Genomic DNA, 451,820 nt, shown 5'->3' with positions numbered 1-451,820 from the left:
CGCCATTGGGGCGCGCGGCGTCCGGGAAAACGGCGACCGGCTTCAGCACGCAATCGGAGCTATGACCTTCGGCCTGCTGGGTGGAGGAGCCATCGAAGCCCCAGAGCGGAAGCTGCTCGAGCGTCGGGAACGACGCGAATTCCTTGATCTGAGTTTTGCCGCGCAAATTCGGAGTCGGCGTATATCCGTCGAGCCAAATGTACTCGAGCTTATACTTGGTCATTGAGCCTCTCTGTAGATGATGCGAAAGGTTGGGGCCCTGGGGTCCCCGCACGTTTGTACCCGGCCACCATCGGCCGGCCCTCTACAAGCATTTAACGTGCCAAAAGGCCGCACTGCAGGAGGTTTTCCACTGCGGCAGGCGGCTCCTCGGCGCTGACAAACCGCCCCCGGCGTCGTGCGTCATAGCCGCGCACCTTCGCGTGAAGCTGCACCGCAAAAACTCCGCGGAAACCGCCCGATTCTGAAGCAGGCGGCGCCGTGCGGGATGTTGCCGATGAAACGCGCATCAACGTCCAGCAACTTTCGTAAAGCCCCACAGCACTGACCAGCAACCTTTGGAATAGCCCAGGCGTTGATCACCGACACGCTGCCTTGGGAGATGCAGCAGGCGACCTGCCTATAAATTGGGCGGCAACTGATTTCCTTTTCAGCACTTTCCAATTCGGGGCGCGCGGCCGATATGGGGATTTCAGTAACCACAATCGAACGAGTCGGGCGCACCATGGAGGCCAAGGCGCTTCGACCAAGGAGAAATCGTAATGATGAACAATGGTCTGAGTCACGGATCTGCGAAGATCTACCAATTCCCTGCCGGGGGCCGCGCAGCTCTTGGGGGACGCCGCTATGGCGAGACCAGCCTTCCCGCCGATCACGCTTCGCTTCCCACGAACGTCTCGATCTGCAGCGACAGCTGGTACCACCAGGACGCTGTGGACGAAGCCAAGCCGAAATGGGATCGCTGATGCCGGTGACTGGTTTGATACCGCCGCGCGCTCGCGAACACAGGCGGCAGTTTGAAAAAGGGTCGAAACCAGGGTTTCGGCCCTTTTTGATTCAGGTACAGAGAACGTTCAGATCACCTCGCAGGCGGTCACCGGCCGCTTCAGATGTCTGATCGTGGTGGTCCCGGTCCTGCCGATCGTCAGCGTGATCCCGGCCCTCGAATAGCGCGCGCCAGAGACCGTCAGCCGCTTGGCAAGCGTCACCGGCTCGCCGTCGATCTGGAGGAAGGCGCGCTTGTCGCCGTCATAAAACCCGATGATGAACTGCGTACCATCGGCACAGCGATAGGTCTGGAATGTCTGCGCATCGGCCGGTCGACTATGGAGAATTCCGGCCGACAGCATGGTGATAGCCAAAACAATGGCCTTGTGTCGGCCCATGATCGCCCCCTGTAATGGACTTTAAGGATGCCGCAGCGCATCCGGTGGAACCATAACCCAAGCTGATCTCATGTCCGACTCCCCTGCCCGCCACCTCGCCTTGCAAGGCGCCAGCAATTTTCGCGATCTCGGCGGCTATCCAACCACCGACGGCCGCATCACGCGCTGGCGGCACATCTTCCGCTCCAACCATCTCGGCCAACTCACCGCAGCCGACATCGAGATCGTCCGCGCGCTGGGGGTGCGAAGCGCATTCGATTTCCGTGGGCTGGAGGAGCGCGCGGCCGGCGTCTGCGTCATGAACGAGATCACCGTGCACTCGCTGCCGATCGAGCCGACGGTCGTCGCTGCGCTGCGCGCCGAGCTCGCGAGGGGCACGCTGACGGCACCGGTCGCGCTGGAGCTCATGCGCGAATCCTATCGCAACTACGTTCGCCACAACACGCACAGCTTTCGCGACCTGTTCGGCCATCTCCTGGAAGACCGCGCGCCGCTCGTGATCCACTGCACTGCAGGCAAGGACCGCACCGGCTTTGCCTGCGCGCTGATCCTGCATGCACTCGGCGTCCCCGATGACGTCATTGCCGAGGACTACCTGCTCACCAATCAGCATTACAAGCGCGATGCGACGGCTGCCACCGACCTGCCGGAGGACGTACGCAATGCCATCGGCAGCGTCGAAGCCTCTTACCTTGCTGCTGCGTTCGAAGCCGTCGGCAAGGAATACGGCGATATCGAAACCTATTTGCGCGACGGGCTCAAGCTCGGCGCAGCCGAACGGACTGCGCTGAAGGCGCGTTATCTGCAAGCGTGATCCGCGGCGGACGCCTCAGGCCGTCAGCCCTATGGCCTTGATCATCGCGCTCTTGAGGGCCAAGGAGATCTGCTGGGTGCTCCAATCGCTTTGGTGCAGCTTGTCAGGATCACCTGGGTCCAGCAATTGCTCGAACGAAACGTTGTTTTGCACGTGCCAATGCCGCATCAGTGCCCAACGCTGAAACAGATTCACCTCGGCCTCATTGGCAGCATCGCGGATCAGCCGGACCATCTTGTCCGAAAGCTCAGCACGGTCGTCCCAGAGCATCTTCGTCACATATTGCGGATCAATCAGCAGAACCTCGAAACCGCGAGCGCGCAATTGCGCCAGGCCCTTCCTGATATTCCCGGCAATAGCGTCCACGTCGTACTGGTCGTTGTGAAAGACCGCGTTCGTTCCAACCTGCCAGATGACCAGTGCCGGATCATCATGAAAGATATCGGCCTCAAAGCGTACGAGTTCTTCGTTTGCCTCTTCTCCGCCCTTGCCGCGGTTCAGCACGTCAATCCGAATGTCCGGCCGGTGGACGACGTCCTTGAAGTATTGCCGTAGATACATCTCCAACCGATAGGGATACGGCACAACATCGGCTCGTCCGGCCGTTGATGACGACCCCATGGCTACGATGCGAACGGGACCCTTCCCGTCCAGAGCCTGCCGGAGCCGCATCAGCGGATATTTTAAGTCGACGATCGCAGCGGGAAATTCGATGGTTGGCAAATTGTCAGACATGAACAACCTCCTCACCGATCTAAAGTTGTAACTATAGCCCAGCCTTGAAGCTGCCGCCATTGCAAGTCCAATTCGCTGGACGCAATAGTCGCCGGCAAAGCGAAACCACGGAGAGCACCGTGCAAGGAAAAGTCATTGTCGTGACCGGCGCGCTTGGAGCGCTGGGCAAGGTGGTCGCCGAGACGGCGCGGACACGCGGCGCGCGCGTGGCCGGCATCGATTACACGCCGTCGCAAGCTCCCGCAACGCCTGAAAGAATCGAGATCCGCGGCGTCGACCTGTCCGATGCGGCGCAGGCGAAGACGGCGATCGAGGCCGCGGCAAAGCACTTCGGCAAGCTCGATGCACTGATCAACATCGCGGGCGGCTTCGCCTTCGAGACCGTCGGCGACGGCGACACCGCGACGTGGCAGCGTATGCATGCGCTGAATGTCCTGACCGCACTCAACACCTCGCGGGCGGCGCTGCCGTATCTCGCCGCCTCCAAGGCCGGCCGCATCGTCAACATCGGCGCCATGGGTGCGCTCCAGGCCGGCTCCGGCATGGGCCCCTATGCGGCGTCGAAGGCAGGCGTGCATCGCCTCACCGAGGCGCTTGCCAATGAGTGGAAGGGCAAGGTGACCATCAACGCCGTGCTGCCGTCCATCATCGACACCAGCGCCAACCGCGCCGACATGCCGAAAGCAGACTTCTCCAAATGGGTGACGCCACAGGAGCTCGCCGAAGTCATCCTGTTTCTCGCCAGCGATGCCGCGAGCGGCGTCACCGGTGCGCTGATCCCGGTGGGTGGGCGGGTATAGGCGTATCGCTCCGAATCTCTGCCAGACAGCCCTGATTCAATCGGAGCCGAGAAGGCTCTAAACTGCCTGCAACTGATTCTCCGCTCGGACATCACACTCGGAACTTGTCTTTGGAAACCGCGCTCTATCTGCCCGTCAAACGCTTCCTCGAAGAGCTCGGCTTCACCGTGAAGGGCGAGATCGGCGGCTGCGATCTCGTGGGCCTCAGCGTCGGCGATCCACCTGTCGTGGTGATCGGCGAGCTCAAGCTCGCCTTCAATCTCGAGCTGATCCTCCAGGCGGTCGACCGCGCGCCGGCCGGCGACGAGATCTGGATCGCCGCGAGAATGTCGGCCCGCGGCAAAGGGCGTGAGAGCGATGCGCGCTACCGCAATCTCTGCCGCCGGCTCGGCTTCGGCATGCTCGGGGTGACCGATCGCGGCCAGGTCGAGGTGCTGGTGAAGCCGCCGACGGCTGCGCCGCGCCGCGAGCCGAAGGTGCGCTCGCGGCTCGTCGCCGAACATCAGCGCCGCCAGGGCGATCCCGTGCTCGGCGGCAGCACCCGTTCGCCGATCATGACGGCCTATCGGCAGCAGGCGCTGGCCTGCGCCTCGGCGCTCGCCGAAGGCCCGCGGCGGGTGAGCGAGTTGCGCGAACGCTGTCCCGATGCCGGTAAGATCTTGCTTAACAATGTGTACGGCTGGTTCGAGCGTGCTGAGCGGGGAATTTACGGGCTCACCGAAGCCGGGCACGCGGCACTGAAACGCTGGCCACAGCAAGGGATTGAAGTCGGTGCAGGTGTCGCGGCACCGCCCTGACACCCGACCGGTGCATAGCTGAGATGTCACACCGATTCCATATTGCAATGCAACATTGGCGGCACTAGGTATCCCGGCATCAAAACGAGGCCGTTATGAGCGCAGACTGGAATACCAAATATGGCACGCGGCGCGTGCGTCACGATCCGCCTACCCTGGACGAGGCGATCTTCGCCGCCGTCGGCATCACCGACGACCAGGAGCAGCAGGCCGAGATCGCGGCAGCGCTGATGGGCATGCCGCTCGATGTCGTGCAGGCCGAGGTCAAGAAGCAGGCCCGCACCAACAGCCGCATCACCGCAACCCGCGTGATTGCCGGCGAACAGGGCGCGCAGCGCTCCGTGGTGGTCGAGCGCCGCGTCGTCCGCCGCTTCGGCAACGACAAGCGCACCGGCACCTGAGCGCTCATTTCACTAACCAGAATACGAAAGCGGACCGGCCTTGCCGGTCCGCTTTTTTGTTTCAGGCGGCACGATTGCCGTACATGCTGGAGATGATCTTCCAGCAGGTCGAGTTGAAGCTGAGCAGGGCCCGGCCGGCCGTGAACGGCGAGGCCGCGAGATCGGCAAGCTCCGCCTCGGGCGTCTTGGCGAGATCGATCGTCCCGGTCGATTCGCCGTGGCGGAAAGCCAGATGCGCGCCGAACTTTCTGGCGAGCGCCCGCATGGCGTGGTTCTCGGCGCCGGTGGTGACGCGAAGGCGCTTATAGCCCTTCCAGCGCGCTTCCGCGATCAGACGGCGGAACAGCGCGGTTCCGACGCCCTGACGGCGCGCGGAGGCCTCCACACTGAAGGCGACCTCGGGCAGCGAATCATCCTCCGGCGGATGCAACTCGGCCGCACCGCGGACCACGCCATCGACGATGTAGGCGACGATCACGGTGCCGTCTTCGGCGCAGCGGGCGGCGTAACGCTCGATGAAGCTGTCGTCGAGAAAACCGTTGAAACGGTCGTGCCGGCTTCCGGCATCAAGCCTCAGCAGGTGATCGCGCAGAAGCGGCAATTCTTCCTGCTGGATCAGGGTCCGCACGTAGCCCGGAGCGGTGCGGACGGTCTCTTCAAGTACCACGTCAAAACTCCTCTTGGTGTCCCTCGAGGAGGCGTTCGAATCCCTAGGCCGCCTATATTGTGCATCGCAGCAAGCTTTTCAAGACGGGAGCCTGCCCAAGTAAGCGGCACCAGACGCGACTATTTCGTTAACAAAATCAAGGCGCCCCGTTTCATACGAGGATGAGCTGCGTCTGGGTCACGATGGCCACCAGCTTGCCGTCCTCGGTTTCCAGCCGGGTGGTCCAGACCTGGGTCCGCCGGCCCCGGTGGACTGGGGTGGCGGTGGCGATGACCGTGGTTCCTTCCTTGGCCCCACCGATGAAGTTGGTCTTGCTCTCCAGCGTCGTGGTGCCTTTGGCATCGTCCGGCAGGTTGATCACGGTCGCCGCCGCGCCGACGGAATCGGCCAGCGCCATCAACGCGCCGCCATGGATGGTGTGATGAAGCGTGCAGAGGTCGGGCCGGACCGTCATCCGCGCCACCACGCGATCTTTCTCGGCCTCGACGAACTCGACGCCTTTGAGCTCGGCGAACGGCATCTTCATCACTTTAAGTTTCTCGAGCGGCGTCATCGGATCTGCTCCCAATTCATTGTTGTCTCAGCGTGAATTGCTTCGCGCGGCAAAGCAATGACGTCCGAGGTAATGGGCGGGCTGACATCGGCGCAGACATTGTGCATAGGCTTATCGCATGCGCCACTTCCCGCCCCACCGCATCGTCTGCCTGACCGAGGAGACGGTCGAAACGCTCTATTTGCTCGGTGAGCAGAACCGCATCGTCGGCGTCTCCGGCTACGCCGTGCGCCCGCCCCAGGTGCGACGGGAGAAGCCACGGGTATCGGCGTTCGTCTCGGCCGACATCCCGAAGATCCTGGCACTGGAACCGGAGCTGGTACTGGCCTTTTCCGATCTGCAGGCCGGCATCGTCGCAGATCTCGTCCGCGCCGGTGTCGACGTTCATGTCTTCAACCAGCGCGACGTCACCGGGATCTTGGCGATGATCCGCACGCTCGGTGCGCTGGTCGGTGCGGCCGAGCGCGCGGAGGACCTCGCGCAAGGTTTTGAGCGACGCCTCGCCGCGATAGCGGCAACGCCTCGCCCCTCGCCGCGGCCAAGAATCTATTTCGAGGAGTGGGACGATCCGCTGATCTCGGGCATCGGCTGGGTCTCCGAGCTGATCGAAATCGCCGGTGGCGCGGATGTGTTCCCGGAGCTGCGGTCGCGGCAGGCCGCAAAGGACCGCATCGTCTCGGCGGAAATGGTGCGCGAGGCAGCGCCGGATGTGATCCTCGCGTCGTGGTGCGGCAAGAAGGTCGTCCCTGCCCGTATCCGCGCGCGCGACGGCTGGAGTGCGATTCCGGCGGTGCGCGATGATCGTATCGTCGAGATCAAGTCGACGATCATCTTGCAGCCCGGACCGGCGGCGCTGACGGATGGGCTCGATGCGATCCTGCAGGCGCTGTGGGGTGAGCGAAAATAGCCTGACTGCACACACTCTTGTGTCTCGGACGCGCTGCAACGCGCCAGCGTTGCTGCGCTGAGCCGGGACCCATCTTGCGATGGATGTCTGTGCGGCGTGGGCCCCGGCTCTGCAGCGACCGCTGAAGAAGCGCTGCGCTGCGTCCGGGGCACGTCCCGCACCTTCCTCACGTCACGGCGTTCACGACCTGGTATTCCGGCCGGCGCCACACATCGCCCGCGATCACCTCCTCGATGATCTCGGCGGCGCGGACGATCTCATCCTCCCCGACATAAAGCGGCGTGATCCCGAACCGCATGATATCTGGTGCGCGGAAATCACCGATGACGCCGCGGGCAATCAGCGCCTGCATGGCGGCGTAGCCGCCGTCGAAGGCAAAGGAGATTTGTGAGCCGCGGCGCTCATGCGCGCGCGGGGTCACCAGCTTCAGGGATGGGCAGCGACGCTCGACTTCGGCGATCAGGAGATCACCGAGCGCCAGCGAACGCGCACGGACCTCGGCGATATCGACCCTGTCCCAGATGTCGAGCGAGGCCTCCAGCGCCGCCATCGCCAGCACCGGCGGGGTGCCGACACGCATGCGCTCGACGCCGCCGGCCGCTGCATAGGCAAGCTCGAACGCAAATGGCTTGGCATGGCCCATCCATCCCGACAGAGCGGCGCGAGCATTGTTTGCGTGGCGCGGCGCGACGTAGAGAAAGGCCGGCGCGCCAGGGCCGGCGTTGAGATATTTGTAGGTACAGCCCGCAGCAAAATCTGCTCCGCAACCGGAGAGATCGACCGGCAGCGCACCGGCGGAATGGGCAAGATCCCAGACGGTTACGATGCCGAGCGCATGCGCTTTCGCGGTGAGCTTCGCCATGTCGTGGCGGCGGCCGGTACGGTAGTCGACCTCGGTGATGTAGAGGACGGCGATCTCCTCCGACAGCACGGCCTCGATTTCCTCCGGCGCCACCAGGCGCAATCGATGGCCCCGCCCAAGCGTTTCGATCAGGCCTTCGGCCATGTAGAGGTCGGTCGGGAAATTGCCGGTGTCCGATAGGACCACCTTGCGCGAGGCATTCATATCGATCGCGGCCGCGAGTGCCTGGTAAACCTTGAGCGATAACGTGTCTCCGACCATCACCGAGCCGGCTTCCGCGCCGATCAGTCGCGCAATGCGATCGCCGACATGACGCGGTTGGGCATACCAACCTGCGGTGTTCCAGGCACGGATCAGCTCGTTGCCCCACTCGGCCGTGATGACGCGATTGACGCGCTCGGCAACGCCAAGCGGCAGCGCGCCGAGCGAATTGCCGTCGAGATAAATCACGCCCTCGGGCAGATGGAACAAAGCCTTGGTGTCGTCATAGACGCGAAGCTTGGTCATCGACATCTCTACAGAATCGTACGCACGCGCCAGAGCTCGGGGAACAGCTCGATCTCCAGCATCCGTTTGAGATAGCTGACGCCGCCGGTACCACCGGTGCCGCGCTTGAAGCCGATGACGCGCTCGACCGTCGTCACATGGTTGAAGCGCCAGCGGCGGAAATAATCTTCGAAATCGACCAGCTTCTCGGCGAGCTCGTAGAGCATCCAGTGCGTCTCCGGCGCCTCGTAGACGATACGCCAGGCCTGGAGCACGCCTTCGTTGAAGCTGTGGGTTTCGCGAACGTCGCGGGCCAGCACGGGCGCAGGCATCTTGAGCCCGTTGCGGTCGGCGAGCCGCAGCACCTCGTCATAGAGGCTTGGCGTCGCGAGCTCGGCTTCGAGCAGCTTCGTCGTCTCCGCATCGTGCGCGTGCGGCTTGAGCATGGCGTGGTTGCGGTTGCCGAGCAGGAATTCGATCAGCCTGTATTGACGCGACTGGAAGCCCGAGGATTGCCCGAGTTGCGAGCGGAAGCGCGTATACTCGCTCGGCGTCATCGTCCGCAGCACGTCCCAGGCGCCGTTGAGTTGCTCGAAGATGCGCGACACCCGCGCCAGCATCTTCATCGCCGGTTGCACCTCGTCCCTGGCGATCGCGCGGCGCGCGGCGCTGAGCTCGTGGATGGCAAGGCGCATCCACAGCTCCGTGGTCTGATGCTGGATGATGAACAGCATCTCGTCGTGCGCTTCCGAGAGCGGATGCTGCGCCCCGAGGATCGCATCCAGCGCCAGGTAGTTGCCATAGGACATGCGCCGGGCGAAATCCGTCTCGGCGCCTTCGCTTGCAGGATCGTAATCGCTGGACGTCATGACAGGCCCTCTCGATCGATCGTCCCTCGCCTCATCAGTCGAGGCCGATCAGGCGCGCGGTGATCTGCGACGACGGATCCTTCAGCCCGTCGATCACGGTAAAATGGTTGAGGCCGGGATCGATCACGAGGTGCGTCGGCACGTCGAAACCGGTCCAGACATTGGCCATCAGGTCGGATTGGCGAATGAATTCAGGGCGCTCATTGCCGCCGACCCAGGCCGTCACAGGCGAATGCCCCCGCGGCAGATGCAGCGCCGCGCTCTCGAGCGCCGCCTCCTCCATGGTCATGCGCAGCGTCTCGTTCATCTTTGTCTTCAAGAGCGGCCGCAGATCGTGCAGGCCGCTGATCGAGAGCGTGCCGGCAATGCGATCGTAGACGGCGGGCTCGAGCCGGCTGTCGTCGCACAGCATGCGCGTGACGAGATGACCGCCGGCGGAATGGCCGGCGAGCCGGATCGGCCCCGCCACCAGCGAGGCCGCCTTGGCGATCGCGGCGGCAATCTCGGCGGTGATGTCGGAGATGCGCGCAGCCGGCGTCAGCGTGTAGCTCGGCAGCGCCACGGTCCAGCCATGATGCCTTGCGCCCTCGGCCAAATCGGTCCAGGCCGATTTGTCGAAGCGCATCCAGTAGCCGCCATGGACGAACACGACGAGGCCCTTGCTGTCGCCGTCGGGCAGGATCAGGTCGAGGCGCTGCCGCTCACCGGCGCCATAGGCGACGTCGGGACGAAAATCCTTCAACCCCGCACGGTAAGCCGCCGCCCGCTCTGCCCACAGCACCGGCATTTTGTCCGAGCCCGGGATATGGGCCGAATTGGCATAAGCATCATCCCAATCGCGCATCGTGATTTCCTCGGCGGACTCAGGCCCTGCGAGCCGGACGCCAGTCTGCCACCGGCAAGGCCGCCATCCTAGTCTTTATTTTAAGCTTAAAGGATGTGTCTGCGCGTATTTCGGACAACAGATCCTGCCCCAACCGGAGCGCCGTAGGGTGGGCAAAGCGAAGCGTGCCCACCATTCGTTCGGAATTGAGGATGGATGGTGGGCACGGAGCAAGGGCGCCTTTGCCCACCCTACGGGCCCTCCTCCCGTCATTGCGAGCGCAGCGAAGCAATCCAGAGTCTTTACGCGGAGGGATTCTGGATTGCTTCGTCGCTTCGCTCCTCGCAATGACTGCGGAGAGAGCAAAGCCCGGTTGCTTACGCCTTCTCCACTCCGCACCACTCCGCGATGAACAGCGCCATCGCCTTGGTCGTCTTCTTCAGCGACTCTAGGTCGACGAACTCGTTGAAGCCGTGCATCTCGCCGCCGCTCGCGCCGAAGCACAGGCTCGGGATGCCGTGGTTGAGGCCGTAGAAGCGGGTATCGGTGAGCGCGGTGAACACGAGGTCCTCGACTGCGCCACCGTAGACCTTATTGAAGGCCTTGCCGAACGCGGCCTCGGGCGCGGCGGCGTCGGTCAGTTCATACCCCTCCGACAGGAAGCCCGACCATTCGACCTCCGGTGGATTGTTGGCGAGGAAGCGGTGGTTGCGCGCAGCGGCCGCGACGCAAGCCACAATCTCCTTCTGGTGATCGGCGATCGACCAGCCCGGCAATACAGCAATCCGGCAGTCGACGTCGCACCAGGCCGGCACGCTGGAAGCCCAGTCGCCGCCCACGATGATGCCAGGGTTGAAATTGATGGGATGGTTGAGCGTCTTGAAATGGCGATCGGCTTTCGCGCGCTCGTTCCACTCGTTCTCGAGCTTTTGCAGGGCCTGGATCAAATGATAGGCCGCCATGATCGCATTCGCCCCGGAGCCAGCAAAGGCGACATGGGTCGGGTGGCCTTTTACGCGCAGCCGAAACCAGATCACGCCGACCTGCGAGCGCACCATCTTGCCGCCGGTCGGCTCCGGGATGAAGCAGGCATCGGCGCGGTAGCCGCGCTGAAGCGTCGACAGCGCGCCGACGCCGGTGCTCTCTTCCTCGATCACCGATTGGAAGTGGATCCGCGCCGTCGGCTTGAAACCCGCGGCGCTGATCGCATCCAGCGCATAGAGCGCACCGATCGTGCCCGACTTCATGTCGCAGGCGCCACGGCCGAACATCTTGCCGTCCTTGATGACGGGTGAGAAGGGCGGCGTGTCCCACAAATCCAGCGGCCCTGCGGGCACCACATCACAGTGGCCCTGGAGGATCAGCGATTTTCCAACGTTGGTTTGCGGACGGTAGGTGCCCACCACTGAACGCGCTTTCGAAAAATCATGCTCGATCGGGCCGAAGCCGCGCAGATCCTTGAGGTCGTCGATATTGATGTGCCAGTCGTCGACCTCATAGCCGCGTTCGCGCAGGAGGTCGCCGATCATGTCCTGGCATGGTCCCTCCGCTCCGCGGGTCGAGGGGATCGCGATGAAATCACGTGTGGTCGCAAGCTGGGCTTCGAAGCTGGCGTCGACGGCGTCAACAATCCTCTGCTGCGTTTCGGCATTCATCAGGCAACTCCAATCGGGCATTCAGATCATCGATGGAGCGCAAGCTAGCCGATTTCAGCCGTTCGGGTACTCTACAAAATAAGCATCCCGCAATGCATCGTCGAGCAGCCGGCCTTCGGAGTAGCCATTCAAACCCGCGGGCCGGCTGACGCCGTCGAGCAGGCGCGGACACGGCTCGGGCGCGCCAAGCACCGTGCGGACCGGGATGCGCTCGGCATAGATCGGCAGTTCGTAATCCTGATCGTCATCGGCCACGCCCTTGGCCCGGATCTTGGCCGAGGCCTCCTCGATCTCCATCGCGATGAAGGAGGTCGCCTTGGTCTCCTGCGCTGTGCTCTGACGCAGGCTCGCGGTGCGGCCCGGGAAGAAGCGGTCGACCATCGCGATCACCGCGCGCTCCTTCTCCTCGGGGTCGGTGACGAGATAGGCGGTGCCGAACGCCATCACCGCGCGGTAATCGGCGGAGTGGTTGAAACCGCAGCGCGCCAGCACGAGACTGTCGAGATGGGCGACCGTCAGACAGACGCGCTCGCCCCTGGTCTGGTTGCGCAGCATGCGGCTAGCGCTGCTCCCATGCCAGTACAGCTTCGTGCCTTCGCGCCAGAAGAAGGTTGGCGTGCAATAGGGCTGGCCGTCGATCACGTAGGACACGTGGCACAGCATCGAGGAATCCAGGATGCGGTGAACGGTCGCGTGATCGTAGAAGCCGCGATCGTGACGGCGCTTCACCTGGTTGCGCGCTGACGTCGGATAGGAATTTGAATTTTCAACCTGGCTCACGGCCGCACCTCGGGGATTGGAGCAATCCAGAACAGTTGTAGCTGCCGATTTGGTCTGCGATAGTGCCAATTCCATGCGAAAAATTCCGACCAATTCTCCCTCGCCGGCCAAGGCCGAGCTGCCGCTCGACCTCACCGGTCCGCACATCACGGTGAGCGCTTCTGCCGCGCACCGGCTCTACCAGGCACTGTGCGAGATGATCGTCTCCGGCCTCGTCAGGCCCGGCGAGCCATTGCCGCCCTCGCGGACGCTGGCACAGCAGACCGGCTTCCGCCGCAACGCCGTCGTCACGGCCTATGAGCGGCTGATCGCCGACGGCTTTGCCGAGGCAACCGTCGGCTCCGGCACCTTCGTCGCAGCGCACATCCCAGCGCGAGCGACTGAGGCGAACAAACCCAAGGCGGTTGTCGAGGCGCCGCGGCAAGGCGCGTTCGCGCTCGGCTGCACCCATATCGACGAGCGCGCCGTGCAGCGCTTCCGCGCCTTCGTCGGGCGTCGCATGCGCGCATTCGGACCCGAGCATCTGCACTATGGCGATCCCCGCGGCAGCCGCGAGCTGCGCGCGGCAATCGCCGATCACCTGTTGTCGGCGCGAGGCCTGCGCTGCGACCCCGAGCAGATCATGCTCACATCAGGCACGCTGCATGCGCTGCGCATCGTGCTGAGCGCGATCCTGAAGGCGGGCGACCAGGTCTGGTGCGAGGACCCCGGCTATCCGATCGCGCGCCAGACGATCGGACAATGCGGATATCGCACCGTGCCCATTCCGGTCGACGCGCACGGCCTGCACGTGGCTAGGGGTCGTGCGGCGGCACCGTCTGCGCGCGCGGCCTATGTCACCCCGTCGCATCAGTTTCCGCTAGGCGTCCAGATGTCGATGCCGCGACGGCTCGAATTGCTGGACTGGGCGAAGCAGGCCGGCGCCTTCGTGCTCGAGGACGATTACGACAGCGAGTTCCGCTACGACGGCGCGCCGCTGATGTCGCTCGCCGGCATCGATCAGCTCCAGCGCGTGATCTACCTCGGCACCTTCGCCAAGACCTTGTTTCCGGGCCTGCGCATCGGGTATTGCGCCCTGCCCGAGCGCCTGATCGCGGACGTGACGGCTGCACGGGCTGCGCTCGATCGCTTTCCCGGCACGCTGATGGAAGGCGCGGTGGCCGACATGCTCAATTCCGGCGCCTTCGCCGCGAACCTGAAGCGGGTGCGCAAGCTCTATCGCGAGGCGCGTGATGCGCTGGCCGCGACGCTGGAAGCCAAATCAGACGGCGCGCTCTCCGTGCCGGTGCCGTCGCAAGGACTGCATCTTGTCGCCCGGTTCGATCCCTCGGTCGATCCGTCGCAGGCGGCCAAGGCCAAGCGGGCGGCTGGCGCGGAAGGCTGGCTCCTGGCCGAGACCTATTCTCGCGCGCGTCCCCTGCCCGGTTTCGTGCTGGGATTTTCGGGGCATACGGTTCCGCAACTGGTGGCCTCGGCCGAACGGCTGGCACGGGAATCGCGCTCAGTCCTGCGCGCGAGGAGTTCAGCCCGACGGGCGTAACGAAGCTTCACTATCAGAATCGCCTGCCGCTCCCTAGATTGCGGCATCGATGCCGGGACCTCACACTATGCTGCTGCGCCGCGCGACCTGCCTTTCGCTCCTGATTTCCCTCGCGCTTGCCTCGACGGCGCGTGCAGCAACAGTCGGTCGCGAACAGGACATCGTGGACCTCAAGCTCGGCCAACGTGTGCAAGTGGATGACGGAACCTGCCCTGCCGGACAGGTCAAGGAAGTGCGCGGCGCCAAGATGACCGACAAGGGCGTGGCGCGCACGAGCGCCTGCGTGCCGCGATACGGTCCGAAATCGAAGTAGCGGGCTAAGAGCCCTGCTTCGCAGGGTCGAACATGCACTGCAAGGTCGGCTTGGCGATCTTGGTGAAGGTCGAGCCGATCTCGCCCTGCTTGGACGTCGGCACCCAGTCGGTCTCGATCGTCGGCACGCCGGTCTCGCTGATGCCGCGCAGCAGCGCCTCGCGCAAATCGCGGTCCTCGACGACGGCGGCGGCATGGTCGTGCAGGCAGCCGCAGACCTCCTCCGGATGCTCCCAGCGCCCGAGCATGCGCGGCGCACACTGACGCACGAATTCGCTCCGGGGATCCGGCAACCTGGAGGGAGCGCGCACCTGCGCCTGAGCGGCACTGAGCGTCAAAACGAATATGAACGCTGCGGCGCAGAATCGAACAATCATGATGGGCTTTGCCGGCTGCTTTTCTTATTGGCGATCAGAAGCGCGTGGCGACTACGATCGGCTGAGGTGCCGTGATCGTCAGCGGTGAACCGCTGTACTGGAAGGTGCCAACACCGGGCAGACTGCCGTCCGGCGAGCCCGCGAACGAGGAGCCGGCGAGCACGAAGCCGAAGGCAAGGATGAAGCTGAGCGCGCGCATGATCTTGTGTCCCGATTTCGTGGCCGGCGGTGTGCCGTCGTCGTTGTGAAGCTGATAACCATGGGCGGTTTCGCGCGTGATGCGCCAAAAGCGGAAAATGGTTTCATCTTTCGTGAGAATTGTTTCGTCCCGCCCGAGACGACGAAACATTCGCCGGAAAATCCCAATCATTTCAGGTGAGCCGCGCCACGGCCCAAAGTGGCCTGACATGTTCCCGCTCGAGCTTGGACCGGCCGCGGACGCGATCGCCGTCATGCTCCCGCCTTACGCGCTTCACACGCATTTTACGTTTTTCTGCTGAAGAGAAGCCGAAATCGAGACGCTGGGATCACCGGGCGCGTTCACGTGAGGGATGGCCATCATGATGGCGAGGGATCGCGCAGCGACGCGCGAGGCGGAGCAACGGACGAGCCGCGGAAATCAACGATCCATTCGCGAGAGCGCCACATCACTTGGCAATACGTCACCTGGTGAAATGGCGCTGCAAGCGAACCGCGGCCTTGAAGCCACGCCGCAGACATTCGTGCGGCTGACCGGTTCGCATCTTGCAAAGCCGCGCTGTCGTCAGTGAGTGAAGAACTCGCCGCACTTCTGGACGTTTGAGTCCGCCGGTCCCCATGGCATGATCGGTACGGTCGAGGTCGAGTTCTTCGGTGAGCCCTCGATCAGCTTGTCCGAATAGACCATGTAGACCAGCACGTTGCGCTTGGCGTCACAGCCGCGCACGATCTGCATCTTCTTGAAGAACAGTGAGCGACGCTTGCGGAACATGTCGTCGCCCTGCTCCATCTTGTTCTTGAACTTGATCGGGCCGACCTGGCGACAGGCCAGCGAGATGTCCGAGACTTCCTCGGCAAGGCCGAGCCAGCCCTTGAAGCCGCCCTTCTCCGGCACGGTGAAGTGACAGGCGACGCCCTCCACCTCGGGATCATCGAGACCGTAAGTCGCGAGCTTGTCGTTCGGGCTCATCCATTTGAATACGGTCGAGCGGCGGAAGATCAGATCCGGCTCGTCGACGGCGGAGGCGGAAGCCACCGGCACGGCCAGAGCCAAGAGGAATAAAGCGAGGCCTTTCAAGCGGATGCCGAAAAGACCGGGGAAACGAGATGACATGAAGTTCTCCGGTAACAAGTCCCCGCAATGTAGGCATCAGGCGGCCGATCAGGAAGACGAGCGACCAGCCGCCACGGCCGCCGTTTACCGCTCTGTGAGGCTTTTTTGCTACGCGTTGAACAAAAGTAGCTGACGGCAGAACCGCCTTGGTGGTGAACGCGTATCCTCTTTGCGAGACTAACGTCTGATTTGGATTATGGATTCGAGGATGAACAGCGTGAATGAGTCCGGTTTTGCTGCCAAGCCAACGCCTTTTTGGCAGGTCGCCATTTTGACGGCTGCGGTTGCGATCGGGACGGCAAGCCAGGCTGACGCAGCGTTTTATTATTGGACGGATTATTCCGACGGCTCCTATTACGCCCGGCAGGATCGGTATCCCGAAATACCGCGCCAGAAGCCGCAGAAGCGCGGCGCGGCGGGCAAGAAGGAGATCGTTGCCGAGAAGGAAGCCGGCACCAAGCCGCAAGGACCGCTCGTCATCGTCGTCTCGATCGACCGGCAGAAGGTGACGGTCTACGACAGCAAGGGCGTGTTCGCGGAATCCCCGGTGTCGACAGGCATGAAGGGCCATTCGACGCCGATGGGTGTGTTCAGCGTCATCCAGAAGCACAAATTCCACCATTCCAACATCTATAGCGGCGCCCCGATGCCGTACATGCAGCGGATCACCTGGTCCGGCGTTGCCATGCATGCCGGCGTGCTGCCGGGCTATCCGGCCTCGCATGGCTGCATCCGGATGCCGATGGCGTTCGCGGTGAAGATGTGGAACTGGACCAGGATGGGCGCGCGCGTCATCGTCGCGCCCGGCCAGATGTCGCCGCAAAGCTTCTCGCATCCCCTGCTTGCTGCGGTGCGCGTGCCGCCGCAGCCCGCCGCCAACCTCGCACCGCAGATCAATGTCGGCGACAAGGCCGATAAGGGCGCAGCACAAACCAACGTCACTGAAGCCAAGCCGCCGGTCGAGACGAAGACCGCCAGTGCAGACAGCCTGTTCGAGCTGCGCGCCTCTGTCGGCCACACCGTGATGTCGGATGTGACCACCGGTAATGCGCCCGCCCGCGAGGAAGCGGCTGCGCCGACCGACAAGATCGAGACCAAGACCGCTGCGGCATCTGACGCGGCCAAGCCGCCGCCCGAAGAAACCGCCAAGCCCGCGAACACGGACGCGAAGCCCATTGAGGCCGCGGAAGTCTCGACGGCGACCGACAACAAGCTCGACGCCGCCAAGACTGAAGCTGCCGAAACTGCGAAGAAGCCTGACGCCACGGCGCCGGCACTCGCCGCCTCGCCCGACGCGAAGAAAGACGACACCAGCGTTGCCGATCCCGCGCCGGCGGCGAAGCCGGACGCGCCGAAGCGGGCCGGCCAGATCGCCGTCTTCATCAGCCGCAAAGATTCCAAGCTCTACGTGCGGCAGAACTTTGCGCCGCTGTTCGAGGTGCCCGTCACGATCGCCGCGAGCGACCGGCCGCTCGGTACGCATGTCTTCACAGCCGAAGTCGACAAGACCGACTCCAATGCGCTGCATTGGTCGGTGGTGTCGCTGCCGGTCTCCGTCCGCGCAGCTGCGCGCGAGGACGACAGTCGCGTAACACGTCGCCAGGGCGGCGCTGCCGTGATCCCCGTTGCTGCAAAGCCGGTGGTCACGCCGAACAGCCCGGCTGAGGCCCTCGACCGCATCGCGATCCCTGCCGACACCATGGCGAAGATCAATGAGATGCTGACATCGGGTGGCTCGATCATCGTCTCCGACCAGGGCATCAACCAGGGCGAGACCGGCGAAGGCACCGATTTCATCGTCCGCTTGTACTAGCGCTCCGCACCGTGTCCGATAACGCGGTGTTGAGCGGCCCGGTCGTGCCGGCGGAGTAACATGAGCCCCGGATCATTTCGGGGGACGCCGCATGATGAACCGCAGGACCATGCTCGCCGCGGCCCTTGCGGGCGCCATCGCGCCAGCGACGCGCGCGTTTGCCGACGGCGGCATGAGCCGGATCTCGGCCTATGCCTTCTCCTTCCCCGCATTGTCCGGCGACGACATCCGCCTTGCCGCGTTCACGGGCAAACCGCTGCTGGTGGTGAACACCGCCTCGCTCTGTGGCTACACCCCGCAATATGCCGGCCTGCAAGAACTATGGGGCGAGTTTCGCGAGCGCGGGCTCACCGTGATCGGCGTGCCCTCCAACGATTTCGGTGGCCAGGAGCCCGGCGGCGCCAGCGAAATCTCCGATACGGCGCACCACCAATACGGCGTTACCTTCCCGGTGACGGCCAAGGCCGTGGTGGTCGGCGCGAAGGCTCATCCATTCTACAAATGGGCTGCCGACGCGCGGCCGAGGGAGGTTCCGAAGTGGAACTTCCACAAATATCTGATCGGCCGTGACGGCTACATCGCCGAGGTCTTTCCGTCCGCGGTGGCGCCGACCGATACGCGGGTCAAAACGGCCCTTGCCAAGGCGCTGGCCGATAGTTGATGCGGCGCGGCCGATCCGGTTGGGCACAATTGTGGCGTGGCACCAAACAGCCGTTGCAATGGCGAGGGCCCACCATCTAGGCTAGGATCGTTTGGGGCAGGACGGTTTTGCCGCAGGCGAAAAGCCGCGGCGGAACAACGGGATCAATCTCGAGGACAACACCATGCGCGTGGCGGCAGGACTGATTTTAGCAAGCGCGATGTCTTTGGCCATGACGGGTGCGGCATGGTCGCAGACCGCGGCAAAACCCGCAGCAAGCACACAAGCCGCACCAGCGGCGACACCGGCCGCTTCAGCGCCGGCGACTGCTCCCGCAGTGGCAGCCGCACCAGCGGGCTTCGTCAACCCGCCGCCACCGAAACAGGCGCCGCAGCCGGCGCGCGCAGCCTGCAACACGCCGGGCGCGCTCGGCGTCGCCCGCACCGTCGAGATCGACACCACCGGCGGCCCCGGCTTCGGCTTCGAGCATTTCAAGGAGCTCGACTTCCTGCGCGATCACGAGGTGGTGCTGACCTTCGACGATGGCCCCTGGCCCAAGAACACACCTGCGGTGCTGAAGGCGCTCGCCGACGAGTGCACCACCGGCATCTTCTTCTCCATCGGCAAGCACGCGACCTACGAGCCGGAGATCCTGAAGCAGGTCTATGCGGCCGGTCATACGATCGGCTCGCACACCTGGTCGCATGCCAACCTCAACAACAAGAAGCTCACGGAAGCGCAGCGCAAGGATGAGATCGAGAAGGGCTTCAGCGCCGTGAAATGGGCGCTCGGCGGCATCTCGCCGTCGCCGTTCTTCCGCTTCCCGGCGCTTCAGCATCCGCCGGAGATGGTCACCTATCTCGGCAACCGCAACGTCGGGATCTTCTCCTGCGACATCGACTCCTTCGACTTCAAGGCCTCCAAGCCGGAGAAGGTGATCGAGACCGTGATGAAGAAGCTCGAGACCAAGGGCAAGGGCATCATCCTGATGCACGACTTTCAGAAGCACACCGCCGAAGCCCTACCCGAATTGCTCAAGCGTCTGAAGGCCGGCGGCTACAAGGTGGTGGCGATGCGCGCAAAATTCCCGGCGTCGACGCTGCCCGAATACGACCAGGAGCTGCTCAAGAACATCAAGCTGCCGACGGTGAGCCAGCGCCCGGTCAATTCCGTTGTGACGACCGTTTCCGAATAGAAGGCAATTGTCTTTCCGGTTCGAAGGCTACGTCATCGTCTCGGCGGACGGCATGCTCGCCGACGCGGCGCACGTCATGCCGGACAGCCTGAAGTTCGACGGCGACAAGCTGTTCTTTGAGCAGGCGCTCGATCGCGCCGCGCTGATCGTGCACGGCCGCAATTCGCACGAGCACCAGCCGAATTCGCCGAAGCGTAAGCGGCTGATCCTGACCCGCAAGATCAAGGCGTTGACCGTCGATCCTGAAATGCCGAACGCGACATTGTGGAATCCGGATCACGCGCGCTTCGAAGAGGCCTGCGCCTTTGCCGACGTCGCCTCCGGCATGGTCGCCGTCATCGGCGGCCCCGTGGTCTTCGACATGTTCATGGACCGCTACGACACGTTCTGGCTGTCGGAGGCGCCGCACGTTCGACTGCCCGGCGGCGAGGGCTGTTTTGTCGGCGTGCCCCAGCGGACCCCGCACGAGGTGCTCGCCTCGCACGGGATGAAGCCAGGGGCGCCGTACCTGCTCGACGCGGCGCATGAGGTGACTGTGACCCCGTGGCGCAGGACGTAGCGCTACACGTCGCCGTAGGCCGCCTCCGCCGGGCGCGTGGTGCGGCCGTAGCCGATGATCATGCACAGCGCGCCGATGATCGACAGATTCTTCAGCGCGTCGACCACCATCTTGGCGTTGTCGGGCGGCGCCTGGTTCCAGAAGTCATCGAACAGCACGGTCGCGACCGCGACGTAGATGATCAGCAGCATCGCGAACAATCGCGCGCCGAAATTCAGCGCGATCATCAGTCCGGCGATGATCTCGAGCCCGCCGACGGCGATCGCCAGGAGTTGCGGCGTGGTCATGGCAGTCGCCGTCTCGAGCTGCTTGGCGTAAGGCGCGACGACGTCGGGCACCACGAGTTTGGTGGCGATGAAGTCGGCGGTCGCCTGGATGGCAAAGAGCTTGGTCGCGCCCGTGTAGATGAACAGCACGGCGAACAGGATTCGCCCGAAAGTCACGAACGCTGGCATGATCGGCCTCTTGGCTCAGGCTTTTTGAAATCGGCGTCTTGACGCGAGTGCCGGGCGATTATGAAGAGTCGTGCGACGGTTTACAAACGGGGAAATCGCAAACCGTTTTGAAAAGATTGAAGTGCGGATGCGCCGGAGGTCTGCTCCCTCGCCCCGCTTGCGGGGAGAGGGTTGGGGTGAGGGGGAGCCTCTGCGGGGACGGTGAGAGTTGGACTCGCGGAGAGTCCCCCTCACCCGGATCGCATCTGTCGATGCGATCCGGCCTCTCCCCGCAAGCGGGGAGAGGCGAAGAGATCGCGCCTCAGGTAAACAACGTCGGCTGCTGCCGCGCTGCCCGTTCCTGCGCCTCCACGACTGCAACAGCCGTCATGTTGAGGATGCCGCGCGCGGTCACCGAGGGCGTCAGGATGTGCGCCGGGCGCGCCGGGCCGACCAGGATGGGGCCGACGGGGAGCGCGTCCGCCAGCGACTTGATCATCTGGTAGGCGACGTTGGCGGTGTCGAGGGTCGGCATGATCAGGATGTTGGCCTCGCCCTCCAGCTTGGAGTGCGGCAGCACCATTTTCCGCGCAGCAGCTGAAAGTGCGGTGTCGCCCTGCATCTCGCCGTCGGCCTCGATCTCCGGATGCCTTTCCTTCAGGAGCTGGGTCGCCCGGCGCATCTTGCGCGAGGAGTCCGTGTCGTAGCTGCCGAAATCCGAATGCGAGACGAAGGCGATCTTCGGCTTGATGTTGAAGCGCTGCACATGGACTGCCGCGAGCGACGCGATCTCGGCGAGCTCCTCCGCGCTCGGATTGGGCCGCACCTGCGTGTCCGCGATGAAGAAGGCGCCCTTGCTCGTGATCAGCAGGGCCAACGCAGCGTAATCGCTGATGCCGGCTGAGAAGCCGATGATCTCGCGGACATGGCGCAGATGGCTCATATACCGCCCCTCGACGCCGCACAGCATGGCATCGGCCTCCCCGCGCACCACGGCAAGCGCCGCGATGACCGTGTTGTTGGTGCGCACCACCGTGCGCGCCGCATCGGGCGTCGCGCCGCGGCGGCCGGCGACCTCAACATAGGTCTGCACATAGGAACGGTAGCGTGGATCGTCCTCGGGATTGACGAGGTCGAAGTCCTTGCCGGCCTTGATCGAGAGGCCGAAGCGCTTGATGCGCGCCTCCACCACCGAGGGACGGCCGACCAAGATCGGCGTCGCCAGCTTCTCCTCCAGCACCACCTGCGTCGCGCGCAGCACGCGCTCGTCCTCGCCTTCGGCGTAGATCACGCGCACCGGCTGGGTCTTGGCCTTGGCGAACATCGGCTTCATGACGAGGCCGGAGCGGAAGGCGAAGCGCTCGAGCAGCGCGCGATACTCGTCGAAATTGGTAATGGGGCGCGTCGCGACGCCGGATTCCATCGCCGCCTTGGCAACGGCCGGCGCGATGCGCAGGATCAGGCGAGGATCGAACGGACTCGGGATCAACGAGCCGGGCCCGAAGCCACCCGCCTCACCGGTGTCGAGGCTGCCTTGGGAGACCGCATCCGACGGCGCCTCGCGCGCGAGCTGCGCGATCGCCTCGACGGCGGCATGCTTCATCTCCTCGTTGATGGCGCTGGCGCCGACGTCGAGCGCGCCACGGAAGATGAAGGGGAAGCACAGGACGTTGTTGACCTGGTTCGGATAGTCGGAGCGGCCGGTGCAGATCATTGCGTCGGGGCGCACCTTGCGCGCATCCTCCGGCATGATCTCCGGTATGGGATTGGCGAGCGCCATGATCAGCGGCTTGTCGGCCATCGCCTTGGCCATCTCAGGCTTGAGCACGCCGGGCGCGGACAGGCCGATGAAGATGTCGGCGTCGCCGATGACGTCGGCGAGCGTGCGCTTGTCGGTCTTCTGCGCATAGACCGCCTTCCAGCGGTCCATGGAGGTGTTGCGGCCCTCGTGCACGAGGCCGTCGATGTCGCAAACCCAGATGTTCTTGCGCTGCGCGCCCATCGACACCAGCAGGTTCAGCGTCGCAAGTGCCGCGGCCCCTGCCCCCGACGCCACGATCTTGACGTCGGACAGTTTCTTGCCGTTGAGCCTGAGGCCGTTGGTGATGGCGGCGGCGACGATGATGGCGGTGCCGTGCTGGTCGTCGTGGAAGACCGGGATCTTCATGCGCTCCTTCAAGCGCGCCTCGATCTCGAAGCACTCCGGTCCACGGATGTCTTCCAGATTGATGCCGCCAAAGGTCGGCTCGAGCGCCGCCACGGTTTCGACCACGCGGTCGATGGTGTCGGCGGCGATCTCGATGTCGAACACGTCGATGCCGGCGAATTTCTTGAACAGGACCGCCTTACCCTCCATCACCGGCTTGGAGGCCAGCGGGCCGATATTGCCGAGGCCGAGCACGGCGGTGCCGTTCGAGATCACGGCGACCAGATTGGCGCGGGTGGTGAGCGAGGCGGCCTCGGCGGGATTCTTGGCGATCTCGGTGCAGGCGGCCGCGACGCCCGGCGAATAGGCCAGCGCGAGGTCGCGCTGGTTGGCAAGCGGCTTGCTTGCCTGGATCTCCAGCTTTCCGGGCCGCGGCAGACGGTGATAGGCGAGCGCCGCCTGGTGGAGATCATCAGAATAGGACGACATGCGGTGTCTCGCCTCGCGTTACCGGCCTCAAAATGTCTGAACCGGAGCGGCCGCCCGAGCGGACGGTATTTCCGGGCCGTGGAAACGGGATGAAGCACGGCAGCCGCCCCGGTGGCAACATCCGATTGCGACCCCATCAACAGGACGCGTGGTCAAATACTTGAAAACCATAGCTTTCCCTGGACCACCCGGCGTTTCGCGAATATGCCAGGTTGCACGGTGCAAAACGAGCAACTGGAGCAAGGGAATGAAGCGAATCCTGATCGGCCTGATCGTGGCAGCCGTGCTCGGAGCGGGCGGATGGTTCGGCTTCAACCTCTACGCCAAGCATCGCGCCACCGCCGAGGTCGAGGCCGCGTTCGAAAGGATCCGTTCGAGCGGCGGCAAGGCGAGCCATGGCAAGATTGATTTCGATCTGCCCACTCGCACGGTGACGATCGAGGACATCGCGATCGCTCCCGGCGAGCAGGCGCAGATCAAGATCGCCGGCATCAAAGGCACCGACGTCCGCCTGATCGACGATATCAGGTTCTCGGCCGACAGCATCGACGTCACGGGTTTCGAAGTCGCACTGAACCAGGTCGGCCCCACGAAGCGCAATCGCGCGAGATGACGGGGAAGCTCGCCGGGTTCTATGAGGGCCTTCGCATCGGCAAGATCGAGGTCGGCAAGACCTCGATGGGCACGCCGCAAGGGACGGCCAGGATCAACGCCGTCAGATACCGCGAGGGCGAGTTCGCGGTCGAAGGCATCGATACGCCGTCCCCACAGGGGCAGTTCAAGATGGAGCGCTTCGCGCTGAAATCGTTCAGCGCGGCAAACCTGATGCGCTGGGCGGCAGGCCTCAGCGGTCACGGGCTGGCGCCCTCGCCCGATCAGTTGCTGGGCCTGTTCCGCGTGCTCGAAGGCGCCGAGATCAAGGGCGTGGTGGCGCCCTATAAGAACACGCGCCAGCTCGTCACCATCGACACGGTCAGCCTGAACTGGGGCCAGCTTGTCGGATCGATCCCGAGCAAGGCCAGCCTGGTCGTGAAAATGGTCACCCCCACCGATCCTGCCAACCCGGCGCAGCGGCCGCTGGTCATCGCGGGCGTCGACAAGCTCGCGATCGACCTCGATCTCGGCGCCGCCTGGACGGAGTCGTCAGGCGCATTCGCACTGATGCCGGCCACGATCGATCTCGGCAACCTCGCCAAAGCGCAGGCCCGCTTCGCACTCGCCAATGTGCCGCGCGGCCTCTTCACGACTGATCCGGCGCAGGCGATGGGTCAGGCGGCGCAGGTGGAGGCCGGTGCGTTCGAACTCTCCCTGCGCGACAGCGGCGTCGTCGATCTCGTCGTCGCGCAGTTCTCACGCATGCAGAATGTCAGCCGCGACGCCGCGCGCCGCGCCATCGTCGAGATGATCAGGGCGCAAGGCGAGAAGATCGCGGCGTCCAATGCCGACGTTAGAATGGCGGTCGATGCGCTCGCCGGCTTCGTCGAGACATCCGGGCAGACGCTGACCGTCAAGCTGACGCCCCGCGCCAAGGTGCCGCTGATGCAATTGATGCAACTCTCGCAAAGCGACCCGGAGAGCGCGCTGGCGCAGTTCAGGATCGAGGCGTCGACAGGGTTGTAGGGCTTATCGCTGCGAACGAGATGACAGCTGACCTGGCGAAAATCCCTTCCCGTCATTGCGAGCGAAGCGAAGCAATCCAGGCTGCCTCCGCGGAAAGATTCTGGATTGCTTCGCTTCGCTCGCAACGACGGGTGGAGAGAGCGGACCCAAGATCAGCAGATCGAATCACGGAGAGTCCCCTCTCGCCCACCTCGCATCTTCGATGTGACGCGGCCTCTCCCCCGCGTGCGGGGAGAGGCGAAGAGCCTCACTTCTGCGGCAGGTTCACCCGCACGTGCAGCTCGCGGAGCTGCTTGGTGGTGGCTTCCGACGGCGCGCCCATCAGGAGGTCCATGGCCTGCTGGTTCATCGGGAACAGCGAGATCTCGCGCAAATTCGTGGTGCCGCACAGCAGCATCACGATGCGGTCGACACCCGCGGCCATGCCGCCATGCGGCGGGGCGCCGTACTGGAAGGCGCGGTACATGCCGCCGAAGCGGTCGACCACTTCCTGCTCACCATAGCCGGCGATCTCGAACGCCTTCACCATCGCTTCCGGCACGTGGTTGCGGATGCCGCCCGAGGCGATCTCGTAGCCGTTGCAGGTGATGTCGTACTGGAACGCCTTGATGGTCAGCGGATCCTGTCCCTTTAGCGCCTCGAGGCCGCCCTGCGGCATCGAGAACGGGTTGTGCGAGAAGTCGACCTTCTTATCGTCCTCGTTGTACTCGTACATCGGGAAGTCGACGACCCAGGCGAGCTCGAACCGCTCCTTGTCGGTGAGGTTCAACTCCTCGCCGACCTTGTTGCGGGCCAAACCGGAGAACTTCCAGAACTTGTCGGGATCGCCGGCGACGAAGAAGGCGGCATCGCCCTCCTTCACGCCGAGCTGCGCGCGGATCGCGGCAGTGCGCTCAGGACCAATGTTGTTCGCGAGCGGACCGGCCCCCTCGCCGCCCTCACGCCACATGATGTAGCCGAGGCCGGGCTGGCCCTCTCCTTGCGCCCACGAGTTCATGCGGTCGCAGAACGCGCGGCTGCCGCCGCCCGGCGCCGGGATCGCCCAGACCTGGTTCTTGGGGTCTTCGAGCATGCGCGCAAAGACCTTGAAGCCGGAGCCGCGGAAATGCTCGGAGACGTCCTGCATCTCGATGGGATTGCGCAGGTCCGGCTTGTCGCTGCCGTATTTGCGCAGTGCCTCGGCGAAGGGAATCCGGCGCCAGCCCTTCGTCACCGGCTTTCCTCTCGCGAACTCCTCGAACACGCCGGTGATGACAGGCTCCATCGCCGCGAACACGTCTTCCTGCGTGACAAAGCTCATCTCGACGTCGAGCTGATAGAACTCGCCGGGCAGACGGTCGGCGCGCGGATCCTCGTCGCGGAAGCACGGCGCGATCTGGAAGTAGCGATCGAAGCCCGACATCATCAGCAGCTGCTTGTACTGCTGCGGTGCCTGCGGCAGCGCGTAGAACTTGCCGGGATGAATGCGCGAGGGCACCAGGAAGTCGCGCGCGCCTTCCGGCGAGGACGCGGTCAGGATCGGCGTGTTGAACTCGAAGAAGCCCTGCCCCTCCATGCGCCTGCGCATCGACTTGATAATTTCGATGCGGGTCATGATGTTCTGATGCAGCTTCTCGCGGCGCAGATCGAGGAAGCGGTACTTCAGGCGGATGTCCTCGGGATATTCCTGGTCGCCGAACACCGGCAGAGGCAGGTCGCCGGCCGGGCCCAGCACCTCGATCTCGCTGATGTAGACCTCGACCTTGCCGGTCGGCAGATCGTCATTGTCGGTGCCTTCGGGGCGACGCCGGGCCTTGCCGTCCATCCGCACCACGAATTCCGAGCGCAGCTTCTCGGCCAGCGAGAAAGCCGGCGAGTCCGGGTCGACCACGCACTGGGTCAGGCCGTAATGGTCGCGCAGATCGATGAACAGCACGCCGCCATGGTCGCGAACGCGATGGACCCAGCCCGAGAGGCGAACCGTCTCGCCGATGTTGCTCTCGCGGAGCGCGCCGCATGTATGTGACCGGTAGCGATGCATGGTCGTCCCAAAATCAATGTCGGAGGAAGCGAATCGGACGGCCTGTAACGGCCGGTCCGAAGTTGCGGCAGGGTTTACCCGACGAGGCCCAAGGCGGCAACCAAGGGAACGCGCTGTTTTGGGCCAGATGGGTCCATTTTCAAGGGCCGAGCCTTTGCCATCAGGCGTTCCAGCCCTATCTTGAGGCCATGACGGTCCATTTCCCCTTCCAGAACTCCTATTCGGCGCTGCCGGACAGCTTCTTCGCCCGCGTCGCGCCGACCCCTGTGGCGGCGCCCCGGCTGATCAAGCTGAACCGGCCGCTGGCGGTCCAGCTCGGGCTCGATCCGGATGCGCTGGAGACCCCGGAAGGCGCCGAAATTCTGGCCGGCAAGGCGGTTCCCGCCGGCGCCGATCCCATCGCCATGGCCTATGCCGGCCACCAGTTCGGGCATTTCGTGCCCCAGCTTGGCGACGGCCGCGCCATCCTGCTCGGCGAGGTCATCGACAAGGACGGCGTCCGCCGCGACATCCAGCTCAAGGGAAGCGGCCCCACCCCGTTCTCTCGCCGCGGCGATGGCCGCGCCGCGCTCGGGCCGGTCCTGCGGGAATACATCGTCAGTGAAGCGATGTTCGCGTTGGGCATCCCGACCACGCGCTCGCTCGCCGCCGTCGTCACCGGCGAGCACGTCATCCGCGAGACCGCGCTGCCCGGCGCGGTGCTGACGCGCATCGCCTCCAGCCATATCCGCGTCGGCACCTTCCAGTTCTTTGCCGTCCGCCGCGACACCGAGGCGATCCGCCGGCTCGCCGACCACGTGATCACCCGCCATTATCCCGAGCTGCTGCATGTCGAGCGGCCCTACCACGCCCTGCTCGCAAACGTTGTCGCGCGCCAGGCCGATCTGGTCGCGCGCTGGCTTTTGGTCGGCTTCATCCACGGCGTGATGAACACCGACAACACGTCCATCTCCGGCGAGACCATCGATTACGGCCCCTGCGCCTTCATGGATGCCTATAACCCAGTGCAGGTGTTCTCCTCGATCGATGAGATGGGCCGCTACGCCTATGCCAACCAGCCGCGCATCGGCCTGTGGAATCTGACCCGGCTCGCCGAATGCCTGCTGCCGCTGTTCTCCGACGATCAGGAGAAAGCAGTCGCCGAAGCCCAGGACATTCTCGGCGCCTTCGCCGAGACCTTCAGTGCGGCCTATCAGGCCGGCCTGCGCAAGAAGGTCGGCCTGTTCACGGAGCGCGACAGCGACGACGCCCTGATCCAGGACCTGCTCGATGCCATGGCCAAGAACCAGGCCGACTTCACCCTCACCTTCCGCAAGCTCGGCGACGCCGCGGGGGATGAAGCCGGCGCCTCCGACGTCCGCGCGCAGTTCATGGATCCCTCGGCTTTCGACGACTGGGCCAAGCGCTGGCGCGAGCGCATTGCCCTGGAGCCGCAGACCGCGGCCGAACGGAAAGCCGCCATGCACGCCGTCAACCCGGTCTTCATCCCGCGCAACCATCGCGTCGAAGCCGTGATCCAGGCCGCAGTCAACGACGACGACTATGCTCCGTTCGAGGAATTGGTGAAGGTGCTGGCCAAGCCGTTCGACGACCAGCCGGACTACGCCGCCTACGCCGATCCGCCGCTGCCGGACCAGCGGGTGTTGCAGACGTTCTGCGGGACGTGAGAAATGCCGTTGGATGGGTAGAGCGCAGCGCACCCATCTTCCTCGGCGCCTCAACCATCTCTGCACTCGCGATGCTGATGGATTTGCCTGCGCTCGTTCCACTCTGCGCACTGCGACAGGCTCGATGCCGCAACGCGAGACGACCCCGTTGACCGCACTCGCCGTTCTGCCCAACAATTTGCCGCGTCGGCAACCACTGTCATCAAACTGAAACACTCTCACTCTAACCGGCTGGCGGGCCGTCTTGCCGGAGGCGACCGTCCTCCCAGAGACCTGACACGCGCGCCATGCCCTTCAAATTCATCCACCTCACCGACACGCATCTCGCGAATCCCGGGCTGAAGCTCTACGGCCTCGACCCGCGCGCCCGTCTCGATGCCGCCATCGCCGACATCAACAAGCATCAGTCCGATGCGGCCTTCGCGGTCGTGACCGGCGACCTCACCCATTGGGGCGAGCCTGAATCATACGCCAATTTCGCAGACGCGATGGCCGCGCTGAAGATGCCTTACATCGCCATGGTCGGCAATCACGACAAGCGAGTGGCCTGCCTCGACGGTCTTCGGTCCGCGCCGCGCGATCAGAATGGCTTCGTTCAGGGGACGCGCACCACCGAGCACGGCCTGTTCGTCTTCCTCGACACGCTGGACGAGACCAGCCACGCCGGCGAGATGTGCGACAAGCGCTTCGGCTGGCTCGAAAGCACGCTGGCCGCAGCGCCCGCTGACATGCCGTTCGTCGTCTTCATGCATCATCCGCCCTTCCCGGTCGGCGTGCTCGCGATGGACGAGATCGCGCTGAAGCAGCGCGGCGAATTCGCCGAGGTGATCGCGCCATATCGCAGCCGCATCCGCCACCTCTTCTTCGGCCATGTGCACCGGCCGATCTTCGGCAGCTACGGCAAGATCCCGTTCTCGACGCTACGCGGCACCAACCATCAGGTCTGGTTCGAGCTCAATGCCAACGCGCCGCATCTGGCGAGCCACGAACCGCCGGCCTATGGCGTGGTGCTGATCGACGATGAGAACCTGGTCGTGCACAGCCACGACTTCCTCGACACCAGTCTGCGCTTCCCCTTCGACCCGCCTGCGGGAATCGACGGCCGCGACTATGCGCTCAAGTTTGCGGCGCGGTGAGATGAGCCTCGCCGAACCCGCGGCTCTCCCGGTCGCGACCTCGGCGGCACCGCGCCTGCACGTCCTGAAGCGCTTCGCCGCCGGCTTCAAGGCATCGCTACCGGCCTATCTGCTGCTGCTGCCCTCGCTGATCTTCCTCGCGCTGTTCACCTATGGCGCGATGGGGCGCGTGTTCATCGATGCGCTCTATCAGCGCACGACGCCGAAAGCGCCCGTCCGCTTCGTCGGCCTCGACAATGTCAGCGCGGTGCTTGCCGACCCCGCCTTCACCGGCGCGGTCGTCAACAATCTCATCTATGCCGTCGGCACGGCGATCCCGAGCATCGGCCTCGCGCTCTTGTTCGCGCTGGCGCTCGCGCGCACCAACGCGGTGACCAGCGCACTTCGCGCCGCGCTGTTCCTGCCGGTGCTGATCCCGATGGTGGCAGCATCCGCGCTGTTCCTGTTCATCTTCCTGCCCAATGTCGGCCTGCTCGACTACTACATCGGCCGGTTGCTTCCGGTGCTGCCGAACTGGCTGGGTGACCCCGACATCGCGCTGTCAGCGATCATGGTGATCACGATCTGGAAGAACGCCGGCTATTACATGCTGTTCTTCCTCGCCGGCCTGCAGGCGGTGCCGGAGGACGTCACGGAGGCCGCCCATCTCGATGGCGCCGGTCCGTTCCAACGCCTGCGCTACATCATCCTGCCGGAGCTCAAGCCCACCTTCCTGTTCGTCACCGTGATCGCGACGCTCAATGCGGTGACGCAAGTCGACCACGTCTTCGTCCTGACCCAGGGTGGCCCGTCCAACTCGACCAATCTCGTGCTGTTCTACATCTACCAGCAGGCGGTCGAGCATTACGACGTCGGCAAGGCCTCGGCGGCGACGCTGCTGACGCTGGCCGCGTTGATGGGCCTCACCGCGCTTTCGTTCCGCACGCTAGCGAACCGCGAGGGCGGGCCATGAATCTGATCGACCGTCTGTTTAGGGATGCTCCGCTCGCCACGCGCCGCGAGATCACGCCAAAGCTCGGCTTCGTGCTGACCGTGCTGCTCGCGCTGGTCTGGCTGATCCCGTTCCTCTGGATGGGCGTGGCGACCCTGCGCCCGGCTTCCGACGGCATCAACCTGATGGCCGAGCTGATGCCGAGCCTGAAGCCGACGCTCGACAACATCAGGGATGCCTGGGAGATCGGCGACTTCCCGCGCTACACCCTCAACACCACCATCATCTGCACCGGCATACTGCTGGTGCAGTTCGTCACGATCACGCTGGCGGGCTTTGCCTTCGCGCGGCTCGCCTTCGCCGGCAAGACGCTGATCTTCTACCTGTTTCTGATGCAGCTGATGCTGGTGCCGGTGCTGCTGATCGTGCCCAATTTGAGCCTGATCGCGCAGCTCGGCCTCTACGACACGCTCACCGGCGTGATGATGCCGTTCTTTGCCTCGGCCTTCGGCACCTTCCTGATGCGGCAAGCGTTCGAGGCTATTCCGACCGAGCTGGAGGACGCCGCGCTGATCGACGGCGCGGGTCTGTTTCAGCGCATCCGCCACATCTACGTGCCGCTGTCGCTGCCGAGCTTTTCGGCCTTCGCCATCATCTCCGTGACCAGCCATTGGAATGACTTCCTGTGGCCGCTGATGGTGATCAACTCGCCGGACAAGCGGCCGCTCACGGTCGGGCTCTCCGTCTTCACCAAGACGGCCGAGGGCACCCAGGCCTGGGGCACCATCGCCGCGGGCACGCTGATGGTGATCGCACCGCTGCTCGTCACCTTCCTGATCTTCCAGAAGCGCTTCATCAGCTCTTTCGTCACCTCAGGCATCAAATAGGAGATTTTCCGATGCTGTTATCCCGCAGGCTCATGCTCGGCCTTGCCATTGCAGGCACGATGGCCGGCGCCCTCGCCTTTCCGGCTCTCGCCGGCGAAGGCCCGACCGAGATCGATTTGTTCTTCCCCGTCCCCGTCGACGGCAAGCTCGCCCGCGACATGGGGACCTTGATCAAGGAGTTCAACGAGACCCATCCCGAGGTCAAGGCAACCGCCGTCTACACCGGCTCCTACGACGACACGCTGATCAAGACGCGCGCCGCGATCAAGGCCGGCAAGCCGCCGTCAGCCGTGATCATGTCGGCCAACTTCCTGCTCGACATGCAGATCGAGAACGAGCTCACCAATCTGGATTCTCTGATCGCCGCCGACGGCACCACCAAGGAAAAGTTCTTGGGCCAGTTCTTCCCGGCGCTACAGGGCAACGCGGTGATCAACCGCTCGGTCTATGGCGTGCCCTTCCACAATTCGACGCCGCTGCTCTACATCAACGCCGACAAGGCCAAGGAAGCGAGCCTTGATCCGAGCAAGCCGCCGCAGACCTGGGCCGAGCTCACCGACTGGGCCAAGAAGCTCACCAAGCGCGAGGGCGACAAGGTCACCCAATGGGGCATTGCGATCCCCTGCGCCTACGACTATTGCGGCTGGATGATGGAAACGCTCACCATGTCCAATGGCGGGCGCTACTACAACGAGGAGTTCGGCGGCGAGGTCTATTACGACACGCCCTCGATGCTGGGTGCGCTCACCTGGTGGAACGACCTCATCGCCAAGCACAAGGTGCATCCGCCCGGCGCTACGCCTGGACCTGCCGTCAGCACCTCCTTCATCTCCGGCAACGCCGCGATGATGATGCTGTCCACGGGCTCGCTCACCTATGTGCGCGACAACGCCAAATTCAACTACAAGGTCGCCTTCATCCCGCGCAACGTCCGCAACGCGGTGCCGATCGGCGGCGCCTCGCTGATCATTCCGGCCGGCCTCGAAGCCGACAAGCAGAAGGCCGCCTGGACCCTGATCAAGTGGATGACTTCGCCCGAGAAGAGCGCCTGGTGGAGCCGCGCCACCGGCTATTTCGCGCCCAACATGGCCGCCTACAAGACGCCCGACATGGTCGACTTCCTGAACAAGAACCCGGACGCCAAGACCGCCGTCGAGCAGCTCGACGTCGCAAAGCCCTGGTTCGCGACCTACAAGACCGTGCCGGTGCGCAAGAACCTCGAGGACGAGGTGATGCTGGTCCTCAACGGCAAGAAGCAGCCGAAGGATGCCCTCACCGCCGCCCAGAAGGCCGCCGACGAGACGCTCAAGCCCTACAACGCGGAGACGTCGCTGAAACTGCCGTAACGCCGGCAACTCATTGCGCAAACAAACTTCGGCGCTCCGTCATGCGGGGCGCCGAATTCGTTTGGACGGCCGCTGCCCGTTAACCTGCCGTCCACCATTCGCCCGGCCCCGCCGCCGGTAACCATTGGAATTAACAGACCCTCAACGCACCCCCGACAAATTTAGCAATGTTTCTGAGGGGTTTCGTCGTGGATCTGTTGGTTTTCGAGTTCCTGGGACTGGCTCTGGTCGCCATGTGCGTGCTCGTGGTGGCGCTGCCGTGCGCCCGGAAATCCTCGCAGCGGGTCCGCTACGAATAGGATTTTTGTCGGAAAAATGCGATTTCGGCCCAAATGCAAGACTTGAATTCGCATCGAGCCCCTTGACATCACTGCACTTTCGGCAGAACGGCTGATGATCTCGTCATGGGCCGTTCATGGATTTGATTACCACCACTGCTGACCTCGCGGCTGCCTGCAGCCGGCTGGCCAAGCACCCCGTCATAACCGTCGATACCGAGTTTCTGCGCGAAACCACCTATTACCCGCTGTTGTGCGTGGTGCAGATGGCCAGCGCCGAGGAAGCCGTCGTCATCGACGCCCTGGCCGAGGACATCGACCTCAAACCGTTCTTCGAGCTGATGGGCAACGAAGGCGTGCTGAAGGTCTTCCACGCCGCCCGCCAGGACATCGAGATCATCTGGCACCAGGCCGGCATCATCCCGCATCCGGTGTTCGACACCCAGGTCGCGGCCATGGTGCTCGGCTATGGCGACAGCATCGCCTATGACCAGTTGGTCGAGAAGGTCACCGGTCACCGCCCGGACAAGACTCACCGCTTCACCGACTGGTCGCGCCGGCCGCTCACCAAGGAGCAGATGCACTACGCGGTATCAGACGTCACCCACCTGCGCGACGTGTTCGCCGCGCTTGACGCCGACCTGAAGAAGCGCCGCCGCAGCGAATGGGTCTCCATCGAGATGGAGGTTTTGACCTCGCCTAGGACCTACGACTTCCACCCCGAGCGCGCCTGGGAGCGGCTGAAGACCCGGGTGCGCAAGCCGAAGGACCTCGCGGTACTGATGGAGGTCGCGGCCTGGCGCGAGCAGGAGGCGCAGAGCCGCGACGTGCCGCGCGGTCGCGTGCTGCGCGATGAAGCGATCAGCGACATCGCAACGCATGCGCCGACCACGCTGGAGAAGCTCGCCCATCTGCGCTCGGTGCCGAAGGGGTTTGAGAAATCCAAATGGGGCGCGGACATCGTCGCCGCGGTCGAGCGCGGGCTGGCGCGGGATTTCTCGACGCTGCCGAAGCTGGAGAAGCCGCGCAACAACTCTAATGGCGCCGCCATCGTCGAGCTGTTGAAGGTGCTGCTGCGCATGACCGCGGAGCGCCATGCAGTCGCCAGCAAGGTGATCGCCACCGTCGACCATCTCGAGGAGATTGCAGCCAGTGACGAGGCCGACGTGCCGGCCCTGCGCGGCTGGCGCCGCGAGCTGTTCGGCGATGCCGCGCTGAAGCTCAAGCGCGGCGAGCTGGCGCTCGCGATCGAAAAGGGCCGCGTGGTCGGGGTGCAGCGGGCGTAGGCCCGCGCCCTCCCCTCAGTGTCGTCCCGGCCTAGTGCGCAATTGCGCACGGGGGGCCGGGACCCATTACCCCCCTGGGAGGAGTTTGGCGAAGATTCGCCATTCGGTACTTCTACGAACCCCGATCGATAGATCACGCGGTATGGGTCCTGGCTTTCGCCAGGACGACACCGGTGGATGTGGCTGGCTGCTTCGGCCACACTGACAGACTCGATCCTACCCCGGCGTCAGCTTCGCCACCTCCCCCTTCATGTCCTCCAGCACACCCGAGATCGCCGCGACCAGCTCGTCGATCTGGGCCTTGGTGGCGATCAGCGGCGGGCAGATGGCGATGGCATCGAACATGTTGCGCGAGATCACGCCGCGCTCCTGAAGCATGCGGCTTGCGATGCCGCCGACAGCGCCGGGCGTAGCGGCTGCCGTCTTGCGCCCCTTGTCGAGCACGAGCTCGAGGGCGGCGATCATGCCGACGCCGCGGACCTCGCCGACCAGCGGATGGCTGGCGAGCTCGCGCAGCTTGCCCTGCATGTAGCTCCCCAGTTCGGCGGCATGCGCGACCAGACCGCGCTCCTCGATGATCTTCAAATTCTCCAGCGCAATCGCCGAGCCGACGGGATGGCCGCCCGCGGTGAAGCCGTGGCCGAGCACACCGATCTTGTTGCTCTCGTCAGCGATCGGCTCGAACATGCGGTCGTTCAGCATGATCGCCGACAGCGGGAAATAGCTCGAGGTGATCTGCTTGGAGACCACCATCGCGTCCGGCTTAATGCCATAGGTCTCGCAGCCGAACATCTTGCCGGTACGGCCGAAGCCGCAGATCACCTCGTCGGCGACCAGCAGAATGTCGTACTTCTTCAAGACCTTCTGGATCTTGTCCCAATAGGTCGCCGGCGGAACGATGACGCCGCCCGCCCCCATCACCGGCTCGCCGAAGAAGGCCGCGATCGTATCCGGGCCCTCCTTCTGGATCAGCGCGTCGAGCTCCTCGGCCCGGCGCGTCGCGAACGCCTCCTCGCTCTCGCCCGGCGCGCCGTCCTTGTAGAAATGCGGCGAGCCCGTGTGCAGGATGTTCGGCAGCGGCAGGTCGAACGAGCGGTGATTGTTCGGCAGGCCCGTGAGGCTGGCCGAGGCGATGGTGACGCCGTGATAGGCGCGCAGGCGGCTGATCACCTTCTTGCGCTGAGGCTGGCCAAGCGCGTTGGAGCGATAGGCGATCAGCTTCAGGACGGTATCGTTCGCTTCCGAGCCGGAATTGGTGAAGAACACCTTGCTCATCGGCACCGGCGCGAGTGCGACCAGCTTCTCGGCGAGGTCGATCGAGGGCCCGTGCGATTTGGCCGAGAATGTATGATAGAATGGCAGCGCCTGCATCTGCTTGTGTGCGGCATCGACGAGACGCTTCTCGTTGAAGCCGAGCCCGACGCTCCACAAGCCTGCCATCGCCTCGAAATAGCGCTTGCCCGCGGCATCGAACACGTAGGGACCCTCGCCGCGCTCAATCACGAGGGGACCGGCCTGCTGATGGGTGCGCGCGTTGGTGTAGGGATGGAGCTGGTAGGCCACATCCCGGGCCTCTGGCGAATTCGGCAGCATGGACATTTGCAGGGATCCCTAAAGTCGTGACGTCGCCGGCACAGCCAGCGTCATCACTTGATGATCAAGCCACTTGGCTATTGCGATGAGACAAAGCTTGCAACGCCAATTCGTCGGCAGCAAGCACTCAGCAGCGTTGCACAAAGCAGCATATCGGGGATCGGGCAGCTCTCAAGCCGCGTCGTCGTCATCCCCATCGTCAGCGGCGGCGGCCTCCCTCACCTCAACGAGCGCCATCGAGAGCAGATAGACCGTCGTGGGCAAGCCGACGCGGCGGGCCGTCTCGACGGCACGCGACAAATCGCTTGCCAGCTCCTTGAGCTGTTCTCCCCGTGACAATGTTTCGACCCCCACCCGCCGATCGCGGCCGCCTACACCGCAACGGCGCCGCTGGTTCTGATCAGTTCGGCGCTGGAATGGATCGTAGCAAAATTCCCGATGACATTCACTACTGCACGCTTGTAGGCGGCGGCATCGCCGGTGCCCGGCTGCCGGCAGGCCACGGCGTCGGCGACCACCTCGTAGCGATGGCTGCGGTGAAATCCGTCCACGGCGGTGGCCAGGATGGTCTCGTCCAGGGAAAAGCCGGCCAGCACGCAGCGCACATTGTGGATATTGGACATGTAGTCCACAAACCGCGACGAGCTGTAGGCCGACGGCAGCGGATGCTCGAACGTCATTTCTCCCGGACGCGGCTTCGCCTCCCCGATCCAATCGGTCAGCCTGGATGCCGGATTGAACCAGGCCGCCTGCGCGATGCGCTTCAAATGCATCACCGGCCAGAGATTGCTGCGCCACAGCGTCAGCAGTTCCAGGCAGCGCTCGGTGGCGGCATCTCCGTCGAGGATGACGTGGCGGCGCCCAGGGGTCAGATATTCGACCTGGAGGTCCGCGCAGATCAGGATCGGCGGATCATCGTGGATGGAAACCGGCATTGTCTTGCGCGCAGCTGCACCTGTTTCAACGGTCGGCGAGCGCGAGATCCCGCAGCGGCGAAGTCACCGCCCGCCCCGCCGAGGCATCCAGCACGCCCGGCCGGTCCCAATCGCCTTCGGGCCGGATGATCACATAGGGATCGCTGTCCAGCGTGATGGCGTCCGGCCCCGGCTCGATCTCCAGCAGCATCTCCGTGTAGGAGAAATCCGAGAAGGTGATCTTGCGGTTGTGGCCGAGCGGCTTGGCGCCGAAATGGGCCCAGAAATCGACCAGCCGGTCCTGCGCCTGGCCGTAGATCTTGCGGAAGCCCTTGCGCTTCACATAGTCGACGCTTGCCTGCACCAGTTTGAACGAGACGCGCGAGCGCCGGTACTGGTGACGCACCGCAAGCCGCTCCACCTTGGCGAAATCGCCGAAGAAGCGCACCCGCAGGCAGCCCGCGGGCTCGTTGCCGACGAAGCCGATGAAATGCGCGGCCACCATGTCGTTGCCGTCGAACTCCTCCTCGAACGGACAATCCTGCTCGGCGAGATAGACCGCAGAGCGGATCGCGGTGACCAACATCAGATCGCTGGGATCGCGCGCAAGGCGGATGGTGATGGCGCGGGAGTCGGGCTTGGCGAGAGGAATTCTAGTACCGTGCATCTGCAAAACTCCTTGCTTGGATGATCGCACCCGGCATTCGCATCGGCTGGCGATGCCAGGGGCGCTCGTAGCACCAGAGGTCGGGTTGGAAGCTTGGGACAGGCACAAAGCCGGTCGCCTTCATGATGTCGCGTCCGGCCACGGTTGATGGCTGCGCATAGCAATCGGCACCGCGAAACCTTAGCTGTCGCAGATGAGCCGCGGCCTTGCCGAGACCGGCGATACCGCGCCCCGTCGTCGCGATCGCCCAGATGTAGATGGCCGCGACGTCGTCTTTCGCGGACGCGAGATAGCGCGTCTCGGGCGCGGTGAGGCAGATCTCGTCGAGCAGCAGCGCATCGTGCCCGCGATCATTGAGGAACAGGAAGGCCATGCCGCCGAGCAGACGGCCCTTCCGGCTGAAAGTCAGGATGCTCTGAGGATCGAAGGTGAAATATCTTGCAAGCTCTGCTGAACCGATCTGCACGCCCGGCACCAGGCGATGCGCCATTTCCGAAAGCGCGGCGATTTCGGAAAATTGCGCGCAACGGACGTCCACGTCCGGGCTCAGCGGCAGCGCGTCGAAATCATGCCTTGCGGCAAACGAGCCTCTTTCCATACCGAGATCGCCCCTCTATCGTTTGCGACTTTCGTACCCCGCTATGAGGACGAGCTTAGCGGTTGGGGACCAAGAGTATGCAGCAGTTATTGCACCGGGGTGCTGCGATGATGCAGCACCGTGAAGAAGTCCTGGGTGCGTCCTGGGACGATTTGAAGCTGTTTTTAGCGTGCGCAAAATATAAAAGTTTTCGCAACGCGGCCGAAGAGCTCGGCCTCACGTCCACCACCTTGATGCGCCGGATCGACCGGCTCGAAGAGAGCATCGGCTGCAAGCTGTTCCTGCGCGACCAGAGCGGACTCACGCTCAGCGACGAAGGCACCGCGATGATCGCCGACGTCGCGCATATGGAGCGTCACGCCTTCAACGTCTTCCGTCGCGCCGCGCGTTCGTCGAACGACACCGCTGGCACCGTGCGCGTCGCGGTGACGGAAGGACCCGGCAATTTCTGGATCCTGCCGCGGTTGATCGATTTCCAGAAGACCTATCGCAGGATCACGGTCGATCTGCGCTGCGCGATGGAGCAGGCCGACGTCGCGCGGCTTGAATCCGACATCGCGATCCAGCTCGAGCCACCGACCAATCCGGATCTGATCGTCGCCAAGCTGGGCCGGCTGCACATCTATCCGTTCGTCTCCAAGGAGTACGAGGATCTCTACGGCGTGCCGGCAACGCTCGCCGAACTCAAGAACCACCGCATCATCAAGCAGAGCGCGCCGCAGGTCGATGACGGCGCCTACGCCCGCGTGCTCGGGCTGAAGTCGCTGGAAGGCGTCGTCGGGATCAAGACCAACTCCTCGGTCGGCGTGCTCTATGCCGTCGAGCGCGGCGCCGGCATCGGCTTCCTGCCGACGGTGTCGATCGCGCTCGGTGCGCCGCTCGTTGCCGTCGATCTCGGCGTCAGCCACCACGCCGATCTCTGGCTCACCTATCACAAGGAGTTCCGCACCTCCGAGCGGCACAAGATCGTGGTCGACTGGCTGAAGAAGATCTTCGATCCCAAGACCTATCCCTGCTTCCGCGACGAGTTCATCCATCCGAACGCGCTGGTGCCGATGATGACGGCCGCGCGCGAGGGTTTTGGGCTGACGGGCTATGCCGCGGCAACGCCGGCGTAAGTTTCAGCTCACCATTTGTATTCGAAGCCGACTGTGCCCTGGTGCGAGGTGAGCTCGTTGCGGAACTTGCCGTCGTAATTGACGTAGAGCCGCGCGACGCTGGTCAGGCTGAGCGAGGCCGAGGCGCCGGCATCCATGCCGTAGCGGCTCTCGCCGATGCCGGGGACGACGATGCTCTGGGTCCCCAGGCTGACCTGGACCGATCCGAGGTCCTGGTGGAAATTGTCGACGAACTTGCCGTAGGCGGACAGGTCGAGGATTTTCTGGTCGATGATGAAGTAGCGGCCGATCTCGGCCCCGATCATGACGCGCGCGCGCGACAGCGCCGTCGCGCCGACGTTGAGCGGATCAAGGCCGCCGGCCTCCTGGAACGCCGCGCTGGTGGCGCGCACATATTCCAGCGCGCCCTTGGGCACGATGCGCATCTGGTCCTTGGTCCAGTAATAGCTGATCTCGGTCAGCGCACCGTCGACCGCGGCGCGATAGCCCGCGTTCGCAACGCCAAAGCCGGTGTCGCGGCTGGAACGGACCTTGCCGAATCCGTGCACCACCGCAAAGGCCCAAGTCCAGGGCCCCTTGTCGATGGAGCCGTTGAGGCCGATTTGGGTCAGGTCGAGTGTCGCCGACTGGAGCGCCAGCGGCACGTCGATGTCGGTGTGGCTCTGGTCGACAGAAAAGCCGATATTGACGCCGGGTGCGAGCCGCGCGCCGATGCCGGCGACGCCGCCAAAGGTCTTGCGCTTGTCGCCGAGGAAGTCTCCCTGCGCATCGGTGCGGACCGAGATGCCGTAGCCCTCGAACCAGGTGCGGTAGCGCGGATCTTCGGTGCTCGCCGATGCGCCGCCGCCGCCGGGATTGGTCCGGGATGCCCGGTTGATGCCGCTCGATGCCTGGTTGCCGAGGCGCTCCAGGAAACCTGAGCCGAGATTGAGCGTGCTGTTGCCGGCCGACTGGTCGTAGTTGGTCGAGGTCGGCATCGGGACCGGGGTCGGAGACGGCGTGGGTGTCGGGGTCGGCGTGGGCGTCGGCGTCGGACTTTGCGCGAGGACGGGCGTCGCCGCCGACACCGTCACGATGAACGCAAACGTCATAAGGGCAAAGGTCGTCGCGACCGCTGCCGCGACCCGGCGGACGCGGTTCAGCCCGATCGTCTGCCGTGTCCCTGGTGGCTGCACGGTGCAGCGCATGACGACAAATCCCAAAGCAAATGGCGGCGCGCAAAAATGCAACAGGAGCGGCGCACGCATGAGGTGATTTGCGCCGAACTGTTACGGAGGGTCAACCAGCTGACGCCTCCCGACGAGGGGGATTGCTCCTGATTGTGGTTCCCCGGCCACAGGTCGAAAATTGCACTTGGGCGCGTCCGGTGCGATCTTGAAATTCGCGTCCTGCTTGCTAACGCGCGCTTTTCATGTTGCAATATTGACCACAATCGGAATTGGCCGCTCGGCTGTGCGTTTCGCGACATTAAGACTCAAGACTCGAACAGACTTCCGGAAGCCCGTTTGTGGCGTGGCACGCGAAAAAGCGGCCGCGTCTTTTTTCTATCTAGTGGAGGAGACTAGCGATGCCGCAAAAGGGCACCGTCAAATGGTTCAACCCGACCAAGGGCTATGGGTTCATCAAGCCGAACGGCGGCGACAAGGACGTGTTCGTCCACATCTCCGCCGTCGAGCGCGCCGGACTCTCGACCCTCAACGAGAACCAGGTGGTTGAATACGACCTCGTGGAGAACCGCGGCAAATCATCCGCGGAGAACCTCAAGGTCTCCTGATTTCTCTCAAAGCTACGCGCGAGAGATCATGACGTTGCCCCCGGCTCTGCCGGGGGATTTTGTTTGGAAAGTCAAAAGCAACGTCGCTTCAGCTCACCACCGGCGAAACCAAAAAATTCTCCCACGGTCCGCTGCCGGCCGTCTTGCACACCTCGCCCTCGATCCGGACCTTGTCGGCCGCGAGCAGCCGCAGCGCCTCGGGATAGATGCGGTGCTCGACTTCGAGGATGCGCTCCGAGAGCGTGTCCGACGTATCGTTGTCGCTGACGGGCACGGCGCCTTGCATCACGATCGGGCCGGCATCGGTCTCCGGGATCACGAAGTGCACCGTCGCACCGGACAGCTTGACGCCGGCACGCAAGGCCTGGCCGTGCGGGTCGAGGCCGGGGAAGGATGGCAGCAGCGAGGGATGGATGTTGAGCATCCGCCCGTACCAGGCCTTGGTGAACTCCGCCGTGAACAGGCGCATGAAGCCGCCCAGACAAATCAGCTCGATGCCGTGCCGGTCCAGCGCGGCCTGCAGCACCTTCTCGAAACCTGCGCGGTCCTTGCCGAACGGCTTGCTCTCGATCACCTCCGTTGTCACGCCGCTCGCCCTCGCCCGTTCGAGCCCCAGTGCATCGGCCTTGTTCGAGATGACCAGCGAAATCTCTGCCGGAAAATCCGCGGCAGCCGCTGCCTTGATCAGCGCAGCCATGTTGGAGCCGCGGCCAGAGATCAGGATGGCGACGCGGCGCTTCATCACAGCGCCAGGTCGAGGTGGCCGTTATAGACGACGCGGTGCTCGCCTTCGGCCGGGATCACGGTGCCGAGCTGCGCCACGGTCTCGCCGGCATCGGTCAAGACCTTGACCACCTTGTCGACCTGGTCAGGCTCGACGATCGCGATCATGCCGATGCCGCAATTGAAGGTGCGCAGCATTTCCAGCTCGGCGATGCCGGCCTGCGCGGCCAGCCATTTGAACACCGGCAGCACCGGCAGCTGTGCAAGGTCGATGCCGACGCCGAGGTGCTTCGGCAGCACGCGCGGAATGTTGTCGGTGAAACCGCCGCCGGTGATGTGGGCGAGCCCCTTCACCGCGCCAGTCTCGCGGATCGCGCGCAGGCAGGATTTGACGTAGAGCCGCGTCGGCGTCAGTAGCGCGCCGCCCAGCGTCATCACCGGCGCGAAAGGCGCTTGCGCCTCGAAGCCGAGACCGGATTGTTCCACGATCTTGCGCACCAGCGAGAAGCCGTTGGAGTGCACGCCCGACGAGGCGAGTCCGATCACGGCGTCGCCCGCCGCGATGTCCTTGCGCGGCAGCAGCGTGCCGCGCTCGGCGGCGCCGACGGCAAAGCCGCCGAGATCGTAGTCGCCGTCCTTGTAGAGGCCGGGCATCTCGGCCGTTTCGCCGCCGATCAGGGCGCAGCCGGATTCGCGGCAGCCCTCCGCAACGCCGGCGACGATCGCGGCGGTGGCCTCGGGATCGAGCTTGCCGCAGGCAAAATAGTCCAGGAAGAACAGTGGCTCGGCGCCCTGAACCACGAGGTCGTTAACGCTCATGGCGACGAGGTCGATGCCGATGCCGCCATGCAGGCCGGTCTCGATCGCGATCTTGACCTTGGTGCCGACGCCGTCGGTCGCGGCAACCAGCACGGGGTCCTTGAAACCGGCCGCCTTGAGGTCGAACAGGCCGCCGAAACCGCCGATCTCGGCGTCGGCGCCGGGCCGTGCGGTGGCGCGCACCATCGGCTTGATCAGGTCGACGAGGCGGTTGCCGGCGTCGATATCGACGCCTGAATCGGCGTAAGTGAGGCCGTTTTTGCGGTCGGTCATGCCCGATTTCCAGTGGGTTTGCGGCTGGTTACGTCGAATTCCGGGGACGCGCAATGGCTCGCATGGCGCCCCGCCCTATACTATGTAGATATCAACCGGTTCAGCCTCCGAGGGGGCCGGATCTGAGGTCAATCCGGGTGCCGGGAAGCGCCGCGTGAGTATTCCGAACATCATTACCCTGGGCCGCATCATGCTGGTCCCGATCATCGTCTGGGCCATCGTGTCGAGCCAAATGGAGGTGGCGTTCGCGGTCTTCCTGATCGCCGGTATCAGCGACGCCGTCGACGGCTTCCTGGCCAAGCGCTTCAACATGACGAGCGAGCTCGGCGCCCTGCTCGATCCGCTCGCCGACAAGGCGCTGCTGGTCTCGATCTACATGGCGCTCGGCATCTGGGGGGCGATTCCGCGCTGGATCGTCATCCTCGTGGTCTCGCGCGACATCATGATCGTCGCCGCCGTGATCGTATCCTGGCTGTTCGACCGGCCGGTCGAGATGAAGCCCTCGAAGGTGTCCAAGCTCAACACTGTGGCCCAAGTGGCGTTCGCGGCCTTGGTGCTGGCCGCGCTTGCCTTCGGCTTCAAGCCGGCCCCTTATGATATGATCCTGATGGGCCTCGTCACGGTCTTCACGCTCTCGTCCGTGTCGCTCTATCTCGTCGAGTGGCTGCGGCACATGAGCACGATCGAGGCCAAATGAGTTGGGATGCGGCCCCGCAAAAGGCCAACTCCCGCTCCGATCAAGTCGAATCTTTTCCAACGAGGCCGGCGCGCCGGCATGGAGCAAGGCAAGCGTGGCAGGCCGCGTTCATCCCCGACAATTGGCGTTTTCGCTTCCGCATGCGGAAAGCCTCAGTCGGGACAATTTCCTCGAGGGCCCCGCCAACGTGGCCGGCCTCGGCCTGATCGACGCCTGGCCGGAATGGCCGAACCGGATTATGTGGCTGGCCGGCCCCGAAGGCAGCGGCAAGAGCCATCTCGCCGCGATCTGGGCCGAGGAGGCTGGCGCCCGCTCGACCACGGCCAATGCCCTGACCGCCGCAGCGGTTCCGGGCGCGCTCGCCACCGGGGCGCTAGTGGTCGAGGATCTCAAGGCGAAAGAATTTGACGAGCGTGCCCTCTTCCACCTGATGAACCTCGCCCGTGAGGATGGCGCCTACGTCCTCTTCACCGGACGCGAGGTCCCGGCATCGCTCGAGATCGAGCTTCGCGACCTGCGCTCGCGCCTGCGCGCCGTGCCGGTGGTCGCGCTGCTGCCGCCCGACGACCAGCTTTTCCGTGGCCTGATCGTCAAATTCTGCGCCGACCGCCAGCTCACGGTGGATGAGAGCGTGGTCAGCTACCTTGCCACCCGCCTGGAGCGGTCCTCGGCCGCCGCCCGGCGGGCTGTGGAATTGCTCGACAGCGAGGCCCTGCGACTTGGGCGCCCCGTCACCCGGGCGCTGGCCGCCGAGCTGCTTCGGGATGCCTGACCGGACCCCGCTCGCCTCCGAGGCCGCTTGACGCGGCGGAGCGGCGGAACATCAATGTCATCGAAACGTCATCGCTCTAACACATGCTCCCGCCGGTTTTGCGCGTAAGTCGCAAATTGGGGTGAACTGGATGGATCGACTTCTCATGGACTCAGCGCAAGCCCTTGAAATCAAAGAAAAAGCTCCGGAAACCGAGGGCCTGCCGGCGATCGCTTCCAGCCCCGAGCGATTCATCAACCGCGAGCTGTCCTGGCTGCATTTCAATCGCCGCGTCCTGGAGGAATCGGTCAATCCCAGCCACCCCATGCTGGAGCGGGTACGATTCCTGTCGATTTCAGCGAATAACCTCGACGAGTTCTTCATGGTCCGCGTGGCCGGCATCAAGGCCCAGGTGCGCGAGGGCATTGCCGAGCGCGCCCCCGATGGCCTGACGCCGTCGGAGCAGCTCGCGCTGATCAACCGCACCGTCTCCGAGCTTGCCTCCGACCAGCAGGCGATCTGGCGCGACCTGCGCGGCACGCTCGCCGATGTCGGCATCGTGCTGGTTGAGGGCAAGGACGTCACCAAGGCGGAGCGGACCTGGATCGAGGACTACTTCCTCAACAACGTGTTCCCGCTGCTGACGCCGCTCGCAATCGATCCGGCCCACCCTTTCCCGTTCATTCCAAGCCTCGGCTTCACCATCGCGCTCCAGCTCACGCGCGCCGCCGACGGCAAGCAGATGAACGCGCTGATCCGCATGCCCGGCAAGATCGATCGCTTCATCCGCCTACCAGCCGAGGGCAAGGCCGTCCGGCTGATTTCGCTGGAACAGGCGACCGCCCTGTTCATCAACCGCCTCTTCCCCGGATACAATTTGCACGGCCAGGGCGCCTTCCGAATCATCCGCGACTCCGAGCTCGAAATCGAGGAAGAGGCGGAAGACTTGGTCCGCCTGTTCGAGACCGCGCTGAAGCGTCGCCGCCGCGGCTCCGTGATCCGGCTCGAGATCGACGCCAAAATGCCCGAGGAATTGCGGAGCTTCGTGCAGCACGCATTGTCGGCCGCCGATGACGAGGTGTTCCTGGTCGACGGCGTGCTCGCCATGAACGAGCTTTCGCAGCTCACCCGCATCGACCGTCCCGACCTCGAATTCACCCCTTACGTGCCGCGCCATCCCGAGCGGGTGCGCGAGCATGCCGGCGACATCTTCGCTGCGATCCGGCAGAAGGACCTCATTGTCCATCACCCCTACGAATCCTTCGACGTGGTGGTGCAGTTCCTGCAGCAGGCCGCGCGCGACCCAGATGTTGTCGCGATCAAGCAGACGCTCTACCGCACCTCGCAGAACTCACCGATCGTGCGTGCACTGGCCGAGGCCGCCGAGGCCGGCAAGTCGGTCACCGCGCTGATCGAGCTGAAGGCGCGATTCGACGAAGAGGCCAACATCCGCTGGGCACGCGACCTCGAACGCGCCGGCGTGCAAGTCGTCTACGGCTTCCTCGAACTGAAGACGCATGCAAAGCTCTCGATGGTGGTGCGCCGCGAGGGCGGCAGCCTCACGACCTACGTCCATACCGGCACCGGCAACTATCACTCGGTGACCGCGCGCATCTACACCGACCTCTCCTACTTCACCTCGGATCCGACCATCGGCCGAGACGCGGCGCGCGTGTTCAATTTCATCACTGGCTATGCCGCGCCGAGCGATCTGGAGAAGATGGCGGTGTCGCCATTGACCTTGCGCAAGCGCATCATCGAGCACATCCAGGGCGAGACCGCGCATGCACGGCACGGCCGGCACGGCGCGGTCTGGATGAAGATGAATGCGCTTGTCGACCCCGACATCATCGACGCGCTCTACGAGGCCTCGCAAGCCGGCGTCCAGGTCGAGTTGGTGGTGCGCGGCATCTGCTGCCTCAGGCCCGGAATTCCCGGCCTGTCGGAGAACATCCGCGTCAAGTCGATCATCGGACGCTTCCTGGAACACGGCCGAATCTACTGCTTCGGCATGGGCCAGGGCCTGCCGAGTGCGAAAGCGGCTGTGTATATCTCCTCGGCCGACATGATGCCGCGCAACCTCGACCGCCGCGTCGAGGTGCTGTGTCCGCTGCAAAATCCCACTGTGCATCAGCAGGTTCTCGAACAGATCATGGTCGCGAATCTGAAGGACAATGAGCAGAGCTGGCAATTGTTGCCGGACGGGTCCTCAACGCGTATGAAGGCCGCGAAGGGCGAGGAGCCTTTCAACGTCCACAACTACTTCATGACAAATCCGAGTCTCTCTGGCCGTGGAAAGTCGCTCAAAGAATCCTCGCCGCGCCGTCTCACGCGCCGGAACGAACGTCACCAATCCTGATCCCGGATTCTCGACGTGAAGCAGCCGCGTAAGCGCGGCGCGAGCGTCGCAGTCATCGACATCGGTTCCAACTCGGTCCGCCTCGTCGTCTACGAGGCGCTGGCGCGCAGCCTCATTCCAATCTTCAACGAGAAGACGCTGTGCGGCCTCGGACGCGAGGTGCAGAGCACGGGCCTGCTCGCGCCCGACGCCGTCGACAAGGCGCTGACTTCCCTCAAGCGTTTTCGCGCGCTGTGCCGCGTGATGCAGGTCGGGCGCGTATTCGCGATTGCGACCGCCGCCTGCCGCGATGCCTCCAACGGCCCCGACTTCATCGCGAAGGCCGAGCGCATCTGCGCCGTGAAGATCGAGATCCTGTCGGGCCAGCGCGAAGCGCGGCTGTCGGCGCTCGGCGTGATCTCCGGCATCCATCATCCCGACGGCATCGTCGGCGATCTCGGCGGCGGCTCACTCGAGCTGATCGACGTGCGCGGAAACAGCGTGCGCAGCGGCGTGACGCTGCCGCTCGGTGGCCTCGCGCTCCAGGACCTCGCGCACAAATCGCTCAAGCGCGCCGACCGCATCGTGCGCGATGCGCTCGACGAGGTGCCGCAGCTTTCCGCGGGCAGCGGCCGCACCTTCTACGCGGTCGGCGGCACCTGGCGCGCGCTCGCGCGCATCCACATCATCCAGAGCGGCTATCCGCTCCAGGTGATGCACGGCTATTCGATTCCGGCGGCCGAGGCGCTCGACTTCTCGCGGCGTCTGCGCCGGCTTGCGGCCGCCGACATGCTGGCCGACATCGAGATCGTCGCTGATGCGCGCCGCCCGCTCCTCACCTATGCGGCACTGGTGCTCGAGCACATCATTCGGGTGGCGAAGCCGAAAACCATCGTGTTCTCGACCTTCGGCGTGCGCGAGGGCCTGCTGCACGAGAAGCTGCCGGATTCCGAACGCAACGAGGACGGGCTGATCTGCGCCGCAGAGGAGCTAAACCAGCTGCTGTCGCGTTCGGCGAAGCACGCCCGCGAGCTGATCGCCTGGACCGACCGCCTCGCGCGCGTCGTGAAGCTGCGCGAGACCGAAGCGGACCGCCGCCTGCGCCACACCGCGTGCTTGCTCTCCGACATCGGCTGGCGCGTGCATCCTGATCATCGTGGCGAGCAGACGCTGAGCCTCGTCGTCAACGGCAATTTCGGCGCAATCACCCATACCGAGCGCGCCTTCGTCGGCCTGTCGGTGTTCTATCGCTACGCGGGCCTGAGCGAGGAAAACCAGCCGCCGGCCACCATGCAGAGCCTGCTGACGCCGGCGCAGCTCGAACGTGCACGCCTCTTGGGAGCAGCGTTCCGCGTCGCGCACCTGATCTCGGCGGCGCGGCCGGGTGTGCTGCCCGCCACGCATTTCCGCAATCAAGGCCGCAAGCTGATGCTGGTGTTCGAGCACCGCCTCGTCGATCTCGTCGCCGACCGCGTCGGCAGCCGCTTCCGCCAACTCGCCCGCCTGATCAACCGCGCCGGCTCGATCGTGCGGCGGTGAGGCACGCGAGATCAAACGCGGATAGTTGCCGGTCCGCACCGACCTCTACTTCGCGACGAAGCGGCTTCCGTTCCAGCGCAATGTCCGGCTGCGTCCTTTCACATCCATGAGTTCGACGAAAGCCTGATTGTTGGCAGACGACAGGCGGACGTCGTAGGCGTGCACGGCGAGCACCCGACGGTATCGACCGGCTGTCGCGACATACACCTGGTGCAGGCAGCCCGCGGAATTGCAGAGAACGACGCCGCTGCGGCAGCGAAAATCGTCGAAATGCAGAGCGACGAACTCGGCGCCTGGCACGGTCAAATAGAGAGCAAAATGTTGAGCGGCAGCTATTGAGCCCCCGCAGGCAGCATCCCATTTCCACACGTCTGCGCGGATTTCGGCTGGGAGCATGTCGAGGTGCGCGGGGCTCCAGGGATCTTGCGCGGTCCCGCTATGGGCAAGCGCTGGCTGCGCAAGAGCAACCGAGGCAATGACAGCGCTTAGCAGCGTGCAAGTGAGTTTGCTCAAGTTCACGACTATGCTCCTGGCGATCAGCACCTGCGATCGATTCCGGCCCTTCAAAATATGCTCGGCAGTCAAGCCGCGCTTGATGCACATCAACTCACTGGGTTCGCGCTGGCGGTAGCAAGCTACAACACGCGGCGTTTCGGGCCATATCCATCATGCAATTCCACCATTGGATATTCCTTCCGAGCCTTGCTCGGAGCGCGTGTGCCCGCGCTCTCCTGGCGCTTGCACTGAGCTTGTGGTCTTCGGCGCCGAACGCCCAGGACGAGCTGAAGCTGAGCGATGCGCAGGCGCGGAATCTCGGCGTGCGCGTGACCCACCCGGTCGCGATCCGAACCGATCTGACGCTGCCCTACCCCGTCCAGATCGTCATCCCCACGCAGCAAATGTGGGTCGTCAGCGCGCCCGTGGCCGGCATGGTCGCCAATCTCCTCGTCGGGCGCGGTGACCGCGCCTCTGCCGGTCAGCCGCTGGTCACCCTGGAAAGTCCAAGTTTCGTCTCTCAGCAACGCGACTATTTGCACGCGATCGCACAGGAGCTTCTCGCCAGCCAGCAGCTCAAGCGGAACATCGATCTGTTCGAGGGCAAGGCCGTGCCGCAGCGTGTGCTGGAAGCCAGCCAGACCGAAGCGCGCCAAGCCGCTCTCGTGGTCGCCGAGCGGCGACAGATGCTGCATCTGAGCGGGATGTCCGACGATGCCATTTCTCGGCTAGCCCAGGAAGCGGCAATCAGCGCGACGCTCACGGTCAACGCACCGCAAACCGCATCCGTGGTCGAGATCACGGTATCGCCAGGGCAGCGGCTGGAACAATCTGCGCCGCTCGTCAAGCTGGCGCGACTCTCACCGCTCTGGGCGGAGATCGCGGTTCCTGCAGCCAATATTCGAGCAATCCGCACCGGCGCGAAAGTCGAGATCGAGGGCTATCCTACCCCCGGCAAGGTCGTGCTGGTCTCCGAAACCATCGACCCTGCCACTCAGACCATTTTGGTTCGCGCGGAAATCCCTAACGACGGAGAGCTGCATCCCGGTCAGACCGCCGCTGCCCGCATCGGCTTTCTCTCCGCCGGCGAAAGCGCGTGGGAGATTCCCTACTCTGGGCTGGTGCGGCGGGGCGAACAGACCTCGGTGTTCGCTGCCATAGCCGGCGGCTTCCGGCTGGTCCCGGTCAAGCTGGTTGCGGAAGATCAGGACCATGTGGTGGTGTCCGGTCCCATCACGGACCAGGACCAGATCGCGATCGGCGGTATCTCGGCGCTTCGCGGCATTCTCTCGGGACTGGGGCAATAGATGCTCCGGCGCCTGGTCGCGTTCGCGCTTTCGCAGCGACTGTTCGTCCTGCTGAGTGTGTTGCTGTTGGTCGGTGCCGGCGGCGTCCTCCTGCACGGCCTGCCGATCGACGCGTTTCCCGACGTCTCACCGGTTCAGGTCAAGATCATCATGAAGGCGCCGGGCCTGACGCCCGAAGAGGTCGAGCAACACATCACGGTCCCCGTCGAGCTCGAACTGCTTGGATTGCCGAACAAGAAGGTCCTTCGTTCGACCACGAAATATGCACTGGCCGACATTACCGTCGATTTCGAGGACGGTACTGACATCTACTGGGCGCGCAACCAGGTATCGGAGCGGCTATCGAACATCGCGCGTGTTTTCCCAGACGGGGTGAGCGGAGGTCTTGCGCCGATCACGAGCCCCCTCGGCGAGATGTTCATGTTCACGATCGACAGTCCCGAGCTTTCGCTCGCCGAGCGCCGGACTTTGCTTGATTGGGTGATCCGTCCCGCGCTGCGGACGGTCACCGGCGTTGCGGACGTCAATGCGCTCGGCGGCTACGTCCGCGCCTTCGAGATCGTGCCGCGGAATGATGCGCTCGCCGCGCGCGGCATTTCCTACGACCTGTTTCGCCGCGCCATCGAAGCCAACAGTCGCAATGACGGCGCCGGACGGGTGAACCAGGGCGAGGACAGCTCCTTGGTTCGGATCGAGGGCAGCATCCGATCGATCGAGGACATCAAGGCCATCGTCGTCGACACCCGCGAGGGCGTGCCGATCCTGGTCAACGACGTGGCGAGCGTCAAAGTCGGGACGCTGACCCGCTATGGCGCAGTCACGTCGGACGGCAGCGGCGAGACCGTCGAGGGGCTCGTCCTCGGCTTGCGCGGTGCCGACGCGGGTCAGCTCGTCCGCGACGTACGTGCCCGGCTCGCCGAGTTGCAACCCTCACTGCCGAAAAGCGTCTCCATCAACGTGTTTTACGACCGCAGCCGCCTGGTCAACCGCGCCGTCGGTACCGTGGTGCGAGCGCTCGGCGAGGCCACCGCCCTCGTCATCGTTCTCCTGCTGCTTTTCCTCGGCAACTGGCGGGCCTCGCTGGTGATCGCGCTCACCCTGCCGATGGCCATCGTCATCTCATTGATCGTCATGCGCGTGGCGGGGATGTCGGCCAACCTGATGAGCCTCGGCGGACTTGCGATCGCGATCGGCATGTTGATCGACGCGCTGGTCGTCGTGGTCGAGAACATCGTCGGCAACCTCGGCAAGCACGAACCGAGCAAAGCTGCTCCGCTGATCCACCTGGTGTACCGTTCAGTTGGCGAAGTCCTGGAACCGGTCGCCTCAGGCGTCCTCATCATCATCATCGTGTTCATACCCCTGCTGACGCTGCAGGGATTGGAGGGGAAGCTATTCATCCCGGTCGCGCTGGCCATCATCTTCGCACTCGCCGGTTCACTGCTGCTGGCGCTCACCGTGGTCCCGGTCATGGCTTCCTATGTGCTGACGTCCGCCTCACATCGCGACCCCATTCTGGTCCGTGCGGCGCAACGGGTCTACGCGCCTGCATTGAACTGGGCCCTGAAGAACGAGCGCAAGGTGATGGCTGCAGCACTGATCGGCCTGCTCGCTGCGGGATTCGCCTATACCAAGCTCGGCAAGACCTTCATGCCAACGATGGACGAAGGCGACGTCATTGTGAGCATAGAGACGTTGCCTTCCGTCAACCTCGACGAGTCGCTTGCGATGAATGCGCGGCTCCAGAAAGCACTTCTGGCCGTGCCGGACATTGCCGGCATCGTCGCGCGGACCGGGTCGGACGAGCTTGGCCTCGATCCCATGGGACCTAACCAGACCGACACGTTCCTCGTGCTCAAGCCGGCCGCCGAGAGGCAGACCGGCAATCGGGAAGCCCTGCTGCAGAAGCTCCGCGAGGTTCTGACCGGCTTTCCCGGCATCTCGCTCAGCTTTACCCAACCCATCGACATGCGCGTGCAGGAGATGATCAGCGGCGTGCGTGGCGACGTCGCAGTCAAGATCTTCGGCCCCGACATCGCCAGGCTGAACGAAGCCGCGGCCAAGCTGTCTGCCATCCTGTCCAGCATCGACGGTGCCGAGGACGTCTACAACACGCTGAACGAAGGCGCTCAATATTACACGGTTGCGGTCAATCGCATGGAGGCCGGCCGCCTCGGCCTGACCGTGGATTCCATCGTCAACTCGCTCCGTACCCAGATCGAGGGCCGAACGATCGGGACCGCGCTCGAGGAAGGACGCCGCACACCGATTCTCGTCCGCGGCAGCGAGACGACCCGGGAGGCGCCGACGCTGCTGGCAAGCCTGCCGCTGACGCTCGCTTCCGGACAGCATGTCGCGCTGTCGCAGGTCGCGCGAATCCAACGCGTGGATGGGCCGGTGAAGATCGACCGCGAAGATGGCGCGCGCATGAGTGTCGTTCGTGCCAACATCCGCGGCCGCGACATGGTCGGTTTCGTCGAAGCGGCCCGCCAGAAGGTTGCGGCCGAACTTCCGCTCCCGAACGGCTACCGGCTGACGTGGGGCGGCCAGTTCGAGAACCAGCAACGCGCCGCCGCACGCCTGTCCATCGTGGTCCCGGTCGCGATCTGTCTCATCTTCCTGCTGCTCTTCACCACATTCGGCGCCATTGGGCAGGCCTTGCTGGTGCTGATCAACATTCCCTTCTCCCTGATCGGGGGCGTCTTCGCCCTGGTCCTGACGGGTGAGTACCTCTCGGTGCCGGCCTCGGTCGGATTCATCGCGCTGCTCGGCATCGCCGTCCTCAATGGCATCGTCCTGGTGTCTTACTTCAATCAACTCCGCTCCCATGGCCTCAGCGAGGATCGTATCGTCGTCGAGGGTGCCATGCGCAGGCTTCGACCGGTGCTGATGACCGCGAGCATCACGGCGCTTGGCTTGATCCCGCTTCTGTTCGCGTCCGGGCCAGGGTCCGAAGTGCAGCGACCGCTTGCGGTCGTCGTGATCGGAGGGCTGTTGTCCTCCACCCTGCTCACTCTGATTCTCCTGCCGATCCTGTATCGCCGCTATGCAACGTCGAAGAGGGCGAAATGACCGATCAGCCCTTCTGTCTCATACTGATTGTGCCGCGTCAGCTCCGCGACGAGGTGCTCGACTATCTCACCGAACAGAGCGACCTCGTTTCGGGCTTCACGGCATCGGACGGAGCCGGTCACGGCGCAGACGTTCGATTGCAGACGGCCGCCGAACGCGTAAAGGGCCATGCCGATCAGACCGCCGTGCAGATGATCCTGGCAGAGAGAAACGCCAGCAGCTTGCTCGACCGGCTGCAAGTTTCATTTGCCGGAACCAAACTCGTCTATTGGACGATGCCCGTGACGGAATTCGGCACGATCGATTGAAACCACCTCAAAAATCGGTCGACATCGACAATAGCAGGGTTCGCGGCGTGCCTTGCGCCAACGCGGAGAAGCTCGCCACGCCAGCCCAGTAATTGGTATCGAACACGTTCTGGACCAGGGCCCGGAGCGTGACGGGTCGGTTGTTGATGCGCGTGGTGTAGCGCGCACCTAGATCGAGCCTGGTCCAGGCCGGAATAACTTGCGTGTTTGCCCCATCCAGATATTGGTGCCCGGTATAGATGGTGTTTGCGACCAGCGTCAGTCCGGGTGCGAACGGCGTGTCCCATTCGGCGGACAGATTGGCTTGCACCTGAGGCACACCGATCGGCGTCTTGCCGAGATTGGCTAACGTGCTCGTCTTTGTCAGCTCCGCGTCGATCAACGTCACGCCGCCAAGCACGCGAATGCCCGGCTGCACTTCTCCGAACACGGTGAATTCCACGCCGCGATTGCGCTGTTCGGCGTCGGCCCGAAAGACGTTGTCGGCCCCCAGCTGTGCCGACGGCTTGGTGATCTCGAACAGGCTGATCGTGGTCGCGAGCATGCCGAAATCGATCTTGACGCCTGCTTCCTTCTGCTTGCTGAAATACGGCGCAAGGACTTCTCCTTCATTGCTCGTCTTCGCCGGTGCGATGTCGCCTTTGCTGAGCCCTTCGATGTAGTTGGCGTACAGCGAAACGTTGCTCCAGGGCCTGACGACCACGCCGACCATCGGCGTGAGCGCCGTCTGGTCGTAGGCGGACGTAACGGCGCCCGTGCTGGTGTTGTAGTTGTTCGACTTGACGCCCTGTTGCCTGACGCCCACGGTCAGCTGAAGGCGCTCCTGGAAAATCGACATGGTGTCGGCCAGCGCAAGGCCGGTCAGCTCGGTATCCGACAGCTTCGGTACAGTCGCGGGAGCCGGAACGAGCTGCTCGGGACGAGCGATCGGCGCATAGATGTTGGACAACACCGGCGTCCCGGACACAGAGCCGCGCGAGATCTGATCCGTGTAGTAGCTGCCCTGGAAGGTCACGGCGTGACTGATCGCGGCTGTTTCGAGCCGGGCACGCACACCGGCATCGGCCACGTTCCTGTCGATATCAAATTTGAAATGCCCCGGCGCCGAAGTGGTGTTGCCTGCCGCGTTCAGGATCGTCGGCGTCCCAAACAGACGATCGACCTGGGTCCTGCCGCCACCGCCGTCGGCGAACACCGTCACGGAGTCCGTCACATCGTATTCGGCGCGCCCCAGCAGCGAGTTGTCGTGAACTTTGGCCCATTCCCAAGACTGCGTGACATTGCGCCGCCCGACCGGCGCTGTCGGAACCGCGACGCCTGTTGCGACCAGAAACGGCCTCGTGGGCGCGTCGAACTTTTCCTCCTGATCGATGAAGTCGAGCGAAGCTCTGAACTTCTCGCCGCGATAGTCGAACGCCGCGGCGCCGACATGCGCCTCCCGGGTCTGGTTGTCCAGCGGTGTATCGCCATTGTGATAGCTGCTGTTGACGCGAATGCCGAATTCGCGGTTCTCGCCGAACCGGCGGCTTACGTCGAGATGCGTGCCGAGCTGGGTATTTGTCGCGTAGTCGGTCGTGACCCGGGTGAGATCGACATCCCCAGCACGCTTTGGAACGATGTTGATGGTGCCCCCGACGCTGCTGTTTGGCGCCATGCCGTAAAGCAACGCTGTCGGGCCTTTGATGATTTCGATGCGCTCGACGTAATCGGTGAACACCCGGTAGTTCGGTGCAACGCCATAGACGCCATTGAAGGCAATTTCTCCGACATTCCCCTCCCCGATCGGAAAGCCGCGGATGAAGAAGGAGTCGAGAATGCCACCGGTCTGACCGGTAAAACGGACCGAAGGGTCGTTGCTGACGACGTCAGCGACCGTGGTGGCCTGTTGATCTTCAATCTTCTTCGCCGTGTAGCTCGTGATGTTGAACGGCGTATCCATGAAATCCTTGTTGCCCAGCAAGCCGACCTGGCCGCCGCGGGCGACTTGCCCGCCCGCGTAGGACGGCGGAAGTGCGCCCGGCCTCGCAGCCGTGGGGGTTGCTTCCGCTTGCAACTTGGCCCGCTCGTTCGCAGGCGCGCTACGGCCAGCCCTTCGGCCTGGATTGGAGCGTGGACGTGCGCGCGGCTTCGGCGCATCTGCGGTGACGGTCACCGCCGGCAACGTGCTTCCCCGCTCCGTCTCCGGCACAGCGCTTTGCGCGTCGGTGCCGTGCAGAATGCCGTCGCTGAACAAGGCAATGGAGACCACGGAGACCGCGAAGGCTCTCGGGCTGGAGCACATCAGAAATGTTTTGATGCTAGCGGCAAGAACAGCAACAGGACGGCAAATCACTCTCGACGGCATCGCACCAGCTTCCGATTTCATGAACATGAACGTCGGAGGGACGTGCCGTGGGAACCTTCGTTGAGTCAACGAAAGCACTCTTTATTTTCAATAGTTTATAATAAGACAACCTCTAAATCGCGCGTCGGCTGCGAAGGAAGAGTCACCGCACGCAACGCCCAAGCGCGCTGCGTACTACCGCGCAGCGTAAGGCCTGCTGCGAACACAATGCGCGCGGTTGTACGAACGCGATGATGGAAACTCGGCTCATGCGCTGAGCCGATCGGTGCTCACCTCTCATCGCTGGAGGGAAAAGCAAGACCGATCAGAGCGTCGAAGTTACTTTGCCGAGGCCTTGGCGTGCCCCTCGGAGGATTCGAGCGCGGCCGCGCTCAGGCTGCGCCGGCGCCAGATGGCGCCGACGACCAGCACGACAACGACGCCGAGCGCGGCGCAGAAATATTCGCCGCCTCCGCCGCCATGGGCGAACTGCGGCGGGATGCGAAGTGCGCCGAGCACGCTGTCCAGCGAGGCGCCGAGCGGGCCGTCGAACAGCATGTGCAGCTTCGGTGCGACGCCGGGATCGGTCGCAATCACCTCGCCCGCGATCCAGCCGAGCAGCGCCGCGCCGGCCCAGACCAGGACCGGCAGCTTTGCGAGCAGCGCCATGATCAGCGCGGCACCAGCGACGATCAGCGGCACGCTGATGGCGAGGCCAAGGATCAACAGCGGTACGCTGCCATTGGCGGCAGCAGCCACCGCAATGACGTTGTCCAGGCTCATGACGATGTCGGCGACCACGACGATCTGGACAGCCTGCAACAGATGCGAGGCGGACTCGACGTCATCCTCGTCCTCGTTTTCGGGCACCAGCAGTTTTGCCGCGATCACGATCAGCGCGAGACCGCCGACGAGCTTCAGGTAGGGCAGCCCCATCAGGCTCGCGACGATGCCGGTGAAGATGATCCGCAGTATCACCGCGGCGCCCGCGCCGAAGATCATGCCCCACAGCCGGTGCCGCGGCTTGAGGCCGCGGCAGGCGAGCGCAATCACCAGCGCGTTGTCGCCGGAGAGCAGGATGTTGATCCAGATGATCTTGCCGACCGCGATCCAGAAGGTCGGTTCAGCCATCTCGTTGCGAAACTGGGTGAAGAACGCCCCGATCGTCGCGGGATCGAAGATCTGCCAGAGCCAGTTCACAATACGTCCTTTCGCCCCGTCGTCCTAACTTATCGGCTGATGGATCAGCCGACGATCTCGTTGCCCGAGAAAAACTGCGCGATCTCGATTACAGCCGTCTCCGGCGCATCCGAGCCGTGCACCGAATTCTCGCCGATCGATTTGGCATAGAGCTTGCGGACGGTGCCCTCGGCAGCCTTGGCCGGATCGGTCGCACCCATCACCTCGCGGTACTTGGCGATCGCGCCCTCGCCTTCCAGCACCTGCACCACGACCGGACCCGAGGTCATGAAGTCGACGAGTTCGCCGAAGAACGGGCGCGCCTTGTGGACTGCATAGAAGGTCTCGGCCTGGTCCTTGGTCATGCGGATGCGCTTCTGCGCGACGATGCGCAGGCCCGCCTTCTCGATCACGGCGTTGACCGCGCCGGTCAGGTTACGCTCGGTCGCGTCGGGCTTGATGATCGAGAAAGTGCGTTCGATGGCCATAAGTCTTGTCCTTGGAAGGAATGCGGTGGTTCGGAGTTGCCGGGCTTATATCGGCGCCTTTGCCGGACGGCAAGCGACCGCCGAGGCGGCCGCATGGGCGCTTCGCCGCAGGCGTCGTAACCCGCGATTTCAGCTGATTACAACGATTTCACCCAGATGAACCGATCCTGAAACCCCCGTCAGGGTTCGGTTCAGCTTCGCGGGCGTAAGGTCAGGCCCATCGAAACCCAAGCCTGATTGTGAGGCAGACCGTTTCGGCGGCCTTTCCATCGACGCGACAGGCCCGCGCCGGCAGTTTTGAGGAGATCACCATGTTGAGGAAACTTTCGCTTGCCGCCGTTGCTGCGGTCGCGCTCGGTGCTGCGCTGGCGCCGACCTCCGCCTCCGCTCACTGGCATGGCGGCTGGCACGGCGGAGGCTGGCACGGAGGCGGCTGGCACCACGGCTGGGGCGGACCGCGCTTCTATGTCGGCGGCCCCGTCTCCTACGGTTATGGCGGCTGCTATGTGCGCCGGCTGGTCCCGACCCCCTGGGGACCCCGCTGGCGGCTGATCAACCGCTGCTACTGAGCCCGACAGCACCTTCCAAAGCACCTTCCTGACAAAAGGGGTCCTATGCCCCCCAAGGCCCCCTTCAGGAGAGGCCCCGGCGTTCCCCCCCCCCGCCGGGGCCTCTTGTTTGGGCGGACATGGGGCGATTCATACAACTTTGACGAGAATTTCAGACATTCCCCGCAAGCAGCGAAACCATTTTGGGGGCAATGACTTGGTACCGTGTCTTTACTTTAAGAGCATGGAACCTCGCGATGGCTGGGCCCTTTGCCAATGACAGCGTACAGATCGACCGGCGCACCAGCCGCTCGATTTGCGATGCCGTGGGCGAGCGGCTTCAGCAGAATCTGCGCCCCGATCCTCACCTCCCGACGCACCTCGAGCAGCTGCTCAACGAATTGAAGCAGCGCGAGCGCGAATCGCACTGACCTGCGCATGATCCGGAAAAGTGTGAAGCGGTTTTCCGACAGGATCATTCTCGAGCGATAACCACGGAAAAACGGGTTGCGTTCGTCGCGCCTTGCGGTGACAAGGCCGCATGCTGTCCATCACCGATCTCTCCATCCGCCTCGCCGGACGCCTTCTGATTGACCAGAGTTCCGTGCAGATCACGCCCGGCTCGCGCGTTGGTCTGGTCGGACGCAACGGCACCGGCAAGTCGACCCTGTTCAAGGTGATCCGCGGCGAGCTCGCGACCGAGCACGGCTCGGTGACGCTGCCGCCGCGCTGGCGCGTCGGCAGTCTCGCGCAAGAGGCCCCGAACGGCCCCGAAAGCCTGATCTCCGTCGTGCTTAAGGCCGACCTCGAACGCGAGGCGCTGCTCGCCGAGGCCGAGCACGCGACCGATCCGCACCGGATCGCCGAGATCCAGACCCGGCTCGTCGACATCGACGCGCATTCGGCGCCGAGCCGTGCGGCCGCGATCCTCTCCGGCCTCGGCTTCTCCGCCGCCGATCAGCTCCGCCCCTGTGCCGAATTCTCCGGCGGCTGGCGCATGCGCGTCGCGCTCGCCGCGACGCTGTTCGCAGCTCCGGACCTGTTGCTGCTCGACGAGCCCACCAACTATCTCGATCTCGAAGGCACGCTGTGGCTGGAGGATCACCTCGCGCATTATCCGCGCACGGTGATCGTGATCAGCCACGACCGCGACCTCCTGGAAAGCTCGGTCGACCAGATCCTGCATCTGGAGCGCGGCAAGCTCACGCTCTACAAGGGCACCTATTCCTCCTTCGAGGAGCAGCGCGCCGCGCGCGAATTGCTCGATGCCAAGCAGGTCAAGCGCCAGGAGGCCGAACGCGCGCGGCTGCAGGCCTTCGTCGATCGCTTCAAGGCCAAGGCCTCCAAGGCGCGCCAGGCGCAATCCCGCGTCAAGATGCTGGAGCGGCTGAAGCCGATCACCGCGCTGGTCACCGAGGACGTGCGCGAGATCAGCTTTCCGGCACCGGAAAAAATCCTGTCGCCGCCGATCATCGCCGTCGACAATGCTTCGGTCGGCTACGATCCGGCAACGCCTGTGCTGAACCGCATCACCCTGCGCATCGACAATGACGACCGCATCGCGCTACTCGGCGCCAACGGCAACGGCAAGTCGACGCTGGTCAAGCTGCTGGCCGGACGCCTCGCGTCGTTCTCCGGCAAGGTGACCCGCGCGGACAAGCTGTCGATCGCCTATTTCGCCCAGCACCAGCTCGACGAGCTGAACGAGGACGCGTCCGCCTACGATCACGTGCGCAAGCTGATGGGCGATGCGCCCGAAGCCAAGGTGCGGGCCCGCGCCGGCGCGATCGGCTTCTCCGGCAAGGCCGCCGACACCAAAGCCGGAAAATTGTCGGGCGGCGAGAAGGCGCGGCTGCTGTTGGGCCTTGCGACCTTCTTCGGCCCCAACATGATCATTTTGGACGAGCCGACCAACCATCTCGACATCGACAGCCGCGCCGCGCTTGCCGAGGCGATCAACGAATTTCCCGGCGCTGTGATCATGGTCTCGCATGACCGCTACTTGATCGAGGCCTGCGCCGAACGGCTCTGGATCGTCGCCGATCGCACCGTGACCAATTACGACGGCGACCTCGACGAGTACCGCCGCCTGGTGCTGTCCGCGCGCAACGCCGAAGCCCCACGCGAGCGCAGTCCCGCAAACGAAAAGCCGCAGCGCCCGAAGTCGGACAATCGCGGCTCGCTGAAGAAGCGCATCGCGGAAGCCGAAGCCGAGATCGCCCGCGTCAGCGAGATCATCACCAAGATCGACACGGCCCTCGCCCTGCCCGACATCTTCACCCGCGATCCCAAGCAGGCCGCGCAACTGTCAAAGGCGCGCGCCAATGCCGCCGATGCGCTGGCGCGTGCGGAAGAGCAATGGCTGGAGGCGAGCACGCAGTTCGACGAGGCGGCGGGTTGACCCTCCCGACGCGATTGGCTGCATCAAAACCGGCAAAACAACCCCATGCACAGTACCGGTATTAAAGCACCTTGCCCTTAGCGATTGAATCAAATTTCCTTTTGTGAGGTCGATTGGCAAGCCAATTGCGGCGTTGCCGGCGCAAATGCCGGCAGGGCTTCGACCCGCAAGCACCTCCCTGAAGAGGACCAGCGCCTCCGGGAAAGCGGCACTCAGAGGACTCGCCGGGCAGCGAGCCACCCAGCATCATGAGCGTGAGATAGACCGACGAGCGATCCTGGAGACCGCTGCCGAGACGCGTCGCCGTCGTTACGCCAAGAAGGCATTGAGCTGCTCGAGGAGCAACTCAGGTGCTTCTTCCGGCAGATAATGGCCGCAAGGCAGGCTTCCGCCTCGCACGTCCTTGGCCTTGGCGCGCCATGTGTCGAGTACGTCGTAGCTCGACCCGACAACTCCCTTGCCGCCCCACAGCACGAGCAGCGGGCAACCGATTCGCTTGTCGGAATCCGCCTCATCGTGGATCAGGTCGATGCCGGCAGCGGCGCGATAATCCTCGCAGACGGCATGCAGCGTCTCGCGGGTGTAGCACCGGCGATACTCTTCGAGTGCAACCGGGTCGATGGCGCCCGGCGTCTTGTTCTGCTTGTTGATATGGGTCTGCAGATAGAATTCGAGATTGTTGCCGATCAAGGTTTCCGGAAGCGGCGCCGGCTGAATCAGAAAGAACCACCACATATATCGCGTAGCGAACTCCTTGTTCACCTTGGCGTACATCGTCGCGGTTGGCGCGATGTCGAGCAGGACCGCGCTGGAGACGGTGTCCGGATGATCGAGCATCAGACGATGCAGAACGCGCCCGCCGCGATCGTGGCCGACAGCCTGGAAGCGGTCAAAACCGAGCGCGCGCATCACTTCGACCTGATCCCGCGCCATCTCCCGCTTGGAATATGCGATACTGTCCTTGCCGCCGTCGGGCTTGCTCGAGTCGCCGTAGCCGCGCAGATCGGTCAGCACCACGGTAAAGCGCTCCGCGAGCTTGGGGGCGATCTTGTGCCAGCACGCCAATGTCTGCGGGTGTCCGTGCAGCAACAGCAGCGGCGGCCCCTCGCCCTTCACGAGCGCGTTGATCTCGGCCCCGCTGGTCTTCAGGCGCTTCTGTCGAAACCCCGGTAGCAACTTTTGCAGCGCGCTGGTCGTCACGGCATTATTCTCCTGAGCGAAAGTACCCGGCGCCAATATGGCCGAACCGAGGGCACCGGTTGTCAACGCGATCGACATCAGATGGCGGCGCGTCAACCCGGTCTCTGATCGATCGGAGCATGATTCAATCTGTTCGAATTCGAGCATTGAGATCTCCCCTGGAACATTCGTCCTGCGCGAAGGCCGCGGCCCGTATCAGGACAGCGACTTCATCAAGAGTGTCGCGATCACGATCATGATCGCGCCGCCGACGCGGGTGGCGATCTGGGCGAACGCCATCAGGCCCATGCGATCCGCGGCGCCAAGAATGGCGACGTCGCCGGTGCCCCCGAGGCCCGAGTGGCAGGCGGTGACGATCGCCGCCTCCACCGGATACATGTTCAGCCACTTGCCGACGAAGAAACCTGACACGATCATCGCCAGCACCGTGGTCGTGCAGATCATGATGTAGCCTGGATTGAAGGAGGCAACGAGCTGCTGCCATGAGACCAGCAATGTCCCCATCGCCACCAGGATCGCGAAAGTAAGGTTGGTCGACATGAACTTGTTGATCTGATAGGCGCCGAGCTCCATCTCGGCCGGTAGCAACCTGGTCAGCTTCAATGCCACTGCGGCGATGATCATCATGATCGGCCCGGGGATGCCGGTGAGCGGCGCCAAAATCATGCCGAGCACGAATAAGCCGCACGACAGCACTATGCCGGCACCGAGCAGTCCGAGATCGATCGGCTGGTCCGGCCGCGCTTCGCCGAGAATGTCGTCGTCTCCGGTTTTGACCAGCATCCCTCTGCCATTGAGGTCGGCCCGCATCTCGCCAAGGCGCGCCAGCAGGCCCGCGCTGACGATCGCGACGACGTTTCCGAGCAGCGCCGCTGGGACCATCTGGGCCACAAGCTCAGCTTGCGACCGATGCAGCATCTCGGAATAAGCGATGGACAGCGGCAGGACACCTTCCGCAAGACCGCCGCCGACGATGGGGATGATGACAAAGAAGAACGTGTCCTTCGGGCTGTGGCCGAACAGAAGCCCGACGGCGATGCCGGCGGTGACGGCCGCGATCGTGCCGATCAGGAGCGGAACGAACATCCGAATGAAGCCCTGAACCAGCACCCGATAGGACATGCCGAGGATCGAGCCTGCGACGAGGCAGGCGATGAAGAAATACTGAAAGTTGGCGGTTCGGAACGTGGTCGTGATCGCCTTCAAGGCGGCTTCTGGCATCAGGCCGTAGCTCACCAGGGCCGACGGCACGAATAGACACAGGATCGCGGTGCCGCCGATCTGCTTCAGCACCGGAATGGTCTGGCCGAGCTTGCCCAGCAGGAAACCGAGCAGCATCAGGACCGAAAGGCCGCCGATCACGTCGTTCGGCAGCTTGCCGGAATAGACGGCGGCGGCGCAGACGAGCGCGGCGGCGACGTAGATGCCGATCGGCAACGGGCCGACCTTGAGACGGGCCAGATGTGTTGCAGCAACGGCGCCAGGCGCTTCGGCCGGGCGATATGTTGTGTCTACCAAAGCTTCCTCCGCTGTTTGTCGTTTTGTCGTTGGCGCGCGGATTCGAGCCGCGCAAGGTCGTGCAGGTCAGACGATCCAGGGGTTCTCCGCCCGATGCCGCGCCTCGAAGGCGCGTATGTCGTCGGCGAAGACGAGCGTGGAGGCGATGAAATCGCGGCCGGTCAGGAAGGCCTCTTTCCTGTCCGGCTCGATGTCGAACCCGATCGAGCGGCGACCGCGATCGAACCGGATCGATTGCGCAGCAAGGTCGATCGTGACGTCATTGCGCGAGCTGTCGGCCACGACGCGGACGAGCTCCGCCACCACATCGGCATCGAGCGAGATCGTCAGCAGACCGTTGTTGGCGCAATTGTCGTTGAAGATGCCGGCGAAGCTGGTGCCGATCAGCGCGCGAATGCCGAGCTGCTGCAGTCCCCAGACCGCGTGCTCGCGGCTCGACCCGCAGCCGAAATTCGGGCCGACGACGAGAAAGTTGGCGTCGCGATAGCCTTCCCGATTGAGGATGAAGTCGGCGTTGGGCTTACCGCCGCTGAAGCGCAGCAGGTTGAAGGCGCCCTCGCCCAAGCCGCTGCGGTCCACGCCCTTGAGGAACATTTTTGGCATGATGACGTCGGTGTCGACATTGGGCGCCATCATGGGCGCAGCCACGCCCGTGACCTGACCGAACGGAATCATTGGCGTGCTCCTGCCAAGAGAGAACGCACATCCGTGATGCGTCCGGTGACGGCTGCCGCGGCCACCATGGCCGGGCTCATCAGGTGCGTGCGCGCGCCCGGTCCCTGGCGGCCTTCGAAGTTGCGGTTGGTCGAGGACGCGCAACGCTGTCCGGGCTTGAGCACATCGTCGTTCATCGCAAGGCACATCGAGCAGCCGGACTGCCGCCATTCGACGCCGGCCTCGGTGAACATCTTTGCGAGGCCCTCCGCCTCGGCCTGGGCCCTGACCTGGGTCGAGCCCGGCACCACGATCGCACGCACGCCATCGGCGACCCGGCGGCCGCGAAAGATCTCGGCCGCATCGCGCAGATCCTCGATCCGCGCGTTCGTGCAGGACCCGATGAAAGCGAAGTCGATCGGAACGGATTGAATGGGCAGGCCGGGCGTGAGGCCCATATAGTCCAGGGCGCGCCTCGCGGCCGCCTCGCGCTCGGGCGCAGCCTGCTGTCCAGGATCGGGAATGGTCTCAGTGACGGCGATCGCCTGGTCGGGACTGGTGCCCCAGGTCACGACCGGCGCGACTTCGGAAACCTCGAGCGCGATCTCGCGATCGAACCGAGCGTCGGGATCCGAAGCCAGGATCAGCCAGCTCCTGGCCGCCTGCTCCCACATCTCGCCCTTCGGCGCGCGCGGACGTCCCTTCAGATAATCCAGCACCTTTTGATCCGGCGCGATCACGACGCCGCGCGCACCCGCCTCGACGATCATGATCGAGATCACGATCCTGCCCTCGACGCTCATGTTGGAGACGACGGGACCGCTGAACTCCACGGCATATCCGGTCGCACCATCGGCACCGATCCGCCGGATCACCTCCATTACAATGTCCTTGGGCGTCACGCCGAGCGGCGCCTCCCCCGTCAGGTGGATGCGCATCGTCTTGAGCCGGCGATAGCGTACCGTCGACGTCGCGAGATAGTGCTCGATGTCGGATGTCCCGATACCGTAGCCGAGGGCACCGAACGCGCCATAGGCGGTGCTGTGACTGTCGCCGGCCGCGATCACCATGCCTGGCATGACGAGCCCCTGCTCCGGAGCAACAACATGCTCGATGCCCTGCCGGGGATCGAGGATATCAAAATATTCGATGCCGAAATCCCTGGCGTTCTCGGCGAAGTAATCGACCTGCCGCGCCGCGCCTCGGTCCGGCATCGCTCGGGTGCGCTGAGCCGCGGTCGGGTTGACGTGATCGACGACCATCAGCGCGGCCTTCGGATTCCAGACCTTGCGCCCAGCCGCGCGCAGCCCGGCGAAGGCTTGAGGACTGGTGTATTCGTTGAGCACGGTGCGGTCGACATAGAGCAACACGAGACCGCTATCATCGAGATTGCGGACGACATGGGCGTCGACCAGCTTGTCGTACAGCGTGCGCGCGGCCATCGCGCTTTCCTCCCAGAGAAGACTTGCTGCACCGTGCCGCCCACGACACTGGAAATCCAATGTCGTGTTCTGATATCGTTATGCAAAGTATGCATAAGCGCACCTAATACATTCAGGAGACCTGCGATGGAGATCAACTGGCTGCACGACTTCATCGCGGTGGCGACCACGCGCAGCTTCTCGCGCGCCGCGGAGCAGCGGAATTGCTCGCAGCCTGCGCTGAGCCGCAGGATCCAGGCGCTGGAAGTGTGGACCGGGGCGCCGCTGCTGGACCGCACGACGCACAGCGTCAATCTCACACCGGCCGGCGAAGGCTTTCGCGAGACGGCCGAGGACGTTCTGCGCCGGCTTGCGGCCGGCCGGCTCGATGCCCAGGAACGGGCTCGCGGCGCCTCCGACGTGCTGAAGTTCGCCTCGACCAACGCGCTGTCCCTGACCTTCTTTCCCGATTGGCTGCGCGGGATCGAGACCAAGCTGGCGTTCGTTCCGAACGTGCAGCTGGTCGCCAACCACATGGAGGCCTGTGAGCGGATATTGCTCGCGGGCGATGCGCACTTCCTGCTCTGTCATTACCACCCGGCAGCGACCACGGCGCTGGCGCCGTCGCATTTCCGCTCGCTGCATGTCGGGGACGACAGGCTGATTCCGGCATCGGTGCCGGTTTCAAGTCGAAGCCGCAAGCCCCGCTTCAAGCTCCCGGGAACGCAAGCCGCGCCGGTCCCGTTCCTGAGCTTCCGTCCTGAATCTGGCATGGGACGAATTCTCGAAGCCGTGCGCGCGACGTCGCCGTTGGACGCGCATCTGCGCACAACCTTTACCTCTCATCTCGCAAAGCTGCTGGTGACGATGGTCCAGGCCGGCCGCGGCATGGCCTGGCTGCCGGAGAGCCTGATCAGCGATCAGCTCGCCTCGGGCGAGATCGTCGCAGCAGGCGGGGCGGAATGGTTCGTGCCGATCGAGATCCACGTGTTCCGGCCGAAGCTTCGTCTGGCGCAGGCCGCGGAGGCGTTTTGGCAGCATATCGCGAGGAGCGGCCGTCAGATCTAAAGGAGCTGCGTCAAGAGACGGAAAACCGCTTCAAACTTTTCCGGATCATGCTCCAATGCACTCTCGTGTCTCGGACGCGCTGCTGCACTCTTTGCACTGCTGCGCAGAGCCGGGACCCAGCGTGCCACGAGTCTGGGCCCCGGCTCAGCGGCGCATCACTGTGGTGCTGCGCGGCGTCCGGGGCACGCGACCTCAACGGCAAGCGTTACGCTTACGCCGACTTCTTCTTCGGCTTCGGCTTGGTGGCCTTCGGCACCGGCTGCGGCTCGGGGTTGCCCTCGATCGAGGACAAGCGTCCGGCCGTGAATGTGTAGATGCCGGCGCGCGGACCGGTCGTCCAGGTCACGACGGCGACGCGGCGGCCGATGGCGTCGTTGGAGAGGTTGACGGACGAGGGCGCGCCGATGCCGCGCACCACGTCGCATTCGGTGTGGCCGAGCGCGACCGTGCCGCCCATCGGCGCCGGTGCCGTGGTCGATGCATTGGCATCGGCCGGCCCGGGCGGCGGTGCCATGCCGGGACAGGCGCCGTCGGCGCTGACGAGATCCTCGGCTCCCACCGGTTTGTCAGGCGTGAGTGGCGGCGACTCGATCGAGATATTCTTGATGAAGAGACGGCCGGGCTTCTGGAACCATTCTGCGTCCTTCGACAGCAGATCGCTCGCGCCCGAGCAGCCCGCGACCAGCGGCGCTACGGCAGCCAACGCAATCATGAGCGAGCCGGGAAGCTTTTGATGTCGCACGATAAACTCATTCCCCGCGTGAAGGACCAGCCCTAAACGATTGTCCCAACATCCCTTTGCGGCACGAAGGTGGCCGAAGCCAGCATCGTTCGAAAAGTGCAAATTATCATTAATTGCGAACGGCGCTAATTCCGCTTCTGCCACCGGCCCCGCTCGTCGGCCTGCCAATAGGTGACATCAAATCCCCGCGCCTTGCAATCCGTCCAGGCGCTACGCGCGAGCGCAAGCGCGTCCGGATCATCGCCGTTGAACAATAGCACCATGCGCTCGTAGCCCTCCGCGTCCTGCGGCAGCGCGGCGCTGTCGACCAGGAAGCGGACATTGGCGCCGTTCGGATTGTCCGCCTCGACCGCCAGCACGATCGGCTGGTCCGCGGCATCGTTCACGCGCCATGTCGCGTGCGGCAGGAACGAATCGTCGCGATAGGTCCACAAATGCGCGTCCAGCGCATCGGCGCGCTCCTCCGAGGTCGACTGCACCACGACGCGCCAGCCGCGCTCCAGCGATTTCTCGAGAAGCGGCGGCAACACGTTCTCTACCGTCATGTTTTGCAGATGGTAGAACAGCACTTCGGTCATTTGCGCTCGTAATGATCTGCCACCAGGCGATCCAGGAGACGGACGCCATAGCCGCTTCCCCAGCTCTGGTTGATGTCGGACTTTGGCGCACCCATGGCGGTGCCGGCGATATCGAGATGCGCCCAGGGCGTGCCGTCGACGAAGCGCTGGAGGAACTGCGCCGCGGTGATCGAGCCGCCGTGACGGCCGCCGGTGTTCTTCATGTCGGCGAACTGGGAATCGATCAGCTTGTCGTATTCGGGGCCAAGCGGCATGCGCCAGACCTTTTCCCCGCTCTCGATGCCGGCCGCGATCAGCCGGTCGGCGAGCTCGTCATTGTTGGAGAACATTCCGGCATGCTCGGTGCCGAGCGCGACCATGATGGCGCCGGTCAGCGTCGCCAGGTCCACCATGAATTTCGGCTTCACCTTCTTCGCCACGTACCAGAGCACGTCGGCGAGCACGAGGCGGCCCTCGGCGTCGGTGTTGATGATCTCGATGGTCTGGCCCGACATCGAGGTGACGATGTCGCCCGGCCGCTGCGCATTGCCGTCGGGCATGTTCTCGACGAGGCCGATGGCGCCGACCACATTGACTTTGGCTTTACGCGCCGCCAGCGCATGCATCAGGCCGACGACGCAGGCAGCTCCCCCCATATCGCCCTTCATGTCCTCCATGCTGCCGGCCGGCTTGATCGAAATACCGCCGGTGTCGAAGCAGACGCCCTTGCCGACGAAGGCGACGGGCGCCTCGCCTTTCTTGGCCCCGTCCCAGCGCATGATCACGGTGCGGCTCGGCCGCATCGAGCCCTGGCCGACGCCGAGCAGCGCGCCCATGCCGAGCTTCTGCATCGCCTTGACGTCGAGCACCTCGACCTTGACGCCGAGCTTGCGGAGTTGGCCGGCGCGGCGCGCGAATTCCTCGGGGAAAAGCACGTTCGGCGGCTCGTTGACGAGGTCGCGCGCGATGACAACGCCGTCGACGACGTGGCCGGCCGCGGCGAACGCCTTTTTCGCAGCGGTGACATCGCCGACCGCAAGCGAGACATCGGCACGCGACCCGCCCTCCTCGCCGTCCTTCTTCTTGGTCTTGTAGCGGTCGAACTTGTAGGCGCGCAGCCGCAGGCCCGCGGCGACCGCGACCGCCTGCTCGCTCGTCATGGCGCCATCGGGCAGCTCCGCCATCATGGTCATGGCGGCGGTCCCGGCCTGAAGCTTGCTCGCTGCCACGCCGCCGAATTTGAGGAAATCATTCGCCTTCAGGCTGGCCGCCTTGCCGGCGCCAATCACGATCAGGCGAGTGGCCTTCACCCCCTCCGGCGCCAGGATGTCCAGTGCGGCCCCGCTCTTGCCCTTGAAGGCGGCGGCGGAGGCCGCCCGCTTCACCAGGTCAGCGGCGCCGCCGAGCGCCTTGGCCGTCGCCGGGCCGAGCTTCAGACCGTCGTCGCAGAACACGACCAGGATGCCACGGGGCGCGGCAGACAACGGGACAAAGCCGACCTTGATGGCATCGGACATGGGTAACTTCTCCAAAACATGGGACTTTTCGCCGTCCGGCGATCCCGGCCGCGGGCCGGAGCTGAACTGCGATTCACTGAGGTTTTCGTACTATGGGCCAGCGGCCCGCCAGATGCCAAGCACCGCCGTGGCCGCCGGGCCACAACGCTCGAAATATTAACCATATATTGAGGGTGCCATGGGGCAGCCATTTTGTTGACGGATCAAAGGGATGGTAGAGAGAGTAAGCTGGCGGAACCGATGGCTGGCCGTCCCTTGGGGATCCCGTTGCGGGATTGGGGCGGGCAGCCGGCTTCCAGCCAGCATTGGGGTCTTGGTGGGATTCGTGCAGTAGCGCATGGGGTCGATCGATAGGTATATCTTCCGCACGACGCTGGCGTCGTTTGCGCTGGTCCTGGTCAGCCTCACCGGCGTGATCTGGATTACGCAGGCGTTGCGCGGCATCGACCTGATGACGAGCCAAGGCCAGACCATCCTCACCTTCCTCGGCATCACCAGCCTCGTCATCCCGGCCCTGGTCCTGATCATCTCGCCGATCGCGTTGATGATCGCGATCTCGCACACGCTGAACAAGCTGGCGACCGATTCCGAGATCATCGTGATGAATGCGGCGGGCTTCTCGCCATTCCGTCTGTTCTATCCGTTCTTCTATGCGACCTGCGTGGTGGCGCTGCTGGTCGCCTTCATCGCGGCCTATCTCGCCCCCGACGGCATGCGGCGGATCAAGCAGTGGGACGCCGAGATCACCGCCGACGTGCTCACCAACATCCTGCAGCCCGGCCGCTTCGCCCAGCTCGACAAGAACCTGACGATCCGGATCCGCGAGCGCCAGCCCGGCGGCATCCTCGCCGGCATCTTCATCGACGACCGCCGCGATCCGAACGAGCGCGTCTCGATCGTCGCCGAGCACGGCGAGGTCGTGAAGAACGACACCGGATCGTTCCTGGTGCTGGAGACGGGCAATCTCCAGCGCTTCGAGGCCGGCAAGCGCGATCCGGCGCTGGTGGCGTTCGGCCGTTACGGCTTCGACATGTCGAAATTCTCCGGCCAGGGCCGCGACGTCACCCTCGGTATCCGCGAACGCTATCTCTGGGAGCTGTTCTCGCCGTCCGAGGACGATCCCGTCTACAAGCAGATCCCCGGCCAGTTCCGCTCGGCCCTGCACGACAGCATCTTGGCGCCGATCTATCCGTTCGCCTTTGCCGTGCTGACCTTCGCGTTCCTGGGTGCGCCCCGCACCACCCGCCAGAGCCGCAATTTCTCGATCGGCTCCTCGATCCTCGCGGTGTTCGGCCTGCGCATGGCCGGCTTCGCCTGCTCGGTGATGGCGGTGAAATCGCCGGGCGCGGTACTGGTGCAATACGCGATGGTCATGGGCGCGATCGGCGTCGGGCTCTGGATGATCATCGGCGGCGTCGTGGTCGAGCCGCCCCCCGGCCTGATGGAGGCCATCAACAGATCGAACGCGCGGATCGCGCGGCTGTTCGGACGGCCGGCTACCGCATGAGCATGCTCACCAACACACTCGGGCGCTATTTCGCCGGCCGCTTCGTGGTCGCCGCGCTCGGCGTGTTCGCCAGCATCTTCCTGCTGCTGGTGCTGGTCGACTACATCGAGATGGTGCGCAAGACCTCCGGCCTCGCATCCGCCTCGGCGATCATGGTGGCCGAGACCTCGCTATTCCGGGTGCCGCAGTTGCTGGAGAAGCTGACGCCGTTCTGCATGCTGATCGGCGCCATGACCTGCTATCTCGCGCTCTCCCGCCGGCTCGAGCTCGTGGTCGCGCGCGCAGCCGGCATCTCGGCCTGGCAGTTCATCTCGCCGGCGCTCGGCAGCGCCCTGCTGATCGGAGTGATCGCCACCGTCGCCTACAATCCGATGTCGGCCAATTTGCGCGAACTCTCCAAGCGCATGGAGGCGGAGCTGTTCGGCTCGGCGCCCGGCGGCGGCATCCAGGATGCGTCCGGCTTCTGGCTCAATCAGGTGACCAACGACGGCCAGACCATCATCAATGCCGCGCGCAGCGAGCAGCAGGGCATCCGGCTCACCGGCCTCACGCTGTTCCGGTTTGACACAGAGCAGCACTTCAAGGAACGCATCGAGGCGCGCGAGGCGACGCTGGAGGCCGGCCATTGGCTGTTCAAGGACGTCCGACGCTTCTCGCTGGACTCCCCGCCGGTCGATCAGGCCCGCCTCGAGATTCCGACGACGCTGACCGAGGCGCAGGTCCGCAACAGCTTTTCCACACCCGAGACTGTGTCCTTTTGGCAACTACCGAGCTACATCCGCTCATCCGAAAGCTCGGGCTTCGCGACAGCAGGATACCGACTCCAGTATCAGAAGCTTCTGGCACAGCCGTTTTTGCTGGCGGCCATGGTGATGCTGGCGGCCTCCGTGTCGTTGCGCTTCTTCCGGATGGGCGGCGTGCAGAAGATGGTTTTGAGTGGCGTGGGCGCGGGCTTTCTGCTCTACGTCCTGTCGAAAGTAACTGAGGACTTGAGCAAGGCTGAGTTGATGCATCCGATCGCTGCGGCGTGGTTGCCCGTTGTGGTGGGCGGCCTCACCGGCTTTTTGGCCTTGCTCTATCAGGAGGACGGATAGTGACTGCCGTCCACCGAGGGCTCGTGTCTCGTTCGACGCGGCGCACATTGGTGCGCGCGAACGGGTGCGGCTGGTCCGTCCGCAGGCTTCTGCTCGCTGTCGCCGCTGTCGCCTCGCTCGGCGGGCTGATCGACGTTGCCGCAGTGGTGCCCGCCTCCGCCCAGTACACCTATAATCCGCTGCCGCCGCGTCCGAAGCCGCAGAGGGCTCCCAACGACAACCAGATGCTGGTGCAGGCGACCGAGGTCGACTACGACTACAACAACTCGCGCGTCTCCGCGGTCGGTAACGTCCAGCTGTTCTACAACGGCACCAGCGTCGAGGCCGACAGGGTCATCTACGACCAGAAGACCAAGCGGCTTCATGCCGAAGGCAACATCCGCATGACGGATGCCGACGGCAAGATCACCTATGCCGAGATCATGGATCTCTCCGACGATTACCGCGACGGTTTCGTCGATTCGCTGCGCGTGGATACCGCCGACCAGACCCGCATGGCCGCGAGCCGCGCCGACCGCTCCAGCGGCAATTACACGGTGTTCGAGAACGGCGTCTACACAGCCTGCGCGCCGTGTAAGGACGATCCGAAGAAGCCGCCGCTGTGGCAGGTCAAGGGTGCGCGCATCATCCACGACCAGCAGGAGAAGATGCTGTATTTCGAGACGGCACAGCTCGAATTCTTCGGCGTGCCGCTCGCCTACATGCCCTATTTCTCGACGCCCGACCCGACCGTGAAGCGCAAGTCCGGCTTCCTGATGCCGGGCTATTTCCCGGGCACGACGAACACCGGCTTTGGCGCCGAAATTCCCTATTATTGGGCGATCGCGCCCGACATGGACGCAACCATAACGCCCCGCTTCATGTCGCGGCAAGGCGTGATGCTGCAGGGCGAATTCCGGCAGCGCCTGATCGACGGCGCCTACCAGATCCGCGCTTATGGCATCGACCAGCTCGATCCGGGAGCGTTCGCCGGGCAGCCCGGTGACCGCCAATTCCGCGGCGCCGTCGACACCAAGGGTCAGTTCGCGCTGAACGACAAATGGGTCTGGGGTTGGGACGGCGTCCTGATGTCCGACTACTATTTCTTCTCGGACTACCGGCTCTATCAGTACCGCGATCCGCTCGGCTCGTTCCTGCTGCTGCCGACGGAAGCGCTGTCGCAGCTCTATCTGACCGGCGTCGGCAATCGCAGCTTCTTCGATGCGCGCACGATGTACTGGCTGAGCTATTCGGGCAACCAGAGCCAGGTGCCGATCGTCTATCCGGTGATCGACTACTCGAACGTGCTCAACTATCCCGTCTTCGGCGGCGAGTTCAGCTACAAGACCAATTTCGTGAACTTGTCGCGTGACGGGTCGGTGTTCGATCCGATCACGACGACCGCCAACACCAACAGCCTGTGCACGACGGCGTCGGCCGATCCGCTGGCCCGTCTGCCTTCGCAGTGCCTGCTGCGCGGCTTCCCCGGCACCTACACCCGCCTCACCGCGGAAGCGCAGTGGCGCAAGTCCTTCACCGATCCGTTCGGCCAGATCTGGACGCCGTTCGCCAGTCTGCGCGCCGACGCGATCAATTCCTCGGTCTCCAACCAGCCGGGCGTGTCGAACTTCCTGCCCGTCGGCGACACCCAGGCGTTCCGCCTGATGCCGACCGTTGGCCTGGAATACCGCTATCCCTTCATCAACATTCAGCCCTGGGGCTCGACCACCGTCGAGCCGATCGCGCAGATCATCATCCGGCCGAACGAGACCTATGCCGGCAAGCTCCCGAACGAGGACGCCCAGAGCATGGTGTTCGACGCCTCGAACCTGTTCAGCGTCGACAAGTTCTCCGGCTACGATCGCGTCGAGGGCGGTGGCCGCGCCAATGTCGGCGTGCAGTCCACCACGCAATTCGACAAGGGCGGCGCCGTCAAGGTGCTGTTCGGCCAGTCCTACCACCTGTTCGGCCTGAACTCCTTCGCGGTCCAGGACACCATCAATACCGGCCTCAATTCCGGTCTCGACAAGCCGCGTTCCGATTACGTCACGAGCGCGAGCTACTCACCCAACAGCACTTATACATTCAGCGTCCGCTCCCGCATGGACGAGCAGACCTGGAACGTCCAGCGTTTCGAGGCGGAAGGCCGCGCCAATTTCAATCGCTGGTCGGTCGCCGTGCTCTACGGCAATTACGCAGCGCAGCCGGAACTCGGCTATCTGACCCGCCGCGAGGGCATCCTGACGACAGGCTCGCTGAAGGTCGCCTCCAACTGGGTGGTGTCGGGCTCGGCCCGCTGGGATCTGGAGGCCAACAAGATCAACCAGTATGTGCTCGGCGCCGGTTATGTCGACGATTGCTTCGTGCTGGCGGCGAACTATGTAACTTCCTATAGCTATTCCGCGGGCAGTGCACCGCCCGTGCTGAGCCACGCGTTCATGTTCCAGATCGGCCTGCGCACGCTGGCGACCTCGTCGACGACCAGCGGTTCCTCGGGCCTCCAGTGAGCGGTTTGAAGTGCTGGCCGCGCTTGCCTCACCACAGGCTCGACGCAGCTGACATGCGAGCGATAACCATGACGATTCCGTTGCCGATCTTCCGCCTCCTTCTCGTCCTCGCCGCCCTGTTCCTGGTCGGTGTGCCGGCGCGGGCGCAGAACATCGTGGTCATGGTCAACGGCGATCCGATCACCGATTTCGACATCGAGCAGCGCTCGAAGCTCGACCAGCTCACGACGCAGAAGGCGCCGAGCCGCGAGCAGGTCATCAACGAGCTGATCGACGACAAGGTGAAGATGAAGGAAGGCAAGAAGTACGGGGTCGATCCCGGCGTCTCCGACATCAACCAATCCTATGAGGGCATGGCGCAGCGCATGCGCATCACGCCGGAGCAGCTCACCAAGTCGCTCGAATCCAAGGGCGTGCGCCCCGAGACGCTGAAGAGCCGCATGAAGTCCGAGATGGTCTGGACCAGCCTCGTACGCGGCCGCTACAAGGAGAAGCTGCTCGTCGGCGAGCGTGACGTCGCGCAGGCCGTGCAAGCGCAGAGCGGCGAGAAGCTCCAGATCGAGGGCACCGAATACAAGATGCAGCCGATCGTGCTGATCGTGCCGCGCGGCTCGTCCGCGGCGTTCCTGGAAACACGCAAGAAGGAAGCCGACAGCTATCGCGCGCGCGTCGGAAGCTGCGAGGAAGCCAACTCGCTGTTCCGCTCGACGCCGAACGCCACCATCCGCGACAGCATCACCAAGACCACCGCGGAACTACCCGAGGCGCTGCGCAAGGTGCTCGACGACACGCCGATCGGCCATCTGACCGCGCCCGAAGTAACCAAGGCCGGCATCGAGATGGTGGTGCTGTGCTCGCGCAAGCCGACCATGATCGACACGCCGAAGAAACGCGAGGTCCGCGAGAAGATGTATCAGGAGAAGTACGAGAAGACCCAGAAGGCCTATCTCGAAGAGCTCCGCAAGGCGGCGATGATCGAATATCGCAACCGCTGATGGCCGAGCCTTCCGCAGCGCGCCCGGCAAAACCCCTCGCCCTGACCCTGGGAGAGCCCGCCGGCATCGGCCCCGACATCACCATCGCTGCTTGGCTGAGGCGCCGTGAGCTGAACCTGCGCGCCTTTTACCTGCTCGGCGACGAGGCGCTGATCGCCCGGCGCGCCAAGGCGCTCGGCGCCGACATCAGGATCGCCGCGGTGAGCCCCGGCGAGGCCGAGGCCACCTTCACCGAGGCTCTGCCCGTGGTTGCCACCGGCGAGCATGCCACGGCCGAGCCCGGCAAGCCCGACGCATCGAGCGCGCCGGCGGCGCTCGCCTCGATCCGCCAGGCGGTCGCTGATGTCCGCGAGGGCCGCGCCGGCGCCGTCGTCACCAATCCGATCGCCAAGAGCGTGCTCTACCGCGCAGGCTTCCGTCATCCCGGCCACACCGAATACCTCGCCGAGCTCGCCGCGACGGACGGCCACGTCCCGCAGCCGGTGATGATGCTGTGGTCGCCGCAGCTCGCCGTGGTGCCGGTGACCATTCACGTCTCACTGCGCGAGGCGCTGGCCCAGCTCACGAGCGAGCTGGTCGTCTCGACCGTTCGCATCGTTGCGACCGAACTCAAATCCCGCTTCGGCATCACGGCGCCGCGCATCGCGGTCTCCGGCCTCAATCCGCACGCCGGCGAGGACGGCTCGCTCGGCCACGAGGAGCAGACCATCATCGCGCCGGCGCTGAAAGCGCTGCGCAACGACGGCATCGAGGCCAGGGGCCCGCTGCCTGCCGACACCATGTTCCACGAGGCTGCGCGACAGACCTATGACTGCGCGGTCTGCATGTATCACGACCAAGCGCTGATCCCGATCAAGACGGTCGCTTTCGACGACGCGGTCAACGTCACGCTCGGCCTGCCCTTCATCCGCACCTCGCCCGATCATGGCACCGCCTTCGACATCGCCGGCACCGGCAAGGCCAATCCGGCGAGCCTGATCGCGGCGCTTCGGCTCGCCAGCCGCATGGCGGCTGAAAACCTCTGATGAGCGCGATCGACGACCTCCCGCCGCTGCGCGAGGTCATCCGCCAGCATGCGCTGTCGGCCCGCAAATCACTTGGCCAAAACTTTCTGCTCGACCTCAATCTCACCGCGCGCATCGCGCGCGCCGCCGCGCCGCTCGAGGATGCCACCATCGTCGAGATCGGGCCCGGCCCGGGCGGGCTGACGCGCGCGTTGCTCGCGCTCGGCGCGAGGCGCGTCATCGCCATCGAGCATGACGATCGCGCGATCCCGGCGCTACGGGATATCGCCGCGCGTTATCCCGGCCGGCTGGAGATCGTGCATGGCGATGCCATGACCTTCGACCCGCGTCCGCTGCTCGATGGCGAAAGCGCAAAGATCGTCGCCAACCTGCCCTACAACATCGCGACCCAGCTCCTGATCAATTGGCTCACGATCGAGCCCTGGCCGCCCTGGTACGAGATGATGGTGCTGATGTTCCAGCGCGAGGTCGGCGAGCGCATCGTCGCGCGCGAGGACGAGGAGGCCTATGGCCGGCTCGGCGTGCTCGCCAACTGGCGCTGCGAGACCAAGATCCTGTTCGACATTTCGCCCTCCGCCTTCGTGCCGCCGCCGAAGGTCACCTCCTCCGTGGTGCGGCTGAAGCCGCGCGCAGAACCTCTGGCCTGCGATCGCAGGCTGCTCGAGCAGGTCGCAGCCGCAGCTTTCGGCCAGCGCCGCAAGATGCTGCGGCAAAGCCTGAAATCGCTGGGCGTCGATCCCGCACGGCTCGCGCAAGCTGCCGGCGTCGATGCGACCCGTCGCGCGGAGACCATTCCGATTGCGGGCTTTGTTGCCATGGCCTGTGAATTGGCCAATATACGAAGCGAGGAAGCATGATCCGGACCCGGAGGGCCGCGCTAGTGCAAAGTGTGAAGCGGTTTTCCGAAACAGATCATGCTCAAACAATGAGATAATTTCGGAGGAAAGAATATGGCGCTGATGCGCAGGCAGTCCCTGGTCAAGTTCGACGCGCCCTTGTGCGAGACCATCGTCGACACGCCCAAGCCGCAAGGCCGTGAGGTGCTGGTGCGCATCGAGCGCTGCGGCCTCTGCCATTCCGACCTGCACATCCAGGACGGCTACGCCGATCTCGGCGGCGGCAAGAAGCTCGACACCACGCGCGGCATGACGCTGCCCTTCACGCTCGGCCACGAGATCGCGGGCGTGGTCGACGAAGTCGGCCCCGACGTTGCGGCCAGCCTCGTCGGCGCCAAGAAGGCCGTGTTTCCATGGATCGGCTGCGGCCAGTGCCGCGACTGCGCCAATGGCGACGAGAATCTCTGCGTCAAGCAGCGCTTCCTCGGCGTCTCCATCGACGGCGGCTTTGCCACCCATGTGCTGGTGCCCGACGCCAAATATCTGCTCGATTACGATCCCCTGCCCGTCAATCAGGCCGCGACCTTGATGTGCTCCGGCGTGACCGCCTACGGCGCGCTCAAGCGTCTGGTCGACCGTCCGCGCCAGCGCAACCTCCTGCTGATCGGGCTCGGCGGCGTCGGCATGATGGGCCTGTCGTTCGCCCAGGCGATGTTCAAGCAGCCGATTACGGTCGCCGACCTCTCACCGGCCGCGCGCGAGACCGCGCTGAAGAACGGCGCCGCGACCGCCTACGATCCGGCCGAGCCTGACGTGATCAAGCGCATCCTCAAGGAGACCGAGGGCGGCTTCGACGAGATCGTCGATTTCGCCGGCAACGAGAAGTCGATGGCGTTTGCCGTCGCGGTCGCCGCACGCGGCGGCAAGATCGTGGTCTCCGGCCTGATGGGCGGCCAGTTCACGCTGCCGATGGTGCAATGGGTCTACAAGCGCATGACCATCGAGGGCTTCATGGTCGGCACGCTCGCGGAAGCCCAGGAGCTGATGGCGCTGGCACGCGCCGGCAAGATCAAGCCAACGCCGATGCGCGAGGAGCCGATGGGCGACGTCCAGAAATGGATCGATGAGTTGCGCGCCGGCAAGGTGGTCGGTCGCATCGTGCTCAAGAACTGAGATGCGCTGAAACCCGCGAATCAAGCGCCGGCGTAACCAACGCCGTCGCCGCCGCGTCCGTGGCGCGATCAACGGCCGGGGTTCCGCTGACACGTATTGGTCCGGGATACGACCCGGCGTGCGGAACGGGCGCGGCTGCACGGCGTTGGCAGCGCATGACCATTCGCTGCACCGTCGAGAACGCATTCTTCATTGCCTGGAGCTTCCTGGAGAAGAGCGGCGAGCTCGGTCCGCCGGATGAGTCCGCAAACGTCATCCTCGATGCCATCGAAGCGCAGCTCAAGACCGGCGAGCGCCGGCCGTTGATGCTCGCCAACAGGGCGATCGCCCGCTACCGCGAGTACGCCGCGCGTAGCTGCTCGCCGGACGAACGCGAAGCACGGCTTGGATAGACGCACGGCTTGGACAATGGTCTTCGCTCGGCAGCTGCGGCGCCGATCGCCGTCGCAGATGTGTTCGCTCCTGAACAGGCCGCCACGTGCAGCCGGCGCCCGATGCCCGTAGTTCTCCGACCGAGAACAGAGTTCAATCGTGTTTAGAACGCTTTAGAACGTAACGGCACCATTTGGAACGTCGCGAACGTTCATTGCGTTGATCTCACATCAGGCAACGATGGAGTCGATGCGCATGACGAAGCCGTTGACGAAAACGGTGCGCCCCGTTCCCGAGCAGAACCGGAGTCCCAAGGGCGCCGGCAGCGCGCCGTCAGTTCCCGTCGACACCACCAAGGGTCGCCGCGACGACGAGAAGCAGAACATTCGTGAGCAGGCTGCGCATGGCAACCTCACCCAGAACACCAGCAACAGGCGCATGGGGTAGACGATGAAGGTGTTGGACGTGACGACTCCCGGCCGATGGTACGATCCCATTTCGGAGCGCTGGATTGAGCCGCGCGACACGCGGACCGCAACGCCGCCTCGCGCGGAGGACGATGCCGTCTTCGAACGTCAAAGGACCTTGCAGATCGAACGCATCTGGCGCGCGCTGGTCGATTGCTGCGCGCGCGAATGAGACAGGTGATACAATTGCAAGACCGGCTTGGATGGCGTTGGCCACGCCTGCATCCTTATTTTTTCTTGCCGTCGGTCCTGTTCTCTCCCTTGGACATATCCTTCGTGCCGGGCCGCTTTGCCTGATTTGCATTCATGCCGGTGGTATCCATCGCCCCTTTCTCAGTGGCGCCGTTGGTGTTCTCCGGCCTTTCCATGCCGCTCTGCGGAGCGGGCCCGGTATTCTGGGCGATCACGGCCCCGGTCATGGCGGCAAACGCGATCGCTGCGATGAGCGCTTTCATGGGCATCTCCCTCGTTTCATGAATGACGTGCCCGGGAGAGAGTTGTTCCCAGCCCGAGCTGGACCGCGCACTGGCGCACACGCCGTCACGATGCCGATTGACGCTTCAGGTGCAGATACGCAGGGGTGAAATCGCCGAGCCGCTGCAATTCGCGCCATTTCAGCACGATCAGCTCACCGTCGCGCAGGTCCATGGCTTCGCTTCGCCTGAGATCGGCAAGCGTCCGGTTCACGGTCGCAATCGCCATGCCCAGCGTCTCGCCGAGCTGGGCCAGGCTGATCGGCATCCGGCAGCGATTGCCGCGGACCAGCTGCGCGGCGCGGGCGCGATAGAACAGCTCGCAGAACAGGTGCGCCATGCGCGCCTGCATGGGACGGGCGCTGTTGTTGGTGATGGCCTCGCGAAAGATCGCGGCATCGAGCAGCGTCTCGCGCCAGACGGCAAACCCGAAAGTGGGCCGCCGTCGGAAGGCGGCGAACAATTCGCGATGCGGGATGAAGGCGATCGAAGCCGGCCCCAGCGCACTCAGCCCATGATCCATCTCATCGATGAACAGGCCCTGCGCGTCCGGAAGATCGCCGGTGAGATGGAACGCGAGATATTGCCGCCGCCCGCTGCCGAGCAGATGGTAGCGCGCGACCATGCCGGAGACGACCAGCGCCGAATGTTCAGATTCATCGCCCTGACGGATGAAATCCTCGTTCGGCGCAAAGTCGCGAACCGTGAAGGTGAGCGCCCGGATTTCGGCGACATCCTCCTCCGCCAGCGCGGTGTGCTCCCACAGGTTCCGGATCAGCACGTCGTGGGCTTTATCCATGCGGCCGCCAAAAATCGCACCGGTTCTATCAAATGATACATCTGGCCGGTATTCAGCGAACTAGAACGCAAGTCGGAAGCACAGGTTGCTAACCGGTTTGCAACGGCACCGGATCGCTTCCTCCCCTCCATCACCCAGCGAACCGAGCCGCCCATCTCATGAGCCCTACTGCGATCCTTAAGCGCATCCGCCGCCTGTTCGCGTCGGAGCGAAGCGAGCATCTGGACAGCATCAACGACGCCTTCCTGAAGGGAACGTTGAACGAGCCGGTGCGGCCGATGTCGGATCAGGAGCTCGCCCGCGCCATCCGCGAGTTCCGCGCCGCGCCCGTCTCCGACCGAACCCTCGCAAAGCTCTCCCGGCGCTTTGTCGAAGCGCCTCGCGACGGCTGAGGCGCGCACCGAGTCTCATGCCGCATCGGAAAAGGCCCCGGCTTGGTGGCCGGAGCCTCGAACGTGATATGTTCTGGACGCGATCGAACCTGGTCAGCGACAATGCCGCCGGCGATGCCGTGATTCATCTGTCGGCGAGCGACGACGCTCGACGGCGTCCACACGGCGAGCCTGAACCCGACCGACTTCCTCATCTGAGTTGCTCTGGGAGCAACGATCTCGCCCCGCCTCCAGCGGGGCGAGACGCGGATAGGGCTCAGTCGTCAGGTCCGGCTCTCCTCCGAGACCGGCCTTTGCGACGGCTTATAGACAGTTCGGCCGAGAGGCCAATAAGCGACGTCATGGTGCCTATTCGATCACGACATCGGCCCACGTCAGCACGGTCGGTGGCATGTTGATGCCGAGTGCTTTGGCGGTCTGGAGGTTTATAACAAGTTCGTACTTGGTCGGCCGTTCGACTGGCAAGTCGCCAGGTTTCGCACCCCTAAAAATCTTGTCGACAAAGGTCGCAGACCGGCGAAACTGATCTGGTAAGTCAATCCCGTAGCTCAAGAGGAAGCCCGCTTCGGCGTATTCTCTCACGGCAGAGATTGCGGGCAGCCGATTTCTGACGGCCATGACGCCAATCAGGCCGCGATGGTTGAACAGCACCCCATCGCTCAGCACGAGAAGCACCTGCGCGCGTTCTCCCACCATTGTCGCGAACGCTTGTTCAAGTATGTCCGGCCCGCGCGCCTCGGCCGGGACAAGAGTCAATGCCAGCGCTTGGGCAACTTCCCGCAGCGACGTCAGCCGGTCCTGATTGGGCGCAAAGTCCGGATTCCAGAGAATGCCCACACGCGAGAGGTTCGGCAGAATGTCCTTCAGAAATTCGAGCCGCTTGCCGTTGATCTCATCGCCGGGCTCCGAGCTGAACCCGGTGACGTTGCCACCCGGGCGCGCCAGACTGGCAACAAGTCCGGCACTGACCGGCTCGGCACTGTTGGCCATCACGATCGGGATCGTCCTGGTTGCCTTCATGGCGGCAACCGTGGTGGCATTGGTTCCGGAAACGATGACATCCACGCCGAGCCCGGCCACCTCTGTGGCAAGCGCCGCCAGCCGCCCCATGTCTCCGTCGGCAAAACGGTACTCGATGACGACATTCTCGCCGACGCGATAGCCAAGGCTCCGCAGGCCCGCTTCGAAGGCTCCAACATTACGAAGTGTTTGCTCCCGCGACGCGCTCGCGAGATACCCTACCCGGTAGACCGACCTTGCCGGTTGCTGCGCACGCGCGCCGAGCGGCCACGTCGCTGCCGCGCCGCCGATCAGCCCCATGAACTCGCGCCGTCTCATTGAGCACCACGGAAGAAACGCCCGTCGTGTCCAAAGCCTAGCACTTTGCGGCGAGACAGCGAGTGAGAATGAGCAAATAATCGGATCTCCGAAGCTGCGTCCCAATGTCCGAGATGGGTCAAGGTCGGCGGTCTGCCTTTCTGAAAGCCGCATCCGGTCTACGTTCGTCAGCCGAGGTTTGCACGGGCTTCGAGCGAGGCAGCATCGGCCAGAATCGAACATCAACCGTCAGCACTTATTGCAAAATCAAAGGCCATCCAGAGGCGGCTTCGCAACTTCAATCCGGTGTTAGTGACTAGTCCGCATGCTGGCTATACAAGCGCGGAACGGCCCGTATCTCATAGGGAATCGTTTAACCGCCTGTGCGAGGAGGATGCATGACCAATGTAAAGGGTCCGATCATATCATTTGCGGACCTGCCATCCATCGAAGCCTATCTGTCTGCACACGAGGGAAGCGAGAGCGGCTTTTGGCTTAAGCTCGCTAAAGCCGGCGCACCAGAAGCAACCATCACCAAGGCGCAGGCCATCGAAGCCGCTTTATGTCACGGATGGATCGATGGTCAGCTTGGGAAGTTTGATGAGCATTACTATTTAGTGAGAATGACGCCGCGGCGAAGTGCGAGCCGATGGTCCGCAATCAATCGGGACACGGCGGAGCGTCTTGTTCGCGAAGGGCGTATGCAACCTGCCGGGTTGAGCGAGATCCAGAAAGCCAAGGCCGATGGTCGCTGGAGCGCGGCGTATCAATCCCAGGGCAAAGCCGAACCTCCGTCCGATTTCCTGGCTGCGCTGGCTGAAAATTCGGAAGCAGAACGGGCGTTTGCGACGCTCGACCGTGCCAACAGGTTCGCCTTCGTCTATCGCGTGAACGATGCCAAGCGCCCCGAAACGCGGAATAAGCGAATTCGCGAGTTTGTAGAAATGCTCGCTCGGGGCGAAACCATTCACCCAACCAAAAGCAAGCGGGCTCCAGGGGCCTGACCGAGCAGCGGAGCAGAGAATGAACGCATTGGAGGTTGGCGCAGATCCGCTCGGGGTCAATCGCGTCGGTTGCCCCGCGCCGCTGGGGTTTCCGGTCGGCGCTGCTTAGCGGACGTTATCAGCGCAAATCCGAAAGTCTCAAACGGGCCAATTGAGGAAGTCGAAGTCTGGCTTCGGACATCCTTGGAAGGCTACCTTGGCCGCGCACTCAGGATGAAGCTCGAGTTCGGGCTGACCGTCTGACAAAATTGAACTGAGAGAGTTTTACCACAAGATCTCTCTGGCCCGCCAAGGGTCAGGAGCGCCCGTCAGCGCAACCATCGTGCAACGTCCGGTCTCCCGCAGGCAGCCGACATTGCGGCGGCCCTTTCGTTGTTCAGCTGAGGGGCCAATTCCCGACTAATGCACACAGCAAGCAGGTCCTCTATTCGATCACCTTGTCGGCCCCGGCGAGCAGCGTCGGCGGGACTTCGAGACCGAGCGTGCTTGCGGTCCTAAGATTGATCGCCAACTCGAACTTGGTAGGCTGTTGCACCGGCAAATCGCCTGGCTTTGCGCCGTTGAAGATCTTGTCGATGAAGGCTGCGAGCTGGAAGTAGAGGTCAGGATAGTTTACGGCGTAGGCGATCAGTCCCCCGGCTTCAACGAACTCGCGGGCTGGGAAGACGGTGGGCACACGGTTGCGGGCTACCCATTCAACGATCATTTGTTGATGCATTTGGGTGAGACCGTCTGCCCCAACGACGAGGCCGTCGATATGCCGTCGCACCACCAGTTCGAATGCGTGGCTCAGGTCACCCTCGCTCCGCACGTCAAGAAGCTCAGCCTCGAGACCCAGCAAGCGTGCCGCTATCTTTGTCTCTTCCCATTCGGCTGGGACAGCTGGATTGCCCATGTTGTGAAGCAACGCAACTCGCGTGAGGCCAGGAACCAGTTCTTTGAGAACCTGAACCCGTTTCGCTGTCAGTTCGGTGCTGAAAGTAATCACCCCCGTGATGTTGCCGGTCGGCCGCGCGAAGCTCGGTACGATCGCACCGGGGCCGCCCATTGTCATCATGACTACTGGAATCGTTCCGGGCGCGTTCTGAACCGCCGTGGTGGCAGGAGTGCCTCTCGCCAGGATCAGGTCGACTTTGAGGCCAACCAACTCGAATGCGAGATCCGGAAACCGCTCGGCCCGACCGTCGGCCGACCGATACTCGATGATCAAGTTGCTTCCTTCGAAGTAACCGAAATCGCGCAGACCTTTGCGCAGAGCCTCCAGGTTGGCGGCGTTCCGTGCCGCCGGTATTGGCTCCAGAATCCCGACGCGATAGACCTTCCCGCCTCGCTGCGCACGCGCTGCGAGCGGCCAAGCCGCCGCGCCGCCTAGCAGCATGATGCATGAGCGCCGGTTCACTCCCGGTCCCTCCGTGCTTCCGACTGGAAGCATAACACACCTCGGCTACAGCAGGGGACTGCTGTGCTGCGGGATTTCGATGCTGCCTCGATTGGGGCGCGTTCTCGGCACGTCCGGTCTGGCCTCAACGGCTGACATGCCGAGCGCGATCCAGTCCCTAGACCATCAGCTTCCATGACCAGTAGATACCTATCGCCATCTGGACGGCGAACGCGGTGAAGCGGAGACTTACTGCTATCGGACTGTTCGACGTGAGATGGATAATCGACTGTACAATCCTTGCGCCGAGAAACCAAAACGCTAGAGGGTCTGTAACATCCGTTCTTGATACCATGATCGCAATCGCCAACAAGCCGCCGAAAATCGGTAGACCTTCGATGCAATTCGCGTGAGCCCGTGCGAGGCGCTGCATGAAGGGCGATAGTCCGGAGTTATCCGGCGTGAAGGCGTTGGCCGCAACCTTTCCAGTCACGACGAGATACGTTCGGATGGTTTCCATCACGACCAGCAGAAGGAGCGCCCACGAGACGAAGCCTGCCAGTGCGTAGCCCGTGTTGGACATGTCCCCTCCCAAGTCATTCCTGCCCTTTGTTCATTTGTAGCCGATCCTCTCCGAACAGGACAAACAGGGCTCCTCCCCTCCTGTCCGCTTCGGGTCCGCCTGCTGACAAAGTGTCGTGCGGCCGCCCCGAGGTCTATTGTTATAGATTTGTGATGCTATGGCGCCGCGCTTGATTTACCATCGTTCAACGGGCGGAGAACGCTCGGGGACCTCATGAGTAATCTCCGACCCAAGGACCGATCATGGGTGGAATAGGAGGACATCATGCAGGACATGGCCACCGAAACCTTCATTGGCAACATGCGCGGCCCGGTTATCAGGCGAATGGATGCCGATTATGACGTCGTGCGGAGCCTCTACAACGGGATGATCGATAAGTGTCCCGTGATGATTGCGCGCTGCGCCGACGTCGCCGACGTCGTGGCAGCAGTCAATTTCGCAATGGAGAACGAACTCCAGGTAGCGATCCGCGGAGGCGGGCACAATGGGCCAGGCCTCAGCAGTATCGAGGACGGGCTGATGATCGACATGTCAATGATGAAAGGCGTGCGGGTCGATCCCGCCGCGCGCACTGTCCGCGTCGGTCCCGGCTGCACGCAAGGCGATGTTGACCACGCCACGCATATCTACGGGCTCGCCGTGCCGGCCGGAATTGTGTCGACCACCGGGATTGCCGGGCTGACGCTCGGCGGCGGCACCGGATATCTCACCCGCAAGCATGGCCTCACCATCGACAATCTCCTCGAGGCGGATGTCGTACTCGCCGACGGTCGCATCGTCACGGCCAACGGGTCGGAGAACGCTGACCTTTACTGGGGCCTGCGGGGTGGCGGCGGAAATTTCGGCATTGTGACGAGCTTCCTGTTCCAGGCTCATCCGGTGCACAGGGTCTATGCCGGTCCGATCTTCTGGGATCTCGAAAATGCCCGGAGCGTTCTGCGGAAATACAGGGATTTCCTGCCTAGCGCTCCCGAGGAACTTGGGGCCTTCGTCGGCTTGAAGACCGTTCCACCGGTGGATCCATTCCCGGCGGAGCATCAGGGCAAGCGCGCCTGTGCCATCATTGGCTGCTACAACGGTCCGACAGAAGATGGCCAGGCAGTCATGGCTAGGTTGCTCGGTGAGCTGCCCCCGCCGCTCTTCAACTGGATGGGCGAAATGCCCTATCCGGCGCTCCAATCCATGTTCGACCCGTTCTTCCCGAAAGGCTTGCAATGGTACTGGCGCGGCGATTTCGTGAAAGAGCTGACCGACGAAGCAATTGACGCGCATATCGAGCAGGCCCGGAATGCACCGAGCGCGCTTTCGCTCATGCATCTTTATCCGATCGATGGCGCCGTCCATCGCGTTGGCAAGAACGACACCGCCTGGAATACGCGCGAAGCGAACTGGTCAATGGTCATCGCCGGCATCGATCCCAACCCGCAAAAAGCGGGCGAGATCACGCGCTGGACCAAGGGCTATTGGGAGGCCGTGCATCCTTACTCGGCCGAAGGCGGCTATGTGAATTTCATGATGGAGGATGGGGACGAGAGCAGACTCAGAGCCACTTACGGCGACAACTACGATCGGCTCGCGGCCCTGAAAGCGAAGTACGACCCGACGAACTTCTTCCACATGAACCAGAACATCAGACCGCTGCACTCGTAAGCCAACACGTCTGCCGCACGGTTCGGTCGCGCCCAGAACCTCATGTCGGAGCGCTCTTCCATCCAGGGAACGACGGGAACGCCTCGTGTCGGTCTTCGGCGGACAAGTCGCGGAATTTGGAACGACGAACGGAGTTTGACGGTGGCCCGTGGGAGGCGTCGGGCAACACACCCGGGTCAAGCCCTCGTCACGAAAATATTTCACTTTTCCGAATTTCGGATTTGTGGCATACACCACGCATCCCGGCCCTGCCAAAGGGGCGTTCGCGACCGTCACGAGACGCGGGCTGGGTGGCGGTGGACGCGGCAGCGCCGGCGCGCAACGTGTGAGACAGGGCAGGCAGCTGTGAGTCTCACGCGACGCGGTACGACACGGCGCCGTAACAGCGGTCTCGTTGATGCCGGGGGCGAGCACACGCAAGCCTCCAGGCATTCAGGCGGGACCGTCCGCGGACGGCAAAGTCGTGTGGTCCTGACGCCCGGGGTCTGTGCGTCAAGTCCTGCGGTGATGTGGCGGCCCGACCGGGCGCGCGCATCAGTCATCTGCAAGACGACGGGGGCAATAGTGCATCGCTCCCCGGGGAGAGCACGAAGGACACCGTTAAAACCATCCGCGCAGGGAAGGCCGGGCGTTCGGCCAACCCGTGGTCCACCCCGTGTGCACTCTTCGTGGCGCACGGACATGCGGGTGCCGCCGGCGCCCGGCCTTCCCTGCGCCCTTTGGCTTCCAAAGGGCGATGAGATCAAAGCAAGACTCGGGCGAAACGCGCCGCGGGAGCGCAGAGCTATGCCCCTTCCGTCTCGGTGCGCAGGCCCGTGGTCTTACCGACTGTCGCGCTGCTTTTCGCGCGCACCCCGGAATGTTAGATTGGTGCCATTGCCTTGAGGAATTTTTGATGCGCGCGAGGATTTTCAATCGCGTTTTGGGGCTGGCAGCGCTGGTTGCGGCTACGCTCGCCGCCGCAACGCATCCGGCATCTGCCGAGAAGCGCATCGCGCTCGTCATCGGCAACTCCGCCTACAAGAACATCACGTCGCTCGACAATCCGTCCAAGGACGCGAGCCTGATGGCGGAGACGCTCGGCGCACTTGGCTTCGCGCTGGTCGGCGGTCGCGCCCAGCTCGATCTCGACAAGGGCGCGATGGACATCGCGGTGCAGAGTTTTGGCCGCCAGGTGCAGGGCGCCGATGTCGCGCTGTTCTATTATGCCGGCCATGGCGTGCAGGTCTCGGGCTCCAACTATCTCGTGCCTGTCGGCGCCAATCCGACCCGCGAGGCCGACGTCGATTTCCAGATGACCGACGTCAATCTCGTGCTGCGGCAGATGCAGGGGTCGGGCACGCGCCTCAACCTCGTGATCTTGGACGCCTGCCGCAACAACCCGTTTGGCTCACGCGGCCTGCGATCATCCGATGGCGGCCTGGCGCAGATGCGCGCCCCCGAGGGCACGCTGATCTCCTACGCGACGCAGCCCGGCAACGTCGCCCAGGACGGCAGCGACGGACACAGCCCCTATACGAAGGCCCTCGCCACGACGATCCGGGTCGCGGGCCTCGACGTGTTCCAGACCTTCAACCAGGTCGGCCTCGCGGTGAAGCGTGCCACATCGGGCGCGCAGCAGCCCTGGGTGTCGTCCTCGCCGATCGACGGCACCTTCTATTTCGTGCCGCCGACGCAAGCCGCCCCGCCGCCCCAGGTCGCCGCGATGCAGCCCGATCCGCTGCCGGCGGAGCGCCTGCGCGCCGATCCCGACCGCGTCCCCTTACGCGATGCCGCGCTGCTCAGCGAATTGAGCGAGCGGCTCTACGAGCTCAACTTCGATCCTGATACGCCCGACGGCCTGACGCGCGCGATCACAAAGCTCCAGCAGCGGATCTCCATGGCGCCGACGGGTGAAGCGACCGAAGGCCTGCTGCTGCGGATGCGCAAGATGGAGGATCTGAAGCCCTGGGGCTCGATCGTCTACGGACCCGATGACAACAAATGGGGGATGTCCTGGAATCACGCCTCGCGGCGCGCGGCGGTGGCGGATGCGCGCGGCAATTGCGCCGGCGCCAAATGCCCGATCGAGCTCTCGTTCTATGGCAGAAGCTGCGGCGCGTTCGCCATTTCCGACAAATCCTGGTCGCTGGTCCAGCGCGACAGCGTGCAGCGCGCGAAAGACGCCGCGCTTGACGAATGTGGCAAGGCTGGCAAAGCTTGCCGCATTATCGGGTCCGTCTGCGCCGACGGCTCCGGCCGCTGAATGCATTTTCGTTTGGATTGTTTGGTCATGCCCAATACCGTCACCGCTACGATTGCCCTCGCCTTTCTCCTCACCGTCGCCTCATCGTCCGCCTTCGCGCAGTCCGGCAGCGCCGGCGGCTCGATCGGCAATGACGAGAAGTCGCTGTCTGGTTCGCGCCAGGATCGTTCTTCAGAGCGCTCGGCCGAACCTGCTCCATCCGCGCGCCGGAGCAAGCCGACGGCCGAGGAGCCGCGCGCGTCGCGGCGAAGCAGTGGCGGCGGTGGAGGTGGCGGCTTTGACGGCGCCTGGATGGTCACCAGCATCGGCTGCGGCGGCACCACGTCCGGCGCGGTCGTCGTCTCCTCGGGCAAGGTCATCGGCCAAGGCGTCACCGGTACGGTCAGCCCGAACGGCGCAGTCAGAACGGTCGGTCAAGGCGAGGGCGTGACCTTCACAGGCGCCGGCCGTCTCGGGGGCCGCAGCGGTTCCGGAACCTGGCGCCGCTCCGATGGCTGCGGCGGAACCTGGAGTTCGGCGAAACAGTAACGACGTGAAAAGGCCCGATTTCGCCGCGGAACCAACGCGCCGCAGGCCCGATTCAAGCCACATCCTCTCCGGATTTGCGGCTCATTGCCACCCAAGTCTTTGATGACAAAGGGGTGGTTAAGAGTTGCGTCATGCGTAACCGGGAGACCAGGATGGGCAACCGCACCGCAAAGTTCATATCCGCGCTCGTCGGCAGCATCATTGCCGGCGCGCCATTGGCCGCCGTATCGCAGAACGCGCAGACCGCACCGAGCACGGCCAACGCGGCCACCGACTGCCTCGCCTCGCCGAAGGGCACCGCGCCGCAGGGGCAGCACTGGTACTATCGCGTCGAACGCGGGACCAAGCGGCAATGCTGGTATCTGCGCGCCGCCGGCGACAAGGACAGCGCGAAGTCCGTGCAGAGCGCGCAGGCCACGAGCGATACGCCGACGGCACAGGCGCCGGCGCAGCAGCCGCAGCAACAGCACCCGGTGCAGGATGCGCGCGCCGAATATCTGACAGCGCGGAGCGGTGTCGCCCCCCAAACACCAAACGCAGTTGCGCAGGCCGCAGCCGCGACACCGGCGCAACCATCTGCGGACCAGACCGCTGACAGCAACGCGCAACAACCCGCCGCACCCTGGCCCGATGTCTCCACGGCGTCCGCGCCGCCTGCGCCGCAGCCGGCGCCTGTCGCGGCAGCAGCGCAGCCGAGCGCGAAGCCGTCAAAATCCCCTGCCCCGGCGGCGCTCGCCGTGGCAGACAGCAGCGCCGACAAACCGGCCGGCTCGGTCCAGATGCTGATGCTCGTGATCGGCGGTGCGCTGGCGCTCGCCGGTATCCTCGCCAGCCTCATCTACCGCTTCGCCGGCGCGCGCGCGCGCGTCCGCGTCCAGTCCGCCGAGCGTCACGGCTATTGGAACGATTGGGAGACGCAGAACCAGCACGCAAGCCGCGCGCCATGGCGCGATGCAACGCCAGCCGTTGCGCCGCGCGCGCAGCCGGCGCACCCGATCGACTTCGATGCGGCACGTCCGCAAGCGACAAAACAAGTGACAAAACTCGCCGCGATTGGCCGCGAGATCGATCTGATCGACGCGCGCAAGCGGCGCGCTGCGGTCCCTGCCGCAGAACCCGACGAGATCAAGCCGGCCGAGGTCGAGATCAAGTTGTTCGATCGGGCTGCTGCGCCCAAGCTAGTCACCAACGAGATTGGCGAGGATCGCGATGAGGCGCCGGCAGGCCGCGACCAGGATGCGGTCGACGTGGATGTCATCACGACCATGCTGGAACAGCTGGCGAAGGAAGGGCCGCGCCTGTCGCGGCCTAACCTTGAAGCTGACCTTGCAAAGTTCGCACGAAGCCTACGAGGCCAATCCGCCGCTCGCGCTTGAGGCGCTCGGCCTTCAGGATCGACTGTACCTCGGCGAAGGCCTGGTCGACGTCGTGGTTGATGACGATGTAGTCGTACTCGGCCCAGTGGCTCATCTCGTGGCTGGCGCGGCTCATCCGCTTGCGGATCACCGCGTCGGAATCCTGCGCGCGCGAGTGCAGGCGCTTTTCGAGATCGGCCGCCGAGGGCGGCAGGATGAAGACGCTGACGACGTCGGCGCGCGCCTTTTCGCGTAGCTGCTGCGTGCCCTGCCAGTCGATGTCGAACAGCACGTCCTGCCCCGCCGAGAGCGCCGCCTCGACCGGGCCGCGCGGCGTGCCGTAACTATTGTCGAACACCGTCGCCCATTCCAGAAGCTCGCCGCCCTTCACCATCGCTTCGAACGTCGGCTTGTCGACGAACGAATAATCCTTGCCGTTGACCTCGCCCGGCCGCATCTCGCGCGTGGTCGCCGAGACCGACATTTTCAAGCCGGGCATTCGCTCGATCAGGAGACGCGACAGCGTCGTCTTGCCCGCGCCCGAGGGCGAAGACAAAACGAACATCAATCCGCGGCGCTCGACACCGTCAGTTCCGTGACCGCCCGTCGTCATCGATCACTCCAGATTTTGGACCTGCTCGCGGAACTGCTCGACCACATTCTTCATGGCGAGTCCCGTATTGGTGAGCTCGATGTCGTTCGACTTCGAGCAGCAGGTATTGACCTCGCGGTGAAACTCCTGCGCCAGGAAATCGAGCTTGCGGCCGATCGGACCGCCCTTGCCGATCAGCTCGCGCGCCTGCGTGATATGCGAGGCGATGCGGTCGAGCTCCTCGCGGATGTCGGCCTTGGTTGCGATCAGGATTGCCTCCTGCATCAGGCGATCGGCATCGAAACGATCGGAGGTGTCGAGCAGGCTAGCGATCTGCTCAGTGAGCTTCGCCTTGATCGCCTCTGGTTTGCGGCCAGGCGCAGCCTCGGCTTTCTTTGCCAGTTGCTCGATCTCGTCGACCCGTTGGGTCAGGATCTGCCCCAGCGAGGTGCCCTCGCGCTTGCGCATCTCGACGAGATCGGCGAGCGCCTTGTCGAACGCCTCCACTGCGGCGGCGCGCGCGGCCTTGTCCTCTTCCTCGTCGCCGTCGGGCTCGGCGACCTCGACGACGCCCTTGATGGCGAGCAGGCCATCGATGCTCGGCGCGACCGCGTCGACCTTGCCGGAGATCAGTGCGGCCGCCTTCAGCACGGCGTTGAGCACGTCCTCGTTGACGCGGACCGTGGCGGCGGCGTTGGCGCGCTTGACGTTGAGATTGGCGTAGACGGTGCCGCGCGCGAGCAGCTCGCCGGCGCGCTTCTTGGCGTGGGCCTCGAGCTCGTCGAACCCCTGCGGTAGCCGCACCCTGAGGTCAAAGCCCTTGGCATTGACCGACTTCAATTCCCATTCGAACGTGTACGGCCCGCTCGCGCCGTGGCTTCGGGCAAAGCCGGTCATGGACGACAGCGCCATCGGTTGAAATTCTCCAGAAACACGGGATTCGCGAGGCCATCAAGCCACGCGAATCTTAAGACTATTTTGCCGGAAAGTGGAATCCGCAATGTCCGCGGGCAGCTCTGCCGCCAGCCTAGCGCTGGACCACCGGCGGCGAGGACTGCACCGCGCCCTGCCGGGCCGGTGCGGGACCAGCCGGCCGTGATGGTTGCTTTTTCTGCTGGTTGGGCCGCGCCGGCGTGGTCGCGGTCGGCGGATCGGTGGCGCCCGGCGCAGCAGCAGCCGGCGGCTGCGCGTCCTCGGCCGGCTCGACCGTGTCGTTCTGGATCTGCTTCTCCATCGCGCGGAGTTTCGCGACGTTCTTCTGATGCGCGTCGTAGGTCTCGGTGAAGGCGTGCCCGCCAGTGCCGTCCGCGACGAAATAGAGATCGCGGGTGCGGGCCGGGTTGGCGGCGGCCTCGAGCGAGGCGCGGCCCGGATTGGAGATCGGCCCCGGCGGCAGGCCCTCGATCACATAGGTGTTGTAGGGCGATGGCTGCGTGATCTCGCTGCGCTTGATCGGGCGGCCCAGCGTGCCCTTGCCGCCGACGAGGCCATAGATGATCGTGGGATCGGACTGCAGCTTGATCCTCTGCTTCAGGCGGTTGACGAACACGGCAGCGACGCGGCTGCGCTCGTCCGGCTTGCCGGTCTCCTTTTCGACGATGGACGCCAGCGTTACCAGCTGCTCCGGCGTCTTCACCGGAATGTCCTGGCTACGGCGCTCCCAGATCTCGGCCAGCACGCGCTTGTGCGCCTGCTGCATGCGCTGGATCACCTGCTCGCGTGTGGTGCCGCGCGGGAACTTGTAGGTCTCCGGCAACAACGTGCCCTCGCGCGGCAGCTCGCGCACGCTGCCGGTGAAGATGTCGTTGTCGGACAGCCGCGCCACGATCTGCTCGGAGGTCAGGCCTTCCGGGATCGTCACGGCATGCTGCACCACCTTGCCCTCGACGATGGTGGCGATGACGTCGCGCAAGGAGGCGTTCTTCTGGAACGAATACTCACCGGGCTTGAGGTCCGAACTCGCCTTCAGCGCGGCGACGCTGGCGATGAACACCCACGGATTGATGTCGGTGACGCCTTCCCGGTTCAACGTCTCGGCGATGTCGCGCTTGCCCGCGCGCTGCGGGATGTTGACGATCTTATCTTCCCTAAGCGGCCCGGGTGCTTCCAACACCTGCCGACCGTAATAATAGACCCCGCCGGCGCCGAGCATGGCAATCAACACCAGGGTGATGATGGCGTTGCCGACCACCACCAAGGGATTGCGCGCGCGTTCCGATCGCTTCGGCGGCGGCGGGACCTGCTCGGGCTCGAGCGCTGCCCGCGGACTCCGCGGCGAAATGGGCGGCCTTTCACTCATCGAAGCAACCTGAATCCTGCCGGTTCAATCGCGGCCTGACAATCACTTGCCGAGCCAAATGCACGCGCCCACTTCTATGACTATCGCCGAATACGGCAAAACGGTGGATTCGTCTCAAACGCAAACTAACTGGCCAAGCGCCGGACGATCACCGACGCATTGGTGCCGCCAAAACCAAAAGAGTTCGACAATGCGACGTTGACCTCACGCTTCTTCGCCTTGTGCGGCACGAGATCAATCGCGGTCTCGACCGACGGATTGTCGAGGTTAATGGTGGGCGGCACGACATTATCGCGAATCGCGAGAATGGCGAAGATCGCCTCGATCGCACCGGCTGCGCCGAGGAGATGACCGGTCGACGACTTGGTCGAGGACATCGCGACCTTGGAGGCGGCATTGCCCAGCAGGCGCTCCACCGCACCAAGCTCGATCTCGTCGCCGAGCGGTGTCGAGGTGCCGTGCGCATTGATGTAATCGAGATCGGATGCCGTGAGACCGGCGCGCTTGAGCGCTGCCGACATGCTGCGGAAGCCGCCATCGCCGTCGGGCGACGGTGAGGTGATGTGATAAGCATCGCCGGACAGGCCGTAGCCGATCACCTCGGCGTAGATCTTCGCGCCACGGCGCCTGGCGTGCTCGAGCTCCTCGAGCACCAGGACGCCGGCGCCCTCGCCCATCACGAAACCGTCGCGGTCCTTGTCATACGGACGCGAAGCCTTCTCGGGCGCGTCGTTGAAACCAGTCGATAGCGCGCGCGCGGCATTGAAGCCGGCAATGCCGATGCGGCAGATCGGCGATTCCGCGCCGCCGGCCACCATGACGTCGGCGTCGCCGAGCGCGATCAGGCGGGCGGCATCGCCGACCGCATGCGCGCCGGTCGAGCAGGCCGTGACCACCGAATGGTTCGGTCCCTTCAGCCCGTGCGCGATCGAGACATAGCCGGAGGCGAGATTGATCAGGCGTCCCGGAATGAAGAACGGCGACACTCGGCGCGGTCCGCGCTCCTTGAGCAGGATCGCCGTATCGGCAATGCCGTTGAGGCCGCCGATACCGGACCCGATCATGGTGCCGGTCGCACACTTGTCCTCTTCAGTCTCGGGATGCCAGTTGGCATCGTCGAGCGCCTGGCCGGCTGCGGCCATGCCGAAGATGATGAAGTCGTCGACCTTGCGCTGGTCTTTCGGCTCCATCCACTTGTCGGGATTGAACGTCTCGTTCGAACCGTCGCCGCGCACGACCGTGCAGGCGATCTTGGTCTGGAGATCGGAGACGTCGAAGCTCGCGATCCTGCGCGCACCGCTCTCGCCGTTGAGGATGCGTTTCCAGGTCGGTTCGACGCCACAGCCGAGTGGCGAGACCATGCCAAGACCCGTGACGACAACCCGCCTCATATCCGAAAACTCCGCATCGAAAGATTCACGGCCAATAACAAGAAACCGGCTGGCCGCTGCGAAGCGGCCCGTCCGGTTTCAATGTTGTCCCCGCGAAAATGAAGAGCCTTAGCTCTTCGCGTTCTTCTCGAGAAACTTTGTGGCATCGCCGACGGTGAGAATCGTTTCCGCAGCGTCGTCCGGAATCTCGCAACCGAATTCCTCTTCGAACGCCATCACCAGCTCGACGGTGTCCAGACTGTCGGCGCCGAGGTCATCGATGAAGCTCGCGTTGTCGACAACCTTCTCGGGTTCAACACCAAGGTGTTCGACCACGATCTTCTTAACCCGCTCGCCAATGTCACTCATTGCTTAACCTCGTGTTGTTCCCTGTAGACCCGACCCCCCGGGACGATACGAGCCGTCGTGGTCGTGTTACTTGCCTTCGCTTACGAACTTTGGTTTGGCCCCATCCTAACCGATACAGGGCCCGGCGAACGACGGCCAAGGCTCCGCATCGCCAATATACAGGGTTTCAAAAACCTGCAATGGCGTTCTTTGCCCATCCGTTGAAGGTCCGGTTATCATACTTCAATTGCCTTGACTACAAGCCTCATTTCGCTCCGGAAACGGCCGTTTGCCGCATCCCACGCCGCCCATGTGGGCAGTGCGGAATGAGGGCTTAGATCATAGCCATGCCGCCGTTGACGTGGATGGTCTGGCCGGTGACGTAGGCTGCTTCGTTCGAACTCAGGTACACGGCGGCCGCCGCGATGTCCTCGGGCGTGCCCAGACGGGCAGCCGGAACCTTGGTCAGAATCGTTTCGCGCTGCTTGTCGTTGAGCGCATCCGTCATCGGCGTCTTGATAAAGCCTGGCGCGATGCAATTGGCGGTCACGCCGCGCTTGGCGTATTCGGCACCGAGCGTCTTGATCATGCCGATCAGGCCCGCCTTCGAGGCGGTGTAATTGCCCTGTCCGGGATTGCCGGTGACGCCGACCACCGAGGTGATGGCGATGATGCGGCCGAAGCGCTTGCGCATCATCAGCTTGGTGGCGGCGCGTGCCAAGCGGAAGGTCGCGGTCAGATTGACGTTGATGACCTCCTCCCAATCCTCGTCACGGAGTTGCACGAAGAGATTGTCGCGGGTGATGCCGGCATTGGCGATGAGGATGTCGACCTGTCCCATCGCGGCTTCCGCAGCGGGCACCAGCGCTTCGACCTCATCGGCCTTGGAGAGATTGCAGGGCAACACAAAGGCGCGCTCGCCGAGCTTGCCGGCAAGCTCATCCAGCACTTCCTTGCGCGTTCCGGAAATCGCAACGGTAGCGCCCTGCGCGTGCAGCGCCAGCGCGATCGCGCCGCCGATGCCGCCAGTCGCGCCGGTGACGAGCGCCTTCCTGCCAGTCAGATCAAACATCGATAACTCCCTCAACCCTGCTTCGCGGCGGCCAAGGCGTCCTTGGCGGCGGCAATGTCGTTGGGACCGCCGACAGCAACGCCGACGGCACCGTCCGCAATGCGCTTGACGAGACCGGTCAGCACCTTGCCAGCGCCGATCTCGAAGAAGCGGGTGACGCCCTGCCCTGCCATATAGGCAACCGACTCGCGCCAGCGCACCGTGCCGGTGACCTGCTCGACCAAGCGGCGCCGGATCTCATCGGGGTCGCTAATGGCGCTCGCCAGCACGTTCGACACCAGCGGCGCGGCCGGCGCCTTGATCGTGACCTTCGAGAGCGCCTCCGCCATGGCGTCGGCGGCCGGCTGCATCAGCTTGCAATGGAACGGCGCGGATACAGGCAGCAGCATCGCGCGCTTGGCGCCCTTGGATTTGGCGATCTCGACGGCGCGATCGACCGCTGCCTTGTCGCCGGAGACCACCACCTGCCCGCCGCCATTGTCGTTAGCGGCCTGGCAGACCTGCCCCTGCGCCGCCTCATGGGCGACCTCCATAGCGGCCTCGTAGTCGAGGCCCAGCAGCGCGGCCATCGCACCGGCGCCGACCGGGACGGCTTTTTGCATTGCGAGACCGCGGGTGCGAAGCAGCCGTGCGGTATCGGAGATGGTCAGGCTGCCGGCCGCAGCCAGCGCCGAATATTCACCAAGCGAGTGGCCGGCGACGAAGGCCGCGTCCCGCCCGACGGAAAAACCGGCTTCGCTCTCCAGCACGCGCAGGGTGGCGACCGAGACCGCCATCAGCGCCGGCTGGGCGTTTTCGGTGAGCTGGAGGGTCTCGGCCGGACCATCCCATATGGTCGCCGTCAATTTCTCCCCGAGCGCGGCATCGACCTCGTCGAACACGGCGCGCGCCACCGGAAAGGCGTCGGCCAGGGCCTTGCCCATGCCAACCGCCTGGGACCCCTGCCCCGGAAATGTGAATGCTGCCGTCATCGGCGCTCCCTGCTTGTCGGGCTTGATCCTCACGAGAACCGGCAGCCGATTACGCGCGGCCTTGGGCCAAGGTTCCGGATCACGCTCCAAAGGGGGCCGTAGACACTGTCCGGGGTCGGACTGTCAAGCCAAGATGGGAACCCCGGCCGGCATTCAACCGGGGATGTGGCTTCCTAGAATCCGCCGGCCGTCTGGTTGGCGTCGACCTCTGCCCCCGCCCGCGCGCGGCGCGCGCTGTTGACCAATTGCCCCGGCCGATCCTCCCGGTTCGGCCTCGCGGTGGCGAGCCGCAGCACCGCGGCGTAGCCCGGCTGCACCTCCATGCGGCCGGCATGCCGGCTGGCGCTCAGGAGGCGATGCACCTTCGGCAAATTGTAGCAGGGCACGTAGAACAAGAGGTGATGCTCGAGGTGATAGTTCACGTAGTACGGCGCGATGAACAGGCGCTCGAGTAAATTGGCATGCGTGGTGCGGGTGTTGCGCAAGGGGTCATTGCTGTCAGGGACAACCGCGTGCTCGGCGATGTTGCGGATGCGGGTGATGACCATCATCCAGGTCAGGAGCGGCACCAGCCATAGCAACGGATAGGCCCACCACACGCCGGCCGCCGCACACGCGGCGAGCATCGCGGCATTGACGATGCATTGCGGACCGAGCTTGTCCCAGAAATGCGCCGCACGCTGCCGCCATGGCCAGTCCTTCGGCCCGAGCGCGTTGAGCAATTGCGCCTTGCGTTGCTGATAGCCAGTCTGTCCGGTGATGTCGCGAATGAACTTGCGGCGATAGCTCAGCTTGGTGATCGGAAACGGCGCCGATAGCACCAGATCGGGATCGTCCTCCTGCTGGGTGCGCGCGTGATGCTGCAAGTGATAGCGCCGGTAGCTGCGCGTCTCCGCAAACAACGGATAGGCACAGAACCATTGGCTCAGCGCCAGATTGGTTTTCTCGTCGGCGGATAAGCAGCCATGCGCGCCATCATGCATGAGAATGGCGAGCCCAAGCTGGCGTGAGCCGATGATGGCGACGGCGAGAATGTATGTCAGCGGATTGGGCCACCATGCGACCAAAGCGATCGCGCCTACGATCAGCGCCCAGGCATGCGCGATCAGTGCGACGCCTTTCCACGTCACGCGCTGGCGCACGTCGGCCAATTGTTCGTCGGTCAGGAAATCGCGGGCACGCATGCGAAGCGCGGTCATGGCCTAACTCTCCCCATCCGAGGTGGTCGATGTGTCGTGCTACTCGACGAGACGCAGGCGCGCCGCCTCGCCCGTGGATTTCGCCTGCTCACCGAGCACGCGCAGCATCTCGGCGCAGAGCTGCTCGGGCGAACGGCCCATGGCGTAGCCTTCGAGGATGACGCCGATGGCGACGGCCCAGAACCGCCGCGAGCTTTCGTCGGGCGCGCGCAGGGAGCGCCAGCCATGCCGCTCGACCTGCCCCGCATAAGCCCGCGCGCCTTCGCTGTGCAGGCGCTCGATGGTGCGCTCTACCAGTGGCGCGAGATCTTGGCGCCGCCGCGTCAGTGTCAGGGCTTCAGCGAAGAAGGCGACCGAATCGCTCGCCGTGACCGTCTCGGCCAGCGCGTGCGTATATTCCCGCGGCGTGCGCGTCTTCAGCGCCGCCTGCTCCGTCGCGCGCGCCAGGTACAGCAGCTCGCGGCAGGCGCATTCGACGAACAGCGCCTCCTTGGTGCGAAAGTAATAGGTGATCTGGCTCGGGAACGCATCCGCCGCGGCCGCGATGTCGGTGATCGCCGTGCCTGAAAGTCCCCGCTCCCGGAACAGCGGGCTCGCTGCATCCAGCAGCAGCGACCGCATCTTGCGGCCGGCTGAGCGCGTGGCGCGCGCGGCATGCTTGGGGTCGCCGGCGCCCGGCGGCGCATGGGCAGAACTGTCTGCCATTGGATCCTCCCGCTGTTTTCTTTGTATGCTATACAAACAAATAAATCAAGCCGGTAAGATTTGGGGGTGGGTAACGACCGCCTATGGATGGTCCAGGCCGAGACTCGGCCCCCAACCTTGCAAAGCCGGCCAAAATCCGTATAAGGCGCGCATCCGCAGACCCCGGCCGGGAGCTGAACGGACGGTCTCAGCAAATCATTCGTGATTTTGGTGTGGCAGGGCCAGTCGGCCCGTCGTCCCGTGTTTCCGCCTTCTGAGCTTGATCCCAGAGTCCTTTCCGAAGGTCTCTTAAGGGCTTGACGCCGGGCGATGCGCCAACATGAGGAAAGGACTTCCATGCCTCTTTACGAGCATGTTTTTCTCGCGCGTCAGGACGCGAGCCCGCAGCAGGTCGAAGAGCTGACTGCGCAGATGACCGGTATCGTCGAGGGTCTCGGCGGCAAGGTCACCAAGACCGAGAATTGGGGCGTTCGCTCCCTCACCTACCGCATGAACAAGAACCGCAAGGCGCACTTCGTGCTGCTCAACATCGACGCGCCGTCCGCGGCGATCGCCGAGATCGAGCGCCAGGAGCGCATCAGCGAAGACGTGATCCGCTATCTCAGCGTCCGCGTCGAGGAACTCGAGGAAGGCCCGTCCGCGATGATGCGCAAGGCCGATCGTGATCGCGAACGTGACGACCGCGGCGGCGGCTTCCGCGGCGAGCGTGAAGGCGGCTTCCGTGGTGACCGCGAGGGCGGCTTCCGCGGTGACCGCGGCCCGCGCCGCCCGCGCGAAGAAGCTGAAACCACGACGGATGGGGAGTAAGATCAATGGCTGAAGCTGGTGCACGCCGTCCGTTTTTCCGTCGTCGCAAGAGCTGCCCGTTCACGGGCGCCAATGCTCCCAAGATCGACTACAAGGACTCCAAGCTCCTGATGCGTTACGTCTCCGAGCGCGGCAAGATCGTGCCGAGCCGCATCACCGCGGTGTCCGCGAAGAAGCAGCGTGAGCTCGCCCGCGCCATCAAGCGCGCGCGGTTCCTGGGTCTGTTGCCCTACGTCATTCGCTGATACGACCAATTCGACCGGCGGCCGCTGAGCCGCCGGTCGTCAACTGATCTGAACGCATAAGGCTTCCGGGTCGTCCGGTCGCCGATGGTTGGGGCAAACGATGCCTCTAACCGCTCGAAGGGAGCGGGACAGCTGATGATGGCCTTTGGACTGATAGCCCTGATCGCCGGCGCCGCGTCGGCCCTGATGTTCGCCTCGATCATTTCGGGCGCGCTGATCTCGCTCGTCCTGTTCTATCTCGCACCGCTGCCGCTGATGGTCGCCGCGATCGGCTGGGGGCCGCTGTGCGCGAGCCTCGGCGGCATTGCCGCCGCAATCGGCCTCGGCGCCCTGTTCGGCCTGCCCTATTGCATCGCCTTCGCCGTGACCGTCGCATTGCCGGCTTGGTGGCTCGGCCACCTCGTCCTGCTCGGTCGGCAGGTCGGAAGCGTCGGGCCAGACGCCTCCGTCGCCGAGCCGCCGGCCGAACCCGAGATCGAGTGGTATCCGGTCGGCCGCATCCTGCTCTGGATCGCAGGTTTTGCCGCGCTGACCACGATCGCCGCCCTGCTCACGCTCGGCACCGACGCCGAGACCATCACCGGCACGCTGCGGCGCGGCCTGATGCGCCTTCTGCGAACCACCGACCCGCAAACCTCGGGCGAAGCCAGCCAGTTCGTCGATGCGCTGGTGCGCATCGCACCGGCCGCCGCCACCATCGTCGCGATGATGACGCTGACTCTCAACCTCTGGCTCAGCGCCAAGGTGACGGCGACGTCGGGCCGGCTGCGTCGTCCCTGGCCGGACATGAAGATGGCCGAGCTGCCGCCGATGACGCTCGTGGCGCTCTGCATCGCGCTCGCCTTCTGCTTCACCGGCGGGCTGCTTGCGATCGTCGCGCAGATCACCACGGCCGCGCTGATGATGGGCTATGCGCTGACCGGTTTCGCCGTGCTGCATACGCTGACGCTGACGCTGAAGAGCCGCACCTTCTGGCTCGGCTCGACCTACGCCGTCGTCGTCGTGTTCGGATGGCCCGTGATCGCGATGGTGATCCTCGGCCTTGCGGATGCCGTGTTCGGCTTCCGCGAGCGCTTCCTGCGCAGCCGGCAGCCCCCGCCGCTGCCAACACCTTAAGTCCACCCCCGAAAACTGAAACTCAGACCACTTCAAAGGAGAACGAATATGGAAGTCATTTTGCTAGAACGCGTCAACAAGCTCGGCCAGATGGGCGAAGTCGTGAAGGTTCGCGACGGCTATGCCCGCAATTTCCTGCTCAAGCGCGGCAAGGCGCTGCGCGCCACCACCGACAACCGTGCCAAGTATGACGGCATGAAGGCCGAGCTCGAGGCCCGCAACCTCCAGGCCAAGGGCGAGGCGTCCAAGGTCGCCGAGAAGATCGAGGGCAAGAACATCATCGTGATCCGCCAGGCCTCCGAAGCCGGCCAGCTGTTCGGTTCGGTCACGGTGCGCGACCTCGTCGCTGCGTTCGAGACCGACGGCGTCCACCTCGACCGTCCGCAGGTGCAGCTCGACGCGCCGATCAAGACCATCGGCAAGCACACGGTCACCGTCGCCGTTCATCCCGAGGTCGAGGTCGAGATCACCGTGACGGTCGCGCGCAGCCAGGACGAAGCCGAGCGCATCAACCGCGGCGAGGACATCTCGACCCGCAACGAGGACCGCGACGCCGCCGCCGAGGCGATCGCCGCGGCCGGCGAGTTCTTCGATCCGGAAGCCCAGCACGAGGAGGTCGAGCCGGCGCCGGCTGCGGAAGAGAAGTAAGCAGCACGTACAGCTCGTCATGCGCGGGCTTGTCCCGCGCATCCATCAAGAGAGTTTGCTCAAGAAGATGGATTGCCGGGCCAGGCCCGGCAATGACAACAGAGAATGGATCAGCCCGGTCGCTTCAGGCGGCCGGGCTTTTCGTTTTGGCGGCGACGTCCTCGTTCAACATCGCGATCGAGGCGAGCGCGGTCGCCGTATGCTTCTCGATGCCATCGCTGACGCAGAACACGTCGGCCGCGACCACGGCAACCTGACGGCCCGGCTTGATCACTCTTGCCCGGCAGATCAGCTTCTCGCCGACCGCGGGCGATAACAAATTGAGCTTGTATTCCGCCGTTAGCGCCGGCTGGCCGCGCGAGGTGGCGGCTGCGATCGTCGTGGCGTTGTCGACCAGGAAGGCAGTCACGCCGCCATGGAAAAAGCCATGCTGCTGAAGCAGTTCCGGCCGCCGCTCTACGGCGATGGTGCAGGTGCCACGCGACAATTCGGACAGCTCGGCGCCGACCAGATTCATAAAGCCCTGCCGGCCGACATTGGCGTGGATGCGCTGGGCAACGGCTGCGAATTCGGGGTCCGCTTCGGCTCGCATGCTGTCTCTCCCTATTGTTTGTCGATGCGATCGAGTGGCCGTAGCGCACGGATGGCGCAGGCGATCAGCGTGTCGGCCTCGATGCGCGGATCGGCGCGTTCGCGTCCCGACAGAAAGGCGCGGCAGAAGATCTGGGCCGGGCCGATCAGCTGGCTGACGAACATCACCGGCGTCATCGGCCGCAGCTCGCCGCGCGCGACCAGCGGCGCACGCCAGCGCTCGATACCTTCGACAAGGCGCGCGTTCTGCGCGCGCTGGCCGTCGCGCACGTCCTCGCCCCATTCGCTGCGCGAGATCTCAAAGAGATAGCGCGCCTCGCGCCGGCTGGTGACGACCCAGTCGAGATGCGCCCGGATCAGGCGATCGATACCCTCCTCCGCATCGGGCACGGGATCGAGCGCAGCCAGCACCGCGGCGTGATAGTGCCGCAGCACCTCCAGGAACAGCGCGCCGGCGAGCTCCTTCTTCGATCCGAAGGCATGAAAGAAGCTGCCATTGGAGGCGCGCGCCCGGGTGCGGATCGCGGCCACCGTCGCAGCCTCGAAGCCGACGCGGTCGAATACGATTAGTCCGGCCTCCAACAGGTCATCACGCATGCTCGCCGTCATCGAGACCCCCTAGAGTATTACTCTAGAGCCACGCTCTAGCGTCGGTCAAGACAGTGCGGAGGCCGCGATGCGCGGCCTCTGCAGTGTCGATTGGAAAATGTGGATTGGCTTAGCGCGAGATCGGCGGCGCCGGCGAGCCGGAGGACTCGGCTGGCGCTGCGGGCGCGGCTGCAGCGGTCGCGGGCGGCGCCGATTCCTGCGGTTTGGCCGCGGGTGCCGGTTCGGAATTGGCGGCAGGCGCGGCTGGCTTGGGAGCGGCCTCTTCCGCCGGCTTCGGCTCGGCCGGCTTCACGGCCGTTGGTGCAGACGGCGTCACCTGCGGGACCGGATCGGGGCGCAGCGCCGGAGCTTCGCTGCCGCTCGGCTCGACCTTCGCGCTATCGGGCGTGGCCTCGGCGGGTTTCTCGGATGCCTTGCCGCTGTCGGGCTTTGCCTCGTCACGACCCGGCTCGACCTTGGCGCTGTCGGGCTTGGCCGTCTCAGGCTTTGACTCGGCCTTCGGCTCGCTCTTCTTGTCTTCAGTGGCCGGCGCGGCGGCATCGACCCTCGGTGCCTCCTCAGTCCCGGGCTTGCCGCGGCGCTTGGCCTTGCGTCCCTCCGGTACTGCCTGGCCCTCGGACTTCGCGCCCTCCTCGGCCGGCCGTGCAGCACGCTTCTGGCGCACGCCCTCGGCCGCCGGAGCGGCCCCCTCGCCCTCCGGCTTGGCGGCCTCCTGCGACCGCTGACGGCGGCCCTGATGTTCGGACTGGCCCGGAGCCGTATTGGCTTCCTTATCCTTGGCGCCGTCCTTCTTGTCCTTGCCGTCCTTGGCCTGGTAGCGGGTGTCGGAGGCACCGTTGGAGACGAGGTAGGAGGCGAGGATGCCCGCCATGTCCGAGCTCGTGGTGTAGTGCTGGCGCAGGAAGCCCGGCAGCGAACCCGGCGCCACGGACTTGAGAAGCCCGCGGGGGCTCTTGTGGCAGGCATTGCAGGTCTGCGCGAAGAGCTGGGACGGAGTCTTGCCGGCCTCGAGGTTCGTTGCCTGCGCAAGAACGGTATCGGTCGCGCCGAAGCCGATCAGAAGCAGTACCGTCGCGAGACTGAGCGCTCGGCTCGACATTTCCCATCATCTCCATTGAAATCCGAGAGGTGCAGCCGGCATCCCGCGCGGCGGCGGTCACCTTTTAGCCGATTGAGCCGCGAATGGAAGCAGGTCCGCGCGCAAGGATGTGATTAAGCGCTTTTCGAATATCGGCTTTGAACACAGCGCAATAGCGGAGCCGGACCTGCTCCCCTAGATTTAGATGCAAACGCATAGGAACCCGAGCGGGACCCTGAGCGTCAAATGTAAAGGCCGGGTTAGTCGCATCTCTTCGGGTCCGCTCGAGAGGAAGGTGTCGATGGACCGTTTGTTGCGTAGATTCCTGTCTCAATTCATCCGCCGCGGGTCGATGATGCTGACCAGCGCAAGCGGGGCGACGTTTACTGTCGGCGACGGCTCTGGCGAACCGGTCGCGGTACGCTTCATTACGGCGGATGCGGAGCGGAAAATCCTCATCAATCCCGAGCTCGGGCTTGGCGAGGCCTATATGGACGGCGAATTCGTGGTCGAACGCGGCACCATAGCTGATGCCCTCGCGATCCTGCTCGATCAACCCGACCTATTGCCGCAGTGGGCAAAACCGTGGTGGCACCTGCGCTATCTGACGCGCCACCTCAAGCAGTTCAATCCGCGCTCGCGCGCCCGCAGCAACGTGGCGCACCACTACGATCTCGACGCCCGGCTCTATTCGCTCTTCCTCGATGCCGACAAGCAATATAGCTGCGCCTATTTCGAGACGCCGGAGACGACGCTCGACGATGCGCAGCTCGCCAAAAAGCGGCACATCGCCGCAAAGCTGCTCGTCAGGAGTGGCCAGCGCGTGCTCGACATCGGCTCGGGCTGGGGCGGGCTCGGGCTCTATCTCGCCGAGATCGCGGGCGCCGACGTCACCGGCATCACCCTGTCGACCGAGCAATTGCAGGTCGCCAATGCGCGCGCCGCCGAAAAGGGCCTGGCGGGCTCGGCCAAATTCCTGCTGCAGGACTATCGCGACATCGACGGACCATTCGACCGCATCGTCTCGGTCGGCATGTTCGAGCATGTCGGCGCTCGCTTCTACGACACTTACTTCCAGCGCTGCGCCGAGCTCCTGAGCGAGGACGGCGTCATGCTGCTGCACTCGATCGGCCGCTCGCAGGGGCCGGACTCGACCAATCCCTGGATCGCCAAATATATCTTCCCGGGCGGCTACATCCCCGCTCTGTCCGAAGTGCTGCCGGCGATCGAGCGGGCGGGCCTGCTGGTCTGCGACATCGAGATCCTGCGCCTGCATTACGCCGAGACGCTGAAGGCCTGGCGGGAGCGCTTCATGGCGCGGCGCGAGGAGGCCGTGCAGCTCTACGACGAGCGCTTCGCGTTGATGTGGGAGTTCTATCTGGCGGCCTGCGAAATGACCTTCCGCAAGCAGGCCATGATGAACTTCCAGATCCAGCTCACCCGTCGCCAGGGCGTGGTGCCGATCACGCGCGACTACGTCACGCGCGAAGAAGCCCGGCTGCGGGCCCTCGAGGGCGGCGCCAAGCCCAGGCTGAAGCTGGCAGGTGAATAGGCTCTAAAAGCGCGATGAGATTAGGATGAATCGTCATCGCGCTTTAGGTTATTGTTTGAGCATGATCTTTTCGGAAAACCGCTGCACACTTTTCCGGATCATGCTCTAGTGACGCAGGGTCGAAATCTGGGAGAGCCGGAAAGAGGCGTTTAACGCCAGTTGCGCTCGCAATTCGACGAGAAGTTCGGGTGCGACCGGCTGACGTCGCACTTCAGGCCGCGCGGCGTGCTCCATGGCCGCGATCAGTCCCGCGAGCCAGAGCCGGCTGCCTGCTTCGCTCCGCCATATCTGCTGCTGCCGTTCTGGCCGCATTGCTTGCCTCGTTCTTCCCGCTGGCGCGTCGGGGACAACCCCCTGCCCGCCGGCCTGTTCCGGCTCTACCCCGAAAGAATCCGGGAAGATGTGATCTGTTTCACATAAGTCTGGTCGGACCTGACTTATGTCGTCGCCATGAGCAAAGAGACCCAAACCTCGTTCGACGTGCAGGACGACCTCCGCACCGACTACGCCCTGATCGTCACCGGCGTCGGGGCGGCCCTGGTTGCGCTGGTCTACCTCCTGCTGGTCTGAAGCCGAGCGGAAAGCTCCCAGCGTGCGTCAATTCGCGCGTTCTTCGATAGGTCTGCGCGCCAATCCATAAGGTTCACGGCTGCAGGATTTTCCGTGGCGCGGGGTGGCGGCCGCTTCCAAGCGGCATCTGGTTCCGCGAAAATCCGTCAAGCGCGGGGCGTGCTGCGGCTATCAATCATCCACCATTTTCACTGAGCGGTTGATAGCGGTCAGCTTTTGCTTCCGCTTTGGGCCGAGGCGGCGCTTTATCGCGCCCCGCATCCGCCCAAGAAAATTGCTAAGCACGTCCGACCATGGCCCTGACTGATTCGAACGTTCTCAAACTCGCGCCCGACGCCGGGACTCCCGCCTATCGGAGCGCGCCGCATAATATCGAGGCGGAACAGAGCCTCCTGGGCGCGATCCTGGTCAACAACGACGCCTTCTACCGCGTCTCCGACTTCCTGGAGGCGAAGCATTTCTTCGAGCCGCTGCACCAGACCATCTTCGAGACCGCCGGCAGCCTGATTCGGATGGGCAAGATCGCGACGCCCGTCACGCTGAAGACGTTCCTTCCCGCCGACACCGACGTCGGCGGCATGACCATCGGGCAATATCTGGCGCGGCTCGCGGCCGAAGCGACCACCATCATCAATGCCCAGGACTACGGCCGCACCATCTATGACCTGTCGTTGCGGCGCGACCTGATCGGTATCGGCGAGGACATGGTCAATGTCGCCTATGACGCGCCGGTCGATTTCCAGCCGCGGGCGCAGATCGAGGACGCCGAGCGCCGCCTCTACGAACTCGCCGAGTCCGGCCGCTATGACGGCGGCTTCCAGAAATTCTCGCAGGCGCTGACGGTCGCCGTCGATCTTGCGGCGAAAGCATTCCAGCGCGACGGAAAGCTGTCGGGCATCTCGACGGGCCTGCGCGACCTCGACACCAAGATGGGCGGCTTGCAGCACTCCGACCTCATCATCGTGGCGGGACGTCCCGGCATGGGCAAAACCTCGCTTGCGACCAACATCGCCTACAATGTCGCACAAGCCTATGTTCCGGAACTCCAGGCCGACGGCACCATGAAGGCCGCCAATGGCGGCGTGATCGGCTTCTTCTCCTGCGAAATGTCGGCCGACCAGCTCGCCACGCGTATCGTGGCCGAGCGCACCGGCATCCCCTCCTCCCACATCCGCCGCGGCGGCATCTCGGAAGCCGATTTCGAGAAAATCCGCCAGGTCTCGATCGAGCTGCAATCGCTGCCGTTCTATGTCGACGCCACCGGCGGCCTGTCGATCGCGCAGCTGATGGCGCGCGCCCGCCGGCTCAAGCGCCAGAAGGGCCTCGACCTCCTGGTGATCGACTACATCCAGCTCTTGTCCGGCTCGGGCAAGCGCGCCAGCGACAGCCGCGTGCAGGAAATCACGGAGATCACGACCAGCTTGAAGGCGCTGGCGAAGGAGCTCAACGTCCCCGTGATCGCGCTGTCGCAGCTGTCGCGTCAGGTGGAATCGCGTGACGACAAACGGCCGCAGCTCTCGGATCTGCGCGAATCCGGCTCGATCGAGCAGGACGCCGACGTCGTGCTGTTCGTGTTCCGCGAGGAATATTACCTCGCGATGAAGGAGCCGCGCCCCGGCACCGAGGAGCACGCCAAATGGCAGGCCGACATGGAACGCACGGTCGGCCGGGCCGAAGTCATCATCGGCAAGCAGCGCCATGGCCCGACCGGCACGGTCGAGCTGCACTTCGATGCCTCGGTCACCCGATTCGGCGACCTCGCCCATGACGGCCAGTTGCCGGATCGCAGCGACTACTAGACTGTTCCCCCGGGTTGAACCACTCGGGCCTCTTGCGTAAAACGGCGTCATGACAATGGCGTCCGACCCGAAAATGATCTCGCAATCCGGTCCTCTCTCCGCGGAGGCCAATCAGGCTGCCGCGCTCGCTGCCTATGGCGGCGTGCTCACCGTCGATCTCGATGCCATCATCGCCAATTGGCGCAAGCTCGAGAAGACGGCGGTGCCGGCCGAATGCGCGGCGGTGATCAAGGCCGATGCCTATGGCTGCGGCGCCCCCGAAGTCGCGCGTGCGCTGAGCAGGGCCGGCTGCAAGACCTTCTTCGTTGCCACCATCGAGGAAGCGCGCAAGGTGCGTGAGGCTGTGCCGGAGCCCACGATCTACGTGCTTGGCGGCTATTTCCAGAACACCGGCGAGCACTATGCGAAGATCAACTGCCGGCCGGTGATCGGCGATCTCAACGAACTCGCGGAATGGGACGTGTTCTGCCGCCGCAGCGGCTGGAACGGAGGCGCCGCTGTTCACATCGACACCGGCATGAACCGGCTGGGCCTGACGCTTGCGGAAGCGCAGGCCATCATCCCCCGCATCAATGCCGGCGATCACGGCATTACGCTGGTGATGAGCCATCTGGTCTCGGGCGAGCAGCTCAACAGCCCGGTCAATGCAAGACAACTCGCCGCCTTCCGCGGCATCGCCAGCGAGTTCTCAGGCGTGCCGGCCGCGCTCGCCAACTCCTCCGGCATCTTCCTCGGCGCCCCCTTCCAGTTCGACATGGTGCGGCCGGGGGCTGCGCTCTACGGCGTCAACCCGACGCCGGAGGCCGACAATCCGATGCAACAGGTGGTCGACCTCAAGGCGCGCATCGTGCAGATCCGCACCATCGATCGCGGCGAGAGCGTCGGCTATGGCGGCACCTGGACCGCACGGCGGCCGACCAAGCTCGCGATCATCGCGGTCGGCTATGCCGACGGCTATTTCCGCGCCGCCAGCTCCAATGACGGCACCCGCGGTGCCGAAGTCATCGTGGCCGGAAAACGCTGCCCGGTCGCGGGCCGCATCTCGATGGACCTGATCGCAATCGATATCACCGACCTGCCGCCGAACGCGGCGCGGCGTGGCCACATGGTGACGCTGCTCGGAGAGGGCATCACCGTCGACGAGCTCGCGCATCATTTCGGCACGATCGGCTATGAGGTGCTGACCAGCCTCGGCCACCGCTACGCCCGCATCTACAAGGGCGGCAACGTCGTGGAGCCGCTGGCAAAGCCTGCGCCTCCAGCACAGGCTTCCGAGCAGCTGTCCTCGCCGCCGCCGGTCGAGCAGCCGGCGAGCCCGCCGCCGTTGCCGAGCTGAGCGATACGCGCGTGCCCCGGACGCAGCGCAGCGCTACTTCAGCGGTGCGTTGCAGAGCCGGGGCCCATCTCTCCACATCGTACGCTGTCGCTCTCTGGGTCCCGGCTCAGCGTCGCATCACTGCGTGCTGCGCCGCGTCCGGGACACGAGAGCGGCCGCTCACTTCTTCTTCCTGCTGTCCAGCGCCGCCTTGCAGGTCGCAGTGAGCTGGTCGCGCTTGCCGTTGAGGCATGCGACGATGCCGCCGCCCGGCGCGATGCCGGCGCAGAATTTGTCATAGTCCGCCTTGCACGCGCCGCGCGGATCGGACGATTGTGCCGATGCGGCTCCGGAGAACGCGATGACGAGTGCGACGGCAACAAAGCTCAACTTGGACATTGTGTCTCCGGTATCGGAAGGCAGAAGCGTTAGCCCTACATGAAGATCGCGACATTCAACATCAACAACATCAATCGCCGCCTGCCCAATCTCTTGGCATGGCTGCGCGTGGCGAAGCCCGATGTCGTCGCGCTTCAGGAGTTGAAGGCAAGTGATGGCGAATTTCCGGCGGCGGCCATCGAAAAAGCCGGTTATGGCGCAGTCTGGCGTGGACAAAAGACCTGGAGCGGCGTCGCCCTCCTCGCTCGCAACGCCGAGCCGGTGCTCACCCGCGATCGCTTGCCGGGGAAGGCCGATGATCACGAGGCGCGCTACATCGAGGCCGCCGTGCGCGGCATCATCGTCACCAGCATCTATCTGCCGAACGGCAATCCGCAGCCCGGGCCGAAATTCGATTACAAGCTCGACTGGTTCGCGCGGCTCAAGCGCCACGCCAAGAGCTTCATCAAGCAGGATCTGCCGGTGGTGCTCGCCGGCGACTACAACGTCGCCCCCACGGAGATCGACATCTATCCGACCCGCTCATGGGACAAGGATGCACTGATTCAGCCGAAGAGCCGCGCGGCATTCGCCTCGCTGGTCGAACAAGGCTGGTGCGACGCGATCCGCGAATTGCATCCCGAACAGCGCATCTACACGTTCTGGGACTACAAGCGAAACCGCTGGCCGCGCGATGCGGGCCTGCGGCTCGATCATCTCCTGCTCAGCCCTGCCCTCGCCCCGCGGCTGGTCAAAGCTGGCGTCGACAAGACGATCCGCGGCGAGGATGGCGCCAGCGATCACGCGCCGGCGTGGGTGGAGTTGAAATAGGTCGACGATGCCGTAGCGGTAGGGTGGGCAAAGGCGCATAGCGCCTTGCCCACCATCTCTATCCTCACCGAGGTCGAAATGGTGGGCACGCTAACGCTTTGCCCACCCTACGAAACTGTGGGCTCACCACAAATTCCTGCCGTCGATCACGTTCACCGGCACGGCCTCCAGATCGAAATCGTCGAACAGGCGCGCATTCACGGCGACCTTGGGATTGTCGAAATCGGGTTTGCCGGTCGACCAGTCCGGCGACTCCGAATAGGTGCCGCAGCCGCAGCTCGCGCAGAAATGATGTTTGACGGTGCGGCTGCCCCAGAGATAGGTCGCGACGTTTTCCGCCGGCGACAGCAGGCGGAACTGCACCGGCGTGTAATAGGCCCATAGCGCGCCGCGCTTGGCACATAGCGTGCAGGTGCAGCGCGTCACGCTCGAAGGCGCCTCCGTCACCTCGAACACCGTCTCACCGCAATGACAGCTTGCCTCGATCGGCATGACCCGCTCTCCGTTTTGTCAGGAGATGGTCGTAGCCGGCCCCTGCTGCCAACATGCTGTCAGCAGCGGGACGCCTAAAACAAAAACCTGAAAAACAACCCCATGCACAGTAGCCGACCCCCTGTGCGTTCAATGACTTGCGCAAAATCCGAAATTCGAATTGACTCGTCGGGCAAAACACCGGCAGAATATCATTATCGAAGAATTCTCCCGACGCTGCCAACATGCGCTCGCGCGGTCGCTATCGCGCTTCAGCCGCCATATTTCGCCAGCGAACCTCCTCCTCACCGCCAGATCAACGGATCGGTTCAACACGGCATCGGCGCGGTACACCAAATCGGATTGTGTAATTGCGGGCTCGCGGAACAGAGCCCTCGCGGCCCACCAGCGGGGGCATGAATGTTGGCTCCGAAGCCCGCCGCCTCAACGCCGGCCGCCCATTTCCACCCTCGTTTAGCTAAGGCCTCTTGACCTCCGCGCCTTGGTTATCATACTGGTCTGACCAAGATCAAAGGACTGGGATGGAGCTCAAGCGGGCCACCGAGGGCGAAAAGGGGTTCGAGAAGGTGTTCGCCTTCTTGCGCGAACGCCTGCTTGCGGGCTCGCTCAAGCCTGGCGACCGCCTGATCTCCGAGCGCGAGCTGGCGACCTTGCTCGGTGTCAGCCGGCCGATCGTCCGCGAGGCGCTGCGCGCCCTCACCGTGCTCGGCATCGTCGAGATCCGCGACCGCATCGGCACCGTGGTGACGCGCCCGGACGTCTCCGTGCTGAATGACTTCTTCACCTTCGCGCTCGCCCAACAGGCGGACATGCTCGACGATATCATGCAGGCCCGCGTCGCGATCGAATGCCAGGCGATCAGGCTCGCCTGCGAACGTGCCAACATCGCCGATTTCGAACGCCTGCAGCGCGCGCTGGCAAAGATCGGAGAAACGATCGACGAAGCCGATGCCGGCGGCATGGCCGACTTCGATTTCCACCGCGCCATCGTCGTCGCCTCGCATTCGGAGACGCTGACGGTCTTGCACAGTTCGATGGCGGGCCTGTTGACGCATTCGCATCGCAGCCGCCGCGAGCTGGTGCAGGCCTTCCCGTCGATGAAGACCTATCTGATCGATGATCACCGCCGCATCTTCGAAGCGGTCATTGCACGTGATCCGGAGCGCGCGGACGCGACGCTGCGCAAGCATTTTGCCATCGGCGACGAATACCGGCGGCGCGCCGTCGTCGGCGACATCGACAAGACCAGCGCCTCGGGCTGATCACGGACGGCCAGCCAACCAAGAAGCAATCAATCAAGAAACGGACTGACAACATGGGACGGAACGACAAGGGCAATGTCGGCTTCATCGGCATCGGCACGATGGGACGGGAGATGGTGCGCCACCTTCTGGTTGCGGGCCACGCGGTCCGCGTCTTCGATTTGAACGAAGCCGCGCTGGCGGACAGCGTCAAGGAAGGCGCAACCCGCGCCAAGAGCCCTGCCGATGCCGCGCAAAGCGCCGATATCGTCATCAGCATGCTGCCCGACACCCCCCATGTCGAGGCGACCATTTACGGCGAGCACGGCCTCCTGAAATCCCCTCCTCCCGGCAAGCTGATCGTCGACATGAGCACGATCTCGCCGGTTGCCGTCCGTCGCATCCATGCCGACCTGCAAAAGGCCGGCGTCAGCTTCATCGACGCGCCGGTCTCGGGTGGGCCCGTGGGTGCCAAGAACGCTGCGCTCTCGATCATGGCCGGCGGCGATGCGGCCGCCTTCGCTCAGGCCGAGCCGTTCTTCCGCGCTATGGGCACGACCATCACGCATGTCGGCGCGACCGGCGCCGGCCAGACCGTCAAGCTCTGCAATCAGCTGATCTGCGGCATCAACATCCAGGCGATCTGCGAGGCGCTCGCGCTCGGGCGGGCCTCGGGAGTCGATCTCAACCTGCTCCGCCGGGTGCTGCTCGGAGGCTCTGCGGCGTCCTGGATGCTCGACAAGCTCGGCCCCTCCATGATCGCAGGCGACGACGGCGCCGGCTTTCGCATCGATCTGATGCTGAAGGACCTCCGCCTGGTGCAGGAGCACGCGCAGGCACTGAACGTGCCGCTGCCCGGCACCGCGCTCGTCACCAGCCAGTACGTCGATGCGCGCGCCCATGGCGAAGGCAGCAACGGCAACCAGGCGCTGTTCCGCGTCTATGACCGCATGACCAACCAGGTCACCGGCTGAACCGACGACGATGAGCCTCCAACTCGACTTTCCCGCAGTGATGGAGCGCTGGCCAAGTTTCCTGGCCGGCGCCGCCCTCACGTTGGAGTTGGCATTCTTCGCGACCGTGCTCGGCGCCCTGCTCGGCACCCTCGCGGCGGTCGGACGCGGCACGCACAACGCGCTGATCGCGGGCACCTGCAAGGTCTATGTCGAGACCATCCGGAACACGCCGCTACTGGTGCAGATCTTCCTGGTCTATTTCGGCCTCGCCAGCCTTGGCTTGAAGTACTCCGCCTTCAGCGTGGCCGTGGCCGCGCTGACGATCAATGTCGGCGCCTATACCGCCGAGATCATGCGCGCCGGCTTCGAGGCGATTCCGCGCGGACAGATCGAGGCCGCCGAGGGGCTCGCACTGTCGCGCCTGCAGATCTACTGGCACATTATCCTCCTGCCGGCGATCGAGAAGGTCTATCCGGCGCTGACCAGCCAGTTCGTGCTGCTGATGCTGGCCTCCTCGGTCTGTTCGCAGATTTCGGCCGAAGAGCTCACCGCGGTCGCGAATTACATCCAGTCGGACACTTATCGGGCCTTCGAGACCTACATCATCGTCGCCGTGCTCTATGTCATCCTGTCGCTGGTGATGCGTGCCGGCTTCTGGGGCCTCGGCCTCGTGCTGTTTCCGCGCCGGCGCCGGCTCGGCACGCCGTTGTGAGATGACCATGGGCGGACATCTCAACATCAATCACCTGATGTTCCTCGGCCAGGGCGCGCTGTGGACAATCGGGCTGTCCATGATCGCGCTGATCGGCGGCGGCATCGTCGGCTTCGTGATTGCGCTGGCGCGCATATCGCCGCTCAAATCGATGCGGATCGCCAGCGCCATCTACGTTCAGCTCGTCCAGGGCACGCCGTTGCTCGTCATCCTGTTCCTCGGCTATTTCGGCCTCGCCGCCATCGGCCTCAAGGTCTCGCCGCTCGCTGCCGCCGGCGCTTCGCTGACGCTCTACGTCGCCGCCTATCTCGGCGAGATCTGGCGCGGCTGCATCCAGTCCGTGCCGAAGCCGCAATGGGAAGCCGCCGAAGGCCTGGCGCTGAGCCGGACCCAGCGCATGATGAAGGTGATCCTGCCACAGGCGATCCGCATCGCGACGCCGCCGACCGTCGGCTTCATGGTGCAGATCATCAAGAACACCTCGCTCGCCTCCGTCGTCGGTTTCGTCGAGCTGATGCGCTCGGGCCAGATCGTCAACAACTCGCTGTTCGAGCCGTTCGCCATCTACGCCATCATCGCCGTCACCTATTTCGCCATGTGCTATCCGCTGTCGCTGTTCAGCCAGAGGCTGGAACGGCGGATGGGGCGCGGCAGGTCCAACCTCGCGACAGCCTGACATGCAGCAGAACGCCCTCTCCCCCGAACTGATCGTGTCGCTCCGCGACGTGCAGAAGAGCTTTGGTCCGCTCCGGGTGCTCGACGGCGTCTCCTTTGCCGTCGCGCGCGGCGAGGTGCTGGCGCTGATCGGCCGCTCCGGCTCCGGTAAGAGCACGGCGCTGCGCTGCATCGATCGCTTCGAGAAGGTCGACGGCGGCGAGATCGTCGTCTGCGGGCATCGCGTCGACCGCCCCGATGTCGATCTGCGCGCACTGCGCCAGGACGTCGGCATCGTGTTCCAGAGCTACAATCTATTTCCGCACCTCACGATCGAGCAGAACATCACGCTCGCGCCATGCGCGGTGAAGGGCATGGCAAGTTCGCACGCCAAGGACCTCGCGCGAAAAGTGCTCGCGCAGGTCGGGCTCGAGGAGAAGCTGCACGCCTATCCCGAGCAGCTCTCGGGCGGACAGCAGCAGCGCGCCGCGATCGCCCGCTCGCTGGCGATGCAGCCGAAGGTGATGCTGTTCGACGAGATCACCTCCGCGCTCGATCCCGAACTCACCGCCGAGGTGTTGAAGGTGATCGAGCAACTGGCGGCTGATGGCATGACCATGGTGATGGTCACCCACGAGATGGGCTTTGCCAAAGGCATCGCTGATCGGATCGTGTTCATGCATCGCGGCAAGGTCCACGAAACCGGCCCCGCCTCGATCCTGACGTCGCCGACGACGCCCGAACTCACGCAATTCGTGGGCACTGGAAACCTGAAATCATAACAGGAGAGGAGAACTAGGGATGACCAACAAGACCTTGCTGGGCACGGCCGCCACGCTGTGCTGCCTCGTCATGGTATCCGCGACGCCGGCATCGGCCGATTTGCTCGACGACATCACGAAAGCGAAGAAGATCCGCATCTCGACGGACCTCGCCATCCCGCCCTCGGGCATGATGGATTCCAGCATGAAGCCGACCGGCTCCGACGTCGAAGTGGCGCAGCTGCTCGCCAAGGATTGGGGGCTCGAGCTGGAGTTCATCCAGACCACCGGCGCGACCCGTATCCCCAACGTCCTGACCGGCAAGGCCGACATCATCATCTCGACCCTGTCGGTGACGCCGGACCGCGCCAAGGTGATCGACTTCACCAAGCGCTATGCGACGCTGCAATCCGATGTCGGCTGCCTGAAATCGTCGACCGTCAAGGACTGGCCCGACGTGAAGGACAAGTCGATCGGCGTCTCGCGTGGCACCACCCAGGACACCACCCTGTCCAACATGAAGGACAAGGAGCTCAAGATCGCCCGTTACGACGACGATGCCACCATGGTGACGGCGGCCGTTTCCGGTCAGGTCGACTGTGTCGCCTCGTCGGCGACGATCATCAACCAGATCGGGGTGAAGAACCCCTCGCGCGTGTTCGAATCCAGGATTCCGCTGGCGACCTTCGATCTCGCCATCGGCCTGAAGAAGGGCGAGCAGCGCCTGATGGACAAGCTCAACGCCTGGATCACCGAGAACGTCAAGAACGGCAAGCTGAATGCGATCTACAAGAAATTCCATGGTGTCGAGCTGCCGCCCGAAATGCGCAGCTGAACCAGAGGAAGCCGTGACGGCCGCACGCGGCTGTCACGGTCAATGCAACATCAAGAAGGACCTTACATGCGTCTCGTCATCGGATCCGACCATGCCGGCTGGCCGCTCAAGCAGACGGTCATCGATCACATCCGCAAGCTCGGCCACGAAATCATCGACGTCGGCTCTCATGACGACAAGCCGGTGGACTTCCCCGACATCGCGCGCGCGGTGGCGCAGAAGGTGACGTCAGGCGAAGCCGCGCGCGGCATCATGGTGTGCGGCACCGGCGTCGGCGCCTCGATCGCGGCCAACAAGATGAAGGGTATCCGCGCCGCGGTCTGCCACGATGTCCATTCGGCCCATCAGAGCGTCGAGCATGACGACGTCAACGTCATGTGCATCGGCGCGCAGATCGTTGGCGCCTGGCTCGCCGTCGATCTGGTCTCGTCCTATCTCTCCGCCGAATTCTCCACCGACGAGGATTTCCGCCGCCGCGTCGAGAAGCTGCGCGTCATGGACGAGCAAGGCTGACGGCCCCTCCATGATCCTGGTGTTCGGATCGCTCAACATCGATCTCGTCGCGGAGGTCCCGGTCATTCCGGGTCCCGGCCGGACTGTGCTGGCGCCATGCTACCGGACCCATTTCGGCGGCAAGGGCGCCAATCAGGCGGTCGCCGCCGCGCGGATCGCCGGACCGGGACGCGTGCGCATGGCGGGTCGCGTCGGCCGGGATGGGTTTGGCGACAGCGCGATCGAGAATCTCAGGGCCAATGGTGTCGACGCCGATCTCATCGTCAGGGCCCATGAACCGACCGGCTGTGCGTTCATCACGGTCGATCAGGCCGGCGAGAACGCGATTACGGTGGCCAGCGGCGCCAATATGACTGCGAGCGCCAATGACCTCCCGACCGACCTCTTCAGTTCCGACACTGTGCTCGTGCTTCAAATGGAGGTGCCCTTTGCACAAGCGCTGGAGGCTGCGCGCAAAACCAAATCGGTTTCCGGCGCCGTGATCTGGAATCTCGCACCGGTCCCGGAGAAGATGACCGGTGAGATGGTGACAGAGCTTCTCGCTGTGACCGACCATCTGCTCGTCAACGAACACGAGGCAATGGATGCCGCAGCGGCCATCGGCCTTGCGGCGGCCAGCTACGAAACGGCTGCTATGCACCTCGCCAAGGCCGGCAACCTCACCTGCATCGTGACCGCAGGTGCGCAGGGCGCGCTGGCAATGACCACCGACGGCGCCCCGCTGCACGCCTCCACGCCGCGCATCACCCCGGTCGACACGACCGGCGCCGGCGACACCTTCGTCGGCACGTTCGCAGCGATGGTCAGCGAGGGCGTGCCGCTGCAACGCGCGCTCGAGGTGAGCTGCGAAGCGGCCGCATTGAAGTGCCTCAAGGCCGGCGCACAGACCGGCATGCCGATGCGCAGCGCATTGGGTTCCCTCGCCTAGAACGGATCGCCCGCATCGCTGACCACGGCTAAACTCTCCCGATTCGCGGAGATCGTCTTGGCCTTTCTCTTCGTCCTCAGCGTCGGCCTCATCGCCGGCACCATTTCCGGCATCGTCGGCACGGGCTCGTCGATCATGCTGATGCCGGTGCTGGTCTATGCCTATGGGCCGAAGGAAGCCGTGCCGATCATGGCGGTGGCCTCCGTGATGGCGAATTTTTCACGGATCCTGGCGTGGTGGCGCGAGGTCGACTGGCGGGCTTGCGCAGCCTATTCGGTGACGGGCATTCCGGCCGCAGCGCTCGGCGCGCGAACGCTGCTGGCACTGCCCTCGCATGCCGTCGATCTCACCATCGGCATCTTCCTGATCGCGATGGTGCCGGTGCGGCATTGGCTGGCGCGGCACGACCTCAAGGCCAATCTCTGGCACCTCGCCATCGGCGGCGCAATCATCGGCTATCTCACCGGCATCGTGGTTTCGACCGGCCCGCTCAGCGTGCCGCTGTTCCTGTTCTACGGGCTCAGCAAGGGCGCCTTCCTCGCCACTGAAGCTGCCTCCTCGCTCGGGCTCTATTTCGCGAAATCCGTGACGTTCGAGCGCTTCGGCGCGCTGACCGGCGAGGTCTTCATCAAGGGCCTGATCGCGGGCGGCTCGCTGATGTCGGGCGCCTTCATCGCAAAGCGCTTCGTGCTGCACCTGAAGCCGGAGATGTTTCGCCTGCTGATGGACGCGATCATGGTCGCGGCCGGGGTCTCCATGCTATGGAACGCGACGCAATCTCCTTGAGCACGACTCGCTATTCCCCATGGCCAAATCCAGTCTTTCCTTCGTCTGCCAGAACTGCGGCGCGGCCTATAACCGCTGGCAGGGCAAGTGCGAATCGTGCGGCGAGTGGAACACGCTCGCTGAGGAGGACACCAGTGGCAGTGTGCCGGTGTCGATCCGCTCCAAGCGCAAGGGCCGGACCTTTGCGCTGGAGAGCCTCGCCGGGAAAAGCCCGGATGCGCCGCGCCTCTCGTCAGGGATGACCGAGCTCGACCGCGTCACCGGCGGCGGTTTCGTCCGCGGCTCGGTGCTCCTGGTCGGCGGCGATCCCGGCATCGGCAAATCGACGCTGCTGACGCAGGCCACCAGCCTGCTGGCGCGCGCCGGTCACCGCGTCGTCTACATCTCCGGCGAAGAGGCGGTCGCGCAGGTGCGCCTGCGCGCCGAGCGGCTCGGCCTGTCGGATGCGCCGGTGCAGCTCGCCGCCGAGACCTCGGTCGAGGACATCGTCTCGACGCTGTCGGAGGGCGCGGTCCCTCGGCTGATCGTGATCGACTCGATCCAGACCATGTGGACAGATACGGTGGAATCCGCGCCCGGCACCGTGACCCAGGTCCGCGCCTCGGCGCAGGCGCTGATCCGTTTCGCCAAGAAAACCGGCGCGGCCATCATCCTGGTCGGCCATGTCACCAAGGACGGCCAGATCGCCGGCCCGCGCGTGGTCGAGCACATGGTCGACGCCGTGATGTCGTTCGAGGGCGAAGGCTCGCAGCAATTCCGCATCCTGCGCGCCGTGAAGAACCGGTTCGGCCCGACCGACGAGATCGGCGTGTTCGAGATGACGGGCCTCGGCCTGCGCGAGGTCACCAACCCCTCCGAGCTGTTCCTGTCCGAGCGCGATCTCGGCACGCCCGGCACCGCCGTGTTCGCAGGGATCGAGGGCACAAGGCCCGTCCTGGTCGAATTGCAGGCGCTGGTGGCCCCGACCTCGCTCGGCACCCCGCGCCGCGCCGTGGTCGGCTGGGACCCGAGCCGGCTGTCGATGGTGCTGGCGGTGCTGGAAGCCCATTGCGGGGTCAAGCTGTCCGGGCACGACGTCTATCTGAACGTCGCCGGCGGCCTGCGCATCAACGAGCCGGCGGCGGATCTCGCCGCGGCGGCGGCGCTGGTGTCATCCCTGGTTAATGCGCAGTTACCGACCGATGCCGTCTATTTCGGCGAGATCTCGCTCTCCGGCGTGGTCCGCCCGGTGGCGCAGACCCCGGCCCGGCTGAAGGAAGCGGCAAAACTCGGCTTCCAGCGCGCCGTGCTGCCCGAATCGGCCCGCGGCGAGACCGGAGGAGACGCCGGACTGTCGCTGAACGCGGTCAACAGCCTGACGACACTGGTCGCCGAAATTGCCGCCCGCGGCTCGCGCCGGGGCGAATCGAACGGGCCGGCAGAGAAAAATGCCACACCAGCAAGATTCCGCCGCGGAGATGGTTAGCCGGAGGTGACGTCGGAGGCCCCCGCCGCTATACAGCCGTCACAAAAGCAGCACGGGATTGCGTGGTTGCGGCCTTGCCGGGAACGCCGTCTGCCCCTCTTTTAGGGCAGCGGCCAAACACCGATTCGCTGAGCACCTTTGAGAGTACGAGCGGACCAGACCAGCCGATGCCAGTAACACTCCTCGACCTGATCCTGCTCGGTGTGATGCTGATCTCGGGCCTGCTCGCGATGGTCCGCGGCTTCATGCGCGAAATCCTGTCGATCGCTGCCTGGGGTGCGGCCGCGATCGTGACGCTGTATTCCTTCTCGAAGCTGCTGCCGACCGCCAAGGCCTATTTCAACAACGACACGGTCGCGAGCGTGGTCGTGGTCGCCGGCGTGTTCGTGGGCACCCTGATCGTGGTCTCCGTGATCACCGTGCGGATCTCCGACATGATCCTGGATTCGCGCATCGGCGCGCTGGACCGCACCCTCGGCTTCCTGTTTGGCCTTGCTCGCGGGCTTTTGATCGTCGTGGTCGCCTTCCTGTTCTTCACCTGGCTGGTTCCGGACAAGCAGCGTCCGGACTGGGTCACCGGAGCCAAGTCCCGCGTGGTGCTCCAGGGAACCGGGGATTGGCTGATGGCCCTCTTGCCCGACGACCCCGAGAACACCATCTTGAAGAGATTCAAGAAAAACAAACCAGATGATGATCAAGCTGAATCCGAGCAGCAGCCTTCGGGCAGTGGCGACGGATACAGTAAACCCGCTCGTGACAGCCTGAAAAAGCTGATCGAGAAACCTGCAGCGCGTTGATTGGCCCTAGAGAAAGGCGCGGACGAGATGCGACACCCTGACCAGGACGCCCAGCTTGATCTCGATCCAACGGCCGGTTTGGGCCCGGCCGCTCTGGAGGTCCAGGACGACCTGGAGGGGGATACGCTCCGCGAGGAATGCGGCGTCTTCGGCATCTACGGCCACCCGGACGCCGCCGCCATCACCGCGCTCGGTCTCCACGCCCTTCAGCACCGCGGCCAGGAAGCCGCCGGCATCGTCTCCTACGACGGCAACCGCTTTCACTCAGAACGCCGCCTCGGCCTCGTCGGCGACACCTTCTCCCGTCACGAGGTGATCGACCGCCTGCCCGGCAACATGGCGGTCGGCCATGTCCGCTACTCCACCACCGGCGCCACCATCCTGCGCAACGTACAGCCACTGTTCGCCGAGCTGAATGCCGGTGGCCTCGCGGTCGCGCATAACGGCAACCTCACCAACGGCCTGACGCTGCGCCGCGAGCTGGTGAAGAGCGGTGCGATGATGCAGTCGACCACCGACACCGAGGTGATCCTGCATCTGGTCGCGCGCTCCAAGCGCAGCCGCTTCATCGAGCGCTATGTCGACGCGCTGCGCGAGATCGAAGGCGCCTATGCGCTGGTCTCGCTGACCAACAAGAAGCTGGTCGGCGCGCGCGATCCGCGCGGCATCCGTCCGCTCGTGCTCGGCGAGCTCGACGGCTGCCCGATCCTGACCTCTGAGACCTGCGCCCTCGACATCATCGGCGCGCGCTTCGTGCGCGACATCGAGCCGGGCGAAGTCATCGTGTTCGACGAGAACGGCCAGGACATCCACAAGCCGTTCCCGCCGATGGCGCCGCGCCCCTGCATCTTCGAATACATCTACTTCTCCCGTCCGGATTCCATCGTCCACGGCCGCTCGGTCTACGAGGTGCGCAAGAATTTCGGCGCGCAGCTCGCGCGCGAGAGCCACGTGCCGGTCGACGTCGTGGTGCCGGTGCCGGATTCCGGCGTGCCCGCCGCGGTCGGCTACAGCCAGTTCTCCGGCGTGCCGTTCGAGCTCGGCATCATCCGCAACCACTATGTCGGCCGCACCTTCATCCAGCCGACGCAGGCGATCCGCGAATCCGGCGTGCGCATGAAGCACTCGGCCAATCGCGCCGCGATCGAAGGCAAGCGCATCATCCTGATCGACGACTCGCTGGTGCGCGGCACCACCTCGAAGAAGATCGTGCGCATGATGCGCGATGCGGGTGCAACCGAAGTGCACTTCCGCCTCGCCTCGCCCCCGATCCTCTATCCCGATTATTACGGCATCGACCTGCCCGACCGCGGTGGCCTGCTCGCCGCGACGCATTCGCTGGAGGAGATGCGCGAGATCATCGGCGCCGACTCGCTCGCCTTCCTGTCCATCGACGGCATGTACCGCGCCATGGGCGAGCCCGGCCGCGACCCCGCCAATCCGAAATTCTCGGATCACTGCTTCACCGGAGCCTATCCGACCCACCTCACCGACCAGACCCAGACCGAGCCGCAGCCGCGGCAATTGTCGCTGCTGGCGGAGGCGAGCTGATCCTGTCGTCCTGGCGAAAGCCAGGACCCATTACCACAGGCTTCAATGGCTCGAAGAAGGTGTGACAACCGCCTTCCCAAGCCAAACAAACCCGGCGTATGGGTCCTGGCTTTCGCCAGGACGACAATGAATAGAACTTTGCCATGACAAAACCCCTCGCCAACCGCATCGCTCTCGTCACCGGCGCCTCGCGCGGCATCGGCTATGCCACGGCACGCGCGCTGGCCAAGGCCGGCGCGCATATCGTTGCGGTGGCGCGCACGCAGGGCGGGCTGGAAGAGCTCGATGACGAGATCCGGAAGGACGGCGGCAGCGCCACCCTGGTGCCGCTCAACCTCACCGATTCCGACGGCATCGCGCGGCTGGGTGCCGGCCTGCACGAGCGCTATGGCAAGCTCGACATCCTAGTCGGCAATGCCGGCGTGCTCGGGCCCTCCTCGCCGATCGGCCATATCGAGCTGAAGGCCTTCAACGACGTGATGGCCGTGAATGTCTCCGCGAACTTCCAGCTGATCCGCTGCATGGAGCCGCTGTTGAAGCAGTCCGATGCCGGCCGCGCCGTGTTCATCACCTCGGGTGCCGCCAACAAGGCCACCGCCTATGTCAGCCCCTACGCGGCGTCCAAGGCCGCGCTGGAAACGCTGGCCCGCGCCTGGGCGCAGGAAACCGCGAACACGAAGCTGCGCGTCAACCTGTTCAACCCCGGCCCGATCCGCACCCGCATGCGCGCCACCCTGATGCCGGGCGAGGATCCGGCGACGCTCGACACGCCCGAGCAGGTCGCCGAATTCATCGTGCCGATGTGTGCGCCTGACTGGACCGAGACCGGCAAGTTCTACGATTACAAGATGCGCAGCCTGATGAGCTTCCGCGCGCCGGCTTGATTGACGCGGACCGACAACGCAATCTTGACGTTCACGCAAAACGGCAAGTTCGCGACCCGGATCGGCAAGATCGAAAGCGCATCCAGAAATTCAAGCTGACATCGGACGCTCTCAAATAGCGTCTCAACGCATTTTCCCCAAAAGTTAACCGATGGATGACGCTACGACACAGCGTCATCCGGCTTTAGGCGCATTGCCGCCGGCCGTGGGACAGGCTAGAGCCATCAGCCGGAAACAAGGCTTCGCAAGAGAGCCGTCCGCATATTTGACAATGGAGGAAACCTTTCATGACCACGACATTCGCACGCCGCTCCGCGGCCCTTCTGGCCTGTGCCGCATTCGGTTTTGCCACATCCGCCTACGCGCAGGACAAGACCGTCAAGATCGGCGTGCTCAACGACATGTCGAGCCTCTATGCCGACATCGGCGGTCCGAACTCGGTCGCCGCGGTGAAGATGGCGGTCGAGGATTCCGGATTGAAGGCCAAGGGCTGGACCATCGAGGTCCTCTCCGGTGACCACCAGAACAAGCCCGACATCGGCGTCAACATCGCCCGGCAATGGATCGACGCCGACAAGGTCGACGCCATCGCAGATACTCCGAGCTCGGGCGTGGCGCTCGCGGTGAGCAACCTCGTCAAGGAAAAGAACTCGGTGCTGCTCAATTCGGGCGCTGCCACTGCAGATCTCACCGGCAAGGCCTGCACGCCCAACACCATCTCTTTCACCTACGACACCTACATGCTCGCCAACGGCACCGGCAAGGCGCTGACCAAGGCGGGCGGAGACAGCTGGTTCTTCCTGACTGCTGACTATGCCTTCGGCCATGCGCTGGAGCGCGACACCAGCGCCGTCGTCACGGCCACCGGCGGCAAGGTGCTCGGCGGCGTCAAGCACCCGCTCAACACCGCCGACTTCTCCTCGTTCCTGCTGCAGGCGCAGTCCTCGAAGGCCAAGATCATCGGCCTTGCCAACGCCGGCGGCGACACCACGAACGCGATCAAACAGGCCGCCGAGTTCGGCATCGTCTCCGGCGGTCAAAAGCTCGCGGCGCTCCTGCTGTTCATCAACGACGTGCACTCGCTCGGCCTGAAGACCGCGCAGGGCTTGACCTTCACCGAGTCCTTCTACTGGGATCTCAACGACCAGACGCGCGAATGGTCGAAGCGCTTCCAGAAGGTCTCGCCGAAGGGATCGATGCCCTCGATGACGGTCGCGGGCCTCTATGCCGAGATCCTGCATTACCTGAAGGCGATGGACGCGCTCGGCGGCAATCCGCATGACGGCGCCAAGGTCGTCGCCAAGATGAAGGAGCTTCCGACCGACGACCCGCTGTTCGGCAAGGGCCCGCTGCGCGCCGATGGCCGCCGCCTCATTCCGGCCTATCTGTTCGAGGTGAAGAAGCCGGAAGAGTCGAAGGGACCGTGGGACTATTACAAGCTGGTCGCCACCATCGCACCGGAAGACGCGGCCAAACCGCTCAAGGATAGCGATTGCCCGCTGGTGAAGAAGTAAGCGAGATCCCGTAGGGTGGGCAAAGGCGCCTAAGCGCCGTGCCCACCATCTCTCCGCGACATCGAGATGCGGTGGGCACGCTCCGCTTTGCCTACCCTACGAGATTGTCTTCGTCGCTGCCAGCGACCGCATTGCGATCGCCACGCACACCACCATCAGCACCGCCGCAAGCAGGAACGGCGCGCCGGGCAGATGCAGCGGCGCGCTGGCGCCGATGAAATAGGAAAACGTCAGCGTGAACAGGAACGGGCCGACGAGCTGCGACACGCTCTGCACGCTTGCGGTCGCGCCCTGCAACTGGCCCTGCTGATCGGGTGCGACCAGCCGCGTCATCAGCGATTGCGAGGCGGCACCGGAGATGCCCCATAGCGACAAAATGGGAATGCCGAGCCAGGATAGCGGACCGGTCGGCGCAGCGCCCAAGACCACGAAGCCGATCGCGCCACAGCACAAGCCCAGCAGCAGCGCCTTCTGCTCGCCGAGCGCGCGCACGATCGGGCCGATGGCGAGCCCCTGCACCACCATGGCGCAGATGCCGACCATGGCGAGCGTCAGTCCCACGGTCTTGGAATCCCAGCCGTAGCGATAGGTCGCATAGAGCACGAAGGTCGAGGGCAGCACGACATGCGCGACCTGTGCGATGAAATTGACGACCGACAAGGCGGCCAGCACCGCATTGGACCGCAGCAGGCGCAGCGCGCCGATCGGATTGGCACTTCTCCAGTGGAACGGCGCGCGCTTGTCGGGCGAAAGCGATTCCGGCAGGACGAAGAGCCCATAGAGCGCATTGGCCAAGCTTAGGGCGGCCGAGGCCCAGAACGGCAGGCGCGGATCGATGTCGCCGAGCAGGCCGCCGAGCGCCGGGCCCAGGATGAAGCCGGCGCCGAAGGCCGCACCAATCCTGCCGAAGATTGCCGCACGCCGTTCCGGCGGCGTGACATCCGAGATATAGGCGAAGGCGGTCGAGATACTCGCCGAGGATGCCGGAGATCACGCGGCCGATGAACAGCCAGACCAGCGACGGCGCCAGCGCCATCAACACGTAGTCGGCCGCCAGCCCGAAATTCGACAGCAGCACTACCGGCCTGCGCCCGAACCGATCCGACAGCGCGCCGAGCAGCGGCGAGAACACGAACTGCATCAGCGCCCAGGCGGTGCCGAACAGGCCGAAGATGCGGGCCGCGTGCGCGGTGTCGTTATCGACAAAGCTTTCGATCAGCTTCGGCAGGATCGGCATGATCACGCCGAGCGCGAGCATGTCGAGCAGGATGGTGACGAAGATGAACGCGACCGCGCCGCGCCGGACCGGCGCCACGCCTTGCGCCATTGCCTCGCCGGCCCCGTCGCTCACGACGGCCGCTTGCGCTTGTGCGCGAAGGGATTGGCCTTCTCGCGCAAGGTGATGCGCACCGGCGTGCCCGGCAGATCGAAGGTCTCGCGCATGGAATTGGTGAGGTAGCGCAAGTAGGACTGCGGCACCGCATCGGCACGCGAGCAGAACAGCACGAAGCTCGGCGGGCGCGCCTTGTTCTGGGTGATGTAGTTCAGCTTCAGCCTGCGGCCGGACACTGCGGGCGGCGGATTGGCCTGGATCGCGTGCTCGAACCAGCGATTGAGCGCCGACGTCGGCACGCGCCGGTTCCAGATCGCGTAGGCATCCTGGATCGCCTGCATCAAGCGGTCGATGCCCTCGCCCATCAGGCCCGATACGGCGACGATTGGCACGCCCTTGAGCTGCGGCAGCCAATGGTCGGCGTCGCGGCGCAGGCTCGAGATCGCGCCGCCGCCCTTGGTCTCCATCAGGTCCCATTTGTTGACGGCGAGCACGACCGCCCGGCCCTCGCGCTCGATCAGATCGGCGATGCGCAGATCCTGCTCCTCGAAGCGGTTCTGCGTGTCCATCATCAGCACGACGACTTCGGCAAAGCGCACCGCGCGCAGCGCGTCGGCGACCGAGAGCTTTTCCAGCTTCTCCTCGATGCGGGAGCGCCGGCGCAGACCGGCGGTGTCGAACACGCGGAAATCGCGGCCCTTCCAGTTGATCTCCACTGCAATGGAATCGCGCGTGGTGCCGGCTTCCGGGCTCGTCAGCAGGCGCTCCTCGCCGAGCAGGTGGTTGATCAGCGTCGACTTGCCGGCATTGGGCCGGCCGACGATGGCGACCCGGATCGGGCGCGTCGCCGCCTCTTCCTCCGAGAGCGGCGCGTCGTCCTCGGCCTCGTCTTCGTCGACGGGCTCCGGCATCAGCTTAGCTAGTGCGTCATAGAGTTCGCCCATGCCCTCGCCATGCTCGGCCGAGATCTGGATGGGATCGCCGAGTCCGAGGGCGAAGGCCTCCATTGCACCGGCATCGCCATGCTTGCCTTCGCTCTTGTTGGCGACCAGCAGCACCGGCTTGTTGGCCTTGCGGGCGAAATCGGCGAAGGCGCGATCGGTGGGCGTGAGGCCGATGCGGGCATCGATGACGAAGAACAGCGCGTCGGCCTGCGCGATCGCGGTCTCGGTCTGCTCCTGCATGCGCGCGGTCAGCGAGCCCCTGGCGCCCTCGTCGAGGCCGGCGGTGTCGATGATGATGAACTGGAGGTCGCCGAGCCTGGCCTCGCCTTCGCGGCGGTCGCGGGTGACGCCCGGCAGGTCATCGACGAGCGCGAGCTTCTGTCCGACCAGGCGGTTGAACAGCGTCGATTTGCCGACATTGGGCCGGCCGATGATGGCGATCGTGAAGGACATCGGTCATTCGTGCGCTGCCGGGGCTGCGCCTGTCAATGCAATGGAGAATATCAGCGCGAGAAGCTGCCGCTTGGCAGTGGCGCAGGGAAAGCGCCTTGCGATTGCTGCTGCGTGGTCTGAGTCGGTTGCGCCTGCTGGACAGGCTGATCCGGCGGTGGCGCGGTGGTGCGCTTGCGGACAATCTTGTGCTTGGGCGGCGGAGCGTCCGTTGGCGGTGCAGCCTCCGGCTGGGCCTCGCCATCGACCTCGCCGGCAGCGGGCGCGGCCGCCGTGGCGGCTGGCTGTCGGGACTTCGTCGCCTTGGTCCCCTTCGCAGGCTTGGCCGGCTCGGGCGGTGGCTCCGCAGGCAGAGCCGCGACGGCAGGTGCGTTCGGGTCCGGCTGCTGCTGCGCGCCCTTGTACATCTCCTTCGGCACGCCCTGCTCGAGGCCCGGCACGCCCTCGGGGAATACCGGCTTGCGGTCACCCGGCAGCTTCTTCTTGGTGTCGAGGAAGTCGAGCATGTCGCTCGGATCGAATCCGCCGCTGGAGCAGCCGCCCAACAGGCCCGTGAAGGCGATCAAGACGGTGGCTGCGATCAAACGTGGCGTGCGGCGCATCTTGTGTCTCGTTTGCGTCAGAGGGCCGTCGTCAGCTTTTGGCGACGGGCGGCAGCAGAGCCTGGAGCGCCTCGGCGCGAGAGCGCAGGCTGGGCGGTGTTTCGCCGTCTTCGGTAATCGCGTCGAGCCATTTGCGAGCCGCGGTCATGTCGTTGTTGCGCCATGCCGACAGCGCCAGCATCTCGCGGGCGCTGTGGCGGAACGTCGATTTCGGCGCGGCGGAGGCCTCCAGCCGCTGCTGCATGTCGGCGTAGCTGGCGCTGTCGAGCAGCAAGCCGGCGGCCCGGATCTTGGCCAGATCCTGCCACTCGCCACCGACGCTGCGATCGGCGGCAATGTCGTCATACATCTTCGCGGCGGCCTTGGGATCGCGGCTGGCGGCCTCGGCCGCAGCGCGCAACCGCGCCAGGGTGCGATAGCCGAACGGAGCCTTGGCGGCGAGCTCGGTGAAGGCCTTCTCGGCGTCCGCGTGCTTGTCCTGCTCGGACAGCTCGACGGCCTTCTCGAACGCCGCGCCGGCCTCGGCGGCCTTCTTGGCCTCGAGATATTGGTAGCCGCGCCAGCCGCCGACGGCGGCCACGATCAGCACCATCAGGGCGATCAAGTAAATCGAATACTTGTCCCACAGCTTCTTGAGCTGTTCGCGACGTACTTCCTCGTCGACTTCGTCAAATAATTCAGACACTTATGCTAATCCCATGCCCGTCCGGGTACGCGCGCCAAAGCGTTCGCGTCAGGAATCCCGTCCCCTCGTGGCGGCGAGGTACCCTAACGATATGGCGGTGGCAAGGCAAAGCCAGCCCGATCAAGGCGTTAACCACCCGGGACAGCCCGGAGCCGCCTGCCCGGCTCAGCTTCCGAGCAGCTCCCGCAACTGCCGCTTCAGCACCTTGCCATTGGCGTTCCGCGGCAATGGCTCGGCGGTGATCGCCATGGTTTCGGGGACCTTATAGTCGGACAGCCGCTCCGCGCACCAGGCCCGCAGAGCCTCGCTGGCGACCGGGCTGCGCGTCACCACCACGGCGTGGACGCGCTCGCCCAGGACCGGGCAGGCCTTGGCGATGATCGCGCTCTCGATCACGGCGGGATGGCCGGCCAGCACGGATTCGACCTCGGCCGAATAGATCTTCAACCCGCCGCGATTGATCATGTCCTTCTGTCGGTCGAACACCCGGACAAACCCCTCCGCGTCGATCGAGCCGAGGTCGCCGGAGTGCCAGAAGCCGCCAGTGAAGCTCTCGGCTGTGGCCTTCGGGTTGTTCCAATAGCCTTTGATCACGGAGGCGCCCTGGATCCAGAGCTCGCCGATTTCGCCATGCGGCAGCTCGCGCCCATCCCCTCCCATCGCGACGATGCGCGCGCCCGGGCACGGCAGGCCGACGCTGTCGATATGGCTCTCCGTCAGCTCGCCCGGCATGATGGTCGAGGGCGATGTCGTCTCGGTCGCGCCATAGCAGTTCATCAGCTTCAGGCCGGGGATCTTCGCCTTGAGCTTCTCGATGGTCGCGACCGGCATCGGCGCGCCGCCAAAGCCGCCGATGCGCCAGCTCGACAGGTCATAGCCATCGAAATCCGGCTGCAGCAGGCAGAGATTGTACATCGCCGGCACCATCACGGTGTAGGTGACGCGCTCGCGCGCGGCGAGCTTGAGATAATCGGCGGCCTTGAACTCCGGCATGATGATCAGCGCGCCGGCGCAGCGGATCATGGTCGTGATGTTGGCGACGATTCCGGTGACATGGCCGAGCGGCACCGCGGCGATCGAGCGATCCGCCGCCGTCAATTGCAGGCAGGACACGAACACCATCGAGGAATGGACGATGTTGCAATGGGCCAGCATCGCGCCCTTCGGCTTGCCGGTCGTGCCCGAGGTGTAGAGGATCATCGCGGTGTCCTCCTCATTGACCTCGACCGGCGCAGGCGCCGGCGCGTTGTCCGCGAGCGCGGAGAAGCGCGACCGGGCCGGATCGTCGTCGATGGCGATGCGATGGATCACATCGGGCACATCGCCCGGATCGGGCAGTCGTTCGGCGAGCGCGGCCTCATGGATCAGGATCTTGGCGCCGCAATCCGTGAGCACATAGGCGATCTCCGGCTTCTGCTGGCGCGTGCTGAGCAGCACCGTGACCAGCCCCTCATGTGCGGCGGCGAACAAGAGCAGCGGAAATTCGATGCGATTGCCAAGCAGAATCGCGACGCGGTCGCCGCGTTGCAAACCAAGCTTGCGAAAGCCGGTCGCAATCCGCGCGGTCTCCTCGACGGCTTGTCGCCAGCTCAGGCGGACGTCGCCGCAAATCAGCGCCTCACCATCGCCATTGCGCGCGCAGGCTTCCGCGATCATGGCCCACAGGCTCGACGGCCGATCGCAAAATGCCGGCACCACTCGATCGCCAAAGCGCGCCTCGAACCGCATCGGCGGGATCTGAGATTGCGACCAGTCCATCTGCGTGCCTCGGCTTGTTGCTGTTGTTATCTTCCGCGCATGGACACCGGGTGTCGTCTTGTGCTGACCGGCTAGACGCCGATCACGGGAACACCGATCACGACAGGGTGGAACGCAAACGCCAGCGCAAGATAAGCGACAACACCGACTGCGATCGCGATCAAATCGTTGGTGACGCCGCCGACCGGGATCGGCGGGCCGCCGGCATCGGTGCGATGCTTCAGCGTGATGCGATCATACACCGCCCAACCCAGGAACGAGCCGAACAGGATGATGGAGCCGAGGTCGCCATTGGCGAGCAAATGCGAGGCTGCCCACAGTTTGATGCCGGCCAGCATCGGATGCTTCAGTGTCGCATAGATGCGGCCGCGCAGGTACGAAGCCACCACCAGGATGACCGCGGGCAGCATCAAACCGAGCGTGATGTGCTTCAGCGCCCTCGGCGGATACCAGACGTCGATCCAGCCGGAACTGCGGTAATGGGCAAAGCCCCAGATGATCAGCACGAGCCCCGCGAGCGAAACCAGCGAATAGAGGATCTTGTAGGTCCCCTCGCCCAGCCTCGCGATCGCCTCTGCGCGCGCCTTTCGTTTCGTCGTGAAAATATGGGCGGCAAAAAACAGCACCAGCCCCAGGATCATGACCACAAGACCCACGACATCCTCCCCTAAAGCAGCCCCCGCCTCTGAGGTATCATCGATTGGCCGCTGCTCGCAACTTATGCGCTACTTACCGATCCGCCGATTGTCGACGTACCGGATCGCGATTGGCCGTCCGGCCAACGCGCCGCCGAGTCCGCCAGTGAATTTCAGCGGCAGGCAGGCCTTCAGCGATGCATTGATGGCGTTCAGATAGGTCGTGCGGGTATCGGCGGGGACGCCCGCGGTCGCGTATGTGAGGCGCGGCGGGCCGATCAGGCCACCCGCCTTGTTGAAGCTGAAGCGCACCGACATCTGCATGCCGGCGCGCGCGTTGTCCGAGGGGGGCGACCAGCAGCTGCGCAGCTCGGCAAAGAGATCGCCGATCGTATCGAGATCGTGATCGGGTTTCCGGTATTTGGCGCGGTCCGGCTCGGACGGCACGCTCTCGATCGTGAGCTGGAGGTTCTGGCCGTAGGGGTAATCGATTTCGGGAATGCAGGGACCGGGCTCGAGCGGGCTGCAATAGGACGGCGTACAGGGCGGGCCGTCGAGCACGCTGCACGGCTCGTGCGAGAACGGAATGGGGTTGATCTGGCGGGGCCGCGCGTCGGCGGCGCCCACGGCCAAGAAGGTCAGCAACAGAACCAAGATTGCGCGCAGCATTGAGAAGCACCGCGATGAGCGACCGCAATCATGTTGGGAGATTTTGGAGCGGCTTCAAGCCTACCTTGTGTTCACATGCGCGCGTTCAAGCGCGATGTCGTCGCCCGGCTTGACCGGGCGACCCAGTACCCCGAGACGATTGTGATTGAGCCGAGAGGCTGCGGCGTACTGGATGCCCCGGTCAAGCCGGGGCATGACGGAGGGTGTGGCTGCGGCAGCCGGGCGCGCGGCCACCCTAGCCCTTCTTCTTGACGTCCTTGACGTTGGTGAACTCGATGCCCTCGGCGCGTTCCCTGGTGTAGCCGAGATAGAATTCGTTTCGCGCCAGATAGACTGGATCGCCGTCGACGTCGTCGGCGATGCTCGAGGTGTTGGCGGCGATGAAGGTGTCGAGCTTCTTGCGATCCTCCGAGGAGACCCAGCGCGCGAGCTGGAACTCGCTCACCTCGAACTCGACCGGTAGCGAATATTCCGCCTCGAGCCGGGCCTTCAGCACGTCGAGCTGGAGCGCGCCGACGACGCCGACCAGCGCGGGCGCACCGTCGCGCGGACGGAACACCTGCACCACGCCCTCCTCCGACATCTGCTGGAGCGCTTCTTTCAGCTTCTTCGCCTTCATCGCGTCGGTGAGACGAACGCGGCGGACGATTTCCGGCGCAAAGCTCGGCACGCCGACGAAGTTGAAATCCTCGCCCTCGGTCAGCGTGTCGCCGATGCGCAGCGTGCCGTGATTGGGAATGCCGACCACGTCGCCGGCAAAGGCCTCATCCGCGACCGAACGATCCTGCGCGAAGAAGAATTGCGGGCTCGACAGCGGCATGCTCTTGCCGGTGCGCACGAGCTTCGCCTTCATGCCGCGGCTGAGCTTGCCCGAGCAGAGCCGCGCAAACGCGATGCGGTCGCGATGGTTCGGATCCATGTTGGCCTGGATCTTGAACACGAAGGCGCTCATGCGCGGATCGGTGGCCTCGACCTTGCGCTGGTCGCTGTCCTGCGCGCGCGGCTCGGGCGCGAACTTGCCGAGGCCTTCCAAGAGGTCGCCGACGCCGAAATTGCGCAGCGCGCTGCCGAAATAGACCGGCGTCAGATGACCCTCGCGGAATGCTTCGAGCTCGAACGGTTTTGACGCTTCGGTGACGAGCTCGAGCTCGTCCTTCACCACTGATACGTCGAGATTCGCATTGAGCTTGGCGAGTTCTTCGATCTCGATCTGCTGCGCCGCGCCGGTCTTGGCGCCGCCGCCTTCGAGCAGACGCACGCCGCCATTGACGACGTCGTAGGTGCCGAGGAAGTCGCGGCCGCGGCCGACCGGCCAGGTCATCGGCGTGGTGTCGAGCGCCAGCGTCTTCTCGATCTCGTCGAGCAGCTCGAAGACGTCGCGGCTCTCGCGGTCCATCTTGTTGATGAAGGTGATGATCGGGATATCCCGAAGACGACACACCTCGAACAGCTTCCGGGTCCGCGCCTCGATGCCCTTGGCGGCGTCGATCACCATCACGGCGGAATCGACCGCCGTCAGCGTACGGTAGGTGTCTTCCGAAAAGTCCTCGTGGCCCGGCGTGTCCAGCAGGTTGAAGACGAGGCCTTCGAACTCGAAGGTCATCACCGAGGTCACGACCGAGATGCCGCGCTCGCGCTCGATCTTCATCCAGTCCGATCGTGTGTTGCGCCGCTCGCCCTTGGCCTTGACCTGGCCGGCGAGGTTAATGGCGCCGCCGAACAGCAGCAGCTTCTCGGTCAGCGTGGTCTTGCCGGCGTCGGGGTGGGAGATGATCGCAAAGGTCCGCCGCCGCGACACTTCAGCGGCAAGCGGGGAACGGGCCGGCGATTCGGCTGCGGTGGTGGCGATGTCGGACATGGCGGGAGCGTTTGGCAGGGAAAATGGGCCTGATCAAGCCTGATTTGGTGATTGCGGAGCCCCTCGGCCAGCCCCATATCGCCGTTTGGGAGGGACGGCCCTCCCTTTCATAGGTCATTGCCTTGCGGGGACGACCCTGCCTTGCACGGAGGGTCGTCATGGCCTGGAGCATCTTGTTCGTCGCCGGTCTTCTCGAGATCACCTGGGCGATCGGCCTGAAATATACCGAGGGCTTCAGCAAGTTTGTTCCGTCCGTCGTCACGCTCGCGGCCATGGCCGGCAGCATCATCCTGCTCGGAGTTGCTCTCAAATCACTGCCAGTCGGAACCGCCTATGCAATCTGGACCGGAATCGGCGCGGTCGGCACCGCGACGCTGGGCATCATCCTGTTCGGCGAGCCCGCGACCGCTTTCCGGCTCGCCAGCATCGCCTTGATCATCGCCGGAATTATCGGATTGAAGCTCGTTACTTGACTATCTGGACCGCCCACCAGCTCAGCGCGGCCACGAGGGCCGCGGCCGGGATCGTGATCACCCAGGCATAGACGATCGAGCTCGCGACATTCCAGCGCACCGCCGAGACACGGCGGGCTGCGCCGACGCCGACGATGGCGCCGGTGATGGTGTGGGTGGTCGAGACGGGAACGCCGAGGAAGGTCGCCATGAACAGGGTCGCAGCGCCGCCGGTCTCGGCGCAAAAGCCCTGCATCGGAGTCAATTTGGTGATGCGCAGGCCCATGGTGCGGACGATGCGCCAGCCACCCATCAGCGTGCCCAGTGCCATCGCGGCCTGGCAGGACAGCACCACCCAGAACGGTACGGAGAATTCGCTGCCGAGATGGCCCTGCGAATAGAGCAGCACCGCGATGATACCCATGGTCTTCTGCGCATCATTGCCGCCATGGCCGAGCGAATAGAGCGAGGCGGAGGCGAATTGCAGGATACGGAAGGCGCGGTCGACTGCGAACGGTGTCGAGCGCACCGAGGCCCAGGACACGATCGCCACCAGCATCATCGCGAGCAGGAAGCCGACCAGGGGCGACAGCACGATCGCCAGCACCGTCTTGGACAATCCGCTCCACACCGCCGCCGAAATGCCCGCCTTGGCCATGCCGCCACCGACGAGGCCGCCGATCAGCGCATGCGACGACGAGGACGGGATGCCGAGCGCCCAGGTCACGATGTTCCAGACGATGGCCCCGACCAAGGCCGCGAAGATCACCTGGGCGTCGACGATCGAGGGATCGATGATGCCGGTGCCGATGGTCTGGGCGACGTGCAGCCCGAACACCATGAAGGCGACGAAATTGAAGAATGCGGCCCAGAACACCGCGAATTGGGGCCGCAGCACGCGGGTCGAGACGATGGTCGCGATCGAATTGGCGGCGTCATGCAGGCCGTTCAGGAAATCGAACAGCAACGCGACGGCGATCAAGCCGACCAGGACGGGAAAACCCAACGCAGCATCCACGGCGCGGCCCCTGCCTTAAAGCTTACGCATGATTTGAGCGGAAAACCGCTGCACACTTTTCCGCATCATGCGCTACACTTGCTCGATGACGATGCTGTTGATCTCGTTGGCGACGTCATCAAAGCGGTCGGCAACCTTTTCGAGATGGTCGTAGATCTCGACACCGACGATGAAGTCCATCGCGTTGCCGTTGCGATGCTTGAGGAACAGCTCCTTCAGCCCGATGTCGTGGAGGTCGTCGACGCGGCCCTCCAGCTTGCCCAGCTCCTCCGTGATCGCGCTCAGCATGGCGACGTTCGGGCCGATCGACTGCATCAGCGGCAGCGCGCGTCCCACCAGATTGGCGCATTCGATCAGAAGCCCGCCGATCTCGCGCATCGGCGGCTCGAAGGCGCGGACCTCGAACAGCATGACGGCCTTCGCCGTCTGCTGCATCTGGTCGATGGCGTCGTCCATCGAGGTGATCAGGTTCTTGATGTCGCCACGGTCGAACGGGGTGATGAAGGTGCGGCGCACCGCCGTCAGCACCTCGCGGGTGATGTTGTCGGCGTCGTTCTCGAACTGATTGACGCGCTGGCAATAGACCGGCGTCTCCTCGCCCCCGTTGAGCATGCCCTGGAGCGCGATCGAGCCCTGGATCACGGTCTGGGCATGACGGTCGAACAGGTCGAAGAACCGTTCTTCCTTGGGCAGGAAAGCACGAAACCATCGCATCATGGGGACAGGCTACCGGTTGGAAATGGCCCGGCCCGGAAGGGCCGTCATGAAACTGTCATAGACCATTTTCGATCCACGTGCGTGTCATCTCGCGCCCGCGGAGCCGGGTCATCCACCGCTTTCAAGCGACCGACAAACCTATTTAAAATCAGCCGTTTAGAGCGATCTCCGGAAGTAATGCGCGATTTCACCGATGACGCCGCGGCGGAAGGTGAGCACGCAGATCACGAAGATTCCACCCTGGATCACCGTCACCCACTGGCCGAAGCCCGCCAGATATTGCTGCATGGCGATGATCACGAAGGCGCCGATCACGGGACCGAAAATGGTTCCGAGACCGCCGACCAGCGTCATCAGCACGACTTCGCCCGACATCGACCAGTGCACGTCGGTGAGCGAGGCGTTTTGCGCCACGAACACTTTCAGCGCCCCGGCAAAGCCGGCCAGCGTGCCCGACAGGATGAAGGCCAGGAACTTGTATTGGTCGGTTCGGTAGCCGAGCGAGATCGCCCGCTGCTCGTTCTCGCGGATCGACTTCAGGACCTCGCCGAACGGCGAGTTGATGATGCGGAAGATCAAGAGGAAGCCGGCGAGGAAGCCGACCAGCACGACGTAATAAAGCACCGTCGGCTTGGACAGATCGAACACGCCGAACATGTGCCCTTGCGGAATGCCCTGGATGCCGTCCTCGCCGTGGGTGAACGGCGCCTGGAGGTAGATGAAGTACAGGAGCTGCGACAGCGCCAGGGTGATCATTGAGAAATAGATGCCCTGGCGGCGGATCGAGATGTAGCCGGTCACGATCGACAGCACGAACGCCGCGGCGACGCCGACGAGGATGCCGAGCTCGGGCGGCAGCGCCCAGACCTTCAGCGCATGCGCACTGCAATAGCCCGCGGTTCCCAGGAACATGGCGTGGCCGAACGACAGCAGCCCGCCATAGCCGACCAGCAGATTGAAGGCGCAGGCGAGCAGCGCAAAGCACAGCGCCTGCATCACGAAGAACGGATAGACTCCCGTGAACGGCACCGCCGCCAACAGCAGGGCCATCACCACGAAGACGAGCATCTCGTCGCGCATGGCGCGAGGGGTTGTAGGCAGCGTGTCGTCCGTCAGGGTCGTCATGTCAGGCTGCCCTTCCCGTCAATCCCGTTGGCTTCACCAAGAGCACCAGCACCATCAGCACGAACACGACGGTGTTGGAGGCCTCGGGGTAGAAATACTTGGTCAGGCCCTCGATCACGCCGAGCGCAAAGCCGGTGATGATGGAGCCCATGATCGATCCCATGCCGCCGATCACGACCACCGCGAACACGACGATGATGAGGTCGGCGCCCATCAGCGGCCGCACCTGGTTGATCGGCGCCGAGAGCACGCCGGCGAGCGCGGCAAGGCCGACACCGAGACCGTAAGTCAGCGTGATCATGCGCGGCACGTTGATGCCGAAGGCGCGCACCAGCGTCGGGTTTTCAGTGGCGGCGCGCAGGTAAGCGCCGAGTTGGGTCTTCTCGATCAGGAACCAGGTCGCAAGGCACACCGCCAGCGAGAACACGACGACCCAGCCGCGATAGACGGGTAAGAACATGAAGCCGAGATTCATGCCGCCCCTGAGCTGGTCCGGAATGGCATAAGGCAGACCGGAGGAGCCAAAGTAGTTCTGGAACACGCCCTGCACGATCAGCGCGATGCCGAAGGTCAGGAGCAGGCCGTAGAGATGATCGAGCCCGGTCAGCCATTGCAGCATGGTCCGCTCCAGGATCATGCCGAAGATGCCGACGATGATGGGCGCCAGCAGCAACGCCCACCAATAGTTGATGCCGCCGAGGTTCAACAGGAAATAGGCGACGAACGCGCCCATCATGTAGAGCGCGCCATGGGCGAAATTGATGATGTTGAGCATGCCGAAGATCACGGCAAGCCCGAGACTGAGCAGCGCGTAGAACGAGCCGTTGATCAGTCCCACCAGTAGCTGAGCGTATAGAGCCTGCATCGATCGATCTCGTACCCAGTCCCGTTTTGTTGACGACGGTGCCCGCCAGCGGACGCTGTCGGTACTACTTCTTCACCAGCGGACAGGCGCTTTCCGAGAGCGGCCTGAAAGCCTGGTCTGCCGCCGTCGTGCCGATCAGCTTGTAGTAGTCCCACGGCCCCTTGGATTCCTCGGGCTTCTTGACCTCGAACAGATAGGCGGGATGGAGCTTGCGGCCGTCCGCGCGGATCGTGCCCTTGCCGAACAGTGGATCGTCCGTCGGCATTTCCTTCATCTTGGCGACCACCTTGGCGCCATCGTGCGGATTGCCACCCAACGCTTCCAGCGTCTTGAAATAATGGATCAGGCCCGAATAGACGCCAGCCTGCACCATCGATGGCATCGCCTTGTTCTTCATCTTTTCGGAGAAACGCTTGGAGAAGGCCCGGGTGCCGTCGTTCAAATCCCAATAGAAGGTTTCGGTGAAGTTCAGCCCCTGCGCCACTTTCAATCCGAGCGCATGGACGTCGGTGATGAACAGCAGAAGCCCGGCGAGCTTCTGGCCGCCTGCGACGATGCCGAATTCCGCCGCCTGCTTGATCGTGTTGGTGGTGTCGCCACCGGCGTTCGCCATGCCGATGATCTTGGCTTTCGACGCCTGCGCCTGCAGCAGGAACGAGGAGAAGTCAGCGGTGTTGAGCGGATGCTTCACGCTGCCAATCACCTTGCCGCCTGATTTGACCACGACTGCGGCGGTGTCGCGCTCGAGCGCGTGACCAAAGGCGTAGTCGGCGGTCAGAAAGTACCAGGTGTCGCCGCCGGCCTTCACCAGCGCCTGTCCCGTGCTGTTGGCCAGCATGTAGGTGTCGTAGACCCAGTGGATGGTGTTCGGCGAGCACTGCGCGTTGGTCAGATCGGACGTCGCCGCACCCGTGTCGATCAGAATCGAATTCTTTTCCCTGACGACATTGTTCACCGCCAGCGCCACGCCGGAGTTCAGCACGTCCATGAAGACGTCGACCTTCTCGACATCGATCCACTGCCGCGCGATCGCGGTGCCGATGTCGGGCTTGTTCTGATGGTCGGCGGAGATGAGATCGACCTTCCAACCCTTGGCTGCAAGCCCGGAATCCTCGATCGCCATCTGCGCGGCCAGCGTCGAGCCGGGACCTCCAAGGTCGGCGTAGAGCCCGGAGTTGTCGGTGAGCACGCCGATCTTGATGGTCTTGTCCTGCGCCATCGCGCCGCTTGTCGCTGCAAGCGCCAGCGCGGTGCCGAGCAGAAATGAAGCGATCGACCGGGTGTTCATGCGGCTTCCCTCTCTAAATATTCTCGTTGGTTCTAACTTGTTTGGCAGTTCTAGACGCCGAGATAGGTGTGGAGCTTGTCCATATTGGCGGCAAGCTCGGCGTTGGAAAAACCGTCAATGATCTTGCCGTGCTCGACCACGTAGTAGCGGTCGGCGACGGTGGATGCGAAGCGGAAGTTCTGCTCGACCAGGAGGATCGTGAAACCCTCCTTCTTGAGCCGTGCAATGGTGTGGCCGATCTGCTGGATGATGACGGGCGCAAGGCCCTCGGTCGGCTCGTCCAGCATCAGGAAGCTCGCGCCGGTGCGCAGGATGCGCGCGATCGCGAGCATCTGCTGCTCGCCGCCCGACAGCTTGGTGCCCTGGCTGTTGAGCCGCTCCTTCAGGTTCGGGAACAGGTCGAATATCTGATCGAGCGGCAGACCGCCTTCGCGGACGACCGGCGGCAGCATCAGATTCTCGCGCACGTCGAGGCTGGAGAATATCCCCCGCTCCTCGGGGCAGAACGCGATGCCCATGCGCGCGATCTTGTCGGAGGTCGCGCGGATGATGTCCTGATTGTTGAACTTCACCGAGCCCGAGCGCTTGCCGATGATGCCCATGATCGACTTCAACGTGGTCGTCTTGCCGGCGCCGTTGCGCCCGAGCAGGGTGACGACCTCGCCCGCATTCACGTCGAAGTTGATCCCGTGCAGGATGTGGGACTCGCCGTACCAGGCTTCGAGGTTGCGGACTTGAAGGATGTTTCCGCCGGTCGCAGCCTTTGCCGGAGCCTGGGCGATCGCAGTGTCAGGCATGACCGGCTCCCAGATAGGCTTCCTTGACGCGCTCGTCCTTGGTGAGCTCGGAGTAATGGCCTTGCGCGAGCACCTGCCCGCGCGTCAGCACGGTGATGATGTCGGAGAGATTGGCCACGACGCTCAAATTATGCTCGACCATCAGAATGGTATATTTCGCGGAGATGCGCTTGATCAGCGCCGCTATCTTGTCGATGTCCTCGTGACCCATGCCGGCCATTGGCTCGTCCAGCAGCATCATCTCGGGGTCGAGCGCGAGCGTGGTTGCGATCTCCAGTGCGCGCTTGCGCCCGTAGGGCATCTCGACCGCGGGCGTATTGGCAAACTCGCTGAGGCCGACATCGTTCAACAGCTCGCGCGCGCGATCGTTGAAGCGGTTGAGCACGGACTTGGAACGCCAGAAGTCGAACGAAGAGCCGTGCTGGCGCTGAAGTGCGACGCGGACGTTCTCCAGCGCCGTGAGATGCGGAAACACGGCCGAAATCTGGAAGGAGCGAACCAGGCCCATACGGGCCACGTCCGCCGGCGCCATCGCAGTGATGTCCTGCCCCTTGTACAGGATCTTTCCGGCAGACGGTTTAAGGAACTTGGTCAAAAGATTGAAGCACGTCGTCTTGCCGGCGCCGTTCGGCCCGATCAACGCATGAATGCTCCCACGGCGAACCTTGAGCGCAACGTCGCGGACGGCGAAGAAGCCCGCGAACTCCTTGGTCAAGCCTTCCGTTTCGAGAATGAACTCATCGGCCAAACAGATTTCCCCCTGCCCGCGCGACGCGCTGGCCGCGCGTGGCTGTCCTTGTTGACTTCGGCTTTCCGGAGGCTTGCAGCCCATCCGGAACGCCGCCTCCGGGCGCGGAATATGCCGGAGGTGACGGGGGTTAGGCAAGGCGGAAAGCTGAGCAGATCAGGCCTCCGGCTGGGATACAAATGCTCCCTTAGTCGGAGATGTTTTGATGTCGTTGCCTGCCCGGCCTCCCGGCTCGCGAAGCACCGGTCATCAAGCCGTCGTTAACGGTCTTTCGTCTCCCGCGCCAGCCTTCATAGAAAATTTTCCCGCGGCGAGGATCATGTGCGGGTTTTGACATGCCGGGAATATTGTTTTGGATTTCGCAAGCGCCGCGCCCTCCGTCGTCAAGTCGATCAGGCAGCGTGATCTCCTGAACACGTGGCTGCGACTTTATGCGCGCCAGCAGGTCGCACCGGCGATCTGGGAGTACCAGCCTGCGCGACTCGAGGAAGAGCTGTCCGATCTCATCTATTACACGGTGGACAATTCGACGCCGACGCCGCACCTGACCATCCAGAGCGAAGGCACGCGCATCTCGCGCGCTTATGGAAATACCGGCAAGGGCACTCTGCTGCACGACTATGTCGGACCGCGGCTCGCGCCCTTCGTGATGCCGATCTATCACGAATGCGTCGCGCGCGGGCTTCCGATCTATAGCGTTGCCGACATCGATGACATCTACGGTCGCATCGTCGCCTATGAACGGCTGCTGCTGCCGTTCCTGACCGAGGACAAGGTCAGCCACGTCATCGCGTCAGTGAAGACCTTCTGCGAGGACGGCGGCTTCGAGATCAAGAATCTGATGCGCGGAAATGACGCGCCGCCGCGTCCGAGGCTGCGGGCCGTGATCGACCGCGCCCTCTTTCATCGCGCCCCCGGCCGCATCGCGGCGGCCGATGTGGTCGAGCTCGCCGACCAATCCAGCCCAAGCGTCACCGCCGAGATCATCGAGCTGAGCTAACGCGCCTTGGCTCCAACGTTCTTGGCCCCGACTTCCTTTGCATAGATCTCCGGCTTGAAGCCGACCAGCAGCTTGCCGCCGATTTCCAGCACCGGCCGCTTGATCATCGATGGTTGCGCTAGCATCAACGCCAGCGCCTTCTTCTCACCAAGGCCTTCCTTGTCGGAATCGGAGAGCTTCTTGAAGGTCGTGCCGGCGCGATTGAGCAACGTCTCCCAGCCGACCTTGTCGCTCCACTGCTTGAGCTTGTCCTTCTCGACTCCCGCCGTCTTGTAGTCGTGAAACGCGTAAGGCACGCCATGGCTGTCGAGCCAAGTGCGCGCCTTTTTCATGGTGTCGCAGTTCTTGATACCGTAGATGATGTTGGGCAAGTCGTTCCTCGCGCATGCGTCGTATCGTGACCGCCGCGTTGTACGAAACTCCGGTTCGCGCGACAATATTCCGAACGACGCCACTCCCCGAACGGATACACCATGCACGTCACCCACGATCCCGCGGCCGCCGCCTCGCCGACCATCGACTTCAACAGCTTCCTCGCGGTCGATATCCGCGTCGGCACCATCGTCGATGCCAAGCCGTTCCCGGAGGCGCGCAAGCCAGCCTGGCGGCTATGGATCGACTTCGGTCCTGCGATCGGCGTCCGCAAGAGCTCGGCACAGATCACCGAAAATCATCCGCTCGAGTCGCTGGTCGGGCTGCAGGTCGCGGCCGTCGTCAATTTCCCGCCGCGCCAGATCGGCCCGGTCGTATCCGAGGTGCTGACGCTCGGTTTCCCCGATGCTGCCGGCAAGGTCGTGCTGGTGCAGCCAAGCAAGCCCGTGCCGAACGGCGGACGGCTGTTCTAGCGGCACACGATCGAGAGCCGGGCCGCCGCCTCTATCGGCGTCCCGCAACGGCTCAATCCGCTTTTTTCACGGCATCGGGAGGTCCGGACTTGACCGAAATTCCTTTTGGCAATAAAAATGACTGACTAGTCATTTTTTATATTTATCGGCTTAGGACAGGCTCTCCCTACCGATGGCTAAAAGGATCGATCGGTCAGTTATTTGAGGACCATCAAATGCCCAAGATCAGCGACAAGCAACGCGAAGGCCGGCGCCAGCAGATCCTCGAAGCTGCCCTCGCCTGCTTCGCTGAAGACGGCTTTCACCAGACCGGCATGGCCGACATCGTCAAGCGATCCGGACTGAGCCACGGCGCGGTCTATCTCTACTTCCAGAGCAAGGACGATCTGATTGAAGCGCTCGCCGATGACCGGCACCGCCGCGAAGCCGTGCTCAACTCGGTCGCGCAAGGATCGGGCGATCCGATCGAAGGACTTCACGCGCTGGTCCGCGTCTATGCGCAATGGCTCACCGATCCCGCCGGCGAAGCGCGGCGTCGCGTCGGCATCCATGGCTGGGCCGAGGCCCTGCGTAACCGCCGCGTCCGTACCAGCGTCGTCGAGGGCATCGACATGCCTCGCGCGCTGATCGTCGCGCTCATCGAGCGTGGCCAGCATGCCGGCCTCATCAAGCGCGACCTCAGTGCGGACACGATCGCGCGCGTGCTGATCGCGATCTTCCAGGGATTTGTGCTGCAAAAGTGCTGGGGCGAGGATGTTGACGTCGAGGCCTGCATGGCAGCTGTGGCCGGTGTGATCGAGGGCTTTCGCGCCACCAAGTCTGACATGAAGCGACGAACCAGGGCGTGAGCGATGTCCTGGATTCATGACCTCCTCGCTGGCGTCGTGTCGGCCTCGTGGGCGGGCTGACATCGGGCTTCATGGGCGTGAGCCCGGGTGGCGGCTTCGTGATCTTCTCCGTCCTGCTGCTCGGCGCCGAGCAGCACGTCGCGCAGGGCACATCGCTGATCGCGCAGGTGCCTCCGACGGGCCTTGCGGGCGTGCGCCGCTACTGGCAGAGCGGCAAGCGCAGCCGGTTGCCATGGATCGGCTGGATCGGCCTCGGATTCCTGATCGGTGGCGCCGGCGGCGGTTACGCCGCGGCTGCGGTCTCCGACTCGGTCCTACAATGGACTTACGTCGTCTACCTCGTCGCGCTGATCGCTCTGCTGATCCTGCGCCGCGAGCGTAAGGACGGGAGCAATGAGGCCGGCGACCGCAATGATCTGCCCTGGCTACCCCTGCTCCTGATCGGCATGCTTGCCGGATTTTCGTCCGGCTTCATGGGCATCGGCGGTGGCCTCGCGATCACCGTCGGCCTCGCTGCGGGTCTTCGCGTCCCGCAGCATCAGGCGCAACTCATCAGCCTCATCTTCTCGGTCATCCCGACCACCGTCCCTCCGGCCTGGATCTACTGGAGCAAGGGCTTGATGGTCGGCTGGCCCGCCATCATCGGTATTTTGGCCGGACTCTGGATCGGCACCGATCTCGGCGCACGCGCGGCCAATGGCGTCAGCAAATCAATGCTGCGCCGGATGATGATCGGCTTCGTCGCATTGATGGCGCTCTACATGAGCTACAAGGCTCTGTTCTAGCCTCACGGCCGCTTCGGAATGTTCAGCCCGCGCTGCACGGCCGGGCGTGCCAGCCCCCGGTCGAGCCAGGCACCGACCGACTTGAACCCGCTGAATGCGACGAGATCGCCGGCGCCGTAGAAGCCGATGAGATTGCGCACCCAGCCGAGCATGGAGATGTCGGCAATGGTGTAGTCGTCATCCATGAACCATTGCCGACCGGCGAGTTGCGCCTCCATCACGCCGAGCAGGCGCTTGGACTCGTCCACGTAGCGTTCGAGCGGCCGCTTGTCCTCAAACTCCCTGCCGGCGAATTTGTGGAAGAAGCCGACCTGGCCGAACATTGGCCCGATGCCGCCCATCTGGAAATGCACCCACTGGATGGCCTGGTAGCGGCGTGCGGCGTCCTCCGGCAGAAGCTTGCCTGTCTTCTCGGCGAGGTATTGCAGGATCGCCCCGGATTCGAACAGCGGCAGCGGCCTGCCGCCGGGGCCGTTGGGATCGAGGATCGCCGGGATCTTGCCGTTCGGATTGAGCGAGAGGAATTCGGTCGTCTTCTGGTCGTCCTTGCCGAAATCGACGAGATGGACTTCGTAAGGCAATCCGATCTCCTCCAGCATGATCGAGACCTTGACGCCGTTCGGCGTCGGCAGCGAATAGAGCTGAAGCAGTTCGGGATGTTTCGCCGGCCAACGTTTGGTGATGGGAAAAGCAGATAGAGCGGACATCGGGACCTTTGATGCATGGACTGAGGCGTGCTCAATCTAGGCAGGACGCCGTGCGGCGCAAGTCACTATTCGTCCCTGCGAGCCCTCGCTTATGGCGGCAGCGTTGCCATCGCCACGATCGGAGTCCTTGCGTCATGTTGCAGTCGGTACTCGATGAACCGTTGACCCGTGATCAACAGCAGGGCCGTAAAGGCAATCGCCAGCATCGCGGTCGCCAATTGGCAGACGTCGTACATGGTGTTTTGTCCCTCAACAGTGATTGGCCAACGACCGTTCAAGGACCATGTTCCTCGCCCGCTTGAAAATATTGCTGCAGTTTCCCACTCTCCGAGACAAGGCCATCGCACTGTTCCAGCCGCCCGCGCAGGGACCATTGAGCCTTCCAAGCGTTATCGCCGGATGAGCATCGAGAAGCGCGCCCTGCTCGACCATGCTGAGCGATGTCGCCGTGTCGCCGGCGAACTCGCGCATAACGCAGCCGCGCGGCGGTTGCAGTCAATGGCCGAGGAGTACGAGGAGAGAGCAGCAAGACTGGACGACGATGGCGTTAATGTGAAGCAGAGCCATGCCCGTCGCTGCCACGCGGGAGACGGAAGCGATCGCGAGGGCCACGGAGGCCTCAATAGTTGATCTCCATTCTCAGCCCCCGCGTGTCGATCTCGTCGTCGCCGACACGTTGCGTGCTATCGCACGCCGCGACCGCGCAGGCGCAGGCATCGATGAGATCATCGCGGCCGATACCGGTGCGGTAGCGAAGCGTCAGCCATTTCGGCAGGCGCGTGAATCCGCGCCGCTCCAGGAGCGCGATGCGCTGTTCGCGGCCTTGCGCCGATGTCTTCTTCGCAAGATGGACTCGTCCTGCCAGATTCCAGAAAATCAACTCCGGATGGGCTTCGCCGATGCTGGCTTGACGCGCCGGCGTCATGGCATCGTCGACCTCCTTGAGCTTGTCCCTGATGTTCCAGAGCTGCGCGGATACGCCCCTGCCCTCGCCCTCGTGCGCCCAATAATGGCGATTGGCCGCAGCCATATCCGGAAACGTCCAGAGGTCGCGGCGCGCGCCGAGAAATACGGCAGGCCCGATCAATTCGCGTGCACGCAGATCGCAAGCGCGATAGCCGCTCGGATTCAAACCGATCGGCATGTCGATCATCGCGCGCGCATGCGGCATCGCGAGCAGGCGCGTCAGGCCCGGTGAATAATCGAAGCCGTGATCGCCGCGCTCGTCGATCCAGGCCGCGACCCAGCCGAAGCGAAATCCATCGAGACCGAGAAAGGTTGGCACGTCGTGCGTCCGTCATTTCCAATTTCTCACGCGCGCCGCTTGACGCCCGCAAGTTGCGGGCGTATGTCCCGCGCCCTCGCGATCACTTCCGTTCGCGAAAACAGCGAACCCAGTGATGAAGCACAGCTACGAAAGATTTGCGCGACTGTCGAATGGCCTGCGGCCAATCGATTGCGCATGCCCGGCTCATGGGAGCGATCTTGCCTGACCGCAAGATCGACAGTCCGCTTCTCACGGACCCTCCCGAGCCTGCCGCTCCGGAGGGTTTTTTGTTGCCCGCCGCGCGTTCAGACATCCCGGCAATGGCCGGAACCGGAGACCCGGATCCCGGGCTCGCGCAAACGATGCGCGTGCCAAACCGCCTGAACTCGCGTCAACGGCTTCTCTAAGGCGCCCCGTTGCGTGGATCGCTGCGTCGGAGACGGCGTTTAATTGATGCGCAACGACAACGACCCCGGACGCGGGACTGCGCCCCGGGGCCAAGCAGGACTCAAGACCATGCGACGATCCGATCCCTACATGGAACGCGCCCGCGAGCTCTGCCTCGCCGCCGGCATCGATCCCGACTCGCGCGTCGGCGAAGGACGCGGCCAGCCGGCCTGGTGCTCGTACCGGGACGCCGCGCGCAAGGAACATCTCGCCCGCGAGGCCAACACCGCCGCAAGCGAGATCGCGAACCTGCGTCCGCAGGAGGCGCGCTTCCAGAACGCGCCGCTGAAGATCTTCGGCCCGCATGAGGAGGCGACCGTGGCGCAGATGCGCAACTGCATGGCGGTCGGCAATGTCGTATCCGGCGTGATCTGCGCCGATGGCCATCTCGGCTACGCCCAGCCGGTCGGCGGGGTCATCGCCTACGAGAAGCAGATCAGCATCTCCGGCGTCGGCTTCGACATCGGCTGCGGCAACTTGGCCGCAAGGCTCGACACCCGCTTCGACGACATCGCCAACATCGTGCCCACGATCATGCGCGACGTCGCCAAGACGATCTCGTTCGGTGTCGGCCGCGCCAATGCCGAGCGGGCCGAGCACGAGCTGTTCGACGACAGCGATGCCTGGCGCGAGAGCGACATGGAGGCCTACCGTCAGAAAGCGATGAGCCAGCTCGGCACGGTCGGATCGGGCAACCACTATGTCGACCTCATGCGTGACGAGGAAGGCTTTGTCTGGATCGGCGTCCATTTCGGAAGCCGCGGCCTCGGACACACCTCCGCGACGCGCTATCTCAAGGCCGCCGGCGGCAAGGATGGCATGAACGTCCCGCCCACCGTGATCGACGAGGAGTCCGAGCTCGGCCGCCGCTACATCGCGGCGATGCATCTCGCCGGACGTTACGCCTATGCGGGTCGCGAGTGGGTCGTCGAGCGGGTCCGCCAGATCATCGGCGGCAGCGTGACCGAGAGCGTGCACAACCACCACAACTATGCCTGGCGTGAGACCCACGAGGGCAAGGATCTGTGGGTGGTGCGCAAGGGCGCGACGCCGGCGTTTCCCGGCCAGAAGGGATTCGTCGGCGGCTCGATGGGCGACGATGCCGTCATCCTCGAAGGCGTCGACAGTCCGGAGGCCAAGGCTTCGCTGTACTCGACCGTGCACGGCGCCGGCCGCCTGTTCGGACGACGGGAGGCGAAGCGGCGCTTCTCGCGCGCGGAAATGGACCGCTGGCTGAGCGAGCGCGGCGTCACCCTAGTTGGTGCCGACCTCGACGAGAGCCCGATGGCCTATCGCCGCCTGCCGGACGTGCTGGCGCAGCACGCCGGCACCGTGCGGGTGCTGCACACGCTGCGGCCGTTCGCCGTCGCCATGGCCGGCGAAGGCGAGTTCGATCCGTGGAAGGACTGACGCAAACAGCGAGTGGGAGGTAGGCCCACCACTCGCAGCATTTTTGTGTCTTGTCCGGTGACGCGCGAACAGGCTTTGCGCCGTGTCTCATCTCGTCAGATATTCGCGCATCAGGGCGCGGGCGCGATGCAGACGGGCCTTCACGGTCTGCCTGGAAGCCCCGAGCGCGACGGCGATCTCGTCGATGGTCATCTCCTTGACGTCGCGCATCAGGGCGACGTCGCGATAGTGCGGTGGCAGCGCCTCGAAGGCGGCGGCCACATCGAGCCGCAGATCGGCTTCCGGGCGAGCCAGCAGTGCCGCCTCTGCCTCGCTGTCGTCGATCGCTGGCGCAAGGCCTGTCTTGCGCGCGAGCCGCAGGCATTCGCGGCGGACCACACTGAACAGCCAGGCGGAAAACGCCAGCAGCGAGCGGATCGTCCCGACATGCCGGAACAGGATCCACATCGCTTCCTGCGTCGCATCCTCGGCATCCGCCGAGCTGCGGCAGGTCGCCCGCGCATAGCGGCGGATGTCGGGCTGTGCGGTCTCCAGCAGAGACGCGATCGCCTGGGGGTCGCCGAGCCGCGCGGCCTCGAACAAATTTGGCGAGATCGCAGCCGCGCTCACGATGCCCCTCCCTTGCCGATGCCGGCCACCGCGCACATCGGGCAATAGCCGACGAGGCCGGCCACTGCTAAGCCCGCTCCGCCGAGCGCGACCAGCCACGCCGCGGTGCCGGCGAGATAGACGAACGCTGCGACCGCGACCCCGACACCCAAGACGATCCGCACCGCCTGATGCGGGCCGCCGATGTTTTTCCTGTAGAATCCGATCACATCCTCCGACATGGCCGAGACTGATCGTCTCGACCATCAAGAGGGTGCGATCCCCAAAAAGGATTCGCAGTGTCGGGAGATTTTTTCGCGGTCAGCCTCCGGCCGCCTGATAAGCCAGGCGCTTGAACTCGAAGAAGAACGGATTCCAGAAGCCCATGTAGCGCTGGGTCATCAGCACGCCGGCGGTGTTGGCCTCAGGGCAGATCCACCAATGGGTGCCGGCAAGCCCGCCCCACTGGAATTCACCAATCGAATTCGGGGGATCGAAAGGCATGGGCGCGAAGGTGACGGCACCGCCGAGGCCAAAGCCCTTGCCGGGGATCGGCCCGAGATTGGCGAAGCGTATGGTCTGGCCGGCGGGCAGTTGGTTCGTCATCATCTGCCGCAGCGTCTTCGGCTTCAGCAGCGCATCCGAACCGGGCAGCAGCGCGCGCACAAGCGCCAGCATGTCGGCCAGGGTCGAGACCAGACCGCCGCCGCCGGACAACCGCGGCAACGGCCGCCGATAGGCCTGAGGATAAGGCAGATGATCGGCCCGCGTGAGGCCAGGCTTCATCGGATCGAGCACATCAGCGCCGTTATAGAGTGCGACCAGCCTGCCCTGCTGCGCTTCCGGCACGTGGAAGCCGGTATCGATCATCCCGAGCGGATCGAAGATGCGGGCCTTGAGCAAGGCGTCGAGCGGCTGGCCGGAGACGACCTCGACGACACGGCCGAGCACGTCGGTCGCCACCGAATATTCCCAGCCGGTGCCGGGATGATAGGACAACGGCAGATCGGCAAGCCGGTCGATCATGTCGGCGAGCGGCGTCAGCGGATTGAGCACGCGCGCCTCGTTGTAGCCTTTGAACAGCACCGTGCCGGGATCGAAGATGCCGTAGCTGAGCCCGGACGTGTGGGTCAGCAGCTGGCGGATCGTGATCGCGCTCCTCGCCGGCTCGACATCGGCAAGGCTCGCAGCGCCCGGCTTCAACACCTTGCGATGGCCGAGCTGCGGCAGGAATTTCTCGACGGCATCATCGAGCCCGACGCGGCCTTCCTCGACCAGCAGCATGATGGCGCAGGTGATGAAGATCTTGGTGTTGGAGAAGGCGCGGAAGATGTGGTCGGGCCGCAGCGCAGTGCTGCTCTCGCGGTCGGCAAAGCCGACGCATTGCTGGTCGACGACATCGCGGCCCCGCAGCACCGCCCAGGATGCACCCGGGATGATCTCCTGATCGACATAACGCTGCATTGCCGTCCGCGCGGCGGAAAAATCAGGTGTGCTGGCGTCCATGTGTTTCCCCAACTATCGTTGGGTCGGATATATCGGGAATTCGCAGGAAATAAAGACCTCCCCCGCGAGCGCTATCCTTCCTTCATGAACGCGGTGACGTGCAGGCGACGCCGAATCCGCATGCCCTGCCGCTCGTACAGCGCAATCGCAGACGTATTCTTGGTAAACACGTGCAGGAACGGAAATTCGCCGCGCGCCTCGATCTGCCGCGCGACCGCCGCGAGCAGTGCCTGCGCGTAGCCGCGGCCGCGATGATCAGGGTGCACGCAAACGGCCGTCATCTCGACGAATTTTCCCGGCTTCATCCGCTCGCCGGCCATCGCAATCAGTTCGCTGCCGGCACGGATGCCGAAGAACGTGCCGAGTTCGTGCGTGCGCAGCGCGAATGGACCGGGCTTGGTCAGCTCGGTCAGCGCCATCATGGCAGGCACGTCGGCGGGCCCCAGCGTGACGATCTCGGCATCACGGAGGGGGCTGTCGGCCGGCGATCCGATCATCTGCTCGCCGCTCTCGGCGAGCACGATTTTGAAGCCGGCGGGCACGTCGACGGGCTCCGGCGTGAACAGCGCGGCGACTTGCGATCCCGACATGAGATCGCCGAGCGCGGCAAAGCTTGCGTCGGACATGTCGACCATGTCGGCAAACGGCGTCATGTCCACGGGATAGCGCAGCGCGCGCGGGCCGCCCTCGGCCAGATGCTTTTGGCTCGTTGTCAGCGCGCTCCAGATCGGACGATCCAGCAGCGCCACATCGCTGTCGGACACCGACCTAGTCCTTTTCGAAGCTGACGATCACCGCCGCATTGGCGATGAGGATGGGGTCGTTGGCTACTTCCGTGGCCGAGGGAACCTCCAGCCCGCCCTTGACCGCGTTGACGGTCACCGTGCCGTAAGGCAGCTCCTTGGCGACCGCTTCCTTGTCGACGGCCTCCGGATTCGGCACGCCGATCGTGACATCGACGAACATGTCATTCGCGGTCTTCCCGATCATCCGGAAAAAGCCGAGGCTCGAATGCCTGATCGCGTCCGACACCGCCCGCTTCGCCGCCTTGGTGGCGTCCCTGCCGTGGACATCGACGCCCATGCCCATCTCGGTGACACAACGAACGCGAGTCATTTCCTGATTCCTGTCATTGGTTTGGTGATTTGCGAGTGTCGGCGATTAAGGAGCGTGGCACAAGTGCAGTTGATTTATTGGGACGAGCTGCTGCCACGAACTCGTCATTGCGAGCGCAGCGAAGCAATCCAGACTGTCACCGTGGAAAGATTCTGGATTGCTTCACTGCGCTCGCAATGACGAGGGTGGGGAGAGCATCGACTCACGCCTTCGATTTCTCATGCGCCCGCAGCTCGTCGACCAGCACCCGCACGTTCTCCGAATAATCGATCGGGATCGAGACCAGGTGCACGCCGCCCTCCTGGAAGGCCGCCTCCAGCGTCGGGCCGAAGCTGTCGATGCTCGCGATACGATGCCCCTTGGCGCCGTAGGCCTTCGCATAGACGACGAAGTCCGGATTTCCAAAGGTCATGCCGTAATCGGCAAAATGATCGACCGCCTGCTTCCAGCGGATCATGCCATAGGCGTTGTCCTCGAGCACCAGCACGACGAGATTGAGCTTGAGGCGGACGGCAGTCTCCATCTCCTGGCTGTTCATCATGAAGCCGCCGTCGCCAGCGACCGCGAGCACGCGGCGGTCCGGATGGAGCATCGCGGCCATCATCGCCGACGGCAGGCCGGCACCCATCGTCGCCAGCGCGTTGTCGAGCAGCAGCGTGTTGGCGACACGGGTGCGGTAATTCCGCGCGAACCAGATCTTGTACATGCCGTTGTCGAGCGCGACGATGCCGTTCTCCGGGATCACTTGGCGGATGTCATGCACGATCCGCTGCGGCGTCGGCGGCCAGCGCGCCTCGGTGGCGCGATCGGCGATGTGACTGAGGATCTCTTCGCGCAACGGCAAGAGCGCCGCTGCCTGCGGCAGCTTGCCTTCGAGTCGGTCAGCGAGCAGCTCCAGGCTCGGGCCGACGTCGCCGACGACCTCGGCGTCGGGAAAATAGACCAGCTCGACGCTCGCCGGCGTGTAGCTCACGTGAATCACCTTCGGCCCCGCCGGCCCCATGATGAAAGGCGGTTTCTCGACGGGGTCGTGGCCGATCGCGACAATCAGGTCGGCGGCATCGATCGCGTCATGGACGTAGTCGCGTTCGGATAGCGCGGCGGTCCCCATATAGAGATTGGTGCCGCCGGGCACGGTGCCCTTGCCCATCTGCGTGGTGAAGAAGGGAATGCCGGTCCGCCGCACGAAGCTTGCGATGCCATGCGTCGACCGCGGCCGGCTGGTCGCAGCGCCCATCATCACCAATGGGCGCTTTGCGGCCAGGATCATCTCGGCGGCACGGTCGAGCGCGGCACGATGGGCAACCGGAATTTCGATCGGATGGACCGGAATGACCGGGGCGGCGGGCACTTCATCGCCGGCGATATCCTCGGGCAATTCGAGATGCACCGGCCCCGGCCGCTCTTCCATCGCGACGCGAAAGGCGTCGCGCACCACGGTCGGGATGCTGGAGGCGCTAACAATCTGCCGCGACAGCTTCGTCAGCGGCTTCATGGTCGCGACCACGTCGACGATCTGAAAACGCGCCTGCCGGCTGCTCATGATCGGCTTCTGGCCGGTGATCAGGATCATCGGCATCGCGCCGAGATGCGCATAGGCCGCGCCGGTGGACAGATTGAGTGCGCCAGGTCCAAGTGTCGACAGACATACGCCGGGCTTGCCGGTCAATCGCCCATGCGTGGCGGCCATGAAGGCGGCGGCCTGCTCGTGGCGGGTCAGGACCAGCTCGATCCTGGAGGTGCGGAGCGATTCGACGAGATCGAGATTCTCCTCGCCGGGTACACCGAAGATGCGGTCGACGCCCTCGTTCTCCAGCGCCGCGACAAACAGGTCCGATCCTTTGACTTTGTGGTCCTGTCCGCTCATGTTTGTCCCCGCTTGCTGTGCTGACTCCTGCGTGTCACAGGAAGGGCCTATGGTAGCGGCTCGCGGCGCGGACACAACTCACAAAGCGGCGCGCGACCACTTCAACATCGTCATTGCGAGCGCAGCGAAGCATTCCAGACTTTTTCGGCGGATACATTTCTGGATTGCTTCGCTGCGCTCGCAATGACGGAGGGTCGAGTGGCGGCATACCTCCCTCTTGTGTCCCGGACGCGCTGCAACGCTCTTGGCGTTGCAGCTCAGAGCCGGGACCCAGCAGGCCGCGCACTCGCTGATGCATGGCCCCCGGCTCTGCAGCGCATCACTTCGTGCTGCGCAGCGTCCGGGGCACGAGACCGTTGCGGCGCGGAGTGCAGTCCGAGGTTTTCCGATTTCGCTTCGCTCATCCGCGCTGCGAATCTCTTCTACGAGCTCAACGAGTCAGGCGCGCTGCCCTTCCCGGGCCGAAGTTCCTCACCCAACAAATCAGCACCAAATGGCCGCATATGAGTCCGCAACCTTTGGCAGCGCGAAGGATTCATGGTCAGCGACTCTTCTGTCGCGATCTCAACTGCCAACCTCAAAGGAGTTCACATGGCTCTTCTCGGAAACCTGCTCGGCACGGTCGATGGCCTGCTTGGAACAGCAACGGGTACGCTGTCAGGCGTCGCCGATGCAGGTGGAAGTGCAACGGCCGGTGCCAGCGGCTCGGTCGATCTGTCCCACACGCTCGATGTAGGAGCACTGATCGAGACCAACCCCAGCATCGATGTCTCCGCGTCGGGGCTTGCGGGAACCGGCGGCATCGACGCATCGATCTCCGCGCCGACCGCGGTCGGCCTTAGTGCGGACGTCGGCCATCTCGATGTCGGTGGCCTCCTCCACGGTCTGGTCTGAATAGCAATTCCCCAATGACCGATAGTGACGTGGGGCCTCGGCCCCACGTCACGCCATGCATAGCCGCCAGCGTCCCGGCGCAGGCTCTTTTGACACCTTAAGGACATTCAGATGGCGGCAGCGCTCTTGACGGTCGCAGACGAGGCGCCGGAGCAGCCTTATCGTCGCGGCGATGACGTGCGCGAGGCGCTCAAGAAACTCTGGCCGCACTTTCTTTGGGCCGGATTGTTCTCGAGCGCGATCAACCTCCTCTATCTCTCTTCACCGCTCTATCTGATGCAGGTCTATAACCGCGTCCTGCTCAACGAGAACATCTCCACGCTCGTTCTGCTCACCCTCATCCTCGCCATCGCGCTCCTAACCATGGCAGGCCTCGACGCCGTGCGCGCCTGGATCCTGATCCGCTGCGGCATACGGCTCGACATGGAGCTGTCGACGCGCGTGTTCGAAGCGCTAGTGGTACGATCGGCCGAGCGCGGCGCCTCGCGTGGCGCCCAGCAGCTGCGCGATCTCGACCAGTTCCGCACCTTCGTGACGGGCTCCGGCATTTATTTCGCGTTCGACCTGCCTTGGATTCCGATCTATCTGCTGCTGCTGTTCTTCATCCATCCCCTGCTCGGCCTCGTCGCCACCATCGGCGCGCTGTTGCTGCTGGGGCTCGCAGGCGTGAACGAGGTCCTGACCCGCAATCCGATGAAGCAGGCCGAGGCATCCGGCAACCAGTCCTACGTCTTCACCGAGAACGTTCTGCGCCACGCCGACGTGATCCGCGCCATGGGCATGCAGCCGGCGGTCGAACGCAACTGGCAGAGCCAGCGCTCCGCGATGCTGGTGCAGCAGGCGGTCGCCAGCGACAAGAATGCGGTGATGACCTCGTCGATCCGGTTCTTCCGCCTGCTGCTGCAATCCCTCATGCTCGGTGCCGGCGCCTGGCTCGCCATCGACCATGCCATCACCCCCGCGACCATTTTTGCGGCCAGCATCGTCATGGGCCGCGCGCTGGTCCCGGTCGAGCAGGCGGTCGGCACCTGGAAGCAGTTCATCGGCGCGCGCGACGCCTACACGCAGGTGCGCGACCTGCTCGCCACCATCGACCTCTCCACCCCGCAGACCATCGTGCCGAAGCAGCGCAACACGGTCGAGGTGCGCGAGCTCGTCTGCGAATTGCCGTCACGGCCTGAACCGGTGCTGAAAGGCCTGTCCTTCGAGCTCGCCGGCGGGAAAGCGCTCGGCATCGTCGGCCCGAGCGGCTCGGGAAAGAGCACGCTGGCGCGCCTCCTGGTCGGCGCGATGGCACCCGCTGCCGGGCGGCTGCGCTTCGGCGGGCTCGACTACAATCACTGGGATCCCGTCGAATTCGGCCGTCATGTCGGCTATTTGCCGCAGGATGTCGGCCTGTTCGCCGGCACCGTACGCGAGAACATCGCGCGCTTCGGCGATGCTTCGACCGACGAGATCATCGACGCTGCCGTTCGCGCCGGCATTCACGACATGGTGCTCGACCTGCCCCGGCAGTACGACACGCGGCTCGGCGTCGGCGGCGTCGGCCTCTCCGGCGGCCAGCGGCAGCGGCTCGGCCTTGCGCGCGCCCTGCTCGGCCGCCCGCCACTGCTGGTGCTGGACGAGCCCAACGCCAATCTCGATGGGCCCGGCGAAGAGGCGCTGAAGGCCGCGCTGCTCAGCGCCAAGGCCGACGGCGCAGCCGTCATCGTCATCACTCACCGCACCACGATCCTTGACATCGTCGACGTCATGATGGTGCTGCGAAGCGGCATGCTCGACATGCTCGGCCCGCCCGGCGAGGTCTATCAGGCCTTGCAGCAGCAGGCTGCCGCACGGGCGGCCGCATCATGAGCACGCTCGGTGCAACCTATATCGCCGACCGCGAGCGCGCCTATTACGCGCGGCCGGGACGGCCGGCCCTGGTCGGCGCGATCGTGGTCGGCGCATTCGCTTCGGCCATGATGTTGTGGGGCACACTCGCCCCGATCTCGGGCGCGGCGATCGCCAGCGGCAATCTCCAGGTCGAGGGACGACGCCAGAGCGTGCAGCATCCCTATGGCGGCGTGATCCGCCAGCTTCTGGTCCGCGACGGCGCTCACGTCGAAAAGGGGCAGCTGCTGCTCGTGCTCGACGACAGTGATCCCCGCGCCAAGCTCGACGTGCTGGTCGCCGACCGCGACGCCTCGCGCGCGGCGCAAGCGCGGCTGATGGCCGAGCGCGACGGCCAGGCCGCGCCGGAGTTCGGCGCCGATCCGAAGGATGCAAGGCCCGCGCTGCGGCAAGCGATGGCGAACGAGATTGCGATGATGGCCGCGCGAAAGCACCAGTTCGAAGCGGAGACCGCCGTGCTCCGGCGCAAGATCGCCGAGCTGAACGCGCAGATCGACGGCACTCAGGCGCAGCTCACCGGCACCGAGAAGCAACGCGAATTGCTCTCTGACGAGATGACCGGTGCGCAGCACCTGTATGAACAGGGCTACACGCCGAAGACGCGAATCCTGGCCTTGCAGCGCGAGGACGCCAAGCTCCAGGCCGACATCGGCGCGCAGCGCGCCAGCATCGCCGGCATGCAGCAGCAGATCGCGCAGAACGAGGCCGAGATCGCCAAGGCCGAGCGTGCCCGGATGAGCGAGATCACCGATCAGCTCCGCTCGACCGAAAACAAGCTCGCCGAGCTCGCCCCGAAGATCGACGCCGCGACCGACGTCGTCACCCGTACGCAAATCCGCGCGCCTGCGACCGGATCCGTGGTCGGGCTCGACGTGTTCACCGAAGGCGGTGTGATCCAGCCCGGCGCAAAGCTCATGGACATCGTGCCGTCGGACAATCCGCTGATCGCGGATGCGCAACTCAAGCTGTCCGACATCAACGATGTCACGGTCGGCCGCCGCGCGGAGATCCGGCTGACCGGTGTCAACTATGTCGAGCGGCCCCGCCTTTACGGCACCGTGCGAACGGTCTCGGCCGACCGCGTTACCAACGACAAGTCCGGCGGCCCTGGCTATTACGCCGTCGAGGTCTCGCTGGAGCCGGAGGACGTCAAGAAGTCGCGCATCGAATTGCAATCGGGCATGCCGGCCGAGGTGATCGTGCCGACGCGGCCGCGCACGCTGTTCGAATATCTGTTCGGGCCGCTGCGTGACGAGCTGACCCGCGCCTTCCGCGAACGCTGACCAGGAGCAAGGCCGATGGCTGCATCCGAGCAGAACAACCGCCGCGCCGAAAAGGCCGAGATTGCCCGCAACATCACGACGGAAGAGACGGTCGCATTCATGACCGCTCTGGTCGCCTTCCTGAAGGAGGCCGAGGCCGCCGGACATCATGGCAGCAGCGATGCCCAACCGAGGCCGGTGGATCTGCCGTCCGCCCCCGCGCACCTTGGCGATCCGACGCCGGCGGAGACGATACCGGGCGACCACCAACCGATGTCCGGCGATCAGCATGCCGATGCGAGCGCACCTCCGGCGGACGCAACGTCAACAGCGCTTCATATGGATGTCGCGGATGTCGCAGTGTCGCATGCCGATGGGGGCGTCGAAGTCGCCGCCACCCGGGACATCCCGGTCAGCGCGACGGCTCCCGCCGACAGTCACGCCGCGGCTCCCATCGCTCCCGTCGCATCCGATCATCCTGGAGGAATCAGCACCAGCTCCACTCACGCCGATGTCGCGACCTCCGTCTCCATCGATCCGGCGTCGTCACTGCACGAACTCGGCAGCACGATCACGAACCTCGTCGACACCTCGCTGGCGGCGGTGTCGCACACGCTGGACAGTCTGAGCACGACAGTGACCCAGTTGACGTCGGCCGTAACTGGAACGATTGGCCAGCTCACCGACAGCGTCACTGGCCTCGTCGGCGGCTTGCTGCATTCCGTCGGTGGCGAGATACATGACGCGTCCGCCCCCGACCTGTTCAACGCGCTGGTCACGGATATCGTGAGCACGCCGCCGGCCTCGCACCATGACAGCGCCACGACGCACCATGCCGATATCAGCGGTCTCGACACCGCCGGCGCGGTGCCGATGGCGGCGCTGCCACCGCTGACGATGCATCTCGGCTTTCTTGGCCAGCCGAGCGACAGCCACGATATCCACGACGGCGCGTTCTCGGCGCTCGGCGTGCATCATTTCTAGGGCATTCCAAATCGACGCCGAAGGCAGTTCGCGTTGACAGCGGGGCATATCTGACTAAAGTCAGACATTATGCTCGACCCTGTCTCCCGCGTCCGCCGCTTCAACCGTGCCGTCACCTCTGCCGTCGGTGCGCTCGACACCTCGTTCCTGGGGCGTGGCCGGCCGCTCGGCGCGGCGCGGGTGCTCAACGCGATCGGGCACGGACGCTCGGACGTGGCGGAGATCCGCGACTATCTCGGCCTCGATTCCGGGCTGATGAGCCGGCTGCTCCGCAGCCTCGAGGACGAAGGGTTGATCGAGACCAACGCGCGTGAGGACGACGCGCGCCGGCGCATGGCAAAGCTCACGCGCGCGGGCCGGCGCGAGTTCGCGGCCTATGAGGCGCTGTCGAACGCGCAGGCCGACGGCATCCTGGCGCAACACTCGCAAGCCGAGGCACTGCTGGCGGCGATGGACCTGATCGCCTCCGCGCTGACGCGCGAGCGTGTCACTCTGGATGAGATGGACCCGCAAAGCGCGGAGGCCCGCCATTGCCTCGGCGAGTACTATGCCGAGCTCGGACGCCGCTTCAAGCAGGGCTTTGACGTCTCGCGCTCGCGCGATCCCGATGCCAAGGACATGCGCCGGCCGCGCGGCACCTTCATCGTTGCGATCTCGGACACGCTGCCAATCGGCTGCGTCGGATTGAAGGGCACCGATCACGGCTATGCCGAGATCAAGCGGCTGTGGGTGGCGCCCGCCGCGCGCGGGTTGCGGCTCGGCCGCCGCCTGATGGACGCGACCGAGGATGCTGCGCGCGAGCTCGGCATCACGCTGCTGCGGCTCGACACCAACAGCGCGCTGCCCGAGGCCGGCCAGCTCTACCGCAGCACCGGCTGGCGGGAGATTCCGCGCTTCAATGACGATCCCTACCCCGATCTGTTCTTCGAAAAGCATCTGTGACGCCGCGAGGCGAATTCGCCTCCTGCTGCGTTGTGCTTGCAGCATGGGAGCTTCACGATGAACAGCGCCGATCTCGCCGACACCTATCGCAGCTACATCGCCTGCCTGAACCGGCAGGACTGGCCGGCCCTCGGCCGGTTCGTGCATGACAATGTCGTTCACAACGGTCGGCCGCTCGGGCTGTCCGGCTATCGCGCGATGCTGGAGCAGGATTTCCGCGAGATTCCGGACCTACGCTTCAACATCGCGCTGTTGACCTCGGATCCGCCCACCATAGCCTGCCGGCTGACATTCGACTGCACGCCGGCCGGAAAATTCCTGGGCCTCGACGTGAACGGCAAGCGCGTGTCCTTTTGCGAGCACGTCTTCTATGCGTTCCACGATGGACGGATCCGGCAGGTCTGGTCGGTGATCGACAAGGCGGCGATCGAGGCGCAGCTCTGACGCTGCGCCTCGATCTGGAACTCATGCCGGCGCTGGTGCGGCCTCGCCTTGCGGCTTTGCGAATGGGCGGAACGTCATCGCCATCAGGAAAGCGCCGAGGCCCATCGCCCAGGAGGCGATATAGAGCCAGGCATAACTCGAGAACGCGTCGTAGATCAGGCCGCCTGCGAGCGGGCCGGTCGCCATGCCGAGGCTGCCGGCCATCGCGGAGCCGCCGATCACCGTGCCCATCATCTTGAGCGGAAAGTTCTCGCGAATGAGGACGGCGTAGAGCGGCATGGTGCCGGCATAGATGAAGCCGAAGACGGCGCCGACCGCGTAGAACGTCGCGAGCTGATGCGCGAAGACATATGCGAGCGCGCCGAATGCCTGGAGCAGGAGGCCCGTGACCAGTACGCGCTTGGCACCGAAGCGGTCGCCGAGCACGCCGAAGGCGATGCGGCCGCCCAGGCCGGCAAAACCCTCGATGCTGTAGATCGTCACCGCCGCGACCAGCGGAATGCCGCAGCTCACCGCATAGCTGACGGTGTGGATGATCGGGCCGGAATGGGTGGCGCAGCAGAAGAAGTTGGTGGCGAGCAGGATCAAGAATTGCGGCGAGCGCAGCGCCTCGCCCATTGACAACTCGCCCTGCGCCGCGCCCTCGCCCTTTGGTGCAGCGGCAGCATGCGCGAGCGCCGGCGGACGGCGCACCAGGAACGAGACCGGGATCATGATGGCGCCGACCACCAGCGCGACGATCTGCATCGAGGTGCGCCAATCGTGGCCGGAGACGAGCCAAGCCGCAAACGGTGCCATCGTCATCGGCGCCATGCCCATGCCGGCCGAGACCAGCGACACAGCGAGGCTGCGTTGGGTCTCGAACCAGCCGGTCACGGTCGCCATCATCGGCGCGAAGATCGCCGCGCAGGCCGCCCCGACCAGGAGGCCGAACACGAACTGGAACACGATCAGCGAGGCCGCATGGCTCGCGGCGAACAGGCTCAGCGCCAGCACGGTCGATCCCGTCAGCACCACCGGCCGCGGCCCGAATCTATCCGTCAGCGTGCCCCAGACCATGCTGGTGAAGGCCATGGCCAGAAAGCCGATGGTCATCGCGCTGGAGATGCCGGTCACCGACCAGCCGGTGTCCTTCGTGATCGGCTGCAAGAACACCGGCAGCGAAAACATGCCGCCGATCGCGACGCAGCCAAGCAGGCCGCCGGCGGCGACGATCACCCAGCGGTAGGGGGATTGAGTCATTTTGGTCTCCCGTCAGATCTGTCTGGGTGGAAGACGAACGGGAACAGCGCCGGCCGACAGCGCAACGTCGTTTTTGCCGCACGCTTTTGTGACCTGCCAATAGTGCGAAAACAACCCCATGCACAGTAGCCGACCCCTGCCGGATCAATGACTTACGGCGTTGCGACCGCGATTTGACGCGTCGGGCAAAACACCGGCACAATGGCATCATCCCGCTGAACTTGATCTCATTGCGATCGAACTTCGCCATCCTCGGTGCGCCACGTATCCTGCCCGGTTCGATGCTCAGATCTCGCTTAGCGCTCGCATGAAATTGGGCGTCGACCATGTTGCGACGCCGGTTCCGGCGAAGTCGCGGTCGGTGGTCCAGACATCGGCCTCGACGCTCCACGCCAACGCGAGCACATGGGCATCGCGCACCGATCCATTGCGGCTCGGCACGGCATCGCGAAGGGCCTCCTCGCACCGGGCGATGACCGGCTCCAACGATGCAACGGGAACGATCGTCAACAACTCCGATAGATTATCGAGCACAGCGAGCAGTTCGGGGCGCTGCAAGCCGAGCGCGATGCGCCGACGCGCCTCCTGAACGACACGATCCGTCGTCACGAGGATCACCTTTCCAGCGGCGGCCAAAAGCGCGCCCGAACTTCGGCCGCGAACCGCGGCGACCAGAATGGCCGCATCGATGACGACAGTCGTCGACGGCCGTCTCACGCTTTCCGCTTGCGCGTCAGGGCCTTCACGGCCGCAACCGACCAGTCGACGGGATCGACCTCGCCGAAGCCGGCGAGCGCCGCATCGTCCGCAGCCGCGTCGCGGCCTTTGGCCAGTCGTTCCGCACGCGCCAGAACGGCCGCCAAGCGCTCCGGATCGGTCGCCTTGAGCGGGATCAGAAGCCCGACCGTCCGCTCACCCGATTTCACGGCCGTCGGGCCGGGCAACGCACCGATGGCTTCACCGGAAATCTTCTGTAGATCGCGGATGCTGATATGAGCCATGATGCTGACTTACATACGCCCATACGTAACAGACGGCAAGATGCTTTGCGCCGAACGCGCCCGTCCCGGCAACCAACGATCGGAATCTCGGCATGCTCGCAAGGGCTCCGGCTATCCCGCGCCCTTCAGCGCCCCATGCGCCGACCGCATCCGGCAGCGGCTCGGCAATGCCGGAGGCCGCGAGGACTTCGGCATCAACCTGATGCGCCTGCCGCCGGGCAATTGGTCGAGCCAGCGCACTGGCATTCGCACGAGGACGAGTTCGTCTACATCCTCGAAGGCGAAGTGACGCTGATCGAGGAGGACGGCGAAACCGTGTTGCGCGCGGGCGACTGCGCGGCTTTCCCAAAGACAAGCGGCAACGGCCATCACATGATCAACAGGTCGAACACGACGGCGGTCTATCTCGAAGTCGGCTCGCGCTCGCAAGACGACCTCATCACCTGCTCCGACATCGACATGATGAGCCCGGCATCCGACGGCCGGTTCCTGCACAAGGACGGCACGCCGTATCCGGACTAGGTGGACTCATGAGCCCGCGCAGCGTGCCATCCGGGTCGGGAGATGCAACGACATGCTGCCCGTCTCGCGTTGCCTCTCAGCCTACGGATACGCCCGCCTTTGCCCGGCTAATTCCGAGAGCCAGAATGCGATGCAGCAGGTCCGGGTAGTTAAGTCCGTCATGCCGAGCCGCTGTAGCGAACTCTTGGCTCTTTGCGATCTCGGGATTGGGGTTCGCCTCGATGAAATACGGCGTGCCATCGGCCGTGAGGCGAAAATCGATGCGCGCGTATCCATCGAGCCCAAGCGCCCGGTAGATGCGCTTTGCGGCTCGCTGAATGCGAGCGGTGACTTCGGGTGCGAGGTCCGTTGCCGGTCCGTCGACTATCCCGACACGCTCCTGATAATCGGTATCGTGCTTGGCTTTTTCGGTGGCGATATGCCGTGACCTGCGCCCGCCCATGCTGCCGAACTTTAGCTCCCAAATGGGCAGAACTCGCAGCCGATTATTGCCGAGCACGCCGACATAAAGCTCGCGCCCCTCGATAAACTGCTCGGCGATGGCGGCGGTTTCGCTCCGGTCGTGGATGAACGCGACCCGCTCTGCGAGCTTCTCGTCCGTATCGACGATGGATGCCTGCGAGATGCCGAAGGATCCATCCAGGTTCAGGCTCTTGACGATCAGCGGCAGCGCGAGATGTGCAGGTCGCTTGACCTTGCGGCGCATCGGGAAGACGGCGAAGGCCGGAACCGCGATCCGGCGATGATGCACCAGCGTCTTAGACAGGTCCTTGCCGCGCGCCAGCATCAGACCACGCGGGTTGCAGCCCGTATACGGGACCTTCATCAGCTCGAGATAGCTCGCGATGTGCTGGTCATAGGCAACGTTATAGTGGAACTCTTCCAGCAACGTGAAGGCCACGTGCGGCTTGAAGCTCTCGATCTCGTCGCGCACCGGCCTGATTTCCTCCTGCGCGCCGAGGGGGCGAACCTCATGGCCGGCCGCGCGCAAGGTGCTCACCACGTCATATTCTGTTTTCCATTCGTTGATCTGTTGCGCGGTGTATCCGTCGGTCGAGTCCGGTGGCATGAAGTCCGGATGCATGAGCACCAGAATGCGAAGCCGTCTCATAGTGCGATCCATTTGCGGCGCGATGGGCCGAATAGCGCGTGCATGGTCTTGGCGGTCACGAGGACGGTGAAGTCGAGGACGAGCTTCTGCTCCGGTCCGACGGCACGCAGATCGAGCTCGCGGCAGCGGGAGATCATGTCGTCAAGCACGGCATCAAGCGTGAGCTGGTTCTCGCCCGTCCACCGCGCGACCAATTGCCTGATTTGGGCGCGGTGTCGCCTGATCAAGACCGAAGCCGGTTTTCCACGTTTATGCCGTGGGTCGGCGGAAAAGAGCCTGGAGAGGTCGCGGTCGTAGGTCTTCGGCGGCGTGAAGGCGTAGAACGCCTGCTTCTTCTTGTAATGGTCTTCGAGTGTTTCGCTGAGCTGGCGCAGCGGGTCGACACGCTCTCGCGTGGTGATCAGCGGTCGCTTTCCCGCAATCTCGCCCATCAGCTCGTCGACATATTCGAGTTTCTTCAGCGCTGGCCAACCGGCATATCGCGTCCGCCAGTTCGAACGCGGCCGCAGCCACACTGCAAAAGTTTCGGCGAAGTCTTCGTCGGGGTGGCTCTGCGCGTACCAGAGGCGCAGATGTTGGACATAGCGCCGGCTGGCCGGATTGGGCCGGTAGTAGCGCGGGTAGTGTTTCGATGACGGGCCGAACAGCTGCTGCCAGCGTCGGCGGCGCTGCAATTGGTAGCCGTGCTGCATGGCATGGCCCGCCTCGTGACGGAGGATGGCCATGCACTCGCGCCAAGTTCCACCCTCGACATCGAACATCATCTTCTTCTCGAGCTTCATCAAGCGGGGATGGGCGAGATAAAATGGGATGGCAATGCCGGGAACACCCGCCGGACTAAACCATTCGCTCGAGATCCATGTATGTGGCCGCAGCCGGATGCCCCGCTCTTCGAGCTCTTCGTGGAGAGCGCTGACACAATCCTCGAGCCAAGTGCCTTCGACCGCAACCCCCAGGCTGCTGAGCCGTTGCTTGAGCAACTGATCATCCGACAGCCGTTCCCAACGATATTTCCGGCGTGGCATAGCGGATCTGGAAGTCCTAACAACCCGGTAGCTAGATGATGTCATAGGATGCTGCTGACAACAACTCGACCCTTCGCAACGTGCCGGCAACGTGCCGTTGTTCAGCGGCCCGCATCGGCTTGGGGTCATCGGCCGCCGTTAATGTCCAGGCGGGACGAGTTCCGGGTTGGGCTCGGAAGCCCATCGCTTGTGAGCACATGCCTTAGTTGGCGAGGCCCTGCTTTCCGATCCAATCGTTGACCAGCCTGGCGATGTCGTCGGAGTTGCGGTCCATCATCATCATGTGGGTATTGCCCTTGATCCCGATCTTGGGCAGCTCGAACGTATCGACCTTGCCGCCGGTCGCCGCGATCGCCTGTCCCCATCTCGTCGGATTGACCACGAGCTTCGACCACACCGGGACCTTGTCCAGGAAATCGCCCCACACGATGAGATGCGGCACGCCCTTGAGTTTTGCGGCATCGGCCTTGGCGGGATCAGGCGCGCCTGACGGTTCGACGGCGATCAGCGCCTTGACTTTGTCGGGCGCATTGAGCGCGGCAGTAAAGCCGAAATTGCCGCCCTGGCTGTGCACTACGATGATGCAGGGGCACACCTTCTGCACCAGCGCGTCATAGGCTTTTTGCGTGGCAGCGTCGTTCGTGGCCCAGCGCGGAATACCCTGCTTGGCGAACTGGTCGAACGCCTCGATCGGGAACTGCTCGCCCTCGAACGCCTCGCGCTTGCCGCCGACTTCGTAGCTCGGCCCGATCCGGAACAGCTCCCATGCCTCCTTCTTCGGCCGGAAGAACGGCTCGCTCTTGAAGATTTCAGGGTAGCGCGCCCAGGAAGCGCGGCCGCGCTCGACCGCATCCGAGACGTAGACGTCATAACCGGCATTGAGGAAGAACTGCTGCCAGCCCGGCTTACCGTCGGGCTTGGTCTCCCAGGTCGCGCCGGAGAGGCCGCCGCCATGCCAGAGCAGCAGCGGCAGTTTCGACTTCGGCTGCGCGAGCTTGACGAACTGGACATACATCTGCTCGACCTCGAACTCGCCGTTCGGATCGACCTTGATCGGCGGCGCGCCGGGCGAGAACACGATCTCCTTCGAGGCAAGCCCGCTCAGCGTCTCGGTGCGCCCACCGATGTGGAAGCTGCCGACCTCCTTGACGAGATAGTCGGCCGCGGCCGGCGTTGCTGATGCGATGGCTGTTGCCAGGGCGATCAGGGTCCTGCGCATGAGGTGCTTCCTCCGTTCTCGATGTTTCTTGTTGGCAGCATTGTTATGCGAAGCGCCGATGCAGGGCAAATTCGGCCGTGCCAACAAAAACTCGAAAATCCCCATGCGCGGTAGCCGCTCCTGCGTTCTCAAGGATCTACCTCGAAGTCGGCTCGCGCTCGCAAGAGGACGGCATCACCTGCTCCGACATCGACATGATGAGCCCGGCATCCGACGGCCGCTTCCTGCACAAGGACGGCACGCCGTATCCGGCGTGACGTCAGCAGCGCAGCTTCACATGGCAGCGCTGCGGCGCCACGTGCTGACGGTGAGCCAGACCGCCGAGACCAGGAAGTAGAGCGCGCCGATCGTAGCATAGCCCGCGACGTTCGCGATCGACGGGATTGCAGGCATCGAGGCTTGCAAGATGAAGAAGCCGCCCGCCAGAGCCGACTGGCCACCGCTGAGCACCATGGCCCACTGCGCGCCGAAACGCTTCCAGCGCCGCACGGCCGTGCCGAGCTGAAGCAATCCGGACAGGATCGCCCAGGCCCCGAAGATTCCGAGCACCCAATTCATGCTCACCTGCAAGGCCAGGATGACCGCGATGGTGGTGGCCAGGCTGACCAGCACGTTCAGGACCTGCGTGCGGTTTTGCGCCAACCCGCCGCTGCAGAGCGCGTCGAGATAATTGGCCGCGGCATCCCATGCCGGATAGACGACGAGCAACGTCGCTGCGCTCACCGCAGACGACGGCGCGATCGCAAAGGCCGCGATGACCCAGGCGACGGAAAACGCCGCACGCAGGAAATAATAGTGCTTCAGCCATTGCGCATGGTCGGCCGTGCCTAAAACCATCTCACGATCACTCATTGCCCGTTCCTTACCTACTAGTTGGTAGATTGCATGCGAAGCCAAATCACTGCGCCGCCGCGATGCTTGCGGCCTGTATCGACCTCGTCCGTCAGTGCCTGGTGGAAAGCCGGTCCAGCAGTGGCCGGGTGATGGTCCCAAACATCTTGGGATCGCCATAGGCGCGCGCCGACAGCATCGCGCCGTGAACGGTCGCCATGAATCCTTCCGCCTCGACCCGCGCGGTGCTGGAGAGCTGGAGCCGCCCCTGCCGTTTGCCGCGCTCCATCACCAAAGTCAGCCACGAGGCCAGTGCGCGGAAATGAGCCCGGACCTCGACTGCCACGTCCTCGGGCAGGATCGGAAGCTCGCTGGCAAGGAGCGCACACACGCAGAACGGCGCCGTCGCGTCCTTGATGCACGTTTCCCAGTACGCAACGTAGCTTTTGAGGCGCTCGCCGGGGTCTGGGATGTTGCGTTCGAGCGCCGACAGTCCCGCCTGGGCCTCCTCGCGATAGCGCGACACGAGGGTGCGGACCAGATCGACCTTGCTGGCGAAATGGTGGTGGATGCTGGGCTTGCGGATGCCGACAATTTCGGCGACGTCGGCGTAGCTGAAACCATTGTAGCCGCCTGCAATGATCAGCGTACGTGCGCAGGCCAGAATGTCGTCGGCAGTCGATGAAGTATTGCTCATGTCGAGCTGTCTACCTTCCAGTTGGTAGACAATCAAGATGGGGTGCTTCAATGATCCGTGAGTGGTAGGAGCCTGCATGACCATCCGCCCGATCATCCGCTATCCCGACCGCCGGCTCGCGAGCCCTGCCCGCCCCGTGACCGTCTTCGGCGACGGCTTGCGCGAACTCGCGCAGGACCTGCTCGACACGATGCGTTCTGCGCCCGGCATCGGCATCACCGCGCCGCATATCGGCGTGCCCCTGCGGGTGGTGGTGCTCGAGCTCGACTCGAAAGACGGCCCGCAGACCTATGTCAATCCGGAGATCACATGGGCCTCGCCCGAGATGATCCTGCACCGGGAGGGCAGCGTCTCGATGCCTGGGGTCAACGACGAGGTGCAGCGCCACGCCCGCGTGCGGATCAGCTATCAGGATCTCGACGGCAACACGCAGACCGAGGAGTCGGATGGCCTGCGCGCCGTGTGCCACCAGCACGAGATCGACCAACTCGACGGGATGTTCTGGCTGCGGCTGTCGCGGCTGAAGCGGGAGCGGCTGGTGAAGCGGTTCGAGAAGATGTCGCGGGGGTGAGCGTGACGTGATGGCGGCTTCCGCCCATCGCCACGTCCTCAAGCCCTCTTCCCGCTCCGCTTGGTCATTGGCGCGTTGCGACGCTCGCGTTTGCCGCGCGCGATCTCGGTTGCCAGTGCGTCCAGCTTCGGCTCCCAGAAATTCCTGAACTGGCCGATCCACGCATCCACCGCGCGAAGCCCGGCAACGTCCACCGAATAGAGGCGCCTTTGCGCCTCCGCCCTAACGCTTGCAAAGCCGCTCTCGCGCAGCACCTTGAGGTGCTGCGAGACCGCCGCCTGCGTGATTCCGAATTCGGCCCCGATCACGTCGACGACCTCGCCGGACGCCATTTCCTGAAGCACCAGCAGTTCGAGAATGCGACGGCGCACGGGATCGGCGAGGACCTCGAAGACGTGCATCAGCTTCCCGTGCCGGGATGCGCGATGTCGGGCGGCATCTCGCCGCGATAGAACGCAATGGTGCGGTCCGAGCGCTCCTTTGCGGAGGCAGGATCGACCCCGCTTGCGACATGCGCTGCGCGCCAAAACTCGCCGCTTGTCGTCATGAATTCCTTGCCCTCAGGCGAGCCCATCCATGCCTCGGCCGTCTCATGGTCGACCGATGCCCCGGTCGCAACATATCGCTCAAGTCCCGCAAGAGCGAGATCCCAACCGATACCCACCGCACCCGGACCGAACTGATTCCAATGATCCTCGATGATCGCGGTGTGCTCGAGCGTCAAACGCGCCTGACCACGTTCTGCCGCCAGCTTGACATCGATCCAACTCACCGCGCCTGCAAATTCCCACGTCGCGGCGAAATGCGTCGGCGGCGTGCACGCCGTGATGGTGCCGCCCGCATTTCCCCTAAGTTGGTACCTTCCCCCGAGCTGGAGATCGCCCTCGACCGGCAGGAACCAGCGCGGAATGCGCTCGCTGCTGGTCACGGCGTCCCAGAGATCGTCGACGCTCGTGTCGTAAAGACGCGTGAGAGTCACCGCGCTCGCCGATTTTCCGTCTTTCTCGAAATTGCGCACTGAACGCGTGACAAGCCCCAAGACCCTGGCGACGTCGATCTCCATTGCGTTCCTCCTTATCGCTTTGCGCAAAGAGGAATATCAATCCGCACTAATATAAGTCAAGGCTTATATTGCACTCGTAGATTGCGGCCTGCCCCGCTTCTTGCGACAGGACAGGCCGCCACCAACAGATCCTGTTTCAGCGGCAGGAATAGTTCCGCGACCGTCTCATGCTCCGGCACCTCCGGGAAGAAGCTCAGCCGCTGGCAATAGATCGGGAAGTCGCGCGCTTCCTCGCCGCTGGCCGGGAGCCAGTCGCGATAGAGATAGAGCGCGGCGGGCTCCAGATTGTCGGTGTAGCCGACGACGCGCAGCACGGCGCAGCGTCCACCAGGGATCTCGCCGGCTTTGATGTCGTCGCCATTGGCGTCGACCGGCCGGTCGGTGCCGACGCAAAGGTCGATGCTGTAATCGGAAGGCGAGGCAGGCCGGCGCTCGGAGCGTCAGATATTGAAGGTCGGATTCGTCTTGGGGTGCAGGCCCGCTGCCTTGCGCCAAGCGATGAAGCGCTGGATGGTGGCAGGAAGCATCGCCGGGTCGCCCCGGTGCTCCATGATCGCCACCTTGGTGGTGGGCACATCGCGGATCGTCACGTCGTCATTGGTAAAAGTCGTCTGCATGAGCTTGCTCCTGGCGTTGTCGAGAGGCCCGAAGGCCGCAAGCCACGGCTCCCAGTCGGGAGATTTCCGGAACGACGACGGCGATTGCCCGAACCGTTGCCGAAAGGCGCGGGCGAAGGCATCCGGTGCGTCGTAGCCGGCATCCATCGCGATGTCAGTGACATCGAGGGCGTCCATGTAGGCGAGCTGATGCGAAGCACGCTTCATGCGGGCCAGCTGGACATAGCGATGCACGGATAGACCGAAGGTCGCCGTGAACTGCCGGTGGAAATGAAATTTCGAGAAGGCCGCAACACCGCTCAGGGTTTCCAGGTCCAGATCATCGTCGAGATGCCGGTCGATATGGTCCAGCACCCGTCGCATCCGGTCCCGATAGTTTTGCAGCGCCGCCTTCATCGTCCCTCCTCCGTGGCGGCTTCAGTTAGCGGCAGACGGCCGTGGCGTGCTCGACCGAATCTTGCGGTTTGGCAAAGATCCGTAGCCCGGATGGAGCGCAGCGCAATCCGGGATTCTTGCCACAGAGGCAGCTGCGCGATGCGGCTGGCCAGTCCCGGATTAATCCGGGCTACGAGGACCGGCGTCCCGACGTACCTACCCGCCCGCCATCAGCGCCTTCGCCAGCGCCATGTAGGCCGGCAGCGTCACGGGGTCGTTGGCGGCGTTGCCCGCCATCGGATGCGAGGCGTAGCGCGCGATCACCATCTCGGCCCTGGGATCGATGTAGATGCCCTGGCCATAGACGTCCCTAGGCTGGAGACCGAAGACATCAGCGACGACCTGCGACAGCACGGTGCGATGGCCCTGCCCCTGCGGCACCGAGGCGACGTGGACGGTGACGCTGCCGACCGGATCGAGGCCGACCGTTGCGGTCGCCTGCGCGCCGTTCTTGGGACCTGCCTTGCGGCACTCGGCCGCCGTCAGCACGGTGGTGATGTAGCCCATGTTGGAAACGCTGGGCTCGACCACCGCGGTGAAGCCGATGCCGTAGAGGCGCCCCTCTGCCCGCGCAGCGTCCCGCTTCGCTTTCAGTTCGGCAAGCCTGCCCTGCTCGACCGCGCGCGCGACCGCTTCCTGGTAATTGCCGGAATCGAGCAAGGCTCCCGTCGCGGTGCGATACGGAAACGCGTTCACCTCGTCGGACCCGCCGGCTCTGTCGTTGCCCAGGACGTCACGCGGGATTACCTCATCGAGCTCGCCAGGCGAACAGAACTTCTGAAGTTGACGAACGTCAAATTCGCGCTCGGCGAACCACACGACCCGCGCCTGCCCGCTTCCTCGCTGGATGCCGCGATCCTCGTGCACCTGTATCACGAGATAGCCCAACCCTATGCCTTCCTCTACAATCTCGCGCCCGCCTTGAAGCCGGGCGCGCGGGTCGGAATTGTCGACCTTGAGCTTCCGACGTCGAAGCATGGCACGCCAATTGAGTTCTTGCGCTGCGAATTGACCGCCGTGGGCTATCGCCCGGTCGCCGCATATAAGCTCGCAGGGGCGGACGAATACCTGGCGGTGTTCTCACCGCCGGAGGGAGCCGGTCGAAAATCTCCCCGGGATATCGTTGCTTGTAGGGATCGTGCCGGCACGCGCTGACTACCTTATGAACGCCGGCAGCCAGTCCCAGAAGCCACGATTTGGGAATCCCCGATCGATACCGGCGGGAGTGGGCTTTTCGCACCAAGCGGCCGTTTGATATGTCCGCTTACCGCGGAAGACCAGAAGTGATCGGCGGCCGCTCAAACGGCGCTAGTGACCCAACTGCGACATCGGCGCCGTATTTTTGGCGCGCCGCAACGGTTCGGCTTACCATCTCCGCCCATCAGGCATAAAATGAGCCGACGTCCGCGAGCGTTCGTGCCTGGCCAGACATCGTGGCAGCTCGGACGCCCGTTGGCAAAGATCTGAGGTTTGCTCAGCGATCCACAGGACGAATGCTGTGACCGAACCCGAGCGTTTGGATGGCGTTCCTGGCCGCTACTGGCACCGGCTCGAAGACGGGCGCATCCAGTGCGACATCTGCCCGCGCTATTGCAGGCTCAACGAAGGCCAGCGCGGCCTGTGCTTCGTGCGTGGCCGGCAGGATGACCGGATCGTGCTCACGACCTACGGCCGCTCCTCGGGTTTCTGTGTCGATCCAATAGAGAAGAAGCCACTGAACCACTATCTGCCCGGAACTCCCGTGTTGTCGTTTGGTACTGCCGGGTGCAACCTGACGTGCAAATTCTGCCAGAACTGGGACATCTCCAAAGCGCGAGAGCTCGACCGGCTCCAGGACGCAGCCTCGCCGGAAGCTATTGTCGAGGCCGCGATTGCCACGGGCTCACGCTCCATCGCCTACACCTATAACGACCCCGTCGTCTTCCTCGAATATGCCGTGGACGTTGCAAGGGAGGCGCGCCGGCGCGGGATAAAGAACGTGGCGGTCACAGCGGGCTACATTGACGCGGCGGCGCGGGAGGAGCTTTACACTTTCATGGACGCCGCCAATGTCGACCTCAAGGCGTTCACTGAGGCGTTCTACAAGCGGCTGTGCACCGGCCATCTCGGCGCCGTCCTCGAGACGCTCGAGTATCTGAAGTACGGGACGAATGTCTGGTTCGAAATCACAACGCTGCTGATCCCGGGTCACAATGACGGCCCGGAGGAGGTGAAGAAGCTGAGCGAATGGGTGATGACAAGGCTGGGACCTGACGTGCCCTTACATTTCACCGCCTTCCACCCTGACTACAAGATGCTGGATCTGCCCTGTACGCCGGCCTTCACGCTGACGACCGCTCGCGATGTCGCGCGCAAGGTGGGACTGCATTTCGTCTACACCGGGAATGTCCATGACGAGAGGGGCCAAAGCACGTACTGTCCGAGCTGTGGTGAGCGGGTCATCGGCCGAGATTGGTATGACATCACGACTTGGCGGCTCACAGGCGACGGCCGCTGCGGTGTTTGTTCCACCGCAATCCCCGGCTTGTTCGAGGCACGCCCCGGCAGCTGGGGGCAGCGGCGTGTCCCGATCCGGATCGGCAGACTGGAACGTTCTTGAGTGAGGATGATGCCGGCGTCGAGGCGCCTCAGTACTGCGTGTTGGAGCAGGATTCTGATCAGGAGGCCACGATGAAGATTGACAACACCGTATTTGGCGCGATCACGATTGATGGAAAGACTTATGAGCACGACGTCGTCGTTCGCCTTTCCGGCGAAATTGTGAAGCGGAAAAAGAAGCTATCAAAGAAGCTGTATGGTACATCGCACGTGCTTTCAAAAGATGAGGCAAAATTTCTCTTCGAGAAGGGCTGCGACCAGGTCGTCATCGGCTCGGGTCAGATGGGCAACGTACACCTATCACCGGAAGCTGAAGCCTATTTCGAAAGAAAGGGCTGCGAGGTCGTGTTGAAGCCGACACCCGAGGCAATCCGGATGTTCAACCGCTCACGCGCAAAGAGAATCGGACTCTTTCATGTAACCTGTTGAAAGAAATGCTCGGTCAACTGTTCCGTTGATAGTGGCAGACCAGCCTGATCCGGCTTGCGTCGTCCTGATACGGACGTAGCCGCGGAAGACGATGCGGCCGTAGTCGCTACGGCGTGCCTTGAAACGCCGGCGTCATCACACTATAGCCAGCTAACGGCGCTGTCGCTCTGTGAGAGGTCCAGCGATGCCGGCAGATCATGATATGCGCCATGGCACGCGCCCTTTGGGTCGAACCGGCATCGATGTGCTGCCCTTGGGCATCGGCACGAACAAATGGCGGCGTGCCGATCGTGGGGCCGTATTCGAAACATACAGGACCATTCATGATGCCGGCCCGTGCATGATCGACACGGCTGAGATCTATTTCTCGGAGCGCGTTGTGGGGGACTGCTTGCGCGCTGGTCCCACCCGCGCGGTGATAGCATCGAAATTCCTTCCCTTTCCGGGCCGAACCTCTCCGCGCCGCCTGATGAGCGCGCTTGACGGTTCACTCGCGCGCCTGGGCCTCGAGACAATCGATCTCTACTATGTTCACTATCCGCTGCCCTTGATCGACGTGGGAGTGTTCGCCGAAGGTTTGGTCGAAGCGGTGAAGTCCGGCAAGGCACGCGCGGTCGGCGTGGCAAATTTCAATGCGGACCAGATGCGACGCATCGCCGATCACCTCGCAAGGGCAGGCGTTCCGCTCGCCGCCAATCAGGTCAACTACAGCCTGCTCCGACGCGCAGCGGAAACAAATGGCGTGCTCGAAGCCTGCCGTGAGCTCGATGTGGCACTCGTCGCGTATTTTCCGCTTGCGTCTGGCCGCCTCACGCAGCCGTCGGACAGCATGGACACGCAAGCGCTGCTGACGTGTCTCGCCGATATTGCCGGCGCGCACGACGTCAGCATCAGCCAGGTCGCCCTGAACTGGCTGTTGGCGCGCGACAGTCACGTGATTCCCATCCCCGGCGCGACCAAGCCTCATCACGCCAGGGCCAATCTCGATGCACTCGGTTGGCGCTTGAGTGAGGCCGAGTTCGATGCAATCGACCGAGCCGCAGCAAAGCGTGGAACATGAATCCGGCGCCTTTCGTGCCTCCACCTTAGCGATGACCCGCCGCTTGAAGCGGCGCGATCGGTGTCCCGCTCGCCTGGCTCTTGGTGGCCCGACGCAGAGTGCGCCAGGAAAGCTGGCAAAGAATAGGAGGTGAAAGTCCCCCACGGTGAAGGTCTAGCCAACCACCCCGACCCCGAGTGATGCGCGGCGTCCCGCGAGGGCCGACGTGAAGCGTTCACAGGGGAGACCACGGGCCAAGTATTGAGCTGCGAAACGGGTCTACTTCCGAGGTGCCGATCTCGTTCTGCTGAGGAGAAGGCAACATCCCCACCGCCGCGGGCCCTCAATGAGGGTCGCGGTAGGGACGAGGATTGATCCTCGCCCAACGCGACCAACCCACACCATAGGAACGGTTTGATCTCGGGTCGATCAGCACGACCATGCTACGTGGCGATCGAGTGACAATTTTCATCTTCGAGAACTGAGGTTGATCGTCAGCACTCGCACAGTCTGCGGTCACCCTCGAAACTTTGCGTTGCACTTGCACCACTGAAGGCCGCCCCGTCCGCTTCAGAAGGCTTTCTCCTCGTTGGCTGTCGCAAGATTCCCCTTGCTCTCTCGGTGCACCGGCTTGCGCCAGAAGCGGCCTTCCCTGTCCGGCCACACTTCAACCCAAAGAAATCCAAAGCTGATCATTACCAAGCACTTTCTAATCTCGCCTTGGCTCTGGCTAGGTCCGGAGTTTCAAAACCTTCGCTAAACGATCGGTAAATCTCGCCGAGTTGTAAGCGACACTTGTCTGCGTTGTGTCTCAGCTCGCTCAGGCCACACATGCTCAAACAAAGTCTAAGCTCCAAGGATTTGGCTTTCTGTTCGCGCGCAACCTCAAAGCCTTTAGAAAAATAGTACTCCGCCTGATCCAAGTCCTGGTTCGACCGGAGGTAGGCTTCCGCGAACAAACGATATATCTCGGCCGCGTAAAAGCTTTCAGAATTCTCCGCGTTAAGCCTTAATTGCGCCTGCTTCAAAAAGTCGAGCGCTTTCGCGTACTGTTCGTGCTCTATGCATGCATCCGCCAATAGGCCCAAAGCGTAAGACTCAAATAATAGCGCGCCAGTGGCGCGCTCTTGTTCCAAGCCTTCCTGAATTTCGGCGAGACCTTTCTCAAAGTTGCCTTGGTAAGCGCTTGCCCATCCGCGCAAAATAAGGGCCATAGCCAGATAGTGCGCAAACTGATGTTCTTTGCAGAATGCAACGGCGACGTTCGCCTCCGCGGCAACAGCGGCGGCATCGCCCCGAAGCTGATGCACGCGAAGGCTTATCGTTCGTACGATTGCCTCACTAAAGGGATGTTGAGACGCCTCTGCGTATCGGCGTGCCTCCGCGCACATTTGCAAAGCTCGATCTGGTTGACCGAGCAAGCAGAGAGTCATGCCATCGTATGCGCGGACATGAACTCGGGGGTCCTGTGCCGACAGGTCAAGGTATTCTGCAGCCTTACTGTCCTCACAGAGGCCAACACTACGTTGCAGCTCCGCGTGAGCATCGGCAAATTTCCCCTGTGCAAACAAGGTAAACCCTACAGCCTCGTGGGCAAGAACCCTGAAAACCGAGTTATCCGCCCTCTCGGCGCTATCCAGCAAATGTTCTGCAAGGGCTTGCGCTTCACCAAGCGATGCGTGAACGAAATTCCACGTCCATAAACCAAAGATCGCAGGCAAGACATGTTCGTCAAGCCCACTCTCGTTGCAGAGTTGAAGTGCTCGCGTGTACGCATACTTCACGCTGTCAGTGCTCCAGCCGTTAATTGCCCGGAGAGCGTTGCCGAGTGATATCTGAAGCAGCAACTCCGACTTGTTGCGTAGCAACGGGTTGTCGATCTTGGGAATCTGATCCAGCCCTTGCTTCAGGTGACGGACCGCTTCATTGTGCGCCGAGCGGGCCGCTGACTGCCTGCCTGCTTCGTACCAGTAGTGTAAGGCCCGTTCGTGGTTCTTCGCTTGAGTGTAATGGCACGCAATTATCTCGGGCTGCGTTCGTACCGCTTCGGGGAATTTCTGCTCCAGCGCCTTCGCGATAGCGGCGTGCAGATGCACGCGGCGGCTCTTCAGGAGCCCAGCATATGCGGCGTCTCGCACCAAAGCGTGCTTGAACGTGTATACCGCGTGTGGATTTTCACCCCTGCAAAACATCAGTTCCGAACGGACCAACTGCTCAAGTGCCTCGTCCAACTTCTGCTTCTGCAGTCCAGCGACGGCGCTCAAAAGCTCGTAGTGAAATTCTCGCCCCGCGACAGCACCGATTTGGGCCACATCCCGCACCGGTGACAACCGATCAAGGCGAGCCATCAGCGAAGCCTGCAAGGTAGTTGGGATTGCGAATGACGGCAGAGGTCCCTCAAGAACATATTCCCCGTCGCGCTCTCGCAAAAGCCCGCCTTCCAGCACCATCTTCGTTAATTCCTCGACGAATAGAGGCACGCCATCGGTGTGTGCGAGAATATGCTCCATTACCTCCTTGGGGAGGGTTTTGCCTCCGGTCACCCGCAGGACCAACGCTGTGCCGTTGCGTCGGCTAAGTCGGGTGAGCGGGATGGTGGTGGTGTGAGGATAACTCGGCCAGGGGGGAGTGAATTCGGCTCTCGCCGTGATCAGCACCAGTGCCCTAAGCCGCGGCGTATGCTCCACCATAGCTGCGAGCAGCTCAAGCGAGGTTGGATCAATCCAATGCACATCTTCGAAAATGAGTAAGACCGGCTGCCTCGCCGCTAATCCATTAAGCTGGGCCAATAATGCCGCGAAGGTCTTCTCTTTACGTTTTTGTGGAGTGAGATCCTGCAGCCGGTAGTGATCATCGGCCGGTAGCACCAATAAGTTTGCCAGAACTGCCCGGTGTTCGGGATCGCCTGTGGATTGCACCAACAGAGCCTCGAGTTTCGATAGCTTCTCCCGAGGCGAGTCGCTGTGCCTGAACCTGGCAGCACGTTCGAGCTGGCTAATGAATGGGCACAATGCGCTGTGGGTATGATGCTCAGAACAGAAATAGCGCAGCGTGATGTGTGATTCTCCCTGGAGCCGCTCATTGAGCGCCGACGCAATGTGGGATTTGCCAATCCCCGGCTCGCCCGTAAGGGTCACCACCCGACCTTCTTCCTGGGTAGCTTGTCGCCAGCGGCGTAACAACAGCTCCATCTCCTCGTCACGCCCGAACAACGGTGGCAGCTTGGTGGTGTGCATCGCCTCGAATCGGCTCTCGACACCGCTAGTCCGCAGCACCTGATACGCCCGGACCGGCTCCGCCCAGCCTTTCAGCGCGACGGGATCTAGCTCGCAGTACTCGAACTCCCCCCCGGCGAGCCGGCGCGTCCTCGCGCAGATCAACACAGATCCTGGCTCGGCCATCGTTTGTAGTCGCGCGGCGAGGTTCGGCGTCTCACCAACAACTGCCTGCTCCGCCGGAACACTCCCAATCAGAAGCTCGGTGACCACGACAGTGCCTGTCGCAATGCCGACGCGAACCTCCAGGGCAGCGGCGACATTCCGGACGCTCGCTACGGCATCAATGATTGCGAGCGCAGCGCGCACAGCCTGTTCGGCATCATCCTCATGGGCGTGCGGATAGCCGAAATAGATCAATGCACCGTCACCCATATAGCGAGCAATCCTTCCCTGATAACCGCCTATGACTTCTGCGATGCAGCTGTGATACGCGCTAATCAGGGCTCGCATGTCCTCTGGGTCCAACCGCGCCGCAAGGGCTGTGGAGCCAACCAAGTCACAAAACATCACCGTCAGATGGCGCCGCTCGCCCTCATCCGGTCGGCTCGGGTAAAGCTCTGTTTTAGCCGGAGGCCCAATTTCGTCATCAAGCTCTGCGATGGCGCGCAGCAGCTTGCGGCGATGACCTAGCAGGACGCCCAGCTCCTTTAGGTCCTGTTCTGTCAGGTCGCGGACGACCGAGAGGTCAATGCCGTTTTCGGCGAAGCGCTGGGCGTACGTCGATAAGCCGATTGACTCGAGCCACTCCGTGACGCCTCTCATGGCATGGGCGCCTTCCCGCTCGTTCTCGGTATCCGAACAATCGTATACTACACAAACGTATCACACACGAAAGAGCGAACGCGCAGCGAATGAGTGGAGCGGCGGGCGACCGCCCTTAGTGGCCTCTCGCTGCCTGCGCGCGAGGATCCTCGTGGGATGAACTCATTTTGGGAGCTTCGCCAGGTATGGCCGAAATATTGACCATTACGCAGCCGCTCACCCCGGTGTAGCCCCCGTCCTGCAAACTCGCCCGTGGTCGCTTGCGCGAGGCACGATTGGGATACAAGGTCGTGCGGTGTTGTCAGGGTAGGCAGTCGCGCGTTCCCGCACGAAATTTTGTATCGCGCAATACCAGGCGCTGACCCTTCCGCTGGTAGGCTGGTGGGCACGATAATTTTCCGACATGCAAATCAAGAGCGGAGACTGGCCTATGCCAAAGGCTTACCTGATCGCTGAACACAACATCACGGAGCCCGCTATTTTTGAAGAATATCGGGTCAATTTGGACCTATGATCGAAAAATAGGTTGGGCGGTATCTGACAAAGGGCAACGCGCATCAGTTCCCGGAAGGCGGCCGTTGGGAGCCGCAGCGCCCGGCCATGCAAGTGGCAGACCGATTAGCTGCGTCGGTCGATGCGTTTTTGCTCGGGTCTGGTGGCTAACAGCCGTCGTTGCGGCATGGCGCTACTGACATCGGGCGAGCAAACCGTTGCCGCAATAGATTAGCCGATCTTTCCCTCGGGTATTGCGGTCGCGGCGACGTCCGATTGCGCCCGCAAATTATCGATGCCTCGGGGGCACACTCGTTGTTGTCGAATTCTCCCGGTCTGAGCCTGCATATCACTGCCGTTTCCGCACGATCCGCACGAGGCGGAGGTGCCGGTCAGAAGGAGCTATTCGCGCCGCGCATCGGCCCTTATGCCGTCGGACGTAATTTCATAGTCGTCGCCGCGATGCCTGAGCCAGCCTGCCTTTACCATTGCGATCGCGGTCTCTTCACTGCATAATCGGTGGTTACCGCCCGGATAGTACAATTTCCCATCATGTGCGACCAAACGGCCGTACAGGTGCGCTTGCCGTAGCACTCTCCGCATTCCGGGCGTGGGGTTGACCATGATGCCCATAAACCTTGAGGCTCAGCAGTCCTTCGAACGAAAATATATCGCGGCGCGCTGCCTGCTGCGAGGAGTATTACCGAATTGATCACCGCATTACCGAACGATGGACAGGGAGATGGGTCGTTATTGCGGTAACTTCGTCACAGGTCTGCCAGCAACTTGCGAGCTTCCACGAGATCGCGTGTTTCCAAGCCCTCGCTGAACCAGCTGTGGATCGGCACAAGAGCGTCGCGCGCCTCTCGCCGCATGCCGCGTGCCGCCTGGAGTCTGGCTCGCGCAACGCTTGCGCGAAGCTCGGGCAGCCTTGCACCCTGGGCAGCGATAATTTCACTGGCGGCCTCGAACTCCGCGTCCGCTTGATTTTCGGCCTCCGCCAAGACCTGCCGAGGCCGTTTCTGCGACGCGGTTCGAAGCGCCGGTGCTTTGCAGCCACGCGGTGAAGGTGTGACGCTTTCAAGTTCGAAACAGCTGGCGTTGCTCCTCAGCGCTCTCTCGTACCCCGCCCTCGAATCGGAGGTACAGATGTTAGTGTGCCGACCTTGCACGTCGATGGTCATTTCTGAAGCGGCGATGGCCAAGACGCGGCCGCCTAGTGCATCCCCGCAAGGGATACGCTTGCCCGGGTGACGATCTCTTTCCATGACATAGAGACTGCTGGAACGGCTGGCGATAGCCGCCGGCCCCATCAGGATCGGCCAAGAGCGGATTCGGGTCCAGCCTCAGCCGGAATGATCACCCCGATCGTGTGGTAGGCGCGGCCGAAATAGATCAGATTGTCGGCGCAGCCAGATCTTTGCAGCGCGACGACCCGGCAGAACAGCACATCATGCGTGCCAACATTGACGACGTCCGCAATCCGGCAGTCGAACGCCGCGGCACAGTCGGCCAGCACGGGCGCGCCGGTTGCGAGTGTCGACCACGCCGCAGCGGCAAAGCGTTCCTCAGCGGGCACCTTGCCGCCGAACAGGCGGGATAGTCGCTCGTGACGCGCCGAGAGCACGTTGACGCATACCACCTTATTGCGGGTCACGCTGCCATAGGCGGAGGAGCCGCGGTTCATGCAGACCAGAAGCGTCGGCGGATCGTCAGTGACGCTGCAGATTGCAGATGCGGTGAATCCGGCGCGGCCCGCAGCCCCGTCGGTGGCGACGATAGTGACGGCCGCGCCGAGACAGGCCATCGCGTCGCGGTAGTCCCGAGGAGCCACATCTTGCATCGGTGTCCTCACGCCTCGATGGCAGGCGCGAAGGCGAGTTCGCGCAGCACCTGTGCCAGCACGGCGGTGCCGGCCGCGACATGATCGGGTTCAGCCCATTCATGCTCGACATGGCTCGCGCCGTCGCGGCACGGGATGAAGATCATCGCAGCCGGGCAGACCTTGGCCAGATGACGGGCATCGTGACCGGCGGCAGAGAGGATCGCCATGGCGGAATACCGCTGCTTACGCGCGGCCTCCGCGATGCTCGCACGCAGGCGCTGATCGAAGACGTTCGACGGCGCATCCACGAGCGGCGTCACCGTAACCGAGCACGGCGGGGCCTTCTCCTGGCAAAGAGTTTTGATGCGCGCACCCGCCGCGTCGAGCACGACATTGTCAGGATGGCGCAGATCGATGCTGAAGCTGACGCGCGACGGCACCACGGACGGCGCGTTCGGCACGACGGCGACCCGGCCAATGGTGAACTTGATGTCGGCATCGATGGCGCCGATCTCGGCATGAAGTGCGCTCGCGACCTCCGCAAAGGCCGCGAGCGCATCGCGCCGCTCCTGCTGCGCCAGCGTGCCGGCATGGCCCTCGGCACCCTCGACGACCACCTGAAAGGTCTTCTTGCCCTGGATGCCGGTGACGACACCGATCATGCAGTCCGCCGCCTCCAGCACCGGTCCCTGCTCGATGTGCAATTCGAGATAGGCCCCGGCGGCAAAGCCGAGGGGCCTGTGCGGCATATCGGGGAAAGCCTGGTGGAGGCGGTCGAGCGCCTCGCCGACGCTGATGCCATCCGCATCGCGCGCGGCGCGGATCGCATCCATGCCACGCTCGCCGGTAAAGGCCTCCGAGCCCATCATGCCCGGGGCGAAGCGCGAGCCTTCCTCGTTCATCCAGGCGACGACGATGAGGTCGCGCGCAGGCTTCTCGCCTTGCTCGGCCAGCGAGACCGCAGCTTCGAGCGCCGCCATCACGCCGGCGGCGCCGTCGAATTTACCGCCGGTCGGCTGGCTGTCGAGATGACTGCCGAGCAGCAGTGGCGGCGCGGCGCGATCGCGGCCCGATCGACCATGACGGCGCATTCTTCAAGGTGAAGGGCCCGCTCAACATCGGCCGCAGCCCGCAGGGCCAGCCCGTCGTGCTCCAGGCCGGCGGCTCCGAAGCCGGCCAGGCACTCGCCGCGCGCACCGCCGACATCGTGTTCTCGGTGGTGCAGGATATCGAGGAAGCCAAGGCCGGCTACGCCTCGCTGAAGACGCGCCTGCCGGCGTTCGGACGCAGGCCCGAGGACGTCACGGTGCTGCCAGGCGTGATGCCGGTGGTCGGCCGCACCGACAAGGAGGCATTCGAGAAGCTCAACACGCTCCAGAACTTCGTCAGCGGCAGCATCGCGCTCGCCATCCTGTCGGACCGCTTCGGGCGCGACATGTCGGCCTACGATCTCGACGGGCCGATCCCCGACATCGCGCCATCAGACAGCTATCACAGCTTCGCCAGCGTCATGCTTGCCAAGGGCCGCCGCGAGAACATGACGCTGCGCGATCTCTACAATCTCACCGCCGCCGCCCGCGGCCATTGGGTGCTGTGCGGCTCGGCCGAGCGCATCGCCGACACACTCCAGCTCTGGTTCGAGGAGCATGCCGCCGACGGCTTCAATGTGATGCCGCCTTATTTCCACGAGGGGTTCGAGGACTTCGTCCAGCTCGTCGTGCCGATCCTCCAGGAGCGCGGGCTGTTCCGTGCGGACTATGAAGGCACGACATTGCGCGATCATCTCGGCCTCGCGCGGCCGGCGAATCCGTTCTTCGCGGCTTAGAGCGCGCCGGCGAAGCGCAGTGCCTGCTCGAGCGCCTGCAACTCGCCGTGTGTCGCCGCCGGCTGTGGCGGCCGCGCCGCGTCGCATGACAGGCGTCCGAGCAGCTTCAGGCAGGCTTTGAGCCGCACGGTCGCGCGTCCTCCGGGCGCATCGCGATAGATCGCGACCGCCAGCGGATAGAGCTTCTCATGCGCGGCGCGTGACCGCTTCCAATCGCCGGCTTCGGCCGCAACCCAGAGGTCGACCACAAGCTCCGGTACCACACAGGCGAGGCTGACCTGACTGCCGGCCGAGCCGACGAGATAGCTCGTCAGCAGGTGCTCGTCGCCGGAACCGAGCACGACGAAGTCCGGTCGCAGCTTGCGGATCAGCCTGAGATTCTGTTCGTAGGCCGCAACCTCCCAGCTGCCTTCCTTCACCGCAACGAAACGGGGATCGGCGACAAGCCGCGTAAGCAGCGGCGGCGCGTAGGCCATCGCGCCCGCGCCGACGGGTGCAGCGTAGAGCATTAGCGGCGCGGTCGTGGCATCGCGGATGTAGCGGTGATGCTCGATCACGCAGTCATCGGCGTGGCCGAGCGCCCAGCTGTTGGGTGGAAACACCAGCAGCCCGTCGGCGCCGGCCTGTTGCAGCGCAGCCGCTTCGCGCGCGGACTCCAGGCTCGATTCATGATTGACCCCGGAGACGATCAGGCAGTCCTGCGGCGTGTGCTGGCGCGCCAGCTCCACCACGCGCCGCTTCTCGGCCAGCGACAGCACGAAATTCTCGCCGGCGTGGCCGTTGACGAGGAGCCCATTGATGCCGGGCGCGGACGCCACCGACGCGAGATGCGCTGCGAGCTGCGCCTCGTCGATCTCGAAATCGGGCGTCATCGGCACGATGGTGGCGGCGTGAATGCCGCGCAGGCGGTCGCTGAATGTCCGCATCTTGGCCGATCAATGAATGATCTGATCGAGGAACGTCCGCGCCCGCTCGGACTTCGGATGCTTGAAGAATTCCACCGGCGCGGCCTGCTCGACCACCTTGCCCTCGTTCATGAATACGATGCGGTCGGCGACCTCGCGGGCAAAGCCCATCTCGTGGGTCACGCACAGCATGGTCATGCCCTCCTCCGCGAGCTTCTTCATGGTCTCCAGCACTTCCTTGACCATTTCCGGGTCGAGCGCGGAGGTCGGCTCGTCGAACAGCATGATCTTGGGCCGCATGCACAGCGCGCGTGCGATGGCGACGCGCTGCTGCTGGCCGCCGGAGAGCTGCCCGGGAAATTTCTCGGCCTGATCGGGAATCCGGACCTTGGTGAGGAAATGCATGGCGAGGTCCTTTGCCTCCGCCTCACTCATGCCGTTCACGGTCATCGGGGCCAGGATGCAGTTCTCCAGCACCGTCATGTGAGGAAACAGATTAAAGCTCTGGAACACCATGCCGGTATCGCGCCTGACGGCGTCGATGTTCTTGCGCTGGCGATCGAGCTCGACGCCGTTGACGTAGATCAGGCCCTCGTCGTGCTTCTCGATGTGGTTGACGCAGCGAATGAGCGTCGACTTGCCCGAGCCGGAGGGACCGCAAACCACGATCTTCTCACCCTTGGCAACTCTGAGATCGACCTCGTTCAACGCGGTGAAGTCACCATAGTGCTTGTAGACCGCCTCCATGCGGACCGCAGGCACCTCACGGATTTGCGGCTGCACCGTTGAACCTTCGGCCGTAGTCATCGATATCTCGCTCATGCGCGGGCCTCCACGCTCGCCTGTGCGACCGGCGCGCTCGCTGCGACCCGCCTCGTTTTCGCGGCATTCGATCGACCGAAATGCTTCTCCAGCCGGCGCTGTACCGCGTCCCAGACCGAGGTGAGGATCAGGTAATACGCCGTCGCCGCCGCATAGACTTCGAGGATCTGGAAATGCTCCTGCATCAGCATGTCGCTGCGGCGCATGAGCTCCTCGACCGAGATCACGGAGGCAAGCGAGGTCGCCTTCAAGAGCGAGTTGATGGAGTTGCCGAGCGGCGGGATCATCAGGCGGAACGCCTGCGGCAGGGTCACGCGGCGGAACGTAACCCAGGGCGACAGGCTGAGCGCCCAGGCGGCCTCGCGCTGCCCCGCCGACACCGCCATGAAGCCGCTGCGCACGATCTCGGCGAGATAGGCGGCTTCGTTGAGGATCAGGCCGACGAGTGCGCAGGTGATCACGGAGAACTTGATGCCGAGCTGCGGCAAGCCGCTGTAAATCACCACGAGCTGGATCAGCAGCGGCGTGCCGCGGAAGAACCAGATGTAAAAGCGCGCGGCACCCGCGAGCACCGGATTGGACGACATGCGCAGCAACGCGATGCCCATGCCGAGGATCAAACCGCCGACGACCGCCGCCACCGTCAAGCCGATGGTGACGAGCACTCCCTTCATCAGGAAGTAATTGAAGAAGTAGCTGACGGCGGCCGTCGGACTGAAATGGCTCATCGGCTCGTCTCCGTAGGTATCAGGCCGGACCGGGGCCGGCGATCGCAAGCGGCTGGTCGGCCGGCATGGCGGTCAGGCCGAACTTGTCGAACAGCGCCTGATAAAAGCCGTCGGCCCGCATCGCGTTCAGCGCCTTGACGACGGTATCGGCGACCGTCTTGTTGCGGAAACCAAGCGTGGTCCTGGCCGTGCCGAGCCCGCTCAGGACTTCCTTCACGCGACCACGGCCAACGAGATCGCGCGCCACGCTGTCGACCAGCAGCGCATTGTCAACCTGGCCCGCAAGCAGCGCGCTGACGACGTTGGTCGCGGTCGGGAACGTGCGCATCTCGACGGCTGCGCCGCCCTTTGCGACGCTCGCATCGCTGAGTTTCTTGAGCCAGTTCATCTGGTAGCTGCTGACCTCGACCGCGGATGATTTTCCGATCAGATCGTTTTCGGTAGCAATTTTTGTGCCGCTATCGGGGGCCACCACGACAGAGATCGCCTGAATGGCATACGGCACCATGTACATCAGCTTCGAGCGTTCCTCGGTCCAGAACATGCCGGTATTGACGCCGTCGATGCGCGCTGCGCCCAAGGCAGGAATCATCGCCGGAAAATCCATCCGGACGAGTTCGACCGGAAGACACAACCGCTTGCCGAGCTCGGCGGCGAGCTCCACGTTGAGGCCCTGCAGCTGGCCGTCCTTGTCGACGAATTGCTGCGGCGGATTGGTCGGGTTGATGGAGAGCTGCAATTTGCCGGGCGCAATCAGGTTGTCATCGGTGATTGCGGGCGTACAGGCGGCATGCACCGCCGTGGACGCGAGAACGAGTGCGGCGGCCGCACTCAAGCGAAACAGTGTCGAGACCATGGATACCTCCAGTAAGACGCCAATAACCGATGCAGTTCCCCGCCCGGGATTCCCCTCGACGTTTCTTGGATGCGGCCGGCCGGATCTCGCGACGCGGCAGGCAGCATCGTCTTCGATCTGCTCAAGCCGGTCCCGACATCGGCCTGAGCTGGATGCGCATGAAATTCTTCACCAGGGATTCGAACGGACCAAAACCCTTCACCTTCAGGAACTCCGGCGTCTCGAATGCCCATCGCCCCGCGACCTCGTACATGGCGGCGTATTTCGGCCCGTCGCCGACCGAGACGAAGCGCTTGGCCGAGAGCCAGCCGGGACAGGCGAGCAGATCAGGGAAATGCTTCTGCTCGTACCAAGCGTTGAACGCAGCCTCGTGCTCGGGATCGATGTCGACCCGCACGATGTGGATGAAGGCGTCGTCCAGCATCGGCTCGTTCCTCATGCTAAGTGCGGATGTCGCCGGCCGCGCGCGCCGCACCCACCGTCGTTGCAATGGCATCGCACAGCGCAGGCAGAACCGGCAGCAGCGGCGGCCGCGGATCGGCATTGCGGATCAGGCCGAGCGCCTTCAGCCCGACCTTCATGCGCGTGTGCATGTCCATGATCGGAGCAGGCCCGTAGATCGCGCGGACGATCGGATAGAGCCGCTCGTTGACGGCGCGCATCGCCTTGAGGTCGTCGGCGAGCGAGGCCTGCCACAGCGCCACGAACAGATGCGGCGCGAGGCTGACGAGGCCGGAGAGAATGCCGTCGCCGCCGACGGCGAGCTGCGGCAGGAACCAGTTGAAGTTCGACGGCAGGATCGCGACAGAGGGATCGGCCTGCTTCACCGCCCGCCGGTTCTCGTCATAGGCCAGCATGGTGTCGCTGCCCTCCTTGATGGCGATGACGCTGTCGAGCGCTGCGATCTTGGCCAAGGTCTCCGGCGAGTAGCCAAATCCCGATGCGAGCGGATATTGGAAGATCGACACGGGAATTCCGATCGCGGAGCCGACCGCCTGCACGAAAGCCGCCGGCGCGTGCGAGGTCGCCGAGGCTCCGCCGCCGAGCGGTGCGGGCGGGAACAACACGGCGCAATCGGCGCCGGCAGCTTCCGCGAGCTGGGCCTGATGGATCGCTTCCGCCGTGGAATGCGCGATGATGCCGGCCAATAGCGGCTTGCTGCCGATCTGCCGGCGTGTCCGCTCGATCACGGCCTGACGTTCGTCGTCCGAGAGCGACCCGCCCTCGCCGGCATGTCCATTGACGAACACCGCCGCGATGCCGTCCGGGCAGGCGCAATAGTCGAGCACGCGGGCATAGCCGTCCCAGTCGATCGAGCTGTCGTCCCTGAAGGGCAGCACGGTCGCGACCGTGACGCCGCGCAAATCCGGCTTTTTCATCGCCTTGCTCATGACGGTTTTCGCCGCGGAAATTTCAGGCTCGCGCGCGCCTTCAGCACTTCGAGGCCGCCCTCGTTGCGCGCGCTCGCCTCCCAGATGATGGTGCGAGTCTCGTCGTGCTGCTCGGCGATCCAGACGTCGAAGGTGAGCGTGTCGCCGTAGAACACGGGACCGGTGAACCAGAAGCGGTCCTCCACCGACACGCCGATGGTGCCGACCAGCTCGCTGGTGAGGATGCTGGTGCAGAGGCCCGCGACCATGATCCCCGGCGCCAGCCTGCGGCCAAAGCGCGTCGCGCCAGCATAGACCTCGTCGACATGAACGGGGCCGAAATCGCCTGTCGCAGCGATATAGAGCGCGCCATCGGCCTCTGTGATGGTCTTGCTCAGGCTGACCCTGTCATTCACCCTGAGATCGTCGAAGGACTTTGGCTCGTACATGGCTCAGGCCTTGGCAAAGGGAACCAGCGTCGCGGTGCCGTCCACCACGGTCGCGCCTGAGGGCGACAGCGTGCAGGTGACGCGACAGGTCGCATCGTCGCCGTCAACCGAAACGATCTCGGCCCGGGCCTCGACGGACTCGCCGACGATCACGGGCGCAGCGAAATTCAGCGCGATGCTGCCGATCCGCCGTGTCGGCCCACCGAGCTGGCTGAGGCAGGTGGTGGCCAGACCGCCGACCGCGAGCTCGAATGCCACCATGTTAGAGGCGCCCGCCTTTTTGGCGCGGACGGCATCGACATAGAGACCGCCGAGATTGCCACTGATGCCGGTGAACATTGCCTGCTCGGCCACCGTCATGGTCTTGCGGAAGGCAAAGGCGGCGCCAGGCTTGAGAGGTGCGTGGGACATCGATCGCTTCCCTAGAGGTGCAGGCCGTTCTTGATGGTGCTGCGCGCAACCAGCATGCGGTGGATCTCGGAGGTGCCGTCATAGATGCGGGTGACGCGAGCGTCGCGATACATCCGCTCCAGCGGCAAATCCTTGCTGAAACCCATGCCGCCGAACACCTGGATGGCGCGGTCGACCACGCGGCCCTGCATCTCGGAGGCCGCGACCTTGATCATCGAGACCTTGTCGCGCGCATCCCTGCCCTGATCGATGTCCCAGGCGGCGTTCATCACCATCATCTTCACACCAAAAATCTCGGTGGCGGAATCGGCGATCAGCTTCTGCACCATCTGGAAGTCGCCGATCAGCTGGCCGAACTGGCGCCGCTCGCCGGCATGCCTGCGCATCATCTCCAGCGCGCGCTGCGCCATGCCGACGGCACGCGCGCCGATATGGGCGAGGCGGATCTGCAGCACGCTCTGCATGATCAGCTTGAAGCCGCCGCCGACCTCGCCGAGCACCGCGTCCTTAGGAATGCGGCAGTCCTCAAAACTCAGCTCGGCATGGCCATAGCCGCGATGGCCCATCATCGGCTGGGTGCGCGCGACCTTGAAACCCGGCGTGCCGCGGTCGACCAGGAACAGCGTGATGCCGCCGCGGGCACGTTTTTCCTTGTCCGTCAGTGCCATCAGGATCACGTAATCGGCGATGTCGCCGTCGCTGATGAAATGCTTGGTGCCGTTCAGCACCCATTCGTCGCCGTCGAGATGCGCCGTCGTGCTGATCGACGCCGCGTCGGAACCGGCGCCCGGCTCGGTGATCGCCATGGCGCAGATCTTGTCGCCCTTCACCGTCGGCAGCAGATAGCGCTCGACCTGGTCGCCCTTGCAGGCCATCAGCATCGGATAGACCTGGCCAAACACGCGGCGGATCAGCGCATCGGAGGTCTTGCCGAACTCTTCTTCGACCAGGCAATGCTCGACGCAGGACAGCCCGCCGCCGCCGACATCCGCCGGCATGTTCATGGCGTAAAGGCCGAGCTTCTTTGCCTTGGCCTTGGTGACCGCAAGCGCGTCGGCCGGCACCTTGGCAGTCAGCTCCACCTCTTCTTCGAGCGGCTGCACCTCCGTCTCGACGAAACGGCGGACGGTATCGACCAGCAGGCGCGTCTCCTCAGGGAGTGAAAAATCGATCATCGTGCAACTCCGAGGGCTTTGCCCGCGACCATCGCGTCTATCTCCGTGGCGCCGTAACCGATCTCGCCGAGCACCTCCCGCGTCTGCGCACCGAGCCGCTGCGGCACCAGCCGCACCTCCGGCGTCCGGCCGTCATAGCGTGCGGGATGCGCGACCATGCGGATCGACGCGCCTCCTGCGCTCTCGGCGCTCTTGAACACGCCGAGATGGTTGAGCTGGGGATCGCTTTCGAGGTCGCGATAATCCTGCACCGGCGCGTGCCAGATGCGCGCGGCTTCAAGCGAGGGCAACCAATCGGCCGTCGACTTCTGTTTCAGCCGAGCTGCAACGATCCGCGTGATCTCTTCGCGCTTCGAAAAACTGTCGGTGTCGCAGAACTGCTTCAGCTCCTCGCTGTCGAGCGCGACGCCCAGAGCCTTAGGCGTGGCCATGGAGATCGCGAGATGGCCGTCGGCCGTCGCGTGAATGCCGTAAGGCCCGGGGCTGAACCAGGCCGCGATGCCAGCCGGACCGCGCGGCGTCGGCGACGGCGCGCCGTTCAGCCAGGCGGTCAGCGGCTCGACCTGGAGATCGAGTGCGGCCTGATAGAGGTTGACCTCGACGAGCTGCCCCTTGCCGGTCTTCGTCCGGGCGAACAGCGCCGCTAGAATGCTCATGGCATAGAGCGAGGCGGCGTGCTGATCGACGATGACGGCGCCGACTGCCGTCGGCTCGCCGTCGGCGCGTCCGGTCCGCATGGCAAGACCCGACATCGCCTGGAGCAGAAGATCCTGGCCGGGGCGATCCTTGTACGGCCCCTCCGATCCGAAGCCGGTTGCCACCGCATAGATCAGGCCGGGGTTGATCGCCTTGAGCGTGTCGTAACCGAGACCGAGCTTGGCCATGGTGCCGGGACGGAAATTCTCCATCACGACGTCGGCGGTCGCGACCAGCTTCTTCACCGCGGCAATGCCGTCGGGATGCTTGAGATCGACCGCGAGGCTTCGCTTGTTGCGGCCGGTCGCCAGATGATTGACGCTGTCACCCGCAACGAAATGATTGGCGACCGCCCAGTTGCGCTGAAACGCGCCCTCGATCGGTTCGACCGCGATGACGTCGGCGCCGAGATCGGCGAGCGTCTGCGCAGCCAGCGGCCCCGCGAGATAGTGATTGAAGCTGAGGATCTTGACGCCGTCGAGCAGGTTCATCCGTTCATACCTCAGTTCAAGCAGCCGCAATTGGCGCGCCGCGCCACACGAGATCGAATGTCTTGACCAGGGCACGTGCGGCCGCGTCCTGCGCGGCTGGCAGCGGCAGCCGCGGCGGGCGCGGATTGCCGGCTGCAAAGCCCATATGGCCGAGCAGCGCCTTGCTGCCGGCGACGTAGGCCTGGCCGCCGACGAATTCGATCACCGGCAGGTATTTGAGATAGAGCTCGCGCGCTTCCTTGATCGCGCCGTGGTCGGCGACGAGGCTGAAGATGCGGGCCATTTCCGCAGGGACCACGTTGGAGGCCACGGCCACCCAGCCCTGCGCGCCCTCGACAAAGGATTCGAAGCCAAGGATGCCGCCGAACACGGTCATCTTGTCACCGCAGAGGCGGATGATGTCGCGCACGCGCGTCACCTCCAGCGTCGACTCCTTGATATAGAGACAGCTGTCGATCTCGGCGATGCGCGCCACGAGCTGCGGCTTGAGGTCGACATTGGCGGTTGCCGGATTGTTGTAGACCATGATCGGCAGCGCGATCGCATCGGCCACCGTCTTGTAGTGATGGACGAGCTCGTCGTCGGTCGGCGTCGAATAGAACGGCGGGATGATCATCACGCCGTCAGCGCCCACTTTTTCGGCACGGCGACTGAGGCGAACCACCTCACGCGTATCCTCCGCGCCGGTGCCGATCAGCACGGGGACGCGCCCCGCGGCCTGCCGAATGACGACCTCGGCAACCAGCGCCTTCTCGTCATCGTCCATGGACAGGAACTCGCCGGTCGAGCCGAGCGGGATCAACCCGTGAATGCCCTCCGCGATCTGCCAGTCGACGAAGGCGCGCAAGGCCGCGACATCGACCTCGCCCGCTGCCGTGAACGGGGTGATCATGACGGTGTAGGTGCCGCGGAACGTCTTCATCAGGAAACTGCCGGGTGCAAGGGTGAGTTCAGGTGCTGGATGCCGCCTGCGGAATATCCGCACGCCCTATGCAATCGTTTGCATAAATGGCTCTGCATTGGGCAACACCATCCACTTTTTGAGCTTGATCCGCGTAGAATAAGCTCATAGCGTTTCTGCAATCGTTTGCAGTCTATCGGCAGGTTGGATGAGCGTCACGCTCAAAGATGTGGCACAGGCGGCCCGCGTTTCAGTCAGCACTGCTTCCCGAGCGCTGACGGGAACCGGCCTGACCAGCGAACGCACGCAGCAGCGCCTGCTGCGCATCGCGCGCGAGCTCGGCTATCGGCCGAACCCGATCGCGCGTGGATTGAAAACCGGGCAGTCGCGACTCGTGGCGCTTCTCGTCCACAATCTCACCAACGCCTCGTTTCAAGTGATGGCCGAAGTGGTGCAGGCGCGCCTGAAGGCGCTGGGTTATCAGATGCTTCTGTGCATCGGCGGCGACGATCCGCAGCAGGAGAGCGATACCCTCACCACGCTGGTCGATCACCGCATCGACGGGCTGATCGTGGTGCCCACCGGCAAGAACGGCGCGCAGCTCAAGGCACTCTCCAAGGACGTGCCCATCGTCTGCCTGGTGCGGCGCGATGACGCGACCGATCTCGAGACCGTGCTCGCCGACGATCCGCAAGGCGCTTATCTGGGCACACGCCATCTGATCGAGCTCGGGCACAAGCGCATCGGGCTGATCGTCGGCCGCCAGGACACGACGTCGGGCCGCGAACGGTTGTCCGGCTATGTCCGCGCGCTGCGCGAGGCGGGTATCCCCAGGGACGACACATTGATTCATGCCGGCCACTACGTGCCCGAGACCGGCGCGACCTGTGCCCGCAAGCTGCTCGACCTTCCCCGCCCGCCCAGCGCGATCTTCGTCGCCAACCATGAAGCGACGCTCGGCGTGCTGCGCGTGACGGCGGAGCGGAACATCGCGATCCCCGACGACCTCTCGCTGCTCTGCTACGAGGACATGCCCTGGTTCGAATGGCATCGCCCGGCCATCAGCATCGTCGACAACGGCGCGCGGGATCTTGCCAATCTCGCCGTCGACCGGCTGCTGCATCGCATGGATGCGAAGGGAAATGGCAATGACGGCGTCCGCGAATATCGGGTCGGCGCGCGCCTGGTGCAGCGCGACTCCTGCCGCCGGATCGGCGCCCCGGCCCCTGCGAAATCCGGCAGGTCCAAATCGTCTTCATCCAAATCATCTGCGGCCAAATCCGCGAAGGTCTGATCGATGCCCTATGTTGAAGTGCTCGCCCCGCAAGCTCCATCCCAGCGCAAGGCCGCGCTGGCGCAGTCCGTGACCGACGGCCTGATATCGGCGTTCGGCGTCACCGCTGATACGGTCACGCTCTATTTCCTGCCCATTGCGGCGGATGATTACGCCCACGCCGGCACGTTCGGCGCGCAGGCCACTGGCCAGCGCATCCTGCTCAAGGTCCACGCCTTCCGCCGCAGCGAGGCCGAGCGTCGCGCAGCCGCCATCGCGCTGACCCGCGGCGTGTGCAGTGCCTATGGCGTGCCGGGCGACGACGTCGCGGTCTATTTCCTCGACCGCGACCGCAGCGAGGTCTCCCACGATTCCAAGCTCGCCAGCGACTGACCGGAGCACGCCATGGACCGCTTCTACAGCCAAGACCAGAAGGCTCTCCGCGACACAGCCCGCCGCTTCGCCGAAGCGGAGATCCTGCCCCGCGCCGCCGCGATCGACCGCGAGGACCGCTTCGACCGCGCGCTCTACAAGGGCATGGCCGATCTCGGCCTGTTCGGCATCTGCCTGCGTGAAGGCGCCGGCGGCGCCGGGCTCGATGCAGTGGCAGCCTGCATTGCGATGGAGGAGCTGGCGCGCTGCTCCGGCGCGGTCGCCAACGCCTTCGCGATCCCGGTCGAGGCCGTGTTGTTCTTCGACCATCACGGCATCGACGCGCACAGGGCGCTGATCCCGCAAATTCTTAGCGGCGACATCATTCCGGCCACCGCCGTCTCCGAGCCCGACCACGGCTCCGACGTCGCGGGCATCCGCACCAACGCGGTGCGCGAAGGCAATGGCTGGCGGCTCAACGGCACCAAGGCCTGGGTGACGCTCGGCGGCGTCGCCGACCGCATCATGGTGTTCGCGCGCACCGGCGCAGATGCGGGCCATCGCGCCATCTCCTGTCTTCTCGTGGACGGCGCCCTGCCCGGCATCGCCCGCGGCAAGAACGAGGAGTTGCTCGGCATGCACGGCCTCGACGACTGCCAGATCACCTTCTCCGACGTGCGCCTGCCCACCGACAGCGTAATGGGGCCGGAGAACCAGGCCTTCAAGATGGCCATGAGCAATTTCAACTTCAGCCGGCTGATGATGGCCTCGATGGCGCTCGGCATGGCGCAGGCTGCGTTCGAGGACGCGACCGCCTATGCAAAGGACCGCAAGCAGTTCGGCCAGTCCATCATCGGCTTCCAGGCGGTGCAGTTCATGCTCGCGGATATGTCGACCGACATCGCCGCTGCGCGCCTCCTGATCCACCACGCCGCGCGCCTGCACGATGCCGGCGAGCCGATCGCCAAGGAGGCGGCGCAGGCAAAGCTGTTCACGACCGACATGGCGATGAAGCACGTCTCCAACGCGCTGCAGATCCACGGCGGCAACGGTTATTCGCGCGAATACCGCATCGAGCGCATCTTCCGCGACGTGCGCCTCGCCCAGATCTACGAGGGCACCAACCAGATCCAGCGGCTGATCATCGCCCGCCAGGTCGAGAAGGAGGCCGCGTGAGGGCATGCTGAGCATCATCACGGCGAAAGAAGCCGCGGGCCTAATCCGCGACACCGACACGCTGATCGTCGGCGGCAATGGCGGCACGGGCGCGGCCGAAGCTATTCTCGACGCGCTGGAGCAGCGCTTTCTCGGCGGCCAGGGCCCACACGATCTGACGCTGATCAACATCACCGGCGTCGGCGCCGTCTCCGAGAAGGGCCTCTGCCATCTCGCCCATGAAGGCCTGATCGCGCGCGTGATCGGCGGGAATTTCGGCCTGCAGGTGCCGTTCATGCGCCTCGTCCGCGACGAGCTGATCGACGCCTACAATTTCCCGCAAGGCGTGATGAGCCAGCTCTGCCGCGCCATGGCGGCGAAACATCCCGGCGTGCTCACCCATGTCGGCCTCAACACCTACATGGACCCGCGGCAGGACGGCGGGCGCATGAACAAGCGCACCACCGCGCCGCTGGTCGATTTGCTCGAGCTGCACGGCCAGTCCTGGCTGCTCTACCGCGTGCCCGCCCCGCCCGATGTCGCCATCATCCGCGGCACCTCGGCCGACGAGGACGGCTATATCAGCATGGAGCACGAAGGCACGACGCGCGAGGATCTCTCGATCGCACAGGCCGTGCACAATGCCGGCGGCACCGTGATCTGCCAGGTCAAGCGCATCGTGAAGCGCGGCTCGATCCATCCGCAGATGGTGAAGATCCCGGGCTTCCTGATCGACCACGTCGTGCTCGAGCCCGAGCAGATGCAGACCTACGGCACGGCCTACGATCCGGCTCGCTGTGGCGAGACGCGCGTGCCGGTGGCGATGATCACGCCCGATCCGCTGACCGAGCGTCGCGTCATCGCTCGCCGCGCCGCCTTCGAATTGCGCCCGCGCGACGTCGTCAATCTCGGCGTCGGCATCTCCGCGATGATCCCCAATGTCGCGGCCGAGGAAGGCATCTCCGACCTAATCACGCTGACGGTGGAATCCGGCGTCGTCGGCGGCGTGCCCGGCCACGCCCGCGAGTTCGGCACCGCCATCAATCCGCGTGTCATTCTCGACCAGGCCTATCAGTTCGACTTCTACGACGGCGGCGGCCTCTCCTGCGCCTTCCTCTCCTTCGCGGAGGTGGACGAAGCCGGCAACGTCAACGTCACCCGCTTCGGCGAACGCCGCGACGGCTCCGGCGGCTTCATCGACATCACCCAGAACGCCAAGCGGCTGATCTTCAGCGGCACCATGACCGGCGGCAAGTTCGACATCGGCGTCGAGAACGGCCGCCTCGCGATCCGGCGGGACGGTGCCTTCCGCAAATTCGTGCCGCAAGTGGGCCAGATCAGCTTCAGCGCCTCTCTCGCTGCGCAGCGCGGCCAGCATGTCAGCTACGTCACCGAGCGCGCCGTGTTCGAGCTGGAGAACGGACACGTGACGTTGACCGAGATCGCGCCGGGCGTTCGCCTCGAGGAGGACATCCTCGCCCATATGGGTTTCAAGCCGCACATCAGCCCGCATTTGAAGGACATGGACCCGCGCATCTTCCGCTCCGGGCCGATGGGGATCGCGCAAACCTTCAATGCCCTGCCGGCGCGGCCACGCAAGGTTGCCTGAGGGATCAGCATGAACGCCAGCGGCCCGATCAATCTCCGTTACGAAGATATCGCGCTCGGCGCGGAGTTCGAGACCGCCGTGCACACCGTGACGGAAGCCGACATCGCGACCTTCGCCGACGTCACGCGCGACCATCATCCGCTCCATGTCGATGGCGCCTACGCGCGCTCCCGCGGCTTTCCCGCGGTGATCGGCCACGGGCTGTACGGCCTGTCGCTGATGGAGGGGCTGAAGTCGGAGCTCAAGCTATATGAAGAGACCTCGGTCGCCTCGCTCGGCTGGGACGAGGTGAAGTTCAGGGGGCCCATCGCCGCCGGCGACACCTTGCGCGTGCGCTTTCGTTTCGTCGAGAAGCGGCCGACCAAGAACCCCGCGCGCGGCATCGTCGTCGAGACGCTCGACCTCCTCAACCAGCGCGACGAGGTGGTGACCGCGGCGCGCCACATCTCGCTGATCCTGACCCGGCGAGCTGATGCTGCGGCGGCCACATGACGAGACAATGAAGAAGACGCGGACCGGAGAACGGCTCCTCTGCCACCCAAGATTTGATCGGAGTATTCAGATGCGATTTCCCAAAACCTTCTCCGTCCTCGTCCTTCTGGTCGGCCTGACGCAGGCGGCCGGCGCCCAGACCTGCACGCCGAAAGTGCCGGCGTCGAGCCTGATCGAGGCGCCGAAATGGCAGATGTCGATCAACCCGACGCTGCCGCCGCAGCAATTCGTCGACGACAAGGGTGAGTTGCAGGGCCTCAATGTCGAGCTCGCCCGCGAGATCGCCAAGCGCATCTGCGTCGAGGCAGTATTCCTGCGCATGGATTTCCCGCCGATGATCCCGGCGCTGCGCTCGGGGCGTTTCGATGCCATCAACACCGGCCTGTTCTGGACCGAGGAGCGCTCCAAGATGCTCTACCTCGTGCCTTACGCGCAGCAGGCGATCAGCATCTACACCGATCCCTCCTCCAGCCTGAAGCTCGAAAAATTCGAGGATCTCGCCGGCCGCGTGGTGGGCGTGGAATCGGCGACCTACACCGAGCGCAAGGCGCGCGAGTTCAGCACCGCGATGGAGGCCAAGGGCCTCAAGCCGATCGAGCTGCGCACCTTCACCACCGTCACCGCGACCTCGGCGGCTCTGCGCGCCGGCCAGCTCGAGGCCGCGCTGAACATCAACGAGACCGCCAACTCGCTCGAGCAGAAGGGCATCGCCAAGATCTGGGTCCGCGACATCGCCGGCACCGACATCACCTTCGCCTTCCGCGACAAGCAGCTCGCCCAGGCGGCCGCCGATGCGCTCACCGCGATCCGCGCCGACGGCACCTACGACAAGCTGTTCGACAAATTCGGCATGACCAAGCTGAAGGCCACCACGTTCGCGATCCGCGGCGATGGTCCGACAAATTGACGGCAGGCACTGTTACGACACGCCACTTGGCGGCGTGTCGAATCAGATCAGGCTCGACCTGCCCCGGCTCAGCACTTCGCCTGCGCCCTTGGCTCCGACGATCCGTCCCTGGTCACAGACCACCCGGCCGCGGGCGATTGTGGTCACCGGCCATCCCGTGACGTCGAACCCTTCCCATGGCGTGTAGTCTGAGCCGTGATGCAGATCGTCCTGCCGGATGGGCTTCTTCAAATTGGGGTCCCACAGCACGATATCGGCATCAAAGCCGACGCCGATCGAGCCCTTGCGCGGATAGAGGCCGTAGATGCGGGCGTGGTTGGTCGCGGTCAGTTCGACGAACTTCTGCAGCGTGATGCGTCCCTTCGAGACGCCCTCGGAGAACAGTATCGGCAGCCGCGTCTCGACGCCGGGGATGCCGTTCGGCACCCAGCGGAACGAGGTGCGGGCGTTCGGCGTCAGCTTGCCCTTGGGATCGTCGTAGCGGAACGGGCAATGATCGGACGAGAACGTCTGGAACACGCCGGTCGTGATTCCTTCCCAGATCGCCTGCTGGCTTTCGACATCACGGGGCGGCGGCGAGCAGACATACTTCGCACCAGTGATGTCCATGTTCAGGCCCTTCATATCGTCGGCCGTGAGCGTGATGTATTGCGGGCAGGTCTCCGCATGCACGGGTAACCCGCGCTGTTGCGCCCAGCGCACCTGCTCCATCGCCTCGCGTCCGGAGACGTGAACGATCATGATGGGCACGCCGACTATCTCGGCGTGACTGATGGCGCGATGCGTCGCCTCGCGCTCGACAGCCTGCGGACGTGACACTCCATGATAATAGGGCGCGATCTGGCCGTCGCGTTCCAGCTTCGCGGTGAGGAAGCGGATGGCGTCGTAGCCCTCGCAATGGACCATGACCAGAGCTTTCTCGCGACGCGCCACATCGAACACCTCGAGCAGCTGCTTGTCGCTAAGCACGAGATCGTCATAGGTCATGAACACCTTGAACGAGGTGTAGCCGTCCTTGACGAGGGCCGGCAGCTCCTGGCCGAGCACGACGGCTGTCGGATCAGAGATGATCAGGTGAAACGCCGTGTCTATGTAGCACTCGCCCGCGGCGAGCTTGCGGTAGTCCTCGACGCAGGCGCGCAGCGAGGTGCCCTTCTCCTGGAGCGCAAAGGGCAGCACCATGGTGTTGCCGCCGGCCGCAGCAGCGCGCGTCGCCGACGCAAAGTCGTCGGCCATCACCACGTCAGGTCCCGACGGCTGCGAAATGTGAACGTGGCTGTCGATGCCGCCCGGCAGCGCGAGCAGCCCCGTCGCATCGATCTCGCGTGCCGCGCCATCGACGTTGTCGGCAATGCTGACGATACGGCCGTCCCGAATGCCGATATCAGCGCGAAACTCGTCGCTGGCCGTCACGATGGTGCCGCCGCGGATGGCAAGATCGAGCTGCGTCACTGCCGTCTCCATCACCTGATGACTGGGGCTGTCCGGAAGATCCGGCCCCACTCTGAAAGGGTGTTGATATCGCCGCCGGCGAGGCTGAGGGTCCGCCATAGCGTCACTGCGACCGAGTCCAGCACGGCGATATCCAATTCCCGTTCGAGCGAGGCCGCAAGCCCCGCGCCGTCGAAATTGGTGCAGAGGATGACGACGGCATCGGCGCCCTCGGCAGCGACGGCGTGGATCATGCCGGCGATCACCCTCGGCTCGACCTCGCCAAAGGAAAAATTGTCGCGCAGGCCGAGATGCCGCTCCGTGTGCGGAGCGATGCCCGCCTCGGCCCAGACGTGTCCGATCCGGCGCTGCACGTCGTCCGTGTAAGGCGAGACCAAGCCGATGCGTCTGGCTTGCAGCGCGCGCGCCGCGTCGATGCAGGCCAACGTCGACGTCGTCGCCGGCACGCCTGTGCGCGCCTTGATCGCTTCACACAGGCTCATGTCACGCTGGATGCCCAGCCAGCTCGCGGACGTGCCGTTCCAGGCGATGGCGTCGACCTTGGCGTCGGCGAGCAGATCCGCCGCCGGCAGCATCACCGAGGCGTCGAACTGGCTGAGCGCCGCTGCGTCGAGCGCGATCTCGGTGACGCGGAAACGCGAGAAGTGCGCCGTGACGCCAGGGACGCCCGCCAGCATCGCACTGGTGATGGGCTCGAGCACCGAGTTGGACGACGGCGTGATCATGCCGAGACGCTTGCGCATGGCGGTACCTTACGACGCCTGCGCGAGGCGCGTCGACTCCTCCCGGATCAAAGCCAGGATGTGGCGCTTTGCGTCATTGAATTCGGGGCTGGTGATGTCGCGCGGACGCGGCAGGTCGAAATTGACGGCCTCGCGGATCCGGCCCGGCCGCTTGGTCATCACCACGATTTTGTTGCCGAGCACCAGCGCCTCGTCGACGCTGTGGGTGACGAACACGATCGTGCAGCGCCGTTTCTGCCAGATCGCGACCAGTTCCTCCTGCATTTCGAGCTTGGTCTGGGCGTCCAGCGCAGCGAACGGCTCGTCCATCAGGATGACGCTCGGGTTCATCAGCAGCGCACGGGCAATGCCGACGCGCTGGTTCATGCCGCCGGACATTTCGGAGGGATGATGGTGCTCGAAGCCGCGCAGGCCCACGAGATCGATGAACTCCATGGCGCGGTCGCGCCGTTCGGCCTTGGCGACGCCCTTGAGCTTGAGGTGGAAGGCGATGTTGTCGATCGCGGTCAGCCACGGCATCAGGGTCGGTTGCTGGAACACCACGCCGCGGTCCGAGCCGGGCCGCTCCACCTGCTTGCCGTCGACCAGCGTGCGGCCGCTTGTCGCCTGCTCGAAGCCGGCGATGATGTTCAGGAGTGTCGACTTGCCGCAGCCGGACGGACCAAGCAGGCAGACGAAATCATTGGCCCCGATGTCGAGATTGATGTTGTCCAGCGTCAACAGGTCGCGACCGCGCCGCTTGTCGGAAAACACCTTGACGATGTTGCGAAGCTCGATTGCCGCCATCAGCCCGCCCTGCCCTGCACGGTGGTGGTCTGCTGCCAGCGCAGCGTGCGCCCCATGATCGCCTTGAGGCCGAGATCGGAGAGATAGCCGAGCAGCCCGATCGAGATCATCGCCGCGAGCACGATGTCGTAGCGCAGGAAGTAATAGGAATCCCACAGCACGTAGCCGAGGCCGCTCTTCACCGCGACCATCTCGGCCGTCACCGTCAGCATCCAGGCCGAGCCGACCGCGATGCGCAGGCCGGCAAAGATCGACGGCAGCGCCGCCGGCAGCACGATGTCGGTCAGCATTTGGCGGCTATTGGCGCCCATCATCGCGCCAGCGCGGACGAGATTATGATCCACGGTCTTCACGCCGTGGATGCTGTTCATCAGGACGGGAAAGAAGGCGCCGAGGAAGACGAGGAAGATGGCCGGCTTGTCGGCGATGCCGAACCAGATGATAGCCAGCGGAATCCAGGATACCGGTGGGATCGGCCGCAACATCTGCAACGTCGGCTCCAGCGTCTTCTCGAACAGGCGGGACCAGCCGATCGCGACGCCGGCGAGAATGCCGAGCAGGCTTGCCAGCGCAAAGCCGCCGAACACGCGCAAGGCGCTGGCGAGCGCATCGCGCAGCCAGTGCCCGGAATAGGTCTGCGTGGTCTCATCGAAGCCAAACACCCAGTCGCCGAGCGCGTGCAGCACCGCGCTCGGCGCCGGCAGCAGCGCCGGCGGCAGCATGCCGCTGCGGGCAAAGGCCTCCCAACCCACGATCAGCAGCGCAGGCACGGCGAGGCGTTCGAGCCCCTGGAACGCCCGCGTCAGCCGAAACGCCGGCCTTGCGGGCGAGACGTCAGTAACCGAGGTCATTCTTGGTTTTTCCCGTCGCCTGCTCCAGGAACGAATAGTCCATATTCTTCTCCGCTTCCGCGGCGACGTCCTTCGAGATGTATTTGAGGTCGCGCATCATCGCGGCGATCGCCAGCGTCTGCGACCGATGGATCGCAGGATCGGGCGAGGCATTCTTCAGCGCCTCGGTCGCCACATTCTTGTCGAGGCCGGTGAGCTTGTTGATGACCTCGACCCACGGCGCCTTGTCGGCGATCAGCTTGTTGTCGAGCTCGACCACGGCGCTGACGACGCCCTGGACGCCGGCGCGCTGGCTCGCAATCACGTCGGACCGGGTGACGATCAGATTGGTCAGGTTGCCCGCAGCCTGCTCATACGGCAGCACGAAATGCTTGCCGGCGCCAGCGAGGCGGATCTGCGAGGCAAACGGCTCGACCGAGCAGATCATGTCGACCTCGCCGCGCTGGAGCGCCGCGAGGTGGTCGGACGGATTGGGAATGTTGATGAACTGGATGTCCTTGTTGGGATCGACACCCTGCTTGAGGAATGCGCCGCGCATGTGGATGTCCTGCGCATTGCCGCGGGACGCCGCGACCTTGAGCGGCTGACCGTCGCTCTTCGCCTTCGCGACGGTCGTCTTGAACGTGGCCCAGTCCTCAGGGGGAAGGTTCAGCTTGGCGGAGGAGAGACATTCCGAGCCGCCGTTGATCTGGCCGGAGACGGCGACGACGTCGAAGCCCTTGTCGAGCGCGGTGACGTAGTGGAGGTAGGTGACCTGCGCGACGTCGATGCTCTTCGACACCAGCGCGGTGAGCACGTCATTGCCCGAGTTGAAGCCGGTGGCCTCGACCTCGACGTTCTTGGCCAACCCGGGGACCAGCGACATCGGCAGGCAGTGCGCGCATTTGGCGTAGCCGAGCTTGATCTTCGGGACTTGCGCCGAGGCGATCTCGCTTCCGCCAAGCACCGCCGCCATCACCACGAGGCCCAGTCGCAAACTCGTCCGCATCGCTTACTCCGTTTCGAAGGCGCGCGGGATCTCGCGCGTCGGAAACGATCATCCGCCGCCCTTCGCCGCAGCGCAATCCGGTTTTTGCATGCTGCATACAATTTGCGCGCTATGCCATTGTTTTCAGCGAGATACGTCGATATTTTGGGCAAGCAAAAGGGCCGGAAACGGCTAGGATCAACATGAGAAGTGAGGCACGCGTGCAGCCAAAATCGGAAGCGCCGAAGGGACGAAAGTCGCCCAAACTCAAGCGGATGGGCCTGCATGAGCGCGCCGCTGCGCGGATGCGGACGATGATCATTCGCGGCGAGCTGCCCCCGGGATCGCAGACCCAGGAGACGAAGCTGTCGAAGGAGCTCGGGGTGTCGCGCACCCCCTTGCGCGAGGCGATGAAGGTGCTGGCGGCGGAAGGGTTGATCGAGCTGCGCCCGAACCGCAGCCCGCGCATCGCCGATATAGCGATCGACGGCATCTCTGAGCTGTTCGAAGCGCTGGCCGGCATCGAGCGGCTGGCCGCCGAGCTCGCCGCGGAGCGCGCGACCGAGCGTGATCTCGCCCGCCTCCGCACGCTTCAGACCCGGATGGAAGGTCATCACCGCAGCGGCAAGCTCGACGACTATTTCGCCATCAACGGCGAGATCCACAACACCATCGTCCGCATGGCCCGCAACACGCCGCTGCGCGAGGCGCACGAGACGCTGATCTCGCGCGCCGAACGTGCGCGTTATCTCGCGCTCGGCGCCGACAGGCGCTGGAGCGATTCGGTCGACGAGCACGCCAGTATTCTCGCCGCGCTCGAAGCGCGGGACAGCGAGGCCGCAGGACGCCTGCTCGGCGCTCATGTCCGTCAGACCGGCATCGCATTGCTCGAGACTCTTGCCCCCAAAACCAAGCTGACTGCGGCCTGACCGTGAGGCTGCTGCTGCTCAACCCCAACACCAGCACCGCGGTCACGCAATTGATGACCGAGGTCGGGCGGCGCGCAGCCGCCCCCGGCACCGAGCTGGTCCCCTGCACCGCCACGCGCGGCGTGCCCTATATCGCGACGCGCACCGAGGCGCAGATCGGCGGCGCCATTGCGCTGGAGATGCTGGCCGAGCAACACACAAAAGTCGATGCTGCAATCATCGCAGCCTTCGGCGATCCCGGCCTATTCGCCGCGCGCGAGACGTTCGACATTCCCGTGATCGGCATGGCGGAGGCGGCGATGCTGATGGCCTGCATGGCCGGACGCCGATTTGCCATCGTCACCTTCGCACAAGCCTTGGGCCCCTGGTACGAGGAATGCGTCCGTGCGCACGGATTGGGGGAGCGCTGCGCCGGCATCCGCATGCTCGATACGCCGTTCAAGGCGATTTCCGAGGTCGGCACCGAGAAAGAGGATCTGCTCGTCGACCTCGCGCAACGCGCCATCGTCGAAGACGAGGCTGATGTCCTGATCTTCGCAGGCGCGCCGCTCTCGGGCCTTGCCGAACGCGTCGCCAACCGGATCCCCGTCCCCGTCGTCGATCAGGTCGTCGCCGCCGTGAAGCAGGCCGAGGCGCTGGTGGCGCTACGGCTGCGCAAGGCGACTGCAGGCACGTACCGCCGGCCCGCCGCCAAACCGACGATCGGTCTTGCCGACGCGCTCACTGCCCGGCTTGAGCATCGCGACAGCTGATCAGAGAGGCGGCCGGCGATGCGAAAAACCCAATTCGTTGTCGAGGGCACGGCCGAAGGCAAACAGGCGGGATTCGCAAGCGGGCGGCGCGATGATCTGGATTCCGAAAGGCAGTTCATTCTTCCCCCGTCGCGCCGGCAAGGTCAGGACCGGGAAACCGACCAGCGACACGATGAAGGTGACCGCAAGATAGTCGATCGGCGTCTCCAGCCCCACGCCGTCGATCGCGGCGACGTCGCTGATCTCGTTCGGCCAGGGGAACACGGACGCCGCCGGCGCAACCAGGAAATCAGTGCACGTGAACAACTCGCGAAAGCTGCGATAGATCGAGGTGCGGCGCCGCTCGGCGTTGAGATAATCTTCGGCGGAGAGTTTTGCGCCCGCCTCGATATTCCAGATCACGGTGGGCGTGAGCTCGGCGCGGCGGGTTCTCAGCAGCTCGCCATAGCTGTTAGCAATATGCGTGGCCCGCAGCGTGCGGAAGGTTTCGATCGCACCACTGCAGTCTGGCGAAGATGGCACGACAGCGGCCACGCCCGCGAGCATGTCGCAGGCCGCAGTGAAGCGCGCACGCACCTCGCGCGACACCGGCGCGACGCCGAAATCGGGCGTGACTGCGATCCGGGGACGCCCCGTGAGCGGCGGATCTTCACCGGCAATGCCAATCGAGAGCGGATCGTTGGCGTCGCCGCCCCCACAGACCGACAGTGCCAGTTCGAGATCGTCAACGCCGCGGGCGAGGAAACCGTGGGTGGCCAGCATGTCCCAGCCGAGCGGACGGCGCGGCGATGGGATACGGCCAGGCGTGGGTCGGATCGAGGCAACATCGCAGAAGCTGGCGGGCGTGCGCACGGAGCCGCCGAAATCGGTGCCGTGCGCCAGCGGCACCATGCCGGCCGCAACCGCAACGGCGGAGCCGCCGGAGGATCCGCCGGAGGTCAGCGCGGGATCGAACGGATTGCGCGTCGACCCGCGCAATCTGTTGGTGCAGACCGCGCCAAAGCCAAACTCCGGCGTGTTGGTCTTGCCGAGAATGATCGCGCCGGCGCGCCGCAGCCGCGCCACGACGAGATCATCCTCGCGTGGGACGTGATCGCGGAACAGCACCGATCCGTAGGTGGTCGCAAGCCCCGCGGTGTCGGTGAGGTCCTTGATCGCGACGGGCACGCCATGCAGCGGCCCGACCGGTGCGGACGCACCGTCACAAATTTCCGCGGCGCGGCGGGCGCTTTCGGCATCAACGGTCACGAATGCCGCCAATTGCGTATCCCGGTCAGCGATCCTCGCCAGATGCGCCTCGACGGCGTCGCGCGAAGACAACTCGCCCTTCGCAATCGCGCGCGCAAGAGTTGTGGCCGAGAGCTCGCAAATCGATGTCATCGCCCCACAATGCCAAACCTCGCATCGAAAGGCGAGCATGACGGGCACGAGACTTGCTTTCTCTTTTGGGGCAACGGGAGGCAACACCATGGCTGAAGCGCAAGGCGGACGGTCACTCGTCGTCGACGCGGTCACCCACCGCTATCCGAGTGGCGCGCTTGCGGTCGAGAACATCAATCTCGACATCAAGGGTGGCGAGATCATCGCGCTGCTCGGCCCCTCCGGCTGCGGCAAGACAACGCTCCTGCGCATCATCGCCGGTTTCATCGCGCAGACGCAAGGACGGATCATCATCGGCGACGACATCGTCGATGCGCTGCCGCCGAACAAGCGCGCCGTCGGCATCGTGTTCCAGAACTATGCGCTGTTCCCGCACCTCTCGATCAGCGAGAATGTCGCTTACGGGCTCGCCGCGCGCGGCGTCGACAAGACATCGCGCCAGCGCGAGGCGCAGCGCCTGCTCGAGCTGGTGCAATTGTCGACCATGGCGGAGCGTCTGCCACGACAGCTCTCCGGCGGCCAGCAGCAGCGTGTTGCCCTTGCCCGCGCGCTCGCGATCAGGCCGTCGATCCTGCTGCTGGACGAGCCCTTTGCCGCGCTCGACAAGAATCTGCGGCTGGACATGCAGATCGAGGTGAAGCGGCTGCAGCGCGTGTCCGGCATCACCACGCTAATCGTGACCCACGACCAGGAAGAGGCGCTGTCGATGGCCGACCGCGTCGCGGTGCTGAGCCACGGCAAGCTCGAACAGTTCGGCACGCCGTCCGACGTCTACGACCGGCCGCAGACCCTGTTCGTCAACACCTTTGTCGGCTCCACCAACCGCATGCCCGGTGTTGTGGTCTCCGCAGATCGCACGGCCGCGAAAGTGCGCCTCGATGCCGGCGCGGAGATCATCGCACGGCCGGCAGCAGGCGCCCTCACCGAAGGCGGGCGCGTCACCGTCTGCATCCGCCCCGAGCATCTGCAATTCGTTGGCGACGAGAGCGGCTTTGCCGGCGTAGTCGGCATGTCGCTGCCGCTTGGCGCCACTGTCGTGCACGAGGTCACCACCGCCGACGGCTCCGGCGTCAAGGTTTCCCAGGCGCGCATCGGCGAGACGCGCGCGCTGGAGAATGGCGCTGCGGTGCGCCTCGCGCCGCTCGCGCCATCGCTCGCCAATGCCTTTCCCGCAGCGCTCTAGATTTTAGTCTTGTCCATAGGGAGTTCGACATGATCCTGAACCGCCGAAGCCTGATGACGACCGCCCTCACCCTCGGTGCCATGAAGGCGTTTCCGGGCTTAAGCTACGCCCAGGCCCGCCCGCTGGTATTTGCGACCTTCACCGGAAGCTGGGAGGAAGCGCACAAGGCCGTGCTGGTGCCGGCGTTTCGCAAAGCCAATGCGGATGCGGCGATTGTGCTCGACCCCATGCTGTCGGTCGACCAGATCGCCAAGGTCAACGCGGCCAAGGTCAACCCGCCGATCGACGTCATGCTGCACGATCCCGGTCCGGCGCTTGTCGCGATCGGCCAGGATCTCGCCGAACCCTACCCGGTCGACAAGAGCGCTTACTACAAGGACCTGATCACCGAAGCGCAGGAGCCGATGGGCCCTGCCCCGTTCTTCCAGGTCGTCGGCCTCACCTACAATCCGGAAGCCGTCAAGACGCCGCCGACCTCGTGGGCCGATCTCTGGAAGCCGGAGTTCAAGGGCCGTGTCGGCATCACCAATCTCAACTCGACGCTCGGCACCGGCTGGCTGGTCGAGATCGCCAAGATGCGCGGCGGCTCGGAGACCAATGTCGATCCTGGCTTCAAGGCGCTGGAGGAGCTCAAGCCCAATCTCGCCGCGGTCGCCGCAAATCCCGGCGCGCTCGCGACCCTGTTCCAGCAGGGCCAGATCGACATCTCGCCCGGCAATTTCAACGCCATCCAGATCTTGAAAGCGCGCGGCGTGCCGGTCGAGTTCGTGGCGCCGAAGGAAGGCGCCATCGCCTTCAAGACCACGATCCACATCGTCAAGAACTCGCCCAATCGCGAGCTTGCCTTCAAGCTGATCGAGGCGGCGTTGACGCCGGAGGTGCAGACCACACTGATGAACCCGCCCTATCTGATCGTGCCGACCAACTCCAAGGTCACCATGGGCGGCGAGATCGCGCGCGTGCTCGCCAAGGACACCACTGAACTGAAGAAGAAATTCGTGTTCCAGGACTGGAAGAAGATCAACGAGCAGCGCTCGGCCTGGATCGAGCGCTTCAATCGCGAGATCAAGATCTAAGCTATGGGCGCAGCACCGGCATCACGGGACGTGACATCCTACGGAATGGGTTTGGCAGCGCCGCTGGCGCTGTTCTTCCTGGTCTTCTTCGTCGCACCGCTGCTGCAACTGTTCTGGCTCTCGCTGCACAACGACACCGCCGGGCTTCATTGGGGGCTCGGCCAGTACCTGCACTTCCTGACCGATCCCATCAGCCTCGGCGTGCTGGGCTCGACGCTGCTGCTGGGCGCCGAGGTGACGGCCGTCTGCCTCCTGCTCGGCTTTCCCATCGCCTGGCTGTATCAGCGGGTCGGGCCAAAGCTTCAGACCATCATCATCCTGATCGTGCTGCTTCCGCTTTTGACCAGCGTCGTGGTCCGCACCTTCGCCTGGATCGTCATCCTCGGACGCCAGGGCATCATCAATGCGACGCTGCAATCCCTCGGCATCATCGATACGCCGCTAAAATTGCTCTACACCCAGTTCGGCGTGGTGATCGCGCTGGCGCAGGTGCAGATGCCCTTGATGACGCTGCCGCTGATCACCGCGCTCGGCCGCATCGATCCCAATCTCGACGATGCCTCCTGCTCGCTCGGTGCCGGAAGCTGGCGCACCTTCTTCCGCGTCGTGTTGCCGCTGTCTCTGCCCGGCGTCATCGCCGGCTGCACGCTGACCTATGCCGCCGCGATCACTGCCTTCATCACCCAGTCGCTGATCGGCGGCGGGCAGATGCTGTTCATGCCGATGTATCTCTACCAGCAGGCCTCGACGTTGCAGAACTGGCCGTTCGCGGCCGCGATCTCGATCATTTTCCTGCTCGCCGTGCTCGCGGTGGTCTCGGTCTTCACCACGCTCGGCCGCATGTCGCGCGGTTATGGAGGCGCCTGATGAGCGGCCGCAAGCGCACCTGGGAGGCGATCAGCTTCGAGCTCGTCATGACCGTGATCGCCGTGATCGCGCTTGTTATCATCATCGCGCCTTCGCTCGTGGTGCTGATCGTCTCCTTCACCAGCGGCTTCTCGCTGCGCTTCCCGCCGCCGGACTATTCGCTGCGCTGGTACGCCGAGCTGTGGAATGCTTGGCAGTTGCACTTCGCCGCGAAGAACAGCCTGATCGTGGCACTGTGGGCGACCGGCCTGTCCGTCGCCCTCGGCGTCGCCGCGGCGCTCGCGATCTCGCGATCGCGCACGCTGTCGGCGCGGCTGCTCGATTCCCTCTTCATGTCGCCGCTGGTGCTGCCCGCGCTTGCCTTCGGCCTCGCCGCCCTGATGCTGTTTTCGCTGGTCGGCCTGCCGGTGTCGCTGCTGACGCTGGTGATCGGCCACACCGTGGTTTGCGTCCCCTATGTCGTGCGCAACACGGTCGCAGCGCTCGCCCAGCTCGAGCCGACCCTGCTTGAAAGCTCGGCGGTGCTGGGCGCGAGCCGCCTCTACACCTTCCGCAGGATCGTGCTGCCGCTCATCCGGCCCGGCATCATCGCGGGCGCCTTCATCGCTTTCATGTCGTCCTTCGACAACGTGCCGGTGTCGCTGTTCCTGCGCGATGCCGCAACCGACATGCTGCCGATCCGGATGTGGCAGGACCTCGAAGGCAAGCTCGATGTCACCATCGCCGCGCTGTCGGGCGTGCTGATTATCGCGACCGTGGCGCTGGTCGCGGTGATGGAGCGCGTGACGGGCCTGTCGCGGCGGCTGACCAACTGATCAGGCGCCGCGGAACAACGAAAAACCCCAGCGCGTGAATTTCAGAGGCAGATGAAAATGCTCGCTGACATCCTTGATGCGAAAGCGGAACGGGATCACGGTCAGGAAGCCATCGCCGTCGCCAAAGAACTCGCCGAGATGAAACAGCACCTCGTACTCGCCCGCCGTCACACCAACGCCTTGCGCGATGAGGTGATCGAGTACGCCATTGGCGCCGAGCCGCCCTTCGGCAATGCGCGAGGAATCGGGGCCAATGCGCCAGATCTCGACGCGCAGCCCCTGCGCGGGACGCCCGCTCGCCACATCGACCGCGTGAATGGAAATACCGCCTGCCACCACGTTCCTCCCATGAGCACGCCGCCATGGTAGACGGAAACACCGCCGTTCGGCCAGCACCGGCATTGCTGCCGGCCCTGGGGGCGATGACCGCGCTTCAGGCCCTGGTGGCGCTCGCCTTGTTCGCGCCGGGCGTGGTGGCGCCGCGCGCTCATATCGAGGTCTGGCAGCTCTCGATGTTCTCGTGCGCGGTGTTCGCGGTCGGCATCCCCGCCTCTTTCTGGGGCGGCGGCTTCATCGCGCGGGTTGGATCGCTGCGGATCGCGAGCCTCTGTGCGGCGGCCATCGTCGTCGGCATCGCACTGGCTTCGCTCGGATCGAGCGCCGCCCTGCTGGCCGCGGGCCTCTGCCTCGGCCTTGCCATGGGGCCCGAAACGCCGGCGAGCGCGGCGCTGCTGTCGCGGCTCGTCACCGCCGAGCGCCGCGCCTTCGTGTTCTCGGTACGCCAGACCGGCAACCAGATCGGCGCGGTCTGCGGCTCGCTGGCCCTGCCCGCGATCGCCATCGCGTTCGGGCCGGCCTGGTGCTATGCGGTGGTGGGCCTCTGCGCGCTGCTCGCGATCGCGCTGTTCGAATGGTTGCGGCCGGCCTACGCCGGCAAGGTCATCCCGCCGCCAAAGCTCGATCTCCGCGCGCGGCTGGCGCTGGTGACCGCAGACCGGCGGATCGCAATGCTGGCGCTGGCCTCGATGCCGTTCAGTGCAATGCAGTTGTCCCTCAATACCGTATTCGTGACCCTCGGCACGCATGAACTCGGGCTGAGTCACATCGAGGCGGGCATAGCGCTCGCATGCGCGCAGGCAGGTGGCCTCATCGGACGACTTGGCTGGGGTTTCCTCGCGATGCGCTTTGACGCTTCGCGCATGGTCCTCGTCGTCATCGGAATGGGCATGTCGCTCTGCGCCGGTCTTCTCGGCGCAGATGGAGCCTCGTTCGGTCGAATGGGCCAATTCGCCGTTGCGGCGTTGTTGGGTCTGACGGCCTCCGGTTGGAACGGCGTCTTCCTTGCCGAGGTCGCGCGACTTGCGCCGCAGGTCAGAATTGGCGAGACCACGGGTGCGGTGCTGACTGCATCCTATGCGGGACTGTTGCTGGCGCCGGTGCTTGTTTCGGCTATCGATGCCGCGGCAAGCCTTGGCGCCGCCTTCGTGACCTTGGCGTGCCTCACCTTCTGCGGCACACTCGCATTGATCTGGGGAGGTCGATGACAGCGTTCCCGACAGCACGCGACATCGCGGCCAATGTCGCCGCGGGACAGATGACAGCGGCCGAGATCGCGCGCGCCGCGCTCGACCGCATCGAAGCCGCCAAGGACTTGAATGCGGTCGTCACCACCGATCCGGAGCGCACTCTTGCGGATGCCGCCGAAATCGATCGCAGCGCGCACGCCGGAAGGCCGCTGCCGCTCGCCGGCGTCCCCGTGGTCGTCAAGGACAACATCTGGGTCGGCGGCTGGCGCGTGACGCAGGGCTCCCGGCTGTTTGCTGACTTCGTCGCGCCGCAGGACGCCATTGCCGTCGAGCGGCTTCGGCAGGCTGGTGCCGTCATCGTGGGGATCGGAGCGACTTCCGAGTTTGCCTGCAAGGGCATCACCACCTCCGAGTTGTTCGGTCCGACGCGTCATCCACGCAATCCGCAACTGACGCCGGGCGGCTCATCGGGCGGGCCGGCGACTGCAGTCGCGGCCGGTCTCGTGCCGCTCGCGGTCGGAACGGACGCAGGAGGCTCCAGCCGGCGACCGCCGGCTCATGTCGGCGTGGTCGGTTTCAAGCCGTCCTACGGTGCAATCCCTTATGGTCCGGGCTTTGCCGAACCGTTCTTTGGCCTGTCTGTGATTGCGCCGATGGCAGCAGAGGTCGCCGACGTCGCGCTCGCGTTCGAGGCTATGGCCGGCCTTGATCCGCGCGATCCGGATTCCGCGGCGATCGCACGCGATAGCGGCGAGCTCTCGGACTTGCGCGTCGCTTTCTCGCCGCGTCTCGGATTTGATGTCGCCGTCGATCAGGCCGTCGCCGACGGTGTTTCCTCGGTCGTCGAGCATCTTTCCGCTGCCGGATTGCAGATCTCCCGACATGATCCCGTCTGGCCGCCGGGTGCGACCGAAGAGGCCATCATGCCGCTCCAGCATGCTGGCCTCGCGGCCCTCTATGGCGAGGCCTTCCGCAAGAATCCGAGCCTGTTCGATCCGAACATCGCAACGCAGATCGAGCGCGGCCTGTCCTGGTCTCGCGCCGAGATCGGTGCTGCGCTCGGGACCAGTGCCGCAATCGCCAACGCGTTTGCGGCATTCTTTGGCAAGGTTGATCTATTGCTAGCGCCAACCGTCCCATGCGTCGCGTGGCCGCTGATGCAGCTCGGCCCGGACATGATCGGCGGAAAGCCTGCGAGCCCGCGCGGGCACGCAGTGTTCACGCCCTTCGCCAATCACGCTCGCCTGCCGGCGATTTCGCTTCCGTGCGGAACGGATCAGCGCGGACTTCCATTCGGCCTGCAAATCATTGCCAGACGCGGACAGGACCGCACGCTGCTTGGAGCCGCACAACAGATTGAGGCCATGTTGCGAACGTAGACCCTGCGGCCAACGCGAGTTTCCGCGATCTGTCGGCGAAAGGTCCGCGGTCATTGCCACGAGAAACCATTCGAGCGATGAGCATCTCGCTTGATGGCGACTGTCCCAAGTCGGGATAAGCCAAGCTCACTACTTCGGTCAGAATTCTCAACGCGAAGGAAGCGAGAGCAACCCGACTAGGCCACGCTAAACTACGCGATGCCAGCAGGCCGCACTACTCCCACTCAATCGTCCCAGGCGGCTTGCTGGTGACGTCGTACACCACCCGGTTCACGCCCTTCACCTCGTTGATGATGCGCGTGGCGGTCTCGCCCAGGAACTTCATGTCGAACTGGTAGAAGTCCGCGGTCATGCCGTCGGTGGAGGTGACGGCGCGGAGGCCGACCACATAATCGTAAGTGCGGCCGTCGCCCATGACGCCGACGGTCTTGACGGGGAGCAGCACGGCGAAGGCCTGCCAGATCTCGTCGTAGAGGCCTGCTTTCCGGATCTGGTCGATGTAGACGGCGTCCGCTTTCCGCAGGATGTCGAGCTTGTCCCTGGTGATCTCGCCGGGGCAGCGGATGGCAAGGCCCGGGCCCGGGAACGGGTGACGGCCGACGAAAATTTCGGGAAGGCCGAGCTCGCGCCCCAGCTTGCGCACCTCGTCCTTGAACAGCTCGCGCAGGGGCTCGACGAGCTTCATGTTCATGCGCTCAGGGAGCCCGCCGACATTGTGGTGCGACTTGATCGTCACCGAGGGGCCGCCGGTGAAGGAGACGCTCTCGATCACGTCGGGGTAGAGCGTGCCTTGCGCGAGGAAGTCGGCGCCGCCGATCTTCTTGGCTTCAGCTTCGAACACCTCGATGAAGAGGCGGCCGATGGTCTTGCGCTTCACTTCCGGGTCGGTGACGCCTTCGAGCTCGCCGAGGAATTGCTTGGAGGCATCCACGTGCACGAGCGGGATGTTGTAGTGGTGGCGGAACAGGTCGACCACGGTCTTGGCTTCGTCGAGGCGCAGCAGGCCATGGTCGACGAAGACGCAGGTGAGTTGGTCGCCGATGGCCTCATGGATCAGCACGGCCGCGACCGCTGAATCGACGCCGCCGGAAAGGCCGCAGATCACCTTGCGACTGCCAACCTGCTGGCGGATCTTCTGGATCTCCTCCTCGCGGAAGGCGCGCATGGTCCAGTCGCCGGTGAGGCCGGCGATCTTGCGGACGAAGTTGCGGATCAGCTTGGCGCCGTCGGGCGTGTGCACCACTTCGGGGTGGAACATCAGGCCGTAATATTTGCGCGTCTCGTCCTGAATGATCGCGAAGGGCGCGTTCGGCGAGGTGCCGGCGACGGAGAAGCCCGGCGGCATCTTGGTGATGCGGTCGCCATGGCTCATCCAGACCTGGTTCTTGCCGCCCAGCGACCAGACGTCCTCGAACAGCTGGCTCTTGGCCTTGACCTCGACATCGGCGCGGCCGAACTCGCGGTGATGGCCGCCCTCGACCTCGCCGCCGAGCTGCGCCGCCATGGTCATCTGGCCGTAGCAGATGCCCATCACCGGCACGCCGGAATCGAAGATCGACTGCGGCGCGCGGGGCGAGCCGGCCTCATGCACCGATTCCGGGCCGCCGGAGAGGATCACCGCCTTCGGTTTCATCTCGTCGAAGGCAGCTTCTGCCTTGTTGAACGGGACGATCTCGCAATAGACGCCGTCCTCGCGCACGCGACGCGCGATCAGCTGCGTCACCTGGCTGCCGAAGTCGACGATGAGAATCTTGTCATGCGCCGAGGCCACCGAGGGCGTCGACGCGGAGCGGTCGTTTTGTGCTGCTGTCATGGCCAGCAGATACGCGACCGCGCGCCGGCCCGCAACCGCGCGGGCGGGCGCCCCACATTCTTCTTTGAGCATGGACAAATCGATATAGGTAAGCAATATTGACCTATTATGCCCCTCTCGAACAAGGGCTGATCAGGGAGAACGCCATGTCACAGCATCACCAGCCATCATCGCTTGCCGCGCTCGGCCGCACCTGGATCGAGGCCTGGAACGCGCGCGACCTCGAACGCGTGCTCAGGCTCTATGACGAGGAGGCGGTGATGACCTCGGACCGCATCCCCGTGATGGGGTTCGATGCCAGCGGCACCGTGCGCGGCAAGGACGCGCTTCGCGCCTATTGGGGCAAGGCGCTGGGGCTGCTGCCGGAGCTGCATTTCTCGCTGATCGATATGTTCGTCAGCCCCGATAGTGTCGTGGTGTTCTACGCGAACGAGCGTGGGAAGAAGATCTGCGAATATCTGCGGGTGAATGCGGCGGGGCTGATCGTGCAGGGGTCGGCGAACCATTTGGTGCAGTAGGAGCTGTTATAATGGACGGTGCCGCCTCACCCGCCGCCGTTATTCCCCGCGACCCGGCTACGCCAAGGCTTCGCCGGGGTTGAGGTCCCAGGGGCGCCGAAGCTTTAGCGAAGGCGGCAAGCGGGGAATCCAGTACGCCGCGGTTTCTCCGCATCACGGCACGGGTCTCTGGAATACTGGATCGCCCGCCTTCGCGGGCGATGACAGCGAGATTGAAGCGCGAGCGTTCCCCAAACTCGTCATTGCGAGGAGCTCGCGACAAAATTGCAAAGCAATTTTGCGCTGATGCGACGAAGCAATCCAGACTGCTGCCGCGGCTGCATTTCTGGATTGCTTCGCTGCGCTCGCAATGACGGAGACTGCGGCGACAGCGTGCGATAACAGAAGCCCCGCCGGCATCGAGACAGGACCTCCCATGAAACTCCCCACTTCCCCCTTCACCGTCACCGACTGGAGCCAAGTTGAGCCCACCACGCATCCCGGCGAAACCGGCCAGGCGCAGTGGCGCACGCTCAACATTGGCGATCTCCGGGTGCGGATGGTGGAGTATTCGCCGGGCTATCTCGCCGATCATTGGTGCGATCGCGGTCACGTGCTCTACGTGCTGAAGGGCGAGCTCGACAGCGAGCTGCGCGACGGGCGCAAATTCAAGCTGACGGCCGGGATGAGCTACCAGGTCTCGGATTTCGGTGATGCCGCGCACCGGTCCTCGACGGCGGTGGGCGCGACGCTCTTCATCGTCGACTGAGACGCGCGAGTGCGGCGAACTTGCACCGCAAAATAGCAAACCCGCGCGGTATCCCGAAGCGCGGGTGGTGCCTTGAAGAAGCCCCAAATCCTCGCTATATTGTGATCATCGATACTTGGCCGAACGACTGGGCCGCTTCGCTTCGTTGCTGACGGGCGCGCACGCTTCAGATGAATTCTCCAAACATCGACTCATCAGGACTATGGGCGCAATGCTGCGTACCGGTCTGCGTGCGTATCCTCTCTAACTAAAGGAAATTCCCATGGCTATGGGCACCGTGAAGTGGTTCAACACCCAAAAGGGTTATGGTTTCATCCAGCCGGATGACGGCCAGAAGGACGTGTTCGTGCACATCAGCGCCGTCGAGCGCGCTGGCCTCTCCTCCCTCAACGAGGGCCAGAAGGTCTCGTTCGACATCGTCGCCGATCGTCGCAGCGGCAAGTCCTCGGCTGACAATCTCCGCGTCGGCTAATCGCCAGCGCACCAGCGCTTCTGACCACGGACGTACCGGCAGAAGCGCTACGAATACAGGCCCCGCGACCGGATTCGGTTCGCGGGGCTTTTGTTTTTGGGGTGGAACCGTGCCGCGTCAGGCGGCGGTGCAGTAGAGTGGGCAAAGCGAAGCGTGCCCACCGTTGGCAGCGACAACTGCGGGAAAATGGTGGGCACGGCGCACGAAGGGCGCGCCTTTGCCCACCCTACGAGAGCTACGCCTTCCTCAGCACCGACACGAAGAACCCGTCCGTCCCGGTCCGCCGCGGCGTCATCAGCCAGCCCTCCGGCGACTGCAGCGCGGCCTCGCCAAAAGCCACCGCCTTGTCCCAGAGCACGCTCGCGGTCTGCCCCGGCGGCACCACCGCAAACTCGGGATGGCGGGCGACGAACGCCCTCACCTGCTCGCCGTTCTCCTCCGACAGCACCGAGCAGGTGATGTAGGCGATTCGGCCGCCCGGCTTCATCAGCGGAACCGCGCGCTCCAGCACCTCGGCCTGGTCGCGCAGGCGAATCTCCAGCGCGCCCGGCCGCATGCGCCATTTGGCGTCGGGGTTGCGGCGCCAGGTGCCGGTTCCCGTGCATGGCGCGTCGATCACGACCAGATCAGCCGAGGCGCGGATGTCGGCAAGCGGATCGGCCTCGCCCTTGGGCGTGCGGACATCGGCATTGTGGACGCCAGCGCGCGACAGCCGCTCGTGGATCGGGGCGAGCTGGCGCTTGTCGCGATCGGTGGCGATCAGCCGGCCCTTGCCCTGCATCAGGGCGGCGAGCGCCAGCGTCTTGCCGCCGGCGCCGGCGCAGAGGTCGATCACCTGCTCGCCAGGTTTTGCCGCGGTGAATTGGGCTGCAAGCTGCGATCCCTCATCCTGCACTTCAATTGCGCCCTTGATGAAATCCTCCTCGGCCTGGATGCCGGGGTTGCGCGCATCGGCCGAAAGCTCGATGCGCAAGCCCGTTGCGGACCAAGGCGTCGGTTTCGCATGAAGATGAGCAAGCGCACGCAGCACCTTGTCCCGATTGGATTTTAGCGTATTGACGCGCAGGTCGAGCGGGGCGCGGCTCGCCATCGCCGCAGCCTCGGCGGCGCGGTCCTCGCCGAACACTTTTGCAAAGTGCGGATCGAGCCAGTCCGGATAGTCGCCGGCGACCGCAGCCGGCGCACCACTCAGCGACCGCGAGGCGAGCGCGGCCTGCTCGGCCTCCGTCAGCGGCGCGGGGGCAAACCGGCTGCCGTCGAACAGCGCCTCCATGGTGGCCGTATCCATGTTGCGCTCGAGGCGCAGCATGCCGATCAGCCGCGCCCGCGCGGTGTCGGCATCCATCAGGAACGCGCTCGAGGCATAGCGGCGCAGCACGTCCCAGACGAGGCCGGCGATGGCGGCGCGGTCGCCGGAACCGGCGAAGCGGTGCGCGGTGCCCCACTCCTTCAGCGCCTTGGCCGCGGGCACGCGGTCTCTCTCGATGGTGTCGATCAGTTCAATGGCTGCGGACAGCCGGGCAGCGGGCGTCATTTCAAATCTTTCAGATGATAATCTTCTGTTTTGCGCATGATGCGCCAACGCAAGCGTCAGATCAGCAGGAGCAGCTTCAGCGCGAAGTAGGCCCACATCGCCAGCAGCACCAGCGCACTGGCGAGCCAGACCGTCGAGCGCCGACCGAGATCGTTCGAGGAGACGAAGATTCCGGCATGGGCAAAGCGCGTCACCACGAACACCCAGGACATCAGCACGATGAAGAGATCGGCCCGGCGCAGCGGCAATGCCAGCGCGATCAGGACGTAGAACAGCACCGGCAGCTCGAACTGGTTGCGGTAGCAATTGGCGATTTGTGTGGCGCCCTTGGGCCAGTTCGGCTCGCCCAGGGCGATGTCGCGAATCTGGGTCTCGCCCGAGACCAGCGTCTTGCGGCGCGCCACCACCATGCCGATCAAGAGCGCGAAGGTGAGAGCGACTTGCACGAAGACCGGCAGCAGGACCATTTGAACGGACATCGGAACTTTCCCGGGAGGCGAATTGCCGCCGATCGTCATTAGCCGCGTCTCTTGGCGCTGACAATGAACGACTTGAACCGGCGTTCCCGCTCTCGCGACCAAACGTCGATAGTTAAAGCGATTTCGGCCCCCAGGGCCTGAGGCGAGAGACCGCCATGAATATCCTGTCCAGCCTTTTCGCCCAATCGGCCGACGGGCGGCACGGCATTCTGATGTCGGCGCTGGCCGGCATTGCTGCCGCGCTTGCGGTGGCGCTGGCGATGACGGTCTATTTCCGCCTGAGCTACCGGACCTGGCGCGACGTCGTCAGGCACGGCCTTGCGGCGCTCGCCGCGATCGTCCTGTTCGCCTTTGCCGCCTACGACATGCGCCACGCCGCCCTCGCCTATCTCGGCCTCAACCCGTCCAAGCCTGCGGTCGAGTTCGAGATCCGCATGCCCAGGGAGATGCTGGCGGCGGTCACCGACAGCCAGATCGAGCTGCACACCGACCGCAACCAGACGCTGGCGCTGGTCGACGGCGTGCGCGACCTCTCAGACGGGCGCGCGCTGCTGCGTGGCGCGGTGGCGCTCAACCACCGCACCGCCGACCGCGTGCTGGTGGTGAACCTGCCCGGAAAGGGCACGTTCGAATTCCGCCTCCGCCTGCCCGCAGAGCCGCATCGCTCCGAGCAGTTCGGCCCCTGGCACCTCGCCGACCGCATCGCATCGCCGCTGGCCGGCCCCGTCGCCCCGCAGGACGGCTACACGATCCGCTATCGCGTGCTTTAAACTTTGTTCGTTGCGATGCATGCCCGCGCCGTCATCGTTCCGACGCGCGACGGCGGGTATGATGGTCGCATGTCCGAATTTCGCCTCACGCAGATTTCCGACACCCATCTCGGCCGGCGCTTTCCCGGCCTGATCGCCAACTTCCAGCGCGTCAGCGAGCACATCGACGCCAACCGGCCCGATCTCGTCGTCAATACCGGCGATGTCTCGTTCGACGGCCCGACCGGGCGCGACGATGTCGCATTCACGAAATACCTGCACGACGCCCTGCCCGTCGCCTGCCGTTACCTGCCCGGCAATCACGACATCGGCGACAATCCGACCATGATCGGACCGGCGCCGAAGCCGCCGGTCAGCGAGGCACACCGCCGGCAATTTTGCGACATCATCGGCGAAGATCACTGGGCGTTCGAGGCCGCGGGCTGGCGCTTCATCGGCCTCAATTCCCTTGTCATGAATTCAGGGCTCGCCTTCGAGGCCGAGCAGTTCGACTGGCTGGCACGGGAGCTCGCGCGCACCACTGGAAAGCCGGTCGCGCTGTTCCTGCACAAACCGGTGTTTCTCAACCTGCCCGACGATGCCGAGACAGCGGAGACCGCGATCCGCTACGTGCCGCAGCCGGCCCGGGCGCGATTGATCGAGATGTTTGCGCATGTCGATCTGCGCCTCATCGCCAGCGGCCATGTGCATCAGCGGCGCGACTTCACCTATCGCCACACCCGCCACGTCTGGGCGCCATCGACGGGCTTCGTCATCAACGATGCGCGCCAGGACCGGATTGCAATCAAGGAAGTCGGGCTGGTCGAGTACCGTTTCCGGCCTAACAGCCTCGAGGTTCGCCACGTCAGGGCCGCGGGCCAGATCGATGTCGATATCGAGGAGATCCTCGCCCAGATGGGCAGCGAGCATTAGCGCGGGTTCAGGCGACGCTCTTGAGGTCCTGCTGGATCGCGGCCAGCAGGGATTGCAGCGCCGCACTGTTCACCGGCTTGGTCTCGGCGACCGCGGGCTGGACCATGGTTGGCTGCGCAGCCTTGAACGGACGCTTCGGGAATGGCGGCGGTGGCGTCGGCATCGCGGGACGAACGACATCGCTCTCTTCGTCGACATGCACGAACTTGCCATGGATGACGTCGTCGCGCCGGCCCATGACGAACATCGCCACCCAATAGCCGGCCGCCAGCACGATGACGCAGAAAACACTGATCTCTAACATCGCAACACCCAAAATATGCGCGATGATTCAATGCCTTCGCCTTGGGGTCAATGAACCGGCGGTCACACCTGCGGGTTTTACGAACAGGTGTGGCCGATCGGTGACTCCTTGTTAACCATTTCCTTCCGCCCCCTCGGGGCCGGAAGCGGCGGTTCAGGCCTTATCCGGCCCCACCCGCACCAGCTGCTTGCCGAAATTGGCCCCCTTCAGGAGCCCCATGAAGGCGCCGGGCGCGCTCTCGAGGCCCTCGGTGACGAACTCCTTGTATTTCACCTTGCCCTCGCGGACCCAGGCCGACATGTCGCGCAGGAAGTCGCCATGGCGGGAGGCGAAGTCGGAGACGATGAAGCCGCGGAAGGTCAGCCGCTTGGTCAGGGTCGCGCGCATCATGGATGTGGCCCATTTCGGCGGCTTGGCCTCGGTATCGTTGTAGTGCGCGATCAGGCCGCAAACCGGCACGCGCGCGAACGGATTGAGCAGCGGGAACACCGCCTCGAACACCGCGCCGCCGACATTCTCGAAATAGACGTCGATGCCTTTCGGGCAGGCGTCCTTCAGCTTGGCCGCGAGATCGGGGTTGCGGTGATCGATGCAGGCATCGAAGCCGAGCTCCTTGACGACGTAGTCGCACTTGTCCTTGCCGCCGGCGATGCCGACCGCGCGTGCGCCCTTGATCTTCGCGATCTGGCCGACGGCCGAGCCGACCGCGCCGGAGGCACCGGCGACGACGACGGTTTCGCCCGGTTGCGGCTTGCCGATGTCGAGCAGGCCCGTATAGGCGGTCATGCCGGGCATGCCGAGCACGCCGATCGAGGTCGAGATCGGACCGAGCTTCGGATCGACCTTGATCAGGCCCTTGCCGTTCGAGATCGCATGCGTCTGCCAGCCGGAGCGGATGCGCACGATGTCGCCTTTGGCAAAGTCGGGATTGTTGGAGGCCGCGACCTCGCTGACCGCCTCGCCCTCCATCACGCCGCCGATCGGCACCGGTGCGGCATAGGACGGCCCCTCGCTCATGCGCCCGCGCATATAGGGATCGAGCGACAGCCAGATCGTGCGCAGCAGGACCTCGCCCGGCCCGGGCGTCGGAACAGCGAATTCCTCCAGGCGAAAATCGGACGGCTTGGGCTCGCCGACGGGACGCGCGGCGAGAACGATGCGTTTGCCTTGGGACATGGCTTCCTCCACTTTTCTGTCATTGCGAGCCAAGCGAAGCAATCCAGTTGCGTCAACACAAAAGCTCTGGATTGCGTCGTCGCAAGAGCTCCTCGCAATGACGAGCTTGTGGCACGCGCACGCCACAAACTCGCTGTCATCGCCCGGCTTGACCGGGCGATCCAGTATCCAGAGACCGTAGAGATTGAATTGATGGGCCGCGGCGTACTGGATGCCCCGGTCAAGCCGGGGCATGACAGCGGTATGCGGAGCGACTAGCCCCCGCCCGGATAGTTCGGGGCTTCGCGCGTGATCGTCACGTCGTGGACGTGGCTTTCGCGCAGGCCCGCGCCGGTGATGCGGACGAACTGGGCCTTCTGGTGCAGATCCTTCATGTCGCGCGCGCCGACATAGCCCATCGCGGCGCGCAAGCCACCGGCGAGCTGGTGCATGACGTTGCCGACTGGGCCCTTGTACGGCACCTGGCCCTCGATGCCTTCGGGCACGAGCTTGAGCGAGTCCTTGATGTCCTGCTGGAAGTAGCGGTCGGCCGATCCGCGCGCCATCGCGCCGACCGAGCCCATGCCGCGATAGGCCTTGTAGGAACGGCCCTGCCACAAAAACACTTCGCCCGGTGTCTCGTCGGTGCCGGCCAGCAGCGAGCCAACCATGGCGATGTCGGCGCCGGCGGCGAGCGCCTTGGCGAGATCGCCGGAGAACTTGATGCCGCCGTCGGCGATGACGGGAATGTCGGACTTCTTCGCAGCTTCCACCGCGTCCATGATCGCGGTGAGCTGCGGCACGCCGACGCCGGCGACGATGCGGGTGGTGCAGATCGAGCCCGGGCCGATGCCGACCTTGATGCAATCCGCACCCGCGTCGATCAGTGCCTGCGCGCCTTCGGTGGTGGCAACGTTGCCGGCAACGACTTGCACGGAATTGGAGAGACGCTTGATGCGATTCACGGCGTGCAGCACGTGGCGGGAATGGCCGTGCGCGGTATCGACGACGACGAGGTCGACACCGGCATCGATCAGCCGCTCGGTGCGCTCGAAGCCGGTGTCGCCGACCGTGGTGGCGGCAGCAACGCGCAGGCGGCCCTGCGCATCCTTACAGGCGAGCGGATGGGCGACCGCCTTCTCCATGTCCTTCACGGTGATGAGGCCGACGCAGCGATATTGCTCGTCGACCACGAGCAGCTTCTCGATGCGATGCTGGTGCAGCATCCGCCGCGCCTCGTCCTGGCTGACGTTCTCGCGCACCGTGACGAGATTTTCGTGCGTCATCAGCTCGGAGATTTTCTGCTGCCGGTTCGTCGCAAACCGCACGTCGCGGTTGGTAAGGATGCCGACCAGCTTGCCGGGCGTGGACTTGCCGGCGCCGGTGACGACGGGAATGCCGGAGATGCCGTGATCGCTCATCAGCTTGAGCGCGTCATCGAGCGTGGCCTCGGGGCTGATGGTGAGCGGGTTCACCACCATGCCCGACTCGTAGCGCTTGACCTGCCGCACCTGGGCGGCCTGCCCTTCGGGATCGAAATTGCGGTGGATGACGCCAAGGCCACCGGCCTGCGCCATGGCGATCGCCATGCGCGCCTCGGTGACGGTGTCCATGGCGGAGGCCATGATCGGGATGTTGAGCGGAATGGCGCGGGTGACGCGGGACCGGATGTCGACCTCGCCCGGCATGACCTCGGACAGGCCCGGCTTCAGCAACACGTCGTCGAACGTGAAGGCTTCGCGAATGCCTTGAAGTTGCTCCGTGGCCATCTGCCAACTCCTTCCTGCGGCCCTGCCGCAAATGCTAATGGATGAGCGCCGCCCTCGGCGTACCTTGCGGCAACGCCGGAGAATCGGAGCCCATCGGTGGGGTTGACGCGGGTCGATAGCACGGCTGCGTGACGAATCAAAGCAATTCGGACCGCCGGCCAGCCATGCACAGGCTTTTTAGGCAAATTCGGCTGGGACAGCCCGGCGGCGCCTCCACCCATCGTCATTCCGGGGCGCGACGACGTCGCGAGCCCGGAATCCATTCCCCAGCGATCCCTGCGGCCCAATGGATTCTCAGGTGCGCAATTGCGCACCATAGCTCGCGCCAGGGGCGCGCCCCGGAATGACGAGGGAGAGGGTCACACCGTTGTTACGCGGGACTTAGGTGCTATGCGTTGATCCGCAATGGTCCCGGCCTGACGGGGGTGATAAGCCGCAAGTCCGCCCTCCTTCCGATTTTCATTACCAATTCGTCATGGTCGACAAGCAACGCGTCATTCCGCTGATCGTGGCCACCGCGCTCTTCATGGAGAACATGGACTCGACGGTGATCGCGACCTCGCTGCCGGCGATCGCGGCCGACATCGGCACCAGCCCCCTGACGCTGAAGCTCGCGATCACCTCCTATCTGCTGTCGCTGGCGGTGTTCATCCCGGCGAGCGGTTGGACCGCCGACCGCTTCGGCGCGCGCATGGTGTTCGCGATCGCGGTCGGCGTGTTCATGGTCGGCTCGGTCGGCTGCGCGCTTTCGACCTCGGTCACCGACTTCGTGTTCGCGCGCATCCTGCAAGGCATGGGCGGGGCGATGATGACCCCGGTCGGGCGTCTCGTGCTGCTGCGCTCGGTCGACAAGAGCGCGCTGGTCAATGCGATGGCCTGGGTGACGGTCCCTGCCCTGATCGGCCCCGTGATCGGGCCGCCGCTCGGCGGCTTCATTACGACGTACGCCTCCTGGCACTGGATCTTCCTGATCAACATCCCGATCGGGCTGCTCGGCATCTTCATGGCGCTGCGTTTCATCGATCCCATCAAGAGCGAGACGCAGGAGCCGTTCGATCTCTACGGCATGGTGCTGGCGGGCATCGGGCTTGCCGGCATCGCGTTTGGTCTCTCCGTCGCGGGGCTCAACCTGCTGCCCTGGAGCACGGTTGCGGCCCTGGTCGTGGGCGGCGCGATCTCGATGACACTGTATGTGTTGCACGCACGGCGGACGGGATCGCCGGTGCTGGACTTTTCGCTTCTGAAGCTGCCGACGCTGCGCGCGGCCATTTTCGGCGGCTTCCTGTTCCGCCTCGGCATAGGCGCACTGCCTTTCCTGCTGCCGCTGTTGATGCAGATCGGTTTCGGCCTGTCGCCGTTTCATTCCGGCCTCGTCACCTTTGCCTCCTCGCTCGGCGCCATGGGCATGAAGACGCTGGCGGCGCGCCTCATCCGCACCTTCGGCTTCCGCAATCTGATGACGGTAAACGCGGTCGTCAGCGCGTTCTTCCTCGGCGTCTGTGCCCTGTTCACGGTGACGACACCACTGCTCATCATCATGGTGATCCTGGTGGTGGGTGGCTTCTTCCGTTCGCTGGAGTTCACCGCGATCAACACGGTCGCCTATGCCGACGTCGAGACCGCGCAGATGAGCCGCGCCACCACGCTGGTCAGCGTCAACCAGCAGCTCGCGGTCTCAGCCGGCGTCGCCGTCGGCGCGGCGTGCGTCGAGACGACGATGTGGTTCAGCCATGTCAGCGAGCTCAACGCCACCGTATTCGCGCCCGCCTTTATCGTGGTCGCACTGACCTCGGCAGCATCGAGCTGGTTCTTCTGGCAGATGCCCGTTGACGCCGGCTACGAGATCTCCGGCCGCAAGGCGGTGGAGATCGCGAGCCGCAAGGGTGCGGGCAAAGGCGCAGCCAAGGCGGCGGTCAAGGTGGCGACGGAGGATACGCAGGACGTGCGGGATCAGCGGCTAGGGTAGCGGAAAGCAGGATGCCGGCTCTCCCCCGGACAAGAGTCCAAAACAGCCCCATGCGCAGCAGCCGATCATTTACATCTTTCCGAAATTAGCTTTGACCTTACTCTCGTGGACCACGCGGCGCCCCATCAGCGGGCGCGCGTTCACCGAGATGAACGCTCGTTTATGTTCGTGACTCCTGTTCCTCGCCAGCGCGCGCTTGCAACTTTTGCCCTTCGGCAATGTTGGCACGATGTCGAAACACCAATGAAGGAGGACGTGCATGAAAAAGACCGCACTTGTCCTGGCAACCGTCGGCGCGCTCGGCGTGAGCGCGGTGGCGGCACCGACGCCGGCGGAGGCCCACTGGCGCGGTGGTTTTGGGCCGGCGCTGGCAGGCGGATTGCTCGCAGGTGCCCTGATCGGCGGCCTCGCCTCGTCCGCGTACGCCTACGGACCGGGCTACGGCTACTACGGGTATCCAGGCTATTATGACGACTACTACGCACCGGCATACTACGGCGGTTACTATCCGTGGGGCGGCTACACCAGGACCTACTACAGCACCAGTTACGCCCCGGCCTACTACGGCTACCGCTATCACCGTGTCGTGCGGCCGGCCTTCGCCTATTACGGCGGACCGTTCCCGCGGCGGCACTTCTATCACCATCGCTGGCACCCTTACTGGTGAAGCGACGCGGCAAGAGAAGGGCTGGCGCGAGGCGCTGAGCCTGCAAAGTGGATTTTTGGTCGATGTCTTTATCGCTTCGATCGAGAGAGTCCCGCGCGCAGTAGCACCGAGACGGAACCGCGCGACTCTCCCGCCTGATAGGAACGATGGCATCTGCGCATCGTTCACAGGCATCGGAAAACTCGAATGAGGGCTCGTTTTGTCGCGAGCCCGAGCTTCGAAGGTTCCCCATCAACGGATGCTGCAAAGCAAATGGAGGAGGTTCAGGTGAACACGAGAAAGAACAGGTTCCTATTGACCACAGCAGTGCTGCTCGCCGGCGTCAGCCTGGCATCGGCTCAAGGCATGCGTGAAGGCGCCGGCGGCGGGATGAGCGGAGGCGCGGCCGCTGGCGCGGAATCCGGCCGATCGGGCGGCGGAATGTCGCAAGGTGCAGGTGGTGCCTCTCACGGCGAAGGAATGACCCAGGGCCGCGCAGGTGGTCGGGCCGAGGGCCCCGCTGCGGCGCCGTCGCGTTCTGAGCGTAGCGAGGGAATGCGTGCTAGTGGCAAGGCCGATAGGGGCGAACGTCAGGCCGTCGATCAGGGCCGCGGCGCCCGCGACAACGCGCGTCAGTCCCAATCTGAAGGCGAGAAGCGTGGCAAGGACCAAACCGTTGGTCAGAGCCGAGGCGGCCCCGACCAAGCGCGTCAGTCCAGGTCCGAGCGCGACAAGAGCGGAATGAAGGACCAAACCACCGGTCAGAGCCGCAGCGACCGCGACGCTACGCGTCAGTCGCAAGGCGCAGAACAGGGTAAGAGCGCGACCACAGGCGCCAACACCAAGGACAATGTCCAAGGCAAGAAGGCGCAGGGTCAGAGCACGACGACGACCGGCGCGAACACCAAGGACAATGCCCAGGGCAAGAACGTGCAGGGTCAGAGCACGACGACTGGCGCCAAGGGCAACGCCCAAGGCCAGAACGCGCAGGGTCAGAGCGCGCCAACGACTGGCGCGAACACCAACGCGCAAGCCCCAAGTGCCCAGCAGGGCACGACGACTGGCGCCAACACTCAAGGACAGGTCAACACCCAGGCGCAAGCCCAGGGTGGGACTACCCAGAGCTTGTCCGGCCGCGTGCAAGTGAGCGCGCAGCAACAGACAACGCTGCAGCAGTCGGTGTTGAGCTCACGCAATGTGGATCGCGTGCGGGTCAACTTCAATTCCATCAACTTCCGGATCAATACCGGCGTGGTGGTGCCGCGGAACATCTCCGTGGTCGCTATCTCGACATTCCCGGTACTGATCGACATCTATCCGGCCTATCGGGACGACAGCTTCTTCGTCGTGGATGACGAGATCATCGTCGTCGACCGAAGCCGCAGGATTGTCGACTCCATTCCCGCCGGCCCAAGGACGCACTTCGCCCGGCGCGGCAGCGTGAGCGGTGGCGGCGGCAACATCGCCGCGCTGGATCTCAGCCCCGACGAGATCCGCATTGTTCAACGGGTGCTGATTGAACGCGGCCTGATGTCTGGCCAAGCAGACGGCATCCTCGGGCCCGCTACGCGCGAAGCGCTGATCACCTTCCAGAGACGGGAAGGTTTCCAGACCACCGGCTCGATCGATACCCGGACGGTCGCTGCACTAGGCGTCTCCAACCAGATCCGCGCCACGCAGGGCCAATCGACGACCACTGGTCAGGGGGCGAGTGGCCAGTCGACGCAGCAGAACACGACCGGGCAAAGCACCGGTCAGACCAACGCGCCGGCGCAGCAGAACCAGACCAATGCGCCGGCACAGCAGAACCAGACCACCGGCCGGGCTGGGCAGAACCAGCCATCCACGACCGGCCAGGCTCAGCAGAACCAACCGGCGACGTCGGGCCAGGCAGGCACACAACCCCCTGCCGGTCAGACCACTGGACAGGCGCCGGCCCAAAGCAACAGTCAGTCCACCAACCAGCCCAGCAACACGCCGTCTGGGCAAACCAACCAAAATAATGCCCCGCCGCCTTCGACGTCGGGTCAGCCGGCTCAGAATCAACCCAACCGGTAAGATGCCCCCAAAGCCCCGCCTCCGGCGGGGCTCTTTTTTACGGCCTGCACGGCGCCCTGGGGCGATGCGGAGCATCGAACGCGGAATCCACTTTGTCGCAGGAATACGCGGAGAAATGGATTCGGGCTCGCCTCTTCGAGGCGCCCCGGAATGACAGAGCTTGTGGTTATGCCTTCGCCCCGCCCCGAAATCCCGTCGCGAGCACGTAGCGTTCCGAGGAATCCTGCCGGCTCGCGGCGGGCTTGACGTGGCGCACGGTTGCAAAATCGCGCTTGAGCTGGGCGAGCAGCTCGGCGTCGGCGCCGCTCTGGAACGTCTTGGCGAGGAACGTGCCGCCGGGCTTGAGCACGTCGCAGGCAAAGGCGGCCGCGGTCTCGACCAGGCCGACGATGCGGAGCTGGTCGGTCTTGCGGTGGCCGGTGGTGTTGGCGGCCATGTCGGACATTACGACGTCGGCGCCGCCGCCCAGCATCGCGGTAAGCTTCTCGGGGGCGTCATTGTCCATGAAATCGAGCTGCGCGAAATCGACGCCGGGAATCTCCGGCATCTCGAGCAGATCGATCGCGACGACCTTGCCCTTGCCTTCGGTAGAGCCGACGCGCTTGGCCGCGATCTGGCTCCAGCCGCCGGGCGCCGCGCCAAGATCGACCACGGCCATGCCGGGCTTCAGAAGACGAAACTTGTCGTCCATCTCCAGGAGCTTGAACGCCGCGCGCGAGCGATAGCCCGCTGCCTTGGCCTTGGCGACATAGGGATCGTTGAGCTGCCGCTCCAGCCACAGCTTGGACGAGAGCTTGCGCTTGCCGCCGGTCTTGACCTGGACGTGCAAGCGGCCGGTGGTGTCCTTCGCCATCTCACCAGCTCCTGAGCGCGCCGTCCTCGCGCATCATCTCGACCAGCATGCCCTCGCGCAGGCCGCGATCGGCGACGCGCAGGCGCGGCAGCGGGAAGGCGTGCCTGATCGCATCGAGGATGGCGCAGCCGGCCAGCACGAGGTCGGCGCGCTCGACGCTGATGCAATTGTTGCCGGCGCGCTCCTCGTAGCTCATGCCGAGCAGCTTGTTGACGGTCGCTGTAATGTCGGCATCGTTCATCCAGATGCTGTCGATGCGGCGGCGATCATAGCGCGCGAGGTTGAGATGGATGCCGGCAAGCGTCGTCACCGTGCCGGAGGTGCCGAGCAGATGCATGTCGCTGAGATCGCGGCCGTGCTCTGCCGCGAACGGCGCGACGTGATTGGCGACCTCCCGCTCCATCGCGGCATAGATTTCCGGCGTGACGTCGCGGCCGCCGAACTGCTCGGCAAGCGTGACCACGCCGAACGGGATCGACATCCAGGCCCGGATCCGCGGCTCCGGATTTGTGGGATCGCGCTCGATCCGCACCAGCTCGGTCGAGCCGCCGCCGATGTCGAACAGGATCGCGCCGCGCCCCCTGGGATCGACCAGCGGCGAACAGCCGAGCACGGCGAGCGCCGCCTCGGTCTCGCGGTCGATCACCTCGAGCTCGATGCCGGTCTCGGCCGCGACGCGGCTGCGGAACCCTTCCGCATTCGAGGCCGCGCGGCAGGCTTCTGTCGCGATCAGCCGCAGCCGCCGCGCCTTGCGCAGATTGATCTTGTCACGGCAAATGCTGAGCGCCGCGATGGCGCGCTCGATCGCGGCATCGCTGATGCAGCCCGTCGCCGAGACGCCCTCGCCGAGCCGGATGATCCGCGAGAAGGAATCGACTACGCGAAAGCCGTCGTGGGTCGGACAGGCGATCAGGAGCCGGCAATTGTTGGTACCGAGGTCCAGCGCCGCGTAGACGCCGGTTCCCGACTGTGCGGGGACGACCGGTCCAGTGGCCAATGCCACCGCCGCCATCGCCCCCTCCAGCTCACCGTGCAGCCCGTGGCCATCGCGGAGCCGCGTGTGGTCATTCATACAAACTGTCTTTCCGCGGCCCGATGGGCCGATCTGGAATTGCTTTTTCGCCTGAAACATTAGCAGCGCGGCAGGTCTGCGCAACATCGCATCACATGGGACCATGTCCATTCGTGCGTTGTCGTGAACGGGGTCGTGGGTTATCTGAGGGGGTCCGGTCCCCCGCTGCCGCGAAAATGCGCAAATACCGGCTTTTCAGGTCATTCCCATGCAAGAACACACCAAATCGTCCACGCTCGAAAACGCTATTGCACTGCAAAAATATGGCGTCGGGCAGCCCGTCCGCCGCAAGGAGGACGACACGCTGGTGCGCGGCAAGGGCCGCTACACCGACGATTTCAACCTGCCCGGCCAGGCCTATGCCGTGATCGTCCGTTCCACTCACGCCCACGGCATCATCCGCGGCATCGGCATTGACGCCGCCAAGGCGATGCCAGGCGTACTGGGGGTATGGACCGGTAGGGATCTCGATGCCGCCGGCTACGGCCCTTTCACCTGCGGCCTGCCGCTGAAGAGCCGCGACGGCTCGCCCCTGCTCCAGACCAACCGCCAGCCGCTGGCAACCGACAAGGTCCGCTTCGTCGGCGATCCCGTCGCCTTCGTGGTGGCAGAGACGCTGGCGCAGGCGCGCGATGCGGCCGAAGCCGTCGAGGTCGACGTCGAGCCGTTGCCGGCAGTGACCGACCCTGAGGAAGCGGCCAAGCCTGGCGCGCCGCAGCTCTATGACCATATCCCTGATAACGTCGCGCTCGACTATCACTATGGCGACATGGAGAAGGTCAACGCAGCCTTTGCCAGCGCCGCCCATGTCACCAAGATCGACATCGAGAATACCCGCGTCGCCGTGGTGTCGATGGAGCCGCGCGTGGGCCTTGCCTCCTACGACAAGAAGACCGAGCGGTACACGCTTCAGGTGCCGACGCAGGGCGTCGCCGGCAACCGCGCCAACCTCGCCAAGAACCTCAAAGTGCCGAACGAGAAGGTGCGCATCCTCACCGCCAATGTCGGCGGCTCCTTCGGCATGAAGAACATCAACTATCCCGAATACATGTGCATCCTGTACGGGGCGAAGGCGCTGGGTCGGCCGGTGAAGTGGCTGGACGAGCGCTCCACCAGCTTCCTCTCCGACAGCCACGGCCGTGCACAAAAGATCCACGCCGAGCTCGCGCTCGACGCCGAGGGGCATTTCCTCGCGGCGAAGCTGTCCGGCTACGGCAATCTCGGCGCTTACATCACCGGCGTTGCGCCGGGGCCGCTCTCGCTGAACACCGGCAAGAACTTTTCCAGCGTCTATCGCACGCCGCTGATGGCGGTCGACATCAAGACGGTGCTGACCAACACCACGCTGATGGGGGCCTATCGCGGCGCCGGCCGCCCCGAGGCGAACTACTACATGGAGCGGCTGATCGACCGCGCCGCCGACGAGATGGGCCTCAACCGGCTGACCTTGCGCAAGCGCAACTTCATCAAGCCGAACCAGATGCCGTTCCCGGCCTCCTCCGGCGTCACCTATGACAGCGGTGACTTCCAGGCCGTGTTCAACAAGGCGCTCGAGATCTCCGACCACGAGAATTTCGCCAAGCGCAAGAAGCAGAGCAAGAAGGCCGGCAAGTTGCGCGGCATCGCGGTCGGCTCCTATCTCGAGGTCACCGCGCCGCCGAGCCCGGAGCTCAGCAAGATCGTGTTCGATGCTGACGGCAGCGTGCAGCTGATCACCGGCACGCTCGATTACGGCCAGGGCCACGCCACCCCGTTCGCGCAGGTGCTGTGCGATCAGCTCGGCGTTCCCTTCGAGCGCGTCAAGCTCATCCAGGGCGACAGCGACATCGTCCACACCGGCAGCGGCACCGGCGGCTCCCGTTCGATCACCGCGAGCGGCATGGCGATCGTGGGCGCCGCCAAGCTTGTGATCGAGAAGGGCAAGCGCGCAGCCGCGCACATGCTGGAAGCATCCGAAGCCGACATCGAGTTCGCCGACGGCAGCTTCACCATCGCCGGCACCGACCGCAGCATCGACATCATGGAGCTCGCCAGGAAGCTGCATGACGGCAAGGTGCCGGAGGGCGTGCCCGACAGCCTCGACGTCGACCACACCAGCGAGCCGGTGCCCTCGGCGTTCCCGAACGGCTGCCATGTCGCCGAGGTCGAGATCGATCCGGAAACCGGCGTGGTGCAGATCGTGCGCTACAGCGCGGTCAACGATTTCGGCACCGTGATCAATCCGATGCTGGTCGCGGGCCAGCTCCATGGCGGCGTCGTCCAGGGCATCGGCCAGGCGCTGATGGAGCACATCCGCTACGACGACAGCGGCCAGCCGATCACGGGCTCGCTGATGGACTACGCCCTGCCCCGCGCAGAAGACGTGCCCAACATGACGGTTGGCGACCACCCGGTGCCGGCGACGACCAATCCGCTCGGTAGCAAGGGCTGCGGCGAAGCCGGCTGCGCCGGCAGCCTGTCGACGGTGGTGAATGCGGTGCTGGACGCGCTGTCAGACTATGGCATCAAGCACATCGACATGCCGCTGACCCCGGAGCGGGTATGGCGCGCGATCCAGGAGGCGAAGGCCAAAGCGGCGTAAGGGCTGCTTTCTCTTCGTAGACGATCCAGCCGCCGTCTCCGCACGCACACTGTCATCGCCCGGCTTGATGTTCAGCCCGGGGACATGACCGACGGGTGTTCGGGGACATAGCCGACACTTTCTCCGCTCGCCAAGTCGATGATAGCGATTTGGTGGGCGGCAAAGAAGATCCCGTATTGCGCATCGTTTGCCGAGGGGCGGATGGCGAGGCGCTCGCCACGGAAGGCCTGTGGCACTTTCCACAGACGTCCCTTGAAGCTGACATAGGCCTTGGTCGTGGAGACGCGGCGCACGATCTCATGGCTGTCGTATTCGACCTGTGGCAATCGATCGGGCATTGGTCGCTGGCTGGGCCGATATCGACTGGCCGGGACCTGTTGTCCGAGCGCCTCGTGTGGCCGTTCGAAGTTGTAGACTTCCCGCCAGGCGTCGAAGGCACGCTGCGTCTCTGCGAGATCGCGGAACTGTCGCAGTGCGAACACCTCAGCCGCGAGGGTGCGGTGGAATCGTTCATTCTTGCCGCGGCTTTGCGGGTGATATGGGCGGCTGCGGATGACGGCGACGCCAAGCTTGAGCAGCCACACCGAGAACCGTGTCCATCGCTCGCCGGAAGGATCACCCCAGGGCGAACCATTGTCGACGAAGAAGGCCTCCGGGAGCCCGTAGTGGCGAAAGGTCTTCTCCAGGCGGCTGCGCACGGTATCTGTGCGTTGATCGGCACAGGCCTGCAGACACAGATCATAGCGGGAGTGGTCATCCACCACCGTCAGAGGATGGCACTGGGTATCATTGCCGAGCCGAACCCAGCCTTTGAAGTCCATCTGCCACAACAGATTGGGGGCCGGCATCTCGAAACGCTGGCTTGCCATCGGGCCGCCGATCGGAGGCTTGATGCGGCCAGACCGACGCAAGATCTGATGAACTGTTGAGACTGCTGGCGAACGCAAACCATTGCGCTCCAGGCAGTGAGCTATCTTGCGAGCTCCCCATGCCGGATGGGCATCGCGCACCGCGAGAATACGTGCCTCGAGCTCGCAATCGGTCTGTCCCGGGCTCGCATGCGGTCGGCGCGAGCGGTCGTTGACATTCTGATCCGCTTGCCATCGTGCAAGCCACTTGTAGCCCGTGTCGGGATGGATATTGAACCGCCGGCAGAGCTCCCGCCGGTTCGCTCCCTCCTGCATCGCAAGCCGCACGAACTCCCGCCGCTGATCCATCACCGACACCTCTCGCCAGGGCATGGACTTGGCCTCCTTTACCGCCAAATCCCTGCACTATGATGTGTCGGCTATGTCCCCGAACACCCGTCGGTCATGTCCCCGGGCTGAACACTTGACCGGGCGATCCAGTACTCCGAGGCGGCGGTGATTCACGGAAGGGCCGCGGCGTACTGGATGCCCCGGTCAAGCCGTGGCATGACACCGTCTTTGAAGTGCCGGGCCTGGCTTTTCCTGCCTCTTCCCTACGCCGCCGCCTGCTCGCGCGGCTGGTAGATCGCGGTGTGCTGGCAATGCGCCAGTGGCGTGGTGCCGTTGGCAACGACGAGCGCGTCGAACTCGACGAAGCGGTGGCCCTTCTTCTCGTAGTTCGCGGTGACTTTTGCCCGCGCAGTGATCTCGTCACCGATGCGTGCGGCTGACACGAGCTGCATGCGGCTGCCGACGTGGATCCACGGGCCCAGGATGGTGTTGTCAACCAGCACGCGGTTCATCACCCGCTGGATCAGGCCGGGATGGCCGAGGCTCTCGCGCGCAAAGATCGGGGCGGTCTCTCTGATATCGGCGAGATAATCGGCCGCTTCCTGTCCCGCCCAGCGGCGCGGCGTCGTGCCGAACCACTTGCCGATCTCGAACGTCGCCGGGCTGACCGGCTTGCGCTCGGTCACCGCGGGGACCTCGATGTAATCGCTCAATGAAACTACAGGCGCAGCCGCCCGCAGCGAGGCCGTCCCCGTCGCACACAGCGCGGTGCGGCTGAACACCTCGATCGTGAGCAGGCCGTTGTGCTCGGTCGCGTCGACATCGGCGCTCTCGCCGTCATAGACCGGCTTGATGAAGCGCGCCTCGATCAGCCCGCGCGACAAGAAATCACGACCCCAGCGCGCCAGCGGCACGTGCATCATGTAGGCGAACACGTCGACGCCCGGCACCAGCCCGCCCTCGAAGCCGAAACGGCGCGCCACTGTGTCGTCATGCATCTTGTTCTCGGACTGTTTTGCGGTGTTGTAGGCCTCGACGCGATAGGTTTCGAGCCGGTTCGGCATGGGTCGCCTTCCCTGTGTTCTCATTGTTTCAGAGCGATCGTAGGCCCCAGGGAACACCGGTCAATCCCCTCGCCTTTGCGGCCCGAATGGGGTACCACGCGGCCAATGACTGACACCCCCACCCGCATCTATGTCGACGCCGACGCCTGTCCGGTGAAGGACGAAATCTACCGCATCGCGTTCCGCCACGGCGTGCCCGTGAGCGTCGTCGCCGGCAACTTTATTCGAGTGCCCCACGATCCCCTGATCGAGCGCATTGCTGCCGGCGCCGGCATGGACGCGGCCGATGACTGGATCGCGGAGCGAGCCAGGCCTGGCGACGTCGTGGTGACATCAGACATTCCGCTGGCCAGCCGCTGCGTCAAGGCGGGCGCCGACGTGATCGCGCCGAACGGTAAGCCGTTCACCGAGGAATCGATCGGCATGACGCTGGCTGTGCGCAACCTGATGACGGATCTGCGTTCGGCCGGCGAAGTCACCGGCGGCCCGCGCTCGTTCGCGCCGCGCGACCGTTCCGCATTCCTCTCGGCCCTCGACCAGACGCTGCGCCGGATCCAGCGCCGCCGCACTGACGCGGCCGCAACGAGCCAGAGCTGACCATGGCGCCGCCGCTGATCCAACTGAAAGACATCAGGCTGACTTTTGGCGGTACGCCGCTGCTCAGCGGCGTCGAACTCAATGTCGCGCCGAGCGAGCGCGTCTGTCTGATCGGCCGCAACGGCTCGGGCAAATCGACGCTGCTGAAGATCGCAGCGGGCCTCATCGAGCCCGATGGCGGCACGCGCTTCGTGCAGCCTGGCGCCACAGTCCGTTATCTGCCGCAGGAGCCGGATTTCGGCGAACTCAAGACCACGCTCGCCTATGTCGAGGCGGGGCTTGCGCCCGGCGACGACCAGCACCAGGGGCGTTATCTCTTGGAGCAGCTTGGCCTCACCGGCGAGGAGAATCCGCATAATCTCTCCGGCGGCGAGGCCCGCCGCGCGGCGCTCGCCCGCGTGCTGGCGCCCTCACCCGACATCCTGCTGCTGGACGAGCCGACCAACCATCTCGATCTCTCCACCATCGAGTGGCTGGAACAGGAGCTCGACAGCCGGCGCAGCGCGCTCGTGCTGATCAGCCACGACCGCCGCTTTCTCACCAATCTATCGCGCTCCACCGCCTGGCTCGACCGCGGCAAGATCAAGCAGATCGACCGCGGCTTTGCCTCGTTCGAGAGCTGGCGCGACGAGGTGCTGGCGGAGGAAGAGCGCGACCAGCACAAGCTCGACCGCAAGATCGTCGACGAGGAGCACTGGCTGCGCCACGGCGTCTCCGGCCGGCGCAAGCGCAACGTCAAGCGGCTCGCCAATCTGCATGCGCTGCGCGAGCAACGCCGTAATTATCGCGGCACGGCCGGCAGCGCCAATCTCGCGGCTGCGGAAGCCGAGCAATCCGGCAAGCTGGTGATCGAGGCCAAGGGCATCACCAAGGCCTATGGCGAGCGCAAGATCGTCGAGAATTTTTCGACCCGCATCCAGCGTGGCGACCGGCTCGGCGTCATCGGGCCGAACGGCGCCGGCAAGACCACGCTGGTCAATCTGCTCACCGGCGGCACGACGCCCGACACCGGCACCGTGCGGCTCGGGGCCAATCTGGAAATGGCCACGCTCGACCAGCACCGCGAGAGCCTCGATCCCAAGTCGACGCTGGCCGAAGCGCTCACCGGCGGTCGCGGCGACCAAATCATGGTCGGCGGCAGGCCGAAGCATGTCGTCGGTTACATGAAGGACTTTCTGTTCGCGCAGGAGCAGCGCGGCACGCCGCTGGAGGTGCTCTCCGGCGGTGAGCGCGGCCGGCTGATGCTGGCCCGCGCGCTGGCAAAGCCCTCGAACCTCCTGGTGCTGGACGAACCGACCAACGATCTCGACCTCGATACGCTCGACGTGCTCGAGGAGATGCTCGGCGATTACGAGGGCACGGTGATCCTGATCAGCCATGACCGCGACTTCCTCGACCGCGTCGTCACCTCCGTGATCGCGCCTGAGGGTAACGGCAAATGGATCGAATATGCCGGCGGTTACAGCGACATGCTGGCGCAGCGCGGCGCGGACCTGAAGCGCGACACGGCGAAGGCGCAAGCACCGGCAGAGAAGAAGGAGGAGCGCGCAGCTGCTCCCGCTCCTGCACCAAAGCGGCGCCTGAGCTTCAACGAGAAGCACGCCCTGGAGACGCTGCCGAAGAAGATGGAGACGTTGCAGGCCGATATTGCAAGGCTGCAACGCGTCCTCGACGATCCCAATCTCTATGCGAGAGATCGCAAAAAATTCGACGACACCTCCGCCGCCATCGCCAAGGCGCATGACGAATTGTCCGTCGCCGAAGAGCGCTGGCTTGAACTTGAAATGCTGCGTGAAGAAATAGAGCAGGCTTGACCCATGACCACTCCCCTCGCTGCTAAAATCGCCCGCGAATACGGCACCCCCTGCGCCGTCATCGACATGGACAGGGTCGAGCGCAACATCGCGCGCATCCAGACGGCCTGCGATGAGGCCGGCGTCGCCAACCGTCCGCACATCAAGACGCACAAGAACCCGACGATTGCCAAGATGCAGGTCGCGGCCGGAGCCAAGGGGATCACCTGCCAGAAGCTCGGCGAGGCCGAGATCATGGCCAATGCCGGCATCGACGACATCCTGATCAGCTACAATCTGCTGGGCGAAGAGAAGATGGCGCGGCTCGGCGCGCTGCAGGCGAAGGCGAATATGACGGTCGCCGCCGACAATTCGACCGTCGTCGCCGGTCTGCCCAAGGCCGCCGCCGCATCAGGCCGTCCGCTCTCGGTCGTGGTCGAATGCGACACCGGCCGCAAGCGCGCCGGTGTCGAGACGCCGGCCGAAGCGATCACCCTCGCCCGCGAGATCGCGGCATCCAAGGGGCTGCAATTCGCAGGCTTCATGCTCTACCCGACCGAAACGGGCTGGGCTGACGCACAGAAGTTTTACGACGAGGCGCTGGCCGGCGTGCGCGCGCATGGGCTGGAAGCAAAAATCGTCTCGACCGGCGGCACGCCGAACCTGAAGAACCTCGGCAAGCTCAAGGGCGGCACCGAACACCGCTTCGGCACCTATATCTACAACGACCGCATGCAGGTCGCCGCCGGCGTCGCCAGCTGGGACGATTGCGCACTGCACATCTATTCGACGGTGGTGAGCCGCGCCGCGCCCGAGCGCGGCATCCTCGATGCCGGCTCGAAGACGCTGACCACGGACACCGGCGGGCTCGACGGCCACGGCCTGATCCTGGAGCATCCAGAGGCGAAGATCGCGCGCTTTGCCGAGGAGCACGGCTTCCTCGACCTCTCCCGCAGCAACACGCGCCCCAACGTCGGCGACGTCGTCCGCATCGTGCCGAACCACGTCTGCGTCGTCGTCAACATGATGGACGAGGTGGTGATGGTCCGCGGCGAGGAGATCATCGGCACGCTGCCGGTCGCGGCCCGGGGGAAGCTGCGGTAGGGGCGCTGCCCCACAACCGTCATTGCGAGGAGCTCTTGCGACGAAGCAATCCAGAATCTTTCCGCGGCGACAGTCTGGATTGCTTCGCTACGCTCGCAATGACGGTGGTGAGCTAGCGAGCCATTTCAGCACGCCCCTGCCCACGGCAGCGCCGGTCGCAAACGACGCCTGCAGCAGATAGCCGCCGGTCGGCGCTTCCCAGTCCAGCATCTCGCCGGCGGCAAACACGCCGGGCAGCTTGCGGATCATGACGTCGGCGTCGAGTTCGTCGAAAGAGATGCCGCCAGCGCTGGAAATCGCACGCGCGATCGGAGCTACTCCAGTTAGCTTGATCGGCACGGCGTTGATGAGCTCGGCCAATCGTTGGGGCGGCATTGCCGACAGCGATTGGCCGGCGCCAATTGCGGCCTCCTGCAACAATCCGGCGGCGATGGGCGAGAGCTGCGCGGTCTTGCGCAGGAAGTTAGAGAACGACTGCTTGCCGCGCGAGGCAGACAGGCGCTTGACGAGTTCGGCCTCATCGACATCCGGGCGCAAAGCGACGTTGAGCACCACCTCGCCGTTCGCCGCGATCGCCTCGCGCAATTCGGCCGACAGCGCATAGATCGCCCCGCCTTCGATGCCAGCTCGCGTGATGATCGCCTCGCCACGCAGGCCATGCGGGCCGAAGCTTAGCGCAATCCCCTTGAGCGGCTGTCCTTCGAAGCGGGATCGAAAGACGTCGGACCAGGCGGCGGTAAAACCGCAATTTGCGGGCTGTAGCGGCGATATCGCGATGCCTTTGTCCGCCAGAATTGTCGTCCAGCCGCCATCGGAGCCAAGCCGCGGCCAGCTTGCACCGCCGAGCGCCAGCACTGTCGCTTTGGCAGCGATGACAGCCGTTCCATGGCGCGTTTGAAACCGGAGCCGCCCCTCGTCATCCCAACCGGTCCAGCGATGACGAAAGGCGAACCGCACCCCCGCAGCATCGAGCCGTCGCAACCAGGCGCGCAGCAAGGGCGAGGCCTTGAACGCCTTCGGAAACACTCGGCCGCTGCTGCCGACGAAAGTCGGCTCGCCCAGCGCCTCACTCCAGGCGCGCAGCGCGCCGGGCGGAAACGCGTCGATGGCAGCCTTCAACTTCTGCGCCGCCGCTCGGTAGCGCGCCATGAACTGCGGCAGCGGCTCGCTGTGGGTGAGATTGAGTCCACCGCGACCTGCCATCAGAAACTTGCGGCCTGCGGACGGCATCGCGTCATACACGGTGACGCGGGCACCGCCCTGCGCCAGCACCTCCGCCGCCATCAGCCCGGCGGGGCCGGCGCCGATGACGGCGATGTGGGATTCGGTTGCAGTCATGACTGGAGTTTAGGCCAGATTCTCGCGTCAGGCTCGTCATTGCGGGGCGCGCGTAGCGCGAGCCCGGAATCCATTGGGCGGCAGAGTCAGCGGCGCGATGGATTCCGGGCTCGCCCTTCGGGCGCCCCGGAATGACAGCCTTAGAGCTTGATGCCCGCCCGCGCCGCGGCCTGCGCGACGTATTTCTGCGTCTGCTCGAACGCCCCCGTCAGCGCCTTGGCCTTCGACATGTCGCTGATCTCGGCAAAATGCGCGGCGACCGCATCCGGCGTCCATTCGGACTCCGGCAGGTTGATGCCTTCGCTCTCCAAGATCTTGATTACGGCGAAGGAGCCGGCGCCGGCGCCCATGATGGTGCGGGTCGGCGCATCCTCGCTCAGCATGTACTCGACCGCGGGCGTGATCGCGTTGGGCTTCATCAGTTGCAGCGACTGCGGCGGCAGCAGCTCTTCCGTCATACGGGTCGCCGCCGTCGGCGAGATGATGTTGACGCGAATGTCGTTCTTGCGGCCTTCCTCGGCCAGCACGTTCATCAGGCCGACCATGCCTGATTTCGCCGCGCCGTAATTGGCCTGGCCGAAATTGCCGTAGAGGCCGGAGGACGACGTCGTCAGCACGATGCGGCCGTAGTTGCGGTCGCGCATGCCGGCCCAGGCCGCCTTGCAGCAATAGAAGGTGCCGACGAGATGCACGTCGAGCACTTTCTGGAAATCGGCCGCTTCCATCTTGCCAAACGACTTGTCGCGCAGGATGCCGGCATTGGCGCACAAGAGATCGACGCTGCCCCACTCCTTGGTGGCGCGCTCGACCATGGCGGTGACCTGCTCGAAATTCGAGACGTCGGCGCCGTCGGCCATCGCGGTGCCGCCGGCTTTGCGGATCTCCTCGACCACGGCTTCGGCCGGCGACAGCGAGCCGCCGGTGCCGTCACGCGCGCCGCCGAAATCGTTGACCACGACCTTGGCGCCGCGGCTGGCCAATCCCAACGCATGCGCGCGACCCAGACCATTGCCCGCGCCGGTGACGATGGCGACGCGTCCGTCGAACCTGATTGCCATGAGTAAGGGTCTCTATTCTTCTTCCCTTCTCCCCTTGTGGGAGAAGGTGGCGCGAAGCGCCGGATGAGGGGTCTCTCTCTACAGATGCGCTCGCGGAGAGAGACCCCTCACCCGCCTCGCGTTCCGCGAGGCACCCTCTCCCACAAGGGGAGAGGGTGAACCCCGCTCTGGGTTTCCTTTTTGAGCAGCGATGAGTTGCCGGGTCAAGCCCGGCCGGGATCGCCCGGGCTTACTCGAAATAGATCAACCCGAGCCAGTCCGCGACCAGCGCGGGCTTATCCTCACCCTCGATCTCCACCGTGACGTTGGTGCGGGACTGCAATTCGTTCGGCTTGCGCAGCTTGGCTTCCGCCAGCACGAAACGGCCGCGGACGCGCTTGCCGGAGCGCACCGGCGAGATGAAGCGCAGCTTGTCGAAGCCGTAGTTGACGCCCATCGTGGTGCCCGCGATCACCGGCATCACCTCATAAGACATGATCGACATCAGCGACATCGTGAGAAAACCGTGCGCGATGGTGGTGCCGAACGCGGTTTCCTTCCTCGCCCTTTCAGGGTCGACATGGATGAACTGGTGATCCTCGATCACGTCGGCATAGGTGTCGATGCGGGGCTGATCGATCAGGTGCCACGACGACACGCCGATCTCCTTGCCGACCATGGACCGATAGGCGTCGAGCGTAATCGGCGGCTTCTTCCAGACTTCGTTCACTTAGGTCTCACTCCGTGTTTTCGCCAGCTCCGGAAAATCCTCCTCGCGGAATTCCCGGCCGCGCAGCGGATCGGTGCGGTCGTCGTCGCGCTCCAACCTGCGTAGCTGCACGCGGCGGATTTTTCCAGAGATCGTCTTCGGCAGCTCGGTGACGACTTCGAGGCGGCGGATGCGCTTGAACGGGGCAAGGCGCGTATGCAGGTGCCTGAAGATCGACAGCGCGGTCACGGGCGAGCGCTCCGCGCCCGACGTCAGCAGCACGAAAGCCTTGGGGATCGCGAGCCGGATCGGATCCGGGCTCGGCACCACGGCCGCCTCGGCGACGAGCTCGTGCTCCAGCAGCACGCTCTCCAGTTCGAACGGGCTGATGCGGTAATCGGAGGATTTGAACACGTCGTCGGAGCGGCCGACGAAGGTGAGATAGCCATCCTCGTCCGCGAACACGACGTCGCCGCTGCGGTAGAGCTCGCCTTCCGTACCGGACAGCTTGCCGTCGTCACTCTGATAACCCTGCATCAGTCCGGCGGGACGGTTCACGCCGAGCACCAGGGTCACCTCGCCTTCCTTCGCCGGATTGCCGTCGGCATCGCTGATCTGCACGCGATAGCCCGGCAACGGCCGCCCCATCGAGCCGATCTTGATTGGCTGGCCCGGCGAATTGCCGGCGAGTGCAGTCGTCTCGGTCTGGCCGTAGCCGTCGCGGATGGTCAGGCCCCAGGCGGCCTGCACCTGGTCGATCACCTCAGGATTGAGCGGCTCGCCGGCGCCGCAGACCTCGCGAAGCGACACCTTGAACGAGGCGAGATTCTCCTGGATGAACAGCCGCCACACCGTCGGCGGCGCGCATAGCGTGGTGACGCCACAGCGGCCGATGGTGGCGAGCAGGCCTTTTGCGTCGAAGCGCGGCTGGTTGACCACGAACACGGTCGCGCCCGCATTCCACGGTGCGAAAAAACAGCTCCAGGCGTGCTTGGCCCAGCCGGGCGACGAGATGTTGAGATGGACGTCGCCGGGCTTCAGCCCGATCCAGTACATGGTGGAGAGATGGCCGACCGGATAACTGCGCTGGCTGTGCCGCACCAGTTTTGGTTTCGCGGTCGTGCCCGAGGTGAAATAGAGCAGCATCGGATCGTCGGCCTTGGTCGGACCATCGGGCGCAAAACTCTCCGAAGCGGTCGCCGCCTCGTCATAGGCCAGCCAGCCATCGGACGTCGTGCCGACCACGATGCGGACGATACTCTCGGTACCGAGGCTGGCGAATTTCGCGACCTGGTCCTCGGCAGCCACCACCGCCTTCGCCTTGCCGCGATCGAGCCGATCGCGCAGTTCTTCTGCGGTGAGCAGCGTGGTCGCGGGAATCACGACGACGCCGAGCTTCATCGCCGCCAGCATCGTCTCCCATAACGGAACCACATTGCCGAGCAGCAGCAGGAGATGATCGCCGCGCTTCAAGCCCTGCGCGCGGAGGAAGTTGGCGACCTGGTTCGAGCGCTTCGAGAGAGTCGCGAAAGAGAGCTTGGTCTGCCGGTCCTGCGCGGCATCGACGATCCAGAGCGCAGGCCTGTCCCTGCTCTCCGCATTCGTCGCGAGGTCGGCGTCGAACCAGTCGAGCGCCCAGTTGAAGGGAACCGGATCGGGCCAGCGGAAGCCCTTGACCGCAGCCTCGTGGTCCGTGCGGTGCTTTAGCAGAAACGCGCGCGCTTCCTGAAATGTCGTCATGATCCGGGCCCGTCGAATTGACCTTCGACTGTAGCCCGGATGGAGCGAAGCGCAATCCGGGGACGGTCACGCCAATTGAAAGAGCTGTCCCGGATTGCGCTTCGCTCCATCCGGGCTACGAGCAAAGCCTCGCTATTTTCCAGCGAGGCTGCGAACGTGCTTGATAATTCCGGAAAAATCCACCCCGCCGTGCCCGGCTGCGTCGAAAGACTGATAGATCTCCTGCGCATGCTTGCCGAGCGGCGTCGCCGCGCCCGCAGCCTTCGCGGCGTCCTGCGCCAGCGTCAGGTCCTTCACCATCAGCGCCGAGGCAAAGCCCGGCTTGTAATCGTTGTTGGCCGGCGAGGTCGGCACCGGGCCCGGCACCGGGCAATAGGTCGTCAGCGACCAGCACTGGCCCGACGAGGTCGAGGCAACGTCGAACAACGCCTGATGCGAGAGCCCGAGCTTCTCCGCCAATGCAAACGCCTCGCTCACCGCGATCATGGAGATGCCGAGGATCATGTTGTTGCAGATCTTTGCGGCCTGCCCCGCGCCGGCGCCGCCACAATGCACGATCTTCTTGCCCATCTTCTCCAGCACGGGTTTTGCCGCCGCGAACGCGCTCTCCTCGCCGCCGCACATGAAGGTGAGCGTCGCGCCCTTGGCGCCACCCGTGCCGCCCGAGACCGGCGCGTCGACCGAGAGCACGCCGTGCTTGGCGGCCAACGCATGCGCCTGCCGCGCGCTCTCGACGTCGATGGTGGAGCTGTCGATGATCAGCGCCCCCTTGGCCATGGCAGGAACGACCTCGTTCCAGACAGACAGCACATGCTTGCCGGCCGGCAGCATGGTGACGACGACGTCCGCGCCCTTCACTGCGCCCGCCGCACTCTCTGCGATGCTGGCGCCGTCGGCCTTGGCTTGCGCGCGCGAAGCCTCGACGAGGTCGAAGGCGACGACCTTGTGGCCAGCCTTGACCAGATTGGCGGCCATCGGGCCGCCCATATTGCCGAGACCGATGAATGCGATCGTGGCCATTGTCGTTTCCTCCGCTTCAATCGTTGTTAATTGAACTTCAGCTCGTCGGCGCCGATTTCGGCGAAATATGGCGCCAGCATCTGCGGCGTCACATCCTCGATCCGCGGCGGCGACCACGACGGATTGCGATCCTTGTCGATCACGGCCGCGCGCACGCCCTCGCGGAAATCGTCGCTGCGGAAGACCTCCAGCGCGGCGCGATATTCGCGCACTAGGCACTCTTCAAGGCTCGATGATTTGCGCGCGAGCCGCAGCAGGTTCAGCGTCACCACCATGCCGCGCGGCGATTTCTCGTTGAGCGTCTTCAGTGTCGTCAGAGCGAATTCGGAGCCGTCGCGCTTGAGCGCTGTGAAGATGTCTTCCATGCGGTCGAAGCCAAACAATGCGTCGATAGTCGGCTCCTTTGCGGCGACCGGGCCTGCGGTTTCACCGGTCGAAAAACCGTTGATGAGCTTGCTGACGTCGGCGGCGGTCGCGCCCGAGTGCAGCTTCGTCAGGGCTTCGCGCAGCTCCGGCAGCCTCCCGCCCGGCACGACCCAGTCGGCGAACTTCGCATGGATCGCATCCGGCCCGTTCATGGTCTGGCCGGTCAGCCCGAAATAGGTGCCGATCTCGCCCGGCGAATGCGACAACAAAAAGGTGCCGCCAACATCCGGGAAGAAGCCGAGCCCAACCTCGGGCATCGCCAGCTTGGTGCGATCGGTGACGACACGGTGGCTGGCATGGGCTGACAAACCGACGCCGCCACCCATCACGATGCCGTCCATGAACGCCACATACGGCTTCGGAAACGTCTTGATCCGGGCGTTGAGGATGTATTCCTCGCGCCACAGGATCTTGCCGAGGTCGCCATTGACTTTGGAGCTTTCCCAGAGCGTGCGAATGTCGCCGCCGGCGCACAGGCCACGCTCGCCGGCACCTTCCAGCAGGATCACGGTGATGCCCGGATCGGCCTCGAAGCGGTCGAGCGCCTTGTCGATGTCGCGAAACATCTCCAGCGTCACGGCGTTGAGCGCCTTCGGACGGTTGAGGCGGATCACGCCGGCTGCGCCCTCGACGCGGGCGATCAGGTCGCCCTCTTCCACCACGCTCATCTCGCGCCCTCGATCAATTTGCGCGCCACGATGAGCCGCATGATTTCGTTGGTGCCTTCGAGGATCTGGTGCACGCGCAAATCGCGCACGATCTTCTCGATACCGTATTCGCTGAGGTAGCCGTAGCCACCGTGAAGCTGCAGCGCCTGGTTGGCGACCTCGAAGCCGACGTCGGTGCCAAACCGCTTTGCCATGGCGCACAGCATGGTGGCATCGGGGTCCTTGCGGTCGAGCGCTGCCGCTGCACGCCACAAGAAGGTGCGCGCGGCCTCGAGCTCGATCGCCATGTCGGCGAGACGGAATTGCAGCGCCTGGAATTCGTCGAGGCGCTTTCCAAACGCCTTGCGCTCCTTCATGTACGCGCGCGCCTTGTCGAGCGCTATTTGCGCGCCACCGAGCGAGCACGCGGTGATGTTGAGGCGGCCGCCATCGAGACCGGCCATCGCGATCTTGAAGCCGGCGCCCTCTTCGCTGAGGCGGTTGGCGACCGGCACACGGGCATTCTCGAACATCACCGCGCGGGTCGGCTGCGCGTTCCAGCCCATCTTGCGCTCATTGGCACCGAACGAGACGCCCGGCGTCTTGCCGTCGATGACGAGGGTCGAGATGCCTCCGGGACCATCGCCACCGGTCCGGACCATCGCGACCAGGATGTCGGTGCCGCCGGCGCCCGAGATGAACTGCTTCTGGCCGTTGAGAACGTAATGATCGCCATCGCGCACCGCGCGGGTGCGCAGCGCTGCTGCATCGGAGCCGGCGCCCGGCTCCGTCAGGCAGTAGCTCGCGATCAGCTCCATGGTGCAGAGCTTTGGCAGCCATCTGTGGCGCTGGGTATCGCTGCCGAAAGCATCGATCATCCAGGACGCCATGTTGTGGATGGAGATGAAGGCCGAGGTGGTCGGGCAGCCCGTCGCCAGTGCCTCGAAGATCAGCGCCGCATCGAACCGCGTCATGGCGGAGCCGCCGACATCGTCGCGGATGTAGATGCCGCCCATGCCAAGCGTGGCGGCTTCGCGCATCACGTCGACCGGGAAATGCTTCTCCTCGTCCCAGCGTAACGCGTGCGGCGCGATCTTTTCCGCTGCAAACGCCAAAGCCATGTCGCGAATTGCGATCTGATCCTCGTTCAGAGCGAACTGCATGCTGCCGCCTAACCTTTCACTCCATCGTCATTGCGAGCGCAGCGAAGCAATCCAGCATCCCTCGGCAGAGACAGTCTGGATTGCTTCGTCGCACCAGCGCAAAATTGCTTCGCAATTTTGTCGCGGGCTCCTCGCAATGACGACTGGGCTACAGCCCTACTTCATCAGCGGGATCGAGAACTCCGCACCTTCCTTGACGCCGGACGGCCAGCGCGAGGTCACCGTCTTGGTCTTGGTGTAGAAGCGAACCGAATCCGGACCGTGCTGATTGAGATCGCCGAAGCCCGACTTCTTCCAGCCGCCGAAGGTGTAATAGGCGATCGGCACCGGGATCGGCACGTTGATGCCGACCATGCCGACGTTCACCTTGGCCGCGAAGTCGCGTGCGGCGTCGCCATCGCGGGTGAAGATCGCGACGCCATTGCCGTAATCATGATCCGACGGCAGCGCCAGCGCTTCCTTGTAGTCGTGCGCACGCACGACCGATAGCACCGGGCCAAAGATCTCTTCCTTGTAGATCCGCATGTCCTTGGTGACGTTGTCGAATAGCGAACCGCCGAGATAGAAGCCGTTCTCGTAGCCCTGCATCTTGAAGCCGCGGCCGTCGACGGCGAGCGTCGCGCCTTCCTTGATGCCGATGTCGATGTAGCTCTTGACCTTCTCGACCGCTTCGCGCGTCACCAGCGGGCCGTAATCCGCGGAAGGATCGATCGAGGTGCCGATCTTGAGCGACTCGACACGCGGGATCAGCTTTTCCATCAGACGGTCGGCGGCGGTCTTGCCGACGGGAACGGCGACGGAAATAGCCATGCAGCGCTCGCCGGCGGAGCCGTAGCCGGCGCCGATCAGCGCATCGACCGTCTGATCCATGTCGGCGTCGGGCATCACGATCGCGTGGTTCTTGGCGCCGCCAAAGCACTGGCAGCGCTTGCCGGTTTGCGCAGCGCGCTCGTAGATGTACTGCGCGATCGGCGTCGAGCCGACGAAGCCGATCGCCTTGATATCGGGATCGTCGAGGATCGCGTCGACCGCTTCCTTGTCGCCGTTGACGACGTTGAGGATGCCGGCCGGCAGGCCCGCCTCCATCATCAGCTCGGCGAGCTTCATCGGCACGCCGGGATCGCGCTCCGACGGCTTGAGGATGAAGGCATTGCCGCAGGCGATCGCAGGTGCAAACTTCCACATCGGAATCATCGCCGGGAAATTGAACGGCGTGATGCCGGCGACGACACCGAGCGGCTGGCGCATGGAATAGATGTCGATGCCGGGGCCGGCGCCCTCGGTGTATTCGCCCTTCATCAGGTGCGGAATACCGCAGGCGAACTCGGCAACTTCGAGGCCGCGCTGGATGTCGCCCTTGGCGTCAGGAACGGTCTTGCCATGCTCGCGCGCCAGCAGCTCGGCGAGCTTGTCGTAGTCGCGTTGCACCAGCTCCAGAAACTTCATCATGACGCGGGCGCGGCGCTGCGGATTGGTCGCAGCCCATTCCGGCTGCGCGGCGCGCGCGTTCTCGACGGCGGCGCGAACCTCGGCCTTGGATGCCAGCGCGACCTTGGCCTGGACGTCACCGGTCATCGGCTCGAAAACGTCGGCGGTGCGGCCCGAGGTGCCCTTGACCTCCTTGCCACCGATGAAATGTCCGATTGAACGCATGGAATGATCTCCTTGAGGCTCAGCTGATCGCTTTGACAAATCCTATTGACCTGCATTTTATAGGATTCAAGTCTGAGATAATGCACCATAGATGTGCGGAAATGCTGGATCAAGGCGCTATCGACTGGGACGACTTTCGCTTCGTGCTGGCCATCGTGCGGGGCGGCTCGGTCTCGGCTGCGGCAAAACAGCTCGGGGTCGACCATGCTACGGTGATCCGCCGCGTCGACCGGCTGGAGAAGCACCTCTCGGCCAAGCTGTTTGACCGGCGCAAGACCGGCTATCTCCTCACCGAAGCCGGCCAGCGCGTCGCCGACAGCGCGGAAGCCATGGAATCGACCATCGTCGCCAACCAGGAGCAAGTCGGCGGCTCGGTGGCACGGCTGACCGGCACGGTGCGGATCGGCGCACCCGACGGTTTCGGCACCGCCTTCCTGGCACCGCGCCTCGCCCCGTTTGCCGACCGCTACCCCGATCTCGACCTGCAACTTGTGGCCACCGCGCGGCTGTTCAGCCTCTCCAAGCGCGAGGCCGACATCGCCATCAGCCTGACCATGCCCAAGGAAGGCCGCATCGTCGGCCGCAAGCTGCTCGACTACCGCCTCGGGCTCTATGCTGCGCCCGGCTATCTCGACCGCTTTCCAGAGATCGCTTCTCGGCAGGACCTGCCGCAGCACCGCTTCGTCGGTTACATCGAGGAATTGCTGTTCACGCCGGAGCTCGACTATCTGCCTCAGGTGTCGCCGAAGATTTCCGCACGTTTCCGCAGTGCCAATCTGATCGCGCAGCTCAATGCCACGCTCTCGGGGTTCGGCATCGCGGTGCTGCCGCACTTCATGGCGACCGACTATCCGCAGCTCGTTCCGGTGCTGCCGGAGGAGATCTCGATCACGCGCACGTTCTGGATGCTGATGCACGCCGACAGCAAGGACCTCGCGCGGATCAGGGCCGTGGCGGATTACATCAGCGAGATCGTGGAGCGCGAGCGGGCGTTGTTTGCGGGACGGTGAGTTGATGATTTCGTAGGGTGGGCAAAGCGACGAGACGCGCGAATGCGCGGCTCATGGCGTGCCCACCACTTCTGCTGCAATCGTGGAGAGATGGTGGGCACGGCGCAAGGGCGCCTTTGCCCACCCTACGGCACCTCGCCTAGTTCTGCTTCACCTTCTTGACCGCAACCTTCGGCTCGCGCTTCGCGCCGTCGAGCGCGCTGTCTCGACCCACCTTCAGCACCTCGTCCGACAGCTCGCTTGACCCCGCGATGCGCGCCAGCAGCATGGTGCCGGCCATCGTGGCGAGCGTCGCGATCGCCTGTTTTCGTGCGGCCTTGCGTGGCATGTTCGGGATATAGTTGGTCATCATCTCGATCATCTCGTCGAGCTTGCCGGCGAAGGCCTTGCGCGTCTTCGCGCTCTCGCGGGCGATCTCGGCGCCGAGCGAGGGGATCGAGCAGCCATGACCGGGATTGTCGCGATGCAGCGCGGAGAGATAGCTCTCCGCAATCAGCGCCAACCGCTTTTCAGGAGCTGCCTCGCCGGTGAGCTTGCGCCAATGCTCCATCGAGCGATCCATGGCGTAGGCAAAGGCCTCGATCACCAGCGCCTCGCGGGAATCGAAATGCGCGTAGAAGCCGCCATGGGTCAGGCCCGCCTCCTTCATGAGGTCGGCGACGCCGATGCCGTGGGCGCCCTTTTCGCGCAGCCGCACGGAGGCCTTCTTCACGATGCGGTCGTGGGTTTCCTGCTTGTGTTCCCGGGAATAGCGCATGCGCATCTCATTGAATGTCGGAGATCATCTCATAACACGCAAATGCCGCGAACGGCGCATTAATTCGCAGTTAGATTGTTGCCGATCATAGAAAAGGTTGCAGTTGCATGCACCGCCAGCGCGCCCTTCCCGTCGCGAACGAAGCCTTCGGTATAGCTGGTCTGGCGCCCCAGCTTGATCACCTTGCCTTCGGCCGAGATCAGCCCCGAACGGACCGAGAGCGGACGCAGGAAGGTCAGCTTCAAATCGAGGGTCACGGAGCCCTGCCCGGCCTCCAACCGGGTCGAGATCGCGCACCCCATGGCCGTATCCAACAACCCCGCGGCGGTCGCGCCGTGCAGGAGGCCGATGGTATTTTCGAGGTCTTCACGCGGCTCTAGTTCCATGACGATCCGGCCCGGCTCGACCACGGCCATCGTGAAGCCGATCAGTTTTGCGAAGGGCGGCGGCGGCGGCAGGCGGCCGTCGCGAATGCCCAGCATGGCGTCCATGCCCGACAGGCCCATCACCACTTTCGCAACCGGCGCAGGCGCCTGCCAATCCACCACGCGCTCGCGCCGCTGGTCGGGCGAAAACAGGTCAAGTTGATCGGCTTGGGTCATGACGGCCTCGTTATATGACATATATCATGCTATGCTACGGACTTCCCGCTGGCAACTCCGTTCCCCGCCCGCTTGACAAGCCGGGCGTTTCGGCCCGGAAGTGGCTTCGACCCGGCGCCTTGCGCCTGCCACGAACCGTTCGGGATGCATGATGGAAATGCTCAATCACCACTGCGGCGTGACGCGTGACGCGCGCGGCGTCGTTCACGTCGCGATCTGCAACGCCGGCCCACTCAACATTCTCGGCTCGCCCGTGACCGATGCCATGCGCGAAGGCTTGCAGCGGCTTGCCACCGACCGCAACATCCGCGTCGTGGTGCTGCGCGGCCAGAGCGAGAAGAGCATGATCGGCGGCGCCGACATCAAGGAGATGGCCAAGCTCGACCAGAAGTCGGCCGAAGCCTTCATCAGCCGCCTGCGCGATCTCTGTGAGGCCGTACGCGCCTTCCCGGCTCCGGTGATCGCGCGCATGCCCGGCTGGTGCCTCGGCGGCGGGCTCGAGGTCGCCGCCGCCTGCGACTTCCGCATCGCCGCGCATGATGCGCATTTCGGCATGCCGGAGGTGCGCGTCGGCATCCCCTCGGTGATCCATGCCGCGCTGCTGCCGCGCCTGATTGGCTGGGCCCGCGCGCGCTGGCTGGTGATGACGGCGGAGAACATCGACGCAGCCACCGCGCTGGCCTGGGGCCTGGTCGATAAAGTCGCGCCGGAAGGCGGGCTGGATGCCGAGATCGAACACGTCGTGAAGGCGTTGCTCGAATGCGGCCCCGAGGCGCTGAGGTCGCAGAAGGCGCTGCTGCGGCAATGGGAGGAGTTGCCGCTGACGGAGTCGGTGAATTTGAGCGTGAAGGTGTTCGGCGAGTCGTTCCTGACGGACGAGCCGACGCGGCTCATGCAGGCGTTCGTGAACATTAAGCGGTGAGGCGTGGTTCTGTAGTGAAGAGGCTCCCTCCAAGCCAAAGGTGTCATGCCCCGGCTTGACCGGGGCATCCAGTACGCCGCGGCGCCAGTTGCAAGAGCGAGTTCGCCAACACGGGCCTCTGGAATACTGGATTGGTCGCTTTCGCGGGCAATGACAGCGGAGTGTGGGGCGGTCACCGCCTACAACCGCAACTCCGTCACAACCACATCCTGCCTCACAATCGAACGACCAAATCTCATCCGAACCACGACATTTTCTCATCCCTCGCGCGGGTTGCATTTTTTGCGCTGCATCATATGATGATCATAATCTTACTTGTCAGCACAGGGAGTTTGTCATGGCCGAAGCCGCCGATCCCGTCGTCATCGTCGCCGCCGTCCGCACCCCGCTCGGCCGCTTCATGGGCGAACTGTCGCCGCTCCCCGCCCATAAGCTCGGATCGCACGTGATCGGCGCGGCGCTGGAGCGCGCAAAACTTGCGCCCGAGAAGGTCGACGAGGTCTTCATGGGCTGCGTGCTGCCGGCCGGTCAAGGCCAGGCACCGGCACGCCAGGCCGCGCGCTCGGCCGGCCTGCCCGATGCCACTGGCGCCACCACCGTGAACAAGGTCTGCGGCTCCGGCATGAAAGCGACCATGCTGGCGCAAGACATCATCCGCGCCGGCTCGGCCGACATCGTCGTCTCCGGCGGCATGGAGAGCATGAGCAATGCGCCGTATCTTTTGGCCAAGGCGCGCGGCGGCTACCGCGCCGGCCATGACCGCATCATCGACCATATGATGATGGACGGGCTGGAGGACGCCTACGAGACCGGCCGCTCCATGGGTGATTTCGGCGAGGCCACCGCGGAAGCCTACCAGTTCACCCGCAAGGACCAGGACGCCTACGCGATGGAGACACTCAGCCGCGCGCGCAAGGCCGTCGAGGGTGGCGCGTTCAAGGCCGAGATCGCGCCGATCACGCTCACCGAGAAAGCGGGTCCCCGCATCATCGCCAATGACGAGCATCCGCTGAAGGTCGATCCCGCAAAAATCCCCGGCTTGAAGCCGGCATTCCGCGCCAACGGCACGATCACGCCGGCGGCCTCCTCCGCCAATGCCGACGGCGCTGCCGCGCTGGTGCTGACCAAGCGCTCGCTCGCCGATCGGAGCGGCCTGCCGGTGCTGGCCGAGATCAAGGGCCACGCCACCCACAGCCAGGAGCCGCAATGGTTCACCACGGCGCCGATCCCGGCGATCCGCAAGCTGCTCGACAAGGTCGGCTGGAGCGCAAGCGATGTCGATCTGTTCGAGATCAATGAGGCCTTCGCCGTGGTGGCGATGGCGGCGCAGCGCGATCTCGGCATTCCCCGCGACAAGCTCAACATCAACGGCGGCGCTTGCGCGCTCGGCCATCCCATCGGCGCGACCGGCGCGCGGCTGATCGTGACGCTGCTACATGCGCTGGAGGCGCAGAACCTCAAGCGCGGCGTCGCGGCGCTCTGCATCGGCGGCGGCGAAGCCACGGCGATTGCCGTGGAGCGGCTGGCGCATTGACGCGAGAAAGTCCGAAAACGAGGGAACTCTGTCATTTGCGACAGACGCGTCCCGTGCCATCCTGCAAGCTGACGCAGGTCTCTTGCGACCTGCCCATCAACGTTGAGGCCCAATGATCTCGAACTGGCTCGCGGCAGCACTTTCCCGCCGCAACATCCACTACGGCTGGGTGATGGTCGGCGTGACCTTCCTCGCCGCGCTGATCAGCGCCGGCACGGTCGGTGCGCCCGGCGTGTTCATCGTTCCCCTGCAACAGGAGTTCGGCTGGAGCACGGCGGAGATTTCCTCCGCGCTATCGATCCGCTTCATCCTGTTCGGGCTGATGGCCCCGTTCGCGGCCGCTCTGCTCAACCGCTACGGCCTGCGCAACGTCACGCTCGCCGCACAGCTGATCGTCGTGTCGGCGCTCGTGCTCTCGCTCGGCATGACCGAGGTCTGGCAGCTCGTCGCCTTGTGGGGCGTGGTGATCGGGATCGGCACGGGCATGACTGCCTTGGTGCTGGGCGCAACCATTGCCACGCGCTGGTTCGCCGCAAGACGCGGCCTCGTCGTCGGCATCATGACGGCGAGCGTCGCCACGGGCCAGCTCGTGTTCCTGCCGCTGCTCGCAAGCCTCACCGAGCGCTTCGGCTGGCGTCTCGCGCTCGGCTTCGTCTGCATCATGCTCGGCGTCTCGGCCCTGGCAGTCCTGCTCGCGATGCGCGACCGGCCGAGCGATGTCGGCCTGCGCCCGTTCGGCGATGAAGGCACCGCGCCCCTGCCCGCTCCGCCCGTGAGCCAGGGCTCGATCACAGGCGTTGCGCTCGGCACGCTGCGCGACGCCTCGAAGTCGACTGCGTTCTGGATCCTGTTTGCGACCTTCTTCGTCTGCGGTGCCTCGACCAATGGTCTCGTCCAGGTGCACCTGATCCCGATGTGCCTCGATTTCGGCATCCCACAAGTGCAGGCGGCGAGCCTGTTAGCTGCGATGGGCATCTTCGATTTCTTCGGCACGATCATGTCGGGCTGGCTGTCGGACCGCTACGACAACCGCTGGCTCTTGTTCTGGTACTACGGCCTGCGCGGGCTCTCGCTGATCTTCCTGCCCTTCAGCGATTTCTCGTTCTACGGCCTGTCGGTGTTCGCGATGTTCTACGGACTCGACTGGATCGCCACGGTGCCGCCGACCGTGCGCCTCACAGCTCAAAAATTCGGACCCGAGCGCGCCAATCTGGTGTTCGGCTGGATCTTTGCCGGCCATCAGCTCGGTGCCGGTACTGCCGCCTTCGGTGCCGGTTTTTCGCGGACGGTCTATCAGAGCTATTTGCCCGCCTTCTTCATCGCCGGCGCGCTGTGCGTGTTCGCTTCGCTGATCGTGCTGGCGCTGTCGCGGCAACCCAAGCCGAAGCCGCAAGCGGCGATGGCCTAGTACCTGATCGTGGTGGTGACGCCGAACACTGCGGCGTCACCGATCCGCGAGACGTCGGTCGGATCGTTCGGGTTCGGGACGCCGCCAGAGGGGCGGAACACGTACTGAAAGTAAGGCGCGATCAGCCAGCCCGGCTTGACGTGCGCCTCGTAGATCATCTCGATCAGGGTCTCGTTGCTGCGCACCAGACTCTGGATGCCCGTGAAGGCCTGCGTGTCGAGATCGAGATTGCGGGCGGTGTTCGAAATCCGCATGTAGGCCATCGCCACGCCGAATCGGTCGAGGGGACGGCCAGGCGTGAAGCCGACGAAGCCGATGCCGCCGTCCATATACAGGTCGATCAGATTGCGGTCCGGCGGGCTATAGGCGATACGGCCGAACGCCGTGATGCCAGGGAGCGAGGCTGAGGTGCTGTTGTCCCTCACCTCGGGCGGACGATAAAGCACCTGCTCGATCACCGCGAAGATTCCGTAGTTGCCGCGAAGTTTTGCAGCAATGCCGCTGCCGCTGGGATCGGCGATCGAGACGCCCTCGGCGGTAAAACGCTGGCTGTCGAACGAGCCATAATGCTTCCAGGCGCCTGGCGTGAAATTGCCGGCGAGCGGTCGGCCGCCGACATCGATGTCGTAGGTGAAGCGGACCTGCCCGATCACCCAGGGCGGATCGTTGACACGAAACGCGAGGCCATGGTGGTCGCGCAATTGCGGATCGGCATCGCCCGGCCCTGAGGGATCACCATTGAAGACCGCGCCGTAGACCGTGATCTTGTCCGTCAGCGCCGCCTTGATGCGAATGCCGGGCACCGCGATCGGTGGCGCCGGGCCGCCGGCCGGAAGATTAGATGCCTTGATCGCCGGCCAGCCGAAGGTGCCGTTGATGAAGAGGTCGTCGGTCTGGCTGTCGAAGAACTCGACGTCCGCGGCCTGCTGGCCGGCCCTGATGTTCAGGCGATCATTGAAGAAGCTTTGCTCTAAATACGCATTGTAGAGCCGCTGGTCTGGCAGCGCCTCGATCTCGCTGATGGTGGCGAGGTTCATTACGTAGTTGCGCGACAGCCCGCGGCCGTAGATCACCAAGGCATTGGCGTAGAAGCGGCCGCCAGTCCAGCCGACCAGCTTGTCGAGATCGGCATCGACCGACAGATCGAGGCGGCCGAAATGGATGGCGCCGCGCTTCACGCCGCCGGAGACGTTGGCGATATTGTCGGCGATATAGGTGGCGCCGAAATTCAGGCCCTTGTTGGCGACGCCGTCATGCCATTCGTTGAACCATTTTGGAAACAGCCACCCGGCCGCGCTCTCGTCCTTGGCGCCGGCGAGCGCATTCGTGCTTATCGCCGTGCAGGCCAGCATAACGGCGGCCGCGCCTCGCAACACAGAGCTATGGGCAGTCACGATCACGGCTGATTCCGGCTGGCAGAGTTACTTGAATATGCCCGTCCGCCGCATGAAGAGATAGGCCGCACCAACTGAAGAAGCCATCAAAACGGCCGCCCAGAGAAATCCACTCTCCACCTCGGTGAGCGGCAGGCCCTTGGTGTTCATGCCGAAGATGCCGGTGATCAGCGTCGGCGGCAGCAGCAGCGAGGTCACGATGGAGAGCGTGTGGAGGTGGCGGTTGCTCTCCTCCTCGTTCTTGAAGCGCAGCTCCTCTTCGAGCAGGCGGCTGCGCTCGCGCAGCTCGACGATGTCGTGATCGAGCCCGTCCAGCCGCTGCGCCAGCTTGCCGGCGTGGATGCGCAAGGCTGGCGAGAGGTGGTCGGTGTTCTTCTGGTCGAGGCGGTGGAACAGCACGCGAAGGCCCGTGAGCTGACGATGCAGCCGCACGCAGGTCCGGCGCAGCCGGCCGAGATTGCGGCGCATCTCCGGCTTGCTATCATCGGCGAGGATCCGCTCCTCGATGTCGTCGATCTCCTGCCCGAGCTTGTCGGCCATCCTGTCAAGCGTGTCGGCGACCTCATCGACGATCTTTTCGAGGAGATGGGCCACGTTGTCGACCCGATAGCCTCCTTCAAGCACGCGGCGCGTCGCGTCCGCCGAGCACAGCGCCTGATGGCGTCCGCTGACCAGGAGATGCTCGGTCATGGCGAAGCGCAGGAACGCGGTCTCTTCTGTCGCGCTGTCGATCTCGCGCACGAGGTCGGAGAGCACGCCGTAGACGCAGTGATCGATGACGTGAAGCTGCTGGAACGTGTCGTTCGACAGCAGCAGCTCGCGCGCGAGCGGCGGCAATTGCGAGACCGCAATCCACGGCCGCACGCGCGCATCCGTCAGGTTGAAATGCAGCCAGAGCCGACCGTCATGGCTGAACTCGATCGGCTGGTCGATCGGCAGCGCCTCAGTGCTGCCGTCGCTGTGCAGACGGAAGGCCCACACCAAGCCGGCAATGGCGGGTTCGGCATTCGTTATCGCGCTGACAAGCTTTGCCGGCTCAGCCATGGCCAATCCCAACCGTCAACAATGCCTCGTATTCGGAAGATGGCTGACGGCATCTTCCGAACCCCACAGCTACTCAATTACGGCTTTGTTACAGTTTAATGATGCAGAGCGATGGCCACCCTACTCCGCGGCCAGCCCCGATGCGCGAGCATTGGACAAGCGGTTACGAGGACACCAAGCGCACCCTGAAGCGCCGCGACTGGATCAGGATGCCGGACGAAGGCATGGGGCTCGTGGTGCACGACGTGCACCGAGAGATGGAGAGCGCGTGAGGCACCTTCCGGCGAGCGCTCAAACAAAAGTGCGAAAACAACCCCATGCACAGTAGCCGGTGCGAGGCGGATCAATGACTTAGCCGAGTGCGTCCGCAACGCCGTTTGACACGTCGGGCAAAACAGGGGCATGATGCCATCATTGGCTATCTGCCCCATCGTCGTCTTCAACCTGCAGAATGGTCTCCGACAGCAGAGCCGCAGCCTTTTGAAGCGGCGGTATGAGCCGGTCCAGTTCGACGAAGCTCACGCGCGCCACCGGCACAGAGACACCCAAGCAAGCTATCAATTCTCGATCCGGTGACAGAATGGGGACGGCACACCCCACAACTCCCTTCACATACTCTTCGTTGGTTTTGGCCCAGCCTCGTTGCCGCGTGTCCTCCAGGACCTTCATCAGCCCGGGGACGTCGACGATCGTCGTTTCCGTGAATTTGGTCAGAGGTAGTGCGCGGCACAACTTCGCCCGGGTCCGCTCGGGCAGTCTGCTCATGTAGATTTTTCCGGTCGACGTGCAGTGTAACGGCGCGGCCTCTCCCGGATTGAACTGAAGGCCTTGCGGCTCCGAAACGCGAACGCTGTCGACATAGGCAACGACATTGTCGCGTACGACGCCGATCTCGCATTGTTCGCCGATTTCTCCCGCAACCGCCCGAAGCACCGCATGCCGCCGCGCAGTGCGGAAGGCCGCTCCGATGACAGTGGCGGACAGTGTGACGAGCTGGTTTCCCACAACGTAACGCTTGGTCCCCAACGCCTTCTGTAGCAGTCCGCGGTCCTCGAGATTTCCGATCAACCTGTGTGCCGTTGGAAGGGGCAGCGAGAGAGCCTTTGCGATCTCTGCCGCTGAGACGGCTTTGCGTTGGTCGGCAACGTGCCGAACGATCGCGAAGGCACGATCCAATGGCCCGTCCTTCTCAATGCGTGGCGTCATTTTCCCTCCGGCCAAATCGGCAGCAAAATCAACGCCACATATTATCACTTTTCGGAATAAAACATATTGAAAATCGACAAATTCCTTTATCGAAATCCTGAAAGCTCATATTCTTGGCGTTGCCGGTGATTGACCAGAAATTGTGCAACGCAGTCTCACCGTTCCGAAAATCTCGCTCCGCCGCTTGGCCGAGGGCCAAGTCCCGACGGCGCGCCCAACAGGAGATGCGTATGTCTCGTCACTACGACGTGGACGCCGTGAGGAAGGAATTCCCCGCTGTCGAACGGATGGTCTATCTGGACTCCGGGTTTCAAACGCCGCTTGCGCGCCCGGTAAAGGCCGCGATCGAGCTCTTCCTTCGCGAGGGCTTCGAGACGGCCGGCCCGAAAAGCGTCTGGCTCGACCGGGTGGAGCAGACCCGCGCCAAGGTCGCTCGCTTTCTCGGCGTGGCCGCGGATGAAATCGCCTTCACGAAAAATACGTCGGAAAGCATGAACATCGCGGCAAACGCACTGCCGCTCCGGGCCGGCGACAATGTCCTGATGATCCACGGCGATCATCCGAACAACGCCTACGCGTTCCTCCATCTGCAACGGAAGGGCGTCGAGGTCCGATTCATCCCAATGACCGATATCGTCGATGCCGACAGCTTTGCTCCTTTCATCGACGAAAACACGCGCGCGATTTCGATGTCACATGTCACGTTCCACGCTGGTCACCGCTTTGACATCGAGAGCGTCGGCGCGATGTGCGCCAGGAAGAAACTCTACTTCGTCGTGGACGTGATGCAGTCGATCGGCGTCGTGCCTGTCAATGCGAAGGCGATTGGCGCGAGCTTCGTCGGCTCCGGAAGCCACAAGGGATTGCTGGTTCCGCAAGGGCTCGGGCTTCTCTATTGGGACAAGGCGCTCAAGGAGCTGGAGCCGGCCTATCTGGCTGCCGCGAGCCTCGCCGAGATCCCTGATGATCTCATCGCGCGCCCGGACAAGATGGCGCCCTCGCCCACCGCTGGGCGATTCGAGCTGGGCAACTTCAATCTGCCCGCGGTCCATGCACTGGGTGCTTCCCTCGACATGATCGAGCAGATCGGGGGGCAGAACATCCAGAACCACTGCTTTGATCTCGGCGATCACCTTATCGCGCGCCTGGACGAGCTGGACATCCGCCTCGTTGGCCCGCGCGAGCGAAAGCATCGTGCTCCGCACATCTACGTCATCGCCCTGCCCCCATCGGACTGGCTCGGCCATTTCGAGGAGAACGATGTGCGCGTATCGCCCGAACGAGATGGCATTCGCGTCTCGCTCGGCATGTTCAACACCGCCAACGACATCGATCGCCTGATCGATGTCATCCGTCGGCGAGGGCTCGGACGCCCTTCCGCCGCAGCTTGAATTCGACAAACGAGGGAAAGGCAAAGACCATGAAGAAGCTTGTTCAGGTGCTCGGACTTCTCCCAGGACTCCTGGTTTCAGGACTCCTGGTTTCAGGACTCCTGGCCGTCAGCCCAAGCCCCTCCGCAGCAGCCGACAGCCCGACGCTTGATAAGATCAAATCCAGCGGCGCAATCACGATCGGCTACCGTGAGGCTTCGATACCGTTCTCGTACCTCGGGCCCGATCAGAAGCCCATCGGCTTCTCGCTCGATCTCTGCGCGGCGATCGTCGATCGCATCAAGGAGGAGCTGAAGTTGCCCAACCTCAAGGTCAACTACACGCCGGTGAACTCCTCGAACCGGATTCCGCTGATCCAGAGCGGGACGGTCGACATCGAATGCGGCGGCACTGCGAACGACAAGAAGCGGCAGGAACAGGTCTCGTTTTCCGTCGCGACGTTCGTCAGCCAGCCGCGATGGCTCGTCAAGGCCGCCAGTGGCGTAAAGGCCGCCGGCGATCTGAAAGGCAAGACGATTGTCGTCACGCAAGGCTCCAACGCGGTAGGTTTCGCGCAGAGCGTCAACGCCAAGGAGCAACTCGGCCTCAACATCGTCCAGGCCAAGGACCACGCGGAATCCTTCCTGATGCTGAACACCGGCCGTGCGGCCGCCTTCATGGAAGACGATATCCTCCTCGCCGGGCTCAAGGCTGCGGCGCCGAATCCGGATGCGCTCTTGTTCCTCCCCGAGGGTTACGCAAAGATCTATTATGGACTGATGTTCGCGAAGGGCGATGCCGGCTTCAAGCGCCTCGTCGACGACGTTCTTTCTAAACAAATGGCGTCCGGCCAATTCGACAAGACCTACGCGAAATGGTTCACCAAGCCGATCCCGCCCAAGGGTGAGAACCTCGCATTCCCGCTCACGGACGAATTGATGGCGCGGATCGCGCATCCCAGCGATGCCGTTGACTGATTGACGGAGCTGACCGTCTCGCAAGGAATTCCTCGTTCGCACCTGCAACCTGAGGGCTCGCGATGTTCGGAGTGCTTTTTGAACAGACGGCGGACGGCCAGCGCTATATCGACTGGCTTGTGTCGGGTCTCGGTTGGACGCTGGCTCTGGCCTTCTTCGGCTGGTGGATCGCCTTCGGCATCGGTGTGGTCGTCGGCGTGGGCCGTACAGTCCAGAATCGCTTCTTTTCGATCCTGGCCCGGCTCTATGTCGAGATATTCAGAAACATCCCCGTCCTGGTGCAGATGTTCCTCTGGTACTTCGTCTTCCCGGAGGTCGTGCCCACCGCGCTGGGCGATGCCATCAAGCAGATTCCGCCGCCCTGGGCATCGTTCTTCCCGGCACTCCTTTGCCTTGGACTCTACACGGCTTCCCGAATAGCCGAGCAGGTCCGGGCGGGTATCGAAGCACTCCCAAAGGGACAGATCGAGGCGGCCAATGCTCTCGGCCTCAGTGGTTACCTCACCTATCGATATGTTGTCGTGCCGCAGGCCTTGCGCCTCATCGTGCCGAGCCTCACCAGCGAGGTGATGGGCATATACAAGAACACCTCGGTCGCACTCACGATCGGCTTGATGGAGCTCACCGCGCAGGCGCGTCAGATCAGCGAGGCCACGTTCCAGACGTTCTCGGCATTTGGCGCGGCGACGATCATCTACCTCTGTCTGGCGCTCGTTGCGTATCAGGCCATGACGTTCATCGACAAAGCAGTCCGCATTCCGGGGAGCGCTCCCGTCAAGCTCACTGCTGGCCAGGATCTGGCCGCCGAGATGCAGCAAAGCGGCGCTCTGCCCGGTGCCATGGAGGTCGTGAAATGAACACCCTCGATTTCTCGATTCTAGCGCAATCCTGGCCCTATCTCTGGTCGGGCCTGCTCTTCTCGCTTGCGCTCACGGCCGCCGCATTCGCCATCGGCATGGTTCTCGGGACCTGCCTTGCGCTCGTACAGCATTTCGAGATTCCGCTGTTCGCCCAGATCATCCGCGGCTACGTTGCGGTCATCCGGTCGATCCCGCTGATCCTCGTGCTGTTCTGGTTTTTCTTCCTGGTGCCAATCGTGCTTGGGCATCTCAGCGGCAACGGCCGCCCGATCCCGATCGGCGCCACCTATACCGCCTTTATCACCTTCGGCTTGTTTGAGGCGGCCTACTACTCCGAGATCATCCGCGTCGGGCTGCGGGCCGTGAACAAAGGCCAGTTCGAGGCCTGCCAGGCACTCGCATTGTCCACCTATGATACCTACCGCCATATCGTCCTCCCGCAGGTCCTGCGCGTGGCCAGTCCGATCATCCTGAGCCAGACCATCATCCTGTTTCAGGACACTTCTCTGGTTTACGTGCTTTCGCTGACGGATCTTCTGGGCGCGGCTTCCAAGCTTGCGCAGCTCAACGGCCGCCTCGTCGAAATGTACTTGGTCGTGGCAGTGGCCTACCTCGCCATAAGTTCTGCAGCTTCCCAGTGTGTCGCTGCCCTTCGCAAACGATACGCTCTCGCCACATCGCGATAACGCCTCGAATTTGGGAGACAACATGCCTCGAGAGAATTTGAGCGATGCCACGCAGCCCGGCGCAATTGTCGTCGTCGAGAATGTCGTGAAAAGGTTCGGCACGTTCACTGCGCTGAACGACGTCAATCTCGAGGTCGGCAAGGGCGAGAAAATCGTTCTGTGCGGCCCTTCCGGCTCCGGCAAGTCGACGCTGATCCGGTGCATCAACCATATCGAGAAGCACGACGAAGGCCGGATCATCGTCGACGGCGTCGAGTTGAGCAGCCGCGTCGCCGACATCAACAGTGTGCGCTGTGAAGTCGGCATGGTGTTTCAGAGCTTCAACCTCTTCCCGCATCTCACGGTGGCCGAGAACTGCATGCTGGCTCCGATGAAGGTTCGCGGCCTGTCGCAAGCAGAAGCGCGCGATCGCGCACTCGGCTTGCTGCGGAAGATCCGTATTCAGGATCAGGCAGACAAGTATCCCGCACAATTGTCGGGTGGTCAGCAGCAACGCGTCGCGATCGCGCGGGCGCTGTGCATGCAGCCCAAGATCATGCTGTTCGACGAACCGACATCCGCTCTCGACCCTGAGATGGTCAAGGAAGTGCTGGACACCATGGTGGAGCTGGCGCGAGATGGCATGACGATGGTCTGCGTGACGCACGAGATGGGATTCGCCCGCGAAGTCGCCGATCGGGTGGTCTTCATGGATCGTGGAAGCATCGTTGAGGAGGCAAATCCTGAAACGTTCTTTCGAGCTCCCCGCACGGACCGGGCGAAGGGCTTCCTGAACCAGATCATCCACTAGGCCCCTGCCCGGCTGACATCAAGCGACGTCGCTGGACTCCCCGGCGCAAACGTGGACAATGCCCCGACGCACGCCACGTGCGCAGTGCACACCAAGATGCGCCAGAGGAAACAAATGCCGGCTGCCTTCCCGTCGTCCCTTCCCGCCATCCCGACCGCTCCCTTGACCACCGAGATGCGCGATGCGTTGCGCGCGATCGTGGGCGAGAAGGGATTTATCGAGGACGAGCACGGCAAGCAGCCGTTCGTGACGGACTGGCGCGGATTGCTGGTCGGGGGTGCTGGCGGCGTCGTTCGTCCAGGCAGCACCGAGGAAGTGTCCAAAGTGGTCCGGCTTTGCCATGAGCAAGGCGTCGCGATCGTGCCGCAGGGCGGCAACACCGGCCTGATGGGTGGGGCAACGCCCTGGCCTGCGCACACCGGCATCGTGTTGTCGCTCGGCCGCATGAACCGCATTCTGGAGGTCGATCCCGTCGGCTATTCGATGACGGTCGAGGCCGGCTGCGTGCTGCAGACGCTGCAGGAGACCGCGGCCAGTCACGACAGGTTCCTGCCCCTCAGTCTTGGCGCCCAGGGCTCGTGCATGATCGGCGGCAATCTGTCGACGAACGCCGGCGGCGTGCAGGTGCTGCGCTATGGCAATGCCCGCAATCTCGTGTTGGGGCTTGAGGTCGTCCTGCCCAATGGCGATGTCTGGGACGGACTGCGTGCGCTCAAGAAGGACAACACGGGCTACGACCTCAAGCATCTGTTCATGGGCGCCGAAGGCACGCTCGGCATCATCACCAAGGCCGTCCTCAAGCTATGGCCAGCGCCGAAGGACGTCTGCACCGCGTGGCTGGCGATCCGCGATCCGCGCGCAGCCCTGGAGGTCCTATCCGAAGCGCACGCAGCGTCCGAGGATAATGTCGGCTCTTGCGAGCTGATGAGCCGCAGCGCCATCGACATGGTGCTGCGTCACATTCCCGGCACACAGGATCCGCTCAAGGCGGATACGCCATGGTACCTTCTGCTCGAATGGTCGTCCGCGCGCCCACGCCGGGACGGGACTGAGGGCATGTCCGAGAAGATGGAGCAGTTTCTGGCCGATCAGCTCGAAGCCGGCCGCGTGCTCGATGCGACGATCGCGCACACGATCAGTCAATCGCGCAACATGTGGCGCATCCGAGAGGGCGTCGCCGAGGCCTCCAGGGCCGAGGGACCTGGGCTCAGCTACGACGTCTCAGTGGCGATCTCCAGGATTCCGGAGTTCATTGACAAGGGGCTCAAGGCCGTGCTCGGCATTCTCCCGACCATTCGCCCCTATCCGCTGGGGCACATCGGCGACGGCAATCTGCATTTTTCGTTCATGGGGCCCAAGGGCATGGATCAGCAGACGCTGACCCAATACAAGGGCGCCATCACGCGGGCCGTGAACGATCTCATCACCTCCATGGGCGGCTCGATCTCGGCGGAACACGGCATCGGCATCGACAAGCTCGACGAGCTCAGTCACTACCGCTCGAAGACCGAGCTCGACATCATGCGCACGATCAAGCGCGCGCTCGATCCGCAAAACATCATGAATCCCGGCAAGGTGCTGCGGCTGTGACCGGTGATCAACAGGTCTTCTGCTGCAAATGCTGGACGCAGGTGCAGGTCGACGTCGCCGGATATTTCACGTCGTAATAGGGAAAGCTCGAGGTGGCCGGGCTGTTGGTCGAACAACGCGGGAACAGATAGTAGCTGTCGGACAGCTTCACGGTGCCGGCGATGGTGAAGCCGAGGTTGGGCGCATAGTCGTAGGACACCTCACTCAGAATGAGCGAGATGTTGGCGTTGCTGGTACCGCTCGGCGCGGTAAACGATGACAAGGTCATCTGCTGACCGACGGTTCGCGCTCCCGAGGAACTCGTCGACTTGCTCCACTGCACCGTCGCCTTCCCCGTGCTGTCGGTCGACACTTCCGAGACCGTGATCGTCATCAAGGAGGTCGAGCCGTTCTTGGTAGGATATGGGGCCATGATGGCGGTCGCCGCCGCGAGAATACCGTCCATCTGAGACGACGTCACCGCCGTGTTCTGCGTGATCATGTCGGCGACACTGTGCGCGGTCGCGCTGACCTTGACGTTCATGGCGAGGCCGTTGCCGAGCTCGACACCGCCGACATAGAGCACCAGCATGAATGGCGCCACCATGGCGAACTCCGTCGCTGCAACGGCGCGGACATCGGTCAACAGGTGCCGAGCGCGAGACGACAGGGCGGAAATCATCAGGAAGCTCCTGGCTCGTTCTGGAACGCGGCGGACGACATGATCAGCCGGTTGCCGTTGCTGAGATTCGAGAGATTGAAACCGAGCGGCCCGAGCACGACCGGCCACACATACATGACGCGGAGAACGACGATGTCGCCGGCGTCGCCCGGATCGTACTGCCAGGTATTGGTGACGTTGCCCGAGCCGTCGAAGGTCAGGGTCGGCATCGCCGTGTTCGCGGACGTCCATGAAGTCGCCACCTGCATGTCGACCATCAGGCCGCTGCAATTGAACAGGATAACGATCTGATCGCAGACCTTTTGCTTGAAAACCGCCTGCGGCATCTTCGCGGACTGAACCTGCCCGGTCATGACGAGGCGCGCCGACTGGCGCACGACGGATTCGAGCATCTGCTGGGCGAAGAAGACCAGAAACGTCTGGAGGAGCGCGATGATGAGCGCGAGGAACGGCGCAGCGACCAGCGCGAATTCGACGGCCGTGGCGCCCCTCCTATCCCGCGCGAACGCGGCGCAGCGATTGCGGCGGCTCTTGGTTGTTGCGGCGGGGCCAATCATGGCGCTTCTTCTCTACTGCACGAGGCTGGCTGTGCTGGACGCGACTTTGAGGAAAAGGTTGGTCAGCGCCGCGGAAATGTCGCCGCCGGTCTGAACGCTCGCGTACAGACCGGGCGAGGCGCACGATTCCAGCCGTTGCGCGATCGTACCCGTGGACGAGGACGGATTATTGAATTGCGCGATGCGCGTGTTGTACCAGTTGTCGGTCGGCAGCTGCAGATACTCGGTGTAGAGAACCGCGATGCGAATGCCGCGGTTCTTGATCGTCGTGCATGCCGCGGTATTGAGCGGCTGCTGGCAGCGCACTTGCGTGGTGCCGACGGTTGGAAGCGGATAGGTGGCATTCGGATCGCAGCTTGCAGTCTTCGGGATCAGCTTGTCTTCAACCCCGTCGGTCACGAGGAACACCACCTCCTGCGGCGTATCGCCGGCTTGGTTGGTGCCGCTGCCAGGGGCGGGCATGACGCCGTTGACGCCTGTCAGCCCACCTGAGATGTCCGAGCCGTAGTCGGTGGAGCAATTGCCGTAAATGACGCAGTTCTGGTGATCCACCGTCATGAGCTGAATGTTGCCGATCATCGTGCCCGCGGTCGTGGGGGTCGTCAGCGTCTGGATCGTGTTGAAATTGTAGTCGAAGGTGTAGATGGCGGCCTTGTAGGTGGTGTTGTTGAGCGCCGCCATGCACTGCATGACGCCGCCCGAAACACCCGATTGCGGGCACGACCAGGGCCCCACGAGCAATTGCTTGACGGCATTGGTCACGAGATCGATTCGCAATGTGATGTTCTTATTGCGTGCGACGGTGAGATTATCCTTGTTGGTCGAACTCGGGTTTTGGTTATTGGGATGGACTTCGTGACAGGCGAACGCGCAGTTTCTCGCGTATGAAGGCTGACTGCTCGTAGCAGCGATCATGTTGTTGATGTCGGTCTGCGTCGCTGCGATCGCCATCGACGGCGAGTCGTCCAGCAGCAGGTAGAAATTCATATTGGGCGCGCTCGACGCCTTCGCCGTCGCCGAACCGGCCACCTGCCAGGTCTGCTTGCCGAGGACGCCGGGGAAATTATTGATGGACTCCGCGGTGTAGGACACCGTGATGGTCCGCGCGAGACCGGAATCGGTGACAGTGACCGTTGGCGTCGGGACCGCCGACAGGCCGGGAAGATTCGCCTTCGCTGCGAAGACGGCTTCCGCGGTCGCCCTGACCACGGACGTGTCGGTCTGCGTCAGCATCGCCGGCCGCACGGCTGCGATCGCGGCGGCGTCGGCGGCTGCGTTCAATTGCTCGCGCTTGCGCAAGGCCAGCGTGTAATCCAGCGTCATGCCCAGGAGAAAGACGGTCGGGACCATCATGAGCGCGAAGATAATGGCGACGTTGGCCTTCCGATCTCTGGCGAAACGGAGCACTACCCGGCGGAGCATGACCTTCATCCTGATTGCCGCGTAGCGGCAAAAATACTTCCTGAAATCCCGTGATGGACGAGGCGCAGCATTCCTCACGCCGACCCCCGCGCATCGCAGGCCGGAATATGGATTTGGCCTTCTTAATCAACACTTACGTGCAATCCACAAACATGGACCGCGACAAATTGAGATGTCTCATATTGAGAAAGCATCATTAACGCCGCATAAACGCGATCATAGAGATTGCGGGCAGGAGCATCCGGACGGTCGGATGGCGGCATCCTGGCCTAGCTTGGCGCATCTGGCCTGAGACGCGGAGGGCCCGCGGCTGCTCCGGCAAGCCGCTGTTAATCCCGGAAGAACGCTTGCAGCTCACTGGATCGCAGCAGCGATCTTTTCCGCCGACATCAGGACCGGGAAATTGGTGTTGGCGCAGGGCACCACCGGGAAGATCGAGGCGTCGACGACCCGCAGGCCCTGCACGCCCTTGACGCGGCCCTGGTTGTCGACCACCGCGAATTTCGGCAAAGTGTGACGGCTCTAGTTGATGCCGGGCAATCCTGCCATCTTCTCAGCCGCGCGGGTTGACGACCGTGTAGCCCCGCAGCGAGCGCGCATGCATTCGCGTTGTGTGACCGCCCGAATTGGCGTCGTAGGCCATCCACATGTCGCCTCCGAGGTGTTGCTCCAGGACGAAGACATGCCCGCGCCGGGCCGCGACCATTCCCGGTGCCGGTGACGTACGCGGAAAGCGCAGCCAGTTCGCAGCGAGATTCAATTCCGGCACCACACGCCCGAACACGCGCAGAGCCGCGCCGCAGCCGCAGAAGGATGAGGGGCAACCAGCCGGCCGCCCTCCGATGATGCGCGTGCCGGAGACACTCGTCGCCGCGGCGCCGCCTGCGTCGGTCACTGTCAGTTGCGTCGAGCGATAGGCTTGTAGTGAGGATCTGGACGTCCGCTCTGAGCGGGTTTGGGAATACGAGAAGTCACAGGGCATCGTGACGTTGCATTCAGGTGCTTGATGAATGCGATAGGGCCGGGCTTCGGAAGCGATAGAGCTAAAGGCAACGAAAAGGCACGCAGAAAGAACTGACTTGAACATTGCAGGGCTCCAAATTGTGAGATCCCTGCCCCGCAGCGAGCAACCAATAACAGTTTGGCTGAAATCGGCCTAAAGAGCGGCTGAAAGTGGTTGCATTTGCGGGCTGGCCTCCGCAACCGTTGTAAACCAGACGTAGCGGCCGGAACGATTAACTCGCAGAAAACGAATGGCGTATCGTCGAAACTGAGACTTGACCAATTGTGCATCAGCGACGGCTATGTCGCTGCAAACCGCGGTCAAGTGTCCCCAGCTAGCGCGCAGGCGCGTGGGGAATTTCCCATCGCTCGAGACGATCGATTGACGCTTGCCGTTCGTGCTGGCCCAGCCAAATCGTGAGGAGGACCAGCGCGCCGGCGAGAGCGCCGATGCCGAAATACAAGCTCCTCATGCGCGACGAATGCGGCACGCGGGGAAAGGTTCCTCGCCCGACCGCTGCAATCACGGCTTGAGCGCTACGGCCTGATCGAAAAATTCTCCGGCGGCCCTGCCTTGCGCAGCGGCTCGGCGAGGCGCGCGAACTCGCACAGCAATGATCGCGTCTTCCTGGGATCGATGATCTCCTCGACCCAGAACTTTTCGGCCGAGCGGAACGGCGAGCGCAGCTTGTTGAGGCGCGCTTCGATCTCCTTCAGCTTCGCGACCTTGTCCTCGGCCGCGTCGATATCGGCGCGGTAGGCGGCTTCGATGCCGCCTTCGAGCGGCAGCGAACCCCAATAGGCGGACGGCCAGGCGTAGCGGATCGAGAAGCGGTCGGCGGGCTGATGCACGACGCCGGCGACGCCGAAGGCGTTGCGCAGAATCACCGTGCACCAGGGCACGGTGGTCTGGTTCACCGCGGCCATGGCGCGGACGCCGTGGCGGATGGTGGCGGCCTTCTCGGCATCGAGGCCGATCATGAAGCCGGGGCAGTCCATGAGATAGACGATCGGCAGGTGGAAGGTCTCGGCGAAGTCGACCCAGCGCACCACCTTCTGGCAGGCATCTGCGGTCCAGGAGCCGCCATAATGAAAACTGTCGCTGGCGAGCAGCAGCACCGCCCTGCCCTCGAGCCGCGCGAGACCGACGATAACAGGCTTCCCGAAATTCTTGGCGACCTCGAAGAACGAGCCCTTGTCGACGACGGCGTCGATGATCGGCCGCACCTTATAGACCTGCTTGCGGTTGCGCGGCACCGCGCTCAGCAGCGCTTCCTCGGTGCGCTCCGGATTGTCGGTGCAGGGCAACGTCGGCGGCAGCTCGTAAACCGAGGACGGCAAATACGACAGGAAGCGCCGCGCGCAGGCAAACGCCTCCTCCTCGGTCTCGACCGCGTGATCGATCGCGCCGGCGCGGGTCTGGATGTCGGCGCCGCCGAGTTCTTCCTTCGACAGATCCTGCCCCAGCGCCTTCACCACCGGCGGGCCCGCCACGAACATCGCGGACTTCCGGGTCATGATGGAATAGTGGCTGGCGGCCAGACGCGCGGCACCTAAGCCCGCGACGGAGCCGAGGCCGAGCGCGACGACCGGCACGCGCGACAGGTTCTCCGTCGTGAAGCGATACCAGCGCGTGCCGCCGATGCCGCCAGGCAGATTGGCCGCGCCCTTGGTCTCGATGGTCTTGACCGAGCCGCCGCCGCCGGAGCCCTCGACGATGCGGACGATGGGCAGGCGGAAGTCGTGCGCCATCTCCTCCGCCATCAGCGGCTTGGCCGAGATCGACGCGTCCGCCGAGCCGCCGCGCACCGTGAAATCGTCGCCGACCACGACCACGGTACGGCCGTCGATGCGTGCGCGGCCGAACACGCAGTTCGCCGGCGTCACCTTCTGCAGCTCGCCGCTGGAATCGTACTCACCGATGCCGGAGACGGCACCGATCTCGTGAAAGTTGCCCTTGTCGATCAGTCCGTCGATGCGCTCCCGAACAGTCAGCCGGCCCTGGTCATGCTGTCGCTTGACCTTGTCAACGCCGCCCATCTCCCGCGCGAAGGCTTCGCGCCGGGTGAGCTCGTCGAGTTCCGGCTTCCAGTTCATTCACTCCCTCCGAGTTGATCGGCTTGTTATTGTTGCGCACGGCCATTGCGACCGGCTTACGCGAGAGACGGTTGTTGAAGGCATCGCCCTCCGCGCCTTCCATGAGGCTGCCGAGCGAGCGGCCGAGCGTGAGCATCAACGGGGCGACTTCGTCATGCAGCCGCTGCTCGTCATACATTGCAGCCAGCAGGCCGATCGTGATGACGACGAAGGTCTGGTACTGCGGCGACCAGATCGGCACCGCGAGCCCGTTGATGTGCGGACTCCACAGGCCGCAGGCCACGACATAACCGCGCTCGCGCAGCGACTGCCGGTTGGCCTCGATGCGGGGCCTCAGGATCTTCGCAGCCTCGGGGGCCTCCCGCTCCATGTCCGCAATGAAGGCATCGCCGACCTCGGGCGCCAGTGCCGCGGTGTAGGCTGCGCCAGCCGCGGTCGAAGCCATCGAGATGCGGCTGCCGGTGCCCTCGTGCAGGCCGAGCGCGCTCGCCGAGCGTGCGAACTGGAGATAAACGAGATGGAAGCGATCGGGAACGACGAAGCCGACCGTGCCCGGAAGCTGCTCGGCGACTTCCTGAAGCCGCTGGCGAATCATGCTGCGCAGCTGCGCGCCCTTCATCATCGAGGCGCTCATCGCCACCGCGCTCGGGCCGATGCGATATTTTTGATCGCGCGGCAGGTAGACGAGCTGGCCCATCCGCGTCAGCGTGTGCGTGAGCCGCGACACCGTCGAGCGCGGCAGGCCGCAGCGATTTGAAATCTCGAGATTGCCGAGCCGCGCCTCGTGGCCCTCGAAGCATCGCAATACGTCGAACGCGCGCGACACCACCTGGATGACATCACCCTCACCGGCATCGCCAGCGAGGACACCTTGCCTACTTAACCGCTCCGATCGTCGTCCCATGTTCCCTACCAGCTTGTTTCGCTCTGCGGAATTAAATTCCACTTGCAGACGACGCTACCTCAGGCATTTTGCGACGACAACAAAAAGGCGATGGCATGCCAGAAATTAAGATCGTCACGGAGGTCGCGGGGCGCATCTGCGCAACTCCCGTGCAGGTTGGAGGAACCGTCGCAGATGGCGATGACGTTGTAGTCGTCGAAGCCATGAAGATGGAGATACCCGTGCAGTCGCCCGCGAGCGGCACGATCACGTCGCTTCTGGTGAAACTCGACGACGTCGTTGCCGAGGGACAAGCGATCGCGATCGTCGCAAACTGACTGCATAATCCCTGGATTCCGCGACATTCTGTCAGCCTGGTTTCTGCATTCGCGCTCCGGCGTTGCCATCGCGGATGCCCGGTGACATGATCCGATTCAAGCAAGAAGGTCTTCGCGCTTAAGCGAAGATGATGGAGGGAAAACATGCTTCGTGGGCTGCTCATGCTCGCGCCTGCCTTGGTGGCAGGCATTTCTTTTGCGTCTACACGCTATGCGTTCGCCGAGGATATCAAGCTGCCGGCGACATTGACGTTCACCGCCTATGACACCGGCACCGCCGGCTTCAACATCGCGGTCGGCGTCGGCAAGATGATGAAGGACAAATATGGCACCGACGTGCGCGTCCTCCCCGCAGGCAACGATGTCGCCCGCCTCGCGCCGCTGCGCGCCAAGCGCGCGGCTTCCGCGGCGATGGGATCGGGCACTTACTTCGCGCAGGAAGGCGTGTTCGAGTTCGGATCGAAGGAATGGGGGCCGCAGCCGCTCCAGATCCTGCTCTCGACGGTCGACTGCAATTGCGGCTCGCTCGGCGTCGCCGCCGACACCGGTGTGAAGGAGCTGAAGGACCTCAGAGGCAAGCGCGTCGGCTTCGTCGTCGGCTCGCCGGCGCTGAACCAGAATTCGCTCGCGGTGCTCGCCTTCGCAGGGCTGACGCAGAAGGACGTCAAGGCCGTCGAGTTCGCAAGCTACGGCGCGATGTGGAAGGGCCTGATCAACAACGACGTCGATGCCGCATTCGGCACCACCATCACTGGCCCCGCCAAGGAGGCCGAGACCTCGCCGCGCGGCCTGATCTGGCCGCCGCTCCCCGCCAAGGACAAGGAAGGCTGGGCACGGATGCAGAAGGTCGGCTCGTTCTTCTTCCCGCAGCTTGCGACCTGCGGCGCCGGCATCTCGCCGGAGAAACCGGTAGAACTCGGCAACTATCCCTACCCGATCTTCGTCGCCTACGCCTCGCAGCCGGCCGATCAGGTCTATGCGATCACCAAAGCGATGATCGTGAACTACGACGCCTACAAGGACTCTGCACCCGGCGCCGGCGGTCTTGCCGCCGACCGGCAGACCAAGAACTGGGTGGTGCCGGTGCATCCCGGTGCGGTGAAGGCGCTGAAAGAGGCCGGACAATGGAGCGATGCGCAGGAGGCGCACAACAACAAGCTGATCAAGCGGCAAGAGGTGCTTGGCGCGGCGTGGGCGGCGTACGGCAAGTCCAATCCGCCATCGGATGACAAGGCATTTCTCGACGGCTGGATGAAGGCCCGCGCGGCAGCGCTCGCCAAGGCCGACATGCCGAATGGATTTGAGGAATAGAACGCGATGCTGTTGGGTTTGATCGTTGCCGCGCGCGAAGTGCGCTCCCTCTCCCGCTTGCGGGAGAGGGTTGGGAGAGGGTGTCTCCACGGCGGGATTCCCCCAGAGGAGAAAACCCTCACCCGGCGCTGGCGCGACCGACCTCTCCCGCAAGCGGGAGAGGTTGAGCGAGCCCGCGACGCGATCGATGCAAAACAACACCCATTCGCATTAGCCAGCGTTCAATAGCCCACACGCGGGATCGATGATGCCTTCTGCTTCCACCTCCACCGGCCCGCAGGACGAGGCCAAGCGGATCGTGTTCGACGATCCGCACGGCGCCGCCGCCAACATGCAGGAGGCGGAGGTCACGCGCGTGCGCACGCTGCGCGGCGCCTGGCGCTGGACGCTGGTGGTTGCGACGGCGGCAACCATCCTGCTCTGCATCAACCAGCAATTCTCACTGCGCTTCTTCGTCGGCTACACCCAACTCAACACGGAATATTTCTATCTCCTGATCGCGTTGATGCTGCCGTTCACCTTCCTGATCTTCCCAGGGACTGAACGTGCCCCGCTCGACCGCATTCCCTGGTACGACCTCGTCTTGTTCGTCGCGACCTTCGCGGCGGCGCTGATGCTGATGTCCAACGTCCGCAAGGCGGCTGAGGCCGGCTGGGAGTTCGGCGGCGCGCCCAACAGCGTGATCGCGGCGGGCCTCGTGATGTGGGTGATGCTAATGGAAGCGCTGCGCCGCACCGGCGGCTGGAGCCTGCTGCTGAGCGTCTTTCCCTTCACCGTCTATCCGCTGTTCGCCGAATCCAGCTGGCTCGGACCGTTCCGCGGCACCCAATCGACGCTCGAGCAAGCAACCGCCTACCACGTACTCTCAGGCGAGAGCCTGCTCGGCATTCCGATCCAGGCCTTCGCCGACACCGTGATCGGCTTCCTGGTGTTCGGCACCGCGCTGATGATGACCGGGGCCGGAAAATTCTTCATCAACCTCGCCTTCGCGCTGTGCGGCACCTTCCGCGGCGGTGCGGCGAAGGTCTGCATCTTTGCCAGCGGCCTGCTCGGCATGATGTCGGGCTCGATCATCTCCAACGTGCTCACCGCCGGTACCATGACCATTCCCGTCATGAAGAAGAGCGGCTTTCGCGCATCCTATGCCGGTGCGATCGAGGCCTGCGCCTCGACCGGCGCGGTGTTGGCGCCGCCGGTGATGGGTGCGACTGCTTTCGTGATCGCGCAATTCCTCAATGTCAGTTACGCTGATGTCGCGCTCGCCGCGATCATTCCGGCGGCCCTCTATTACGTCGGCCTGTTCATGCAGGTCGATGCCTATGCCGCGCGCCACGGGCTGAAGGGGATTCCGCGCGCCGAGCTGCCCCGCATCATGGATACGATCAAGGACGGCTGGTACTACGTCTTTGTCATCGCGCTCCTGATCGTGATGCTGCTCTACTTCAAGCGCGAGAGCCACGCGCCGTTCTACGCCACAGCGCTGCTGCTGGTCCTCAACCAGTTCTTCTCCAAGGACACGCGCTGGACGTTTGCGACCATCGGCAAGTTCCTGGAGGTCAACGGCCGCACCTTCGTCGAGCTGGTCGGCATCCTCGCCGGCTGCGGCCTGCTGATCGGCGCATTCTCGATGACCGGCGTGGTGTCGAGCCTTGCCAACGATCTCCTGCATATTGCCGGCGACAATGCCTTCCTGCTGCTCGGCATGTGCGCCCTCACCAGCCTGATCCTCGGCCTCGGCCTGACGACGACGGCCTGCTACATCTTCCTCGCCATCCTGGTCGCGCCCGCGCTGGAGAAGCTCGGGCTCAATCGCATGGCCGTGCACATGTTCATCTTCTACTGGGGCATGCTGTCGTCGATCACCCCGCCGGTCGCCATCGCCTCGTTCGCCGCCGCCGGAATCGCAGGCTCGCCGGCGATGAAGACCGGGTGGGAATCGATGTGGGTCGGCAGCATCATCTATTTCATCCCATTCTTCTTCGTGCTCAATCCGGCGCTGGTGCTGCAGGGGCCGAGCCCATACCTCGCCGGACTCGGCCTGATGGGGCTTGCCGCGTTCGGCACGCTGTTCATCTGCGGCGGTATCCAGGGCTACCAGCCCTTCGTCGGCGACTTGCGCGGCGCTGGCGCGCTGGAATGGCCGATCCGTGTGCTGCTGGTGATCGGCGGCTTCGTGGTCGCGACGCCCGGCGGCGGCATCATGCCGCTGTCGCAGATGCAGGTGACGCTGCTTGGCCTTGCGATCCTCGCACCCACGGCTCTGCTCGCCCTTGTCCTAGTCCGCCGGCAGACCATCGTGCCGGACGGGTTGCGCGCGCCCTGATTGCGTTGCACAAGTGAGGCGATGAAGCCGCTATCGCCCGCCGCCTCCGCCTGGACCCGCTCGAAACCGCCCTTGCTGCGGTTTCTGGACAATTGCCTCAACGAATTCTCGGCCGAGACCTCAGGCAGCGTAGCCGACTACATCCCCGAGCTGGGCAAGGCCGACCCTGCCCATTTCGGCATCGGCCTCGCGACGCTGGACGGGCATGTCTACGAAGTCGGCGACAGCCGGGTGCCCTTCACCATCCAGTCGATGTCCAAGCCGTTCGTGTTCGCGCTGGCGCTGGACCTTTTGGGAGCCGGCAAAGTCGAAAGCGCGATTGGCGTCGAACCTTCCGGCGACCCCTTCAACTCGATCCGGCTCAATGCCGAAAACCATCCGTTCAACCCGATGGTCAATGCCGGCGCGATCGCCTGCACCGGGCTGATCTACGACAGCAAGGGCGCGGACGCTTTCGAGCAGATCCGTCTTGCGCTCAGCCGTTTCGCCGGACGCGATCTCGCCGTCGATGAGGCGGTCCATGCTTCGGAAAGCCAGACCGGCGACCGCAACCGGGCCATCGGCTATCTCCTCAAGACCAACGCCGTGATCTCGGACAACGTCGCGGCCGTGCTCGACGTCTATTTCCGCCAATGCGCCGTGCTGGTCACAGCGCGCGACATCGCTGTGATGGCGGCGACGCTCGCCAATCGCGGCATCAATCCGGTGACGGGCGAACAGGTGCTGACGCCCTACGCGATCTCGCGCACGCTCTCGGTGATGACATCGTCGGGTATGTACGATTATGCCGGCGAATGGATCTACCGGATCGGCATCCCCGCCAAGAGCGGCGTCGGCGGCGGCATCCTCGCCGCACTCCCTGCCCGGCTCGGGCTCGGCAGCTATTCGCCCAAGCTCGACAAGCACGGCAACAGCGTGCGCGGCATCAAGGTCTGCGAGGCGCTGTCCTCGCATTACGATCTGCACATGCTCAACCGCAGCGACGACGCGCGCAACGCCGTCATCGCCGACTACGACATCGGCAAGAGCCCGTCGCGGCGCGTGCGCCGGCCGCAGGAGCGCGAGATTCTGGCGGCGCACGAGCAGGAGGTGCGGGTCATCGAGCTGGTCGGCACGCTGTCGCTGTCGGCCGTCGACTACATCTCGCGCCGGCTCGCAGGCCGGCCGCGGCCGCAATTCGTGATCTTCGATCTGCACCGCGTCACCTCCACCACGCGTGCCGGTGCGCGACTGATCGCCGAAGCCTTCGAAGAGCTCGCCGCACTCAACGTCACGGTGGTGCTGTCGGGAGTCAGGCGCGCCTCCAAGGAATGGGACAGCTTGCGGGAATGGACGGCGGAGCTGAAGAACGTCCGCGACTTCTACCTGCTCGACACCGCGATCGAATGGGCCGAAGACCAGATCGTCTACCGCTATGGTGGCTCGATCGACTTCCACGAGACCACCGAGCTTGCCGAGCAGCCGCTTCTCGCGGGACTGAGCGAGGACGAGCTGACCAATCTCGCCGCAATCTCCACCGTCAGGAACTATCCGTCCGGCGCAAAGATCGTCACGACCGGCGACCTCGCCGATGCCGTGTTCTTCCTGCGCAGCGGCGCGGTCCACGTCACGCTGCCCGATGGCGTCAGGCTGGCAACACTCACTGCCGGCATGGCCTTTGGCGAGATGGCGCTGCTGGAGGCAACGCGCTCTGCCGACGTATTCGCCGACATGGCAGCGACCGTTTTCGAAGTGCCTTTGAAGGATTTCGAGCGCTTCCGCGAGCAGCACCCGCGCGCCAGCGAGCGCATCATGCGCAATCTGGCCCAGCTATTGGCCGACCGCCTGATCGTGGCGAACGCCAAGGTGGATATTCTGACGTCGACGTGAGCGGTGGCCGAGCTCTTCACCTCTCCCCGACGGGGAGAGGTGGCCGGGGCCTCCGGCTCACGCTTGCCTCAGCGGCTCGCGGCCTCGCTCAGCCGCCGGTTGATCCTGGCTGCGCTGGTCTTGAGCACTTCGGACGGCTGCTGGCCGGTGGCCGCGCACAGGCACGCCCAGTAGTAGACGACGTCGCCGAGCTCATTGACGAGACCCGCCTGATCCAGCCAGCCGTCGCGGAGCAGCTTCTTGATGTGATCGGCGACCTCGCCGGCTTCGCCGGCAAGTCCGAGACCGAGATAGGACAGCCGCTCGTTGGACGGATGCTCTTCGACTTTCGCAATGCTCGCGGCCCAGGCCGCATATTCATCGATCGTCATCGGCATTCCTCGCCGCTTCTAATCTGATCAGCCCACCACTTCCGTCACCGGCTGCAGGTCGATCTCGAACGTCTGCAAGAATTTCGAGGTCATGATGTAGAAGCCGACCGAGAGCTGGAGCTCGACCAGCGCGGCCGGCGTCAGCTTCGATGCGATCGCCTTAAAGGTCGCATCCGTCGGCTTGTTCAGTTTCACGATCTCGTCGGTGAAGGCCAGCGCGGCGCGCTGCACCTCGTTGAAGCAGCTCGCCGCCTGCCAGTTTGCGAGTGCCTCGTTCTGCTCGTCGGTGACACCGACATTCTTGCCGATGCGCTTGTGCGCGACGATCTCGTAGGGCGCCTCGCACAGGATGCCGGTACGCGTAATCGCAAGCTCGCGTACCACCGGATCGAGCTCGCCCTTGTGGCGGATGGCGCCGCCAAGGCGGCAGTACTGCTCGAAATAGCTCGGCGAGTGCGCCATCATGCGGAAAATATTGGCATTGCGGTTCTTGTCGAGGATTTCGCGGGTGCGGTCGGAGGCCTTGGACGGATCGCTGTACTGAATGCGGGCCATGATTTTCCTGAAGTTTTCCCGGAAGTTTGTCTCTAAAGTTTTCTTGGGCTTTTGATGCTTGTTGTCGTTGCCGGTGAGAGTTCCCCGAAACTCTATTCCTGCGCCGACGCAGGAGCAACATCATCGAGTCAAATTGCCGCCGCATTGCTGATCGACCCTGACACAGTCGATATTCGCCGCGTGGGGACAAATTGCGGTGGGTACTCGTGAGTGGGGTGTTTCGAGTAAAACAATTGGCCGTCTTTGCGCTCACCACGCAACGATGAGTCACGCCCAAGTCTAGGGAGAACAAGGCATGAAGGAAGCCACCAAGGGGGCGGCCTCGGGAGCGCTCGCGCATATGCTGGCGGTGACGGCGATGCTCGTCATCGCCAGCATCTTGTTCTACGGGCGTTGAGTTAAGCGTTTCAGAGTTTTCGTCATTCCGGGGTGGCCCTCGCACAGGCCAGGCCCAGAATCCCGTTCCAGGCTCGGTCCTTTGGACCGCCCCCGAATGACGAATCCCACTGCTCGTCCATGTAGCCCGGATGAAGCGAAGCGCAATCCGGGAAATCCACCCGCGAAGGTGAGAACCCCGGATTTCGCTGCGCTCCATCCGGGCTACAGCATCCAATCCCACTATCTCTCTTTGGTGAAGAACGGCACGAGCTTGCCGGCAAAGGGTTTGAAGCTCGCGGTGACCGAATCGCCGATGGCAAGCCCGTTCTCGCCATGCGCCATCATGCGAAAACCCTCGGCGCAATCGACCAGCAGGATGTTGTAGGGCACGTGGGCGCGCGTCTCGGGCGTCGCGGCGCGGCAGACCAGCGAGGTCGCATACACCCTGCCCTTGCCGCTGGCGCGCGCTTCCTGCGGATCGGACACGCCGCAGGCGGCGCAGAAGGCGCGGTGGAAATACTGCACATGGCCGCATGCGGCGCAGGTTTGGTAGGTGATGGCCTGTTCGCCCTTGGTCCAGTCGGCCAGACGCTCGCTCATCGCACCTGCTCCAGGAACATGCTGACATGGGACGACAGCACGCCGCCGTCGCCGTGCAGGAGCGCGACAGAGGCATCGCGCACCTGCCGATTCGCCGCCCGTCCCGTCATCTGCAAATGCGCCTCGACCAGATGCGCCATGGCGCCGCCGACGCCGCAATGGCCATAGCTGAGCAGGCCGCCATGCGTGTTCAGCGGCATCGCGCCGTCACGGCTGAAATGGCCTGATCGTACGCGGGCTGCAGCCTCGCCGCGGCCGGCGAGGCCGAGATCCTCCAGCAGCATCGCGAGCGTGATCGTGAAACTGTCGTAGATGGCGGCATAGCGCACGTCGGAGATCGCAAGGCCCGTGGCCTCCTTGGCGCGCGCGATCGAGATTTCGGCGCCGAGTTCGCTGAGGCCGGGTGCGGCCGTAACATGCTGATGGGTATGGGCCTGCGCGCAGCCACGAATGCGCACGCCCGCCGCCCCGGTTTGCTCGCGACTGACGATGAACGCAGCTCCGCCGTCGGACACTGGGCAGCAATCCAGCAGCTTCAGCGGCATCGCCACCGGCTTGGAGGCCATGACGTCGGCGACCGTGATGGGATCGTGGAATTGCGCGCCGGGATGGGTGCGGGCGTGTGCGCGCATCAGCACCGCGAACTCCGCGAGGTCCTCCTCGGTCACGCCGTATTCGTGCATGTAGCGGGTGGCGACGAGGCCGTAATAGGCTGGAATGGTCGGGCCGAGCGGCACCTCGTAATCGGGATGGCCGACCTGCGCCAGCGCCTGGATCGAAGCGTCGCGGCTCTGGCCCGTCAGCCGGTTCTCGCCGGCGACGACGAGGACGTGGCGCGCGACGCCTGCCTCGACGAGATGATGGGCGAGCATCGTCATCGCGAGGCCCGTGGCGCCGCCGACCTGGACGGCGTGGGCGTAAGCAGGGCGGATGCCAAAGTGCTCGGCGAAAACGGTCGCCAACATGATGTGCGGCGAGACGGTGGAGTAGCCACAGAGGATGCCGTCGATTTCAGTGCGCTTCAGCCCGGCATCGTCGAGCGCGGCTTGCGCGGCCTTGCTCATCAGGTCGAGCGAGGATGAGCATTCGTGCTTGCCGTAAGGCGTGAGGCCGACGCCGGTGATGAAGCTCATGAGCATGCTCCTCCGTCGTCATTCCGGGGCGCGCCTTCTTGAGGCGCGAGCCCGGAATCCATCGTGCAACATGTTCCGAGGATAAATGGATTCCGGGCTCGCGCTCCAAGTGGAGTGCGCCCCGGAATGACGGTTGAGAGAGGCATCATCACCCCCTACTCCGGCACGGGTCGCGTCACGCCATCGCGGATCATGGTTGCGATCTCGTCGGCGGAATAGCCGATCTCGCGCAGGATCTCCGCGCCATGCTCGTTGAGCCGCGGCGCGAGCCGCACCGGCTCGGCTTCCGTCTCCGACCAGCTCGCGGTCACCTTCATGCTGCGGATCGGGCCTTCCGTCGGATGCTCCACGACCGGGAAGAAATTCGTCGCCTCCAGATGCGGATCGTGCAGGATCGAGGCGAGGTCGTGCATCGGCATGACCGGTACGTCGGCCTTGGTCAAAAGCTCGATCCACTCGGCGGTGGTGCGCGTCTCAAAAATGCGCGCGAGCTCGGCATAGACGACGTCGATATGGGCAGCGCGGCCGGCGAAGGTTGCGAATTTGGGGTCGGCGCGCAGATCGTCGCGTCCCGTCGCCTCAAAGAAATTCTCCCACTGCTTGTCGTTGTAGACGATGACGCTGAGATGGCCGTCCGAGGTCTTGTAGGGCCTGCGGTCGCGCGAGAGGTGGCGGGCGTAGCCGCCTTTGTCGAGCGGCGGCTCATAGGTGAGCCCGCCCATGTGGTCACCCATGACGAAGCCGGCCATGGTCTCGAACATCGGGATGTCGACGCGCTGGCCGCGGCCCGTGCGGTCGCGATGCACGAGGCTGGCGCAGATCGCACCGACCGCAGTGAGGCCGACGATGCGGTCGACCAGCGCGTTCGGCACATAGCGCGGCACGCCGTCGCCGGTCTGCGCCATCAACGCCGGCAGCGCGGTCGCCCCTTGGATCAGATCGTCATAAGCGGGTTTTGCGGCATAGGGCCCGTCCTGCCCGAAGCCGAACACGCCGGCATAGACGAGACGTGGATTGATCGCGGAAACGACGTCGTAGCCGAGCTGAAGCCGCGCCATCGCCTGCGGACGGACGTTGTAGACGAGCACGTCTGCGTCCCTCAGCAACCGTAGCACGGCATCGCGCCCCGCAGGCTTCTTCAGGTCGAGGCAGATCGAGCGCTTGCTGCGGTTGGTGTTGAGGAATACCGGGCCCATGCCGGCGTGCCGCGTCGGGCCGATCAGGCGGGTGACGTCGCCGTCGAGCGATTCCACCTTGATGACGTCGGCGCCGTAATCGCCGAGCATCTGGGTCGCATAAGGCCCCATCAGCACGGTGGTCATGTCGATGACCTTGATGCCCTTCAGCGGCCCCATCGTTCGCTCCCGATTGCGCAGGGCTCAAGCGCCCAGCGATTTCGGTCCAGCTAACGGCAGTGTCGCCGCTCGCGCAAGGGCGACCGGCGTATGGCGGCATGCATCGCGCGGCGATATCGCCCGCTATTTCTTCTGGCGGGATTCGCGGATCTTGATGAGACGGTCGAGCTCGTCGTTCTGCTGATTGATGCGGTCGGCGATCCGCGACTCGTTCTGCTCACCCGAGGCGGCAGCGGCCTGCTCGATGAGCTGGCGGATGTTATCCTCGAGGATAGCGATGCGATCGTTGAGGGCATCCATCGACAGTGAAGTTTCGTAGTCCTTGCTCATGATGCTTTTCCCGCAAACCAACCAGGAGCCGTAGGGTGGGCAAAGCGAAGCGTGCTCACCATGATCTAGCGCAAGAAAGAAGTGGGCACAGCGCATGGCGCCTTTGCCCACCCTACAGGACTGAGCTTACTTCAACGGCTCCAGCACGGAAACGTAATTGGCGACCGCCGCACCGCCCATGTTGAAGATGCCGCCGAGTTTTGCGTTCTTGAGCTGCATGCCCTCGGGCGCCTGTCCGGCGAGCTGCATCGCGGTCATCACATGCATGGAGACGCCGGTGGCGCCGATCGGATGGCCCTTGGCCTTGAGGCCGCCGGACGGATTGACCGGCAGCTTGCCGTCCTTGAGCGTCCAGCCTTCCTTGATGGCGCGGGCACCCTGCCCCCTCGGCGTCAGGCCCATGGCTTCATATTCGATCAGCTCGGCGACCGTGAAGCAGTCATGGGTCTCGACGAAGGAGAGATCGGAGAGCGTCACGCCCGCCTGCTCCAGCGCGCGCTGCCAGGCGACCGTGCAGCCCTCGAACTGAAGGATGTCGCGCTTGCTCATCGGCAGGAAGTCCTGGGCGTGGGCGGTGGCGCGGAAGCCGACCGACTTGCTCATGCCCTTGGCGGTCTCGGCGTCGGCCAGCACCAGCGCGGCGGCACCGTCGGAGACCAGCGAGCAATCGGTCCGCTTCAAGGGACCGGCGACATACGGGTTCTTCTCGCTCTCGGCCCGGCAGAAGTCGAAGCCAAAATCCTTGCGCATCTGGGCGAAGGGGTTGGCGACGCCGTTCTTGTGATTCTTGGCCGCGATCAGCGCCAGCGCATCGGACTGGTCGCCGTATTTCTGGAAATAGGAGCTGGCGATCTTGCCGAACACGCCGGCGAAGCCGCCGACCGTGTCCCCGTCCTCGGGCAGGTAAGACGCCTTGAGCAGGTTCTTGCCGATCTCCGGGCCCGGCGTGCGCGTCATCTGCTCGACGCCGACGACCAGCACGATCTTGGCCGCGCCTGCGGCAATCGCGCGCAGGCCCTGATGCACGGCCGCCGAGCCGGTCGCGCAGGCGTTCTCGACCCGGGTCGCCGGCTTGAAGCGCAGCTTGGGGTCGGCCTGGAGCACCAGCGAGGCGGTAAAATCCTGCGGCGAGAAGCCGGCGTTGAAATGGCCGAGCACGATCTCGTCGACATCGCCGGCCGATATGCCGGCATCCGCCAGCGCCTCATTGGCCACGCGGGTGACGAGGCTTTCGACGGTTTCGGTGTCGAACTTGCCGAACGGCGTATGCGCCCATCCGACGATGCTGGCGGTCATGGTCATTTCTCCCTGGGGTCTCTTCCTGAGTTAAGTCTTAGCCCAGGGATGGCAAGACTTCACGCGGCTTTCAGGGCTTTGACGGTGCGCTGGCAGATGGCAGTTATGCCGGCCCAGTTCCCGGCCCTGATCTCGGCCGTCGGGCACAGCCAGGAACCGCCGACGGCGACCACATTGGGCTCGGCGAGCCAGGTCGCCGCATTGGCCTCGCCGACCCCGCCGGTCGGGCAGAACCGCACGTTCGGGAACGGGCCGCCGAGGGCGCGGAGGCCCTTGATGCCACCAGCCTGCTCGGCCGGGAAGAATTTGGCGACGTCGAACCCCTGCGCCAGCGCCATCATCAGCTCGGAGGCGGTGGCGATGCCCGGCGCGAACGGCAAGGCGCTGTCGGCAGCGGCCTTGAGGAGATCGGGGGTCAGGCCCGGGCTGATGCCGAACTTGACGCCGAGCTTCTCGACGCGGGTGAAGTCGGCCGGACTGAGAATCGTGCCGATGCCGACGACCGCCTCGGGCACTTCGGCCATCATCGCCCTCGCCGCCTCGATCGCTACCGGGGTGCGCAGGGTCACCTCCAGCGTGCGGACGCCGCCGGCGACCAGCGCACGTGCCAGCGGCACCGCATCCTGGATACGCTCGATGGTGAGGACGGGAATGACGGTCGCCGCCTTGAACAGCGCGACGAGGTGATTCTGTTGGGCACTCGTGGTCATCGTTGTTGTCGCTTCTTCACTTGGTCGCCTGGCGTGAGGCCGCCGGCCGATGCCGCTTCTTCGGCGGCATGGCATAGCCCGGAATGATGGCGCCGGGATAGCAGATCACGAGGCTGGCGAGGCGATGCCCGGCCTGGGCGGCCTCCACCGGCTCGGAGCCGGCGAGCCGGGCGGCGATGTAAGCCGCGGCAAAGCTGTCGCCGGCGGCCGTGGTGTCCACCACCGGCTTGGTCATGGGCTCGGCGCGGACCTCGTGGGTAGCCCCCGGAAAGCGCAACAGGCTCACCGGCTCGGCGAGCCGGAACACCAGCTCCGGAGACGGGATGCGGGCCATCAGCTGCTCGTGGCTCTCGCCGGGATAGAGCGCGAGCAGGTCCTCGGTCGAGGTCAGCACGATGTCGGCGGCCGCGAAGGCCGCGGCAAACACCTCGCGCGCGACATCGCGGTCCGGCCAGCCGCGCGCGCGAAAATTGGTGTCGAACACGAAGCGGGTGCCGAGCAGGCGCGCGCGCTTGATCGCCGCGAACAGACGCTCGCGTCCGGGCGCGTCGTAGATCGAGAGCGTGATCGCGGAGAGATAGACGATGTCGTAGCTCATCAGCGAGTTGAGGAGCTCGTCGGTCTCCGGCAGGCTCATCAGCTGGCGCGCCGCCGCGCTGTCGCGCCAGTGGAAGAACTGGCGCTCGCCTTTTGCATCGAGCTGGATCATGTAGAGGCCGGGCAGCTTGCCCGGCAGCCGCACCACGCGCCTCGTGCCGACGCCCTCGGCATTCCAGGCCGCGATCATCTCATCACTCAGGGCGTCATCACCGAGTGCGGTGAGATAGTCGACCTTGACCTCGAGCCGCGCCAGGTACACCGCCGTGTTGAGCGTGTCGCCGCCGAAGCCGCGCGAGTACAGGCCGCCGCTCTGCCCTTGCGCCGCGGACGATCCGGTGGAATGTCCGCCCTGGGCCTGCCGGAGCTCGACCATGCATTCGCCGATGCAAGCAACGCTCGCCATCATGTGACCCGCTCAGTGCGCGATCAGGCGACGAAATTGCCGCCGAGCTCGTCTTCGATGTGAATGCGGATGATGTCGTCGAAATTCTTCTCGGCGGTGGTGAAGCCGAGCTCGCGCGAACGCTTCGGATCGAAATTGCGCGGCCAGCCGCCGACGATGCCGACGATGAACGGATCCGGCTCGCGCTTGATGCGTGCGGCGACCTTCTCGCCCGCAACGCGCTTCAAGGCCGCAATCTGCTCGCCGACCGTGGCCGACAGGCCCGGCATGGTGAGGTTGCGGCGCGGACCGACCGTGGCAAGGTCCATGGTGCCGGCGTGGAGCAGGAAGCCGACCGCGGAACGTGGCGTCGCGTGCCAGTGGCGGACGTCCTCGGACACCGGGAGGATCGCTTCCTTGCCGGCCAGCGGCTCGCGCAGGATGTTGGAGAAGAAGCCCGATGCCGCCTTGTTGGGCAGGCCCGGGCGGATGCAGATAGTCGGCAGGCGGATGCCGATGCCGTCGAGGAAGCCGCGGCGCGAATAATCGGCGAGCAGGAGTTCGCCGATCGCCTTCTGGGCGCCGTAGCTGAGCAGCGGGGTGTGGAAGAACTCGTCGCCGATGGCATCGGGGAACGGCGCGCCGAACACCGCGATCGACGAGGTGAAGACCACGCGCGGCTTGTAGCCACCGCCGACGAGCCTGATCGCATCGAGCAGCATCCGCGTGCCGTCGAGGTTGATCCGATAGCCCTTGTCGAAATCGAGCTCGGCTTCGCCGGAGACGATCGCAGCGAGATGGAAGATCACGTCGGGGCGGCCGGCGATCAGCTTTTCGGCCGCGCCGGGCACGGCGAAATCGCCCGAAACGGTCTCGACAGGGAAGCCGGCCTTTTCCGGCTTCTTCGGCTCGACCACGTCATGCATGGTCAGCCTGGTGATGTCGCTCTTGCCGAGCCGACCGTCGCGCAACAGCCGTTCACAGAGTTTGCGGCCGACCATGCCGGCGGCGCCCAGAACCAGAATGTGCAAGAGCCTACTCCTTCTTATTGGCCGGAGCGCGCCGCTCCTGACGCGTTCTCGGCAAGCCCCGCGATCACTCCTTCACGGCGCCGGTCATCGCCGACACATAATGCTCCACGAAGAAGGCGTAAAGGATGACGAGCGGCAGCGAGCCGGCCAGCGCTCCCGCCATCAGCGAACCCCAACGGTAGATGTCACCATCCACGAACTCGTTGACGATCGCGACCGGCACCGTCTTGTTGCTGGTCGACTGCAGGAAGGTCAGGGCGTAGATGAACTCATTCCAGCACAGTGTGAAACAGAAGATGAAGGCCGAGATCAGGCCGGGGATTGCGAGCGGCACGACGATCTTGATCAGGATCTGCCAGCGGCTCGCGCCGTCGATCAGTGCGCATTCCTCGAGCTCGAACGGGATGGTCTTGAAATAGCCCATCAACAGCCAGGTCGAGAACGGGATCAGGATCGTCGGATAGGTCAGAATCAGCGCCAGCGGCGAGTCGAAAAGACCGTACTGATACACGACGGTGGCGAGCGGAATGAACAAGATCGACGGCGGCACGAGATAGGCGAGGAAGATCAGCCCCCCGACGAGATTGGCGCCCTTGTAACGTAACCGCACGATAGCGTAGGCCGCGAACACGGATGCGACGATCGAGAGCACCGTGGCGCAGATCGCCACGTACATCGTGTTCCAGAGCCAGTGCGGATAATAGCTCTCGAACAGCAGCTTGTGGAAGTGCTTGAAGGTCGGATTCCAGGTCCAGAACGGATTGTACTTGTCAAGGTCGAGCAGCTGCTCGTCGGGCTTCACCGAGGTCAGCGCCATCCAATAGAACGGGAACAGCAGGATGAAGACGATGATCGCCAGCGGCAGATAGAGCGTCACGATCCTGCGTGGCACCGACTGCAGATAGCTCATGCCCTCGCTGTGATCGGCCGTAGGCGCCGAGCCCGACAGCACGTTCTTGAGATCGATGGATCTGGTGGGCAGGTCAGTCATTGCTCTCTCCCTGCTGCCATTTCCGGCGCTGCAGGCCGAACCAGGAAACCATGATCGCAGCGAGCAGGAATGGAATCATGGCGCTGGAGATCGCGGCCCCCTCGCCCAGCTGCCCGGCGATGATCGCGCGCTGGTAGGACAGGGTTGCCATCAGGTGGGTGGCGTTGACCGGGCCGCCGCGGGTCATTGCCCAGATCAGCTGGAAGTCGGTGAAGGTGAAGAGCACTGAGAAGGTCATCACAACAGCGATGATCGGCGTCAGCAGCGGATAGGTGATGTACCGGAAATTCTGCCAACGCGTGGCGCCGTCGAGCGTTGCTGCTTCATAGAGCGACGGCGAGACGGTCTGCAGGCCTGCGAGCAGCGTGATCGCCACGAAGGGCACGCCGCGCCAGATATTGGCGAAGATCACGCAAATGCGCGCCCAGGTCGTGTCGCCGAGGAAGTTGATGTTCTGGCTGATCAGGCCGAGATGCCTCAGCGACCAGGAGATGATCGAGAATTGCGAGTCGAATATCCACCAGAAGGCGAGTGCCGAGAGCACGGTCGGAACGATGAAGGGGACGAGCACCATCGCGCGCAGCATCGCCTTGAAGGGCATGTGCTCGTTGAGCAGCAGCGCGAGATAGAGCCCGATCGCGAATTTGAGAGCGCTGGCGACAAAGGTGTAGAGCAGCGTATTGAACACCGACAGCCAGAAGATGGAATCGTCCCAGAGCCACTCGTAGTTCTCGGTGGCGATGAAGTGCCCGACCCTGCCGATGCGCGTGTCCGTGAAGGACAGCCAGATGCCGAGCCCGAGCGGATAGGCCAGGAAGAAGATCAGGAACGCCATGGCCGGCACCATGAACCAGAAGCCGAGCCAGTTACGATTGTGTTTGAGCTGGGTCCAGGCGCTCGCCTCGCTCATCTGAGGCTTGGCCCGGGGAATTGCGACATCAGCCATGCCCGATATCCCTGATCGAAATGTTGACGAGCGGGCGGCCGGACGGCCGCCCGCCCCGTGACCGTCAGCGATAGATGCGCTTCAGCTGGCGCTCGGCTTCCGCCATCGCGCCCTTCGCATCCTTGGCGCCGGTGCAATAGTTGGCGAACATGTCGACGACGATGAAATCGGCGATTGCAGTTGCCGCCTTTTCGCCGACCGTGCCGATACCGGATGCCGGCAGAGTGCGCTTGGAGGCCTGCGAGAACACGGCATTCTTGGGATCAGCCGTCCAGATCGGTGCCGACTCATAGGCATTCAAGGTCTGCGTCAGATAGCCTTGCGCGCCATCCAGCCACTTCTCGTAGTTCTCCTTCTCCAGCATGAAGGCGACGAAGGCCTTCGCCGCGTTCGGATATTTGGTGAAGTTGAAGGCGAGGATCGGCAGCGCAAGCTGCAGCTCGGTCGGCTTGCCGACCGGACCAACCGGCCAGAGCGCGTGATAGGTGTCCGCGGTAAGCTCCTTCTTGGACGGATCGGTCTTGGCGGCCACGTAGATCGAGATGCCGTTCGCCGTGCAATACAGCTCGCCGGCGAGGAACGCCTTGTTGTTGGAGGAATCGTTCCAGGACGCGGTACCCGGGATGAAGCTCTCGTACAGCGCCTTGCAATATTCCAGCGCCTTCGCCGTCTCCGGCGAATTGATGATGATCTTGTCGTTCTGATCGACCGTGTAGGCGCCGTGCCCCCACAGCACCCAGTGCAGCCACGAATTGCCGTCGCCCGAGGCATGCCCGAGAGCGAAGCCGGCCGGCGTGTTGTTCGCCTTCAGCGCCTTGCACATTTCGAGGAAGCCGGGGAAGTCCTTCGGAAACTCCTTGAAACCCGCCTTGTCGAGCGCCGACTTGCGGTAGGTCATGTAACCGCCGTTCGTCGCCACGGGGATGCCCAGCCAGTCGTTGCCGAGCTTGCAGGTCTTGGCGGCCGCATCGGTCCAGCCGCCATATTTCTTGCCGAGATAATCGGCGACGTCGTTCATCTTCAGCACTTTGGTCGGGAACAGCTGCGGCAGCGTGTGCAGGCCCCAGGCGAGATCGAGGCCGGAGCCGGTATTGGCCGCGACCGATGCCTTCGGCTGCACGTCCTCGAAGGATTCGCTGAACACGTTCATCTCCGTGCCGGTCGCGGCCTTGAACGCCGCAACCATCGCGTTGAACGCATCGTCCTCCGCCGGCACGAACCGCTTCCACCGCATCACAGTCAGCTTGGCGCCGGGCTCGGCCTTCCAGGGCGCGCTCTGCGCCCAGGCCTTCGCAAACTCGAACAGCGCCGGCCCGGTCAGCATGCCGGTTGCAGCCAGAGCCGTTCCGCCCTGAAGCAGAGTCCGGCGGGTAAAGTCTTGCATATCGTCCTCCCTGTGATGCTTTTTCTTGTCTTACGTCTTGCGCTAGGCGTTGAGGCGTTTGCCTGTCGCCTCGTCGAACAAATGCACCAGCGACGGGTCGGGCTTCAGCCGCACCTTGTCGCCGGGATTGAACTGGTGGCGCTCGCGGAACACCGCGACGACCTGCTCGCCGCCGACATTGGCGAACACCTGCGTCTCCGAGCCCGTCGGCTCGACCACGATGATCTCGGCCTCGGCGCCGTCATCGGCGATGGTGAAATGCTCAGGCCGCACGCCGTAGACGGCAGGACGGCCGTCGGACGCCGTCGGCGCATTCTTGAGCGGCAGCTTGACGCCGTTCGGTCCCTCGAAGGTGGCAACGCCGTTGGCGCGCACATGGCCCTTCAGGAAGTTCATGGCGGGCGACCCGATGAAGCCGGCGACGAACTGGTTGTCGGGCTTGTCGTAGAGTTCGAGCGGCGTGCCCATCTGCTCGACGATGCCATCATGCATGACGACGATCTTGTCGGCCATGGTCATGGCTTCGATCTGGTCGTGGGTGACGTAGACAGTCGTCGTCTTCAACCGCTGATGCAGCTCCTTGATCTCGGTGCGCATGGCGACGCGCAGCTTGGCATCCAGGTTCGACAAGGGCTCGTCGAACAGGAAGACCTGCGGATCGCGCACGATGGCGCGGCCCATGGCGACGCGCTGGCGCTGGCCACCCGAGAGCTGGCGCGGATAACGATCGAGCAGCGGCGACAGCGCCAGGATCTCGGCGGCGCGCTTGACGCGCTTGTTGATCTCGTCGGAGCTGGCGTTCCGCAGCTTCAGCGAGAAGCCCATGTTGTCGGCCACCGTCATGTGCGGATAGAGCGCGTAATTCTGGAACACCATCGCAATGTCCCGCTCCTTGGGCTGGACATTGTTGACGACGCGGTCGCCGATCGAGATCGTGCCGGAGGTAATGTTCTCGAGACCGGCAAGCATGCGCAGAAGCGTCGACTTGCCGCAGCCGGAGGGGCCAACCAGAACGACGAACTGGCCGTCCTCGATCGGAATCGTCACGCCGTGCAGGACTTCAAAGTTGCCGAACGATTTCCGCACATCGCGGATTTGCACAGACGACATCTAGTTCCCTCCTCGTAGTCCACGGCGCCTCTCGCGCCGCGACCGTCTTGTTTTTCAGACTTCACCGAACGAAGCCCGATCAATAGCGGGCGACATTGTCGGCAGTTTGTGCGGTTTTGGCAATTTGTCTTTGGTTAGTCGTTGCTGGTAGCGCTGTCAACGTTCCTTTGTTTGCGACCGTGACTGTGTTAAGACCAACAAATGGGTCGAAAACGCACCAAGTCAGGCAAAATCCGGCTGGCGGAAGTCGCCGAGCTTGCCGGCGTCAGCCCGATCACGGCGTCCCGCTTCTTCCGCAATCCGGAAGCGCTGTCGGTTGCCAAGCGGACGCGGGTCGAGAGCGCCGCCAAGGAGCTTGGCTATGTGCCGAACCTTGCGGCCCGCGCACTGGCCTCGCAACGCACCGAGGTGATCGGTGTATTGATCCCATCCCTCACCAATAACGTGTTCTCGGACGTGCTGCGCGGCATCTATGACGCCTCCGAAGGCGGCCGTTACTCAATTCAACTGTCCAACACGCGCTACAGCATCCTGCAGGAGGAGAAGCTGCTGCGCCTCTTTCTGGCGCAGAAGCCGGCCGGGCTGATCGTCACCGGCATCGACCAGACCGCGGAATCGCGCGCGATGCTGGAGGCTGCCGACTGCCCGATCGTGCAGATCATGGAGATCGGCCCCCATCCGATCGACATGATGATCGGCTTTTCGCACTATGATGCAGCGCGCGCGGCGGTTGCCCACCTGTTCGCGCAAGGTCACCGCAAGATCGGCTTCGTCGGCGCGCGGATGGACCCGCGGGTGCAGCGGCGGCTGGACGGATATGTCTCGGCCATGAAGGACGCCGCGCTGTTCGAGCCGCGCCTCGTGGTCACGACGGCGACGCCGACATCGGTGACGCTCGGCGGCGCCCTGTTCACCGACCTCCTCGCGCGGGATCCCGACCTCGATGCGGTGTTCTGCGCCAATGACGACCTCGCGCTCGGCGTGCTGTTCGAATGCCGGCGCCGGGAGATCGCGGTCCCCGAGCAGATCGCGATCGTCGGATTCAACGACCTCGAATTCATGGCCTCCGCCGTCCCCACCCTCACCAGCGTGCGCACCAACCGCTACGAGATGGGAAAAACCGCCGCGACCATGCTGATCGACGCGATCGACGGACGGCGGCCGGAGCAGCCGGTGCTCGATCTCGGCTTCAAGGTGATCGAGCGGCAAAGCTCGTCGTCGCGGCGTTCGGACAATAGGTCGGCCGCTTCCGGCGCCGGCGCCGCGAACAAAATGGTAGCGTTACCAAGTAGCCATGACTAGTATCGCACTTGTGAGGAAATGACCCGCCAGCGGGCCTGCCGACCATCGCTCGCGCCGCTGGGCATCGCACCAGCCGACACATTGAGACGGACGCCAGTGCGTTTGCATTGCAGGAGAGACCAATGACAAAAAAGCCAACCAATGGACATGCTGCCGACAACGGCGCCCGCCGCCACCTTCGCTCGCAGGACTGGTTCAACAACCCGCATAATCCGGGCATGACCGCTCTCTATATGGAGCGCTATCTGAACTACGGCCTCACCCGCGCCGAGCTTCAATCCGGCAAGCCGATCATCGGCATCGCGCAAACAGGTAACGACCTCTCCCCCTGCAACCGTCACCATATCGAGCTCGCGCACCGCGTCCGCGAAGGCATCCGCGAAGCCGGCGGCATCGCGATGGAATTCCCGACCCATCCGATCCAGGAGACCGGCAAGCGCCCGACCGCGGCGCTCGACCGCAACCTCGCCTATCTCGGGCTGGTCGAAATCCTCTACGGCTATCCGCTCGACGGCGTGGTGCTGACCACCGGCTGCGACAAGACCACGCCGGCCTGCATGATGGCCGCGGCGACCGTCAACCTGCCCGCGATCGTGCTGTCGGGCGGCCCGATGCTGAACGGCTGGCATGCCGGCGAGCGTACCGGCTCCGGCACCATCGTCTGGAAGTCGCGCGAGCGGCTGGCCGCCGGCGAGATCGACTATGAAGAGTTCATGGAGATCGTGGCCTCCTCGGCGCCCTCGGTCGGCCATTGCAACACCATGGGCACTGCCTCGACCATGAACGGGCTCGCCGAAGCGCTCGGCTTCTCGCTGCCAGGCTGCGCGGCGATCCCCGCCCCCTACCGCGAGCGCGGCCAGATCGCCTATGAGACCGGCAAGCGCATCGTCGAGATGGTCTGGGAGGATCTGAAACCCTCGGACATCCTGACCCGCAAGGCGTTCGAGAACTGTATCGTGATCAATTCGGCGATCGGCGGCTCGACCAACGCGCCGATCCACATCAATGCCCTCGCCCGCCACATCGGGGTCGAGCTGTCGATCGACGACTGGCAGAAATTCGGCCACGACGTGCCGCTGCTCGTCAACATGCAGCCGGCCGGCTTCTATCTCGGCGAGGAATTCCACCGCGCCGGCGGCGTGCCGGCCGTGGTGCGCGAGTTGATGAAGCACAAGCGCATCCATGAGGATGCAGTCACCGTCAACGGCCGTGGCATCGGCGAGAACTGCAAGAATGCGCCCGCGCCCGACAACGACGTGATCTGGGCCTATGACAAGCCGCTGGTGAAGGACGCCGGCTTCCTGGTGCTGAAGGGCAATCTGTTCGATTCCGCGATCATGAAGACCAGCGTGATCTCCAAGGAGTTTCGCGATCGCTATCTCAGCAACCCGAAGGACCTCAATGCCTTCGAGGGCCGCGCCGTCGTGTTCGAGGGCCCCGAGGATTATCACGAGCGGATCGACGATCCCTCGCTCGATATCGATGAGCGCTGCGTGCTGTTCATCCGCGGCACCGGGCCGATCGGCTACCCCGGCGGCGCCGAGGTCGTGAACATGCAGCCGCCCGCGGCATTGATCAAACGCGGCATCCTGTCCCTGCCCTGCATCGGCGACGGCCGCCAGTCCGGCACCTCGGGTTCGCCCTCGATCCTGAACGCCTCGCCGGAAGCCGCCGCCAATGGCGGTCTTGCGATCCTGAAGACCGGCGACAAGGTGCGCATCGACCTCAACAAGGGCAGCGCCAACATCCTGATCTCGGACGAGGAGCTGAAGAAGCGCCATGCCGAGCTCAAGGCCAATGGCGGCTTCAAGCATCCGCCGAACCAGACGCCGTGGCAGGAGATCTACCGCAACACGGTCGGCCAGCAGTCGACCGGCGCCTGCATGGAGCTCGCCACGCGCTACCAGAACGTCGCCGGCACGTTTGGTGTGGCGCGGGATAATCACTGAGTAGGCACTGTCATTCCGGGGCGCGACGTAGTCGCGAGCCCGGAATCCATCTGGCCATAGAACTCGTCGCATAATGGATTCCGGGCTCGCGCCAAGAGGCGCGCCCCGGAATGACGAACTCACAAGGGAGAACAAGAAAATGGCAGACCGCCTCAAGGGAAAGCGCGCCGTCGTCACGGCTGCGGCAGCAGGCATCGGGCGCGCATGCGCTGTCGCATTTGCGCGTGAGGGCGCAACCGTCATCGCAACCGACATCAACGAGAGCGGCATCGCGAGCCTGACGAAGGAAGGCATCGCCGAAGTCGCAAAACTCGACGTCCGCAACACGGCCGACGTCAACGCCTTTGCCAAGCGCGTCGGCAAGATCGACATCCTGCTCAACGCGGCGGGCTTCGTGCATCACGGCACCATCCTGGAGTGCTCGGAAGAGGATTTCGACTTCTCGTTCGACCTCAACGTCAAGTCCATGCACCGGACCATCAGGGCCTTCCTGCCTGAGATGCTGGCAGGCGGCGGCGGCAGCATCGTCAACATCTCGTCCTGCGCGGCGCTGCGGCCGCCGGCCAACCGTTACGTCTACAGCGCGTCGAAGGCGGCGGTGTCGCTGCTGACGCGCGCGGTCGCGCTCGACTTCATCACCAAGGGCATCCGCTGCAACTCGATCTGCCCCGGCACCGTCGAGACGCCCTCAATGCTCGACCGCGCCGCCGCGCAGGGGCCGCAGGGCAAGGAGATGTTCATCTCCCGCCAGAAGATGGGCCGGCTCGGCACCGCCGACGAGATCGCGGCGATGGCGGTCTATCTCGGCAGTGACGAAAGCGCCTTCACCACCGGCGTCGACCTCGTCGTCGACGGCGGCTACATGCTCTGACTTCGAACCTCTCCCCGCCCTTCTGCGGGGAGAGGTCGGATTGCTATGGCGCGCAATTGCGCGCCTGAGCAATCCGGGTGAGGGGCCAGGCACGACATCTGCGCACGGGCATGTGGAGACAACCCCTCACCCCAACCCTCTCCCCGCAAGGGCGGGGCGAGGGAGCCGACTGCCGCCGGGTTTGGGAGAAAGGAATAAATCGATGAACAAGATCGATCTCAACGGCCGCGTCGCCGTCGTCACCGGCGGCGCGCAGGGCTTTGGCCGCGCGATCACCGAGCGCTTCGTCAGCTCCGGCGCCAAGGTCGCGATCTGGGATTTCGATGCCGTGCTGGCCGAGAAGACGGCGAAGGAGATCGGCGACAGCGTGCGCGTCTTCAAGGTCGACGTCACCGACACCGCGGCGGTCGAGCAGGCCCGCGATGCCACACTCGGCGCCTTCGGCAAGATCGACATCCTCGTCAACAATGCCGGCATCGCCGGCGTCAACAAGCCGGTCTGGGAGACCGATCTCGAGGAATGGCGCAAGGTGCTGCGCATCAACCTCGACGGTCCCTTCATCTGCTGCAAGGCGATCGTGCCTGCCATGCTCAAGCAGAAATACGGGCGCATCGTGAACATCGCCTCGATCGCCGGCAAGGAAGGCAATCCCAACGCCTCGCACTATTCGGCGTCCAAGGCCGGCCTGATCGCCCTGACCAAGTCGCTCGGCAAGGAGCTCGCCGCGCACGACATTCTGGTCAACGCGGTGACGCCGGCGGCGGCGAAGACCGCGATCTTCGATCAGATGACGCAGCAGCATATCGACTTCATGCTGTCGAAGATCCCGAAAGCGCGCTTCGTGCAGGTCGAAGAGCTGGCCGCGATGGTGAGCTGGCTCGCATCCGAGGACTGCGCGTTCTCGACCGGCGCCGTCTTCGACATCTCGGGCGGACGCGCGACCTATTGAGGACATCATGATCCGGGAAGGGGGATGCCTGTGCGGCGCGGTGCGGTTCAAGGCGGAGGGCGAGCCGCTCAATGTCCGCATCTGCCATTGCCGCCTCTGCCAGAAGGCGATGGGCTCGCCCTACTTCGCCCGCGCGCAGTTCGATCAGCGCGCATTGACGGTCGAGGGCGAGACCGCCCGCTACGCCTCCTCCGAGAATATCGACCGCGTGTTCTGCAAGCGCTGCGGCACGCGGCTGTTCGCCTGGCGCCGCAACGGTACGCTCGCCGGCGTCGCGCTGGCCACCTTCGATGATCGTAACGCTTTCGCGCCGACCGAGCACATCTGGGTCTCGGAAAAGCTCGCCTGGGTGAAGCTCGACGACGGCTTGACGCAGTATCAGACCACGATTCTATAAATTGCGCGATGGCACGGCGGCGTGCTGCTGGCGGACCGTTTGCAGCGTGGCATTTCGGAACCGGTCCCCCTATGTTGAGCTGAAGCGTTGCTGCACCACCGCTCTAGCTGGATGGCTGCAAGGCAGCAGGCAAACCGGGACGGACGAGCCGTGAACATTTCCATTTATGACCTCTCCGTGTGGGTGCTCCCCCTCGTGCTTGCCATCACCTTCCATGAGGCTGCGCACGCCTTCGTCGCGGACCGGCTCGGGGACAACACGGCCTCGCAGCTCGGCCGCGTCAGCTTCAACCCGCTCAGGCATATCGACCCGTTCGGCACCCTGATCCTGCCGGCGATGCTGCTGTTCGCGCATTCGCCGTTCCTGTTTGGCTACGCCAAGCCGGTGCCGGTGAACTTCCGCAAGCTCAATAACCCCCGGCTCGACATGGTCTGGGTGGCGCTGGCCGGGCCCGTCACCAACATCCTGCTGGCGCTCGCCGCCGCCCTCGCCTTCCATGCCCTGCCCCTGGTGCCTGCGACCTCGGCGAAATGGGTTGCGGACAACCTCAAGAATACCCTCGTGATCAACGCGATCCTGGCGGTGTTCAACATGATGCCGATCCCGCCGCTCGATGGCGGGCGGGTCGCGGTCGGGCTGTTGCCGCGGCCGCTCGCCGTGCCGCTGGCCCGGCTCGAGCCGGTCGGAATGCTGATCCTGATCGGCCTCCTGATCCTGCTACCGCTGGCAGGTTCGCAGTTCGGTCTAAATCTTGATGTTATTTCAGCAATACTGCGAACGTTGACCGGTTATGTGATTCAGGCTGTTCTGTTCCTGACCGGCAATGTGTAGTTGAACAGCGACATCCGAACGTAGGCCTGAAGGGCCAGAGGCCGACTTGGTCAAAGCTGCCGATATGCTGATCGCGCGACGCGCCGACACCCGCGCCCGCGCCGATTTCGCCACCTGGAAGATGATGGCCAAGCTCAACGGGGCGTCCGCATTGCCCCCGGAAGCCCAGGAATTCCTGGCGAGCTACCAGAACCTGCTGGCGCAGATGAGCGAGGGCGAGGCCACCGAGGCCACCATCGGCGCGATCTACAAGGCCTATTATGTCGAGATGGGCGGCGCGGGAACCCCGCCCGACGTCCGCACCCGTCCGCCTGAAACGGCGACGGACAATGTTACCGCCTTCCGCCGCCCCGCCCCCAAGCCGAAGAAGTCCGCCTCCTTCGGGGCGGCGGCATTCGCCGGAACCCAGAAGCGGCCGCTGCCGGTGGCGCTGATCTTCGCCTGCCTGGTCGTGGTCTATGTCGGAATCCGGCTCTACTGGCGCTGAGCCGTCTTCTTCTTTTTCTTCGCGTCCGGCGGCGTGAAGATGATGTCGACGGTGCGCTCGAACCGGTCGTCAGTCAGCCCGGCCGGCGGCTGCGGAATGGGATCGGACTTGCGGACAATCGAGACCGCGGCCGCATCGTAAGCCGCATCCCCCGACGACTCCACGACGTCGACCGACAGCACGTTTCCCTTGCGGTTGATCGCAAAGCTCACTTTGACCTTCTGGTTATTGGGCTCCTTGCCCTCCGGATTGACCTTGTGGGCCGTCAGATGCGCGCTGATCTTGCGATTCCAGTCCGCCGTAATCTTCAGGATGTCCTTGCCAAGCCCAAGCACCGGCGCCAGGGCCTTCTCGGCCTCTCGCGCGTCTTCATCGAGTGTCTGCCGTGCCGTCGCAACCGACTTCGGCGATGCCTCGGCAGCGGGAGTTTCGACCGCCGCGATCTTCGGATCCTCGTCCTGCGGCTTCTTCGAGATGTTCTCGGTGACGACCCGATCGGGATCGTCGACCTGCTGCGACTGATCCTTTGGCAGCTCGGTTTCCTTGGTCTCGGCCTTTTGCTCGGGAAGCGCCTGCTGCTCCTGCATTGGTTCGCTGTCAGGCCCCGGCGGAAGGTCTGTTTCGGGCGCCTTTGGCGAGGCCATCTCGACCGCGAACTCGGCGCCCGCCGCCCCCAGACCATCGTCGCCGTCATCGGCGCGCAGGTGAGCCAGCGCGAGCGCAGCACCACCCAGATGGAGCACGAGCGCTGCCACTGCCGCCAAGATCCAGAGCTTCCGGGATGGTCTGAGTTCGTCCGACATAGCGGGCCTTTAAGGCTGAGCGGCGCCTGCCGCGGGCGCCCCCGGAGCGCCTTCCAGCGCGACCAGCTTGACCCGCGTATAGCCGCCTGAGCGCAAGAGCTCCATGACACCCATCAACTCGCCATACGGCACCGAGCGATCGGCGCGCAGGAAGACATACTTGTCTTTGCTCATGTCGGACAGGCCGTCGAGGGTCCCGATCAACTCGGCCCGCTGAACCGGGTTCTCTCCGATCGCCAGCGTCAGATCGGGCTTGATGCTGAGATAGGTCGGCTTGTCCGGCTTCTTCTGCGGCGTCGCGCTCGACGTCGGCAGATCGATCGGCAGGTCGACGGTCGAGAGCGGCGCTGCGACCATGAAGATGATCAGCAGCACCAGGATGACGTCGATGAACGGCGTGACGTTGATGTCATGCGTTTCCGAGAAATCGTCGTCTTCGCCGTCGTTGTCTGCGAGCGAAACGCCCATGGTTCACTCCGCTGCGCGCGAATGCACGCTGCCGTGGCTGCGATCGAGATCGCGCGAGAGCAGCCGCCCCGCGGCGCCAGAGGCGCGGCTGACGAGCTCGAGATAGCCTTTCGTCACGCGTGCGAAATGGTTGTAGATGATGACGGCGGGGATGGCGGCGACGAGACCGATTGCGGTGGCGAGCAGCGCCTCGGCGATGCCGGGCGCGACCACGGCGAGGTTCGTGGTCTGCGACTTCGAGATGCCGATGAAGCTGTTCATGATGCCCCAGACCGTGCCGAACAGGCCGACGAAGGGCGACGTGGAGCCGATGGTCGCGAGCACGCCCATGCCGATGCGGATGCGGCGCTGTTCCGCGCGCACGATCTCGGCAAAGCTCGAGGCCGCGCGCTCCTTGATGCCGGCATCGCTGGACAGGCCGGCCGACATCCGCGCCTCGCGCAGCGCCGCCACGAGGAAGGACGGCAGGATCCCTTCCTTGGCTCCGAGCGCCATCTGGGCTTCCGCGAGCGAACGTGCCTCTGCGGTCTTCTTCAGCGCCGAACGAAGCTTGGTGGAGGCGACCGACAGTTCGATCGACTTGGCGATGAAGACGGTCCAGGTCACCAGCGAGGCAAAGGCGAGCCCGATCATCACCGCCTTCACGATGACGTCCGCCGACATGAACATCACCCAGGGTGACAATTCCTTCATGGCCGGTGCGACAGCGGTCGCCACATCGGGCTTAGGGGTGGTCGGACCGGCGGCCGCGGGGGGCCCCGCCGGAGCAGCTGGCGCGGCTGCCGTCGAGGCCGAAGGCGCCAGGGCGCTAGGCGCGGTGGCCGCTGGCGCCGGACCGGCCGGGGCCGGTTGAGCCACCGATTGCGCCGGGGCCGGCTGGGTTTGTGTCTGGGCGGAAACAGGAGATGCGAGCCAGGCGGCCGCCAGCATGGCGGCGGCGGCAAGGCTGGCTTGGAAGGTCATGCTCTTCATACTTCGGCCCAGTAGCGAATGAGGTTGTGATAGATACCCGTCAATTTGACCGTTTCGGGATCGTCACGCCCGAGCCGTTCCACCAGCGCCTGAATCGCGGTGTCGAGGTCAAAGATCATGCTTCGGGCTTGATCGTCCCGTATCATGCTCTGAAGCCAGAAGAAAGACGCAACCCGCGTTCCCCTCGTCACCGGCGTGACCAGATGGAGGCTGGTCGAGGGATAGAGCACGCAGTCGCCGGCTGGCAACTTGACTTCGTGCGAACCGTAGGCGTCCTCGATCACAAGTTCGCCACCATCGTACTCATCCGGCTCGGCGAGGAACAGCGTGACCGACAGATCTGTGCGGATGCGAAGGCCGGTCAGGCGGTCGCCGCGGATCGCATTGTCGACATGCAGGCCGAAATGGTGGCCGCTGCTCGCCGCATAGCGGTTGAAGAGCGGCGGGAAGATCTGGAGCGGGATCGCCGCCGCGATGAAGCGCGGGTTCGACGTCAGCGCCGAGATGATGCGGTTGCCGAGCTTGCGCGCGACCTCGCTGTCCGGCGGCAATTGCTCGTTGCGCTTGACCATCGCCGACTGCGCGCCGGCGGTGGAGCGGCCGTCCTCCCAGTCGCTGGCGTCCATGATGCGGCGGAAATCCGCCACATCATCCTTGCTGAGAACGTTTTCTATGCATGTCAGCATGAAACTCCTTGTTGCTCCATCAGTAGCGCGCGGAGAGCACCACATAGGCGGCACGGCCCGGTGCCTCCAGCACGAACGGTGCTGCGCTTTGGTACAGCGCGTCGTAGTAGCGCTTGTCGAAGATGTTGTTCACGAACAGCTTGAGCTTCCAGTGCTGATCGAGCTTCGCCTCCGCGAAGGCATCGAAGCGCCAGTAGCTCGGCAGCGACGTGCCCTGATTGGCCGCGAGCAAAGTGCCGCCGTAGATCTTGGAGCGGTATACCGCCTGCCCGCCCAGTTCCCAGGTGTCGTTGAGTTGATATTTCGACAGCAGGCTGAACGACTCGTGCGCGATATTGGCGAGCGGACGCCCGACATTGGTCGGATACAACGTCTTATTGGCCGACGGCGCCAGCGACTGCGTCACTTCCGATTGCATCAGCACGAGGCCGCCGAACACGCTCCATTTGTCAGTGATGTTGCCACCGATACCAAGGTCGATGCCACGGATGCGATAGGCGGCACCTGCAGTGATGCAGGATATATTGCCGGTCGTTCCGGTCGGATACACACAGCCCAAGGGGGCGGCAGCAGCCGCACTACTAACGTTCTGCGATTCGCGCGCGTTCTCCTTTGTCGTCTGAAACAGCGCCGCGGTCAGCAGCAGATGACGATCGAACAGCTCCCATTTGGTGCCGATTTCGATCGCCTTGTTTTTCTCAGGGCCAAATATCTGCGTGTTGCCGCCGGGCAGGGTCGGATTGAGGCCGCCGTACGCTGTGCTTGTACCGTCGAACTCGGCACCGACCGGATTCGCTGAAGTCGCGTACGCCACATAGACGCTGCCGTTCGGCAACGGCTTGAGCGTAAGGCCGAGATTGAAGTTGGGAATCAGGAATTCCGCCGACTGCTGACCGAACGCGCCGTTCGCGGCATAGCCGGTGGACTTGATGCTGTAATCGTCATAGCGGAATCCACCATTGAGGATCAGGAGATCGCGATAGTTCGCGCTATCCATCACGTAGCCACTGACGGTGTCGATGCTGATCTTGGTGGGCAAGCCCGAGAGCGACGGGATTCCGAAGGGCAGATACGTGTTCTGAGGAAAGAATACGCTTGTGTTGGTCGGCGAGCCTGATGGGGTGGAGGGAATGCCGGTGGCCTCCGAGGTCAGCCCAAGATACCTGTCGATCGAAGACCGTTCACGATCGACCTCGACACCCGCCAGCGCGGTGTGCTTGAACCCGACCCCATCCTGGAACTTGTAGGTCGCCTCGGTCTGGTTGGCGAGCACGTCGGTGATCTGAAAACGGCTCTGCGGATTGGAGGTCAGCGTCGAAGCCGAGAGCGGATTCTTCAGCGACGGCGCTTCCGGCAGCGTCCCGATGTAATTCTGCGTCGAGCGCGAAGCGCGGAATTTGTTGCTGATCATCAGATCGGGCGTGATCTGCACTTCCGCATTGATCGTACCGATGTCCTGGCCCGTGCGGAAGAAGTCGCGATTGACGAACCCGTACCAGTTCCTTCGGCTCGCTCCGAAATCCGGGAACGGACCGCCAGCGGTGGACGCGGTGCTCGGCCGATAATACGGCACGCCGAAATCCGGAAGACCGGTCAGTTCGGTGTGGATGTAGTTGCCGGTGACCTTGATCGTGTCGGTCGGCGTCCACGTCGTCGCGACGAAAGCACCGTTCCGGTTATCCGTGACGTAGTCGCGACCCGCGACATTGGCGTCCTGGAACAAGCCGCCGACGCGGACTGCGAGCGTTGGGTCGATCACCTGGTTGACGTCGAGCGTGACACGCTTGGTCTGGTCGGTGCCAAACGTGCTGTCCATGTTGTAGAAGCTGCCCCCGGTCGTCGCTTGCTTGGTCACGATGTTGATCGCACCGCCGGCGACACCGCGGCCGGCGAAGGTCGAACCGGGACCGCGCAGGATCTCGACCTGCTCGGTGAAGAAGTTTTCACGCACGCTGACACCGGCGTCACGCACGCCGTCGATGAAGATGTCGTTGCGGGCGTCGAAGCCGCGGATGAAGAAGCGGTCGCCGAACGCGTTGCCGCCCTCGCCCGAGCCAAGCGTCACGCCGGCCGTGCTGAGGATCGCCTGCTTCAGCGACGTGGCGTTCTTGTCCTCGAGCACTTCCTTGCTGAGAACTGTGATCGACTTCGGCGTATCGACCAGCTTCTCCGGAAATTTGCCGCCGGCCTGCACGTGATCGACCTTGTAGGGCGCCGCCGGGTCGGCATAGGGATTGGCGTCGGCGGGACCGGAGGGCGTTGTCGGAGCCGTCTGTACCGCCTGCTGCCGCTGCGCTGCGCGGCGAAGCGCGTTGCGCGCGCGGACCTGATCACGTGTCGGCTTCGATGCCGTCGGACGCGGACGCTCGACCGGGGCATCGACCGTCACCGGCGGCAGGTTCGACTGCTGCGCCTGCGCGCCGCTCGACACCGATGCCACCGCGATCAAGCTCGCGACCGCTGAAACCTTTTTGCCGGAAACGCCCGCGGACCTCTCATCCATCGGATCGAATGCTGCCACCGAACGCAACGACTTCGGTGCGACCACCTGCCCCATTACAACACGCCCCATCTTCATGTTCGCTCACTCAATTCGACGAGCGATTGGGCTGTTGGTATCGGCGGCAAAATAGTGGGTCAATGCGCACAAGCCGCGAGAACGCTTGAATAAGTCCAGATCAAAACGATTCTAAACTGAAGCTTGAAACGGTTCTAAAGATAGATTGGACTCGTTCTAAAACGTACGCGAAAATTGCCGCGAAATCGGCGGTGATGCTAAGGGCTTCAGTCGCTGCTCGGCGGCTTCATCAGCGAGAACAATTCGTCGACGGTCTTCTGCGCGACGGCGCGCACGCGATCGGTACTGTCCATACCGGCGATGTTGACGCCGTTCACGACGGCTTTGATCTCGTCGCGAAAGTCGGTGAGGAAGCGCAAGGGATCGCGCTGCTCGTTGGCGACGCGCGCGATCAGCCCCGTGATCAGAATCTGACACGCGATCAACTTGCCGTTCAGTTCGTCCATCCCTGCGCTCCCGTTGTGGCGGCGCCGATATGACCGATGCTGATTTTCCTGACAACCGAAACGGCCTGCGCGCGATTTAGAACCGTTCTCGTGACGCACCGGCGTGGTGGTCGTCCGCGCGGCGCCCCTCATCGCCGCACACACGGACTGCGCGCATTGTACAGAGTTCGCGCGCGCATCATCCGGGCTCCGGAAAATGCAGCCTTGTACACCGCCGCGCCAGCCTGCTGCATGCGGTGCAAAGCTTTCCAATTGTTTAGGATTCTCGACCGATAGTGCTGTTTACACTGGAACTTGGCGTGTATTATACAAGCGCGCTGGAACCCTATGATTGCCCCATAATTCGTAGCTTGGGGGCACGAGCGCCGCCGAGCCGATATGAAAAAAACACGGCCGATCCTCTGGATTCTGATCATCGCGGCCGTGGCCTCCGCGGGTTACTATGGCTGGCAGAAATACGGCTCGCCCGGGGCCGGAAAAACCCAGACGACACAAAAAGTAGCGCCTCGCCCGCAGGCCGTTCCCGTCAGCGTTGCGCCGGTTCAGAAGACAGACTTCCCAGTGTATCTGACCGGTCTCGGCACGGTGCAGGGCTTCAACACCGTCCAAGTCCGCAGCCGAGTGGATGGTCAGATCGACAAGCTCGCCTTCCGCGAAGGCCAGATCGTCCAGCAGGGCGACCTTCTGGTCTCGATCGATCCCCGCCCCTATCAAGCCGCGCTCGATCAGGCCAAAGCCAAGAAGGCGCAGGACGAGGCGAACCTCGCCAATGCCAATCTCGAACTGCAGCGCGCCATGAGACTCGGCGAATTCGCGACCGCACAGCGGGTCGATACCCAGCGCTCCACTGTCGCCCAGCTCACCGCCCAGATCGCGGCCGACGAAGCGGCGATCGCCAACGCCCAGACCCAACTCGACTACACGCAGATCAAGGCGCCGATCACGGGCGTCGCAGGGCTGCGCCAGGTCGACATCGGCAACATCGTCAACGCCTCGACGCAGACCGGCATCGTCACGATCTCGCAGGTCGAGCCGATCGCCGTGATCTTCACGGCACCGGAAGACCAGCTCCCCTACATCACCGAAGGCCAGCAGGCCGGCGCGCTCAAGGTGATCGCCTTCACCACCGACGGCAAGAAGACGCTGGCCGAAGGCAAGCTCGCGGTCATTAACAATCAGGTCGACACGACCAGCGGGACTATTCGGCTCAAGGCGGTGTTCGACAACAAGGACCACACGCTGTGGCCGGGCCAGTCGGTTTCAACGCGTCTTCTGGTGCGGACGCTGAAGGATGCAACCGTGGTTCCCGATGATGCGGTCCAGCATTCGACCAACGGCCTGTACGCTTATACCGTCAATCAGGACAACAAGGCCGAAGTGCACAAGATCAAGGTCAGCTATGGCATCGATGGACGTTCGGTCATCGATGAAGGCCTCACGCCCGGGCAGCAGGTCATCACCGGCGGTCAGTTCAAGGTGCAGCCTGGAAGCCTCGTCTCGACAGCGGTGGCGAGCTCGGATCCGACCCAGAACAAGGTTCGACACGAATGATCGCGGGCGGGATTTCGGCACCCTTCATCCGTTATCCCATCGGCACCTCGCTGCTGATGGCCGGCATCCTCTTCGTCGGCCTCGTCGCCTACCCCCTGCTGCCGGTCGCGCCGCTGCCGCAGGTGGACTTCCCGACCATCCAGATCACCGCCAATCTGCCGGGCGGCAGCCCCGAGACGATGGCCTCGTCGGTGGCGCAGCCGCTCGAGCGGCAATTCGCCCAGATCCCCGGCATCGCCCAGATGACCTCGACCAGCTATCTGGGCACGGCGTCGATCACCATCCAATTCGACCTCAATCGCAGCATCGACGGCGCAGCCAACGACGTTCAGGGTGCCATCAACGCCGCCAGCGGCCAGCTGCCGAAGAACCTGCCCTCGCCGCCGACCTACCGCAAGGTCAACCCGGCGGACGCCCCGATCCTGCTGCTGTCGGCGACCTCCGAGACACTGCCGCTGACCAGCGTCAGCGACGCCGTCGACGCCCAGCTCGCCCAGCAGATCAGCCAGCTCTCCGGCGTCGCGCAGGTCTTCATCGGCGGCCAGCAGAAGCCGTCCATCCGCGTTCAGATCGACCCGGCGAAACTCGTCGCCAAGGGCCTGTCGATGGAGGACGTCCGCAGCCAGATCGCCATCACCACGGTCGACAGCCCCAAAGGCAATATCGACGGGCCCAAGCGCGCCTACACGATCTACGCCAACGACCAGCTCACCCACGCCAAGGACTGGAACGACGTCATCATCGCCTATCGCAATGGTGGCCCGTTGCGAATCCGCGATATCGGCCAGGCCGTCAGTGGCGCTGAAGACGCCAAGCAGGCGGCCTGGGCCAACGGCAAGCGCGGCGTGTTCCTGGTGATCTTCAAGCAGCCCGGCGCCAACGTCATCGAGACTGTCGACCGGATCAAGGCCACCCTGCCCCGACTGGTGGCCGCCATTCCGCCCGCAATCAAGATCGAGCTGATCAGCGACCGCACCACGACAATCCGTGCCGCAGTCGAGGACGTCCAGTTCACGCTGCTGCTGACCATCGCACTCGTGGTCATGGTCATCTTCATTTTCCTGCGCAGCTTCTGGGCGACGGTCATCCCCACGGTCACGGTGCCATTGGCGCTATTGGGCGCTTGCGCCTTGATGTGGGTGGCCGGCTATTCGCTCGACAATCTGTCGCTGATGGCGCTCACCATTGCGGTCGGATTCGTGGTCGACGACGCCATCGTGATGCTCGAGAACATCACCCGCTACATCGAGGAAGGCGAATCCCCGCTCGCGGCCGCCTTCAAGGGCTCCAAGGAAATCGGTTTCACCATCGTCTCGATCAGCATCTCGCTGGTCGCGGTGCTGATCCCCCTGCTCTTGATGGGGGGCATCATCGGGCGCCTGTTCCGCGAATTCGCCGTGGTGCTGGCGATGACGATCTTCGTCTCGATGTTCGTGTCGCTGACGTTGACACCGATGATGGCCTCGCGCTTCCTGCGCGCGCATGGCGAAGTGACCCACGGCAACTTCTACCAATGGAGCGAGCGCGCCTTCGACGGAATGCTGCGCGGCTACGAATATGTGCTCGACCACGCCCTGGCGTGGCGCCGCACCACGCTCGCGATCTTCTTCGCCACGCTCGGACTGTCGATCTACCTGTTCGTCCTGATCCCGAAGGGCTTCTTCCCGCAACAGGACGTCGGCCTGATCACGGCCACGTCCGAAGCCTCGCAGGACATTTCGTTCAAGGAAATGGTCAGACGCCAGGAGCAGCTCGGCAAGATCATCCTGGCCGATCCCGATGTTGCCAGCGTTGCCATGGCGATCGGCGGCAGCGGACGCGCCGGCAACAACGGCGCCCTGTACATCACGCTCAAGCCTCGCGACATGCGCGAGGCCTCGGCTCAGCAGATCATCGCGCGCCTGCGTCCGCAGTTCGACAAGGTCGAGGGCGCTCGCCTCTACATGCAGGCGGCCCAGGACGTCCGGCTCGGCGGCCGGCCGACCCGCACGCAGTTCGAGTTCACCCTGCAGGACGCCGACCTCGCCGAGCTCAACGACTGGGCGCCAAAGATCCTCGCCAAAATGCAGACGCTGCCGGAGCTGCGCGACGTCGCGACCGATCAGCAGACGCAGGGCACAACCGTGCAGCTCAAGATCAACCGCGACACCGCCTCGCGCTACGGCATCCAGCCGCAGATGATCGATGACACGCTGTATGACGCTTTCGGCCAACGGCAGGTCACGCAGTATTTTACCCAGCTCAACACCTACAAGGTGATCCTCGAGATCCTGCCGGAGATGCAGGGCGATCTCGATAGCCTGAATAAGCTCTATCTGAAGTCGCCGCTGACCGGCGAACAGGTGCCGCTGTCGACCTTCGCGACCTGGACCACCGATCCGGTCCGCCCGCTCTCGATCAGCCATCAGGGTCAGTTCCCGGCGATCACGATCAGCTTCAACCTCGCGCAAGGCGTCGCACTCGGCCAGGCCACCGAGGCCGTGCAGCAGGCGATGGTGGAGCTCGGCGCGCCGCCGACGCTGAATTCGAGCTTCCAGGGCACCGCGCAGGCGTTCCAGCAATCGCTCGGCACCGTGCCGCTGTTGATCCTCGCTGCGCTCGTCGTGGTCTACCTGATCCTCGGCATCCTCTACGAGAGCTACATCCATCCGATCACGATCCTGTCGACCCTGCCCTCGGCCGGTGTCGGCGCGCTCGCGATCCTGATGGCGGCCGGCTTCGACTTCAGCCTGATCGCGCTGATCGGCATCATCCTCCTGATCGGCATCGTGAAGAAGAACGGCATCATGATGGTCGACTTCGCGATCGCCGCCGAGCGCGACGAACACAAGACACCGGCGGAATCGATCCGCCAGGCCGCGCTGCTGCGCTTCCGCCCGATCATGATGACGACGATGGCCGCGCTGCTGGGCGGCGTGCCGCTGATGCTCGGCCACGGCACCGGCGCCGAGATCCGCCAACCGCTCGGCTACGCCATGGTCGGCGGCCTGATCGTCAGCCAGGCGCTGACGCTGTTCACCACGCCGGTGGTTTATCTGTATCTCGACGAGCTCAACAACTGGTTCTCGGGTTGGGGCCGTTCGGGTGACGGCGAAGGCGACGAGGCGGCCGAGCGCCGCAGCGTCAAGCAAGCCGCCGAGTAAGCTTGCGCCGCACCTTCCGCGACGCTACAGCGAGACCTCGATTCAAGCTAACGCGGTTTCGCCATGCTCATGCAATCCAGACTTGTCGCCCTCGCCGCCACTGTCCTGTTGTTCACCAGCGCCGCACATGCCCAGCAAGGCGCCAAGAAGAACGCCGCTTCTCCTGCCCCGGCCACGCAGCCCGTGCCTGCCCCGACGCAAGCACAGGCGGACGGCGCTCCGGGGCAGCCCGGTTGGATCGTGCGCTGCACCAGCGCAAGCCGCGAGGCGCCGCTCGAATGCGCGATGGAGCAGAACGCGGTGCTCACCAAGACCGGCCAGACCGTCATCCTGATCAACATCCGCATCGCTCCCGACACCCGCACGCCGATTGCGCTGCTGCAATTGCCGCTCGGCCTCAACCTGCCCGTCGGCGCCAAGCTCCAGGTCGACGAGGGCAAGGCGTTCGATCTCCAGATCCAGACCTGCGAGAACCGCGGCTGCTACGCCTCGACGCCGGTCGCGCCGGACCTGCTGGCCGCCTTGAGGTCGGGCAAGCAGTTGAAGGTCTCCTTCCAGAACATGGCCAAGGAGACGATCGCGATCCCGATGCCACTCAACGATTTCGCCGCGGCCTACGACAAGATCAAGTAACGGACACCGTCAGGTCGCGATGTCGCCTGCCCGAAGCAGCGTCGTGAAGCCGCCATAGATCATGCGCCTGCCATCGAACGGCATGCCGTCCATTTTCAGCCGCGGGTCCGCCATCACCTTCTTGTTGACGGCATCGCGGGTCTCCCGGTCGCGGTAGACGATCCAGGAGAAAACCACGATCTCGTCCTCCTTTGCCATCACCGCGCGCGGAAACGAGGTGAGCTCGCCATAGGGGACGTCGTCACCGATGCATTCGACATAGTCGAGCGCGCCGTGCTCCAGCCAGATTGCGCAGGCGGTCGTTGCCAGCGTCTTGTAGGCCTCGATCTTGTCCTTCGGCACGGCCAGCACGAAACCATCGACATAGGGCATCACGGATCTCCTTAGGTTGTGTAACTCAAGGACGATGGAGTGCGCGGAGATCCGACCCGGAAACGCGATTTTTCAGATGAGGCAAACGGTCGCGAGCGGCGGTGCCGCCAACGAACTTCCGTTCTCTGCCGTGCAGATTCCGAGGGTTACGTCTGGAGAAAGAGCGCCGGAACTGGCTGGGGAACCTGGATTCGAACCAAGACAAACAGAGTCAGAGTCTGTTGTGCTACCGTTACACCATTCCCCACCGAAGCGCTTGATATCGCTAAGCTTTCTTCGGAAGTTTTGCAAGGCCGGCTGAAAGTTTTGCAAATCAGCGGCTCGCAGGCCGGTCATATAGCTGCGCCAGCGTTGGCGGTCTAGTCCTTCTGTGAACATCGGGGCTGTAAGTAGGAGCGCCTTAGTTGGCGGCCTTGTCCTGTTTAATTCCGCTCACGGATGCGACGAAAAGGCCTCAGCTCCGGGCAATGGGATGAGCTGAGGCCTCCAGAAAAATGGCCCCAGCTCGCGGGGATATTTGGGGGGCATTGGAGCTGGGGCCAATCGGGGTCACCCTTTGGGAAGGGCATCGGGAAAACTTGGCAATCGCACCGGTCTTGCGAAAGGATAGCACGCAAGACTGATCATTCGACTGGCTGCGGGGGGCGCTCGTTCCTAAAAATCGAGAGGTCCACCCCCTCATCGACCCTCTATGGTTATCTGCTCGAACGCGACGGCCAGCTTCAACCAGGAGGCAACCGTCCACTGTGTGGGTTCTACACGGCAAGGCGTATGCTTAAAGCACGCTGGTTAGAAAAGGTGGGGAGTCGATACGCGCTGACTCCGGAGGCTCTGCGGCAATTGCGCTGATCAGCTCATAAGATCGGCGCGAGCTTGGAGCGATCGCGATGCGCCGTCTCATCTTGAGAGGAACGTCGAGGTCATTGACTGCATTGAGTCAAGCGCGGCTCAAGCAGCCGCCTCCACCTTTAGGAGCGAACGGTGTCGAGATCACCGGTTTCGAGGGACGAGCTTGAGCGAATTGCGCTGCAGGAGATCCGGAGTTTTCCAGGCACAGAAAAGGTCGTCTCCATCGAAGTTGAATTCGGGCCAGATTACCGACCCGGTACCTCGGACTGGAAGCTGCATGTCATCGCACAGGAAGGCTGCGATCTTGCACGCATTCAATACGCAGCAAAGACTACAAGCGACCGGCTCAAACGTCGCTATGAGATCCGTTTAAACTAATTTCTGATCAAGCCGATTATCACCGATTATCAAGAGGACGGCCCCGGAGCTGCTGCTTCTTGCCGATCAGCGTCGCAAGATTCGACATCTCACGATTCCCAATCCGGCATTGAAGGGCCGCTTCGAAAGCGGCCCTTCGTCGTTCACCAACTGCGGGTGCCGAAGCTGAAGCCGATGCTCGGGCCGCCGCCATAGTAGCCGTAGCCGCGATCGTAATATCCTGGATCGCCGTAATAGCCATAGCTGCGGCGGACCACATAGCCGTCGTCACCGCCGTAGTAGCGCTGGACGTAACGAGGGCCGCGGGTCCGGTAGCAGCGGCCGTACTCGTTGCAAACTAGGCGCACCTGCTGAATGTCCGAGACCTCGGTCGAACCGACGGCGGTCGGATTGAGCGGGGCGGCCGCCGCGGCGGATCCCAAAAGGGTGGCTGCGAGGAATCCCAGTCCGATAGCTTTCATAGTCGTTTCTCCTATTTGGCAAGATCAGTCGATCTCTTCGATGATGCGACGCTCACGGGGGGCGCGATGTAGGTCCGCTCTCCCGATCGATCTACCGATACTCCCGCAACGTCGGCGCAGACCTCCTCGGAAAGGCCTCGATCTCCATGCCTTCGAGCACGCTTTCGCCCGTGCGGCTTTCGGTACGCACCGTGCAGTCTGTGGTCCACTGCTCCCGAGACAGGGCGCGCCTGGACATCGCCGTGGAGCGGCCCGAGTACGGCAATCTGGAGACCTCCAGAATGCAAGTAGCCTACAACACCCGACAGGATCGCGGGTTCCTTTATCGGGAAAATTCGGCACCTCGCGCACACTCTGCCAAGAGAATTAATCCCCTCTCGCAGCAGTCCGCCTCAGCACGACCGGGAACATTCGGAACTTTTACTACTCCAGTTTGCGTGACTATTCTTGATTGAATGGAGGAGCGCTTATGAAAAAACTGATCGTGTGCGGAGCCCTTGCCGCTTTCGCTCTTGGCAATCAGGCAGCTGGCTGCCGAATTTTACATTGCGCGTGATGCTACGACTAAGAAGTGCACAGTCGTAGATACTAAGCCGACGACGACCACCACGACAGTCGTTGGTGACGGCGTCTACAAAACCAAGACGGAAGCCGAGTCCGCCGTGAAGACCGTCAAGGTCTGCACCGAGCAGTAAGGATTTGATCGACTTGTGACGTCAACGGCCCGCTTGGCGGGCCGTTTTCTTCACGACTGAGTGGCGGAGAATGACGTCCATCGTCGAACTCCTCTTCCTGAGGACGACAAACCGGGAGCTTCCATCGGCAAGCAGCGAGCCTTTGGCGCTTAGTCCAGCTTGATGTTCGCCGCCTCGATCACCTTCTTCCACCGCGCCGTCTCAGCGGCAATGTAGGCCGCAAACGGCTCGGAATCGACCGCGACCGCAGTGGCGCCGAGCTCGGCCAATTTCTGCACCGTGTCCGGCTGCTGCATGAAGGCGCGGATCTCGGCGGAGAGCTTTTCGACGATCGGTTTCGGCGTTCCGCCCGGGACGAAGAAGCCGTGCCAGGCCACGGCCTCGAAGCCCGGCAGGAATTCGGCGACGGCGGGAGCTTCGGGATCGAAGGCGGCCCGCTTCGGCGTCGCGGTCGCGAGCAGTGCGAGCTGGCCGGTCTTCACCTGCGGCAGCAGCAGCGGCACGTTGTCGAAGGCGAGATCGATCTGGCCGCTCAACAGGTCCGTCAGCATCTGGCTGGAGCCCTTGTAGGGTACGTGCACCATCTTGGTGCCGGTCATCTGCTGAAACAGCTCGGCGGCCAGATGCTGCGAGGTGCCGACGCCGGCCGAGCCGAACGAGACCTTGTCCGGATTCGCCTTCAGATAAGCGATCAGCTCCGGCACGGTGCGTGCCTTGATCTTGTTGGGGTTCACGACAAGCACGTTTGGCACGACGCTGATCTGGGCAACCGGCGCAAGATCCTTGTCCGGCTGGTAGCTGAGCTTCGGACCAAAGAGCGACGGGTTGATCGCGAGCGCGGACGTGCTCGCAAGCCCGAGCGTGATGCCGTCAGGCGCCGACTTCGCCAGCCGCGTCACGCCGAGGATCGAGCCGGCGCCACCGACATTCTCGACCACGAACGGCTTACCGAACTTCGCTTGCAAATGGTTGGAGACCATGCGGGCGAAGATATCGGCGGTACCGCCGGCGGCGAACGGAACGATCACCGTCACCTGCTTGGATGGATAACCGTCCTGGGCCTTTGCCGGCGACGTCGCCAGCAGCATGAGTGAGGCAAGAACAAGCCACATCGATCTCATCGAAGTTTCCTCTGTTTTCAGTGTTGTTGATTGGTGCCGCGAACGAGCGGCGGAGATGGCTAAAGCGCGATGCATCGCGCCTTAGCTTATTGTTTGAGCATGATCTTTTCGGAAAACCACTATCCGGATCATGCTTTAGAACGCGACCTCGTACATGTTCAGGATCGCATCCCGGCTAAGGTCGCGCGGATTGTTGTCGAGCAGGCGGCGAATGGCGTGCGCCTCGTCGGCCATGACGCCGAGGTCGTCCCTGGGCACGCCGAGAGCCGACAGCCGCATCTCGATACCGAGATCGGCGCAGAACTTGTAGGTTGCGTCGAACGCCAGCTTTGCATCGTCCTGCTTCGGCAATCCAAGTGCCTGGAGCACCGCGACGGTCTTCGCCTCCACGGCCGGCATGTTGAAGGCCAGCGTGTGCGGGAAGATCACCGCGCAGGCGAGCCCATGCGCCACATGGTGACGCGTGCCGAGCGGATACGCGACCGCATGGCCGGCGGTCGTATTCACCGGCCCGAGGCAATAGCCGCCATAGAGCGAGGCCAGCGCCAGGCCGGCACGCGCCTCGCGATCGCTACCATCGACCACCGCCCGCTTGAGATACTGCCCAACCAGCCGCGCGCCTTCGAGCGCATAGAGGTCGATCGTGGGATGCGCCTTGCGGCTGGTGTAGGCCTCGACGCAATGCGCCAGCGCATCGACGCCGGTCGCTGCGGTGACCTCTTTCGGCACCGTCATTGTCAGATCCGGATCGACGATGGCGATGTCAGCCAGCATGAAGCGGCTCTGCACCGCCTGCTTGTTCTGGCTCACGGGGTCGGTGACGAGCGCGCGGGTGCCGGCTTCGCTGCCGGTGCCCGAGGTGGTAGGAATCTGCATCAGCGCCACGCTGCGACCGGCCACCTTCTCCGGCCCAACGATGTCGGCGAAGGCCACGTCGTTCGTGCACATCACCGCCACCAGCTTGGCCAGATCCATCGCGCTGCCGCCGCCGAAGCCGACCACGAGATCGGGCTTGACGTCGCGCGCTATCGCGACCGCCTTCTCGAGATTAGGCAGGTCCGGCTCGGGCTTCACATCGCCGAACACCTTCACGGCACCCGGCAGCGCCAGCGTGTCGACGCGACGCGCGTTGAACGGGTCCGAAATCACCAGCGGCCGTTTGGCGCCGATCCGTTCGGCGAAGCGTGCCGCGGCGGCGATCGTGCCGCAGCCGAACTCCAGGACAGTGGGGCGAAGAATTTCGATGGGCGTGAAGGCGTTGGTCATCGTGCGTTCGATCTCATGACTTGGATGCGGAAGCGCCGACGGCCAGCCGCTCGGCATAGTCGATGGCCTCGATCAGGCTGTGCTCGTTGGCGATGCCCTTGCCGGCGATGTCGAAGGCGGTGCCGTGATCGACGGACGTGCGGATGATCGGCAGGCCCAGCGTGATGTTGACGCCGGAGAGCTCCTGCCAGCGGCCGGTGGCGGGATCGACCTGGAAGCCGAGCAGCTTGACGGGGATGTGGCCCTGGTCGTGATACATCGCGACCGCAGCATCGTACTGGCCGGCGCGCAGCTTGACGAAGATGGTGTCGCCCGGCACCGGTCCGACGACGTCGAGACCATCAGCGACCGCCTTGGCGATCGTCGGCGCCGACACATCGATGTCCTGCCGGCCGAACAGGCCGCCCTCGCCGGCATGCGGGTTGAGCGCGGCGATGGCGATCTTCGGCCTTTCGATGCCGAGCCGCCGCAGCGCGTCGTTGGTGAGGTCGATCACCATGCGCAGGCGCTCCGGCGTCAGACGCTTCGGCACGTCCTCCAGCGCCACATGAGTCGAGACGTGGCTGACGCGCATGTTGCCATGGGCAAGCAGCATCACCGAGCCGCGCACGCCGGTGAGATGCGCGAGCATCTCGGTATGTCCAGGGAAATGATAGCCGGCCTTGTTGAGGGCTTCCTTGTTGAGCGGTGCCGTGACGATGGCCGCGGTGCGGCCCGCCTGCGTCAGGCGCACGCCCTGCTCGATCGCCTTGTAGGCAAAGCGGCCGCCATCCGCGCTGAGCACGCCGGGCTTGATCGGTTCGCCCTCGGCGTCGGCCTGGAGGAAACACAGATTTGGCCAATCGCCATCCTTGTCGCTCACCTCGGGGATGGCAATGTCAGCGCCGAGCGAGGCCTTTGCGCCATCAAGCGCCGCGCCGCTGCCGATGATCAGCAGGCGCAGATCGCCCTTCGCGATACGGTCCTTCAGTCCGACGCAAGCCTTGACGATGATCTCCGGTCCGATCCCGGCGGGATCACCCATGGTGATGGCAAGATGACGAGAGGTCATGTCGGACTCCTCATGTTGAGCAAATGATTGTCCCGAAGCAGATCGCGCCAGAGCTCGCTGGGGCCGAATGCACCGGACTTCGAGATGACGTCCACTCCGGCCCACCGGCCGCCCTGCAAGATCGAGCGCGGCAGTCCCGGCACGATACGTCCCGTCACCTGGAGCGCATGCGCGCCTAGTGTAACGCACGCCGCCTTCAGGGTCTCGCCGCCAGCAGCGATCAGCGTGCCCGGAGGTTGGAGCGCCGCGATCAGCGCCGCCATTTCGCGCGCGATCCGCTGCGCCGCCTCCGCGCGCGTCAGGCCGTCGGCGAGAGAGAATTTAACCAGTGCCACGGCGTCATCGGCCAGCTTGCGCCGCACAGGCGCCGCGCCCTCGCCTTCCGCAAGCGCGATGGTTGCCTCGCCGCACGCAGCCAGCTGAGACGCAGTCGCGGGTTGATCCGAGCCGAACAGCCCCAGCACCGGCAGCTTCAATTGGCTCGGCGCATCGGCGCGATGGCTGCGGGCGAGCGCGCCGGCGAGCCCACCGCTGCCGCACCATAGCACGGGTCCCGGCATGCGCCGTCCCATCTCGACGACCCGATCGAGGTCGATGTCGCTTTCGGCGTCGAAGACCTGAACGCCGGCCTGCGACAGCGTGTCGGCCCCGCCCTGCCGGGCCTCGATGCCTTCCTGCTGCAGCTGGGCCAGGAGATTGTCGCCGACGCGGTGCCACTCGCCTTGCACCGTGCGCGCAAATTGCTGGCCACCCACGGTGCGCCGCCCCTGATAGTCGAAGGCGGGCGCGACCACGCAGGACGCCCAATCGCCACCGCGCAGGCAGGCGCTGAGCTCGGCCGCCCACGCGCCGCGAAGGAGGCTATCGACTTTCTTGTAGGCGATCGTCGCCCCGCGGAGCAGCGGCGCCAGTCGTCCAACGATCTCGATGCTCTCGGCTTTGGAACGTTCGCGTGTGCCGCTGTCGATTGCCAGGCTTTCAGAGTCCTGCCCCGCAGACGCCTCTGGCCACGTGACGTCGAACGGCCCGCACAGACCGACGAACTCCGCCGCGGTGTCGAGCGCACCGGTAAGGTCGTCGGCAAGCAGGCGGACGCTCGTCATCGTCGCGCGCCTCCGGCAGTAAAGATCTTGCCCGGGTTCATCAGGCCGTTCGGATCGAGCAGTTGCTTGATGTCTCGCATCAGCTCGATATCGAGAGGATCGGTGACGCGCGCGAGCCGATCACGATTGGTGAAGCCAATGCCGTGCTCGGCACTGATGGCTCCGCCTTGCGCTGCGGTCTCGTCATCGACGATCTCGTTGATCTCAGCCACCAGCGCGGCCGTTGCAGCAGGGTCCTGACAATGCGCGCGGTCGATCAGCGCGATCACGTGGAGATTGCCATCGCCGATATGGCCGTGCATCACGACGCGCGCATGCGGCACGGCAGTCTTGATCCGGGCCTCGACATTGGCGACGAAGGCCGCCTGACGCTCCAACGGCACCACGCTGTCATGCGACACGACATAGCCGCTGCGCTTGTTGCCTTCGGACACGCTGTGCCTGACCGCCCAGATCGCCTTGGCCTGCGCCAGGTTGGACGCCAGGATCACGTCGTCAGCGAGCCCGGCCTCCATCGCCTCAGCGAGCACCGTGGCGAGCGGCTCGTTGAGGTCAACGCCTGCGAGCGTATCGGTCAACTCGACGATCAGATACCACGGCGTCGTCAGCTCGAATGGGATCGTGACATGCGGCACGGTCTCCGCAATCGCCTCGATCTGCGAGCGCGACATGATCTCGAGGCTGCCGAGCCGGTCGCCAACCACACCGCGCAGGCGCTGCATGACCTCGAGCGCCTGCTCGACGCCTTGCAGTTTCAGCAGCGCCAGCGCTGAGCTGCGCGGCGGCGCAAACAGTTTCAGGACCGCCGCCGTGACGATGCCGAGCGTGCCCTCTGCGCCGATGAAGAGCTGCTTGAGCGCGTAACCGGTGTTGTCCTTGCGCAGCGCGCGCAGGCCGTTGAAGACGCGCCCGTCGGGCAGCACGACCTCCAACCCGAGCACGAGGTCGCGTGTCGGTCCGTAGCGAAGCACGGCCGTGCCGCCGGCATTGGTGGAAATGTTGCCGCCGATCTGGCAGGAACCCTCGGCACCTAGGCTCAAGGGAAAATAGCGATCGACGCTACGGGCCGCATTCTGCACCTCGGCGAGAATGCAGCCGGCTTCCACCGTGATCGTGTTGGCGAGCGGGCTGACGTCGCGCACGGCCCGCATACGGTCGAGCCGGATCACGACATTGCCCGCACGATCGTCCGGCGTCGCGGCCCCGCACATGCCGGTGTTGCCGCCCTGCGGCACGGTCGCAAGCTGTCTTGCCGCGCAGAATTTGACGACGGCGGCGACCTCGGAGGTCGAGCCGGGCTTCACCACCGCGACCGCGCGACCGTGATAGCGGCCGCGCCAGTCCACCACATAGGGCTCCTGGTCGGCTCCGGAGGCGATGACGTGCTTGTCGCCGACGATGTCAGCGAGCCCGGACAGCGCATCCTGGAAAGAGTCGGACATCGGATCGCCTCGTCGCCAGCCTCGCGGCTAAATGGCGGCTGCGAATGCAGTGGCATCCGCAAGCAGCTCTTTCACTTGAGCCGTTGGCAAGGATTCCAGCGGCGGACGCAACCGCTGCCATCCGGCATGGCCGGTGCGCGCGGCCACCAGCGCCTTAAGCGAGGCCATCTGCGGGAAGCGCGAGACCAATTCGCGCGCCCTGACGATGCGCGCCTGCGCGGCCTTGAGCGCTGCGTCGTCGTCGCTGTCGCCAAAGTGCTTGTAGACGTAGGCAAGGTCGCGCGCCACGAGATTGGACGTCGCGGTGATGCAGCCGGCGCCGCCCTTGCGGAGCAGCGGCAGCAACAAAGGATCGGCGCCGACCAGGACCGAAAAGCCGGGAAAGCGTTCGACCATCGCGGTCATGTTGGCGAAGTCGCCGGAGGAATCCTTGATGCCGGTGAACGTCGCTGGATAAGCCGCGCGCAGCCGCTCGATCAGCGCATGCGAGATCGGCTGCGCCGACATCTGCGGGATGTGATAGAGCACAATCTTGAGCCTGGCATCGCCGATGCGCTGCACGACTTCGCTGTAGGACGCGTAGATGCCGTCGTCGCTGACGCCCTTGTAGTAGAACGGCGGCAACATCACCACGGTGTCGACGCCGACCGAGAGCGCATGACGCGTCAGGGCGATGGTCTCGTTGAGCGCGGTGACACCAGTGCCTGGCAGAAGCCGCTGCGGCGCGATGCCGGCGGCGACCACTGCTTCGAGCAGCGCGGTGCGCTCAGTGGCCGAGAACGAGTTCGCCTCACCGGTCGTGCCGAGCAGCGCGATGCCGTCACAGCCTTCGTCGAGCAGATAGCGGCAATGCGCGACGAAGCGCGCATGATCAGGGGCGAGCTCGGCATCGAGCGGAGTCAGTGCGGCGGAGAACACGCCATGAGGGTGCAGCGATGATGTCGACAAACTTCCTCCGATCGTCAAATCGATGTTGTTCGGAATGCGAACATTTGTTATTGGATTGTCCCGTCGTAAAATCAGCTTGCCGCCACGTCAAGGGGACATGTCATGGCGAGACATTCGAGCATGGCCAAGGTCGAAAAGAAGGCCACGAAGCGCGTATCGGACAATGATGCGAAAAATCCAAAGAATTACGTCGCTTCCGTCGGCAAGGCCTTTGCCGTGCTCAAGAGTTTCACCAGCGAGGCCTTCGAGCTGACCCTGAGTGAGATTGCCGCACGGGCCGACCTCGATCGCGGGACGGCGTTCCGGCTGATCCAGACCTTGATCGAACTCGGCTACCTCCAGGCCGTTCCGCAGAGCCGCCGGTTCCGCCTCGGCGTTGCCTGTCTCGATCTCGGCTACACCGTGCTGTCGCACGGATCGCTGCGACCCATCGTCGAGCCGCTGCTGCGCGACCTCGTGCCTGATGTCGGCGATGCGGCTTCGCTCGGCATCCTCGACGGCGGCGACGTGGTCTATCTCGCGCGGGTCGGCGCTGGCCTCGACCGCCACAAGATGGATCGCCGGCCGGGCACGCGGATTCCCGCCTATAGTGCCGCGCTCGGCCACGTCATGCTGGCGCATCTGGCGCGGGACGAACAGATCGCGCGGCTGGAGTCGCGACCGCGCGTCAAACTGTCGGAACGAACGCTCACCGATCTCGACGCCCTGCTCGCCCGGCTCGATCAGGTGAAGAAGAAAGGGCACGCCGTCTCCGACGGCGAGAACGCCTATGGCCTGCGCACGCTGGCAGCGCCGATCTTCGACGCCCAGGGTCTCGTGATCGCCGGATTGAGCGTCACCATCGATGCGGTGCGCATGGAGATGCCGGCCTTTCGCGACCAGGCGCTGCCGCGCCTGATGCAGGTGACGCGCCAGGTGCAGGACCTCGCCATCAAGTCCGGATTGACGAGCTGAACGGCCTCTCGAGGCTAGATGGCAATGCGATCGAAGTCGGCAGCGATCCGGGTGTTCGGAAAAATCCTGGCTGCCTCTGCAAGGACTTCATCGTCCTCATAGCGGCCCGACTGATGCGTGAGCACGAGCTGGCCGACGTTGGTCGCGGCCGCAAACGCAGCCGCATCGCGCGCAGTGAGGTGCCCATAGTTCCGCGCGATCGATACGTCGCGATCGAGGAACGTTGCCTCGATCACCAGCAGATCGGCGGCAGAAACGTATTTGGAGAGGTCTTCGGTGGTCTCGGTGTCGCCGATCACGACGAGCTTCCTGCCGCCGCTCAGCGGCCCCAGGACGTCTTCCGGATCGATCGTTCGATCGGCGATCACGACTGGTCGTCCCGCGGCCAACTCTCCGCGTATCGGCCCGTCTGGAACGCCCAGTTCGGCGAGGCGCTCCGGCCGAACATGGCGGCGTGCGGGGCTCTTGAAGGAAAAACCAAAACTGTCGGTGTCACGATGGCGAACCGGAAAGCAGTCGATGATGAAGTCGCCGGCGTCCATGACCTGCCCTTCGGTCAGGGCTGAGAACTCCACCGCAATCGGCGCCCTGCCAGCACCCCACAGGCCCGCAAGCATCCGGATGACGAGATCGAGCGTGCCCTGCCCGCCATGAATGGTCATCACGTCGGAGGTCTGCCGCAAGCCCAGCGTTGAAAAGAGGCCGGGAATACCGAGCACGTGATCGAGATGGGCATGCGTCAGCAGGATGCGGTCGAGCCGCCGAAAGCCGGCACCGCTGCGCAGCAACTGACGCTGCGTGCCTTCGCCGCAATCGACCAGAATGCGCTTGCCCGCCGCCTCCACCAGGAGCGCCGGATGGTTGCGCTCCGCCGACGGAACGCTGGCCGAGGTTCCGAGAAACGTCAGGGCGAACATGGTCGTCACGTGTCCAGTTGTGGACGGTCTCACCGTCCCCAATGCCACGCGAGCAGCAGCGCGTACAGGCCCATCGACGCGGCATAGAGCGCGGCAAGGAGTGCATAGCCTGCGATCTGGCGCCCGACCGTCGCCTTCGGCGAGATCCACCAATCGAGCATCTTGAAGGCGGCGGGCACCAGCCACCAGCCGAGCAGCTGGGTGCTGACGAGATTGCCGACAAAGAGCGACAGCCAGACCGGCACGCCGTGGTTGTCGATTAAGGGCGCGCTGATGAAGTAGCCCCAGAGGTAGACCACGGGATAGAGCACCAGAAGGACGATGAGGTTGCTCTTCCAGATCAGGCCAGGCCCTTGCTCCGGAGCCTGCGCCTTGCCGGCCGGGAACCAGAAATTGAAGCCGTAGCTCGCCCGCCTCACATTCATGCCGGCGTTGAAGCGCTCGCCTTCCCGCAGCAGCGACTGCCGCAACGGCGAGTCCAGCCATGCATTGAGGTTGGCATCACTGTCGAACGACAGGATGATGATCCATTCGTCGTGCAGGCCCGGAATCGGCCGCTCGATCTTGTGGCGCAAAAATCCCTTGAACTCGGCTTCTGCGGCCTGGATGCGCTGCTGCCATTTGAGGAAAGCATCTTCGAGTCCGTCCGGGACTTTGAAGGAGATCACGGCGGAGACCGCGCTGTCGCGCTGCACGCCGGTGTCGGGCAGGATATGGACATCCTCCGACCCGACGAAGAAGCGCTGCACCTCTGCGATGAGCCGCGCCCGCACATCGCTCTGAAGCCAGGCGCGGGCTGCGGCCGGGCTCGCAAAGCGCAGGATCGTCACCCAGTCGACATGGGCCGGCGGTTGGGGCGGCACCACCTCCTGGCTGAGGAAGCCGGGCCAGGCCTTGAGCGCCTCGCCGACCTCGCCGTTCCACCGCGCGAACGCGGCAAAGCCATCGTCGGCGATGCGGCGCTGGATCACGAGGGCGACCGGCTGGCCGGCCGTGTCAGAAGATGCGCTCATTGGCAGCGGTCCGCCTCAGTCCTTCTTGTAGAGACGCTTGCCCATCACCCAGGTCTCGTCGACGCAGCGATCGTCGCCGACCATCATGACGGCGAACAGCATGCTCGCGGCCTCGTCCATCGTGCGCGGCCCGGCGCCGTCGGCGATCAGCGACTGGTGCCACGCTTGCGCGACTTGCCCGCCGTTCGGATCGAGCGCGACGAAATCGGCCTCCTTGCCGGGCTCGAAATTGCCGAGCTTGTCGTCGATGTAGAGGCCTTCGGCACCGCCGAGCGTGATCGACCAGAAGCCGCGATACGGCGAGAGCTTGTTGCGCTCGGCTTCGGCGAGATCCTTGCGCGCCGGATCAATGCTGCCGTCGAGCAACGTGTTGTTGCACATGCCCACCTTGTAGGCATCGTCGAGCACGGAGATCATCGAGAAGCGGTTGCCGCCGCCGATGTCGGTGCCGAACGACATCTTCACGCGATGCTCGGGATCGGTGGCGCGGCCGAGCCGGAACAGGCCGCTGCCGAGGAACAAGTTCGAGCACGGGCAGAACACCACCGCCGCGCCCTTCTTCGACATGCGGCGAAACTCGTTGTTGGAGAGATAGACGCCGTGGCCGCCGGAGAATTTCGGTCCGACCAGATCGAACTTCTCGTAGACGCCGAGATAGTCCTGGCAGTCCGGGTGCTCGACGAGCACGCCACTGCATTCGGCCGGGTTCTCGGAGATGTGGGTGTTGACCCAGCAGTCCGGATGCTCGTGCTTGAGGCGCTGACACGCCCTCAGCAGGTCCGGCGAGGCGCCGAAGGCGAAGCGCGGCGTGATGGCGTAGAGGTTGCGGCCCTTGTTATGGTACTGCGCGATCAGCCGCTTGCTATCGCGGTAGAAATTCTCCGGGGTATCGATGAAATCAGCTGGTGCGTTGCGATCGATCCCGGTGAGGCCCGCGATGACGCGCATGTTGCGGCGGGCCGCTTCCTCGAACAGTTCCTCGGTTGAGACAGGCGAGGAGCTCGTGAACGCCTGGCAGGTGGTGGTGCCGGACGCCAGCAGCGCGTCGAGGAAACGCTTCACGCCCTCGCGTGCGTAGTTGCGATCCCGGTATTTGAGCTCTTCCGGATAGACCCACTTCTGGAGCCACGGCAGCAGTTGCTCGCCATAGGCCCCTAACACGCGGGTCTGCGGCAGATGGATGTGGCCGTCGATGAAGCCCGGGACAATGATGCGATCCTTGATATGGGTGATCTCAACGCCGGGATGGGCGGCGGCGATCTTCTCGTAAGCGCCGAACGCCTTGATGACGCCGTCGGTGACAACCATGAGGCCGTCCTGGTGAAAGCGCGCGGTGGCCTGCTCGTCGCCGACGTGCTTCCAGGGATCGTCGACGAAGTCGAAGAACGTGCCGCGAATACCGACGGTGGTCATGATTTGGTTCCTTCCTTAATTCTGTGTGGCGTGGCGCGCCGAAGGGAGCGAGATCGCAAGCAGCGTACCGGCAACAGTGCAGAGGCCGAGATAGAGCCCTCCGATCGGTGCCTGGGTCGCCTCGGGCAACACCGCCGCGATTGCCATGGCACCACTCACGGCGAGGTAGCAGAGCGAGCTGATGAGGCCGCCGATCAGGCCGTGGTCGCGCTCGAACAGGCCAAGCGCCATGCCGTACATCATCGGGCACAGCACGCCGCAGCCGCCGAGCACCAGCGCGCCGCCGATCGTGATCGACGCAAAATCGAGACCAAAGACCATGCCGGTTGCCGTTAGGAGCGCGGCGCCGGCGAGAAACAGCGCGAAGGCGCCGAAGCCCAGCATGCGGGCCGGCATGAAGCGCGCGAAATGCGCGCAGCCGAGCTCGCCGGCGAGATTCACCCCGCCAAGTCCCAGCGCGACGAGGCCATAGATGGCGGCGGAATAACCGAGGCCGGTCTGGTAGAAGAACGGCGCGACGACGCCGAACGCCAACTGCGCGCTTGCTGCGGCAGCAAACACCAGCACGAAGGCGAGAAAGCCCGGGCGAACGAGAGCCTCGCGCAGGATGCCGGCGGTGCGGCGCGGATCGAACGGCGCTCGCCGCTCCGCCGGCAATGTTTCCGGCAGCAGCAGCATGACGGTTGCGGCGACGATTGCCGCGGCGATGGCAATGACGACGAAGACTCCGCGCCACGACGTCAGCTCGACGATGAAGCCGCCGGCTGCAGGCGCCAGCACAGGCGCGAGACCCCAGGCAGCGCCAAGCAGGCCGGAGATCGCCGTGAGCTCGCGGCCACGAAAGCAATCAGCTCCAACCGCATAGGCAACGACGAGACAGGTGCAGCCGCCGACGCCTTGCAGGAAGCGCAGCGCAAGCAGCAGCGAGGCGCTGGTGGCCAGCGCACAGGCAATGCTCATCGCAATGAGCACCGACAGCCCTGCGAGCAGAACGTTGCGACGACCAAGCGTGTCGGAGGCGATGCCCACCGGCACCAGTGCGAGCGACATGCCGAGCATGTAGGCGGTGACGGTGTTCTGCATCGAGGCCGCGTCAGTTGCGAGGTCCACCACCATCTGCGGCAGGCCCGGCGTATAGGCATCGAGCGGAATCTGGCTGAACGGCACGACGCACAGCAGGATCGGCACGATCCCCTTCGCGCGACCGGCGTCCGACGCAACTGCAGTCATGGCTTACGCCCCCTCGATGGCCGCGGGCCTGTCTTTTCGTGCGCGCAATGAGATGCGACGATGCAGGTGCGGTCTTGACGCGTGGAGCGTGCCAAAACTGTGTGTAAAAACTCTTAGGCGTTCCCGTATCGGCACCGATTTTGATTGGCCGACGTTGCGATCTTTGTTGCCAGCCAGGCGCTCAAACAAAAAACGCGAAAACAACCCCATGCACAGTACAAATCATTGAAGAATTTCGCACCACGCGGCGCGAGCCCTGCGCGGGGGGAACGTTTGACACGTCGGGCAAAACAGGCGCAGATCGCCGATTGTGAATTCGCAAGTCGAGCCGGCGCCGTTAACCGCTCAGAAGGCATCGCGGATCGCGACCGCCTCCGCCCCGACCGGCTGGCAGATCTGGTTCCCACAACGGCCGCCTTCTCATCCCGTTCCCGAGATTGCATGTTCGATACCCCGGACCCGTTCGCGGCCGGAAGAGCCTCGACGCGACGTGAGATACAATGGAGACGGTGATGCAACGAGCGCCGGCCGCAGATGCCGCTGACTTGGACTACGGCTCGATCAGCACACTGCTGAGCGCCCTGCACGCGCGCAAGATGTCCGCGTCAGAGCTGCTCGCCCATACGATTGCGCGCATCGAGGCGTTGGACGGGCAGATCAATGCCGTCATCGTCCGCGATTTCGAGCGCGCGCGAGACGCCGCACGCGCCGCCGACGCCGCACTTGGTCGCGGCCAGCGGTGGCCGCTCCTCGGCATTCCCGTGACCATGAAAGAACCGTTCAATGTCGCAGGCCTGCCGACGACATGGGGCTTTCCGCATTTCAGGGATTTCCAGCCAGCGGAGGACGCCCTGGTCGTCTCGCGATTGAAGGCGGCGGGCGCCGTCATCATCGGCAAGACCAACATCCCGATCGGCTTACGGGATTTCCAGAGCTACAACGATATCCATGGGACGACGAACAATCCGTGGGACCTCGGCCGGTCGCCCGGCGGCTCCTCAGGCGGATCGGGCGCGGCACTGGCCGCAGGATTCGGTCCGCTCTCGATCGGCTCGGATATCGGCGGCTCGATCCGGGTGCCCGCGCATTTCTGTGGTGTATTCGGACATAAGCCGAGTCTCGGTCTGGTCCCGCTGCGCGGATACAGCCTGCCGCCGGCACCGCCCGTCCCTAGCCAGGGGGACCTGGCTGTCATTGGGCCGATGACGCGCACTGCCGCGGATCTGGCGTTGGCGCTCGACGTGATTGCCGGCCCCGACGAAATGCGCGACGGGATCGGCTATCGCCTTGCGCTGCCTGCTCCGCGACATGACCAGCTCAGGGATTTCAGGATCCTCGTGATCGATAGCCATCCGCTGATGCCGACGGGCGAGGCCGTGCGTTCAGCCATTGGACGATTGGCCGAGCGGATCGGACGATCAGGCGCGCGAGTCGCGCGCTCAAGTGCGTCGCTGCCCGATCTCGCCCAGTCCGCGCGGCTCTACATGAAGCTGCTGAACGCAGCGCGAAGTCCACGCCTGACACCGGCCGCCCTTGCAGAGGCGCAAGGCCTTGCCGCCGCATTGGCGCCCGACGACCGCAGCTTGGCGGCAGAGCGCGCGCGCGGCTGGGCCATGATCCACCGCGAGTGGCTGGCGGCGGACGCGGCGCGGCTTCAGCTGCAGCAACGCTGGCACGAGTTCTTCCGCGAGTTCGACGCAGTGATCTACCCGGCCGCCGCCGTGCCGGCCTTTCCACACGACCAGTCCGAGCCGTTCGACGCGCGGCAACTCGACATCGATGGGAAGCTCTATCCTTACGCCGATGCGTGCTTCATCTGGGCAGACCCCGCTTCGACCTGCGGACTGCCGGCAACCGCCGTTCCGATCGAGCGCACACCTGCGGGCTTGCCGATTGGCGTCCAGATCATCGGGCCTTATCTCGAGGACCGCACGACGATTGCTCTCGCCGGACTGCTCGAACGCGAGTTCGGCGGCTTTGTGCCGCCACCGGCGCTGGCTTCAATGCAATTTGCGAAATAACAAGGCCGTTACGTTTTGTCAGCCGACTGCGCTTCGACCGCCTGCACCGCGACGTTCGCCACCTGCCGCAGCGCCTCGCGATCCGCGCCTGAGGACGCCATCACGCCCATGCCGACTGCGACGGCCGAGACATAGCGCGCGAGTGCGGCGGGATCGGCGCCTTCCCTGAGATCGCCTTCCGCCTTGGCGCGAACAAAGCGGTCGCGGAGCTGGTCCTCGTTCTGGGCACGGCGGGCGGCGAGTTCGAACGGGACGTTCTCGGAGCCGGTGCCGCAGGCAATCCCGCCCTGCACGAGCAGGCAGCCGGGCGGATTGGCCGGATCGGTCTGCTTGTCGGCGATGCCCATCAGCATCCGCTCGGCGACGGCGCGGGCAGTCGGTGCTGCCACCACTTCGTCCATCCAGACGCCGCGCAGCTTGGTGTAGCGGTCGAGCGCGGCCTTCAGCAGGCCTTCCTTGTTGCCGAAGCAGGCATAGAGACTGGGTGGGTTGATGCCCATGGCCTCTGTGAGCTGAGCAATGGTGGCGCCCTCATAGCCATGGCGCCAAAACACTTCCATCGCCTGGTCCAACGCCGTTTCGGCGTCGAATTCGCGGGGGCGTCCCATGCCCATCTGCCTCTCTCCTCCGAATTCGCGTTCTGCTGGAAGCTTAACGCCAAATCCTATCTATTTGTTCTAGCTTTATTTTCTCTGCTGTCTTCCAATTCTTGCGGTATGGAGCTACAATTTTCTTAGCGAACGGTACATAAGTATCTTGCGCTGCGATATCCAGCTCCACATCTGTAGTGAACACTACATATCTGGAGCGCGCAAATGCCCCCCTCCCAAAATACCGCCCGCACCGGCCGCTTTCGCCGCCTTCTCGGTGGCGTCGCCATCGTGGGCGCCCTCGCCGTAGCCGGATCGATCGCGACCGGTCACTATTTTCGTACGGCCCAGGCGACCGCAACGGCGGCCGCGGCCGAGCAAGCCGTCTCCGTCACCGTCGCGATGATCGAGCCACGGCAGACCGTGCTGTGGGACGATTTCTCCGGCCGGCTCGAGGCGATCAACCGCGTCGAGCTGCGCCCGCGCGTGGCAGGAGCGATCCTGTCGACCAATTTCACCGAAGGCGCGCTGGTGAAGGCCGGCGACGTGCTGTTCAAGATTGATCCCGCGCCCTACGCGGCCGAGGTCGACAAGGCCGCAGCCCAGCTCGAGGCCGCCAAAGCGCGCGTCGTCTTCACCCAGAGCGAGCTCGAGCGCGGCGCGCAGCTGATCGGCAACGCCGTGGTGACGCGGCGCGATTTCGACCAGCGCGAGAATGCCAATCGTGAAGCGATCGCCAACGTAAAGGCAGCCGAGGCAACGCTCCAGACTGCAAAGCTCAATCTCGACTACACCGAGGTGCGCGCGCCCGTGGACGGCCGCGTCGGCAAGATCGAGGTCACGGTCGGCAATCTCGTTGCCGCCGGCACCGCATCCCCGGTGCTGACTTCGCTGGTCTCCGTCAATCCGATCTACGCCTCGTTCGATGCGGACGAAGAGGTCGTGCTGCGCGCGCTGAATTCCATTGCAGATGGCTCCGGTCAGCGCGGCAAGCTCGACCAGATCCCGGTGGAGATGGGGACGTCCGGTGGCCTCTCGGCCAAGGGCCACATCCAGCTAATCGACAATCAGGTCAACGGCCAGAGCGGCACTATCCGCGTTCGCGCGATCTTCCGCAACGAGGACGGGCGTCTCATCCCCGGCCAGTTCGCCCGCGTGCGCATGGGGCAACCGAAGCAGCAGACGCTGGTGATGATCGACGAGCGCGCAATCGGCACCGACCAGGACAAGAAGTTCGTGATGGCGGTCGGTGACGACAGCCGCGCCGTCTACCGGCCGGTCACGCTCGGCGGTGCCGTCGATGGGCTGCGCATCGTCACCGCGGGCCTGAAGTCCGGCGACCGCATCGTGGTCAATGGCTTGCAGCGCGTGCGTCCCGGCGCCCTCCTCAAGACGGAGGTGGCGGCGATGGGAGCGCGAGGGCCGCAGCAGGCATCCAACCACAGCAATCAGGACGTGGTGCAACGCTAGTTACGTCGTTCCGGTTGGCGCGGCTTGTCGAGCCGAAGCTCGAAGAGCGAAGACGGAGCCGCGCGCCCGGAATGACGAAGTCATAACGACCAAGACATCGCATCTCGATTCCGGGTTCATGGGCGACACCTGCGTCCCGGACAACGGGAGAGTTGTCTCTCGCGCAGGGGCAAAGCCATGAATCTCTCAAAATTCTTCATCGATCGTCCGATTTTCGCCGGCGTTCTCTCTATCCTGATCTTCCTTGCCGGCCTGATCTCGCTGTTCGCGATGCCGATCTCGGAATATCCCGATGTCGTGCCGCCGTCCGTCGTGGTGCGCGCGACCTATCCCGGCGCCAATCCCAAGGTGATCGCGGAGACGGTGGCGACGCCGATCGAGGAGCAGATCAACGGCGTCGAGAACATGCTCTACATGTCGAGCCAGGCAACCACCGACGGCGCGATGACGCTGACGGTGACGTTCCGCCTCGGCACCGACCCCGACAAGGCGACGCAGCTGGTGCAGAACCGCGTGCAGCAGGCCGAGCCGCGCCTGCCCGCCGTGGTGCGCCAGCTCGGCATCATCACCAAGAAATCGTCGCCCGACCTCACCATGGTCGTGCACCTCTTGTCGCCGAACGGCCGCTACGACATGACGTATCTGCGCAACTACGCGGTACTCAACGTCAAGGACCGGCTCGCGCGGATCGACGGCGTCGGCGACGTGCAGCTTTATGGTGCAGGCGACTATTCGATGCGGGTCTGGGTCGATCCGCAGAAGGCCGCCGAGCATGGGCTGACCGCGAGCGACATCGTCAAAGCGATCCAGGCGCAGAACGTCGAGGCCGCCGCCGGCGTGGTCGGCTCCTCCCCGAACGTCAGGGGTATCGACCTGCAACTGTCCGTCAATGCCGAAGGGCGGCTCGCGAACGAGGAGCAGTTCGGCGACATCGTGGTCAAGACCGGCGCGCACGGTGAAGTGGTGCGCTTGCGCGACGTCGCGCGCATCGAGCTTGGCGCGTCCGAATACGGCCTGCGCTCGCTGCTCGACAACAAGCAGGCGGTGGCAATCCCGATCTTCCAGGCGCCGGGCTCCAACGCGCTGCAGATTTCCGACAACGTCCGCGCCACCATGGCCGAGATCAAGAAGAACATGCCGGAGGGCGTGTCCTACCAGATCGTCTACGATCCCACCCAGTTCGTGCGCTCCTCGATCGAGGCTGTGATCCATACGCTGCTGGAAGCCATCGCGCTGGTGGTGCTGGTCGTGATCCTGTTCCTCCAGACCTGGCGCGCCTCGATCATTCCGCTGCTGGCCGTTCCGGTGTCGATCGTCGGCACCTTCGCCGTGATGCACGTGTTCGGCTTCTCCATCAACGCGCTCAGCCTGTTCGGTCTCGTGCTCGCGATCGGCATCGTCGTCGACGACGCCATCGTCGTGGTCGAGAACGTCGAGCGCAACATCGAGGCCGGGCTGTCGCCGCGCGATGCCACTTATCAGGCGATGCGTGAGGTCTCGGGGCCGATCATCGCGATCGCGATGGTGCTGATCGCGGTGTTCGTGCCGCTCGCCTTCATCTCCGGCCTCACCGGGCAGTTCTACAAGCAGTTCGCGCTGACGATCGCGATCTCGACCGTGATCTCGGCCGTCAACTCCCTGACGTTGTCCCCGGCGCTGTCGGCGCTGCTGCTCAAGGGCCACAACGAGCCGAAGGACCGGCTGACGCTCATCATGGAAAAGAGCCTTGGCTGGTTCTTCCGCGGCTTCAACAAGGCCTTCACACGCTCCTCCGAGAACTACAGCGGCAGCGTCACCAGGGTGATCTCGGGCAAGGCCGCGGTGATGGGCCTCTACGCAGTGCTGGTCGGCCTCACCGCCCTCTTGTTCCAGCAAGTGCCGAGCGGCTTCGTGCCGGGCCAGGACAAGCAATATCTGGTCGGCTTCGCCCGCCTGCCCGATGGCGCGACCCTCGATCGCACCGAAGAGGTGATCCGCAAGATGAGCGACATCGCGCTGACCCAGCCCGGTGTCGAGAGCTCGGTCGCCTTCCCGGGCCTGTCGATCTCCGGCTTCACCAACTCGTCCAACGCCGGCATCGTGTTCTCGACGCTCAAGCCGTTCGACGAGCGCAAGGATCCCTCGCTCAGCGGGCCCGCGATCGCGGCCGAGTTGAACAAGAAATATGCCGGGATCCAGGAAGCCTTCATCGCCATGTTCCCGCCGCCGCCAGTCAACGGCCTCGGCACCATCGGCGGCTTCAAGCTGCAGATCGAGGACCGTGCCGGTCTCGGCTATGAGGCGCTGAACGAAGCGACCAAGGCATTCATGGCGGCGATGCAGAAGGCACCGGAGATCGCCGGCGTGTTCTCGAGCTTCCAGGTCAACGTGCCCCAGCTGTTCGCCGATATCGACCGCACCAAGGCGCTCCAATTGGGCGTGCCCGTGACGGAGGTGTTCAACACGCTCCAGATTTACCTCGGCTCCTACTACGTCAACGACTTCAACAAGTTCGGCCGCACCTATTCCGTCCGCGTGCAGGCCGACGCACCGTTCCGCGCTCGCGCCGACGACATCAGGCAGCTGAAGGTGCGCTCGTCCTCGGGCGACATGGTGCCATTGTCGGCGCTGCTCAAGATCCGCCAGAGCGCGGGGCCGGAGCGCGCGATCCGCTACAACGGCTTCCTGTCCTCCGACATCAACGCGGCGGCTGCGCCCGGTTTTTCATCGGGCCAGGCGCAGGAAGCGGCGACGCGGATCGCAGCGGAAGTGCTGCCGCCGGGCTTTGCCTTCGAATGGACCGACCTGACCTATCAGGAGTTCATCGCCGGCAATTCCGGCATCTGGGTGTTCCCGCTGGCGATCCTGCTGGTGTTCCTGGTGCTGGCCGCCCTCTATGAGAGCCTGACCTTGCCGCTCTCGATCATCATGATCGTGCCGATGGGCCTCTTGGCAGCGATGTTCGGCGTCTGGATCTCCAAGGGCGATAACAATGTCTTCACCCAGATCGGCTTGATCGTGCTCGTCGGCCTCTCCGCCAAGAACGCGATCCTGATCGTCGAATTCGCGCGCGAGCTCGAATTCGCCGGGCGTACGCCGATCCGCGCCGCGATCGAGGCCAGCCGGCTACGGCTGCGTCCGATCCTGATGACATCGATGGCGTTCATCATGGGCGTGCTGCCGCTGGTGCTCTCGACCGGCGCGGGCTCGGAGATGCGGCGCGCCATGGGTGTTGCCGTGTTCTCCGGCATGATCGGCGTCACCGTGTTCGGCCTGTTCCTGACGCCAGTGTTCTATGTGCTGCTGCGGACCGTCACCGGCATGAAGCCGCTGACGCATCACGGCAGCGACACCAGCGCGGCGCCGGTCCAGTCTGTGGGTCACTAGATCAGGGAAATCCCCGAGAGCAACAACAACACGGTCTCGACGCGATGAAAGGCGATCGCGCCGAGCGCGGACCCGGCGACCCGCGCCATGATTTTTGCTTCGCAACATGATGCCACGCCCGCCGGAGGCGTACGGCGAAAGGGAATGGAGAAGGACCAGATGTAGCGGGTCCACGGCGCACAAAACAGGCCACGGGGTTCCCGGCGAAACCCCTTTCCCGATGCGACGAAACACGCCTGAAACAGATGGCCGGTTAAGTGGTTGTCAAAATAAATACAGGGACGGCCACCATGCAATTCTTCCTCGACATCATCCTGGATTACGCCTGCTGCCAGACTCTCGTCGCCCACCCGCTGCGGGAGGACGCGCTATGATCGAATTGATCTCTGCACTGCTCGCCCTTTGCAGCATCGGCGTCTTCGCGGCGCATGCGCTGGATGCCTACCGCACCACACACTTCTGACAGACATCGTTGCCGAGCTCGCTCCACCTCTCCGAAGGAGAGGTGGAGCCTCGTAGCCGCCTCGAATCCATCCTCCCGGCGCTAGAATGGCCGCCGGTAAAAGTGCTCGGAATGCGTTGCAGCAGGAAACCGATTGGCGAGCGCAAGCGCGCCCCTTTCGTCGGTCTCGAGCGCAATCTTCTGCGCCAGCATCACGTCGCCGGGCACGAGGAAGCCTGACGGGACGAAGCACCATCCCATCGTCGCTCGGCCTTCATCGTCGACTTCGTGGACGTTGGCTGCGGTACCGTAGTGAATGCGATAAGTCTTGCCGGTGTCGCAGCCGACGACGTCGAAATACCGGTGCTGTTCGAATTGCGCGCGTTGAGCGGGCGCGAGCCATTCGGCGAGCAGCCGGCGGCCACGGGCATCCGGCGTGTTCTCGCCGAAGAAGCGCCGATAGAGTTCGCGCAGCGCGTGCAGACGCGCACGCGCCGGGCCGCGGAGCCAAACTGCCGCGATCATGATCAGCTCAGATCAACCGCCGACCAGGCGCGGATAGAACAGCGTTTCCTCCGCGGTCGGATCGAACGATCTGATACGGGTGACCTCGCCGGGTCCGGTTCGCAGCGCAGCGGTGAAGCCGGCTCCGGTCAGCTCCCGAAAGCGCCGTTCGGCTCGCGCCAGCGCTTCGGCATTGCCAGGATCAAACTCGTGGCGTGTATCGCCGGTCTGGTCCATCACAATCTGGGTTGCCATGTTGAGTCTCCTCATGCCCACCCCTGAACCTGATCAAAGCAAACGTCGTGCCGTCAGTTCCCGATGGCAACAACTTTCTCGCGCCGGCGCATCACGCCTTGCTGAACGACTTAGCGCGAGGCCGCTGCCCCACCTCCTTCGTCGATCTGCCGACCCATCAGCGCAATCGCCTTCTGATAGACCCCGGCCGCATTCCAAGCCTCGATAGCGGCGAAATTCGGCTCGCCCGGCTGGTAACCGGCTCCTGCGCGCCAACCATGGGCTTTGAGGAAATTCGCCGTCGAATTCAGCGCGTTGGCAGCCACATCGAGATTGCCGGTGCCATAGGCCAGGATGTTCTTGGGCATGAACTGGGTCTGGCCGACCTCGCCATGCATGGAGCCGCGGGTCGATCCCGACAGCGTGCCGCGGTCGATCAGCTTCAAGGCGGCATAGAGCTGGTCGGTGAAGAATTCGGGACGGCGGCAGTCATAGGCAAGGGTCGCAATCGACGACAGCATGTTTTGGTTGCCGCGCTGGCTGCCGAAACCGGTCTCCATGCCCCAGATCGCGATCAGCGGCCCCGGCGGGACCCCGTAGCGCTGCTGGATCGAGGCGAACAAGGCGGCCTGCGACTGTTTGAGCTGCCGTCCCTTGGCGACGATGGTGGTGGCGCCGCGCTTGGCAAGGAACTGGTCGAGTGTCAGCGAAAAGCTGCGCTGGCCACGATCGGCTGCGATGGTTGCGCTGGCATAATTGGCCTGCATCAGGGCCGACAGCGCGGTGGGGCCGATGCCCTTGCCCTGCGCCTCCGCACCGAATTCGCGCTTCCAGGCCTCGAAGCCGGCGGGCGAGCTGCCGCATTGCGCGGCCTCGGCGGCGGGGGCCAGGCAACCAAGCAGCGCCATCGCGCCAAAAACCGCCCCCGCAACAGCCCTGCCCCTGATCATACCCACTGTCTCCCGTCCTGACCGATCCGGGCGCGATCTTACCCGCTCGAAAGCGCCGACTCCATGGCGCGATCATAGGACAATTCGAGGCCTTCCAGGTTGCCCTCCTTCCGCCACGTGTCGAGCAGCCGCAGGAACGCCACCGGCCCGCGCCAATATTGGCTGTTTCTTGCCGCGATCGGATCGAGCACGCCTTCATTGTTGTAATAGCCGGGCGTGCATTCGGCGAGATAGGTCTGGCGGCCGAGCGCGGCCTTGACGACCTCGTCGACCCAGGCCATCTCGGCCGTGAGCGTCGGCTCCAGGGTCCGCGCTTTGCGCTTGCGCGCTTCTGCAATGACATAGGCAATGTGCTGCGACTGCTCGTCGATGATGTGCGGGAAGTTGGCGCTCTGGCCGGCCTGCACCGTGACGATCAGGAAGCAGTTCGGGAAACCGCGGCTGTAGAAGCCGTGCAGCGTCTTGACGCCGTCGCGCCAGCGCTCGGACAGGCTGGTGCCGTCGCGGCCATAGACCTCAAAGCCCATGCGGCGGGCGTAATCGGTGCCGACCTCGAAGCCGCTCGCATAGATCAGGCAATCGAGCTCATAGGCCTTGCCGTCGACCACGACCGCATTCTCGGTGATGCGCTCGACGCCCTGCCCTTTGCTGTCGACGAGATGCACGTTGGGACGATTGAACGTGTCGAGATATTCGTCGTGGAAGCACGGGCGCTTGCAGAACGCCTTGTACCAGGGTTTGAGCGCCGCCGCGGCCGCCTCGTCCTTAACGATCGCGTCGACGCGGGCGCGGATCTCCTCCATCTTGCGGTAGTCGGCCTGCTCGATCACCTTGAGCGCCTCTTCCAGCGAGGTCACCGGCTGCGGCTGGCGACGCGGCGCCAGCAGGATCTCGCCGAGCAGACCGGTCCAGCCGTCCTGCACCAGATCCCGTTCGAACGGCTCGCCCGAGATCACGGCGGTGAAATTGTCCATGCGCTCGCGCTGCCAGCCCGGCCCGAGCCTTTGCGCCCAGGCTTGGTCCGTCGGACGATCGTCGCGCACGCCGATCGCGGACGGTGTGCGCTGGAAGACGTAAAGCGCCTTTGCCGAACGGCCGAGATGCGGCACGCATTGCACGGCGGTGGCACCGGTGCCGATGATGCCGACGCGCTTGTCGGCAAGGCCGGTGAGGCTGCCCTCGGCAGTGCCGCCGGTGTAGTCATAGTCCCAACGGCTGGTGTGAAAGCTGTGGCCTTTGAACGTCTCGATGCCGGGAATGCCCGGCAGCTTCGGCCGGCTCAGCGGTCCGCCGGCGAGAATGACGAAGCGCGCGCGAATGCGATCGCCGCGATCGGTCTCGACCAGCCAGCGCGCCTCCTGCTCCTGCCACTCCATCCGCGAGATGATGGTTTGAAACAGCGCACGCGCGTAGAGATCGAAATGACGGCCGATGCGGCGGGAGTGCTCGTAGATTTCCGGAGCCCGCGCGTATTTGCGCACCGGCATGTAGCCGGTCTCTTCCAACAGCGGCAGGTAGATGTAGCTCTCGGTGTCGCAGGCGGCTCCAGGGTAACGATTCCAGTACCAGGTGCCACCGAAATCGGCCGCCTTTTCCACGATCCGGAAATCGTCGATGCCGGCCGCGCGAAGGCGCGCGCCGCATAAGAGGCCGCCGAAGCCGCCACCGACGATGAGCACTTCGGTCTCTTCGCTGACAGCTGCGCGTGTGAAGCTGGGATCAGCCCAGGGATCGTCGAGATAGCGAGCGAAATCGCCTGATACCTCGACATACTGTGCCTTGCCTTCGCTGCGCAAACGGCGGTCGCGCTCGTCGCGATAGCGCGCACGAAGGGCTGAGATATCGACTGTAGATTCGCCGGCCGCACCGGTCTTGTGTTTTTCCGCTGACATTCGTCTCCTCCACGGCAGACACCGCTGCGCCGGCCGTTCGCGTGAAGTTAGCCCTGAAAAAGTCCGGCATGCAATCACGCGGCTTCTTTTTTGCGTGAACGTCGCGGGACGTTCCGTTAACCTCGCGCGCAATCACAAGCGTACGCCATGCAACGACGTGGCGTCTGGAGGAGACCATGCAGGGATTGATGATGGACATGCCGCTCCTGATCAGCGGCCTGATCCAGTATGCCGCCGACTACCACGGCGAGGCCGAGATCGTCGCGCGCGAGATCGAGGGCGATATCCATCGCTACACCTATGCTGACGCCCATCCGCGCATCAAGCGCATGGCGCTCACCTTGAAGCGGCTCGGCATGAGATCCGGCGATCGCGTCGGCACGTTGGCCTGGAATACCCACCGCCATTTCGAGATGTTCTATGCCGCGCCGGGCATGGGCTATGTGTTGCACACCGTCAACCCGCGGCTGTTTCCCGAGCAGCTCGTCTACATCATCAATCATGCCGAAGACCGCTTGCTGTTCATCGACCGGGCCACGCTGCCGATCGTCGAGGCGATCGCGCCGCAACTACCGACGATCGAGGCCTACGTCGTGATGTCCTCGCGCGAGCGAATGCCGGAGACGAAGCTGGCGAACGTCCATTGCTACGAGGAGCTTCTGGACAACGAGAACGAGGCCGGTTTTGCCTGGCCTGAGTTCGACGAAAAGTCCGCCTCCACCATCTGCTACACGTCCGGCACGACGGGCAATCCCAAGGGCGTGATCTATTCGCACCGCGCCGCGATCTTGCAGACCATGACATGCTGCAATTTCGACTTCCTGCCGGGCCATGTCGAAGGCGTGCGCGAGGTGATGATGCCGATGGCGCCGCTGTTTCACGGCAACGGCTGGAACATGCCGTTCACCGCGCCCTATACCGGCTCCAAGCTGGTGCTGCCCGGCCGCAACTATGAGCCGGACAAGCTCTATGAGTTGCTCGAAGGCGAGAAGGTGACGCTGTCGGCGGGCGTGCCGAGCTTCTGGCTGATCCTGCTCGACTGGCTCGGGCGCACCGGCAACAAGTTCTCGACGCTGCGCGCAACGCTGTCGTCGGGCTCGGCCCCGCCGCGCGCGATGGTCGAGAAGCTCAAGCGCGATTACAGCATCGACTACATCCAGGCCTGGGGCATGACCGAGGCGCTCGGCTGCTCGATGCCGGGCCTGCGGCCGGGCTCCGAGCACCTCAGCGACAAGGAGAAGTTCGACCGGCGCCAGGTGTCCGGCCGCGCTTGTTTCGGCACGGCTTTGCGGATCGTCGATGATGCCGGCAATGAATTGCCGCGCGACGGCAAGACCGTCGGCCACCTGCGCGCTCGCGGTCCGTGGGTCGCCTCCGGCTACATGAAGCTGGAGGAAGGCCTCGACCGCGACGGCTGGCTGATCACCGGCGACATGGCCGTGATCGACAGCCAAGGCCACGTCACGCTGACCGATCGCTCCAAGGACGTGATCAAGTCCGGCGGCGAATGGATCTCCTCGATCCAGCTCGAGGACGTCGCCTTGTCTCATCCCGATGTGCTTCAGGCCGCCGTGGTCGCAATATCGCACGACAAATGGCAGGAGCGCCCCCTGCTCCTCGTCGTCCGCAAGAAGGGAGCGACCGTCGACGGCAAGGCTCTGCTCGACCACATGCGCCCGAAGATTGCGAGCTGGTGGCTGCCGGACGCCGTCGAATTCCTGGACGAATTCCCGATGACCGGGACCGGCAAGGTGCTCAAATCGGCGCTGCGCGAGAAGTTCAGGGAATACCGCGTCGCTTGAACCGATGGCCGATCACGCCTGGGTTCATTCCGTGCGGTCTTCACCTTTTGGTCAATGCGCGGGCGATATAGCGGGATGTCGCTAACCCCTCATCGAGGATCCCATGGCGTTTTCCGGATTGGGCCTGCATCTCGGCAATCTCTCGCTTCTGTCGCATGCGCAGACGCGCTCGATCAGCCCCGAGAACTTTACCGGCGAGAAGGGCAAGGGCGGCATGTCCGTCGACGGCCCCGCGGCCCGTCAGGCCCGCGATCTCGGACAGGGTTGGAAGGTCTCGCCCTATGTCGTCATCGAGCCCGGCGCGACCTTCACGCTGGCCGACATCGAGGGCCAGGGCGCGATCCGGCAGATCTGGATGACGCTGGCGCGCGGGCGCCTGCGCCATTCGATCCTGCGCGTCTATTGGGATGACCAAACGCAGCCGAGCGTCGAATGCCCGGCCGGCGATTTCTTCGCCTGCGGTTGGGAAGAATATGCGCAGGTGTCCTCGCTCGCGGTCTGCGTCAATCCCGGCCGCGCCTTCAATTGTTATTGGGAGATGCCGTTCCGCAAGCGCGCGCGCTTCACGCTGGAGAACCGCAGCGAGGAGCAGCTCACGGTCTACTACCAGATCAACTACACCCTGACCGACGTGCCCGAAGATTGCGCCTATTTCCATGCGCAATTCCGCCGCACCAATCCGCTGCCCTACAAGGAGGTCTACACCATTCTCGATGGCGTCAGCGGCGCCGGCCATTACGTCGGTACCTACATGGCCTGGGGCGTCAACAACAATGGCTGGTGGGGCGAAGGCGAGATCAAGTTCTACATCGACGGCGACGGCGCATTCCCGACCATCTGCGGAACCGGCACCGAGGACTATTTTTGCGGCGCCTACAATTTCGATCCCTATGTCGCCCATTCCGGCCAGGGCCCGGCGCAGCAATCGCGCTACCAGGAGTTCACCACGCCCTATGCCGGCCTGCCGCAGGTGATCCGCCCCGACGGCGTCTACAAGTCGCAAGAGCGCTTCGGCCTATATCGCTGGCACATTCCCGATCCCGTGCGCTTCCGCTCCGATCTGCGCGTGACCATCCAGGCGCTGGGCTGGCTGCCCGGCGTCAAGGAGGCAAAATACCTGCCGTTGCAGGACGACATTGCCTCGGTCGCGTTCTGGTACCAGACGCTACCGACCGCGCCCTTCCCGAAGCTTCCGGGGCCCGATTATCTCGAAATCGGCTGATCCAGCCGACGTCCACCGATCAAGGAGATGAAAGATGCTCTACCCGATGTCGCCAAAAGTCGTCGAGCTCAAGCGCAAGCTCGAGAGCTTCATGGACCGGCACATCTATCCGAACGAGGACCGCTTCTATCGCGAGGCCGAAGAGCTCGGACCGTGGAAGGTCTATCCCGTCGTCGAGGAGCTGAAGCCGCTGGCACGGGCCGAGGGGCTCTGGAATCTGTTCCTGCCGGAGTCGAACCGCGGTGCGGGTCTCACCAATCTCGAATATGCCCCGCTCTGCGAAGTGATGGGCCGCTCGCATCTGGCGCCCGAAGTATTCAACTGTTCGGCGCCCGACACCGGCAACATGGAGGTGCTGGAACGCTACGGCACCGAGAAGGACAAGGAGCGCTGGCTGAAGCCGCTACTCGCGGGCGAAATCCGCTCCTGCTTCGCCATGACCGAGCCGGCGGTCGCATCATCCGATGCGACCAACATCGAAAGCTCGATCGTGCGCGACGGCGACTATTACGTCATCAACGGACGCAAATGGTACACGACCAACGCGACCGACCCGCGCTGCAAGATCTGCATCTTCATGGGCAAGACCGATCCTGACAATCCGGACCGGCACAAGCAGCAATCCATGATCCTGGTGCCGATGGACACGCCGGGCATCGAGGTGAAGCGTCCCCTCCCCGTGTTCGGCTTCTACGGCGTGCCCGACCGCGCCTCCGAGGTGGTCTTCACCAATGTGCGGGTTCCGAAGGAAAACATGCTGCTCGGCGAAGGCCGCGGCTTCGAGATCGCGCAGGGCCGTCTCGGCCCCGGCCGCATCCACCACTGCATGCGCTTGATTGGGCTATCCGAACGCACGCTGGAAAAGATGTGCCGCCGCGTGCGCAGTCGCGTCGCCTTCGGCAAGCCGGTCTCGGAGCAGACCGTGACGCAGGAGCGCATCGCGGAAGCCCGCATCATGATCGAGCAGGCCCGGCTGCTGACGTTGAACGCGGCTTACGCGATGGACACGGTCGGCAACAAGGTGGCGAAGGCCGAGATCGCGATGATCAAGGTCGCCGTGCCGAACATGGCCTGCCAGATCATCGACTGGGCCATTCAGGCCCATGGCGGCGGCGGCACCTCGAACGATTTCGGGCTGACGCAAGCCTACGCCACCGCACGGTTGCTGCGGCTCGCGGACGGGCCGGACGAGGTGCACAGGAACCAGATTGCGCGATTCGAGCTGAAGAAATACTCGAATGCCTAAGGAGGCGTTGGCTCATGGTGCTGGAGAATACGCATTGAGGATCGCAGTCTAATCGACGCTTGGCGGCTCCTGGATCGATGCAGACGCACGCGGCTTCGAAATTCCGTCGAGTATCGCTCCGAAGATTATGATCGGCAGATAGAATGCAAGCATGATCGTATTCCTCCTGCTGTGACAACCTTGACCTACAGGTCAAGTTCCTCAAATTGAAATTCGCCCGCCTCGGAACATTGTCGTCGTTTGCAATAGCTAGCGACCCGAACCGCAGCGAGTATCAGGAACGCATCGCGTCTATCGCATGAGCGATCAGAACGACTGCGCTCGCGGCAATGAGAAACGCAAACAACCAACTCACGTCCGCCTCCAATCCCGGAAGTGAACGCGCTCATCCATGCACAGTCAAAAGCCATCGGCCTGGAACCGCTATTCAGCGGCTCGCTGATGCTTCGCAGCAACAAGTGCATCCGCTGTCGGCCCTATCGGCAGAATGCCAAAAGGAGCAACGTGCCAACGACGCAGGTTGCTAGGACTAAAAACCAAACGCCCATACAGCTTCCCCGACTCACATACGCCAGTCAGGATTAGCCCTACGATTTGGCATTGAAACGCTTGTTGCCGGTTTTTCCCCAAGCCAAGCGTGATCCATCTGCTCGCTGCGTTAGTCCAATACCTCTATCGTCGCCGAACGTCGCGAATATCAGCGCTCGCTGGCGAGCGGCGCGCTGATCCTCAGCCCGGCGCACTGTCTTCACCTCTCCTTACGGGAGAGGTGAAAAGCCGCCCTCGCCTCAGTTCACCACATAGACATCAGGATCGGCGCTCGAGCTCGGCTTCTTGAAGGCGTTGCGCAAGGCCGGCGACATCGGGACGTTGTAGTTGAGGCCGTTGGGCGGGGTCGGCGATTGCAGCCATTTCTTGTAGAGCGCCTCGATCTCGGCGCTTGCATAGAGCTCCGCGGTCGCGCGATCGGCGAGTGCCTTGAACGGCGCATCCTCCCGCCGCAGCATGATCCCGTAGGGCTCCGGCTTCGAGAACGCTTCCTCGCTGATCATGTAGAGCTGCGGCTCCTTCGATCGCGCGATCGCGACCGCGAGCTGGACATCGTCGAGCGCATAGGCCTGGGCGCGGTCGGTCTCGAGCAACAGGAAGGCCTCGGCCTGATCCTTGGCCGGCATCACATTGATGCCGAGATTGCGTTCGGTGTTGACCTTGGCGAGCTGCGTCAGGTTGACCGAGCCGGCCACCGCCGTGACGGCCTTGCCCTTGAGATCGTCGATGGTGTTGATCTTGGCGGCCTTCTTCGCGGCGAATCGCGTCGCGCTGAGGAAGTGCGTGTTGGTGAAGGCGACCTGCTTCTGACGATCGGCATTGTTGGTGGTCGCCGAGCAATGCAGATCGAGCGTGCCGTTGACCATCAGCGGAATCCGGTTCGACGACGTCACCGCGAGCGTTTCGATGGCGATGTCGGGCATGCCGAGCTGCTTCTTCACGGCGTCGACGATCTTGAGACAGATATCCATGGCAAAGCCGACCGGCTTCTGGTTGCCGTCGAGATAGCTGAAGGGGACCGAGGCCTCCTGATAGCCCAGCGTGATCTTCTTCGTCTCCTTGATCTTCTGGAGCGTGCCCGACAGGTCTTCGGCTGACGCTGCGCCCGCAAGACATGTCAGGGCTAGGATAATTGTGGGTAGACGCATCGGGTGCTCCTCAAGGCGCTCGCGCCTCCATGCCGGGCGCAATCACGAGCGTTGATAGCGCAGGCACGCGCCAGCCGCCAGACGGGCTTGCGACTAGCAGCTATCGCGGCTTTCGATATGATGAGCGGCAGTTCGTCTCCGCAGAAAGCGAGCTTCGCCTCTCGGCCCCGAGAAGGGCTTACGCGTCGATGCCGCGCTGGACCAGGATACGCTCGGCGCTGTCGTTCCAGACATCCATCTTCGTGATCTTGCCGTTCCGCACCACGAAGCGGTCGACGTAGCGGTTGCCTTCGAAGACAGTCCCGTCCTTCCATTCGCCATACAGCGTTCCGACGCTGTACACGATGGTCTCGCCATGACCCGGACAGACGTCGAAGCGGTCCATCTTCTTCTTGACCCAGCGGTAGCGTTTGGCGTTGAAGGCGGTAGGCCCCCGGGGATGGTCGAACTCGCGGCCACCCGTGAACGTGATGATCGTGCCCGGCGCGACATAGGCTGCCGCGGCATCGGGATCAGGAATCATCGATGCCGTGAGATAGGCCTTCACGATCTCGGCGTCCGACAACGATCCGGTCTCGGCTTCGGCGGCTACGGACATGGCGCGTTCTCCTTACTTTGGCGGATACTATCGCCGACCTCTCGGAATGCATGCATATATTTTGAACATCTGCCCTGCTGCTCTGGGCCCTCCGAGGCCTGCGTCGCGATTGACTGCGGCATTCTCCCGCCGCAAAAGTCGCTGCCATGAGCACGCAGACTGCCTTCGACCTGATCCTTCGCCGCGCGTTGTTGCGATCATCCGCCGCACCCGTCGATATCGGCGTGAAGGATGGCCGCATCGCCGCGATCGAACCGCGGCTCGTCTGCGACGCGGTCGAGGTTGATCTCGGCGGCCACCTGGCTTTGCCCGGCTTCGTCGATACTCACATCCATCTCGACAAGGCCTGCCTGCTCGGCCGCTGCGGGCATGACCACGGCAGCGTTTCGGACGCCATCCGCGCCGTTGCCGGGATGAAGCGCGAATTCACGGTCGAGGACATCTATTCCCGCGGTGCCTGGGTGCTCGAACGTGCGATCGTGCACGGCACGACGCGCATGCGCACCCATGTCGAGATCGATCCGCGCATCGCCTTGCGCGGCTTCGCGGCTGTCAAGGCGCTGAAGCGCGACTATGCCTGGGCGATCGACCTGTCGCTCTGCGTCTTCCCGCAGGAAGGCCTGACCAACGACCCCGGAGCCGAGGAGTTGCTGATCCAGGCGCTGCGCGACGGCGGCGAGGTGATCGGCGGCTGTCCCTATACGGACACCGACCCGATCGCCCATCTCGAACGCATCTTCGATCTCGCGCAGGAATTCGATATCGACGTCGACCTCCATCTCGACTTCGATCTCGATCCCTCCTGGTGGCACCTCGATGAGGTCTGCCGCCAGACCGAGCGGCGCAACTATGGGGGACGCGTGGCGATCGGTCACGCCACCAAGCTCTCGGCGTTGCCGCCCGAGCGGATGAAGGCTGCCACCGCGCAGCTGGCGACGTCAGGCGTTGCCGTCACCGTGCTGCCCGCGACCGATCTCTATCTGATGGGGCGCGAGGCCACCCACAATGCGCCGCGCGGACTGACGCTCGCCCACAAGCTCGCAGGCAACGGCGTGTTGTGCTCGGTCGCCACCAACAACGTGCTCAATCCCTTCACGCCGTTCGGCGACGCTTCGCTGCTGCGGATGGCGAACTTCTACGCCAATGTCGCGCACGCCTCGGTGAGCGATTTCGACACCTGCCTCGATCTCGTGACCGAGCTGCCGGCACGGCTGATGAACCTTGCCGATTACGGCATCAAGGTCGGCAACCCCGCCGATCTCGTCGTGCTCGATACGCGAGACAGCCGCTTCGCCATCGCGGAGCTGCCTGACGTCCTGATGGGCTTCAAGGCTGGCCGACAGACATTTGAGCGGCAGCGGCCGAATCTGTTCCGCCCCCGGAGCTGACGTCGCGACGCCGCAGGGTCGCACCATTCACCGGCAAGGCCGGCTCGCCGCGTCCAGCGGTAAGATTGTCGGGCTGCGGGCCTGGAGATTGACCGCTTCCGTTCAATCATACCACCGATCCAGCGAGTCCAGTAGAATCCCGGACCGTAGCCCCACGCGTTGCAAGGCGCACCGCGCTGACCATAACTAGGACTTTGCACTGATCATTTGCGTGCGATCGGGAAAGTATGGATATGTTCAGCGCATTCAGCAGCATCGACTATCATTCCATCCAGGCCAGAACGCCCACCGATCGCGCGGTGAAGCGGCTCGACGGCATCGGCCTTGTTCTGTCGGATCTCGATATCTCGGGAATCCAGACACAGGACGACGTCACCCGTACGCTCTGGACGCTCGACGCTGCCAACAAATGCGTTCGCGCGGTGCTGGCCGAATTCCGCACGCAACCGGCCACGGAACAGCTCGCCCGCAAAGCACGAAATCTCATCGACCTGATCGAACGCGCCCGCGACCAAGTCGTGAGCTTCCAGGCCGGCGATGCGGTCGTAGGCTAATTATTTTGCGCGATTGATCTTCGCGAGGATCCGGTCCGCCTCGGTGCGCCAATCGGCGCTGCGGGCGAATTCCTTGGTGCCCCTGGCGCCGAACAGCCCTTCATCGGCGAGATCGGCCACCCAGGCCTGCCGCTCGGCCGTGCCCTGCGCGGACCAAGGCGTCAGCCCCGCCTCGCGTACGGTCTCGGCGACCTCACGCACCTCTTCGGCGCGACGGCGGCCGTGCTCGATCACGCGCTGAAAGAAATAGGCACCCTGCTTCTCCCAATTGATGCCGGGAAAGGTTTCCGCGAGCGACGCCAGCACGGCATCCTCCACGCCATAGGCACGCGCCGTGGTGAAACTTTCGATGACCATGGCCTCCAGGCCCTTGATCATGATGCTGCGGCACATCTTCACGGCCGAGGACACACCGAGATTGTCGCTGGCAACCTTCACCGCAAAGCCGATCGCATTCAGAAGCGGCGCGAGCTCTTTCGCGTCGGGACCGCCGAGCAGCAGCGGCACCTTGATGCGGTACGGCGGCACCGACGTCATCACCGCGCCCTCGACATAGCGGGCGGCAGCGCCATCGATCAGCGCAGCAGCGCGCTGCTTGGCGCCCGGTGAGGCCGAATTGAAATCCAGGAACCAAGTGCCCTGGTTGACCGCGGCCGCGCAGGCTTTTGCTACCGGAACAGCCTGGCTTGCCGTGACTGCCGAGACGATGAAATCGGATTTCGCGGTCAGCTCGGCATGAGAGGCTGCAAGCACCACACCGAATTTCGCCGCATGCTCCTGCAGCGAAGCGCCCTGCTCGCCTCCGAGCTTGATGTCGTAGGCGGCGACCTTGATGTCCTGCTGGCGCAAATCCTCGGCCAAGATCCTGCCGACCTCGCCATAGCCGACCAGCCCGATCTGCCATCGCCTCGGATCTGCCATCAGTTCAATCCTCGTGTCGTTTCGTCGAAGAGCTCCTCGACCGCGTAGCGGCGCGGGATCAGCGCCTGCTGGAACGCGTAGTCGACGATCAGCTCCAACGGCTTCTTGTTCGCTTCGATGCCAAACGGAATCAGGTCCGGCGAGGCCGCGGGCCCCGCCAGCTCCTTGTTCCGTTTGAGCAGATCATAGACGCCTGCGACCACGTCGGGGCGTGATCTGGCGAGGCGCTCGGTCACGACCACGAGATGATTGACCGGCACGACGCCGCGCCGGGCGTACCATTTGGCGGCCTCCGCGGCCGGATCAGGGAATAGCGGCTTCAGCTTGGGATCGTTGGAGGTCTCGCCGAGGACGGAATCGAGCTCGCCGTCGAGCAGCATCTGCAGGATCTTCTTGTCCTTCGGGGCGCGCTCGGTGGTGTCGACATATTCGGCGACGTGCGGATCCTCGAACGTCACCCAGCGGATGTTGTCGAGATTGACGCCGTAGTCGTTGGCGAGGATGCCCCTGATCCAGGCGCCGGTCGTGGTCGTAAACGAGCGGATGCCGACGCGCTTGCCCTCGAGGTCGGACGGGCCGAGCGTTCCTCGCGCGGGATTGTAGAGCGCGTAGGCATGCTGGAAGCGGCCGAGCATGGTGGCCGGCAGCAGCACCAGCGGCTTGCCGTGCGCCTTCGCCATCAGATAAGTGACGATTGCCATCTCGCAGACGTCGAAGGCCTGCTCGCGCACCATCGGCTTGAATGCCGTGTTGGTCGGCGCGTACTCGATGAAGTCGAGGTCGAAAAGGTCAGAGCGGAGCTCGCCGCTCTTCACCGCCCGGACATGAGGGTGACTGCCGAGCACGGCCTTCAGCTTGAGACGATCCATCCGCCCGCTCCCGCCGTTGCCTCAGACGTCCTCGGGATTGTCGACATAGACGAGCCCGGCTTTCGCCAGCGCCTCGCGCATGCTGTACATGTCGAGGCCGAGCTCGCCCGAGGCGAGACGCGTGCGCTTGCCGCCTTCATCGGCATTGCGTTTCTTCGCCTTCTCGGCGACTTCGGCCGCGTACCGCTTCGGCACCACGACGACGCCGTCGTCGTCGGCCACGATGATGTCACCGGGATCAACATTGACGCCGGCGCAGACCACGGGGACATTGACCGAGCCGAGCGTGGCCTTGACCGTGCCCTTGGCTGAGACCGCGCGCGACCACACCGGAAACTTCATCTCGTGCAGCGCTTTGACGTCGCGGCAGCCGGCATCGATGATCAATCCCTGCACGCCGCGCACCTGGAGCGAGGTCGCCAGCAGCTCGCCGAACATGCCGTCGGTATTGTCGGTGGTGCAGCCGACGACGAGGATATCGTCCTTTTTGCACTGCTCGACCGCGACATGGATCATCCAATTGTCGCCGGGCTGCGCCAGCACGGTGACCGCGGGGCCGGCAATCGCCGCGCCCGGCCAGACCGGCCGCAAATATGGCTTCATCAGGCCAATGCGGCCATAGGCCTCGTGCACGGTCGAGACGCCGTACTCCGCCATTCCGGCGGGATCGCCACGCGTGATGTTGCGAACGACGACCGGCTTCATGCGAGTTCCTCCGCAACGGTCGGAAACAGACGCTGATAGGCCTCGCCATAGGTCATGGGCACGCCGGTGTTGCGGCTGCCCTGGATGCCGCGGTTGAGCGCGACGCGCTCGTAATAGCCCCAGAGATGCTTCTGCGCGGCCAGGATCTGGAACGCCTCGTACTTCTCCTTCCAGACCTCGTCGATCTTGAGGAGCAGGTCCGGCTTGTAATTGCACTGCTCCGGCTGGTGCGGCTCGAACAGGAACACCGGCGGCGCCGAATATTTGTACTGCGCACCGGGCTTGTGGCCCATCGCCTGCGCGACCACCCGGGTCTCCTGCGCGAAATGCGCGGCGTTTGGATGGTCGAAATTATAAGGGTCTTCCAGTGCGTGGGTCAGCACGAAGCTCGGATTGAGCTCGCGGTAAATGTCGACCATGCGGTCGAAATGCGCCTCGGTGAGTTTCAACGGATAGTCGCCGCAATCGAAGAACTCGATCTCGGCACCTAACAGCTTTGCGGCCCGCTCCGCCTCGTCCTTGCGACCGGCCTTGACCGATTCCAGCGTCGCCCCCTTCTCCTTCCAGGCGAACTGGCTCTCGCCGCGCTCGCCGAAGGACATGCACACGATCTTCATGCGATAGCCTTTCTTCGCATGCAGCGCGATGGCGCCGCCGGCGCGCCAGACGAAATCGCCGGGATGGGCGGTGATCACGAGACCGGTTTTCATGGGACAAACTCCCCTTTCGTTCGTAAGCATCATAGGCCGTCTGCCTCAGGCAGGAAGCCGGTTCATCACGCCGCGGCGGCCGCTTGTTCCTCGCCGTCGAGCACACGCCGGAGACGCTCGCCGTCGAGCGCGCCTTCCCATTTGGCAATTGCGATCGTCGCAACCGCGTTCCCGATCAGATTGGTCGGCGTCAGCCCCTGCGACATCAGGCGATGAATTCCGAGCACCAGCGCAACGCTCGTCACCGGAATGGTGCCGGTGGCCGACAGCGTCGCCGCCAGCACGACGAAGGCCGCGCCCGCGATTCCCGCCGCGCCCTTGGAGGTCACGAGCAGGATCAGCAGCAGCTCGATCTGCTCGGCAAGGCCGAACGGCGTGTTGGTCGCCTGTGCCAGGAAAACCGAGGCCGCGGCGAGGTAGAGACAGGTGCCGTCGAGATTGAAGGAATAGCCGGTCGGGATCACGAGCCCCACGACGCTCTTCTCGCAGCCGGCCTTTTCCAGCTTGGTCAGCATCCGCGGCAACACCGTCTCGGACGACGTCGTGGCGATGCAGATCAGCAGCTCTTCCCAGATGTAGCGGATCAGCTTGAGCAGCGAGAAGCCGCAGAGACGCGCGACGGGGCCGAGCGCGACAATGATGAAGACTACGCAGGTGAGATAGAAGCCACCCAGCAGCTTGCCGAGCGAGGCCAGCGAGCCCACGCCGAATTTGCCGACCGTAAAGGCGATGGCGCCGAATGCGCCGATCGGCGCCGCCCACATCACGAAGCCGACGACGGCGAACGCCATCTTGGCAGCGATGTCGATCAGATTGACCAGCGGCGCCGCGCGATCGCCGAGCTGCACCAGCGCGAAGCCGCACAACACCGAGATGAACAGCACCTGGAGAATGTTACCCTCGGCAAAGGCGCCGACAAACGTCGCGGGCACGATGTTCATCAGGAACGGCACGAAGCCGATCGCACCGGTCTGCTTGACATAGGGCTCGATGGCGCTGGCATTGATGCCGGCGGGATCGATGTTCATGCCGACGCCGGGCTTGAGCAGGTTCACCGCGACGAGGCCGATAATCAGCGCGATCGTCGTCATGACCTCGAAATAGACGATCGCCTTCACCGCAACGCGCCCGACGCGCGCCATGTCGGCCATGTGCGCGATGCCATGCACGACGGTGCAGAAGATGATCGGCGCGATCAGCATCCGGATCGCCTTGATGAAGGCATCGCCCAGCGGCTGCATCTTGGCGCCCGCCTCGGGGCTGGCGATCCCAAGCGCGATGCCGGCCGCCATGGCGATGAGCACCTGGATCCAGAGCTCCTTCCACCAGGCGCGGCCGCGCGGCTTGTCGATCGCGAGCGCCGTCATTGGTCGAACCCGAACAGGCGCGCGGGATTGTCGACGAGGATCTTCTGCTGAAACTCCGGCTCCGGCGCGAACAGCGGGATCAGATCGACGAGGTCACCGTCATTCGGCATCACCTTGACGTTCGGATGCGGCCAGTCCGTGCCCCAGATGACGCGGTCGGGCGCGGTCTCGACGATCTTACGCGCGAACGGCACCGCGTCCGTGAAGGGCGGACCGCCCGAGGACACACGTTCCGAGCCGCAGATCTTGACCCAGCATTTCTCGTCGCGCTGCATCAGCTCGATCAAGATCCTGAACGGAAGCTGGTCGAGCCCATCGGAGGCCTTCACCCGTCCCATGTGGTCGATAGTGTAGCTCAGCGGCAGCTTTGCCAGCATGTCGGCATAGTCAGGCAGGTCGATCGCGTCGAAATGCAGATCGATATGCCAGCCGAGCGGCGCGACCATGGCGATGACGCGGTCGAAAACGCCCTTATCAGGGACGCCGCCGAGATGGCGGACGAAATTGAAGCGGCAACCGCGGAAGCCACCGTCATGCAGCACCCGCAGCCCGCGCTCGGTGATGGTGTCGTCGATGTTTGCGACGGCGCGGTAGACGCCTTTGTTCTGCGCGATGGCATCGAGCGCCACCGTGTTGTCCGTGCCGTGCACGCTGGCATTCACGATGACGGCACGCTCCACCCCGAGCTTGGCATGCAGCGCGCGGAAATCCTCCAGCGGCGCATCGGGCGGCGTGTAGGAACGGTCAGGCGCGTACGGATATTTCGCGCCGGGTCCGAAGATGTGGCAATGCGCGTCACACGAAAGCTTCGGCAGCTTGAATTTCGGCGTGCGCGTGTTCGGGTCGGGCGGCGGAATGGTCGGCGTGTACATCATCGTCATCAGGTGAACTTGACCAGGCGCGCGGGATTGTCGACCAGCAGCTTCTGCTGGAGCTTTGCGTCGGCCGCGTAGAGCGGGATCAGGTCGACGATCTCGCCGTCATTCGGCATGACCTTGACATTGGGATGCGGCCAATCGGTGCCCCACAGCACGCGATCGGGCGCATTGTCGATCAGTGCTTTGGCGAATGGCACGGCGTCGTGGAACGGCTTGCCGGCCGGTGACGCACGTTCGAGGCCGGTGATCTTGACCCAGCACTTCTCGTCCTTCCTCTGGAGATCGAGCAAGGCCGTGAAGCCCGGATCGTCGAGGCCCTTCCCCGCCTGCACCGTGCCCATATGATCGATCACGTAAGGCGTCGGCAGCGCGGAGAGGATGGGCGCGAATTCGGCGATCGTACCCGGCTCGAAATAGACGTCGATATGCCAGCCGAACTCGGCGACGCGATGCACGATGCGCTGGAATTTTCCCATGTCGCCGACGCCGCCGAGGCGCTTGAGGAAGGCGAAGCGGCAACCGCAGATGCCGGCCTTGTCGAGCGCCACCAGCTCCTTCTCGGTCATCTCGTCATTGACGTTGGCGATGCCCCTATAAGCGCCCTCGCTCTGGGCGATGGCGTCGGTGACGACGCGATTGTCAGTGCCGTGAACGGTGGCATTGACGATGACGCAGCGTTCGACGCCGATCTTCTCGTGCACGCTGCGGAATGCCTCCAGCGGCGCATCGGCCGTGTTGTAGGGGCGCTTCTCGGAGAACGGATAGCGGGACGCCGGGCCGAAAATGTGGGTATGGCTGTCACAGGATTTTGCCGGCAGCTTGAACGACGGCGTTTTCGGACTTGGGTCCGGCGGTTCAATGGTCGGAATCGATCTCTGCTCGCCGCCTTGCGCGCGCGCTTCGCTCGCGAGCGCTGCGCCGGCCAGTCCGGTCAAGAGATGCAAGCACTCCCGCCTGTTCATATCCTCAACACACCATCACATGGTCCGTTTGCGAGCGGAAGCGCGAGGCGCCTCCGCTCGGGCGGCTTCTTTCAAGTCTTGCTGCTGACGACCGGCCGCCGCCGCGCCGGCGCGGCTTGATCCAGCGCGGGTGCCTGGAACGCGGCAACGGTGGCCTGCACCAGTTGCTCGATGGCAATGGCGGCATCGCTGCCATCGGCTTCGCCACGCGACAGGCGCGAGACGCGCTCGGGCGTCACCAATGAATAATAGAGTGCACCGAGCAGGAAGTGGCTGCGCCAGACGATGTCGGTGCGCGGGATATGCGGCAGGCTCTCGTGGATCGCGTCGATGAAGGCGTGGCTGGTGTCGTCAAAGGTCTGCGCGATGATCTTGCGCGCGACCTCGTTGCCTTCCGCCGACATCACGGCGCGCAACCGCGTGAAGCGCGCCCCGCCGCCGGCGAGATCGCTGCCCGAGGTGAAGGCCGGCACCACATAAGCGCGCACGATCGCCTCCAGCCGGTCCAGGAGATCGCGCACGCGCTTGGCGGCCGCGAGCAGCTCCGATCGGCGCAAATTCATCGGCCCGCAATGGCGCCGGTAGATCTCCAGCAGCAGGCCGTCCTTGGTCTTGAAATGATAGGTCACGCTGCCGGGATTGGCCCCAGCAGCCTGCGCGATGTCGCGTACCGAGACGGCATTGAAGCCGTTGGTGGCGAACAGCTCCTCGGCCGCGGCGAGGATCGCCTCGCGCATGTTCGGCTTGCGGACCGTTTCCTTGCTGGTGGGCTTGCGTACCATGTGATTTGTACTATCGTACAAAAGATCAAGTCTCGTCAACAAAAACCACGGGCGGCGTCCGGGAACGGCATGGAGACCGCCGGCAGGCGCGCGAATGCCCTTAAGGAGTGCTGGCAAATGCTGCGTTTGAACAAGAAGCTCGGCGGGTTGATGCTGGGTGCTGGTCTGCTGCTGGCGGGCGGCGCCGCGCAGGCCGCCGAAAGTTACCCGAACAAGCCGGTCCACATTCTGGTCCCCTACGCCGCCGGCGGCGCGGTCGACGTGCTCGCACGCACGGCGGAGAGTTGCGCGCCTATGCCGTCACGTCGTCCGACGTCACACCGCTGCCGCGCAACTGGCCGCGCCTGATCCATGAGGGAAACTGGTCGGCGCTGATCGCCTCGCCGCTCAACGTCGTGACGTCGATCGCACTGCTCACGCTGCTCTCGACCGGCCTCCTGATCTGGGCGCGGCGGAAATTGCGTAAGCGGCGACCGCGCCCCGAGCGGCAAACCGACGCGGCCGTGGTTGGTGCCGGCTGATCGCGTCGGGAGTCAATTGCGCGCGCTCGCCCTCACCTTCTCCGGTGGTGCCACGCGTTGGAGAAGATCGCCGTCATCGCCGCCCGACGGAATCAAGATCGCACGCTCGCGCGGCAGTGCCTCCGGCATCTCGTCGCGGATGAACGCCACAAGCTTTTCCCTGATCTCGCAGCGCAGGTCCCAGGATTGCGGCGCATTGCGCGCGCTGACCAGCGCGCGAAGCTCGATGGTGCGCGAATCCGCGTCGACCACCTGGAGATTGACCACGGCGCCATCCCAGAGCTTGGACTGCTTCACCGCCTCCTCCAGCCAGCCACGGATGCGCGCTACATCGGCACGGTAATCGACGTGGAGCGCGATGACGCCGATCAGGGAAGCGGTGTCACGGGTCCAGTTCTGGAACGGCTTTTCGATGAAATAGGACAGCGGCACCACCATGCGGCGCCAGTCCCATAGCCGGATCACGACATAGGTCGCGGCGATGTCCTCGACCCATCCCCACTCGTTCTCGATGATCACGGCATCCTCGATGCGGATCGGCTGGGTGATGGCGATCTGCAAGCCCGCGATCAGATTGCTCAGCAGCGGCCGCGCGGCAAGACCGACGATGATACCGGCGGCACCGGCGGAGGCGAACAGGCTGACGCCATATTGCTTCACCGAATCGAACGTCATCAACGCGGCGGACACCGAGATGATGACGATGATGGTGTCGGTGACGCGCTTGAACACGCGGACCTGCGTGACGTGCTTGCGCGCGATGAAGTTCTCGGTGACGTCGCGAAAGTTCTGGAGATAGCGCGCCGCACTCATGTCGACGATCCGGATCGAGATCCAGCCGATCAGCGCGATGACGGCCACGACGAACACCCGCATCAACGGCGTTCGGATCATATCGTCGAGTGGCGCAAGCGGCAGCACCAGCGCGACGGCGGCGAGGCATAGGGCGAGTTGGGCCGGACCGGCGGTCCGGTCGATGAACACGCTCAGAAGCGGCAGACGAGTTCCGAAGGCGCGCTTGAGCAGCCAGGCTGCGAACCGATAGAGGGACAGGGCAAGCAGGATCGCGCCTGCAACCAGGCTGAGGCCGACAAACCAAGACGGTATCCAGCCGAACATCCCGTCGATGTCGGCCATGAGGGCCTGCCAGCTCATTGTTGTCCCCATCACTGCATTCGCGTAGCCCGCTCAACGCCTGCCGGTCAGCTTGGCTCCCCCATGCAGTGCAACGCATCATTCCGCTGATGCAACCGTTGACGAATTGCGCTAGATTTGACGCACTCATGACTCGACGTACCGGCAGCGCCGATCTTCCTCTCCACACCGGGCGGGTTCCGCCGTGGCTTGCAAGCCGCATGGCTTCCCTCGGCGCGATCGTCACTGAGGCGATCGTTCATCATTACGGCCGTGATGCGTTTCTTCAGCGGCTGTCGCATCCGTTCTGGTTTCAATCATTTGGCGCCGTGATGGGGATGGACTGGCACTCCTCGGGCATCACGACCTCCGTGATCGGCGCGCTGAAGCGTGGACTCGGACCGCTCCAGGACGAGCTCGGCATCTATGTCTGTGGCGGCCGCGGCCAGCATTCGCGCAAGACGCCGGACGAGCTGTTGCAGCTCGGCGAGCGCGTCGGCTTCGACGGCGTGAAGCTGACGCGTGCCAGCCGCCTGGTGGCGAAAGTCGACAGCGCGGCGGTGCAAGACGGCTTCGACCTCTATCTCCATGGATTCTTCGTCACCGCCGATGGCAAATGGACGGTGGTGCAGCAGGGCATGAACGGCGACAAGCGGCAGGCCCGCCGCTATCACTGGCATTCCGAGGCGCTGAAGAGTTTTGTCGATACGCCGCACAGTGCGATCGACGGTCCGCAGCAAGGCGAGATCGTCAATCTCACCGACCATCGCGCCGATGTCTCGCGCACCGCGCAGCTCGAGCTGTTGAGCGGCTTCGGCCCGGATCGCATTGTCTCCGAGTTCGAACGGCTCACCGGCCTCGAGCCGGCGCAAGCCATGCTGCCGCACCTGATCATGCCCGCGCATCACGACGTCCGCCCCAAGGATGTGTTCGCACGCCGCCTGCACGGCACCCTCGCTGCCGCGGCCGAGCGCGGCCCGGTCGATTTCCCGGAGCTGTTGCTGACGCCCGGCGTCGGTGCGCGCACGGTGCGCTCACTTGCAATGGTTGCCGAGGTCGTGCATGGCGCGCCCTATCGTTTCAAAGATCCCGCGCGCTTTTCGCTCGCCCATGGCGGCAAGGACCGGCATCCCTACCCCGTTCCGATCAAGGTCTATGACGAGACCATCCGCGTGTTGAAGGGCGCGATCCAGACCGCCAAGCTCGGGCGCGAAGAAGAGATGCAGGCGATCAAGCGCCTCGACGACCAGGCGCGGCGGCTGGAGCGGACTGCACGAGGTCCCTCGGTCGAAGCCTACATCGCCGGCGAGCGCGCCGCTTCGCCCGATCTCGACGGCCGCTCGGTGTTCGGCTGGGAGCGCGATCTCGCGCCGACAAAAAAGCGGACCGGCTGAACACCGGTCCGCCAGTTGATCGGGAGGAACGCCCCCTATCAGGTCTCGTCAGTCCCTGGCTCCTCGTCGAGCCGGTTGGCTGCGTGATCCTGATACTGCTCGGTCTGGATGAACTTGCCATCCATGCCGCGAATGTCCGAATGCTGCGTCTTGTCGCGATTGGACAGCACCATGTTGTCGCCGATCTTGTCCTTGGGAATATCGGCCATGGCACCGGTGCCGTCGCCCTTGCCATGCATGCCCGATCTGAAGTGCGTCTTACTGCCGTGCCCAGCTGGCATCGATTTCTCCTCTTGCAGTGATCGCCCCCTTTGAACGCTCAGTGTTTCTGTTGTGCCGGCATTGGCTTCGGCGGCTTGTGGCCGCTCTGGCCGGGATCGTTGTGCTTGTTGTGGTCGCTCTCCTGATTGAGGCCGCCGCGACTTACCGCGTATTCGCTGTGCCTGGCGTCCGGACGCGCGTGATGGACAGCGTCCCCGGACTTGCGACCGATCGCCTGATCGAGCTCGCGCGCGTTCGGAACATCGGGCTTGCGCTCGAGGATGCGAACCTGCTGCTCGTGGGTCTTTTTGCCTTGCATGCTCGTTCTCCGAAGCTACCGACCTCTTCGGTGCGCGCCGCCATGTGCGACGTCCTTGTCGATGCCGCCGCCGATGCCCACATCGTTCTCGCGATCGCCTTCGATCGTGTTCTCGCCGAGAGCATCTTCGAGATCGTCGGGTGACACGCCCGCCATGGTAGCCCCCTTCGATCCTCCGATCAGAGGATTGTCACGCATGTCCTTTTCGCTCGGTGTGTACAATTTGGGTTGCTTGCTGCTCATGAACTACCTGCCTCCGCCCTTTCCGGCTTCATCATGACTGTGATGAGAATCTCGCTCGCCGCCTCCGCCGGAGATCCGGCTATGGCTGCGCTGCAAATCGTCCGCCGGCGGCTTCTTCACCTCCAACGGGGCCTTCGCATTCTCATGCGAAGCGCCAGGTCCGCCCTGACGAATGCTGTTCGGTGTCTTGGTGGATGTCGACATGAATGTCGCCCTCCTCAGCGATCTTGCTGATAGCCTTGATTGGTCGTGTTCTGCTTGATGTTGCCCTGCTGTCCCTGCTGGTCCGGATTTTCCACGCGCTGTTGACCGTGCGGGGTCTGATTGGGCGACACTTGTTTGGTATCGCCGGTTCCCTTCGGGCTCTGATTTTCCGGCGGAACAGGTGGCATCTTGCTGGCCATGATCTTGTCTCCCGTTAAGACGTCGATCTGCGACATGCGGCCAAGGAACTCCCGTCGTCTCCGACGTCCTAATGACAACAGGACCAACGGCACACCGTTCCTGATTGATAACGCTCGACCAAGATTTTCCGAAGAGAGTAGCTGATCTCAGCCCGCCGCGGTGAGGGAACGATCAATCATCGCTTCCGCGCGCGCCGCGGGTGTTCCGCGACCCTCGGTCGAGACGGGAAGCTTCGCAATCGCGCGCAAACCCGGCCGCCTGCGCCAGCGGACCTCGGCGGGATCGACGGCCAAGCCAAGCTTCGGCCATCGCACGAACAGCGCTTCCAATGCGCACGCCGCCTCGATGCGCGCGAGCTGGTGGCCAAGGCAGAAATGGATTCCTGTTCCGAACGAGAGGTGGCGGTTAGGCTTGCGTTCGAGATCGAGCTTCTCGGGATCATCGTGCACCGTGGGATCCATGTTCGCCGCGGCGAGCATCACCATGACGCGATCGCCCTTCCTCAGGCGCACGCCTTCCACCTCGACATCCCGCCGCACATAGCGCGGCTTGGAGAATTGCACTGGCGAGACGAAGCGCAGGAACTCCTCGACGGCGAGGCCGACGCGGCTCCAGTCTCCTTCGAGCCAATCGCGCAACCCAGGATTCCTGAGCAGTTCGTAGGCCGAACCGCTGATGAGATGCGTGGTGGTCTCCGAGCCGGCCGCGAGCAGCAGAAAAACCATCGAGACCATTTCGTCCGGCGTGATCTGGCCACCCTCGCGCTCGACCTGGACCAGCTCCGCGATCAGGCCTTCGCCGCCCTGGACACGCGCGATCTGCAACTGCCGTTCGAGGTAAGCGCGCATCTTGCGGAACGCGAACAGCAGGCGGAAGAAGCTGACGGCATTGGTCAGCGAGGACATCGCGTTGGCCCAGGCGATGAATCGCGGACGGTCCGCCGGAGGCAGGCCCAGGAGCTCGGAGATCACCGCGAGCGGCAGGATACGCGCGTAGCGCTGGACGAGATCGGCCGGACTTCCGTTCGCAAAGAGTTCGTCGGCGAGATCGTCGGCGATGGCGCGGATGCGCGGCTCCATCGCGACGATGGCGCGCCGACGAAAAGCCTCGTCCACGATGCTGCGCAGCCTGGTGTGATCCGGCTCGTCCATCGTCAGCATGTTGTTGGCGATGGTCCTAACGTATCTCGGCATCCACCAGCGCAGACCGGCGACGTCGCCATCCTCCCTGCGCAGCGTGAAGGTGGTGCCGTCCTTCAGGACCTGCGCGGTGGCGTCATGGGTCGTGGTGATCCAGACCTCGCCGATGAGAGGAAATCGCGTCGCGACTACGGGGCCGGACATGCGCAGCGTCGCGATCGCCTTGGGCGGATCGCGAAAAAAGGCCTCGCTGGAGAAATCGAGGCGCGCTGTCATGCGTTCACCGGAGTGATTGCTGGCGTCTCAACCAGATGGTGCGCAGCGCGGCCGATGCAAGGGCGGAACGTGCACCTGCTTCGGCCGCAGACGTCGAAAGACCTATCCGCGTCCCGGAGATCGCTGCCCGGTCTTGCGCTGCTGCTGGCTGGTGTAGGCGTCCCAATGGCTCCAGCTGCCATTGCTGAGGCTTTGCAGGTCGGTCGCGAGCGGTCGGCGCGTGCGCTTGTCGTGATCGGCGATCACGCGCTCGGACTGCGCGATCTTGCGCTTGAGTTCCGCGATGGTCTTCTGGGTGTCGCCGTTCCGCTTCGAAGAGGCGATCTCGCCCATCGTGAAGCGCGCAGTCTCGAGCGCCTTCAACTCGGCGCGGTTCTTCTTCAACTGGACCCGGTGCCAGGCGATGTTGCTGTCGCTGTCCGCAACCATGTGGGAACTCCGCTGATTCGCTCCCATATAGTATCGTGCGCCGAATCGGCGCCGCAACGGGCGCCCGGCGGCGAAAATGCGACCTTATTGGGCAGGAATTACGGGCCTATAGCGTTTTCGAGCGAAGCGGACATCGGTTCGCGTAAAGAAAACGCGTCAAATCCAAGCCCCCGTTCCGACTCATCGGAAGGGAATGGCTCAGCGTTCGGCAAAGGCCTTTTCGACCACGAACTGGGCCGGCTCGCCGTGATTGCCCTCGATGAAGCCGCGTTCGCCCAGCAGCACGCGCGTGTCTGCGACCAGGGCCGGACTGCCGCAGATCATGACGCGGTCGTGGGCGGCTTCCAGGGCCGGCAGGCCGATGTCGGTGAACAGCTTACCTGACGTGATGAGGTCGGTAATGCGGCCGCGATTGCGGAAGGGATCGCGCGTCACGGTCGGGTAGTAGATCAGTTGATTGCGGATGTACTCGCCGATCAGCTCGTCCTTGGGCAGCGTCTCGGTGATCATCTCGCCATAGGCGAGCTCCCTGACGTGCCGGCAGCCGTGCAGCAGCACCACCTTCTCGAAGCGCTCGTAGGTCTCGGGGTCCTTGATCACGCTCAGGAACGGCGCGAGCCCCGTGCCGGTGCCGATGAGGTAGAGGTTGCGGCCCTCTTCCAGATTGTCGATCACCAGCGTGCCGGTGGCCTTGCGGCTGACGATGATCTCGTCGCCTTCCTTCAGGTGCTGAAGCCGTGAGGTCAGCGGACCATCCGGCACCTTGATCGAGAAGAACTCCAGCGTGTCCTCGTAATTGGCGCTGGCGACGCTGTAGGCCCGCAGCAGCGGCTTCTCGCCGACCTTGAGCCCGATCATGGTGAACTCGCCGTTGCGGAAACGGAAGGTCGGGCTGCGGGTGGTCTTGAAGGAGAACAGCGTGTCGGTCCAGTGGTGGACGCTCAAAACGCTTTCCTGATTGAAATTGCTCATCTCACCTTCCCTGTCGCTTGCAATGCGGTTCCGAGGCGGGCAGCTATGCGTCGTTTGTACACGATCATTCGTACACTAATGAATAATCCGGCTTGATCCCGCGGTCAAGGCTGCCCAAGATCGGAAGCGTTGCAGTTAGGAATAAGGAGCCCCTTCCATGGCGCATGATGCACCCCAGGCCACCGGACCCTCGAAGCTCGTGATCCGGAATATCGGCCTGATCCTGTCCGGCGCCCTGGAAAAGCCGATCCTGGACGGCGACACCATCGTTGCCGAGAACGGCAAGATCACCGCGATCGGCCGCTTCAAGGACGTCGATACCGAAGGCGCGACCACCATCGTCGACGCCCACGGCACCACGGTCGCGCCGGGCCTGATCGACAGCCACGTGCATCCCGTTGCCGGCGACTGGACGCCGCGGCAGAACCAGATCAATTGGATCGACAGCTACCTCCATGGCGGCGTCACCACCATGATCTCGGCCGGCGAAGTGCACATGCCCGGCCGCCCCCGCGACGTCGTCGGTCTCAAGGCCATGGCCGTATACGCCCAGCGCGCGTTCTGGACCTTGCGCCCCGGCGGCGTGAAGGTTCACGCCGGCGCGCCGGTGATCGAGTGCGAGATGGTCGAGGAGGATTTCAAGGAGATGGCCGCCAACGGCGTCAAGCTGCTCGGCGAGGTCGGGCTCGGTGGCGTCAAGGATGGTCCGACCGCGCGGAAGATGGTCGGCTGGGCGCGTAAATACGGCATCCAGAGCACGATCCATACCGGCGGCCCGTCGATCCCCGGCTCCGGCCTGATCGACAAGGACGTGGTGCTGGAGGCCGATACCGACGTGGTCGGCCACATCAATGGCGGCCACACGGCGCTTCCCGACGACCAGATCCGCTGCATCTGCGAGGGCTGCAAGCGCGGCCTCGAGCTCGTGCACAACGGCAACGAGCGCTCGGCCCTGTTCACGCTGCGCACCGCGCGCGAGATGGGCGATCTGCACCGCGTCATCCTCGGCACCGACGCGCCGGCCGGCTCCGGCGTGCAGCCGCTCGGCATCTTACGCATGGTCTCGATGCTGTCCTCGCTCGGCGAGTTGCCGGCCGAGATCGCGTTCTGCCTTGCCACCGGCAATACCGCGCGGATGCGCGAGCTCGATTGCGGCCTGATCGAGGTCGGCCGCTCCGCCGACTTCGTCATCATGGACAAGGCGCAACACTCGCCCGGCAAGACCATTTTGGAGAGCGTTCAGCTCGGCGATCTCCCCGGCATCGGCATGACCATCATCGACGGCATCGTCCGGACCCAGCGCAGCCGCAACACGCCGCCGGCGGGCAAGGTACCGGAGGTGGTGGCGAAGTAGGCTCGCGAAAACACCAAACCCGTCATCCTGAGGTGCGAGTGCACGGCGCGAAGGCGCCGTGTGCGAGCCTCGAAGGATGAACGGCCGAGCTGACGCAGCGGGGCCGTCGCCCTTCGAGGGCCGCAGCGGCCACCTCAGGGTGACGGTGAGGCACCTTGCTCGGTATCGTAGGGTGGGCAAAGCGAAGCGTGCCCACCATTGCGCCTGCAAATGCGATGAAGATGGTGGGCACGGCGCGTTGCGCCTTTGCCCACCCTACGGCACCTTCCTCACCGGAGCTTATTGAGCAGCGCCATCAGCGTTTCGCGCTCCTTCGCGTCGAGCGGCGCCAGCGTCTCGCGGGTGATCGCGAGCGCGTTCGGCGCCAGCTTCTCGGCAAGCTGCTGACCGGCGCGAGTCAGGGTGACCAGCAAGCGCCGCCCGTCCTCGGGATCCTGGCTCGTTTCCGTCAGGCCGCGCGCCGTCAGGCGGTCGATCACGCCCTTGATGGTCGCAACGTCCATCGCCGTGAGACGTCCGAGCTGGTTCTGCGAGCACGGCCCGGTCTCGGCGAGCTTCGACAGCGCCGCCCATTGGGTCGGCGTCAAATTGGTGCCGATGTCGCGGGAGAAGATCGAGCTGTGGCGCTGCCACACCTGGCGCAGGATGAAGCCGACCTGCTCGTCGAGCACGTAAGGCGGTTTTGCTGGTTTGCCGTTTTTCTTTGCCGCAACGCTTCTCGCCATCCGTTCGCTGCCCTTCCCTTTGCCCTCACAACGACAGATGCGCGTCACGGATATCCGGACGTGCGTCGAGCTCGGCCATGGTGCCGCCGAAGCAGATGCGGCCGCGCTCGATGATGTAGGCGCGATCGGAAATCAGCCGCGCGAAATGCAGATTCTGCTCGGAGACGACGATGCTGACGCCTTCCTTCTTCATGGTCAGGATGGCATCGACCATCTGTTCCACGATCTTCGGCGACAGGCCCTCCGAAGGCTCGTCCAACAGGACCAGCGACGGATTGCCCATCAGCGTGCGCGCGATGGTGAGCATCTGCTGCTCGCCGCCGCTCATGCGCCCGCCCGGACGGTTTTTCATCTCACCCAGGTTTGGAAATAGCGTGAACAGTTTTTCGCGCGTCCAGTGCGGAGCGTTCGGACGCTTGGGCTGGCGACCGACCTCGAGATTTTCCTCAACGGTCAGGTCCGTGAAGATGCGCCGCTCCTCCGGCACATAGCCGAGGCCCTCGCGCACGATCTCATGCGTCGGACGCACCGAGACGTCCTTGCCCTCGAACATGATGCGGCCGGTTCGCTGCGCGACGAGGCCAACGATGGAGCGAAAGGTCGTCGACTTGCCGGCGCCGTTGCGCCCGAGCAGCGCGACGACCTCGCCCTCGCCGACCTCGAAGCCGATATCGAACAGGATATGCGCCGGACCATAATGGCTGTTGAGCGCTTCGACCGTCAGCTTCATGTCGAGGCTCCCTCGCGATGGCGGGCATCGTAGACGAGGCCCTCGCCGAGATAGACCGCCTGCACCTGCGGATTGCCGCGCACCTCGGCCGGCGAACCCTCGGCGATCAGCGTGCCGCGGTTGAGCACGATGATGCGGTCGGCATGTTCGAACACAACGTCCATGTCGTGCTCGGTGAAGAGCACGCCGATCGATTTCTCCCGCGCGATCTGCGCGGTCAGCCGCATCAGGTCGACACGCTCGCGCGGTGCCATGCCCGCGGTCGGCTCGTCCATCAAGAGCAGCTTTGGCTGGTTGGCGAGCGCCACCGCAAGCTCGAGCCGCTTGAGGTCGCCATAGGCGAGCTCGCCGCAGGGCCGATCCGCGTAGCCGCTCATGCCGACCAGCTCGAGCAGACGGCCGGCCTCGCCGCGGTCGAACTTCGGCGCCGAGCCGAACAGATTGAACAGCTGCTTCCCGTGCGAGATCAGCGCGACTTGCACGTTCTCGCGCACAGTCATGGTAGCGAAGGTCGCAGTGATCTGAAACGTGCGCCCGACGCCGAGGCGCCAGACATCGCGCGGCTTCCTGCCGGTGATCTCTTCGCCGAGCAGACGGACATGGCCGGAATCCGGCTTGTTCTGGCCGTTGAGCATGTCGAAGCAAGTGCTCTTGCCGGCGCCGTTCGGGCCGATCAGTGCCAGGATCTCGCCGGCACACAGCGAGAACGAGACACCGCGCACGGCATGGATGCCGCCATAGGATTTGGTCAGGCCTTCGACCGCAAGAAGTGGGGGTGCGACGCTCATTCGGCGGACTCGATCGGCTTGGCAAGCAAGGGAGATCCCGGGGGCGATGCTTTCTTACGGCGCTGCGCCAGCAGCTCCAGCATGCCGACGATGCCCTTGGGGAAGACGACGACGATCAGCATGATGAAGCCGCCGAGCACGAGCTTCGACAGGTCGGTCTGGCTGACCAGCCAGATGTTCAGAGCCTTGTAGACGATGGCGCCGATCACCGCGCCCGATACAGTTTCGACGCCGCCGAGCAGCACCATGACCAGCGCATCGACCGAGAGCGAGATGCCGAGATTGTCAGGGAAGACGCTGCCCTTGAGGTAGGCGAACAGCGCGCCGCCGATACCGGCAGTGGTGCCTGCGATCACGAAGGCGGTCCACTGGATGCGCTTCGCGTCGATACCGATCGCTTCGCTGCGCAGCGCCGAGTCACGCGTCGCCCGGAGCGCATAGCCGAACGGCGAGAACACCATGGCTCGAAGCGCGATGGTCACCAGCGCCGCGACGCCGAGCGCGAGCCAATAGAAATGCGATGGGCTCGCGGCCCAGCTCGACGGCCAAAGGCCCAGAATGCCGTTGTCACCGCCCGTCACGTTCACCCACTGGAATGCGATCGACCACACGATCTGCGCGAAGGCGAGCGTCAGCATGGCGAAATAGACGCCGGACAGCTGCACCGCGAAGAAGCCGAACACGGCCGCGCCCATGCAGCCGAGCAGCGGACCGAGCAACAGACACACGATCATCGGGAGCCCCGCCATCTTGGCGAGGAAGGCGATGCCGTAGGCACCAAGCCCGAAATAGGCGGCATGGCCGAACGATGCGAGCCCGCCGACGGACATCAGGAAGTGCAGGCTGACGGCGAAGATGACGAAGATCGCGATCTCCGAGCCGACCGTCAGCGCGTAATTGCCGGCGAACAGGGGCAGCGTCGCTGCGATGACGAGCGCGGCCAGCGCAGCCAGCCGCTCGTTCGAGGTCATCGGGCGCCATGGATTGACAGTCAGACCCGGCGTCTTGCGCGCGGCCGCCTCGGGCTTGCCGAACAGGCCCCAGGGCCGCACGATCAGCACCACGGCCATCACCAGGAAGACCAGGATGATGGAGATCTTCGGGAAGATCAGGATGCCGAAGGCGTTGAGCTCGGACACCAGCACCGCCGCAACGAAGGCGCCGACGATGCTGCCGAGGCCGCCGATCACGACCACAACGAACACTTCCACGATGATCCGAAGATCCATGGCGTGATGCACGGCATCGCGCGGAATCTGGAGCGCGCCGCCGAGGGCTGCAAGGAAGACGCCGACCGCGAACACGCTCGTGAACAGCCACTTCTGGTTCACGCCGAGCGCAGCGACCATGTCGCGGTCCTGCGTCGCGGCGCGCACCAAGACGCCCCAGCGCGTGCGCTGGAACAGCAGCCAGAGAATGCCGAGCACGACGGGTCCGAGCACGATCAGGAACAGATCATAGCTCGGAATGTTCTGGCCGAAGAAATCGATCGCGCCCTTGAAGCCGGGCGCGCGGCGACCGACGAGGTCGTCAGGCCCCCAGATCAGCACCACGAGATCTTCGACCATCAGGGTCAGGCCGAAGGTCGCGAGCAACTGGAACAGTTCGGGCGCGTGATAGATGCGCCGCAGCAGCACCATCTCGACGATGATTCCAATCAGCGCCACTGCCAGCGCCGCCAGAACGATGCTGCCCCAGAAGCCGAACGCGCCCGACAGCCGCTCGGTCAGCGTGAAGGCGATGTAGGCGCCGATCATGTAGAAGGCGCCATGCGCGAAATTCACGATCCGCGTCACGCCGAAGATGATCGACAGGCCCGACGCCACCAGGAACAGCGACGCTGCGCTGGCGAGACCGGTCAGAAACTGTACGACATAAAAGGCCATCGGCGGTCCGGGTTAGATGAATTCGTAGGGTGGGTTAGTCCAGCGGCTACGCGGAGCGGAGTTCGCCGGGCGTAACCCACCATTTCTTGTGGCACCGAAGGTGGTGGGTTACGCCTTCGGCTAACCCACCCTACGGCAGCGGAGAGTGAAGCCAGATCAATCCTTCGGACGCAGCTTCTCAATTTCGGCGTCGCCAGGCAGGTAGTCCGCGCCCTTCTTGTAGGATGAATCCACCATCACACCCTTGCCGTCCTTCAGCGCGGTCTTACCGACATAGGCACCGAGCGTCGACTGATGGTCGATCTTGCGGAAGGTGATCTCGCCGAACGGCGACGGCATCGACAGCCCCTCCGCTGCGGTGATCAGCTTCTCCGGATCGGTCGAGCCGGCCTTCGCCAGGATTGCCGCCGCCGATTTGATGGTCTGGTAGCCGACGATCGAGCCGAGGCGCGGATAGTCGTTGTACTTGGCCTGGTAGGCCTTCAGGAACGCGTCATGCTCGGGCGTCTTGATCGAGTACCAGGGATAGCCGGTGACGATCCAACCCTCGGGCGTCTCGTCCTTGAGCGGATCGAGATATTCGGGCTCGCCGGTCAGGAAGGAGACGACCTCGCGTCCCTTGAACAGCCCGCGGGTGTTGCCTTCGCGCACGAGCTTAACGAGATCGGCGCCGAAGGTGACGTTGAGGATCGCTTCCGGATTGGCGGCGGCCACCGCCTGCACCACCGGGCCCGCGTCGATTTTGCCCTGCGGCGGCCATTGCTCGTCGACCCACTGGATGTCCGGGCGCTTCTCCGACATCAGTTTCTTGAACACCGCGACCGCCGATTGACCGTATTCGTAGTTCGGCGCGATCGTCGCCCAGCGTTTCGCAGGCAGCTTGCTGGCTGCCTCCACCAGCATCGCCGCCTGCATGTAGTTGGAGGGACGCAGGCGGAAGGTGTATTTGTTGCCTTTGGACCAGGTGATCGCGTCCGTGAGCGGCTCGGCCGCGAGGAAGAACACCTTCTTCTGGTTGGCGAAGTCGCTGACAGCGAGGCCGATGTTCGACAGGAACGTGCCCGTGAGCATCGCGACACCCTCGCTTGAGACGAGCTCATTGGCCGCGGTCTGCGCATCCGCCGGCTTGCCGCCATCGTCCTTGGAGATGACGACGAGCTTCTTGCCGTTGATGCCACCGGCCGCGTTGATCTGTTCGACCGCGAGCTGCCATCCCTTGCGATAGGGCTCGGTGAAGGCCGGCAGCAGCGAATAGCTGTTGATCTCGCCGATCTTGATTTCCTGCGCCAGGGCCGAATGGGCCATGCCGCCGGCCAGAAGCGCGAAGGCCGCGCCGACAAAAACGTTTCTTGCTCGCATCCCAACCTCCAGTTTTGAACTTCTCTCGTTCGCACACGATTTGATCGGAGAACCCGTGCCCGGCTCTCCGGATCGCGCTACCTCAATCCGTCTTCGCCCTTGATCTCCGCAACCGTCAGCCCGCCGACGCGCGGCAGCGGACGGCCGCTGTCGGTGACGGCAACCGCGACCATGATCTCGTTGGCGCGCGGCGCATCGTTGACCTGTACCTCCATGCCGTCAAAATGGCTGCGTACGAAGGCTGCGTCCTTGTGCCCCAGAGGGATATCCAGCGTCGTGCCGGGACCGCTGCGTTTTTTCGACGACGGGATCAGCGCCGCGCCCTTGCTCAGCACTTTGCGCACGGGCGCACCCATCTTCGGATGCAGGATCGCGGCGGCATGCTCCAGCTCGCCGTTCTCGCCGACGGCCGCGGCCTTGCCATAGCTCTGCGCCTTTGCGCCATCGATACCGAGCGCCGCCACCGCGCGCTTCGACAGCAGCTCGCCCAGTTCCTCGCCAATCGCAATCAGCGGGGAAAGGTCTTCGACATATTTCCCCGCAAAGGGATTCTCAATCACGGCGATCGCCGCGGCGCGCCGGGTCGGCGGCGACACCTGACGCCCCATCTCCATCTGGGTCTCTTCGACGACGGTGACGATCTTGCGGATGATCGCGCTCATGATTGCTTCCTCAGGCTCTTCCCTGTTCAGGCATGAACCGCGTTCTCCAGCATAGGCCGGCGCGATCGTTGCCGTTCAATATCTTTCGGTCCAATGACAAGCATATCACCACAAAGCTGCAACACGGCACCCTCGATCAATCCGCGATCGAATAAATGCCGTGCACATTCCGCGCCAGATTCCAGCGCGGCCGCGATCTCATTGTGCGACAACTCGCCGACCTCGCGGGTGACAAGGCGCCCCCCGAGATCGCTGTCGGGCTGAAGCTCGTTGGCGGGCTTGCGGATGATGGCCGGGTGTCCCGGTAGATCCACCGCGTTGGCGATGATGGTGGCCGCCGCATCGGCCCGCGATGCCGTTGCAGCCAACACGGTCACCGCGTCGGCGATCCCGAGCGAAAAACTGCGACCGTGGCGTCCACTGGTCGCGATCCCGCGTACGGGGTCGGCTGAATCGACCCTCAGCGTCCGCATCACGCCGGAGCGATCGGGCCGATCCATCAAGCCGACAGAGAAATGCTCGCCTTCGCCGAGATAAAGCGCGATATCGCCGCCATTGTTGACGTAGGCTTGATTGAGGGTTGCGGCTCCAAGCATTACGCCAAGGATCTCCTCCGCCACGCTGCCGGCCACAGCTCCCATCGGCGTGATGAAGCAATCGGCGGCATAGGGCGCGACAGCGGCATGCATGCGCCGCGCCACTACGCCCTTCAGGGAAGTCAGCCCCTCAGCGGCCATCCGCAGCTCCGGCAATTCCGCGCAGAGCTCGTCGAGCAGACCGGTGAACCGCCGCGCTGCCGCCTCGTAGGCGGCACGCACCTCGTCCGCGCGGCCCCTCGCCTCCACGATCAAATCAATCGGTCCATCCTGCAAATGCAGCCGCCGGCCATCAGACAGCAATGCGATCTGCGGGCGCCGTCTCATGCCCGACGTCCCGGAATCGGGTTCTGCCAGGGCAGCTGGCAGACATCGTCACCGCCCTTCACCTCCGAGAGCGGCTTAACATAATCCATGTGCCCGCCGAGCGCGGCATAGTCCGACAGCTTCATCGTGAACTCGATCGGCGCGACCAGTGCCGGCGTCGGCACATAGCCGAACGCGCCCGCCGGCATCTGCGTCACGTCGACCATGTAGGTGATGCCGCCGCCGGGCCAGACATAGACCGGCGCGCCGCCGCTGGTGACGCGCGTCAGCGCGTCCTTCACCGAGCGCGTCAGCCGCACCGGATTGTCGGTGACGCCCGCGCGCAGCGAGCCGCCGGCGCCCGCCATGAACAGCACCGTGCACAGCGCCGGCTCGCAGTTCTCCTGGATGCGCTCGACCGAAAACTTCAGGTCATCGGGCATCTCGGTCTCGACGGGCTTCAAGGCCTCGTCGAGCACATAATAGGACGAATGCTCGCCGGTGGTGGAGACCATCAGCATGGTCAGACCGGGCTTGGCTTCCTTGGCATCAAATGGGCCGAGGATCGAGAGCGGATCCGAGATGTTGGTGCCGCCCCAGCCCGTGCCGGGATCGGCGACCTGGAAATAGCGGCCGGGCGTCGAACGCCGGCCCTTCATCTTGATGCCGGTATAGGCGATATCGAGCAGCTTGCCGGCCTGATGTTCCGAGAGCACGCCGGTGATGTGGTCGTCGACCACGACGACCTCATCGACCTTGCCATGCCACTGCTTGGCGAACATGCCGATCGTCGCCGAGCCGCAGCCGACCCGCATGCGCTCTTCCTTCACGCCATTGACGACCGGCGGCTGGCCGGCCTGCACCACCACGCTCGCACCACCGTCGATGGTGAGCTCGACCGCCTTGCAATTAGCGAGATCCATCAGCGTGTCGCAGGTGACGCGCCCCTCTTTCTTGGAGCCGCCGGTGAGATGATGCACGCCGCCGAGCGAGAGCATCTGCGAGCCGTATTCGCTGGTGGTGACGTGGCCCACCGCCTCGCCCTGCGCGCGAACGGTCGCGGTCTCGGGCCCAAGATAGCGGTCGGTGTCGATCTTCACCTTGATGCCGCAATAGGAGAAGATTCCCTCGGTGACGACAGTCACCATGTCGACGCCATCGACCTCCGCGGAGACGATGAAGGGCGCCGGCTTGTAGTCGGGATAGGTCGTGCCCGCTCCGATCGCCGTCACAAAGGTTGAAGGCTCGTGGACGATCTTGCCATCCCAGTCCTCCGTGCGGCTGAACGGGACGAGCTTGCCGCCGTGCGAGACGGTGCGCTCCAGGATCACGTGCGGATCGACGCGGACGAGCTTGCCATCGTGATTGGCGTAACGGTCGCAGGCGCCCGCCGCGCCCGGCTTGATGTAGCACATCACCGGGCAGGCATCGCAGCGGATCTTGTCGACGGCAGCGCTCGTTGTTTCCATCACCATGTCAGAGCCAGCGGAGACCGCGGTTATCATTCGTATACGAACGATGTTGCGCGCGGTCCCGATAGCTGTCAAGCGGCGGTGCATCGCAAAAGATGCGCCTGCCGCATAAAACCTCATATGCCTATCCGCTCTGTCCACAAAGAAGGCAGTCGCGCTGCAGTGCGGCATGACGGCTTGCACGTTTGTGTACAAACGGTATCGTCACGACTTACAAATCGCGCGCTGACAGGGCTTGGGAACGAGGATGACGCAGACACCGATCCGCCTCACCGTGAACGGCAGGATCCACGAGGTCACTGCGGCGCGGGACACGCCTCTGCTCTATGTGCTGCGCAACGACCTCGCACTCAACGGGCCGAAATATGGCTGCGGTCTCGGTGAATGCGGCACCTGTACTGTCCTGATCGATGGGGCCGCGGCGCGGTCCTGCGTGATTCCCGTGAGCGGCTGCGCCGGCCGCGACATCGTGACGCTCGAAGGCCTCGGTACGCGCGACAAGCCTGATGTCGTGCAACAAGCCTTCATCGACGAGCAGGCCGCGCAATGCGGCTACTGTCTCAACGGCATGATCATGACCACCAAAGCGCTGCTCGCGATCAATCCGCAGCCGACCGAACAGGAGGCGCTGGCGGCGCTGCGCTACAATCTCTGCCGCTGCGGCACGCATGTCGAAATCCTGCGCGCCGTGATGCGCGCCTCCGGCCAGCTCACCGAGGCCGTTGATTGATGGCCTCCCCGCATCCGAACGGAGCTGAGCGGCCATCCGGTTCGCTCGTCGTCATCAGCACCGTGGACGAGGTCACGACCGAGACCTATGTCCGCATCACCGCGGACGGCGCGGTCACGGCCTATAACGGCCATGTCGATCTCGGCACCGGCATCCGCACTGCGCTGGGCCAGATCGTCGCCGAGGAGCTGGATGTGTCCTTTGCGCGCGTCGTCGTCGTGCTCGGCGATACCGCATTGGTGCCGAACCAGGGCGCGACGATCGCGAGCGAGACGATCCAGATCACGGCCGTGCCGTTGCGCAAGGCCGCAGCCCAGGCGCGGCACTTCTTGATCGCACGCGCGGCCGAGCGGCTCGAGCTGCCGGCGGCCGACCTTAGGATCGACGACGGTCTCGTCCGGGGGACCGACAATCGCAGCGTCAGCTATGGCGAGCTGATCGGCGACGAGACGATCAGCCTCGAGCTTGCCGACGACGTCACGGTCAAGGCGGCCAGCGATTATGCCATCGTCGGCCAGTCGATGCCGCGGGTCGACGTGCCGGCCAAGGCTACGGGCGAGCTGACTTTCGTGCACGACGTCCGCTTGCCCGGCATGCTGCATGGCCGCGTGGTGCGTCCGCCCTATGCCGGCGTCGATGCCGGCTCGTTCGTCGGCACCAGCCTGATCGCCGTCGATGAGGCGTCGGTGCGCGATATTCCCGGCCTGGTGGCCGTGGTGCGCATCGGCGATTTCGTCGGAATCGTCGCCGAGCGCGAGGAGAATGCGATCCGTGCGGCAGAGCGGCTCAAGGTGAGCTGGAAGCCGACGCCCGCGCTGACCGATCTCGCCGATGTCGAGACCGCGTTGCGCGCCAATCCATCGACGCCGCGCACGCTGATCGACAAGGGCGACGTCGATGCGGCAATATCAGGCGCGGCCAAGCCGATGCAGCGCACTTATGTCTGGCCGTATCAGATGCACGCCTCGATCGGCCCGTCCTGTGCGGTCGCCGACTTCCAGGACGGCAATATCCGCGTCTGGTCCGGGACGCAGAACCCGCATGTGCTGCGCAGCGACCTTGCACTCCTCCTCGAGCGTCCCGAGAGCGAGATCGAGGTGATCAGGCTGGAGGCCGCCGGCTGCTACGGCCGCAACTGCGCCGATGACGTCACGGCGGACGCCCTGCTGCTGTCGCGCGCGGTCGGCCGCCCCGTGCGCGTGCAATTGACGCGCGAGCAGGAGCACGCCTGGGAACCCAAGGGCACCGCGCAGCTGATTGACGTCAATGGCGGCCTCGACGCCGACGGCGACGTCGCTGCCTACGATCTCGCCACGCGCTATCCCTCGAACGCCGCGCCGACGCTGGCGCTGCTGCTGACGGGGCGGATCTCGCCCGAGCCTGCCGTGCTCCAGATGGGCGATCGCACCGCGATCCCGCCTTACGACTACGACAACATGCGTGTCGTCGCCCACGACATGCCGCCGATCGTGCGCGCGTCCTGGTTCCGCGGCGTCTCGGCGCTACCGAACACCTTTGCGCATGAATCCTACATCGACGAGGCCGCGACCGAGGCTGGCGTCGACCCGATCGAGTATCGCCTGCGCTACCTGAAGGACCAGCGCGCCATCGATCTCGTCAATGCGGTCGCCGAGCGCGCTGGCTGGACGCCGCGACCGGTCCGCGAGGAGAAAGACGGCGAGGTCGTGCACGGGCGTGGCTTTGCCTATGCGCTCTATGTCCACAGCAAGTTCCCCGGCTATGGCGCGGCGTGGTCGGCCTGGGTCGCCGACGTCGCGGTGAACAAGACCACCGGCGACGTCAGCGTCACGCGCGTGATCGCCGGGCAGGATTCCGGCCTGATGATCAATCCGGACGGCGTGCGCCACCAGATCCACGGCAACGTCATCCAGTCCACCAGCCGCGCGCTGATGGAGGAGGTCTCGTTCGAGCGCGGCGCGGTGGCGGCGCGCGAATGGGGCGCCTATCCGATCATCCCCTTCCCCGACGTGCCCAAGATCGACGTGCTGATGCTGCCGCGTCAGAACCAGCCGCCGCTCGGCGTCGGCGAGTCCGCCTCGGTGCCGAGCGCGGCGGCGATTGCGAATGCGATCTTCGATGCCACCGGCGTGCGCTTTCGCGAGCCGCCATTCACGCCGGAGCGCATTCTCAGGGGATTGCACGGCGATGCAGCGGCCACGCCGCAGGCCCTGCCCGCGCCCGCCACCCCGCCGCCGCCGCCATCACGCATCTGGCAGAATCCGTTCGCCAAACGCGCCGGCATCTTCGCGACAATCGCGGCCGTCTGCACCGCCGCAATCGGCGTCGGCGCAGCGCTGCTCCCGGCGCGCGCGATCGCGCCCATCGCGCGGCCCGACGCGTCGATCTATTCCGCAGCGACGATCGCCCGCGGCCAGCAGCTTGCAGCGCTCGGCAACTGCGCGGAGTGCCATACCGCGGTTCGAGGTGCGCTCAATGCCGGTGGCCGTGCGCTGCAAACGCCGTTCGGCACGATCTACTCGACCAACATCACGCCCGACGTCGAGACCGGCATCGGCGCCTGGTCCTACCCCGCCTTCGAGCGCGCGATGCGCGATGGGCTGCATCGCGACGGACGGCAGCTCTATCCCGCCTTCCCCTACACGCATTTTTCGAGGACCAGCGAAGCCGACCTGCAGGCGCTCTATGCCTACCTGGTGGCACAGCCTGCGGTGCGCGCGACACAGCCTGCGAACACGCTCGCCTTCCCTTTCAATCTTCGGCCGCTGCTCGCGGGATGGAACGCGCTGTTTCATGAGGCGGATGAATTCAAGCCCGATCCCGTGAAGTCGGAGCTTTGGAATCGCGGCGCCTATCTGGTCGAAAGCCTCGGCCATTGCAGCGCCTGCCATTCGCCGCGCAATGCGCTCGGTGCCGAGCAGCGCGGGGCCTATCTCGCCGGCGGCTTTGCCGAGGGCTGGGAAGCTCCGGCCCTGACCTCGCTCTCCCGCGCACCGATCCCGTGGAGCGAGGACGAGCTGTTCGCGTATTTGCGCACCGGCCATTCCCGCTATCATGGCGTCGCGGCCGGCCCTATGGCGCCGATCGTCCGGGACCTCAAGGCCCTGCCCGACCAGGACATCCGCGCGATGGCGGTCTATCTCAATTCGTTCAATGACACCGCGAGCGACCGACAAACGCAAGACGCGCTCGCAACGAAACTCGAGAACGCGACGCAAGTCACCGTGGCCGCTTCCACCGGCGCGCGGCTCTATCAGGGCGCCTGCGCCGTCTGCCACGAGGTCGGCGGCCTGCCGCTGTTCGGCACCAGGCCCCCGCTCGCGCTCAACAGCAATCTGCACAGCGCAACCGCGGACAATCTGGTGCAGATCATCCTGTACGGCATCACCGAACCCGTCTCCAGCGATCTCGGCTACATGCCCGCCTTCAAGGGCAGCATGAGCGACGCGCAGGTCGAGGAGCTCGTCACCTTCCTGCGCAAGCAGTTCGCGCCGGACAAGCCGGCGTGGTCCGGCGTGCGCGAGACGATCGCGCGCGCACGCGCATCCGCAAATTAGCCGTGCTTCTTGATCTCCACCGGCGGCGTACCATGCGTATGGAAGGACTCGATCGTCTTCAGGCCCCAGGCCTGGCCCTTCTTGCGCTCCTCCTCGGTCCACACGATCGGCTTCCAGTCCGGCGCGAGGATGAGACGCGCGCCGGCATTGGCGACCTCGACGCGGTTGCCACCGGGCTCGTAGACATAGAGGAAGAAGGTCTGCTGGATCGCGTGCTTGTGCGGGCCGGTCTCGATATGCACGCCGTTCTCCAGGAAGATATCTGCCGCGCGAAGAATCTCCTCGCGGCTGTCGAGCGCGTAGGTGACGTGGTGGAAACGGCCTGGCGTGCCTGAATGATCGAGTGAATAGGCGAAGTCGTAGCTCTTGTTCGACATCGTCAGCCACATCGCGGCTTCACGGCCGTCGTTGAGCACGATCTGCTCGGTGAGACGGCAGCCGAGATAATTCTCGAAGAACTCGCGGTTGGCCTTGATATCGACCGCGAGGCAGTTGAGATGGTCGAGCCGGCGGACGTTGACGCCGCGCGCCGGAAAACGCTGGGCCTGATTCTTCAGTGCGGGCTTCAGCTCCGGCGGCGCCTGATACCATTCGGTCTCGTAATAGAGCTCGACGATGTGGCCATCAGGATCGCGGCAGCGGAAGGTCGGCCCCTGTCCCATGTCGCCGTCGATCCAGCCGATGTCGAAACCGGAGCCCTTCAGCGCGGCGACGCGGCGCTCCAGCGCCTGCTGGCTGCGCGCGCGTAGCGCCATGTGCTCCATGCCCGACGTCTTCGACGCCGTGAGCTTGAGCGAATAGCGCTCGTAATCGTCCCAGCCGCGCAAGTAGACCGACTCGCGCTTCTGCCCGCTGACGGTCATGCCCATGACATCGACGAAGAACTTCAGGCTTTCGTCAGGCTTGGGCGTCAAGAGCTCCATGTGGCCGAGATGGGCGAGATCGAGGATCGGTTCGGGCTGCATGGTTTCCTCCAAACGTGGCCGCCAAGCGTGGCTGCGATCCGCGGCGCGCCGGACGCAAATGGCGCGCAGCCTATTTGTACTAATGTACAAATGATTAGGTCTCGTCAACAAATCTGAGTCGAACCGGATGACCCGACGTGCAGGATGACAATTGTTCCCCGCGCGTCGCGCCTGATGCCCGAATGGTAAAATATTCCCTAAGACCGCCGCGCCACCCCAACGGACTTAGAAATTGCAGCATTTTTCCCGACGATTCCGCCCATAACTATGTATTGGCGACACGGCTCCCGACCGAATTACGGCGGATTTAACGAAGCGGCCGCGCCTGCGGCTTAACCGTTTGTGCAGCGACGGCCACGCATAGTCCGGATCAAATCCCTTGCTCTTGCCAGGTTCATTGATCGTGACATCCTTTGGACGCGTGATTTCGGTTCGCGGATCGCTCGCCCGGGTCGGGCTTCTGGCGGAAGGCCGGATGCCGATCTCGGAGGTTCGGGCGACCGTCGGCCGTTTCGTCAGTATACGCTGCGCCAGCTCGGTCATCGTCGCGATGATCACCGAGGTCTCCTGCGAAAACCTATCGAGCACCGACAATTACATCGCGATCGCCTCGGTCGACCTGCTCGGCGAGATCCTCAATGCCGCCGACAAGGCCAAATTCCAGCGCGGCGTGACCAACTATCCGACCATCGGCGATGCCGTTGACCTGATCACGAGCCAGGAGCTGCGCACGATCTACGCGCCGACCGGGTCGGACCAGATCAATGTCGGCTTCCTCCAGCAGGACCGCTCGGTCGTCGCCTATGTCGACGTCGAGGAAATGCTGTCCAAGCACTTCGCGGTGCTTGGATCGACCGGCGTCGGCAAATCGACCGGCGTCTCGCTCCTGCTCAACGAGATCCTGAAGGCGCGCCCGAACCTGCGCATCTTCCTGCTCGACGTGCACAACGAATATGGCCGCTGCTTCGGCGATCGCGCGCTGGTGCTCAACCCACGAAACCTGAAGCTGCCGTTCTGGCTGTTCAACTTCGAGGAAATCGTCGACGTGCTGTTCGGCGGTCGCGCCGGCGTGCCCGAGGAGCTCGACATCCTCGCCGAGGTGATCCCGCTCGCCAAGGGCGTCTACACCCAGTACCAGAACGCCGACCGCATCGGTCTCAAGCGCATCGATCCCAAGCAGATCGGCTACACCGTCGACACGCCGGTGCCCTATCGCCTGGTCGACCTGCTGTCGCTGATCGACGAGCGCATGGGCAAGCTCGAGAACCGCTCGTCGCGCATCATCTATCATAAGCTGATCTCGCGCATCGAGGCCGTCCGCAACGACCCGCGCTACGCCTTCATGTTCGACAACGCCAATGTCGGCGGCGACACCATGGCGGAGGTGATCAGCCATTTGTTCCGCCTGCCGGCCAACGGCAAGCCGATGACGGTGATGCAGCTCGCCGGCTTCCCGGCCGAGGTCATCGACTCCGTCGTCTCGGTGCTGTGCCGGATGGCCTTTGATTTCGGCCTGTGGAGCGACGGCGTCTCGCCGCTGCTGTTCGTCTGCGAGGAAGCGCATCGCTACGCCTCCGCTGACCGCAACATCGGCTTCGGCCCGACCCGCAAGGCGGTGTCGCGCATCGCCAAGGAGGGCCGCAAATACGGCGTCTATCTCGGCCTCATCACGCAGCGCCCCGCAGAGCTCGACGCCACCATCATCTCCCAGTGCAACACGCTGTTCACGATGCGTCTTGCCAACGACCGCGACCAGGCGCTGCTCCGCGCCGCCGTGTCGGACGCGGCCGCGAACCTTTTGTCCTTCGTGCCCTCGCTCGGCACCCGCGAGGTGCTGGCGTTTGGCGAAGGCGTCGCGCTGCCGACGCGGCTGCGTTTCAAGGAGGTGCCGCCGCATCAATTGCCGCGCGGCGAAGCCACCATCTCGAGCGTGCCCTCGGTCACCTCCGGTCACGACATGCATTTCGTCAGCGCCGTGCTCGAACGCTGGCGCGGCGCCACCTCGCAGCGCGACGTGCCGAACGATCCGGTGTTCGCGGCACCGCCTGCCAAGACGATGTCCAGCCTCGAAGCCCCGATGCTGCAACCCTCGATGGGCCTCGACCCCGACCGCTTCTCGCTGCTGAAGAAGCCGTTGCGGTAAGGTCGCGCTCGCGCTTCAAGCACACTGTCATGCCCCGCGACCCGGCTACGCCAAGGCTTCGCCGGGGTTGTGGTCTAGAGGCGTCGAAGCTTTAGCGTAGGCGGCAGGCGGGCATCCAGTACGCCGCAGCTTCTCGGTTCAATCACGCCGGCCTCTGGAATACTGGATCGCCCGAGGTCGGGCGATGACAGCCAGGATGTGGCACGTTGAGACGGCAGCCCGCATCGATTATGTTTGCCGGCCCAAGCCGCGCTGTCGTACCGGCTGGCGAATTTCACGGGCATGCGACCGAACGGCGACGACTGCCGAAGAAGTGATCGACAGGCTATGACCGAACTCGACTGGCCCGAAATCCTGCTGCGTCTCGGCAGCGCCACGCTCGCCGGCGGCGCGATCGGCCTGAACCGCGATCTGCAAGGTAAGCCGATCGGACTTAAGACGCTCGGCATCGTCGGGCTCTCCACCGCGGCCGTCGTGCTGCTCGCCGTCGAGTTCGCCGAGCCCGGCAGGATCAACGATGCGGCAAGTCGGGTGATCCAGGGCATCCTGACGGGGATCGGCTTCCTCGGTGCCGGCGTCATTGTCCACGAGAGCAAAGGCTTTCGCGTGAGCGGCCTGACCAGTGCGGCCTGCACGTTCCTTGCCGCCTGCCTCGGCATTATCTGCGGCGCCGGACAATGGAAGATCGTCGCAGCCGCTCTGGCGCTCGCCTTCGTTCTGCTGACGGTCGGCCGCCGCGTAGAAAGCTGGCTGCACCGGATCCTCGGTGGCAAGGACGAGTCGCACGAAGCGGCCTCAGAGCAGGGGCCTGAACGCAGCGCTTAGGCGGCTCCGGCTAACCTCGCGCTCTCCGCGCCGATCAGGTCTTGCGTCGCAGGCTCCAGAGACTCCCGGCGAGCAGGACGGCGGTCACGAGCAGGATGGCGACGAAGGTCTGGATGATGGTGAAGTTCAGCGCATCCCGCGCGACGAATAGCGCGGTGATGGCTCCGGCGACAACAAACAGAATGCGAAGGATCAGGCTCATCGCCGCGTCTCCGGGTCGGCATGATCCGGAGCCCACTAGCCTTGCGCATTGGACACAATGCGTGTTCGCCCCTCATGCATCGTGACCCTAGCGGCCTGCGCCAGACAGGATTTGCGACATATCAAGGACCTTCGCGCCATCAGGCACCTGAGAACCCACGGATGCAGCTCTCCGGCGCGCAAGGCCCGAACTGATCGCGCGACCGATGCGTTGCGTGCGGCTGCGAAGCGCTATGCCGCTAGTGCTTTGCCATCAACTCGAGTGCCGGAGCAAAGCGCTCGGCGAACGTCAATGTCTTGGCGTGGTGAACTGCGGCAAACGAGGCCGAAACCCCTGCTGACGCGAGGGCGAGCAAGGCAACAGCGAAAAACAGACGGCGCATTCCTGCCTCCTGTGTGAGCCCGATTGCCCCAAAAGATGGGACGGCTCTGTTTCAGGAGCGCTTCATGCGGACGGAAAATGATTTCGCTCAAGAGGCTGTGATGGGGTCCGGATTGCGGTACCGCATGCGGTACAGATGCGCGCCTAATCATCGTCCGCCGGCCCGCACCAGCCGGGCAAATAGATCGCATCCTTGCTTCTAGCCGAGGACAGGGCCCTCTCGAGCGCCTTGTCGAAATCGGCATCGATCACCTTGCGCGAGAGTTTTCGGCGCAGATAGTCGGCCCACAGAAATTCGGAGAACGGCGTCGTATCCTTGGCGAAGCCGCCGATGCGGCGGAGCTCGCCGGCGAGGCTGCGGAACGGGTCATCCTTGAGGTCGGCCACCGATTTCGGCAGGTCGCGGAACGGCCGCCTTTCGCCCTTGGCGTCGTAGGGATAGACCCAGCGCTTGTTGTCCATGACGCCCCAGAAGGCCTCGCGCTCGACCATTCTGAGGTCGCCAACGATGGTCACCAGCACGTCCTTGACGCCCTCGTCATGCAGCGCGCGGCCGAGATGATGATGGTCGATCACGTAATAGCGCAGGTCCGGACCGTAGACGACGGGGATCATGTGCTTGCCGAGCAGGTCGGCCTGCTTCTTGCTGTCGCGCTGGCGCCAGCGCTTGCGCTTCTCCTTGACCTCACGCATGCCGACCGTCATCTGCGTCGGCCGAAGCGACAGGATCGGGACCGGATGCACTCTCGGCTCGCGCGTATTGGTCATAGTCGAACGGTCCCTTCATGGTTGCAAATGGGTGGAAACAGGTTCCCTGGACTATGCCATGGTCCGTGGGGAGGCAAAATGCGTCGGGCTGCAGGCGGAGATCACAAGCCGATGTGGACGCGGGCATGAGCCCCGCGGCCGTTGTTGCAACGCAATCCGCGCATTCCTGACCGCGTCGCGGCCGGCTTTTTGACAGCGCCTATGCAGAATAGTGCGAACAGGAAATGCAGCTAGGCGTTGAGAAGATTTTCTGCAACAGGTTCGTCCTGTGTGCTATCTAAAAATCGCTGCTTCGGAGTGATCCCCCGCCCCATGACAACCCAGCGGCCCATAAGCTCAGATGACGAGCACCGGGTGCTCCAGTTCAGGCCGCGCACCTCGCCTTCCCCGGTGGTTCGCCGGGGCAACGGCACCGTGCAGCAATTGCGCGCACCCGAGCCACTCGACCTGACCCGCTACGAGCAGCCCCGCACCGAACCGGACGATTTCCGCCACCGCATGCTCGCCAATATCGCGGCGCTCGCCTTCACCATCGCGCTGACCGCGATCGGGATCTGGCTCGCCGTGAGCATCGCCGACCTGCGCCGGACCCAGGATTGCGTGCTGATGGGCCGCCGCGACTGCGTCAAGATCACGACGCCGCATATCTAGGCCCAGCTCGCCGCCCGTCCCTCGGCGGACGGGCTGTGGCGGGCATCCCCAGCCCTGTCTGCTCGCCTGCCCGGCTCCATTGAACTCAAGGCGGCGCTCCGATATACGGGCTTTCGACCCGGCCAGAGGGGGGTTTGAGGGCGTCATCAGGGGCGCGATGCCCACCCACCGCGCCACTCTGGAAATCTGACAAATACCTGCAATATATCAAAGGCTTAGTGATGTCTTCCACATTCGATCAGGTCGCCACGATCATCGCTGAAACCTGCGACATCCCGCGCGACACGATCACGCCGGATAGTCATGCCATCGATGATCTCGGCATCGACAGCCTCGATTTCCTTGATATCGCCTTCGCGATCGACAAGCAGTTCGGCATCAAGCTGCCGTTGGAAAAGTGGACCCAGGAGGTCAACGACGGCAAGGCGACCACTGAGCAGTATTTCGTGCTGAAGAACCTGTGCGCGCGCATCGACGAGCTCGTCGCGGCCAAGGGCGCGAGCGCCTAAGCGCGCGGCCATGCAACTCGAATACTTTCACATGATCGATCGGATCGTCGACCTCAAGGTCGACGAGAAGACGATCGTTGTCGAAGCCCAAGTCCCGAAGGAGAGCACCGTCTTCGAGGGGCACTTCCCGGGCTATCCCTTGATGCCCGGCGTGCTCCTGATCGAATCGATGGCGCAAGCCTCCGGCTGGCTTCAGCTCGGCGTGTTCAAGTTCGAGCGCATGCCGATCCTGGCCGCCGTGAAGGAGGCCAAGGTCCGCGGTTCGGTCTACCCGGGCGATCTCATGAGCATCGAAGCGAGCCTTACCCATGAAGGCTCGGGCTATGCCATGACCGAAGCCAAGATCAGGGTCGGCGGCAAGCTACGCGCAAACTCGGCACTCACCTTCACGCTGATCCCCTTCCCCAATGCGGATATGCGCGGCTACATGGACGCGTTCGCCAAGCGCATCGGCTTTCCGCAACAGACTGTATCGCCATGACTGAGACTGCTTCGAAGCCCGCCCAGACGGAAGTCTGGATCACCGGCATTGGCCTTGCCACCTCGCTCGGCGAAGGGCTCGACGCCAACTGGGCCGCGCTCCAGGAGAAGCGCATCAATGTCGACGAGAAGGGATTTGCGCCCTACATCGTGCATCCCTTGATGCCGGTCTCTTTCGACAGCCAGATTCCGAAGAAGGGCGACCAGCGGCAGATGGAAGCCTGGCAGCGTATCGGCACCTATGCCGCGGGCCTTGCGCTCGACTCCGCCGGGATCAAGGGCAACAAGGACATCCTGTCGAAGATCGACATGGTGATCGCCGCAGGCGGCGGCGAGCGCGACCTCAACGTCGACACCGGCGTGCTTACGGCCGAGGCCAAGGGCGCCAACGCGTCCGGCTTCCTCAACGAGCGGCTGATGAGCGATCTGCGCCCCACCCTGTTCCTGGCCCAGCTTTCCAACCTGCTCGCCGGCAACATCGCCATCGTTCATGGCCTCGGCGGCACCTCGCGCACCTTCATGGGTGAAGAGGTCGCCGGCGCCGATGCCGCCCGCATTGCGCTCGCGCGCATTGCCTCGGGCGAGAGCGACATCGCGCTCGTCGGCGGCTCGCACAATGGCGAGCGCAAGGACCTGCTGGTTCTCTACGAATTCGGCGACTTCAACCTGAAGGACAAGTTCGCGCCCGTCTGGGCACGCAAGGAGCATCCCGGCTTCGCGCTCGGTTCGGCCGGCGCCTTTCTGGTGCTGGAATCGCGGGCGCATGCAGAGGCGCGCGGCGCCAAGCCGTTCGCGAAGCTGTCGAGCGTCGTTGCCGACCTCGCCCGGCGCAAGCAGGGTGGCGACATGACTGCGACGCTGGAGAAGCTTTGGGAAAAGCTGCCCAAGCGCGCGGGCAAGGGCGCGATCATATCGGGCGCGACCGGCGCCGAGCCCGCGACCTCGGAAGAGCGCAGCTTCCTGAAGAGCCATGCCGATCTCCCGGTGCGCTCGACCGGCACGATGTTCGGCCACACCATGGAAACGCAATTCCCGCTCGGCATTGCCCTCGCCGCACTGTCAATCTCGCGCGGCGCGCTGTTCCCGCCGAATGATTCGACGGGGACCGAGATTGAAATGCTTGGCGCACCCACCCAGATCGTGGTGGTAGGGGCCGGACACTGGCGCGGCGAAGGCATGGCGCTGGTCGAGGCAGTGAGCTAGCTGAAGCGGGGAACGACATGACTGCACCACGCGACAAATTCGGGCGTCCCGTCGTCGTCGTCACCGGCATGGGCATCATGACCTCGCTCGGCGCCGGCAAGGCCGACAATTGGGCGAAGCTGGTCGCCGGCGAATCCGGTATTCGCACCATCACGCGCTTTCCGATCGACGGCCTCAGGACCACGATGGCCGGTACGGTGGATTTCGTCAGCGTCGATCCGTTCTCCTCCACCGCGCTCTCGGAGCGGATGGCCGAGCTGGTGACGGAGGAAGCGCTTGAGCAGGCCGGCATCGGCGCCAAGGCGGATTTCCCGGGTCCTCTCTTCCTCGCGGTTGCACCGGTCGAGGTCGAATGGCCGCAACGTCGCGAACTCGGTCGCGCCGTCGGCCAGCTCGAGATCACCTATGACGATCTGCTGCGCATTTCCGGCGGCGGCAAGTACAGCGCCTACCATCATCGCTTCATGTTCGGGTCTGTCGCCGCGCATCTCGCCGAGACGTTCGGCACCAAGGGCTCGCCGATCTCGCTGTCGACGGCCTGCGCCTCGGGCGCGACCTCGATCCAGCTCGGCGTCGAGGCGATCCGCCGCGGCGAGACAGACGCCGCGCTGTGCGTCGCGACCGACGGCACCGTGAACCCGGAAGCGCTGGTGCGCTTCTCGCTGCTTTCGGCGCTGTCGACCCAGAACGATCCGCCGCAGGCGGCCTCCCGCCCCTTCTCCAAGAACCGCGATGGTTTTGTGATGGCGGAAGGGGCCGGCGCCCTGGTGCTCGAAAGCTACGAGGCGGCGACTGCGCGCGGCGCAAAGATCCTCGGCGTGATCGCCGGCTGCGGCGAGCTCACCGATTCCTTCCATCGCACCCGCTCCTCGCCCGACGGCAAGCCGATCATCGGCTGCATGAACAAGACGCTGGCCGATGCCGGCATGACGCCGGACCAGATCGACCACATCAACGCGCACGGCACCTCGACGCCTGAAAACGACAAGATGGAGTTCAACACGACATCGGCGGTGTTCGGCGAGCTCGCGCAGAAGATTCCAGTCACCTCCAACAAATCGATGGTTGGCCACACGATCTCGGCTGCCGGTGCGGTCGAGGCGATCTTCTCGCTGCTCACGCTCGAGCACCAGCGCATCCCGCCGACGATCAACTACGAGACCCCGGATCCCACGATCCTGTTCAACGTCGTCGGCAACAAGGCGCGCGATGCCCGCGTCACTGCGGTGATGTCGAACTCGTTCGGCTTCGGCGGCCAGAACGCCTCGCTGATCCTGACGCGCGAACCGGCCTGACCGGACGCATGGCGCTGCTGACTGCGAGGACGAAAGCCCGCGCGCGGGAGGCTGCCAAATCGATCGGAGGCAGCCTGATCGGCGCCGCCACGGTCGGCCTGCTGCGCACCACGCGCTATTTCGATCCCGTCAAGACTTCGGACTTTTTCGCACGCGTCGTGAAGCTGATCGGGCCGCGCCTGCGCGAGCATCGCATCGGCCGCGCCAACCTCACTGCGGCATTTCCGGAGAAATCGCCGGAGGAGATCGAACAGATCCTGATGGGCGTCTGGGACAATCTCGGCCGCGTCGGCGCCGAGTTCGCCCATATCGACCACGTCTGGGACTACGATCGCGACCATCCGGAGAAGAGCCGGATCGAGATTCCCCCACGCAGCATCGAGCTGTTCGACCAGATCCGCGACGACGGCAAGCCGGCGCTGATCTTCGCCGCGCATCTCGCCAACTGGGAATTGCCGGCGCTCGCCGCCGTCGCGCATGGGCTGGATACCGCGATCCTCTATCGCCGGCCGAACATCGCCTCTGCCGACCGCATCATCCAGGAGATGCGCCAGGTCAAAATGGGCACGCTGATCCCGGCGGGCCGCGACGCGCCGCTGCGGCTCGCGCAGGCGCTGAAGGACGGCAAGCACGTCGCCATGCTGATCGACCAGTACCTCACCGCCGGCGTCGAGGTCACCTTCTTCGGCCGCAAGACCCGCGCCAACCCGATGCTGGCCCGCCTGCTGCGCCAGATCGAATGCCCGATCCACGGCGTCCGCATCATACGCCTGCCCGGTGGCCGCTTTCGCGGCGAGCTGACCGAGGAGATCAAGCCGGTCCGCGACACTGAGGGCAAGATCGACATCCAGGGTACGACGCAGGCGATCACGAGCGTGGTGGAGAGCTGGGTGCGCGAGCATCCCGAGCAGTGGCTCTGGCTGCACCGGCGGTGGCGGTAGTTGCACCGTCATTGCGAGGAGCGAAGCGACGAAGCAATCCAGAGTGCCCCAGCGGAGAAATTCTGGATTGCTTCGCTTCGCTCGCAATGACGGACGTGCCGCTCAGCGCCCAGTCTTCACCTTGGTCCAGAGCCTATTGATGATCCGCTGGGTCGCCGGCTCGCGCGCCGTGATGACGAACAGTTTTGAGAGCGTCGCCTCGTCCGGATAGATGTTCTTGTCGTTCAGGATCTTCGGATCGACCAGCTTCTGGCTGGCGAGGTTACCGTTAGCGTAGGACAAAAAGTCCGAGTTCTTGGCGGCGACGTCGGGCCGGTAGAGATAGTTGATCAGCGCGTAGGCCTCATTGACGTTCTTGGCATCGGCGGGGATCGCAAGATTGTCGAAAAACATCTGCGCGCCCTCCTTCGGGATCGTGTAGCCGATCTCGATGCCGCTCTTGGCTTCCGCAGCGCGGGCGCGAGCCTGCATGATGTCGCCGGACCAGCCGACCACGAAGCAGATCTCGCCGGTGGCGAGCGCGCTTAAGTATTCGGACGAGTGAAACTTGCGCACGGACGGGCGGACTTTTGCGACGATTTCGGCGGCCTTCTCGAGGTCGGCCTGCTTGGTCGAGTTCGGATCGAGCCCGAGATAGTTCAGCGCCGCCGGAAAGATGTCGTCGGCGGAGTCGAGCATGTGCACGCCGCAGTCTTTGAATTTGGCGAGGTTCTCCGGCTTGAAGACGATGTCCCAGCTGTCGATCTTCGCGTCCGGTCCCAGTATCTGCTTCACCTTGGCGACGTTGTAGCCGATGCCCGTTGTGCCCCACATGTAGTTGGCGGCGTAGACATTGCCGGGATCGTAGGTCGCAAGATGCTTGGTCACCATCGGCCAGGCATTGGCGAGGTTCGGCAGCTTCGACTTGTCGAGCTTCTGGAAGATGTTGGCCTTGATCTGGCGCTGCAGGAAATAGGCGGTGGGCACCACGACGTCGTAGCCGGACTTGCCGGCCATCAGGCGTGTTTCCAGTGTCTCGTTGGCATCGAACGTGTCGTAGACCACCTTGATGCCTGTCTCCTTGGTGAAGGCCTCAAGGACATCCGGCGCCATGTAGTTGGACCAGTTGTAGAAGTTGACGACCCGCTCCTCGGCCTTGGCGGGAGCGGAGAGCAACGTCAGCGCTGCGGCGACTGCGAGACCGAGGCAAAGCCTGGAGCGGCCGACGTTCGTCATCTCAAATCTACCTCTTGCGGCCGCGCACCGCGTCCGACAACCGCTCAAGTGCGGTGTCGAGCGTCTCGTCCTTCTTGGCAAAACAGAAGCGGACCACGGATGTCACCGGGTCCTGCTCGTAGAAGGCCGACACCGGGATCGCCGCGACCTTGTAATCCCTGACGATCCGCCAGCAGAACTCGGTGTCGCTCTCGTTGAGTCCGAGCGGCGACAGGTCGACGGTGAGGAAGTAGGTGCCTTGCGACTTCAGCACGGGGAAGCCGAGGCTTTCGAGGCCCCTTGTCAGACGGTCTCTGCTCCGCGTCAGATCCTTGCGCATCGACAGGAAGTAGTCGTCGGATTTGCCGAGGCCGTAGGCGACGGCGGCCTGCAGGTTCGGCGCGGTGGTGAAGGTCAGGAACTGGTGCACCTTGGCGGCGACGCGCAAGAGCGGCGGCGCGGCGCAAACGAAGCCGATCTTCCAGCCCGTCAGCGAGAAGATCTTGCCGGCCGAGCCGACCTTGATGGTGCGCTCGCGCATGCCGGGGATGGTGATCAGCGGGATGTGCTTGTGCTCGTCGAAAGTGACGTGCTCCCAGACCTCGTCGCAGATCGCGATGACGTCGAACTCCTGGCAGTAGCGCGCCAGCAGCTCGAGGTCCTCGCGCGGATACACCACCGCGGACGGATTCAAGGGGTTGTTGAACAGCACCGCCTTGGTCTTTGAATTGAAGACGCTTTTCAGCATGTCCTCATTCAGCCGCCAGTGCGGCGGCTCGAGTCGCACCAGGCGCGGGATGCCGCCGGCCTGGCGGATGATCGGCAAATAGGAATCATAGACCGGCTGGAAGCAGACCACCTCGTCCCCGGGCTGGACCACCGCGAGGATCGCCGAGGTCAGCGCCTCGGTGCCGCCGGAGGTCACCATCACCTCGCTCATCGGATCGAGCTTGAGCCCGTGCCAATGCCCGTAATGGGTTGCGATCGCCTGGCGCAGCTCCGGCAGGCCCATCATCGAGGGGTACTGGTTGTAGCCGTTCAGCGAGGCGTCGGCCGCGGCGCGGCGGATGTCCTCGGGGCCGGGATCGTCGGGAAAGCCCTGGCCGAGATTGATGGCCGCATTGTCGCGCGCAGCCTGCGACATCGCCTCGAAGATGGTGACGGGAAGGTCGGCGAAGACCTTGTTCAGCGAAGAGCTCTTGGTCATCGGGTGGGTCAGCCACCGACCTTGCTGGGAAGACCGGCCGCCTTCCAGCCCAGCATGCCGCCGGCCAGATGCTTGTCGTAAGGCAGGCCCGCCGCCTGCGCGGCCAGCGAGGCCGTCACCGAGCGCTTGCCCGAGCGGCAGGCGAACACGACGTCCTTGCCTTGGGGATCGGGGATCGCCTTGGGATCGAAGGTCGAGAGCGGAACCACGACGCCGTAGGGATAGGCCTCGGCCTCGACCTCGTTCGGCTCACGGACGTCGACAAGCAGATAGCGCCCTTCCGCGACACCCTTGGAGACCTCGTCCGGGGTCAGATCCTGTACCTGATTTGCCACATCATCCTCCAACGTCGCAGGCATATGCCGGGGCGCCCCCGGCCGGCGGGCAACCTCGCCTCTCGGGACGCGAAAATCAAGCGCTACAAAGGCTTGAGCCACGCGGCGCAAGTTAAAGCTAAATCGCAGCGACTTGAAGTGCGGGTTTCGGAATGAAGCCCGGAGGTCCCGTCTTGGTCCTACCTAAGCTGTGATCTCTATCATCAAACTCGGTGTCATTCCCCGCGAAAGCGGGGAATCCAGTACGCCGCGGCCTCGCGGTCTCGCACTGTCTCTGGAATACTGGATCGCCCGCCTTCGCGGGCGATGACAGCCGTGGAGGCGGACGGAGCGCCGGCTTGACGCTAGATCGTCACCTGGGTGCCGACCTCGACTACGCGGCCTGAGGGGATCTGGAAATAGTCGGTGGCATCATTCGCCGAGCGGCTCAGCGAGATGAACAGCCGGTCCTGCCAGCGCGGCATGCCGGAATGCGCCGCGGGCTTCAGCGCCCTCCGCGACAGGAAGAACGAGGTCGACATGATGTCGAACTGCCAGCCGAGCTTGCGCGCGATCGCCAGCGCCTTCGGCACGTTGGGCGATTCCATGAAGCCGAACTTCAGCGTCACCTTGGAGAAGGTCGGTGAGATCTGCTCCAGTCTCACGCGCTCGGCCGGGTCGATCCGCGGGGTCTGCGCGGTCTCGATGGTGAGAATGACGTTCTTCTCGTGCAGCACCTTGTAGTGCTTCAGACTATGCATCAGTGCGGTCGGCGCGCTGAGCGGGTCCGAGGTCAGGAACACGGCGGTGCCGGGCACGCGCTGGGGCGGCCGCTTCTCCAGCATTGCCACGAGGTCGGCGAGCGGGAACTCGAGCTTGCGCGACTTATCGAACAGCAGCCGGCTGCCGCGCCGCCACGTATACATCAGGATGATCATGAGCGCGCCGAGCGCCAGCGGCACCCAGCCGCCTTCGAAGACCTTGAGCAAGTTCGCGGCGAGGAAGGTCAGGTCGAGGAACAGGAACGGCACAATCAGGGCGGCGGCCGCGACCGGCGACCACCGCCAGACCTTCCAGATCACGACAAAGCCCATCATCGCGGTGACCACCATGGTGCCGGTGACGGAGATGCCGTAGGCCGACGCCAGCGCGCTGGAGGAGCGGAACAGCAGCACAAGCAGCACCACCGCTACCAGCAGCAACTGGTTGATGCGCGGGATGAAGATCTGGCCGGAATGGGCTTCCGACGTATGGCGAATTTCGAAGCGTGGCAGCAGCCCGAGCTGGATCGCCTGGCGCGTCAGCGAATAGGCGCCGGTGATCACCGCCTGGCTCGCGATCACGGTCGCCATGGTGGCCAGCACGACCATGCTGCCGCGGAAAAAGCCTTGCGGAAACAGCTGGAAGAACGGGCTGACGATCGCGCCGGGATCGCCGAGCACGAGAGCGCCCTGCCCCAGATAATTCAGCGCCAGCGATGGCAGCACGATCGACAGCCAGGCGGTCTGGATCGGCCGCTTGCCGAAATGACCAAGGTCGGCATAGAGCGCCTCGGCGCCGGTCACAGCCAGAAACACTGCACCCAGCGTGATGAAGCCGATGATGCCATGGTGCAGCATGAATGACACGGCGTAGAGGGGATTCAACGCGAGCAGCACTTGCGGCTGCTGGATAATCGGATGGATCGCCGCCGCCGCGAGGACTGCGAACCAGACGCACATGATCGGCCCGAAGAAGGCCGCAACGCGCGCCGTGCCGCGTGACTGCACGGCGAACAGACAAACCAGGATCACGACGGTCAGCGGAACGATGTAAGGCTCGAACGTCAAGGTGACGTCCTTCATGCCTTCGATCGCCGACAGCACCGAGAGCGCCGGTGTGATCACGGCATCGCCGTAGAACAGGGCGCCGGAGATGATGCCGAGCAGGACAATGGTCGCCCCGCCCGTGCCGACCGCGCGCTGGGCCAGTGCCATCAGCGCGAGCGTGCCGCCCTCGCCATTGTTGTCGGCGCGGAGCAGGATCACGACGTATTTGAGCGTCACCACCACGATGAGCGCCCACAGGATCAGCGAGAGCACGCCGAGCACCGCCGCAGGCGTCGGCACCCCCTCCACGCCCGAGGCGGCCATCACCGCCTCGCGGAATGCGTAGAGCGGGCTCGTGCCGATATCGCCATAGACGACGCCGATGCTGCCAAGCGTCAGCGCACCGAAGCCGGCTGTGGTGTGGGCGTCGCCATGCCCGTTGGCCGCCGCCGTCTCCGGGGCGGGAACTGCTACGTCACTGGTCATGGGAGAGCCCGATGGCCTCAAAATGCTTCACTGCACAACGGCGGAAGAGCGCGCGGGCTTATAGTCCTGCGCTGCTGGCATAGCCTAGCCCGATTCTGGGCCCTTACCATGCAAATTAGCATAGGTCCGCCAATTGCGGTCAAATGGTGACTTGGGTGCCGACTTCAACCACCCGCCCAGTGGGAATCTGGAAATAGTCGGTAGCGTCATTGGCGGACCGGCTCAGCGCAATGAAGAGATGGTCCTGCCAGAGCGGCATGCCCGATTGCGCCGAGGCCTTCAGCGACCGCCGCGACACGAAGAACGACGTCGACATGATGTCGAACTGCCACCCCTGCTTGCGCGCGATCGCGAGCGCCTTGGGCACGTTCGGCTGCTCCATGAAGCCGAAGCGCAGGCGGACCTTCGAGAATTTGTCGCTGATCTTCTCCATGCGGAACCGCTCCGACAGGTCGACCCGCGGCGTATGCGCGGTCTCGATGGTCAGGATCACGTTGTGCTCGTGCAGCACCTTGTTGTGCTTGAGATTGTGCAACAGCGCGGTCGGGACGAACGAGGGATCGCTGGTCAGGAACACCGCGGTGCCCTTGACGATGTGCGGCGGCCGCTTCTCCAGGCTCCGGATCAGATCGTCCAGCGGCACCTCGATCCGGCGCGTCTTCTGGATCAGGATTCCGGAGCCGCGCCGCCAGGTCCAGATCGTCCCCGCCATGAGCACGCCGAACAGCAGCGGCACCCAGGCGCCTTCGAGCAGCTTGAGCAGGTTGGCGCTGAAGAAGCTCATATCGACCACGACGAAGGGCACGATGACGGCAGCGGCGGTGGCGGCGCGCCAGTTCCACAATTTCCAGATCACGACGAAGCCCATGATGCCGTCGGCGACCATGGTGGTGGAGACCGCGATGCCATAGGCCGAAGCCAGATTGCTGGGGGTGTGGAACAGCAGCACCAGCAGCATCACGCCGATCAGCAGCAACCGGTTCACGCGCGGCAGATAGATCTGGCCAGCGTGAGTCTCGGAGGTGTAGCGAACCTCGAAGCGTGGCAGCAGGCCAAGCTGCACCGCCTGATAGACCAGCGAATAGGCGCCAGTAATCACCGCCTGGCTCGCGATCACTGTGGCGGCGGTCGCAAGCCCGACCAGCGGCAGCACCAGACCTTCAGGCACCATGCGATAGAAGGAATGCTCGATCGCGCTGGGATCGGACAGCACCAACGCGCCCTGCCCGAAATAGTTGATCAAGAGCGCGGGCAGCACGAAGAACATCCAGGCCGATTGGATCGGCTTGCGGCCGAAATGGCCGAGATCGGCATAGAGCGCCTCGCCGCCGGTGACCGCCAGGAACACGGCGCCGAGCGTCACAAGGCCAATCGTGCCGTGCGACAGCAGGAATTGCAGCGCGTAGTAGGGATTGATCGCCGCAAGCACCGAGGGATCGTCGGCGATGTGGACGGCGCCCATCACCGCAAGACAGGTGAACCAGACCACCATCACCGGCCCGAAGGCGGAGGCCACCAGCGCCGTACCTTTGCTCTGGACCGCGAACAGCAGCGCCAGGATGAGAACCGTGAGCGGCACGACATAGTGCTCGAACGCGGGGGTTGCGAGCTTGAGGCCTTCCACCGCCGACAGCACCGAAATCGCCGGCGTGATCATGGAATCGCCGATGAACATGGAGGCGCCGACCACGCCGAGCGCGAGCAGGAACCAGCTCCGCCGCCCCAGCGCGCGCTGGCCGAGCGCCATCAGCGAGAGCGTGCCGCCCTCCCCGTTGTTGTCGGCGCGCAGCAGCAGCAGGACATATTTGGCAGTGACGACAATCAGCAGCGCCCACAGGATCAGCGAGAGTACGCCGAGCACCATGACCCGTGACACCGGCTCGCCATGGGCCGCGCCCCTGACGGCCTCGTGGAATGCGTAGAGCGGCGAGGTGCCGATGTCGCCGAAGACGACGCCGATGCTCCCGAGCGTGAGGGACCAAAAGCCCGCGGTGACCGGCCCTTCCTGGGTCTCAGTCGATGTGATGCTCGCCGTCATGAGGGTGGAAAACGCTTCGTCCCTGAATTTGATCCGGCGCCTTTTGACGCTTCCGGCGCGCCTGTCAATCGGCACCCCACCTTAGCAGGCGCCGAGGCGGATGCTGTGACGACGCGGCCACGCCGTTACCTGCGCGACGACATGCCTCAGGTAAGATGGTAGCGCAAGAGGCTTACGGCTTCAGATTCGGCGGCAGCGGCGGATCTTCGCGCATCAAGGTGATGGTCACCCGCCGGTTGGCTGCGAGCGAGGGATCGTCCGGAAACAGCGGCTGGGTGTCCGCCTTGCCGGAAACAGCAAAGATGTGGGACGGCGGCAGGCCCTCGCGTTCGAGGATCTGGCGCACGGCATTGGCGCGGTCGGCCGACAGATCGAAGGCGCCGTAGTCGCTGCGGACCGGCACGAATCCGGCGGCGGTGTGGCCGGCGATGGAAACGCGCAGCGGCGTCGCCTTGAGCGGGACAGCGAGCTTCTCGACCAGGCGGCGGGTGCGGTCATACGGCACCTTTGAGCCGTCGGCGAACATCGAGCGGCCGTCCTGGTCGACGATCTCCAGATTGAGGCCCTGCTTGGTCTCCTCGAACATGATGTGCTTGGACATCTCGGTCAGTTCCGGCATGTCCTGCAACGCCTGGCGCAGCGAGGCCGCAGCGAGCGCGAAATTGCGGTCGACCTTGATCTTCGCCCCCGAGGTGCGGTCGCGGTCCTCTTGGTCGGGCGTCGGCGTGTTGGAGGCGTCCTCGGGCTGGATGTGGTCGACGTTCTTCAGCCGCGGGCGGGTTGGCAGACCGTCGGACTCGACGATGCCGGCATAGCGCGCTTCGCTCTGCACGCCGAAGGCGTCCCGCATCGATCCGGCGACGATCTTCAGCTTGTTGGCATCCTGGGTCGAGAAAGCGACGAGCATCACGAAGAAGCTCATCATCAGGCCCATCAAGTCGGCGAAGGTCACGAACCAGCCGTGACCGCCGCCGTGGGCATCGCCGCGTTTCTTCTTGGCCATGGCCTAAATCCGGATGCGCGCGATCAGGCCGGCACCGGCTCACCCTCGGCGTGACGATGCTTCTCCGGCAGATAGGCCAGCAGCATTTCACGCACCAAGGTCGGGCTCTTGGAGTCGCGGATCATCAGGATGCCGTCGATGATCAGGGTGCGATTGGTCTCTTCATCGAGCAGCTTGCCGTGCAGCTTGTCGGCGATCGGCAGACAGAACAGGTTCGCGACCAGCGCGCCGTAGAGGGTGGCGAGCAGCGCGGTCGCCATGAACGGGCCGAGCTTGGAGGGATCTGTCATGTTCGCGAACATCTGCACCATGCCGATCAGCGTGCCGATCATGCCGAAGGCCGGGGCGCAGTCGCCGATGGCACGGTAGATCTTGCTGCCCTCGTCGAGGTGCATCAGGAAGTTGTCGCGGTCGCGCTCGAGATTGTCGCGGATGAAATCGAGGTCGTAGCCGTCGGCGACGTAGCGGATGCCCTTGGCGAGGAAGGGCTCGTCGGTCTCGACCTTTTCCAGACCCACCGGGCCTTGCTTGCGGGCGATCTCGGCGATGCGGGCAAGCTCGTCGACGAGGTCGTGGGCCGACAGGCGGCTCATGGTGAAGGCGAATTTGGCGCCGAGCGGAAGGCCATGCAGGAGCGCCGAGAGCGGGAAGCGGATCATGGTGGCGGAGATCGAGCCGCCGAAGATGATGATCATGGCATGTTCGGAGATGAACATGTGGAGATCGCCACCCATGAAGATCATCGCGGTGATGACGATGATGCCGGCCGTGAGCCCAACGCCCGTCATGATATCCATGGGAGACTCCAACGCGTACGCAACAACGGCCGTCCTGGCCGCTGGCGCGGCCCAACCCCGAACCGCAGCGGAAACCCTAGAGCGCCGCCCTTAAAGCCGCGTAAAGGTTAAGTCCGGACAGTTTGGTACGCCGTGCTGCAGGCGCTGCGATGGCCGGCCGGCGGCAGGAATCTCAACACTTCGCTAACCATAACCGGCCGCGCTAAGGCGATAGCCCCGTCAGCTCCAGACTGAGCGCGCGCAGGCGCTTGCGTGCGTCGGCATCGTAGGCCTGCGGATTTGCGCGTGCCTCGTTCATGCCGTTGAAAAACAATCCGCTTCTATCAGCGACGTCGTCGCCCTCGACGAGGTGCAGGATCGCCGTGCCACCTTGCTCCACCGTAGACATCGGCATGATGCCGCCGGCGCGCACCATCGTGGTGTTCATGTAGGTCGCGGGATGCAGCGCGTTCACTGTGATGCCGGTGCCCTTCAATTCCCGCGCCAGATCGATCGTGAACATGATCTGCGCGAGCTTGCTCTGCGCATAGGCGCGCGAGCCACTGTAGCCCCTGGTGATCATGACGTCGTCGAAATCGATCGGGTGCTGTCCGGGCGAGGCGACGTTGACGATGCGCGACGGCGCCGCCGTCTTCAACAATGGCATGACCAGATGGACGAGCAGGAAACCAGCGAGATAGTTCACGGCAAATCGCAGCTCGTGACCGTCGGCACTCACCTGCCGCTGCGGCCCGTCATTCTGCGAGCCAATGCCGGCATTGCTGACCAGGACATCGAGGCGCTGGTGGTCACGCGTCACGGCTTCCGCGAGCGCACGCGTGCCCGACATCGATGACAGGTCCGCCTGGTAGAAAGTCGGCGCGATACCGCCGGCCTTCACGATCTCGTCGCTCAGTATCTTTGCACGCGCCGCGTCGCGGCCATGGATCAGGACCCTCGCACCTTCTTCGGCCAGCCGGCGCGCAACGTAGCGGCCGACGCCGTCGGTCGAGCCGGTGATCAGAACCGTCTTGCCCTTCATCCTCATTGCGCCTCCTCCGGCTGCGGCCCTGCGTCACATCCGTGACGCGCCATCATGCGGTATTCTCTGGCTGTGCGGCATGCTCCATCGCAGGAGCCGATTTGCCATGTTGACGTTGTTCAGTCTTCTCACCGCGCTGCCCGCAGTGTTAGCGCTCCATCTGCTCGAGCCGGAACTGGTACTGCCGGCATTCAGCGTCCTGCTTTTTGTCGAGGCCGGCTTCGCCGTGATCGCGGCGCGCTTGATTCATCTTCCGGACAATGCGGACAACATCACCCTGTGGGATCTTGCCGGCGGCTTCACCCTGATCGGATGCGCCGCCGCGGTATTCGGCGAGCCGGATCAGGCCGCCCTGCTTCTGACGGAACAAGGCGACCCACGGCCGGCATCGCCGCCGTAGGCCGCTTCGTCACGCGTCTAGTGAATCTCCGCCGAACGTTTCAGCGCGGCCTTCAGCTTCTCCAGCGAGAAGTCGGGGCTGCGGGCGATCTCCAGGATCGGCGTCTCGCGGCGGCCGCAGAGCTCGGCGGCCTCGGGCAGCTTTGCCGCGACGTCGAGCGGAATCACGATGGCGCCGTGCTGGTCGGCATGGATCAGATCGTCCGACTTCACGGTCATGCCGGCGACGCGCACCTCACCGCCAAAGCTCTCGGCATGCACCCAGGCATGCGAGGGACGGATCGAGCCAGCGAGCGCCTGGAAACCAGGGGCCCATTGCGGGATGTCGCGGATCGAGCCGTCGGTGATCACGCCGAGACAGCCGAGCGCCTTGTGCACATTGCTCTGCACCTCGCCCCAGAACGCGCCATAGCCGACATCAGGACCGTCGATATCCTGGATCACCGAGATGCGCGGGCCGTAGCCGGTGCCGACATATTCGTAATAGTCGATGCGGCGCTTGGATTGTTCTTCCGCCGGGAGCGAGGATTTCAGCACCGAGCGGATCGCGACCGTGCGGGCATAGCCGACGATCGGCGGCAAATCGGGGAACGGACAGACCAGCTGCTTGGTGGTGTAGCCGATCAGCCGCCGCTCCGGCGCCACGATCTCCATGGCATTGCAGATCGTCGGAGTATCGTAGCGACCCAGCGCTTCGAGGACGGAAGCGGGCAGCGGCCCGGTCGCGGAATTGGTCACAGCGTTATCTCCCAGATTGGCGGCCGCTGTTGGCGCGGTGCCGCCGGCACAGGGCGATATAGCCGAGATCAGGCTTCAACCCAACTCGGCGCGCCTCATGGCAGATATCCGCGTGTGACCGCTCAGTGCAGCCGTCCGGGCCGGTCGTCGTCGTGCGGCGGCTCCGACAAATTCGCCAGCGTTGGTGCCGAAGGCGGTGACGGGACCTCGCCTCCCGCCGGCGCGGTGGTTTCCATCGCACGCGCCTGATCGCGGTAGGATTTGTAGCCGAGCGGCAGGCAGAGCAGATAAAGCACCGTGCCGATCGACAGCACGTGCCAGGGATAGGCGATCAAGATCGCGATGAAGACGATCACTGCGACGAACGCCGGCAGCACCAACTCGGGCGGCACGCGCATGCGCTTGGTCTTGCCGGAGAACACCGGCAGGCGCGACACCATCAGGAACGCGATCAAAAGCGTATAGGCCGCCGTTACCGCCGCGGGCCAGCGCCCGAGATCGAGGAACGCGACATAGATCGGCAGCAGCACGGTGATCGCGCCGGCCGGCGCCGGCACGCCGGTGAAGAAATTGGCGGCGAAGGCCGGCTTGTTGGGATCGTCCATGGTGGCGTTGAAACGCGCCAAGCGCAGGCCGCCAGAGATCGCGAACACCATCGCGGCGATCCAGCCGGCATTGCCGAGCTCGTGCAGCTGCCAGAAATACAGCATCAGGCCGGGCGCCACGCCGAAATTGACGAAATCGGCGAGGCTGTCGAGCTCGGCGCCGAATTTGGACTGGCCCTTGATCATGCGCGCGATGCGGCCGTCGATGCCGTCGAGCGCGGCCGCGAACACGATGGCGTAGACGGCGAGCGACATCCGCCCCTCGATCGACAGCCGGATCGAGGTCAGGCCGGCGCAGATGGCCAGCAGCGTGATAACGTTGGGCACCAGCATCCGCACCGGAATCGGACGGAACCTCCGCCGGCGCGTGTCAGGATCTCTCAAATCGTAGGGCGTCATGGCTCGTCCTCATCTCAGGGCGAGATATAGCAAGCCGCGCTCCCCTCCGCCATTGCGGCGGAAGGGCCCCATGCACCGACTATTGGTTAATTGGCGCGATAGCTGCGGCTCGGGTCATCCCCGGCAAGATCGGCCAAAATCGTCTCGCCGGCGATCGCGGTCTGCCCTTCCGACACCAGCGCCTTGGTGCCAACAGGCAAATAGACGTCGAGGCGCGAGCCGAAGCGGATCAGGCCGAAGCGCTCACCGGCACCGATCGCCTGCCCCTCCTTGACGAAGCAGACGATGCGCTTGGCCACGAGGCCGGCGATCTGGATCACGCCGATCCGCGCCGTCGGTGTCGTGATCACCAGTGAGTTGCGCTCATTGTCCTCGCTCGCCTTGTCCAGCTCGGCATTGATGAACAGGCCGGGCCGGTAGGCGATACGGTCCACCCTGCCCGCGATCGGACTGCGGTTTACGTGACAATTGAATACGCTCATGAACACCGAGATGCGCGGCAGCGGCCGGTCGCCGAGCCCGAGCTCGGCGGGCGGCAGCGCCATGGTGATCATCGAGATGCGGCCGTCCGCCGGTGACACCACGAGCCCCTCGCGCACGGGCGTGATGCGGACAGGATCGCGGAAGAACAGCGCGCACCACACGGTCAGGATCGTGCCGATCCACCCCAGAGGGGACCACAGCCAGAACAGGATCAGGCTTGCCAGCGCAAAGCCGCCGATGAAGGGATAGCCCTCCTTGTGGATCGGCGGGATCTGACGCTGGATCGAATCGAGAATGGACATCGCTCTCTGCCGCTGAAGGGTTGACGGCGCACGGGGCCGTCCCGCGCGGTGGAGTTGTTTAGGCCAGAGTTGGGACCGGAGACAAGGTCACTCCGCCGCCGCAGGCGCCGTTAGGACGTCATCGACCGGCGGCGGCTGCCGGTTGGGCGCCTCGCTGGCGTCGGCCATCTTGGCCAGTTTCTCCCGTGCCTCCTCGGCCTCGCGCTGCCTGTTCCACATGCTGGCATAGAGGCCGGCCTGTGCGAGCAGTTTTGCGTGGGTGCCGCGCTCGGCGATGCGGCCCTGGTCCAGCACGATGATCTCGTCGGCGCCGACGATGGTCGAGAGCCGGTGCGCGATCACCAGCGAGGTGCGGTTCTTGGCGACGCGGTCGAGCGCACCCTGGATCTCGTGCTCGGTGTGGGTGTCGAGCGCCGACGTTGCTTCGTCGAGCACCAGGATCGGCGGTGCCTTCAAGACGGTGCGCGCGATCGCAACGCGCTGCTTCTCGCCGCCGGACAGCTTCAGGCCACGCTCGCCAACCTGGGTCTCGTAGCCCTTCGGCGCCAGGCGGATGAAGTGGTCGATCTGCGCCAGCCGCGCCGCCTCCTCGACTTCGGCATCGCTGGCGTCCCAGCGGCCATAGCGGATGTTGTAGCGGATGGTGTCGTTGAACAGCACGGTGTCCTGCGGCACCATGCCGATGGAGGCGCGCAGCGAACCCTGCGTGACCTCGCGGATATCCTGGCCGTCGATCAGGATCTTGCCGCCGGAGACGTCGTAGAGACGGAACAGCAGACGCGAGATTGTCGACTTGCCCGCGCCCGACGGTCCCACGATCGCAACCGTCTTGCCGGCCGGCACCTCGAAGCTGATGCCCTTCAGGATCGGCCGCGTCGGCTCATAGGCAAAGCGCACGTCCTCGAAGCGCACCGTGCCGGCGGAGACGACCAGCGGCTGCGCATCGGGCTCGTCCTTGATCTCGGCCTCGCGGCCCAGCACACCAAACATCTTCTCGATGTCGATGATCGCCTGCTTGATCTCGCGATAGACCATGCCCATGAAGTTCAGTGGCTGATAGAGCTGGATCATCATGGCGTTGACCAGCACGAAATCGCCGACCGTGTTGGTGCCGTTGCGCACGCCGATCGCGCACATCAGCATGGTCGCGGTCAGACCGAGCGTGAAGATCACGGCCTGGCCGGTGTTGAGCACTGCGAGCGAAGTATAGGTGCGGACGCTCGCCTCCTCGTACCGCTCCACCGACTTGTCGTAGCGTCGTGCCTCGCGCGCCTCGGCGCCGAAATACTTCACCGTCTCGTAATTGAGCAGCGAGTCGATCGCCTTGGTGTTCGCCTCGGTGTCGGAATCGTTCATCTTGCGGCGGATGCCGATGCGCCACTCGGTCGCGATGTAGGTGTAGTACATGTAGAACGTGACCGTGATCAGGGTCGCGACCACGTAGCGCCAATCGAACTGCCAGAGCAGCACGGCCATCAGCAGCGAGACCTCGACGATGGTCGGGATCAGCTGCAGGATCACCATGCGCACGATGACCTCGATGCCCTCGCGGCCGCGCTCGAGCACGCGCGTCAGGCCGCCGGTCTTGCGCTCGAGGTGGAAGCGCAGCGACAGCTCGTGCATGTGAATGAAGGTGATGGTCGCAAGCTTGCGCACCGCATGCATGGCGACACGCGCGAAGATGCCGTCGCGCCATTGCGTCAGCACCGCCATCAGGATGCGCATCGCGCCGTAGCTCGCTGTGAGCAGCAGCGGCGGGGCGATCACCCAGAGATGCCAGTTGTCCGCCTGCACCGGCGCGGTGTTGGCGCCGGTCAGCGCATCCGTCGCCCATTTGAAGCTGAACGGCACGGCGAGCGTGATCAGCTTGGCGGCGAGCAGCAACACCAGCGACCAGACCACCCGCATCTTCAGATCGAAGCGGTCGCCCGGCCAGATATAGGGCCACAGATGCGCCAACGTGCCCATCAGCGTGGCCCGCTCCAATGGTCCCCCCGCAGGAGGATCAGGAACGTCGGCGCCGTCGAACGATTGAGGTTGGTCCATCAAGAAGCCTGAAAGCCCGCCGGATGCGGGCGTCGCTACCATTAACGATTTTCGCTCGTCATATAGAGCCTTCCCGATGCCCGCGCACCCCGCCAGATGGCGAATCTTTGATTGTTTGTCGCCATTTACCGGTAGATTTCCGGGTGATCCGAATCACCGATTGGGCTTGACGCCTCTTCGTTGCAATGCATCATGGCACCAATGAGCACAATCAAAACCGTCTGTGTCTATTGCGGCTCCGGCCCAGGAACCAATCCCCGCTTCACCGAAGGCGCCAAGGCATTCGGCAAGGCACTCGCCGAAAACAACATCCGCCTGGTCTATGGCGGCGGCTCGCTCGGCCTGATGGGCGCGGTCGCAACCTCCGTGCTCGATCACGGCGGCACCGTCACCGGCATCATCCCCGACTTCCTGCGGCTGCGCGAAAACGCGCTGACGCGCGTGCAGGAGATGATCGTCACCCCCGACATGCACGAGCGCAAGCGGCTGATGTTCGAACGCTCCGACGCCTTCGTGGCGCTGCCGGGCGGCGTCGGCACGCTGGAGGAGCTGGTCGAGCAAATGACCTGGAAGCAGCTCGGCCGTCACGCCAAGCCGGTGCTGCTCGCCAACATCGACAATTTCTGGGAGCCGCTGTTCTCGCTCTTGTCGCACATGCGCCAGACCGAGTTCATCCGCGCCGGCCTTTCGATCGACATCCTCAAGGCCGATCGGGTCGAAGAGATTCTGCCGAAGCTGAAGACGGCAGCCGCCCAGGTCGCCGAGGCAGAAAAGCAGCTCGCACCGGAAGTGGCACGCAGGCTTTAACGGCTACTCGCTCGGAAACGTCACCGCCTCGATCCGGTTACCGTCGGGGTCGGTGACGAAGGCCGCATAATAGCGCACGCGATCGTGCGGGCGGATGCCCGGCGCGCCGTCGGAGGCACCCCCGGCCGACAGCGCGGCGGCGTGAAACGCGTCGACCTCTCCAGTCGTCTTCGCCCGCAGGCAGATGTGCACGCCGCTCTCCGGCGCGACGCGCGGCATGCCCTCACGCAAGTTGATCCAGAACTCCGGATAGGCCTTGCCGAAGCCGATAGTCCGCGGCCGCATCACAAGGCGCGCCAGGCCGAGCGCGGCAAGCGCGGCTTCATAGAATTTCGCGGCGCGATCGAGATCGCTGACGCCGACGGAGATGTGGTCGATCATTGGTCGCGCTCCCTCTCTCCTCCTCGTCATTGCGAGCGTAGCGAAGCAATCCAGCGTGTGTCCGCGGAGGGATTCTGGATTGCTTCGCTTCGCTCGCAATGACGGCGCTGTTGCGCCGCCGTCGCTTACGCCGGCGCGCCCGACTTCACGAGCTTGTAGATCACCGAATCCATCAGCGCCTGGAACGAGGCGTCGATGATGTTCGGGGACACGCCGACCGTGGTCCAGTTGTCGCCGTTCTCGTCCTCGCTCTCGATCAAGACGCGCGTGACCGCGCCGGTGCCGCCATTGAGGATACGCACACGATAGTCGATCAGTTTCAGGCCCTCGATGTACTTCTGGTACTTGCCGAGGTCCTTTCGCAAGGCGACGTCGAGGGCGTTGACGGGACCGTTGCCTTCGGCGGCCGAAATCAGGCGCTCACCGGCGACGTCGACCTTCACTACCGCCAAAGCGACGGTGACGCGCTCGCCGTGCGAATTGTAACGCTGCTCGACATTGACGTCGAACTGCTCGACCTCGAAATAATGCGGCACCTTGCCGAGCGTCCGGCGCGCCAGAAGCTCGAACGAGGCGTTTGCAGATTCATAGGCGTATCCCGCCGCCTCGCGTGCCTTCAATTCCTCGACAAGGCGCGTCAGCTTCGGATCACTCTTCTCGTAAGGAATACCGGCGCGATCGAGCTCGGCGATGACATTGGAGCGCCCGGCCTGGTCGGAGACCAGCACCTTGCGGTGATTGCCGACCAACTCCGGCAGGACGTGCTCGTAGGTCTGCGGATCCTTCAGCACGGCGGAGGCATGAATGCCGGTCTTGGTGACGAAGGCGCTCTCGCCGATATAGGCCGCATGCCGGTTCGGCACACGGTTGAGCATGTCGTCGAGCGTGCGCGAGACTTTGACCAGCGTTGCCAGCTTCTCGGCCGTGACGCCGATCTCGAAGGCGTCGGCAAAATTCTTCTTCAGCTTCAGAGTCGGGATAAGCGAGCAGAGATTGGCGTTGCCGCAGCGCTCGCCAAGGCCGTTCAGCGTGCCCTGGATCTGCCGCACACCAGCGCGCACCGCAGCGAGCGAATTGGCCACCGCCTGCTCGGTATCGTTATGGGCGTGGATGCCGACATGATCGCCGGGAATGTGCCTCGTCACCTCGGTGACGATGGCCTCGACCTCATCAGGCATGGTGCCGCCATTGGTGTCGCACAGCACCACCCAGCGTGCCCCGGCCTCATAAGCGGCCTTGGCGCAGGCGAGCGCGAACGCCGCGTCTTCCTTGTAGCCGTCGAAAAAGTGCTCGCAGTCGAGCATGACCTCGCGGCCGGCGGCTTTCGCCGCCGCAACGCTGTCGCGGATCGAGGCGAGGTTTTCCTCTTTCGTCGTCTCCAGCGCGACGCGCACCTGATAGGCCGATGACTTCGCCACGAAGCAGATCGCGTCGGCCTTTGCTTCCAGCAGCCCGGCGATGCCGGGATCGTTGGAAACCGAGCGCCCGGCTCGCCGCGTCATGCCGAAGGCAGTGAAGCGCGCATGGGCGAGCTTGGGCTTGGTCGCAAAGAATTCGCTGTCGAGCGGATTGGCGCCGGGATAGCCACCCTCGACATAGTCGATGCCGAGGTCATCGAGCATCGCCGCGATGACCTGCTTGTCGGCCAACGTGAAATCGACACCGTTGGTCTGCGCGCCGTCGCGCAGCGTGGTGTCGAAGAGATAGAGACGCTCCTTGCTCATTGCCCCGCTCCGAGCGTCTTCTTCATGGTGGTGTTGGCGAGCCACTCGTCGTTGATGGTGACGCTGTTGCGCTGCTGGGCGATGTAGCCGCGCTTGGCGAAGAAGCCCTGCGCGGTGTCGCTGGCGTCGACCGAGAGGCTCGTGGCACCTCGGCCGCCGGCAAGCTTTTCCAGCGCATCGACCAGCATGGTCGCAACGCCCTGCCCGCTCACTCCCGGATGCACATAGAGCATGCGGATGTGATCGTTGCCGCGCAACGAGGCGAAACCGATGGGCGAGCCTTCCAGCGTCGCGACCAGGGTCAGGTCGGCGGCGAGCCGCTTGCCGAACTCTTCGCTTTCCGCCGTCTCCATCCAGGCCTGCTGCTGCGCCTCGCTATAGTCGTCACCGGTCAGCTCCTCGATGCTGGCGGCGAAGATCGCGGCGAGCACCGGCACATCATCAGGCAGGAACGGCCGCAAGCCGGGTTTTGGCAAAGTCTGTCCCATCGGTCTTCACCACATCCCATAGAGTTTCAGCACCAGCGCTACGGCGCCAGCGAGCAGCGCGATTTTCAGTACGATGTAATAGAGCCAGTGCCGCGGGAAAGGCGTGTCGGGCCGCTTCATCGCGCAATCTCCCAGGTGGTTCCTTCCTTGGAGTCCTTGATCGCAACGCCCATCGCGGTGAGCAGATCGCGGATGCGGTCGGATTCCTTAAAGTCCTTGCGCGCACGCGCAGCCGTCCGCTCCGCGATCAGGCGCTCGACTTCCTTCGCATCGATGCCGCTCGCCTGCTGCTTGCGGCCTTCCCATTGCGCAGCGCTCTCGGAGAGGAAACCGAGTAGCCGCAATGATCCTGCCAAGGCGTTCACGTCGGTACCGCGGAGGCCGTGCAGCGCCGCGATCGCCAGGGACGTGTTGAGGTCGTCGAGCAGCGGCTCGACCACGGATGCCGCCGGCCTGCCGGGCTCGACGTCGGCCGCGACGCGATACCAATCGTCGAGCGTCTTGGCGCTCTCCTCCAGCGACTTCATGGTCCAGTCGATCGGCGAGCGGTAATGCGTCTTCAGCATGTTCAGACGCAACACCTCGCCCGGCCAATCCTGCAGCAGCTCATGGATGGTGATGAAGTTGCCGAGGCTCTTCGACATCTTCTCACTCTCGACCTGGAGGAAGCCGTTGTGCATCCAGTAGTTCGCCATGCGCTGCTGGTGGAAAGCGCAGCAGGTCTGCGCGACCTCGTTCTCGTGATGCGGAAACACGAGATCGATGCCGCCGCCATGGATGTCGAAATGCTCGCCGAGGTGCTTCCAGGCCATCGCCGAGCACTCGATGTGCCAGCCCGGGCGTCCCTGCGCGGCGATGCCGGACGGCGACGGCCATGACGGCTCGCCGGGCTTGGACGGCTTCCACAGCACGAAGTCGGTATTGCCCTTCTTGTAGGGCGCGACATCGACACGCGCACCGGCGACCATCTCGTCCAGCGAGCGATTGGACAGCGCGCCGTAGCGCGGCAGGCCTGCATTGGCCGCGTTCATCGCCTGTGGCGAGAACAGCACATGGTCTTCGGCGACATAGGCGAAGCCGCCGGCGACGAGCTTCTCGATGATCTCGCGCATCTCGCCGATATGCTCGGTCGCGCGCGGCTCGACGCTCGGCCGCAGCGCGCCCAGCGCATCGACATCCGCGTGAAACTGTTTTCCCGTCTCCTCTGTGACCTTGCGAATGGCCTCGTTCAGCGGCAGGCCGGGAAAATCGCGCGCGGCGCGGTCGTTGATCTTGTCGTCGACGTCGGTGATGTTGCGGACATATTTGACGTGCGCTTCGCCATAGAGATGGCGCAGCAGCCGAAACAGCACGTCGAACACGATCACCGGCCGTGCATTGCCGATATGGGCGAAGTCATAGACGGTCGGTCCGCAGACATACATACGGACATTCTTCGCATCGAGCGGTACAAAAGTCCGCTTTTCCCGGCTCAACGTGTCGTAAAGGCGCAATTCCATATGGATACCCGTCGGCTGTTGGCCGGGCGTCCAGGGCTCTCAATGTTTTTTGAGAAAAGACGGCTCCAGCCAGCGAATCGCTAGCTCGTAATCTCGCGGCAAATGGCGCAAATGGCGAGGAGACCGTTCATGCGGCCACATATGGGCTAGGAGGCGGCCCCGCGTCAAGAGAGCCGCGAAAACGCCGTTTTATCTCCGCAAAGCGCCCGGCTCGTCCTGATGGTTCATGATCCTTAACCATTTGAGCCCATTCTGGAACTGGCGGTTCCCTTTTTGCCCCCCGGTGTTTTCATGCGATCCTTGCTCGCGCTCATTTTCGGCGCCTCCATCATTGCGGCATCCAGCGCTTGTGCCGAGACCCGCGTCTTCATCATCGCCAACCAGGCGGACGGCTACGGCGTCGACCAGTGCTTGGCCAAGGGCGACAAATGCGGCGCCTCCGTCGCGCGCACCTATTGCCAGTCACGGGATTTTGCCCAGGCCTCGGCCTATCGCCGGGTCGATCCCGACGAAATTACCGGCTCCGTCCCCAAATCCGGCGCAAACTGCTCCCATGGCCGTTGCGACGTATATGTCGCAATCACCTGCCAGCGCTGAATTCGCTCGGAGCTGGCGGACCTTAGGCCCAATCTTTGGCCCTTGAAACGACGTGACGATGCCGCAGGAAGCGGCTATTGGAGGGCGCGCTTCGGCCCTCCAAAGTCACTTGGAAAGTCACATTGGGCCGTGACCTCGCTAGAATGGCGGATATGCCTGAATTGTTGTCCCTGCCTCGTGCCCGCTTCCTCCTTGCCTGCACCCTGCTCCTGAGCACGGTCGTGCTCGCCACCGACGCTTTCGCGCAGGCGGGCCCGCCGGGGCCGCCGCCTCAGCCCGGCCAGAACGGGCTCGGCCCCAATCCGATGTGCGTGCGGCTGGAAGGCCAGCTCGCCGCGCTCGACCGCGGCGGCGGCGGTGACCCCGCGCGCGAAGAACAGATCCGCCGCTACCAGGATTCGCAGAGCCGTCAGCAGGCCGAGCTCGACCGCGTCACCATGCAGGCCAAGCGCATGGGCTGCGATTCCTCCGGCTTCTTCTCGCTGTTCAACGGCCAGTCGGCGCAATGCGGCCCGGTCAACACCCAGATCCAGCAGATGCGCGCCAATCTGGACCAGATCACCGGCAATCTCGAGCGGCTGCGCGGCGGCGGCCCCGGCGGCTTCAGCCCCGAGCGCGACAACCAGCGCCGCTCGGTGCTGGCGGCGCTGGCGCAGAACAACTGCGGCCCCCAATATGCCAACGCCGCGCAATCACAAGGCGGCGGCAACTTCCTCAGCAATTTGTTTGGCGGCAATAGCGCGGGCAATCCGCAAGCCGTGCCGCCCGCCGATCTCGGCCCGCAATCCGGCACCTTCCGCACCGTGTGCGTGCGCACCTGCGACGGCGCCTATTTCCCGATCTCGTTTGCGACCGTGCCGGCACGCTTCCCCGACGACGAGAAGACCTGCAAGGCGCTGTGCCCGGCCGCGGAAGCCGTGCTCTACGCCCATCGCAATCCCGGCGAAGACATGAACTCGGCGGTCTCGATCGGCGGCCAGCCCTACACGGCGCTGCCGACCGCATTCAAGTTCCGCAGCGAGTTCAACCCGTCCTGCTCCTGCAAGGCCGCAGGCCAGACCTGGGCGGATGCGTTGAAATCGGCGGACGACAAGGCGGCGGCCGAGCAGCAGGGCGACATCATCGTCACCGAAGAGAGCGCCAGGAAGATGCAGCAGCAGCGGCTCAACAAGGGCACGCCTGCGAATGCCAAGAAGGGCCCAGCTCCGGCGCCGACGACCGCCACAGCGCCGGCCGCGCCGCCGCCGGCGGATACCGCCGCTACTGCCAACTCCGAGAACAAGCCGATCCGCTCGGTCGGCCCGACCTTCCTGCCGCAGCAGCAGAAGTAGGCAGCCCTGCTTTTACTGTCATGCCCCGCGAAGGCGGGGCATCCAGTACTCCGTGACGCCAGTCGTGCACACAAGCAGCGCCGCAGGGTACTGGATCATCCGCTTTCGCGGATGATGACAGCAATCCAGGGGCACAATCGCCCGTCTCACGCGCAACCGTTATCCCTCAAACGCGCGCTACTACTCGCCCTCGCGGCTCCACGGGAAGAGATTGGCCGGGAAGTCTGCTGCGTAGCGCTTTCCCTTCGGGGGCGGCGGCGGTGCGTCCGGTGGGTTCGGATTCGGCTCGACCACCCGCCGATAGAGGTGCCAGGTGGCATGACCGAGCACTGGCAGAACGACAGCGAGGCCGACGAATAGCGGCAGCGAGCCGATCACGAGTAGCGCCGCCACGATGAGGCCCCATCCGGCCATCGCAACCGGATTCGCCGCGACCGCTCGAAGCGACGTGCGGATCGCGTCGATCGCAGTCGCATGCCGGTCCAGCATCAACGGAAATGACACGACGCTGACGCACAGCGCCACAACCGCAAACAGGAAGCCGACACCGCAACCGACGATGATGAGCGACCAGCCTTCCGGTGTCGTCAGCACGCGCGTTGTGAAGTCGGGAATGCTGGCGGCCGCCGCGTGACCGAAGATTGCGACATAGATTGCGTTCGCGACACCGATCCAGGCCCCGAACAGGACCAGCAGGAGCACGCCGAGTTCTACCATGGCGCCGAACGAGGGTGCGCGCAGCACCTTGATCGCATCCCATGCATCGACCTCCTCTCCGCGCTCGCGCCGACGGCTGAGCTCGTAGAGACCGATCGCGGCAAAAGGTCCGACCAAGGCAAAGCCGGCGGCCAGCGGAAACAGTAGCGGCAGCACCGAATAGCCGAGCACCATCCTGAACAGGACGAGACCAAGAACGGGATAAATCACGCACACGACGATCGCGTGACTCGGCATCGCCTGGAAATCCTCCCAACCCAGGCGCAGGGCCTCGGACAGGTCGGACAAGCTGATCTTGCGAATGGGATAGGAGGCCGCTTCGCCGAATACGTGCCGCCTGATGTCGTGGGAGTACAGAGTGGCCATGAACGGACCTCCCGTGCTGAAAATCGCGGTTTCGATAACACGCGCTTTCCAGCCACGCGTGTCCGCCGGATGAGCAGGAAACGCGATGGGTCGAGTACGGCAACCCAGGTTCATCGAACGAGCCTGGCCGGACGGAACCCGTCGCGACCTGCCCCGCAAGCTTAGCGCGCGCGGAGCACGGCTGCACTCACGGTTGGGTGAATTGTGCGACCTGATTTGTGCGTTGCATCACCCCGGACGCTGAGCGCACCTGATGCTTTTGTCGACTTGCCGGGCGACGGCAACGCCCACGCCGCGCGTTGACACGCCGATATGCTCTATTGACGCCGGATTAGGCTGGGACCATTTTAGACACAGACGCCCTTAGCTCCGATGAGATTGATGGTCGCGAGCGTTCCCTTGATTTCGCGACCAGTGGAATGGGCGAAGCAAGAGGCCGGCGATGGCACGAATGCCGACCAAGAAAGGCCAGCCATCGCGACAGACATGAGCTCCGCCCTGGATTCGTATCCGTAGCCTTCAGTGGCAAGGATGGATCAGGATGGCTGTCGCACTGATATTGCTTCTGGTCGCGATCGGCTCCGTGCTGTTTCACCTCTACAGCCCGTGGTGGTGGACACCGATCGCCACAAACTGGGCCTATATCGACCACACCATCAACATCACGTTCTGGATCACGGGCTTCGTATTCGTCGCGGTCATCGCCTTCATGGCCTACTGCGTCTTCCGCTTTCACCACAAAGAGGGAAGACGGGCCGACTACAATCCGGAAAACAAGAAGCTCGAATGGTGGCTGAGCGTCGGGACCGGCGTCGGCGTCGCGGCCATGCTGGCGCCTGGCCTCGTGGTCTGGCACCAGTTCGTGACGGTGCCTGCGGGTGCCACCGAGGTCGAGGTCATGGGGCAGCAATGGCAATGGAGCTTCCGCCTTCCGGGCAAGGATGGGCAATTGGGCACATCCGATGTCCGCAACATCGCCTCCGACAATCCGATGGGACTCAATCATGACGACCAACACGCGCAGGACGACGTCGTGATCGAGAACGGCGAGCTACACCTTCAAGTGGGAAAGCCGGTCAAGGTTCTCCTCCGCTCGGTTGATGTCCTGCACGATTTCTACGTGCCCGAATTCCGGGCCAAGATGGACATGGTTCCAGGCATGGTGACCTATTTCTGGATAACGCCGATCCGAACCGGAACGTTCGATGTTCTCTGTGCGGAGCTTTGTGGCGCTGCTCACTATCAGATGCGCGCCAAGGTCATCGTCGACGAAGAGCGTGAATATCACGCTTGGCTGGAGCAACAAAAAACGTTTGCAGAATTGTCGCCGGCCAAAGCCGTCGTGAAGGCGACGTACCAATCCGGCGGCAAGTAGCAAGCTGCCGCCGCGAAGATAGATCGGGAGCATGAGGCCAACGCCTCGCCCCGATGGAAACGACCGAGGAGGTTTCTATGGTCGATATTCCATATGAAGGGATCCCCGGCATTCCGCCTGCCGAAGTGCCTGATGTCGAGCTCTATCATCCGCGGAGCTGGTGGACGCGATATGTCTTCTCGCAGGACGCCAAGGTGATCGCCATCCAGTATTCGCTGACGGCCACGGCCATCGGGCTGGTGGCCCTGGTGCTGTCGTGGCTGATGCGGCTGCAACTGGGATTTCCCGGCACCTTCTCCTTCATCGATGCCAACCAGTACCTCCAGTTCATCACCATGCACGGCATGATCATGGTGATCTATCTGCTCACGGCGTTGTTCCTGGGCGGTTTCGGCAACTACCTGATCCCGCTGATGGTCGGCGCCCGGGACATGGTCTTCCCTTATGTGAACATGCTGAGCTACTGGGTCTACCTGCTCGCAGTCCTGGTGCTGGCGTCGACATTCTTCGTGCCCGGCGGCCCCACCGGCGCCGGCTGGACGCTATACCCGCCGCAAGCGATCCTCTCCGGAACGCCCGGGCAGGATTGGGGCATCATTCTCATGATGTCGTCCCTGATCCTGTTCATCATCGGCTTCACCATGGGCGGGCTGAATTATGTGGTCACGGTGCTCCAGGCGCGCACCCGCGGCATGACGTTGATGCGCTTGCCGCTGACGGTGTGGGGCATTTTCACGGCGACCGTGATGGCGCTCTTGGCATTCCCTGCCCTGTTCGTTGCCTCGGTCATGCTGCTGCTTGACCGTCTGCTCGGAACCAGCTTCTTCATGCCTTCGCTCGTCGAGATGGGCACGCTGTCGAAATATGGCGGCGGCAGCCCGCTGCTCTTCCAGCACCTGTTCTGGTTCTTCGGCCACCCCGAAGTCTATATCGTCGCCCTGCCCGCCTTCGGCATCGTCTCCGATCTGATCAGCACGCATGCGCGCAAGAACATCTTTGGTTACCGCATGATGGTCTGGGCGATCGTGGCCATCGGCGCGCTCAGCTTCATCGTATGGGCGCACCACATGTATGTGAGCGGCATGTTCCCGCAATTCGGGTACTTCTTCGCCACCACGACGCTCATCATCGCAATCCCCACCGCGATCAAGGTCTACAACTGGGTGCTGACCCTGTGGCGCGGCGACATCCATCTCACGGTGCCGATGCTGTTCGCCCTCGGCTTCATCATCACCTTCGTGAACGGCGGGCTCACCGGCCTTTTCCTCGGCAACGTCGTCGTGGACGTGCCCCTCTCGGACACCATGTTCGTGGTCGCGCATTTCCACATGGTGATGGGCGTGGCGCCGATCATGGTCGTGCTCGGCGCGATCTATCATTGGTACCCCAAGATCACGGGGCGGATGCTGAACCAGGCTCTCGGCAAGTTTCACTTCTGGGTCACCTTCCTCGGCGCCTACCTGATCTTCTTCCCCATGCACTACCTTGGACTGCTCGGGGTTCCGCGCCGGTATTTCGAACTCGGGGATGCGGCCTTCATCCCGTCCTCGGCCCATTCGCTGAACGCCTTCATCTCCGTGGTGGCCTTGACCGTCGGCTTCAGCCAGATGGTGTTCCTGTTCAATCTGGCCTGGAGCTTGTTCAAAGGTGAGGCCTCGGGCGGCAACCCGTGGCGGGCGACGACGCTGGAGTGGCAGACGCCGGAGACGCCTCCAGGGCACGGCAATTGGGGCAAGGAGCTCCCGGTCGTGTACCGCTGGGCCTATGACTACAGTGTGCCCGGAGCCGCGGAGGACTTCATACCGCAGAACCAGCCGCCGCACGCGACGCAGCGCGTTCAGGGAGCTGCTTCGTGAGCGCCATCATCCTGTTCCTGGCTGTGCTTGCGGTGATCGCCGGATGGTGGCTGTCGCAGCAGCGGCTGACGGCCAAGCCATGGCTGGAGGAAGGCCCGGTCGGTGACTTCCCGGGCGGCGATGCCATGACCTGGCCGGCAGCGAAGGTCGGACTTGGCGTGTTTCTCGCCGTCGCGAGCGCATTATTCGTCCTCTTCATCAGCGCCTACTCGATGCGCATGAGCGTGGTGGACTGGCGGCCGCTGCCGATACCGCGACTGCTGTGGGTCAACACCGGCGTCCTGGTCCTGAGCAGCGTCGCGCTGCAATGGTCGTACGTGGCGGCACGCCGAGACGATGCTGAAGGCGTCATGATCGGCCTGCTCGCGGGCGGAGCATCTGCCGTGATCTTCCTTGCCGGACAGCTCCTGGCCTGGCAACGGCTCGGGGCTGCCGGATATTTCGTGGCGTCCAATCCGGCGAATTCCTTCTTCTACCTGTTGACCGCAGTGCACGGGCTGCATCTGACGGGCGGTCTGGTGGCCTTGGGCCGAACCTCAGCCAAGATGTGGCGCGGCGCCGAGATCGCCGACATGCGCTTGAGCGTGGAGCTGTGCGCCATCTACTGGCACTTCCTGCTGCTGGTCTGGCTCGTCCTGCTCGGTCTTCTCACGGGCTGGACGGACGATTTCGTCAACATCTGCCGCCAATTGCTGAGCTAGGGAGGCGAGACCAGATGGCTGCGACCATGCTGACAAATCCGGGCCAATCGCCTGCGCGGCTTGAAGGCTGGCGCGGCATCGCCGCCGACTGGGCGTCCGATCAGCGCGCCTTCAAGAACGTGTCCTGGGGCAAGGCCATGATGTGGATCTTCCTCCTCAGCGACACCTTCATCTTCAGTTGCTTCCTGCTCTCCTACATGACGGCGCGGATGTCGACGACCGTGCCCTGGCCCAATCCCAGCGAGGTCTTCGCTCTCAACATCGCCGGCAGGCACATTCCGCTGATCCTGATCGCCATCATGACGTTTATCCTGATCAGCAGCAGCGGCACCATGGCGATGGCCGTCAATTTCGGCTACCGCCGCGATCGCGTCAGAACCGCGGCCTTAATGCTGGCCACGGCAGCCTTCGGCGCAACCTTCGTCGGAATGCAGGCCTTCGAATGGACCAAGCTGATCATGGAGGGCGTTCGTCCCTGGGGCAATCCATGGGGTGCCCCGCAGTTTGGTGCGAGCTTCTTCATGATCACCGGCTTCCACGGCACCCATGTGACGATCGGCGTGATCTTCCTGATCGCCATTGCGCGGAAGGTTTTTCGCGGCGACTTCGACGTCGAGAGGCGCGGCTTCTTCACGAGCCGCAAGGGGTACTACGAGATCGTCGAGATCACGGGCCTGTACTGGCACTTCGTCGATCTCGTGTGGGTGTTCATCTTTGCATTCTTCTATCTTTGGTGAGGTCGGCGCATGACAAACGCGGCGGTACACATGGAAGGACAGCTTCACGCTCCGGTGCATAGCGCAATCGCAACGGGAGCCGTTCATGCCAAGGGTCAACAGCACCCGATCAAGCTCTACCTCGTGGTCTGGGGCTGGTTGTTCGTCCTCAGCACGTGCTCCTACCTCGTCGACTACTTTGGCCTACATGGCTATCTCAGATGGTCGCTGATCCTGCTGTTCATGGTGTTGAAGGCCGGCTTGATCGTCGCGGTCTTCATGCACATGGCCTGGGAGCGACTGGCCTTGGCCTATGCCATCCTGCTGCCGCCGATTGCGGTATTGGTATTTGTGTCGATCATGGTGCTCGAATCCGAATACACCCACTTCCTTCGGGTGCTCTTCTTCGCGACCCCGTCGTAGCGGCAATCCGAGTTCTCACCGTCATGCCCCGCGAAGGCGGGGCATCAAGTACTCCGCGGGAGAAGTCGGTTTCTACAATGTCCGCCGCGGAGTACTGGATCATCCGCCTTCGCGGATGATGACAGATGGACTTGTAGCGAGACTGCCCGTCTCTCTCCAGTGCTACCCCTCGAACGCGTCAATCGAAGCGCGGCTCCCACGTGACACCAGCGCCTCATCCGCCGCCGGCAACGGCTCGCCCTTGTCACGAAAACGGTTGGTGATGGGATAGCGGCGATCGCGGCCGAAATTCTTAGGTGTCACCTTCACGCCGGGTGCGGCCTGGCGGCGCTTGTATTCGGCGACATTGAGGAGATGGTCGATGCGGGTGACGGTGTCGCGGTCGAAGCCGGCCGCGATGATTTGATCAAGCGGCTCCTCGCGTTCGACCAGGCGTTCCAGGATGGCATCGAGCACGTCGTAAGGCGGCAGCGAGTCCTCATCACGTTGGTTCTCGCGCAACTCCGCGGTCGGCGGCCGCGTGATGATATCGGGCGGAATGATCTCGCCGGCGGGCCCGAGCGCGTCTTCCGGCTTCCAGGAATTGCGCAGTGCCGCCAGCCGAAACACCTGCGTCTTATAGATGTCCTTGATCGGATTGAAGCCGCCGTTCATGTCGCCATAGAGCGTGGCGTAGCCGACCGACATTTCGGACTTGTTGCCTGTCGTCACCACCATCAAGCCGGTCTTGTTGGAGATCGCCATCAAGAGCGTGCCGCGGGTCCGGGCCTGGAGATTCTCCTCGGTGATGTCAGGCGGCAGGTTCTTGAAGATGCCGGACAGGATGGTCTCGAACCCGTTGACGGCTTCCGCGATCGGCAAAACCTCGTAGCGGATGCCGAGATGGCCGGCGAGCTCGCCGGCATCCGCAACCGAGTGTGCTGCGGTGTAGCGATAAGGCAGCATCACGCCATGCACCTGATCGGCGCCGAGCGCATCGACCGCGATCGCGGCGCACAGCGCGGAATCGATGCCGCCGGAGATACCGAGCAGCACGCCCGGAAAGCCGTTCTTGGCGACGTAATCGCGCAGGCCCAGCACGCAGGCGGCGTAATCGGCCTTGTCACCTTCGGGTTGCGCGGCGATCGGACCCGTGCAGCGCCAGTCGTCGCCGTTTCTGGTGAAGCGCAGCGTGACGATGCTCTCTTCGAACGCCGGCAACTGTGCCGCGAGTGAGAGGTCGCCGTTGAGCACGAAGGAGGCGCCGTCGAACACCAGCTCGTCCTGGCCGCAGACCTGATTGAGATAGACCAGCGGCAGCCCGCTCTCGGTGACCCGCGCCACCGCGACCGACAGGCGCACGTCGTTCTTGTCGCGGGCGTAAGGCGAGCCGTTCGGCACCAGGATGATCTCGGCGCCGGTTTCGGCCAGCGTCTCGACCACGTTCTCATAGTCCTCGGACTCCTCCAGCCAGATGTCCTCGCAGATTGGCACGCCGATGCGCACGCCGCGCACCGTCACAGGGCCGGCGGCAGGGCCCTGCGAAAACAGCCGCTTCTCGTCGAACACGCCGTAATTCGGCAGATTGCACTTGAAGCGCAGCGCGGAGATACGGCCGCCCTCGAGCAGCGCACAGGCATTGTAAACCCTGCCCTCCTCGACCCAGGGCGTGCCGACCAGCATCGCCGGACCACCGTCCGCGGTCTCGCGCGCCAGCGTCTCGATCGCGGCGCGGCAGGCGGCCTGGAACGCGGGCTTCTGCACCAGGTCCTCCGGCGGATAGCCGGCGATGAACAGTTCCGGAAACAGCACGAGATCGGCGCCGTCGGCGGCGGCTCGCGCGCGCGCCGAGCGCGCTTTGGCGGCGTTGCCCTCAATATCGCCCACGCTCGGATTGAGCTGGGCGAGCGTGACCGCGAATGCGTTGAGACGTTCGGTCATGGGCGCCCTTATTCGATCCTCGTTAGACGAAACCCAATCGCTCGACGAGCGCAAAGATCCAGAACGCGCCGGCCATCAGCAGCGCAACGCCGACCGCGGCCGAGCCCATGTCCTTGACCCGGCCGATCTGCTTGTCGTGGTCCATGGTGAGGCGGTCGGCGAGTTTTTCGATCGCGGTGTTGAGCAGCTCGACCACCAGCACGAACGCGACCGCACAAACCAGCTCGACCGCGCGCATCGCGGTCGCGCCGATGAACCAGGCCAGCGGCAGCGACAGCAGGAGCGCAAAGATCTCCTCGCGGACGGCCTGCTCCGATCGAAACGCAAAGGCCAGACCGTTCCGGGAATTGATCGTGGCCTTCCAGATCCGCAGCAAGATCTTAGAGCCCCGCTGCGGCCGGCATCGGCTTGGCCTTGCCGGCACGTTCCTGCTTCAGCAGCTCGGCGATCAGGAAAGCCATATCGATGGATTGCTCGGCATTGAGGCGGGGATCGCAGACCGTGTGGTAGCGGTCGTTGAGATCCTCGTCGGTGATGGCGCGGGCGCCACCGAGGCATTCGGTGACGTCCTGGCCGGTCATCTCCAGATGCACGCCGCCGGCATGGGTGCCTTCAGCGCCGTGGATCGCGAAGAACGATTTCACCTCGGACAGGATGCGGTCGAAGGGGCGCGTCTTATAGCCTGATGTCGAGGTGATGGTGTTGCCGTGCATGGGATCGCACGACCAGACCACCACCCTGCCCTCGCGCTGCACGGCGCGGATCATGTTGGGCAGATGCTCGCCGACCTTGTCGGCGCCGAAGCGGCCGATCAGCGTCAGCCGGCCGGGCTCGTTGTCGGGGTTGAGCACGTCGATCAGCTTGAGCAATTCGTCGGGCTTGAGCGAGGGGCCGCATTTGAGTCCGATCGGGTTCTTGATGCCGCGGAAATATTCGATGTGGCCGTGATCGAGCTGGCGGGTGCGGTCACCGATCCAGATCATGTGGCCCGAGGTCGCGTACCAGTCGCCGGTGGTGGAATCGACGCGGGTCAAGGCCTGCTCGTAGCCGAGCAGCAGCGCCTCATGGCTGGTGTAGAAGTCAGTGGCGCGCAGCTCGGGATGGGCCTCGAGGTCGAGGCCGCAGGCGCGCATGAAGTTCAGCGCGTCCGAGATGCGGTCGGCCAATTCCTTGTAGCGGCGGGACTGCGGGCTATCCTTCAGGAAGCCGAGCATCCATTGGTGCACGCTGCCGAGATTGGCGTAGCCGCCGGTGGCGAAGGCGCGGAGCAGGTTCAGCGTCGCGGCCGACTGGCGATAGGCCATCAGCTGGCGCTGCGGATCCGGCACGCGCGCTTCCTTGGTGAAGGCGATGTCGTTGACGATGTCGCCGCGATAGCTCGGCAGCTCGACGCCGTTCACATTCTCGGTCGGCGACGACCGTGGCTTTGCGAACTGGCCGGCGATGCGGCCGACTTTCACCACGGGGACGGCGCCGGCGTAAGTGAGCACCACCGCCATCTGGAGCAGCACGCGGAAGAAGTCGCGGATGTTGTTGGCGCCATGCTCGGCAAAGCTCTCGGCGCAGTCGCCGCCCTGGAGCAGGAAGGCCTCGCCGGCCGCAACCCGCGCTAAGGCCTTCTTCAGGTTGCGTGCCTCGCCGGCGAACACCAGCGGCGGAAAGGTCGCAAGCTGCGCCTCGACGTCGGCCAAAGCCTTGGCGTCGGGATAATCGGGCACCTGTAGCACCGGCTTGCTGCGCCAGGACTCGGGCGTCCACCGCTCGGACATCGCAATCTCTCCGTGAAGCAAAAAAGTGCAACCTGATCTGTGGGTTGCGAGGGCCGCCTTATACACAGGCTGGCCCCGCCCCGCCAGTTGTAAATCCATTCCGCATTGCAAACCCTTGCGGGCAAAGCCAAATTCGCATTTGCTGGGAACGGCAAGGAAACTGGTAAGTAAACCGGCAGGACACCTTCTGCCCATGGACGCGGCACTGGACGACGTTTTCATCGACGAGATCAGCTTCCCGGCGACCGACGGGTATGCACTGGCCGGCACCCTGTTTCTGCCGCGCGGCGCCAAGCGCCACGCCGTGCTGATCAACTCCGCCACCGCCGTCCCGCGAAAAATCTATCGCGGCTTTGCCTCCTATCTCGCCCATCGCGGCTGCGCCGTCCTGACCTACGACTATCGCGGCATCGGCGATTCCCGGCTGCAGGCGATGGTCGGCTACAACCGGCCGAAATCGCTGGTCGGCTTCAAGGCCTCGATGTCCGACTGGGCCGCTCTCGACGTCACCGCCGCGGTAGGCTGGATGCGCGAGCGCTACCACACCCTGCCGCTAGCCTATGTCGGCCATTCGTTCGGCGGCCAGGCGCTCGGGCTGATCGCCAACAACACGGACATCTCGCGCGCCGCCCTCGTGGCTTCGCAGGCCGCGACCTGGCGGCTGATGACCTCGCCGGAGAAATATCGCGTCTTCGCCTTCATGAATTTTGTCGGCGTGCCGCTGGTCCACGCGCTCGGCTACGCGCCCGGCTGGGCCGGCATTGGCGAGGATTTGCCCAAGGGCGTTTTCCTGCAATGGGCCCGGTGGGTCTCGAGCCCCCGCTACCTCTTCGATTCACAGCTGCCGGCACTGGAGAATTTTGCCAGGTTCAAGGGCCAATTGCGCGCGCTGTGCTTCTCCGACGATCCCTGGGCGACGCGCCCCGCGGTCGAGTTGCTCACCAGCGGGTTCACCGCGATCAAGCCGGAGGTGTTGACGGTCAAACCGTCCGATGTCGGCGCCAAGGCCATCGGCCATTTCGGCTTCTTCCGCCCCGATCATCGCGATACGCTGTGGCACGGCGTCGCGGAATGGATCCAGGGTGAGTGACGTCAGCGGATGATCGTCGTCAGCGACGAGTAACGCCTGTTCGGCCTCGCTTCGCCCGGCGCGAATTGCGCAAATGCCTCGCTGACACGCACCGCCGGCGGCGTATCGTTAGCAAAGCGAAACTCCTTCGGCCGCGGCGCGTAGAAGCTGGCGCGGAAATAGGCGTCGTCGAAGCGTGCCTCGCCGACCCCGAACAATGCGTCGCAGACGAACAGAAGCGCGTACACTCCCGCGACCGCGGCGACGATCTCCCTGAGAATAGACATGCGGATGCCCTGCCCTTTTGCCGGGAGGATGCACGCGCGTTCCAAAGTCAAGGTTTAAGGCCGCACGTTTCTTGTTCGCAGGGTTTGCCGCTGCTGTGCGGATTGCAGACAATTTTATCGATCCGGAAAAGAGAGCCCGCCTGATCGCGCGATCAGGCGGGCTGGCCGCTTGGGAGGTATCAAACGGCCAGGTTCGTCAGCCGTGGCGTGCCTCCTTGCGATGGCCGCTCTCGCTGAGGCGATCGACCCAGGCGATGCCGATCGCCGAGATGATGAAGGTCAGGTGGATCAGCACCTGCCACATCACGCCGCTCTCGGTGAAATTGCTGCGCGTCGTGCCGAGATTGCCCGCCTCGATGAAGGTCCTGAGCAGCGAGATCGAGGAAATGCCGATGATCGCCATCGCCAGCTTGATCTTGAGCACGCTGGCATTGACGTGGCTCAGCCATTCCGGCTCGTCGGGATGACCGGTCAGGTTCAGCCGGGAGACGAAGGTCTCGTAGCCGCCGACGATCACCATCACCAGCAGGTTCGAAATCATGACGACGTCGATCAGCCCGAGCACGACCAGCATGATCTGCTGCTCGCTGGCGTCGAACGAGTGCGCGACCAGGTGCCAGAGCTCTTTCAGGAACAGCAGCACATAAACGCCCTGCGCGATGATCAGGCCGACATAGAGCGGCACTTGCAGCCAGCGCGAGCCAAAGATGAGCTGCGCAAACGGACCGATCTGCGGCGCTGGCGCGGAACGCGCCGAAAGTGCTTTGGTTTCAGACGTCATTGATCACTCCGGAGTGAGACAGGAAACGCGCCTTAGAGACTCGCGATGACAGGCGCGAGCTCGAGCGAGCCGCGATAGATCATCTCGAAGGCGACGTAAACGATGATGGCGAGACCGACATAGGCGATCCAGCGCTGCTTCTGCAGCACGCGGCCGAGCAGGTCTGCGGCAACGCCCATCATCGCCACCGACAATAGCAGGCCGAACGCAAGGATGTAGGGATGCTCGCGCGCGGCGCCCGCGACCGCGAGCACGTTGTCGAGCGACATCGAGACGTCGGCGGCGACGATTTGCAAGGCCGCCTGCCCGAAAGTCTTATGCGGCACAGGTGCGTCGCTCGCGCCGCCGCCATGGCTGAATGCAAGCTGACGCGAATGCGCGGCCCGCTCGCGCAGCTCGCGCCACATCTTCCAGCAGACCCAGAGCAGCAGCACGCCGCCGGCGAGCAGGAGGCCGATCACTTGCAGGAGCTGGGTCGCAACGCCGGCGAAGACGATGCGGAGCGCAGTAGCGGCGACGATGCCGACCACGATGGCGCGCCGGCGCTGCTCGGCCGGCAGCCCGGCCGCGGCAAGGCCGATGACGACGGCGTTGTCGCCGGCCAGCACAAGGTCGATCAGGACGACCTGAAGCAGCGCGGCCAGCGCCTCTGTGGTGATGAGTTCAGTCATGATCGATCATGCTTCGATGCGGACGGATCGAGCCATTGCGGCTTCTTCCGCTCGACCCAGTCCAGGACCTTCGAACGTGAGGAGCGCAACGCGGGCACGTCCTCCGCAAGCAGCGCGAGGCCGAGTGGCAGCATCCAGACACCCAGTATCGGCAGGAAGGAGAACACGCCGCCGACGACGAGCAGTGCGCCCGAGGGGATCCTGACCCAGCGGCTCGACGGCTTGAGCAGATAGGTGACGGTGTCGCCCACGCGCGGCGGCAGGCAATTGACGAGTTTGTCGAGGCGCGGATCGCCGCCGGCCATCTGGCTGGCAGCCCCCTCGGCTCCCGTCGTACGCTCGTCCGAGGCAGTAGTCATGCTCATTCCTCGGCGGCGGCGCGGTGCGCGGCCGGTACGACCCGCTTTGCACGCGGCAGCGCCAGCGTCAGCAGGCGCAACAGCTTGATTGCTTGCACCTCATGGGGATGGACGTCTTCGTCAGCGGCCGCGACACGCTCCGACAACTCCATCAGATGAGACGACAGCGGCATGTCCGAGACCGGCCGCAGCGTCTCGATCACGACGTTGGCAAAATCCGGCTCATCGAGTCGTTCGGCGAGCGCGTCGAACATCGCAAGCAGCCTATCGTCGTCGATATGAGGTGCCAATCCGCGATCCCGGATGAAGCGGATCACTTCGTCGCGCTCGACTGGCGAAACGCGCCGGTCGGCCACGGCGACCAGTGCGCCGGCAATGACCAGCGCCGCCGCAGCCTGCTCGTTCAGGCTGGACGGATCCGCGATCTCGATCTCGTTCGGATTTGAATGCTTGGCGTCAGACATCGTTGCTCCTCGATCTTGCGAAATGGCCGCACGGAGCTGCGATGGAGCGACTGGTCGGAGAGAACCGAAGAAGGCCCGACGATCGGCCGATCCATCGCATTCGCGCGGGACAGGTCATCCGACATCACGAGGTTTGCCGACATCGTCGGCGTCCTCGCCAGAGGGGCCCGGATTCTTGTTCCCGCAAGAAATAAAGACGGACCTGTCGGAATCAAGGCGACACGACTGCGACCAGCCGCCGCATCGGTTCCACTCGTTGCGGCGAGCAGGCGCGAGTCGCGCGGCACCGTTACCGAACGGTCATCCTGAGGCGTGAGGTTTGCGATGCGTTCGCATCGCAAACCGAGCCTCGAAGGATGGCGGCTCGTGCTTGTAATACAACGCAGGACTGGGAGGCCGTTCCGCCGATTTCAGCTGGCGCAGGACCGAACCGTGACGCGCTCGCTCCTGACGACGGTTTCGACTGCCTTGCGCGCTACGGCGCCAAAGTCCGACGGTTGCAGATAGCCTTGGGCATACGCTTCCTGCGTCAGGCGATCGATGCGCTTGTCCTCGCCGGTCGACCATTGCCGGGCGATGTAGTCCGCACCGGGTTTGCCAAAGGTTTCAGGATAACGTTCGGCGTCGTTCTGACGATGGTAGTAATATTCGCCGACCGAGCTGATGAACTGCTTCCGCCCCTCGCCGGCGCAGCGCGATCCATAGGGGCGCTCCAATGCCCGCGCGACCGCACGGCGTTTGCTTACTCTCCCTTCCACGAAGATCGCTTCGTTGGACCCGTAGCCCGGACCGTCGATTGGAGGTGCGGGCTGAGGTGACTTTTGCGGTGCGAATGCCCATGCGGCGACCTGATAGACGACGAGGGCCCAGAGGATGAACCAGGCACGGCTCATCTCGCGTTCGTCCCGCGTTGCTTCGGCAGGCATACAGGAGACGGATCGAACCATAGGCCGGGCCCGGCAAACTGGAGCACCGTGAGGCGGATCTCCTCCGGAAAATCCTCCTCGACGATACCTTTTTGTTCAAACGCCTCGGCGAGCTGCGCCTGGACGCGAACGTCCAGCGGCGTCGAGTACGCGGCGTTGGCCTGATCGTGCTTCTTTTCGCTACAGAACATCGCCAGTAGCGGATTTGGACAGTCAAGAATCTTCATGTAGCCCCGCGCATAGGCCGACGTTGCCGCGATGAGGTTCGCTTTCATCATCCTGTCGCACGGCGACATTGCGTAGGCGGCGCCTGCCTGCAGCGCGTCCATTCGCAGCGCATCGAGTTACGGATCCTTGTCGCTTTGCAGCGTGTGCTTGGCCTCCCACGCCTTGCGTTCATAGGCCTTGGCACTCTCGTCGCCAAACGAGGCCGTGAGTGTCGGCTTCAACTGGCCGACCGGCGAAGAGGAAGAGACGGTCATGGGAAAGCCACGCATCGCCCAGGAGATGCCTACGAACGTCGTGACGAACGCCATACATGTGAAAAGAACGAAGCGGCCCATGATCTGCACCCAAATATCGAGCGCAACCTAGCCGTGTCGAGTTAAGAGATGTAACTTATGTGTGGGTTCCAGCACTGAACGGTAAATGAACGTCTAAGGGGCGCGCTGGATCGCAGCCTCGACGATCTCAGGCACGAGCGCTCCTGCTCCGTCATAACGCCCACGCAAGCTTCGGCAACGAAATGTCGTCCCGAATTCGGGTATCGTGGAGAACCGCATGAATCATGTCACGCCTTGCTCCGGCTGCGGCCACGGACTTGTCCCGATGCTTTCGGCAAAGGGCCGCGCGGAGCTCAGCTGCCTCTGGTGCGAAGGCATCGACGTGCGAACGATGGACATGGCGAAGTGGGCGGACAGTCCGTCCGGCAAACCTGAACGGGCCGCTCGCCAGTCGTTCGAATGACGGTCGTCCTGCTCCGGTCAGATTCCCGCCGCCACGCGTTGCGGAGGCATATTACCCGACTCCGGGAGACGATCAGCCGATGACTTTCGGGGCGGCCGGCGCCGCCGCACGTAGAGGCAGTTGACGAGGATCGGCTCGTCATCGCCGAGCGTTATACGCTCCCTGACGAGCAGGCTCATGACCGAACGCATCTTGAGGATTTCCTGCGCGACGAAGCTGCAGTCCTCGTCCCGGTCGACCTGCTCACGCATGATGGCTTCGGCCTCGAGCATGCTGACACGAAGCGCTCGAATGGTTCTGCGGATTTCGTTGATGCGGTTGTCCATCGCTGCCTCCCAATCATGGTTGCAGCATAAGAACAAAACATGAACAACGCGTCAAGACCTCAAAACGTCAAGCCCCCAAAACCAAGGCCGCACGGGTGAAGGGCTACTCCGCCGCCTGACGCACGTAGCGTGCGGTCGGCGTGCGCATGGTGACGAGCTCTTCGGCCGCGGTCGGATGCAGCGCGATCGTGGCGTCGAAATCGGCCTTGGTCGCCTTCATCTTCACGGCGATCGCGACCGCCTGGGTGATCTCGGCGGCGGCATCGCCGACGATGTGGCAGCCCAGCACGCGGTCGGTGGCCCCGTCGACGACGAGCTTCATCAGCACGCGCGTGTCGCGGCCCGACATCGTCGCCTTGATGGGGCGGAACGTCGTCTTGTAGATGTCGACATGGCTGTACTGCGCCCGCGCCTCGGTTTCCGTGAGGCCGACGGTGCCGACCTCCGGCTGCGAGAACACGGCGGTCGGAATGTTGGCGTGATCGACCCTGACCTCGCGCTTGCCGAACACGGTGTCGGCGAAGGCATGGCCCTCGCGGATCGCGACCGGCGTCAGGTTGAAGCGGTGGGTGACGTCGCCGATCGCATAGATGCTGTCGACCGAGCTTTTCGAGAAATGATCGACCGCGATGCCGCCATTCCTCGGATTGATGACGACGCCGGCATTCTCCAGCCCGAGATTGGCGACGTTGGGATGGCGGCCGATCGCGAACATCACCTGCTCGGAAGCGAGGCTCGATCCGTTCGACAGATGGGTGGTGAATTCCTCGCCGTGGCGGTCGACCTTGGTCACGGTGCAGCCGGTGAGAATGGTGATGCCCTGCTTCTCCATCTCGGCACGAACATGGGTCCGAACATCCTCGTCAAAACCGCGAAGGATGTTGTCGCCGCGATAGATCACGGTGACGTCGGAGCCGAAGCCGGCGAAGATGCCGGCGAATTCGAGCGCGATGTAGCCGCCGCCCTGGATCACGATCCGCTTCGGCAGCCTCGCAAGGTGGAATGCCTCGTTGGAGGAGATCACGTGCTCGATGCCGGGAATTGCTGCGCCGTGGTTCGGCGCGCCGCCGGTGGCGATCAGGATGTATTTTGCCGTGATCTTCCTGTCATTCTCGAGCAGGCGGACGGTATGCGCGTCCTCGATCGCCGCGCGGCTTTTGACGATCTGCGCGCCCGACTTCTCGACGTTTGCGGTGTAGGCCGCCTCCAGCCGCGCGATCTCCTTGTCCTTGTTGGCGATCAGGGTCGGCCAGTCGAAGCTGGCGGGCGGAATGGTCCAGCCGAAGCCGGCGGCGTCCTCGAGCTCGTGGCGGACATGCGAGCCGATCACGAACAGCTTCTTCGGCACGCAGCCGCGGATCACGCAGGTGCCGCCCATGCGGTACTCTTCCGCAATCGTCACGCGGGCGCCGTGACCGGCCGCGATGCGGGCGGCACGCACGCCGCCCGAGCCGCCACCGATGACGAAGAGGTCGACGTCGAATTCAGCCATTGTCCACTCCGACCCCTTTCAGCGATCTCTGATCAGATAGTATCGATCAGATCTCCTTGCCACGCTTGCGCATCTCGGCGCGGAAGGCTCCCATCACGGTTTCGGAGAAGTTCTGGGCCCAGGAGTTCATGAAGGCCATGCTGAGGCCGATGGCGCGAGGCTCGGCCTCGATCAGCTTCTTACCCAGCGGCGACTTGTAGAAGGTGACGAGGTCCTTCAGCTCCTGCTCGGTGAACTCGCTGGCATAGATCTGCGCCATGCCTTCGCCGATCTCGTTCTGGCGGCCGGCGAGCTGCTGGGCCACGATCGGCGCGACTTCGTTGAGATCCTTCTGGTAGTTGAGGTTCTGCTGCGTCAGCGCGATCTTGGTCTTCTCGACGAGGCCGGGCACGGCGCCTTGATACATCGCGGTGGCGTTCTTGATCTGCAGGATCTCCCTGGCCGCAGCAATCGCCGCCGGCGAGGCCTTCGGCTGGGCCGGCGCCGCAGCCTTGGGCGCGCCCTGCTGGGCCACAGCCGGGGAGACCGAGAGGGCCAGCCCCACAGCAAGGGTCGCGGCCGGCAACAATTTCAAAACGCTCTTCATTCCTAGTCTCCTTAGGGCTTTCGCCGTTCAATCACGCGGATTCCCTCGCCGCCCGCCAGAACGGCCGAGCTGGCCAGGCCGATGAACAGGCCATGCTCGACCACACCGGGGATGGCGCTCAACGCCTTGGCGAGACTGGGTGGATCCACAATACGTCCGAGCTGGGCATCGACGATCCAGTGGCCGCCGTCAGTGACGAAAACGTGGCCGTCCTTGGCCTTGCGGACCGCCATTTGCCCGGAAACGCCGCAGTCCGCAAATGCCTTCTCGATCGCGCGGCGCGTCGCGCCAAGCCCGAACGGGATGACCTCGACCGGCAGCGGAAACTTGCCGAGCGCCGGCACCCATTTGCTGTCGTCGGCAATCACGATCATGCGATCCGAGGCGGCCGCCACGATCTTCTCGCGCAGCAGCGCGCCGCCACCACCCTTGATCAAATTGAGCTCGGGATCGATCTCGTCGGCGCCGTCGACGGTGATGTCGAGATGGTCAATCTCATCCAACGTGGTCAGCGGCACGCCGCAACGCATTGCGTCCGCGCGCGTCGCCTCCGAGGTCGGCACGCCGATCACCTTGAGCCCGGCGGCAACGTGCTCGCCGAGCAGCTCGACGAAATGTTTTGCAGTCGAGCCGGTGCCGAGCCCGAGCTGCATGCCGTCGCGCACTTCCTCGAGGGCGCGCGCTGCAGCCTGCCGCTTCAACTGGTCCATGTTCACGTTTGCGCCCGCCTTTTGAATCGAGAATGTGCCGCCGGTGTGGCCGGTTGCGGCGGCCTATGTAGCCTCGTTTTTCCCCGGAGAACAGGGTCTGGGAACAGGTCTATAAGCGGATATTATGGCCCCGCCCCTTGCTTCGACGCGACCGCGCCGGTAGCGCTTCGCCCATGACCTCCCCTCACACCATCGTCTTCGATCTCGACGGCACGCTTGTGGATACGGCGCCCGACCTGATCACCGCGCTGAATCACGTGCTCGACCGCGCAGGGCTGCCGCCCCTGCCGATGGCCTCGGCTCGCAACATGATCGGCGCCGGCGCCCGCAAGCTGATCGAACGGGGCCTGGAGGCCGAGGGTCGCACCGTCACCCCCGCAGACATGAACCGGATGACGGCCGATTTCATCGCCTATTATGCCGACCATATCGCGGTCGAATCCCGCCCCTTCGAGGGACTCGAAGCCGCGCTCGACCAGTTTGCCGCCCAGGGCCATCGCCTCGCGGTCTGCACCAACAAGCTGGAATGGCTGTCGAAGCGGCTTTTGGACCAGCTCGACCTCAGTCGCCGCTTTGCGGCGATCTGCGGCGCCGACACGTTCGGTGTCCAGAAGCCCGATCCGACCATTTTCCGCGAAACCGTGGCCCGCGCCGGCGGAGAGGTCAAAGCCAGTATCATGGTCGGTGACGCCGGAACCGACGTTGGCGTCGCCCGGCGGGCCGGCGTGCCCGTCATTGGGGTCAGCTTCGGCTATACGGACGTGCCGATCGCCGAACTGAAGCCGGACCGGCTGATCCATCACATGCGCGACCTGCCCGCCGCAGCGCACAGCCTGATGAATGCCCGGACTCCCGCAAGCCACTGATTAAGCTAGATTATTCCGCAGAACCCCGCATTAACCATCTATTATCTATGCGCAGCCTGCCGGTTGTCTGCCCCAAACGACACTCCTAAGGTCCGGCTGGGGTAGGTGGCGGTTCGTCGCAGAAATGGGTGGTCATGCGTCGTGTCATCGCGATTGCGTTAGCAGGAGCGAGCCTTGGTGGCTGCTCCTCGATGTCCTGGGACATGTTCAAATCGGCCCCGCCGACCGTCCAGGTCAGGCTCGAATCAAGTCCTCCGGGGGCTGACGCCACAACCTCGCTCGGTCCGGGCTGCAAGACCCCCTGCTCCGTCTCGGTTCCCGCCCCCGATGCTCCGTTTACGGTCGCTTTCGCGCTGGCCAAGTACCAGCCGGCGAACGTGCCGGTGAACATGATCAAGAATCCCGGCGATTTCACCACCCCCGCCTCGGTGACCACCGACCCGAATCCGGTGTTCGCGGAGCTCCAGCCGGCCACTCCGCCCAAACCGGTCCGCAAGCCGCACCGGCCGAAGAAGCCGAAACCGGCCGCTGCCGCAGCGCCGGCGGATGCCACACAGACTGCGGCCTCGCCGTTCCCCGATCCGAACGCGGGCAAGCGCTGACAACCCGATTGTCCTCGGCCAGCCCGATGCTTAGATTGCTTCCAGAGCACCGCTAAAGCATCGGTGCGCGAGTCGCCCAAAGTGATAAGGCCTCCCGTATGAACGGATCTTCCGCGAGTCCCCTCGCCACAGCGAGTCCCCTCGCCGCGCTGTCGAGCCCCATGACTGATCCGTTCGGGCGGACCATCAGCTATTTGCGCGTCTCCGTCACCGACCGCTGCGATTTGCGCTGCTTCTATTGCATGTCGGAGGACATGACGTTCCTGCCCAAGGCGGACCTGCTGACACTTGAGGAACTCGACCGGCTCTGCTCGGCCTTCATCGCCAAAGGCGTGAAGAAGCTGCGGCTCACCGGCGGCGAGCCCTTGGTCCGCCGCAACGTGATGACGCTGGTGCGCTCGCTGTCGCGGCATCTTTCCAGCGGCGCCCTGAACGAGCTGACGCTGACCACCAATGGCACCCAGCTTGCGAAACATGCGAGCGAGCTTGCCGATTGCGGCGTCCGCCGCATCAACGTCTCGCTCGACACGCTCGATCCGCGGAAGTTTCGCGAGATCACCCGCTGGGGCGAGATCGACAAGGTCCTGGAAGGCATCGAAGCCGCACGAGCCGCAGGGCTCAGCGTGAAGATCAACGCGGTGGCGCTGAAGAACATCAACGAGGACGAACTGCCCGAGCTGATGCGCTGGGCCCATGGCAAGGGTATGGGCCTGACGCTGATCGAGGTGATGCCGATGGGCGAGATCGGATCGGGACGGATCGACCAATATCTGCCGCTGTCCCTGGTGCGCGCCCGCCTCGCCCAGCAATTCACGCTGACGGATCTGGCCGAGACCACGGGCGGACCGGCGCGCTATGTCAGCGTCGCCGAGACCGGCGGCAAGCTCGGCTTCATCACGCCGATGACCCATAATTTCTGCGAATCCTGCAATCGGGTGCGCATCACCTGCACGGGAACGCTGCACACCTGCCTCGGCCACGAGGATGCCTCGGATTTACGCAAACCTCTGCGTGCATCGAATGAGGATGTGCTGCTTGCGGATGCGATCGACCGCGCCATCGGGCTGAAGCCCAAGGGCCACGATTTCATCATCGACCGCCGCCACAACCGTCCCAGCGTCTCCAGGCACATGAGCGTCACCGGCGGCTGACCCCGTGGGGTTACGGTCTTATTCCCCTTAACTATCAACAAACTTCCGATTGACTGGCGGCACGCCCGCTGGTTTGGTGCGGCTGCCTTATGCCTGCGCGGCGAGACAAACCACGCGCCAACTCGGCGCAGTCAAGACGGCCGGGGCACAATCGGGGAGGACCTATCGTTGCAAGCGCTCCTAAAGCTGAGCCAAGGAATAGACGCGTTCACGCGCTGGACGGGCAAACGCCTGGCGTGGTTGATCGTGCTCGCCGTCATCATTTCGGCGGTCAATGCGATCGTCCGCAAGACGTTCGACACGTCGTCCAATTCTTGGCTCGAGCTGCAATGGGTGCTGTTCAGCATCGTCTTCCTGCTGTGCTCGCCCTGGACGCTGCTCGATAACGAGCACATCCGCATCGACATCGTGAACAATGCGCTGCCGAAGACGGCTCGCAACGTCATCGACGTGATCGGTCACCTGTTCTTCCTCATTCCGCTGTGCATCGTCATGATCATTACGGGCGTGCCGTTCTTCGAGCGCTCGTTCCAGATCAACGAGCAATCCGGCAACGCCGGCGGCCTGCCGCAATGGCCCGCCAAATCCCTGATCATGATCGGGTTCGCTTTGCTGCTCGTTCAAGGCATCTCCGAGCTGATCAAGCGAATTGCGGTCATGCGCGGAATGATGCCGGATCCGCATGAATCCCAGGTATCGGCGCTGGAGGCGGAAGTCGAGCATCTCGTCGAAGCGATCGAGAAGAAGTAGCCGTTGGCGACGGTTTAGGGGGAATTATGACCGCGTTTATCATCGCCAATATGGCGCCCATCATGTTCGCGTCGCTGGTCGTCATGCTGCTGCTCGGCTATCCCGCAGCATTCTCGCTCGGCGCTGTCGGCCTGTTCTACGCCGTGGTCGGCATCGAGCTCGGCGAGTTCCGCCCGGACTTCCTCCAGGCCCTTCCGGAGCGGGTCTACGGCGTGATGAACAACGACACGCTGCTCGCCATTCCGTTCTTCACCTTCATGGGATTGGTGCTGGAGCGGTCGGGCATGGCCGAGGACCTGCTCGACACCATCGGCCAACTGTTCGGTACCATCCGCGGCGGCCTTGCCTATGCCGTGATCTTCGTCGGCGCGCTGCTCGCCGCGACGACGGGCGTGGTCGCCGCCTCCGTGATCTCAATGGGTCTGATCTCGCTGCCGATCATGCTGCGCTATGGCTACGACCGCCGCGTGGCAGCCGGCGTCATCGCCGCGTCCGGCACGCTCGCGCAGATCATTCCGCCCTCGCTCGTTCTGATCGTGATGGCCGACCAGCTCGGCAAATCCGTCGGCGACATGTACGAGGGCGCCTTCATCCCGGGCCTCGTGCTCGCCGGCCTCTACGCGGCCTACGCCTTCCTCGTCAGCATGATCTTCCCGAAGGCCACGCCGGGCCTGCCGAAGGAGGCCATCGGCTTCCGCGAGGAGAGTGGCAGCCGCGGCCTCGGTTCGCTCGGCGTGCTGTTCCTCGCCAGCGGCGTGTTCGGCTGGTTCATGATGCGCGATTCGAGCGTGCATGGCGCCGATTACGTCGTGCTCAGCATGTTCTACGGCATCATCTTCGCATTCGTCGTCGCCGTGGTGAACTGGGTCATCGACAAGCTCACCGGCTTCCGTTTTCTCTCGAAGATGGCGCAGCAGACCACTTTCGTCATGGTGCCGCCGCTGTTCCTGATCTTCCTGGTGCTGGGCACGATCTTCATCGGTATCGCGACCCCGACCGAAGGCGGCGCGATGGGTGCGGCCGGCGCCCTCATCCTCGGTGCCGCGAAGCGGCGGCTGAGCTGGGATCTGATCCGGCAGGCCACGGAATCGACCGCCAAGCTGTCGGCTTTCGTCGTATTCATCCTGGTCGGCGCCCGCGTGTTCTCGCTTACCTTCTACGGCGTCAACGGTCACGTCTGGGTCGAGCACCTGCTCACCTCCCTGCCCGGCGGCCAGGTCGGCTTCCTGATCTTCGTCAACGCCTTCGTCTTCGTGCTGGCCTTCTTCCTCGACTTCTTCGAGCTGGCCTTCATCGTGATCCCGCTGCTCGGACCTGCCGCCGAGCATCTCGGCATCGACCTGATCTGGTTCGGCGTCATCCTCGGCGTCAATATGCAGACCTCGTTCATGCATCCGCCGTTCGGCTTCGCCCTGTTCTATCTGCGATCGGTCGCGCCGAAGGAGCGCTACACCGATCGCGTCACCGGCAAGCGGATGGACCCTGTCACCACGGGCCAGATCTATTGGGGTGCGGTCCCGTTCGTCGTCATCCAGATCATCATGGTCGGTCTGGTGATCGCGTTCCCCGCGATGGTGATGCACTACAAGGGCGTCCAGACCAACATCGACCCCAACACGATCAAGATCGAGGTGCCGCAGATCGAGCTGCCGCCGCTGGATTTGGGACCACCGCAGAAATAACGGGGACGACACTCGCCGTCATGCTCCGCTCAAGCGGCGCATGACGCACGACGGCGCGCGTGACAAGCACCGGAAACGCAGGCATACCGGGCCATCCTCCACCCCATGGATGGCTGCTCATGACCCGCTTGCCCCTTGCTACATCGCTCGTTGGCCCGTTGATCGCCTCGCTCTGGCTGGCATGTGCCGCCACGACGGCGCAGGCCGAGCCGATCGCCGATATCCATACGCTGGCGCAAAAGGAGCAGCAGCCGCTGCTCGACACCCTGCGCGATCTCGTCAACATCGAATCCGGCAGCAAGGACATCGAAGGCCTGAACCAGATCGCCGAGCGCGTTGCCGACCAGCTCAAGCAGCTCGGCGGCGCGGTGGAGATCCTGCAACCCACCGACATCTATCGCCTCGACGACACGCCTGAGAAGGTCGGGCCTGCCGTGCACGCCGTGTTCAAGGGCACAGGCAGCAAGAAGATCATGCTGATCGCCCACATGGACACGGTGTACCTGAAGGGCATGCTGAAGGACCAGCCGTTCCGCATCGACGGCGACAAGGCCTACGGGCTCGGCATTGCCGACGACAAGCAGGGCGTCGCACTCATTCTCCATACCGTGGCCGTGCTCCAGAAGCTGAACTTCAAAGACTACGGCACGCTCACGGTGCTCACGAACGGCGACGAGGAGATCTCCTCGCCCGGCTGGCGCAGCACCATCACCCGGTTCGCCGAGGATCAGGACGTAGTGTTCTCGTTCGAAGGCGGCGGGACTGACGGCACGCTGCGCCTCGCCACCAGCGGCATCGGTTCGGCCTATCTCACCGTGCACGGCAAGTCGTCACATGCCGGCGCAAGGCCTGAGGGCGGCGTGAATGCGCTGTACGAGCTCTCGCACCAGGTGCTCCAGATGAAGGACCTGTCTAAGCCCGAGCAAGGCCTGAAGCTGAACTGGACGGTCTCCAAATCCGGCACTAATCGCAATGTGATCCCTGCCGACGCCACGGCCCAGGCCGACGCGCGTGCGCTCAAGGTGGCCGACTTTGACGAGCTGGAGAAGGCGCTTCAGGACAAGATCAAGAATCGCCTGCTGCCCGACTCCAAGGTCGGCCTGAAGTTCGAGGTGCGTCGCCCGCCGTTGGAGGCCAACGAGGCCTCGCGCCACGTGGCGGCCTACGGCAAGACGATCTATCAGGAGCTCGGAATGTCCCTCAAGGTCGACGAGAAGGCGACCGGCGGCGGCACCGACGCCGCGTTTGCTGCGCTCAAGACCAGAGGAGCCGTGGTGGAAGGCATGGGCCTGTCAGGCTTCGGTGCACACTCCAACGATGCCGAATATGTGCAGCTCAACAGCATTGTGCCGCGTTTGTATCTGGCCACACGCATGATCATGGATCTGTCCACCGGCAAGCTGAAATAGCGGTTGTTTTCTTCCTCCTCTCCTTGTGGGAGAGGGGTTGCTTCCGCGCACTTATGGCTAAGGAAACTCGCGGAGCGAGCCCCTCACCCGCCGCTATCGCGGCGAGCCACCCTCTCCCACACGGGGAGAGGGAAAAGAGACTGTCTCGTCCGCCAGCCGAAACCGCAGCGTGAATTCTGCGCCGCCGCCGGGGAGATTCTCCACCGCGACCGTCGCCGCATGATCGTCCGCGACCCCGCGCACGATCGAGAGCCCCAGGCCGGCGCCGTCGCTGCGCTGGCGGTCACGGCGCCAGAAGCGCTGGAAGATCAGCTCGCGCTCGGCCTCGGCGATGCCCGGACCGCAATCGCGCACCCGCACTGAGCCGTCCTCGCCCACCTCGACCTCGACGGCGGTATCCCTGGCCGTGAACTTGATGGCGTTTTCGGCGAGGTTGAAGATTGCGCGCTGAAGCATCTCCGAATTGCCGTGGATCATGACCGGCGCGTCGCTGCCCCGCAGCGCGATCTCCTTGTGCTGCGCGATCGCGAGCGGGGCGATCGAACCGACCACATCGGCGCAGACCGCGCGCAAGTCAGCGGTCTCGCCGGGATCGAGCACCAGCGTGTCGAGCTCGGCGATCTCCAGCAGCTGGGCGACGATCCGGCTCATGGCTTCGATGTCGGCATGCAGCGCCTGGCGTGCCGCGCCGTCGCCAAGCGTCTCGATCCGCGTGCGCAGGATCGTGAGCGGCGTGCGCAGTTGATGCGCGGCGTCGGCCGTGAACTGCCGCTGCACCCGAAAGCCGTCCTCGAGGCGGTCGAGCGCCTGGTTGACGGCGGTGACGAGCGGCATGATCTCGCGCGGGATCCGCTTGGTCGGCAGGCGGATGTCGGTGCGCGCCGGGCCGATATTGCTGGCCTCCTCCGAGGCCCTCCACAGCGGCGCGATCGCGCGGCGGAAGATGATGATGTCGGTTGCGAGCAGGACCAGAAGGATCGGGATGGTGATCCACCCGACCCGCCGGAAGAAATTCGAAATGATGTCGTCGATGATGACGTCGCGATGCGCGAGATCCTCGGCGACCCGAATGCGTACCATCTTGCCGTCGATGATCCGGGTGACGCCAGCGCCGGAAATCGTCTCGGACGGCCGAAGAGCTGCGGCACCGGTCCGCCGGTGCGAGGAAAACAGCAGCCGGCCTTCGCCATCGCGAATGTCGTATTGATAGCGGCCGTAAGCGTCCGAATAGAGCCCGCGCAGGCTGTCGGGCAGGTTGAACGTCAGCGAGCCGTCCGGCTGAGCGACGATGCGCTCCGCCAGCACCTCGGCCTGGGCGCGCATGCCGTCGCGGTGCAACTGGTCGATCTCGGAATTGAGCAGCCAGAACAGCACCAGCGGCAGGACGATCGCGACCATCGCGACCGCCACGATGTGCAGGAAGACGATCCGCCAGATCAGCGATTTGAACGTGAGCGATCTGACATGGCCGCCGGCAGCCACGCTATTTTTCCTCGGCCATGAGATAGCCGACGCCGCGGATGGTGTGGATCACCACCTTGGCGCCGTGCTCGGTAAGCTGCTTGCGCAGCCGCGAGACGTAGACCTCGACCGCATTGGAGGCGACCTCGCCTTCGAGCCCGAAGATGTGATCCTCGACGTTCTTCTTCGGCACCACCCGCCCCTGCCGGCGCAGCAGGATCTCCAGCACCGAGGTCTCGCGCGCGGAGATGATCCGCGGCTGGTCGTCGACGAAGATCTGACGGCTCTCGGTGTCGTAGACGAGATTGGCAAGGCGCAGCGAGCGTCCGAGCAGCTGGCCCGGCCGGCGCAGGATCGCCTCCAGCCGCGCCACCAGTTCCTCCATCGCGAACGGCTTTGCGAGATAGTCGTCGGCGCCGCTGCGCAGGCCGCTGACGCGGTCCTGCAGGCCGCCGCGCGCGGTCAGCACCAGGACCGGCAGCGGCTCCATCTTTAGGCGCAGCTCGCGCAGCACCGACAGGCCGTCGCCGTCGGGCAGGCCGAGATCGAGGATCATCGCAGCATAGCTGACGCTGCTCACGGCCTCGCGCGCCTCGGCGGCGCTTCCGACGATGTCGCTCTCATAGCCGGCTGCCGCCAGCCCGCCGGCCACGAGCCGCGACAGCTCGACATTGTCCTCGACGATCAGAAGGCGCATCAAACTCCCGCCGGATGTTCCGGTGTGTCACCGCGCGGCTCGCGCCGCATCTGCGCCCTTTTCCAGCATTCGGGACGCCTCGGCCAGCAAAAAAGCACCCGGCGGAACTGGTCACCGGTCAGATTCGGGTAAGCCAATCAGGTATGCGCTCGTAAGGCGGGAACGGCGGACGTTCGTAGCAGCTGGCCCTTTTAGCCCCGCCCCTCGAAATAGGCGCAAAGCAGGGTCGTCTCCTTTTGGGCTATGGATTTCCGAAAGAGCCGGCACTTGAAACGACGGTCCTTCCCCTCTGCGCTCTCGATCAGGAACATGCATTCACTGCAAACGTCACTCCGGTGACGGCCCTTGGCAACATCGAGCCCATCCAGCACGCGGCGAAGCGTATCACGCAGCCGAGACTGATCGGGGAGCTCAAGGGCCACAAGTTGATCCCGCAGGGCGTTAATCGGATCGCGCTCCAGGAATCTCTCGCCTTCACTTGTAAGGCAGAGCGAAATCGAGCGCTTATCCTCTGCAGATGGCTTGCGGACCATCAGCCCCTTACTCTGCAGTACGGCGGCAATCTGCGATGCGGCGCTGCGGGTCGTGCCCAAAAAGCTGGCGAGAGCAGTCGGCGTCCGCGAAAACCTGTTTGCGCGAGCGAGAAAGCGCAAAGCCATCCATTCGCGATCGCTAAGACCCGAACGACTACCTTCAAAAAGCCAACTGTCGGCAGATTGTATCAGGAGTTGTACGATCTCAATTGCCAGGCTCATCGATAAGTCCCCACGGGAAACGGCCGCCCTGGCATCTCGATCTGGGATCGAGAGCCGCCGTGTCGGGTGAAAGCTGAATTCCCGTCGGGACTGGTTGAGTCCGGTATACCGTACCGTGAAGTCGGAACGACGGTGAACGCACCGCCGCGACTTCAGCCCGATTGCCGGATTCCGATAGCCTGATCGTTCCACGAAAGGAACACCGAAGTACTACGCATCACGCTAGCGTTGAGATGGCACCAAATCTCGCGCGTTCGATTGACGTCGACAGCCTCTGCTGCCGCATTGCTGATGAGCGGACATCGAAAGGTCAGAGCGCTCTTGTCAGGTTCGTGTAAGCCATGGCCGCGCATAGGTCGTAGGGATGGATAGAGCGCAGCCAAACCCCGTCCTGCATGACCGATCCGCTCCAAACAGAGACTCCGGCAAAACTAAAACGAGAGCAACGCATGCACCTGTTCAGATTCACACTCGCATCCGCCTTCTGCCTGATGACGACGTACGCCCAGGCGGCCGGCTTTCGCTTCATCACGGTGCCGGCCGATGCCGGCTTGCCAGCCTTCCAGGCGGCCGTGTGGTCGCCGTGCCAGGAGCAGGCGGGCGAGGTCAAACTTCGCACGATCACTTTGCCTGCGACGCGGGACTGTGCGGTCTCAGGTGACAAGCTGCCATTGATCGTGATCTCGCATGGCTATGGGGGATCTTTCATCGGCCATCATGACACGGCCGCGGTGCTCGCCGATGCCGGGTTCGTCGTCGTCGCGCTCGACCATCCAGTCGACGCCGGCGGCGGCGACATGAGCCGCGCGGACACGCTCGCCGCGTTGACGGAGCGTCCGGCCGACATCACGAGATTGATCGACCATATGCTCACCGCATGGTCCGATCATGCGAAACTCGACCGCGACCATGTCGGGTTCTTTGGTTTTTCGAGGGGCGGCTACACCGGCCTGGTGGTCGCGGGCGCCAATCCCGATTTGCGAAAGGCCATCGCCTTGTGGCCGGAAAATTCTCCGAAACCCAGCTGCGCCGAACTGCGACGAAGCGAGATCCCGGCACAAGCATTGGCGCATGACCCGCGCGTCAAGGCCCTTGTCGTTGCCGACCCCGCCTTCGGTCCATTGTTCGACCGGGAGGCTCTGAAGGACGTAAAAATTCCGATCCAGCTTTGGGCGTCGGCGCTGAGTGGAGACGACAAGACCGGCGGCGAAGTCACGCTGGATTATGTTTCACTGATTGAGCGCGACCTGCCGGTCCGACCCGACTATCATCTCGTGCCGAATGCCGGTCACTATGCATTCCTTCCGCCCTGCACGCCGGATCTGGCGAAGAAGCGTCCCGACATCTGCACCGACAGACCGGGGTTCGACCGCGCCGCCTTTCACGAGCAGCTCAATGCCGCCGCCCTGGCCTTCTTCCGAACGCATCTGGTGAGAGGTGGTCCGTAGCTCGTAGGATGCAGTGGTGAAGCGAAACGACGATTATTGCGGCTCCAGCTGCCGCCAATCTCCGATGTGATATTCGAACGCCGCTCTGAGCTCAGCCAGTTGGCCGTTCGTTGCCCCCAACTCTGCGTCGGCTCTATTCGCAGGCAGGTCCATGTACGCGATCGGCTGATCGAACTGACACGCCGTGAAGTCGTACCGCCGCCCCTCGATCCGGTTGTAAAAATGATCGCCTTGCGGCAGAGGCGTCTTCAGCAAGTCGCCGCCAAAGAGGTCATGAATGAGCAGCGCGGTGACGTTGCATTGCCCCGCCGCAGGATTATCCGCGGTCCATTGGCTGGCCGTCGACAATGACCATGCCTTGCGCAGTGCGCCTTGAACCTCATCGGGATCGAAGTCCATGGTCACTCCCAAGGATCGGCCAAGGATGGGGCACCGCGACAGGATTTTCGGATTTTTCGATGATGGCTTTTTGCCACTGTGTTGCCCGACGAGTCAAGCGGCTTCGCAACTAGCAGCATCGGGATGCCGAAACGAATCCGTCGCTCGGCGGTCCCTACCCCACTTGCGCTCTCAAAACGCAGCGCGGGCCGCGGCTGCGCCAGAATCGTAGCATCCCGGTGATTTACGTCGATGTATCAGTCTTTTAGCAACATCGACAGGAAGTACCGCCGTCACCCCTCGTCTACTGTGCATGGGGTTGTTTTTGCATATTTTGAGTCTGGCACTCTCCAAACGCGGAGACGACAACGCCCCGGAGCCTTCGCTCCGGGGCGTTGCAGGCAACAGCTGGCGTGATCAGCTCTGCGAGCGCCGCGCCATGAAGATGTCGTAGCCGACCTCGGCGACCTGGAACCAGGCGTAGCCGTCGCTCGTGAACTTGGCGAGGGAATCGTGCACCTTCTTGAAGCTGGCGTTGGTCGCGCCGACTTCGGCGTGCAGCTCCTTGGCGGCCTTGTGGCAGGCATCCATGATCGACGGCGAGAAGGCGTGCAGCTTGGTGCCGCTCGCAAGCAGCTTCTTCAGCGCCAGCGGATTGGCGTTGTCGTAGCGCGCCATCATGTAGTTGTTGGCGTAGTGGCCGGCCTGCTCCAGCACGCTCTGGTAATATTTCGGCAGCGCGTTCCACTTGTCGAGGTTGACGAAGGCCAGCAGCATCGGTCCGCCTTCCCACCAACCGGGATAGTAGTAGTGCGGCGCGATCTTGTAGAAGCCGAGCTTCTCGTCGTCATAGGGGCCGACCCATTCGGCGGCGTCGATGGTGCCCTTCTCCAGCGCCGGATAGATATCGCCGCCGGCGAGCTGCTGCGGCACCACGCCGAGCTTCTGGAGCACGCGGCCCGCAAAGCCGCCAATGCGGAATTTCATGCCCTTCATGTCGTCGGGCGTGTTGACCTCCTTCCTGAACCAGCCGCCCATCTGGCAGCCGGTGTTGCCCGCGAGCAGCGAGACGACGTTGTAGCCCTTGTAGAACTCGTTGAGCACGTCGCGCCCGCCGCCCAGCATGTACCAGGCCTGGTTGATGCGCATGTTGGGACCGAACGGCACGGCCGAGCCGAAGGTGAAGGTCGGGTCCTTGCCGAAATAGTAGTAGGACGCGGTGTGGCCGATCTCGCAGGTGCCGTTCTGCACGGCGTCGAGCACCTGGAGGCCCGGCACGATTTCGCCGGCGGCGAAGATCTGGATCTGGAATTTGTTGTCGGTCGCTTCCGCGACCATCTTGCACATCATCTCGGCGCCGCCGAACAGCGTATCGAGCGATTTCGGCCAGCTCGTCGGCATGCGCCATTTGATTTCCGGCATCGACTGCGCGATCGCGGGCGCCGCGAGCGTGGCGGCGCCGGCCGCACCAAGTCCCGTGACCTTGATGAAGTCTCTTCTCTTCATGATTTCCTACCCTGATGGATCTGCTTGTTGGGCCTTCTTGCCGAGGCTTGGGGACAGCATGGATCATCGCTCCGCCGAATGCCATCCCGATCGCACTGCGGCAAAGAAAAAGCCCGGCCTCCTTGAGGAGGCCGGGCTACTCGTCTTACGACTTAAGCCGTAGATCAGCCGCGGGTGCGCGAGCGGATCATGAAGCTGTCGTAGGTATATTCGGCGACCTGCCACCACAGATATTCGTCGGAGCGGTAGGCCTGCATGGCGTCGATCGACTTCTTGAAATCGGCGTTCTTGCCCGAGATCTCAGCCCACAGCTCGTTGGTCGCCTTGAGGCATGCTTCCAGCACCTCGTTGGTGAAGGGACGCAGCTGGGTGCCGCCGGCGACCAGACGCTTCAGCGCCGCCGGGTTCTGCATGTCGTAACGCGCGGCCATCCAGCTGTTGGCGTTGGCCGTCGCGTTGGTAAGGATCGCCTGATAGTTCTTCGGCAGCGCATTCCACTTTTCCAGGTTGGCGAAGGCGTGGACGGTCGGACCGCCTTCCCAGAAGCCCGGATAATAGTAGTACTTGGCGACCTTGGCGAAGCCGAGCTTCTCGTCATCGTAGGGACCGACCCACTCGGCCGCGTCGATGGTGCCCTTCTCCAGTGCCGGATAGATGTCGCCGCCGGCGAGCTGCTGCGGCACCACGCCGACCTTCTGGAGCACCTGGCCGGCAATGCCGCCGATGCGCATCTTCAGGCCGGAGAGGTCGGCAACCGTCTTGATCTCCTTGCGGAACCAGCCGCCCATCTGGGTGCCGGTGTTGCCGCAGGGGAAGCCGATCACGTTCGACTTCTTGAAGAACTCGTTGGCGAGCTCGTTGCCGCCGCCCTGATAGAGCCACGAATTCTGCTGGCGCGCATTGAGGCCGAACGGCACCGAGGCGAAGATCGCGAAGGTTGGGTCCTTGCCGACATAGTAGTAGGACACCGTGTGGCACATCTCGACCGTGCCGCTCGAGGTCGCATCCAGCGCCTGCAGGCCGGGGACGATTTCACCGGCGGCAAACACCTGGATCTGGAACTTGTTGTCAGTCATCTCGGCGACGTATTTCGCCACCTGCTCGGCGCCGCCATAGATGGTGTCGAGCGACTTCGGGAAGCTCGAAGTCAGGCGCCACTTCACCTCGGGCGAGGACTGCGCGATTGCCGGCGAGGCCACTGCGGTCGCCGCCGCGCCTGCTGCCGACACTTTGAGAAAATCACGACGCTTCATCTTCATCTCTCTCCTTGCTGGGGCGTTTCCCCTCAACTTCTCTTTTGCTGCCGCTCATTCCGGCGACGCGTGAAGGCCGCGTCGAACCGAAGGGGCTTGACTGCCGTGGGCCTTTAACACGGAAGCCCCGCTTGCGGAACGCGACAATGGCATGACGGGGCTCTACGAAAGTCGCATGTCCCCGCAGCTTGCCGCGGCGGCCAATTCAGGCCGCGGCGATGACACCCTTGAGCTGGTCCCGGACCTGGCCTGCAATGGCGCGGTAGATCGCCGCATGAGGTCCGTCCGGCTCGCTGTCGACCACGGGATTGCCGGCATCCGAGGTGGCGCGAATCGCCATATGCAGCGGGATCTCGCCCAGGAACGGGACTCCAAGCTTCTCGGCCTCGTGCCGCGCCCCGCCATGGCCGAAAATGTCCGACTTGGTGCCGCAATGTGGGCACTGGAAGTAGCTCATGTTCTCGACGATGCCGAGCACGGGCACGTTGACCTTCTTGAACATGGCAAGCCCCCGTCTTGCGTCGATCAGGGACAGGTCCTGCGGAGTCGAGACGATCACGGCGCCCTTCAACGGCACGTTCTGCGCCAGCGTGAGCTGGGCATCGCCGGTGCCCGGCGGCATGTCGACGACCAGCACGTCGAGCTTGCCCCATTCGACGTCGCGCAGCATTTGCGTCACCGCCGACATCACCATGGGACCGCGCCAGATCATCGCGGTCTCCTCCTCCACCAAAAAGCCGATCGACATGATTGCGAGGCCGAAGCGCCGGAGCGGAATCATCTTGCGTTCGTCGTTCAGCTCCGGCTTGTCGCGCAAGCCGGTCAGCCGCGGCACGGAGGGGCCGTAGATGTCGGCGTCGAGCAACCCGACCTTAAGGCCGAGGTCGCGCAGGCCGAGCGCCAGATTGAGCGCGGTGGTCGACTTGCCCACCCCGCCCTTGCCGGAGGCGACCGCGATCACGGCGGCAACGCCCGGGATTTCCGATTGCCGCGCCATCGGCGATTGGCCGCCCTGCGGCGGTTTATGAGCATGGACCGGCTGCACGCCGGGCGTGCCACGGCTCGGCTGCGGGGGTGGCGGCGCGGAGCCCGGCTTGCGCTCGGCGGTGAGCGCCACCATCGCGGTGGTGACGCCGGGAATGGCACGGACGGCAGCTTCCGCTTCGGCCCGGACGGACTCCCATGCCCGCGCCTCGGCGGCATCGACATTGATCGAGAAGAACACCTTGCCGTCGGAGGCGCTGATCGCGCTCAGCACGTTGGCATTGGTGAGCGCGACCCCGCGCGGCGACTTGATCCGGGCAAGGCTGTCGAGAACCTGTTGCTGCGTCACGCTCAAAGCGCATCTCCTGATTTCAAGATGCCCCATTAGAGCGGAAACGCCCAAAAGGCTACTGCCTGCCGATATCGTCAGCCATCTCCGCGGGCGCCGCCCCCTGCTCCCTGGCCGCCTCGTAATTCAGCTCGATCATGACGCCGTTGGGGTCGTGGACGAAGATCTGCCAAAGCTCGCCGCCGGGCACCTGGCGGGACTCGAACTTCATCCCCTTGGACGCCAGCCGCTGCTTCATACCGTCAAAGCCGCGGCTGACGAAGGCGACATGGTGGACAACGCCGGAATCCGGCTTTTGTGGCTCGGCGGTCGGAGAAATATCGACGAGGTGCACCACCGGTTTCCCCTCGCTGTACATCCAGGCCCCCGGGAAGGCGAAATTGGGCCGGGCGCCATTTTCCAGGCCCAGCACGTCTTCGTAGAAGCGGACCGTCTCGGCCAGTTTTCGGGTTCGGATGTTGAAATGATCGAGCACGCCCACGCTCACGCCGCCCAAACCCATGCCCATGCCTTCGCTCCCTTTTTTGAAGTCCTTGAGGTCCGCCATCCTAGCACAGGGGACCGCCAAACGAAGCCGTTGCCCTCTGGCCTCAAGGGTTTATGGTGCGCCCCAATCCGCCCTCACGGCGGAACCAGGCGCCCTGCTCGCCCGGCAAGAACCGTAAAACCCAAACTACGGACAAGGTACCATACATGGCAAAAGTCGCTTTCCTCGGTCTCGGTGTCATGGGCTTCCCCATGGCCGGACACCTCGTGAAAAAAGGGGGCCATGAGGTCACCGTCTATAACCGCACCGCGGCCAAGGCGAAGGAGTGGGCAGACAAGTTCGGCGGCAAGACCGCACCGACCCCGAAGGCCGCCGCCGAAGGCCAGGATTTCGTGATGTGCTGCGTCGGCAACGATAACGATCTGCGCGCGGTCACGATCGGCCCCGACGGCGCGTTTGCCGGCGTCAAGAAGGGCGCAACCTTCGTCGACCACACCACCGCTTCGGCCGAAGTCGCGCGCGAGCTCGATGCGGCCGCGACCAAGGCCGGCTTCAAGTTCATCGATGCCCCCGTCTCCGGCGGCCAGGCCGGCGCCGAGAACGGCGTGCTGACGGTGATGTGCGGCGGCGCGCAGGACGCCTATGCCGGCGCCGAGCCGATCATCACGGGCGCCTATGCGCGGATGTGCAAACTGCTCGGCCCCGCCGGCTCCGGCCAGCTGACGAAGATGGTCAACCAGATCTGCATCGCCGGTCTGGTGCAGGGTCTTTCCGAAGGCATCCACTTCGCCAAGAAGAGTGGCCTCGACGTCGCCGCAGTGATCGAGACCATCTCAAAAGGGGCCGCGCAGTCCTGGCAGATGGAGAATCGCTACAAGACCATGAACGAGGGCAAGTACGATTTCGGCTTCGCGGTCGAATGGATGCGCAAGGACCTCTCGATCTCGCTGGCTGAAGCCCGCCGCAACGGCGCCAATCTGCCGGTGACTGCGTTGGTCGACCAGTTCTACGCCGAAGTCGAGACGATGGGCGGCAAGCGCTGGGATACGTCCAGTTTGCTCGCACGCCTGCAACGCTGAGGAACGTGTCGACGGTCGCGGCCGGGCAGCTGCGACCGTCACCAGCCTCGACGCGGGCCTGCGCCGCGACGTGGGCCGCATTGAGAAGAACGAATTCCGGGGGACCTGACTTGCTGAGCGTGATCGCCGCCGTTTTCATCGTTGCGTATGCTGCCATCGCGCTCGAACACCCGCTCGGCATCAACAAGAGCGCTACGGCTCTCCTGGGAGCGGGCCTGCTCTGGACCATCTACGCGCTGTCCGTCGGCGACGCCTCGCTCGTCAACCACCAGCTCGACGAATCCGTCGCCTCGACTGCGCAGATCGTCTTCTTCCTGATCGGCGCCATGACGATCGTCGAGGTGATCGACGCCCACAACGGCTTCGAAGTCATCACCTCGGTCATCCGCACCACGAAGCAGACCACGCTGATGTGGATCATCGGCTTCGTGACGTTCTTTCTGAGCGCGATCCTCGACAACCTCACGACCACCATCGTGATGGTCTCGCTGGTTCAGAAGCTGATCGGCAATAGGAGCGACCGCCTGCTGTTCGCTTCCCTCATCGTTATCGCCGCCAATGCGGGAGGCGCCTGGACCGTCATCGGCGACGTCACGACGACGATGCTCTGGATCGGAGGGCAGATCTCGCCTGTCAGCATCATGGGAGCGGTATTCCTGCCGTCTCTGCTCAACCTGCTGATACCGCTGCTCGTCATTGGCTATTCCGTCAAGGGGAAGGACATCGTCCCGCCGCTGCAACGAGAAGCGCAGGCTCTCAAGGTCGAGCTGTTCGAGCGCAATCTGATGTTCTATCTCGGCCTCGGCACGCTGGTCGCCGTCCCGGTTTTCAAGGCCGTGACGCACCTCGCGCCCTTCATGGGGATCCTGTTCGGGCTGGGCATCCTCTGGCTGGTCGGCGAGATCGTTCACCGCCACAAGGACGAGGATGCGCGTCGCCCCCTCACCCTCGTCCATGCGCTGACGCGCATCGACATGAGCTCCATCGTGTTCTTCGTCGGCATTCTCCTTGCCGTCGCCTGCCTGGAGCACGCCCGCGTGCTGGAGCTGTTGGCAAAATGGCTCGACACCACGGTCGGCCGTCTCGACATCATCGTCATCCTGCTCGGCCTCTTGAGCGCCATCATCGACAACGTGCCGCTCGTCGCGGCGACGATGGGCATGTACAATCTGGTGCAATACCCGGCCGACAGCTTCATCTGGGAATTCATCGCCTATTGCGCCGGCACCGGCGGCTCGATCCTGATCATCGGCTCGGCGGCCGGCGTCGCCGCGATGGGGCTCGAGAAGATCGAATTCTTCTGGTACGCCCGCCGGATCGCAGGTCCCGCGCTTGTGGGATATCTCGCGGGTGCACTGGTCTACATTGCCCAGCACTCGCTCCTGCATTGATCCGTCGTGACCGGCCGTTCGGCACTGCCGGTTCCAGCAGAGGTGTTTCTTAATCATCCGTTAACGTAATTCTTTAGCTCCTTAAGTCACCTCTTAAGGATTTCTTGCCAGAGATAGACAATGCAGAAGGCCCGCGTCCGGCGTGGGCAGGAATCGTGTTGCTTGATGAGTAACCCCGCTGAAAAGCCCGAGGTTGTGCAGCTTCCGGTCGAGCCGGTGAGCGCTCCATCGGCGAGCAGCCGCAGGGCTGCGGCGCAGCGGGTGCGCGAGGCGCGCGACAAGTTGACCTCGACCAGCGGAACCCGGCCGGCCTTCGACGCCGAGATGCTGCGCCAATATGCGCAGACGCGGCTGTCGGCTTCCTATGTCGTGATGCTGCTGGTGGTCGCCACCGGCGTGCTGTTCGGGCTCTGGATGCTGCCGATTCCGGCCGCGGCCTGGACCGCGGGCATGCTCTGCATCCACAGCGCGATGATCCGCAGCTGCCGGCGGTTCCTGACTGAGGCCACCTCTCCGGCCGCGACGCGCGCATGGCGAACGCGCTTCGTCGTGCTCGACCTGCTCTATGGCCTGTGCTGGATGGCGATCCTGATCCACCCCGTGCTCGACATGGTCACGGAAACACTGATGATGTTCCTGATGCTGCTGGTGATCGCGGTATCGAGCATGCTGGCCGCCAATCTGCCGATCGCCGCCGTTGCCGCCACCGCGCCGGTCGCGGTCGCAATGGCCCTGAGCTTCGTGATGACCGGCTCACTGGACAATTACATCCTGGCGGCACTCGCGCTCGCGGCCGAAGGCTATTTCGTCCTGCTGGCCCACCGCCTGCACTCCTCGACCTTCGCCACGCTCGAGGCACGCGCCGAGAAGGACGCACTAATCGGCGAGCTCGAACAGGCCAAGGCAATCTCGGACGAAGCACGTCACCGCGCCGAATCCGCCAATGTCGCCAAGTCACGCTTCCTTGCGCAGATGAGCCACGAGCTGCGCACGCCGCTGAACGCCATCCTCGGTTTCTCCGAGGTGATGAAGAGCGAGATTTTTGGCGCACACGCGGTGCCGGTCTACAAGGAGTACTCGGCGGATATCCATAATTCCGGCGTGCACCTGCTCAACCTCATCAACGAGATCCTCGATTTGTCGCGGATCGAGGCCGGCCGCTACGAACTCAACGAGGAAGCAGTGTCGCTAGTCGGCATCGTCGCCGACTGCCATCATTTGATGAAGCTGCGCGCCTCGAGCCGCGGCATCACCATCCACGAAGTGTTCGAGCAGGCCATGCCGCGGCTCTGGGCCGACGAGCGTGCGATCCGCCAGGTCGTGCTCAACCTGCTTTCCAACTCCATCAAGTTCACGCCGCAGGGCGGCGAGATCTGGCTCAAGGCGGGATGGACCGCTTCGGGTGGACAATATCTCTCGGTGAAGGATTCGGGCTCCGGAATCCCCGAGGACGAGATCCCGGTCGTGCTCGCCTCGTTCGGCCAGGGCTCCAACTCGATCAAATCGGCCGAACAGGGTGCAGGCCTCGGCCTGCCCATCGCCAAGAATCTGATCGACCTGCATGGCGGCACGTTCACGCTGAAATCGAAGCTGCGCATCGGCACCGAGGTCATCGTCACCTTCCCGCCGGAGCGCGTGATGAGCGCGCTGGCGCCGCTGTCGGATGATTCTCCGCCGCTGCAGCCCGAGAGTTCGCTCGTTCCCGACGAGAAGCGCCGGCCGCGCCACAAGCCGATCATGAGCGCAGGCACGGGCTCTTAACGAGATGCTTGCAGACATGCCCGACGATCCCTCACAATGTCCGTATGAGCAAAGAAACGCCGTGCGTCGCCGTCTGCATGATCGATCCCAAGACCAAGCTTTGCTTCGGCTGCGGCCGGACTTTGCCGGAGATCGCGCGCTGGCACGCCATGGACAGCGCGGAGCGGCTGACGGTCATGGCGCTGTTGCCGGCGCGCATGGATCAGGCAGGACTCGCACCGATCGCGGCATCGCCGAAACGTACCTGATCGGCACGCGCGCATCTGGAGGCGCGCAATGATCCGCTTCCTGCTTGTACTCATCATGCTCGCCGGCACCGCAGGTGCGGTCGTCGCCTATGGCGATCCCGACCAGATCGCGCGCGCCAGCCACAGGGTCTCGCACATCTTCCGCGCGCAGACCGCCGCCCCGGCCCCCGCCGTGCATATCCCGCGCGGCCAGGGTGGTGAGTTCGCACTGCGTGCGAAGATCAACGGCGTCACCGCGCCGATGGTGATCGATACAGGTGCGACCTCCGTGGTGCTGACCTGGGAAACCGCGAAAGCGATCGGACTGCCGCTCGAGATGCTCGAATACGACGTCGACCTGGAGACCGCGGGCGGCCACACCAAGGCGGCGCGGCTCACGCTCGACCGTCTCGCGGTCGGCAAGCTGGTCGAGAAGTCGGTGCCGGCCCTGGTCGTGCAACGTGGCCAGATGAAGACCAATCTGCTCGGCATGAGCTTCCTCGACCGCCTGGAAAGCTGGGGCGTGCGCGCGGACACGCTGATGCTGACAGGTTATCCGGAGCTCCAGAAGGGCCCCCGCCGCTCGCGCATCGCGATCGACTAGACGAGCTATGCCGCCTCCGCTGGCGCAGGTGCACCGATACGCGCGATCGCCTCGCGCAGCACCTCGAGACCGGCGCCCGGCTTCACCCCCTGCTCGGCAAGATGGCGGCGGAAGGCGCGCGCGCCGGGAACGGCGTGGAATGCGCCGACGAAATGCCGCGTGATCGCGTGCAGCCGGGTGCCGCGCGCGAGCTGCTGTTCGATGTAGGGCATCATCGCCTCGAGCGCGTCCTGCATGGACGCGTGCGGCGCCGCCTCGCCGAAGATGTCGGTATCGACGCTGAGCAGCCGCCACGGCTCCTGATAGGCGGCGCGGCCGAGCATCACACCGTCGACATGGGCAAGATGCGCCTTCGCATCGTCGATGCCCGGGATGCCGCCATTGATGATGACGGGCACACCAGGCATTGCGCGTTTGAGCCGATAGACGCGATCATAGTCGAGCGGCGGGATGTCGCGGTTCTCCTTCGGCGACAGGCCGTTGAGCCAGGCTTTGCGAGCATGCACGATCAGTGCATCGGAGCCGGACGCCACCACCGCGCGCGCGAGCGTATCGAGCGCCACTTCAGGGTCCTGGTCGTCGATCCCGATACGGCACTTCACAGTGACGGGAACCGCGACCGCGCGCTTCATGGCGTCGACGCACCTCGCCACCAGTTCCGGCTCCGCCATGAGGCAGGCGCCGAACCGGCCATCCTTCACGCGATCGGACGGGCAGCCGACATTGAGATTGATCTCGTCATAGCCGAACGCCTCACCGATCCGCGCAGCCAGCGCTAGCTCGTGCGGATCCGACCCGCCCAGCTGAAGCGCCACCGGATGCTCGCACGCGTCGAACCCAAGCAGCCGCTCCCGATCGCCATGAATAATGGCGCCCGTGGTCAGCATCTCCGTATAAAGCAGCGCCCGCCGCGTCAGCTGACGGTGGAACACCCGGCAATGCCGGTCCGTCCAATCCATCATCGGAGCCACAGAAAAGCGATAGTCTTGCGATTTCAATGATTTACCTTATCATCTCAATAGGATGAAACACGAACGTGTGCACTCCAAACTAGCCGAAATTGCACACGTTTGTACCCGTTTTGACCTCTCAGTGCACACGTAGCGCACACGAATTGGGGAGTGCACACGGCCATGGCCAGCTTCACTCAGTTGCCCTCTGGGAACTGGCGCGTCCAGGTCCGTCGCAAGAACCGCTATGTGTCAGAGACCTTCCGCCGTCGCAAGGACGGCGAGGATTGGGCGCTCGACATGGAGCGCAACATCGATCGCCGCGGATCACCAAAACCGAAGGCCGCCGCGCAAGCACGGACGTTCGGCGACATCATCGACCTTCATGTTGAAGATATGCACGAGGTCGGCCGCCCTCCCCGTCGCTCCAAGGCGGCTGTCTTGGAGGCTTTGAAAGAAGCCTTGGGAGGATTGAAGCTCACCCAGCTCAATCGTGAGCGACTGATCGAATTCGGTCGAAAGCGGGCGAAGCAAGGTGCCGGACCGGCCACGTTGGCGATCGACTTCTCGTTCATCAGAACCGTTGCGACGCATGCTGCCGCCGTCCACGGCATCGAGGTCTCGGCTGAAGAGGTTCGACTAGCGCGCTTTGCCATGAAGCATTTGGGACTCGTCGGCAATTCGGAGGAGCGAGACCGGCGGCCAACCCAAGATGAGCTCGATGAGCTCATCGAATACTTTGAAGCCAATCCTCGGCAGTTCATTCCAATGGGCCGCATCGTTCGGTACGCTGTGGCGACAACCATGCGACAAGAAGAGATTTGCCGGCCCGACTGGCCCGATGTCGATATGCAAAAGCGTCTCCTGATCATCCGCGACCGCAAGGATCCTCGGGCCAAAGATGGAAATGATCAGAAGGTTCCGCTTCTCAATCTGACCGGCTACGATGCGTGGGAGATCATGCTCCAGCAACGCATCATCACTCGGGGCTGGGGTCGTGTATTCCCTTACAATCACCGCTCAGTAAGCGCGGCCTTCACGCGAGCCTGTGACGAGTTGAAGATCGAGGATCTGCATTTTCATGACCTGCGACACGAAGGGACCAGCCGCCTTTTTGAAGCAGGGCTCACAATCGAGAAGGTTGCACTTGTAACGGGCCACAAGGATTGGCGCACGTTGCGGCGCTACACCAAGCTGAAGCCGGAAGAACTCCACAAGCTACAAACGGCGCCACAACCTTCTTTGGAAGAGTTCATCCGAGCGCTCACGACAAACGAACCTGCGACGGCAACAACCCAACAACAGGTCTAGATATCCATCTATAATCTCGAGCATAACTCGAGATCAAAAACCACACCCACTGCATGCGAACTCGATGTGTTTGGGACACGTTGCAATTGGCTGGTCGCCAGCAATGCCGACGTGCCGGCATTACTAGCTGAATACCATAGAATGGCACCCGCAATCCGAAAGTGCTGGAGCGGTAGGAGGCTTTTAAGCGGAAACGTCTTAGCAAACCGCAACGCCGTGCAACGGCCGCACGTCTTGGCGGAGCGTGGTGCGCGAATGGATACCACTCCGACTTGCTGCCGTTCGCTATCGCAGCTAACACTTCGCGTTTCGGAAAATGCGCTAGAACGTTACGTCCCGGTTCATTGTACCCAGGGCGCAGCTCCCCGCGGGCGTGCTGATCAGGCCCGAGACTTGTACCTTGAGAGGAGTGGAAGTCGAGAAGGAAAATGGCTTCTCGGTCGAATCTGAGGAGTTACCAGGGTTCTTTGGCGGCATCACCAGATTTACAACGTTGGGTGATGTGATCGTAGAGTACCATGGCCGCTGCAGAAGCACGGAATTAGCACCGGCCGTTAGTTTCGCCGATACACTCGGCGTCCCCATTGCGAACGCTACACTGTCCACAATCAAGCTAACCTTGCGCAACGTTCGCGTATTCGCCGCGACATCGTACTCGCCATACATCTTGACGGCATAGGAGCCGATCACGCCGACGCCTTCGCATGGGGCAAAATTAATCGCACTCCAGCTCCACTCCCGATTGTCAGCCCAGGCCAAAGTAGAGCACATCAAGGCGAGGCCGGCTGCAGCAAGCATGCGTTTCATTTTCAAATCCTTCTGGACAAATTGATGACTGAAAGCTTTCCGTTCACTTACTTGTACGCTCGCAGGAAAACGCGAGTGCGGACGACCCAAGCGAGGAAGCCTGGAAGATCGCTGCATCATCGGCTGAGCCCGGCCACGGAATACGAGGCCAGATTTCCGTTCCGGCCGGCCCTGTGGTCACGACCGACGAGTCCCCGATCAGAGCAACCCGTTCGGCCGCCAGGGCTGGCGCCGGGTAGGAGTCAAACTGTTGATGCCGTTTTCCCGGCGCGAGCCTCAACGCGACGCATCCCATGCGCTGACTGCTTTCAGGGACAGCACCGCTCAGCAGCGTGGCATCCGGGGCCACCAGAACCGGTCGCGCGGCGTTGACCAAACCACTGCCAATTCCGGGCGAATCGGCCATCTCGACAAGCGCATCGAGAGAGACATCCGGCGTTGCTTCAACCCCCGGCGTCCAGACCTTCAGGTCAAAGGAATGCACTGCTTTGAGAATGGGCGGGGCACCGGACTTGGCCGTCGTAGAAGGCTTGAACACCTCGACGACGACCCGGCTGTTGGCCCCTACATAGACCGATAGCAAATCCGTGCCGTTTAGGCCTGCAAGCGTGTATCCCATGGTCTCGACCGGGCCGCCTGGCGCGCGCAGATTTAGGGCCAGTCCCTTATCGGTACGCTCAATAGTGAGGAAACGGGCGGAATCGACCGGAACGGCGCCGAGAACTTTCGCTTCATCCTTGAAGAACAGATCAATATTTCGCTTGGCGAGGCTCGGTGCTCCTGCCTCCGGACGCACGACTTCGATGAGAGTTGCGGAGTTGAGTGATGCAGTCGCTGCCGGAGACGGCGCCGCCTCTCCCTCTCGACCAATGAGAACTATTCGCTCGGCGTCGAAGCCCCCGGGAGTCCGGCCCGCGGCAAGGAGTTTCCGCGGCATCTCGACTCCAAGCTTCGTGACCACTCCCTTCGGCTGTACTAACTGAACGCCAAGCTGGGTGGTACTAATCTCTTCGAAGCTCACCCACAGACCGTCGCGCCTCTCATTCCTTGCCGTTGGCACATCGATGGAAAGGAACGGCAGATTGACAAGCGCAGGTGCGGTAACGACGCGCTCAGCCGGAGAGAACTCCGTCAAGGTTTGCTCTCGAAAGGACAAGCCGTCGGCAGACGGCAGTTTGATCGCGACGGCCAAGCCTTGGGCTAGCGGAACCGTACTAGCGCCCGTCGGCAAGCTCGCACGCCAGCGACCCAACTGTCGGCCCTGGCTCGAGTAGTTGCTGAGCGTAGTGTCGAGCTCGCGAACAGGGGCCTGGACCGTCACTAGGGGGCCCGCGCCTGCACCCACCCCGATCTCGAGTCCATTGGAGCCGCCGCAAACAGCGTTGGGGACCTCGATCGCAGCGACGGACGCCTCACGCCTCAGAGCTGCAGCCGGATCCTGGACGAGGTTGGGCTCAGGAACCTTGGATGATGCGGTCACAGTCGCAGTCAGGCCGGGCACATTCAGCCCGAGCAGCTTCAGGGGGCAACTCGACGCACCGGCGTCTTCAACCCCGACCACGAAGTAGGGCCAGGGCTTGCTGGACGAGCCAACGATGCGCGCGGTGGCGGCCGCTCCGCCGAGTTCCTTACCCTGCCCGAACACATTCCCGATAAAGCAGCTGTCGACCGGCTCACCCTTGACATTGCAGCTGGTCCACCCCAGACCGGCTTTCACGATCGGTGCCGGCGCGATCACCGCGATACCCGCGGACTGGGGCTTACCCGTCTTTCGCAAAACGAACGGTATGAGGGAAATGCGCTGATCCGCTCCGGCGAAATAATAGCTCGGTAGCCCGATTTGCCATCCGAAGTCGGCGGCAATCGATTGCGGCCTCCCCGTTTGCGTTGCCTTCAGCTTCTTTTCATCACCGCTTTGGGCATCAACTTGATAACGAGAGACGGTGACCACATGGCTACCGTCAGACCCGATCGTGCGGGCGGCAACCACGAATTCGTTGTCGGCATCCCAGCGTAGTGCAACATCGCAAAGCATCGTCGCGGACGGATTTGGGCCACGCTCAACGCACTGCTTCGCTTCGTCGGCCCCACCCCCGGTCCAGGTACCGGCCGGAACGATCTCCTGCAAAATCTCCTTGAAGTCCCCGGTGGTCGCATCCACCGTCGAAATCAGCAGCTTCGTCGCACCCGCATACAGGACGCGCACAAGGTCCCCCTTTACCGAAATCGAAAAAGAGTCGTGCTCCGATCTCGGATGAATGGTCGCGCTACCGCCGACCTTGCAGGCTCCCGTATCAAAGGAGATCGATTGCAACTTCTTCTGAGACGGGCTCTCGGAAATAATCACCAACCATTTGTTATCGCTGCTGGCGGGAAGCGACACTGCGCTGATGGGTGTGCCTGTGATCTGGCAGGGAGCGCCACTGACACCCGTCCGGCGAAGCTTCCCTGGCGCCCCCGCCTCCGGCTTGAATACCACGAGATTGGTGCCGCTACGTCCAAGCAGGCGCTCATCAGGCGCAATCGCAAACTGCATCTGGGTCGCAGAAAGCAGCCTCTGGTCCGCGCCATAGACGTTAACTTCGGCACTCAGGAATGCGCCCTGGTCGGAACTGACGGCGACCACGGCTCCGTTGAGCCGCCTTGGTGTCTCGATCAGAGCACGCGCGAAATTCTCCGTAGCACGGTCGAGATCGCGGTCCCGCCTGGTCCGAAGATACAGGTGCCCGAGATCCGCGATCAATGAGGCATACTGGCTCTTTACGGCCCCCGTTGGATCGTCCGACTTTGCTCCCGCCGGATTATAGTAGGTCTCGAACTTTGCGATCGTCTCGCGAAGCACCGCCACCGCATATGCAATGTCATCGCCCGAAATGCCGACGCGGATTCGTGGCCACACGTTTCCAACGGCCCGGGCTGCCACAGCCAGATCGCCTAGCGCAGCTGTGACGCCCTCCTTCTTGGCCAATGCAAGCTCCAGGTTCTGGCGAGCTTTGGCGTATATTCGCTTTGCTTCTGTCTGCGCCGCGCGAACGTCTCCCGCCTCAAGCTTGAGATCGATCATGATTGAGGAAGCGGAAATATTATCAGAATCGATCTCGAGGGCCTGACCAATGAGCCGCTGATTTTCTTCAGCGGTCGCAAGGGCTCCGAAACTCTTATACTGGGCAACGATCGCATCGGCGATCGTGCGCGCAGCCACGTTGTTGCGCACGACGACGCAATTCGGGCAACCTTCTATCTTTCGGGTAAGCCAATAGTCGATCAGTTCGTTGCGGACATAATCGGCCCGCGCCTGGCTCGCTCGCAATCGCTGATCAACATAGTCAACGCGCTCCCTTGTATCGACCTCCAGAAGCCGCAGCCGCAGGGCGCCCTGACTACAGTGGCCCTCTTCTCCGATCTGATCGCAGCCTGCCGGGGAGAAGCCCACCAGAACCGGATCGTAATGATGCAAAGTCAGACTCTTGATGTTGCCGACCCCCTGAAACAGGACCGGGTTGGTCGAATACCCCGTGCATTCGCCAGGGACCAACTCATTTGGGATGCAGTACTGCGGATTGAGGCTCATATAGGCCCTCGGCATCGCTGCCCAGAGGCTGAAGCGCTTGTCGTGTGCTGCGCTGGACAATTGCCGTTTGGGCGGCAGAATCGCGATCGTGAGAGGTTCCGGGTTGCCGGTGGCTGGAGTTGTCGTTATCGCGCCTGCTCCGGTGCTAGGACGCTTTGGGGGCACTACATGCGCCTTGCCGGGAAATAAACCATCAATCACCGCAAATGCGGACGAGCCGCTCAAAGACGTGCCGCCCTCCGTCACAAGAATCTGCAGTCCTCCGCTCGACTCGGCATCAATAGATGGCCTGACGGCATCCGCCTGGCTCTCTTCTCCGAGCAGGAGAATCGGAAACGACTGCCAGGTTGCGACGGGATTGGGCGTCGCACCTGTGACGTGGTCGGACCCGAACAGGCCGAAGGGACCCTTGCTTTCATCTCGAGCCCATTTGTGGACATTCAGTTGCAGGCCTTCGTTGACAATCTCCAGCTTGATTGTTTCGCCTGCCCTGAAGACGCTCTCATCCTTGCCGAAAAGGCGTTGCTCCTGTTGATCCTTGGGCTGAAGCAACCGCTCAAGAATTTCTCCAGCCGCATTGCAGGTCGACCCTGCAGCGACGACGCCGGTTAGTGCAGCGACGACTGTCAGGCCTCGCGTCCAAGTCGTCATTGAAGTCGCTCTCCCTCAAACGAGACAAGCACGTCCTGTTGCCCCCGCTTTTTGGGCTCGCATCTGCCGTTCTCGACCGCGCCGAATGCCTTTGGCGCCTCCTGCTGGGCAATCGACCAGAGGTCCGGCTGAGCGCTGCCCCGCACCGCTCGGGCCGCCTTGTCCGCGGCCAGCCCCAAAGGCAATGCCGTTCTCGCTCCCCAGTCGGCTGGCCGGAAGTTTTGGAACATCAATCGGTCGGTCCGGTACGTCGACAGCAGACCTTCGTAGTATTCGCGAATATACGCGGCCTCTGTCTTGCACCGCCGCGCGACAGTCACAGCCGAAGGTCGTGCCCTGCTGCTCTGCTCTCTGCCAAGCCTTCCGGTGAGGTTCTTGAGTTCATCCGAACGAAACCGGGTAGCGAGGTTCGACCACGACAAGGGTACGCAGGACGCGGAATCTTCGACCCATAGCCGTCCGTCGCGCTCGCATCGAAGTTCCGCTGGCGTCAGCGCTTCGCTCGACGTCGAACTGCCACTGGCACGCATCTTCTGTTTGGTAGCGATCTCGCCGAGAAAGCCCAACTCCTCCAACGTCACTACCTGTTCGACACGCCGTTCCGGAAGTCCGTTGCGCCGAATGGTCCAGGTGACAAGATATTCGAACGGGTCGAGTGCGGGCGCCTCGCGCGAAAACGCCTCGATGGCCTGGGCCTCGTTGATCGCGTTGTCGCTCCGCATCGCCTGATAGGCAAATCGCAGATATACTGTCTGGTTGGACGCAAAAGTGAAGCTCGTGCCTTCGAGCGTGATCAACCAATCTGATAGCAGTCCATACCCCTCAAATGCGCGCTTGACCGGAAGTTCGTGTTCCGCCCACCGGGCCGAAAGTGCGGCGAGGTCAAACGGAGCGGCACGGTCGAACCCACCTGCCGAACGTGGCAGCAAGTACTCGGACTGTCGGCGCCCACGCCGATCGTAAATGACTGACACGCCCGGATGCCGAAGCGTCAGGCCATGCGCGATGTTCAGCCGTTCGCCAAATGCTCCAAGATCTCCGTCGCTGCCGTAACCAGCCCGGATCGCAACTATCCGCAGATTGTAGTCATTGCCGTTGGCGTACACCTGTGAGAGCGTCGGGCGTATCCCTGCGGCAAAGACTGCCGGCTGGGTTCGGCAGACCGGGCCCGACTTGGTCTTGTTCTTGCAGTCTCTCCATTCCTCAAACCGTCCCCGGTCCTGCGTCGTCATCATCTCCCGAATATCAATCGGTCTCGATTGTCGGACTTCGCTTGTCTCGATCACCCCAACATCACAACCGACCACCTTACAGCTGTCCTCAGCGAGACGGATCAACTGCTCCCAATGGACAAGCGTGAGATCGACGTCGGTTCTTGTTCCTTCATCAGACCGATCGAACCAGGTGAACAGGTGGATGGACGAGTCGGTCGCATATCTCACATTTTGCGGATCGGACTTGATGAGATCGACCAGCGTGCCCGACGGCGATACGTCGAATCCTCCCCATCTTTGAATCGCCAGGTCCAGCAGATCGTACTCTTCGCGCATCCGCTCGGTGACATAGAAGAAGAGAGGCAGCCGGCGCTGGGCCCGCTTGCGTCGTTCAGCCGACGCTTGCGTGATCAGGTCGGCGTTCGCCTGATACAGCCCGAGTTGAAGGTCGCGCACCTCGAGGATCTTTTGCGCCAATTGCGCCTCGACGCCGACGATCTCCTGCGCTGCTTCGGTCTTGTGGACCAGATCCATAAAGCGCGATTCGGCTTCCATGGCCGCCTGAATTTTCTTCCCGGCTTCTTTCATTCGGTCGAGCGCACTGAACGAAGCAAAGAGATTCTGGACCACCGATACTGCTACTCCAGCGCCCGGAAACGCAGCGTTCAACGCCATCGTCGCATAGGCCAGTTCGGGTGATCCACCGTTGACAGTCGGCGAAGTCGGCGCGTCCGCGGGGATGAGTGCTTGTGCTTGTTTGGCCTGAGTTTCGGTGACCTCCTTGGCTGCAGAGACACCGGCTTCAATGTTCGCCAGATCCTGCAAGATGCCATAACGCAGACGCGCTTCCGTCTGCGCCTCTCCCTGGACTTCCTCAGGCTTGAGTTTCGCCAATGCACTGCCATCACCCATCACAAGGTCGAAGAGCGACTTTGCAGCCGGGCTCCCCGCGACCTTCGTGTAGCCGTTGGTCCCGGCCCTGGCGGTCTTTTCGATGAAACCATCGATGGCCCGCAAGGGCAGGATCGAAACCACGCGCTGCCGGGCAGCAGCCCCCACTTTGGTCCACCGACCAAGCAAGGCCTTTGAACGTCCGATGAGTTCCGTTCGCCGCGCATCGACGATACGGTCAATATCACGCAAAAACTCGTCAAGTGCCGGCTTGTTGAACCTGAATTGCAGCGTCTTAGTCTTCCCCGGCTCGCTGTAGGTCAGTGTAACCGCAACCAGACGACGCGCAGTGTCAGCATCTTCGATCGTTGTCTGAACGGTTATCGAGCGTGTTGCGAGCAACGGGTCGATCGCGCGACCGAAGCATGCAGAAAGGACATCGTTCCGTTCCTCGGCAGTGATGTTTCCAAGGCGTTCGGCTCGACGCTCGAGTTCCTTTTGGCAAACCACGCCTAGAAAGTCTTGAAGCTGATCAATCTGGTCCGTTGCGAGCCCGGCTCTTTGGAGGATCGAGCGTGCATCTACCACAAACGTCCTCGACTTGAGCGCCAGAAGGTCCGCCAGCGTGTCCGACAAGAATTGCGCGTTCTCCGACTTCTCCCAGATCGTTGTTACGACAGATCGATAATACGTCTTGATGTCGGCCACATGCGTATCGATCGCGACACCAATGAATTTCTGCAACTCCGCATCGCTATTGCCGATTTGATCGATCAGGTAGTTATTCAGGCGGCTCCGAACAAAGTCACCTTTCTCTCCTTCCTCGGC

Annotated in this window: 437 protein-coding genes, 1 tRNA gene and 12 pseudogenes (2 of these 450 only partly in view); 191 read left to right on the top strand and 259 right to left on the bottom strand. The window is 64.1% G+C overall.

Features of this window, described 5'->3' with window-relative positions; genetic code table 11:
* On the bottom strand, nt 1-223 hold the start of the coding sequence (locus LRP30_RS18375; RefSeq protein WP_249761270.1) for a glutamine synthetase beta-grasp domain-containing protein. The gene continues 812 nt to the left of window position 1, outside the view; only the first 223 of its 1,035 coding nucleotides appear in the window; its start codon is at nt 221-223; its stop codon lies off the left edge, out of view.
* Between the two features lie 179 nt (nt 224-402).
* Nucleotides 403-735 carry a hypothetical protein gene (locus LRP30_RS18370; protein WP_249761269.1) on the bottom strand — a complete coding sequence of 111 codons (333 nt, stop codon included), beginning with the start codon at nt 733-735 and terminating at the stop codon, nt 403-405.
* Nucleotides 736-761: 26 nt separating this feature from the next.
* Between LRP30_RS18370 and LRP30_RS18365 the strand changes: the two genes are divergently transcribed.
* The gene (locus LRP30_RS18365; protein ID WP_128934203.1) at nt 762-965 is read left to right on the top strand and encodes a DUF2735 domain-containing protein; all 204 of its coding nucleotides are present in this window, start codon (nt 762-764) and stop codon (nt 963-965) included.
* A 108-nt stretch (nt 966-1,073) separates the two neighbouring features.
* Here LRP30_RS18365 and LRP30_RS18360 read toward each other — a convergent pair whose 3' ends face one another.
* Nucleotides 1,074-1,385 (bottom strand): MliC family protein, encoded by a 312-nt coding sequence (locus LRP30_RS18360; protein ID WP_249761268.1) that lies wholly within the window; start codon nt 1,383-1,385, stop codon nt 1,074-1,076.
* 70 nt (nt 1,386-1,455) lie between these two features.
* Between LRP30_RS18360 and LRP30_RS18355 the strand changes: the two genes are divergently transcribed.
* Nucleotides 1,456-2,199, top strand: coding sequence for a tyrosine-protein phosphatase (locus tag LRP30_RS18355; protein ID WP_128934205.1), 744 nt, complete (start codon nt 1,456-1,458; stop codon nt 2,197-2,199).
* Nucleotides 2,200-2,214: 15 nt separating this feature from the next.
* Here the strand turns inward: LRP30_RS18355 and LRP30_RS18350 are convergent, their stop codons facing one another.
* Nucleotides 2,215-2,934, bottom strand: coding sequence for an SGNH/GDSL hydrolase family protein (locus LRP30_RS18350; protein ID WP_249761267.1), 720 nt, complete (start codon nt 2,932-2,934; stop codon nt 2,215-2,217).
* A 119-nt stretch (nt 2,935-3,053) separates the two neighbouring features.
* Here LRP30_RS18350 and LRP30_RS18345 point away from each other — a divergent pair, with 119 nt between their 5' ends.
* From LRP30_RS18345 to LRP30_RS18335, 3 genes are all read left to right on the top strand, one after another.
* On the top strand, nt 3,054-3,734 hold the full coding sequence (locus LRP30_RS18345; protein ID WP_249761266.1) for an SDR family oxidoreductase: 681 nt from the start codon (nt 3,054-3,056) through the stop codon (nt 3,732-3,734).
* 110 nt (nt 3,735-3,844) lie between these two features.
* Nucleotides 3,845-4,531 carry a DUF2161 family putative PD-(D/E)XK-type phosphodiesterase gene (locus LRP30_RS18340; RefSeq protein ID WP_249761265.1) on the top strand — a complete coding sequence of 229 codons (687 nt, stop codon included), beginning with the start codon at nt 3,845-3,847 and terminating at the stop codon, nt 4,529-4,531.
* Between the two features lie 95 nt (nt 4,532-4,626).
* Complete coding sequence (locus tag LRP30_RS18335; RefSeq protein ID WP_015686575.1) at nt 4,627-4,932, top strand: hypothetical protein; 306 nt, start codon at nt 4,627-4,629, stop codon at nt 4,930-4,932.
* Between the two features lie 61 nt (nt 4,933-4,993).
* Here LRP30_RS18335 and LRP30_RS18330 read toward each other — a convergent pair whose 3' ends face one another.
* Together LRP30_RS18330 and LRP30_RS18325 are read right to left on the bottom strand one after the other, a co-directional pair.
* Nucleotides 4,994-5,599 carry a GNAT family N-acetyltransferase gene (locus LRP30_RS18330; RefSeq protein ID WP_249761264.1) on the bottom strand — a complete coding sequence of 202 codons (606 nt, stop codon included), beginning with the start codon at nt 5,597-5,599 and terminating at the stop codon, nt 4,994-4,996.
* A 151-nt stretch (nt 5,600-5,750) separates the two neighbouring features.
* Nucleotides 5,751-6,152, bottom strand: coding sequence for a PaaI family thioesterase (locus tag LRP30_RS18325; RefSeq protein ID WP_128934210.1), 402 nt, complete (start codon nt 6,150-6,152; stop codon nt 5,751-5,753).
* A 118-nt stretch (nt 6,153-6,270) separates the two neighbouring features.
* Between LRP30_RS18325 and LRP30_RS18320 the strand changes: the two genes are divergently transcribed.
* Nucleotides 6,271-7,059, top strand: a complete 789-nt coding sequence (locus LRP30_RS18320; protein WP_249761263.1) for a cobalamin-binding protein — start codon at nt 6,271-6,273, stop codon at nt 7,057-7,059.
* Between the two features lie 166 nt (nt 7,060-7,225).
* Here the strand turns inward: LRP30_RS18320 and kynU are convergent, their stop codons facing one another.
* From kynU to LRP30_RS18295, 5 genes are all read right to left on the bottom strand, one after another.
* A complete protein-coding gene (gene kynU, locus LRP30_RS18315; protein ID WP_249761262.1) occupies nt 7,226-8,428 on the bottom strand; it encodes a kynureninase in 1,203 nt (400 codons plus the stop codon).
* 8 nt (nt 8,429-8,436) lie between these two features.
* Nucleotides 8,437-9,276, bottom strand: coding sequence for a tryptophan 2,3-dioxygenase (gene kynA, locus LRP30_RS18310; RefSeq protein WP_128934213.1), 840 nt, complete (start codon nt 9,274-9,276; stop codon nt 8,437-8,439).
* A gap of 34 nt (nt 9,277-9,310) precedes the next feature.
* A complete protein-coding gene (locus tag LRP30_RS18305) occupies nt 9,311-10,120 on the bottom strand; it encodes an alpha/beta hydrolase (protein ID WP_249761261.1) in 810 nt (269 codons plus the stop codon).
* Between the two features lie 356 nt (nt 10,121-10,476).
* A complete protein-coding gene (locus LRP30_RS18300; RefSeq protein WP_249761260.1) occupies nt 10,477-11,754 on the bottom strand; it encodes an ArgE/DapE family deacylase in 1,278 nt (425 codons plus the stop codon).
* 54 nt (nt 11,755-11,808) lie between these two features.
* Complete coding sequence (locus tag LRP30_RS18295; RefSeq protein ID WP_128941899.1) at nt 11,809-12,534, bottom strand: pyridoxamine 5'-phosphate oxidase family protein; 726 nt, start codon at nt 12,532-12,534, stop codon at nt 11,809-11,811.
* 73 nt (nt 12,535-12,607) lie between these two features.
* Between LRP30_RS18295 and LRP30_RS18290 the strand changes: the two genes are divergently transcribed.
* Nucleotides 12,608-14,074: a PLP-dependent aminotransferase family protein gene (locus LRP30_RS18290; protein WP_249761259.1), complete on the top strand. Its 1,467-nt coding sequence runs from the start codon at nt 12,608-12,610 to the stop codon at nt 14,072-14,074.
* Between the two features lie 67 nt (nt 14,075-14,141).
* The gene (locus tag LRP30_RS18285; protein WP_128934218.1) at nt 14,142-14,387 is read left to right on the top strand and encodes a DUF6719 family protein; all 246 of its coding nucleotides are present in this window, start codon (nt 14,142-14,144) and stop codon (nt 14,385-14,387) included.
* A 4-nt stretch (nt 14,388-14,391) separates the two neighbouring features.
* On the opposite strand, the gene LRP30_RS18280 is transcribed toward LRP30_RS18285, so the two are convergent.
* Entirely contained in the window at nt 14,392-14,763 is a 372-nt protein-coding gene (locus LRP30_RS18280; protein ID WP_128934219.1) for a hypothetical protein, read from the bottom strand.
* Nucleotides 14,764-14,797: 34 nt separating this feature from the next.
* Nucleotides 14,798-15,217, bottom strand: coding sequence for a hypothetical protein (locus LRP30_RS18275; protein WP_249761258.1), 420 nt, complete (start codon nt 15,215-15,217; stop codon nt 14,798-14,800).
* A gap of 97 nt (nt 15,218-15,314) precedes the next feature.
* Here LRP30_RS18275 and LRP30_RS18270 point away from each other — a divergent pair, with 97 nt between their 5' ends.
* On the top strand, nt 15,315-15,533 hold the full coding sequence (locus tag LRP30_RS18270; RefSeq protein WP_346016220.1) for a hypothetical protein: 219 nt from the start codon (nt 15,315-15,317) through the stop codon (nt 15,531-15,533).
* Here the strand turns inward: LRP30_RS18270 and LRP30_RS18265 are convergent.
* Entirely contained in the window at nt 15,527-16,075 is a 549-nt protein-coding gene (locus LRP30_RS18265) for a CreA family protein (protein WP_249761257.1), read from the bottom strand. The two genes, LRP30_RS18270 and LRP30_RS18265, sit on opposite strands and share 7 nt — an antisense overlap.
* 208 nt (nt 16,076-16,283) lie before the next feature.
* On the opposite strand from LRP30_RS18265, the gene LRP30_RS18260 reads away from it, so the two are divergent.
* From LRP30_RS18260 to LRP30_RS18245, 4 genes are all read left to right on the top strand, one after another.
* Nucleotides 16,284-17,888: a L,D-transpeptidase gene (locus LRP30_RS18260; RefSeq protein WP_249761256.1), complete on the top strand. Its 1,605-nt coding sequence runs from the start codon at nt 16,284-16,286 to the stop codon at nt 17,886-17,888.
* A 91-nt stretch (nt 17,889-17,979) separates the two neighbouring features.
* A complete protein-coding gene (locus LRP30_RS18255) occupies nt 17,980-18,549 on the top strand; it encodes a glutathione peroxidase (protein WP_249761255.1) in 570 nt (189 codons plus the stop codon).
* Between the two features lie 163 nt (nt 18,550-18,712).
* A complete protein-coding gene (locus LRP30_RS18250) occupies nt 18,713-19,723 on the top strand; it encodes a polysaccharide deacetylase family protein (protein ID WP_249761254.1) in 1,011 nt (336 codons plus the stop codon).
* Nucleotides 19,724-19,730: 7 nt separating this feature from the next.
* On the top strand, nt 19,731-20,282 hold the full coding sequence (locus LRP30_RS18245) for a dihydrofolate reductase (RefSeq protein WP_164935067.1): 552 nt from the start codon (nt 19,731-19,733) through the stop codon (nt 20,280-20,282).
* A 2-nt stretch (nt 20,283-20,284) separates the two neighbouring features.
* Here the strand turns inward: LRP30_RS18245 and LRP30_RS18240 are convergent, their stop codons facing one another.
* On the bottom strand, nt 20,285-20,737 hold the full coding sequence (locus tag LRP30_RS18240; RefSeq protein WP_128934225.1) for a DoxX family membrane protein: 453 nt from the start codon (nt 20,735-20,737) through the stop codon (nt 20,285-20,287).
* A gap of 301 nt (nt 20,738-21,038) precedes the next feature.
* A complete protein-coding gene (locus tag LRP30_RS18235) occupies nt 21,039-23,351 on the bottom strand; it encodes an NADP-dependent malic enzyme (RefSeq protein WP_249761253.1) in 2,313 nt (770 codons plus the stop codon).
* 247 nt (nt 23,352-23,598) lie between these two features.
* Here LRP30_RS18235 and LRP30_RS18230 point away from each other — a divergent pair, with 247 nt between their 5' ends.
* Both LRP30_RS18230 and LRP30_RS18225 read left to right on the top strand, forming a co-directional pair.
* Nucleotides 23,599-23,964 carry a hypothetical protein gene (locus tag LRP30_RS18230; RefSeq protein WP_245508750.1) on the top strand — a complete coding sequence of 122 codons (366 nt, stop codon included), beginning with the start codon at nt 23,599-23,601 and terminating at the stop codon, nt 23,962-23,964.
* On the top strand, nt 23,961-24,971 hold the full coding sequence (locus tag LRP30_RS18225; RefSeq protein WP_249761252.1) for a hypothetical protein: 1,011 nt from the start codon (nt 23,961-23,963) through the stop codon (nt 24,969-24,971). Before LRP30_RS18230 ends, LRP30_RS18225 begins: the two co-directional genes overlap by 4 nt.
* 247 nt (nt 24,972-25,218) lie before the next feature.
* On the opposite strand, the gene aspS is transcribed toward LRP30_RS18225, so the two are convergent.
* Complete coding sequence (gene aspS, locus LRP30_RS18220) at nt 25,219-26,991, bottom strand: aspartate--tRNA ligase (protein ID WP_128941888.1); 1,773 nt, start codon at nt 26,989-26,991, stop codon at nt 25,219-25,221.
* Between the two features lie 188 nt (nt 26,992-27,179).
* Between aspS and LRP30_RS18215 the strand changes: the two genes are divergently transcribed.
* The 6 genes from LRP30_RS18215 to rnd all read left to right on the top strand — a co-directional run bounded on the left by LRP30_RS18215 (nt 27,180) and on the right by rnd (nt 34,522).
* Nucleotides 27,180-28,658 (top strand): protein adenylyltransferase SelO, encoded by a 1,479-nt coding sequence (locus LRP30_RS18215; protein WP_249761251.1) that lies wholly within the window; start codon nt 27,180-27,182, stop codon nt 28,656-28,658.
* Between the two features lie 287 nt (nt 28,659-28,945).
* The gene (locus LRP30_RS18210; RefSeq protein WP_249761250.1) at nt 28,946-29,794 is read left to right on the top strand and encodes a phosphodiesterase; all 849 of its coding nucleotides are present in this window, start codon (nt 28,946-28,948) and stop codon (nt 29,792-29,794) included.
* 1 nt (nt 29,795) lies between these two features.
* On the top strand, nt 29,796-30,746 hold the full coding sequence (locus LRP30_RS18205; protein ID WP_164935066.1) for a sugar ABC transporter permease: 951 nt from the start codon (nt 29,796-29,798) through the stop codon (nt 30,744-30,746).
* On the top strand, nt 30,743-31,612 hold the full coding sequence (locus tag LRP30_RS18200) for a carbohydrate ABC transporter permease (RefSeq protein WP_128934231.1): 870 nt from the start codon (nt 30,743-30,745) through the stop codon (nt 31,610-31,612). The genes LRP30_RS18205 and LRP30_RS18200 overlap by 4 nt, the downstream gene beginning before the upstream one ends.
* Before the next feature lie 11 nt (nt 31,613-31,623).
* Nucleotides 31,624-32,958: an ABC transporter substrate-binding protein gene (locus tag LRP30_RS18195; RefSeq protein WP_249761249.1), complete on the top strand. Its 1,335-nt coding sequence runs from the start codon at nt 31,624-31,626 to the stop codon at nt 32,956-32,958.
* A gap of 415 nt (nt 32,959-33,373) precedes the next feature.
* A complete protein-coding gene (gene rnd / locus LRP30_RS18190; protein WP_249761248.1) occupies nt 33,374-34,522 on the top strand; it encodes a ribonuclease D in 1,149 nt (382 codons plus the stop codon).
* Between the two features lie 216 nt (nt 34,523-34,738).
* Here rnd and LRP30_RS18185 read toward each other — a convergent pair whose 3' ends face one another.
* Entirely contained in the window at nt 34,739-36,121 is a 1,383-nt protein-coding gene (locus LRP30_RS18185; protein ID WP_249761247.1) for an aspartate aminotransferase family protein, read from the bottom strand.
* Nucleotides 36,122-36,175: 54 nt separating this feature from the next.
* Here LRP30_RS18185 and LRP30_RS18180 point away from each other — a divergent pair, with 54 nt between their 5' ends.
* Nucleotides 36,176-36,451: a hypothetical protein gene (locus LRP30_RS18180; protein WP_249762002.1), complete on the top strand. Its 276-nt coding sequence runs from the start codon at nt 36,176-36,178 to the stop codon at nt 36,449-36,451.
* A 35-nt stretch (nt 36,452-36,486) separates the two neighbouring features.
* Here the strand turns inward: LRP30_RS18180 and LRP30_RS18175 are convergent, their stop codons facing one another.
* The 3 genes from LRP30_RS18175 to LRP30_RS18165 are packed head-to-tail and all read right to left on the bottom strand — an operon-like array spanning nt 36,487 to nt 38,294.
* Nucleotides 36,487-37,050, bottom strand: a complete 564-nt coding sequence (locus LRP30_RS18175; RefSeq protein WP_128934234.1) for an isochorismatase family protein — start codon at nt 37,048-37,050, stop codon at nt 36,487-36,489.
* 25 nt (nt 37,051-37,075) lie between these two features.
* A complete protein-coding gene (locus LRP30_RS18170; protein ID WP_091892890.1) occupies nt 37,076-37,696 on the bottom strand; it encodes a GNAT family N-acetyltransferase in 621 nt (206 codons plus the stop codon).
* Nucleotides 37,683-38,294, bottom strand: a complete 612-nt coding sequence (locus tag LRP30_RS18165; RefSeq protein WP_091892888.1) for a hypothetical protein — start codon at nt 38,292-38,294, stop codon at nt 37,683-37,685. The genes LRP30_RS18170 and LRP30_RS18165 overlap by 14 nt, the downstream gene beginning before the upstream one ends.
* A 77-nt stretch (nt 38,295-38,371) precedes the next feature.
* Between LRP30_RS18165 and LRP30_RS18160 the strand changes: the two genes are divergently transcribed.
* Complete coding sequence (locus LRP30_RS18160) at nt 38,372-39,412, top strand: LysR family transcriptional regulator (RefSeq protein ID WP_128941880.1); 1,041 nt, start codon at nt 38,372-38,374, stop codon at nt 39,410-39,412.
* An 8-nt stretch (nt 39,413-39,420) separates the two neighbouring features.
* On the opposite strand, the gene LRP30_RS18155 is transcribed toward LRP30_RS18160, so the two are convergent.
* Nucleotides 39,421-40,599, bottom strand: a complete 1,179-nt coding sequence (locus tag LRP30_RS18155) for an autotransporter outer membrane beta-barrel domain-containing protein (RefSeq protein WP_249761246.1) — start codon at nt 40,597-40,599, stop codon at nt 39,421-39,423.
* Nucleotides 40,600-40,979: 380 nt separating this feature from the next.
* On the opposite strand from LRP30_RS18155, the gene LRP30_RS18150 reads away from it, so the two are divergent.
* A complete protein-coding gene (locus LRP30_RS18150) occupies nt 40,980-41,186 on the top strand; it encodes a cold-shock protein (RefSeq protein WP_008551638.1) in 207 nt (68 codons plus the stop codon).
* A gap of 88 nt (nt 41,187-41,274) precedes the next feature.
* Here LRP30_RS18150 and purN read toward each other — a convergent pair whose 3' ends face one another.
* Together purN and purM are read right to left on the bottom strand one after the other, a co-directional pair.
* Complete coding sequence (gene purN, locus LRP30_RS18145) at nt 41,275-41,928, bottom strand: phosphoribosylglycinamide formyltransferase (protein WP_249761245.1); 654 nt, start codon at nt 41,926-41,928, stop codon at nt 41,275-41,277.
* Nucleotides 41,928-43,001 carry a phosphoribosylformylglycinamidine cyclo-ligase gene (gene purM, locus LRP30_RS18140; RefSeq protein ID WP_249761244.1) on the bottom strand — a complete coding sequence of 358 codons (1,074 nt, stop codon included), beginning with the start codon at nt 42,999-43,001 and terminating at the stop codon, nt 41,928-41,930. The genes purN and purM overlap by 1 nt, the downstream gene beginning before the upstream one ends.
* A 154-nt stretch (nt 43,002-43,155) precedes the next feature.
* Here purM and LRP30_RS18135 point away from each other — a divergent pair, with 154 nt between their 5' ends.
* The 4 genes from LRP30_RS18135 (at nt 43,156) to ppx (ending at nt 48,326) form a co-directional block, all read left to right on the top strand.
* Nucleotides 43,156-43,698: a CDP-alcohol phosphatidyltransferase family protein gene (locus tag LRP30_RS18135; RefSeq protein WP_128934241.1), complete on the top strand. Its 543-nt coding sequence runs from the start codon at nt 43,156-43,158 to the stop codon at nt 43,696-43,698.
* 94 nt (nt 43,699-43,792) lie between these two features.
* Nucleotides 43,793-44,470 (top strand): DnaA/Hda family protein, encoded by a 678-nt coding sequence (locus LRP30_RS18130; RefSeq protein WP_249761243.1) that lies wholly within the window; start codon nt 43,793-43,795, stop codon nt 44,468-44,470.
* 145 nt (nt 44,471-44,615) lie between these two features.
* On the top strand, nt 44,616-46,808 hold the full coding sequence (locus LRP30_RS18125) for an RNA degradosome polyphosphate kinase (RefSeq protein WP_164939732.1): 2,193 nt from the start codon (nt 44,616-44,618) through the stop codon (nt 46,806-46,808).
* Nucleotides 46,809-46,823: 15 nt separating this feature from the next.
* Entirely contained in the window at nt 46,824-48,326 is a 1,503-nt protein-coding gene (ppx, locus tag LRP30_RS18120; RefSeq protein ID WP_128934243.1) for an exopolyphosphatase, read from the top strand.
* A gap of 45 nt (nt 48,327-48,371) precedes the next feature.
* Here ppx and LRP30_RS18115 read toward each other — a convergent pair whose 3' ends face one another.
* Complete coding sequence (locus LRP30_RS18115; protein ID WP_249761242.1) at nt 48,372-48,929, bottom strand: hypothetical protein; 558 nt, start codon at nt 48,927-48,929, stop codon at nt 48,372-48,374.
* 65 nt (nt 48,930-48,994) lie between these two features.
* On the opposite strand from LRP30_RS18115, the gene LRP30_RS18110 reads away from it, so the two are divergent.
* Genes LRP30_RS18110 through LRP30_RS18100 form a run of 3 tightly spaced genes read left to right on the top strand, consistent with a single transcriptional unit; the run spans nt 48,995 to nt 53,508 of the window.
* Nucleotides 48,995-50,128, top strand: coding sequence for an efflux RND transporter periplasmic adaptor subunit (locus LRP30_RS18110; protein ID WP_249761241.1), 1,134 nt, complete (start codon nt 48,995-48,997; stop codon nt 50,126-50,128).
* Nucleotides 50,129-53,200, top strand: coding sequence for a CusA/CzcA family heavy metal efflux RND transporter (locus tag LRP30_RS18105; RefSeq protein ID WP_249761240.1), 3,072 nt, complete (start codon nt 50,129-50,131; stop codon nt 53,198-53,200).
* On the top strand, nt 53,197-53,508 hold the full coding sequence (locus LRP30_RS18100) for a DUF3240 family protein (RefSeq protein ID WP_249761239.1): 312 nt from the start codon (nt 53,197-53,199) through the stop codon (nt 53,506-53,508). The genes LRP30_RS18105 and LRP30_RS18100 overlap by 4 nt, the downstream gene beginning before the upstream one ends.
* 7 nt (nt 53,509-53,515) lie before the next feature.
* Here LRP30_RS18100 and LRP30_RS18095 read toward each other — a convergent pair whose 3' ends face one another.
* The 3 genes from LRP30_RS18095 to ndk all read right to left on the bottom strand — a co-directional run bounded on the left by LRP30_RS18095 (nt 53,516) and on the right by ndk (nt 57,498).
* Complete coding sequence (locus LRP30_RS18095; protein WP_249761783.1) at nt 53,516-55,447, bottom strand: TonB-dependent siderophore receptor; 1,932 nt, start codon at nt 55,445-55,447, stop codon at nt 53,516-53,518.
* A 723-nt stretch (nt 55,448-56,170) separates the two neighbouring features.
* Entirely contained in the window at nt 56,171-57,031 is an 861-nt protein-coding gene (locus LRP30_RS18090) for a TerC family protein (protein ID WP_249761238.1), read from the bottom strand.
* A gap of 44 nt (nt 57,032-57,075) precedes the next feature.
* Complete coding sequence (gene ndk / locus LRP30_RS18085; protein WP_128934245.1) at nt 57,076-57,498, bottom strand: nucleoside-diphosphate kinase; 423 nt, start codon at nt 57,496-57,498, stop codon at nt 57,076-57,078.
* 311 nt (nt 57,499-57,809) lie between these two features.
* On the opposite strand from ndk, the gene LRP30_RS18080 reads away from it, so the two are divergent.
* The 3 genes from LRP30_RS18080 to LRP30_RS18070 all read left to right on the top strand — a co-directional run bounded on the left by LRP30_RS18080 (nt 57,810) and on the right by LRP30_RS18070 (nt 60,447).
* Nucleotides 57,810-58,067 carry a sulfur globule protein precursor gene (locus LRP30_RS18080; RefSeq protein ID WP_091893003.1) on the top strand — a complete coding sequence of 86 codons (258 nt, stop codon included), beginning with the start codon at nt 57,810-57,812 and terminating at the stop codon, nt 58,065-58,067.
* A 236-nt stretch (nt 58,068-58,303) separates the two neighbouring features.
* Nucleotides 58,304-58,477: a hypothetical protein gene (locus LRP30_RS18075; RefSeq protein WP_164939730.1), complete on the top strand. Its 174-nt coding sequence runs from the start codon at nt 58,304-58,306 to the stop codon at nt 58,475-58,477.
* Between the two features lie 110 nt (nt 58,478-58,587).
* Entirely contained in the window at nt 58,588-60,447 is a 1,860-nt protein-coding gene (locus tag LRP30_RS18070; protein ID WP_249761237.1) for an ABC-F family ATP-binding cassette domain-containing protein, read from the top strand.
* Nucleotides 60,448-60,756: 309 nt separating this feature from the next.
* On the opposite strand, the gene LRP30_RS18065 is transcribed toward LRP30_RS18070, so the two are convergent.
* From LRP30_RS18065 to leuC, 4 genes are all read right to left on the bottom strand, one after another.
* A complete protein-coding gene (locus tag LRP30_RS18065) occupies nt 60,757-61,647 on the bottom strand; it encodes an alpha/beta hydrolase (RefSeq protein ID WP_249761236.1) in 891 nt (296 codons plus the stop codon).
* Between the two features lie 195 nt (nt 61,648-61,842).
* Complete coding sequence (locus LRP30_RS18060; protein WP_249761235.1) at nt 61,843-63,165, bottom strand: 2-hydroxycarboxylate transporter family protein; 1,323 nt, start codon at nt 63,163-63,165, stop codon at nt 61,843-61,845.
* Nucleotides 63,166-63,231: 66 nt separating this feature from the next.
* Nucleotides 63,232-63,840: a 3-isopropylmalate dehydratase small subunit gene (gene leuD / locus LRP30_RS18055; protein ID WP_249761234.1), complete on the bottom strand. Its 609-nt coding sequence runs from the start codon at nt 63,838-63,840 to the stop codon at nt 63,232-63,234.
* On the bottom strand, nt 63,837-65,261 hold the full coding sequence (gene leuC / locus LRP30_RS18050) for a 3-isopropylmalate dehydratase large subunit (protein WP_249761233.1): 1,425 nt from the start codon (nt 65,259-65,261) through the stop codon (nt 63,837-63,839). Before leuC ends, leuD begins: the two co-directional genes overlap by 4 nt.
* 126 nt (nt 65,262-65,387) lie before the next feature.
* Here leuC and LRP30_RS18045 point away from each other — a divergent pair, with 126 nt between their 5' ends.
* Nucleotides 65,388-66,308, top strand: coding sequence for a LysR family transcriptional regulator (locus LRP30_RS18045; RefSeq protein ID WP_128934249.1), 921 nt, complete (start codon nt 65,388-65,390; stop codon nt 66,306-66,308).
* A 211-nt stretch (nt 66,309-66,519) separates the two neighbouring features.
* Here LRP30_RS18045 and LRP30_RS18040 read toward each other — a convergent pair whose 3' ends face one another.
* The 3 genes from LRP30_RS18040 to LRP30_RS18030 form a co-directional block, all read right to left on the bottom strand.
* Nucleotides 66,520-67,011, bottom strand: coding sequence for a hypothetical protein (locus LRP30_RS18040; RefSeq protein ID WP_164935075.1), 492 nt, complete (start codon nt 67,009-67,011; stop codon nt 66,520-66,522).
* A gap of 164 nt (nt 67,012-67,175) precedes the next feature.
* On the bottom strand, nt 67,176-67,628 hold the full coding sequence (locus LRP30_RS18035) for a DNA polymerase III subunit chi (RefSeq protein ID WP_128941870.1): 453 nt from the start codon (nt 67,626-67,628) through the stop codon (nt 67,176-67,178).
* The gene (locus LRP30_RS18030; RefSeq protein ID WP_249761232.1) at nt 67,625-69,124 is read right to left on the bottom strand and encodes a leucyl aminopeptidase; all 1,500 of its coding nucleotides are present in this window, start codon (nt 69,122-69,124) and stop codon (nt 67,625-67,627) included. The genes LRP30_RS18035 and LRP30_RS18030 overlap by 4 nt, the downstream gene beginning before the upstream one ends.
* A gap of 337 nt (nt 69,125-69,461) precedes the next feature.
* Here LRP30_RS18030 and lptF point away from each other — a divergent pair, with 337 nt between their 5' ends.
* The 10 genes from lptF to LRP30_RS17980 all read left to right on the top strand — a co-directional run bounded on the left by lptF (nt 69,462) and on the right by LRP30_RS17980 (nt 79,251).
* Nucleotides 69,462-70,631, top strand: a complete 1,170-nt coding sequence (gene lptF, locus LRP30_RS18025; protein WP_128934253.1) for an LPS export ABC transporter permease LptF — start codon at nt 69,462-69,464, stop codon at nt 70,629-70,631.
* The gene (gene lptG / locus LRP30_RS18020; protein WP_128934254.1) at nt 70,628-71,725 is read left to right on the top strand and encodes an LPS export ABC transporter permease LptG; all 1,098 of its coding nucleotides are present in this window, start codon (nt 70,628-70,630) and stop codon (nt 71,723-71,725) included. The genes lptF and lptG overlap by 4 nt, the downstream gene beginning before the upstream one ends.
* Nucleotides 71,725-74,211 carry an LPS-assembly protein LptD gene (locus tag LRP30_RS18015; protein WP_164935060.1) on the top strand — a complete coding sequence of 829 codons (2,487 nt, stop codon included), beginning with the start codon at nt 71,725-71,727 and terminating at the stop codon, nt 74,209-74,211. Before lptG ends, LRP30_RS18015 begins: the two co-directional genes overlap by 1 nt.
* A gap of 68 nt (nt 74,212-74,279) precedes the next feature.
* On the top strand, nt 74,280-75,206 hold the full coding sequence (locus LRP30_RS18010; protein WP_164935059.1) for a SurA N-terminal domain-containing protein: 927 nt from the start codon (nt 74,280-74,282) through the stop codon (nt 75,204-75,206).
* Complete coding sequence (gene pdxA, locus LRP30_RS18005) at nt 75,206-76,231, top strand: 4-hydroxythreonine-4-phosphate dehydrogenase PdxA (RefSeq protein ID WP_249761231.1); 1,026 nt, start codon at nt 75,206-75,208, stop codon at nt 76,229-76,231. The genes LRP30_RS18010 and pdxA (LRP30_RS18005) overlap by 1 nt, the downstream gene beginning before the upstream one ends.
* Nucleotides 76,231-77,088 carry a 16S rRNA (adenine(1518)-N(6)/adenine(1519)-N(6))-dimethyltransferase RsmA gene (gene rsmA / locus LRP30_RS18000; RefSeq protein ID WP_249761230.1) on the top strand — a complete coding sequence of 286 codons (858 nt, stop codon included), beginning with the start codon at nt 76,231-76,233 and terminating at the stop codon, nt 77,086-77,088. Before pdxA (LRP30_RS18005) ends, rsmA begins: the two co-directional genes overlap by 1 nt.
* A 93-nt stretch (nt 77,089-77,181) precedes the next feature.
* The gene (locus LRP30_RS17995) at nt 77,182-78,240 is read left to right on the top strand and encodes an alcohol dehydrogenase (RefSeq protein ID WP_249761229.1); all 1,059 of its coding nucleotides are present in this window, start codon (nt 77,182-77,184) and stop codon (nt 78,238-78,240) included.
* 155 nt (nt 78,241-78,395) lie between these two features.
* Nucleotides 78,396-78,632, top strand: coding sequence for a hypothetical protein (locus tag LRP30_RS17990; RefSeq protein ID WP_128941863.1), 237 nt, complete (start codon nt 78,396-78,398; stop codon nt 78,630-78,632).
* A gap of 235 nt (nt 78,633-78,867) precedes the next feature.
* Entirely contained in the window at nt 78,868-79,059 is a 192-nt protein-coding gene (locus tag LRP30_RS17985; protein ID WP_128934261.1) for a hypothetical protein, read from the top strand.
* A gap of 3 nt (nt 79,060-79,062) precedes the next feature.
* On the top strand, nt 79,063-79,251 hold the full coding sequence (locus LRP30_RS17980; RefSeq protein WP_091892838.1) for a hypothetical protein: 189 nt from the start codon (nt 79,063-79,065) through the stop codon (nt 79,249-79,251).
* 55 nt (nt 79,252-79,306) lie between these two features.
* Here the strand turns inward: LRP30_RS17980 and LRP30_RS17975 are convergent, their stop codons facing one another.
* Both LRP30_RS17975 and LRP30_RS17970 read right to left on the bottom strand, forming a co-directional pair.
* On the bottom strand, nt 79,307-79,534 hold the full coding sequence (locus LRP30_RS17975; RefSeq protein ID WP_249761228.1) for a hypothetical protein: 228 nt from the start codon (nt 79,532-79,534) through the stop codon (nt 79,307-79,309).
* Between the two features lie 85 nt (nt 79,535-79,619).
* Nucleotides 79,620-80,351: a Crp/Fnr family transcriptional regulator gene (locus LRP30_RS17970; RefSeq protein WP_249761227.1), complete on the bottom strand. Its 732-nt coding sequence runs from the start codon at nt 80,349-80,351 to the stop codon at nt 79,620-79,622.
* 158 nt (nt 80,352-80,509) lie between these two features.
* Between LRP30_RS17970 and LRP30_RS17965 the strand changes: the two genes are divergently transcribed.
* Nucleotides 80,510-80,743, top strand: coding sequence for a hypothetical protein (locus LRP30_RS17965; RefSeq protein ID WP_128934264.1), 234 nt, complete (start codon nt 80,510-80,512; stop codon nt 80,741-80,743).
* 348 nt (nt 80,744-81,091) lie between these two features.
* On the opposite strand, the gene LRP30_RS17960 is transcribed toward LRP30_RS17965, so the two are convergent.
* Entirely contained in the window at nt 81,092-82,063 is a 972-nt protein-coding gene (locus LRP30_RS17960; protein WP_249761226.1) for an ABC transporter substrate-binding protein, read from the bottom strand.
* Between the two features lie 395 nt (nt 82,064-82,458).
* Here LRP30_RS17960 and LRP30_RS17955 point away from each other — a divergent pair, with 395 nt between their 5' ends.
* Nucleotides 82,459-83,064 (top strand): YdeI/OmpD-associated family protein, encoded by a 606-nt coding sequence (locus LRP30_RS17955; protein WP_249761225.1) that lies wholly within the window; start codon nt 82,459-82,461, stop codon nt 83,062-83,064.
* 424 nt (nt 83,065-83,488) lie between these two features.
* Here LRP30_RS17955 and LRP30_RS17950 read toward each other — a convergent pair whose 3' ends face one another.
* Together LRP30_RS17950 and LRP30_RS17945 are read right to left on the bottom strand one after the other, a co-directional pair.
* Nucleotides 83,489-84,463 (bottom strand): ABC transporter substrate-binding protein, encoded by a 975-nt coding sequence (locus tag LRP30_RS17950; protein ID WP_249761224.1) that lies wholly within the window; start codon nt 84,461-84,463, stop codon nt 83,489-83,491.
* Between the two features lie 157 nt (nt 84,464-84,620).
* On the bottom strand, nt 84,621-85,025 hold the full coding sequence (locus LRP30_RS17945) for an MAPEG family protein (protein WP_249761223.1): 405 nt from the start codon (nt 85,023-85,025) through the stop codon (nt 84,621-84,623).
* 264 nt (nt 85,026-85,289) lie between these two features.
* Between LRP30_RS17945 and LRP30_RS17940 the strand changes: the two genes are divergently transcribed.
* The 4 genes from LRP30_RS17940 to LRP30_RS17925 all read left to right on the top strand — a co-directional run bounded on the left by LRP30_RS17940 (nt 85,290) and on the right by LRP30_RS17925 (nt 90,824).
* Nucleotides 85,290-86,675 (top strand): FAD-dependent oxidoreductase, encoded by a 1,386-nt coding sequence (locus LRP30_RS17940; protein ID WP_249761222.1) that lies wholly within the window; start codon nt 85,290-85,292, stop codon nt 86,673-86,675.
* 895 nt (nt 86,676-87,570) lie between these two features.
* Nucleotides 87,571-88,920 (top strand): caspase family protein, encoded by a 1,350-nt coding sequence (locus LRP30_RS17935; protein ID WP_249761221.1) that lies wholly within the window; start codon nt 87,571-87,573, stop codon nt 88,918-88,920.
* Nucleotides 88,921-88,947: 27 nt separating this feature from the next.
* Nucleotides 88,948-89,448 (top strand): hypothetical protein, encoded by a 501-nt coding sequence (locus LRP30_RS17930; RefSeq protein ID WP_249761220.1) that lies wholly within the window; start codon nt 88,948-88,950, stop codon nt 89,446-89,448.
* A 152-nt stretch (nt 89,449-89,600) separates the two neighbouring features.
* Entirely contained in the window at nt 89,601-90,824 is a 1,224-nt protein-coding gene (locus LRP30_RS17925) for a hypothetical protein (RefSeq protein WP_249761219.1), read from the top strand.
* On the opposite strand, the gene gmk is transcribed toward LRP30_RS17925, so the two are convergent.
* The 9 genes from gmk to LRP30_RS17880 all read right to left on the bottom strand — a co-directional run bounded on the left by gmk (nt 90,757) and on the right by LRP30_RS17880 (nt 99,359).
* Nucleotides 90,757-91,416 carry a guanylate kinase gene (gene gmk, locus LRP30_RS17920; RefSeq protein ID WP_249761218.1) on the bottom strand — a complete coding sequence of 220 codons (660 nt, stop codon included), beginning with the start codon at nt 91,414-91,416 and terminating at the stop codon, nt 90,757-90,759. The two genes, LRP30_RS17925 and gmk, sit on opposite strands and share 68 nt — an antisense overlap.
* Before the next feature lie 3 nt (nt 91,417-91,419).
* Nucleotides 91,420-92,307: a YicC/YloC family endoribonuclease gene (locus LRP30_RS17915; protein ID WP_249761217.1), complete on the bottom strand. Its 888-nt coding sequence runs from the start codon at nt 92,305-92,307 to the stop codon at nt 91,420-91,422.
* A gap of 115 nt (nt 92,308-92,422) precedes the next feature.
* Nucleotides 92,423-93,694 (bottom strand): endolytic transglycosylase MltG, encoded by a 1,272-nt coding sequence (gene mltG, locus LRP30_RS17910; protein ID WP_249761216.1) that lies wholly within the window; start codon nt 93,692-93,694, stop codon nt 92,423-92,425.
* 125 nt (nt 93,695-93,819) lie between these two features.
* Complete coding sequence (gene fabF, locus LRP30_RS17905; RefSeq protein WP_249761215.1) at nt 93,820-95,085, bottom strand: beta-ketoacyl-ACP synthase II; 1,266 nt, start codon at nt 95,083-95,085, stop codon at nt 93,820-93,822.
* Between the two features lie 108 nt (nt 95,086-95,193).
* Entirely contained in the window at nt 95,194-95,433 is a 240-nt protein-coding gene (locus tag LRP30_RS17900) for an acyl carrier protein (RefSeq protein WP_008551805.1), read from the bottom strand.
* A 313-nt stretch (nt 95,434-95,746) separates the two neighbouring features.
* Entirely contained in the window at nt 95,747-96,484 is a 738-nt protein-coding gene (gene fabG, locus LRP30_RS17895) for a 3-oxoacyl-[acyl-carrier-protein] reductase (protein ID WP_091895051.1), read from the bottom strand.
* A gap of 11 nt (nt 96,485-96,495) precedes the next feature.
* Nucleotides 96,496-97,455 carry an ACP S-malonyltransferase gene (fabD, locus tag LRP30_RS17890; RefSeq protein ID WP_091895063.1) on the bottom strand — a complete coding sequence of 320 codons (960 nt, stop codon included), beginning with the start codon at nt 97,453-97,455 and terminating at the stop codon, nt 96,496-96,498.
* Between the two features lie 173 nt (nt 97,456-97,628).
* Complete coding sequence (locus LRP30_RS17885) at nt 97,629-98,654, bottom strand: fatty acid desaturase family protein (protein WP_249761214.1); 1,026 nt, start codon at nt 98,652-98,654, stop codon at nt 97,629-97,631.
* Nucleotides 98,655-98,693: 39 nt separating this feature from the next.
* Nucleotides 98,694-99,359 (bottom strand): TetR/AcrR family transcriptional regulator C-terminal domain-containing protein, encoded by a 666-nt coding sequence (locus LRP30_RS17880; RefSeq protein WP_249761213.1) that lies wholly within the window; start codon nt 99,357-99,359, stop codon nt 98,694-98,696.
* Between the two features lie 336 nt (nt 99,360-99,695).
* On the opposite strand from LRP30_RS17880, the gene rpsF reads away from it, so the two are divergent.
* From rpsF to rplI, 4 genes are all read left to right on the top strand, one after another.
* The gene (gene rpsF / locus LRP30_RS17875) at nt 99,696-100,166 is read left to right on the top strand and encodes a 30S ribosomal protein S6 (protein ID WP_128934277.1); all 471 of its coding nucleotides are present in this window, start codon (nt 99,696-99,698) and stop codon (nt 100,164-100,166) included.
* A 5-nt stretch (nt 100,167-100,171) separates the two neighbouring features.
* On the top strand, nt 100,172-100,411 hold the full coding sequence (gene rpsR, locus LRP30_RS17870) for a 30S ribosomal protein S18 (protein WP_007592020.1): 240 nt from the start codon (nt 100,172-100,174) through the stop codon (nt 100,409-100,411).
* Between the two features lie 135 nt (nt 100,412-100,546).
* Nucleotides 100,547-101,527: a hypothetical protein gene (locus LRP30_RS17865; RefSeq protein WP_249761212.1), complete on the top strand. Its 981-nt coding sequence runs from the start codon at nt 100,547-100,549 to the stop codon at nt 101,525-101,527.
* 48 nt (nt 101,528-101,575) lie between these two features.
* Nucleotides 101,576-102,175 (top strand): 50S ribosomal protein L9, encoded by a 600-nt coding sequence (gene rplI, locus LRP30_RS17860; protein ID WP_128934279.1) that lies wholly within the window; start codon nt 101,576-101,578, stop codon nt 102,173-102,175.
* 124 nt (nt 102,176-102,299) lie between these two features.
* Here the strand turns inward: rplI and LRP30_RS17855 are convergent, their stop codons facing one another.
* From LRP30_RS17855 to LRP30_RS17845, 3 genes are all read right to left on the bottom strand, one after another.
* Nucleotides 102,300-102,767 carry a PaaI family thioesterase gene (locus LRP30_RS17855; protein WP_249761211.1) on the bottom strand — a complete coding sequence of 156 codons (468 nt, stop codon included), beginning with the start codon at nt 102,765-102,767 and terminating at the stop codon, nt 102,300-102,302.
* A gap of 11 nt (nt 102,768-102,778) precedes the next feature.
* Nucleotides 102,779-103,375: a TetR/AcrR family transcriptional regulator gene (locus LRP30_RS17850; protein ID WP_128934281.1), complete on the bottom strand. Its 597-nt coding sequence runs from the start codon at nt 103,373-103,375 to the stop codon at nt 102,779-102,781.
* Between the two features lie 109 nt (nt 103,376-103,484).
* Entirely contained in the window at nt 103,485-104,474 is a 990-nt protein-coding gene (locus LRP30_RS17845) for a hypothetical protein (protein ID WP_249761210.1), read from the bottom strand.
* 280 nt (nt 104,475-104,754) lie between these two features.
* Between LRP30_RS17845 and LRP30_RS17840 the strand changes: the two genes are divergently transcribed.
* On the top strand, nt 104,755-106,005 hold the full coding sequence (locus LRP30_RS17840; RefSeq protein ID WP_249761209.1) for a cyclopropane-fatty-acyl-phospholipid synthase family protein: 1,251 nt from the start codon (nt 104,755-104,757) through the stop codon (nt 106,003-106,005).
* Between the two features lie 105 nt (nt 106,006-106,110).
* Here LRP30_RS17840 and LRP30_RS17835 read toward each other — a convergent pair whose 3' ends face one another.
* Nucleotides 106,111-106,317 carry a transcriptional regulator gene (locus LRP30_RS17835; protein ID WP_128942995.1) on the bottom strand — a complete coding sequence of 69 codons (207 nt, stop codon included), beginning with the start codon at nt 106,315-106,317 and terminating at the stop codon, nt 106,111-106,113.
* Nucleotides 106,318-106,868: 551 nt separating this feature from the next.
* Here LRP30_RS17835 and LRP30_RS17830 point away from each other — a divergent pair.
* Nucleotides 106,869-108,374 carry a replicative DNA helicase gene (locus LRP30_RS17830; RefSeq protein WP_091895028.1) on the top strand — a complete coding sequence of 502 codons (1,506 nt, stop codon included), beginning with the start codon at nt 106,869-106,871 and terminating at the stop codon, nt 108,372-108,374.
* 55 nt (nt 108,375-108,429) lie between these two features.
* Nucleotides 108,430-109,710 (top strand): alanine racemase, encoded by a 1,281-nt coding sequence (alr, locus tag LRP30_RS17825; protein ID WP_164940280.1) that lies wholly within the window; start codon nt 108,430-108,432, stop codon nt 109,708-109,710.
* 159 nt (nt 109,711-109,869) lie between these two features.
* Here alr and LRP30_RS17820 read toward each other — a convergent pair whose 3' ends face one another.
* Complete coding sequence (locus tag LRP30_RS17820) at nt 109,870-110,088, bottom strand: cysteine rich repeat-containing protein (protein WP_128934286.1); 219 nt, start codon at nt 110,086-110,088, stop codon at nt 109,870-109,872.
* A 39-nt stretch (nt 110,089-110,127) separates the two neighbouring features.
* On the opposite strand from LRP30_RS17820, the gene LRP30_RS17815 reads away from it, so the two are divergent.
* Nucleotides 110,128-110,898, top strand: coding sequence for an exodeoxyribonuclease III (locus LRP30_RS17815; RefSeq protein WP_249761208.1), 771 nt, complete (start codon nt 110,128-110,130; stop codon nt 110,896-110,898).
* Nucleotides 110,899-111,021: 123 nt separating this feature from the next.
* Here LRP30_RS17815 and LRP30_RS17810 read toward each other — a convergent pair whose 3' ends face one another.
* Nucleotides 111,022-111,390, bottom strand: a complete 369-nt coding sequence (locus LRP30_RS17810) for a GFA family protein (protein ID WP_128934288.1) — start codon at nt 111,388-111,390, stop codon at nt 111,022-111,024.
* A gap of 521 nt (nt 111,391-111,911) precedes the next feature.
* Between LRP30_RS17810 and LRP30_RS17805 the strand changes: the two genes are divergently transcribed.
* The 14 genes from LRP30_RS17805 to LRP30_RS17740 all read left to right on the top strand — a co-directional run bounded on the left by LRP30_RS17805 (nt 111,912) and on the right by LRP30_RS17740 (nt 124,987).
* A complete protein-coding gene (locus LRP30_RS17805; protein ID WP_249761207.1) occupies nt 111,912-112,652 on the top strand; it encodes a FadR/GntR family transcriptional regulator in 741 nt (246 codons plus the stop codon).
* Between the two features lie 53 nt (nt 112,653-112,705).
* Nucleotides 112,706-113,605: an NAD(P)-dependent oxidoreductase gene (locus LRP30_RS17800; RefSeq protein WP_249761206.1), complete on the top strand. Its 900-nt coding sequence runs from the start codon at nt 112,706-112,708 to the stop codon at nt 113,603-113,605.
* Between the two features lie 10 nt (nt 113,606-113,615).
* A complete protein-coding gene (locus LRP30_RS17795; RefSeq protein ID WP_249761205.1) occupies nt 113,616-114,299 on the top strand; it encodes an amino acid ABC transporter permease in 684 nt (227 codons plus the stop codon).
* Between the two features lie 7 nt (nt 114,300-114,306).
* Nucleotides 114,307-114,975 (top strand): amino acid ABC transporter permease, encoded by a 669-nt coding sequence (locus LRP30_RS17790; protein WP_249761204.1) that lies wholly within the window; start codon nt 114,307-114,309, stop codon nt 114,973-114,975.
* 1 nt (nt 114,976) lies between these two features.
* On the top strand, nt 114,977-115,735 hold the full coding sequence (locus LRP30_RS17785; protein ID WP_249761203.1) for an amino acid ABC transporter ATP-binding protein: 759 nt from the start codon (nt 114,977-114,979) through the stop codon (nt 115,733-115,735).
* A gap of 19 nt (nt 115,736-115,754) precedes the next feature.
* Nucleotides 115,755-116,549: a transporter substrate-binding domain-containing protein gene (locus LRP30_RS17780; RefSeq protein ID WP_249761202.1), complete on the top strand. Its 795-nt coding sequence runs from the start codon at nt 115,755-115,757 to the stop codon at nt 116,547-116,549.
* 66 nt (nt 116,550-116,615) lie between these two features.
* On the top strand, nt 116,616-117,062 hold the full coding sequence (rpiB, locus tag LRP30_RS17775) for a ribose 5-phosphate isomerase B (protein ID WP_128942527.1): 447 nt from the start codon (nt 116,616-116,618) through the stop codon (nt 117,060-117,062).
* A 10-nt stretch (nt 117,063-117,072) separates the two neighbouring features.
* On the top strand, nt 117,073-117,990 hold the full coding sequence (locus tag LRP30_RS17770; RefSeq protein ID WP_249761201.1) for a ribokinase: 918 nt from the start codon (nt 117,073-117,075) through the stop codon (nt 117,988-117,990).
* A gap of 57 nt (nt 117,991-118,047) precedes the next feature.
* Complete coding sequence (locus tag LRP30_RS17765) at nt 118,048-118,776, top strand: sulfite exporter TauE/SafE family protein (RefSeq protein ID WP_249761200.1); 729 nt, start codon at nt 118,048-118,050, stop codon at nt 118,774-118,776.
* 19 nt (nt 118,777-118,795) lie between these two features.
* A complete protein-coding gene (radA, locus tag LRP30_RS17760) occupies nt 118,796-120,241 on the top strand; it encodes a DNA repair protein RadA (protein ID WP_128934298.1) in 1,446 nt (481 codons plus the stop codon).
* Nucleotides 120,242-120,408: 167 nt separating this feature from the next.
* Nucleotides 120,409-121,038, top strand: coding sequence for a CvpA family protein (locus tag LRP30_RS17755; RefSeq protein WP_091895012.1), 630 nt, complete (start codon nt 120,409-120,411; stop codon nt 121,036-121,038).
* Between the two features lie 27 nt (nt 121,039-121,065).
* Nucleotides 121,066-122,589 carry an amidophosphoribosyltransferase gene (gene purF, locus LRP30_RS17750; protein WP_091895062.1) on the top strand — a complete coding sequence of 508 codons (1,524 nt, stop codon included), beginning with the start codon at nt 121,066-121,068 and terminating at the stop codon, nt 122,587-122,589.
* A gap of 143 nt (nt 122,590-122,732) precedes the next feature.
* Nucleotides 122,733-123,473: an SDR family NAD(P)-dependent oxidoreductase gene (locus LRP30_RS17745; protein ID WP_249761199.1), complete on the top strand. Its 741-nt coding sequence runs from the start codon at nt 122,733-122,735 to the stop codon at nt 123,471-123,473.
* Between the two features lie 287 nt (nt 123,474-123,760).
* A complete protein-coding gene (locus LRP30_RS17740) occupies nt 123,761-124,987 on the top strand; it encodes an ABC transporter substrate-binding protein (RefSeq protein WP_128942523.1) in 1,227 nt (408 codons plus the stop codon).
* A gap of 96 nt (nt 124,988-125,083) precedes the next feature.
* Here LRP30_RS17740 and LRP30_RS17735 read toward each other — a convergent pair.
* From LRP30_RS17735 to LRP30_RS17700, 8 genes and pseudogenes are all read right to left on the bottom strand, one after another.
* Nucleotides 125,084-126,338 (bottom strand): annotated as a pseudogene (locus tag LRP30_RS17735) (TCR/Tet family MFS transporter).
* Nucleotides 126,335-127,717, bottom strand: coding sequence for a ribosome biogenesis GTPase Der (gene der / locus LRP30_RS17730; RefSeq protein ID WP_249761198.1), 1,383 nt, complete (start codon nt 127,715-127,717; stop codon nt 126,335-126,337). The pseudogene LRP30_RS17735 and the gene der overlap by 4 nt, the downstream one beginning before the upstream one ends.
* 50 nt (nt 127,718-127,767) lie before the next feature.
* The gene (locus LRP30_RS17725) at nt 127,768-128,316 is read right to left on the bottom strand and encodes a hypothetical protein (protein WP_249761197.1); all 549 of its coding nucleotides are present in this window, start codon (nt 128,314-128,316) and stop codon (nt 127,768-127,770) included.
* A 31-nt stretch (nt 128,317-128,347) separates the two neighbouring features.
* Entirely contained in the window at nt 128,348-129,001 is a 654-nt protein-coding gene (locus LRP30_RS17720) for a tetratricopeptide repeat protein (RefSeq protein WP_249761196.1), read from the bottom strand.
* Nucleotides 129,002-129,166: 165 nt separating this feature from the next.
* Nucleotides 129,167-130,759, bottom strand: a complete 1,593-nt coding sequence (locus LRP30_RS17715) for a class I adenylate-forming enzyme family protein (RefSeq protein WP_249761195.1) — start codon at nt 130,757-130,759, stop codon at nt 129,167-129,169.
* A 71-nt stretch (nt 130,760-130,830) separates the two neighbouring features.
* On the bottom strand, nt 130,831-131,415 hold the full coding sequence (locus tag LRP30_RS17710) for an NnrU family protein (RefSeq protein WP_249761194.1): 585 nt from the start codon (nt 131,413-131,415) through the stop codon (nt 130,831-130,833).
* A 69-nt stretch (nt 131,416-131,484) separates the two neighbouring features.
* Nucleotides 131,485-132,063 carry a hypothetical protein gene (locus LRP30_RS17705; RefSeq protein ID WP_249761193.1) on the bottom strand — a complete coding sequence of 193 codons (579 nt, stop codon included), beginning with the start codon at nt 132,061-132,063 and terminating at the stop codon, nt 131,485-131,487.
* A 235-nt stretch (nt 132,064-132,298) separates the two neighbouring features.
* Entirely contained in the window at nt 132,299-133,921 is a 1,623-nt protein-coding gene (locus LRP30_RS17700) for a peptide chain release factor 3 (RefSeq protein ID WP_249761192.1), read from the bottom strand.
* 158 nt (nt 133,922-134,079) lie between these two features.
* Here LRP30_RS17700 and sugE point away from each other — a divergent pair, with 158 nt between their 5' ends.
* Entirely contained in the window at nt 134,080-134,394 is a 315-nt protein-coding gene (gene sugE / locus LRP30_RS17695; protein ID WP_128942516.1) for a quaternary ammonium compound efflux SMR transporter SugE, read from the top strand.
* Here the strand turns inward: sugE and LRP30_RS17690 are convergent.
* From LRP30_RS17690 to LRP30_RS17660, 7 genes are all read right to left on the bottom strand, one after another.
* Complete coding sequence (locus LRP30_RS17690) at nt 134,387-135,391, bottom strand: inorganic phosphate transporter (protein WP_128942515.1); 1,005 nt, start codon at nt 135,389-135,391, stop codon at nt 134,387-134,389. The two genes, sugE and LRP30_RS17690, sit on opposite strands and share 8 nt — an antisense overlap.
* Nucleotides 135,392-135,463: 72 nt before the next feature.
* A complete protein-coding gene (locus tag LRP30_RS17685) occupies nt 135,464-136,108 on the bottom strand; it encodes a DUF47 domain-containing protein (RefSeq protein WP_091894987.1) in 645 nt (214 codons plus the stop codon).
* A gap of 156 nt (nt 136,109-136,264) precedes the next feature.
* Nucleotides 136,265-137,233 (bottom strand): branched-chain amino acid ABC transporter permease, encoded by a 969-nt coding sequence (locus LRP30_RS17680; RefSeq protein ID WP_128934310.1) that lies wholly within the window; start codon nt 137,231-137,233, stop codon nt 136,265-136,267.
* A gap of 1 nt (nt 137,234) precedes the next feature.
* Nucleotides 137,235-138,098 (bottom strand): branched-chain amino acid ABC transporter permease, encoded by an 864-nt coding sequence (locus LRP30_RS17675; protein WP_025035788.1) that lies wholly within the window; start codon nt 138,096-138,098, stop codon nt 137,235-137,237.
* Between the two features lie 64 nt (nt 138,099-138,162).
* Complete coding sequence (locus tag LRP30_RS17670) at nt 138,163-139,386, bottom strand: ABC transporter substrate-binding protein (protein ID WP_091894983.1); 1,224 nt, start codon at nt 139,384-139,386, stop codon at nt 138,163-138,165.
* Nucleotides 139,387-139,436: 50 nt separating this feature from the next.
* Nucleotides 139,437-140,183: an ABC transporter ATP-binding protein gene (locus LRP30_RS17665; protein ID WP_091894981.1), complete on the bottom strand. Its 747-nt coding sequence runs from the start codon at nt 140,181-140,183 to the stop codon at nt 139,437-139,439.
* Nucleotides 140,176-140,931 (bottom strand): ABC transporter ATP-binding protein, encoded by a 756-nt coding sequence (locus tag LRP30_RS17660; RefSeq protein ID WP_008551999.1) that lies wholly within the window; start codon nt 140,929-140,931, stop codon nt 140,176-140,178. Before LRP30_RS17660 ends, LRP30_RS17665 begins: the two co-directional genes overlap by 8 nt.
* Before the next feature lie 352 nt (nt 140,932-141,283).
* Here LRP30_RS17660 and LRP30_RS17655 point away from each other — a divergent pair, with 352 nt between their 5' ends.
* On the top strand, nt 141,284-141,931 hold the full coding sequence (locus LRP30_RS17655; protein WP_249761191.1) for a hypothetical protein: 648 nt from the start codon (nt 141,284-141,286) through the stop codon (nt 141,929-141,931).
* On the opposite strand, the gene LRP30_RS17650 is transcribed toward LRP30_RS17655, so the two are convergent.
* Nucleotides 141,928-142,302: an ArsC family reductase gene (locus LRP30_RS17650; RefSeq protein ID WP_249761190.1), complete on the bottom strand. Its 375-nt coding sequence runs from the start codon at nt 142,300-142,302 to the stop codon at nt 141,928-141,930. The two genes, LRP30_RS17655 and LRP30_RS17650, sit on opposite strands and share 4 nt — an antisense overlap.
* 102 nt (nt 142,303-142,404) lie before the next feature.
* Here LRP30_RS17650 and LRP30_RS17645 point away from each other — a divergent pair, with 102 nt between their 5' ends.
* The 3 genes and pseudogenes from LRP30_RS17645 (at nt 142,405) to LRP30_RS17635 (ending at nt 144,409) form a co-directional block, all read left to right on the top strand.
* The gene (locus LRP30_RS17645; RefSeq protein WP_091894975.1) at nt 142,405-142,776 is read left to right on the top strand and encodes a tRNA-binding protein; all 372 of its coding nucleotides are present in this window, start codon (nt 142,405-142,407) and stop codon (nt 142,774-142,776) included.
* A 215-nt stretch (nt 142,777-142,991) separates the two neighbouring features.
* Entirely contained in the window at nt 142,992-143,624 is a 633-nt protein-coding gene (locus LRP30_RS17640; RefSeq protein ID WP_249761189.1) for a TetR/AcrR family transcriptional regulator, read from the top strand.
* Nucleotides 143,625-143,627: 3 nt separating this feature from the next.
* Nucleotides 143,628-144,409, top strand: a pseudogene (locus tag LRP30_RS17635) (sulfite exporter TauE/SafE family protein).
* Nucleotides 144,410-144,411: 2 nt separating this feature from the next.
* Here LRP30_RS17635 and LRP30_RS17630 read toward each other — a convergent pair.
* The 3 genes from LRP30_RS17630 to LRP30_RS17620 form a co-directional block, all read right to left on the bottom strand.
* Nucleotides 144,412-145,116 carry a glutathione S-transferase N-terminal domain-containing protein gene (locus LRP30_RS17630; RefSeq protein WP_249761188.1) on the bottom strand — a complete coding sequence of 235 codons (705 nt, stop codon included), beginning with the start codon at nt 145,114-145,116 and terminating at the stop codon, nt 144,412-144,414.
* An 89-nt stretch (nt 145,117-145,205) separates the two neighbouring features.
* Nucleotides 145,206-145,352, bottom strand: coding sequence for a hypothetical protein (locus LRP30_RS17625; protein ID WP_164939681.1), 147 nt, complete (start codon nt 145,350-145,352; stop codon nt 145,206-145,208).
* Between the two features lie 383 nt (nt 145,353-145,735).
* Nucleotides 145,736-146,401, bottom strand: a complete 666-nt coding sequence (locus tag LRP30_RS17620; RefSeq protein ID WP_249761187.1) for a DUF429 domain-containing protein — start codon at nt 146,399-146,401, stop codon at nt 145,736-145,738.
* Between the two features lie 498 nt (nt 146,402-146,899).
* On the opposite strand from LRP30_RS17620, the gene LRP30_RS17615 reads away from it, so the two are divergent.
* On the top strand, nt 146,900-148,240 hold the full coding sequence (locus LRP30_RS17615) for an RtcB family protein (RefSeq protein ID WP_249761186.1): 1,341 nt from the start codon (nt 146,900-146,902) through the stop codon (nt 148,238-148,240).
* A gap of 87 nt (nt 148,241-148,327) precedes the next feature.
* Here the strand turns inward: LRP30_RS17615 and LRP30_RS17610 are convergent, their stop codons facing one another.
* From LRP30_RS17610 to LRP30_RS17585, 6 genes are all read right to left on the bottom strand, one after another.
* A complete protein-coding gene (locus LRP30_RS17610) occupies nt 148,328-148,849 on the bottom strand; it encodes a sigma-70 family RNA polymerase sigma factor (RefSeq protein WP_128942506.1) in 522 nt (173 codons plus the stop codon).
* The gene (locus LRP30_RS17605; protein ID WP_249761185.1) at nt 148,846-149,070 is read right to left on the bottom strand and encodes a DUF2892 domain-containing protein; all 225 of its coding nucleotides are present in this window, start codon (nt 149,068-149,070) and stop codon (nt 148,846-148,848) included. The genes LRP30_RS17610 and LRP30_RS17605 overlap by 4 nt, the downstream gene beginning before the upstream one ends.
* Nucleotides 149,071-149,149: 79 nt before the next feature.
* Nucleotides 149,150-150,334, bottom strand: coding sequence for a serine hydrolase domain-containing protein (locus tag LRP30_RS17600; protein ID WP_249761184.1), 1,185 nt, complete (start codon nt 150,332-150,334; stop codon nt 149,150-149,152).
* 71 nt (nt 150,335-150,405) lie between these two features.
* The gene (locus tag LRP30_RS17595; RefSeq protein ID WP_249761183.1) at nt 150,406-151,098 is read right to left on the bottom strand and encodes a GNAT family N-acetyltransferase; all 693 of its coding nucleotides are present in this window, start codon (nt 151,096-151,098) and stop codon (nt 150,406-150,408) included.
* A gap of 4 nt (nt 151,099-151,102) precedes the next feature.
* A complete protein-coding gene (locus tag LRP30_RS17590; RefSeq protein ID WP_249761182.1) occupies nt 151,103-151,450 on the bottom strand; it encodes a Lin0512 family protein in 348 nt (115 codons plus the stop codon).
* Nucleotides 151,451-151,652: 202 nt separating this feature from the next.
* Nucleotides 151,653-153,317, bottom strand: coding sequence for an acetolactate synthase large subunit (locus LRP30_RS17585; RefSeq protein WP_249761181.1), 1,665 nt, complete (start codon nt 153,315-153,317; stop codon nt 151,653-151,655).
* 591 nt (nt 153,318-153,908) lie between these two features.
* Between LRP30_RS17585 and LRP30_RS17580 the strand changes: the two genes are divergently transcribed.
* The 6 genes from LRP30_RS17580 to LRP30_RS17555 all read left to right on the top strand — a co-directional run bounded on the left by LRP30_RS17580 (nt 153,909) and on the right by LRP30_RS17555 (nt 159,736).
* A complete protein-coding gene (locus LRP30_RS17580; protein WP_249761180.1) occupies nt 153,909-154,211 on the top strand; it encodes a hypothetical protein in 303 nt (100 codons plus the stop codon).
* 111 nt (nt 154,212-154,322) lie between these two features.
* Entirely contained in the window at nt 154,323-156,065 is a 1,743-nt protein-coding gene (locus tag LRP30_RS17575; protein ID WP_128946751.1) for a type I secretion system permease/ATPase, read from the top strand.
* On the top strand, nt 156,062-157,387 hold the full coding sequence (locus LRP30_RS17570) for an HlyD family type I secretion periplasmic adaptor subunit (RefSeq protein ID WP_249761179.1): 1,326 nt from the start codon (nt 156,062-156,064) through the stop codon (nt 157,385-157,387). The genes LRP30_RS17575 and LRP30_RS17570 overlap by 4 nt, the downstream gene beginning before the upstream one ends.
* A gap of 15 nt (nt 157,388-157,402) precedes the next feature.
* Nucleotides 157,403-158,350 carry a hypothetical protein gene (locus LRP30_RS17565; RefSeq protein WP_249761178.1) on the top strand — a complete coding sequence of 316 codons (948 nt, stop codon included), beginning with the start codon at nt 157,403-157,405 and terminating at the stop codon, nt 158,348-158,350.
* A gap of 69 nt (nt 158,351-158,419) precedes the next feature.
* Nucleotides 158,420-159,292: a bifunctional helix-turn-helix transcriptional regulator/GNAT family N-acetyltransferase gene (locus LRP30_RS17560; protein WP_249761177.1), complete on the top strand. Its 873-nt coding sequence runs from the start codon at nt 158,420-158,422 to the stop codon at nt 159,290-159,292.
* A 57-nt stretch (nt 159,293-159,349) separates the two neighbouring features.
* On the top strand, nt 159,350-159,736 hold the full coding sequence (locus tag LRP30_RS17555; protein ID WP_249761176.1) for an ester cyclase: 387 nt from the start codon (nt 159,350-159,352) through the stop codon (nt 159,734-159,736).
* A 21-nt stretch (nt 159,737-159,757) separates the two neighbouring features.
* Here LRP30_RS17555 and LRP30_RS17550 read toward each other — a convergent pair whose 3' ends face one another.
* From LRP30_RS17550 to LRP30_RS17540, 3 genes are all read right to left on the bottom strand, one after another.
* Complete coding sequence (locus LRP30_RS17550) at nt 159,758-160,978, bottom strand: MFS transporter (RefSeq protein ID WP_249761175.1); 1,221 nt, start codon at nt 160,976-160,978, stop codon at nt 159,758-159,760.
* Between the two features lie 285 nt (nt 160,979-161,263).
* Nucleotides 161,264-161,695, bottom strand: coding sequence for a PIN domain-containing protein (locus LRP30_RS17545; protein ID WP_249761174.1), 432 nt, complete (start codon nt 161,693-161,695; stop codon nt 161,264-161,266).
* The gene (locus LRP30_RS17540) at nt 161,692-161,979 is read right to left on the bottom strand and encodes a hypothetical protein (RefSeq protein ID WP_128934333.1); all 288 of its coding nucleotides are present in this window, start codon (nt 161,977-161,979) and stop codon (nt 161,692-161,694) included. The genes LRP30_RS17545 and LRP30_RS17540 overlap by 4 nt, the downstream gene beginning before the upstream one ends.
* A gap of 78 nt (nt 161,980-162,057) precedes the next feature.
* On the opposite strand from LRP30_RS17540, the pseudogene LRP30_RS17535 reads away from it, so the two are divergent.
* Nucleotides 162,058-162,501, top strand: a pseudogene (locus tag LRP30_RS17535) (cupin domain-containing protein).
* Nucleotides 162,502-162,577: 76 nt separating this feature from the next.
* On the opposite strand, the gene LRP30_RS17530 reads toward LRP30_RS17535, so the two are convergent.
* From LRP30_RS17530 to LRP30_RS17520, 3 genes are all read right to left on the bottom strand, one after another.
* Nucleotides 162,578-163,612 (bottom strand): ATP-grasp domain-containing protein, encoded by a 1,035-nt coding sequence (locus tag LRP30_RS17530; RefSeq protein WP_249761173.1) that lies wholly within the window; start codon nt 163,610-163,612, stop codon nt 162,578-162,580.
* Nucleotides 163,609-164,637 carry a putative zinc-binding metallopeptidase gene (locus LRP30_RS17525; protein WP_128937438.1) on the bottom strand — a complete coding sequence of 343 codons (1,029 nt, stop codon included), beginning with the start codon at nt 164,635-164,637 and terminating at the stop codon, nt 163,609-163,611. Before LRP30_RS17525 ends, LRP30_RS17530 begins: the two co-directional genes overlap by 4 nt.
* Nucleotides 164,638-164,839: 202 nt before the next feature.
* Nucleotides 164,840-165,856 carry an esterase gene (locus tag LRP30_RS17520; protein ID WP_249761172.1) on the bottom strand — a complete coding sequence of 339 codons (1,017 nt, stop codon included), beginning with the start codon at nt 165,854-165,856 and terminating at the stop codon, nt 164,840-164,842.
* 134 nt (nt 165,857-165,990) lie between these two features.
* Between LRP30_RS17520 and LRP30_RS17515 the strand changes: the two are divergent.
* Nucleotides 165,991-166,113: pseudogene (locus LRP30_RS17515) on the top strand (transcriptional regulator); the annotation flags it as partial.
* A 16-nt stretch (nt 166,114-166,129) separates the two neighbouring features.
* Here LRP30_RS17515 and LRP30_RS17510 read toward each other — a convergent pair.
* A complete protein-coding gene (locus LRP30_RS17510) occupies nt 166,130-166,708 on the bottom strand; it encodes a DUF308 domain-containing protein (RefSeq protein ID WP_249761171.1) in 579 nt (192 codons plus the stop codon).
* A gap of 91 nt (nt 166,709-166,799) precedes the next feature.
* A complete protein-coding gene (locus LRP30_RS17505; protein ID WP_249761782.1) occupies nt 166,800-167,384 on the bottom strand; it encodes a TetR/AcrR family transcriptional regulator in 585 nt (194 codons plus the stop codon).
* A 76-nt stretch (nt 167,385-167,460) separates the two neighbouring features.
* Between LRP30_RS17505 and LRP30_RS17500 the strand changes: the two genes are divergently transcribed.
* Entirely contained in the window at nt 167,461-167,955 is a 495-nt protein-coding gene (locus LRP30_RS17500) for a peptide deformylase (protein WP_249761170.1), read from the top strand.
* Between the two features lie 38 nt (nt 167,956-167,993).
* On the opposite strand, the gene LRP30_RS17495 is transcribed toward LRP30_RS17500, so the two are convergent.
* The 5 genes and pseudogenes from LRP30_RS17495 to LRP30_RS17475 all read right to left on the bottom strand — a co-directional run.
* Nucleotides 167,994-168,356: a metalloregulator ArsR/SmtB family transcription factor gene (locus tag LRP30_RS17495; protein ID WP_249761169.1), complete on the bottom strand. Its 363-nt coding sequence runs from the start codon at nt 168,354-168,356 to the stop codon at nt 167,994-167,996.
* Nucleotides 168,356-169,018 carry an SRPBCC family protein gene (locus LRP30_RS17490; RefSeq protein ID WP_249761168.1) on the bottom strand — a complete coding sequence of 221 codons (663 nt, stop codon included), beginning with the start codon at nt 169,016-169,018 and terminating at the stop codon, nt 168,356-168,358. Before LRP30_RS17490 ends, LRP30_RS17495 begins: the two co-directional genes overlap by 1 nt.
* 56 nt (nt 169,019-169,074) lie before the next feature.
* Nucleotides 169,075-170,031, bottom strand: a pseudogene (locus LRP30_RS17485) (AraC family transcriptional regulator).
* A gap of 195 nt (nt 170,032-170,226) precedes the next feature.
* Nucleotides 170,227-170,382 (bottom strand): annotated as a pseudogene (locus LRP30_RS17480) (6-aminohexanoate hydrolase); the annotation flags it as partial.
* Nucleotides 170,374-170,760: pseudogene (locus tag LRP30_RS17475) on the bottom strand (molybdopterin cofactor-binding domain-containing protein); the annotation flags it as partial. The pseudogenes LRP30_RS17475 and LRP30_RS17480, both read right to left, overlap by 9 nt.
* 808 nt (nt 170,761-171,568) lie before the next feature.
* Here LRP30_RS17475 and amrS point away from each other — a divergent pair.
* The 3 genes from amrS (at nt 171,569) to LRP30_RS17460 (ending at nt 174,157) form a co-directional block, all read left to right on the top strand.
* The gene (gene amrS / locus LRP30_RS17470; protein WP_249761167.1) at nt 171,569-172,669 is read left to right on the top strand and encodes an AmmeMemoRadiSam system radical SAM enzyme; all 1,101 of its coding nucleotides are present in this window, start codon (nt 171,569-171,571) and stop codon (nt 172,667-172,669) included.
* Entirely contained in the window at nt 172,666-173,097 is a 432-nt protein-coding gene (locus tag LRP30_RS17465; RefSeq protein WP_249761166.1) for an MTH938/NDUFAF3 family protein, read from the top strand. Before amrS ends, LRP30_RS17465 begins: the two co-directional genes overlap by 4 nt.
* Before the next feature lie 184 nt (nt 173,098-173,281).
* Entirely contained in the window at nt 173,282-174,157 is an 876-nt protein-coding gene (locus tag LRP30_RS17460; protein ID WP_346016219.1) for an aldo/keto reductase, read from the top strand.
* A gap of 674 nt (nt 174,158-174,831) precedes the next feature.
* Here LRP30_RS17460 and LRP30_RS17455 read toward each other — a convergent pair.
* The 4 genes from LRP30_RS17455 to LRP30_RS17440 all read right to left on the bottom strand — a co-directional run bounded on the left by LRP30_RS17455 (nt 174,832) and on the right by LRP30_RS17440 (nt 181,584).
* Nucleotides 174,832-178,176, bottom strand: a complete 3,345-nt coding sequence (locus LRP30_RS17455) for an adenylate/guanylate cyclase domain-containing protein (protein ID WP_249761165.1) — start codon at nt 178,174-178,176, stop codon at nt 174,832-174,834.
* A 1,259-nt stretch (nt 178,177-179,435) separates the two neighbouring features.
* Nucleotides 179,436-179,873, bottom strand: coding sequence for a hypothetical protein (locus LRP30_RS17450; RefSeq protein WP_249761164.1), 438 nt, complete (start codon nt 179,871-179,873; stop codon nt 179,436-179,438).
* Nucleotides 179,874-179,980: 107 nt separating this feature from the next.
* The gene (locus LRP30_RS17445) at nt 179,981-180,511 is read right to left on the bottom strand and encodes a flavin reductase (RefSeq protein WP_164934443.1); all 531 of its coding nucleotides are present in this window, start codon (nt 180,509-180,511) and stop codon (nt 179,981-179,983) included.
* An 8-nt stretch (nt 180,512-180,519) separates the two neighbouring features.
* Complete coding sequence (locus LRP30_RS17440) at nt 180,520-181,584, bottom strand: hydantoinase/carbamoylase family amidase (protein WP_249761163.1); 1,065 nt, start codon at nt 181,582-181,584, stop codon at nt 180,520-180,522.
* Here LRP30_RS17440 and LRP30_RS17435 point away from each other — a divergent pair.
* Nucleotides 181,539-182,318, top strand: coding sequence for an NtaA/DmoA family FMN-dependent monooxygenase (locus tag LRP30_RS17435; RefSeq protein ID WP_249761162.1), 780 nt, complete (start codon nt 181,539-181,541; stop codon nt 182,316-182,318). The genes LRP30_RS17440 and LRP30_RS17435 overlap by 46 nt on opposite strands.
* Here the strand turns inward: LRP30_RS17435 and LRP30_RS17430 are convergent.
* From LRP30_RS17430 to dapA, 11 genes are all read right to left on the bottom strand, one after another.
* A complete protein-coding gene (locus LRP30_RS17430) occupies nt 182,315-183,244 on the bottom strand; it encodes a dihydrodipicolinate synthase family protein (protein ID WP_128945571.1) in 930 nt (309 codons plus the stop codon). The two genes, LRP30_RS17435 and LRP30_RS17430, sit on opposite strands and share 4 nt — an antisense overlap.
* Before the next feature lie 9 nt (nt 183,245-183,253).
* Nucleotides 183,254-184,045, bottom strand: coding sequence for an amino acid ABC transporter ATP-binding protein (locus LRP30_RS17425; protein ID WP_276017374.1), 792 nt, complete (start codon nt 184,043-184,045; stop codon nt 183,254-183,256).
* Nucleotides 184,042-184,773: an amino acid ABC transporter permease gene (locus tag LRP30_RS17420; RefSeq protein ID WP_128934530.1), complete on the bottom strand. Its 732-nt coding sequence runs from the start codon at nt 184,771-184,773 to the stop codon at nt 184,042-184,044. The genes LRP30_RS17425 and LRP30_RS17420 overlap by 4 nt, the downstream gene beginning before the upstream one ends.
* A gap of 19 nt (nt 184,774-184,792) precedes the next feature.
* Nucleotides 184,793-185,629, bottom strand: coding sequence for an ABC transporter substrate-binding protein (locus LRP30_RS17415; protein ID WP_128945569.1), 837 nt, complete (start codon nt 185,627-185,629; stop codon nt 184,793-184,795).
* Between the two features lie 121 nt (nt 185,630-185,750).
* Nucleotides 185,751-186,053 carry a DUF4286 family protein gene (locus tag LRP30_RS17410; protein WP_249761161.1) on the bottom strand — a complete coding sequence of 101 codons (303 nt, stop codon included), beginning with the start codon at nt 186,051-186,053 and terminating at the stop codon, nt 185,751-185,753.
* A 16-nt stretch (nt 186,054-186,069) separates the two neighbouring features.
* The gene (locus LRP30_RS17405; RefSeq protein ID WP_249761160.1) at nt 186,070-187,020 is read right to left on the bottom strand and encodes a dihydrodipicolinate synthase family protein; all 951 of its coding nucleotides are present in this window, start codon (nt 187,018-187,020) and stop codon (nt 186,070-186,072) included.
* Nucleotides 187,017-187,448 carry a MaoC/PaaZ C-terminal domain-containing protein gene (locus LRP30_RS17400; RefSeq protein WP_128934534.1) on the bottom strand — a complete coding sequence of 144 codons (432 nt, stop codon included), beginning with the start codon at nt 187,446-187,448 and terminating at the stop codon, nt 187,017-187,019. Before LRP30_RS17400 ends, LRP30_RS17405 begins: the two co-directional genes overlap by 4 nt.
* A 3-nt stretch (nt 187,449-187,451) precedes the next feature.
* Nucleotides 187,452-187,859 carry a MaoC/PaaZ C-terminal domain-containing protein gene (locus LRP30_RS17395; protein ID WP_249761159.1) on the bottom strand — a complete coding sequence of 136 codons (408 nt, stop codon included), beginning with the start codon at nt 187,857-187,859 and terminating at the stop codon, nt 187,452-187,454.
* 11 nt (nt 187,860-187,870) lie between these two features.
* Nucleotides 187,871-189,034 carry an acyl-CoA dehydrogenase family protein gene (locus LRP30_RS17390; RefSeq protein ID WP_249761158.1) on the bottom strand — a complete coding sequence of 388 codons (1,164 nt, stop codon included), beginning with the start codon at nt 189,032-189,034 and terminating at the stop codon, nt 187,871-187,873.
* Nucleotides 189,031-190,221, bottom strand: a complete 1,191-nt coding sequence (locus tag LRP30_RS17385) for a CoA transferase (protein ID WP_249761157.1) — start codon at nt 190,219-190,221, stop codon at nt 189,031-189,033. The genes LRP30_RS17390 and LRP30_RS17385 overlap by 4 nt, the downstream gene beginning before the upstream one ends.
* 16 nt (nt 190,222-190,237) lie before the next feature.
* A complete protein-coding gene (gene dapA, locus LRP30_RS17380) occupies nt 190,238-191,146 on the bottom strand; it encodes a 4-hydroxy-tetrahydrodipicolinate synthase (RefSeq protein ID WP_249761779.1) in 909 nt (302 codons plus the stop codon).
* Nucleotides 191,147-191,330: 184 nt separating this feature from the next.
* Between dapA and LRP30_RS17375 the strand changes: the two genes are divergently transcribed.
* The 6 genes from LRP30_RS17375 (at nt 191,331) to LRP30_RS17350 (ending at nt 196,930) form a co-directional block, all read left to right on the top strand.
* A complete protein-coding gene (locus LRP30_RS17375; protein ID WP_249761156.1) occupies nt 191,331-192,416 on the top strand; it encodes a LacI family DNA-binding transcriptional regulator in 1,086 nt (361 codons plus the stop codon).
* A gap of 3 nt (nt 192,417-192,419) precedes the next feature.
* On the top strand, nt 192,420-192,788 hold the full coding sequence (locus LRP30_RS17370) for a hypothetical protein (RefSeq protein WP_249761155.1): 369 nt from the start codon (nt 192,420-192,422) through the stop codon (nt 192,786-192,788).
* A gap of 12 nt (nt 192,789-192,800) precedes the next feature.
* Nucleotides 192,801-193,943 carry an acyl-CoA dehydrogenase family protein gene (locus LRP30_RS17365; protein WP_249761154.1) on the top strand — a complete coding sequence of 381 codons (1,143 nt, stop codon included), beginning with the start codon at nt 192,801-192,803 and terminating at the stop codon, nt 193,941-193,943.
* A 4-nt stretch (nt 193,944-193,947) separates the two neighbouring features.
* Entirely contained in the window at nt 193,948-195,531 is a 1,584-nt protein-coding gene (locus tag LRP30_RS17360; protein ID WP_249761153.1) for a CoA-transferase, read from the top strand.
* Nucleotides 195,532-195,540: 9 nt separating this feature from the next.
* A complete protein-coding gene (locus LRP30_RS17355) occupies nt 195,541-196,023 on the top strand; it encodes a MaoC family dehydratase (RefSeq protein ID WP_249761152.1) in 483 nt (160 codons plus the stop codon).
* 70 nt (nt 196,024-196,093) lie between these two features.
* Nucleotides 196,094-196,930: a transporter substrate-binding domain-containing protein gene (locus tag LRP30_RS17350; RefSeq protein WP_249761151.1), complete on the top strand. Its 837-nt coding sequence runs from the start codon at nt 196,094-196,096 to the stop codon at nt 196,928-196,930.
* 42 nt (nt 196,931-196,972) lie between these two features.
* Here the strand turns inward: LRP30_RS17350 and hydA are convergent, their stop codons facing one another.
* From hydA to LRP30_RS17325, 5 genes are read right to left on the bottom strand one after another with little or no spacing between them, the layout of a single operon-like run.
* Nucleotides 196,973-198,382 (bottom strand): dihydropyrimidinase, encoded by a 1,410-nt coding sequence (gene hydA, locus LRP30_RS17345; RefSeq protein WP_249761150.1) that lies wholly within the window; start codon nt 198,380-198,382, stop codon nt 196,973-196,975.
* Nucleotides 198,383-198,393: 11 nt separating this feature from the next.
* Nucleotides 198,394-199,125 carry an aspartate/glutamate racemase family protein gene (locus LRP30_RS17340; protein WP_249761149.1) on the bottom strand — a complete coding sequence of 244 codons (732 nt, stop codon included), beginning with the start codon at nt 199,123-199,125 and terminating at the stop codon, nt 198,394-198,396.
* 9 nt (nt 199,126-199,134) lie between these two features.
* Nucleotides 199,135-199,911 (bottom strand): ABC transporter ATP-binding protein, encoded by a 777-nt coding sequence (locus LRP30_RS17335; RefSeq protein WP_249761148.1) that lies wholly within the window; start codon nt 199,909-199,911, stop codon nt 199,135-199,137.
* Nucleotides 199,911-200,762, bottom strand: a complete 852-nt coding sequence (locus LRP30_RS17330; RefSeq protein WP_249761147.1) for an ABC transporter permease — start codon at nt 200,760-200,762, stop codon at nt 199,911-199,913. The genes LRP30_RS17335 and LRP30_RS17330 overlap by 1 nt, the downstream gene beginning before the upstream one ends.
* The gene (locus LRP30_RS17325) at nt 200,746-201,750 is read right to left on the bottom strand and encodes an ABC transporter substrate-binding protein (RefSeq protein ID WP_249761146.1); all 1,005 of its coding nucleotides are present in this window, start codon (nt 201,748-201,750) and stop codon (nt 200,746-200,748) included. Before LRP30_RS17325 ends, LRP30_RS17330 begins: the two co-directional genes overlap by 17 nt.
* A 182-nt stretch (nt 201,751-201,932) precedes the next feature.
* Between LRP30_RS17325 and LRP30_RS17320 the strand changes: the two genes are divergently transcribed.
* Both LRP30_RS17320 and LRP30_RS17315 read left to right on the top strand, forming a co-directional pair.
* On the top strand, nt 201,933-202,658 hold the full coding sequence (locus tag LRP30_RS17320) for a GntR family transcriptional regulator (RefSeq protein ID WP_249761145.1): 726 nt from the start codon (nt 201,933-201,935) through the stop codon (nt 202,656-202,658).
* A gap of 2 nt (nt 202,659-202,660) precedes the next feature.
* Nucleotides 202,661-203,410 (top strand): aspartate/glutamate racemase family protein, encoded by a 750-nt coding sequence (locus LRP30_RS17315; RefSeq protein WP_249761144.1) that lies wholly within the window; start codon nt 202,661-202,663, stop codon nt 203,408-203,410.
* Here the strand turns inward: LRP30_RS17315 and LRP30_RS17310 are convergent, their stop codons facing one another.
* On the bottom strand, nt 203,411-204,790 hold the full coding sequence (locus tag LRP30_RS17310) for an amidase family protein (protein WP_249761143.1): 1,380 nt from the start codon (nt 204,788-204,790) through the stop codon (nt 203,411-203,413).
* An 88-nt stretch (nt 204,791-204,878) separates the two neighbouring features.
* Here LRP30_RS17310 and LRP30_RS17305 point away from each other — a divergent pair, with 88 nt between their 5' ends.
* Genes LRP30_RS17305 through LRP30_RS17290 form a run of 4 tightly spaced genes read left to right on the top strand, consistent with a single transcriptional unit; the run spans nt 204,879 to nt 208,731 of the window.
* Nucleotides 204,879-205,973 carry an ABC transporter ATP-binding protein gene (locus LRP30_RS17305; protein ID WP_249761142.1) on the top strand — a complete coding sequence of 365 codons (1,095 nt, stop codon included), beginning with the start codon at nt 204,879-204,881 and terminating at the stop codon, nt 205,971-205,973.
* Nucleotides 205,974-206,002: 29 nt separating this feature from the next.
* Nucleotides 206,003-207,049: an ABC transporter substrate-binding protein gene (locus LRP30_RS17300; protein ID WP_249761141.1), complete on the top strand. Its 1,047-nt coding sequence runs from the start codon at nt 206,003-206,005 to the stop codon at nt 207,047-207,049.
* Between the two features lie 3 nt (nt 207,050-207,052).
* Nucleotides 207,053-207,916, top strand: a complete 864-nt coding sequence (locus LRP30_RS17295) for an ABC transporter permease (RefSeq protein WP_249761140.1) — start codon at nt 207,053-207,055, stop codon at nt 207,914-207,916.
* Complete coding sequence (locus LRP30_RS17290) at nt 207,916-208,731, top strand: ABC transporter permease (RefSeq protein WP_249761139.1); 816 nt, start codon at nt 207,916-207,918, stop codon at nt 208,729-208,731. The genes LRP30_RS17295 and LRP30_RS17290 overlap by 1 nt, the downstream gene beginning before the upstream one ends.
* Here the strand turns inward: LRP30_RS17290 and LRP30_RS17285 are convergent, their stop codons facing one another.
* Nucleotides 208,732-209,067, bottom strand: coding sequence for a hydroxyisourate hydrolase (locus LRP30_RS17285; RefSeq protein ID WP_249761138.1), 336 nt, complete (start codon nt 209,065-209,067; stop codon nt 208,732-208,734).
* Nucleotides 209,068-209,093: 26 nt separating this feature from the next.
* Here LRP30_RS17285 and LRP30_RS17280 point away from each other — a divergent pair, with 26 nt between their 5' ends.
* Nucleotides 209,094-210,275: an MFS transporter gene (locus LRP30_RS17280; RefSeq protein ID WP_249761137.1), complete on the top strand. Its 1,182-nt coding sequence runs from the start codon at nt 209,094-209,096 to the stop codon at nt 210,273-210,275.
* A complete protein-coding gene (locus LRP30_RS17275; RefSeq protein WP_249761136.1) occupies nt 210,272-211,636 on the top strand; it encodes an amidase in 1,365 nt (454 codons plus the stop codon). Before LRP30_RS17280 ends, LRP30_RS17275 begins: the two co-directional genes overlap by 4 nt.
* Before the next feature lie 214 nt (nt 211,637-211,850).
* On the opposite strand, the gene guaA is transcribed toward LRP30_RS17275, so the two are convergent.
* Nucleotides 211,851-213,449: a glutamine-hydrolyzing GMP synthase gene (guaA, locus tag LRP30_RS17270; RefSeq protein ID WP_249761778.1), complete on the bottom strand. Its 1,599-nt coding sequence runs from the start codon at nt 213,447-213,449 to the stop codon at nt 211,851-211,853.
* A 146-nt stretch (nt 213,450-213,595) separates the two neighbouring features.
* Between guaA and LRP30_RS17265 the strand changes: the two genes are divergently transcribed.
* From LRP30_RS17265 to LRP30_RS17255, 3 genes are all read left to right on the top strand, one after another.
* On the top strand, nt 213,596-213,967 hold the full coding sequence (locus LRP30_RS17265) for a nuclear transport factor 2 family protein (protein WP_249761135.1): 372 nt from the start codon (nt 213,596-213,598) through the stop codon (nt 213,965-213,967).
* A 415-nt stretch (nt 213,968-214,382) separates the two neighbouring features.
* Complete coding sequence (locus LRP30_RS17260; RefSeq protein WP_249761134.1) at nt 214,383-214,715, top strand: DHCW motif cupin fold protein; 333 nt, start codon at nt 214,383-214,385, stop codon at nt 214,713-214,715.
* A gap of 262 nt (nt 214,716-214,977) precedes the next feature.
* Nucleotides 214,978-215,187, top strand: a complete 210-nt coding sequence (locus LRP30_RS17255; protein ID WP_008141931.1) for a cold-shock protein — start codon at nt 214,978-214,980, stop codon at nt 215,185-215,187.
* A 235-nt stretch (nt 215,188-215,422) separates the two neighbouring features.
* On the opposite strand, the gene LRP30_RS17250 is transcribed toward LRP30_RS17255, so the two are convergent.
* Nucleotides 215,423-216,721: an RsmB/NOP family class I SAM-dependent RNA methyltransferase gene (locus tag LRP30_RS17250; RefSeq protein ID WP_249761133.1), complete on the bottom strand. Its 1,299-nt coding sequence runs from the start codon at nt 216,719-216,721 to the stop codon at nt 215,423-215,425.
* 56 nt (nt 216,722-216,777) lie between these two features.
* Nucleotides 216,778-217,200 (bottom strand): MAPEG family protein, encoded by a 423-nt coding sequence (locus LRP30_RS17245; protein WP_249761132.1) that lies wholly within the window; start codon nt 217,198-217,200, stop codon nt 216,778-216,780.
* Nucleotides 217,201-217,355: 155 nt separating this feature from the next.
* Here LRP30_RS17245 and LRP30_RS17240 point away from each other — a divergent pair, with 155 nt between their 5' ends.
* Nucleotides 217,356-217,970 (top strand): acriflavin resistance protein, encoded by a 615-nt coding sequence (locus LRP30_RS17240; RefSeq protein ID WP_249761131.1) that lies wholly within the window; start codon nt 217,356-217,358, stop codon nt 217,968-217,970.
* 69 nt (nt 217,971-218,039) lie between these two features.
* Nucleotides 218,040-218,882, top strand: coding sequence for a metallophosphoesterase (locus LRP30_RS17235; RefSeq protein ID WP_249761130.1), 843 nt, complete (start codon nt 218,040-218,042; stop codon nt 218,880-218,882).
* Between the two features lie 7 nt (nt 218,883-218,889).
* On the opposite strand, the gene LRP30_RS17230 is transcribed toward LRP30_RS17235, so the two are convergent.
* From LRP30_RS17230 to guaB, 3 genes are all read right to left on the bottom strand, one after another.
* Entirely contained in the window at nt 218,890-219,186 is a 297-nt protein-coding gene (locus tag LRP30_RS17230) for a hypothetical protein (RefSeq protein ID WP_249761129.1), read from the bottom strand.
* 153 nt (nt 219,187-219,339) lie between these two features.
* Nucleotides 219,340-220,362 (bottom strand): NADP-dependent oxidoreductase, encoded by a 1,023-nt coding sequence (locus LRP30_RS17225; protein WP_249761128.1) that lies wholly within the window; start codon nt 220,360-220,362, stop codon nt 219,340-219,342.
* Nucleotides 220,363-220,616: 254 nt separating this feature from the next.
* Nucleotides 220,617-222,110, bottom strand: a complete 1,494-nt coding sequence (gene guaB, locus LRP30_RS17220) for an IMP dehydrogenase (protein ID WP_249761127.1) — start codon at nt 222,108-222,110, stop codon at nt 220,617-220,619.
* A gap of 475 nt (nt 222,111-222,585) precedes the next feature.
* Between guaB and LRP30_RS17215 the strand changes: the two genes are divergently transcribed.
* From LRP30_RS17215 to LRP30_RS17205, 3 genes are all read left to right on the top strand, one after another.
* The gene (locus LRP30_RS17215) at nt 222,586-224,076 is read left to right on the top strand and encodes an MFS transporter (RefSeq protein WP_249761126.1); all 1,491 of its coding nucleotides are present in this window, start codon (nt 222,586-222,588) and stop codon (nt 224,074-224,076) included.
* A 259-nt stretch (nt 224,077-224,335) separates the two neighbouring features.
* Complete coding sequence (locus LRP30_RS17210; protein ID WP_128934350.1) at nt 224,336-224,743, top strand: hypothetical protein; 408 nt, start codon at nt 224,336-224,338, stop codon at nt 224,741-224,743.
* Between the two features lie 267 nt (nt 224,744-225,010).
* On the top strand, nt 225,011-226,780 hold the full coding sequence (locus LRP30_RS17205; protein ID WP_249761125.1) for a peptidoglycan-binding protein: 1,770 nt from the start codon (nt 225,011-225,013) through the stop codon (nt 226,778-226,780).
* 166 nt (nt 226,781-226,946) lie between these two features.
* Here LRP30_RS17205 and LRP30_RS17200 read toward each other — a convergent pair whose 3' ends face one another.
* Complete coding sequence (locus LRP30_RS17200) at nt 226,947-227,633, bottom strand: RlmE family RNA methyltransferase (RefSeq protein WP_249761124.1); 687 nt, start codon at nt 227,631-227,633, stop codon at nt 226,947-226,949.
* 1 nt (nt 227,634) lies between these two features.
* Complete coding sequence (locus LRP30_RS17195; protein WP_128934352.1) at nt 227,635-228,705, bottom strand: Ppx/GppA phosphatase family protein; 1,071 nt, start codon at nt 228,703-228,705, stop codon at nt 227,635-227,637.
* 208 nt (nt 228,706-228,913) lie between these two features.
* On the opposite strand from LRP30_RS17195, the gene LRP30_RS17190 reads away from it, so the two are divergent.
* Nucleotides 228,914-231,286 carry a xanthine dehydrogenase family protein molybdopterin-binding subunit gene (locus tag LRP30_RS17190; protein WP_249761123.1) on the top strand — a complete coding sequence of 791 codons (2,373 nt, stop codon included), beginning with the start codon at nt 228,914-228,916 and terminating at the stop codon, nt 231,284-231,286.
* A 71-nt stretch (nt 231,287-231,357) separates the two neighbouring features.
* Here LRP30_RS17190 and LRP30_RS17185 read toward each other — a convergent pair whose 3' ends face one another.
* Complete coding sequence (locus LRP30_RS17185; RefSeq protein ID WP_128936665.1) at nt 231,358-232,527, bottom strand: IS481 family transposase; 1,170 nt, start codon at nt 232,525-232,527, stop codon at nt 231,358-231,360.
* 221 nt (nt 232,528-232,748) lie between these two features.
* Nucleotides 232,749-233,549, bottom strand: coding sequence for a hypothetical protein (locus LRP30_RS17180; protein WP_249761122.1), 801 nt, complete (start codon nt 233,547-233,549; stop codon nt 232,749-232,751).
* Between the two features lie 105 nt (nt 233,550-233,654).
* On the opposite strand from LRP30_RS17180, the gene LRP30_RS17175 reads away from it, so the two are divergent.
* Genes LRP30_RS17175 through LRP30_RS17165 form a run of 3 tightly spaced genes read left to right on the top strand, consistent with a single transcriptional unit; the run spans nt 233,655 to nt 237,043 of the window.
* Complete coding sequence (locus tag LRP30_RS17175) at nt 233,655-234,146, top strand: YaiI/YqxD family protein (RefSeq protein ID WP_249761121.1); 492 nt, start codon at nt 233,655-233,657, stop codon at nt 234,144-234,146.
* A gap of 2 nt (nt 234,147-234,148) precedes the next feature.
* Nucleotides 234,149-235,960 carry an ATP-binding cassette domain-containing protein gene (locus tag LRP30_RS17170; RefSeq protein ID WP_249761120.1) on the top strand — a complete coding sequence of 604 codons (1,812 nt, stop codon included), beginning with the start codon at nt 234,149-234,151 and terminating at the stop codon, nt 235,958-235,960.
* Between the two features lie 3 nt (nt 235,961-235,963).
* Nucleotides 235,964-237,043, top strand: a complete 1,080-nt coding sequence (locus tag LRP30_RS17165) for a D-TA family PLP-dependent enzyme (RefSeq protein WP_249761119.1) — start codon at nt 235,964-235,966, stop codon at nt 237,041-237,043.
* Nucleotides 237,044-237,130: 87 nt separating this feature from the next.
* On the opposite strand, the gene LRP30_RS17160 is transcribed toward LRP30_RS17165, so the two are convergent.
* The 8 genes from LRP30_RS17160 to LRP30_RS17125 form a co-directional block, all read right to left on the bottom strand.
* A complete protein-coding gene (locus tag LRP30_RS17160; protein WP_249761118.1) occupies nt 237,131-238,381 on the bottom strand; it encodes a TIGR03862 family flavoprotein in 1,251 nt (416 codons plus the stop codon).
* A gap of 140 nt (nt 238,382-238,521) precedes the next feature.
* A complete protein-coding gene (locus LRP30_RS17155) occupies nt 238,522-239,439 on the bottom strand; it encodes an SDR family NAD(P)-dependent oxidoreductase (protein WP_249761117.1) in 918 nt (305 codons plus the stop codon).
* A gap of 229 nt (nt 239,440-239,668) precedes the next feature.
* The gene (locus LRP30_RS17150) at nt 239,669-240,148 is read right to left on the bottom strand and encodes a MaoC family dehydratase (protein ID WP_249761116.1); all 480 of its coding nucleotides are present in this window, start codon (nt 240,146-240,148) and stop codon (nt 239,669-239,671) included.
* Entirely contained in the window at nt 240,149-241,867 is a 1,719-nt protein-coding gene (locus LRP30_RS17145; protein WP_249761115.1) for an AMP-binding protein, read from the bottom strand.
* Nucleotides 241,868-241,999: 132 nt separating this feature from the next.
* Nucleotides 242,000-242,887 carry a 3-hydroxyisobutyrate dehydrogenase gene (gene mmsB / locus LRP30_RS17140; RefSeq protein ID WP_128934362.1) on the bottom strand — a complete coding sequence of 296 codons (888 nt, stop codon included), beginning with the start codon at nt 242,885-242,887 and terminating at the stop codon, nt 242,000-242,002.
* 26 nt (nt 242,888-242,913) lie between these two features.
* Nucleotides 242,914-243,981 carry an enoyl-CoA hydratase/isomerase family protein gene (locus LRP30_RS17135; protein ID WP_249761114.1) on the bottom strand — a complete coding sequence of 356 codons (1,068 nt, stop codon included), beginning with the start codon at nt 243,979-243,981 and terminating at the stop codon, nt 242,914-242,916.
* Nucleotides 243,978-245,123, bottom strand: a complete 1,146-nt coding sequence (locus LRP30_RS17130) for an isobutyryl-CoA dehydrogenase (RefSeq protein WP_249761113.1) — start codon at nt 245,121-245,123, stop codon at nt 243,978-243,980. Before LRP30_RS17130 ends, LRP30_RS17135 begins: the two co-directional genes overlap by 4 nt.
* A gap of 156 nt (nt 245,124-245,279) precedes the next feature.
* Entirely contained in the window at nt 245,280-246,776 is a 1,497-nt protein-coding gene (locus tag LRP30_RS17125; RefSeq protein WP_128934365.1) for a CoA-acylating methylmalonate-semialdehyde dehydrogenase, read from the bottom strand.
* Nucleotides 246,777-246,877: 101 nt separating this feature from the next.
* On the opposite strand from LRP30_RS17125, the gene LRP30_RS17120 reads away from it, so the two are divergent.
* A complete protein-coding gene (locus tag LRP30_RS17120) occupies nt 246,878-247,786 on the top strand; it encodes a LysR family transcriptional regulator (protein WP_128938634.1) in 909 nt (302 codons plus the stop codon).
* 139 nt (nt 247,787-247,925) lie between these two features.
* On the opposite strand, the gene LRP30_RS17115 is transcribed toward LRP30_RS17120, so the two are convergent.
* Together LRP30_RS17115 and LRP30_RS17110 are read right to left on the bottom strand one after the other, a co-directional pair.
* Complete coding sequence (locus LRP30_RS17115) at nt 247,926-248,543, bottom strand: TetR/AcrR family transcriptional regulator (protein WP_249761112.1); 618 nt, start codon at nt 248,541-248,543, stop codon at nt 247,926-247,928.
* Nucleotides 248,544-248,602: 59 nt separating this feature from the next.
* Nucleotides 248,603-249,145 (bottom strand): PaaI family thioesterase, encoded by a 543-nt coding sequence (locus tag LRP30_RS17110; protein ID WP_249761111.1) that lies wholly within the window; start codon nt 249,143-249,145, stop codon nt 248,603-248,605.
* Between the two features lie 151 nt (nt 249,146-249,296).
* Here LRP30_RS17110 and LRP30_RS17105 point away from each other — a divergent pair, with 151 nt between their 5' ends.
* The 3 genes from LRP30_RS17105 (at nt 249,297) to LRP30_RS17095 (ending at nt 253,009) form a co-directional block, all read left to right on the top strand.
* Entirely contained in the window at nt 249,297-250,067 is a 771-nt protein-coding gene (locus LRP30_RS17105; protein ID WP_249761777.1) for an enoyl-CoA hydratase, read from the top strand.
* Between the two features lie 337 nt (nt 250,068-250,404).
* Nucleotides 250,405-251,601 (top strand): acetyl-CoA C-acyltransferase, encoded by a 1,197-nt coding sequence (locus LRP30_RS17100; protein WP_249761110.1) that lies wholly within the window; start codon nt 250,405-250,407, stop codon nt 251,599-251,601.
* Between the two features lie 112 nt (nt 251,602-251,713).
* Nucleotides 251,714-253,009: an MFS transporter gene (locus LRP30_RS17095; protein WP_128938630.1), complete on the top strand. Its 1,296-nt coding sequence runs from the start codon at nt 251,714-251,716 to the stop codon at nt 253,007-253,009.
* On the opposite strand, the gene LRP30_RS17090 is transcribed toward LRP30_RS17095, so the two are convergent.
* Together LRP30_RS17090 and LRP30_RS17085 are read right to left on the bottom strand one after the other, a co-directional pair.
* Nucleotides 253,006-254,409 (bottom strand): carbohydrate porin, encoded by a 1,404-nt coding sequence (locus LRP30_RS17090; protein ID WP_249761109.1) that lies wholly within the window; start codon nt 254,407-254,409, stop codon nt 253,006-253,008. The two genes, LRP30_RS17095 and LRP30_RS17090, sit on opposite strands and share 4 nt — an antisense overlap.
* A gap of 21 nt (nt 254,410-254,430) precedes the next feature.
* Nucleotides 254,431-255,447 (bottom strand): transporter, encoded by a 1,017-nt coding sequence (locus LRP30_RS17085; protein WP_249761108.1) that lies wholly within the window; start codon nt 255,445-255,447, stop codon nt 254,431-254,433.
* Nucleotides 255,448-255,587: 140 nt separating this feature from the next.
* Here LRP30_RS17085 and LRP30_RS17080 point away from each other — a divergent pair.
* Nucleotides 255,588-255,719, top strand: a pseudogene (locus tag LRP30_RS17080) (DUF3734 domain-containing protein); the annotation flags it as partial.
* A 139-nt stretch (nt 255,720-255,858) separates the two neighbouring features.
* Here LRP30_RS17080 and LRP30_RS17075 read toward each other — a convergent pair.
* Complete coding sequence (locus tag LRP30_RS17075) at nt 255,859-256,653, bottom strand: IclR family transcriptional regulator (RefSeq protein WP_249761106.1); 795 nt, start codon at nt 256,651-256,653, stop codon at nt 255,859-255,861.
* Between the two features lie 230 nt (nt 256,654-256,883).
* Here LRP30_RS17075 and LRP30_RS17070 point away from each other — a divergent pair, with 230 nt between their 5' ends.
* The 6 genes from LRP30_RS17070 to LRP30_RS17045 all read left to right on the top strand — a co-directional run bounded on the left by LRP30_RS17070 (nt 256,884) and on the right by LRP30_RS17045 (nt 262,926).
* Complete coding sequence (locus LRP30_RS17070) at nt 256,884-258,044, top strand: aminotransferase class V-fold PLP-dependent enzyme (RefSeq protein ID WP_249761105.1); 1,161 nt, start codon at nt 256,884-256,886, stop codon at nt 258,042-258,044.
* Nucleotides 258,045-258,073: 29 nt separating this feature from the next.
* Nucleotides 258,074-259,000: an amino acid ABC transporter substrate-binding protein gene (locus LRP30_RS17065; RefSeq protein WP_249761104.1), complete on the top strand. Its 927-nt coding sequence runs from the start codon at nt 258,074-258,076 to the stop codon at nt 258,998-259,000.
* A 62-nt stretch (nt 259,001-259,062) separates the two neighbouring features.
* Complete coding sequence (locus LRP30_RS17060; protein ID WP_249761103.1) at nt 259,063-259,857, top strand: amino acid ABC transporter permease; 795 nt, start codon at nt 259,063-259,065, stop codon at nt 259,855-259,857.
* Nucleotides 259,854-260,546 (top strand): amino acid ABC transporter permease, encoded by a 693-nt coding sequence (locus tag LRP30_RS17055; RefSeq protein WP_249761102.1) that lies wholly within the window; start codon nt 259,854-259,856, stop codon nt 260,544-260,546. Before LRP30_RS17060 ends, LRP30_RS17055 begins: the two co-directional genes overlap by 4 nt.
* A gap of 22 nt (nt 260,547-260,568) precedes the next feature.
* Nucleotides 260,569-261,336: an amino acid ABC transporter ATP-binding protein gene (locus tag LRP30_RS17050; RefSeq protein ID WP_276017373.1), complete on the top strand. Its 768-nt coding sequence runs from the start codon at nt 260,569-260,571 to the stop codon at nt 261,334-261,336.
* 114 nt (nt 261,337-261,450) lie between these two features.
* Entirely contained in the window at nt 261,451-262,926 is a 1,476-nt protein-coding gene (locus LRP30_RS17045; RefSeq protein WP_249761101.1) for an FAD-binding oxidoreductase, read from the top strand.
* Between the two features lie 7 nt (nt 262,927-262,933).
* Here the strand turns inward: LRP30_RS17045 and LRP30_RS17040 are convergent, their stop codons facing one another.
* The 7 genes and pseudogenes from LRP30_RS17040 to LRP30_RS17010 form a co-directional block, all read right to left on the bottom strand.
* Nucleotides 262,934-263,587: a TadE/TadG family type IV pilus assembly protein gene (locus tag LRP30_RS17040; protein ID WP_128934380.1), complete on the bottom strand. Its 654-nt coding sequence runs from the start codon at nt 263,585-263,587 to the stop codon at nt 262,934-262,936.
* Nucleotides 263,587-264,144, bottom strand: coding sequence for a TadE/TadG family type IV pilus assembly protein (locus LRP30_RS17035; RefSeq protein ID WP_249761100.1), 558 nt, complete (start codon nt 264,142-264,144; stop codon nt 263,587-263,589). Before LRP30_RS17035 ends, LRP30_RS17040 begins: the two co-directional genes overlap by 1 nt.
* A gap of 12 nt (nt 264,145-264,156) precedes the next feature.
* On the bottom strand, nt 264,157-265,566 hold the full coding sequence (locus LRP30_RS17030) for a pilus assembly protein TadG-related protein (protein WP_249761099.1): 1,410 nt from the start codon (nt 265,564-265,566) through the stop codon (nt 264,157-264,159).
* 354 nt (nt 265,567-265,920) lie between these two features.
* Nucleotides 265,921-266,064 (bottom strand): annotated as a pseudogene (locus LRP30_RS17025) (GMC oxidoreductase); the annotation flags it as partial.
* 55 nt (nt 266,065-266,119) lie between these two features.
* The gene (locus LRP30_RS17020) at nt 266,120-266,653 is read right to left on the bottom strand and encodes a hypothetical protein (RefSeq protein WP_249761098.1); all 534 of its coding nucleotides are present in this window, start codon (nt 266,651-266,653) and stop codon (nt 266,120-266,122) included.
* Between the two features lie 452 nt (nt 266,654-267,105).
* Nucleotides 267,106-268,665: a carboxyl transferase domain-containing protein gene (locus tag LRP30_RS17015; protein WP_249761097.1), complete on the bottom strand. Its 1,560-nt coding sequence runs from the start codon at nt 268,663-268,665 to the stop codon at nt 267,106-267,108.
* Nucleotides 268,595-269,569: a helix-turn-helix domain-containing protein gene (locus LRP30_RS17010; protein ID WP_164934467.1), complete on the bottom strand. Its 975-nt coding sequence runs from the start codon at nt 269,567-269,569 to the stop codon at nt 268,595-268,597. Before LRP30_RS17010 ends, LRP30_RS17015 begins: the two co-directional genes overlap by 71 nt.
* Nucleotides 269,570-269,664: 95 nt before the next feature.
* On the opposite strand from LRP30_RS17010, the gene LRP30_RS17005 reads away from it, so the two are divergent.
* The 4 genes from LRP30_RS17005 (at nt 269,665) to glsA (ending at nt 275,389) form a co-directional block, all read left to right on the top strand.
* The gene (locus tag LRP30_RS17005; protein ID WP_128934384.1) at nt 269,665-269,886 is read left to right on the top strand and encodes a biotin/lipoyl-containing protein; all 222 of its coding nucleotides are present in this window, start codon (nt 269,665-269,667) and stop codon (nt 269,884-269,886) included.
* Nucleotides 269,887-270,030: 144 nt separating this feature from the next.
* Nucleotides 270,031-271,197, top strand: coding sequence for a TAXI family TRAP transporter solute-binding subunit (locus LRP30_RS17000; protein ID WP_128938619.1), 1,167 nt, complete (start codon nt 270,031-270,033; stop codon nt 271,195-271,197).
* A gap of 247 nt (nt 271,198-271,444) precedes the next feature.
* The gene (locus LRP30_RS16995; protein WP_249761775.1) at nt 271,445-273,520 is read left to right on the top strand and encodes a TRAP transporter permease; all 2,076 of its coding nucleotides are present in this window, start codon (nt 271,445-271,447) and stop codon (nt 273,518-273,520) included.
* Between the two features lie 21 nt (nt 273,521-273,541).
* Nucleotides 273,542-275,389, top strand: a complete 1,848-nt coding sequence (glsA, locus tag LRP30_RS16990; RefSeq protein ID WP_249761096.1) for a glutaminase A — start codon at nt 273,542-273,544, stop codon at nt 275,387-275,389.
* Nucleotides 275,390-275,457: 68 nt separating this feature from the next.
* On the opposite strand, the gene LRP30_RS16985 is transcribed toward glsA, so the two are convergent.
* From LRP30_RS16985 to ugpC, 14 genes are all read right to left on the bottom strand, one after another.
* Complete coding sequence (locus LRP30_RS16985; RefSeq protein WP_164934466.1) at nt 275,458-275,760, bottom strand: nucleoside triphosphate pyrophosphohydrolase family protein; 303 nt, start codon at nt 275,758-275,760, stop codon at nt 275,458-275,460.
* Between the two features lie 27 nt (nt 275,761-275,787).
* A complete protein-coding gene (locus LRP30_RS16980; protein ID WP_249761095.1) occupies nt 275,788-276,315 on the bottom strand; it encodes a carboxymuconolactone decarboxylase family protein in 528 nt (175 codons plus the stop codon).
* A gap of 618 nt (nt 276,316-276,933) precedes the next feature.
* Nucleotides 276,934-277,293: an OB-fold domain-containing protein gene (locus tag LRP30_RS16975; protein WP_128938615.1), complete on the bottom strand. Its 360-nt coding sequence runs from the start codon at nt 277,291-277,293 to the stop codon at nt 276,934-276,936.
* On the bottom strand, nt 277,290-278,426 hold the full coding sequence (locus LRP30_RS16970) for a thiolase family protein (RefSeq protein WP_249761094.1): 1,137 nt from the start codon (nt 278,424-278,426) through the stop codon (nt 277,290-277,292). The genes LRP30_RS16975 and LRP30_RS16970 overlap by 4 nt, the downstream gene beginning before the upstream one ends.
* Before the next feature lie 155 nt (nt 278,427-278,581).
* Nucleotides 278,582-279,781 (bottom strand): CoA transferase, encoded by a 1,200-nt coding sequence (locus LRP30_RS16965; protein ID WP_249761093.1) that lies wholly within the window; start codon nt 279,779-279,781, stop codon nt 278,582-278,584.
* Between the two features lie 123 nt (nt 279,782-279,904).
* Complete coding sequence (locus tag LRP30_RS16960) at nt 279,905-280,111, bottom strand: hypothetical protein (protein WP_091888505.1); 207 nt, start codon at nt 280,109-280,111, stop codon at nt 279,905-279,907.
* Nucleotides 280,112-280,237: 126 nt separating this feature from the next.
* Nucleotides 280,238-281,407 carry an acetyl-CoA acetyltransferase gene (locus tag LRP30_RS16955; RefSeq protein WP_128938612.1) on the bottom strand — a complete coding sequence of 390 codons (1,170 nt, stop codon included), beginning with the start codon at nt 281,405-281,407 and terminating at the stop codon, nt 280,238-280,240.
* 59 nt (nt 281,408-281,466) lie between these two features.
* Nucleotides 281,467-282,117 carry a bifunctional 4-hydroxy-2-oxoglutarate aldolase/2-dehydro-3-deoxy-phosphogluconate aldolase gene (gene eda, locus LRP30_RS16950; RefSeq protein ID WP_249761092.1) on the bottom strand — a complete coding sequence of 217 codons (651 nt, stop codon included), beginning with the start codon at nt 282,115-282,117 and terminating at the stop codon, nt 281,467-281,469.
* Nucleotides 282,118-282,133: 16 nt separating this feature from the next.
* On the bottom strand, nt 282,134-283,120 hold the full coding sequence (locus tag LRP30_RS16945) for a sugar kinase (protein WP_249761774.1): 987 nt from the start codon (nt 283,118-283,120) through the stop codon (nt 282,134-282,136).
* 23 nt (nt 283,121-283,143) lie between these two features.
* Nucleotides 283,144-284,130, bottom strand: a complete 987-nt coding sequence (gene denD, locus LRP30_RS16940; protein ID WP_249761091.1) for a D-erythronate dehydrogenase — start codon at nt 284,128-284,130, stop codon at nt 283,144-283,146.
* Between the two features lie 64 nt (nt 284,131-284,194).
* The gene (locus tag LRP30_RS16935; RefSeq protein WP_128934395.1) at nt 284,195-285,121 is read right to left on the bottom strand and encodes a carbohydrate ABC transporter permease; all 927 of its coding nucleotides are present in this window, start codon (nt 285,119-285,121) and stop codon (nt 284,195-284,197) included.
* Entirely contained in the window at nt 285,114-286,067 is a 954-nt protein-coding gene (locus LRP30_RS16930; protein ID WP_128934396.1) for a sugar ABC transporter permease, read from the bottom strand. Before LRP30_RS16930 ends, LRP30_RS16935 begins: the two co-directional genes overlap by 8 nt.
* A 64-nt stretch (nt 286,068-286,131) precedes the next feature.
* Nucleotides 286,132-287,451, bottom strand: a complete 1,320-nt coding sequence (locus LRP30_RS16925) for an ABC transporter substrate-binding protein (protein ID WP_091888517.1) — start codon at nt 287,449-287,451, stop codon at nt 286,132-286,134.
* Between the two features lie 42 nt (nt 287,452-287,493).
* On the bottom strand, nt 287,494-288,561 hold the full coding sequence (ugpC, locus tag LRP30_RS16920; protein WP_128934397.1) for a sn-glycerol-3-phosphate ABC transporter ATP-binding protein UgpC: 1,068 nt from the start codon (nt 288,559-288,561) through the stop codon (nt 287,494-287,496).
* Nucleotides 288,562-288,762: 201 nt separating this feature from the next.
* Here ugpC and LRP30_RS16915 point away from each other — a divergent pair, with 201 nt between their 5' ends.
* From LRP30_RS16915 to LRP30_RS16885, 7 genes are all read left to right on the top strand, one after another.
* Nucleotides 288,763-289,863, top strand: a complete 1,101-nt coding sequence (locus LRP30_RS16915) for a LacI family DNA-binding transcriptional regulator (protein ID WP_128934398.1) — start codon at nt 288,763-288,765, stop codon at nt 289,861-289,863.
* A gap of 122 nt (nt 289,864-289,985) precedes the next feature.
* Complete coding sequence (locus tag LRP30_RS16910; RefSeq protein WP_249761090.1) at nt 289,986-291,812, top strand: IlvD/Edd family dehydratase; 1,827 nt, start codon at nt 289,986-289,988, stop codon at nt 291,810-291,812.
* Between the two features lie 139 nt (nt 291,813-291,951).
* Entirely contained in the window at nt 291,952-292,683 is a 732-nt protein-coding gene (locus LRP30_RS16905; protein ID WP_128934399.1) for an SDR family oxidoreductase, read from the top strand.
* A gap of 202 nt (nt 292,684-292,885) precedes the next feature.
* Nucleotides 292,886-293,632 (top strand): SDR family NAD(P)-dependent oxidoreductase, encoded by a 747-nt coding sequence (locus LRP30_RS16900; protein ID WP_128934400.1) that lies wholly within the window; start codon nt 292,886-292,888, stop codon nt 293,630-293,632.
* Nucleotides 293,633-293,639: 7 nt separating this feature from the next.
* A complete protein-coding gene (locus LRP30_RS16895; protein ID WP_249761089.1) occupies nt 293,640-294,029 on the top strand; it encodes a GFA family protein in 390 nt (129 codons plus the stop codon).
* Nucleotides 294,030-294,179: 150 nt separating this feature from the next.
* On the top strand, nt 294,180-294,860 hold the full coding sequence (locus tag LRP30_RS16890) for a site-2 protease family protein (RefSeq protein WP_249761088.1): 681 nt from the start codon (nt 294,180-294,182) through the stop codon (nt 294,858-294,860).
* A gap of 64 nt (nt 294,861-294,924) precedes the next feature.
* Nucleotides 294,925-295,347, top strand: a complete 423-nt coding sequence (locus LRP30_RS16885) for a hypothetical protein (RefSeq protein WP_128938666.1) — start codon at nt 294,925-294,927, stop codon at nt 295,345-295,347.
* On the opposite strand, the gene LRP30_RS16880 is transcribed toward LRP30_RS16885, so the two are convergent.
* The 6 genes from LRP30_RS16880 to LRP30_RS16855 form a co-directional block, all read right to left on the bottom strand.
* Nucleotides 295,335-296,150 carry an energy transducer TonB gene (locus tag LRP30_RS16880; RefSeq protein ID WP_128938606.1) on the bottom strand — a complete coding sequence of 272 codons (816 nt, stop codon included), beginning with the start codon at nt 296,148-296,150 and terminating at the stop codon, nt 295,335-295,337. The two genes, LRP30_RS16885 and LRP30_RS16880, sit on opposite strands and share 13 nt — an antisense overlap.
* A gap of 9 nt (nt 296,151-296,159) precedes the next feature.
* The gene (gene exbD, locus LRP30_RS16875; protein ID WP_128946431.1) at nt 296,160-296,618 is read right to left on the bottom strand and encodes a TonB system transport protein ExbD; all 459 of its coding nucleotides are present in this window, start codon (nt 296,616-296,618) and stop codon (nt 296,160-296,162) included.
* Between the two features lie 3 nt (nt 296,619-296,621).
* Nucleotides 296,622-297,590: a tonB-system energizer ExbB gene (exbB, locus tag LRP30_RS16870; protein ID WP_249761087.1), complete on the bottom strand. Its 969-nt coding sequence runs from the start codon at nt 297,588-297,590 to the stop codon at nt 296,622-296,624.
* Nucleotides 297,587-298,276: a Fe2+-dependent dioxygenase gene (locus LRP30_RS16865; RefSeq protein ID WP_128934406.1), complete on the bottom strand. Its 690-nt coding sequence runs from the start codon at nt 298,274-298,276 to the stop codon at nt 297,587-297,589. The genes exbB and LRP30_RS16865 overlap by 4 nt, the downstream gene beginning before the upstream one ends.
* Nucleotides 298,277-298,295: 19 nt before the next feature.
* A complete protein-coding gene (locus LRP30_RS16860; protein ID WP_249761773.1) occupies nt 298,296-300,833 on the bottom strand; it encodes a TonB-dependent receptor in 2,538 nt (845 codons plus the stop codon).
* A gap of 227 nt (nt 300,834-301,060) precedes the next feature.
* On the bottom strand, nt 301,061-301,300 hold the full coding sequence (locus LRP30_RS16855; RefSeq protein WP_027571757.1) for a hypothetical protein: 240 nt from the start codon (nt 301,298-301,300) through the stop codon (nt 301,061-301,063).
* A gap of 378 nt (nt 301,301-301,678) precedes the next feature.
* Between LRP30_RS16855 and LRP30_RS16850 the strand changes: the two genes are divergently transcribed.
* The 3 genes from LRP30_RS16850 to LRP30_RS16840 all read left to right on the top strand — a co-directional run bounded on the left by LRP30_RS16850 (nt 301,679) and on the right by LRP30_RS16840 (nt 306,627).
* Nucleotides 301,679-302,851: an efflux RND transporter periplasmic adaptor subunit gene (locus tag LRP30_RS16850; protein WP_249761086.1), complete on the top strand. Its 1,173-nt coding sequence runs from the start codon at nt 301,679-301,681 to the stop codon at nt 302,849-302,851.
* Nucleotides 302,848-305,994, top strand: a complete 3,147-nt coding sequence (locus tag LRP30_RS16845; protein ID WP_249761085.1) for a multidrug efflux RND transporter permease subunit — start codon at nt 302,848-302,850, stop codon at nt 305,992-305,994. Before LRP30_RS16850 ends, LRP30_RS16845 begins: the two co-directional genes overlap by 4 nt.
* 63 nt (nt 305,995-306,057) lie before the next feature.
* Nucleotides 306,058-306,627: an invasion associated locus B family protein gene (locus LRP30_RS16840; RefSeq protein ID WP_249761084.1), complete on the top strand. Its 570-nt coding sequence runs from the start codon at nt 306,058-306,060 to the stop codon at nt 306,625-306,627.
* 9 nt (nt 306,628-306,636) lie between these two features.
* Here the strand turns inward: LRP30_RS16840 and LRP30_RS16835 are convergent, their stop codons facing one another.
* Nucleotides 306,637-306,999 carry a DUF1428 family protein gene (locus LRP30_RS16835; protein ID WP_249761083.1) on the bottom strand — a complete coding sequence of 121 codons (363 nt, stop codon included), beginning with the start codon at nt 306,997-306,999 and terminating at the stop codon, nt 306,637-306,639.
* A 173-nt stretch (nt 307,000-307,172) separates the two neighbouring features.
* Nucleotides 307,173-307,246: transfer RNA gene (locus LRP30_RS16830), tRNA-Gln, on the bottom strand.
* A 734-nt stretch (nt 307,247-307,980) separates the two neighbouring features.
* Between LRP30_RS16830 and LRP30_RS16825 the strand changes: the two genes are divergently transcribed.
* Nucleotides 307,981-308,226, top strand: a complete 246-nt coding sequence (locus LRP30_RS16825; RefSeq protein ID WP_249761082.1) for a hypothetical protein — start codon at nt 307,981-307,983, stop codon at nt 308,224-308,226.
* Between the two features lie 143 nt (nt 308,227-308,369).
* On the opposite strand, the gene LRP30_RS16820 is transcribed toward LRP30_RS16825, so the two are convergent.
* A complete protein-coding gene (locus LRP30_RS16820) occupies nt 308,370-308,687 on the bottom strand; it encodes a hypothetical protein (protein ID WP_128947405.1) in 318 nt (105 codons plus the stop codon).
* Nucleotides 308,688-309,156: 469 nt separating this feature from the next.
* Here LRP30_RS16820 and LRP30_RS16815 point away from each other — a divergent pair.
* Nucleotides 309,157-309,382 (top strand): annotated as a pseudogene (locus tag LRP30_RS16815) (hypothetical protein).
* A 149-nt stretch (nt 309,383-309,531) separates the two neighbouring features.
* Here the strand turns inward: LRP30_RS16815 and LRP30_RS16810 are convergent.
* The 6 genes from LRP30_RS16810 to LRP30_RS16785 all read right to left on the bottom strand — a co-directional run bounded on the left by LRP30_RS16810 (nt 309,532) and on the right by LRP30_RS16785 (nt 316,313).
* Nucleotides 309,532-310,503, bottom strand: a complete 972-nt coding sequence (locus LRP30_RS16810; RefSeq protein WP_249761081.1) for a tripartite tricarboxylate transporter substrate binding protein — start codon at nt 310,501-310,503, stop codon at nt 309,532-309,534.
* A gap of 135 nt (nt 310,504-310,638) precedes the next feature.
* Nucleotides 310,639-311,769 (bottom strand): iron-containing alcohol dehydrogenase, encoded by a 1,131-nt coding sequence (locus tag LRP30_RS16805; protein ID WP_249761080.1) that lies wholly within the window; start codon nt 311,767-311,769, stop codon nt 310,639-310,641.
* A 13-nt stretch (nt 311,770-311,782) separates the two neighbouring features.
* Nucleotides 311,783-312,820: a 4-hydroxythreonine-4-phosphate dehydrogenase PdxA gene (gene pdxA / locus LRP30_RS16800; protein ID WP_249761079.1), complete on the bottom strand. Its 1,038-nt coding sequence runs from the start codon at nt 312,818-312,820 to the stop codon at nt 311,783-311,785.
* Nucleotides 312,817-313,923 carry a four-carbon acid sugar kinase family protein gene (locus tag LRP30_RS16795; RefSeq protein WP_249761078.1) on the bottom strand — a complete coding sequence of 369 codons (1,107 nt, stop codon included), beginning with the start codon at nt 313,921-313,923 and terminating at the stop codon, nt 312,817-312,819. Before LRP30_RS16795 ends, pdxA (LRP30_RS16800) begins: the two co-directional genes overlap by 4 nt.
* Nucleotides 313,920-315,365 (bottom strand): FAD-binding oxidoreductase, encoded by a 1,446-nt coding sequence (locus tag LRP30_RS16790; RefSeq protein ID WP_249761077.1) that lies wholly within the window; start codon nt 315,363-315,365, stop codon nt 313,920-313,922. The genes LRP30_RS16795 and LRP30_RS16790 overlap by 4 nt, the downstream gene beginning before the upstream one ends.
* A 27-nt stretch (nt 315,366-315,392) precedes the next feature.
* On the bottom strand, nt 315,393-316,313 hold the full coding sequence (locus LRP30_RS16785) for a dihydrodipicolinate synthase family protein (RefSeq protein WP_249761076.1): 921 nt from the start codon (nt 316,311-316,313) through the stop codon (nt 315,393-315,395).
* 102 nt (nt 316,314-316,415) lie between these two features.
* Here LRP30_RS16785 and LRP30_RS16780 point away from each other — a divergent pair, with 102 nt between their 5' ends.
* Nucleotides 316,416-317,267 (top strand): IclR family transcriptional regulator, encoded by an 852-nt coding sequence (locus LRP30_RS16780; RefSeq protein WP_249761075.1) that lies wholly within the window; start codon nt 316,416-316,418, stop codon nt 317,265-317,267.
* A 14-nt stretch (nt 317,268-317,281) separates the two neighbouring features.
* Here LRP30_RS16780 and rnz read toward each other — a convergent pair whose 3' ends face one another.
* Genes rnz through LRP30_RS16760 form a run of 4 tightly spaced genes read right to left on the bottom strand, consistent with a single transcriptional unit; the run spans nt 317,282 to nt 321,840 of the window.
* Nucleotides 317,282-318,184 (bottom strand): ribonuclease Z, encoded by a 903-nt coding sequence (gene rnz / locus LRP30_RS16775; protein ID WP_249761074.1) that lies wholly within the window; start codon nt 318,182-318,184, stop codon nt 317,282-317,284.
* Nucleotides 318,185-318,213: 29 nt separating this feature from the next.
* Nucleotides 318,214-319,197, bottom strand: a complete 984-nt coding sequence (locus LRP30_RS16770) for an antibiotic biosynthesis monooxygenase (protein ID WP_249761073.1) — start codon at nt 319,195-319,197, stop codon at nt 318,214-318,216.
* A 15-nt stretch (nt 319,198-319,212) separates the two neighbouring features.
* Nucleotides 319,213-320,610 (bottom strand): guanine deaminase, encoded by a 1,398-nt coding sequence (gene guaD / locus LRP30_RS16765; protein WP_249761072.1) that lies wholly within the window; start codon nt 320,608-320,610, stop codon nt 319,213-319,215.
* 15 nt (nt 320,611-320,625) lie between these two features.
* On the bottom strand, nt 320,626-321,840 hold the full coding sequence (locus LRP30_RS16760) for a multidrug effflux MFS transporter (protein ID WP_249761071.1): 1,215 nt from the start codon (nt 321,838-321,840) through the stop codon (nt 320,626-320,628).
* Nucleotides 321,841-322,352: 512 nt separating this feature from the next.
* On the opposite strand from LRP30_RS16760, the gene LRP30_RS16755 reads away from it, so the two are divergent.
* Nucleotides 322,353-323,861 carry an amidase gene (locus LRP30_RS16755; protein ID WP_249761070.1) on the top strand — a complete coding sequence of 503 codons (1,509 nt, stop codon included), beginning with the start codon at nt 322,353-322,355 and terminating at the stop codon, nt 323,859-323,861.
* An 8-nt stretch (nt 323,862-323,869) separates the two neighbouring features.
* Here the strand turns inward: LRP30_RS16755 and LRP30_RS16750 are convergent, their stop codons facing one another.
* The gene (locus LRP30_RS16750; RefSeq protein ID WP_128938593.1) at nt 323,870-324,475 is read right to left on the bottom strand and encodes a TetR/AcrR family transcriptional regulator; all 606 of its coding nucleotides are present in this window, start codon (nt 324,473-324,475) and stop codon (nt 323,870-323,872) included.
* 201 nt (nt 324,476-324,676) lie between these two features.
* Here LRP30_RS16750 and LRP30_RS16745 point away from each other — a divergent pair, with 201 nt between their 5' ends.
* Together LRP30_RS16745 and LRP30_RS16740 are read left to right on the top strand one after the other, a co-directional pair.
* The gene (locus tag LRP30_RS16745) at nt 324,677-325,921 is read left to right on the top strand and encodes an efflux RND transporter periplasmic adaptor subunit (RefSeq protein WP_249761069.1); all 1,245 of its coding nucleotides are present in this window, start codon (nt 324,677-324,679) and stop codon (nt 325,919-325,921) included.
* Between the two features lie 177 nt (nt 325,922-326,098).
* A complete protein-coding gene (locus LRP30_RS16740; RefSeq protein WP_128946477.1) occupies nt 326,099-329,287 on the top strand; it encodes a multidrug efflux RND transporter permease subunit in 3,189 nt (1,062 codons plus the stop codon).
* Here LRP30_RS16740 and LRP30_RS16735 read toward each other — a convergent pair.
* From LRP30_RS16735 to LRP30_RS16715, 5 genes are all read right to left on the bottom strand, one after another.
* The gene (locus LRP30_RS16735; RefSeq protein ID WP_249761068.1) at nt 329,284-329,637 is read right to left on the bottom strand and encodes a hypothetical protein; all 354 of its coding nucleotides are present in this window, start codon (nt 329,635-329,637) and stop codon (nt 329,284-329,286) included. The two genes, LRP30_RS16740 and LRP30_RS16735, sit on opposite strands and share 4 nt — an antisense overlap.
* A gap of 194 nt (nt 329,638-329,831) precedes the next feature.
* On the bottom strand, nt 329,832-330,254 hold the full coding sequence (locus LRP30_RS16730; protein WP_128934424.1) for a hypothetical protein: 423 nt from the start codon (nt 330,252-330,254) through the stop codon (nt 329,832-329,834).
* A 12-nt stretch (nt 330,255-330,266) separates the two neighbouring features.
* Nucleotides 330,267-330,488 carry a hypothetical protein gene (locus LRP30_RS16725; protein WP_091888574.1) on the bottom strand — a complete coding sequence of 74 codons (222 nt, stop codon included), beginning with the start codon at nt 330,486-330,488 and terminating at the stop codon, nt 330,267-330,269.
* 110 nt (nt 330,489-330,598) lie between these two features.
* The gene (locus LRP30_RS16720; protein WP_128934425.1) at nt 330,599-331,417 is read right to left on the bottom strand and encodes a lytic murein transglycosylase; all 819 of its coding nucleotides are present in this window, start codon (nt 331,415-331,417) and stop codon (nt 330,599-330,601) included.
* Nucleotides 331,418-331,455: 38 nt separating this feature from the next.
* Entirely contained in the window at nt 331,456-333,309 is a 1,854-nt protein-coding gene (locus LRP30_RS16715) for an NAD(P)/FAD-dependent oxidoreductase (protein ID WP_249761067.1), read from the bottom strand.
* A 176-nt stretch (nt 333,310-333,485) separates the two neighbouring features.
* On the opposite strand from LRP30_RS16715, the gene LRP30_RS16710 reads away from it, so the two are divergent.
* The 3 genes from LRP30_RS16710 to LRP30_RS16700 all read left to right on the top strand — a co-directional run bounded on the left by LRP30_RS16710 (nt 333,486) and on the right by LRP30_RS16700 (nt 337,579).
* Nucleotides 333,486-335,111 carry a long-chain fatty acid--CoA ligase gene (locus LRP30_RS16710; protein ID WP_249761066.1) on the top strand — a complete coding sequence of 542 codons (1,626 nt, stop codon included), beginning with the start codon at nt 333,486-333,488 and terminating at the stop codon, nt 335,109-335,111.
* A 103-nt stretch (nt 335,112-335,214) separates the two neighbouring features.
* Nucleotides 335,215-336,333, top strand: coding sequence for a glycoside hydrolase family 172 protein (locus LRP30_RS16705; RefSeq protein WP_249761065.1), 1,119 nt, complete (start codon nt 335,215-335,217; stop codon nt 336,331-336,333).
* A 34-nt stretch (nt 336,334-336,367) separates the two neighbouring features.
* The gene (locus LRP30_RS16700) at nt 336,368-337,579 is read left to right on the top strand and encodes an acyl-CoA dehydrogenase family protein (RefSeq protein ID WP_249761064.1); all 1,212 of its coding nucleotides are present in this window, start codon (nt 336,368-336,370) and stop codon (nt 337,577-337,579) included.
* Nucleotides 337,580-338,367: 788 nt separating this feature from the next.
* Here the strand turns inward: LRP30_RS16700 and LRP30_RS16695 are convergent.
* The gene (locus LRP30_RS16695; protein ID WP_249761063.1) at nt 338,368-339,276 is read right to left on the bottom strand and encodes an amino acid ABC transporter substrate-binding protein; all 909 of its coding nucleotides are present in this window, start codon (nt 339,274-339,276) and stop codon (nt 338,368-338,370) included.
* A gap of 178 nt (nt 339,277-339,454) precedes the next feature.
* Nucleotides 339,455-339,874, bottom strand: coding sequence for a nuclear transport factor 2 family protein (locus LRP30_RS16690; protein WP_249761062.1), 420 nt, complete (start codon nt 339,872-339,874; stop codon nt 339,455-339,457).
* A 146-nt stretch (nt 339,875-340,020) separates the two neighbouring features.
* Here LRP30_RS16690 and LRP30_RS16685 point away from each other — a divergent pair, with 146 nt between their 5' ends.
* Together LRP30_RS16685 and LRP30_RS16680 are read left to right on the top strand one after the other, a co-directional pair.
* Nucleotides 340,021-341,262: an amidohydrolase family protein gene (locus LRP30_RS16685; RefSeq protein WP_249761061.1), complete on the top strand. Its 1,242-nt coding sequence runs from the start codon at nt 340,021-340,023 to the stop codon at nt 341,260-341,262.
* A gap of 233 nt (nt 341,263-341,495) precedes the next feature.
* On the top strand, nt 341,496-341,816 hold the full coding sequence (locus tag LRP30_RS16680; protein ID WP_164934459.1) for a hypothetical protein: 321 nt from the start codon (nt 341,496-341,498) through the stop codon (nt 341,814-341,816).
* On the opposite strand, the gene LRP30_RS16675 is transcribed toward LRP30_RS16680, so the two are convergent.
* From LRP30_RS16675 to LRP30_RS16640, 8 genes are all read right to left on the bottom strand, one after another.
* A complete protein-coding gene (locus tag LRP30_RS16675) occupies nt 341,817-342,740 on the bottom strand; it encodes a DUF1932 domain-containing protein (RefSeq protein ID WP_249761772.1) in 924 nt (307 codons plus the stop codon). It abuts the gene before it with no gap.
* The gene (locus LRP30_RS16670) at nt 342,737-343,606 is read right to left on the bottom strand and encodes a hypothetical protein (RefSeq protein WP_249761060.1); all 870 of its coding nucleotides are present in this window, start codon (nt 343,604-343,606) and stop codon (nt 342,737-342,739) included. The genes LRP30_RS16675 and LRP30_RS16670 overlap by 4 nt, the downstream gene beginning before the upstream one ends.
* A 21-nt stretch (nt 343,607-343,627) precedes the next feature.
* A complete protein-coding gene (locus LRP30_RS16665) occupies nt 343,628-344,311 on the bottom strand; it encodes a 4-carboxy-4-hydroxy-2-oxoadipate aldolase/oxaloacetate decarboxylase (RefSeq protein WP_249761059.1) in 684 nt (227 codons plus the stop codon).
* Complete coding sequence (locus LRP30_RS16660; RefSeq protein ID WP_027517331.1) at nt 344,308-345,021, bottom strand: PIG-L deacetylase family protein; 714 nt, start codon at nt 345,019-345,021, stop codon at nt 344,308-344,310. Before LRP30_RS16660 ends, LRP30_RS16665 begins: the two co-directional genes overlap by 4 nt.
* A 65-nt stretch (nt 345,022-345,086) precedes the next feature.
* On the bottom strand, nt 345,087-346,388 hold the full coding sequence (gene dctA, locus LRP30_RS16655) for a C4-dicarboxylate transporter DctA (RefSeq protein WP_249761058.1): 1,302 nt from the start codon (nt 346,386-346,388) through the stop codon (nt 345,087-345,089).
* Complete coding sequence (locus tag LRP30_RS16650; RefSeq protein ID WP_249761057.1) at nt 346,385-347,269, bottom strand: amidohydrolase family protein; 885 nt, start codon at nt 347,267-347,269, stop codon at nt 346,385-346,387. The genes dctA and LRP30_RS16650 overlap by 4 nt, the downstream gene beginning before the upstream one ends.
* The gene (locus LRP30_RS16645) at nt 347,269-348,228 is read right to left on the bottom strand and encodes an amidohydrolase family protein (RefSeq protein ID WP_249761056.1); all 960 of its coding nucleotides are present in this window, start codon (nt 348,226-348,228) and stop codon (nt 347,269-347,271) included. The genes LRP30_RS16650 and LRP30_RS16645 overlap by 1 nt, the downstream gene beginning before the upstream one ends.
* 71 nt (nt 348,229-348,299) lie before the next feature.
* On the bottom strand, nt 348,300-349,010 hold the full coding sequence (locus tag LRP30_RS16640) for a TetR family transcriptional regulator (RefSeq protein WP_249761055.1): 711 nt from the start codon (nt 349,008-349,010) through the stop codon (nt 348,300-348,302).
* A gap of 117 nt (nt 349,011-349,127) precedes the next feature.
* Here LRP30_RS16640 and LRP30_RS16635 point away from each other — a divergent pair.
* Nucleotides 349,128-349,286: pseudogene (locus LRP30_RS16635) on the top strand (tripartite tricarboxylate transporter substrate binding protein); the annotation flags it as partial.
* Nucleotides 349,274-349,531: pseudogene (locus LRP30_RS16630) on the top strand (PepSY domain-containing protein); the annotation flags it as partial. The pseudogenes LRP30_RS16635 and LRP30_RS16630, both read left to right, overlap by 13 nt.
* A gap of 12 nt (nt 349,532-349,543) precedes the next feature.
* Here the strand turns inward: LRP30_RS16630 and LRP30_RS16625 are convergent.
* Nucleotides 349,544-350,686: a mechanosensitive ion channel family protein gene (locus LRP30_RS16625; RefSeq protein WP_249761054.1), complete on the bottom strand. Its 1,143-nt coding sequence runs from the start codon at nt 350,684-350,686 to the stop codon at nt 349,544-349,546.
* 128 nt (nt 350,687-350,814) lie between these two features.
* Here LRP30_RS16625 and LRP30_RS16620 point away from each other — a divergent pair, with 128 nt between their 5' ends.
* The gene (locus LRP30_RS16620) at nt 350,815-352,059 is read left to right on the top strand and encodes a DUF763 domain-containing protein (RefSeq protein ID WP_249761053.1); all 1,245 of its coding nucleotides are present in this window, start codon (nt 350,815-350,817) and stop codon (nt 352,057-352,059) included.
* Nucleotides 352,060-352,097: 38 nt separating this feature from the next.
* Here LRP30_RS16620 and LRP30_RS16615 read toward each other — a convergent pair whose 3' ends face one another.
* The 8 genes from LRP30_RS16615 to LRP30_RS16580 form a co-directional block, all read right to left on the bottom strand.
* The gene (locus tag LRP30_RS16615) at nt 352,098-352,340 is read right to left on the bottom strand and encodes a hypothetical protein (RefSeq protein ID WP_128934443.1); all 243 of its coding nucleotides are present in this window, start codon (nt 352,338-352,340) and stop codon (nt 352,098-352,100) included.
* A 38-nt stretch (nt 352,341-352,378) separates the two neighbouring features.
* The gene (locus LRP30_RS16610) at nt 352,379-352,639 is read right to left on the bottom strand and encodes a hypothetical protein (protein ID WP_249761052.1); all 261 of its coding nucleotides are present in this window, start codon (nt 352,637-352,639) and stop codon (nt 352,379-352,381) included.
* A 15-nt stretch (nt 352,640-352,654) separates the two neighbouring features.
* Entirely contained in the window at nt 352,655-352,837 is a 183-nt protein-coding gene (locus LRP30_RS16605) for a hypothetical protein (RefSeq protein ID WP_245471220.1), read from the bottom strand.
* Nucleotides 352,838-352,885: 48 nt separating this feature from the next.
* Nucleotides 352,886-353,086, bottom strand: a complete 201-nt coding sequence (locus LRP30_RS16600; RefSeq protein ID WP_091888628.1) for a hypothetical protein — start codon at nt 353,084-353,086, stop codon at nt 352,886-352,888.
* 14 nt (nt 353,087-353,100) lie between these two features.
* Nucleotides 353,101-353,286 (bottom strand): hypothetical protein, encoded by a 186-nt coding sequence (locus LRP30_RS16595; protein ID WP_249761771.1) that lies wholly within the window; start codon nt 353,284-353,286, stop codon nt 353,101-353,103.
* A gap of 147 nt (nt 353,287-353,433) precedes the next feature.
* Nucleotides 353,434-354,702, bottom strand: a complete 1,269-nt coding sequence (locus LRP30_RS16590) for a cytochrome P450 (RefSeq protein ID WP_249761051.1) — start codon at nt 354,700-354,702, stop codon at nt 353,434-353,436.
* 102 nt (nt 354,703-354,804) lie between these two features.
* Nucleotides 354,805-355,131, bottom strand: coding sequence for a hypothetical protein (locus LRP30_RS16585; protein ID WP_091888632.1), 327 nt, complete (start codon nt 355,129-355,131; stop codon nt 354,805-354,807).
* A 198-nt stretch (nt 355,132-355,329) separates the two neighbouring features.
* On the bottom strand, nt 355,330-356,103 hold the full coding sequence (locus LRP30_RS16580; RefSeq protein ID WP_128946496.1) for a ferredoxin--NADP reductase: 774 nt from the start codon (nt 356,101-356,103) through the stop codon (nt 355,330-355,332).
* Between the two features lie 157 nt (nt 356,104-356,260).
* Here LRP30_RS16580 and LRP30_RS16575 point away from each other — a divergent pair, with 157 nt between their 5' ends.
* Nucleotides 356,261-357,457, top strand: coding sequence for an amidohydrolase family protein (locus LRP30_RS16575; RefSeq protein WP_091888636.1), 1,197 nt, complete (start codon nt 356,261-356,263; stop codon nt 357,455-357,457).
* Nucleotides 357,458-357,726: 269 nt separating this feature from the next.
* On the opposite strand, the gene LRP30_RS16570 is transcribed toward LRP30_RS16575, so the two are convergent.
* The 8 genes from LRP30_RS16570 to LRP30_RS16535 form a co-directional block, all read right to left on the bottom strand.
* Nucleotides 357,727-358,182, bottom strand: a complete 456-nt coding sequence (locus LRP30_RS16570; protein ID WP_249761050.1) for a MarR family transcriptional regulator — start codon at nt 358,180-358,182, stop codon at nt 357,727-357,729.
* Between the two features lie 25 nt (nt 358,183-358,207).
* Nucleotides 358,208-358,912 (bottom strand): ABC transporter ATP-binding protein, encoded by a 705-nt coding sequence (locus tag LRP30_RS16565; RefSeq protein ID WP_128945611.1) that lies wholly within the window; start codon nt 358,910-358,912, stop codon nt 358,208-358,210.
* Entirely contained in the window at nt 358,909-359,700 is a 792-nt protein-coding gene (locus tag LRP30_RS16560; protein ID WP_249761049.1) for an ABC transporter ATP-binding protein, read from the bottom strand. Before LRP30_RS16560 ends, LRP30_RS16565 begins: the two co-directional genes overlap by 4 nt.
* Nucleotides 359,697-361,586, bottom strand: coding sequence for an ABC transporter permease (locus LRP30_RS16555; RefSeq protein WP_249761048.1), 1,890 nt, complete (start codon nt 361,584-361,586; stop codon nt 359,697-359,699). The genes LRP30_RS16560 and LRP30_RS16555 overlap by 4 nt, the downstream gene beginning before the upstream one ends.
* 156 nt (nt 361,587-361,742) lie before the next feature.
* On the bottom strand, nt 361,743-362,945 hold the full coding sequence (locus LRP30_RS16550) for an ABC transporter substrate-binding protein (protein WP_249761047.1): 1,203 nt from the start codon (nt 362,943-362,945) through the stop codon (nt 361,743-361,745).
* Between the two features lie 77 nt (nt 362,946-363,022).
* Nucleotides 363,023-363,607: an amino acid synthesis family protein gene (locus LRP30_RS16545; protein WP_249761046.1), complete on the bottom strand. Its 585-nt coding sequence runs from the start codon at nt 363,605-363,607 to the stop codon at nt 363,023-363,025.
* A gap of 26 nt (nt 363,608-363,633) precedes the next feature.
* Nucleotides 363,634-364,530, bottom strand: coding sequence for a UPF0280 family protein (locus LRP30_RS16540; protein WP_249761045.1), 897 nt, complete (start codon nt 364,528-364,530; stop codon nt 363,634-363,636).
* Nucleotides 364,527-365,984, bottom strand: a complete 1,458-nt coding sequence (locus LRP30_RS16535; RefSeq protein WP_249761044.1) for a 6-hydroxynicotinate reductase — start codon at nt 365,982-365,984, stop codon at nt 364,527-364,529. The genes LRP30_RS16540 and LRP30_RS16535 overlap by 4 nt, the downstream gene beginning before the upstream one ends.
* 244 nt (nt 365,985-366,228) lie before the next feature.
* On the opposite strand from LRP30_RS16535, the gene LRP30_RS16530 reads away from it, so the two are divergent.
* Nucleotides 366,229-366,711, top strand: coding sequence for a (2Fe-2S)-binding protein (locus LRP30_RS16530; RefSeq protein ID WP_249761043.1), 483 nt, complete (start codon nt 366,229-366,231; stop codon nt 366,709-366,711).
* Nucleotides 366,711-370,247, top strand: a complete 3,537-nt coding sequence (locus LRP30_RS16525; protein WP_249761042.1) for a molybdopterin cofactor-binding domain-containing protein — start codon at nt 366,711-366,713, stop codon at nt 370,245-370,247. Before LRP30_RS16530 ends, LRP30_RS16525 begins: the two co-directional genes overlap by 1 nt.
* On the opposite strand, the gene LRP30_RS16520 is transcribed toward LRP30_RS16525, so the two are convergent.
* Nucleotides 370,244-371,212 carry a catechol 2,3-dioxygenase gene (locus tag LRP30_RS16520; RefSeq protein WP_128934459.1) on the bottom strand — a complete coding sequence of 323 codons (969 nt, stop codon included), beginning with the start codon at nt 371,210-371,212 and terminating at the stop codon, nt 370,244-370,246. The genes LRP30_RS16525 and LRP30_RS16520 overlap by 4 nt on opposite strands.
* Nucleotides 371,213-371,615: 403 nt before the next feature.
* Here LRP30_RS16520 and LRP30_RS16515 point away from each other — a divergent pair, with 403 nt between their 5' ends.
* Entirely contained in the window at nt 371,616-373,355 is a 1,740-nt protein-coding gene (locus LRP30_RS16515) for a DUF87 domain-containing protein (RefSeq protein WP_164939471.1), read from the top strand.
* Nucleotides 373,356-373,682: 327 nt separating this feature from the next.
* Complete coding sequence (locus tag LRP30_RS16510; protein WP_249761041.1) at nt 373,683-374,180, top strand: MgtC/SapB family protein; 498 nt, start codon at nt 373,683-373,685, stop codon at nt 374,178-374,180.
* A gap of 34 nt (nt 374,181-374,214) precedes the next feature.
* Here the strand turns inward: LRP30_RS16510 and LRP30_RS16505 are convergent, their stop codons facing one another.
* From LRP30_RS16505 to LRP30_RS16495, 3 genes are all read right to left on the bottom strand, one after another.
* Nucleotides 374,215-374,382 carry a hypothetical protein gene (locus LRP30_RS16505; protein WP_164934456.1) on the bottom strand — a complete coding sequence of 56 codons (168 nt, stop codon included), beginning with the start codon at nt 374,380-374,382 and terminating at the stop codon, nt 374,215-374,217.
* 238 nt (nt 374,383-374,620) lie between these two features.
* Complete coding sequence (locus tag LRP30_RS16500) at nt 374,621-374,764, bottom strand: hypothetical protein (RefSeq protein WP_164934455.1); 144 nt, start codon at nt 374,762-374,764, stop codon at nt 374,621-374,623.
* Between the two features lie 143 nt (nt 374,765-374,907).
* Nucleotides 374,908-375,531: a ParB-like protein gene (locus LRP30_RS16495; protein ID WP_249761040.1), complete on the bottom strand. Its 624-nt coding sequence runs from the start codon at nt 375,529-375,531 to the stop codon at nt 374,908-374,910.
* A gap of 312 nt (nt 375,532-375,843) precedes the next feature.
* Here LRP30_RS16495 and LRP30_RS16490 point away from each other — a divergent pair, with 312 nt between their 5' ends.
* The 6 genes from LRP30_RS16490 (at nt 375,844) to LRP30_RS16465 (ending at nt 380,610) form a co-directional block, all read left to right on the top strand.
* Nucleotides 375,844-376,182, top strand: a complete 339-nt coding sequence (locus tag LRP30_RS16490) for a hypothetical protein (RefSeq protein ID WP_091888663.1) — start codon at nt 375,844-375,846, stop codon at nt 376,180-376,182.
* 221 nt (nt 376,183-376,403) lie between these two features.
* Nucleotides 376,404-376,691 (top strand): acyl carrier protein, encoded by a 288-nt coding sequence (locus tag LRP30_RS16485; protein WP_007592476.1) that lies wholly within the window; start codon nt 376,404-376,406, stop codon nt 376,689-376,691.
* A gap of 10 nt (nt 376,692-376,701) precedes the next feature.
* Nucleotides 376,702-377,172, top strand: coding sequence for a 3-hydroxyacyl-ACP dehydratase FabZ family protein (locus LRP30_RS16480; RefSeq protein WP_091888665.1), 471 nt, complete (start codon nt 376,702-376,704; stop codon nt 377,170-377,172).
* The gene (locus LRP30_RS16475; protein ID WP_128938558.1) at nt 377,169-378,374 is read left to right on the top strand and encodes a beta-ketoacyl-ACP synthase; all 1,206 of its coding nucleotides are present in this window, start codon (nt 377,169-377,171) and stop codon (nt 378,372-378,374) included. Before LRP30_RS16480 ends, LRP30_RS16475 begins: the two co-directional genes overlap by 4 nt.
* Before the next feature lie 17 nt (nt 378,375-378,391).
* Nucleotides 378,392-379,669 (top strand): beta-ketoacyl-ACP synthase, encoded by a 1,278-nt coding sequence (locus tag LRP30_RS16470; protein WP_249761039.1) that lies wholly within the window; start codon nt 378,392-378,394, stop codon nt 379,667-379,669.
* Between the two features lie 8 nt (nt 379,670-379,677).
* Nucleotides 379,678-380,610 (top strand): lipid A biosynthesis lauroyl acyltransferase, encoded by a 933-nt coding sequence (locus LRP30_RS16465; protein ID WP_249761038.1) that lies wholly within the window; start codon nt 379,678-379,680, stop codon nt 380,608-380,610.
* A gap of 102 nt (nt 380,611-380,712) precedes the next feature.
* Here the strand turns inward: LRP30_RS16465 and LRP30_RS16460 are convergent, their stop codons facing one another.
* From LRP30_RS16460 to LRP30_RS16425, 8 genes are all read right to left on the bottom strand, one after another.
* Nucleotides 380,713-381,825, bottom strand: coding sequence for a polyamine ABC transporter substrate-binding protein (locus tag LRP30_RS16460; RefSeq protein WP_128938556.1), 1,113 nt, complete (start codon nt 381,823-381,825; stop codon nt 380,713-380,715).
* Nucleotides 381,826-381,832: 7 nt separating this feature from the next.
* Nucleotides 381,833-383,011, bottom strand: a complete 1,179-nt coding sequence (locus tag LRP30_RS16455) for an aminotransferase (RefSeq protein ID WP_128945601.1) — start codon at nt 383,009-383,011, stop codon at nt 381,833-381,835.
* Nucleotides 383,012-383,019: 8 nt separating this feature from the next.
* On the bottom strand, nt 383,020-383,346 hold the full coding sequence (locus LRP30_RS16450) for a rhodanese-like domain-containing protein (RefSeq protein WP_026202463.1): 327 nt from the start codon (nt 383,344-383,346) through the stop codon (nt 383,020-383,022).
* A gap of 344 nt (nt 383,347-383,690) precedes the next feature.
* A complete protein-coding gene (locus LRP30_RS16445) occupies nt 383,691-385,619 on the bottom strand; it encodes a potassium transporter Kup (protein ID WP_249761037.1) in 1,929 nt (642 codons plus the stop codon).
* A gap of 139 nt (nt 385,620-385,758) precedes the next feature.
* The gene (locus LRP30_RS16440) at nt 385,759-387,657 is read right to left on the bottom strand and encodes a potassium transporter Kup (protein ID WP_164934454.1); all 1,899 of its coding nucleotides are present in this window, start codon (nt 387,655-387,657) and stop codon (nt 385,759-385,761) included.
* A 172-nt stretch (nt 387,658-387,829) separates the two neighbouring features.
* Nucleotides 387,830-388,660 (bottom strand): flagellar motor protein MotB, encoded by an 831-nt coding sequence (locus LRP30_RS16435; protein ID WP_091888688.1) that lies wholly within the window; start codon nt 388,658-388,660, stop codon nt 387,830-387,832.
* A gap of 23 nt (nt 388,661-388,683) precedes the next feature.
* Entirely contained in the window at nt 388,684-389,457 is a 774-nt protein-coding gene (locus tag LRP30_RS16430) for a MotA/TolQ/ExbB proton channel family protein (protein WP_018645542.1), read from the bottom strand.
* 202 nt (nt 389,458-389,659) lie between these two features.
* A complete protein-coding gene (locus LRP30_RS16425) occupies nt 389,660-390,484 on the bottom strand; it encodes an SDR family NAD(P)-dependent oxidoreductase (RefSeq protein ID WP_249761036.1) in 825 nt (274 codons plus the stop codon).
* Between the two features lie 100 nt (nt 390,485-390,584).
* Here LRP30_RS16425 and LRP30_RS16420 point away from each other — a divergent pair, with 100 nt between their 5' ends.
* Nucleotides 390,585-390,878: a hypothetical protein gene (locus LRP30_RS16420; RefSeq protein WP_091888691.1), complete on the top strand. Its 294-nt coding sequence runs from the start codon at nt 390,585-390,587 to the stop codon at nt 390,876-390,878.
* A 17-nt stretch (nt 390,879-390,895) separates the two neighbouring features.
* On the opposite strand, the gene LRP30_RS16415 is transcribed toward LRP30_RS16420, so the two are convergent.
* The 4 genes from LRP30_RS16415 to LRP30_RS16400 form a co-directional block, all read right to left on the bottom strand.
* Nucleotides 390,896-391,615, bottom strand: coding sequence for an RraA family protein (locus LRP30_RS16415; RefSeq protein WP_249761035.1), 720 nt, complete (start codon nt 391,613-391,615; stop codon nt 390,896-390,898).
* A gap of 122 nt (nt 391,616-391,737) precedes the next feature.
* On the bottom strand, nt 391,738-392,619 hold the full coding sequence (locus LRP30_RS16410; RefSeq protein ID WP_249761034.1) for a phosphatidylcholine/phosphatidylserine synthase: 882 nt from the start codon (nt 392,617-392,619) through the stop codon (nt 391,738-391,740).
* Nucleotides 392,620-392,705: 86 nt separating this feature from the next.
* Complete coding sequence (locus LRP30_RS16405; RefSeq protein ID WP_128934472.1) at nt 392,706-393,404, bottom strand: phosphatidylserine decarboxylase; 699 nt, start codon at nt 393,402-393,404, stop codon at nt 392,706-392,708.
* Between the two features lie 87 nt (nt 393,405-393,491).
* Nucleotides 393,492-395,450: an ABC transporter ATP-binding protein/permease gene (locus tag LRP30_RS16400; RefSeq protein WP_249761770.1), complete on the bottom strand. Its 1,959-nt coding sequence runs from the start codon at nt 395,448-395,450 to the stop codon at nt 393,492-393,494.
* A 201-nt stretch (nt 395,451-395,651) separates the two neighbouring features.
* Between LRP30_RS16400 and LRP30_RS16395 the strand changes: the two genes are divergently transcribed.
* On the top strand, nt 395,652-396,257 hold the full coding sequence (locus LRP30_RS16395) for a TIGR00730 family Rossman fold protein (RefSeq protein ID WP_164934453.1): 606 nt from the start codon (nt 395,652-395,654) through the stop codon (nt 396,255-396,257).
* Nucleotides 396,258-396,260: 3 nt separating this feature from the next.
* Here LRP30_RS16395 and LRP30_RS16390 read toward each other — a convergent pair whose 3' ends face one another.
* The 4 genes from LRP30_RS16390 to cysS all read right to left on the bottom strand — a co-directional run bounded on the left by LRP30_RS16390 (nt 396,261) and on the right by cysS (nt 400,349).
* Complete coding sequence (locus LRP30_RS16390; protein WP_249761033.1) at nt 396,261-396,638, bottom strand: VOC family protein; 378 nt, start codon at nt 396,636-396,638, stop codon at nt 396,261-396,263.
* 125 nt (nt 396,639-396,763) lie between these two features.
* On the bottom strand, nt 396,764-398,362 hold the full coding sequence (gene cimA, locus LRP30_RS16385; RefSeq protein WP_249761032.1) for a citramalate synthase: 1,599 nt from the start codon (nt 398,360-398,362) through the stop codon (nt 396,764-396,766).
* Nucleotides 398,359-398,850, bottom strand: coding sequence for a GNAT family N-acetyltransferase (locus LRP30_RS16380; RefSeq protein ID WP_128945596.1), 492 nt, complete (start codon nt 398,848-398,850; stop codon nt 398,359-398,361). Before LRP30_RS16380 ends, cimA begins: the two co-directional genes overlap by 4 nt.
* Before the next feature lie 116 nt (nt 398,851-398,966).
* On the bottom strand, nt 398,967-400,349 hold the full coding sequence (gene cysS / locus LRP30_RS16375; protein ID WP_249761031.1) for a cysteine--tRNA ligase: 1,383 nt from the start codon (nt 400,347-400,349) through the stop codon (nt 398,967-398,969).
* A 291-nt stretch (nt 400,350-400,640) separates the two neighbouring features.
* Here cysS and LRP30_RS16370 point away from each other — a divergent pair, with 291 nt between their 5' ends.
* The gene (locus LRP30_RS16370; RefSeq protein ID WP_249761030.1) at nt 400,641-400,946 is read left to right on the top strand and encodes a hypothetical protein; all 306 of its coding nucleotides are present in this window, start codon (nt 400,641-400,643) and stop codon (nt 400,944-400,946) included.
* A 143-nt stretch (nt 400,947-401,089) separates the two neighbouring features.
* Nucleotides 401,090-402,277: a DUF2865 domain-containing protein gene (locus LRP30_RS16365; protein ID WP_249761029.1), complete on the top strand. Its 1,188-nt coding sequence runs from the start codon at nt 401,090-401,092 to the stop codon at nt 402,275-402,277.
* A gap of 180 nt (nt 402,278-402,457) precedes the next feature.
* Here the strand turns inward: LRP30_RS16365 and LRP30_RS16360 are convergent, their stop codons facing one another.
* Complete coding sequence (locus tag LRP30_RS16360; RefSeq protein ID WP_128934479.1) at nt 402,458-403,360, bottom strand: DUF2189 domain-containing protein; 903 nt, start codon at nt 403,358-403,360, stop codon at nt 402,458-402,460.
* A 541-nt stretch (nt 403,361-403,901) separates the two neighbouring features.
* Here LRP30_RS16360 and LRP30_RS16355 point away from each other — a divergent pair.
* The 5 genes from LRP30_RS16355 (at nt 403,902) to LRP30_RS16335 (ending at nt 408,431) form a co-directional block, all read left to right on the top strand.
* The gene (locus tag LRP30_RS16355) at nt 403,902-404,735 is read left to right on the top strand and encodes a cytochrome c oxidase subunit II (RefSeq protein ID WP_128934480.1); all 834 of its coding nucleotides are present in this window, start codon (nt 403,902-403,904) and stop codon (nt 404,733-404,735) included.
* Nucleotides 404,736-404,812: 77 nt separating this feature from the next.
* Nucleotides 404,813-406,591 carry a cbb3-type cytochrome c oxidase subunit I gene (locus LRP30_RS16350; protein ID WP_128934481.1) on the top strand — a complete coding sequence of 593 codons (1,779 nt, stop codon included), beginning with the start codon at nt 404,813-404,815 and terminating at the stop codon, nt 406,589-406,591.
* A complete protein-coding gene (locus LRP30_RS16345; protein WP_249761028.1) occupies nt 406,588-407,292 on the top strand; it encodes a cytochrome c oxidase subunit 3 in 705 nt (234 codons plus the stop codon). The genes LRP30_RS16350 and LRP30_RS16345 overlap by 4 nt, the downstream gene beginning before the upstream one ends.
* A 14-nt stretch (nt 407,293-407,306) precedes the next feature.
* Nucleotides 407,307-408,029, top strand: a complete 723-nt coding sequence (locus LRP30_RS16340; protein ID WP_249761027.1) for a heme-copper oxidase subunit III family protein — start codon at nt 407,307-407,309, stop codon at nt 408,027-408,029.
* A 9-nt stretch (nt 408,030-408,038) separates the two neighbouring features.
* On the top strand, nt 408,039-408,431 hold the full coding sequence (locus LRP30_RS16335) for a cytochrome C oxidase subunit IV family protein (protein ID WP_164934451.1): 393 nt from the start codon (nt 408,039-408,041) through the stop codon (nt 408,429-408,431).
* Between the two features lie 162 nt (nt 408,432-408,593).
* Here the strand turns inward: LRP30_RS16335 and LRP30_RS16330 are convergent, their stop codons facing one another.
* The 3 genes from LRP30_RS16330 to LRP30_RS16320 are packed head-to-tail and all read right to left on the bottom strand — an operon-like array spanning nt 408,594 to nt 412,120.
* Nucleotides 408,594-410,351: an NAD+ synthase gene (locus tag LRP30_RS16330; protein WP_249761026.1), complete on the bottom strand. Its 1,758-nt coding sequence runs from the start codon at nt 410,349-410,351 to the stop codon at nt 408,594-408,596.
* Nucleotides 410,352-410,373: 22 nt separating this feature from the next.
* Nucleotides 410,374-410,727 (bottom strand): diacylglycerol kinase, encoded by a 354-nt coding sequence (locus tag LRP30_RS16325; protein ID WP_128934485.1) that lies wholly within the window; start codon nt 410,725-410,727, stop codon nt 410,374-410,376.
* Between the two features lie 4 nt (nt 410,728-410,731).
* The gene (locus tag LRP30_RS16320) at nt 410,732-412,120 is read right to left on the bottom strand and encodes a 3-deoxy-7-phosphoheptulonate synthase class II (RefSeq protein ID WP_128938543.1); all 1,389 of its coding nucleotides are present in this window, start codon (nt 412,118-412,120) and stop codon (nt 410,732-410,734) included.
* Between the two features lie 193 nt (nt 412,121-412,313).
* On the opposite strand from LRP30_RS16320, the gene LRP30_RS16315 reads away from it, so the two are divergent.
* Nucleotides 412,314-413,210: an alpha/beta fold hydrolase gene (locus LRP30_RS16315; RefSeq protein WP_249761025.1), complete on the top strand. Its 897-nt coding sequence runs from the start codon at nt 412,314-412,316 to the stop codon at nt 413,208-413,210.
* 2 nt (nt 413,211-413,212) lie between these two features.
* Here the strand turns inward: LRP30_RS16315 and LRP30_RS16310 are convergent, their stop codons facing one another.
* The 12 genes from LRP30_RS16310 to rpiA form a co-directional block, all read right to left on the bottom strand.
* A complete protein-coding gene (locus tag LRP30_RS16310) occupies nt 413,213-413,476 on the bottom strand; it encodes a hypothetical protein (RefSeq protein ID WP_128934488.1) in 264 nt (87 codons plus the stop codon).
* A gap of 196 nt (nt 413,477-413,672) precedes the next feature.
* On the bottom strand, nt 413,673-414,257 hold the full coding sequence (locus LRP30_RS16305) for a TIGR00645 family protein (protein WP_249761024.1): 585 nt from the start codon (nt 414,255-414,257) through the stop codon (nt 413,673-413,675).
* Between the two features lie 32 nt (nt 414,258-414,289).
* Nucleotides 414,290-414,928 (bottom strand): TerC family protein, encoded by a 639-nt coding sequence (locus LRP30_RS16300; protein ID WP_128934489.1) that lies wholly within the window; start codon nt 414,926-414,928, stop codon nt 414,290-414,292.
* The gene (locus LRP30_RS16295) at nt 414,925-415,287 is read right to left on the bottom strand and encodes a hypothetical protein (protein WP_164939469.1); all 363 of its coding nucleotides are present in this window, start codon (nt 415,285-415,287) and stop codon (nt 414,925-414,927) included. The genes LRP30_RS16300 and LRP30_RS16295 overlap by 4 nt, the downstream gene beginning before the upstream one ends.
* A gap of 2 nt (nt 415,288-415,289) precedes the next feature.
* A complete protein-coding gene (locus tag LRP30_RS16290) occupies nt 415,290-415,751 on the bottom strand; it encodes a TerB family tellurite resistance protein (protein ID WP_249761023.1) in 462 nt (153 codons plus the stop codon).
* A gap of 410 nt (nt 415,752-416,161) precedes the next feature.
* Nucleotides 416,162-416,644, bottom strand: a complete 483-nt coding sequence (locus LRP30_RS16285; RefSeq protein WP_128938537.1) for a hypothetical protein — start codon at nt 416,642-416,644, stop codon at nt 416,162-416,164.
* Nucleotides 416,641-417,006 (bottom strand): hypothetical protein, encoded by a 366-nt coding sequence (locus tag LRP30_RS16280; RefSeq protein ID WP_249761022.1) that lies wholly within the window; start codon nt 417,004-417,006, stop codon nt 416,641-416,643. The genes LRP30_RS16285 and LRP30_RS16280 overlap by 4 nt, the downstream gene beginning before the upstream one ends.
* 15 nt (nt 417,007-417,021) lie before the next feature.
* Nucleotides 417,022-417,249 carry a hypothetical protein gene (locus tag LRP30_RS16275; RefSeq protein ID WP_249761021.1) on the bottom strand — a complete coding sequence of 76 codons (228 nt, stop codon included), beginning with the start codon at nt 417,247-417,249 and terminating at the stop codon, nt 417,022-417,024.
* A 411-nt stretch (nt 417,250-417,660) separates the two neighbouring features.
* Nucleotides 417,661-417,969, bottom strand: a complete 309-nt coding sequence (locus tag LRP30_RS16270) for a hypothetical protein (protein ID WP_245508636.1) — start codon at nt 417,967-417,969, stop codon at nt 417,661-417,663.
* 103 nt (nt 417,970-418,072) lie between these two features.
* Nucleotides 418,073-419,461: a glutathione-disulfide reductase gene (gene gor / locus LRP30_RS16265; protein WP_249761020.1), complete on the bottom strand. Its 1,389-nt coding sequence runs from the start codon at nt 419,459-419,461 to the stop codon at nt 418,073-418,075.
* Between the two features lie 46 nt (nt 419,462-419,507).
* Nucleotides 419,508-420,047 carry a DUF2059 domain-containing protein gene (locus LRP30_RS16260; protein ID WP_128938534.1) on the bottom strand — a complete coding sequence of 180 codons (540 nt, stop codon included), beginning with the start codon at nt 420,045-420,047 and terminating at the stop codon, nt 419,508-419,510.
* An 11-nt stretch (nt 420,048-420,058) separates the two neighbouring features.
* Nucleotides 420,059-420,763 carry a ribose-5-phosphate isomerase RpiA gene (rpiA, locus tag LRP30_RS16255; RefSeq protein WP_249761019.1) on the bottom strand — a complete coding sequence of 235 codons (705 nt, stop codon included), beginning with the start codon at nt 420,761-420,763 and terminating at the stop codon, nt 420,059-420,061.
* Nucleotides 420,764-420,930: 167 nt separating this feature from the next.
* Here rpiA and LRP30_RS16250 point away from each other — a divergent pair, with 167 nt between their 5' ends.
* From LRP30_RS16250 to LRP30_RS16225, 6 genes are all read left to right on the top strand, one after another.
* Nucleotides 420,931-421,623, top strand: coding sequence for an HAD family hydrolase (locus LRP30_RS16250; protein WP_249761018.1), 693 nt, complete (start codon nt 420,931-420,933; stop codon nt 421,621-421,623).
* 134 nt (nt 421,624-421,757) lie between these two features.
* Nucleotides 421,758-422,225 (top strand): hypothetical protein, encoded by a 468-nt coding sequence (locus LRP30_RS16245; RefSeq protein WP_249761017.1) that lies wholly within the window; start codon nt 421,758-421,760, stop codon nt 422,223-422,225.
* A gap of 98 nt (nt 422,226-422,323) precedes the next feature.
* Entirely contained in the window at nt 422,324-423,376 is a 1,053-nt protein-coding gene (gene moaA, locus LRP30_RS16240) for a GTP 3',8-cyclase MoaA (RefSeq protein ID WP_249761016.1), read from the top strand.
* A gap of 168 nt (nt 423,377-423,544) precedes the next feature.
* Complete coding sequence (locus LRP30_RS16235) at nt 423,545-424,126, top strand: TRAP transporter small permease subunit (protein ID WP_128934499.1); 582 nt, start codon at nt 423,545-423,547, stop codon at nt 424,124-424,126.
* Between the two features lie 26 nt (nt 424,127-424,152).
* Entirely contained in the window at nt 424,153-425,808 is a 1,656-nt protein-coding gene (locus LRP30_RS16230; protein ID WP_128934500.1) for a TRAP transporter large permease subunit, read from the top strand.
* 119 nt (nt 425,809-425,927) lie between these two features.
* Entirely contained in the window at nt 425,928-427,217 is a 1,290-nt protein-coding gene (locus LRP30_RS16225) for a M20/M25/M40 family metallo-hydrolase (protein ID WP_249761015.1), read from the top strand.
* Nucleotides 427,218-427,310: 93 nt separating this feature from the next.
* Here LRP30_RS16225 and LRP30_RS16220 read toward each other — a convergent pair whose 3' ends face one another.
* From LRP30_RS16220 to LRP30_RS16210, 3 genes are all read right to left on the bottom strand, one after another.
* Nucleotides 427,311-428,699 (bottom strand): ATP-binding protein, encoded by a 1,389-nt coding sequence (locus LRP30_RS16220; RefSeq protein WP_128938527.1) that lies wholly within the window; start codon nt 428,697-428,699, stop codon nt 427,311-427,313.
* Between the two features lies 1 nt (nt 428,700).
* A complete protein-coding gene (locus tag LRP30_RS16215) occupies nt 428,701-429,375 on the bottom strand; it encodes a response regulator transcription factor (protein WP_128934503.1) in 675 nt (224 codons plus the stop codon).
* A gap of 191 nt (nt 429,376-429,566) precedes the next feature.
* A complete protein-coding gene (locus LRP30_RS16210) occupies nt 429,567-430,130 on the bottom strand; it encodes a MarR family transcriptional regulator (RefSeq protein ID WP_249761014.1) in 564 nt (187 codons plus the stop codon).
* 449 nt (nt 430,131-430,579) lie between these two features.
* Here LRP30_RS16210 and LRP30_RS16205 point away from each other — a divergent pair, with 449 nt between their 5' ends.
* The gene (locus tag LRP30_RS16205; RefSeq protein ID WP_249761013.1) at nt 430,580-431,578 is read left to right on the top strand and encodes a dienelactone hydrolase family protein; all 999 of its coding nucleotides are present in this window, start codon (nt 430,580-430,582) and stop codon (nt 431,576-431,578) included.
* Between the two features lie 33 nt (nt 431,579-431,611).
* On the opposite strand, the gene LRP30_RS16200 is transcribed toward LRP30_RS16205, so the two are convergent.
* The 5 genes from LRP30_RS16200 to LRP30_RS16180 all read right to left on the bottom strand — a co-directional run bounded on the left by LRP30_RS16200 (nt 431,612) and on the right by LRP30_RS16180 (nt 436,544).
* The gene (locus LRP30_RS16200) at nt 431,612-431,977 is read right to left on the bottom strand and encodes a hypothetical protein (protein WP_249761012.1); all 366 of its coding nucleotides are present in this window, start codon (nt 431,975-431,977) and stop codon (nt 431,612-431,614) included.
* A gap of 396 nt (nt 431,978-432,373) precedes the next feature.
* Nucleotides 432,374-433,462, bottom strand: a complete 1,089-nt coding sequence (locus LRP30_RS16195; protein WP_128934506.1) for a TRAP transporter substrate-binding protein — start codon at nt 433,460-433,462, stop codon at nt 432,374-432,376.
* Nucleotides 433,463-433,626: 164 nt separating this feature from the next.
* Nucleotides 433,627-434,715: a TRAP transporter substrate-binding protein gene (locus LRP30_RS16190; RefSeq protein ID WP_091888831.1), complete on the bottom strand. Its 1,089-nt coding sequence runs from the start codon at nt 434,713-434,715 to the stop codon at nt 433,627-433,629.
* Nucleotides 434,716-434,920: 205 nt separating this feature from the next.
* Nucleotides 434,921-436,054 carry an Mrp/NBP35 family ATP-binding protein gene (locus LRP30_RS16185; protein WP_249761011.1) on the bottom strand — a complete coding sequence of 378 codons (1,134 nt, stop codon included), beginning with the start codon at nt 436,052-436,054 and terminating at the stop codon, nt 434,921-434,923.
* A 52-nt stretch (nt 436,055-436,106) separates the two neighbouring features.
* Nucleotides 436,107-436,544, bottom strand: a complete 438-nt coding sequence (locus tag LRP30_RS16180) for a VOC family protein (protein WP_128945625.1) — start codon at nt 436,542-436,544, stop codon at nt 436,107-436,109.
* Nucleotides 436,545-436,741: 197 nt separating this feature from the next.
* Here LRP30_RS16180 and LRP30_RS16175 point away from each other — a divergent pair, with 197 nt between their 5' ends.
* The 5 genes from LRP30_RS16175 (at nt 436,742) to LRP30_RS16155 (ending at nt 441,597) form a co-directional block, all read left to right on the top strand.
* Entirely contained in the window at nt 436,742-437,614 is an 873-nt protein-coding gene (locus LRP30_RS16175) for an NAD(P)-dependent oxidoreductase (RefSeq protein WP_249761010.1), read from the top strand.
* A 110-nt stretch (nt 437,615-437,724) separates the two neighbouring features.
* Nucleotides 437,725-439,005, top strand: a complete 1,281-nt coding sequence (gene nhaD / locus LRP30_RS16170; protein ID WP_128934509.1) for a sodium:proton antiporter NhaD — start codon at nt 437,725-437,727, stop codon at nt 439,003-439,005.
* A 165-nt stretch (nt 439,006-439,170) separates the two neighbouring features.
* Nucleotides 439,171-440,766, top strand: a complete 1,596-nt coding sequence (locus LRP30_RS16165; protein WP_249761009.1) for a HAMP domain-containing sensor histidine kinase — start codon at nt 439,171-439,173, stop codon at nt 440,764-440,766.
* 44 nt (nt 440,767-440,810) lie between these two features.
* Nucleotides 440,811-441,014, top strand: a complete 204-nt coding sequence (locus LRP30_RS16160) for a DUF1289 domain-containing protein (protein ID WP_128934511.1) — start codon at nt 440,811-440,813, stop codon at nt 441,012-441,014.
* Between the two features lie 28 nt (nt 441,015-441,042).
* Nucleotides 441,043-441,597, top strand: coding sequence for a TIGR02281 family clan AA aspartic protease (locus LRP30_RS16155; RefSeq protein ID WP_128934512.1), 555 nt, complete (start codon nt 441,043-441,045; stop codon nt 441,595-441,597).
* A gap of 5 nt (nt 441,598-441,602) precedes the next feature.
* Here the strand turns inward: LRP30_RS16155 and dusA are convergent, their stop codons facing one another.
* The gene (gene dusA / locus LRP30_RS16150) at nt 441,603-442,559 is read right to left on the bottom strand and encodes a tRNA dihydrouridine(20/20a) synthase DusA (protein ID WP_249761008.1); all 957 of its coding nucleotides are present in this window, start codon (nt 442,557-442,559) and stop codon (nt 441,603-441,605) included.
* Nucleotides 442,560-442,730: 171 nt separating this feature from the next.
* Between dusA and LRP30_RS16145 the strand changes: the two genes are divergently transcribed.
* Complete coding sequence (locus tag LRP30_RS16145) at nt 442,731-443,858, top strand: site-specific integrase (RefSeq protein WP_249761007.1); 1,128 nt, start codon at nt 442,731-442,733, stop codon at nt 443,856-443,858.
* A 321-nt stretch (nt 443,859-444,179) separates the two neighbouring features.
* Here LRP30_RS16145 and LRP30_RS16140 read toward each other — a convergent pair whose 3' ends face one another.
* The 3 genes in view from LRP30_RS16140 to LRP30_RS16130 are tightly spaced (at most 43 nt apart) and all read right to left on the bottom strand, a layout consistent with a single transcriptional unit that may run on beyond the window.
* A complete protein-coding gene (locus tag LRP30_RS16140) occupies nt 444,180-444,665 on the bottom strand; it encodes a hypothetical protein (protein ID WP_249761006.1) in 486 nt (161 codons plus the stop codon).
* Nucleotides 444,666-444,708: 43 nt separating this feature from the next.
* Complete coding sequence (locus tag LRP30_RS16135) at nt 444,709-448,887, bottom strand: hypothetical protein (RefSeq protein ID WP_249761005.1); 4,179 nt, start codon at nt 448,885-448,887, stop codon at nt 444,709-444,711.
* Nucleotides 448,884-451,820 carry the 3' portion of a hypothetical protein gene (locus LRP30_RS16130; RefSeq protein WP_249761004.1) on the bottom strand. The gene runs 1,209 nt beyond the window's last position, so only the last 2,937 of its 4,146 coding nucleotides appear in the window; the start codon falls outside the window, past its right edge — the gene reads right to left on this strand; its stop codon occupies nt 448,884-448,886. Before LRP30_RS16130 ends, LRP30_RS16135 begins: the two co-directional genes overlap by 4 nt.

The sequence above is a fragment of the Bradyrhizobium sp. C-145 genome (assembly GCF_023375135.1).
Taxonomy (GTDB): domain Bacteria; phylum Pseudomonadota; class Alphaproteobacteria; order Rhizobiales; family Xanthobacteraceae; genus Bradyrhizobium; species Bradyrhizobium zhanjiangense.
This window is presented reverse-complemented; position numbering and strand designations above follow the sequence as displayed.

Bases quoted from the DNA above. Each gene is read 5' to 3' on its own strand.
- LRP30_RS16835 (WP_249761083.1), bottom strand. From the start codon at position 306,999: ATGCCCTATGTCGATGGTTTCGTGCTGGCCGTGCCGAAGGACAAGATC.
- LRP30_RS16755 (WP_249761070.1), top strand. From the start codon at position 322,353: ATGCAACGAGCGCCGGCCGCAGATGCCGCTGACTTGGACTACGGCTCG.
- LRP30_RS16210 (WP_249761014.1), bottom strand. From the start codon at position 430,130: ATGAGCCTGGCAATTGAGATCGTACAACTCCTGATACAATCTGCCGAC.
- LRP30_RS17795 (WP_249761205.1), top strand. From the start codon at position 113,616: ATGAGCCTCCAACTCGACTTTCCCGCAGTGATGGAGCGCTGGCCAAGT.
- LRP30_RS16365 (WP_249761029.1), top strand. From the start codon at position 401,090: ATGGCGGATATGCCTGAATTGTTGTCCCTGCCTCGTGCCCGCTTCCTC.
- LRP30_RS16505 (WP_164934456.1), bottom strand. From the start codon at position 374,382: ATGAGCCTGATCCTTCGCATTCTGTTTGTTGTCGCCGGAGCCATCACC.
- LRP30_RS17000 (WP_128938619.1), top strand. From the start codon at position 270,031: ATGCTTCGTGGGCTGCTCATGCTCGCGCCTGCCTTGGTGGCAGGCATT.
- LRP30_RS17555 (WP_249761176.1), top strand. From the start codon at position 159,350: ATGAACAGCGCCGATCTCGCCGACACCTATCGCAGCTACATCGCCTGC.
- LRP30_RS16585 (WP_091888632.1), bottom strand. From the start codon at position 355,131: ATGGTTGCGGACAGCGACAGCAACATCGCCTGGCACCGGGTCCAGTTG.
- LRP30_RS16910 (WP_249761090.1), top strand. From the start codon at position 289,986: ATGACAAAAAAGCCAACCAATGGACATGCTGCCGACAACGGCGCCCGC.
- LRP30_RS18150 (WP_008551638.1), top strand. From the start codon at position 40,980: ATGCCGCAAAAGGGCACCGTCAAATGGTTCAACCCGACCAAGGGCTAT.
- LRP30_RS17510 (WP_249761171.1), bottom strand. From the start codon at position 166,708: ATGAGTGATCGTGAGATGGTTTTAGGCACGGCCGACCATGCGCAATGG.
- LRP30_RS16405 (WP_128934472.1), bottom strand. From the start codon at position 393,404: ATGTCCATTCTCGATTCGATCCAGCGTCAGATCCCGCCGATCCACAAG.
- LRP30_RS16215 (WP_128934503.1), bottom strand. From the start codon at position 429,375: ATGCGCCTTCTGATCGTCGAGGACAATGTCGAGCTGTCGCGGCTCGTG.
- LRP30_RS17170 (WP_249761120.1), top strand. From the start codon at position 234,149: ATGGCGCCGCCGCTGATCCAACTGAAAGACATCAGGCTGACTTTTGGC.
- LRP30_RS17300 (WP_249761141.1), top strand. From the start codon at position 206,003: ATGATCCTGAACCGCCGAAGCCTGATGACGACCGCCCTCACCCTCGGT.
- cimA (WP_249761032.1), bottom strand. From the start codon at position 398,362: ATGAGCAAGGAGCGTCTCTATCTCTTCGACACCACGCTGCGCGACGGC.
- LRP30_RS17275 (WP_249761136.1), top strand. From the start codon at position 210,272: ATGACAGCGTTCCCGACAGCACGCGACATCGCGGCCAATGTCGCCGCG.
- LRP30_RS16550 (WP_249761047.1), bottom strand. From the start codon at position 362,945: ATGCGAGCAAGAAACGTTTTTGTCGGCGCGGCCTTCGCGCTTCTGGCC.
- LRP30_RS18170 (WP_091892890.1), bottom strand. From the start codon at position 37,696: ATGCACGGTACTAGAATTCCTCTCGCCAAGCCCGACTCCCGCGCCATC.
- LRP30_RS17680 (WP_128934310.1), bottom strand. From the start codon at position 137,233: ATGACGACCCTGACGGACGACACGCTGCCTACAACCCCTCGCGCCATG.
- LRP30_RS17590 (WP_249761182.1), bottom strand. From the start codon at position 151,450: ATGACTCGCGTTCGTTGTGTCACCGAGATGGGCATGGGCGTCGATGTC.
- rpiB (WP_128942527.1), top strand. From the start codon at position 116,616: ATGCGTCTCGTCATCGGATCCGACCATGCCGGCTGGCCGCTCAAGCAG.
- purN (WP_249761245.1), bottom strand. From the start codon at position 41,928: ATGAAGCGCCGCGTCGCCATCCTGATCTCTGGCCGCGGCTCCAACATG.
- LRP30_RS17115 (WP_249761112.1), bottom strand. From the start codon at position 248,543: ATGCGCTATTCCCGGGAACACAAGCAGGAAACCCACGACCGCATCGTG.
- LRP30_RS16140 (WP_249761006.1), bottom strand. From the start codon at position 444,665: ATGAAACGCATGCTTGCTGCAGCCGGCCTCGCCTTGATGTGCTCTACT.
- LRP30_RS17290 (WP_249761139.1), top strand. From the start codon at position 207,916: ATGAGCGGCCGCAAGCGCACCTGGGAGGCGATCAGCTTCGAGCTCGTC.
- LRP30_RS16430 (WP_018645542.1), bottom strand. From the start codon at position 389,457: ATGGATATCATGACGGGCGTTGGGCTCACGGCCGGCATCATCGTCATC.
- LRP30_RS16985 (WP_164934466.1), bottom strand. From the start codon at position 275,760: ATGACGATCGATGAATATGCGGCCTGGGCCGCGAGCATTGCGAAAGTC.
- guaD (WP_249761072.1), bottom strand. From the start codon at position 320,610: ATGACCACCGTCGGTATTCGCGGCACGTTCTTCGACTTCGTCGACGAT.
- LRP30_RS17520 (WP_249761172.1), bottom strand. From the start codon at position 165,856: ATGCGCAGGACCCTGATCGCCCTGGCAACAGCCATCGCATCAGCAACG.
- LRP30_RS18185 (WP_249761247.1), bottom strand. From the start codon at position 36,121: ATGTCCATGCTGCCGAATTCGCCAGAGGCCCGGGATGTGGCCTACCAG.
- LRP30_RS17445 (WP_164934443.1), bottom strand. From the start codon at position 180,511: ATGCAAGATGTGGCTCCTCGGGACTACCGCGACGCGATGGCCTGTCTC.
- LRP30_RS17120 (WP_128938634.1), top strand. From the start codon at position 246,878: ATGCTGGATCAAGGCGCTATCGACTGGGACGACTTTCGCTTCGTGCTG.
- LRP30_RS17845 (WP_249761210.1), bottom strand. From the start codon at position 104,474: ATGTCGAGCCGAGCGCTCAGTCTCGCGACGGTACTGCTTCTGATCGGC.
- LRP30_RS16590 (WP_249761051.1), bottom strand. From the start codon at position 354,702: ATGACAGCGCGCCTCGATTTCTCCAGCGAGGCCTTTTTTCGCGATCCG.
- LRP30_RS16965 (WP_249761093.1), bottom strand. From the start codon at position 279,781: ATGGGGCCGCTGAAGGGCATCAAGGTCATCGACATGACCACCGTGCTG.
- LRP30_RS17725 (WP_249761197.1), bottom strand. From the start codon at position 128,316: ATGCGCCGCACGCCACGTTTGATCGCAGCCACCGTCTTGATCGCCTTC.
- LRP30_RS17605 (WP_249761185.1), bottom strand. From the start codon at position 149,070: ATGTCGGAGGATGTGATCGGATTCTACAGGAAAAACATCGGCGGCCCG.
- LRP30_RS17755 (WP_091895012.1), top strand. From the start codon at position 120,409: ATGCCAGTAACACTCCTCGACCTGATCCTGCTCGGTGTGATGCTGATC.
- leuD (WP_249761234.1), bottom strand. From the start codon at position 63,840: ATGATTCCGTTCGGTCAGGTCACGGGCGTGGCTGCGCCCATGATGGCG.
- LRP30_RS18155 (WP_249761246.1), bottom strand. From the start codon at position 40,599: ATGCGCTGCACCGTGCAGCCACCAGGGACACGGCAGACGATCGGGCTG.
- LRP30_RS17645 (WP_091894975.1), top strand. From the start codon at position 142,405: ATGCACGTCACCCACGATCCCGCGGCCGCCGCCTCGCCGACCATCGAC.
- LRP30_RS17935 (WP_249761221.1), top strand. From the start codon at position 87,571: ATGCGCGCGAGGATTTTCAATCGCGTTTTGGGGCTGGCAGCGCTGGTT.
- LRP30_RS16565 (WP_128945611.1), bottom strand. From the start codon at position 358,912: ATGAAGCTGACGGTCGAAGCGCTCAACAGCCATTATGGTCCGGCGCAT.
- LRP30_RS16805 (WP_249761080.1), bottom strand. From the start codon at position 311,769: ATGACCAACGCCTTCACGCCCATCGAAATTCTTCGCCCCACTGTCCTG.
- gor (WP_249761020.1), bottom strand. From the start codon at position 419,461: ATGGCTGAATTCGACGTCGACCTCTTCGTCATCGGTGGCGGCTCGGGC.
- LRP30_RS16280 (WP_249761022.1), bottom strand. From the start codon at position 417,006: ATGGACGCGCTGCAGGCAGGCGCCGCCTACGCAATGTCGCCGTGCGAC.
- LRP30_RS17360 (WP_249761153.1), top strand. From the start codon at position 193,948: ATGCTGAGCATCATCACGGCGAAAGAAGCCGCGGGCCTAATCCGCGAC.
- LRP30_RS16500 (WP_164934455.1), bottom strand. From the start codon at position 374,764: ATGCGCCGTCTGTTTTTCGCTGTTGCCTTGCTCGCCCTCGCGTCAGCA.
- LRP30_RS17145 (WP_249761115.1), bottom strand. From the start codon at position 241,867: ATGACGACATTTCAGGAAGCGCGCGCGTTTCTGCTAAAGCACCGCACG.
- LRP30_RS17715 (WP_249761195.1), bottom strand. From the start codon at position 130,759: ATGGACTGGTCGCAATCTCAGATCCCGCCGATGCGGTTCGAGGCGCGC.
- LRP30_RS17970 (WP_249761227.1), bottom strand. From the start codon at position 80,351: ATGGATAAAGCCCACGACGTGCTGATCCGGAACCTGTGGGAGCACACC.
- LRP30_RS18035 (WP_128941870.1), bottom strand. From the start codon at position 67,628: ATGACCGAAGTGCTGTTCTACCATCTGCAAAACATGACGGTAGAGAAC.
- LRP30_RS16935 (WP_128934395.1), bottom strand. From the start codon at position 285,121: ATGACTGACCTGCCCACCAGATCCATCGATCTCAAGAACGTGCTGTCG.
- LRP30_RS16400 (WP_249761770.1), bottom strand. From the start codon at position 395,450: ATGGACCAACCTCAATCGTTCGACGGCGCCGACGTTCCTGATCCTCCT.
- LRP30_RS16605 (WP_245471220.1), bottom strand. From the start codon at position 352,837: ATGCGTGACAATCCTCTGATCGGAGGATCGAAGGGGGCTACCATGGCG.
- LRP30_RS17815 (WP_249761208.1), top strand. From the start codon at position 110,128: ATGAAGATCGCGACATTCAACATCAACAACATCAATCGCCGCCTGCCC.
- LRP30_RS16685 (WP_249761061.1), top strand. From the start codon at position 340,021: ATGAGCACGCAGACTGCCTTCGACCTGATCCTTCGCCGCGCGTTGTTG.
- LRP30_RS18250 (WP_249761254.1), top strand. From the start codon at position 18,713: ATGCGCGTGGCGGCAGGACTGATTTTAGCAAGCGCGATGTCTTTGGCC.
- LRP30_RS16315 (WP_249761025.1), top strand. From the start codon at position 412,314: ATGGACGCGGCACTGGACGACGTTTTCATCGACGAGATCAGCTTCCCG.
- LRP30_RS16335 (WP_164934451.1), top strand. From the start codon at position 408,039: ATGACAAACGCGGCGGTACACATGGAAGGACAGCTTCACGCTCCGGTG.
- LRP30_RS18355 (WP_128934205.1), top strand. From the start codon at position 1,456: ATGTCCGACTCCCCTGCCCGCCACCTCGCCTTGCAAGGCGCCAGCAAT.
- LRP30_RS17395 (WP_249761159.1), bottom strand. From the start codon at position 187,859: ATGTCCCACGCACCTCTCAAGCCTGGCGCCGCCTTTGCCTTCCGCAAG.
- LRP30_RS16190 (WP_091888831.1), bottom strand. From the start codon at position 434,715: ATGAAGCGTCGTGATTTTCTCAAAGTGTCGGCAGCAGGCGCGGCGGCG.
- LRP30_RS16535 (WP_249761044.1), bottom strand. From the start codon at position 365,984: ATGGTGATGGAAACAACGAGCGCTGCCGTCGACAAGATCCGCTGCGAT.
- LRP30_RS18320 (WP_249761263.1), top strand. From the start codon at position 6,271: ATGCGCCACTTCCCGCCCCACCGCATCGTCTGCCTGACCGAGGAGACG.
- LRP30_RS17615 (WP_249761186.1), top strand. From the start codon at position 146,900: ATGCGACGATCCGATCCCTACATGGAACGCGCCCGCGAGCTCTGCCTC.
- LRP30_RS16690 (WP_249761062.1), bottom strand. From the start codon at position 339,874: ATGTCCGTAGCCGCCGAAGCCGAGACCGGATCGTTGTCGGACGCCGAG.
- LRP30_RS18300 (WP_249761260.1), bottom strand. From the start codon at position 11,754: ATGAATGCCGAAACGCAGCAGAGGATTGTTGACGCCGTCGACGCCAGC.
- LRP30_RS17280 (WP_249761137.1), top strand. From the start codon at position 209,094: ATGGTAGACGGAAACACCGCCGTTCGGCCAGCACCGGCATTGCTGCCG.
- LRP30_RS17560 (WP_249761177.1), top strand. From the start codon at position 158,420: ATGCTCGACCCTGTCTCCCGCGTCCGCCGCTTCAACCGTGCCGTCACC.
- LRP30_RS16725 (WP_091888574.1), bottom strand. From the start codon at position 330,488: ATGGCAACCCAGATTGTGATGGACCAGACCGGCGATACACGCCACGAG.
- LRP30_RS18260 (WP_249761256.1), top strand. From the start codon at position 16,284: ATGAACAGCGTGAATGAGTCCGGTTTTGCTGCCAAGCCAACGCCTTTT.
- LRP30_RS17185 (WP_128936665.1), bottom strand. From the start codon at position 232,527: ATGCCCTGGCGAGAGGTGTCGGTGATGGATCAGCGGCGGGAGTTCGTG.
- LRP30_RS17105 (WP_249761777.1), top strand. From the start codon at position 249,297: ATGGAAATGCTCAATCACCACTGCGGCGTGACGCGTGACGCGCGCGGC.
- lptG (WP_128934254.1), top strand. From the start codon at position 70,628: ATGAGCATGCTCACCAACACACTCGGGCGCTATTTCGCCGGCCGCTTC.
- LRP30_RS17240 (WP_249761131.1), top strand. From the start codon at position 217,356: ATGAATATCCTGTCCAGCCTTTTCGCCCAATCGGCCGACGGGCGGCAC.
- LRP30_RS17305 (WP_249761142.1), top strand. From the start codon at position 204,879: ATGGCTGAAGCGCAAGGCGGACGGTCACTCGTCGTCGACGCGGTCACC.
- LRP30_RS17195 (WP_128934352.1), bottom strand. From the start codon at position 228,705: ATGAATGACCACACGCGGCTCCGCGATGGCCACGGGCTGCACGGTGAG.
- LRP30_RS17405 (WP_249761160.1), bottom strand. From the start codon at position 187,020: ATGAGCAAGGCGATGAAAAAGCCGGATTTGCGCGGCGTCACGGTCGCG.
- LRP30_RS17060 (WP_249761103.1), top strand. From the start codon at position 259,063: ATGTTCGGAGTGCTTTTTGAACAGACGGCGGACGGCCAGCGCTATATC.
- LRP30_RS17675 (WP_025035788.1), bottom strand. From the start codon at position 138,098: ATGCAGGCTCTATACGCTCAGCTACTGGTGGGACTGATCAACGGCTCG.
- LRP30_RS16865 (WP_128934406.1), bottom strand. From the start codon at position 298,276: ATGCTGACATGCATAGAAAACGTTCTCAGCAAGGATGATGTGGCGGAT.
- LRP30_RS18105 (WP_249761240.1), top strand. From the start codon at position 50,129: ATGCTCCGGCGCCTGGTCGCGTTCGCGCTTTCGCAGCGACTGTTCGTC.
- sugE (WP_128942516.1), top strand. From the start codon at position 134,080: ATGGCCTGGAGCATCTTGTTCGTCGCCGGTCTTCTCGAGATCACCTGG.
- LRP30_RS18350 (WP_249761267.1), bottom strand. From the start codon at position 2,934: ATGTCTGACAATTTGCCAACCATCGAATTTCCCGCTGCGATCGTCGAC.
- LRP30_RS17260 (WP_249761134.1), top strand. From the start codon at position 214,383: ATGAAACTCCCCACTTCCCCCTTCACCGTCACCGACTGGAGCCAAGTT.
- LRP30_RS16560 (WP_249761049.1), bottom strand. From the start codon at position 359,700: ATGAGCGTCGCACCCCCACTTCTTGCGGTCGAAGGCCTGACCAAATCC.
- LRP30_RS17165 (WP_249761119.1), top strand. From the start codon at position 235,964: ATGACCACTCCCCTCGCTGCTAAAATCGCCCGCGAATACGGCACCCCC.
- LRP30_RS16475 (WP_128938558.1), top strand. From the start codon at position 377,169: ATGACTGAGACTGCTTCGAAGCCCGCCCAGACGGAAGTCTGGATCACC.
- LRP30_RS16845 (WP_249761085.1), top strand. From the start codon at position 302,848: ATGATCGCGGGCGGGATTTCGGCACCCTTCATCCGTTATCCCATCGGC.
- rnd (WP_249761248.1), top strand. From the start codon at position 33,374: ATGGATTTGATTACCACCACTGCTGACCTCGCGGCTGCCTGCAGCCGG.
- LRP30_RS16360 (WP_128934479.1), bottom strand. From the start codon at position 403,360: ATGGCCACTCTGTACTCCCACGACATCAGGCGGCACGTATTCGGCGAA.
- LRP30_RS17370 (WP_249761155.1), top strand. From the start codon at position 192,420: ATGCCCTATGTTGAAGTGCTCGCCCCGCAAGCTCCATCCCAGCGCAAG.
- LRP30_RS17880 (WP_249761213.1), bottom strand. From the start codon at position 99,359: ATGGCAGACAGTTCTGCCCATGCGCCGCCGGGCGCCGGCGACCCCAAG.
- LRP30_RS17840 (WP_249761209.1), top strand. From the start codon at position 104,755: ATGGACCGTTTGTTGCGTAGATTCCTGTCTCAATTCATCCGCCGCGGG.
- LRP30_RS16435 (WP_091888688.1), bottom strand. From the start codon at position 388,660: ATGGCCAAGAAGAAACGCGGCGATGCCCACGGCGGCGGTCACGGCTGG.
- LRP30_RS17745 (WP_249761199.1), top strand. From the start codon at position 122,733: ATGACAAAACCCCTCGCCAACCGCATCGCTCTCGTCACCGGCGCCTCG.
- LRP30_RS16270 (WP_245508636.1), bottom strand. From the start codon at position 417,969: ATGGACAACCGCATCAACGAAATCCGCAGAACCATTCGAGCGCTTCGT.
- LRP30_RS16355 (WP_128934480.1), top strand. From the start codon at position 403,902: ATGGCTGTCGCACTGATATTGCTTCTGGTCGCGATCGGCTCCGTGCTG.
- LRP30_RS17925 (WP_249761219.1), top strand. From the start codon at position 89,601: ATGGGCAACCGCACCGCAAAGTTCATATCCGCGCTCGTCGGCAGCATC.
- rnz (WP_249761074.1), bottom strand. From the start codon at position 318,184: ATGTTCGCCCTGACGTTTCTCGGAACCTCGGCCAGCGTTCCGTCGGCG.
- LRP30_RS17565 (WP_249761178.1), top strand. From the start codon at position 157,403: ATGGCTGCATCCGAGCAGAACAACCGCCGCGCCGAAAAGGCCGAGATT.
- LRP30_RS17550 (WP_249761175.1), bottom strand. From the start codon at position 160,978: ATGACTCAATCCCCCTACCGCTGGGTGATCGTCGCCGCCGGCGGCCTG.
- guaA (WP_249761778.1), bottom strand. From the start codon at position 213,449: ATGACAGCAGCACAAAACGACCGCTCCGCGTCGACGCCCTCGGTGGCC.
- LRP30_RS16715 (WP_249761067.1), bottom strand. From the start codon at position 333,309: ATGTCAGCGGAAAAACACAAGACCGGTGCGGCCGGCGAATCTACAGTC.
- LRP30_RS16470 (WP_249761039.1), top strand. From the start codon at position 378,392: ATGACTGCACCACGCGACAAATTCGGGCGTCCCGTCGTCGTCGTCACC.
- kynA (WP_128934213.1), bottom strand. From the start codon at position 9,276: ATGACGTCCAGCGATTACGATCCTGCAAGCGAAGGCGCCGAGACGGAT.
- LRP30_RS18195 (WP_249761249.1), top strand. From the start codon at position 31,624: ATGCTGTTATCCCGCAGGCTCATGCTCGGCCTTGCCATTGCAGGCACG.
- LRP30_RS18275 (WP_249761258.1), bottom strand. From the start codon at position 15,217: ATGACGGCGATCGCGTCCGCGGCCGGTCCAAGCTCGAGCGGGAACATG.
- LRP30_RS18280 (WP_128934219.1), bottom strand. From the start codon at position 14,763: ATGATTGTTCGATTCTGCGCCGCAGCGTTCATATTCGTTTTGACGCTC.
- LRP30_RS16925 (WP_091888517.1), bottom strand. From the start codon at position 287,451: ATGCAAGACTTTACCCGCCGGACTCTGCTTCAGGGCGGAACGGCTCTG.
- LRP30_RS17325 (WP_249761146.1), bottom strand. From the start codon at position 201,750: ATGCGGACGAGTTTGCGACTGGGCCTCGTGGTGATGGCGGCGGTGCTT.
- LRP30_RS17375 (WP_249761156.1), top strand. From the start codon at position 191,331: ATGAGCGTCACGCTCAAAGATGTGGCACAGGCGGCCCGCGTTTCAGTC.
- LRP30_RS16425 (WP_249761036.1), bottom strand. From the start codon at position 390,484: ATGAGGATGAAGGGCAAGACGGTTCTGATCACCGGCTCGACCGACGGC.
- LRP30_RS17985 (WP_128934261.1), top strand. From the start codon at position 78,868: ATGACGAAGCCGTTGACGAAAACGGTGCGCCCCGTTCCCGAGCAGAAC.
- LRP30_RS16720 (WP_128934425.1), bottom strand. From the start codon at position 331,417: ATGATCAGGGGCAGGGCTGTTGCGGGGGCGGTTTTTGGCGCGATGGCG.
- LRP30_RS17130 (WP_249761113.1), bottom strand. From the start codon at position 245,123: ATGCAGTTCGCTCTGAACGAGGATCAGATCGCAATTCGCGACATGGCT.
- LRP30_RS16595 (WP_249761771.1), bottom strand. From the start codon at position 353,286: ATGGCCAGCAAGATGCCACCTGTTCCGCCGGAAAATCAGAGCCCGAAG.
- LRP30_RS16770 (WP_249761073.1), bottom strand. From the start codon at position 319,197: ATGAGCGCATCTTCTGACACGGCCGGCCAGCCGGTCGCCCTCGTGATC.
- LRP30_RS16995 (WP_249761775.1), top strand. From the start codon at position 271,445: ATGCCTTCTGCTTCCACCTCCACCGGCCCGCAGGACGAGGCCAAGCGG.
- LRP30_RS18360 (WP_249761268.1), bottom strand. From the start codon at position 1,385: ATGGGCCGACACAAGGCCATTGTTTTGGCTATCACCATGCTGTCGGCC.
- LRP30_RS16295 (WP_164939469.1), bottom strand. From the start codon at position 415,287: ATGACTACTGCCTCGGACGAGCGTACGACGGGAGCCGAGGGGGCTGCC.
- LRP30_RS16700 (WP_249761064.1), top strand. From the start codon at position 336,368: ATGCTCTACCCGATGTCGCCAAAAGTCGTCGAGCTCAAGCGCAAGCTC.
- LRP30_RS18265 (WP_249761257.1), bottom strand. From the start codon at position 16,075: ATGTCATCTCGTTTCCCCGGTCTTTTCGGCATCCGCTTGAAAGGCCTC.
- LRP30_RS17190 (WP_249761123.1), top strand. From the start codon at position 228,914: ATGCAAGAACACACCAAATCGTCCACGCTCGAAAACGCTATTGCACTG.
- LRP30_RS16860 (WP_249761773.1), bottom strand. From the start codon at position 300,833: ATGGGGCAGGTGGTCGCACCGAAGTCGTTGCGTTCGGTGGCAGCATTC.
- LRP30_RS17255 (WP_008141931.1), top strand. From the start codon at position 214,978: ATGGCTATGGGCACCGTGAAGTGGTTCAACACCCAAAAGGGTTATGGT.
- LRP30_RS17020 (WP_249761098.1), bottom strand. From the start codon at position 266,653: ATGTTCAAGTCAGTTCTTTCTGCGTGCCTTTTCGTTGCCTTTAGCTCT.
- LRP30_RS18325 (WP_128934210.1), bottom strand. From the start codon at position 6,152: ATGACGCCGCTCGAGAAACTTAAAGTGATGAAGATGCCGTTCGCCGAG.
- LRP30_RS17885 (WP_249761214.1), bottom strand. From the start codon at position 98,654: ATGACCGCGCTTCGCATGCGTGCCCGCGATTTCCTGACCGACGAACAA.
- LRP30_RS16135 (WP_249761005.1), bottom strand. From the start codon at position 448,887: ATGACGACTTGGACGCGAGGCCTGACAGTCGTCGCTGCACTAACCGGC.
- LRP30_RS17430 (WP_128945571.1), bottom strand. From the start codon at position 183,244: ATGCGGACATTCAGCGACCGCCTGCGCGGCATTCACGCCGCCACCATC.
- LRP30_RS17245 (WP_249761132.1), bottom strand. From the start codon at position 217,200: ATGTCCGTTCAAATGGTCCTGCTGCCGGTCTTCGTGCAAGTCGCTCTC.
- LRP30_RS17230 (WP_249761129.1), bottom strand. From the start codon at position 219,186: ATGTTAGAGATCAGTGTTTTCTGCGTCATCGTGCTGGCGGCCGGCTAT.
- exbD (WP_128946431.1), bottom strand. From the start codon at position 296,618: ATGGGCGTTTCGCTCGCAGACAACGACGGCGAAGACGACGATTTCTCG.
- LRP30_RS17310 (WP_249761143.1), bottom strand. From the start codon at position 204,790: ATGACATCGATTTGCGAGCTCTCGGCCACAACTCTTGCGCGCGCGATT.
- LRP30_RS18070 (WP_249761237.1), top strand. From the start codon at position 58,588: ATGCTGTCCATCACCGATCTCTCCATCCGCCTCGCCGGACGCCTTCTG.
- LRP30_RS16930 (WP_128934396.1), bottom strand. From the start codon at position 286,067: ATGGCTGATGTCGCAATTCCCCGGGCCAAGCCTCAGATGAGCGAGGCG.
- LRP30_RS16680 (WP_164934459.1), top strand. From the start codon at position 341,496: ATGTTCAGCGCATTCAGCAGCATCGACTATCATTCCATCCAGGCCAGA.
- LRP30_RS16740 (WP_128946477.1), top strand. From the start codon at position 326,099: ATGAATCTCTCAAAATTCTTCATCGATCGTCCGATTTTCGCCGGCGTT.
- LRP30_RS17355 (WP_249761152.1), top strand. From the start codon at position 195,541: ATGAACGCCAGCGGCCCGATCAATCTCCGTTACGAAGATATCGCGCTC.
- LRP30_RS17225 (WP_249761128.1), bottom strand. From the start codon at position 220,362: ATGTCCCAAGGCAAACGCATCGTTCTCGCCGCGCGTCCCGTCGGCGAG.
- LRP30_RS17460 (WP_346016219.1), top strand. From the start codon at position 173,282: ATGCCGGCAGATCATGATATGCGCCATGGCACGCGCCCTTTGGGTCGA.
- LRP30_RS17740 (WP_128942523.1), top strand. From the start codon at position 123,761: ATGACCACGACATTCGCACGCCGCTCCGCGGCCCTTCTGGCCTGTGCC.
- LRP30_RS18225 (WP_249761252.1), top strand. From the start codon at position 23,961: ATGACGGGGAAGCTCGCCGGGTTCTATGAGGGCCTTCGCATCGGCAAG.
- LRP30_RS18115 (WP_249761242.1), bottom strand. From the start codon at position 48,929: ATGTGCATCAAGCGCGGCTTGACTGCCGAGCATATTTTGAAGGGCCGG.
- LRP30_RS17805 (WP_249761207.1), top strand. From the start codon at position 111,912: ATGGAGCTCAAGCGGGCCACCGAGGGCGAAAAGGGGTTCGAGAAGGTG.
- LRP30_RS18215 (WP_249761251.1), top strand. From the start codon at position 27,180: ATGACGGTCCATTTCCCCTTCCAGAACTCCTATTCGGCGCTGCCGGAC.
- LRP30_RS17965 (WP_128934264.1), top strand. From the start codon at position 80,510: ATGAGCCCTACTGCGATCCTTAAGCGCATCCGCCGCCTGTTCGCGTCG.
- LRP30_RS17995 (WP_249761229.1), top strand. From the start codon at position 77,182: ATGGCGCTGATGCGCAGGCAGTCCCTGGTCAAGTTCGACGCGCCCTTG.
- LRP30_RS16880 (WP_128938606.1), bottom strand. From the start codon at position 296,150: ATGTCGGACGAACTCAGACCATCCCGGAAGCTCTGGATCTTGGCGGCA.
- LRP30_RS16625 (WP_249761054.1), bottom strand. From the start codon at position 350,686: ATGAGCTGGCAGGCCCTCATGGCCGACATCGACGGGATGTTCGGCTGG.
- ndk (WP_128934245.1), bottom strand. From the start codon at position 57,498: ATGGCCATCGAACGCACTTTCTCGATCATCAAGCCCGACGCGACCGAG.
- LRP30_RS18125 (WP_164939732.1), top strand. From the start codon at position 44,616: ATGGACTCAGCGCAAGCCCTTGAAATCAAAGAAAAAGCTCCGGAAACC.
- rsmA (WP_249761230.1), top strand. From the start codon at position 76,231: ATGAGCGCGATCGACGACCTCCCGCCGCTGCGCGAGGTCATCCGCCAG.
- LRP30_RS16525 (WP_249761042.1), top strand. From the start codon at position 366,711: ATGGCCTCCCCGCATCCGAACGGAGCTGAGCGGCCATCCGGTTCGCTC.
- LRP30_RS17810 (WP_128934288.1), bottom strand. From the start codon at position 111,390: ATGCCGATCGAGGCAAGCTGTCATTGCGGTGAGACGGTGTTCGAGGTG.
- LRP30_RS16195 (WP_128934506.1), bottom strand. From the start codon at position 433,462: ATGAAGAGAAGAGACTTCATCAAGGTCACGGGACTTGGTGCGGCCGGC.
- dusA (WP_249761008.1), bottom strand. From the start codon at position 442,559: ATGATGGATTGGACGGACCGGCATTGCCGGGTGTTCCACCGTCAGCTG.
- glsA (WP_249761096.1), top strand. From the start codon at position 273,542: ATGAAGCCGCTATCGCCCGCCGCCTCCGCCTGGACCCGCTCGAAACCG.
- LRP30_RS16795 (WP_249761078.1), bottom strand. From the start codon at position 313,923: ATGACGAGCGTCCGCCTGCTTGCCGACGACCTTACCGGTGCGCTCGAC.
- LRP30_RS17670 (WP_091894983.1), bottom strand. From the start codon at position 139,386: ATGAACACCCGGTCGATCGCTTCATTTCTGCTCGGCACCGCGCTGGCG.
- LRP30_RS17320 (WP_249761145.1), top strand. From the start codon at position 201,933: ATGAGAAGTGAGGCACGCGTGCAGCCAAAATCGGAAGCGCCGAAGGGA.
- LRP30_RS17700 (WP_249761192.1), bottom strand. From the start codon at position 133,921: ATGTCCGACATCGCCACCACCGCAGCCGAATCGCCGGCCCGTTCCCCG.
- aspS (WP_128941888.1), bottom strand. From the start codon at position 26,991: ATGCATCGCTACCGGTCACATACATGCGGCGCGCTCCGCGAGAGCAAC.
- LRP30_RS16750 (WP_128938593.1), bottom strand. From the start codon at position 324,475: ATGGGCATGGGACGCCCCCGCGAATTCGACGCCGAAACGGCGTTGGAC.
- LRP30_RS16260 (WP_128938534.1), bottom strand. From the start codon at position 420,047: ATGAAGAGCGTTTTGAAATTGTTGCCGGCCGCGACCCTTGCTGTGGGG.
- LRP30_RS16145 (WP_249761007.1), top strand. From the start codon at position 442,731: ATGGCCAGCTTCACTCAGTTGCCCTCTGGGAACTGGCGCGTCCAGGTC.
- LRP30_RS18095 (WP_249761783.1), bottom strand. From the start codon at position 55,447: ATGGATACGCCGTTCAACATCACGAGCTACACGGCGAAGAAGATTGAA.
- LRP30_RS16310 (WP_128934488.1), bottom strand. From the start codon at position 413,476: ATGTCTATTCTCAGGGAGATCGTCGCCGCGGTCGCGGGAGTGTACGCG.
- LRP30_RS17820 (WP_128934286.1), bottom strand. From the start codon at position 110,088: ATGTCCAAGTTGAGCTTTGTTGCCGTCGCACTCGTCATCGCGTTCTCC.
- LRP30_RS16530 (WP_249761043.1), top strand. From the start codon at position 366,229: ATGACGCAGACACCGATCCGCCTCACCGTGAACGGCAGGATCCACGAG.
- LRP30_RS16640 (WP_249761055.1), bottom strand. From the start codon at position 349,010: ATGGTACGCAAGCCCACCAGCAAGGAAACGGTCCGCAAGCCGAACATG.
- LRP30_RS17425 (WP_276017374.1), bottom strand. From the start codon at position 184,045: ATGAGCGAGATATCGATGACTACGGCCGAAGGTTCAACGGTGCAGCCG.
- LRP30_RS16855 (WP_027571757.1), bottom strand. From the start codon at position 301,300: ATGGACGAACTGAACGGCAAGTTGATCGCGTGTCAGATTCTGATCACG.
- LRP30_RS17175 (WP_249761121.1), top strand. From the start codon at position 233,655: ATGACTGACACCCCCACCCGCATCTATGTCGACGCCGACGCCTGTCCG.
- LRP30_RS17490 (WP_249761168.1), bottom strand. From the start codon at position 169,018: ATGGAGATCGACGTCGCCAGGGTCTTGGGGCTTGTCACGCGTTCAGTG.
- LRP30_RS16250 (WP_249761018.1), top strand. From the start codon at position 420,931: ATGACCTCCCCTCACACCATCGTCTTCGATCTCGACGGCACGCTTGTG.
- LRP30_RS17800 (WP_249761206.1), top strand. From the start codon at position 112,706: ATGGGACGGAACGACAAGGGCAATGTCGGCTTCATCGGCATCGGCACG.
- LRP30_RS17785 (WP_249761203.1), top strand. From the start codon at position 114,977: ATGCAGCAGAACGCCCTCTCCCCCGAACTGATCGTGTCGCTCCGCGAC.
- LRP30_RS16620 (WP_249761053.1), top strand. From the start codon at position 350,815: ATGACTCGACGTACCGGCAGCGCCGATCTTCCTCTCCACACCGGGCGG.
- LRP30_RS17685 (WP_091894987.1), bottom strand. From the start codon at position 136,108: ATGATGCGATGGTTTCGTGCTTTCCTGCCCAAGGAAGAACGGTTCTTC.
- guaB (WP_249761127.1), bottom strand. From the start codon at position 222,110: ATGGCCACGGAGCAACTTCAAGGCATTCGCGAAGCCTTCACGTTCGAC.
- mmsB (WP_128934362.1), bottom strand. From the start codon at position 242,887: ATGGCCACGATCGCATTCATCGGTCTCGGCAATATGGGCGGCCCGATG.
- LRP30_RS17835 (WP_128942995.1), bottom strand. From the start codon at position 106,317: ATGCGGCCAGAACGGCAGCAGCAGATATGGCGGAGCGAAGCAGGCAGC.
- LRP30_RS17830 (WP_091895028.1), top strand. From the start codon at position 106,869: ATGGCCCTGACTGATTCGAACGTTCTCAAACTCGCGCCCGACGCCGGG.
- LRP30_RS16380 (WP_128945596.1), bottom strand. From the start codon at position 398,850: ATGGGACAGACTTTGCCAAAACCCGGCTTGCGGCCGTTCCTGCCTGAT.
- LRP30_RS17575 (WP_128946751.1), top strand. From the start codon at position 154,323: ATGGCGGCAGCGCTCTTGACGGTCGCAGACGAGGCGCCGGAGCAGCCT.
- LRP30_RS17940 (WP_249761222.1), top strand. From the start codon at position 85,290: ATGCAGGACATGGCCACCGAAACCTTCATTGGCAACATGCGCGGCCCG.
- LRP30_RS17295 (WP_249761140.1), top strand. From the start codon at position 207,053: ATGGGCGCAGCACCGGCATCACGGGACGTGACATCCTACGGAATGGGT.
- LRP30_RS17135 (WP_249761114.1), bottom strand. From the start codon at position 243,981: ATGAGCGTGGTGGAAGAGGGCGACCTGATCGCCCGCGTCGAGGGCGCA.
- LRP30_RS18240 (WP_128934225.1), bottom strand. From the start codon at position 20,737: ATGCCAGCGTTCGTGACTTTCGGGCGAATCCTGTTCGCCGTGCTGTTC.
- LRP30_RS16575 (WP_091888636.1), top strand. From the start codon at position 356,261: ATGGCGCATGATGCACCCCAGGCCACCGGACCCTCGAAGCTCGTGATC.
- LRP30_RS16820 (WP_128947405.1), bottom strand. From the start codon at position 308,687: ATGAAAGCTATCGGACTGGGATTCCTCGCAGCCACCCTTTTGGGATCC.
- LRP30_RS16955 (WP_128938612.1), bottom strand. From the start codon at position 281,407: ATGACCGCCAGCATCGTCGGATGGGCGCATACGCCGTTCGGCAAGTTC.
- LRP30_RS16610 (WP_249761052.1), bottom strand. From the start codon at position 352,639: ATGCAAGGCAAAAAGACCCACGAGCAGCAGGTTCGCATCCTCGAGCGC.
- gmk (WP_249761218.1), bottom strand. From the start codon at position 91,416: ATGACGACGGGCGGTCACGGAACTGACGGTGTCGAGCGCCGCGGATTG.
- LRP30_RS16460 (WP_128938556.1), bottom strand. From the start codon at position 381,825: ATGACGAACGTCGGCCGCTCCAGGCTTTGCCTCGGTCTCGCAGTCGCC.
- LRP30_RS17340 (WP_249761149.1), bottom strand. From the start codon at position 199,125: ATGCGCAAGCGTCTCGGCATGATCACGCCGTCGTCCAACTCGGTGCTC.
- LRP30_RS16465 (WP_249761038.1), top strand. From the start codon at position 379,678: ATGGCGCTGCTGACTGCGAGGACGAAAGCCCGCGCGCGGGAGGCTGCC.
- alr (WP_164940280.1), top strand. From the start codon at position 108,430: ATGGCGTCCGACCCGAAAATGATCTCGCAATCCGGTCCTCTCTCCGCG.
- LRP30_RS17155 (WP_249761117.1), bottom strand. From the start codon at position 239,439: ATGGCAATCAGGTTCGACGGACGCGTCGCCATCGTCACCGGCGCGGGC.
- pdxA (WP_249761231.1), top strand. From the start codon at position 75,206: ATGGCCGAGCCTTCCGCAGCGCGCCCGGCAAAACCCCTCGCCCTGACC.
- LRP30_RS17570 (WP_249761179.1), top strand. From the start codon at position 156,062: ATGAGCACGCTCGGTGCAACCTATATCGCCGACCGCGAGCGCGCCTAT.
- LRP30_RS16510 (WP_249761041.1), top strand. From the start codon at position 373,683: ATGACCGAACTCGACTGGCCCGAAATCCTGCTGCGTCTCGGCAGCGCC.
- LRP30_RS17530 (WP_249761173.1), bottom strand. From the start codon at position 163,612: ATGAGACGGCTTCGCATTCTGGTGCTCATGCATCCGGACTTCATGCCA.
- LRP30_RS16165 (WP_249761009.1), top strand. From the start codon at position 439,171: ATGAGTAACCCCGCTGAAAAGCCCGAGGTTGTGCAGCTTCCGGTCGAG.
- LRP30_RS16885 (WP_128938666.1), top strand. From the start codon at position 294,925: ATGCTGATCGCGCGACGCGCCGACACCCGCGCCCGCGCCGATTTCGCC.
- LRP30_RS18205 (WP_164935066.1), top strand. From the start codon at position 29,796: ATGAGCCTCGCCGAACCCGCGGCTCTCCCGGTCGCGACCTCGGCGGCA.
- LRP30_RS16840 (WP_249761084.1), top strand. From the start codon at position 306,058: ATGCTCATGCAATCCAGACTTGTCGCCCTCGCCGCCACTGTCCTGTTG.
- LRP30_RS16975 (WP_128938615.1), bottom strand. From the start codon at position 277,293: ATGAGCGAGCGTCTGGCCGACTGGACCAAGGGCGAACAGGCCATCACC.
- LRP30_RS18235 (WP_249761253.1), bottom strand. From the start codon at position 23,351: ATGTCGTCCTATTCTGATGATCTCCACCAGGCGGCGCTCGCCTATCAC.
- LRP30_RS17250 (WP_249761133.1), bottom strand. From the start codon at position 216,721: ATGACGCCCGCTGCCCGGCTGTCCGCAGCCATTGAACTGATCGACACC.
- LRP30_RS16790 (WP_249761077.1), bottom strand. From the start codon at position 315,365: ATGTCCGACTCTTTCCAGGATGCGCTGTCCGGGCTCGCTGACATCGTC.
- LRP30_RS17600 (WP_249761184.1), bottom strand. From the start codon at position 150,334: ATGGACGCCAGCACACCTGATTTTTCCGCCGCGCGGACGGCAATGCAG.
- LRP30_RS17665 (WP_091894981.1), bottom strand. From the start codon at position 140,183: ATGCCTGACACTGCGATCGCCCAGGCTCCGGCAAAGGCTGCGACCGGC.
- LRP30_RS17990 (WP_128941863.1), top strand. From the start codon at position 78,396: ATGACCATTCGCTGCACCGTCGAGAACGCATTCTTCATTGCCTGGAGC.
- cysS (WP_249761031.1), bottom strand. From the start codon at position 400,349: ATGGAATTGCGCCTTTACGACACGTTGAGCCGGGAAAAGCGGACTTTT.
- LRP30_RS17095 (WP_128938630.1), top strand. From the start codon at position 251,714: ATGATCTCGAACTGGCTCGCGGCAGCACTTTCCCGCCGCAACATCCAC.
- LRP30_RS18075 (WP_164939730.1), top strand. From the start codon at position 58,304: ATGGCTGGGCCCTTTGCCAATGACAGCGTACAGATCGACCGGCGCACC.
- rplI (WP_128934279.1), top strand. From the start codon at position 101,576: ATGGAAGTCATTTTGCTAGAACGCGTCAACAAGCTCGGCCAGATGGGC.
- LRP30_RS17055 (WP_249761102.1), top strand. From the start codon at position 259,854: ATGAACACCCTCGATTTCTCGATTCTAGCGCAATCCTGGCCCTATCTC.
- LRP30_RS16900 (WP_128934400.1), top strand. From the start codon at position 292,886: ATGAACAAGATCGATCTCAACGGCCGCGTCGCCGTCGTCACCGGCGGC.
- LRP30_RS17045 (WP_249761101.1), top strand. From the start codon at position 261,451: ATGCCGGCTGCCTTCCCGTCGTCCCTTCCCGCCATCCCGACCGCTCCC.
- kynU (WP_249761262.1), bottom strand. From the start codon at position 8,428: ATGACCAAGCTTCGCGTCTATGACGACACCAAGGCTTTGTTCCATCTG.
- LRP30_RS16520 (WP_128934459.1), bottom strand. From the start codon at position 371,212: ATGCAGCCCGAACCGATCCTCGATCTCGCCCATCTCGGCCACATGGAG.
- LRP30_RS17265 (WP_249761135.1), top strand. From the start codon at position 213,596: ATGTCACAGCATCACCAGCCATCATCGCTTGCCGCGCTCGGCCGCACC.
- LRP30_RS17400 (WP_128934534.1), bottom strand. From the start codon at position 187,448: ATGTACGAGCCAAAGTCCTTCGACGATCTCAGGGTGAATGACAGGGTC.
- LRP30_RS16780 (WP_249761075.1), top strand. From the start codon at position 316,416: ATGGCGAGACATTCGAGCATGGCCAAGGTCGAAAAGAAGGCCACGAAG.
- eda (WP_249761092.1), bottom strand. From the start codon at position 282,117: ATGACCACGAGTGCCCAACAGAATCACCTCGTCGCGCTGTTCAAGGCG.
- LRP30_RS16480 (WP_091888665.1), top strand. From the start codon at position 376,702: ATGCAACTCGAATACTTTCACATGATCGATCGGATCGTCGACCTCAAG.
- LRP30_RS17235 (WP_249761130.1), top strand. From the start codon at position 218,040: ATGTCCGAATTTCGCCTCACGCAGATTTCCGACACCCATCTCGGCCGG.
- LRP30_RS17585 (WP_249761181.1), bottom strand. From the start codon at position 153,317: ATGAGCGGACAGGACCACAAAGTCAAAGGATCGGACCTGTTTGTCGCG.
- purM (WP_249761244.1), bottom strand. From the start codon at position 43,001: ATGACCGACCGCAAAAACGGCCTCACTTACGCCGATTCAGGCGTCGAT.
- LRP30_RS17420 (WP_128934530.1), bottom strand. From the start codon at position 184,773: ATGAGCCATTTCAGTCCGACGGCCGCCGTCAGCTACTTCTTCAATTAC.
- LRP30_RS16600 (WP_091888628.1), bottom strand. From the start codon at position 353,086: ATGTCGACATCCACCAAGACACCGAACAGCATTCGTCAGGGCGGACCT.
- LRP30_RS17500 (WP_249761170.1), top strand. From the start codon at position 167,461: ATGACCATCCGCCCGATCATCCGCTATCCCGACCGCCGGCTCGCGAGC.
- LRP30_RS16485 (WP_007592476.1), top strand. From the start codon at position 376,404: ATGTCTTCCACATTCGATCAGGTCGCCACGATCATCGCTGAAACCTGC.
- LRP30_RS17160 (WP_249761118.1), bottom strand. From the start codon at position 238,381: ATGACTGCAACCGAATCCCACATCGCCGTCATCGGCGCCGGCCCCGCC.
- LRP30_RS18210 (WP_249761250.1), top strand. From the start codon at position 28,946: ATGCCCTTCAAATTCATCCACCTCACCGACACGCATCTCGCGAATCCC.
- LRP30_RS16155 (WP_128934512.1), top strand. From the start codon at position 441,043: ATGATCCGCTTCCTGCTTGTACTCATCATGCTCGCCGGCACCGCAGGT.
- LRP30_RS16660 (WP_027517331.1), bottom strand. From the start codon at position 345,021: ATGAAAACCGGTCTCGTGATCACCGCCCATCCCGGCGATTTCGTCTGG.
- der (WP_249761198.1), bottom strand. From the start codon at position 127,717: ATGTCCTTCACGATCGCCATCATCGGCCGGCCCAATGTCGGCAAATCG.
- LRP30_RS16850 (WP_249761086.1), top strand. From the start codon at position 301,679: ATGAAAAAAACACGGCCGATCCTCTGGATTCTGATCATCGCGGCCGTG.
- LRP30_RS17540 (WP_128934333.1), bottom strand. From the start codon at position 161,979: ATGGCTCATATCAGCATCCGCGATCTACAGAAGATTTCCGGTGAAGCC.
- LRP30_RS17110 (WP_249761111.1), bottom strand. From the start codon at position 249,145: ATGACCCAAGCCGATCAACTTGACCTGTTTTCGCCCGACCAGCGGCGC.
- LRP30_RS16495 (WP_249761040.1), bottom strand. From the start codon at position 375,531: ATGACCAATACGCGCGAGCCGAGAGTGCATCCGGTCCCGATCCTGTCG.
- LRP30_RS17385 (WP_249761157.1), bottom strand. From the start codon at position 190,221: ATGAACCTGCTCGACGGCGTCAAGATCCTCAGCTTCAATCACTATCTC.
- LRP30_RS16395 (WP_164934453.1), top strand. From the start codon at position 395,652: ATGAGCACAATCAAAACCGTCTGTGTCTATTGCGGCTCCGGCCCAGGA.
- LRP30_RS17410 (WP_249761161.1), bottom strand. From the start codon at position 186,053: ATGCTGGACGACGCCTTCATCCACATCGTGCGGGTCGACATCGATCCC.
- LRP30_RS17075 (WP_249761106.1), bottom strand. From the start codon at position 256,653: ATGACGCCACGCATTGAGAAGGACGGGCCATTGGATCGTGCCTTCGCG.
- fabD (WP_091895063.1), bottom strand. From the start codon at position 97,455: ATGACGGCAGCATTCACATTTCCGGGGCAGGGGTCCCAGGCGGTTGGC.
- LRP30_RS16225 (WP_249761015.1), top strand. From the start codon at position 425,928: ATGACCCGCTTGCCCCTTGCTACATCGCTCGTTGGCCCGTTGATCGCC.
- LRP30_RS17980 (WP_091892838.1), top strand. From the start codon at position 79,063: ATGAAGGTGTTGGACGTGACGACTCCCGGCCGATGGTACGATCCCATT.
- LRP30_RS17975 (WP_249761228.1), bottom strand. From the start codon at position 79,534: ATGAAAGCGCTCATCGCAGCGATCGCGTTTGCCGCCATGACCGGGGCC.
- LRP30_RS16615 (WP_128934443.1), bottom strand. From the start codon at position 352,340: ATGCCAGCTGGGCACGGCAGTAAGACGCACTTCAGATCGGGCATGCAT.
- LRP30_RS17390 (WP_249761158.1), bottom strand. From the start codon at position 189,034: ATGATCGATTTTTCACTCCCTGAGGAGACGCGCCTGCTGGTCGATACC.
- LRP30_RS18100 (WP_249761239.1), top strand. From the start codon at position 53,197: ATGACCGATCAGCCCTTCTGTCTCATACTGATTGTGCCGCGTCAGCTC.
- dctA (WP_249761058.1), bottom strand. From the start codon at position 346,388: ATGACGGCGCTCGCGATCGACAAGCCGCGCGGCCGCGCCTGGTGGAAG.
- LRP30_RS17525 (WP_128937438.1), bottom strand. From the start codon at position 164,637: ATGCCACGCCGGAAATATCGTTGGGAACGGCTGTCGGATGATCAGTTG.
- LRP30_RS16670 (WP_249761060.1), bottom strand. From the start codon at position 343,606: ATGGATCGTCTCAAGCTGAAGGCCGTGCTCGGCAGTCACCCTCATGTC.
- LRP30_RS17040 (WP_128934380.1), bottom strand. From the start codon at position 263,587: ATGATTTCCGCCCTGTCGTCTCGCGCTCGGCACCTGTTGACCGATGTC.
- LRP30_RS17100 (WP_249761110.1), top strand. From the start codon at position 250,405: ATGGCCGAAGCCGCCGATCCCGTCGTCATCGTCGCCGCCGTCCGCACC.
- LRP30_RS17580 (WP_249761180.1), top strand. From the start codon at position 153,909: ATGGCTCTTCTCGGAAACCTGCTCGGCACGGTCGATGGCCTGCTTGGA.
- LRP30_RS17865 (WP_249761212.1), top strand. From the start codon at position 100,547: ATGATGGCCTTTGGACTGATAGCCCTGATCGCCGGCGCCGCGTCGGCC.
- LRP30_RS17630 (WP_249761188.1), bottom strand. From the start codon at position 145,116: ATGTCCGCTCTATCTGCTTTTCCCATCACCAAACGTTGGCCGGCGAAA.
- LRP30_RS18045 (WP_128934249.1), top strand. From the start codon at position 65,388: ATGGAGATCAACTGGCTGCACGACTTCATCGCGGTGGCGACCACGCGC.
- pdxA (WP_249761079.1), bottom strand. From the start codon at position 312,820: ATGACCTCTCGTCATCTTGCCATCACCATGGGTGATCCCGCCGGGATC.
- LRP30_RS17010 (WP_164934467.1), bottom strand. From the start codon at position 269,569: ATGGGACGACGATCGGAGCGGTTAAGTAGGCAAGGTGTCCTCGCTGGC.
- LRP30_RS18285 (WP_128934218.1), top strand. From the start codon at position 14,142: ATGCTGCTGCGCCGCGCGACCTGCCTTTCGCTCCTGATTTCCCTCGCG.
- LRP30_RS16665 (WP_249761059.1), bottom strand. From the start codon at position 344,311: ATGAAGCCGGTCGTCGTTCGCAACATCACGCGTGGCGATCCCGCCGGA.
- LRP30_RS17955 (WP_249761225.1), top strand. From the start codon at position 82,459: ATGACCAATGTAAAGGGTCCGATCATATCATTTGCGGACCTGCCATCC.
- LRP30_RS17455 (WP_249761165.1), bottom strand. From the start codon at position 178,176: ATGAGAGGCGTCACGGAGTGGCTCGAGTCAATCGGCTTATCGACGTAC.
- LRP30_RS17850 (WP_128934281.1), bottom strand. From the start codon at position 103,375: ATGACGGCGAGCATGCGTGATGACCTGTTGGAGGCCGGACTAATCGTA.
- LRP30_RS16650 (WP_249761057.1), bottom strand. From the start codon at position 347,269: ATGACGATGATGTACACGCCGACCATTCCGCCGCCCGACCCGAACACG.
- mltG (WP_249761216.1), bottom strand. From the start codon at position 93,694: ATGAGTGAAAGGCCGCCCATTTCGCCGCGGAGTCCGCGGGCAGCGCTC.
- LRP30_RS17350 (WP_249761151.1), top strand. From the start codon at position 196,094: ATGCGATTTCCCAAAACCTTCTCCGTCCTCGTCCTTCTGGTCGGCCTG.
- LRP30_RS16410 (WP_249761034.1), bottom strand. From the start codon at position 392,619: ATGACGCCCTACGATTTGAGAGATCCTGACACGCGCCGGCGGAGGTTC.
- LRP30_RS18200 (WP_128934231.1), top strand. From the start codon at position 30,743: ATGAATCTGATCGACCGTCTGTTTAGGGATGCTCCGCTCGCCACGCGC.
- LRP30_RS17790 (WP_249761204.1), top strand. From the start codon at position 114,307: ATGGGCGGACATCTCAACATCAATCACCTGATGTTCCTCGGCCAGGGC.
- LRP30_RS17440 (WP_249761163.1), bottom strand. From the start codon at position 181,584: ATGCGCCGTCATGGTCGATCGGGCCGCGATCGCGCCGCGCCGCCACTG.
- leuC (WP_249761233.1), bottom strand. From the start codon at position 65,261: ATGGCCGCGCGCACGCTGTACGACAAGCTGGTCGACGCCCATGTCGTC.
- LRP30_RS17625 (WP_164939681.1), bottom strand. From the start codon at position 145,352: ATGTACGACGTCTGCCAATTGGCGACCGCGATGCTGGCGATTGCCTTT.
- fabF (WP_249761215.1), bottom strand. From the start codon at position 95,085: ATGAGGCGGGTTGTCGTCACGGGTCTTGGCATGGTCTCGCCACTCGGC.
- LRP30_RS16905 (WP_128934399.1), top strand. From the start codon at position 291,952: ATGGCAGACCGCCTCAAGGGAAAGCGCGCCGTCGTCACGGCTGCGGCA.
- LRP30_RS17015 (WP_249761097.1), bottom strand. From the start codon at position 268,665: ATGAACTGGAAGCCGGAACTCGACGAGCTCACCCGGCGCGAAGCCTTC.
- LRP30_RS18160 (WP_128941880.1), top strand. From the start codon at position 38,372: ATGCAGCAGTTATTGCACCGGGGTGCTGCGATGATGCAGCACCGTGAA.
- LRP30_RS17215 (WP_249761126.1), top strand. From the start codon at position 222,586: ATGGTCGACAAGCAACGCGTCATTCCGCTGATCGTGGCCACCGCGCTC.
- LRP30_RS16545 (WP_249761046.1), bottom strand. From the start codon at position 363,607: ATGAGCGCGATCATCCGCAAGATCGTCACCGTCGTCGAAGAGACCCAG.
- LRP30_RS18290 (WP_249761259.1), top strand. From the start codon at position 12,608: ATGCGAAAAATTCCGACCAATTCTCCCTCGCCGGCCAAGGCCGAGCTG.
- LRP30_RS18180 (WP_249762002.1), top strand. From the start codon at position 36,176: ATGATCAAGCCACTTGGCTATTGCGATGAGACAAAGCTTGCAACGCCA.
- LRP30_RS16455 (WP_128945601.1), bottom strand. From the start codon at position 383,011: ATGACCAAGAGCTCTTCGCTGAACAAGGTCTTCGCCGACCTTCCCGTC.
- LRP30_RS17640 (WP_249761189.1), top strand. From the start codon at position 142,992: ATGCCCAAGATCAGCGACAAGCAACGCGAAGGCCGGCGCCAGCAGATC.
- lptF (WP_128934253.1), top strand. From the start codon at position 69,462: ATGGGGTCGATCGATAGGTATATCTTCCGCACGACGCTGGCGTCGTTT.
- LRP30_RS17065 (WP_249761104.1), top strand. From the start codon at position 258,074: ATGAAGAAGCTTGTTCAGGTGCTCGGACTTCTCCCAGGACTCCTGGTT.
- LRP30_RS16200 (WP_249761012.1), bottom strand. From the start codon at position 431,977: ATGGACTTCGATCCCGATGAGGTTCAAGGCGCACTGCGCAAGGCATGG.
- LRP30_RS16370 (WP_249761030.1), top strand. From the start codon at position 400,641: ATGCGATCCTTGCTCGCGCTCATTTTCGGCGCCTCCATCATTGCGGCA.
- LRP30_RS18270 (WP_346016220.1), top strand. From the start codon at position 15,315: ATGGCCATCATGATGGCGAGGGATCGCGCAGCGACGCGCGAGGCGGAG.
- LRP30_RS17330 (WP_249761147.1), bottom strand. From the start codon at position 200,762: ATGACCTCGGTTACTGACGTCTCGCCCGCAAGGCCGGCGTTTCGGCTG.
- LRP30_RS17210 (WP_128934350.1), top strand. From the start codon at position 224,336: ATGAAAAAGACCGCACTTGTCCTGGCAACCGTCGGCGCGCTCGGCGTG.
- rpsF (WP_128934277.1), top strand. From the start codon at position 99,696: ATGCCTCTTTACGAGCATGTTTTTCTCGCGCGTCAGGACGCGAGCCCG.
- LRP30_RS17085 (WP_249761108.1), bottom strand. From the start codon at position 255,447: ATGGCTGAGCCGGCAAAGCTTGTCAGCGCGATAACGAATGCCGAACCC.
- LRP30_RS16645 (WP_249761056.1), bottom strand. From the start codon at position 348,228: ATGAACAGGCGGGAGTGCTTGCATCTCTTGACCGGACTGGCCGGCGCA.
- LRP30_RS17770 (WP_249761201.1), top strand. From the start codon at position 117,073: ATGATCCTGGTGTTCGGATCGCTCAACATCGATCTCGTCGCGGAGGTC.
- LRP30_RS16320 (WP_128938543.1), bottom strand. From the start codon at position 412,120: ATGTCCGAGCGGTGGACGCCCGAGTCCTGGCGCAGCAAGCCGGTGCTA.
- LRP30_RS16205 (WP_249761013.1), top strand. From the start codon at position 430,580: ATGCACCTGTTCAGATTCACACTCGCATCCGCCTTCTGCCTGATGACG.
- fabG (WP_091895051.1), bottom strand. From the start codon at position 96,484: ATGTTTGATCTGACTGGCAGGAAGGCGCTCGTCACCGGCGCGACTGGC.
- LRP30_RS16945 (WP_249761774.1), bottom strand. From the start codon at position 283,120: ATGGCGAGCGTTGCTTGCATCGGCGAATGCATGGTCGAGCTCCGGCAG.
- LRP30_RS18365 (WP_128934203.1), top strand. From the start codon at position 762: ATGATGAACAATGGTCTGAGTCACGGATCTGCGAAGATCTACCAATTC.
- LRP30_RS16705 (WP_249761065.1), top strand. From the start codon at position 335,215: ATGGCGTTTTCCGGATTGGGCCTGCATCTCGGCAATCTCTCGCTTCTG.
- LRP30_RS16490 (WP_091888663.1), top strand. From the start codon at position 375,844: ATGACAACCCAGCGGCCCATAAGCTCAGATGACGAGCACCGGGTGCTC.
- LRP30_RS16915 (WP_128934398.1), top strand. From the start codon at position 288,763: ATGGGTCGAAAACGCACCAAGTCAGGCAAAATCCGGCTGGCGGAAGTC.
- LRP30_RS16695 (WP_249761063.1), bottom strand. From the start codon at position 339,276: ATGCGTCTACCCACAATTATCCTAGCCCTGACATGTCTTGCGGGCGCA.
- LRP30_RS17505 (WP_249761782.1), bottom strand. From the start codon at position 167,384: ATGAGCAATACTTCATCGACTGCCGACGACATTCTGGCCTGCGCACGT.
- LRP30_RS16710 (WP_249761066.1), top strand. From the start codon at position 333,486: ATGCAGGGATTGATGATGGACATGCCGCTCCTGATCAGCGGCCTGATC.
- LRP30_RS16285 (WP_128938537.1), bottom strand. From the start codon at position 416,644: ATGAGCCGTGCCTGGTTCATCCTCTGGGCCCTCGTCGTCTATCAGGTC.
- LRP30_RS16330 (WP_249761026.1), bottom strand. From the start codon at position 410,351: ATGACCGAACGTCTCAACGCATTCGCGGTCACGCTCGCCCAGCTCAAT.
- LRP30_RS18230 (WP_245508750.1), top strand. From the start codon at position 23,599: ATGAAGCGAATCCTGATCGGCCTGATCGTGGCAGCCGTGCTCGGAGCG.
- LRP30_RS16570 (WP_249761050.1), bottom strand. From the start codon at position 358,182: ATGGCGAGAAGCGTTGCGGCAAAGAAAAACGGCAAACCAGCAAAACCG.
- LRP30_RS18305 (WP_249761261.1), bottom strand. From the start codon at position 10,120: ATGCGCGATTGGGATGATGCTTATGCCAATTCGGCCCATATCCCGGGC.
- LRP30_RS16245 (WP_249761017.1), top strand. From the start codon at position 421,758: ATGCGTCGTGTCATCGCGATTGCGTTAGCAGGAGCGAGCCTTGGTGGC.
- LRP30_RS16980 (WP_249761095.1), bottom strand. From the start codon at position 276,315: ATGGCCCGCATTCAGTACAGCGATCCGTCCAAGGCCTCCGACCGCACC.
- LRP30_RS16580 (WP_128946496.1), bottom strand. From the start codon at position 356,103: ATGAGCAATTTCAATCAGGAAAGCGTTTTGAGCGTCCACCACTGGACC.
- LRP30_RS17415 (WP_128945569.1), bottom strand. From the start codon at position 185,629: ATGGTCTCGACACTGTTTCGCTTGAGTGCGGCCGCCGCACTCGTTCTC.
- LRP30_RS16300 (WP_128934489.1), bottom strand. From the start codon at position 414,928: ATGACTGAACTCATCACCACAGAGGCGCTGGCCGCGCTGCTTCAGGTC.
- LRP30_RS16350 (WP_128934481.1), top strand. From the start codon at position 404,813: ATGGTCGATATTCCATATGAAGGGATCCCCGGCATTCCGCCTGCCGAA.
- LRP30_RS17365 (WP_249761154.1), top strand. From the start codon at position 192,801: ATGGACCGCTTCTACAGCCAAGACCAGAAGGCTCTCCGCGACACAGCC.
- LRP30_RS18010 (WP_164935059.1), top strand. From the start codon at position 74,280: ATGACGATTCCGTTGCCGATCTTCCGCCTCCTTCTCGTCCTCGCCGCC.
- LRP30_RS16420 (WP_091888691.1), top strand. From the start codon at position 390,585: ATGTTGACGTTGTTCAGTCTTCTCACCGCGCTGCCCGCAGTGTTAGCG.
- exbB (WP_249761087.1), bottom strand. From the start codon at position 297,590: ATGAAGAGCATGACCTTCCAAGCCAGCCTTGCCGCCGCCGCCATGCTG.
- ugpC (WP_128934397.1), bottom strand. From the start codon at position 288,561: ATGTCGTCTGTGCAAATCCGCGATGTGCGGAAATCGTTCGGCAACTTT.
- LRP30_RS16340 (WP_249761027.1), top strand. From the start codon at position 407,307: ATGGCTGCGACCATGCTGACAAATCCGGGCCAATCGCCTGCGCGGCTT.
- LRP30_RS16540 (WP_249761045.1), bottom strand. From the start codon at position 364,530: ATGAGACGGCGCCCGCAGATCGCATTGCTGTCTGATGGCCGGCGGCTG.
- LRP30_RS17030 (WP_249761099.1), bottom strand. From the start codon at position 265,566: ATGCTCCGCCGGGTAGTGCTCCGTTTCGCCAGAGATCGGAAGGCCAAC.
- radA (WP_128934298.1), top strand. From the start codon at position 118,796: ATGGCCAAATCCAGTCTTTCCTTCGTCTGCCAGAACTGCGGCGCGGCC.
- LRP30_RS18030 (WP_249761232.1), bottom strand. From the start codon at position 69,124: ATGTCCGATGCCATCAAGGTCGGCTTTGTCCCGTTGTCTGCCGCGCCC.
- LRP30_RS16160 (WP_128934511.1), top strand. From the start codon at position 440,811: ATGAGCAAAGAAACGCCGTGCGTCGCCGTCTGCATGATCGATCCCAAG.
- LRP30_RS16730 (WP_128934424.1), bottom strand. From the start codon at position 330,254: ATGATCGCGGCAGTTTGGCTCCGCGGCCCGGCGCGTGCGCGTCTGCAC.
- purF (WP_091895062.1), top strand. From the start codon at position 121,066: ATGCGACACCCTGACCAGGACGCCCAGCTTGATCTCGATCCAACGGCC.
- LRP30_RS17335 (WP_249761148.1), bottom strand. From the start codon at position 199,911: ATGGCGGCAATCGAGCTTCGCAACATCGTCAAGGTGTTTTCCGACAAG.
- LRP30_RS17125 (WP_128934365.1), bottom strand. From the start codon at position 246,776: ATGCGTTCAATCGGACATTTCATCGGTGGCAAGGAGGTCAAGGGCACC.
- LRP30_RS17050 (WP_276017373.1), top strand. From the start codon at position 260,569: ATGCCTCGAGAGAATTTGAGCGATGCCACGCAGCCCGGCGCAATTGTC.
- LRP30_RS16555 (WP_249761048.1), bottom strand. From the start codon at position 361,586: ATGGCCTTTTATGTCGTACAGTTTCTGACCGGTCTCGCCAGCGCAGCG.
- rpsR (WP_007592020.1), top strand. From the start codon at position 100,172: ATGGCTGAAGCTGGTGCACGCCGTCCGTTTTTCCGTCGTCGCAAGAGC.
- LRP30_RS18080 (WP_091893003.1), top strand. From the start codon at position 57,810: ATGTTGAGGAAACTTTCGCTTGCCGCCGTTGCTGCGGTCGCGCTCGGT.
- LRP30_RS18255 (WP_249761255.1), top strand. From the start codon at position 17,980: ATGATGAACCGCAGGACCATGCTCGCCGCGGCCCTTGCGGGCGCCATC.
- LRP30_RS16440 (WP_164934454.1), bottom strand. From the start codon at position 387,657: ATGACGGCGAGCATCACATCGACTGAGACCCAGGAAGGGCCGGTCACC.
- LRP30_RS16895 (WP_249761089.1), top strand. From the start codon at position 293,640: ATGATCCGGGAAGGGGGATGCCTGTGCGGCGCGGTGCGGTTCAAGGCG.
- LRP30_RS16305 (WP_249761024.1), bottom strand. From the start codon at position 414,257: ATGACGTCTGAAACCAAAGCACTTTCGGCGCGTTCCGCGCCAGCGCCG.
- LRP30_RS17945 (WP_249761223.1), bottom strand. From the start codon at position 85,025: ATGTCCAACACGGGCTACGCACTGGCAGGCTTCGTCTCGTGGGCGCTC.
- LRP30_RS16390 (WP_249761033.1), bottom strand. From the start codon at position 396,638: ATGATCGACCACATCTCCGTCGGCGTCAGCGATCTCGATCGCGCCGCG.
- LRP30_RS16175 (WP_249761010.1), top strand. From the start codon at position 436,742: ATGGCAAAAGTCGCTTTCCTCGGTCTCGGTGTCATGGGCTTCCCCATG.
- LRP30_RS17930 (WP_249761220.1), top strand. From the start codon at position 88,948: ATGCCCAATACCGTCACCGCTACGATTGCCCTCGCCTTTCTCCTCACC.
- LRP30_RS18175 (WP_128934234.1), bottom strand. From the start codon at position 37,050: ATGCCGGTTTCCATCCACGATGATCCGCCGATCCTGATCTGCGCGGAC.
- LRP30_RS17705 (WP_249761193.1), bottom strand. From the start codon at position 132,063: ATGCTGCGCGCAATCTTGGTTCTGTTGCTGACCTTCTTGGCCGTGGGC.
- LRP30_RS17070 (WP_249761105.1), top strand. From the start codon at position 256,884: ATGTCTCGTCACTACGACGTGGACGCCGTGAGGAAGGAATTCCCCGCT.
- LRP30_RS18110 (WP_249761241.1), top strand. From the start codon at position 48,995: ATGCAATTCCACCATTGGATATTCCTTCCGAGCCTTGCTCGGAGCGCG.
- LRP30_RS18165 (WP_091892888.1), bottom strand. From the start codon at position 38,294: ATGGAAAGAGGCTCGTTTGCCGCAAGGCATGATTTCGACGCGCTGCCG.
- LRP30_RS17915 (WP_249761217.1), bottom strand. From the start codon at position 92,307: ATGGCGCTGTCGTCCATGACCGGCTTTGCCCGAAGCCACGGCGCGAGC.
- LRP30_RS16760 (WP_249761071.1), bottom strand. From the start codon at position 321,840: ATGACTGCAGTTGCGTCGGACGCCGGTCGCGCGAAGGGGATCGTGCCG.
- moaA (WP_249761016.1), top strand. From the start codon at position 422,324: ATGAACGGATCTTCCGCGAGTCCCCTCGCCACAGCGAGTCCCCTCGCC.
- LRP30_RS17005 (WP_128934384.1), top strand. From the start codon at position 269,665: ATGCCAGAAATTAAGATCGTCACGGAGGTCGCGGGGCGCATCTGCGCA.
- LRP30_RS17035 (WP_249761100.1), bottom strand. From the start codon at position 264,144: ATGATTGGCCCCGCCGCAACAACCAAGAGCCGCCGCAATCGCTGCGCC.
- LRP30_RS16290 (WP_249761023.1), bottom strand. From the start codon at position 415,751: ATGTCTGACGCCAAGCATTCAAATCCGAACGAGATCGAGATCGCGGAT.
- LRP30_RS18335 (WP_015686575.1), top strand. From the start codon at position 4,627: ATGAGCGCAGACTGGAATACCAAATATGGCACGCGGCGCGTGCGTCAC.
- LRP30_RS17900 (WP_008551805.1), bottom strand. From the start codon at position 95,433: ATGAGTGACATTGGCGAGCGGGTTAAGAAGATCGTGGTCGAACACCTT.
- LRP30_RS17960 (WP_249761226.1), bottom strand. From the start codon at position 82,063: ATGGGGCTGATCGGCGGCGCGGCAGCGACGTGGCCGCTCGGCGCGCGT.
- LRP30_RS17180 (WP_249761122.1), bottom strand. From the start codon at position 233,549: ATGCCGAACCGGCTCGAAACCTATCGCGTCGAGGCCTACAACACCGCA.
- LRP30_RS16230 (WP_128934500.1), top strand. From the start codon at position 424,153: ATGACCGCGTTTATCATCGCCAATATGGCGCCCATCATGTTCGCGTCG.
- LRP30_RS16745 (WP_249761069.1), top strand. From the start codon at position 324,677: ATGCCCCCCTCCCAAAATACCGCCCGCACCGGCCGCTTTCGCCGCCTT.
- LRP30_RS17855 (WP_249761211.1), bottom strand. From the start codon at position 102,767: ATGCGAGCCGAAGCGGACCCCGAATTCGCAGCCGTTGCCCAGCGCATC.
- LRP30_RS16810 (WP_249761081.1), bottom strand. From the start codon at position 310,503: ATGAGATCGATGTGGCTTGTTCTTGCCTCACTCATGCTGCTGGCGACG.
- LRP30_RS16445 (WP_249761037.1), bottom strand. From the start codon at position 385,619: ATGACCAGTGACGTAGCAGTTCCCGCCCCGGAGACGGCGGCGGCCAAC.
- LRP30_RS17200 (WP_249761124.1), bottom strand. From the start codon at position 227,633: ATGGCGAAGGACACCACCGGCCGCTTGCACGTCCAGGTCAAGACCGGC.
- LRP30_RS16960 (WP_091888505.1), bottom strand. From the start codon at position 280,111: ATGAGCAAGGACTACGAAACTTCACTGTCGATGGATGCCCTCAACGAT.
- LRP30_RS16970 (WP_249761094.1), bottom strand. From the start codon at position 278,426: ATGAGCTTCATCACCGGCGTCGGCCTCACGCCTTACGGCAAGCACGAA.
- LRP30_RS17495 (WP_249761169.1), bottom strand. From the start codon at position 168,356: ATGCACGTCTTCGAGGTCCTCGCCGATCCCGTGCGCCGTCGCATTCTC.
- LRP30_RS17780 (WP_249761202.1), top strand. From the start codon at position 115,755: ATGACCAACAAGACCTTGCTGGGCACGGCCGCCACGCTGTGCTGCCTC.